General features: G+C 52.4%; 405 protein-coding genes, 20 tRNA genes, 1 other RNA gene and 2 pseudogenes (2 of these 428 running past the window's edge). 149 read left to right on the top strand and 279 right to left on the bottom strand.

Going from position 1 to position 461,373, the window contains the following annotated elements:
• Positions 1 to 221, top strand: the 3' end of a protein-coding gene (locus JQC75_RS10360) for an alpha/beta hydrolase family protein (protein WP_203324043.1). Its footprint begins 1,771 nt before the window's first position; 221 of the gene's 1,992 nt are visible here — the last part of the coding sequence; its start codon lies beyond the left edge, outside the window; the stop codon is at positions 219 to 221.
• A gap of 52 nt (positions 222 to 273) precedes the next feature.
• Here the strand turns inward: JQC75_RS10360 and JQC75_RS10365 are convergent, their stop codons facing one another.
• The 3 genes from JQC75_RS10365 to JQC75_RS10375 all read right to left on the bottom strand — a co-directional run bounded on the left by JQC75_RS10365 (position 274) and on the right by JQC75_RS10375 (position 3,016).
• Positions 274 to 756 (bottom strand): FKBP-type peptidyl-prolyl cis-trans isomerase, encoded by a 483-nt coding sequence (locus JQC75_RS10365; protein WP_203324044.1) that lies wholly within the window; start codon positions 754 to 756, stop codon positions 274 to 276.
• 123 nt (positions 757 to 879) lie between these two features.
• Positions 880 to 1,752 (bottom strand): helix-turn-helix transcriptional regulator, encoded by an 873-nt coding sequence (locus tag JQC75_RS10370; protein WP_203324045.1) that lies wholly within the window; start codon positions 1,750 to 1,752, stop codon positions 880 to 882.
• Between the two features lie 58 nt (positions 1,753 to 1,810).
• On the bottom strand, positions 1,811 to 3,016 hold the full coding sequence (locus JQC75_RS10375) for a lytic murein transglycosylase (protein ID WP_203324046.1): 1,206 nt from the start codon (positions 3,014 to 3,016) through the stop codon (positions 1,811 to 1,813).
• 214 nt (positions 3,017 to 3,230) lie between these two features.
• Here JQC75_RS10375 and JQC75_RS10380 point away from each other — a divergent pair, with 214 nt between their 5' ends.
• Both JQC75_RS10380 and JQC75_RS10385 read left to right on the top strand, forming a co-directional pair.
• A complete protein-coding gene (locus JQC75_RS10380) occupies positions 3,231 to 3,590 on the top strand; it encodes a DUF2750 domain-containing protein (protein WP_203324047.1) in 360 nt (119 codons plus the stop codon).
• Positions 3,587 to 4,225 carry a hypothetical protein gene (locus tag JQC75_RS10385; RefSeq protein WP_203324048.1) on the top strand — a complete coding sequence of 213 codons (639 nt, stop codon included), beginning with the start codon at positions 3,587 to 3,589 and terminating at the stop codon, positions 4,223 to 4,225. The genes JQC75_RS10380 and JQC75_RS10385 overlap by 4 nt, the downstream gene beginning before the upstream one ends.
• Before the next feature lie 95 nt (positions 4,226 to 4,320).
• Here the strand turns inward: JQC75_RS10385 and JQC75_RS10390 are convergent, their stop codons facing one another.
• On the bottom strand, positions 4,321 to 5,265 hold the full coding sequence (locus JQC75_RS10390; protein ID WP_203324049.1) for a chemotaxis protein CheV: 945 nt from the start codon (positions 5,263 to 5,265) through the stop codon (positions 4,321 to 4,323).
• Between the two features lie 203 nt (positions 5,266 to 5,468).
• Between JQC75_RS10390 and JQC75_RS10395 the strand changes: the two genes are divergently transcribed.
• Positions 5,469 to 6,002 (top strand): lipocalin family protein, encoded by a 534-nt coding sequence (locus JQC75_RS10395; RefSeq protein WP_203324050.1) that lies wholly within the window; start codon positions 5,469 to 5,471, stop codon positions 6,000 to 6,002.
• Here the strand turns inward: JQC75_RS10395 and JQC75_RS10400 are convergent.
• Positions 5,992 to 6,600, bottom strand: a complete 609-nt coding sequence (locus JQC75_RS10400) for a class I SAM-dependent methyltransferase (protein WP_203324051.1) — start codon at positions 6,598 to 6,600, stop codon at positions 5,992 to 5,994. The two genes, JQC75_RS10395 and JQC75_RS10400, sit on opposite strands and share 11 nt — an antisense overlap.
• Before the next feature lie 163 nt (positions 6,601 to 6,763).
• Between JQC75_RS10400 and JQC75_RS10405 the strand changes: the two genes are divergently transcribed.
• The 3 genes from JQC75_RS10405 (at position 6,764) to JQC75_RS10415 (ending at position 8,820) form a co-directional block, all read left to right on the top strand.
• Positions 6,764 to 7,318: an LON peptidase substrate-binding domain-containing protein gene (locus JQC75_RS10405; RefSeq protein WP_203324052.1), complete on the top strand. Its 555-nt coding sequence runs from the start codon at positions 6,764 to 6,766 to the stop codon at positions 7,316 to 7,318.
• Between the two features lie 151 nt (positions 7,319 to 7,469).
• The gene (locus JQC75_RS10410) at positions 7,470 to 8,045 is read left to right on the top strand and encodes a sigma-70 family RNA polymerase sigma factor (RefSeq protein WP_239002149.1); all 576 of its coding nucleotides are present in this window, start codon (positions 7,470 to 7,472) and stop codon (positions 8,043 to 8,045) included.
• Positions 8,038 to 8,820, top strand: a complete 783-nt coding sequence (locus tag JQC75_RS10415; protein ID WP_203324054.1) for a ChrR family anti-sigma-E factor — start codon at positions 8,038 to 8,040, stop codon at positions 8,818 to 8,820. The genes JQC75_RS10410 and JQC75_RS10415 overlap by 8 nt, the downstream gene beginning before the upstream one ends.
• 67 nt (positions 8,821 to 8,887) lie before the next feature.
• Here JQC75_RS10415 and JQC75_RS10420 read toward each other — a convergent pair whose 3' ends face one another.
• Positions 8,888 to 10,114 (bottom strand): nucleoside recognition domain-containing protein, encoded by a 1,227-nt coding sequence (locus JQC75_RS10420; RefSeq protein ID WP_203324055.1) that lies wholly within the window; start codon positions 10,112 to 10,114, stop codon positions 8,888 to 8,890.
• An 80-nt stretch (positions 10,115 to 10,194) separates the two neighbouring features.
• Between JQC75_RS10420 and rsmF the strand changes: the two genes are divergently transcribed.
• Entirely contained in the window at positions 10,195 to 11,598 is a 1,404-nt protein-coding gene (rsmF, locus tag JQC75_RS10425) for a 16S rRNA (cytosine(1407)-C(5))-methyltransferase RsmF (protein ID WP_203324056.1), read from the top strand.
• Between the two features lie 197 nt (positions 11,599 to 11,795).
• Here rsmF and JQC75_RS10430 read toward each other — a convergent pair whose 3' ends face one another.
• From JQC75_RS10430 to apbC, 9 genes are read right to left on the bottom strand one after another with little or no spacing between them, the layout of a single operon-like run.
• Entirely contained in the window at positions 11,796 to 12,584 is a 789-nt protein-coding gene (locus tag JQC75_RS10430) for a TatD family hydrolase (protein WP_203324057.1), read from the bottom strand.
• 45 nt (positions 12,585 to 12,629) lie between these two features.
• Complete coding sequence (locus JQC75_RS10435) at positions 12,630 to 12,956, bottom strand: PilZ domain-containing protein (protein WP_203324058.1); 327 nt, start codon at positions 12,954 to 12,956, stop codon at positions 12,630 to 12,632.
• A 3-nt stretch (positions 12,957 to 12,959) separates the two neighbouring features.
• Positions 12,960 to 13,874, bottom strand: a complete 915-nt coding sequence (gene holB / locus JQC75_RS10440) for a DNA polymerase III subunit delta' (RefSeq protein ID WP_203324059.1) — start codon at positions 13,872 to 13,874, stop codon at positions 12,960 to 12,962.
• A gap of 15 nt (positions 13,875 to 13,889) precedes the next feature.
• Positions 13,890 to 14,516, bottom strand: a complete 627-nt coding sequence (gene tmk / locus JQC75_RS10445) for a dTMP kinase (protein ID WP_203324060.1) — start codon at positions 14,514 to 14,516, stop codon at positions 13,890 to 13,892.
• The gene (gene mltG, locus JQC75_RS10450) at positions 14,513 to 15,523 is read right to left on the bottom strand and encodes an endolytic transglycosylase MltG (protein WP_203324061.1); all 1,011 of its coding nucleotides are present in this window, start codon (positions 15,521 to 15,523) and stop codon (positions 14,513 to 14,515) included. Before mltG ends, tmk begins: the two co-directional genes overlap by 4 nt.
• Positions 15,520 to 16,389 carry an aminodeoxychorismate lyase gene (pabC, locus tag JQC75_RS10455; RefSeq protein WP_239001995.1) on the bottom strand — a complete coding sequence of 290 codons (870 nt, stop codon included), beginning with the start codon at positions 16,387 to 16,389 and terminating at the stop codon, positions 15,520 to 15,522. Before pabC ends, mltG begins: the two co-directional genes overlap by 4 nt.
• A 7-nt stretch (positions 16,390 to 16,396) precedes the next feature.
• Positions 16,397 to 16,981 (bottom strand): dCTP deaminase, encoded by a 585-nt coding sequence (dcd, locus tag JQC75_RS10460; protein ID WP_011760159.1) that lies wholly within the window; start codon positions 16,979 to 16,981, stop codon positions 16,397 to 16,399.
• Between the two features lie 31 nt (positions 16,982 to 17,012).
• Positions 17,013 to 17,651, bottom strand: a complete 639-nt coding sequence (gene udk / locus JQC75_RS10465) for a uridine kinase (protein WP_203324062.1) — start codon at positions 17,649 to 17,651, stop codon at positions 17,013 to 17,015.
• 12 nt (positions 17,652 to 17,663) lie between these two features.
• Positions 17,664 to 18,776, bottom strand: coding sequence for an iron-sulfur cluster carrier protein ApbC (apbC, locus tag JQC75_RS10470; protein WP_203324063.1), 1,113 nt, complete (start codon positions 18,774 to 18,776; stop codon positions 17,664 to 17,666).
• 162 nt (positions 18,777 to 18,938) lie between these two features.
• Here apbC and metG point away from each other — a divergent pair, with 162 nt between their 5' ends.
• Positions 18,939 to 20,966: a methionine--tRNA ligase gene (gene metG / locus JQC75_RS10475; protein WP_203324064.1), complete on the top strand. Its 2,028-nt coding sequence runs from the start codon at positions 18,939 to 18,941 to the stop codon at positions 20,964 to 20,966.
• A gap of 76 nt (positions 20,967 to 21,042) precedes the next feature.
• Here the strand turns inward: metG and JQC75_RS10480 are convergent, their stop codons facing one another.
• Positions 21,043 to 21,792 (bottom strand): Nif3-like dinuclear metal center hexameric protein, encoded by a 750-nt coding sequence (locus tag JQC75_RS10480; RefSeq protein WP_203324065.1) that lies wholly within the window; start codon positions 21,790 to 21,792, stop codon positions 21,043 to 21,045.
• 184 nt (positions 21,793 to 21,976) lie between these two features.
• On the opposite strand from JQC75_RS10480, the gene JQC75_RS10485 reads away from it, so the two are divergent.
• On the top strand, positions 21,977 to 22,363 hold the full coding sequence (locus JQC75_RS10485) for a hypothetical protein (protein WP_203324066.1): 387 nt from the start codon (positions 21,977 to 21,979) through the stop codon (positions 22,361 to 22,363).
• Between the two features lie 106 nt (positions 22,364 to 22,469).
• On the opposite strand, the gene JQC75_RS10490 is transcribed toward JQC75_RS10485, so the two are convergent.
• Positions 22,470 to 22,937, bottom strand: coding sequence for an outer membrane lipoprotein (locus JQC75_RS10490; protein WP_203324067.1), 468 nt, complete (start codon positions 22,935 to 22,937; stop codon positions 22,470 to 22,472).
• Between the two features lie 51 nt (positions 22,938 to 22,988).
• Between JQC75_RS10490 and aat the strand changes: the two genes are divergently transcribed.
• The 3 genes from aat (at position 22,989) to infA (ending at position 24,731) form a co-directional block, all read left to right on the top strand.
• The gene (gene aat / locus JQC75_RS10495) at positions 22,989 to 23,699 is read left to right on the top strand and encodes a leucyl/phenylalanyl-tRNA--protein transferase (protein WP_203324068.1); all 711 of its coding nucleotides are present in this window, start codon (positions 22,989 to 22,991) and stop codon (positions 23,697 to 23,699) included.
• Positions 23,689 to 24,402 (top strand): arginyltransferase, encoded by a 714-nt coding sequence (locus JQC75_RS10500; protein WP_203324069.1) that lies wholly within the window; start codon positions 23,689 to 23,691, stop codon positions 24,400 to 24,402. Before aat ends, JQC75_RS10500 begins: the two co-directional genes overlap by 11 nt.
• 110 nt (positions 24,403 to 24,512) lie before the next feature.
• Positions 24,513 to 24,731, top strand: a complete 219-nt coding sequence (gene infA / locus JQC75_RS10505; protein ID WP_011760168.1) for a translation initiation factor IF-1 — start codon at positions 24,513 to 24,515, stop codon at positions 24,729 to 24,731.
• A 66-nt stretch (positions 24,732 to 24,797) separates the two neighbouring features.
• On the opposite strand, the gene clpA is transcribed toward infA, so the two are convergent.
• Entirely contained in the window at positions 24,798 to 27,059 is a 2,262-nt protein-coding gene (clpA, locus tag JQC75_RS10510; protein ID WP_203324070.1) for an ATP-dependent Clp protease ATP-binding subunit ClpA, read from the bottom strand.
• Between the two features lie 48 nt (positions 27,060 to 27,107).
• Positions 27,108 to 27,416, bottom strand: a complete 309-nt coding sequence (clpS, locus tag JQC75_RS10515; protein WP_011760170.1) for an ATP-dependent Clp protease adapter ClpS — start codon at positions 27,414 to 27,416, stop codon at positions 27,108 to 27,110.
• A 205-nt stretch (positions 27,417 to 27,621) separates the two neighbouring features.
• Between clpS and cspD the strand changes: the two genes are divergently transcribed.
• Positions 27,622 to 27,828 (top strand): cold shock domain-containing protein CspD, encoded by a 207-nt coding sequence (cspD, locus tag JQC75_RS10520; RefSeq protein WP_011760171.1) that lies wholly within the window; start codon positions 27,622 to 27,624, stop codon positions 27,826 to 27,828.
• Positions 27,829 to 27,962: 134 nt separating this feature from the next.
• Here the strand turns inward: cspD and JQC75_RS10525 are convergent, their stop codons facing one another.
• A complete protein-coding gene (locus tag JQC75_RS10525) occupies positions 27,963 to 30,188 on the bottom strand; it encodes an NADP-dependent isocitrate dehydrogenase (RefSeq protein WP_203324071.1) in 2,226 nt (741 codons plus the stop codon).
• Positions 30,189 to 30,458: 270 nt separating this feature from the next.
• On the opposite strand from JQC75_RS10525, the gene JQC75_RS10530 reads away from it, so the two are divergent.
• From JQC75_RS10530 to JQC75_RS10555, 6 genes are all read left to right on the top strand, one after another.
• Positions 30,459 to 31,280, top strand: a complete 822-nt coding sequence (locus JQC75_RS10530; RefSeq protein ID WP_380798180.1) for an rRNA large subunit pseudouridine synthase E — start codon at positions 30,459 to 30,461, stop codon at positions 31,278 to 31,280.
• Between the two features lie 9 nt (positions 31,281 to 31,289).
• Positions 31,290 to 31,760, top strand: a complete 471-nt coding sequence (locus tag JQC75_RS10535; RefSeq protein WP_203324072.1) for an NUDIX hydrolase — start codon at positions 31,290 to 31,292, stop codon at positions 31,758 to 31,760.
• A 181-nt stretch (positions 31,761 to 31,941) separates the two neighbouring features.
• Positions 31,942 to 33,075 (top strand): tRNA 2-thiouridine(34) synthase MnmA, encoded by a 1,134-nt coding sequence (gene mnmA, locus JQC75_RS10540; RefSeq protein WP_203324073.1) that lies wholly within the window; start codon positions 31,942 to 31,944, stop codon positions 33,073 to 33,075.
• Between the two features lie 3 nt (positions 33,076 to 33,078).
• A complete protein-coding gene (gene hflD, locus JQC75_RS10545) occupies positions 33,079 to 33,693 on the top strand; it encodes a high frequency lysogenization protein HflD (protein WP_203324074.1) in 615 nt (204 codons plus the stop codon).
• Between the two features lie 48 nt (positions 33,694 to 33,741).
• Complete coding sequence (purB, locus tag JQC75_RS10550) at positions 33,742 to 35,112, top strand: adenylosuccinate lyase (protein ID WP_203324075.1); 1,371 nt, start codon at positions 33,742 to 33,744, stop codon at positions 35,110 to 35,112.
• Positions 35,113 to 35,164: 52 nt separating this feature from the next.
• A complete protein-coding gene (locus JQC75_RS10555) occupies positions 35,165 to 36,283 on the top strand; it encodes a ribosomal protein uL16 3-hydroxylase (RefSeq protein WP_203324076.1) in 1,119 nt (372 codons plus the stop codon).
• Positions 36,284 to 36,421: 138 nt separating this feature from the next.
• Here the strand turns inward: JQC75_RS10555 and JQC75_RS10560 are convergent, their stop codons facing one another.
• Entirely contained in the window at positions 36,422 to 36,865 is a 444-nt protein-coding gene (locus JQC75_RS10560) for a DUF4826 family protein (RefSeq protein WP_203324077.1), read from the bottom strand.
• A 253-nt stretch (positions 36,866 to 37,118) separates the two neighbouring features.
• Between JQC75_RS10560 and JQC75_RS10565 the strand changes: the two genes are divergently transcribed.
• Both JQC75_RS10565 and JQC75_RS10570 read left to right on the top strand, forming a co-directional pair.
• The gene (locus tag JQC75_RS10565; protein WP_203324078.1) at positions 37,119 to 38,150 is read left to right on the top strand and encodes a Glu/Leu/Phe/Val dehydrogenase; all 1,032 of its coding nucleotides are present in this window, start codon (positions 37,119 to 37,121) and stop codon (positions 38,148 to 38,150) included.
• 217 nt (positions 38,151 to 38,367) lie between these two features.
• The gene (locus tag JQC75_RS10570) at positions 38,368 to 38,715 is read left to right on the top strand and encodes a hypothetical protein (protein ID WP_203324079.1); all 348 of its coding nucleotides are present in this window, start codon (positions 38,368 to 38,370) and stop codon (positions 38,713 to 38,715) included.
• Between the two features lie 148 nt (positions 38,716 to 38,863).
• On the opposite strand, the gene JQC75_RS10575 is transcribed toward JQC75_RS10570, so the two are convergent.
• The 4 genes from JQC75_RS10575 to ppsA form a co-directional block, all read right to left on the bottom strand.
• The gene (locus JQC75_RS10575; protein WP_203324080.1) at positions 38,864 to 39,280 is read right to left on the bottom strand and encodes a MarR family winged helix-turn-helix transcriptional regulator; all 417 of its coding nucleotides are present in this window, start codon (positions 39,278 to 39,280) and stop codon (positions 38,864 to 38,866) included.
• A 97-nt stretch (positions 39,281 to 39,377) separates the two neighbouring features.
• Positions 39,378 to 39,863 carry a DUF1285 domain-containing protein gene (locus JQC75_RS10580; protein ID WP_203324081.1) on the bottom strand — a complete coding sequence of 162 codons (486 nt, stop codon included), beginning with the start codon at positions 39,861 to 39,863 and terminating at the stop codon, positions 39,378 to 39,380.
• Between the two features lie 159 nt (positions 39,864 to 40,022).
• Entirely contained in the window at positions 40,023 to 43,046 is a 3,024-nt protein-coding gene (ydiJ, locus tag JQC75_RS10585; RefSeq protein WP_203324082.1) for a D-2-hydroxyglutarate dehydrogenase YdiJ, read from the bottom strand.
• A 135-nt stretch (positions 43,047 to 43,181) separates the two neighbouring features.
• Positions 43,182 to 45,551 carry a phosphoenolpyruvate synthase gene (gene ppsA, locus JQC75_RS10590; protein WP_203324083.1) on the bottom strand — a complete coding sequence of 790 codons (2,370 nt, stop codon included), beginning with the start codon at positions 45,549 to 45,551 and terminating at the stop codon, positions 43,182 to 43,184.
• Between the two features lie 124 nt (positions 45,552 to 45,675).
• On the opposite strand from ppsA, the gene ppsR reads away from it, so the two are divergent.
• The 4 genes from ppsR to JQC75_RS10610 all read left to right on the top strand — a co-directional run bounded on the left by ppsR (position 45,676) and on the right by JQC75_RS10610 (position 49,248).
• Positions 45,676 to 46,488, top strand: coding sequence for a posphoenolpyruvate synthetase regulatory kinase/phosphorylase PpsR (gene ppsR, locus JQC75_RS10595; protein WP_203324084.1), 813 nt, complete (start codon positions 45,676 to 45,678; stop codon positions 46,486 to 46,488).
• Positions 46,489 to 46,638: 150 nt separating this feature from the next.
• Positions 46,639 to 47,700, top strand: a complete 1,062-nt coding sequence (locus JQC75_RS10600) for a 3-deoxy-7-phosphoheptulonate synthase (RefSeq protein ID WP_203324085.1) — start codon at positions 46,639 to 46,641, stop codon at positions 47,698 to 47,700.
• 248 nt (positions 47,701 to 47,948) lie between these two features.
• Positions 47,949 to 48,374, top strand: coding sequence for an acyl-CoA thioesterase (locus tag JQC75_RS10605; protein ID WP_203324086.1), 426 nt, complete (start codon positions 47,949 to 47,951; stop codon positions 48,372 to 48,374).
• A 202-nt stretch (positions 48,375 to 48,576) separates the two neighbouring features.
• Positions 48,577 to 49,248, top strand: a complete 672-nt coding sequence (locus JQC75_RS10610) for a response regulator transcription factor (protein ID WP_203324087.1) — start codon at positions 48,577 to 48,579, stop codon at positions 49,246 to 49,248.
• Between the two features lie 92 nt (positions 49,249 to 49,340).
• Here the strand turns inward: JQC75_RS10610 and JQC75_RS10615 are convergent, their stop codons facing one another.
• Positions 49,341 to 50,630 (bottom strand): NAD(P)/FAD-dependent oxidoreductase, encoded by a 1,290-nt coding sequence (locus JQC75_RS10615; protein ID WP_203324088.1) that lies wholly within the window; start codon positions 50,628 to 50,630, stop codon positions 49,341 to 49,343.
• A gap of 164 nt (positions 50,631 to 50,794) precedes the next feature.
• Positions 50,795 to 54,220, bottom strand: coding sequence for a hybrid sensor histidine kinase/response regulator (locus JQC75_RS10620; protein ID WP_203324089.1), 3,426 nt, complete (start codon positions 54,218 to 54,220; stop codon positions 50,795 to 50,797).
• 178 nt (positions 54,221 to 54,398) lie between these two features.
• On the opposite strand from JQC75_RS10620, the gene acs reads away from it, so the two are divergent.
• The 4 genes from acs (at position 54,399) to JQC75_RS10640 (ending at position 59,987) form a co-directional block, all read left to right on the top strand.
• Complete coding sequence (acs, locus tag JQC75_RS10625) at positions 54,399 to 56,351, top strand: acetate--CoA ligase (RefSeq protein WP_203324090.1); 1,953 nt, start codon at positions 54,399 to 54,401, stop codon at positions 56,349 to 56,351.
• A 134-nt stretch (positions 56,352 to 56,485) separates the two neighbouring features.
• Positions 56,486 to 58,222 carry a DNA repair helicase RadD gene (gene radD, locus JQC75_RS10630; RefSeq protein ID WP_203324091.1) on the top strand — a complete coding sequence of 579 codons (1,737 nt, stop codon included), beginning with the start codon at positions 56,486 to 56,488 and terminating at the stop codon, positions 58,220 to 58,222.
• Positions 58,223 to 58,294: 72 nt separating this feature from the next.
• Entirely contained in the window at positions 58,295 to 58,555 is a 261-nt protein-coding gene (locus tag JQC75_RS10635) for a GrxA family glutaredoxin (protein ID WP_011760194.1), read from the top strand.
• Positions 58,556 to 58,676: 121 nt separating this feature from the next.
• Positions 58,677 to 59,987 carry a sensor histidine kinase gene (locus JQC75_RS10640; protein WP_203324092.1) on the top strand — a complete coding sequence of 437 codons (1,311 nt, stop codon included), beginning with the start codon at positions 58,677 to 58,679 and terminating at the stop codon, positions 59,985 to 59,987.
• Between the two features lie 77 nt (positions 59,988 to 60,064).
• Here the strand turns inward: JQC75_RS10640 and JQC75_RS10645 are convergent, their stop codons facing one another.
• The 18 genes from JQC75_RS10645 to JQC75_RS10730 form a co-directional block, all read right to left on the bottom strand.
• Complete coding sequence (locus JQC75_RS10645) at positions 60,065 to 61,240, bottom strand: DcaP family trimeric outer membrane transporter (protein ID WP_203324093.1); 1,176 nt, start codon at positions 61,238 to 61,240, stop codon at positions 60,065 to 60,067.
• Between the two features lie 121 nt (positions 61,241 to 61,361).
• A tRNA-Lys gene (locus JQC75_RS10650) sits at positions 61,362 to 61,437 on the bottom strand.
• Between the two features lie 40 nt (positions 61,438 to 61,477).
• Positions 61,478 to 61,553 (bottom strand) — tRNA-Lys (locus JQC75_RS10655).
• Positions 61,554 to 61,592: 39 nt separating this feature from the next.
• Positions 61,593 to 61,668, bottom strand: a tRNA-Lys gene (locus JQC75_RS10660).
• Positions 61,669 to 61,702: 34 nt separating this feature from the next.
• Positions 61,703 to 61,778 (bottom strand) — tRNA-Lys (locus JQC75_RS10665).
• A 39-nt stretch (positions 61,779 to 61,817) separates the two neighbouring features.
• Positions 61,818 to 61,893 (bottom strand) — tRNA-Lys (locus JQC75_RS10670).
• Between the two features lie 27 nt (positions 61,894 to 61,920).
• Positions 61,921 to 61,996, bottom strand: a tRNA-Lys gene (locus JQC75_RS10675).
• 36 nt (positions 61,997 to 62,032) lie between these two features.
• Positions 62,033 to 62,108, bottom strand: a tRNA-Lys gene (locus JQC75_RS10680).
• Between the two features lie 23 nt (positions 62,109 to 62,131).
• Positions 62,132 to 62,207 (bottom strand) — tRNA-Lys (locus tag JQC75_RS10685).
• 146 nt (positions 62,208 to 62,353) lie between these two features.
• Positions 62,354 to 63,118, bottom strand: a complete 765-nt coding sequence (gene ybgF, locus JQC75_RS10690) for a tol-pal system protein YbgF (RefSeq protein ID WP_203324094.1) — start codon at positions 63,116 to 63,118, stop codon at positions 62,354 to 62,356.
• A 25-nt stretch (positions 63,119 to 63,143) separates the two neighbouring features.
• On the bottom strand, positions 63,144 to 63,680 hold the full coding sequence (gene pal / locus JQC75_RS10695; RefSeq protein WP_203324095.1) for a peptidoglycan-associated lipoprotein Pal: 537 nt from the start codon (positions 63,678 to 63,680) through the stop codon (positions 63,144 to 63,146).
• Between the two features lie 35 nt (positions 63,681 to 63,715).
• The gene (gene tolB, locus JQC75_RS10700; RefSeq protein WP_203324096.1) at positions 63,716 to 65,041 is read right to left on the bottom strand and encodes a Tol-Pal system beta propeller repeat protein TolB; all 1,326 of its coding nucleotides are present in this window, start codon (positions 65,039 to 65,041) and stop codon (positions 63,716 to 63,718) included.
• A gap of 9 nt (positions 65,042 to 65,050) precedes the next feature.
• Entirely contained in the window at positions 65,051 to 66,055 is a 1,005-nt protein-coding gene (gene tolA, locus JQC75_RS10705) for a cell envelope integrity protein TolA (protein WP_203324097.1), read from the bottom strand.
• 4 nt (positions 66,056 to 66,059) lie between these two features.
• Positions 66,060 to 66,500 (bottom strand): protein TolR, encoded by a 441-nt coding sequence (tolR, locus tag JQC75_RS10710; protein WP_203327199.1) that lies wholly within the window; start codon positions 66,498 to 66,500, stop codon positions 66,060 to 66,062.
• On the bottom strand, positions 66,497 to 67,186 hold the full coding sequence (gene tolQ / locus JQC75_RS10715; protein ID WP_203324098.1) for a protein TolQ: 690 nt from the start codon (positions 67,184 to 67,186) through the stop codon (positions 66,497 to 66,499). Before tolQ ends, tolR begins: the two co-directional genes overlap by 4 nt.
• Positions 67,176 to 67,577, bottom strand: a complete 402-nt coding sequence (gene ybgC, locus JQC75_RS10720) for a tol-pal system-associated acyl-CoA thioesterase (protein ID WP_203324099.1) — start codon at positions 67,575 to 67,577, stop codon at positions 67,176 to 67,178. The genes tolQ and ybgC overlap by 11 nt, the downstream gene beginning before the upstream one ends.
• A gap of 156 nt (positions 67,578 to 67,733) precedes the next feature.
• Positions 67,734 to 69,896, bottom strand: a complete 2,163-nt coding sequence (locus JQC75_RS10725) for a prolyl oligopeptidase family serine peptidase (RefSeq protein WP_203327200.1) — start codon at positions 69,894 to 69,896, stop codon at positions 67,734 to 67,736.
• A 541-nt stretch (positions 69,897 to 70,437) separates the two neighbouring features.
• The gene (locus JQC75_RS10730) at positions 70,438 to 71,307 is read right to left on the bottom strand and encodes a flagellar protein MotY (RefSeq protein WP_203327201.1); all 870 of its coding nucleotides are present in this window, start codon (positions 71,305 to 71,307) and stop codon (positions 70,438 to 70,440) included.
• Positions 71,308 to 71,450: 143 nt separating this feature from the next.
• On the opposite strand from JQC75_RS10730, the gene rnt reads away from it, so the two are divergent.
• Positions 71,451 to 72,155, top strand: coding sequence for a ribonuclease T (gene rnt / locus JQC75_RS10735; protein ID WP_203324100.1), 705 nt, complete (start codon positions 71,451 to 71,453; stop codon positions 72,153 to 72,155).
• Between the two features lie 51 nt (positions 72,156 to 72,206).
• On the opposite strand, the gene JQC75_RS10740 is transcribed toward rnt, so the two are convergent.
• Positions 72,207 to 73,247 (bottom strand): IS481 family transposase, encoded by a 1,041-nt coding sequence (locus JQC75_RS10740; RefSeq protein WP_203324101.1) that lies wholly within the window; start codon positions 73,245 to 73,247, stop codon positions 72,207 to 72,209.
• Between the two features lie 262 nt (positions 73,248 to 73,509).
• Positions 73,510 to 74,115: a peroxiredoxin C gene (locus JQC75_RS10745; RefSeq protein ID WP_011760207.1), complete on the bottom strand. Its 606-nt coding sequence runs from the start codon at positions 74,113 to 74,115 to the stop codon at positions 73,510 to 73,512.
• A gap of 306 nt (positions 74,116 to 74,421) precedes the next feature.
• On the opposite strand from JQC75_RS10745, the gene JQC75_RS10750 reads away from it, so the two are divergent.
• Positions 74,422 to 75,741 (top strand): Na+/H+ antiporter family protein, encoded by a 1,320-nt coding sequence (locus JQC75_RS10750; RefSeq protein ID WP_203327202.1) that lies wholly within the window; start codon positions 74,422 to 74,424, stop codon positions 75,739 to 75,741.
• Positions 75,742 to 75,841: 100 nt separating this feature from the next.
• On the opposite strand, the gene upp is transcribed toward JQC75_RS10750, so the two are convergent.
• Positions 75,842 to 76,468: a uracil phosphoribosyltransferase gene (gene upp, locus JQC75_RS10755; RefSeq protein ID WP_203324102.1), complete on the bottom strand. Its 627-nt coding sequence runs from the start codon at positions 76,466 to 76,468 to the stop codon at positions 75,842 to 75,844.
• 233 nt (positions 76,469 to 76,701) lie between these two features.
• On the opposite strand from upp, the gene purM reads away from it, so the two are divergent.
• The 5 genes from purM (at position 76,702) to asnB (ending at position 83,199) form a co-directional block, all read left to right on the top strand.
• Positions 76,702 to 77,739: a phosphoribosylformylglycinamidine cyclo-ligase gene (purM, locus tag JQC75_RS10760; RefSeq protein WP_203324103.1), complete on the top strand. Its 1,038-nt coding sequence runs from the start codon at positions 76,702 to 76,704 to the stop codon at positions 77,737 to 77,739.
• Positions 77,739 to 78,377: a phosphoribosylglycinamide formyltransferase gene (purN, locus tag JQC75_RS10765; RefSeq protein ID WP_203324104.1), complete on the top strand. Its 639-nt coding sequence runs from the start codon at positions 77,739 to 77,741 to the stop codon at positions 78,375 to 78,377. The genes purM and purN overlap by 1 nt, the downstream gene beginning before the upstream one ends.
• A gap of 263 nt (positions 78,378 to 78,640) precedes the next feature.
• On the top strand, positions 78,641 to 79,387 hold the full coding sequence (locus JQC75_RS10770) for an HAD-IIA family hydrolase (RefSeq protein ID WP_203324105.1): 747 nt from the start codon (positions 78,641 to 78,643) through the stop codon (positions 79,385 to 79,387).
• Positions 79,388 to 79,588: 201 nt separating this feature from the next.
• Positions 79,589 to 81,217 carry a M28 family metallopeptidase gene (locus tag JQC75_RS10775; protein ID WP_203324106.1) on the top strand — a complete coding sequence of 543 codons (1,629 nt, stop codon included), beginning with the start codon at positions 79,589 to 79,591 and terminating at the stop codon, positions 81,215 to 81,217.
• Positions 81,218 to 81,534: 317 nt separating this feature from the next.
• The gene (gene asnB, locus JQC75_RS10780; protein WP_203324107.1) at positions 81,535 to 83,199 is read left to right on the top strand and encodes an asparagine synthase B; all 1,665 of its coding nucleotides are present in this window, start codon (positions 81,535 to 81,537) and stop codon (positions 83,197 to 83,199) included.
• A gap of 144 nt (positions 83,200 to 83,343) precedes the next feature.
• Here the strand turns inward: asnB and JQC75_RS10785 are convergent, their stop codons facing one another.
• The 7 genes from JQC75_RS10785 to JQC75_RS10815 all read right to left on the bottom strand — a co-directional run bounded on the left by JQC75_RS10785 (position 83,344) and on the right by JQC75_RS10815 (position 87,607).
• The gene (locus JQC75_RS10785) at positions 83,344 to 83,538 is read right to left on the bottom strand and encodes a DUF1289 domain-containing protein (RefSeq protein WP_203324108.1); all 195 of its coding nucleotides are present in this window, start codon (positions 83,536 to 83,538) and stop codon (positions 83,344 to 83,346) included.
• Between the two features lies 1 nt (position 83,539).
• Positions 83,540 to 83,881, bottom strand: coding sequence for a 5-carboxymethyl-2-hydroxymuconate Delta-isomerase (locus tag JQC75_RS10790; protein WP_203324109.1), 342 nt, complete (start codon positions 83,879 to 83,881; stop codon positions 83,540 to 83,542).
• 8 nt (positions 83,882 to 83,889) lie between these two features.
• Entirely contained in the window at positions 83,890 to 84,237 is a 348-nt protein-coding gene (locus JQC75_RS10795; protein ID WP_203324110.1) for a VOC family protein, read from the bottom strand.
• 65 nt (positions 84,238 to 84,302) lie between these two features.
• On the bottom strand, positions 84,303 to 85,007 hold the full coding sequence (locus tag JQC75_RS10800) for a DUF445 domain-containing protein (protein WP_203324111.1): 705 nt from the start codon (positions 85,005 to 85,007) through the stop codon (positions 84,303 to 84,305).
• 70 nt (positions 85,008 to 85,077) lie between these two features.
• The gene (locus JQC75_RS10805; protein WP_203324112.1) at positions 85,078 to 85,506 is read right to left on the bottom strand and encodes a GNAT family N-acetyltransferase; all 429 of its coding nucleotides are present in this window, start codon (positions 85,504 to 85,506) and stop codon (positions 85,078 to 85,080) included.
• Positions 85,507 to 85,771: 265 nt separating this feature from the next.
• A complete protein-coding gene (locus JQC75_RS10810; RefSeq protein WP_203324113.1) occupies positions 85,772 to 86,782 on the bottom strand; it encodes a 2Fe-2S iron-sulfur cluster-binding protein in 1,011 nt (336 codons plus the stop codon).
• Positions 86,783 to 86,911: 129 nt separating this feature from the next.
• Complete coding sequence (locus tag JQC75_RS10815) at positions 86,912 to 87,607, bottom strand: hypothetical protein (RefSeq protein ID WP_203324114.1); 696 nt, start codon at positions 87,605 to 87,607, stop codon at positions 86,912 to 86,914.
• Positions 87,608 to 87,646: 39 nt separating this feature from the next.
• Here JQC75_RS10815 and JQC75_RS10820 point away from each other — a divergent pair, with 39 nt between their 5' ends.
• Complete coding sequence (locus JQC75_RS10820) at positions 87,647 to 88,123, top strand: hypothetical protein (RefSeq protein ID WP_203324115.1); 477 nt, start codon at positions 87,647 to 87,649, stop codon at positions 88,121 to 88,123.
• 69 nt (positions 88,124 to 88,192) lie between these two features.
• Entirely contained in the window at positions 88,193 to 88,432 is a 240-nt protein-coding gene (locus tag JQC75_RS10825; RefSeq protein ID WP_203324116.1) for a DUF2986 domain-containing protein, read from the top strand.
• Positions 88,433 to 88,556: 124 nt separating this feature from the next.
• Here the strand turns inward: JQC75_RS10825 and JQC75_RS10830 are convergent, their stop codons facing one another.
• On the bottom strand, positions 88,557 to 90,074 hold the full coding sequence (locus JQC75_RS10830) for an MATE family efflux transporter (protein ID WP_203324117.1): 1,518 nt from the start codon (positions 90,072 to 90,074) through the stop codon (positions 88,557 to 88,559).
• Positions 90,075 to 90,085: 11 nt separating this feature from the next.
• A complete protein-coding gene (locus JQC75_RS10835; protein WP_203324118.1) occupies positions 90,086 to 90,922 on the bottom strand; it encodes an ion transporter in 837 nt (278 codons plus the stop codon).
• Positions 90,923 to 91,086: 164 nt separating this feature from the next.
• Here JQC75_RS10835 and JQC75_RS10840 point away from each other — a divergent pair, with 164 nt between their 5' ends.
• The 5 genes from JQC75_RS10840 (at position 91,087) to JQC75_RS10860 (ending at position 97,324) form a co-directional block, all read left to right on the top strand.
• The gene (locus tag JQC75_RS10840) at positions 91,087 to 91,584 is read left to right on the top strand and encodes a L,D-transpeptidase family protein (RefSeq protein WP_011760226.1); all 498 of its coding nucleotides are present in this window, start codon (positions 91,087 to 91,089) and stop codon (positions 91,582 to 91,584) included.
• 7 nt (positions 91,585 to 91,591) lie between these two features.
• Positions 91,592 to 92,152, top strand: coding sequence for a VOC family protein (locus JQC75_RS10845; protein WP_203324119.1), 561 nt, complete (start codon positions 91,592 to 91,594; stop codon positions 92,150 to 92,152).
• Positions 92,153 to 92,348: 196 nt separating this feature from the next.
• Positions 92,349 to 93,194, top strand: coding sequence for a D-hexose-6-phosphate mutarotase (locus tag JQC75_RS10850; protein ID WP_203324120.1), 846 nt, complete (start codon positions 92,349 to 92,351; stop codon positions 93,192 to 93,194).
• 191 nt (positions 93,195 to 93,385) lie between these two features.
• On the top strand, positions 93,386 to 96,034 hold the full coding sequence (locus JQC75_RS10855; protein ID WP_203324121.1) for a parallel beta-helix domain-containing protein: 2,649 nt from the start codon (positions 93,386 to 93,388) through the stop codon (positions 96,032 to 96,034).
• 78 nt (positions 96,035 to 96,112) lie between these two features.
• Positions 96,113 to 97,324, top strand: coding sequence for an SO2930 family diheme c-type cytochrome (locus JQC75_RS10860; protein WP_203324122.1), 1,212 nt, complete (start codon positions 96,113 to 96,115; stop codon positions 97,322 to 97,324).
• Here JQC75_RS10860 and JQC75_RS10865 read toward each other — a convergent pair.
• The 3 genes from JQC75_RS10865 to JQC75_RS10875 form a co-directional block, all read right to left on the bottom strand.
• Complete coding sequence (locus tag JQC75_RS10865; RefSeq protein ID WP_203324123.1) at positions 97,275 to 98,333, bottom strand: AraC family transcriptional regulator; 1,059 nt, start codon at positions 98,331 to 98,333, stop codon at positions 97,275 to 97,277. The genes JQC75_RS10860 and JQC75_RS10865 overlap by 50 nt on opposite strands.
• Before the next feature lie 156 nt (positions 98,334 to 98,489).
• A complete protein-coding gene (gene sohB / locus JQC75_RS10870; protein WP_203324124.1) occupies positions 98,490 to 99,503 on the bottom strand; it encodes a protease SohB in 1,014 nt (337 codons plus the stop codon).
• Positions 99,504 to 99,647: 144 nt separating this feature from the next.
• Positions 99,648 to 102,128: a VolA/Pla-1 family phospholipase gene (locus tag JQC75_RS10875; protein ID WP_203324125.1), complete on the bottom strand. Its 2,481-nt coding sequence runs from the start codon at positions 102,126 to 102,128 to the stop codon at positions 99,648 to 99,650.
• Between the two features lie 262 nt (positions 102,129 to 102,390).
• Between JQC75_RS10875 and JQC75_RS10880 the strand changes: the two genes are divergently transcribed.
• Together JQC75_RS10880 and JQC75_RS10885 are read left to right on the top strand one after the other, a co-directional pair.
• Positions 102,391 to 103,128 (top strand): YciK family oxidoreductase, encoded by a 738-nt coding sequence (locus JQC75_RS10880; protein ID WP_203324126.1) that lies wholly within the window; start codon positions 102,391 to 102,393, stop codon positions 103,126 to 103,128.
• Between the two features lie 75 nt (positions 103,129 to 103,203).
• Positions 103,204 to 104,112: a M14 family metallopeptidase gene (locus JQC75_RS10885; protein WP_203324127.1), complete on the top strand. Its 909-nt coding sequence runs from the start codon at positions 103,204 to 103,206 to the stop codon at positions 104,110 to 104,112.
• A 123-nt stretch (positions 104,113 to 104,235) separates the two neighbouring features.
• Here JQC75_RS10885 and rluB read toward each other — a convergent pair whose 3' ends face one another.
• The 5 genes from rluB to rnm form a co-directional block, all read right to left on the bottom strand.
• Positions 104,236 to 105,123, bottom strand: coding sequence for a 23S rRNA pseudouridine(2605) synthase RluB (gene rluB / locus JQC75_RS10890; protein ID WP_203324128.1), 888 nt, complete (start codon positions 105,121 to 105,123; stop codon positions 104,236 to 104,238).
• Positions 105,116 to 105,712: an SMC-Scp complex subunit ScpB gene (scpB, locus tag JQC75_RS10895; protein ID WP_203324129.1), complete on the bottom strand. Its 597-nt coding sequence runs from the start codon at positions 105,710 to 105,712 to the stop codon at positions 105,116 to 105,118. The genes rluB and scpB overlap by 8 nt, the downstream gene beginning before the upstream one ends.
• Positions 105,712 to 106,500 carry a segregation and condensation protein A gene (locus JQC75_RS10900; RefSeq protein WP_203324130.1) on the bottom strand — a complete coding sequence of 263 codons (789 nt, stop codon included), beginning with the start codon at positions 106,498 to 106,500 and terminating at the stop codon, positions 105,712 to 105,714. The genes scpB and JQC75_RS10900 overlap by 1 nt, the downstream gene beginning before the upstream one ends.
• A gap of 190 nt (positions 106,501 to 106,690) precedes the next feature.
• The gene (locus JQC75_RS10905) at positions 106,691 to 107,311 is read right to left on the bottom strand and encodes an L-threonylcarbamoyladenylate synthase (RefSeq protein WP_203324131.1); all 621 of its coding nucleotides are present in this window, start codon (positions 107,309 to 107,311) and stop codon (positions 106,691 to 106,693) included.
• Positions 107,308 to 108,168: an RNase RNM gene (rnm, locus tag JQC75_RS10910; RefSeq protein WP_203324132.1), complete on the bottom strand. Its 861-nt coding sequence runs from the start codon at positions 108,166 to 108,168 to the stop codon at positions 107,308 to 107,310. The genes JQC75_RS10905 and rnm overlap by 4 nt, the downstream gene beginning before the upstream one ends.
• A 353-nt stretch (positions 108,169 to 108,521) precedes the next feature.
• Here rnm and JQC75_RS10915 point away from each other — a divergent pair, with 353 nt between their 5' ends.
• From JQC75_RS10915 to JQC75_RS10945, 7 genes are all read left to right on the top strand, one after another.
• Positions 108,522 to 110,105: an anthranilate synthase component 1 gene (locus JQC75_RS10915; protein WP_203324133.1), complete on the top strand. Its 1,584-nt coding sequence runs from the start codon at positions 108,522 to 108,524 to the stop codon at positions 110,103 to 110,105.
• Positions 110,102 to 110,701, top strand: coding sequence for an aminodeoxychorismate/anthranilate synthase component II (locus tag JQC75_RS10920; protein WP_203324134.1), 600 nt, complete (start codon positions 110,102 to 110,104; stop codon positions 110,699 to 110,701). The genes JQC75_RS10915 and JQC75_RS10920 overlap by 4 nt, the downstream gene beginning before the upstream one ends.
• Entirely contained in the window at positions 110,698 to 111,732 is a 1,035-nt protein-coding gene (gene trpD / locus JQC75_RS10925) for an anthranilate phosphoribosyltransferase (RefSeq protein ID WP_203324135.1), read from the top strand. Before JQC75_RS10920 ends, trpD begins: the two co-directional genes overlap by 4 nt.
• Positions 111,733 to 111,746: 14 nt before the next feature.
• Positions 111,747 to 113,135: a bifunctional indole-3-glycerol-phosphate synthase TrpC/phosphoribosylanthranilate isomerase TrpF gene (trpCF, locus tag JQC75_RS10930; RefSeq protein ID WP_203324136.1), complete on the top strand. Its 1,389-nt coding sequence runs from the start codon at positions 111,747 to 111,749 to the stop codon at positions 113,133 to 113,135.
• Between the two features lie 72 nt (positions 113,136 to 113,207).
• Positions 113,208 to 114,401 carry a tryptophan synthase subunit beta gene (gene trpB / locus JQC75_RS10935; RefSeq protein WP_203324137.1) on the top strand — a complete coding sequence of 398 codons (1,194 nt, stop codon included), beginning with the start codon at positions 113,208 to 113,210 and terminating at the stop codon, positions 114,399 to 114,401.
• Positions 114,402 to 114,412: 11 nt separating this feature from the next.
• The gene (gene trpA, locus JQC75_RS10940; RefSeq protein WP_203324138.1) at positions 114,413 to 115,213 is read left to right on the top strand and encodes a tryptophan synthase subunit alpha; all 801 of its coding nucleotides are present in this window, start codon (positions 114,413 to 114,415) and stop codon (positions 115,211 to 115,213) included.
• A gap of 260 nt (positions 115,214 to 115,473) precedes the next feature.
• Entirely contained in the window at positions 115,474 to 116,007 is a 534-nt protein-coding gene (locus JQC75_RS10945) for a cysteine hydrolase family protein (RefSeq protein WP_203324139.1), read from the top strand.
• A gap of 196 nt (positions 116,008 to 116,203) precedes the next feature.
• On the opposite strand, the gene JQC75_RS10950 is transcribed toward JQC75_RS10945, so the two are convergent.
• Positions 116,204 to 117,661: a hydrolase gene (locus JQC75_RS10950; protein WP_203324140.1), complete on the bottom strand. Its 1,458-nt coding sequence runs from the start codon at positions 117,659 to 117,661 to the stop codon at positions 116,204 to 116,206.
• Positions 117,662 to 117,852: 191 nt separating this feature from the next.
• Here JQC75_RS10950 and JQC75_RS10955 point away from each other — a divergent pair, with 191 nt between their 5' ends.
• Genes JQC75_RS10955 through xthA form a run of 3 tightly spaced genes read left to right on the top strand, consistent with a single transcriptional unit; the run spans position 117,853 to position 119,503 of the window.
• Positions 117,853 to 118,398 carry a septation protein A gene (locus tag JQC75_RS10955; protein WP_203324141.1) on the top strand — a complete coding sequence of 182 codons (546 nt, stop codon included), beginning with the start codon at positions 117,853 to 117,855 and terminating at the stop codon, positions 118,396 to 118,398.
• On the top strand, positions 118,398 to 118,697 hold the full coding sequence (locus tag JQC75_RS10960; RefSeq protein ID WP_203324142.1) for a YciI family protein: 300 nt from the start codon (positions 118,398 to 118,400) through the stop codon (positions 118,695 to 118,697). The genes JQC75_RS10955 and JQC75_RS10960 overlap by 1 nt, the downstream gene beginning before the upstream one ends.
• The gene (gene xthA, locus JQC75_RS10965; protein WP_203324143.1) at positions 118,697 to 119,503 is read left to right on the top strand and encodes an exodeoxyribonuclease III; all 807 of its coding nucleotides are present in this window, start codon (positions 118,697 to 118,699) and stop codon (positions 119,501 to 119,503) included. Before JQC75_RS10960 ends, xthA begins: the two co-directional genes overlap by 1 nt.
• Positions 119,504 to 119,636: 133 nt before the next feature.
• On the opposite strand, the gene JQC75_RS10970 is transcribed toward xthA, so the two are convergent.
• The 3 genes from JQC75_RS10970 to JQC75_RS10980 all read right to left on the bottom strand — a co-directional run bounded on the left by JQC75_RS10970 (position 119,637) and on the right by JQC75_RS10980 (position 122,531).
• A complete protein-coding gene (locus tag JQC75_RS10970; protein ID WP_203324144.1) occupies positions 119,637 to 121,076 on the bottom strand; it encodes a methyl-accepting chemotaxis protein in 1,440 nt (479 codons plus the stop codon).
• A 119-nt stretch (positions 121,077 to 121,195) separates the two neighbouring features.
• Positions 121,196 to 121,660: a DUF1097 domain-containing protein gene (locus tag JQC75_RS10975; RefSeq protein ID WP_203324145.1), complete on the bottom strand. Its 465-nt coding sequence runs from the start codon at positions 121,658 to 121,660 to the stop codon at positions 121,196 to 121,198.
• 226 nt (positions 121,661 to 121,886) lie between these two features.
• On the bottom strand, positions 121,887 to 122,531 hold the full coding sequence (locus tag JQC75_RS10980; RefSeq protein WP_203324146.1) for an MBL fold metallo-hydrolase: 645 nt from the start codon (positions 122,529 to 122,531) through the stop codon (positions 121,887 to 121,889).
• Between the two features lie 172 nt (positions 122,532 to 122,703).
• Between JQC75_RS10980 and JQC75_RS10985 the strand changes: the two genes are divergently transcribed.
• Together JQC75_RS10985 and JQC75_RS10990 are read left to right on the top strand one after the other, a co-directional pair.
• Positions 122,704 to 124,023 carry an alpha/beta fold hydrolase gene (locus JQC75_RS10985; RefSeq protein WP_203324147.1) on the top strand — a complete coding sequence of 440 codons (1,320 nt, stop codon included), beginning with the start codon at positions 122,704 to 122,706 and terminating at the stop codon, positions 124,021 to 124,023.
• Positions 124,024 to 124,212: 189 nt separating this feature from the next.
• Positions 124,213 to 124,401 carry a DUF4250 domain-containing protein gene (locus tag JQC75_RS10990; protein WP_203324148.1) on the top strand — a complete coding sequence of 63 codons (189 nt, stop codon included), beginning with the start codon at positions 124,213 to 124,215 and terminating at the stop codon, positions 124,399 to 124,401.
• Between the two features lie 225 nt (positions 124,402 to 124,626).
• Here the strand turns inward: JQC75_RS10990 and JQC75_RS10995 are convergent, their stop codons facing one another.
• From JQC75_RS10995 to fabB, 10 genes are all read right to left on the bottom strand, one after another.
• A complete protein-coding gene (locus JQC75_RS10995) occupies positions 124,627 to 126,663 on the bottom strand; it encodes a DNA topoisomerase III (RefSeq protein WP_203324149.1) in 2,037 nt (678 codons plus the stop codon).
• 507 nt (positions 126,664 to 127,170) lie between these two features.
• The gene (gene purF, locus JQC75_RS11000) at positions 127,171 to 128,685 is read right to left on the bottom strand and encodes an amidophosphoribosyltransferase (protein WP_203324150.1); all 1,515 of its coding nucleotides are present in this window, start codon (positions 128,683 to 128,685) and stop codon (positions 127,171 to 127,173) included.
• Between the two features lie 44 nt (positions 128,686 to 128,729).
• Positions 128,730 to 129,218: a CvpA family protein gene (locus JQC75_RS11005; protein ID WP_011760260.1), complete on the bottom strand. Its 489-nt coding sequence runs from the start codon at positions 129,216 to 129,218 to the stop codon at positions 128,730 to 128,732.
• 104 nt (positions 129,219 to 129,322) lie between these two features.
• Positions 129,323 to 129,997, bottom strand: a complete 675-nt coding sequence (gene dedD / locus JQC75_RS11010) for a cell division protein DedD (RefSeq protein WP_203324151.1) — start codon at positions 129,995 to 129,997, stop codon at positions 129,323 to 129,325.
• A 12-nt stretch (positions 129,998 to 130,009) separates the two neighbouring features.
• On the bottom strand, positions 130,010 to 131,275 hold the full coding sequence (gene folC / locus JQC75_RS11015) for a bifunctional tetrahydrofolate synthase/dihydrofolate synthase (RefSeq protein WP_203324152.1): 1,266 nt from the start codon (positions 131,273 to 131,275) through the stop codon (positions 130,010 to 130,012).
• Between the two features lie 95 nt (positions 131,276 to 131,370).
• Entirely contained in the window at positions 131,371 to 132,156 is a 786-nt protein-coding gene (gene truA, locus JQC75_RS11020) for a tRNA pseudouridine(38-40) synthase TruA (protein ID WP_203324153.1), read from the bottom strand.
• 119 nt (positions 132,157 to 132,275) lie between these two features.
• Entirely contained in the window at positions 132,276 to 135,065 is a 2,790-nt protein-coding gene (locus tag JQC75_RS11025; protein WP_203324154.1) for a FimV/HubP family polar landmark protein, read from the bottom strand.
• A 178-nt stretch (positions 135,066 to 135,243) separates the two neighbouring features.
• Positions 135,244 to 136,260 carry an aspartate-semialdehyde dehydrogenase gene (locus JQC75_RS11030; protein ID WP_203324155.1) on the bottom strand — a complete coding sequence of 339 codons (1,017 nt, stop codon included), beginning with the start codon at positions 136,258 to 136,260 and terminating at the stop codon, positions 135,244 to 135,246.
• Between the two features lie 5 nt (positions 136,261 to 136,265).
• A complete protein-coding gene (locus JQC75_RS11035; RefSeq protein WP_203324156.1) occupies positions 136,266 to 137,393 on the bottom strand; it encodes a 4-phosphoerythronate dehydrogenase in 1,128 nt (375 codons plus the stop codon).
• 121 nt (positions 137,394 to 137,514) lie between these two features.
• On the bottom strand, positions 137,515 to 138,726 hold the full coding sequence (gene fabB / locus JQC75_RS11040) for a beta-ketoacyl-ACP synthase I (protein ID WP_203324157.1): 1,212 nt from the start codon (positions 138,724 to 138,726) through the stop codon (positions 137,515 to 137,517).
• A gap of 697 nt (positions 138,727 to 139,423) precedes the next feature.
• On the opposite strand from fabB, the pseudogene mnmC1 reads away from it, so the two are divergent.
• Positions 139,424 to 140,632: pseudogene (gene mnmC1, locus JQC75_RS11045) on the top strand (FAD-dependent 5-carboxymethylaminomethyl-2-thiouridine(34) oxidoreductase MnmC1); the annotation flags it as partial.
• Positions 140,633 to 140,771: 139 nt separating this feature from the next.
• On the opposite strand, the gene JQC75_RS11050 reads toward mnmC1, so the two are convergent.
• The 5 genes from JQC75_RS11050 to prmB all read right to left on the bottom strand — a co-directional run bounded on the left by JQC75_RS11050 (position 140,772) and on the right by prmB (position 145,560).
• Positions 140,772 to 141,035, bottom strand: coding sequence for a YfcL family protein (locus JQC75_RS11050; protein ID WP_203324159.1), 264 nt, complete (start codon positions 141,033 to 141,035; stop codon positions 140,772 to 140,774).
• 3 nt (positions 141,036 to 141,038) lie between these two features.
• A complete protein-coding gene (locus JQC75_RS11055; RefSeq protein ID WP_203324160.1) occupies positions 141,039 to 142,163 on the bottom strand; it encodes an ATP-NAD kinase family protein in 1,125 nt (374 codons plus the stop codon).
• A gap of 103 nt (positions 142,164 to 142,266) precedes the next feature.
• A complete protein-coding gene (locus tag JQC75_RS11060; protein ID WP_203327203.1) occupies positions 142,267 to 143,418 on the bottom strand; it encodes an MFS transporter in 1,152 nt (383 codons plus the stop codon).
• Positions 143,419 to 143,444: 26 nt separating this feature from the next.
• The gene (gene aroC, locus JQC75_RS11065; RefSeq protein WP_203324161.1) at positions 143,445 to 144,542 is read right to left on the bottom strand and encodes a chorismate synthase; all 1,098 of its coding nucleotides are present in this window, start codon (positions 144,540 to 144,542) and stop codon (positions 143,445 to 143,447) included.
• A gap of 73 nt (positions 144,543 to 144,615) precedes the next feature.
• Positions 144,616 to 145,560, bottom strand: a complete 945-nt coding sequence (gene prmB, locus JQC75_RS11070) for a 50S ribosomal protein L3 N(5)-glutamine methyltransferase (RefSeq protein ID WP_203324162.1) — start codon at positions 145,558 to 145,560, stop codon at positions 144,616 to 144,618.
• A gap of 79 nt (positions 145,561 to 145,639) precedes the next feature.
• Between prmB and smrB the strand changes: the two genes are divergently transcribed.
• Positions 145,640 to 146,170, top strand: a complete 531-nt coding sequence (gene smrB / locus JQC75_RS11075) for an endonuclease SmrB (protein WP_203324163.1) — start codon at positions 145,640 to 145,642, stop codon at positions 146,168 to 146,170.
• Positions 146,171 to 146,323: 153 nt separating this feature from the next.
• Here the strand turns inward: smrB and sixA are convergent, their stop codons facing one another.
• Positions 146,324 to 146,794 carry a phosphohistidine phosphatase SixA gene (sixA, locus tag JQC75_RS11080; protein WP_203324164.1) on the bottom strand — a complete coding sequence of 157 codons (471 nt, stop codon included), beginning with the start codon at positions 146,792 to 146,794 and terminating at the stop codon, positions 146,324 to 146,326.
• A 165-nt stretch (positions 146,795 to 146,959) separates the two neighbouring features.
• Between sixA and JQC75_RS11085 the strand changes: the two genes are divergently transcribed.
• From JQC75_RS11085 to JQC75_RS11095, 3 genes are all read left to right on the top strand, one after another.
• Positions 146,960 to 149,749, top strand: coding sequence for an insulinase family protein (locus JQC75_RS11085; RefSeq protein ID WP_203324165.1), 2,790 nt, complete (start codon positions 146,960 to 146,962; stop codon positions 149,747 to 149,749).
• 468 nt (positions 149,750 to 150,217) lie between these two features.
• Positions 150,218 to 154,354, top strand: coding sequence for an EAL domain-containing protein (locus tag JQC75_RS11090; RefSeq protein WP_338055022.1), 4,137 nt, complete (start codon positions 150,218 to 150,220; stop codon positions 154,352 to 154,354).
• An 89-nt stretch (positions 154,355 to 154,443) separates the two neighbouring features.
• On the top strand, positions 154,444 to 154,806 hold the full coding sequence (locus tag JQC75_RS11095; RefSeq protein WP_203324167.1) for a hypothetical protein: 363 nt from the start codon (positions 154,444 to 154,446) through the stop codon (positions 154,804 to 154,806).
• Positions 154,807 to 155,031: 225 nt separating this feature from the next.
• Here JQC75_RS11095 and JQC75_RS11100 read toward each other — a convergent pair whose 3' ends face one another.
• The 3 genes from JQC75_RS11100 to fadI form a co-directional block, all read right to left on the bottom strand.
• Positions 155,032 to 155,235, bottom strand: coding sequence for a hypothetical protein (locus tag JQC75_RS11100; protein ID WP_239001996.1), 204 nt, complete (start codon positions 155,233 to 155,235; stop codon positions 155,032 to 155,034).
• Positions 155,236 to 155,407: 172 nt separating this feature from the next.
• Complete coding sequence (gene fadJ, locus JQC75_RS11105; RefSeq protein ID WP_203324168.1) at positions 155,408 to 157,528, bottom strand: fatty acid oxidation complex subunit alpha FadJ; 2,121 nt, start codon at positions 157,526 to 157,528, stop codon at positions 155,408 to 155,410.
• Between the two features lie 6 nt (positions 157,529 to 157,534).
• Positions 157,535 to 158,845, bottom strand: coding sequence for an acetyl-CoA C-acyltransferase FadI (fadI, locus tag JQC75_RS11110; protein WP_203324169.1), 1,311 nt, complete (start codon positions 158,843 to 158,845; stop codon positions 157,535 to 157,537).
• A 227-nt stretch (positions 158,846 to 159,072) separates the two neighbouring features.
• Here fadI and JQC75_RS11115 point away from each other — a divergent pair, with 227 nt between their 5' ends.
• From JQC75_RS11115 to JQC75_RS11195, 17 genes are all read left to right on the top strand, one after another.
• On the top strand, positions 159,073 to 160,029 hold the full coding sequence (locus JQC75_RS11115) for an AAA family ATPase (RefSeq protein WP_203324170.1): 957 nt from the start codon (positions 159,073 to 159,075) through the stop codon (positions 160,027 to 160,029).
• A gap of 11 nt (positions 160,030 to 160,040) precedes the next feature.
• Positions 160,041 to 160,982 (top strand): DUF58 domain-containing protein, encoded by a 942-nt coding sequence (locus tag JQC75_RS11120; RefSeq protein ID WP_239001997.1) that lies wholly within the window; start codon positions 160,041 to 160,043, stop codon positions 160,980 to 160,982.
• A gap of 40 nt (positions 160,983 to 161,022) precedes the next feature.
• On the top strand, positions 161,023 to 161,526 hold the full coding sequence (locus JQC75_RS11125) for a DUF4381 domain-containing protein (RefSeq protein ID WP_203324172.1): 504 nt from the start codon (positions 161,023 to 161,025) through the stop codon (positions 161,524 to 161,526).
• The gene (locus JQC75_RS11130) at positions 161,520 to 162,503 is read left to right on the top strand and encodes a vWA domain-containing protein (RefSeq protein ID WP_203324173.1); all 984 of its coding nucleotides are present in this window, start codon (positions 161,520 to 161,522) and stop codon (positions 162,501 to 162,503) included. Before JQC75_RS11125 ends, JQC75_RS11130 begins: the two co-directional genes overlap by 7 nt.
• A complete protein-coding gene (locus tag JQC75_RS11135; protein ID WP_203324174.1) occupies positions 162,500 to 164,602 on the top strand; it encodes a vWA domain-containing protein in 2,103 nt (700 codons plus the stop codon). Before JQC75_RS11130 ends, JQC75_RS11135 begins: the two co-directional genes overlap by 4 nt.
• Entirely contained in the window at positions 164,596 to 166,215 is a 1,620-nt protein-coding gene (locus tag JQC75_RS11140) for a BatD family protein (protein ID WP_203324175.1), read from the top strand. The genes JQC75_RS11135 and JQC75_RS11140 overlap by 7 nt, the downstream gene beginning before the upstream one ends.
• Positions 166,216 to 166,377: 162 nt before the next feature.
• Positions 166,378 to 166,941, top strand: coding sequence for a sigma-70 family RNA polymerase sigma factor (locus tag JQC75_RS11145; protein WP_203324176.1), 564 nt, complete (start codon positions 166,378 to 166,380; stop codon positions 166,939 to 166,941).
• Positions 166,934 to 167,638 carry a DUF3379 domain-containing protein gene (locus JQC75_RS11150; RefSeq protein ID WP_203327205.1) on the top strand — a complete coding sequence of 235 codons (705 nt, stop codon included), beginning with the start codon at positions 166,934 to 166,936 and terminating at the stop codon, positions 167,636 to 167,638. The genes JQC75_RS11145 and JQC75_RS11150 overlap by 8 nt, the downstream gene beginning before the upstream one ends.
• 307 nt (positions 167,639 to 167,945) lie before the next feature.
• The gene (gene putP / locus JQC75_RS11155) at positions 167,946 to 169,394 is read left to right on the top strand and encodes a sodium/proline symporter PutP (protein ID WP_203324177.1); all 1,449 of its coding nucleotides are present in this window, start codon (positions 167,946 to 167,948) and stop codon (positions 169,392 to 169,394) included.
• Positions 169,395 to 169,803: 409 nt separating this feature from the next.
• Positions 169,804 to 171,102 carry an OmpP1/FadL family transporter gene (locus tag JQC75_RS11160; RefSeq protein ID WP_203324178.1) on the top strand — a complete coding sequence of 433 codons (1,299 nt, stop codon included), beginning with the start codon at positions 169,804 to 169,806 and terminating at the stop codon, positions 171,100 to 171,102.
• A 105-nt stretch (positions 171,103 to 171,207) separates the two neighbouring features.
• A complete protein-coding gene (locus tag JQC75_RS11165; RefSeq protein ID WP_203324179.1) occupies positions 171,208 to 171,585 on the top strand; it encodes a VOC family protein in 378 nt (125 codons plus the stop codon).
• Between the two features lie 77 nt (positions 171,586 to 171,662).
• Entirely contained in the window at positions 171,663 to 172,379 is a 717-nt protein-coding gene (locus JQC75_RS11170) for an SIMPL domain-containing protein (protein ID WP_203324180.1), read from the top strand.
• A 135-nt stretch (positions 172,380 to 172,514) separates the two neighbouring features.
• A complete protein-coding gene (locus tag JQC75_RS11175; protein WP_203324181.1) occupies positions 172,515 to 173,510 on the top strand; it encodes an efflux RND transporter periplasmic adaptor subunit in 996 nt (331 codons plus the stop codon).
• Positions 173,511 to 173,520: 10 nt separating this feature from the next.
• Positions 173,521 to 176,742, top strand: coding sequence for an efflux RND transporter permease subunit (locus JQC75_RS11180; RefSeq protein ID WP_203324182.1), 3,222 nt, complete (start codon positions 173,521 to 173,523; stop codon positions 176,740 to 176,742).
• Positions 176,743 to 176,769: 27 nt separating this feature from the next.
• Positions 176,770 to 176,982: a YgaP family membrane protein gene (locus JQC75_RS11185; protein ID WP_203324183.1), complete on the top strand. Its 213-nt coding sequence runs from the start codon at positions 176,770 to 176,772 to the stop codon at positions 176,980 to 176,982.
• A gap of 36 nt (positions 176,983 to 177,018) precedes the next feature.
• Positions 177,019 to 177,408, top strand: a complete 390-nt coding sequence (locus JQC75_RS11190) for a rhodanese-like domain-containing protein (protein WP_203324184.1) — start codon at positions 177,019 to 177,021, stop codon at positions 177,406 to 177,408.
• Positions 177,409 to 177,942: 534 nt separating this feature from the next.
• Positions 177,943 to 180,354 carry a S8 family serine peptidase gene (locus JQC75_RS11195; protein WP_203324185.1) on the top strand — a complete coding sequence of 804 codons (2,412 nt, stop codon included), beginning with the start codon at positions 177,943 to 177,945 and terminating at the stop codon, positions 180,352 to 180,354.
• A gap of 121 nt (positions 180,355 to 180,475) precedes the next feature.
• Here JQC75_RS11195 and JQC75_RS11200 read toward each other — a convergent pair whose 3' ends face one another.
• The 10 genes from JQC75_RS11200 to JQC75_RS11245 form a co-directional block, all read right to left on the bottom strand.
• Entirely contained in the window at positions 180,476 to 181,015 is a 540-nt protein-coding gene (locus tag JQC75_RS11200) for a YaeQ family protein (protein ID WP_203324186.1), read from the bottom strand.
• An 18-nt stretch (positions 181,016 to 181,033) separates the two neighbouring features.
• The gene (locus JQC75_RS11205; RefSeq protein WP_203324187.1) at positions 181,034 to 181,945 is read right to left on the bottom strand and encodes a precorrin-2 dehydrogenase/sirohydrochlorin ferrochelatase family protein; all 912 of its coding nucleotides are present in this window, start codon (positions 181,943 to 181,945) and stop codon (positions 181,034 to 181,036) included.
• Positions 181,946 to 181,953: 8 nt separating this feature from the next.
• On the bottom strand, positions 181,954 to 182,313 hold the full coding sequence (locus JQC75_RS11210) for a rhodanese-like domain-containing protein (RefSeq protein ID WP_011760301.1): 360 nt from the start codon (positions 182,311 to 182,313) through the stop codon (positions 181,954 to 181,956).
• Positions 182,314 to 182,389: 76 nt separating this feature from the next.
• Positions 182,390 to 182,707, bottom strand: a complete 318-nt coding sequence (locus JQC75_RS11215; RefSeq protein ID WP_203324188.1) for a putative signal transducing protein — start codon at positions 182,705 to 182,707, stop codon at positions 182,390 to 182,392.
• A gap of 200 nt (positions 182,708 to 182,907) precedes the next feature.
• A complete protein-coding gene (gene secF, locus JQC75_RS11220; protein ID WP_203324189.1) occupies positions 182,908 to 183,855 on the bottom strand; it encodes a protein translocase subunit SecF in 948 nt (315 codons plus the stop codon).
• Between the two features lie 13 nt (positions 183,856 to 183,868).
• Positions 183,869 to 185,719: a protein translocase subunit SecD gene (secD, locus tag JQC75_RS11225; protein ID WP_203324190.1), complete on the bottom strand. Its 1,851-nt coding sequence runs from the start codon at positions 185,717 to 185,719 to the stop codon at positions 183,869 to 183,871.
• 18 nt (positions 185,720 to 185,737) lie between these two features.
• Positions 185,738 to 186,073: a preprotein translocase subunit YajC gene (gene yajC / locus JQC75_RS11230; protein ID WP_203324191.1), complete on the bottom strand. Its 336-nt coding sequence runs from the start codon at positions 186,071 to 186,073 to the stop codon at positions 185,738 to 185,740.
• Positions 186,074 to 186,099: 26 nt separating this feature from the next.
• Positions 186,100 to 187,224: a tRNA guanosine(34) transglycosylase Tgt gene (gene tgt / locus JQC75_RS11235; protein ID WP_203324192.1), complete on the bottom strand. Its 1,125-nt coding sequence runs from the start codon at positions 187,222 to 187,224 to the stop codon at positions 186,100 to 186,102.
• A 152-nt stretch (positions 187,225 to 187,376) separates the two neighbouring features.
• Positions 187,377 to 188,414 carry a tRNA preQ1(34) S-adenosylmethionine ribosyltransferase-isomerase QueA gene (gene queA, locus JQC75_RS11240; protein ID WP_203324193.1) on the bottom strand — a complete coding sequence of 346 codons (1,038 nt, stop codon included), beginning with the start codon at positions 188,412 to 188,414 and terminating at the stop codon, positions 187,377 to 187,379.
• Between the two features lie 60 nt (positions 188,415 to 188,474).
• A complete protein-coding gene (locus JQC75_RS11245; protein WP_203324194.1) occupies positions 188,475 to 188,687 on the bottom strand; it encodes a hypothetical protein in 213 nt (70 codons plus the stop codon).
• Positions 188,688 to 188,831: 144 nt separating this feature from the next.
• Between JQC75_RS11245 and JQC75_RS11250 the strand changes: the two genes are divergently transcribed.
• The 3 genes from JQC75_RS11250 to JQC75_RS11260 all read left to right on the top strand — a co-directional run bounded on the left by JQC75_RS11250 (position 188,832) and on the right by JQC75_RS11260 (position 190,675).
• Positions 188,832 to 189,425 (top strand): acyl carrier protein phosphodiesterase, encoded by a 594-nt coding sequence (locus JQC75_RS11250; protein ID WP_203324195.1) that lies wholly within the window; start codon positions 188,832 to 188,834, stop codon positions 189,423 to 189,425.
• Positions 189,426 to 189,938: a protein disulfide oxidoreductase gene (locus JQC75_RS11255; protein ID WP_203324196.1), complete on the top strand. Its 513-nt coding sequence runs from the start codon at positions 189,426 to 189,428 to the stop codon at positions 189,936 to 189,938.
• 62 nt (positions 189,939 to 190,000) lie between these two features.
• Positions 190,001 to 190,675, top strand: a complete 675-nt coding sequence (locus tag JQC75_RS11260; protein WP_203324197.1) for an RluA family pseudouridine synthase — start codon at positions 190,001 to 190,003, stop codon at positions 190,673 to 190,675.
• 21 nt (positions 190,676 to 190,696) lie between these two features.
• On the opposite strand, the gene JQC75_RS11265 is transcribed toward JQC75_RS11260, so the two are convergent.
• From JQC75_RS11265 to JQC75_RS11300, 8 genes are all read right to left on the bottom strand, one after another.
• A complete protein-coding gene (locus tag JQC75_RS11265) occupies positions 190,697 to 190,990 on the bottom strand; it encodes a hypothetical protein (protein WP_239001998.1) in 294 nt (97 codons plus the stop codon).
• A gap of 462 nt (positions 190,991 to 191,452) precedes the next feature.
• Positions 191,453 to 191,956, bottom strand: a complete 504-nt coding sequence (locus JQC75_RS11270) for a CIA30 family protein (protein ID WP_203324199.1) — start codon at positions 191,954 to 191,956, stop codon at positions 191,453 to 191,455.
• 92 nt (positions 191,957 to 192,048) lie between these two features.
• Positions 192,049 to 193,266: a serine/threonine transporter SstT gene (gene sstT, locus JQC75_RS11275; RefSeq protein WP_203324200.1), complete on the bottom strand. Its 1,218-nt coding sequence runs from the start codon at positions 193,264 to 193,266 to the stop codon at positions 192,049 to 192,051.
• A gap of 167 nt (positions 193,267 to 193,433) precedes the next feature.
• Positions 193,434 to 194,333 (bottom strand): chemotaxis protein CheV, encoded by a 900-nt coding sequence (locus JQC75_RS11280; protein WP_203324201.1) that lies wholly within the window; start codon positions 194,331 to 194,333, stop codon positions 193,434 to 193,436.
• A 17-nt stretch (positions 194,334 to 194,350) separates the two neighbouring features.
• Complete coding sequence (locus JQC75_RS11285) at positions 194,351 to 195,877, bottom strand: phospholipase D family protein (RefSeq protein ID WP_203324202.1); 1,527 nt, start codon at positions 195,875 to 195,877, stop codon at positions 194,351 to 194,353.
• A gap of 21 nt (positions 195,878 to 195,898) precedes the next feature.
• Positions 195,899 to 196,375: a phosphatase domain-containing putative toxin gene (locus JQC75_RS11290; protein WP_203324203.1), complete on the bottom strand. Its 477-nt coding sequence runs from the start codon at positions 196,373 to 196,375 to the stop codon at positions 195,899 to 195,901.
• Positions 196,376 to 196,463: 88 nt separating this feature from the next.
• Entirely contained in the window at positions 196,464 to 197,000 is a 537-nt protein-coding gene (locus JQC75_RS11295; protein WP_380796346.1) for a methylated-DNA--[protein]-cysteine S-methyltransferase, read from the bottom strand.
• A gap of 106 nt (positions 197,001 to 197,106) precedes the next feature.
• A complete protein-coding gene (locus JQC75_RS11300; RefSeq protein WP_203324205.1) occupies positions 197,107 to 198,558 on the bottom strand; it encodes an AlkA N-terminal domain-containing protein in 1,452 nt (483 codons plus the stop codon).
• Positions 198,559 to 198,760: 202 nt separating this feature from the next.
• On the opposite strand from JQC75_RS11300, the gene JQC75_RS11305 reads away from it, so the two are divergent.
• Entirely contained in the window at positions 198,761 to 200,599 is a 1,839-nt protein-coding gene (locus tag JQC75_RS11305) for an ABC transporter ATP-binding protein (protein ID WP_203324206.1), read from the top strand.
• Between the two features lie 379 nt (positions 200,600 to 200,978).
• Here JQC75_RS11305 and JQC75_RS11310 read toward each other — a convergent pair.
• The 12 genes from JQC75_RS11310 to gltX form a co-directional block, all read right to left on the bottom strand.
• Positions 200,979 to 201,054 (bottom strand) — tRNA-Ala (locus JQC75_RS11310).
• An 8-nt stretch (positions 201,055 to 201,062) separates the two neighbouring features.
• A tRNA-Glu gene (locus tag JQC75_RS11315) sits at positions 201,063 to 201,138 on the bottom strand.
• A gap of 34 nt (positions 201,139 to 201,172) precedes the next feature.
• Positions 201,173 to 201,248: transfer RNA gene (locus JQC75_RS11320), tRNA-Ala, on the bottom strand.
• A gap of 8 nt (positions 201,249 to 201,256) precedes the next feature.
• Positions 201,257 to 201,332, bottom strand: a tRNA-Glu gene (locus tag JQC75_RS11325).
• 161 nt (positions 201,333 to 201,493) lie between these two features.
• Positions 201,494 to 201,569 (bottom strand) — tRNA-Ala (locus JQC75_RS11330).
• Positions 201,570 to 201,606: 37 nt separating this feature from the next.
• Positions 201,607 to 201,682: transfer RNA gene (locus JQC75_RS11335), tRNA-Glu, on the bottom strand.
• 162 nt (positions 201,683 to 201,844) lie between these two features.
• Positions 201,845 to 201,920 (bottom strand) — tRNA-Ala (locus tag JQC75_RS11340).
• Between the two features lie 37 nt (positions 201,921 to 201,957).
• A tRNA-Glu gene (locus JQC75_RS11345) sits at positions 201,958 to 202,033 on the bottom strand.
• Positions 202,034 to 202,087: 54 nt separating this feature from the next.
• A tRNA-Glu gene (locus JQC75_RS11350) sits at positions 202,088 to 202,163 on the bottom strand.
• A 54-nt stretch (positions 202,164 to 202,217) separates the two neighbouring features.
• Positions 202,218 to 202,293, bottom strand: a tRNA-Glu gene (locus JQC75_RS11355).
• A gap of 16 nt (positions 202,294 to 202,309) precedes the next feature.
• Positions 202,310 to 202,385 (bottom strand) — tRNA-Ala (locus JQC75_RS11360).
• A 104-nt stretch (positions 202,386 to 202,489) separates the two neighbouring features.
• Complete coding sequence (gene gltX / locus JQC75_RS11365; protein WP_203324207.1) at positions 202,490 to 203,899, bottom strand: glutamate--tRNA ligase; 1,410 nt, start codon at positions 203,897 to 203,899, stop codon at positions 202,490 to 202,492.
• A 240-nt stretch (positions 203,900 to 204,139) separates the two neighbouring features.
• Between gltX and JQC75_RS11370 the strand changes: the two genes are divergently transcribed.
• The 6 genes from JQC75_RS11370 to JQC75_RS11395 all read left to right on the top strand — a co-directional run bounded on the left by JQC75_RS11370 (position 204,140) and on the right by JQC75_RS11395 (position 211,058).
• Entirely contained in the window at positions 204,140 to 204,367 is a 228-nt protein-coding gene (locus JQC75_RS11370; RefSeq protein WP_203324208.1) for a hypothetical protein, read from the top strand.
• 267 nt (positions 204,368 to 204,634) lie between these two features.
• Positions 204,635 to 205,654, top strand: a complete 1,020-nt coding sequence (locus tag JQC75_RS11375) for a TRAP transporter substrate-binding protein (protein WP_203324209.1) — start codon at positions 204,635 to 204,637, stop codon at positions 205,652 to 205,654.
• A gap of 96 nt (positions 205,655 to 205,750) precedes the next feature.
• Entirely contained in the window at positions 205,751 to 206,392 is a 642-nt protein-coding gene (locus JQC75_RS11380) for a TRAP transporter small permease (protein WP_203324210.1), read from the top strand.
• Positions 206,389 to 207,789 (top strand): TRAP transporter large permease, encoded by a 1,401-nt coding sequence (locus JQC75_RS11385; RefSeq protein WP_203324211.1) that lies wholly within the window; start codon positions 206,389 to 206,391, stop codon positions 207,787 to 207,789. Before JQC75_RS11380 ends, JQC75_RS11385 begins: the two co-directional genes overlap by 4 nt.
• A gap of 91 nt (positions 207,790 to 207,880) precedes the next feature.
• Positions 207,881 to 209,683, top strand: coding sequence for a sensor histidine kinase (locus tag JQC75_RS11390; protein ID WP_203324212.1), 1,803 nt, complete (start codon positions 207,881 to 207,883; stop codon positions 209,681 to 209,683).
• A complete protein-coding gene (locus JQC75_RS11395) occupies positions 209,673 to 211,058 on the top strand; it encodes a sigma-54-dependent transcriptional regulator (protein ID WP_203324213.1) in 1,386 nt (461 codons plus the stop codon). Before JQC75_RS11390 ends, JQC75_RS11395 begins: the two co-directional genes overlap by 11 nt.
• On the opposite strand, the gene JQC75_RS11400 is transcribed toward JQC75_RS11395, so the two are convergent.
• Positions 211,033 to 212,262 (bottom strand): MFS transporter, encoded by a 1,230-nt coding sequence (locus JQC75_RS11400; RefSeq protein WP_203324214.1) that lies wholly within the window; start codon positions 212,260 to 212,262, stop codon positions 211,033 to 211,035. The two genes, JQC75_RS11395 and JQC75_RS11400, sit on opposite strands and share 26 nt — an antisense overlap.
• Positions 212,263 to 212,384: 122 nt before the next feature.
• Here JQC75_RS11400 and JQC75_RS11405 point away from each other — a divergent pair, with 122 nt between their 5' ends.
• Positions 212,385 to 213,266 carry a LysR family transcriptional regulator gene (locus JQC75_RS11405; protein WP_203324215.1) on the top strand — a complete coding sequence of 294 codons (882 nt, stop codon included), beginning with the start codon at positions 212,385 to 212,387 and terminating at the stop codon, positions 213,264 to 213,266.
• 42 nt (positions 213,267 to 213,308) lie between these two features.
• Here JQC75_RS11405 and JQC75_RS11410 read toward each other — a convergent pair whose 3' ends face one another.
• From JQC75_RS11410 to phhA, 7 genes are all read right to left on the bottom strand, one after another.
• Positions 213,309 to 213,770 (bottom strand): hypothetical protein, encoded by a 462-nt coding sequence (locus tag JQC75_RS11410; RefSeq protein ID WP_239001999.1) that lies wholly within the window; start codon positions 213,768 to 213,770, stop codon positions 213,309 to 213,311.
• A gap of 10 nt (positions 213,771 to 213,780) precedes the next feature.
• Positions 213,781 to 215,898 carry a S8 family serine peptidase gene (locus tag JQC75_RS11415; RefSeq protein WP_203324216.1) on the bottom strand — a complete coding sequence of 706 codons (2,118 nt, stop codon included), beginning with the start codon at positions 215,896 to 215,898 and terminating at the stop codon, positions 213,781 to 213,783.
• Positions 215,899 to 216,356: 458 nt separating this feature from the next.
• Positions 216,357 to 216,998, bottom strand: a complete 642-nt coding sequence (gene maiA, locus JQC75_RS11420) for a maleylacetoacetate isomerase (RefSeq protein WP_203324217.1) — start codon at positions 216,996 to 216,998, stop codon at positions 216,357 to 216,359.
• 91 nt (positions 216,999 to 217,089) lie between these two features.
• Positions 217,090 to 218,076 (bottom strand): fumarylacetoacetate hydrolase family protein, encoded by a 987-nt coding sequence (locus JQC75_RS11425; protein ID WP_203324218.1) that lies wholly within the window; start codon positions 218,074 to 218,076, stop codon positions 217,090 to 217,092.
• Between the two features lie 238 nt (positions 218,077 to 218,314).
• Positions 218,315 to 219,853, bottom strand: a complete 1,539-nt coding sequence (gene tyrR / locus JQC75_RS11430; protein ID WP_203324219.1) for a transcriptional regulator TyrR — start codon at positions 219,851 to 219,853, stop codon at positions 218,315 to 218,317.
• Between the two features lie 205 nt (positions 219,854 to 220,058).
• Positions 220,059 to 220,397 carry a 4a-hydroxytetrahydrobiopterin dehydratase gene (locus tag JQC75_RS11435; protein WP_203324220.1) on the bottom strand — a complete coding sequence of 113 codons (339 nt, stop codon included), beginning with the start codon at positions 220,395 to 220,397 and terminating at the stop codon, positions 220,059 to 220,061.
• Between the two features lie 27 nt (positions 220,398 to 220,424).
• Positions 220,425 to 221,216 (bottom strand): phenylalanine 4-monooxygenase, encoded by a 792-nt coding sequence (gene phhA, locus JQC75_RS11440; RefSeq protein WP_203324221.1) that lies wholly within the window; start codon positions 221,214 to 221,216, stop codon positions 220,425 to 220,427.
• Positions 221,217 to 221,576: 360 nt separating this feature from the next.
• On the opposite strand from phhA, the gene galU (JQC75_RS11445) reads away from it, so the two are divergent.
• The 6 genes from galU (JQC75_RS11445) (at position 221,577) to JQC75_RS11470 (ending at position 228,447) form a co-directional block, all read left to right on the top strand.
• Positions 221,577 to 222,485 carry a UTP--glucose-1-phosphate uridylyltransferase GalU gene (galU, locus tag JQC75_RS11445; RefSeq protein WP_203324222.1) on the top strand — a complete coding sequence of 303 codons (909 nt, stop codon included), beginning with the start codon at positions 221,577 to 221,579 and terminating at the stop codon, positions 222,483 to 222,485.
• 2 nt (positions 222,486 to 222,487) lie between these two features.
• Positions 222,488 to 223,498, top strand: a complete 1,011-nt coding sequence (gene galE / locus JQC75_RS11450; RefSeq protein WP_203324223.1) for a UDP-glucose 4-epimerase GalE — start codon at positions 222,488 to 222,490, stop codon at positions 223,496 to 223,498.
• 28 nt (positions 223,499 to 223,526) lie between these two features.
• Complete coding sequence (gene napF / locus JQC75_RS11455; RefSeq protein WP_203324224.1) at positions 223,527 to 224,030, top strand: ferredoxin-type protein NapF; 504 nt, start codon at positions 223,527 to 223,529, stop codon at positions 224,028 to 224,030.
• 337 nt (positions 224,031 to 224,367) lie between these two features.
• Positions 224,368 to 224,778 (top strand): bactofilin family protein, encoded by a 411-nt coding sequence (locus JQC75_RS11460; RefSeq protein ID WP_203324225.1) that lies wholly within the window; start codon positions 224,368 to 224,370, stop codon positions 224,776 to 224,778.
• Between the two features lie 208 nt (positions 224,779 to 224,986).
• On the top strand, positions 224,987 to 225,967 hold the full coding sequence (locus tag JQC75_RS11465) for a LysR family transcriptional regulator (protein WP_239002000.1): 981 nt from the start codon (positions 224,987 to 224,989) through the stop codon (positions 225,965 to 225,967).
• Between the two features lie 155 nt (positions 225,968 to 226,122).
• Positions 226,123 to 228,447 carry an OmcA/MtrC family decaheme c-type cytochrome gene (locus JQC75_RS11470; RefSeq protein ID WP_203324227.1) on the top strand — a complete coding sequence of 775 codons (2,325 nt, stop codon included), beginning with the start codon at positions 226,123 to 226,125 and terminating at the stop codon, positions 228,445 to 228,447.
• Positions 228,448 to 228,519: 72 nt separating this feature from the next.
• Here JQC75_RS11470 and JQC75_RS11475 read toward each other — a convergent pair whose 3' ends face one another.
• From JQC75_RS11475 to cysQ, 4 genes are all read right to left on the bottom strand, one after another.
• Positions 228,520 to 229,212, bottom strand: coding sequence for a DUF2982 domain-containing protein (locus JQC75_RS11475; protein ID WP_203324228.1), 693 nt, complete (start codon positions 229,210 to 229,212; stop codon positions 228,520 to 228,522).
• Positions 229,209 to 229,946, bottom strand: a complete 738-nt coding sequence (locus JQC75_RS11480; protein WP_203324229.1) for a YdcF family protein — start codon at positions 229,944 to 229,946, stop codon at positions 229,209 to 229,211. The genes JQC75_RS11475 and JQC75_RS11480 overlap by 4 nt, the downstream gene beginning before the upstream one ends.
• A gap of 139 nt (positions 229,947 to 230,085) precedes the next feature.
• Complete coding sequence (gene mak, locus JQC75_RS11485; RefSeq protein WP_203324230.1) at positions 230,086 to 230,985, bottom strand: fructokinase; 900 nt, start codon at positions 230,983 to 230,985, stop codon at positions 230,086 to 230,088.
• 27 nt (positions 230,986 to 231,012) lie between these two features.
• On the bottom strand, positions 231,013 to 231,804 hold the full coding sequence (cysQ, locus tag JQC75_RS11490) for a 3'(2'),5'-bisphosphate nucleotidase CysQ (RefSeq protein ID WP_203324231.1): 792 nt from the start codon (positions 231,802 to 231,804) through the stop codon (positions 231,013 to 231,015).
• Positions 231,805 to 232,066: 262 nt separating this feature from the next.
• Here cysQ and JQC75_RS11495 point away from each other — a divergent pair, with 262 nt between their 5' ends.
• The gene (locus JQC75_RS11495) at positions 232,067 to 233,545 is read left to right on the top strand and encodes a capsule assembly Wzi family protein (protein WP_203324232.1); all 1,479 of its coding nucleotides are present in this window, start codon (positions 232,067 to 232,069) and stop codon (positions 233,543 to 233,545) included.
• A 40-nt stretch (positions 233,546 to 233,585) separates the two neighbouring features.
• On the opposite strand, the gene JQC75_RS11500 is transcribed toward JQC75_RS11495, so the two are convergent.
• Positions 233,586 to 234,338 (bottom strand): phosphatase, encoded by a 753-nt coding sequence (locus tag JQC75_RS11500; RefSeq protein WP_203324233.1) that lies wholly within the window; start codon positions 234,336 to 234,338, stop codon positions 233,586 to 233,588.
• A 354-nt stretch (positions 234,339 to 234,692) separates the two neighbouring features.
• Between JQC75_RS11500 and JQC75_RS11505 the strand changes: the two genes are divergently transcribed.
• Complete coding sequence (locus JQC75_RS11505) at positions 234,693 to 235,181, top strand: copper resistance protein NlpE (protein ID WP_203324234.1); 489 nt, start codon at positions 234,693 to 234,695, stop codon at positions 235,179 to 235,181.
• 156 nt (positions 235,182 to 235,337) lie between these two features.
• On the opposite strand, the gene rfbC is transcribed toward JQC75_RS11505, so the two are convergent.
• The 29 genes from rfbC to rfaH form a co-directional block, all read right to left on the bottom strand.
• On the bottom strand, positions 235,338 to 235,868 hold the full coding sequence (gene rfbC / locus JQC75_RS11510; RefSeq protein ID WP_203324235.1) for a dTDP-4-dehydrorhamnose 3,5-epimerase: 531 nt from the start codon (positions 235,866 to 235,868) through the stop codon (positions 235,338 to 235,340).
• Positions 235,869 to 235,893: 25 nt separating this feature from the next.
• Entirely contained in the window at positions 235,894 to 236,799 is a 906-nt protein-coding gene (gene rfbD / locus JQC75_RS11515; protein ID WP_203324236.1) for a dTDP-4-dehydrorhamnose reductase, read from the bottom strand.
• A gap of 183 nt (positions 236,800 to 236,982) precedes the next feature.
• Positions 236,983 to 237,885, bottom strand: a complete 903-nt coding sequence (rfbA, locus tag JQC75_RS11520; RefSeq protein WP_203324237.1) for a glucose-1-phosphate thymidylyltransferase RfbA — start codon at positions 237,883 to 237,885, stop codon at positions 236,983 to 236,985.
• 4 nt (positions 237,886 to 237,889) lie between these two features.
• Positions 237,890 to 238,255 carry a four helix bundle protein gene (locus tag JQC75_RS11525; RefSeq protein WP_203324238.1) on the bottom strand — a complete coding sequence of 122 codons (366 nt, stop codon included), beginning with the start codon at positions 238,253 to 238,255 and terminating at the stop codon, positions 237,890 to 237,892.
• Positions 238,256 to 238,448: 193 nt separating this feature from the next.
• Positions 238,449 to 239,582: a dTDP-glucose 4,6-dehydratase gene (locus JQC75_RS11530; RefSeq protein ID WP_203324239.1), complete on the bottom strand. Its 1,134-nt coding sequence runs from the start codon at positions 239,580 to 239,582 to the stop codon at positions 238,449 to 238,451.
• A gap of 552 nt (positions 239,583 to 240,134) precedes the next feature.
• Positions 240,135 to 241,493 carry a phosphoglucosamine mutase gene (glmM, locus tag JQC75_RS11535; RefSeq protein ID WP_203324240.1) on the bottom strand — a complete coding sequence of 453 codons (1,359 nt, stop codon included), beginning with the start codon at positions 241,491 to 241,493 and terminating at the stop codon, positions 240,135 to 240,137.
• A gap of 78 nt (positions 241,494 to 241,571) precedes the next feature.
• Positions 241,572 to 242,456 carry a UTP--glucose-1-phosphate uridylyltransferase GalU gene (gene galU, locus JQC75_RS11540; RefSeq protein ID WP_203324241.1) on the bottom strand — a complete coding sequence of 295 codons (885 nt, stop codon included), beginning with the start codon at positions 242,454 to 242,456 and terminating at the stop codon, positions 241,572 to 241,574.
• The gene (locus JQC75_RS11545) at positions 242,457 to 243,575 is read right to left on the bottom strand and encodes a nucleotide sugar dehydrogenase (protein WP_203327207.1); all 1,119 of its coding nucleotides are present in this window, start codon (positions 243,573 to 243,575) and stop codon (positions 242,457 to 242,459) included.
• Positions 243,576 to 243,635: 60 nt separating this feature from the next.
• The gene (locus JQC75_RS11550; RefSeq protein ID WP_203324242.1) at positions 243,636 to 245,579 is read right to left on the bottom strand and encodes a polysaccharide biosynthesis protein; all 1,944 of its coding nucleotides are present in this window, start codon (positions 245,577 to 245,579) and stop codon (positions 243,636 to 243,638) included.
• A gap of 51 nt (positions 245,580 to 245,630) precedes the next feature.
• On the bottom strand, positions 245,631 to 246,209 hold the full coding sequence (locus tag JQC75_RS11555; RefSeq protein ID WP_203324243.1) for a PglD-related sugar-binding protein: 579 nt from the start codon (positions 246,207 to 246,209) through the stop codon (positions 245,631 to 245,633).
• 9 nt (positions 246,210 to 246,218) lie between these two features.
• A complete protein-coding gene (locus JQC75_RS11560; RefSeq protein ID WP_203324244.1) occupies positions 246,219 to 247,052 on the bottom strand; it encodes a formyltransferase family protein in 834 nt (277 codons plus the stop codon).
• Positions 247,053 to 247,065: 13 nt separating this feature from the next.
• Complete coding sequence (locus tag JQC75_RS11565; protein ID WP_203324245.1) at positions 247,066 to 247,632, bottom strand: sugar transferase; 567 nt, start codon at positions 247,630 to 247,632, stop codon at positions 247,066 to 247,068.
• 6 nt (positions 247,633 to 247,638) lie between these two features.
• Positions 247,639 to 248,319 (bottom strand): PIG-L deacetylase family protein, encoded by a 681-nt coding sequence (locus tag JQC75_RS11570; protein ID WP_203324246.1) that lies wholly within the window; start codon positions 248,317 to 248,319, stop codon positions 247,639 to 247,641.
• A 6-nt stretch (positions 248,320 to 248,325) separates the two neighbouring features.
• Positions 248,326 to 249,225, bottom strand: a complete 900-nt coding sequence (locus JQC75_RS11575) for an NAD-dependent epimerase/dehydratase family protein (RefSeq protein ID WP_203324247.1) — start codon at positions 249,223 to 249,225, stop codon at positions 248,326 to 248,328.
• A 191-nt stretch (positions 249,226 to 249,416) separates the two neighbouring features.
• The gene (gene pssE, locus JQC75_RS11580; protein ID WP_203324248.1) at positions 249,417 to 249,869 is read right to left on the bottom strand and encodes a PssE/Cps14G family polysaccharide biosynthesis glycosyltransferase; all 453 of its coding nucleotides are present in this window, start codon (positions 249,867 to 249,869) and stop codon (positions 249,417 to 249,419) included.
• Complete coding sequence (gene pssD, locus JQC75_RS11585) at positions 249,870 to 250,340, bottom strand: PssD/Cps14F family polysaccharide biosynthesis glycosyltransferase (protein WP_203324249.1); 471 nt, start codon at positions 250,338 to 250,340, stop codon at positions 249,870 to 249,872.
• Complete coding sequence (locus tag JQC75_RS11590; protein WP_203324250.1) at positions 250,312 to 251,463, bottom strand: hypothetical protein; 1,152 nt, start codon at positions 251,461 to 251,463, stop codon at positions 250,312 to 250,314. The genes pssD and JQC75_RS11590 overlap by 29 nt, the downstream gene beginning before the upstream one ends.
• Positions 251,463 to 252,707 carry a hypothetical protein gene (locus tag JQC75_RS11595; protein WP_203324251.1) on the bottom strand — a complete coding sequence of 415 codons (1,245 nt, stop codon included), beginning with the start codon at positions 252,705 to 252,707 and terminating at the stop codon, positions 251,463 to 251,465. Before JQC75_RS11595 ends, JQC75_RS11590 begins: the two co-directional genes overlap by 1 nt.
• Complete coding sequence (locus tag JQC75_RS11600) at positions 252,691 to 253,791, bottom strand: polysaccharide pyruvyl transferase family protein (RefSeq protein WP_203324252.1); 1,101 nt, start codon at positions 253,789 to 253,791, stop codon at positions 252,691 to 252,693. Before JQC75_RS11600 ends, JQC75_RS11595 begins: the two co-directional genes overlap by 17 nt.
• A gap of 4 nt (positions 253,792 to 253,795) precedes the next feature.
• Positions 253,796 to 255,055 carry a lipopolysaccharide biosynthesis protein gene (locus tag JQC75_RS11605; protein WP_203324253.1) on the bottom strand — a complete coding sequence of 420 codons (1,260 nt, stop codon included), beginning with the start codon at positions 255,053 to 255,055 and terminating at the stop codon, positions 253,796 to 253,798.
• Positions 255,056 to 255,153: 98 nt separating this feature from the next.
• Positions 255,154 to 256,203, bottom strand: coding sequence for a pseudaminic acid synthase (gene pseI, locus JQC75_RS11610; protein WP_203327208.1), 1,050 nt, complete (start codon positions 256,201 to 256,203; stop codon positions 255,154 to 255,156).
• Positions 256,204 to 256,210: 7 nt separating this feature from the next.
• Positions 256,211 to 257,719: a UDP-2,4-diacetamido-2,4,6-trideoxy-beta-L-altropyranose hydrolase gene (pseG, locus tag JQC75_RS11615; protein ID WP_203324254.1), complete on the bottom strand. Its 1,509-nt coding sequence runs from the start codon at positions 257,717 to 257,719 to the stop codon at positions 256,211 to 256,213.
• Positions 257,720 to 257,727: 8 nt separating this feature from the next.
• On the bottom strand, positions 257,728 to 258,429 hold the full coding sequence (gene pseF, locus JQC75_RS11620; protein ID WP_203324255.1) for a pseudaminic acid cytidylyltransferase: 702 nt from the start codon (positions 258,427 to 258,429) through the stop codon (positions 257,728 to 257,730).
• The gene (pseC, locus tag JQC75_RS11625; RefSeq protein ID WP_203324256.1) at positions 258,429 to 259,592 is read right to left on the bottom strand and encodes a UDP-4-amino-4,6-dideoxy-N-acetyl-beta-L-altrosamine transaminase; all 1,164 of its coding nucleotides are present in this window, start codon (positions 259,590 to 259,592) and stop codon (positions 258,429 to 258,431) included. The genes pseF and pseC overlap by 1 nt, the downstream gene beginning before the upstream one ends.
• Before the next feature lie 8 nt (positions 259,593 to 259,600).
• A complete protein-coding gene (gene pseB, locus JQC75_RS11630; RefSeq protein ID WP_203324257.1) occupies positions 259,601 to 260,614 on the bottom strand; it encodes a UDP-N-acetylglucosamine 4,6-dehydratase (inverting) in 1,014 nt (337 codons plus the stop codon).
• 117 nt (positions 260,615 to 260,731) lie between these two features.
• Positions 260,732 to 261,715 carry a Wzz/FepE/Etk N-terminal domain-containing protein gene (locus JQC75_RS11635; protein WP_203324258.1) on the bottom strand — a complete coding sequence of 328 codons (984 nt, stop codon included), beginning with the start codon at positions 261,713 to 261,715 and terminating at the stop codon, positions 260,732 to 260,734.
• Positions 261,716 to 261,784: 69 nt separating this feature from the next.
• Entirely contained in the window at positions 261,785 to 262,159 is a 375-nt protein-coding gene (locus tag JQC75_RS11640) for a four helix bundle protein (protein ID WP_203324259.1), read from the bottom strand.
• Positions 262,160 to 262,358: 199 nt separating this feature from the next.
• Positions 262,359 to 264,839: an SLBB domain-containing protein gene (locus JQC75_RS11645; RefSeq protein ID WP_203324260.1), complete on the bottom strand. Its 2,481-nt coding sequence runs from the start codon at positions 264,837 to 264,839 to the stop codon at positions 262,359 to 262,361.
• Between the two features lie 661 nt (positions 264,840 to 265,500).
• Positions 265,501 to 266,004, bottom strand: coding sequence for a transcription/translation regulatory transformer protein RfaH (rfaH, locus tag JQC75_RS11650; protein ID WP_203324261.1), 504 nt, complete (start codon positions 266,002 to 266,004; stop codon positions 265,501 to 265,503).
• Positions 266,005 to 266,429: 425 nt separating this feature from the next.
• Between rfaH and JQC75_RS11655 the strand changes: the two genes are divergently transcribed.
• Positions 266,430 to 267,902, top strand: coding sequence for a peptide MFS transporter (locus tag JQC75_RS11655; RefSeq protein ID WP_203324262.1), 1,473 nt, complete (start codon positions 266,430 to 266,432; stop codon positions 267,900 to 267,902).
• Positions 267,903 to 268,126: 224 nt separating this feature from the next.
• Here JQC75_RS11655 and JQC75_RS11660 read toward each other — a convergent pair whose 3' ends face one another.
• Complete coding sequence (locus JQC75_RS11660; RefSeq protein ID WP_203324263.1) at positions 268,127 to 269,230, bottom strand: response regulator; 1,104 nt, start codon at positions 269,228 to 269,230, stop codon at positions 268,127 to 268,129.
• A gap of 69 nt (positions 269,231 to 269,299) precedes the next feature.
• Positions 269,300 to 270,064, bottom strand: a complete 765-nt coding sequence (locus JQC75_RS11665; protein WP_203324264.1) for an MlaA family lipoprotein — start codon at positions 270,062 to 270,064, stop codon at positions 269,300 to 269,302.
• 291 nt (positions 270,065 to 270,355) lie between these two features.
• Here JQC75_RS11665 and JQC75_RS11670 point away from each other — a divergent pair, with 291 nt between their 5' ends.
• Together JQC75_RS11670 and JQC75_RS11675 are read left to right on the top strand one after the other, a co-directional pair.
• Positions 270,356 to 272,209 (top strand): hypothetical protein, encoded by a 1,854-nt coding sequence (locus tag JQC75_RS11670; RefSeq protein ID WP_203324265.1) that lies wholly within the window; start codon positions 270,356 to 270,358, stop codon positions 272,207 to 272,209.
• The gene (locus JQC75_RS11675) at positions 272,209 to 272,514 is read left to right on the top strand and encodes an EscU/YscU/HrcU family type III secretion system export apparatus switch protein (protein ID WP_420832824.1); all 306 of its coding nucleotides are present in this window, start codon (positions 272,209 to 272,211) and stop codon (positions 272,512 to 272,514) included. The genes JQC75_RS11670 and JQC75_RS11675 overlap by 1 nt, the downstream gene beginning before the upstream one ends.
• Before the next feature lie 124 nt (positions 272,515 to 272,638).
• On the opposite strand, the gene JQC75_RS11680 is transcribed toward JQC75_RS11675, so the two are convergent.
• From JQC75_RS11680 to JQC75_RS11925, 50 genes are all read right to left on the bottom strand, one after another.
• Positions 272,639 to 273,040, bottom strand: a complete 402-nt coding sequence (locus JQC75_RS11680) for a DUF2802 domain-containing protein (RefSeq protein ID WP_203327210.1) — start codon at positions 273,038 to 273,040, stop codon at positions 272,639 to 272,641.
• A 72-nt stretch (positions 273,041 to 273,112) separates the two neighbouring features.
• Positions 273,113 to 273,607, bottom strand: a complete 495-nt coding sequence (locus tag JQC75_RS11685) for a chemotaxis protein CheW (RefSeq protein WP_011760385.1) — start codon at positions 273,605 to 273,607, stop codon at positions 273,113 to 273,115.
• 7 nt (positions 273,608 to 273,614) lie between these two features.
• Positions 273,615 to 274,712 carry a chemotaxis protein CheW gene (locus tag JQC75_RS11690; protein ID WP_203324266.1) on the bottom strand — a complete coding sequence of 366 codons (1,098 nt, stop codon included), beginning with the start codon at positions 274,710 to 274,712 and terminating at the stop codon, positions 273,615 to 273,617.
• A complete protein-coding gene (locus JQC75_RS11695; RefSeq protein WP_203324267.1) occupies positions 274,696 to 275,487 on the bottom strand; it encodes a ParA family protein in 792 nt (263 codons plus the stop codon). Before JQC75_RS11695 ends, JQC75_RS11690 begins: the two co-directional genes overlap by 17 nt.
• Before the next feature lie 22 nt (positions 275,488 to 275,509).
• Positions 275,510 to 275,941 (bottom strand): membrane anchored protein in chemotaxis locus, encoded by a 432-nt coding sequence (locus JQC75_RS11700; protein ID WP_203324268.1) that lies wholly within the window; start codon positions 275,939 to 275,941, stop codon positions 275,510 to 275,512.
• On the bottom strand, positions 275,934 to 277,043 hold the full coding sequence (locus JQC75_RS11705; protein ID WP_203324269.1) for a protein-glutamate methylesterase/protein-glutamine glutaminase: 1,110 nt from the start codon (positions 277,041 to 277,043) through the stop codon (positions 275,934 to 275,936). The genes JQC75_RS11700 and JQC75_RS11705 overlap by 8 nt, the downstream gene beginning before the upstream one ends.
• A 30-nt stretch (positions 277,044 to 277,073) precedes the next feature.
• Positions 277,074 to 279,341, bottom strand: coding sequence for a chemotaxis protein CheA (locus tag JQC75_RS11710; RefSeq protein WP_203324270.1), 2,268 nt, complete (start codon positions 279,339 to 279,341; stop codon positions 277,074 to 277,076).
• Between the two features lie 15 nt (positions 279,342 to 279,356).
• On the bottom strand, positions 279,357 to 280,094 hold the full coding sequence (locus JQC75_RS11715; protein WP_203324271.1) for a protein phosphatase CheZ: 738 nt from the start codon (positions 280,092 to 280,094) through the stop codon (positions 279,357 to 279,359).
• A 13-nt stretch (positions 280,095 to 280,107) separates the two neighbouring features.
• Entirely contained in the window at positions 280,108 to 280,491 is a 384-nt protein-coding gene (gene cheY / locus JQC75_RS11720) for a chemotaxis response regulator CheY (RefSeq protein ID WP_011760392.1), read from the bottom strand.
• Positions 280,492 to 280,535: 44 nt separating this feature from the next.
• Positions 280,536 to 281,255: an RNA polymerase sigma factor FliA gene (locus tag JQC75_RS11725; RefSeq protein WP_203324272.1), complete on the bottom strand. Its 720-nt coding sequence runs from the start codon at positions 281,253 to 281,255 to the stop codon at positions 280,536 to 280,538.
• Complete coding sequence (locus JQC75_RS11730) at positions 281,248 to 282,129, bottom strand: MinD/ParA family protein (protein ID WP_011760394.1); 882 nt, start codon at positions 282,127 to 282,129, stop codon at positions 281,248 to 281,250. Before JQC75_RS11730 ends, JQC75_RS11725 begins: the two co-directional genes overlap by 8 nt.
• Before the next feature lie 4 nt (positions 282,130 to 282,133).
• Positions 282,134 to 283,525 (bottom strand): flagellar biosynthesis GTPase FlhF, encoded by a 1,392-nt coding sequence (gene flhF / locus JQC75_RS11735; protein ID WP_203324273.1) that lies wholly within the window; start codon positions 283,523 to 283,525, stop codon positions 282,134 to 282,136.
• 12 nt (positions 283,526 to 283,537) lie between these two features.
• The gene (gene flhA, locus JQC75_RS11740; protein WP_203324274.1) at positions 283,538 to 285,637 is read right to left on the bottom strand and encodes a flagellar biosynthesis protein FlhA; all 2,100 of its coding nucleotides are present in this window, start codon (positions 285,635 to 285,637) and stop codon (positions 283,538 to 283,540) included.
• Positions 285,638 to 285,736: 99 nt separating this feature from the next.
• Positions 285,737 to 286,870, bottom strand: a complete 1,134-nt coding sequence (flhB, locus tag JQC75_RS11745) for a flagellar biosynthesis protein FlhB (protein ID WP_203324275.1) — start codon at positions 286,868 to 286,870, stop codon at positions 285,737 to 285,739.
• Position 286,871: 1 nt separating this feature from the next.
• Positions 286,872 to 287,660 (bottom strand): flagellar biosynthetic protein FliR, encoded by a 789-nt coding sequence (fliR, locus tag JQC75_RS11750; RefSeq protein WP_203324276.1) that lies wholly within the window; start codon positions 287,658 to 287,660, stop codon positions 286,872 to 286,874.
• Entirely contained in the window at positions 287,660 to 287,929 is a 270-nt protein-coding gene (fliQ, locus tag JQC75_RS11755) for a flagellar biosynthesis protein FliQ (RefSeq protein WP_203324277.1), read from the bottom strand. Before fliQ ends, fliR begins: the two co-directional genes overlap by 1 nt.
• A gap of 5 nt (positions 287,930 to 287,934) precedes the next feature.
• Positions 287,935 to 288,642, bottom strand: coding sequence for a flagellar type III secretion system pore protein FliP (gene fliP / locus JQC75_RS11760; protein ID WP_275403214.1), 708 nt, complete (start codon positions 288,640 to 288,642; stop codon positions 287,935 to 287,937).
• A 38-nt stretch (positions 288,643 to 288,680) separates the two neighbouring features.
• Positions 288,681 to 289,034 (bottom strand): flagellar biosynthetic protein FliO, encoded by a 354-nt coding sequence (gene fliO, locus JQC75_RS11765; RefSeq protein ID WP_239002151.1) that lies wholly within the window; start codon positions 289,032 to 289,034, stop codon positions 288,681 to 288,683.
• 38 nt (positions 289,035 to 289,072) lie between these two features.
• Positions 289,073 to 289,447 (bottom strand): flagellar motor switch protein FliN, encoded by a 375-nt coding sequence (fliN, locus tag JQC75_RS11770; protein WP_011760402.1) that lies wholly within the window; start codon positions 289,445 to 289,447, stop codon positions 289,073 to 289,075.
• Positions 289,448 to 289,458: 11 nt separating this feature from the next.
• Entirely contained in the window at positions 289,459 to 290,487 is a 1,029-nt protein-coding gene (fliM, locus tag JQC75_RS11775) for a flagellar motor switch protein FliM (protein WP_011760403.1), read from the bottom strand.
• Between the two features lie 38 nt (positions 290,488 to 290,525).
• Positions 290,526 to 291,050 (bottom strand): flagellar basal body-associated protein FliL, encoded by a 525-nt coding sequence (fliL, locus tag JQC75_RS11780; RefSeq protein ID WP_203324280.1) that lies wholly within the window; start codon positions 291,048 to 291,050, stop codon positions 290,526 to 290,528.
• 83 nt (positions 291,051 to 291,133) lie between these two features.
• The gene (locus tag JQC75_RS11785) at positions 291,134 to 292,831 is read right to left on the bottom strand and encodes a flagellar hook-length control protein FliK (RefSeq protein WP_239002001.1); all 1,698 of its coding nucleotides are present in this window, start codon (positions 292,829 to 292,831) and stop codon (positions 291,134 to 291,136) included.
• Between the two features lie 153 nt (positions 292,832 to 292,984).
• Positions 292,985 to 293,431 carry a flagellar export protein FliJ gene (gene fliJ / locus JQC75_RS11790; RefSeq protein WP_203324281.1) on the bottom strand — a complete coding sequence of 149 codons (447 nt, stop codon included), beginning with the start codon at positions 293,429 to 293,431 and terminating at the stop codon, positions 292,985 to 292,987.
• A 3-nt stretch (positions 293,432 to 293,434) separates the two neighbouring features.
• Entirely contained in the window at positions 293,435 to 294,775 is a 1,341-nt protein-coding gene (gene fliI, locus JQC75_RS11795) for a flagellar protein export ATPase FliI (protein ID WP_203324282.1), read from the bottom strand.
• Positions 294,744 to 295,646, bottom strand: coding sequence for a flagellar assembly protein FliH (fliH, locus tag JQC75_RS11800; RefSeq protein WP_203324283.1), 903 nt, complete (start codon positions 295,644 to 295,646; stop codon positions 294,744 to 294,746). Before fliH ends, fliI begins: the two co-directional genes overlap by 32 nt.
• Positions 295,646 to 296,683 carry a flagellar motor switch protein FliG gene (gene fliG / locus JQC75_RS11805; RefSeq protein WP_011760409.1) on the bottom strand — a complete coding sequence of 346 codons (1,038 nt, stop codon included), beginning with the start codon at positions 296,681 to 296,683 and terminating at the stop codon, positions 295,646 to 295,648. The genes fliH and fliG overlap by 1 nt, the downstream gene beginning before the upstream one ends.
• Positions 296,676 to 298,361 (bottom strand): flagellar basal-body MS-ring/collar protein FliF, encoded by a 1,686-nt coding sequence (gene fliF / locus JQC75_RS11810; protein WP_203327212.1) that lies wholly within the window; start codon positions 298,359 to 298,361, stop codon positions 296,676 to 296,678. The genes fliG and fliF overlap by 8 nt, the downstream gene beginning before the upstream one ends.
• A gap of 36 nt (positions 298,362 to 298,397) precedes the next feature.
• Positions 298,398 to 298,733, bottom strand: a complete 336-nt coding sequence (gene fliE / locus JQC75_RS11815; RefSeq protein WP_203324284.1) for a flagellar hook-basal body complex protein FliE — start codon at positions 298,731 to 298,733, stop codon at positions 298,398 to 298,400.
• Positions 298,734 to 298,856: 123 nt separating this feature from the next.
• On the bottom strand, positions 298,857 to 300,197 hold the full coding sequence (locus tag JQC75_RS11820; protein WP_203324285.1) for a sigma-54-dependent transcriptional regulator: 1,341 nt from the start codon (positions 300,195 to 300,197) through the stop codon (positions 298,857 to 298,859).
• Positions 300,190 to 301,263: a sensor histidine kinase gene (locus JQC75_RS11825; protein WP_203324286.1), complete on the bottom strand. Its 1,074-nt coding sequence runs from the start codon at positions 301,261 to 301,263 to the stop codon at positions 300,190 to 300,192. Before JQC75_RS11825 ends, JQC75_RS11820 begins: the two co-directional genes overlap by 8 nt.
• A 92-nt stretch (positions 301,264 to 301,355) precedes the next feature.
• Positions 301,356 to 302,786 (bottom strand): sigma-54 dependent transcriptional regulator, encoded by a 1,431-nt coding sequence (locus tag JQC75_RS11830; protein WP_275403193.1) that lies wholly within the window; start codon positions 302,784 to 302,786, stop codon positions 301,356 to 301,358.
• Between the two features lie 289 nt (positions 302,787 to 303,075).
• Positions 303,076 to 303,486, bottom strand: a complete 411-nt coding sequence (gene fliS / locus JQC75_RS11835; RefSeq protein ID WP_203324287.1) for a flagellar export chaperone FliS — start codon at positions 303,484 to 303,486, stop codon at positions 303,076 to 303,078.
• Between the two features lie 6 nt (positions 303,487 to 303,492).
• Positions 303,493 to 303,813, bottom strand: coding sequence for a hypothetical protein (locus JQC75_RS11840; RefSeq protein ID WP_203324288.1), 321 nt, complete (start codon positions 303,811 to 303,813; stop codon positions 303,493 to 303,495).
• A gap of 29 nt (positions 303,814 to 303,842) precedes the next feature.
• On the bottom strand, positions 303,843 to 305,207 hold the full coding sequence (gene fliD, locus JQC75_RS11845; RefSeq protein WP_203324289.1) for a flagellar filament capping protein FliD: 1,365 nt from the start codon (positions 305,205 to 305,207) through the stop codon (positions 303,843 to 303,845).
• Positions 305,208 to 305,232: 25 nt separating this feature from the next.
• The gene (locus JQC75_RS11850) at positions 305,233 to 305,640 is read right to left on the bottom strand and encodes a flagellar protein FlaG (protein ID WP_239002002.1); all 408 of its coding nucleotides are present in this window, start codon (positions 305,638 to 305,640) and stop codon (positions 305,233 to 305,235) included.
• 125 nt (positions 305,641 to 305,765) lie between these two features.
• Positions 305,766 to 306,584: a flagellin N-terminal helical domain-containing protein gene (locus JQC75_RS11855; protein WP_203324290.1), complete on the bottom strand. Its 819-nt coding sequence runs from the start codon at positions 306,582 to 306,584 to the stop codon at positions 305,766 to 305,768.
• Positions 306,585 to 306,831: 247 nt separating this feature from the next.
• Positions 306,832 to 307,653: a flagellin N-terminal helical domain-containing protein gene (locus JQC75_RS11860; protein WP_203324291.1), complete on the bottom strand. Its 822-nt coding sequence runs from the start codon at positions 307,651 to 307,653 to the stop codon at positions 306,832 to 306,834.
• Positions 307,654 to 307,745: 92 nt separating this feature from the next.
• Positions 307,746 to 308,951 carry a flagellar hook-associated protein FlgL gene (flgL, locus tag JQC75_RS11865; protein WP_203324292.1) on the bottom strand — a complete coding sequence of 402 codons (1,206 nt, stop codon included), beginning with the start codon at positions 308,949 to 308,951 and terminating at the stop codon, positions 307,746 to 307,748.
• A gap of 12 nt (positions 308,952 to 308,963) precedes the next feature.
• Complete coding sequence (gene flgK / locus JQC75_RS11870) at positions 308,964 to 310,880, bottom strand: flagellar hook-associated protein FlgK (protein WP_203324293.1); 1,917 nt, start codon at positions 310,878 to 310,880, stop codon at positions 308,964 to 308,966.
• Positions 310,881 to 310,901: 21 nt separating this feature from the next.
• Positions 310,902 to 312,029, bottom strand: coding sequence for a flagellar assembly peptidoglycan hydrolase FlgJ (gene flgJ / locus JQC75_RS11875; protein WP_203324294.1), 1,128 nt, complete (start codon positions 312,027 to 312,029; stop codon positions 310,902 to 310,904).
• A 27-nt stretch (positions 312,030 to 312,056) separates the two neighbouring features.
• Positions 312,057 to 313,148, bottom strand: coding sequence for a flagellar basal body P-ring protein FlgI (locus JQC75_RS11880; protein ID WP_203324295.1), 1,092 nt, complete (start codon positions 313,146 to 313,148; stop codon positions 312,057 to 312,059).
• 12 nt (positions 313,149 to 313,160) lie between these two features.
• Positions 313,161 to 313,835 carry a flagellar basal body L-ring protein FlgH gene (gene flgH / locus JQC75_RS11885; RefSeq protein WP_203324296.1) on the bottom strand — a complete coding sequence of 225 codons (675 nt, stop codon included), beginning with the start codon at positions 313,833 to 313,835 and terminating at the stop codon, positions 313,161 to 313,163.
• Between the two features lie 12 nt (positions 313,836 to 313,847).
• Positions 313,848 to 314,636: a flagellar basal-body rod protein FlgG gene (flgG, locus tag JQC75_RS11890; RefSeq protein WP_011760426.1), complete on the bottom strand. Its 789-nt coding sequence runs from the start codon at positions 314,634 to 314,636 to the stop codon at positions 313,848 to 313,850.
• A gap of 12 nt (positions 314,637 to 314,648) precedes the next feature.
• Positions 314,649 to 315,392, bottom strand: coding sequence for a flagellar basal-body rod protein FlgF (flgF, locus tag JQC75_RS11895; RefSeq protein ID WP_203324297.1), 744 nt, complete (start codon positions 315,390 to 315,392; stop codon positions 314,649 to 314,651).
• A gap of 166 nt (positions 315,393 to 315,558) precedes the next feature.
• Positions 315,559 to 316,920 carry a flagellar hook protein FlgE gene (gene flgE, locus JQC75_RS11900; protein ID WP_203324298.1) on the bottom strand — a complete coding sequence of 454 codons (1,362 nt, stop codon included), beginning with the start codon at positions 316,918 to 316,920 and terminating at the stop codon, positions 315,559 to 315,561.
• A 34-nt stretch (positions 316,921 to 316,954) separates the two neighbouring features.
• Complete coding sequence (gene flgD / locus JQC75_RS11905; protein ID WP_203324299.1) at positions 316,955 to 317,683, bottom strand: flagellar hook assembly protein FlgD; 729 nt, start codon at positions 317,681 to 317,683, stop codon at positions 316,955 to 316,957.
• Positions 317,684 to 317,709: 26 nt separating this feature from the next.
• Positions 317,710 to 318,123, bottom strand: coding sequence for a flagellar basal body rod protein FlgC (flgC, locus tag JQC75_RS11910; protein ID WP_011760430.1), 414 nt, complete (start codon positions 318,121 to 318,123; stop codon positions 317,710 to 317,712).
• Positions 318,124 to 318,125: 2 nt separating this feature from the next.
• Positions 318,126 to 318,524 carry a flagellar basal body rod protein FlgB gene (flgB, locus tag JQC75_RS11915; RefSeq protein ID WP_203324300.1) on the bottom strand — a complete coding sequence of 133 codons (399 nt, stop codon included), beginning with the start codon at positions 318,522 to 318,524 and terminating at the stop codon, positions 318,126 to 318,128.
• Positions 318,525 to 318,665: 141 nt separating this feature from the next.
• Positions 318,666 to 319,499 carry a CheR family methyltransferase gene (locus JQC75_RS11920; protein ID WP_203324301.1) on the bottom strand — a complete coding sequence of 278 codons (834 nt, stop codon included), beginning with the start codon at positions 319,497 to 319,499 and terminating at the stop codon, positions 318,666 to 318,668.
• A gap of 160 nt (positions 319,500 to 319,659) precedes the next feature.
• Positions 319,660 to 320,580 (bottom strand): chemotaxis protein CheV, encoded by a 921-nt coding sequence (locus tag JQC75_RS11925; protein WP_203324302.1) that lies wholly within the window; start codon positions 320,578 to 320,580, stop codon positions 319,660 to 319,662.
• Positions 320,581 to 320,783: 203 nt separating this feature from the next.
• Here JQC75_RS11925 and flgA point away from each other — a divergent pair, with 203 nt between their 5' ends.
• The 3 genes from flgA (at position 320,784) to JQC75_RS11940 (ending at position 322,444) form a co-directional block, all read left to right on the top strand.
• On the top strand, positions 320,784 to 321,491 hold the full coding sequence (gene flgA, locus JQC75_RS11930) for a flagellar basal body P-ring formation chaperone FlgA (protein WP_203324303.1): 708 nt from the start codon (positions 320,784 to 320,786) through the stop codon (positions 321,489 to 321,491).
• A 74-nt stretch (positions 321,492 to 321,565) separates the two neighbouring features.
• A complete protein-coding gene (gene flgM / locus JQC75_RS11935; RefSeq protein WP_203324304.1) occupies positions 321,566 to 321,901 on the top strand; it encodes a flagellar biosynthesis anti-sigma factor FlgM in 336 nt (111 codons plus the stop codon).
• 108 nt (positions 321,902 to 322,009) lie between these two features.
• On the top strand, positions 322,010 to 322,444 hold the full coding sequence (locus JQC75_RS11940; RefSeq protein WP_203324305.1) for a flagella synthesis protein FlgN: 435 nt from the start codon (positions 322,010 to 322,012) through the stop codon (positions 322,442 to 322,444).
• A gap of 131 nt (positions 322,445 to 322,575) precedes the next feature.
• On the opposite strand, the gene JQC75_RS11945 is transcribed toward JQC75_RS11940, so the two are convergent.
• A complete protein-coding gene (locus tag JQC75_RS11945) occupies positions 322,576 to 323,031 on the bottom strand; it encodes an LPP20 family lipoprotein (protein ID WP_203324306.1) in 456 nt (151 codons plus the stop codon).
• Positions 323,028 to 323,660, bottom strand: coding sequence for a FlgO family outer membrane protein (locus tag JQC75_RS11950; protein WP_203324307.1), 633 nt, complete (start codon positions 323,658 to 323,660; stop codon positions 323,028 to 323,030). The genes JQC75_RS11945 and JQC75_RS11950 overlap by 4 nt, the downstream gene beginning before the upstream one ends.
• Positions 323,661 to 323,944: 284 nt before the next feature.
• Between JQC75_RS11950 and JQC75_RS11955 the strand changes: the two genes are divergently transcribed.
• Together JQC75_RS11955 and JQC75_RS11960 are read left to right on the top strand one after the other, a co-directional pair.
• Positions 323,945 to 325,120 (top strand): flagellar assembly protein FlgT, encoded by a 1,176-nt coding sequence (locus tag JQC75_RS11955; RefSeq protein ID WP_203324308.1) that lies wholly within the window; start codon positions 323,945 to 323,947, stop codon positions 325,118 to 325,120.
• Between the two features lie 54 nt (positions 325,121 to 325,174).
• Positions 325,175 to 325,250 (top strand) — tRNA-Arg (locus tag JQC75_RS11960).
• A gap of 506 nt (positions 325,251 to 325,756) precedes the next feature.
• Here the strand turns inward: JQC75_RS11960 and JQC75_RS11965 are convergent.
• From JQC75_RS11965 to JQC75_RS12010, 10 genes are all read right to left on the bottom strand, one after another.
• Positions 325,757 to 325,984, bottom strand: a complete 228-nt coding sequence (locus JQC75_RS11965; RefSeq protein WP_203324309.1) for a hypothetical protein — start codon at positions 325,982 to 325,984, stop codon at positions 325,757 to 325,759.
• Positions 325,984 to 326,538, bottom strand: a complete 555-nt coding sequence (locus JQC75_RS11970) for a hypothetical protein (protein ID WP_203324310.1) — start codon at positions 326,536 to 326,538, stop codon at positions 325,984 to 325,986. Before JQC75_RS11970 ends, JQC75_RS11965 begins: the two co-directional genes overlap by 1 nt.
• On the bottom strand, positions 326,535 to 326,945 hold the full coding sequence (locus JQC75_RS11975; protein ID WP_203324311.1) for a DUF5681 domain-containing protein: 411 nt from the start codon (positions 326,943 to 326,945) through the stop codon (positions 326,535 to 326,537). Before JQC75_RS11975 ends, JQC75_RS11970 begins: the two co-directional genes overlap by 4 nt.
• A gap of 317 nt (positions 326,946 to 327,262) precedes the next feature.
• Entirely contained in the window at positions 327,263 to 328,303 is a 1,041-nt protein-coding gene (locus tag JQC75_RS11980; protein WP_203324101.1) for an IS481 family transposase, read from the bottom strand.
• A 233-nt stretch (positions 328,304 to 328,536) separates the two neighbouring features.
• Positions 328,537 to 329,391, bottom strand: coding sequence for a helix-turn-helix domain-containing protein (locus JQC75_RS11985; protein ID WP_203324312.1), 855 nt, complete (start codon positions 329,389 to 329,391; stop codon positions 328,537 to 328,539).
• Between the two features lie 84 nt (positions 329,392 to 329,475).
• The gene (locus JQC75_RS11990; RefSeq protein WP_203324313.1) at positions 329,476 to 329,877 is read right to left on the bottom strand and encodes a hypothetical protein; all 402 of its coding nucleotides are present in this window, start codon (positions 329,875 to 329,877) and stop codon (positions 329,476 to 329,478) included.
• 128 nt (positions 329,878 to 330,005) lie between these two features.
• A complete protein-coding gene (locus JQC75_RS11995) occupies positions 330,006 to 330,200 on the bottom strand; it encodes a helix-turn-helix domain-containing protein (RefSeq protein WP_203324314.1) in 195 nt (64 codons plus the stop codon).
• An 86-nt stretch (positions 330,201 to 330,286) separates the two neighbouring features.
• Positions 330,287 to 330,931 (bottom strand): hypothetical protein, encoded by a 645-nt coding sequence (locus JQC75_RS12000; protein ID WP_203324315.1) that lies wholly within the window; start codon positions 330,929 to 330,931, stop codon positions 330,287 to 330,289.
• 1 nt (position 330,932) lies between these two features.
• On the bottom strand, positions 330,933 to 332,210 hold the full coding sequence (locus tag JQC75_RS12005; protein WP_203324316.1) for a tyrosine-type recombinase/integrase: 1,278 nt from the start codon (positions 332,208 to 332,210) through the stop codon (positions 330,933 to 330,935).
• A gap of 623 nt (positions 332,211 to 332,833) precedes the next feature.
• On the bottom strand, positions 332,834 to 334,474 hold the full coding sequence (locus JQC75_RS12010; RefSeq protein ID WP_203324317.1) for a methyl-accepting chemotaxis protein: 1,641 nt from the start codon (positions 334,472 to 334,474) through the stop codon (positions 332,834 to 332,836).
• A 731-nt stretch (positions 334,475 to 335,205) separates the two neighbouring features.
• On the opposite strand from JQC75_RS12010, the gene JQC75_RS12015 reads away from it, so the two are divergent.
• The 13 genes from JQC75_RS12015 (at position 335,206) to JQC75_RS12075 (ending at position 348,398) form a co-directional block, all read left to right on the top strand.
• Positions 335,206 to 336,387: a UDP-N-acetylglucosamine 4,6-dehydratase gene (locus JQC75_RS12015; RefSeq protein WP_203324318.1), complete on the top strand. Its 1,182-nt coding sequence runs from the start codon at positions 335,206 to 335,208 to the stop codon at positions 336,385 to 336,387.
• Between the two features lie 10 nt (positions 336,388 to 336,397).
• Positions 336,398 to 337,546 (top strand): LegC family aminotransferase, encoded by a 1,149-nt coding sequence (locus tag JQC75_RS12020; RefSeq protein ID WP_203324319.1) that lies wholly within the window; start codon positions 336,398 to 336,400, stop codon positions 337,544 to 337,546.
• Positions 337,547 to 337,548: 2 nt separating this feature from the next.
• The gene (locus tag JQC75_RS12025) at positions 337,549 to 338,397 is read left to right on the top strand and encodes a 3-hydroxyacyl-CoA dehydrogenase family protein (RefSeq protein ID WP_203324320.1); all 849 of its coding nucleotides are present in this window, start codon (positions 337,549 to 337,551) and stop codon (positions 338,395 to 338,397) included.
• Positions 338,384 to 339,211, top strand: a complete 828-nt coding sequence (locus JQC75_RS12030; protein WP_203324321.1) for a GNAT family N-acetyltransferase — start codon at positions 338,384 to 338,386, stop codon at positions 339,209 to 339,211. The genes JQC75_RS12025 and JQC75_RS12030 overlap by 14 nt, the downstream gene beginning before the upstream one ends.
• The gene (gene neuC, locus JQC75_RS12035) at positions 339,211 to 340,362 is read left to right on the top strand and encodes a UDP-N-acetylglucosamine 2-epimerase (RefSeq protein ID WP_203324322.1); all 1,152 of its coding nucleotides are present in this window, start codon (positions 339,211 to 339,213) and stop codon (positions 340,360 to 340,362) included. Before JQC75_RS12030 ends, neuC begins: the two co-directional genes overlap by 1 nt.
• Positions 340,355 to 341,032: a PIG-L deacetylase family protein gene (locus JQC75_RS12040; protein WP_203324323.1), complete on the top strand. Its 678-nt coding sequence runs from the start codon at positions 340,355 to 340,357 to the stop codon at positions 341,030 to 341,032. The genes neuC and JQC75_RS12040 overlap by 8 nt, the downstream gene beginning before the upstream one ends.
• A complete protein-coding gene (neuB, locus tag JQC75_RS12045) occupies positions 341,029 to 342,105 on the top strand; it encodes an N-acetylneuraminate synthase (protein WP_203324324.1) in 1,077 nt (358 codons plus the stop codon). The genes JQC75_RS12040 and neuB overlap by 4 nt, the downstream gene beginning before the upstream one ends.
• On the top strand, positions 342,098 to 342,745 hold the full coding sequence (locus JQC75_RS12050) for an acetyltransferase (protein ID WP_203324325.1): 648 nt from the start codon (positions 342,098 to 342,100) through the stop codon (positions 342,743 to 342,745). The genes neuB and JQC75_RS12050 overlap by 8 nt, the downstream gene beginning before the upstream one ends.
• Before the next feature lie 16 nt (positions 342,746 to 342,761).
• Positions 342,762 to 343,820: a nucleotidyltransferase family protein gene (locus tag JQC75_RS12055; RefSeq protein ID WP_203324326.1), complete on the top strand. Its 1,059-nt coding sequence runs from the start codon at positions 342,762 to 342,764 to the stop codon at positions 343,818 to 343,820.
• Positions 343,820 to 344,521 (top strand): acylneuraminate cytidylyltransferase family protein, encoded by a 702-nt coding sequence (locus tag JQC75_RS12060; protein ID WP_203324327.1) that lies wholly within the window; start codon positions 343,820 to 343,822, stop codon positions 344,519 to 344,521. The genes JQC75_RS12055 and JQC75_RS12060 overlap by 1 nt, the downstream gene beginning before the upstream one ends.
• A gap of 215 nt (positions 344,522 to 344,736) precedes the next feature.
• Entirely contained in the window at positions 344,737 to 347,217 is a 2,481-nt protein-coding gene (locus tag JQC75_RS12065; RefSeq protein ID WP_203324328.1) for a motility associated factor glycosyltransferase family protein, read from the top strand.
• 95 nt (positions 347,218 to 347,312) lie between these two features.
• Positions 347,313 to 347,792, top strand: a complete 480-nt coding sequence (locus JQC75_RS12070; RefSeq protein WP_203324329.1) for a DUF2947 domain-containing protein — start codon at positions 347,313 to 347,315, stop codon at positions 347,790 to 347,792.
• Positions 347,793 to 347,846: 54 nt separating this feature from the next.
• Positions 347,847 to 348,398 carry a chalcone isomerase family protein gene (locus JQC75_RS12075; RefSeq protein ID WP_203324330.1) on the top strand — a complete coding sequence of 184 codons (552 nt, stop codon included), beginning with the start codon at positions 347,847 to 347,849 and terminating at the stop codon, positions 348,396 to 348,398.
• A gap of 126 nt (positions 348,399 to 348,524) precedes the next feature.
• On the opposite strand, the gene JQC75_RS12080 is transcribed toward JQC75_RS12075, so the two are convergent.
• Positions 348,525 to 349,544, bottom strand: a complete 1,020-nt coding sequence (locus JQC75_RS12080) for a DUF6268 family outer membrane beta-barrel protein (protein ID WP_203324331.1) — start codon at positions 349,542 to 349,544, stop codon at positions 348,525 to 348,527.
• A gap of 56 nt (positions 349,545 to 349,600) precedes the next feature.
• Positions 349,601 to 350,221: a TetR/AcrR family transcriptional regulator gene (locus JQC75_RS12085; RefSeq protein ID WP_203324332.1), complete on the bottom strand. Its 621-nt coding sequence runs from the start codon at positions 350,219 to 350,221 to the stop codon at positions 349,601 to 349,603.
• 152 nt (positions 350,222 to 350,373) lie between these two features.
• Between JQC75_RS12085 and JQC75_RS12090 the strand changes: the two genes are divergently transcribed.
• Together JQC75_RS12090 and JQC75_RS12095 are read left to right on the top strand one after the other, a co-directional pair.
• On the top strand, positions 350,374 to 351,486 hold the full coding sequence (locus tag JQC75_RS12090; protein ID WP_203324333.1) for an efflux RND transporter periplasmic adaptor subunit: 1,113 nt from the start codon (positions 350,374 to 350,376) through the stop codon (positions 351,484 to 351,486).
• Between the two features lie 3 nt (positions 351,487 to 351,489).
• Positions 351,490 to 354,558 (top strand): efflux RND transporter permease subunit, encoded by a 3,069-nt coding sequence (locus tag JQC75_RS12095; RefSeq protein WP_203324334.1) that lies wholly within the window; start codon positions 351,490 to 351,492, stop codon positions 354,556 to 354,558.
• Here JQC75_RS12095 and JQC75_RS12100 read toward each other — a convergent pair.
• Complete coding sequence (locus JQC75_RS12100) at positions 354,546 to 354,791, bottom strand: HP1242/YdcH family protein (RefSeq protein WP_203324335.1); 246 nt, start codon at positions 354,789 to 354,791, stop codon at positions 354,546 to 354,548. The two genes, JQC75_RS12095 and JQC75_RS12100, sit on opposite strands and share 13 nt — an antisense overlap.
• 191 nt (positions 354,792 to 354,982) lie before the next feature.
• Positions 354,983 to 357,676, bottom strand: coding sequence for a TonB-dependent receptor domain-containing protein (locus JQC75_RS12105; protein ID WP_239002003.1), 2,694 nt, complete (start codon positions 357,674 to 357,676; stop codon positions 354,983 to 354,985).
• 195 nt (positions 357,677 to 357,871) lie between these two features.
• On the opposite strand from JQC75_RS12105, the gene JQC75_RS12110 reads away from it, so the two are divergent.
• On the top strand, positions 357,872 to 359,872 hold the full coding sequence (locus JQC75_RS12110; RefSeq protein WP_203324336.1) for a methyl-accepting chemotaxis protein: 2,001 nt from the start codon (positions 357,872 to 357,874) through the stop codon (positions 359,870 to 359,872).
• A 93-nt stretch (positions 359,873 to 359,965) separates the two neighbouring features.
• On the opposite strand, the gene JQC75_RS12115 is transcribed toward JQC75_RS12110, so the two are convergent.
• The 5 genes from JQC75_RS12115 to purL form a co-directional block, all read right to left on the bottom strand.
• Positions 359,966 to 360,241: a TfoX/Sxy family protein gene (locus JQC75_RS12115; protein WP_203324337.1), complete on the bottom strand. Its 276-nt coding sequence runs from the start codon at positions 360,239 to 360,241 to the stop codon at positions 359,966 to 359,968.
• A gap of 100 nt (positions 360,242 to 360,341) precedes the next feature.
• On the bottom strand, positions 360,342 to 360,455 hold the full coding sequence (gene cydX, locus JQC75_RS12120) for a cytochrome bd-I oxidase subunit CydX (protein ID WP_011760460.1): 114 nt from the start codon (positions 360,453 to 360,455) through the stop codon (positions 360,342 to 360,344).
• Positions 360,456 to 360,467: 12 nt separating this feature from the next.
• The gene (gene cydB, locus JQC75_RS12125; RefSeq protein WP_203324338.1) at positions 360,468 to 361,607 is read right to left on the bottom strand and encodes a cytochrome d ubiquinol oxidase subunit II; all 1,140 of its coding nucleotides are present in this window, start codon (positions 361,605 to 361,607) and stop codon (positions 360,468 to 360,470) included.
• Positions 361,608 to 361,622: 15 nt separating this feature from the next.
• A complete protein-coding gene (locus JQC75_RS12130; protein ID WP_203324339.1) occupies positions 361,623 to 363,179 on the bottom strand; it encodes a cytochrome ubiquinol oxidase subunit I in 1,557 nt (518 codons plus the stop codon).
• A gap of 1,108 nt (positions 363,180 to 364,287) precedes the next feature.
• Positions 364,288 to 368,169 carry a phosphoribosylformylglycinamidine synthase gene (gene purL / locus JQC75_RS12135; protein ID WP_203327216.1) on the bottom strand — a complete coding sequence of 1,294 codons (3,882 nt, stop codon included), beginning with the start codon at positions 368,167 to 368,169 and terminating at the stop codon, positions 364,288 to 364,290.
• Positions 368,170 to 368,397: 228 nt separating this feature from the next.
• Between purL and mltF the strand changes: the two genes are divergently transcribed.
• A complete protein-coding gene (gene mltF / locus JQC75_RS12140) occupies positions 368,398 to 369,843 on the top strand; it encodes a membrane-bound lytic murein transglycosylase MltF (RefSeq protein WP_203324340.1) in 1,446 nt (481 codons plus the stop codon).
• 141 nt (positions 369,844 to 369,984) lie between these two features.
• Positions 369,985 to 370,107 (top strand): hypothetical protein, encoded by a 123-nt coding sequence (locus JQC75_RS19000; protein WP_275403195.1) that lies wholly within the window; start codon positions 369,985 to 369,987, stop codon positions 370,105 to 370,107.
• A 35-nt stretch (positions 370,108 to 370,142) separates the two neighbouring features.
• Here JQC75_RS19000 and tadA read toward each other — a convergent pair whose 3' ends face one another.
• Positions 370,143 to 370,661 (bottom strand): tRNA adenosine(34) deaminase TadA, encoded by a 519-nt coding sequence (gene tadA / locus JQC75_RS12145; protein WP_203324341.1) that lies wholly within the window; start codon positions 370,659 to 370,661, stop codon positions 370,143 to 370,145.
• A 270-nt stretch (positions 370,662 to 370,931) separates the two neighbouring features.
• Here tadA and JQC75_RS12150 point away from each other — a divergent pair, with 270 nt between their 5' ends.
• Positions 370,932 to 371,639, top strand: a complete 708-nt coding sequence (locus JQC75_RS12150; RefSeq protein WP_203324342.1) for a GGDEF domain-containing protein — start codon at positions 370,932 to 370,934, stop codon at positions 371,637 to 371,639.
• Between the two features lie 93 nt (positions 371,640 to 371,732).
• On the opposite strand, the gene JQC75_RS12155 is transcribed toward JQC75_RS12150, so the two are convergent.
• From JQC75_RS12155 to guaB, 4 genes are all read right to left on the bottom strand, one after another.
• Positions 371,733 to 372,113: a VOC family protein gene (locus tag JQC75_RS12155; protein WP_203324343.1), complete on the bottom strand. Its 381-nt coding sequence runs from the start codon at positions 372,111 to 372,113 to the stop codon at positions 371,733 to 371,735.
• A 117-nt stretch (positions 372,114 to 372,230) separates the two neighbouring features.
• Positions 372,231 to 376,550 carry an NACHT domain-containing protein gene (locus tag JQC75_RS12160; RefSeq protein WP_203324344.1) on the bottom strand — a complete coding sequence of 1,440 codons (4,320 nt, stop codon included), beginning with the start codon at positions 376,548 to 376,550 and terminating at the stop codon, positions 372,231 to 372,233.
• A gap of 610 nt (positions 376,551 to 377,160) precedes the next feature.
• Complete coding sequence (gene guaA / locus JQC75_RS12165) at positions 377,161 to 378,738, bottom strand: glutamine-hydrolyzing GMP synthase (RefSeq protein ID WP_203324345.1); 1,578 nt, start codon at positions 378,736 to 378,738, stop codon at positions 377,161 to 377,163.
• A 99-nt stretch (positions 378,739 to 378,837) separates the two neighbouring features.
• Positions 378,838 to 380,304, bottom strand: a complete 1,467-nt coding sequence (gene guaB, locus JQC75_RS12170; protein ID WP_203324346.1) for an IMP dehydrogenase — start codon at positions 380,302 to 380,304, stop codon at positions 378,838 to 378,840.
• Between the two features lie 120 nt (positions 380,305 to 380,424).
• Between guaB and xseA the strand changes: the two genes are divergently transcribed.
• Positions 380,425 to 381,768, top strand: coding sequence for an exodeoxyribonuclease VII large subunit (gene xseA, locus JQC75_RS12175; protein ID WP_203324347.1), 1,344 nt, complete (start codon positions 380,425 to 380,427; stop codon positions 381,766 to 381,768).
• A gap of 138 nt (positions 381,769 to 381,906) precedes the next feature.
• Here the strand turns inward: xseA and der are convergent, their stop codons facing one another.
• The 8 genes from der to rlmN form a co-directional block, all read right to left on the bottom strand.
• Positions 381,907 to 383,373: a ribosome biogenesis GTPase Der gene (gene der, locus JQC75_RS12180; protein ID WP_203324348.1), complete on the bottom strand. Its 1,467-nt coding sequence runs from the start codon at positions 383,371 to 383,373 to the stop codon at positions 381,907 to 381,909.
• Between the two features lie 80 nt (positions 383,374 to 383,453).
• Positions 383,454 to 384,641, bottom strand: coding sequence for an outer membrane protein assembly factor BamB (bamB, locus tag JQC75_RS12185; RefSeq protein WP_203324349.1), 1,188 nt, complete (start codon positions 384,639 to 384,641; stop codon positions 383,454 to 383,456).
• 11 nt (positions 384,642 to 384,652) lie between these two features.
• On the bottom strand, positions 384,653 to 385,273 hold the full coding sequence (locus tag JQC75_RS12190) for a tetratricopeptide repeat protein (RefSeq protein WP_203324350.1): 621 nt from the start codon (positions 385,271 to 385,273) through the stop codon (positions 384,653 to 384,655).
• Between the two features lie 36 nt (positions 385,274 to 385,309).
• Positions 385,310 to 386,584 (bottom strand): histidine--tRNA ligase, encoded by a 1,275-nt coding sequence (gene hisS, locus JQC75_RS12195; RefSeq protein WP_203324351.1) that lies wholly within the window; start codon positions 386,582 to 386,584, stop codon positions 385,310 to 385,312.
• Between the two features lie 143 nt (positions 386,585 to 386,727).
• Positions 386,728 to 387,846 (bottom strand): flavodoxin-dependent (E)-4-hydroxy-3-methylbut-2-enyl-diphosphate synthase, encoded by a 1,119-nt coding sequence (gene ispG / locus JQC75_RS12200; protein WP_203324352.1) that lies wholly within the window; start codon positions 387,844 to 387,846, stop codon positions 386,728 to 386,730.
• A gap of 27 nt (positions 387,847 to 387,873) precedes the next feature.
• Positions 387,874 to 388,932 carry a RodZ domain-containing protein gene (locus tag JQC75_RS12205; RefSeq protein WP_203324353.1) on the bottom strand — a complete coding sequence of 353 codons (1,059 nt, stop codon included), beginning with the start codon at positions 388,930 to 388,932 and terminating at the stop codon, positions 387,874 to 387,876.
• Complete coding sequence (gene pilW / locus JQC75_RS12210; RefSeq protein WP_203324354.1) at positions 388,929 to 389,717, bottom strand: type IV pilus biogenesis/stability protein PilW; 789 nt, start codon at positions 389,715 to 389,717, stop codon at positions 388,929 to 388,931. Before pilW ends, JQC75_RS12205 begins: the two co-directional genes overlap by 4 nt.
• A gap of 32 nt (positions 389,718 to 389,749) precedes the next feature.
• Positions 389,750 to 390,871, bottom strand: coding sequence for a dual-specificity RNA methyltransferase RlmN (gene rlmN, locus JQC75_RS12215; RefSeq protein WP_203324355.1), 1,122 nt, complete (start codon positions 390,869 to 390,871; stop codon positions 389,750 to 389,752).
• Between the two features lie 147 nt (positions 390,872 to 391,018).
• On the opposite strand from rlmN, the gene JQC75_RS12220 reads away from it, so the two are divergent.
• Complete coding sequence (locus JQC75_RS12220; RefSeq protein WP_203324356.1) at positions 391,019 to 392,080, top strand: CNNM domain-containing protein; 1,062 nt, start codon at positions 391,019 to 391,021, stop codon at positions 392,078 to 392,080.
• Between the two features lie 51 nt (positions 392,081 to 392,131).
• The gene (locus tag JQC75_RS12225) at positions 392,132 to 393,853 is read left to right on the top strand and encodes a bifunctional metallophosphatase/5'-nucleotidase (protein ID WP_203324357.1); all 1,722 of its coding nucleotides are present in this window, start codon (positions 392,132 to 392,134) and stop codon (positions 393,851 to 393,853) included.
• 8 nt (positions 393,854 to 393,861) lie between these two features.
• Here JQC75_RS12225 and JQC75_RS12230 read toward each other — a convergent pair whose 3' ends face one another.
• Together JQC75_RS12230 and JQC75_RS12235 are read right to left on the bottom strand one after the other, a co-directional pair.
• Positions 393,862 to 394,824, bottom strand: coding sequence for a GNAT family N-acetyltransferase (locus JQC75_RS12230; RefSeq protein ID WP_203324358.1), 963 nt, complete (start codon positions 394,822 to 394,824; stop codon positions 393,862 to 393,864).
• A 90-nt stretch (positions 394,825 to 394,914) separates the two neighbouring features.
• Positions 394,915 to 395,130: a DUF3820 family protein gene (locus JQC75_RS12235; RefSeq protein WP_203324359.1), complete on the bottom strand. Its 216-nt coding sequence runs from the start codon at positions 395,128 to 395,130 to the stop codon at positions 394,915 to 394,917.
• 435 nt (positions 395,131 to 395,565) lie between these two features.
• Here JQC75_RS12235 and JQC75_RS12240 point away from each other — a divergent pair, with 435 nt between their 5' ends.
• The 4 genes from JQC75_RS12240 to JQC75_RS12255 all read left to right on the top strand — a co-directional run bounded on the left by JQC75_RS12240 (position 395,566) and on the right by JQC75_RS12255 (position 398,309).
• Positions 395,566 to 396,309, top strand: a complete 744-nt coding sequence (locus tag JQC75_RS12240; protein ID WP_011760485.1) for an AAA family ATPase — start codon at positions 395,566 to 395,568, stop codon at positions 396,307 to 396,309.
• Positions 396,269 to 396,640, top strand: a complete 372-nt coding sequence (locus JQC75_RS12245) for a CopG family transcriptional regulator (protein WP_203324360.1) — start codon at positions 396,269 to 396,271, stop codon at positions 396,638 to 396,640. The genes JQC75_RS12240 and JQC75_RS12245 overlap by 41 nt, the downstream gene beginning before the upstream one ends.
• Before the next feature lie 336 nt (positions 396,641 to 396,976).
• On the top strand, positions 396,977 to 397,801 hold the full coding sequence (locus JQC75_RS12250; RefSeq protein ID WP_203324361.1) for a M90 family metallopeptidase: 825 nt from the start codon (positions 396,977 to 396,979) through the stop codon (positions 397,799 to 397,801).
• Positions 397,802 to 397,838: 37 nt separating this feature from the next.
• Complete coding sequence (locus tag JQC75_RS12255) at positions 397,839 to 398,309, top strand: nuclear transport factor 2 family protein (RefSeq protein ID WP_203324362.1); 471 nt, start codon at positions 397,839 to 397,841, stop codon at positions 398,307 to 398,309.
• On the opposite strand, the gene JQC75_RS12260 is transcribed toward JQC75_RS12255, so the two are convergent.
• The 6 genes from JQC75_RS12260 to JQC75_RS12285 form a co-directional block, all read right to left on the bottom strand.
• Positions 398,303 to 399,769, bottom strand: a complete 1,467-nt coding sequence (locus JQC75_RS12260) for an HDOD domain-containing protein (protein ID WP_203324363.1) — start codon at positions 399,767 to 399,769, stop codon at positions 398,303 to 398,305. The two genes, JQC75_RS12255 and JQC75_RS12260, sit on opposite strands and share 7 nt — an antisense overlap.
• A 261-nt stretch (positions 399,770 to 400,030) precedes the next feature.
• The gene (aceA, locus tag JQC75_RS12265; protein ID WP_203324364.1) at positions 400,031 to 401,350 is read right to left on the bottom strand and encodes an isocitrate lyase; all 1,320 of its coding nucleotides are present in this window, start codon (positions 401,348 to 401,350) and stop codon (positions 400,031 to 400,033) included.
• 77 nt (positions 401,351 to 401,427) lie between these two features.
• Positions 401,428 to 403,059: a malate synthase A gene (gene aceB / locus JQC75_RS12270; RefSeq protein WP_203324365.1), complete on the bottom strand. Its 1,632-nt coding sequence runs from the start codon at positions 403,057 to 403,059 to the stop codon at positions 401,428 to 401,430.
• Positions 403,060 to 404,379: 1,320 nt separating this feature from the next.
• Complete coding sequence (locus tag JQC75_RS12275; protein WP_203324366.1) at positions 404,380 to 406,314, bottom strand: tetratricopeptide repeat-containing diguanylate cyclase; 1,935 nt, start codon at positions 406,312 to 406,314, stop codon at positions 404,380 to 404,382.
• Entirely contained in the window at positions 406,315 to 406,530 is a 216-nt protein-coding gene (locus JQC75_RS12280) for a hypothetical protein (RefSeq protein WP_203324367.1), read from the bottom strand.
• 54 nt (positions 406,531 to 406,584) lie between these two features.
• Positions 406,585 to 407,376: an SAM-dependent methyltransferase gene (locus tag JQC75_RS12285; protein WP_203324368.1), complete on the bottom strand. Its 792-nt coding sequence runs from the start codon at positions 407,374 to 407,376 to the stop codon at positions 406,585 to 406,587.
• 324 nt (positions 407,377 to 407,700) lie between these two features.
• Here JQC75_RS12285 and JQC75_RS12290 point away from each other — a divergent pair, with 324 nt between their 5' ends.
• Positions 407,701 to 408,192, top strand: a complete 492-nt coding sequence (locus JQC75_RS12290; RefSeq protein WP_203324369.1) for an outer membrane protein assembly factor BamE — start codon at positions 407,701 to 407,703, stop codon at positions 408,190 to 408,192.
• Between the two features lie 139 nt (positions 408,193 to 408,331).
• On the opposite strand, the gene JQC75_RS12295 is transcribed toward JQC75_RS12290, so the two are convergent.
• Positions 408,332 to 408,670 carry an RnfH family protein gene (locus JQC75_RS12295; protein WP_203324370.1) on the bottom strand — a complete coding sequence of 113 codons (339 nt, stop codon included), beginning with the start codon at positions 408,668 to 408,670 and terminating at the stop codon, positions 408,332 to 408,334.
• On the bottom strand, positions 408,660 to 409,094 hold the full coding sequence (locus tag JQC75_RS12300) for an SRPBCC family protein (protein WP_203324371.1): 435 nt from the start codon (positions 409,092 to 409,094) through the stop codon (positions 408,660 to 408,662). The genes JQC75_RS12295 and JQC75_RS12300 overlap by 11 nt, the downstream gene beginning before the upstream one ends.
• A gap of 180 nt (positions 409,095 to 409,274) precedes the next feature.
• On the opposite strand from JQC75_RS12300, the gene smpB reads away from it, so the two are divergent.
• The 3 genes from smpB (at position 409,275) to JQC75_RS12315 (ending at position 411,611) form a co-directional block, all read left to right on the top strand.
• The gene (gene smpB / locus JQC75_RS12305; protein ID WP_203324372.1) at positions 409,275 to 409,757 is read left to right on the top strand and encodes an SsrA-binding protein SmpB; all 483 of its coding nucleotides are present in this window, start codon (positions 409,275 to 409,277) and stop codon (positions 409,755 to 409,757) included.
• 96 nt (positions 409,758 to 409,853) lie between these two features.
• Positions 409,854 to 410,209, top strand: a transfer-messenger RNA (tmRNA) gene (ssrA, locus tag JQC75_RS12310).
• 184 nt (positions 410,210 to 410,393) lie between these two features.
• The gene (locus JQC75_RS12315) at positions 410,394 to 411,611 is read left to right on the top strand and encodes an integrase domain-containing protein (RefSeq protein ID WP_203324373.1); all 1,218 of its coding nucleotides are present in this window, start codon (positions 410,394 to 410,396) and stop codon (positions 411,609 to 411,611) included.
• Positions 411,612 to 411,823: 212 nt separating this feature from the next.
• On the opposite strand, the gene JQC75_RS12320 is transcribed toward JQC75_RS12315, so the two are convergent.
• The 10 genes from JQC75_RS12320 to JQC75_RS12365 form a co-directional block, all read right to left on the bottom strand.
• On the bottom strand, positions 411,824 to 413,266 hold the full coding sequence (locus JQC75_RS12320) for a hypothetical protein (protein ID WP_203324374.1): 1,443 nt from the start codon (positions 413,264 to 413,266) through the stop codon (positions 411,824 to 411,826).
• 1 nt (position 413,267) lies between these two features.
• Positions 413,268 to 418,286 carry an AAA domain-containing protein gene (locus JQC75_RS12325; protein ID WP_203324375.1) on the bottom strand — a complete coding sequence of 1,673 codons (5,019 nt, stop codon included), beginning with the start codon at positions 418,284 to 418,286 and terminating at the stop codon, positions 413,268 to 413,270.
• Positions 418,287 to 418,575: 289 nt separating this feature from the next.
• Entirely contained in the window at positions 418,576 to 421,680 is a 3,105-nt protein-coding gene (locus tag JQC75_RS12330; protein WP_203324376.1) for a type III restriction-modification system endonuclease, read from the bottom strand.
• Positions 421,681 to 421,692: 12 nt separating this feature from the next.
• A complete protein-coding gene (locus tag JQC75_RS12335) occupies positions 421,693 to 423,687 on the bottom strand; it encodes a site-specific DNA-methyltransferase (RefSeq protein ID WP_203324377.1) in 1,995 nt (664 codons plus the stop codon).
• A gap of 73 nt (positions 423,688 to 423,760) precedes the next feature.
• Positions 423,761 to 426,454, bottom strand: coding sequence for an ATP-binding domain-containing protein (locus JQC75_RS12340; protein WP_203324378.1), 2,694 nt, complete (start codon positions 426,452 to 426,454; stop codon positions 423,761 to 423,763).
• A complete protein-coding gene (locus JQC75_RS12345; protein WP_203324379.1) occupies positions 426,451 to 427,152 on the bottom strand; it encodes a DUF4391 domain-containing protein in 702 nt (233 codons plus the stop codon). Before JQC75_RS12345 ends, JQC75_RS12340 begins: the two co-directional genes overlap by 4 nt.
• On the bottom strand, positions 427,149 to 430,448 hold the full coding sequence (locus JQC75_RS12350) for a helicase-related protein (RefSeq protein WP_203324380.1): 3,300 nt from the start codon (positions 430,446 to 430,448) through the stop codon (positions 427,149 to 427,151). Before JQC75_RS12350 ends, JQC75_RS12345 begins: the two co-directional genes overlap by 4 nt.
• 106 nt (positions 430,449 to 430,554) lie before the next feature.
• Positions 430,555 to 431,484: a restriction endonuclease gene (locus tag JQC75_RS12355; protein WP_203324381.1), complete on the bottom strand. Its 930-nt coding sequence runs from the start codon at positions 431,482 to 431,484 to the stop codon at positions 430,555 to 430,557.
• A gap of 223 nt (positions 431,485 to 431,707) precedes the next feature.
• The gene (locus JQC75_RS12360) at positions 431,708 to 431,899 is read right to left on the bottom strand and encodes an AlpA family phage regulatory protein (protein WP_203324382.1); all 192 of its coding nucleotides are present in this window, start codon (positions 431,897 to 431,899) and stop codon (positions 431,708 to 431,710) included.
• Positions 431,900 to 432,073: 174 nt separating this feature from the next.
• Positions 432,074 to 432,283 (bottom strand): helix-turn-helix transcriptional regulator, encoded by a 210-nt coding sequence (locus JQC75_RS12365; protein ID WP_203324383.1) that lies wholly within the window; start codon positions 432,281 to 432,283, stop codon positions 432,074 to 432,076.
• Positions 432,284 to 432,483: 200 nt separating this feature from the next.
• On the opposite strand from JQC75_RS12365, the gene radC reads away from it, so the two are divergent.
• From radC to JQC75_RS12390, 5 genes are all read left to right on the top strand, one after another.
• Positions 432,484 to 432,957 carry a RadC family protein gene (radC, locus tag JQC75_RS12370; protein WP_203324384.1) on the top strand — a complete coding sequence of 158 codons (474 nt, stop codon included), beginning with the start codon at positions 432,484 to 432,486 and terminating at the stop codon, positions 432,955 to 432,957.
• Between the two features lie 227 nt (positions 432,958 to 433,184).
• A complete protein-coding gene (locus tag JQC75_RS12375) occupies positions 433,185 to 433,547 on the top strand; it encodes a hypothetical protein (RefSeq protein WP_203324385.1) in 363 nt (120 codons plus the stop codon).
• Between the two features lie 108 nt (positions 433,548 to 433,655).
• The gene (locus tag JQC75_RS12380; protein ID WP_203324386.1) at positions 433,656 to 434,075 is read left to right on the top strand and encodes a DUF2787 family protein; all 420 of its coding nucleotides are present in this window, start codon (positions 433,656 to 433,658) and stop codon (positions 434,073 to 434,075) included.
• A 231-nt stretch (positions 434,076 to 434,306) separates the two neighbouring features.
• Entirely contained in the window at positions 434,307 to 434,867 is a 561-nt protein-coding gene (locus JQC75_RS12385) for a tyrosine-type recombinase/integrase (protein WP_203324387.1), read from the top strand.
• A gap of 212 nt (positions 434,868 to 435,079) precedes the next feature.
• Positions 435,080 to 435,805 (top strand): lecithin retinol acyltransferase family protein, encoded by a 726-nt coding sequence (locus tag JQC75_RS12390; protein ID WP_203324388.1) that lies wholly within the window; start codon positions 435,080 to 435,082, stop codon positions 435,803 to 435,805.
• A 38-nt stretch (positions 435,806 to 435,843) separates the two neighbouring features.
• Here JQC75_RS12390 and JQC75_RS12395 read toward each other — a convergent pair whose 3' ends face one another.
• Entirely contained in the window at positions 435,844 to 436,443 is a 600-nt protein-coding gene (locus JQC75_RS12395; RefSeq protein ID WP_203324389.1) for an inovirus Gp2 family protein, read from the bottom strand.
• Between the two features lie 166 nt (positions 436,444 to 436,609).
• Positions 436,610 to 436,807 carry a hypothetical protein gene (locus JQC75_RS12400; RefSeq protein ID WP_203324390.1) on the bottom strand — a complete coding sequence of 66 codons (198 nt, stop codon included), beginning with the start codon at positions 436,805 to 436,807 and terminating at the stop codon, positions 436,610 to 436,612.
• A gap of 91 nt (positions 436,808 to 436,898) precedes the next feature.
• On the opposite strand from JQC75_RS12400, the gene JQC75_RS12405 reads away from it, so the two are divergent.
• Positions 436,899 to 437,828 (top strand): hypothetical protein, encoded by a 930-nt coding sequence (locus JQC75_RS12405; RefSeq protein ID WP_203324391.1) that lies wholly within the window; start codon positions 436,899 to 436,901, stop codon positions 437,826 to 437,828.
• Between the two features lie 559 nt (positions 437,829 to 438,387).
• On the opposite strand, the gene JQC75_RS12410 is transcribed toward JQC75_RS12405, so the two are convergent.
• The 5 genes from JQC75_RS12410 to JQC75_RS12430 all read right to left on the bottom strand — a co-directional run bounded on the left by JQC75_RS12410 (position 438,388) and on the right by JQC75_RS12430 (position 446,884).
• Positions 438,388 to 440,559, bottom strand: coding sequence for a VIT and vWA domain-containing protein (locus tag JQC75_RS12410; protein WP_203324392.1), 2,172 nt, complete (start codon positions 440,557 to 440,559; stop codon positions 438,388 to 438,390).
• Positions 440,560 to 440,624: 65 nt separating this feature from the next.
• Positions 440,625 to 441,038, bottom strand: coding sequence for a MerR family transcriptional regulator (locus JQC75_RS12415; protein WP_203324393.1), 414 nt, complete (start codon positions 441,036 to 441,038; stop codon positions 440,625 to 440,627).
• 646 nt (positions 441,039 to 441,684) lie between these two features.
• Positions 441,685 to 442,857, bottom strand: coding sequence for a beta-aspartyl-peptidase (iadA, locus tag JQC75_RS12420; protein WP_203324394.1), 1,173 nt, complete (start codon positions 442,855 to 442,857; stop codon positions 441,685 to 441,687).
• A complete protein-coding gene (yfcC, locus tag JQC75_RS12425) occupies positions 442,857 to 444,296 on the bottom strand; it encodes a putative basic amino acid antiporter YfcC (RefSeq protein WP_203324395.1) in 1,440 nt (479 codons plus the stop codon). The genes iadA and yfcC overlap by 1 nt, the downstream gene beginning before the upstream one ends.
• Positions 444,297 to 444,346: 50 nt before the next feature.
• Entirely contained in the window at positions 444,347 to 446,884 is a 2,538-nt protein-coding gene (locus JQC75_RS12430) for a TonB-dependent receptor (protein WP_380796542.1), read from the bottom strand.
• A 422-nt stretch (positions 446,885 to 447,306) separates the two neighbouring features.
• Between JQC75_RS12430 and JQC75_RS12435 the strand changes: the two genes are divergently transcribed.
• Entirely contained in the window at positions 447,307 to 449,028 is a 1,722-nt protein-coding gene (locus tag JQC75_RS12435) for a cyanophycinase (protein WP_203324397.1), read from the top strand.
• 16 nt (positions 449,029 to 449,044) lie between these two features.
• Here the strand turns inward: JQC75_RS12435 and JQC75_RS12440 are convergent, their stop codons facing one another.
• Positions 449,045 to 449,770, bottom strand: coding sequence for a type 2 periplasmic-binding domain-containing protein (locus tag JQC75_RS12440; RefSeq protein ID WP_203324398.1), 726 nt, complete (start codon positions 449,768 to 449,770; stop codon positions 449,045 to 449,047).
• Between the two features lie 465 nt (positions 449,771 to 450,235).
• Here JQC75_RS12440 and JQC75_RS12445 point away from each other — a divergent pair, with 465 nt between their 5' ends.
• Complete coding sequence (locus JQC75_RS12445; protein WP_203324399.1) at positions 450,236 to 450,817, top strand: DUF6436 domain-containing protein; 582 nt, start codon at positions 450,236 to 450,238, stop codon at positions 450,815 to 450,817.
• A gap of 1,029 nt (positions 450,818 to 451,846) precedes the next feature.
• Positions 451,847 to 452,395, top strand: a pseudogene (locus JQC75_RS19075) (methyl-accepting chemotaxis protein); the annotation flags it as partial.
• An 83-nt stretch (positions 452,396 to 452,478) separates the two neighbouring features.
• Here JQC75_RS19075 and JQC75_RS12455 read toward each other — a convergent pair.
• From JQC75_RS12455 to JQC75_RS12465, 3 genes are all read right to left on the bottom strand, one after another.
• A complete protein-coding gene (locus JQC75_RS12455; protein WP_203324401.1) occupies positions 452,479 to 452,727 on the bottom strand; it encodes a DUF3297 family protein in 249 nt (82 codons plus the stop codon).
• A 245-nt stretch (positions 452,728 to 452,972) separates the two neighbouring features.
• Positions 452,973 to 453,578: a response regulator transcription factor gene (locus JQC75_RS12460; RefSeq protein ID WP_203324402.1), complete on the bottom strand. Its 606-nt coding sequence runs from the start codon at positions 453,576 to 453,578 to the stop codon at positions 452,973 to 452,975.
• Positions 453,571 to 455,409: a sensor histidine kinase gene (locus JQC75_RS12465; protein WP_203324403.1), complete on the bottom strand. Its 1,839-nt coding sequence runs from the start codon at positions 455,407 to 455,409 to the stop codon at positions 453,571 to 453,573. The genes JQC75_RS12460 and JQC75_RS12465 overlap by 8 nt, the downstream gene beginning before the upstream one ends.
• Before the next feature lie 173 nt (positions 455,410 to 455,582).
• Here JQC75_RS12465 and JQC75_RS12470 point away from each other — a divergent pair, with 173 nt between their 5' ends.
• Genes JQC75_RS12470 through JQC75_RS12480 form a run of 3 tightly spaced genes read left to right on the top strand, consistent with a single transcriptional unit; the run spans position 455,583 to position 458,548 of the window.
• Positions 455,583 to 457,100, top strand: coding sequence for a flavocytochrome c (locus JQC75_RS12470; protein WP_203324404.1), 1,518 nt, complete (start codon positions 455,583 to 455,585; stop codon positions 457,098 to 457,100).
• 10 nt (positions 457,101 to 457,110) lie between these two features.
• The gene (locus tag JQC75_RS12475; RefSeq protein ID WP_203324405.1) at positions 457,111 to 457,479 is read left to right on the top strand and encodes a cytochrome c3 family protein; all 369 of its coding nucleotides are present in this window, start codon (positions 457,111 to 457,113) and stop codon (positions 457,477 to 457,479) included.
• Between the two features lie 13 nt (positions 457,480 to 457,492).
• Positions 457,493 to 458,548: a porin gene (locus tag JQC75_RS12480; protein ID WP_203324406.1), complete on the top strand. Its 1,056-nt coding sequence runs from the start codon at positions 457,493 to 457,495 to the stop codon at positions 458,546 to 458,548.
• Between the two features lie 104 nt (positions 458,549 to 458,652).
• Here JQC75_RS12480 and JQC75_RS12485 read toward each other — a convergent pair whose 3' ends face one another.
• Positions 458,653 to 459,876, bottom strand: coding sequence for a DEAD/DEAH box helicase (locus tag JQC75_RS12485; protein ID WP_203324407.1), 1,224 nt, complete (start codon positions 459,874 to 459,876; stop codon positions 458,653 to 458,655).
• Positions 459,877 to 459,933: 57 nt separating this feature from the next.
• Positions 459,934 to 461,373, bottom strand: partial view of a sensor domain-containing protein gene (locus JQC75_RS12490; RefSeq protein ID WP_239002004.1) — the 3' portion only. The gene runs 870 nt beyond the window's last position; only the last 1,440 of its 2,310 coding nucleotides appear in the window; its start codon lies off the right edge, out of view — the gene reads right to left on this strand; the stop codon is at positions 459,934 to 459,936.

Here is a 461,373-nt window from a genome sequence, read left to right on the forward strand (position 1 = left end):
ATGCTGACAAAATCAAAGCCGGTGTGTTCCTGGTTCACGGCGGTCGTGACGAACAGGCCCATTACGATAATGCCATCGTGATGAGAAAGGCGTTACAAAAAGTCGGTAAGGAACCCAAATGGTTGTGGAAAGAAACCGAAGCACACGGTTTCTATGATGAAGACAACCGCGAAGAACTGTTCAACGAAATGTTATCTTTCCTCAAACAGTATTTGAACTGATAACCACAATAAAAAAGGCCGACTCATAGTCGGCCTTTTTTTATTGATTGCATCAGTGCTGATGGCCACCAACACCATGGGCGTGGCCATGGGCAATTTCTTCTGCACTGGCTTCACGGGCATCGACGATTTCGATATCAAACGTCAGTTCACGTCCTGCCAATGGGTGGTTGATATCCACGGTGACCATAAACTTACCCACCTTAACCACTGTCACCTGGCGCTGCCCCTGATCGGTGTTCACTATGGCACGCATGCCGGGTTTCCAAACCTTGGCACCCAACAAGTGCTTGGATGGGACACGCTGCTCGGCATTTTCGATACGCTCGCCATAGGTTTCGCTGGCAGGCAGGGTCACGCTGAACTTGTCACCCACCTTTTTGCCTGCAATGGCATTTTCAACGCCGGGCATCATGTTGTCGTGGCCGTGCAGGTAAGCGATCGGGTCGTGCCCCTCGTTGGTTTCAATCACTTCGCCTTTCTCGTCACGCAGGGTGTAGTTGAACTGCACCACCAGATCGTCTTTGATTTCCATGAATAGTCCTAGTGTCATTAATAAAAACCGCAGGAGCTTAGCAAAGAAGCGCCCTGCCCTCCAGCCTTATCGGATAAGGGATGATGGGTACGCCATGGGTCAGCTTGCCATCACCATTGAACCTCAGCGGCTGTGAGCCCCCGGCACTATGCTGCTGTGCTCTAGATCACCCAAAACCTGGAGGTTTTGCAGTGCCAATTGGCACACACCCGAGCTGATTTGATGCCTCGCACTGCAATCAACACTCCACTGGCGCAGTAAATAACCGGCAAGCGCCGCACGGCAGCTGATTTCCAACACGCCATTCTCCATGCCGTAGTCCAGCTCTATGGCCTCGGGGTACTTGAGAGAAGGGTGAGGGATCAGTTTAAGACAAAGCTGCCTCTGCCAGTGGGCGTCGGCCTCGCTGCGTTCGTGCTGCACCACGGGTTCACCAAAACCGCCGATGGATTTGATTCGGTTAATCACAAAGTCGGTAAATTGTTGATTGAGTCTGTCATAGGCGCGTACATGCCAGCGCTGGCCATTATTCACCAGCGCATGGGGCACGATTTCGCGGCTGGTTTCACCGGATGAGGTAGACACATAGCGAACCTTGAGTGAGGCATTCGCCTGAATGGCACGCATCACGGCAGCCACAATTTCCGGCTCAGGGTGAATAAGCGCCACCGCATCAAAACAAATTTCACTGGGATTTTTGGGATGGGACAAACCATCACCAAACCCCTGGGCAAGGCCGTGCAGAATGACTGCAGGGTCGTGGGGGAACAGGGCTTTAAACCCGGGTTGACGGTGATAACGCTTGGTTTGGTGCACGAGTTGCATATTATCAGGGGCAAGTTCGCGATACAGCGCAAAGTCACGGGTGGCTGCGGCAAGACCAGTGGCAAAGCGACTTATCAGATCCTGACGACTTATCTCACCAAAATACTGCAAACTGAAATCGATAAAGGCCAGACGCTGTCGCTGGCCGTGGCTTAACTCTTCCAACGGCATGGGGCACTCCTTGTTATGAGAATGCCCCGAAGTTACGCCTGAGCCATCCAGGATGCAATCATTTTGAGCTGATTGCTGCGACATCTAACCCAAGGGCGTTAAGTGTCGCATCGTCTGCGAAACCATCAGGCACCAGTTTGTTGCGCTTCTGAAAATCACGGATTGCGGCCGCCGTTTTGCTGCCGATAATGCCATCTGCGGCGCCTATATCGTACCCCAGCTCAATCAACTTTTGTTGCATGGCTTTGAGACCATCCCGGGTTCTTCTTGGCTGGTCAGGTGGCGCGACCTTAAGGGGCTTTGCCCCATTAATGCGGTCTGCCAGACGCCCCACGGCGAGCGCATAGAACTCAGAGCGGTTCCAACGCTGAATAACCTCAAAATTGCTGTATCCCAAAAATGCGGGGCCAGTATGCCCAGCCGGCAGATAAAGTGCAGCATCCATAGGCGCTGTGGGAATAGGATGACCAAAGACTGTGGTTAACCCCAGCGCCTGCCACTCTGAGAGCGGTTTACGATGTTCTCTGCCAAGGCTTTCATAATCATAATTTTTTGGCAGCAGCACTTCCCTGCCCCAACGTTCGTTGCGCTGCCAACCAAGCTGCATCAAAAAGTTGGCCGCTGAACTTAAAGCATCTTCTGTGCTGTTCCACAAATCCACCTTACCATCGCCATCGCCGTCCACCGCATAGGTCAGATAGGTAGTTGGCATAAACTGCGTATGCCCCATGGCGCCAGCCCAGGAGCCAACCATGCCATCAAAGGGCAAGCCAAACTTATCGCCAAGCCTCAGGGCCTGCAGCAATTCCTGGGTAAAATACTGGCTGCGGCGGGTGTCACAGGCCAGCGTCGCCAGTGCATCCAGTACCGGCATCTTGCCTTTGTAGCCGCCAAAGTTGGTTTCAAGCCCCCAAAATGCCAACAGGTACTGGGGGGGCACTCCGTACTCTCTTTGCAGTTTGTTCAGCAAGGCTCCGTGGGTTTTCAGCAGTTTTTGCCCTTCCGAAATCCTGCGCTCAGTAACTCTTTTATTAAAGTAATCGGCAAAGGTTTGGGTAAATTCCGGTTGGCTTCGGTCAAGCTCTACGACGCGTTGTAATGGTTTTACGCTGTCGAGTGCCGCAATACTGCTGGGCGAGATGCCTGCACTCTGGGCATCCACTTTAATATCGGCAATACATTGTTCAAACGTGCGGGGTTCGGCACCAGCTGAGAATACAGTGAGAATACTCAGTGACGAGACGAAGATGAGTGGGTACTTCAAGACGTCGACTCCTTTAGTCGTGCCTGGTCAGGCCGGGTGGCAAAAGAAAAGAACTCAGGCGAGCCCTCATCGTGCACCAAGGCAAGGCGCAAGGCAACCGACTGGCGATTTTTCTGCGATTCTGTGGCTAAAGCCGCATCAAAATAGAGAAAATCCTTGGGTTTGCGAGACCATCGCATATAATCAAGCGAACATCTAAAGCAGAGAACCAACTATGACCGACATGAATCCAAAACTCAGCAGTTTTATTGACAATATCAAAGAGTCCCAGTTGCTTTGGGGCCTGATGGATGCCGATGGCGAAGGCTGGGTAGTCTGTGATTCCAGCGAGTACGAGGACACAGACGTGATGCCTTTGTGGTCCAGCGAAGCCAATGCACAAAAGCATTGCTGCGACGAATGGGCAGACTACAAAGCCACTGCTATTTCCCTGGTCGAGTTTCTCGAGTATTGGGTTGAAGACCTGAACCACGATGGCGTGCTCATCGGCGTTGACTGGGAGGCCGACGAAGATTGTATGGAGGTTGACCCTATCGATTTGGCTCAGGATCTCGCCGAGATTGAAGCTGAGTGAGCAAAGAGGTTGCACTGACAGAGACGCCTTTTGATAAAAGGCATCTCTGCTGGTTTTGTGAAGAGCCCGCTGGAGGGCTCTTCACCTTTGTGGGCTCGCTACCGCAAGCGGTGGCGATTCCCGCCTGCCGCGAATGTAGACTTATCGCCAATGCCCGAGAGCTCGACAGTCTGTACGAATATCGGCTCAATGTGAAAGACACCCTGCTCAAGCGCTATGCCAAACACCTGGCCATCGGCAGCAACTGGACACGGGAAGAGCTGGAAGACTCAGGGTTTGACTGCAAAATTCTCGGCGGTTTTAAAAAAAGCGCCTGGTTTATGTATGAGGTCGCACGGGATCGCATTAACGCCCGCGGTTGGACCTTGACGGTCAATGGTGTTCCTGTCGAAGACACAACAGCTGACACTGGCTTTGAACATAGTGGTCTCAGATTTGCCAGCCTCAGCGCAGCTGCACACCACTTCAGTCAAACCCAAGGCTTGGATGAAGCCTTTTTGTGTGCACTGGTGAAGACCCTTGGGCGCTCCCGTTTTGGCTATGCCTTAAGGCTCGCGACCCTCTATCGGGTGGCGAGCGCCAAAGAGAAACAACAGTTTTTGAGCGAAAGCAGAGAAGATGAAGCACTGCGCTGAGTGACCACACTCACAACATCAGACAATAAGGGAATAACCCACTGGCGCGGTAAACCATGCACCATCTTTGAACGTGAACCAAGCCGCCTGTCGAACTAAACCTTGATGATGTCCCGCAGCCTGTCCTGAACCACTTCCACCAATCTGTCGGGTTGGAACTTGGAGATAAACTGGTCACAGCCGACTTTTTCCACCATGGCATTATTAAAACTGCCACTGAGTGACGTATTGAGCGTGATGTAGAGATCTTTAAGACGCGGATCGTTTCTGACTTCATACGTCAGCTTATAGCCGTCCATTTCGGGCATTTCAGCGTCGGTTATCATCATCAAGAGTTCTTTGGGTACATTCATCCCTTCGTCGGCCCAGGATTTCAACAGTTCCAGCGCCTCACGGCCATCCCTTACCTCAAGGATCTCAATCCCCAGCTGACTCAGGGTTTCTTTTACCTGTTTGCGGGCGGTAGCAGAGTCGTCTACTACCAAGAGTTTGTGACCCGGCATTTTCTCCAGCAGCGACTCATCCAACACCCCTTCTGACAAGCGCACATCGTAGTGGATGATTTCGGCAAGTACTTTCTCCACATCTATGATGGAAACCAGATTGGACGCGCCCTGATAGTCCAGGCGGGTAATGGCCGTGAGGTAGTTATTGCGCCCGGCTGTTTTGGGTGGAGGCATAATATCGCCCCAGGTCATATTGACGATATGTTCTACCTTACCCACCAAAAAGCCCTGCACCGAACGATTGTATTCGGTGATGATAAGATTCGCCTCAGCCTCAGCAGGCATGGGATAAAAACCTATGGCCTGACGCAGATTAATCACAGGAATAGAAACACCGCGTATATTGGCCACACCGCTGATACTGGGATGGGAGCCCGGCATGGCATTCAGCGGTGGCAGCTTAACCACTTCTTTCACTTTAAACACGTTGATGGCAAAAAGTTGGGTGGAGTTCAGCCGAAACAGCAAGAGTTCAAGCCTGTTCTCCCCTACCAGTTGGGTACGCTGATCGACAGTTTCCAATATCTTGGCCATAAACGCGGTCTCTTAACGATGCTATGCGGTGCCATTGTTACACAAGAGCTACCGGCTAATTTATCCAACGCGTTAAATTATAGGCTTTTCAGCTTTCATCAACCATGCTCTGGCGCAATATTGGAAAAGGATTAACCGCCCAGAGTGATCTTTTCACACCGGCTTACGTATCAGGGATTTAATCACTTACCAGAGGAAATAATATGAATTGGCGCCCACTCCTTATCGGCAGCATCATGATCTATCTGCTTACTGCCTGCAGCAGTCAACGACTGCCGGTTATCCAGGATTTTGAAGTAAAACAGTACCTCGGCACCTGGCATGAAATCGCCCGCATGGAAAATCGCTTCGAAAAAGGCTTAAGCCGGGTGACGGCTGAATATCGACAGGAGGACGACCACATCAAGGTGATAAACCGCGGCTACTCAGAAGCCGAGCAACGCTGGAAGGAGGCGGTTGGGAAGGCGCGATTTGAGGGCGCGTCCGACGAGGGACGATTGGAGGTGTCTTTCTTTGGCCCCTTCTACGGTGACTACCAAATATTGGCCGCCAGTCGATACGAAGACGGACAATATCGCACCGCGCTGGTCAGCGGCAACACCTTCGATTACCTCTGGCTGCTGTCAAGGCAACCGACTCTTACGGAAGAAGAGCGGCGCTTATTTACCGATAAAATTCGGGCACTTGGCGTTAACCCTGACACGCTTGTGTGGCTTGATGGTTCAGCTACGCAGTAACGTCAGCTTTTTTAAACAAACCCATGCCGGCGATTGCCGGAAACTGGCGACTTTGGAGGCAAACCAAACCCAGCTTACCAAGCTCGGCAGTAAATTCACTGTGGGAAAAGCGATTTTCCATCGGATGTTCAAATAACCTCCGGCTGATTGGGTTACAGATGGCAAACCGGTACAGGTCCCAATATAAAAAGTACCCACCGGGCTTAAGTACCCTGGCTACCTCAGCCAGGGCGCTCTGCCAATCGGGCACATGATGGAGCACCGCAAACTCTGCCACCAAATCAAAAACGCCCTCACCAAACGGCATTTGACTGGCATTGGCTTCGGTGAAAAAGGCCCAGTCGGCGCCAGACCAACGCGCCGCACTGAGGACCAACATCTCCTCGTCCAAATCCATGGCAACGACCTGCTGAGCATCGAGGCGGTGTTTCAAGAATTGCATACCGTTACCGCTGCCACAGCCAATTTCAAGTGTTCTCTCCAACTTGGGCAGTTCGTTGTCAAACAGGCTTTGCAGCAATCGGGCCTCGAACGTGGATTGAATCCATGCTCTGCCTTTTGAAGTAACAACTGCTTTTTCATTTTGATTCAGTTTCATAGCTTCTCTTCGACTTTTAAGTTTCGATTGATGAACTCACAGGCTGTGCCTTCCATACCTCAAACAACGACCTAAAGGGAAGCAGGTGCGTCGCAACTGGCGAGTGATCCCGCTCAGGCTTTATTACGTAATGTCAGCAAGAAAAGTTTACTTTGGAGCCCCTATGCAACTGGCCCTTTTTCCTTTACCTATTTGTCTGCTGCCCGGTGGCTTCACCAAGCTGCGGATATTTGAGCCCAGATACAAGCGTCTGGTGAGCGAATCTCTGAGCTCTGGCATGGGTTTTGGTTTTTGTATGTTAGGGGAAGATAACAAGCCCATGCCCATTGCCACACGGGTTGAAATCATCGATTTCGAAACCCTCGACGACGGCTTGCTGGGCGTAAGCGTTGCCGGCATCGAGCGTATCGAAATTGTGTCGTGGCACAGTGAGACCGATGGCTTAAAACGGGGAGAGACACGCATTCTCTCTCCCTGGGAGTCTCGTGAGGTAGACGAAGAACACCGGCATCTTTCACACAGGCTCGAAGAGGTCATGCATCAATTTCCCCAGCAGCAACGCCTGAATCAGGACGCCAATTTTAATAACCTCACCTGGGTGTGCCAGCGTTGGCTTGAATTACTGCCCATAGCGCTGGTTCATAAGCAGCATTGTTACCGCCAGGACTCGCCGGATATGGCACTTGCCCTACTTGAGCAAATTATTGAAAAAGACTGATCCGACATCAGCCCGGCTGCGTATCTTTTTCAGAGCAGTGACCTCTGCATTGTGAAAACGCCAACAAAAGAGCAAATACATGCAAATTTTCAGGCAAAAACAGCACGGATCCCACTATGATAGAAGCTCATCTCCCAACGCTATCAAAGGTATGCAGGATCCAAAGCAAGATATCAGTGAAGAAACACTGCGCCACTGGTTGGTGGCGGTAGCCAATAACAGAGACAAGGCAGCCTTCCGTGCCCTGTTTGACCATTTCGGCCCCAAGGTCAGGTCATTTGGGCTCTCACGTCTTTCTCAGCAAGGGCTCGCCATGGATTTGGTGCAGGAAACCCTCACCACAGTGTGGACCAAAGCCCATCTTTTCGACACCGATAGAGGCAGCGTCAGCACCTGGGTTTACGCCATTATGCGAAACCAGTGTTTTGACATGCTAAGACGCGTCCAACACAACCGTGAAGACGCCTTCGGTGACGATATCTGGCCTTTATTCGACGTTGATACACACACAGCCGAGGTTGGCGACCACAAGCTGGACGCCTTGCTCAATCAATATCTGTCCAGGTTACCCAAGCTTCAACGCGAGGTGGTGCAGGGCATTTATCTTCAGGAGCTCAGTCAACAGGAGTTAGCCGACCGGCTCGGCGTCCCCTTGGGTACGATAAAGTCCAGATTACGACTGGGCCTTGAGAAGCTGAAAAGCCTGCTGGAGAAACATCATGATTAAACATCACCCCAGCGACGAGATGTTGCTTGCCCATGCCGCCGGCGAAACAGTGCTGGGCCTGGCCATTGCGCTCAGCGCACACTGTGAACTTTGCCCAGCCTGCGCGGCAAGAGTTGCCCATTTTCAGGATAAACTGGCGAAACATCACCTGCCCCTCGTAGGCAGCACAGCCGAGGCCACCTATCCATATGGCATCAACAGTGAAGCCACAGGTCAAGCAGGCAGCCAAAGCTCATGGGATAGCGCTTGGGAGAATCCGGATAATAGCTTGGACGCTCTCTTTGATGCCATTACTGCCGCGCCAGCATCAACAGAGGCCCAGCACAGCTATCATCAAGCAGACTCCCACGGCAGTAACCATGTGTCGCTGAAAACCGAGGTGAAGGGCGTCAGTTATTCTTTGCCCAAAGCCTTTCGGCCCTTTATTGCCAACGCCTCACTGGTGTCAGCCTGGAGTGGTATTGGTTCCGTGAGCCGTATGCGTTTGGATACCCGGGACGGTAAAGCCAGATCCAGCCTGCTGCACATCGCCGCGGGAGGAGAAATCCCGGAGCACACCCACAAAGGGCAGGAAATCACCTTGCTGTTACATGGTCATTTCAGTGATGAAATGGGCAGCTATGGACCGGGGGATTTTATGCTGACAGATGCCAGACATCAGCACACACCAAAAACCCTGGATGGATGCTTGTGTTATACGGTGGTTGACGCACCGCTTCACTTCACCAAAGGATTATCAAAATTGCTTAACCCCATCGGTGAGTTGATTTATTGATACGCATCGACTGGTTTGGCGACAAACAACAAAGCGGGCATTTGCCCGCTTTGTTGTAGTGATAACATCAGCCATAAAACCAGTAACACACACCGATCGCCGCCATGATCCCGGCCAAATCGGCGATAAGGGCACAGCCCACGGCATGCCGACTGTATTTAATCCCAACCGCTCCAAAATACACCGCCAGCACATAAAATGTGGTTTCGGTCGAGCCCTGAAGCACTGCAGCCAAGCGCCCGGCAAAGGAGTCGACGCCATGGTGCGCCATGGTCTCCAGCATCATGGCCCGGGCACCACTGCCACTGAATGGCTTCATCAGTGCCGTGGGCATGGCATCCACAAACCGGGTATCTCCGCCCAAAGCGGTCACCATGGCGGCCAGCAGGGATAACAGATAATCCAGCGCTCCCGACGCACGTAACAGCCCAATCGCCAGCAGCATGGCCAACAGGAAGGGAATGAGTTTAATCGCCTGCTCGAAGCCCTCTTTGGCACCTTCAACAAACTCATCGTAAATGGCAACCCGTCGCCAGGCGGCACCGAGAATAAACAGAAACACCAAACCCAACAAAACGCCATTGCCCATGGCGCCGGATACCTTGGTGATTTCGTCTGCGGCAAGCGTACCAAGGTAAAACACCAGCGCCGACAAACTGCCCAGAATCAATGCCCCGTAACCCAGTACCACTATGGAGAACAGCGCCAAACGTTGCACCAGCGCCACCGCAAGCAGTCCTGCCAGCGTCGATGCTGTGGTGGCCAGCAGTATGGGCAAAAATACATCGGCCGGAGACGCCGCCCCCTGCTGTGCCCGGTACAAAAACACGGTCACGGGAACCAGGGTAACTGAGGAGGTATTGAGCACCAGAAACAATATCTGGGCATTACTGGCCGTTTCTTTATGGGGGTTTATGCTGTGCAAATCCTGCATAGCCTTGAGCCCAAGGGGGGTTGCGGCATTATCAAGCCCAAGCAGATTGGCAGTAAGGTTCATGGTGACGCTGCCGAAGGCTTTATGACCGCGGGGGACCTCAGGCATCAGTTTGCCAAGCAAGGGCTCGGTAAACCTTGAAAGCAGCGAGACCATTCCGGCTTTTTCACCAACCCGCATCAACCCCATCCACAGGGCAAGCACACCGATTAGGCCCAACGCTATCTCGGCGGCAAGTTTGGCGCTGGCAAACAATCCCTCGACCGAGGCGGCAAGGACAGCCGTATCGCCCTGAATTAATCTCAGTAAAATCGCCAAAAGGCTTGCGGTAAAAAATACCAGCCATACCCGATTCAGCACGCGTTCTCCCCCAATTCCCCCGGCCACTGACGAGGGATTTCTGATATACTCCCGCCATTCGCTTTAAGCTCTGTCGGGTTATGGTTCAATTAAATCAAAAATTTATCAATAGCATTGCGCAAGAAATGCCGCCGCACCTGTCGATGGATGATTTCATCCACTACTGTGGTTTGCCGCTGCGCCTGTCTATCCGGGTGAATACCCTGAAAATCACATCAAACGCCCTTCGCGCCATACTGGAGCCTCGCGGCTGGCAATTTGAACAGGTGCCTTGGTGTGACGACGGTTTTTGGGTGACGGTGCCCGACGATTGCCAACCGGGCAATTTAACCGAGCACTATCAAGGGCTGTTTTATATCCAGGAAGCCAGCTCAATGATGCCGCCTTCCGCCCTGTTTATGGATAAAGAGCCAAGGCAAGTCTTGTTGGATGTGGCGTCGGCTCCCGGCTCAAAGACCACCCAATTGGCAGCACTGATGCACAATCAGGGGCTTATCATTGCCAATGAATACTCAGCGTCCCGCACCAAGGCACTGCACGCCAATTTACAGCGCATGGGGGTTGCCAATGTGGCCATCACCCAATTTGATGGCAGAGTCTTTGGAGCGCATTTATACGAATCCCTGGATGCCATTCAGCTGGACGCCCCCTGCAGTGGTGAAGGCACAGTCCGTAAAGACCCATTGAGCCTGAAAAACTGGTGTCCGGACGAGATTGAAACCATTGCCGAACTGCAGCGTGACTTGATTGACGCCGCTTTTCAGGCACTGAAACCCGGTGGCGTGCTGGTGTACTCCACCTGTACCTTAAACCGCCGCGAGAATGAAGACGTTTGCCACTTTTTAAAAGAGCGGTACGGCGATGCTGTGGCCTTTGAATCCCTGAACGACCTTTTTAAAGGTGCAGATAAAGCACTGACTGAAGAAGGCTTTTTACACATCTGGCCGCAAATTTACGACAGCGAGGGCTTTTTTGTCGCCCGTATCCGAAAAACTGCCAGCGTGGAGAGAAATACCCCCGATCCCAGATTTGTGAGCAAGTTTCCCTTTGTTGCTGCCAGCCGCAAAGAGATAAGTGCGCTCGAAGAGGCCATGTCAACGCTGGGCGTATCTCTTCCTGAAGACGCTGTCATTGTGACCCGGGAAGGCGAGTTTTGGTTAATGCCGCCCCCCTTGGAAAGCCTGCTGGATAAAATGCGCTTTCAGCGAATTGGGATACGGCTTGCGGAAACTCAAAAACACGGCATAAAAGTTCGCCATGAAGCTGTGATGGCACTGCCGTGCAGTCAGATGCTCTCTATTGATCCTGAGGCGGCAAAACAGTATCTGATGGGGCGTGATATCGCGCTCGATACAGCGGGCAAAGCGCAGGGCGAAAAAATTCTTTCACTGCACGGTGCCCCGCTGGGCATTGCCAAGCATCTGGGAAATAAGCTTAAAAATAGCTTGCCAAGGGATCTCTGCCGCGACAACGTGCAAAACTGAATCCATTAACAGTATGCGGAGCGGCTGCGGTGAAAATTTTTTGCTTAAAATTTAAGCAAACGCTGAAGTGCTGTTCTACACTCAGTGACAGTGTTATTTAATCCCCTTTTGCGACCGAATAGCGCACGGCTCTTTATGAGCCATTCCCCTGGGCCCAAAACAATTGGAATAGTTTTGGGCCTTTTTTTATCTGCCGATCACCGGCCTGCCAATCGGGCTGCATCCCTGAAGAGAGTAAAAAAGTTATTGGTGGTGTACTCGGCTAGGTCCGGGAATTTTTCACCGCGAAGCTCGGCCACAAATTCGGCGACATCTCGCACATAGGCGGGTTGGTTTTCCTGACCTCGATGAGGCACCGGCGCCAGATAAGGCGAGTCGGTTTCTACCAGCAGCCTGTCTTTTGGCACTTTGCGGATCACCTCACGCAGCTCAGAGGCATTCTTGAAGGTAACAATACCTGACACTGAAATATAAAAACCCAGATCCATGGCCGCCTTGGCCATTTCCCAGTTTTCGGTAAAACAGTGCAGCACGCCACCCACAGTATCTGCCCCGCCCTGCTTTAACAGCCTGATGGTATCTTCGCGGGCATCCCGGGTATGAACAATCAGCGGCTTATTAACTTCACGGGCCAAGGCAATTTGCTGCTCAAAACACTGAAGCTGTAGCTCGCGACTGTCGTCGGCATAATAGTAATCCAAGCCCGTTTCACCGATAGCCACCACCCTGGAGTGCGCTGCAAATTGCTTGAGCTCAGCCAGATCCAAGCCTTCCTTTACATCCAGCGGATGCACGCCACTGGAGAGGAATACATTGTCAAATTGTTCAACGCGGGCACACATGGACTCAAATCCTTTCTGGCGAACGTTGACACACAACACATAGTCAACACCACGGTCCTTTGCGCCTTTGAGCATGTCAGCCAAAGACGCATCACAGGGTGCGGCTTTTAGTCTGTCGAGATGACAATGGGAATCGATAAGCAAAGTGAGAGTCCTGCCAATAATAAAAAGGATGGCAAGAATAGCGGCCTACATGGTGCAGGTCAAATCACCGGATGCCAGCTCTCTTGAAAGCAGATTTTCGATGTGGTGTTTGTGGGTGTCGGCATCAGAAACAATCTTCAACCCCACGCCGGGCGGACGACCGCCTGAAGCGCCGACAGGGTTTATCCAAACCACTATGCCCCTGAGTTGATGTACCGTGGTTGCCCCGGGCAGCCGATAAGCAACTGTCATTTCCTGCCCAAGAAAATGGCTTTCGCTGGTGGAAACAAAAAGCCCCGCCGGCTTAATAAAAGGCATGTAGGCACGATACAGCTGATGCAAGGTATCGAAGTTAACCACCAGATCTACCATAGGCTAGTTTTCTTTTATTCTCTGATATTCTGAAACAATCTTTTGACATAGTGCCAGATAATTGACACTTGGCATAGTACTTAACGTATGACAAACGGCCATAACTTCACCGGCCAATCCAGCCAACCGTGATGCAAAAAGCGGATTCCCCTTTGCCGCCCCGGCAAGGACCGCCATCAGTTCAACGTACAAAACCTTAAGAGCATCAGTTATTTGGTCTTCACCAATTTCTTTCAAACTAGCACACAGATGCCCTGTCGACAAACTGCTTCGCCAATCTTTTCTGATGTTTTCCAGTACGCTTATGTAATTGTTTTGCAAGTACTCTGCCAATCTGATGGGCCCACCCACCACGGGCAAACACCAGAGCGCCTCACAGCCAAGCCCCTGGTCTGTTAACCAGTCCGCGATTTGCCTCTGGTTGGGGGCCACAAACGCCAGCTTTTGACAGCGACTCTGCAATGTAGGAAGCAAGCGCGTGGGTGTGTTGCTGTGCAATATAATCAGGGTGTTGGCACCGGGCTCTTCCAGGGTTTTCAATAGCGCGTTGGCAGACGCGGTGTTCATGCGCTCAGCCGCTTCAATCACAGCAACACGCCGACCTCCTTGCTGCGCCGTGGTGGAAAGACGGCCGATCAGCTCACGGATCTGGTCGATTTTGATTTGAAACCCGTCGGCTTTTATGGGGTAAAAATCCGGATGGTTGCCCGCGAGGAACAGCTGGCAACTTTTACAATGACCGCAGGGACCCGACAAGGCTGGCGAAGTACACAGCGCAGTTTGGGCAAGCTGTCCAAGAAGACTGGCAGCACCCAGTCCTTCATCCACACCCACCAACACCGCATGGGGCATGCGCCCTGCGGTCAGCATCGCCGTAAAATCGGCCAAAGGCTGGGAAAGCCAGGGAATGGCTGTCATAGGTCTCCTTCCCCTTTATAGGGCGGTGCTTAAACAGGCAAGGATGTCCTTGTGCACCTCATTAAGCGGCTTGGAAGCATCAATCACTACAATGTCACTATCATCCCTCGCCTGAGCGAGAAAAGTCGCCCGGGCACGGTGAAAGAAATCGATTTCCTGTTGTTCAATCCGGTCCAATGCGCCGCGGCGGGCAGCGCGTTCCAGCCCCAATAAGGGATCTATGTCGAGGTAGAGTGTCAGGTCCGGTTTAAAGTCGCCCAGGGTAGCGTCACTGATGGTCTTGACCAATGGCATCAGGCCACGGCCACCGCCTTGATAGGCAATAGAAGACAGATTGTGCCTGTCTCCCAGTACCCAGCGACCCGATGCCAGTGCAGGTTTAATGACATTTGCTACCAACTGGGCCCGCGCGGCATAAAACAGTAGACATTCGGCCTCATCACAGAGGGGATCGCCGGGCTCGGTATTTTTCACCAGGTCCCGGATTTTTTCCGCCAGTGGCGTGCCACCCGGCTCCCGGGTGCACACCGGAGCCATGCTGGTATGTTTTTCGATAAAGTCATGCACCAGGGTAATGGCACTTGACTTACCTGCGCCTTCAAGCCCTTCAATCACAATGAATTTACCGGGATTCTGCGTCATTTTTGCTTTCTCTGAAATTGGTTCACTGCACGGTTGTGTTCAGCGAGCGTGCGGGAAAACACATGGCTGCCGTCGTTTCTGGACACAAAGTAAAAGTAATCTGATTGGGCCGGTTGCGCCGCAGCCATCAAGGCTTCACGCCCGGGCGCCGCAATTGGTGTCGGTGGCAATCCCTGGATCCGATAGGTATTAAAAGGCGTATCCTCACGCAAATCCTTTCGGGTGATATTGCCGTTAAAACGCTCACCCATGCCGTAAATCACGGTGGGGTCTGTCTGCAGCCGCATCCCCTTACGCAACCGGTTAACAAACACTGACGCTATCAAGGGGCGCTCTTCGGCTTTACCGGTCTCTTTCTCAATGATGGAGGCCAGAATAAGCAGCTCATAGGCACTTGCCAGCGGCAAGTCCACTGCCCTTGCCTGCCAGGCCGCCGCCAGCTCTTGCTGCATCTTTAAATAACTTTGGCTCAGCAGCTTTTCCACATTCTGATTGGCATGATAGCTATAGGTATCGGGAAAAAACTTGCCTTCAGGCAGGCCGGAATCATCACCGTTCGCTTTGAGAACCTTGATGAAGACATCCTCTTCCCAGTTCAATCTGGGCGCAGTTTGCAGCTTTGTCTGCCATTCCCTCAGGGTTTGTCCTTCCACCAGGGTTATGGCGAAGTCTTTCACTTTACCGCTGATGAGCTTATCAAGCAGCGACTTAATAGTGTCGCCGGGGGTAATTTCATACAGTCCCTGACGAATGCCAGCCATGGCCGGATTCAGCCGCAGGTACCAGTCGTAATGCCATGAGGGTTCAAGGAGTCCTTGCTGAACCAACTCTTTACCCAGCGCTCGTGCATTGGTTCCGCGATTGAGTTCCAGCTCCCTCGCCTGCTCGAGTTGCAGCGGCCTGTTGGCAAAGGTTTCAAGCTCCTTCATGCCCCACAGGGCGGTGCCTGCGCCGAGCAAAGTCAAGGACATGAGTGCCCCGACTATCCCAATCAAAATTCTTTTCATAAGTTCAGTTCCAGCGCATTGCGAATGCTCTGGCTATCAGCAAAAAACGGGTAGTGAAAATCATCGATACGCAGTACATCCACAAGACCGAGCAAGCTGTTACACATGAGCACAGCCTCAGCCTTTGCCAATATGTCCGGGCCGAGCCTATCTGCCACCACCCGGTAGCCTCGTTCGAGCAAGGCCTGAATTATCTGCTCGCGCATTACGCCGGAGACACCGGCAAAGGCATGATATGGTGTGAAGGCAGCACCACCTGTGATAAAAATCAGGTTGGCCATGGACGCTTCAATTACTGCTCCATCTGTGTCTGCAACCAGAAAATCCTGAGCCCAATCGGGCAGCGTTTGGGCGCGGATAAGCACCTGCTCCAAGCGATTCAGGTGTTTCATCCCAGCCAGCTTTGGCTGCTTGGCAAGCGTCATTTCGCTGGAGAAGAGGCAAATCCCCTGACGTTGCCAGTCACGGTAATGGGCAGGAAGGTCGAATACACTTAACACCAGCAGCAGTTGGGGATCTGAAGGCGCCAGATAACCGCGCCCACCTGCGCCTCGGCTCACGAGGAGCTTAAGCCCCCGTCCAGGATGGCTTGAAGCAGCCCGCGTTACACGTTTACGAATATCATCCATGGGAAGCGCAAATCCAAGCCTGGCGGCCCCCTGTTGCAGCCTTGACAGGTGCGTATCGAGGAAGGCAATCTCGCCCCTTGGCAACACCCGCATGGTGGCGAATAGTCCGTCGCCATAGGCCAGGCCGCGATCCATGGGGGAAATCGCCATTGGGGAAATGGCGTCCGAAGCGGTTTGCTGGCCGGTCAGATCAAGCCAGCTATGGGACTTGGATGTGGCCGTCATCATTTCAGCCATGATGGACTCAGGAGTCCTGACTGATGCGGCTCGCCACCGCTTCCTGCTGGTCCTTGTACTTGGCGTTTTTACGCTTATTGTAGGGGCGGGAAACAGGGCCGCTTAAGCGCTCAAAATTGAGTGCGCCTATGGTCATGCCGGGACGCAGTGCCAGAGGCAGCTTACCGCTGTTGTAGAACTCCAGCACAATTTTGCCCTGCCAGCCCGGATCGATACGGTGCGCTGTTACGTGCACCATCAAGCCTAAACGGGCCAGTGATGAGCGGCCATCAAGCCAGCCCACGATATCGGCTGGCAGGGTGACACTTTCAAGGGTTACTGCCAGTGCCAGTTCTCCGGGGTGCAAGAAAAAGGCGTTGCCGTCCTTGATGTCGATTTTATCGCTCATCACTCGGTCAAGCGCGGCCTGTACCTCGGCACTTGGGCCACTCAGGTCAATGAAGGGCGCCGTGTGATCCTGAAACACCCGAAACTGGTTCCCCAGGCGCACATCCACACTGACGCCGCTGATGGCATCATTGCTTGGGCGTGGCTCAATGAGGATAGTGCCGGCGTCGAGGGCCTGCTCAATTTCAAAGTCTGTCAATCGCATCTTGCCTTTATCTCCCTGAATTTTATGTTTTTTATTTTGCCAACAGGTGTTGAATACGTGCCTTGAGGATGTCGGTGGCGATACGGTTTTTACCACCACGGGGCACTATGATGTCGGCATATTGTTTGGAAGGTTCAATAAACTGCAAAAACATTGGCCGCACGGTTTTCTGGTATTGGCTGATAACCGATTCCATGGTGCGACCGCGCTCAGCCACATCGCGGGTTAAACGGCGCAGGAAACAGATGTCCAGCGGGGTATCCATAAATACCGAGGCGTCCATCAAATCACGCAGATGGGGGTCGGTGAGCAGCAAAATCCCTTCCAGAATGATCACCTTTTTAGGCGTCATGGTACGGGTATCGCTCATCCGGGTGTGCTCTGTGTAGCTGTAAACAGGGATCTCCACCGAATCGCCAAATTTCAGACTTCGCAGGTGCTGTGCCAATAACTCATGGTCCATGGCCTTGGGGTGGTCATAATTGGTTTTTACCCGCTCTTCCATGGAAAGATGGCTCTGATCACGGTAGTAGGAGTCTTCTGCGATAACACCTATCTGATCAGTGCCCAGATCACGGCACAACTCTTCATATATGGTTTTTGCGATAAGGCTCTTGCCCGATGCACTGGCCCCTGCAATACCAATAATGACACATTGCTGCGAATTCATATACTTAAAACCTTACTCATCGTCCGAAATGCTAATGGATACACCGGTCTGGGGCCCTGTTTTTGCAAGACTGGCACCCACTTTCCGCGCTATTTCCCGGTAAATAGCGGCAATTTCACCCGAAGGCTCGGCGACCACGGACGGGTTACCAGCATCCATTCCTTCCCTGATGGCGATGTTTAAGGGCAACGCGCCAAGCAGTGGTACATGGTAACGCTCAGCGATTTTGCTGCCGCCCAGAGTACCAAAGGGGTGTTCTTTGTGTCCGCAGCTCGGACACAGGTGGAAACTCATGTTTTCAACAATGCCAATAACCGGAATGTTGACCTTATTGAAGAGGCTGATGCCCTTTTTGGCATCAAGCGTGGCGATATCCTGGGGCGTGGTGACCACCACGGCGCCGCTAACGGGCACCTTTTGTGACAGCGTCAGCTGGATATCCCCAGTGCCCGGCGGCATATCCACTACCAGGTAATCAAGCTCAGGCCAACTGGTCTCATTCACCAACTGCACCAAAGCGCCGGCGGCCATAGGGCCGCGCCAAACCGCGGCCTGCTCATCGTCGAGAATAAAGCCAATACTTTGGGCGGCAATGCCATGGGCGTTTGCTGCGGTCATCATCTTGCCGTCAGGGGATACAGGTTTAAAGTCTGGCACCCCCAGCATCAAGGGCACAGAAGGTCCATAGATGTCGGCATCCAAAATGCCTACGCTGGCGCCTTCGGCGGCCAACGCCAGAGCCAGGTTTACGGCCGTGGTAGACTTGCCCACGCCGCCTTTGCCCGAGGCAACGGCAATCACATTTTTGACATTGGGAATGGGGGCGGTATTGGTGTTTCCCGGATTGGCAGGGACTTGCAGATCGATTTCACACTCAACTTCGTCGATAACATCGAGCTTGGCCAGGGCCTTGGTCAATGTCATTACGGTCTCTTTGTAAGTGCTTTGGCAGGGGTATGGATAAACCAAACCGAGTTCGAGACGACGGCCGTTCAAGGCCAGTTTTTGCACCATGCCTGCGCTGACCAATCCTTTACCAAGCTGAGGCTCCACATGGGCCTCCAACACAGCTAAAACGGCAGACTTCAGTGGCTCTTCCAGTCGATAATTGTGCTCAGTTAACACCCAGTATTACCTCCCCCGCAAAAATTTGCCCAAGTGTATCAGATATTGCCAAAAAGATGCGTGCACAAATAACTCAATTGCACAGGCATTTGGTGAAAATAGCGCGCGCATCGGTTAGTATCTAAGCCAATTATTTCGGGACCAACACGATTTTGAGTAAAGATGGCCAATTCACAACGTAAAATCCTTGTCACCAGCGCCCTTCCCTATGCCAATGGCCCAATCCATTTGGGGCACATGCTGGAATATATCCAGACCGATATCTGGTCACGTTTTCAAAAGCTGCGTGGCCATGAGTGTCACTATATCTGCGCCGACGATGCCCATGGCACTCCTATCATGCTCAAGGCACAGCAGTTGGGTATGGCCCCCGAAGATATGATTGCCCAGGTTAACGTTGAGCATCAGCAGGATTTCGCCGACTTCAACGTGGCCTTTGATAACTATCACAGCACCCACAGCGACGAAAACCGCGCGCTGGCGAGCGAGATTTACCTGAAACTGCGGGATGGTGGCTATATCAAGAGCAAGACCATCTCCCAGCTGTTCGACCCGGAAAAATCCATGTTCCTGCCGGACCGTTTCGTTAAGGGCACCTGCCCCAAGTGTAAGTCTGAAGATCAGTACGGCGACAACTGCGATGCCTGCGGCGCAACCTACAGCCCAACCGAACTGATTAACCCACGCTCTGCGGTAAGCGGTGCGACGCCGGTGATGAAAGAGACCGAGCACTTCTTCTTCGACCTGCCGGCCTTTGAAGGCATGCTAAAAGAATGGACCCGCTCAGGTGCGCTGCAATCTGAAATGGCCAACAAGCTGGACGAGTGGTTCGAGCAGGGCCTGCAAGCCTGGGACATCACCCGCGATGCGCCTTACTTCGGCTTTGAAATCCCCGATGCGCCGGGCAAGTACTTTTACGTGTGGCTCGATGCGCCAATTGGCTACATGGGCTCATTCAAGAATTTCTGCGACAAGCGCGGCGATATCAACTTCGACGAGTTCTGGGCCAAAGACTCCAGCGCCGAGGTCTATCACTTTATCGGCAAGGACATCGTCTACTTCCACAGCCTGTTCTGGCCTGCCATGCTCCACGGCGCCGGTTTCCGCCAGCCAAGCAGCGTCTATGCCCACGGTTATGTGACCGTGAATGGCGCCAAGATGTCCAAATCCAAGGGTACCTTCATCAAGGCCCGAACCTATTTGGACCATCTGGATCCTGAGTACCTGCGTTACTACTACGCCGCCAAGCTCAGCGCACGGATTGACGACCTGGATTTGAATCTCGAAGACTTTGCCCAGCGGGTGAACTCGGATCTGGTGGGCAAGCTGGTTAACCTCGCGTCCCGGACCGCCGGCTTTATCACCAAGCGCTTCGATGGCAAGCTTGCCGCCGTTGCCGACAAGAGCCTGATTGACAGCTTCCTTGCCAAGCAGGACGTGATTGCGGAGTTTTTCGAGACCCGCGAATATGGTAAAGCCATGCGTGAAATCATGGCGCTCGCCGACGTGGCCAACGCCTTTGTGGCCGATGCTGCCCCATGGCAGCTGGTGAAACAGGACGACAAGCAGGAAGAGGCCCATCAGGTGTGCTCCAACGCCCTGAACCTGTTCCGTATTCTGGTCACCTACCTGAAGCCCGTGCTGCCGCGTCTTGCCAAAGACGTGGAAGACTTCTTCAAGATGGAACTGACCTGGGACGGTCTTGGCAGCGATTTGAGCGGCCATGAAATTGCCCCGTTCAAGCCAATGATGCAGCGTGTGGAGCTGGACAAGGTTGCCGCCATGGTGGAAGCCTCCAAGGAAAACCTGCAGGCGACTGCAGAGCCCGTGAAAAAAGGCCCTCTGGCAGATGACCCGATCAGCCCAACCATCAGCTACGAAGACTTCGCCAAAATCGATTTGCGCGTGGCGCTGATTAAGAAAGCCGAAGCCGTACCGGAAGCCGATAAACTGCTGAAGCTGCAATTGGATATTGGCGGTGAAGTGCGTCAGGTGTTTGCTGGCATCAAGTCTGCTTACAACCCGGAAGATCTCGAAGGCAAGCTCACTGTGATGGTGGCCAACCTGGCGCCACGTAAGATGCGCTTTGGCATGTCCGAAGGCATGGTGCTGGCCGCAGGCCCGGGTGGAAAAGACCTGTTTGTGCTCGAACCCCACGAGGGCGCCCAACCAGGCATGCGAGTGAAGTAAACTCCACCTTGAAATAAAAAAGGCCGCAATTGCGGCCTTTTTTATTTTCGTTTGTTTGACTCGTCATAGACGGACGTTAAACCGGGTTTTCGATATCCACAAAATGATGGGTAAGGCCAAATTCGCGGCGCAGGTGCTCACCCAAAGCCTCTATGCCGTAACGCTCGGTGGCGTGGTGGCCGGCTGCAAAATAGTGAATACCTTGCTCTTTGGCGCTGTGGAAGGTGCGTTCTGACACCTCTCCACTGATAAAAGCATCAACACCCAGACTCACAGCGAGGTCGATATAATCCTGAGCACCGCCGGTGCACCAGGCGAGGCGCTGTACCGGTTTATCGGCGCCAATGTGCAAAGGCTCGCGTCCCAGTGCTTTTGCCAGCAATCCGGCAAAGGCCTCACCACTCAACGCCGTATCAAGGCTTCCGCCCCACAGCAAGCCATCGCCAACGGTTTCAAACGCCTCGGCATCCAGAATGCCCATACGGCGTCCTAGGGTAGCGTTATTCCCAACCACGGGATGCGCATCCAGCGGCAAGTGATAACCAAAGAGGTTGATATCGTGGGCAAGCAATGCCTTGATGCGCCGCTGTTTCATACCCACCAACACATCGGGCTCGTTTTTCCAGAAAAAGCCATGGTGAACCAAAATGGCATCGGCCTTCAGTTCTATGGCGCGCTCGATCAACGCCTGACAGGCGGTTACCCCGGTCACTATGACCTTAATGTCGTCCTTGCCTTCAACCTGTAGCCCGTTGGGGGCGTAGTCCTTGAATCTGGCGGTTTGTAAAAAGTCGGCCAGATACTGGCCCAATACGCTGCGCTCCATGGCGCCTCCAAAACTGTACTTTAAACTCAAGAGGTTAATATGAAAGTGTACTGATCCTGACTTGGGGGTCAATCGGCGTTCACTCTTGCAGCAGCTGGCGGTGAAAAATTGGACAAGACAAACATCCGCTTTTACTATGTCCGGGTAACCCAAACAACCATAGACGACAACAGGTTATATCAATATGTCTAACATGACCAAAGAAGAGGTGATCTCGGCCTTGGAGGCTGCGCTGGAGAAAGCCGAAGGCCGCAAGGTAAGCATTGAGCAGAAAGGAAGCTGGTTCAAAATCGATGGCGGTAAATCCCTGCGCTTTGCCGAGCTCGAAGCCATGCTGGCTGAACACAGCGGCGGCAAGGCTAACACACCCAACGCGACCAAACCGGAGCCTGCTGCGAAAGCTGCACCGAAGGCAAAAGCCGAGCCCAAGGCTACAGCCAAACCTAAAACAGCGCCGAAAGCTGCAGCCACGCCCGCTGCCACCCCAGGCTCAGGCGGTCTGCTGCCCAAAGACCTTTGGAAACAGCAACTGCTGGCCAAGGGCAACACCCTGCCCCGCGGTGTAAAATAAGCATCTAACGCGAGAGCGCCCGGCATTTGGGCCAAGCGTATTGAGGTGCTGCAAAAAGCCCGGCCGGTCCGGGCTTTTGTCATTTACATCTTTGGCCGACAAACCGTCACATGGCCTTGTCGACCCGGACCATCCCCTGAAGATAAACCACGCGAACTTCGTCTCCGGCCTTCAATGGCATACCTGAGTCTTCATCCTGCAATATCATGATTTGCGTATCGTCCTCCTGCCTAATCATCAGCTCAATCAGGTGAAGCTCGCGATACTTATCGCCACCGGCCTGATTGGCAATAGCGCCTCCCAGCAGTGCACCGAGGACTGTGGCCACGTCCTGCCCTGAGCCTCCACCGAACTGATGTCCAATGACGCCGCCGAGCAGAGCCCCCCCAAAGGTACGCCAGCCTCGGTGCTGGTCCGCCACCAACTCCTGCTGCGTGAGCCGACGAACTGAAGTCAATTCACCATAGAGTACCTTTTCCACCGCCATTGCCTGATTACGTTCATAACCGCCTGTGGCCAAGCCTGAAAAACATGTGACCAAAAACACCAGACAACAGAGTGCAGGTTTCAACATAATCCAATTTCCGCTACTTTATTAAGATGAACCCTTTGATAGTACGCTTTTGTGAACGGCCTGTCTTTTATCGATGATGAGCAGATAAGATTTCCTTCTCCCGAGCTGGCATTGTCTGAGCCCAATGGCCTGCTGGCCATCGGTGGGTCCCTGCATCCCAAGCGCCTACTGGCAGCTTACTACGACGGTATTTTTCCCTGGTTCAATGCAGAGGACCCCATTTTGTGGTGGTCACCCGATCCCAGAGCTGTCTTTCTTCCCGGCGAGCTTAAAATCAGTCGCAGCCTCAAGAAAAGCCTAAGAAAGCACCCTTGGCGCGTTACCATCAATCATGCGTTTGCCGATGTAATGGCAGGCTGTGCCCAGCCCCGTAAAAAGCAGCGAGATACCTGGATAACTCAGGAAATTCAGCTGGCCTATCTCGAGATGCACAGCCAGGGTCATGCTCACTCGGTAGAAGTTTGGATGGAAGAGCGCCTGGTGGGTGGTCTATATGGCCTTGCTGTCGGAAAAGTATTTTGTGGCGAGTCCATGTTTCATCGTGAGACCGATGCCTCCAAGTTGGCAATGATGGCGCTGCACCGGCATTTGCTTCGACATGACTTTAAGCTGCTGGACGCGCAGATTATGAACCCGCACCTGGAAAGCCTGGGCGCCCGGGAAGTCAGCCGCACGGCGTTCCTTTCGCTGCTCAAGCGTTACCGGGATGAACCCGTGGCCAAAAGCTGCTGGCTGCCAACGGAGGTGCCGCTTGGAGAGTAGCACCCACGTCAGTGTTGGGATAAGCCAGCTGTTCCCATGCAGCTACCTTGAAGAGCAACAGGAACAGCTACTTATCATACAGGAGCCCTTTCTCGACCCCTTGCTGTTTGAGCGTTTGCTTCAGCTGGGTTTCAGGCGCAGCGGTGAGGCCATCTATAAGCCCCGTTGCCCCGCCTGCAGCGCTTGTATCGCCCTCAGGGTGCCTGCACGCACCTTTCAAGCCTCTAAACGGCAAAAGCGAACCCTCGCCAAAAACAAAGATCTCACGGTTCACTGGGTTAGCCAAAGCAGCGATGAGCACTACACTCTGTATGAGAAATACATCAACCTCAGGCACTTTGACGGCCCCATGTTTCCAGCCAGCCGGGAACAGTATGAGCATTTCGTGCTCTGCGATTGGGCACCGCCGGGATTTGTAGAGTTACGGCTGGAAGGACGCTTGCTCGCGGTTGCCGTTACCGACGTATTGCCAACCAGTCTGTCGGCCATTTACAGCTTTTTTGACCCTGATTTTGACGCCAGGTCCCTTGGCAGTCAGCTTATCCTGACTCAGATGACACTCGCTGCCGAAATGGATAAAGCCTTTGTTTATCTTGGTTATCAAATCGATGCCAACCGTAAGATGTGTTACAAACGACTCTACCGTCCCTATCAAATTCTCACCCAGAAGGGGTGGGAGTTTCACACCAACACCAACCCTTGATTATCTCGGGCTTAGCGCGCTTATATCCGAGCGCGCCCTTTACAGTCAGGGGAAATTGCGGCATGATACGCCCGTTTTTCATCTTTGAAGGCTAATGGGACAATTATTTAATGGCGAAAGAAGACAGCATTGAGATGCAGGGCACTATCCTGGAGACTCTGCCGAACACAATGTTTCGCGTAGAGCTCGAGAATGGTCACGTGGTTATCGCCCACATCTCCGGTAAAATGCGCAAAAACTACATCCGTATCCTGACCGGTGACAAAGTAACCGTTCAGTTGACTCCTTATGATCTGACCAAGGGTCGTATCGTCTTCCGCGCTCGCTGATTTGCCCTTCAAAGTAAAAACCCGGAAAGTCCGGGTTTTTTGTTGCTGTCACAGGCGAAGGCCACCTCAGGTGACCTTTTCCAGACGCTCGGCAGATATGACGATTTCCCCATCTTTGGCGTCCACGTGTGCCATTCCACCGTGCTCAAGTTCGCCAAAGAGGATTTCATCGGCCAGTGGCCTTTTAATCAAATCTTTGACGACCCGGGCCATCGGTCTTGCGCCCATGGCCTTGTCGTAACCCTTCTCAGCGAGCAAGGTTCTCGCCTCATCACTCACCATCAGAGTCACCCGCTTGGCATCAAGCTGGGCCTGCAGCTCGGTGAGGAACTTGTCCACCACCTTGGCAATAATGGTTAAATCCAGGTGATTGAACCAAATGATGGAGTCGAGACGATTACGAAACTCGGGTGAGAACACCCGATTGATTTCCGACATGGCGTCGTGGCTGTGATCCTGCTGCTTGAAGCCAATGGATTTACGCACTGTTTCCTGCACACCGGCGTTGGTGGTCATCACCAGAGTCACATGGCGAAAGTCCGCCTTACGGCCATTGTTATCGGTAAGGGTACCGTGGTCCATCACCTGCAGCAGCAGGTTATAAACATCGGGATGGGCCTTTTCGATTTCATCCAGCAGCACCACGCAATGGGGCTGTTTAATCACGGCATCGGTCAGCAAACCACCCTGATCGTAACCCACATAGCCAGGAGGGGCACCAATGAGACGAGATACTGTGTGCGCCTCCATGTACTCAGACATATCGAAGCGCACCAGCTTAAGCCCCAAACACTTGGCTAACTGATTGGTGACCTCCGTCTTACCCACACCGGTCGGCCCGGCAAACAGGAAACTGCCCACAGGCTTGTTTTCTGCGCCAAGGCCGCTGCGTGACAAACGGATAGCCGCACTTAAGCTCTCAATGGCTTTGTCCTGACCAAAAACCACCATCTTGAGGTTACGCTCAAGGTTCTTGAGCATATCCTTGTCGGACGTGGACACAGACTTTTCAGGAATGCGGGCAATTTTGGCGATAATGGCCTCAATTTCCGCCTGCCCTATGGTCTTGCGCCTCTTGCTGGCCGGCTGCATGGCCATGCGTGCGCCAGCCTCATCTATCACATCAATCGCCTTGTCAGGCAGATGGCGGTCATTGATGTGTTTGGCGCTGAGCTCGGCCGCGCAGGCAAGGGCTGCCTGGGTATAGCGCACGCCGTGGTGTTCTTCGTATTTACTCTTGAGCCCCATCAGAATCTTGGTGGTTTCCGCCACCGATGGCTCGTTGATGTCTATCTTCTGGAAGCGGCGCGCCAGCGCCCTGTCTTTCTCGAAAATGCTTTGATATTCCTGGAACGTGGTGGAGCCCATGCAGCGCAGTGTACCGCTTGAAAGCAATGGTTTGAGCAGATTGGAGGCGTCCATCACACCGCCGGATGCAGCGCCCGCACCTATGATGGTATGGATTTCATCGATAAAGAGAATGGCGTGCTTGTCTGCGGTGAGTTCCTTAAGCAGGTTCTTGAAGCGCTTTTCAAAATCGCCACGGTACTTGGTGCCCGCAAGCAGCGCACCCAAATCCAGTGAATACACAGTGGCATCACGCATCACTTCAGGCACATCGTCATTCACGATGCGATAAGCCAGACCCTCTGCAATGGCGGTTTTGCCGACACCGGCCTCACCCACCAGCAGTGGGTTGTTTTTACGGCGACGGCAAAGGATTTGGATAGAGCGCTCAATTTCGTTATCGCGGCCGATGAGCGGATCGATAATGCCCTGTGCCGCCATCAAATTCAGATTGGCTGCAAATTGCGACAGCATGCTGCGCTGCTCTTCGCCCTGCTCTGAGTGATCTTCGATGCGTTCCTGCTCGGATTCCTGCGGCGAATCTTCATTTTTGGAAAATCCATGGGAAATGTAATTGACCACATCGAGGCGGGTAATGTCGCTGCGACGCAACAAATATACGGCTTGGGATTCCTGCTCACTGAAAATGGCCACCAGCACATTGGCACCGGTGACTTCGTTGCGGCCAGAAGATTGGACGTGAAACACGGCCCGCTGCAACACCCGCTGAAACCCGAGTGTGGGCTGGGTTTCCCTGTCATCGTCTGGATCGGTAATGACTGGTGTGGTTTGAGAAATAAAAGTCGCAACTTCTTCCCTGAGTTTGTCGATGTTTGCCCCACAGGCAACCAATGCATCCTGAGCCGATGGATTGTCGATAAGCGCGAGCAATAAGTGCTCTACTGTCATGTATTCATGGCGGGCATCCCTTGCCTGCTGAAACGCCAGATTCAACGTCACTTCAAGATCTTTGTTCAGCATAAATACCCCCTAAAACTGCAACTAAAGCGCACGGAAAGACAAAATGCTTTAGGCCTTCTCCAAAGAACACAGTAATGGATGTTGGTTTTGCCTGGCAAACTGATTTACCTGGGCAACCTTGGTTTCGGCAATGCCGAAAGGAAACACGCCACATACCGCCTTTCCCTGATGATGAATTTGCAACATTATTTCTGTTGCCTGATGCTCATTCATCTTAAAGAACAGCTGAAGTACTTCTACCACAAAATCCATGGGGGTGTAATCGTCATTATTCAGGATCACCTTATACATGGACGGCGGCATCAGTTCAGTGTCAGCCCGCTCGACAACTCTTTCAATATTTCCTGCTTTTGCCATATAGCAATATTAGCCTCTCAAATACCGGGCACCAACTGGCCTGACCAATTGATACCACTTAATTAAGCAGATGTTGCCTCTTTGTTAATTTTAGCTTGACATCCGCTTTTAACGCTTTCATTCTGTTCAACGAAGCGGAGTTAGGAACCCGCTTATTTGGTTTTACTATCTTACTGGGAAGTAGACAACAGAAGGAAGTGGAAGTATGGCAAGCGGGACTGTTAAATGGTTCAACAACGCCAAAGGATTCGGGTTTATCTGCCCTGATGAAGGTGGTGAAGATGTATTTGCCCATTATTCAACTATCGAAATGGAAGGCTATCGAACTCTAAAAGCAGGCCAACCAGTCCAGTTCGAAGTTGAGCAAGGTCCAAAGGGGATGCACGCTTCAGCAATTACTCCTGCCCGATAATATAAATTCAGGCGGTTGTACCAAAAAGGCAGGGATAAGTCCCTGCCTTTTTCTTTGCAGTTTTTATATAAATAAACGTCCATAAAAAAGAGAGCCAAGGCTCTCTTTTTTTTGCTGATTAACCCGGTGGGGGATTAGTGGCTCATCAGCCCGTTCAGGGTCGCACTTGGACGCATTACTGCGCTTGCCTTGGCGAAATCAGGGCGATAGTAACCGCCGAGATCCACGCTGTGGCCCTGTACACCAATCAGCTCAGCCAGAATGGTCTCTTCGTTGGCAGCAAGCTTATCAGCCAGCTTACCAAAGTGAGCAGCAAGCTCAGCATCGGCAGTTTGGGCGGCCAGCGCCTGGGCCCAGTACATGGCCAGATAGAAGTGGCTGCCACGGTTGTCGATTTGACCGACACGGCGGGCTGGTGACTTGTTCTCATCCAGGAACTTACCGATAGCGGTATCCAGGGTATCGGCCAGCACCTGCGCCTTGGCAACACCGGCAGTCTGAGCCAGATGCTCGAACGATGCAGCCAGTGCCAGGAACTCACCCAGAGAATCCCAACGCAGGTAGTTTTCGCTCTGAACCTGCTCAACGTGCTTGGGCGCGCTGCCGCCGGCACCGGTTTCAAACAGGCCGCCGCCGTTCATCAGCGGCACGATTGACAGCATCTTGGCACTGGTACCGAGTTCAAGAATTGGGAACAGGTCTGTCAGGTAGTCACGCAGTACGTTACCGGTTACAGAGATGGTGTCTTTGCCATCTTTCATGCGTGCCAGTGAGAACTGGGTCGCTTCAACCGGAGACAGAATGTGCAGCTCAAGACCGGTGGTGTCGTGCTGCGGCAGGTAGGCTTCTACCTTCTTAATCAGCTCAGCATCGTGGGCACGGTTTTTATCCAGCCAGAACACGGCGGGAGTCTCAGACAGACGGGCGCGCTTAACGGCCAGTTTCACCCAATCCTGGATTGGGGCGTCTTTCACCTGACACATACGGAAGATATCACCGGCTTCTACGTTGTGGCTCATCAGCACAGTACCGGCCGCGTTAACCACGGTCACCACGCCGTCTTCGGCCATCTCAAAGGTCTTGTCATGGCTGCCGTACTCTTCGGCTTTTTGTGCCATCAGACCCACATTGGGGATGGTACCCATGGTGCGGGGATCAAAGGCGCCGTGCTCTTTACAGAAGTTGATGGTGGCATCGTACACGCCGGCGTAGCAGCGGTCCGGGATCATAAACTTGGTGTCTTTGAGCTGACCGTCAGGGCCCCACATCTGGCCTGAAGAGCGGATAGCGGCAGGCATAGAGGCATCGATGATGATGTCGCTTGGTACGTGCAGGTTGGTGATGCCCTTGTCAGAGTTCACCATGGCCATGGCAGGACGCTCGGCATACACGGCCTGGATATCGGCTTCGATGGCGGCGCGCTCGGCTTCTGGCAGCGACTGGATTTTGGCAACCACGTCACCAAAACCGTTGTTCACATCCACACCCAGACGCTCAAAGGTCTCGGCATGTTTGGCAAACAGTGGCTTGAAGAACACTTTAACGGCATGACCAAACATGATGGGGTCAGACACCTTCATCATGGTGGCTTTCAGGTGCAGCGACAGCAGCACATCTTCGGCCTTGGCGGCTTCGATTTCGCGCTCGAAGAAGGCAACCAGGGCGTTTTTGCTCATCACGGCTGAGTCGATGATTTCACCGGCTTGCAGCTTGAGGCCTGATTTCAGTAGGGTTTCAACACCGGCTTTGCTGGTGTGCACTATGCTGACTGTATCGGCATCGGCCAGGGTCACTGACTGCTCAGAGCCGTAGAAATCACCGGCTTCCATGTGAGATACGTGAGACTTGGAGTCGCTGGCCCACTTACCCATGGAGTGTGGGTTCTTGCGGGCATAGTTTTTCACAGACAGCGGCGCGCGGCGGTCAGAGTTACCTTCACGCAGCACAGGGTTTACCGCACTGCCTTTAATCTTGTCGTAACGTGCCTTGACAGACTTTTCTTCGTCAGTCTTTGGCTCTTCAGGGTAGTTGGGGATGTCATAACCCTGCTCCTGCAGCTCTTTAATACAGGCTTTCAGCTGTGGAATGGAGGCAGAGATGTTTGGCAGCTTGATGATGTTGGCTTCTGGCTTGGTGGCCAGCTCACCCAGTTCAGCCAGGTGATCGCCAATGCGCTGGGCATCGGTCAACTTCTCAGGGAAAGTAGCAATAACGCGACCGGACAGAGAGATATCGCGGGTTTCGATCTTCACGCCGGCAGGTTCGGCAAATGTCTGAAGGATAGGCAGCAGGGACAGGGTAGCGAGTGCTGGCGCCTCATCGGTTTCAGTGTAAATAATCGTTGGGGAATTATCTTTCATTTTGCTTCCTACGTGATTGTATAATTTAAAGATTTATAGTTTTTATTCGATAAGCACGGCGAGCAGCATAAGCACCTGACTTCACCGCGCGGTAACCTGTCGTCCTGGGGTTACCGCAAAGCTGGGATGCCGATATGGGCATGGATCACATTTTGATGGCCGACATCATAGTGCATTCGGCCCAATATTCAAATTCCACTTAGGGCGAACAGGGGTTACCCTATACCCAGGTAACTGTACAGTTAGATCTACAAAGGAAATTCACACGCCGTGTCGTCCCCTTCCCGCGCCAATAAACCCTCGGCCAAGCGCCCTGCCCGCAGCCCATCAAATCGGCAACCACAGGGCGAGAAAAAAGGCGTTGCAAACACCCGTAGCCAGCAGACAAACGCCAAAAACCGTAAAGCATTTAGTCCCAAAGGGCCCGGCAGCTCAAAGCGGCCGACTGAGAAAGCTGCAGAAAGGACAAGCGTCAGGCCTGGGCCGCGCAGACCGGGTGTCACCAAGGTGGTGCTCTTCAATAAGCCCTTCGATGTGTTGTGCCAGTTCACCGACGAAGCCGGCAGACAAACCCTGAAGGACTTTATTCCCTTGCCCGGCGTCTATGCCGCAGGCAGGCTTGATAGAGACAGTGAAGGCCTGTTGCTGCTCACCAATGATGGTCAGTTGCAATCCCGTCTTACCGAGCCAAAAAAGCAAACCTATAAAACCTATTGGGTGCAGGTCGAAGGCATTCCCGAAGAGTCGGCGCTGGATAAACTGCGTGAAGGCGTTGAGCTTAAAGACGGCCCCACTCTGCCTGCCAGAGTACGGCGCATCGATGCGCCTCACATTTGGCCGCGCAATCCGCCGGTGCGGGAGCGAAAAAGCATTCCCGACTGCTGGCTTGAAATTCAGATTTGCGAAGGCCGCAACCGCCAGGTAAGGCGCATGACCGCCCACATCGGCTTTCCCACACTCAGGCTAGTGCGCGCCGCCATCGGTGAGATAAGCCTTGGGCAACTCGGCAGCGGCGAGTACCGGGAGCTTAGCCGGGATGAGATAAGCAGCCTCATTACCGCCCTTGCCACGACACGCGACTTTTACAAGTAAGGGAGCCCGATGGAGCGCTACAAACCCAATGTCACCGTTGCCTGCATTGTGCACTGCGGTGGCAAGTTTTTGATGGTAGAGGAAATCATCGACGGCAAGTCGGTGTTTAACCAACCTGCCGGACACCTTGAGGCGGGCGAATCCCTGATTGACGCCTGTAAGCGAGAGCTGTGGGAAGAAACCGGCATCAAGGCCGAGCCCTCACGCCTTGTGGGTATCTATCAGTTCAGCGCCAGTGCCGAGCTTGCGTTTTTGCGCTTCACCTTTGTCTGTGAGCTCGATGAACTAATACAAAGTGAGCCACAGGATGGGGCTATCCATGCCCTGCACTGGCTTACCCCGGCCGAGATTAACGACAGCCGCCACCTTCGAAGCCAACTGGTCAGTCGCTGCATCGACGACTATCTGGCCGGCAAAGGCACAGAACTCTGCATCCTCGACAGCGAACTTCTTTCCATAGCCGCTAGTAGCAATCCGTGATAGAATACGCCCCCGAAAAAACGCCGCTGTTTCGATGCCGAACAGATAAACAACAGGTACTGATTCAAGCTTTGCTTAGCCATTGTTTTACCTAAGTTTTGACTGCGATTTCCCTCGTTTAATTTGCAGCAAATGCCATTGGCAGCGGTGATTGGTTACTCGAAAGGATCATTTTCAACGTATGACGTCAACTACAGCTTCTCCCGCTGAAATCGCTGCCAACAGCAGCAAAAAAGTCATTGTCGGCATGTCCGGCGGTGTGGACTCTTCTGTCTCTGCTTACCTGCTGAAACAACAGGGGTATCAGGTTGAAGGCCTGTTCATGAAAAACTGGGAAGAAGACGACACCGACGAATACTGCGCCGCCGCTGAGGATCTGAAAGACGCTCAGGCCGTGTGCGATAAGCTCGGCATTAAGCTGCACACAGTCAACTTTGCCGCCGAGTATTGGGATAACGTGTTTGAGTACTTCCTCGCCGAATACAAGGCAGGCCGTACCCCGAATCCCGACATCATGTGCAACAAGGAAATCAAATTCAAAGCCTTCCTTGAGTTTGCCGACGATATCCTCGATGCCGACTACATCGCCATGGGCCACTATGTGCGCCGCCGCGACACCGATGGCAAAACCGAAATGCTGCGCGGCATCGATGGCAATAAAGATCAGAGCTACTTTTTGTACACCTTGAGCCACGAGCAGGTTGCCCGCAGCCTGTTCCCCGTCGGCGAGCTTGAAAAGCCGGAAGTGCGCCGCATTGCCGAAGAGCAGGGCCTTATCACCCACGATAAGAAAGACTCCACCGGCATCTGCTTTATTGGTGAACGTAAGTTCAAAGACTTTCTCGCCACCTACCTGCCCGCCCAGCCCGGCAACATCGAAACCCCGGAAGGCGACGTCATTGGCCGCCATGAAGGCCTGATGTATCACACCCTTGGCCAGCGCAAAGGCCTTGGCATTGGCGGCATGAAGAATTCAAACGACGACCCCTGGTATGTGGTTGATAAAGACATGGCCCGTAACGTGTTGGTGGTGGCCCAGGGCCATGATCACCCGCGGCTGATGTCAAAGGGTATGTTGGTTAACCAGCTGCATTGGGTTGACCGTACTGGCCCTGCTGATGGCGCAAGCATCAGCGTAAAAACCCGCTATCGCCAGCAGGATATCCCCTGCACAGTGAAGATTATCGACGAGCAAACCATTGAAGTGCTGTTCGATGAGCCAGTTGCCGCCGTTACCCCCGGCCAATCGGCGGTGTTTTACGATGGCGAAGTCTGCCTTGGCGGCGGCATCATCGACACCCTGATTAAGGACTGAGCCATGAGCCAAATGCAAGCACGCACCATGGCCTTTGCCGGTATCTTGCAGGCGCTCGCCCAGGTGCAATACATCGCCCGCCATGGTGACAGCGACACAGATGCCATGGCCGCCAGCTTCAATACGATTCTGGTGACCAATCCCGAGCAGCCCGAAGACGTCTACGCCGACAAAGATCAGCTCAGAGTGGGCTACAAATGGATTTTGAATCAGCTCGGCGACGGCGAAAGCAAAGACGTGGAAATGACCCGCTATCTGGTGGGTCTTCTTGCACTGGAGCGCAAGCTGTCCCGCAGCAATGCTGCCCTTGGTATGCTCTCCGAGCGTATTAACCAAATTCATCGCCAGCTTAATCACTTTGCCATTACAGACGAGCAGGTGATTGCCAATCTGGCCAGTATTTACAGCGATATCATCAGTAACCTTGGCCCCAAGCTGCAAATTACCGGCAACCCCAATGTACTGCAGCGCCCCCTGGTTCAGCAAAAGATCCGTGCCCTGCTGCTGGCCGCCATGCGCAGTGCCGTGCTGTGGCGCCAGCTCGGTGGCAAACGCCGCCATCTGGTATTTGCCCGCAAGGCCATTGTTGATACCGCCAAGAAAAATCTGACCCTATAAACATTTACCCTATAAACAATTAGAGCCATTCCATTAAGGAGCTTATCAATGGAACTTTCCGCACTGACAGCTATCTCCCCGGTCGACGGCCGCTATGGCAGCAAAGCCGCCGAACTGCGTGGGATCTTCAGCGAGTTCGGTCTCACCAAGTATCGTGTTCAGGTTGAAATCAACTGGCTCAAGCTGTTGTCCAGCTGTCCTGAAATCGAAGAAGTTCCGCCATTCAGTGAAGAGGCTCTGGCCGTGCTCGATGGCATCAAAGACAACTTCAGCGAAGCCGGAGCCCTGCGCGTTAAAGCCATTGAAGCCACCACCAACCACGACGTTAAAGCCGTGGAATACTTCATCAAAGAGCAGTTCGGTAACAACAGTGAACTGAAAGCCGTCGATGAATTTGTTCACTTTGCCTGTACCTCAGAAGACATCAACAACCTGTCCCACGGCCTGATGCTCAAAGAAGCCCGTGAACTGGTGCTGGTGCCTTATTGCCAGAAGATAATCGATGCCATCAAGGCTCTGGCCAAGACTTACAAGAGCGTGCCTATGATGTCACGCACCCACGGTCAGCCGGCTTCTCCTACGACTCTGGGTAAGGAAATGGCCAACGTGGTTGTGCGTCTTGAGCGACAGCTTGCCCACATCAAAGCGGTGGAAATCCTGGGTAAGATCAACGGCGCAGTAGGTAACTACAACGCCCACCTGTCTGCCTACCCAGAAGTGAACTGGCATGCCCTGTCTCAGCGCTTTGTGACCAGCCTGGGCCTGAACTGGAACCCCTACACCACCCAAATCGAGCCGCACGATTACATCGCCGAGCTGTTTGATGCCGTGGCCCGCTTCAACACCATCGTGATTGACTTCGACCGTGACATCTGGGGTTACATCGCCCTGGGTCACTTCAAGCAGAAGACCATCGCCGGTGAAATCGGTTCGTCCACCATGCCGCACAAGGTTAACCCTATCGACTTCGAAAACTCCGAAGGCAACCTGGGTATCGCCAACGCGCTGATGCAGCACCTGGCCTCCAAACTGCCGGTATCCCGCTGGCAGCGCGACCTGACCGACTCAACCGTACTGCGCACTCTGGGCGTGGGTATTGCCCACAGCATCATCGCCTATCAGGCAACCCTGAAAGGGATCAGCAAGCTGGAAGTGAACGAAGCGAGTCTGGCCGCTGAGCTTGACAGCAACTGGGAAGTTCTGGCTGAGCCGGTGCAGACCGTAATGCGCCGCTACGGCATCGAAAAGCCATACGAGAAGCTCAAAGAGCTGACCCGTGGCAAGCGTATCGATGGCCCACAGCTGGCCGCCTTTATCGATGGCCTCGAACTGCCGGAGCCTGTAAAGGCTGAGCTCAAGCTGATGACCCCGGCAAGCTACATTGGCCGCGCCGAAGCCTTCGTGGACGACTTGAATTAATCCACTTTAATGGAGAGGCGGCAAGGGAAACCAAGCCGCCTTTTTTAACACTATGTATAAGCTCAATTTCGATATTCAGGCGTTCCTCGCCAATGACTGGCAACAGGCCCCGAAAGTATTCAAAGGCGCCTTCCCTGACTTTGAAGACCCCATCGCCGCCGACGAACTCGCAGGCCTTGCCTGTGAAGAGGAAGTATCGAGCCGGGTGGTGGTCACCAAGGGTAACGACTGGGAAGTGATTTCCGGCCCCTTCGAAGATTACGACCGGTTTGGTGAAACCCATTGGCAGCTGCTGGTGCAGGCCGTCAACCACTGGTACCCGGATGCGCAGCCTCTGGTGGAAGCCTTTCGCTTTTTGCCGGACTGGCGCTTTGATGACCTGATGGTGTCTTTTGCCACCCCTCAGGGCGGCGTGGGACCTCACATCGACAACTACGATGTGTTCATCATTCAGGGCGAAGGCCAGCGCCGCTGGACAGTTGGCCCCAAGGGCAACTATAAGCGCCGGGGCGGCGTAACGACATCCCCCCTGATTGAAGACTTTGAGCCCATTATCGATGTGGTGCTGGAGAAAGGCGATGTGCTTTATATCCCGCCCGGCTTCCCCCATCAGGGCGAGACCCTGAGCCTGGCACTCTCTTATTCCATGGGTTATCGCGCTCCCAGCCAGCAGGAGCTTGCCGGACAAATTGCCGATCAGTTGATGGATGAAGACAAGGGGCACAAGCGCTTTATCGCCGTGGATGGCGCCGCGAGCCACGGCACTGTGAGCCTGTCCGAGCAGCAAGGCATTATGCAGCTTATCCGCGACCTGTGTGATGACGCAGATAACGTCGTTAAGGTGCTCGGTAAACTCTTAAGCCAGAACCGCTTCGACCTGGATGTCCAGGAAGATGAAAGCATCGATGCCGACGCCCTGGTTGAGGCCCTGGACGATGGGGCTGTACTGATGCGAATTGGTGGCCTTAAGGTGCTCAAAATGGAAGGCGACAGCCAAGCACGGCTCTTTGTGGCGGGCGAGAGTGTGCTAATTGAAGGCGCCTCTGAAGAGGAACTCATCGAGGTATCCAACTCGGTCTCTGTTAACGCTGAGCTGGCGCTGCAGCCCCATTGGCGTGGCTTCTTCGTTCAGATGCTGCAAAAAGGCTATTTCTATCTCGGCGAAGACTGACTTCAGGAAGAAACCTTGTCGAGTCTGCCAGCAGTTCTGCGAAGGCTCAGCCAAATAATCAAAAAGGCACCTTAAGGTGCCTTTTCTGTTTCTGAGGTTGCAGTCAATCAAATTTGCACTGACTGGCACTTATCAGACTTAGCCCCAAAGCTTTTCGTCCTGCTGGATTTGATACAGGCTTTGTGCGCGGGAAATCAGCATATTGGCAAACTTGACCTGGGTGGGATCTTGTACCGCGCCGGACTGAATCAGATTCTCTGCTTTTAATTGCCACATCATGGAGAAATGTTTCAGCGCATCACGGGCGGTTTGCGCCACTTTCACATCAACATAATCGGTGGGTAAATCGCCGGACATGACCCAATAAGTTTGCTTTGCGGGCTTTTGCGCTTCCATTTTCCACACCGCAACGTAAGGCGCCAGATAGCGACTCTCGTCTACCAACACCTTGCCAGGCAAAATGCCCTTTTCGGCGAGAAAACGGTTAGCCTTTTGAAACTGGGTACGCACCCATTCCTGACGCAGCGCTTCGGGATCCTGTGCCGCGGTCTCAACCTGGGGTTCTTGGTTTTTCTCAGTCATACTTCTTTCCTATCTTATTGTTATACCGCACAATCTAACGCTGAGAATGAGCGTATCAATCCGCACTGGATGCAGGGAGACTGCCATAACTTTACGTTGACGTAAAGTGGAAAGCAAAATTGCCACAGAGATCACAAATAATCCACTGGCGGGCTTTGTTGAGAGTATCCCTAAATGCTATGGTTCGGCAATAAATATAACGACCGCAGGTAGCCGCCTGCGGCTTTTTATTAGCAATGCGGAGATCTGCAACGTGGCTGTATTCAATCATGTATCTTATGACGAACATGAACAGGTTGTTTTCTGTCATGACAAAGAGAGTGGCCTGAAGGCAATTATTGCCGTGCACAATACCAATCTGGGTCCGGCGGTGGGTGGTTGCCGCATGTGGAACTACCAGTCTGATGAAGAAGCGCTGAACGACGTGCTTCGCCTCTCCCGCGGCATGACCTACAAAAATGCCCTTGCCGGCCTGACCATGGGTGGTGGCAAGTCAGTGATCATTGCCGATCCCAAAACGCAGGACAGAGAAAAGCTGTTCCGTGCCTTTGGCCGCTTTATCAATACCCTGGGTGGCAAGTACTACTCCGCTGAAGACGTGGGCACTACCACGGCTGACATCATGATTGCCCACCAGGAAACCCCATACATGGCCGGTCTGGAAGGCAAGAGTGGCGACCCATCTCCTTTCACTGCCCTGGGCACTTTCCTCGGGATCAAAGCTGCCGTTAAGCATCAGCGTGGTCTGGATACCCTCAAGGGTTTGAAAATTGCCGTTCAGGGTGTGGGCCACGTTGGCTACTACCTGTGTAAGCACCTGCACGAAGAAGGCGCTGAGCTTATCGTGACCGATATTCATCAGGCGTCTCTGGACAAGGTTGCCACCGAGTTTGGTGCAGCTGTTGTTGCTCCGCAGGACATCTACTCTCAGGACGTTGACATCTACGCCCCCTGTGCGCTCGGTGCTACCATCAACGACGCCACCCTGCCGCTGCTGAAAGCCAAAATTGTGGCAGGATGTGCCAACAACCAGCTGGCCGAGCCACGTCACGGCCAGATGCTGAAAGACATGGGTATCCTCTACGCCCCTGACTATGTGATTAATGCCGGTGGTATCATCAACGTGTCGTTCGAAAACGAGTACGATGCGGCCAAGTCCACTGCCAAGGTTGAAAAGATTTACGACACCCTGCTGACCATCTTTGCAGCTGCGGATGAGCAAAACCGCACCACGGGTGCCGTTGCCGACGAAATGGCCCGCGCCATTATCGACGCCGCCCGTTAATCATGCCGCAAGGTTAAAAACACTGGGGAAACCATTTTGGTTTCCCTTTTTTATGCCCTCAATTTGTCATCTATTCACGATAAGATTTTTTTCGGATTAAATTTAAAAGCAACTCATGGGGATATGTCATTTCCAGCCAAAAGCACACATTTTCGTGTGGCAATGACCGGGATCCTTTGCTTGACTTAGACACTCCCCCAAGGTGCAGGAGAGCATCATGATCTGTTTCAAGTACAGCCTGAATCAGGATTCTGTCGAGTTGCAGGCCAGCGACTGGAGTGGCTTGGAGCGTGTCTACGTCAACGGTGAAATGGTCTCAAGTAAGCTGAATTTTGCAGGGCAGAGTGAACACCAGGTTCCATTGAAAGATGGAAACAAGGCTAAGTTTCAATTATTTATCGACCCTCAAACTGAAGAAGTCATGTGCCGTATCTATAAAAAAGGCCAGCTGGTCGCAAGCCTCAAACAGGGGCAGCAAAATCTCTCTCGCGCGCAAAATCTACTGTGGCAGTCTTTACTGGGTGTCAGCATGGTGGGCGGTTTGGTCATCCTGATGGTGCACTAGGCAAGCCATATCACGGCATCCCTTAACGCTGACATTGTGCTGGGCTTCATCCGACATCAGCCTTGCGTTTATTGATAACCACGCACAAAAAGACCGGCAGAGAGCCTGTCTTTTTGTTATCGGAATGCCGCTTGACGAAGCGTAAGCGTTATTCCGTGTGATTTATCTTATTCAGCAACTTCATCAGTAAATTCTGCTCTTCCTCATCCAGCTCGGCCATAAACTTGTCGTTTACCCGCTCTGCCTCACGGATAAGATCCTGCTCAAGGGCTTTGGCTTCGTCCGTCAGAAAAATCTTAAAGGCACGGCGGTTATCAGCTTCCTGATGGCGGGTAATGAGTCCCTGCACCTGCAGCTGGTCCAATAGGCGGGTCATGGTGTAGTTGGCCACGTCACAGCGGCGCGACAGCTCGGTTTGGGTAATACCTTCTTCCTGCCAAAGCGCAAACAATACCGGCCAGAGTTTTATGTCCAGCTGATAGCGCTTCAGGCGTTGATCCAGCTCATTGGCAATGGCCACATTGAGATGGGACACCAAATAACCAAGACTCTTCTGACGATTCAAACAGCACCTCCCGTCGTTCAAGCTGCTGGCCAGAAATCACGGCCACCTTCTTAATACTATCACCGAAAGCACAATACACTAGCGGCCCAGCGCAAATTCAGTCTTTGCCACACAGCAGTAATTCAGCATAACGATAGAAGCAAGCACGGCTCATGCTCCCTGTCTTCAATTCGGGAAGCGAGATAAAAACCCCCTCTTCCATCGGTGCAATATCGGTTCGCGCCACCCAGTACTCTATGCCCAACACACAGGTAAGCAGCAGTCGGTCAGCACGAGGCTCAAAATCCACTATCACCACAGGTGTCCTGGCTACTGCCACTTTAACGCGTTCCACCGGTGTTACCAACGCCCAGCCGCCGTCATACGGCCTGAGGATGCCCATAAAGAGCCGGGCAAACTTATCGGGCAAAGGCTCACCCTGATAGTACCAGCGGCCACCTTCATCTATATCAAACAGTGGCTGTTCGCTGCAAAGGGGGGGAAGGGCCAGTTTCTCCATGGCAGCGAAAGCGTCGGTATCTGCAGCCCCCCCCTGGGGATTAGACTCGGCTGACAGCAACTGATGGCCTGGCACCTGTTTCATGGCTTATTCGCCCTTTTGATTGTGAATGCTCTACAGGCTAAACCAATGAGAGACAGAACTGAATATGCAAAGGCCCCTGCTTACTCAGCGACGGGGCCTTTGATCAACTGATGGGCCTTTTTGTTCAATTAAAGGCCGTGTTCAGATAGAGAATCTGATTCAGATAAGCTCCAGCAGCGCTTCCAGCGGATGCTTGGGCCTGAAACCAGAGAAACGCTTGACCTGAGAACGGCACGAATAACCTGACACCAGGATCTCCGCTTTCGATGTTCCATCAATCCCCTCTTTCCAGGACATATCGTAGAGCGTTTGCGAACGCTCAAGGTTATCCAGCTCGTGGCCATAGGTGCCCGCCATGCCGCAGCAGCCAAGGTTCTTGACCTTAAGCGAGGCGCCGAATCTGGCAAAAATGGCACTCCACTCCTTGGCGGTACCCGGCTTGGCGGTGGACTCGGTACAGTGGCTGAACCAGGTATAGGCGCGGCCCGAGGACTCACGCTGTGGCAGTTCACTCAGCACATCCATCAGCCACTCGTTGGCAAGTTTGATGTTGAAGTCGCCGCGATCCTTGCCCAGCGCCACCTTGTACTCATCCCGGTAAACCAGCACCATGGCCGGATCCACGCCCACCATGGGCATTTCAAGCTTACTGAGCTCGTTGAAGAAGGCTGCCGCCGAACCGGCGGTTGCGGCGAACTTATCAAGGAAGCCCTTGATATGAGCAGGCTTGCCGTTGGGTTTGAATGGCAGCAGCACGGGCTTGTAGCCAAGCTTCTCAATCAGCTTTACAAAGTGATACACCAAACCTGCGTCATAGAAGCTGTTGAATGGGTCCTGGGCCACCAGCACATAGCGGCTGCGCTCTGCTGCCGGAATGCGTTTCAGTGACTCAAGGTCATACCCCAGACTCTGATGGCTCTCAAGCCGCTGGGTCAGGGTTGGCACCGACAACTTGGGTGCATCCACGTAGCCGATGGCTTTCTTGATAACCCACTGCGACAAACCATTTTGCGACAGGGCATTCACCAGTTTCGGCGCCTTGGCCATGAGTGGCAGCGCATCTTCGATACCCGCCACCAGATAGTCTTTCGGCGGACGCAGGTAACGCTGGTAGTAGATATTGAAAAACTGGGCGCGGAACTTGGGCACATCCACCTTGACCGGGCACTGACCCGAGCAGGCTTTACAGGCAAGGCAGCCCTTTAAGGACTCCATCACCTCGTGGGAATAATCGTACTCTTCCTTGGCTTTGAGGCTATTTTGCGCCCGCTGCAGCAGCCCAAGGGGCTTGGATTTGGCCAGCTGCTCCACATCCACGCCTTCGGCTTCCAGAAGCCTTAACCATTCGCGCATCAGCGACGAGCGGCCCTTGGGAGACTGAATGCGGTCGCCGGTTGCCTTGAATGACGGACACATGGGCGAATAGGCCGAGTAGTTAAAGCACAGACCGTTGCCGTTGCAGTTCATCACATCCGGGAAGGCTTCGCGCACTTTCAGCGGAATTTGCCTATCGAAGCTGCCGCGCTTGGCGCTGTCGACGTTATAAAAGAGCTCGCCCTTGTCCTTTGGCGCCACCAGCTTGCCGGGATTGAGGCGATTGTCAGGGTCAAACCAGCCCTTGATGTCCTGCAGCACACCGTAAAGCTCGTCGCCAAACACCGCCGGACCGTACTCGCCGCGCACACCCTTGCCGTGCTCACCCCACATTAGGCCGCCGTATTTGAGGGTAAGCGCCGCCACTTCGTCGGAAATGGTTCGCAATAGTTTTTCATCCACGAGGTCACACATATCCAGCGCGGGCCGTACGTGCAGCACCCCTGCATCCACGTGGCCAAACATGCCGTATTGCAGCTTGTGGCCATCGAGCAGCGCACGAAACTCCATGATAAAGTCGGCGAGCTTCTCAGGTGGTACGGCAGTATCTTCGGCAAAGGCTATGGGTTTTCGGCTGCCTTTCGCAGCGCCCAAGAGGCCCACGGCCTTTTTGCGCATGGCGTAGATTTTCTCGATGCTGGCCTTATCGTGGGTGCTTTGAAAGCCGACCACGCCACACTCGCCACTTTCGATTTGCTGAGTAAGCACGGCTTCGAGCGCCGCCAGTTTGGCGTTTACTTCGGCTTCATCGCCGGCAAACTCCACCATATTGAGGCCATCGATATGCTTGCCGGGCACGTCCTGAATAAGCTCACTCACCGAGTGCCAGACAATGTCTTCACGGGCAAGGCCCAGCACCTTGGAGTCCACAGTTTCCACCACGGTAGCATTGGCGGCCACCAGAGATGGCGCGTGACGCAGCGCCGATTCGAAGGAATCGTACTTGATATTGACCATGGCACGCTGCTTGGGCAACGGCGTGAGATTCACCTTGGCTTCGGTGATAACCGCCAGCGTGCCCTCGGAGCCGGTAAGAATTCGGCTTAAATCGAACTGACTCAGCTCATCATTCCACACATGCTCCAAATCGTAACCGGTCAAAAAGCGATTAAGACGAGGGAAGCGCTTTTTCACCAGCTCACGCTTATCGCGGCACACGGCAGAAATATTGGCAATCAGCTTACCGGCAAGAGTGGTGCGGTCCACCGCATCCAGGCGTTCTGACGCCAGGGGGGCAGAATCCAGGACTGAGCCATCGATAAGCACGCTCTTGAGGCCAAGTACATGGTCAGAGGTTTTGCCGTATACCAGCGAGCCTGCGCCCGAAGCATCGGTGTTAATCATGCCGCCCAGGGTGGCGCGGTTGGAGGTGGACAAGTCGGGACTGAAGAAAAAACCATGGGGCCTTAAGGCATCGTTGAGTGCATCTTTCACCACACCGGCCTGCACCCGTGCCCAACCTTCCTCGGCGTTGACTTCCAGCACCTTATTCATATGGCGCGACAAATCGAGGATAAGACCGTGGGTCAGGGACTGACCATTGGTGCCGGTGCCGCCGCCGCGGGCGCTGAATACCACCTCGCGAAACTCGTCTTTGGCGGCGAGCTGCATCACCCGCTGCACATCCAGCGTGCTCTTGGGATAGAGCACGGCCTGGGGCAGAAACTGATACACGGAGTTGTCAGTGGCCTGCACTATGCGGGCGCTGTAACGGGTATCTATCTCGCCGTCAAATTCGCCGGCAAGTGCCTCGAGAAAGGCCAGATAAACGGATTCCAGGGTTTGCTGGTGAGAAAGCAGGGGTAACATGCACGGTATCTGTGTTGTTGTTTTATGCGGGCATTATAAACAAAAAAAAGCCGCTAAAAAGCGGCTTTTGTTACACATCGGTAAAAAGTGGCGCCGGTGGCGCCGACCTTTAGTGAATGTGACTATTTTTACCCGTTAACCGTGGGCTTCAGCCAGATACAGCCAGGTATCAATCACAGTGTCAGGGTTCAGCGACACGGTATCAATGCCCTGCTCCACCAGCCAGGCGGCGAAGTCGGCGTGATCCGATGGGCCCTGCCCACAGATACCCACGTAAGCGCCCTTGGCCTTGGCAGCCTTGATGGCCATGGCCAGCAGCGCCTTAACGGCTTCGTTACGCTCATCGAACAGGTGGCTGATGATGCCGGAGTCACGGTCCAGACCCAGAGTCAGCTGAGTCAGGTCGTTAGAGCCGATGGAGAAACCATCGAAGTGCTCCAGGAACTGCTCGGCCAAGAGGGCGTTGGATGGCAGTTCGCACATCATGATAACGCGCAGACCGTCTTTACCACGCTCAAGGCCTTGCTCTTTCAGGAGTTCAATCACCTGCTCGGCTTCACCCAGGGTGCGCACGAATGGGATCATGATTTCCACGTTCTTCAGACCCATGTCGTTGCGAACGCGCTTGATGGCTTCACATTCGAGGGCGAAACAGTCGCGGAACGACTCAGAGATATAACGGCTGGCGCCACGGAAGCCCAGCATTGGGTTCTCTTCCTCTGGCTCGTAGCGGTCACCGCCCACCAGGTTGGCGTACTCGTTTGACTTGAAGTCAGACATACGCACGATCACCTTCTTCGGATGGAAGGCCGCCGCGATGGTGGCGATACCTTCAACCAGACGGGCCACGTAGTATTCAACAGGCGAGTCGTAACCGGCGATCATCTCGTTGATTTCTTCCTGCAGGGCAGCTTCCTGCTGGTTGAACTCGAGCAGCGCCTTGGGGTGAATACCAATCATGCGGTTGATGATGAACTCAAGACGGGCCAGACCCACACCCTCGTTTGGCAAACGGGCGAAGTCGAAGGCGCGGTCAGGGTTACCCACGTTCATCATTATCTTCATTGGCAAGTCGGGCATGGAATCCACGCGGCTGGAGATCACTTCGAACTCCTGCTTGCCATCATAGATGTAGCCAGTGTCGCCTTCGGCGCAGGATACAGTCACCATCTGGCCGTTCTGAATACGGTCGGTAACGTCGCCACAACCCACAACGGCTGGTACGCCCAGTTCACGGGCGATAATGGCAGCGTGACAGGTACGGCCACCACGGTTGGTCACGATGGCGCTGGCGCGCTTCATGATAGGTTCCCAATCCGGGTCGGTCATGTCGGTAACGAGTACGTCACCTGGCTGAATTTTGTCCATCTCTTCAATGGAGTTCAGCACCTTGGCAACACCGGAGCCAACCTTGTGACCGATGGCGCGGCCTTCGCTGATAACAGGACCACGGCTCTTCAAGTGATAGCGTTCAATCAGCTGAACGTCTTCACGTGAACGTACTGTCTCAGGACGGGCCTGAACGATGTACAGCTTGCCATCGTTGCCATCTTTGGCCCACTCGATGTCCATTGGACGACCATAGTGCTTCTCGATGATGATGGCTTGCTTGGCCAGTTCCATCACCTCGGCATCGTTGATGGAGAACTGGCGACGGTTTTCCACGCTCACATCTTCAATTTTCACCTGCTTACCGTGTGAAAGATCGTCTGAGTAGACCATCTGGATAAGCTTGGAACCGATGTTGCGGCGAACCACGGCCTGGTGGCCGGCGGTCAGGGTTGGCTTGTGAACGTAGAATTCGTCAGGGTTAACCGCGCCCTGCACCACCATTTCACCCAGACCGTAAGATGAGGTCACGAATACCACATCATCGTTACCGGATTCGGTGTCGATGGTAAACATTACGCCAGAGGCGGCTTTGTCGGAACGTACCATGCGCTGCACACCGGCAGACAGGGCTACACCACGGTGGTCGTAACCCTGGTGCACGCGGTAAGAAATCGCGCGGTCGTTAAACAAAGACGCAAATACGTGCTTGATAGCCACCAATACGGCATCATAGCCTTTCACGTTCAGGAAGGTTTCCTGCTGACCGGCGAAAGAGGCATCAGGCATGTCTTCGGCGGTAGCAGAGGAACGAACGGCAAAGGAGGCTTCGGTGGTTTCACCGGAGAGTTTGTTATAGGCCTCGTGGATGGCCTGCTCGAGTTCGGGTTGGAAAGGGGTTTCGATAACCCACTGTCTGATCTGTGCACCCACTTTCGCCAGTGCGTTAACATCGTCGACGTCCAGAGTGTCAAGGATGTCATAAATCTTCTGGTTTACTCCGCTTTGCTCAAGGAACTCATTGAATGCATGAGCCGTGGTTGCAAAGCCACCGGGGACTTGAACACCTGCGTTGGCGAGATTACTGATCATCTCGCCCAGTGAAGCGTTCTTGCCGCCAACTTTGTTGACGTCGCCCATGCCCAATTCCTGATACCAGAGTACATATTGCTGCACAGTTCTATCTCCGCATGTTTATTTAGTTGGCCCCTTCACACCGGGGCAGCGGCATTTTACACTTCGGGGCATTAAGCGTAAATCTATAATTTTCTTTGTAATTTTATTACTACATGAGGTTGGTATGGCTCGTAAAGTTTTCTACATTTCCGATGGAACGGCGATCACAGCAGAAGTTTTCGGCCATGCAGTACTTTCTCAATTTCCTATGGAATTTGAAGCAATTACCATTCCATTCGTCGAAACCAACGCCAAAGCGGAAGCGGTGAAAAAACAGATAAATGATAGTTTTATTACAACAGGAGAGCGGCCTCTGGTATTTCATTCCATCGTAAAGCCGGAAATCAGGGATGTTATCTATTCCAGTGAAGGGCTGGATTATGACTTTTTGAACACCTTCGTTGCGCCACTTGAACAACAATTAGGCGTCAGTGCGGCGCCGGTGCTCCATCGCACCCACGGAAAAGCCAATCACAGCTACGAAGCCCGTATCGATGCCATTAACTTCGCCATGGAAAACGACGACGGCCAAACCTTAAAACACATGGATAAGGCGGATATTATTCTGTGCGGCGTGTCACGTTGTGGCAAAACCCCATCCAGCCTGTATCTGTCGATGCAATTTGGTATCAAGGCTGCCAATTATCCTTTTACAGAGGATGACATGGACAACTTAAAGCTGCCTGAAGCGCTCAAGCGTAATAAAAGCAAGCTCTTTGGCCTGACCATCGACCCGGTGCGCCTGCAGGAAATCCGCCAGAGCCGGATGGAGAACAGCCGCTACTCTTCTTTGCGCCAGTGTCGGATGGAAGTCAAAGAAGTGGAAATGATGTTTAAGAAGGAACGCATACCTTATATAGACACCACCAATCACTCGGTGGAAGAAATTGCCACGAAAATCCTCGATATGACGGGTATGGAACGTCATATGTTCTGAGGTTGGCTGCATTGGTCAATCGGATCTAACTTAAATCAAATTCGTTGCACAGTTGTCGATTAATTACACGATCGGCACTGTGCAGCCCGTCACTATTGGTTATAATCCGGTTCAATCTGGCGATAAGCCCGCACCAAACCGGTATGCTGAATGACGATTAAGACTGACGAACTACGTACATCCCTTCTTTGTAAAGTAATTTCACCATCACAACTGGCCGCTGAATACCCGCTGACACAAGACGCGGCAGACTATCTGGTGGCACAGCGCCGTGAGGTGGAAGCCATTCTGACCGGTGAGGATCCACGTCTTCTGGTGATCATTGGCCCCTGCTCTATTCACGATACCGAAGCCGCGCTGGAATATGCCGGGCGCCTGGCGAAACTGCACCATGAACTGAAAGACGATCTCTGCATTCTGATGCGGGTATATTTTGAAAAGCCGCGCACTATCGTTGGCTGGAAAGGCCTGATTTCAGACCCGGATCTGGACGGGAGCTTCAGCGCCAACAAGGGTTTGCGCCTTGCCCGTCACCTGCTGCAGCAGATCACCGAGCTCAAACTCCCCATCGCCACTGAGTTTTTGGATATGGTGAACGGTCAGTACATCGCCGACCTTATCACCTGGGGCGCTATCGGTGCCCGTACCACCGAAAGCCAAATCCACCGCGAAATGGCCTCGGCACTGTCATGCCCTGTGGGCTTTAAAAACGGCACCGACGGCAATATCAATATCGCCGTGGATGCCGTGCGCGCCGCCAAGGTGCCGCACATCTTTTACTCTCCGGACAAAGACGGCCACATGTCGGTATACCGCACCCACGGTAATCCCTACGGCCACATTATTCTGCGTGGTGGCAAGAACCCCAACTACACAGAAGAACACGTGCAAAAGGCCCACGAGCAGCTCAAGGCCACCGGCATAGACACCGGCATGGTGATTGACTTCTCCCACGGCAACAGCCAAAAGCAGCATAAAAAGCAGCTGGAGGTAGCCGAAGACGTAATGGCGCAAATCCGTGCCGGCTCCACCGCAATTGCCGGCATCATGGCAGAGAGCTTTATTGAGGAAGGTAATCAGGCGGTAGTAGAAGGTCAGAGCCTCTGCTACGGCAAGTCCATTACCGATGCCTGCCTGAGTTGGGGCGATACCGAGCCGCTGCTTCGCAATCTGGCCGCCGCTGCACGGGTACGCCGCGAGCTGAAAAAGTAAGCCACTTACTTCATGTGCAATAAAAAAGCCTCCATCCGGAGGCTTTTTTATTATCAGTTCTCTGAGCCCTATTATTCATGCAACCACCACACAGGTCAGTTAACAGTCTGGCTGGTTGAGTCCATAGCAATCCCCCCAATTCACATCGTTTCAATCGCATATTCCATGACAGCAAACCAGCGAAAAGGCTATACTGCGCGCCTTTTGAGTAAACTTCAGATTTGTCTGCATAACCCCAAGGTTGCCGTATGCCACTGACTGACACCCAGCCCCAATTTCATGAGGCCATTGCCCGCCGTATTGACGCCTCTGAAGCGCGCGTTATCAAAGCGGTTTTTCCGTCCAACACCAATCACCACAACACCCTGTTTGGCGGTGAAGCCCTGGCCTGGATGGATGAAACCGCCTTTATCGCAGCAACGCGATTTTGCCGAAAAACGCTGGTCACAGTGAGCTCTGACAGAATCGACTTTAATAAAGCCATTCCCGCAGGTAGCCTGGCAGAATTGGTAGCCCGGGTGATCCACGTGGGTAACACCAGCCTCAAAGTCGAAGTGAATATTTTCGTTGAAGACATGTATCAGGACAAAAGAGAGCACGCCATCCGTGGCGTCTTCACCTTTGTCGCCGTAGATGAAAATCGCAAACCCACCCAAGTCTGGCCACATGCATAACTGGCACCGGCAGCGTTGAACAGCTTAAGGGCATTTGCACTAACGCACCTGCCCTTAATGCCGAATAAGACTTTAGTCTAACCTCATGGAAAATTAAGACATTCAAGGCAATAGCCCCGGATAAATCCATAGGATAATTGGGCATTCTTCTGTTACATTGGTTTTATTGCGCATCTGTGACGATAAGAAATATAACCGCATCATGAAGCTCGAGAATCTCAATGTGATCATCGCCGACGATCACCCACTGTTTCGCAACGCCCTCAGGCAAGCCTTGTCCAGCGCCTTTGCCGATACCCGCTGGTTCGAAGCTGACAGTGCAGATGCACTGCAGCAGCTGCTGGATAAACCCGAAGTGGATTACGATCTGGTGCTGCTGGATTTGCAGATGCCAGGCTCCCACGGCTACTCAACCCTGATACATCTTCGCTCCCACTACCCTGACATTCCGGTGGTGGTGATTTCGGCCCACGAAGACGCCCAAACCATCAGCCGCGCCATCCACTATGGCAGCGCAGGTTTTATTCCCAAATCAGCCTCCATGGAAACCCTCACCGAAGCCATGAGTGCCGTGCTCTATGGCGATATCTGGCTGCCGGACGGGGTGGAAATCATCAAGATTGAGGAAGATGGCACCGACCAGGTGGCGGGCAAACTGGCAGACCTGACGCCGCAGCAATACCGGGTATTGCAAATGTTTGCCGAAGGCCTGCTCAACAAACAAATCGCCTACGATTTAGGGGTATCAGAAGCCACCATCAAGGCCCACGCCACGGCGATTTTCAGAAAGCTTGGGGTGAGAAACCGAACCCAGGCCGTCATTGCATTGCAGCAGCTTGAAATGGACAAAGTCGATTTGGGTCCGAGCCACTGAACAAATGGCACGCCAAGCCGCACACTTAAGGTAAGGCGCAAAAACCAACGACATAAAAGGCCGCATCCCATGCGGCCTTTTACTTTCTGGCATCAGCCCCTGAGGCTTTCGCGCAGTTGATAGTACAGCATGCCAATGGCCAGTGCCTGATTGCCAAACCACTCATTTAACGGAATGCGCCAGTGCTTCATGCCCGCAAAGAGGCCAAATTCATGCAGGTCGCCATCAATGGCTTTAGCCATGATTTCAGACATGATATGGCTGGTCGCCACCCCATGGCCTGAATAGCCCTGACAGTAATAGACATGCTCAGAGACTTTGCCGAGCTGCGGAATGCGGTTTAGCACAATCCCCGCCATACCGGCCCAGGCAAATTCTATCTCTACCCCCTTAAGGCGGGGGAAGGTACGCTCGATGGCGGGACGAAGCTCTTCAGCCACATTCTTGGGATCCCGGCCACTGTAGTTGGTACCGCCACCAAACATCAGTCGGTTGTCGGCGGTAAGCCGATAATAATCCAGCACAAAGCGGCAATCATAGACAGCAAGATTGTGGGGATTGATGGCCTTCGCCACTTCATCAGATAAGCGTACAGTCGCGCAGTTGCCAAGGGATGCGGGAAATAACATGCCCCTCAGCTTCGGGCGCCCCAGCTTGTGATAGGCATTGCCGGCAATGAGCACCTTGCTTGCGGTGACGCTGCCAAAGGCTGTTTTCACCACGGGGCGAGCCCCCTCAATAATATCCATTACCTGAGAGTCTTCGAAAATCTTAACCCCAAGGCCTTCGGCCGCCCTTGCCTCACCGATGCAGAGATTAACCGAATGCAGGTGCATATTTTTCTTATTGAGCAAGCCACCGTGGTAAAGGGGTGACTCGAGATACTGGGGCATCTCATCTTTTCCGACCAAAGACACCAGGTCACCCATACCGCGGCGCCCGGCTTCATCCAACATGGATTTGAGTTCGTCCATATGTGCCGGCTTATATGCAGTGTGCAAGTGGCCATGGCGTAAGTCACAGTCGATGTTGTACTTTGCAACCCGGTTTTTGATGATGTCGTGACCGCGCCAGCGCAGCGCCCAAACAAAATCCTCAGCCTCAGCGCCAATGCGATTTCTCAGCTGTTTGGTCATGGCCTGGTCGCCGGACAAGGACCCAGTGACCTGGCCACCGTTACGGCCGGTCGCGCCCCAGGCAATCTTATTGGCTTCAAGCAGCACCACCTTGTAACCCCGTTCGACCAGTTCAAGTGCTGTGTTTACACCGGTAAATCCGCCACCGATTACCACCACATCTGTCTGAATATCCTCCGTTAATCGCGGATAGTCAGTTTCGTGTTGAATGGTCGCATTGTAGTAAGAGCCGCAACGAGCTTGCATGGGGAGTCCTGTTGTTTTTTATTTTTTACAGATGTTAGCGATATATCCAACAGAAGGTCAATGGGTGAACCGAATTTAGTTCACCCATTGGAAAATCCCCTAAAAAACCGCGCCTTAAAAACAGCATTGAATACACCTTGGAGGGTTACCTCAATGCATACGGCTTATTTCACCAGACTTGAAATCAACGCCCTCAGCGCGGCCGGTTTTACCATTTTCGCCATGTAGTGATAGCCCCGTCGCTGTACGTCTTCCACCAAATCTTTGCGGGTATTGGCGGTGATAAGAATGCCGGGCAAGTGCTCGCCGTAGAGGGCACGTATCCCGTCCATGGCATCCACGCCGTTTTGGCCATCATCCAGGTGATAATCTGCCAGTACTATGTCCGGCGCCAGCCCCTTGAGGCCAAGCTTGATACGGGCGTCACCCAGATCCCGCGCGCAGATCACTTCACACTGCCAGCGCCTGAGCAGGCTCTCAAGCCCGGCAAGGATAGCCTCTTCGTTGTCGATACAAAGCACCTTCACCCCTGCCAGTGGCTGCAATACCGTGGGGCGGCGGGTTGGCACTGGGGTCGATACGGTTTTACCAAGGGGCACAGAGATAGAAAACACCGAGCCACGCCCCAGCACAGAAGCCACCTTGATATCGTGGCCGAGCACCTTGCTTATTCTGTCAGCAATGGCCAGCCCCAGCCCCAACCCACTGACTCCTTTACTTTGAGGGTTTGACAATCTTTTGAATTCTTTGAAAATTTCATGAAGCTCGCGCTCATCAATACCACAGCCCGTGTCCAGCACCTGAATTTCAAGCTCACCCGGGCGATGGCGACAGCCCAGCAGCACCCTGCCCCCACGGGCATAGCGGTAGGCATTGGTCAAAAAGTTCTGCAACACTCGCCTCAGCAGGCCCGGATCGGAATTGATGGTGGCACTGGACGACACCATGGAAAAACGAATTTGGTTGTCCTTGCCCATGGCATCGAATTCCACCGCCAATCCGGAGAGGATATCCGACACCGCAAAATCACGACGATTCACCTCCACCATGCCAGAATCGAGCTTGGAAATATCCAGAAGATCGGTGAGCAACTCGCCGGCAATTTTCAGTGAACTGTTCACATGGGATAAGGTGGTGCGAGCCTCATCGTCGAGATTGGTGTATTGGGAAAGGGATGCCGTAAAAAGCCGTGCGGCGTTAAGCGGCTGCATCAGGTCATGACCCACCGCCGCCAAAAAACGGCTTTTGGACGCGTTGGCCATCTCTTCCTGAGCCTTGGCTTCCAGCAACTGGCTATTGAGCATGGCGAGCTCATACGTCCGTTCTTTTACCCGGCTTTCCAGAGTTTCATTGGCGTCTTTCAGCGCCCGCTCCTGGGCGCGGTACTGGGTGATGTCGGTAAAGGTCATCACAAAGCCGCCATCCGGCATAGGATTACCCTGAATTTTAATGACCTTGCCGTCGCTGCGCTCCCGTTCAGAGGTATGAGGGGTGCCGTTTCGCATATGTTGTACCCGGCGCTCAACCTGCTCTTCAATGTCGCCCACGCCACAGTAGCCACGGGCGGCATTAAAGCGAATGACTTCACTGATGGGCATGCCCGGCTGCAGGAAGTTATCCGGATACTGGTAGAGCTCACCATAACGGGCATTCCAGGCGACCAGATTCAGGTCTTTATCCACCACACTGATGCCTTCATAGGCGTGCTCAATGGCTCCCCTGAGCATTTCCTGACTCAGGATGACCTTGGAGGAGGCCTCATCCACCAGGGACAGCACTTCATCCAGCGCCAGATCCCGCCCGGCAATCACTGAATCAAGCACCAGCGCCGCGCTGGAGGCTCCAAGCACGCCGGAAAGCAGATGTTCGGTGTGGGCGATGAGTTCCGGCGATGCAGCCTTATTCCAGCTGTCACGGTTGACAGCCTCAGGGGAAAAGCGACTGAAGCTCTCATAGGCGCGGGTTGGGCTGATAAAACGGCTCAACAAAATCAGCAAGTCCTGCTGAGAAATGGGGCCACTGCGGCGACTGCCCGTCGTTTTAAGCTCCCCCGGTGACACAAAGCTACTGGCCTGAATACGCTCTACCACACCGGCCCTGAACCAGATGGAGCCCAGTACATAAAATACCGAGTTCACCATGATGACCAGCAGGGTGTCAGAGACATTCGGGCTGATGTAGGACAGCAGCCACACATCCGATAACCCGGCGCTGGCGAGGCGCTCACCGGCGCCCTGCAGTAAAATCCACACCCAAAGGCCAAAGCCGGCCGCCAGCCCCAGGAACACACCGGCACGATTACCGTGCTTCCAGTAAAGACCACCAACCAACGCCGGGGCGAGCTGTGCAAAGGCACCGAATGCCAACATGCCCAAATGCGCCAGAGAGTCGCTGTCGGCAAGGTACAAAAACGACAGATATCCTATGCCCAGAATGATGACTATCGCCAATCGACGGGCATTCAATAAAAACAGGGAAAACTGGGCGAAGTTCTTCTTACGGATACGGCCGCTTCTGAGCATCAGCGGCACCAGCCATTCGTTACTTATCATGATGGAGATGGTGACCACGGCCACTATCACCATGCCTGTGGCGGCGGATAAGGTGCCCAAAAGGGCGACAATGGCGAGGCCATCGGCATTGAGGGCGAGCGGCAGGTTAATCACATAACTGTCGGCGGGCACACTGTCGCCAAGAAGCAGCTTACCGGCCAGAGCCAGCGGCGCCACAAAAAGCCCGAAGAGGGCGATATAGACAGGGAATATCCAGCGCCCACGGCGCAGCACACCCTCCCCGGCACATTCCACCACCATCACGTGGAATTGTCGCGGCATACACAAAAATGCGGCAATGCCGACCACCAAATCAGGCAGTATAGCTTCGAGTCTGAGCCTGGGGTGTTCGATTATTCCGGCTTCATCGGCCTGCTGCCAGATATCCGAAAAACCGTCGAACACCCCAAAGCTGATAACCATACCCACCAACAAAAAGGCCGCCAGCTTCACCAAAGATTCGAAGGCGATGGCGAGCATCATACCCGGGTTGTGTTCTGTGGCATCCAGCTTTCGGGTACCAAAGAGGATGGCAAACACTGCCAGCAACACGGAAATAATCAGCGCCACACTCATGCCGTCCAGCGGCTGCCCCGCTTCCTGAAAGAGATTCAGCGACGCCACCATGGCCTTAAGCTGTAACGCGATATAAGGCATGATGCCAAAGAGCGCGATAAGGGTAACCAGGGCCGCAAGCCCCTGGGACTTGCCATAACGGGCGGCGATAAAGTCGGCCACCGAGGTAATATTCTGGGCCTTGGACACCACCACCATTTTACGCAGCATGCCAAAGCCAAAGGTAAAGATGAGTATGGGTCCGAGGAAAATGGGCAAAAATGACCAAAGATCCCCCGCCGACTGGCCAACCGTGCCCAGGAAACTCCAGGACGAGCAATATACCGCCAGACTCAGACCATAAATCCAGGTTTGCAGCTTCTTGGTCACGCCGCTGAACCAACGCTCGGCGCCCCATGCCAACAGGAAGAGGAGAAAGACGTAAAAAACCGCAATCACGGCAACAAAGAGGGTCAGATTCATAGTATGCTCATTTTTTTAGCCCATTGTGCCTTGAAAACTGCTGGAAATCCAGCCAACAACCTAAGCGCAACAGGTTAAAAAATAAGGGAAAATATAAACTAGACCAAGGTCTAATAGTGTGTGAGGGGTGCCATGCCCATACTCAAGCTCACGCAACAAATTATAAAAGGGAAGCCCTATGAGCACGCAGTCTCTCTACTCAGTGCCCGCCGATATCGCCGCGAATGCACTGGTAAACAACGAACAATATCAAAAGATGTACCAGAAATCCGTCGCCAATCCCGAGGATTTCTGGGGAGAGCATGCCAAACGCATCGATTGGATAAAGCCTTTCACTCAGGTCAAGGACACTTCCTACGACGACCAGAATCTGTACATCAAATGGTTCCATGACGGCACACTCAATGCCTCTGCCAACTGCCTCGACCGCCATCTGGCCTCCAAGGGTGATGATATCGCCATCATTTGGGAAGGCGACGATGCCAGCGAGCAGCGCAAGGTCACCTACCGTGAACTGCACGCCGAAGTGTGTCAGTTTGCCAATGCCCTCAAGGCTCAAGGTGTAAAGCGCGGTGATGTGGTCACCATTTATATGCCCATGGTGGTCGAAGCGACCGTCGCCATGCTCGCCTGTGCCCGCATAGGTGCCGTGCACTCAGTTGTGTTTGGTGGCTTCTCGCCAGACTCCATCGCATCCCGCGTCATTGACGGTAAGTCCAAACTGCTTATCACCGCCGATGAAGGGGTGCGCGGTGGACGTAAAATTCCCCTTAAAGCCAATATCGATGAGGCCTTGAGCCGCCCCGATGTGACCACAGTGGAATCCGTTATCGTGCTCAAACGCACCGGCGGCGCAGTAAACTGGGTCGAAGGCCGCGACAAGTGGTGGCATCAGGTAACTGACGCTGCCGCAACAGACTGCCCGGTTGAGGAAATGGGCGCCGAAGACCCGCTGTTCCTGCTGTATACCTCAGGCTCCACCGGAAACCCCAAAGGCGTGCTGCACACCACGGGTGGTTATCTGGTTTATGCCGCCATGACCCACGAATATGTGTTTGATTACAAACCCGGTGAAGTTTACTGGTGCACCGCCGACGTGGGCTGGATCACCGGCCACAGCTACATGGTGTATGGGCCACTGGCCAATGGCGCCACCATCCTTATCCATGAGGGTATCCCCAACTTCCCAAGCCCTGCGCGCCTGGGTGAAATCGTGGACCGTCATCAGGTAAACATCCTGTACACAGCCCCAACCCTTATCCGTGCGCTCATGGCTGAAGGCAAGCAACACTTTGACAAGTTTGATGGCAAGTCGCTGCGCATCATGGGCTCGGTAGGTGAACCCATCAACCCGGAAGCCTGGCGCTGGTACCATGAAGTCATTGGCCATGAACATTGCCCCATCGTGGATACCTGGTGGCAAACAGAAACCGGTGGCATCCTCATCACCCCGCTGCCCGGCGCCACAGACACCAAACCCGGGTCGGCCACCCGTCCCTTCTTTGGTGTACAGCCCGCATTGGTGGACAACGAAGGCAACATCCTCGAAGGCGCCACCGAAGGCAACCTGGTGCTGCTGGACTCCTGGCCCGGTCAGATGCGTACTGTCTACGGCGACCACGAGCGCTTTGTGCTGACCTATTTCAAGACCTTCCGCGGCATGTATTTCACCGGTGACGGTGCCCGCCGTGACGAAGACGGTTACTACTGGATCACCGGCCGTGTGGATGACGTGATTAACGTGTCCGGCCACCGCCTCGGTACCGCCGAAGTGGAAAGCGCCCTGGTTGCACACGACCTGGTCGCCGAAGCGGCTGTGGTGGGTTACCCCCACGATATCAAGGGTCAGGGTATTTATGCCTATGTGACCCTGACCAAGGGCACAGAGGCCACCGAAGAGCTGCGTCAGGAGCTGCGTCAGTGGGTGCGTAAAGAAATCGGCGCCCTAGCGACTCCCGATTTGATCCAGTGGGCCAGCGGCTTGCCCAAGACCCGCTCCGGCAAAATCATGCGTCGCTTCCTGCGTAAGATTGCGGCAAACGAAATCACCAACCTGGGTGATGCTTCCACCCTGGCCGACCCATCGGTTATCGATACCCTTATCGAAAGCCGCTTGAATCGCGCCGACTAACCAACCTTTCTTCTCCTCGAGCTTGGCCCCTGAATAAGGGGCCTTTTTTTGCCTGAAATTCAACGTCTCCCAACCCAAGGTGGTACAATCATCGCCTTTCATTCATGCCACACGATACGCGCCATCAGCCGACAATGACGATAAAACTCAGGGATTATCAGCAAGATGCCATAGATGCGACTCTGGCTCACTTCAGAGCGAGTCGTGAGTCAGCCCTGTTGGTGCTGCCGACAGGTGCCGGTAAGAGTCTGGTGATAGCTGAGCTTGCACGCCTGGCCAAAGGACGGGTATTGGTGCTGACCCACGTAAAGGAGTTGGTGGCGCAAAATGCCCAAAAGGTGGATACGCTTGCGGGCAATGCCAGCATCTATTCTGCCGGGCTCGGGGAAAAAGACACCGGCGGCAAAACCGTGATTGCCGGCATTCAGTCGGCAGCGGTCAATGTCGCGGCCTTTGATGCGCCATTTTCCCTGGTGATCATCGATGAGTGTCACAGGGTGAGCCTTGACGAAAACAGCCAGTATCGGCAGCTATTCAGTCAGCTGCGGGAAAAGAACCCGGATCTCTTGCTGCTTGGGCTCACCGCCACCCCCTACCGTTTGGGGGAAGGCGCAATTTACAAACGCCATGTGCGCGGTCATGTGGGCAATCCCGACAAGGGCGTGTTCGATGTCTGTATCTTTGAGTTGCCCATCCGCAGTTTGATTAAGCAAGGGTATTTAACCGAGCCGCTGCTGCTCGATGGCCTCGCCGCCCAATATAACTTCGCCGCACTCAAAGCCGCTGACGATGCGGATTACCAGGAGGCCGAAGTGCAGGCCATTCTGGATACCAGTACCCGGGCCACGACCACCATCATTGGTCAGATAAAGGCTCTGGCCCAGCAGCGTCTCGGCGTTATTATTTTTGCGGCCACAGTGCGTCATGCCAGAGAAATCATGGCGCTGCTGGACGAAAGTGCAGCGCTCATTACCGCCGACACCCCAGGGCCTGAGCGCGATAACATCATCACCGCCTTTAAAGCACAGGAACTGAAATTTCTGGTGAATGTGGCCGTGCTCACCACAGGCTTTGACGCGCCCCATGTGGATTTGATTGCCATACTGCGGCCCACGGCGTCGGTGAGCCTGTTCCAGCAAATGGCGGGACGCGGACTCAGGCTATACCCGGGCAAGGCCGAGTGTCTTATTCTCGACTATGCTGCCAACGGCTTCAGCCTGTTTCACCCGGATGTGGGCAAGCCCAGACCCGACAGCAAAAGTGTGCCCGTGCAGGTACCCTGCCCGGCCTGCGGCTATGCCAACCTCTTTTGGGGCAAAGCCGATGCCGATGGCGACATTGTCGAGCACTATGGCCGGCGCTGTCAGGGTTTGCTTGAAGATGGCAATCAGTGTGACTTTCGCTTTCGCGCACGCATCTGTCCCGATTGCGGCGCTGAAAATGATATTGCCGCCAGAGTCTGTCGTGGCTGCGATTCGGCCCTTGTGGACCCGGACAAACACCTCAAAGCCGTGCTGGCACACAAGCATCACCACCTGTTTAAAGTGAGCGACATGCATCTTGGGGCCACCGAGTCGGGCCTCGAGGTGACCTATCTGGATATGGATGGCAACCAGTTTGTCGAGCGTTTTAAATTGCAAACGCCGGCGCAGAAGAAAGCCCTGTACGCCGCATTTTTACTGCGTCACCAACGGGCGCCGGGGTTACCCCTGCCCAAATATCCAGACGCTGAAGCCCTGATAAAAGACAGTGCCAGATTCAGGGCACCGGAGCTGCTTTTGCTGAAAAAGAGCAAGTTTGGCTGGCAGCTGGTAGACAAGTTTTTTGATTACCGTGGCAAGTATCAAACCCGCACAGGTTTTGCAGACTAAAAACGGCCACGGATTACCAAACCACCCCGGCTGTGATATAACAGCCACACAGTATCGTTCTGAGGAGACTACATGTACGTTGTAATTTTTGGCCGTCCCGGCTGCCCCTATTGCGTTCGCGCCGAGCAACTTTGTGAGCAGCTTGCCGAAAAACGTGAAGACTTCCGCTTCCGCTATGTTGATATCCATGCCGAAGGGATCAGCAAAGAGGACTTGTCCAAAACCGTAGGCAAACCCGTGGAAACTGTGCCACAGATTTTTGTGGACAAGACCCATGTGGGTGGCTGTACCGACTTTGAGGCCTATGTTCGCGAGCACAATCTGCTGGCCTGAGCCAAATACAAAAAGCCTGCTTAATGCAGGCTTTTTGTTGGGTGTTCAAACTCTTGCTGGTACGCAAATGGATTCATGGCTAAGCTGAATTAATCCCGGCCGCCGCTACCTGAGATGCAACATGGACTCTACGCTATCCACCATCATTGAAAAGGTTTCCAATACCCGAGGTGAAGCTTTTTTTAACAGCATAACCCTGGCACTTCACGATGCCATAGGTGCAGATTTTACCTTCGTCGCCAGGCTGGATAGAGAAAACTACAGTTCACATACCCTGGCATTGGTGGCTGATGGCAACTTGGTTGACAACATTTCCTACTCCCTCGCCAATACCCCTTGCGCCAATGCGGCCGACGACTCTGTGTGCTGTTACCGCGCCGATGTCACTGCCACTTTTCCAGATGATCTGATGCTGCAGGACATGGGGATTGAAGGCTATCTCGGCACGCCGCTGCACAATCTTAAGGGAGAGGTGATGGGGATCATAGTTGCACTCTATCGTCGTCCCATCCAGGACCACACCTGGGCGCTGGAGCTGTTCAAACTGTTTTCCGGACGCATAGAAGCCGAGCTTGACCGTGTGGCACACGAAAAAAAGCTCGAACAAGCCAATCAATCGCTGGAGTCCAAGGTTGCCGAGCGTACCGAGCACCTTAACCGCGCCATTGCGGATTTAAAGCAGGCGCAGGACAAGCTGATAGAATCAGAAAAAATGGCGGCCATGGGCAGTCTGGTGGCGGGCCTTGCCCATGAGGTGAACACGCCTCTGGGCGTTGCCATTACCAGCTATAGCGTGATTAAAGAGCACAAAGACACACTGGTAAATGCGTATCGCAGCGGCGAGCTCTCCACCGAGCAATTGGATGAATTTCTCGATGTCTGCGATAACGCGCTGTCGCTGTTGGATGTCAATCTGCACCGAGCGGTGGATCTGGTTGAAAGCTTTAAACGCACGGCAGCGGATCAACACACCAACGATACCGAGCATGTGAATCTGGCGCAGTATTACCATCAGGTCGTTACCGCCCTCAAACCGCTGCTAAAAACCATGCAGGCACAGGTGAAGCTTGAAATCCCAACTGATTGGGACGTGGATACCATTCCGGGCGCCCATTCGCAGATCCTCACCAACCTGCTCAGTAACAGTATCAGCCATGGCTTTATCCAGGGAGCAGACAATCAAATCCACATCCGTGGCGAGCGCCTTGCCGATGGGAGTTACCGCATTCACTACAGTGACAACGGCAGGGGCCTGAGTGAAGAAGCCAGAAAACGCATTTTTGAGCCTTTTTATACCACCGCGCGAAGTAGAGGTGGCATAGGTCTGGGGATGAGCATTGTGTTTAACCTGGTTCATCAACAGCTAAATGGGAGCCTGGACTTGCCCGATTCAGATAAGGGCTTTGCGATGGAGTTCAGCTTTAAGGGATAAACCTGAATACTTCAGGCAATAGAAAAGGCGAACAGAGTTCGCCTTTTTACGTTTTTCAGACTGAAAGCTAACTGCGCTTAGAGCACATACTTGGCCGAGAAAATCACCCGGTTCAGATCGCCATCAACGCCGTTTTCTTTGCTGTTGGTGGCAAACATGTATTCCACACCAAAGGTCAGTGGCTTGCTTGGTGAGTACAGCAGGTTTACATAGGCCGAATAGGCATCCTTACTCACATTCTCTCCGGTGATGTCGACATTATTGTCAACTTTCATACCGGACAGGGTGAAGCTTGAGCGCCACTGCTCATTCCACCAATGGCGGTAAGAAACAAAGCCACCATAGGAGCCGATGGTATCGAGCTGTCCATCGCCATCCACTGAAGCAGCATTGGCAAAGTTAAGGCCCATATACCGACCCAAACCCTCGCCCCAGGTGGCGGTAAACTTAAGATCGTCCTTACCCAATGGGATCACACCGGCAAAACTGGCGCCATAGCCAAAAACAGAGTCATCAACGTTAGATTTTTCGAGATTGAGTTGTCTGCCGATGGCTGCCACAGAAAACGAAGCGCCGCCTTCGGTTTTGAAGTTATAGCGCGCCACCAAATCAGGCATCATGCCGCTGCCGCTGGTAATTCGGTCGCTCCCTCCTGATATGATACCTGTTTTGGGATCTTGTTTTCCTGATATCGTGGTCTCTGGATTTTCAACAGCAAACTGGAAGCCGCCATTGGTGTAACGCAGCTGTGCCTGACGCACAAAGGGGGTGCCGTCAGCCGCGCCGACGAAATCAAGGTTTTCGGGCAATGCACCGGGATTCTGGAACGTGGTCCAGGTCTGGCCCACGGTCCAGTTATCGTAGCTGACAAAGGCATGGCGAATACGGGGGGAATAACTGTTAGAAACCCGCTCGTTACCGTCTGTATGGGTCATAAAATCCAGCTCGATAAAGCCAGTCAGGGTATGTCCATCCAGATCTGTGGTGGTTTTAAAGTTGAAACGGGTTTCACGGGCCTGAAAATCAACAACCTGCTCGCCGTTACCCGCTTTGCCGTAGATGGTGCCTGGCACATAGAACTGACGGGATAAATCCCCCGACTCGGGTGCGCCATTGCTGTAATCACTGAACATCACATCGGCCTTGATATAGCCGCCAAACTTAAAATCGGTTTTTCCGGTTTCTGCGACGGCAGCGCCTGACATCGCCAGAAGCGCACTGGCCAGCGCAAGTGAGACTGGTGCTTGTTTCATTCTTGTTGCTCCCTGATTGTTATTATGTATCAAAGGAACTATGAACAAATTGTTATTGGGGCAATATTAGCAATAGGTCTATGAGACAAAAGTAGAAAAGAGAAAGGTGATGTTTGAGAAGTGGTGGGTCGTGAAGGATTCGAACCTTCGACCAATTGGTTAAAAGCCAACTGCTCTACCGACTGAGCTAACGACCCATCTGGGGTGCCTTATCGCAAATTAACCACGTCAAGGAAGTGGTGGGTCGTGAAGGATTCGAACCTTCGACCAATTGGTTAAAAGCCAACTGCTCTACCGACTGAGCTAACGACCCATCTGGATGCGATACTGCGAATTGTTCACTTCAGGGAAGTGGTGGGTCGTGAAGGATTCGAACCTTCGACCAATTGGTTAAAAGCCAACTGCTCTACCGACTGAGCTAACGACCCATCTAGGTTTGCGGTGTTTGAGATATCCAGCGAGTGGTGGGTCGTGAAGGATTCGAACCTTCGACCAATTGGTTAAAAGCCAACTGCTCTACCGACTGAGCTAACGACCCATCTCGAGATTTACCGCAGATTGCCACTTCGGGAAGAAGTGGTGGGTCGTGAAGGATTCGAACCTTCGACCAATTGGTTAAAAGCCAACTGCTCTACCGACTGAGCTAACGACCCAAATTTTGATACAGTGTTTACCGAACGTGGTGGGTCGTGAAGGATTCGAACCTTCGACCAATTGGTTAAAAGCCAACTGCTCTACCGACTGAGCTAACGACCCGCTCGATACACTGTGATGATCCCGCCCCACCGAGAGTGGTGGGTCGTGAAGGATTCGAACCTTCGACCAATTGGTTAAAAGCCAACTGCTCTACCGACTGAGCTAACGACCCATCGGGATCCGGCATTCTGAATTTGGTGGGTCGTGAAGGATTCGAACCTTCGACCAATTGGTTAAAAGCCAACTGCTCTACCGACTGAGCTAACGACCCATTCCAGATTGCCCTCTACGCTGCCTTGGCTGCGCTGAGGGCGCCTATAATACCTTTTTCAGTTATCCATGCAAGCGCAAATTCCCGAAACTTTTGTCGTTTGCATGAAAAACAGCCCAAGAGACTGTTTTCTGGATTAAAACCCGTCAAAGCGCGTTCAATTGCTGCTGTGCAATGCGGGCAGCAGCGCTGTTTGCGTACTCTTTTATCACCTTGCGGTACAGGTTTTTGGCACCCACGGTATCGCCTTTCTTCTCGGCAATCAGACCCAGCTTGACCAGGCTGTCACCGCGCTTGCTGGAGTCGGGATATTTTTCCACCACCACAGTAAAGGCACCACGGGCTTCATCGAGCTCGTTCTTATTATAGAGGAGCTGACCCAGCCAGTAGTTGGCATTATCAGTGTAGTTTGAGCCAGGGTATTTTTTGACAAAACTGCGAAATGCCGCGATAGCCTCATCGTACTTGCGCTCTTTGAGCACCAGATTGATGGCCTGCTCATAAGAGGCAGTCTCATTGAGCGACGCTTCCACCGCAAGTTCACCGCCACTGACTGCCGGTGCGCTTGCGCCGCCGGACGCACTGACCGGGGCCTGTGCGCTGGGCTGAACATTGGCAGCACCTGAGCTTAAGCTGGCTATCTCTTCATAGAGCTTGCGCTGACGCTCAAGCATCTGGTTGATTTGATAGTTTTGCTGCTCCGTGAGCCCACGCAAATCCAGCACTTCCTGCTGCAGGGCATCCAAACGACGCTGCATATCAAAGTCGGTTTGCTGTTTGGCTTTCAGAATTCGCTCAAGCTTGGCGATGCGCTCATCCAGGCTTCCGCCGCCGCCCAAATCTTCAACCGGCGCGGCAGCAAACGCCTGCCCCGCCGCGAACATGGCTACCAGTAATACAGTCTTTTTCATCAATCCTACCCTGTCGTGTTAACCCTCAATACACCAATACGGCGCGACGGTTTTTGGAGAAACCGTCATCGGTACGGGTCAGATCCTGTGGTTTTTCTTCGCCGTAGCTGACAATGCTCATCTGGGCAGGTTGTACACCCATGGCCTGCAGGTACTTGGCAACGGCCTTGGCACGGCGCTCGCCCAGGGCGATGTTGTACTCAGGGGTACCGCGCTCGTCAGAGTGGCCTTCAATCAGAATACGCACTGAAGGGTTTTCAAGCAGATAGTTACCATGAGCCAGCAGGATGTCGGCTGACAGCGGCGACACTTCACTGCGGTCGAAGTCGAAGTAAATGACGTTCTCGCGGCGCAGCTCTTCCTGCTTCATGCGCATCTGCTCTTCAGGGCTCAGCATACCGGACACACTGCCGGTTTCAACGCCGCCCATGCCGGAGCCACTGCCGCCCAGGCTGCTGGATGAGCCGCTGGCGTCGGTCGCTGAATCGGTAGAGCTACAGGCAGACAGGGCCATGATAGGGGCCACAATCAACATGGTCTTAAGCAGTTTGTTCAATTCCATTTTTAAATCCTTTAATCAATCGAGATGATAATTCGTTACAGGAACGGGGACCAGGAAGGTGATTTCACCTCTCCCTGCCCCGCGGGCAATCTTGCCTTAAAGCGTCCATCCGTAGACACGGCAGCGAGCACCTGCCGGCCCTGATGCGTGGTGCCATAAATGACCATGGTGCCATTGGGCGCCACGCTGGGAGATTCGTCCAAACGGGTCGTGGTCAGCACCTGCATAAACCGGGTTTCCAGATCCATGCGCGCGATGTTGAACTTGCCGTTGGTACGGTTTACAAAAATCATGGTACGGCCATCGGGGGTAATGGAGCCACCGAGGTTCCACTCACCATCGAAGGTCAGGCGGGTCAGCTTGCCAGAATCCAGCTCCACCTTATACAGCTGAGGTCTGCCGCCACGCTCAGAGGTGATAAGCAGCGACCGGCCATCGGGGAACCAGGTAGGCTCAGTGTCGATGGCATAATGATTGGTAATACGGCGTGTTGTTTTGGTAGCAATATCAATGGTGTAGATTTCACTCTGACCATCTTTGGACAGGGTCACTGCCAGGGTCTTGCCATCGGGCGAAAAGCTTGGCGCACCGTTAATACCGGGGAAACTGGACACCTTGGTGCGGGCCTGGGTAAAGATATCCTGCACAAAGATTTCGGCCTTGCGGTTTTCAAAGCTGACATAAGCCAGGCGGCGACCATCCGGTGACCAGGCAGGTGACATCAGCGGCTCGGGCGAGCGCAGCAACATGTGCTCGTTGTAACCGTCGTAATCGGAAATCATCAAACGATATGGTGCTTTTTCGGCATGGTTCACCACGACGTACGCGATGCGGGTCAGGAAGGCACCGCGAATACCGGTGAGCTTTTCGTACACCACATCGCTGATGCGATGACCGTACTGGCGAAACTGGGCGGCGGTAATCACTGTCTGGCGGCTGTCCAGCAGCAGGTCCTGCTTATTGAGCGGCGCCTGACCGGCCAGTTGGGCCTTAAGCAAGTCAATCAAATCGAAGGTCACCAGATACTGATCCGGGCCATAAGGCTTGATGGCGCCCACCACGGCAGCTTCGGCGTTAATACCGGTCCATTTTTGCGGCGCAAACTCGGCGAGGGTAGAAATGCCGTTTTGCGGTAAGCCCAGGGTATCCAGAGGTTTAAAGGTACCGCTGCGGGTCAGATCCGAGGCCACCACATCTGAAATCTGTGATGGCACAGGGCCAGTTCCCTGCCAAACAAAGGGCACCACAGCAATGGGACGGGCAGCGTCAACACCTTCGGTGATAACGATATCCAGTGCGGCCTTCACGGGCAAAGACAGGGCGGCAATTATCAGCAGCGCCCACTTTCCGATGATCTTCATGAAACTCCTTTAGATTTCCGGTTGCACGGTCAAATTGATTTCTTTCATCAGCTGGTACACCTCAGGCTCAGGTGACACAGGCAGACGTCCGGCCTTGGTAATGGCCGCCTTGGCGGCGCGGCACACCACGCCGTCCCCTTCCCGCGCTTCTGCGGTGGTCACAAAACCATCGCTGGCGAGACGGATAAACATTTTACAGCTCTTGCCACGCATCGACTCATCCACCACCAGATTACGCTGAATGGTGGCCTTAATCATGGCGGTGTATCTGTCGCGCTCAGACACCAATTGGCGATTGCGGGCCGCGTTGATGGTGGCCTGTTCAGCGGCCATCATGTCAGCCAGCTCCTGCTCTCGGCGCGCCGCTTCTTCGGCAGCCTTGCGCTTACGTTCTGCTTCCGCCTTACGCTTGGCCTCTTCCTCGGCCTTGCGTTTGGCCTCGGCCTCTTTGCGCTTGCGTTCTTCCTCGGCCTTGCGTTTACGCTCTTCCTCGGCTTTCTTGGCGGCGGCCTCTTCGGCCTTGCGCTTGTCTTCTGCCTTCTTAGCTGCTTCTTCAGCCGCCTTGCGCTCAGACTCTTTACGCGCCCGTTCTTTTTCGGCCTTGTCGGCGGCTTGCTTGGCCTGCTCTTCCTTGCGCTTGGCTTCTTCGATGGCCTTTTGGGTCTCGATTTCTTTTTGCTTGCGCTCAGTTTCGAGCTGCTTCAGCCTGGCCTGTTCCTGCTCACGGGCCTTGCGGGCTTCATCGGCCTTGCGCTCCAGCTCTTCCTGACGCAGCTGCTCACGGCGCTCGGCGTCACGCTTCTCTTGCTTAATTTTCTCGGCTGCGGCCGCGACCTTCTGCTGGTCAATCAGTACCGCCTGCACAGGCGCGGCAGCTGCGGGCTCCGGGGTTTCCAGCTTTTTGGTAAAAAAGTCCAGCGCGCCCAGTGCCAGCACCAAAATAATACCGACGTGTATCGCCAGGGAGATGGCCACGGGTAAGGTCAAACTTGAATGGAATTTCTTCGCGGACACCCTGTTACTTCTCCTGTGGTGAGTCCGTCATCAGCCCGACCGAGGGCACTCCGGCTTTTTGCAGCGTAATCATTAACTGAATAACGTCCTCATAGGGAATACTGCGGTCGGCTTTCACCACCACAGGGCGCTCAGGCTCCAGCATTATCATGGCTGCGACCTGGGTAGCGACATCTTCGAGGGTCAGCACGTCTTTGGCACTGCTGCCACTGCCGATGTCCAGATAGTAATCACCGTTGGCGTCGATGGAAGCCACCACCGGCGGCTTGCTGTCAGTTGACAGCGCTTCGGCCTCACCTGTGGGCAAGTCGACCTTGACCCCCTGCGTCACAATGGGCGCCGTGGCCATAAAGATGATAAGCAGCACCAGCATCACGTCGATATAAGGTACGACGTTGATTTCAGCCACGGGGCGGCGGCGCTTGCGCTGATAACCGTGCATCAGGCTGACTCCTTCTCGGCATAAGCCTGGCGGTGCAATATGCTGGAGAACTCTTCCATAAAGTTCACATAGGTGCCTTCAAGCTTCTCCACTTCGGTGGAAAAGCGGTTATAGAAAATCACCGCAGGAATCGCGGCAGCAAGACCCATGGCCGTGGCGATAAGAGCTTCTGCGATGGCCGGTGCAACGATACCCAGAGTGGGGTTTTGCACTGCGCCCAGGGCGATAAAGGCGTTCATAATCCCCCACACGGTACCAAAGAGGCCGATGTAAGGGCTGGTTGAACCTATGGTGGCCAGCAGCGGCAAATTGGTTTCGAGTTTTTCAAGCTCCCGGGACAGGGTCACACGCATGGCACGGTAAGTACCGTCCATCACGGCGCCAGGCACCCGGGCCGACAAACGCGCCAGGCGGGAATACTCTTTAAAGCCGGTAACAAACATGGCTTCGAGGCCGGCGTTGGCTTCACCACGGGCAGACAGCTCCTGATACAGGCGATTCAAATCCACCCCGGACCAAAATTTGTCTTCAAATTTGGCTGAGCGCGACTTGGCCGCCTTAAGCAGATTGCGGCGCTGAATGATCACAGCCCAGGACAGTACCGACAAACCCACCAGGATCAGCATCACCAGCTTGACCAGCAAGCTTGCCTGCAAAAAGAGTCCCAAAAACGAAATATCAGCGTGCACCTTGTGTTAACTCCTGCGCAATATGGGGTGGAATGGCATGGGGCCGCATCTTCGACAATGCCACGCAGGCAACCACTATGTGTCCCTCGCAGTAACAGGTGTCGGCCTCATCCAGAAGTCGTTGTTCGAAAACCATGGAGGCTTTCTTCATTTCTATGACAGTGGAATGCACAAAAAGATTCTGCTCAAATCGCGCCGCTTTACGAAACTCAATCTCTGCCCGTTTCACCACAAAAGCAATGTCGCCGGCAAGCAGCTCGGTTTGGCTGATGCCAAGTGCACGCAGCCATTCACTTCTTGCCCGCTCGAAAAAGTTGAGATAATTGGAGTGATATACCACCCCACCGGCATCGGTATCTTCGTAATAGACGGAAATAGGCCAAATAAACATGGCAAATGCGCACAAATCCTCTTGTTAAAGTGAGGCCTACTATACCTAGCCTGCTCGGGATTGTGAATGGCCGCTCCCCCGCCAACTGTAAAGAAAAATAAATGATAAAAGGGGCCGAAGCCCCTTGTATCAATGCATTTTTTGTGCGTTTTGCGATCAGAGTTTGCTTGGCAGGGTCAAACCGAAGTTTTGCCACAGGAACGCATAGATGTCGGCAAACTCGGCAATCTGCATCGCCGTGGGTTTACCGGCACCGTGGCCGGCCTTTGACTCGATACGCATAATCACGGGCGCAGGCCCCTGCTGTTTGGCCTGCAGCATGGCGCCAAACTTGAAGCTGTGCAGCGGTACCACGCGATCGTCATGGTCGGCGGTCATCACCATGGTGGCAGGGTAAGCTTGCGCTTTCACGTTGTGATAAGGCGAATAGGCCAGCAGATACGGGAAATCTTCCGCATTGTCGGCACTGCCGTATTCCGCTGTCCAGGCCCAGCCGATGGTGAACTTCTGGAAGCGCAGCATGTCCAGCACACCCACCGCCGGCAGAATGGCGGCAAACAAATCGGGTCTCTGGGTCACGGCGGCGCCCATCAAGAGGCCACCGTTACTGCGACCATAGGCACCGAGCTTGCTGCTATTGGTGTAGTTTTCGCTGATAAGGTATTCGGCGGCGGCAAAATAGTCGTCAAACACATTTTGCTTCTTACCGAACATACCGGCCTTGTGCCACTCTTCACCGTACTCGCTGCCACCACGCAGTGCAGGTACCGCATAGATGCCACCCATATCCAGCCAGGCAATGGTGGCAGGGCTGAAGCGAGGTGTCATGGAGATGGAGAAACCGCCGTAAGCATAGAGGAGCGTCGGGTTATTGCCGTCCTTCTTCAGGCCTTTTTTGTAACTGACCAGCATGGGGATACGGGTGCCATCCTTACTGGTGTAGAACACCTGCTCAGACACATACTCATCCGGGTTGAAAGACACCTTGGGCGCGCTGAAAAGCTCGTTGGTGCCCTTGTTCAGATTGTATTTGTAGATAGTCTCAGGCTGCACATAGCTGTTAAAGATGTAATAAAAATAAGGCTTGCTGGCCTTGCCGTAGGGACCGGCAATCTTGCCCTTGCCCGGCAGCGACACATCTTCACGCTTTACGCCATCCATGTTGTAAATGGATAACTGCCCCAGCACATCGTGCAGATAGCTCACCACCAGATGCTCGCTGATGATGCTGACTGCTGCGATGGGGTCCTGAGTTTCAGGCACCAGAGTGCGCCAGTTTTCTTTCGCCGGATTACGGGTATCAACGGCAATGATGCGGCCTTTCGGGGCATCCAAATCGGTCTTGAAGTAGAACACCGGGCCTTCGTTACCGAGGAACTGATATTCAGCTTCCAGCTCGCTCATCAGCTCAACCACTTTAAGACTTTTATCTTTCAGTGATTTATAGAAGAAACGATTGCGACTGTCTGTGCCTACTGACACGCTGATGAGCAGGAAATTACCGTCATCGGAGACAGTGGAAGAGAATCCCCACTCGGGCTGATCCGGGCGCTCATACACCAGGGTATCCTTTGCCTGTTCGTCGCCAATGCGGTGAAAGTACACTTTCTGGTTGTAGTTCACATCGACCAGGATATCGCCGCCAGCCGGCGCATCGTAGCGTGAGTAGTACACACCGCTGTTGTCATGGGCCCATTCGGCGCGGGAAAACTTGATCCAGTTAAGGCGGTCGGCCAGCTTGCGGCCGCTGGCCACATCAATAAAGGCCCACTCCTGCCAGTCGGAACCTGATTTGGATACGCCGTAAGCCAGCGTTTTACCATCACCGCTCACAGACACACCGGATAAGGCCACAGTGCCGTCGGCAGAGAGCTGGTTGGGGTCAAGGAGCACACGCTCAGCACCGCCACTTTCACTCACATAGAGTACATTTTGTGATTGCAGGCCATTGTTTCTGAAAATAAAGCGATTTTCACCGTGCTCAAAAGGCGCGCCGACTTTTTCGAAGTTCCACAGCTCGGTAATACGGTCAACCACCACTTGTTTATTAGGAATGGCGGCGAGGTATTCTTCGCCAAAGGCTTGCTGGCGTTTTACCCAGTCTTCGGTCTCAGGGCTGCTTTCTTCGAGCCAGCGATAAGGGTCTTGCACCTCAACGCCATGGATTTGCTCGCTTAGGGCAACCGTTTGGCTGACGGGATAGGTGATGCCAGCCGCAGGCGCTTCTAATGGCGCTTCTTTGGTCTGGCAGCCTGTAAGCCCCAGGGCAAATCCCAGGGTCAGCAGGCTTAGGGTGCTGATTCTGCTTGTCATTGTTATCGTCCTTTGCAGTTGATTGGTGCATTGCCGCAGCCCACTATACCCCCAAAAATAGAGGTGGCAATGGTGAGGGCACACGGTGATGAAACTTTCGCCAAAGACCCGGTTTAAAGGAGTGATAACATATTGCGGGGATGCAATACGCTTTTTTATGCTTGATATATGCTTAATTACTCGAAATATCGCCATTAAGGCCGTTAACGTGCGCAAGATCACACAACAATCCATTAGTTAAACTAATCTCAAATTCCAATTTTTCTCGTTTGTTGTTCTTATCATGGCTGACTACAATGGCCACGTTTTCCGGAAGTGTCTGCGCGGCAGATTGTGAAAACAAAGAACATTTTATCGCTGTGTCTGACACATCGATATCATCCCTGGTTCTTATGCTTGACTTCCTTCCTTCAATTTGTTGATTGCAATGCTTATTCTTTTGCGGCCCACTTGAGATCAAGTGGGCTTTTTTTTATGTCCGGTTTTGCCCAGCCGGCAAACAAAAAAGACCGCGCTGGCGGTCTTTTGTATGAACAAAAATTAATGCTCAAATCGTTTTTGTTATCTGGATAACGACCCGGCGGTTACGCTGGCGCTCATCCGCGCCCTGGTTGGAGGCCACGTGACGAGTCTCGCCATGGCCCTCAGTTTGGATACGGTCAGCGGGGATCCCTTTGCTGACAAAAAAGTCCTTTACTGAGGCTGCACGCTTGTCAGATACCTTTTGGTTCAGGTTACGGCCACCATGGCTGTCGGTATAGGCATCGATGAGTACCAGCTCAACATCGGGGTCCAGGCTCAAATACTCCTGCACCCGCGCCAGCTGCGCCTTGGAGAAGCGGGTCAGCTCAGTCCCGCCTGACTCATAATTGAGTACAGTAAAGGCGATATCATCAAAACTGTAGGGCAACAGCCCCGATAAGCACTGACGAAACTCGGTGTATTTGCGGCGGAAATTGGCCGCCGATAACCCCACGGCGACCTTATTGTCGCTGTTGTACCAGTCGGCATAGTAGAAGGTAGGCTCACGGCCACGCTCAAGCTCAGTGAGCATGGACCAGGCCGCCTTTTTGGGCACTTCGCCGTTAAAGTCTCTCATATAAGAAAGCCTGGTAATGGTCGACTGCACTTCACCCGGGCGCCATGAAGGTGCCTTGCTCACCAGAGTTGCTGCCGTGGCCGCATCGGGCTTGGACCACATATCCAGAGTAAACAGCAAATTTTGATCTTTACCGGCCGCACTGGAAAACACCGCCTTGCCATAGGAGGGAATGTCGTGCTCCAGACTGCAGCGGATGCGGGAGTTCTCTGCCAGGCGCCACTGGGAGTCGGCGATACTGGCCACGTAGTGACGCATGTCGGCCACCGCGCCCAAGGGCAGCAGCAGTGCGGATAGAATAAAGCAGTTACGCCACATAGGACTTCTCACGATTCAATGCTTACTCTGGAACTATCGACCAATATTCCCGGTTCTTTAGCGCAGATTTTGCGCAATCAAACATGACAGCCAAGGCTCCTTTTAGCATAATAGCGCCCTTTGCCATTACCAGAGAATTCAGGATGTCCGACGCCTTCAACCCCAACAAGCTCAAGTACAGGTTCCGTGGCTACTATCCTGTGGTAATCGATGTGGAAACCGCCGGCTTCAATGCCCAGACTGATGCCTTGCTGGAAATTGCCGTCACCCTGCTGACCATGGACGATGATGGCATGCTGGCGCTGGATAAAACGCTGCACTTTCATATTGAACCTTTTGAAGGTGCCAATCTTGAGCCTGCTGCGCTGGCCTTTAATGGCATCGACCCAAGCAATCCCCTGCGTGGTGCCGTCAGCGAAAAAGAGGCCATGCTGGAAATCTTCAAGGCGGTGCGTAAAGGCATGAAAGCGTCAGATTGCCACAGAGCCGTCATCGTCGCCCATAATGCCGCATTCGATCATGGTTTTGTCACCAAGGCCATTGAGCGCAGCGGCGTTAAACGCTCGCCATTCCACCCCTTTGCCACCTTCGACACCGCCTGTTTGTCTGGTCTGGCCCTGGGGCACACGGTGCTGGCGCAGGCCTGTAAAATCGCCGGTATTTCCTTCGACAATAAAGAAGCCCACAGCGCTCTTTATGATACCGAGCGCACCGCAGAGCTTTTCTGTTACATAGTCAATCGCTGGAAATCCCTGGGCGGCTGGCCATTACTGGGCGCAGACGCCCCGGATGATGCCGAGGATACGACTGCAGATAACACATCAGGGGAAAATGCTGTTAAGGTGTAATAGCTCAGACCTGATCTGACAGTTACCCGATTTTGGGGTGCCGTTGTCAGATTAGATTTGGGCTAAATTCTTTTCAGCCCAAACCCGTTTTCCATCAATTAATGTCGCCATCGGTGTGCGACCGCAGCACATTTTGCCCTGATGGGTGCGCTCATTGTTGTACAGCGCCAGCCATTCGTCCAAGTCTTTTTGCAGCTCCTCCAGTGTGCTATACAGCTTTTTGCGGAACGTGACCTGATAGAACTCATTCAGAATGGTCTTGTGGAAACGCTCGCAGATACCGTTTGTCTGTGGATGTCTGGCTTTGGTTTTCGTGTGGTCGATATCATTGATGGCCAGATACAGCTGATAATCGTGCTGCTCAACCTTACCGCAGTACTCGGTGCCCCGGTCAGTGAGAATACGCAGCATCGGCAGCGCCTGAGCTTCGAAAAACGGCAATACTCTGTCGTTCAACAGGTCGGCAGAGGTGATTGGGGTTTTGGTGGTGTAGAGCTTGGCAAAGGCGACCTTACTGTAGGTATCGACGAAGGTCTGCTGGTATATCCGCCCCACACCTTTGAGGTTGCCGACGTAAAAGGTGTCCTGTGAGCCCAGATAGCCAGGATGATGGGTTTCAATTTCACCGCAGGCCTCATCGTCCTGGGCTTTCTTTTCCAGGGCTGCCACCTGCGCTTCTGTCAGAATGATGCCATCGCGCTCCATCTTTGCTTCCAATGCGACCAGGCGCTTCTTGAGGTTTTCCAGCCCGTGCCTGAGCCAAATTGAACGTACGCCGCTGCCGGAAACAAAGACGCCCTGCTTGCGCAGTTCGTTGCTGGTTCGGGTTTGACCATAGGCGGGAAACTCAATGGCGTAATCAATGACAGCTTGCTCTATATGGTCATCAACACGATTTTTCAGATTGGGCGTGCGTCTGGAGCGGTTGATAAGCGCATCAATGCCGCCATCCTCAACCAGTTCACGATAGCGATAGAAGGTGTCACGGGACACGCCCATAACCTTGCAGGCTTTGGAAACGTTGCCGAGCTCCTCAGCGAGATTCAGCAAACCTGCTTTGTGTTTAATGATGGGGTTGTTAGTATGCAGCATGAGAGTTACCTCTTTTGTTTTGATTGAAGATTCGACACCTTTATCAAAACGGGTAACTCTCACCTTTTCAAGATGATGTGTCAGATCAAGTCGCGACTAATACAGTTAAGGATACCGAGGACAGCGCCGACAAATAAGCCAACATTCCAAGCCATTTGCTTATTACGCCTCTTAAATCAACAACGGCTAAACAAATCCCAGAAATAGAAAAGCCGCCCAAGGGCGGCTTTTTCATTCAACTCACTGTCATCCAGTCGATGGATTACAGATCGTCAGCGTTTTCGCTCAGGTAAGCAGCAACGCCATCTGGGCTGGCGCTCATACCTTTCTTACCTTTTTCCCAACCGGCTGGGCACACTTCGCCGTGCTCTTCGTGGAACTGCAGCGCGTCAATCATACGCAGCATTTCGTCAACGTTACGGCCCAGTGGCAGGTCGTTTACTACCTGGTGACGTACCATACCTTCCTTGTCAATCAGGAAAGAACCACGGAAAGCCACACCGGCTTCTGGGTGTTCTACGTCGTAGGCCTGGCAGATTTCGTGCTTAACGTCAGCCACCAGAGTGTACTTAACGGGGCCGATACCGCCCTTGTCTACTGGGGTGTTACGCCAGGCGTTGTGGCTGAACTGAGAGTCGATAGACACACCGATCACTTCAACACCACGCTTGGTGAACTCTTCCATGCGGTGATCGAAAGCGATCAGCTCAGATGGGCACACGAAGGTGAAGTCCAGTGGGTAGAAGAAAACCACGGCTGCTTTGCCCTTGATGGCTGCAGTCAGGTTGAAGTTGTCAACGATTTCGCCTGAACCCAGAACGGCAGCAGCAGTAAAATCGGGGGCCTTGCGACCTACTAATACGCTCATTGGTAACCTCCATCTATGGATTGAGCTATGGATAATACGAACTTTCCTGTTAGATATTCAGCATTATAAGAGGTGCCATGAGCCTGACAACCCAATTCGGCGGAATATCACACAAATGCGCCTTTACCTTGTCTGTCAGAGCAATTAATCGCCGTAAAGCCCCCTGCAAATTCGGGGCTTTTCAAGTGGCAAGACCGCACGGGATCACAAACGGCAAATTTGTACGCGAATTCGTGCCCATCGCTGGACAAGCAAGGAAAACACTGTCAAAAATAGCCCTTTTGATTGAAGAAAGACTTATCCATGATGAATTCCGTGGTTATTGCCGTGTGCCTGATGCTTGCCCTCAGTCTCGCACGGGTAAACGTGGTTATCGCGCTGACCATCAGCGCACTGGTCGCCGGGCTTTGGGGTGGCATGGGGCTGACTGCCACCATCGAGGCCTTTAACACGGGCCTCGGTGGCGGAGCCCAAATTGCCCTGAGCTATGCACTCCTTGGTGCCTTTGCGGTGGCGCTGTCACATTCTGGGCTGACTACGGTGATTTCCCACTCCGTAATCAAAAAACTGGGGCGGGAAAACGATGCCAAAGCCTTGGGCACGGTGCGCATGTTACTGCTGGTTTCATTGCTCGCCATGGCCATGGCGTCCCAGAACATTCTGCCTATCCATATCGCCTTTATCCCGATTCTGGTGCCGCCCCTGCTGCACCTGATGTCAAAGCTTAAGCTCGACCGCCGACTGGTGGCCTGTGTGCTTACCTTTGGTTTGGTGACCACCTATATGGTGCTGCCGGTGGGCTTTGGCGGCATCTTCCTGAACGATATTTTGCTGGCAAACCTGACAGGCAATGGCCTGGAGGCAAGTCGCGAGCAGGTGCCCGGCGCCATGCTTATTCCGGCACTTGGGATGATTTTGGGGCTGCTCATCGCAGTGTTCATCAGCTACCGTAAGCCCAGAAACTACGTTGAAGAGCAAATTCTCGCGGCTGAGCCCGAGGAGCGCATAAATAGTCGCAGCCTGCTCATTGCCGTAATTGCCATTGTGGCGACCCTGGTAGTGCAGCTTAAAACCGACTCCATGATTTTTGGCGCCCTGATTGGTTTTATGGTGTTCAGTCTCTCTGGCGCCGTTAAGCATGTTGCCGATCAGGATATTTTTACCCAGGGCGTGCGCATGATGGCCAATATCGGTTTTATCATGATTGCCGCCGCGGGCTTCGCTGCCGTGGTTAAGGCTACGGGCGATGTGGGGAATCTGGTGTCGTCTTTAAGTGAGCTGATTGGCGACAATAAGGCGCTAGCGGCGTTCTTGATGTTATTGGTAGGGCTGCTTATCACCATGGGCATTGGCTCATCCTTCTCGACCATTCCCATTATTGCCACCATCTATGTACCACTGGCGCTCTCCTTTGGCTTCTCGGTACCGGCAACCATTGCCCTGGTCGGCACAGCGGCGGCCCTGGGTGATGCGGGTTCACCTGCGTCCGACTCAACCCTTGGCCCCACTGCGGGGCTTAATGCCGATGGCCAGCACGACCATATGCGTGACAGCGTGATCCCAACCTTTATTCACTACAATATTCCACTGTTGGTGTTTGGCTGGATTGCGGCCATGGTGCTCTGAGCGGACTGATAACCGTAAAAGAAGTGCAGCGGAAAAGAAATCAGATACAAAAAAAGCGCCCTTGGGCGCTTTTTCATTTAAGACAGCTGTTTACTAACGCTTACTTGGTGCCAAAAATCTTGTCACCGGCATCGCCAAGGCCCGGCAAAATGTAGCCGTTTTCGTTCAGGCAGCGATCGATGGCGGCAGTATAGAGCTCAATGTCCGGATGGGCTTTCTCCAGCGCGGCCACACCTTCGGGGGCTGCAACCAGCACCAGGGCCTTGATTTGCTTACAACCGCGCTGCTTGAGCAGGTCGATGGTGGAAATCATGGAGCCACCTGTTGCCAGCATGGGGTCAACCACCAGCGCAATGCGCTCATCAACCTGGCTGCACAGTTTTTCAAAATAAGGTACTGGCTCGAGGGTTTCTTCGTCACGGTAAATACCCACCACAGAGATGCGGGCGCTGGGGATATGCTCGAGTACACCGTCCATCATGCCGAGACCGGCACGCAGAATGGGCACGACAGTCACCTTTTTACCCTTGATTTGCTCAACCTGTACCGGGCCGTTCCAGCCTTCAATAGTCACGGTTTCGGTTTCAAAATCGGCGGTGGCTTCGTAGGTGAGCAGGCTGCCCACTTCGGCAGCCAGTTCACGGAACCGCTTGGTGCTGATATCCGCTTCTCTCATCAGGCCAATTTTATGGCGAACCAGGGGATGTTTTACTTCGACGACTTTCATGTCTCACTCCTGCGGTTTTTGGCGTTTTTCAGGCAAATTTCTGGAATTTTAGATGATTTGTTCTCCCGATAAAACATAAAGTTTCGTTCAAACGCCGAATCGTGAAGCCAGTCGCGGCTTATTGCGCCAAAAGCACATTTGAAAGCCAAAACTACCCTTTCGACCCCCCTCACAAACTGCTAGAATACGGCCCCAATAAAAACCACTCGATGTACCCTACTAGAGGATCCTCCGTGAGCACTCCTACCCCACTGAGCTATAAAGACGCCGGTGTCGATATCGATGCAGGCAACGCACTGGTGCAAAACATCAAGTCTGCCGTTAAGCGCACCCGCCGCCCTGAAGTGATGGGCAACCTGGGTGGTTTTGGTGCCCTGTGTGAACTGCCAACCAAATACAAGCACCCTGTGCTGGTATCCGGTACCGATGGCGTGGGAACCAAGCTGCGTCTGGCCATTGACTTCAAGAGCCACGACACCGTGGGTGTTGATCTGGTCGCCATGTGTGTGAACGACCTGATTGTGCAGGGCGCCGAGCCACTGTTCTTCCTCGACTACTACGCCACCGGCAAGCTGGACGTGGAAACCGCCACTTCAGTGGTAAACGGTATCGGCGAAGGCTGCTTCCAGTCAGGTTGTGCCCTGATTGGTGGTGAAACCGCCGAAATGCCAGGCATGTACGAAGGCGAAGACTATGACCTGGCCGGTTTCTGCGTGGGCGTGGTTGAAAAGGCCGACATCATCGACGGCACCAAGGTGAAAGCAGGCGATGCCCTGATTGCCCTGGCGTCCAGCGGTCCTCACTCAAATGGTTACTCTCTGATCCGTAAGGTACTGGAAGTGAGCAAGGCCGATCCTCAAATGGATCTCAATGGCAAGCCGCTTATCAAGCACCTGCTGGAACCCACCAAGATTTATGTCAAATCACTGCTGAAACTGATTGCCGAAAGCGAAGTACACGCCATGGCACACATCACTGGCGGTGGTTTCTGGGAAAATATCCCACGCGTACTGCCTGAAAACTGCAAAGCCGTGGTTCAGGGCGACTCCTGGCAGTGGCCTGTGGTATTTGACTGGCTGCAAACTGCCGGCAATATCGAAACCTATGAAATGTACCGCACCTTTAACTGCGGCGTGGGTATGATTGTTGCCCTGCCCGCCGACAAGGTGGAAGCGGCCCTTGAACTCCTCAAGGCCGAAGGCGAAAACGCCTGGCACATCGGCCATATCGCCGAGCGTATCGGCGATGAAGAGCAGGTGGAGATCCTCTGATGAGTTGTCGCGTCGTTGTCCTTATCTCCGGCAGTGGCAGTAATCTGCAGGCCATTATTGACCAGTGTCAGGGCCGCAGTGGCATTGAACTGGTTGGCGTTATCAGCAATAAGCCCGACGCCTATGGTTTGGTACGTGCCCACCATGCCGAGATAAATACCAGCTGCGTTATCGCCCAAAAAGGTGAAAAGCGCGCTGACTATGACGCGCGACTCACCGCGGCCATTGAGGCCTATCAGCCCGACCTTATCGTGCTGGCAGGCTTTATGCGTATTCTCAGCGAAGGCTTTGTCAGCCGCTATCTGGGTAAGATGCTGAATATCCACCCTTCGCTGCTGCCCAAGTACACCGGGCTGGATACCCATCAGCGCGCCATTGATGCCGGCGATAGCGAGCATGGTGCCAGTGTGCATTTTGTTACGCCCGAGCTGGATGCCGGTCCCGTGGTGTTACAAGCCAAAGTACCCATCTATGAGGGTGACGACGCTCAGACACTTGCGGAGCGGGTGCATGAGCAGGAACATGCCATCTACCCTCTGGTGGTCAAATGGTTTGCCGCGGGTCGCTTGAAGATGGATGCCCATGGCGCTTATCTTGATGGCAGCCTGATTGGTCCCGGCGGTTACGCGCCAGACTGAGCAGCCTTTCGCGATAGACAAATGCAAGATGCGTTGCCATTTGGCAATGATTGAAGAAAGAGGCCCAAAGGCCTCTTTTTTTATCCGCCATATCCTTGCCCCAGAGGGCGAGGCTTATTTGGCACCTCACCCGCCCCTTCGCTAAACCTTGACCATCACGACTAACTTGCTCTGTTATCGTTGAATTTGCCGACGAATTGGCTTTAGATAAATGGGCCGTCCATTATTTTCGCCAGCGACGGAACCTTGAACAGGATTTTTCAATGAAAAACATCATCTGTGATATCGACGGAGTACTGCTGCACGACAACAAACTGGTGCCCGGCAGCGACAAATTTATTCATCGGGTGCTGGAGCAAGGCAACCCCCTGGTTATTCTGACCAATTACCCGGTACAAACCGGCAAAGATCTTCAAAACCGCCTCGAAGCCGCGGGCATTAACGTCCCCGAGGAATGCTTTTATACCGCCGCCATGGCCACCGCCGACTTTTTGAAACATCAGGAAGGCAGTAAAGCCTTTGTGATTGGCGAGGGTGCCCTCACCCACGAGCTCTACAAGGCCGGTTTTACCATTACCGACATCAACCCCGACTTTGTGATTGTGGGTGAGACCCGCTCCTACAACTGGGACATGATCCATAAAGCGGCACGGTTTGTTGCCGATGGCGCCCGCTTTATTGCCACCAACCCCGATACCCATGGCCCGGCGTTTTCCCCGGCTTGCGGCGCCCTGTGCGCGCCCATTGAGCGGATCACCGGCCGTAAACCCTTTTATGTGGGTAAACCCAGCAGCTGGATTGTGCGCTCGGCCTTAAACCACATCAACGGCCACTCAGAAAACACGGTTATCATTGGTGACAATATGCGCACCGATATTCTGGCAGGCTTCCAGGCTGGGCTTGAGACCATATTGGTACTCACAGGTGTGAGCCGTCTTGAAGACATAGAGAAAGAGCCTTTCAGGCCCAATCACGTGTTTAATTGTGCCGGTGACATCGATATTTTCTGACCTGCCCCCAATCCGGAACAACACACTGCCGCCAGTGCTTCAGCGACCGGTAAAGCTGAGATGCTACCAGCTGGCGCATGTTCACAAATTGACACATAAAAATGGCCGTTTGCCTTGTCATGGGTAAGCGGCCTTTGTCATTATGGGCGCCGCAAATCAAACGCAAAACACAATAACAACAGAATACCAACAAGGTACCCTATGAAATCACTGCTCCCTCTGGGACTTGTGCTGCTGACCGCCTGCAGCCAGGGCGGCCAGACTGCCGCTACGGCACCGTCGCCGGATTTTAATGAGGCACGTTTCAGGAACGACATCAAAATCCTCTCTTCTGACGCCTTCGAAGGCCGTGCCCCAACCACCGCCGGTGAAAAGCTTACTCTCGACTACCTCACCACTGCCTTTAAAGCCGCCGGACTCAAAGGCGCCAACAATGGCAGCTTTTTACAAAGCGTGCCCATGGTGACCTACAACGCCTCTGAACAGCAGGCGATTCGCCTCGGCAATCTTCATCCTGCGTACCGTAAAGACATAGTGCTCGGCAGCCGCCACAACAATCAGGGCGTGGAGATAAGCAAGGCACCACTGGTGTTTGTGGGCTATGGCATCAAGGCGCCTGAATACGACTGGGACGATTATGCAGGCCTGGATATGCAGGGAAAAATTGCGGTCATTCTGGTGAACGACCCCGGATTTGCCGCACCCGAATCCGGCAAGTTCAAGGGCAAGGCCATGACCTACTACGGCCGCTGGAGCTATAAATTTGAAGAAGCGAGCCGCCAGGGTGCCCTTGGCGCCATCATCATTCATGACACTGCACCCGCATCTTACCCCTGGTCTGTGATTGAAAACAGCTGGACCGGGCCACAGCAGGATCTGGCAGATGCCAATCAAACTGATGGCAGAATACAAGTGGAAGGTTGGATGACCCTGGACACCGCCAGGGCGCTCTTTGACGGAGCAGGTTTATCACTGGACACCCTGAGCCAACAAGCCGCACTGACACCGGGTAACCACGACTTAAAGCAAAGTGCAGATATCGCCTTTGCCAACAGCGCCACCTTTACCGACAGTTATAATCTGGTGGCGACCCTGCCGGGCACCGACAGAGCCGACGAGCATATCCTTTTTACCGCCCACTGGGACCACATCGGCAAAGACGACAGTCGCGACGGCGATAAAATCTATAATGGTGCCCTCGACAACGCCTCCGGTACCGCAGGTATAGTGGAAATCGCCAGACAGTTTGCGGCGCTGGATGCCATGGGCTTTAAAAACCGCCGCTCCATCACCTTTATCGCTACCACGGGTGAAGAGCAGGGTCTGCTGGGCTCAAGGTACTACGCTGCCAATCCGCTGTTTCCCATCGACAAGACCATTGCGGTGCTGAATCTGGACTCAACCAATGTGTTTGGCCGTACCAAGGACTTTACCATTGTGGGGAAAGGCCAATCCCAGCTGGAAGACTATCTTGTCGCCGCGGCCAAAGCCCAGGGACGGGAAGCAGTTGCCGAAAAGAATCCGGCCTCTGGCGGTTTCTTTCGCTCCGATCACTTCAGCTTTGCCAAGCTCGGCGTTCCGGCATCCTTCGCCGGTGGCGGCAGTATCCCACTGGACGATGCCACTGCCGCTTATAAGACCGAGATGCAGCTGAAAATGAAAGGCTGCTACCACAATGTATGCGATGAGTATCGCGCCGATTGGGACTTATCCGGCGCCTTGCAGGACTTGGCCATCTATTACGATGTCGCAAGAACCCTGGCCAACAATGAACACAGGCCCGGCTATTATCAAAAGAGCGAGTTTTATCCGTTAAGACCCGCCAATTAACAGATCTCAGGGCACCTCAATGGTGCCCTGCTTATTTTCCGAGCAAACAAGCTTCCCGACGTCAACGGGCTTAAAGCCCGTCCTCCATTGCAGATAAACCAAGTGTCTCGCCCCGAAGCCAAGCCCCATTAAATCATCACCAATAAAATCGCACCATTTTTAACGAAATCTCATTAAATGCAACCATGACACAAACGCATCAGCACAAAATAAGCCACAAAAATAGCATTTCAATATTTTTATTGTTTGCTTATTGCAGATTTCGCTGGCAAAGTGACAAAACATAGATGCCTCAGAAGTTAAGTGCGGAGTTTGTTATGTGTTCCATATTTGCCATTCTCGATATCCAATCCGATGCCAGTGCCATGCGCCAGGTGGCATTGGAAATGTCCAAACTGCTGCGTCACCGTGGCCCCGACTGGTCAGGTATTTACGCCGACGACCACGCCGTGCTGGCCCATGAGCGTCTTGCCATTGTCGACATTGAACATGGCGCCCAGCCACTTATCAGTGAAGATGGCAGCCTGGTACTGGCGGTGAATGGTGAAATCTACAACCACAAAGAACTCAAGGCAGAGCTTGGGGACAAGTACAGCTACCAGACCAACAGCGACTGCGAAGTCATACTCGCGCTGTATCAGGAATACGGCAGTGACTTTCTCGACAAACTCAACGGCATCTTCGCATTCGTACTCTATGACAAGGCCAAGGGCAGCTACCTGATTGGCCGCGACCACATAGGCATCATTCCGCTCTACACCGGCCGTGACGCCAAGGGTAACTTTTATGTGGCCTCAGAAATGAAGGCACTGGTACCCGTGTGCAAAACCGTCGAAACCTTTGCCCCCGGCCACTATCTGTCTAGCGCAGACGCTGCGCCGGTGCGTTACTATCAGCGCGATTGGCAAGCCTTTGATGCAGTGGCCGACAACGAGGCCAGTGTCGAGGAACTTCGCGCCGCACTGGAAGCGGCGGTCAAGCGCCAGCTGATGTCTGACGTACCCTACGGTGTATTGCTGTCCGGCGGCCTGGACTCGTCCATCGTGTCGGCCATCACCCAAACCTTTGCCAAGCGCCGCATCGAAGACAACGATGAGAGCGAAGCCTGGTGGCCACAGCTGCACTCCTTCGCGGTGGGTCTCAAGGGCTCGCCGGACTTGGCGGCCTCCCGCAAGGTAGCCGATGCTATTGGCACCATACACCACGAAATTCATTTCACCTTTCAGGAAGGGCTGGATGCCATCAAGGACGTGATTTATCACCTGGAAACCTATGATGTGACCACCATACGTGCCGCCACGCCAATGTACCTGATGGCCCGTAAAATCAAGGCCATGGGCATCAAGATGGTACTCTCTGGCGAAGGCGCTGATGAGCTGTTTGGCGGCTACCTGTATTTCCACAAGGCGCCAAACCCGCAGGCCTTCCACGAAGAGTTGGTGCGTAAACTGGACAAGCTGCACCTGTTCGACTGCCTGCGTGCCAACAAAGCCATGGCGGCCTGGGGTCTGGAGGCGCGCGTCCCCTTCCTCGACAAGGAATTTATGGATGTGGCCATGCGTTTAAACCCTGCGGCCAAGATGTCCGGTAAGGGCAAAATCGAGAAACACATTCTGCGTGAAGCCTTCGAACACAAGCTGCCCGCGGAAATTGCCTGGCGCCAGAAGGAACAGTTCAGTGATGGTGTGGGTTACAGCTGGATTGACGGTCTCAAGGAGCAGGCTGCGGCTAAAGTGGATGACTTGCAGCTTGCCAACGCCCGCTTCCGCTTCCCGCACAACACCCCGGAAACCAAGGAAGCCTACTTCTACCGCTGCTTCTTTGAAGAGCTGTTCCCGCTGGAGTCAGCGGCCCTTACGGTTCCCGGTGGCAAGAGCGTAGCCTGCTCGACGCCTGAGGCTTTGGCCTGGGATGCCAGCCTGCAAGGGATTATCGACCCCTCCGGACGCGCCGTGCGCGAAGTGCACGCCCAAAGCTACTGATGACTGTGTTCCTGTGAGCCGCCATTTGGTAATAAGCGGCCATGGAAGCGCACAATGTCGTAAAAAAGCCCCATCTTTGGGGCTTTTTTACAGGATTTGATGCTGCGCTTTATAAAGGCGCTGTGTCAGCGAGTCTCAAGGCAATTAACGTATGGGATTGCCCCGTGCTTTAGCCAGAGTATCAAGCCGCTCCCTGGCCTTATCCAGAATCATCTGTTGCCGCTGGGCGTTGGCCTGATGCCAATCGAGGATTTCCTGATAGCTGCGCCCGCAACCCATACAGATGTCCTCTTCGGTAAGGCAGCAATTGCGAACGCAGGGAGACGGTAACTTATCCATGTCAGGTCAGCTTTTTAAAGTAGTGTGCCTTTTCCAGCTCACGTACTTCCATGGTCAGGCTGGATGCCTGGATCTCCACGCCATCAATAGCGACGGCAATCGCGTCCATCAGTGCCCGTTTTTGCTCACTGCTGCGCCCGGGCATGATGCTGATGTTTACATGGATAAAGCTGTCGTCGCCCTCCCCGGTTTTGGCAGCTTCAGCCTGATGGGCCCGGGTTTTAATGGAAGCAGGCTCGAACAGGCCGCTGGCGACCATGGCGCTGTGGCAGGCACGCGTCAGGCCCTCGGCAACGTCATAACCGGGAACATTGGCAGAAAAATCAATAATACAGTGAGGCACTTTAGCTCCTATTCAGACCAAACGGCATATTCATTGCCACTGGGACAGGCAAAGTGAAAACGGCGACCACCGGGGAAACTGAATACCGACCGCACTATGCGTCCCCCATGATGCATGATGTGCTCCTGCTTCGCCGTTAAATCGTTGCTGTAGAGCACCAACAAAGGCCCGGCAGCCGCAGTGAAACTCACGTCGGCCTGATAAAAGCCGCCATCGATACCGGCATCCAAAAAGCAGCTGTATTCGGGGCCATAATCGAGAAATGCCCAGCCAAAAACGGCACTGAAAAAGGCCTTGCTCTCAGCCAGTTTGCTGCAGGGAATTTCCAGATAGTTGATGGTGTTCACTCGGTTCATCGGGTCTCCTTACCGCCGACGGACACTTAAGCCATTCGACTGATTATGCCCACGCTATGGCCAGTTTAGGCCTGCAGCAGTCCGGCTACAAGGCCTATGAGACCGCCAAACACACCGCCCCACACCACAAGCCAGCCCAAATGCTCCCGGATCATGTCCTGTACCAGGCGTTTGACCAGTTCGGGGGTGAGTTCATCGAGGCGATTTTGCACTATCTGCGCTATCTGATTCTTAAAGTCTGACAGCATATCCGGCTGTTCCAGTGCGGATTTAAGCTGCTCGTGGAAATTATCAGACGCGGCAATGTCGATAAGGGACGCCTTCATTTTTTCTTCGAAGGGAGCCTTCATCGGCGCCAGGGCTTCAACGCCACCGAACATGGCCAACATACCACCAAAGGACGACTGGGCCACCGTTTCCACCAAGGCATCAAAGGCGGGGGTTAAATCGACGCCGGCGATGACCCCGGATAAGTCCAAAGCCCTGTGGCCGGCGCCGTCACTCAAAAAGCGGTCTATATTTTCGTCGGTGAAAAACTGCTGCATCATGAGTTCGTGAATTGCCTTTTTAAAGGACTCGAACTTGGCGGGAATCACACCAGAGCCATAAAGCCCGGGCACTTTTTCAAACAACATGTGCACGGCCAGCTCGTTGGTAAGCGCGCCGGAGAGTGAAAACAGACCGACCGAGGTCAGCAGTGGTTGCCCACCCGCAAAGCCCGCCGCCGTAACGGCCGCGGCCAACCCATTGGTTACCAGCCCTTTATTCATCAAATCCCCCAGTTGGACAACAAACAAAACGACGGCATTTTAGCAAGGAGTCCAACCGAGGCCAACGCCCTCAACGTTCGGCAAGTACCTGATAGATACTGCGATCGCCGGTTTCTGTATCCAGCACGACCGAAGTATTGGCATCCACCAGAGTGCGGCGCACACACAGGACATCAGTTTCACCGGCAAGCTCCATGGCTTTGTCTGCGAGCAAATCGGCAACACCGTGATCGCGATAGGCCGGGGTGACATAGCTGTCATCGAAATACCACAGCGGTTTAAGGTGCAACGACGAGTAAGAAGGATAAAGCTGAATGAATCCCACCGCGTTGTGCTCGTCCATGGCGACGAAAATCACAGAATCATTTTCGGCCAGACGCGCTGAGAGAAACTCGCGCACGCCAGTGGGGTCGGACACAGAGCCAAGGCTCTGGCGGTAGGCGTTAAACAGGGGAACAAGGTTGTCGAGATCCTTGTCGGAGGCTAAACGTATTTGCATGCTTCTTCCTTGAATTATCCAAAGCTCCAGGGCCCAGAAAGACTCAAATGAAGGTAACACAATGAAATTAAAAAAGACACAGGCGGATTTAACACTTAAATCCAGGGTGGCAGCCAGTTAAAAGGCACGGGAAAACCCAGGGTAAAGAGTGCGGTATTGTGCGGTGTTTTTACGCCTGGGCCGATACACATCGGCAGCACTGTCTGTCTGGGCTGGCGTTACAAACAATGACAGTTAACGCTGCCAGCACTGCGTTGGGGCGCTCTCATTGCCCGTCCTGATTTCTCGGCCGACGACGCAGATCGCGGTATTCAAAGGATTGGGTGTGTATTCGATCCATGTCCAGGGCACACAGGAAGGCATATTCGGTCACCTTGGCGACCATATCGGGCTCACCGAATAAAAACAGTCGCTTATCTCTGCCAAGCTCGTGCCGCTCCTTTAGAATTTGCGGCACCTCCATCAGGCGGACCCTGTGATTGTCGATACGGTCAGCATCACTCACGGCCGAAATCAGCCCCTGATAGTGCAATGCCTTGTGCTCCAGCATCAACTTAAGCAGGGTGCGATGCAGATAAAGGTCGTCCAGATACTTGCCCCAATGATAGAGACTGATTGGCTTTTGATGACCGCTCTCCAGTGCCGATTGCACCAATCCCAGCGCGGGGCCAATACCTGTGCCAAAGGCCACCACAATCAGCTCATCGCTCCCATAGGTTCCCTGGTAATTACAACGTCCCCAGGGGCGGGTAAGCGACAAGCTGCCCCCTACCTTGACCTCGTCGCACAGCCACTGACTGAAGCGACCATTGCGCTTTCGCCGCACATGCACAGCGAAGGTGCCTTCACCCTGCCCCTGCGCAATACCATAGGTGCGCCCCACGCCTTCGGGGCCACGAATACCGGTACAAAGTCCGGGACTGTATTGAATATCTGAGTCGGGCTTAATCACCAGGCGGGTAACATCCTCACTCAGACTGAGCTTATCAAGGAGCCGCGCACTGACATAAGTCTCCTCGGCAGGACTGCTGAATTTCATGCCCTGTTTGGCCACACACTGACAGGCGTACACCAGCTGCTGCGCTTTCAAGTCGGCTTCCAGTCCCTTCTGAGCCTTGGGGGCAATCTTGCCTTCGTCCAGACGCAGCAAACAACTGCGACACTGACCTTTGGTACAGGAGTAATTGATTGGGTGGCCGAGGCGTTTGAGGGCACTCAGAACGGTTTCGCCGGATTCGGCATGGAAGCGCTGGTTATCCAAAAAAAACAGCGTCATGTGTTGTATGGTTCTCCCTGCCGGGAAGGGGTTGGGCGCTTCAAGATGCTGACTTAGCCCGGCCTTGTCAAGTGAAGCTTAAAAGAGAGGGAGTCACGTCAAATGCGTTGCATGAGTTACGCCACAGAATCATTTGCGCCACAGGTAGTGACGGTCAGAGTAATCGCTGAGCCATTGGGGACGATATACCACAAGCAGGGTAACAGCCATGCCGTTGAGTAAGGCTTCGGGAAACACCATCAGCACCGACAGAGAAAAATAATCCTGCCACAATACGGCTGCCGACTGCATGCCGGTAACCCACAGCCACAGCGACCAAAGGCCTTGGTGACTCACCTGAGAAACACCAGCGTTGAAAAAACCACCGACGAATATCAGCACAAACACATTGCCCGGCAACCAATAAAAGCCGCGATTATGGATAATAAAGGCCAGATACAGTGGCAAACACACCCCCATTAGGGCATAGGCTCCGAAGAGCCCCGGCTGCTTCAACACCAGAAGGCAGTAAAAGGCGCAGGGCAGTAACGCCAGCACAGAGGCAAGACGCCAGGAAAACATCAACATCAGGGTAACCAGGCCTAAGAAGTGAAGCTGCAGCAGATCATGGACCCCGGCATTAAAGAGCCACAGTCCCATTATGGCGCTGAGGGTTATCAGAGCCCTCAGTTGCCTTTCCTTATCGGCCATCAGGCTCAGCATTGCCTCGGCGGGCCAGACAATCCACAACCAAATAGCCAGCAAAGCAGACGCCACACCATCGGCGAAGATGAAGGTGAAGCGCCAGTCGATACTGCCCCACAGATTTTGCCAAAACTCAGCCATGGAAAATCGTTGATTCCCGAGTGAATATGGTTACTCTTGATGACAGTGATTATCACCGATTTTTGGGGAATTAAAACTGTGCTATTCAAAATCGGCCCCCTGGTATTCTGGGCCTTGCTGCTGACAGGCTGCGCTGCATCCACCGAATCCAATGTCGAGCCAGAGGCAAAATATGAAGGCGTTATTCGCGATAAGCTGACCACCAGCATTGCCGAGAATGGCCTTAAGCTCTTTACTTACAGTGTCAGTAATACCCAGGCAATGCCGCCAATATCGGTACAGACGCTGGAATTGACCGGCCGCGACCGACGAAAACGCTCATCCGGCCCTGACTTAACCGAATGGACAGAGCAAATTGAACTTGGACTGAAGCGTACCCTTGCCATGTCGGGCTTTTGCCGTGAAGGCAGCATAGAGATTAGTCGACTCATTCAGGTCGACAGAGCCGAAATTCGCGGAGAATGCACCGAAGGCGCCACCGACGAAGACAGGCAACGCTTTGGAAGACAGGGTTAACGCGCCAGAGCAGTGGCATTTTCGGCGCTGCTTGGGTAGTATTCGCCGCTCGATTGCGCGGAGCTTAATATGAACAGAAGACAGGCACTGATAAAGAAAATGGCCAAACGCACCAAGGCCAGAGAAAACAAGAAAGAAAAGCCCAACGCAGGTGCGACAAAAGACAGATATATCTCCAAAGCTGAGCGCGCCAAACTGGAAGCAGAAGCACAGGCAGCTGAGGTAAAGCTTGCTGACGCATCGAGCAGTGAAACTGATATTGATGCCGATGTTATTGATGCCGACGTTGCCGCTGGTACAGGCAACTGAGTCAATGCCCGGCGCCCCGAATGGTGGGCGCGATTGCAAGCCCGGCATTTTCCAGCATTTCGCCTGATAAAAGAGGCTCCTTTACGGAGCCTCTTTTATGTCATCAACGCCTTGAACAGGCCTATCAAACCTTATCTTTTGGCACTGCACCCGCTTCAGGTGGGCTGGTCTCGGGCACAACCAAAAACTCCGTCGCTTCCTGCGCGCCAATACAGTCTTTCTCCTCGGTGTGCGTCGCCATCTGCACAAAAGATGAAGACAGTGGGCTGCTGCTGGCAGGTACCACCTCTTCGTCGGCCTCTTGCTCAACTGTATCTCGGTGGCCCTCAAAAGACGCCACCAGACGATAGGCCGTATAGACGCCGGCAACACCGAACAGCACTGAGCCCAGTACCTGACCAATCAACACTCCATATACGCCGCCGTATTGGGCGCCAAGCCAGATAAAGGGCAAAGTCCCCAGGGTAGCCTTGCCCACATTAAACACCGTGGAATACTTGGCTTTACCCAGGTTATTGAACGACGCATTGGCCACAAAAAGCGCCCCGGAGAACACAAAAAACACGGCAATATAGGTCAGGAAAAAGCCGATAAATTCCGCCGAGTCCCCCTTAAGGTCAAACGCCCTGATAATCAGGTCCTGGGCCAAAAACAGCAATAAGGCCATGCCTGCCACATAGGCCGTACAAAACAGCAGCGATTGGGTTAAACAATCCCTGAGCCTGTCGTAGCGCCGGGCACCAAAATTTTGTCCAACGATAGGGCCAATGGCCCCGGAAAGGGCAAAGATCATCCCAAAGGCCACAGGGGTCAAACGCCCCAGCACGGCCCATCCCGCCACATAGGCATCACCATAGTCAGCGATGGCGCGGGTCATAAAACCGTTACCTATTGGGGTTGCCACATTGGTGAGCATGGCCGGCCCGGCAATGGCGAAAATCGGCTTTAAGTCGCCAACAAAAGCATCGAGGGTGGGTTTGCTGCCGAGCCCATGTTTAACAAACACGCCGCGCCCGGCCACCAACATCACGGATAAACGCGCCAGCACAGAGGCAACAGCCGCCCCTTCGATGCCCATGGCGAGCACAAAAATCAATATGGGGTCGAGCACCAGGTTGACGCCGCCCCCCACCAGAGTAGACACCATCGACAGTTTGGCATCCCCTACCGCTCTGAGCGCGGCGCCAAGGGCCATGGCAAGGCAGATAAAGGGCAATGAAGGCACCAGAATGCGCAGATAATCTGCGGCAAGTTCTGCTGTGTGCCCGGTGGCGCCCACCAGCGTCAAAAGTGCCGGGATATTGAGGGACACCAGCAAAGACACGAGGCAGGAGACTGCCAGGGTCACCAGCAGCGAACTCATCAGCAGCCGTTTGGCGTGTTCAGTTTCCCTTGCGCCTATGGCCCGGGATACCTGTGCACCCAAAGCGATGGATAATCCAATACCGATGGAGGTGGTAAAAAACGAGATGGTACCTGCGTAGCCCACGGCCGCGGCAAGTTCTGCTTCCCCGAGTAAGCTGAGAAAAAAAATGTCCAGCAAGTCCACCACAAACAGCGCCGAAATGCCCACCGCAGCGGTGGAACTCATCACCAGAATGTGGCGCAGTATTGAACCTTCAACAAATTTTGCTTGGGTCATGGAGGGTCCTGTTACAACTCTTTTTGCAGCTCGCTGCCGCACTTACTGCAATACTCTGCATCTTGATCGTGGCCGGTTTTCAAGCAGTTACTGCAACGTCTCAGATCCCGGTTACGGCCAATTTCCTGGGAAATCTCCGCGGTGAGTATGCCGGTGGGGATGGCGATAATTGAGTAACCTATCAGCATGGTCAGGGCAGCGATGGCCTGGCCCAGTTCAGTCTTGGGGGTTATGTCACCATAACCCACAGTGGTAATGGTCACTATGGTCCAGTAGATGGACTTGGGAATGGACGAAAACCCGTTTTCAGGGCCTTCGACCATGTACATGATGGCACTGAGCACCATGATGATAAGGCTGACCGAGAAGAAAAACAGGAATACCTTGCGGCTGGACTGCATCATGGCCTTAAGCAGCAGATTTCCCTCACTGAGGTATCTGAGCAGTTTAAGCACCCTGAAAATTCTGAACAGCCTGAGCACCCGGATGATGAGGGTAAAATTGGCGCCCGGGAAAAAGAGCGCAAGATAACTTGGCAACACAGACAAGAGGTCCACAATGCCGTAAAAACTGCGCATGTACTGCCAGCGGTGGGCGCTGCAATAAATTCTTAGCCCATATTCCAGGGTAAAAATGACCGTGAAAATCCACTCGAGTACATGAATAAGCTCACCCCAGCGGGCATTAATGCTGGAGACAGTGTCCAGCAGCACCAGGGTTACACTGGCGATGATGCACAGGATCAGCGCCAAATCAAACCGGCGGCCCGCCGGCGTATCTGTACCAAAAATGATTATCCTGAGTTTTTTCTTGAGTTCACTCTCAGCAGCGGCCTCGGCTTGGCTCATGGGTTCCCTGACGTCCTTGGAATGGCTCTGAATCGCCCCACAGTGTGCCATGGCAATCCATCAGGCTCAAAAACAATTCTCAATGCAGTTTTCAGCCGCCGCCGCCTTGGGTAGAATCCAAACCAGCACGTCCTGTGCGTAAAATAGGGTGGATTGAGGATTTCATGTTTCGTCAGCTGTTGGTGTTATTGCTGCTGGTCAGTGCCAGTGTGCAGGCAAATGCAATTAAACCGGGCCAGAAAGTGGACCTGGTGGTGGTCAACAAAGCAGAAGCACAGATGCAGGTGTTTTACCGCGGTGAGCTGATTAAGAGTTATCGCATTGCCATGGGTGACAACCCCAAGGGGCATAAACTCAAAGAAGGCGATCAGCGCACGCCCCAGGGCCGCTACCTGCTGGACTTTAAAAAAGCCGACAGCGCCTATTACCGCTCGATTCATATCTCGTATCCCAACGACGAAGACATACTGCGTGCCAAGGCCCTCGGCATCAGCCCCGGCGGCGCCATCATGATCCATGGCCAGGACCCCAAATCGCCCCTCAGCGCCGAAGAAGCACAAAAGTACAACTGGACCAACGGCTGTATCGCTGTCACCAACAGAGATATGGATGAGCTGTGGCAATTGATTGACCCCGGCACCCCTATCGAAATCTGGCCCTGAGGTAAGGATGCAACTGGAATCACTGTTAACAAGCTGGTCCGAATTTGAGACCCGCATACTCGCGCTGGTTGATAAACTGGGCTTAACCGAGCTCGGCCTTGAGTGCGACCATGCCTCACTCAGGGTGAACACCCGTGAGGCGGCCGAACAACTGGCAACCGGCTTTGCCAGTCTGGGCGATGTCATCAGCAACAACATCATTAATGGGCGTCCCATTCTGATCTTCAAGCTCAACAAACCACTTCGCCTCGGCCCTTTCAATGTGCCCTGTATCGAACTGCCCTACCCCGGCAGCAAGCAGTACCCCAATGACGGCTGGGAACACATAGAGCTGGTATTGCCCTGCGGCGCCACAGACTGCGACGGACTGGAGCAGGCTCTTATCGCCAAATCCCCTGCGATGGGTGCCGTGCTGGCCGGGGACTCTCCCTTCAAGGTCAAGCGAAGCTCACCCCAGGGTGAGGCCGAACGTCTGCCCAACCCGACGCTTGCCTTTGGTCTGGATGGACTGACGGTTAAGGTGCATCCCCATGGAATCGAGGCTATTGTTGCCAGCGAGCAGGTTTAAAACTGGCACACAAGCCAGCGCTACGCACTTAACAACATGATTATCCTGACAGTGTTTTGTCTGGCGAACAGACAAAACCGCCAAATAGCGCCTGAAGCGGTTTATCAGCGCCGACGTTCTTGGGTAAAGTAGGCGGCAATTTCATACTCTGCGTGGCCCTGCCACGCCTTAACCACCTGAATGGAGGCAGTCATCCATGGCGTCGGTGACCAGCAAAAAACACCCCCAGGGACTCGATTACATTGAAGTCTCTACCACCCTGTGCAAGGCACGGATTTTTCTGCAGGGCGCTCAGATAGATTTCTTCCAACCCACGGGAAAACCGCCTTTGCTTTGGGTCTCAGAAGCGGATGATTATCTTCCCGGCAGCGGTATCCGTGGAGGGGTGCCCGTGTGCTGGCCCTGGTTTGGGATGCACACTAACCCGGAGTTTCCCCAGCATGGCTTTGCCCGCACCCGCCTGTGGCATCTCAAGCACAGCCATATCCATAATGAAGAGGTCGAGCTGGTATTTGGACTGGAGATTGCGGCAGCAGACCGCCAATTCTGGCCCCACAACACCGAGGTGGAGGTGCATTTTCGCCTCACAGAGACCCTGAGCGTGTCTCTGGTGAACCGCAACCGGGGTGACAGCCACGTCAGCCTGACCCAGGCGCTGCACAGCTATTTCCCCATCAGGGATATACACGCGCTCAGCGCCAGGGGTTTCAGCGGCGCCAAGTACATTGAGTTCGGTGAAGGCCCCTATGCCCAGGAAGGCGATGAGGTGAGGTTCGACCGGGAAACCGACAGGGTCTACACCGACCTTGGCCCCCGCCAGACCCTGCACACGCCGGACGGTGTGATTGAAGTCAGTCGCGAGCACAGCCAGTCGGCGGTACTCTGGAACCCCTGGATTGATAAGTCACAGCGTTTGGCCCGCTTCAGGGATGACGACTACCTCACCATGGTGTGCCTGGAAGCGGCCAATGTACTGGAAGACAAAGTAGAGCTGGCAGCGGGTCAAACCCATACCCTCACGACCCATATTCGGTGGCGCTGAGCCGCCAACGGCCTTGAACCAAACCCTATTTCCCCAAAAACGCGCCCTGTGCGCGTTTTTTATTGCCTGAAATTCCTCTCTTGTCGGTACACCAACGCAAGCCCAAGCAGGTTGGCCGGATTTCTCATTGCCTAATGTGTACGTTCGTGCAAGATTTATTAACAGTAATATAACAATAACGAGGAACACTCATGCACAACAAGACTCGAAAACACTGGCTGCCATCGGCAGTCGCTCTGGCCGTGGCACTGCAACTGGGGGGCTGTTTTTCTGACAGCGAAGACAGTCCGCAAACACCGCCGCCTCCGGTTGTGACGCCGCCAACGTCGGGCGGCCCCAGCTTTCCCGAAGGCGCCATCATGATTGAGGCTGGCGACAACCTGACCACCCGCATTCAGGAAGCCCTGATTAACGCCCAGAGTGGCGATGTGATTGTGCTGCCCAAGGGCCGCTTTGACATCCAGTCCACTCTGCTGTTTGACGGCGATGTGGATGGTGATGGCGCCTTCGCCAAGAACGTCACCATCATGGGTTATGGCATGGATGAAACCGTGCTGGACTTTGCCAATGCCAACTCAGGCGACGGCATCTTCGTGCAAAACGCCATGCAGATCACCATTTCAGATCTGTCTGTATATGAGGCCAAAAACAACGGCATTAAGCTCAAAAACACCAACGGCATCATACTGCGTAAAGTGGGCGCCGTTTGGGAAGGTGCGCTGGACAAGGACAACGGCGCCTATGGCTTGTATCCGGTAGAGTGCGAAAACATCCTGATTGAAGACAGCTATGTGCGCGGCAGTGCCGACGCCGGTATTTACGTTGGCCAATCCGAATACATAGTGGTGCGCAATAACATCGCCAAAGAAAACGTGGCCGGTATCGAGATTGAGAACAGCCGCTACGCCGATGTCTATAACAACGAAGCCATGGGCAACACCGGCGGTATTCTGGTGTTTGATCTGCCCATCAATAACCACAGATACGGCTCCAGCGTCAGGATTTTTGACAACAAGGTCTACGACAACAACACCCATAACTTTGCCAACGCCTCGGCCAACCCTGCCGGGGTACACATAGTGCCACCGGGCACCGGGGTGATCATTCTCTCCACCAACGATGTGGAGATTTTCAACAACCAGATCACCAATCACGATACCCTGGGCCTGACGGTCTCGAGCTTCTTCATTGCCGAGCCCGAAATCAGCGATTTTGTTGCCAACTATGGCCAGCCCGGTCAGTCCATCGAAGATGGCTGGCGCCCTGTGCCCCGAAATATCTATGTGCATGACAACGAGATAAGCGGCTATGGCGCCAAGCCCAACGGCTATCTCATCACCGATATCATCAACGCCTATGTGTTGACCCACGGCGCCATGCCCGGGATCCTCTACGATGGCCTGGGTGAACTCCTTGCCAATAATGGCACCGCCGCCTATCTGGGGCTTCGGGAAATGCCCTTTGCCGCCGACGGCAGTGACAATGTGTGTATGCAAAATAACGGCGATGTCAGCCTGGGACAGCTCTACAGCAACAACAATACCGACATGAGCATTGCTGATGTGCTGTACGAGAAAACCCAGACCAATCTGCTCAAATGTGCCCAGGTGAGTCTGCCGGTGCATACGGTCACCTTCGGCGAGCAAATTTTTGGCTGCGGCGTGGATGACGATACCGCAGGCTGTGATGGTGGCAACCTCATTGGCGGTGGTGGCACCATAGGCGACGGTGACGGCGGCATCATAGGGGATGGCGATCAGGCCTTGTGCGACAGCACGGCGTCCGGCGTCAACTGGAATGCCCTTGCCAAGGCGAACTGCCCCAAGCTGTCTGACTATGGGCTGTTTGCCGATGACACCGACCCAACCCAAAATGCCAACGGCGGCATGCCCTATGAGTTGAACACTCAGCTTTTCACCGACTACGCCAGCAAATACCGTTTCGTGTTTATGCCCGATGGCACCAAGGCGCAATACAGTGAAAATGAAGCCTTTGATTTCCCCGTGGGTACCGTAATCACCAAAACCTTCGCCCTGCCTGCTGACACCAGTAAGCGCGGCATCGCCAATGAGGATTTGATTGAAACCCGCCTGCTTATCAAGCGTGCCAGCGGCTGGACCGCCCTGCCCTATGTGTGGAACGCCCAAAAGAGCGATGCCGTGCTCACCAAGCCGGGCGCCGTTCAGGCCAAAACCGTCATGCACAAGGGTGAAGCCAAAACCTTCGATTATGTTGTGCCTTCCATCAACCAGTGTAAGCAGTGCCACCAGTTCAAGGCTGAAGGGGACGAGTATCCACGCTTTGTACCCATAGGGCCAAAAGCACGCTTCCTTAACGGTGACTTTGCCTATGCCGATGCCACGGTGAATCAGCTGAGCCGTTGGCAAAGCGCCGGCATCCTGGAAGGCATGCCGGCACTGGATGCCGTGCCCAAGGTACCGGTATTCCACGACGGAGACGAAGCCGGTCTTGCGGCCATGGACGATGCCAGCCTGATGCAAACTGCCAAGGGGTATCTGGACATTAACTGTGCCCACTGCCACCGCCCCGAAGGCAATGCCTCCAACACAGGGCTCAAGCTTGAGTACTGGCGCGGTTATGGCGATGACAACGGTTTCTCCCACGGCACCTGTAAGCAGCCAGTCGCCTACGGCGGCGGCAGCCTGGGATATGACGTGGTGCCCACCAAACCGGAAAGCTCCATCATGCATTTCAGGATGGCGAGCACTGAGCCGGGTGACCGCATGCCAGAGATTGGCCGCAGCCTCGCCCATGAGGAAGGCGTCGCCCTTATCCATGAATGGATAAAACGTCTGCCTGCGGCAGCCTGCTCCAACTGATGTCACAAGGCCGGGGAAACCCGGCCTTTCACTTTCCGGCCTTTCACTTTCTGGCCCTTCACGCTAAAGGTACCCAAGATGCAAAACCCCGGAATGACCCAGTCCCAGTTAACACTTTACCTCAGGTTACCCCTGCGGTGGCTGTCCGCTTTGTGGCTGCTGCTGATGCTCTCTGCCTGTGGTGGTGAAGGTGACAGCGCAGCGCCGGCGACACCACCGCCCATCGTTGTAACTCCGCCGCCTGCAACGTCATTGTGCGATAACGGTGAGGGCAGCATTAACCGTCAGGCACTGATGAGCACAAACTGTGCGCGCCTATCCGACTACCGACTTTTCAGCGACAGTAGCAATCCAACCAGGGCGCCAAATGGAGCCGGCGTGGCCTATGAGCTTGCCAGTGAGCTTTTTACCGACTATGCCATTAAGCGCCGCTTTGTGTTTTTACCCGAAAACACGCCCATGGTTTTACAGGGAGACACCCTGTCGTTGCCGGTGGGCACCGTGCTGGTGAAAAGCTTTTTATTGCCTGCGGACACCATGACAACCGATGCATCGGCCGCACGGCTTGTGGAAACCCGGCTGCTTATCCACCGTGAGAGCGGCTGGACGGCACTGCCTTACCGGTGGGATGGCAATGAGGCCTATCTTGCAGAGACCGGCGCCGACCTTCCCCACAGCATTAATGCCGCAAATGAAACCCTGAACTTTACCTACCATGTGCCAAGCCGCGCCGAGTGCAAGATTTGTCATCAAAGCGCACAGAATGGCATAACCACCATAGCCCCTATTGGCCCCAAACCCCTGCTCCTGAACAAACCCATTAGGATTGAGGGGGAGATGGTTAATCAACTGACATGGTTTGCATCACAGGGTCTGCTTACAGGGCTGGGTGAGCTTGAGTCACTGCCGCAAACCTTTGCCATTGGGGATGAGCAGCAAGATCTCACCGCGCGGGTGAAAGGCTATCTCGATGTTAACTGTGCCCATTGCCATAAAGCCGACGGCTTTGCCAGCGTGTCGGGCCTCAGGCTGGGGTTTGAGACAGACCATCACAGCTATCAGTACGGAATTTGTAAACAACCGCCAGGCTGGGATGGTGGCGAGAGGGGGCTGTCCTACGATATAGTGCCGGGGAATGGCGACCATTCGATTCTGGTCTACCGCCAGACACTCTCCGGACCCAAAGACCGCATGCCGCCGCTGGGGCGCGCACTGGTTCACAGTGAAGCGGTGGCACAGATCAGTTATTGGATAGACTTGATGGCACCGTCGGTGGGTAACTGCCAATGAGACGCTGAAATTTACCGGGCGGCGCGCCAAGCCAATGCTTGAAACTGGCCCTGAAATGGCTGACGTCGGTAAAACCCAGGGATTCTGCAATATCCTCCGCACTCAGGCGGCCCTCGATAATCAGGGCAATGGCCGCCTGGGTGCGTACCTTGTCCCGCAGCAACTGAAAGCTGCAGCCATTTTCAGCCAGCTTTCGTCTGAGGGTTCGCTCGCTGGTTGCGAGCCTCGCCGCCAATTCCTTCAGTGTAGGCAATACTGGCATGGAAAGCTTAAGCTGCTGCAACACCTGACAGATATAGCTTGGCTGTATCAGCTCAGGCTCGCGGCGCTCTTCGTCACTGAAGGCGTAAGTAATGGGCAGTGCGAGCACTGCTTCATCCACTGTCCACTCGCAAAAGGGGGCGTTGAATGAGGGAGTAACCCCACAGAGTGATTCGATAAAATCTGAAGAGTGCAGAGGTTCAGTCAAGGCGATACTCCCGATGGAGAACGACTGTCCACAGAGCTCACGCCCGAGCACCACCAGCGCGCCCAAACTATGGAGAAAGTGGCAATGGAACTGAATATCCGGGAGCCTCAGGGTGTTTATCCAACGAACCCTGAGCTTACCATCGGTAAAGGTCACCAAGCTGTCGTTCATGGTGCCGGCCCATTCGGGATTATCGTTCAGCAAGTAAAAGCAGTCCGCCAGGGTTTGGCAGCGGGCCAGATGTCCCTTCAAAAAGCCAAGCTCACTGACCCGATAATCTGCCGCCGCCCGCATACCTATTTGTCGGTCATCAGACAGAGTACACAGAGCCTCCATGGCGCCATCGACCTGCCACACAGGTACCAGAGTGATATGGCAAAGCACTTCGGGCGCCACACCCAGCTGCGCACAAACGGCGCGGTGGGCCTGCTCGCCGAAGAGCCGCCGAATGGCTGACAGTATCTGCAGCAGCTCCCAGGCTGGGTAGCCCTGATCCCCCACCATGGCGCCGGCGCGGTAATTTAATAACGACATACTCATGACTGACTGATATTCCCCCAATCGCCCAGTTGTATACCATTTGGGGATGGAAGAAAACCCCGGTTACAGAGAGTTACAAAAGGTCGTGCAGCGCAACAAAGCGCACAAAAAAGCCTGCTGAAGCAGGCTTTTAATACAGATTTCTGGCACTGAGCTTTATGGCAGCGGTTTATTCTTTTCCGCCAGCTTGCCAAAAAAGGTGCTGACCGTCAGCGCGGCGCTGTGGGCGAGCTTGTCGGCGAGCTTCTTACGCGGCTGATAGCGCAATTTAATCAGGGTTCTGTCTTTGGCCGCTGTCAGCATCAGGTCGTCGCTGGTACTGATGCTGTCCACCAGGCCTAAATCCAGCGCCTGCTGTCCGTACCAGTGCTCACCGGTGGCAACCTTGTCCAGATCAAGCTCCGGGCGATACTTGGATACAAAGGCCTTGAACAGCTGATGGGTTTCCTCCAGCTCTTCGCGGAATTTTTGCCGGCCCTCTTCGGTGTTCTCGCCAAACAGCGTCAGAGTGCGCTTAAAGTCCCCGGCGGTGTGCTGCTCGTAATCGATATCGTGCTTTTTCAGCAAGCGGTTGAAGTTGGGTAATTGCGCCACCACACCGATGGAGCCCACGATGGCGAAGGGCGCCGCATAAATGTGATTGGCCACGCAGGCCATCATGTAGCCGCCACTGGCGGCGACCTTGTCGATACAGGCAGTCAGAGGAATCTCTGCCTGGCGCAGTCTGTCGAGCTGGCTGGCCGCAAGACCATAACCGTGTACCATGCCACCACCACTCTCGACGTTAATAAGCACCTCATCGCCTTTTTCGGCAATCGTCAGGATGGCACTGATTTCTTCACGCAAAGACGCAACTTCGTGGGCATCAATACTGCCTTTAAAATCCAGCACAAAGGTTCTGGGCTTGGGCGTATCCTGCTTTTCAGCTTCTTTGGCCTCGGCTTTTTGGGCTTTCTCGTACGCCTTAAAAGCTTTTTTATCAAGCAGTTCGTGTTTAAGGTGAGTCTTTAAATGATCGAGTTCTTCGGTGATATTGGTCAGCGTCAGTTCGCCTTTGTCACCCTTACCACGGGCCGCACCGGCGAAAATCATGATCAGTATGGCGCCAATGGCGGCGACCACTGTCACTGCCTTCGCAAGAAACAGCCCATATTCGTATAAAAATTCCAAATTCCGCTCCAAAGCATCCCAACACCCGGCAAGCTTGCCGGGCGAGCATAAAAGTGCCGCTATTCTAGCAATTCAGCCGCTAAAACCAATAAAAAACCGGCCCAGAGGCCGGTTTATCTGTGACTAACTGTGACTCAACTGTGATTAGTCACAGGCTTTAAGTACGCTGGCATCGTTCACCAGAATGGTGGCCGTGCCTGCTGAAGCCGACTTGGCAAAACCTGCTACCTGCCACTGCATCTCTGCTGTCGCGGCGGCGGCCTTACCATCGGTGGCACCATTCTCACTCGGGTCCACGATAGAGCTGTGATGTCCCTTGATAAAGCGCACTGCACCGCCGCCCTGCGCCGTGGTGTCACGACACTCCAGCCCCAGATTGGCAATCAGGGGTTCAGTACCCGACAGCGGGAAGCCTTCCACGCTGTTTGGCAGTACCTGATCCGGCAGGTTACCGTTACCGTCACCGACCACCTCAATCAGGTGAACCGGCAAACCAGTGGCTTTCAGCATGCCCGCATGGTTAACCGGGTCGATGGAGTCCACACCGGTTTGGATGGCAAATGCGAAGGTAGGGATAAAACCGTCATAAACCTGCTGTACCAAGGCCGCATATTCAGGGCTGCCTGGCTCATAACCTGCTGTGTTGGCGGCATCCACCATGGCCTGGAACTCAGACGTACCGGTAATGGTATTAAAGAGCACAGGGCCGAAGGTCGCGGAGCCCGCAAAGGCGCCAGCCAAGCCACCAGCAGGCGCTACCAGAGAAGCCGCGGTGATGGCATAGGGATTGGGCAACTGAGTACCCGTGGTTGGGTCCACCAGCCCGGTAGAGGCATAGGTCGCAAAGTTGGTGTTTACAATGCCGCCAAGGCTCAGGCCCTGGGAAGACACCTTGGACACATCGAATACCTGAGACTGGTTGTTGGCGGCCAAATATTGCGCCATGCCAGTGAGGGCCAAACGCACGCCCAGATGGTCAGCCACGGCCTGACGGAAGTTATCCCGCACCGACAGTGAGCTTGCGATATTCACAAACACCAGCGGTGAACCATTTTTGAACGCATCGGGTTTACCAACCACAGGACCAAATGAAGGATCGGTCGCTGAGACCTCATAGATACCGTCTTTGTTGGCATCAAAGGAACGATCGCCGTGGAGCGGCATATCGATGGCGACAGTGGCCACACCGGCCGCCGCATAGGTACCCGCGTAGGCGAGCGCCATCTCTTTACCGCCACCCAGACCATGCATGGCAATATTCACTGGCCAGCCATTGGCTGGAGGCACAAAGGCCTGGCCCTGAGCTTCGGTAAAGGCCTTCAGCTTGGCAGCGTTGGGCAGAGTGATTAGCACAGAGACACTTTCGTAGGTCTTGGGCGCTGGAATGGGGTTGAACTTGGTGACATGGCGGGTTTTATCCGCAGGCGTACCATCATCAAGCTTAAACTGCTTTCCGGCCAGCAGCGCCGGGTTTGCCAGCGCCGCAGCAGGGTCTTCAATGCCCTGCGCCATAGCCTGGGCACCAAAGTTCTGTTGGCTCAGAGTACCGGCCTGCAGTGCCAGCAGCACAGACACGGGGCTGTCACCCAGGGCAGTCCAGCGGCCGTTAATCTTGGGCGCCATGTCAGCGGTCAAACAGCCGTTGGCGGAACAATCGCTGTATACGGGTAGCTTGATTTTGGCAACGTACACATCAGCCAGATCAGACAGTACATAGGGCAGCCCCATTTCTGGGCTCAAGCCTGCCATTTGCGCCACTGTCATCCCGGTTGGGGTTGGAAACATATCAAACGAAGGCTTGAACGCATCGTTGCTGGCCATCAGCAACTTCAGTGTCTCGTAGGCTGGGTTAACCGACTGGGTGGTAAACAGGCTCGAGTAGGTGATGCTGGCCTTGTCCACGCCTTTGGATTCGAGGGCATTTTCGTAGCTGTTAATCAGCGCCTGCAGACCACGCTGCGCTTCGGTGCCCAGTGGATAGCTGTTGATATCCATCTTCACCGAACCATAAGTAGAAGAAGCTGCAACTGGACGGTTTTCAGAGTCTTCAATCAGATTGGTGGTGGCGTAAATATATGATTGACCGGCTTTCAGAGGCTTTAAGGGCACAATCACTATCTTATTGCCTACAGCCTGACTGACAAAATCGACACCAAACTGCAGCTCATCGCCAATCTTACAGGCAGATACCGAAGGCGCCGCTTTACACTCTGCATCCGAGGAGAGTGCGCCGCCCACTGTGGCTTCAAACACGCGCACCGCACCGGGCTGGAATACGGAGGCTGCATTCAGGGACAGCAGGTTACCGCTGTGATCTCTGGACGGGGCAAAATCAATGCTGATGGGCTGAGTAGTAGACCAGCCATCGAGTGCGCCAATGGCGTACTGAGGGTTGGTGTAATCACCGCCTTCTTCACCGGGAATGGCCAGGGTACCGTCGAGAGTGCCACTGAACAGTAGATCGCTTGGCAGTGGTACCTTGCCGGCAGTGGGATCAAACACCAGGTGGGACTCGGGGATCAGCGGCTCTATATTATCCCTGAGCTCATTGACACTATCCTCGCCACCACAGCCGCTGAGGCCCAGAGCCGAGGCGATTGCTACTCCCAAAATGAGTCTTTTCATCTTTTTTCCCCAAATCTTGTTGTAATAATTTTGTTTTCCCCAAGAAATTGGTCACAATAGCCCGTATTGCGATGCCAACCGGACTTATTAAATGTCCGTAACTCGTTTCAACTTAACGCAAAAATATTGAGTTCGCTACAATTTTGTCACACTGCGCAATGAAGTGAACACCCAATAAACAGTCAATTGTTTTAAACAGCTGTATGACTCATAAAATCCCTCAGTAAAGACGGGAAGTTGCGCCAAGAGGAAGTTTAAATCCATGTTGGAATATAAAGTTGCCCCCGATGCTCTGAAAGGCAAAACAATTCTGGTTACCGGTGCCGGTGACGGTATCGGTCGCGCTGCGGCGCTGGCGTATGCCGCCCACGGTGCCACCGTGATCCTGCTGGGCCGGACAGTGAAGAAACTCGAATCCGTTTATGATGAAATCGAAGCGGCAGGCCACCCTACTCCAGCCATAGTGCCTTTGGATATGAAAGGCGCCACAGAGCAAAACTACCGCGACATGGCCGACACCATCGAAGAGCAGTTTGGCCATCTCGATGGCGTGCTGCATAACGCCAGTGTGCTGGGCGTGCTTGGTCCGTTCGAACACATTGATTTGGCGTCCCTCGAAGAAGTCATGAAGGTCAACGTGACCGCTCAGGCCATGATGACCAAGCATCTGCTCAAGGTACTGCGTAAAGCGCCAGCCGCCTCGGTGATTTTCACTTCCAGCGGTGTTGGTCGTACCGGCCGTGCCTACTGGGGCCCTTATGCCTTCTCCAAGTTTGCCACCGAAGGCATGATGCAGGTGCTCGCCCACGAGTGTGATGGCACCAACGTGCGAGCCAATTCAATCAACCCGGGCGCAACCCGCACCAAGATGCGTGCCAATGCCTATCCGGGTGAAGATCCGCAAACCCTGAAAACCGCCGAAGAACTGATGCCGCTGTATGTATACCTGATGGCAGACGACAGCAAAGACCAGAATGGTCAGGCCTTCAGCGCACAATAAGCTGTATTGACAAGGCCCGCTGAAGCGGGCTTTTTTATGTTTATTCTCAGCCAAATACAATAAAGACCAAAGACTATGACAGCTCCCTACCCCATTGGCACACCGGGTAAGCCCTGGAATGATGCCGACAAACAAGCCTGGTTTGAAGCCCAGACCGTTAAACGCAGCTATCAGGACGAGGTGCTGTCACGCATCCTTCCCCTGAGCGCAAATTTTGAGCTTATCAATTACGGTGCCCTTTCCATCGATGCCGGACGCTTCCCGCTCTACGCCCTGAAAAACCAGTGGCAGCCTGGCCTGCCGCTGGCGCTGGTAACAGGTGGTGTTCACGGGTATGAAACCAGCGGCGTACAGGGGGCGCTGGACTTTTTACATCAGGATGCCAAAGACTATCAGGGCAAGGTGAACCTGCTGGTTGCCCCTTGCGTGAGCCCCTGGGGTTACGAAATCATCAATCGCTGGAACCCCAAAGCGGTCGACCCCAACCGCTCCTTCGTGGAAAACAGTCCATCTGAGGAGTCAGCCGCTCTGCTCAAACTGGTCGCGCCTCATAAGTCTGACTTTGTGCTGCATATCGACCTGCATGAGACCACAGACACAGACGAAACCGAGTTTCGCCCGGCACTGGCCGCCCGTGATGGCAAAGATTACGAGCCCGATGTTATCCCCGATGGCTTTTATCTGGTGGGCGACAGCGATAATCCCCAGGAAGCCTTCCAAAAAGCAATTATCGAGGCGGTGGAAAAGGTCACCCATATTGCGCCCCCCGATGACAAGGGCAAGATTATCGGCTCACCTGTGGTGCAACATGGCGTCATTAACTATCCAGTGAAAAAGCTCGGCCTGTGCGCCGGCATAACCGATGCGGTCTATACCACCACCACAGAAGTGTATCCCGACAGCCCGAAAGCCACCGCTGAAGAATGCAATGCCGCCCAGGTGGCAGCCATTCGAGCCGCACTGGACTTTATGCTGGCAAATTGAGGTGACCCGGGCAAAAGTACCAAGCTGACCACTTGTACTACCTGAACCTTGCCAAAACGTAAGAAACACAAAAGGCCGCATAAGCGGCCTTTTTACTGAGGTACTCAACGCCTGAAGGCGGGATTAACTGCGGGTACGAGTCGGCTTGGGGCGTTTTGAGCCGGTGGCAGCGCCTACCTTGCTCTTACGCACTGCGCGGCGAATTTTGGCACTGCGCACCTGAGACGCACGGGCAACGCTGTGCTTGTCGGCGCCAATCATGGAGCGGGTTTCAGGATCCATACCGGCCAGCTGACGCAGGTAGTTGACCTGCTCCAGCGGCAATTCAATCCAACCACCACGGGGCAGGGTCTTCGGCAGTTCAATCATCCCGTAACGCACACGGATAAGACGGCTTACCTGCACTTCCTGGGATTCCCACAGGCGGCGCACTTCACGGTTACGCCCTTCGCGCAGCCCCACGTGCCACCATTGGTTAACACCTTCACCACCGGCTGCCTTCACGTAATCAAACTGCGCCGGACCGTCTTCGAGCATCACGCCGGTACGCAGCTTTTGAATGGTAAAGTCGTTCACTTCACCGAAGGTACGCACGGCATATTCACGGTCAACCTCGTTGGACGGGTGCATCAGGCGGTTAGCCAGCTCACCGTCAGAGGTAAACAACAAAAGCCCGGAGGTATTGATATCCAAACGACCCACAGCAACCCAACGGGCATCCCGCAGCTTTGGCAGACGGTCAAACACGGTTGGGCGGCCTTCGGGGTCTTTGCGCGAGCAAATCTCGCCCTCAGGCTTGTGATAGGCCAGCACACGACAGATGATGTCGTCGGCCGACTTGATGGACACCAGGCGGCCGTCGAGGCGCACTTTGGCGTCGGCATCCACCCGGTCTCCGAGGTTGGCGATTTCGCCGTTAATACTCACTCGTCCTGCAGCAATCCATGCCTCCATCTCACGACGGGAGCCATGGCCTGCACGGGCCAAGACTTTCTGCAACTTTTCACTCATGAGTTAATTCTTCCTGCGTATTTGGTAATTCAGTTTGTTTGCCAAATAACGCATCCAATGACTCCAGATCCGCCAGCGCCGGTAATGACGCCAGATTATCCAAGCCAAAATAGGCCAAAAATTCTGAAGTAGTGGCGTAAAGTGCCGGACGACCGGGAACCTCTTTATGCCCTACCACTCTGATCCATCGACGATCAGATAAGGTTTTCAGGATGTGGCTTCCAAGCGCAACACCCCTCACCTGTTCAATATCGCCCCGGGTTACGGGTTGGCGGTAAGCTATCACCGCCAATGTTTCCAGGGTTGCCCGCGAATACTTGGGCGCCTTTTCCTGCCACAGGGTCTGCAAGTAAGGGTTCAGGGTTTCCTGGGTCTGGAAGCGATATCCGCCTGCCACTTTCACCAGGTTGACCCCACGTTCCTGATAATCGACCACCAGCTCGGCGATGACGGCACTGATCCTTTCCCGGGAGACGGCAAAGGGCGCCAGCACACCTTCTCGCAAGGCTTTGATGGTCATCGGCTTTTGCTGCACAAACAGACAAGCCTCTATCAATTGTTTCAGCTGTAAGTGACTAATCTGCGCCATCAGGTCGCCTTCACGTAAATGCCGCTGAGGGGTTCGGCCTGGTACAGCTCAACCAGGGTTTCCTTCACCAATTCCATCAGCGCAAGAAAACTGACCACTACACCGCCACGGCCTTCTTCCGGCTTGAAAAGTGCCGTAAAGGGCATGAAGTGTTCATGATCCAGTTTGGCTAAAATTTCGCTCATTCGCTCCCGGGTAGAGAGCACTTCTTTTTTCACCTGGTGGTGTTCAAAGGCAGACGCGCGTTTAAGCACTTCAGCAAAGGCCATTGCCAGTTCTTTCAGTGAGACATCCGGCGGAATGACTTCAGGCTTAAGCCCGGGGGCTGCCTGAGCTTCTGCCTGGTGCACGTCGCGCTCGAGCCGCGGCAGTTCGTCGAGCTTAAATGCCGCCTCTCGAATCGCCTCATAGGCCTTGAGCTGCTTGATAAGCCGGACCCGCGGGTCTTCTTCCTCGTCGTCTTCCACCGCCATTTTGGGCAATAGCAGTCGCGACTTAATTTCCGCCAGGGTAGCCGCCATCACCAGGTAATCGGCAGCAAGCTCAATCCGTGCATCGGTCAGCAGCCGGATGTACTCCAGGTACTGAGCCGCTATCAGGGTCAGAGGCAGTTCTATCACATCGAGCTTTTGCTTTCGGATAAGGTAAAGCAGCAAGTCGAGCGGACCTTCAAAGGCCTCCAGGAACACTTCAAGCGCTTCCGGTGGAATAAAGAGATCGGCGGGCAACTCCCTGACGGGCTCCCCACGAACCACCGCAAGTGGCAAACTTTGCTGAATGCCTTGCATCCGTCCTCCAGGCTACCTAAAGGCCAACCTCTTACCAAAAAACCGCGCTTTTACAATGCGTAAGAGGCTCAATTCTCCCGGTTTTCAGCACCGTCCCCATTATCGGACACGAAAGCGCGCGATTATACGCGAAAACAGCTCTTCTTAAAAGCAAAGCCGCGTGAAAGCAAAACAGTCCGGACGCGTGCCATTACAGAAATGGACTGATATCCCCGGCACCTTCCCTGAGCACCGCGAAGGTGTCTTCGGACATGTCCACCACAGTGGTTGGACTCTCACCGAGGTAACCTCCGTTGAGAATAGCCTCCACCTGATGTTCGAGCAGGTCGCGGATATGTTCGGGATCCGACTCGGCAAATTCCTGACCGGGCATCACCAAACTGGTGGACATCAAAGGCTCGCCAAGTGCTTCGAGCAGTGCCAGGGCTATCACGTTGTCGGGCACACGGATACCGATGGTTTTCTTCTTGTCGTTTTGCAAACGGCGCGGCACTTCTTTGGTGGCCTTGAAAATAAAGGTGTAAGGTCCGGGCGTGCAGTGTTTCACCAGGCGAAAGGCCTGATTCTCGACCCTGGCATAGGTCGCAATTTCAGACAGGTCACGGCACATCAGCGAGAAGTGATGGTCCTGCTCCATCTGACGGATACGCACGATACGTTCCATGGCGTTTTTATCGCCAATCAGGCAGCCAAGGGCATAGCCCGAGTCGGTGGGATACACAATCACGCCGCCGCTTCTGAGAATATTGACTGCCTGATCTATCAGGCGTTTTTGAGGATTCACCTCATGCACGTAAAAAAATTGACTCATTCCCTCGTCCCCCAGAGTTCGGTTTGCCAGACCCAGGTCACACCCTGTGGTCGGTAAAGATTTTTGCCCAGCTCGACAAAGCTGCCGGGAAAATGAAAATCGCTGCCCAGGCTGCCGTATAAGCCGTTGAGATGGGACAGTGCCACCAAATTGGCCCTGTCCTCCAATGTTTGCTGCCCCAGCACCACTTCCATGGCATCGCCGTCAGCTTCTTTAAACTCCCGCACCAGCTTTTTCAGCCACTTGGCTGACATTTTATAGCCACTGGGGTGAGCAAGCACGGCCACACCGCCGGCGCGATGAACAATCGCAATGGCAGACGCCATATCGCCCCAGTTATTGGGCACATAGCCGGTTTTGTTGCGGGCCAGAAAGCGCTTGAATACCCCGGCCATGTCGGTTGCAATACCCCGCTCAACGAGCACCCTTGCATAATGGCCACGGCTGACCGCCGCGTTCCCGGCCAGTTGCTTTGCCGCCTCAAAGGTGCCGTCGATACCGGCCTTGGCCAGACGATTACCTATTTCACGGGCGCGGATTTCCCGAAGCTCCCGTTGCCGCGCAAGAAACGCCTGCAACTCAGGGTGATGCCGGTCCACCTGAAGCGCCACTATGTGGATATCGTAACTGTGCCAACGGGTTGAAATTTCCACCCCGTCAACCAATTCGAGCGGCGACTGGGACGCATTGTTGGCGCCGTGGGCTTCTTCAAGTCCGTCGAGGGTGTCGTGGTCGGTTATTGCAAGCAAATTCACGCCGCGTTCGATGGCGCGTGTAACCACATCCGAGGGCGAAAGTTGTCCGTCGGAGGCTGTGGTGTGGCAGTGGAGATCAACCAAATAATTTTCATCGTTCATGGGCTTATTCTACTTGAAAGCATTATGAAAAGCGCCTCAAACTTTCAGTCCTTCCCGCCCCCAATCGATGGCAGAATCAGTGAGTTCGCATAGATTATGATAAATATTCAATTGACAATCCCCACCGGCTGGGTTTTTCTATAGGCCAACAACGAATTTCACAAGATAAACGCAACATGAACCCAATCATTGCTTCTTTCATCAACTGGTGGTGGCACTTCCCCAATACGCGGGTGGTGTGAAGCTTGGTGTGCGTTTAACAGACACAAGATTCATCGAAAAGGCCCGCACTACGCGGGCCTTTTTGCATCTGGCCCGGGGAAAAGCGGCATAAAAACTTGAAGGATAACCGGATGACACAACAGGCGTTTGATGCCAAGGCAGAGGGAAAGCTCGCCACAGGCAAGTTGACCAAGCAGCCCTTGCCTTACCAGGATAACCCACTGGCGCTCTACGAGAGCCTGACTCAGGATGCCCATCACACACTCTTGCTGGAATCGGCTGAAATCGACAGCAAAGAGAACCTCAAAAGCATCATCATGACCCACGCGGCGCTGAAGATTGCCGCCCAGGGATATCGGTTGGAGTTTACCGCGCTGGATGACAACGGCAGGGTGCTGCTGCCCGCCATCGCCGGTTTTTTTAACTGCGAACAGAATGAGACCAACCGCCTCGAAGTGACCTTAACACGGGATACCAGCCTGCTGGATGAAGATGCCAGACTGAAATCCACCTCGCCCCTCGATGGTCTGCGGGCACTGCTCAAGCATATCCATGTGGGTAATGAGGTCGCCTTTGAAGATCTCTTTCTGGGCGGCGTGCTGGCGTACGATTTGATTGATGCCGTTGAGCCCCTGCCAAAAGCAAGAGACGGCGCCAATACTTGCCCGGATTATCTTTTTTATCTCGCTGACACCCTGGTGCTTGTGGACCACAAGGCCAAACAGGCCGAGTTGGTGTTGTCTGCCTTTTCCACGGATGGGCAAATATCGCCCTTCATAGACGATGAACTCAAGCGCCGCGCCAAGGTGATTGAGGCCATCGCCAATCGCCCCCGCCCGGTTAAAGCCCTCAAACCGGTGAATGTTGAGGCCAGCGTCAGTATCAGTGACGAAGACTTTAAAGACGCGGTGAACGCCCTGAAAGAGCACATCATCGCCGGCGACATTTTTCAGGTGGTGCCGTCAAGAAGCTTCAGTCTGCCCTGCCCCAATACTCTCGGCGCTTACCGTGCGCTGCGTAAAACCAACCCAAGCCCTTACATGTTTTATTTTCGCAGCAGCGATTTCACCCTCTTTGGCGCCTCGCCTGAGAGCGCGCTGAAATACGATGCCGGCAGCAATCAGGTAGAGGTGTACCCCATCGCCGGCACCCGCAAGCGTGGTAAAGATGCCAGTGGCAATATAGACCACGACCTCGATGGCCGTATCGAGCTGGAGCTTCGTCTGGATAAAAAGGAGCTGTCAGAGCATCTGATGCTGGTCGATTTGGCCCGTAATGACATCGCCCGCATCAGCCAAAGCGGGACCCGCAAGGTCGCCGAGCTGCTGAAGGTCGACCGATACAGCCATGTGATGCATCTGGTCAGCCGGGTCACGGGCCAACTGAGAGCAGATCTCGATGCCCTTCACGCCTATCAGGCCTGCATGAACATGGGCACCCTCACAGGCGCGCCCAAGGTCAGAGCCTCCCAGCTTATCCGCCAAACCGAAAAGACCCGCCGGGGCAGCTATGGCGGCGCCGTGGGTTACCTGTCCGCCACCGGCGACATGGACACCTGTATCGTCATTCGTTCGGCCTTTGTGAAAGATGGCGTTGCCCATATTCAGGCCGGTGCCGGAGTGGTGTATGACTCAGATCCCCAGGCTGAAGCCGACGAAACCCGTCAAAAGGCACAGGCAGTGATCTCTGCCATCAAACTGGGAGGTGGCCTGTGAAACTCTATTTACTCGATAACTTCGATTCTTTTACCTACAACCTGGTCGACCAATTCCGCGCGCTGGGATTTGAGGTAGTCATTTACCGCAACGACGTAGACCCACAGCAGCTGGCAGCCAAGCTGCTGGCCGAGCCTCAAACCGCACTGGTGCTCTCCCCCGGCCCGGGCGCGCCACACGAAGCAGGCTGCATGATGGCGCTGATTAACCTGGTGGCCGGAAAGCTGCCCATCCTCGGGATATGCCTAGGGCACCAGGCACTGGTTGAGCACTATGGCGGCAAGGTAGAGCGAGCCCCAAGCGTGGTACACGGTAAGGCAAGCCCCACTGTCCATGACGGTCAGGGGATTTTCCGCGGCCTGCCTTCACCTCTGCCGGTGGCACGCTATCACAGTTTGGTCGCCACAGAGGTGCCTGATACCCTCAAGGTGATTGCCACCACCGAAGGCATGCCCATGGCGGTACTCCAGGAAGAAGACAAGGCCCTGGGATTTCAGTTTCACCCTGAGTCCATTCTCACCACCCTTGGCAGTACCTTGCTGGTACAAAGCCTGGAATACCTGACCGGCATGGTTGCCAAAGGAGAGCTGCAATGAGCAAGGATGTCAGACAACTCCTCGATAAAGCCTATGGCGGAAATGCCTTGTCCCGCGCTGAAGCCAAGAGTCTTTTTGCCGCGCTGGTCAGGGGCGAACTCGATGAAGTCACCATAGCGGCGCTTTTGATGGCCCTCAAGGTGCGTGGCGAAACTATCGACGAAATCAGCGGCGCTGCAGATGCCATGCGCGAAGCGGCCAATCCCTTCCCGCGGCCCGCGCTTAGTGGCGGTATTTTGGATATCGTCGGTACCGGCGGTGACGGTTTTAACACCATCAATATCTCCACCACAGCCACCTTTGTAGCTGCCGCTGCCGGCGCCAATGTCGCCAAACACGGCAACCGCAGTGTGTCGTCCAAGTCGGGCTCATCGGATCTGCTCGGTCAATTCGGCATTGAGCTAACCATGGCACCCAAAACGGCCGCCGACTGCCTTGAAACTCTGGGTATCTGTTTTCTCTTTGCCCCCCATTACCACGGCGGGGTAAAACATGCGGTATCGGTAAGGCAAAAGCTTGCCACCCGCACCCTGTTCAATGTGCTTGGGCCTTTGATTAATCCAAGCCATCCCGACTATATGCTGCTTGGGGTTTACAGTGCATCTCTTGTTCGCCCCATCGCCGAGGTACTCTGCGCCCTTGGGGTAAAACGGGCCATGGTGGTACATGGCGAAGGGCTGGATGAAGTCGCGCTCCATGGCACAACTCAGGTGTGTGAACTCAGAGACGGTGAGCTTATGGATTACTCGCTGTCGCCACAGGATTTTGGGCTGGAACCTGTGAAGGTAACCGAGCTTGAAGGCGGCAATCCCGAAGACAATGCGCTCATCACCGCGGCCATTTTAAAAGGCGAAGGTAAGGCAGCCCACCGGGATGCCGTGGCCCTCAATGCGGGCTGTGCCCTTTATGTGGCAGGGCTTGCCGACACGCCTCAGGCAGGTTTTAAGCTCGCCATTGACACCCTCTCCTCCGGCAAGGCATATGACAAACTGATTGGCCTCGCCGCCATGAGTCAGCAGCGCAAGGTATAAGGAATAAAGCCTCCATGAGCAATGTGTTAACCAAGATTATTGACACCAAATATGCCCACATCGATGCCCTCAAGCAGCGGTTTCCTGAAGCGAGCCTCGCGCCAAAAATCTCTGACCGCAGCCTGTATCAGGCGCTGGCAGCACCGGCCGCAGGCTTTATTCTGGAGTGTAAAAAAGCCAGTCCGTCGAAAGGACTTATTCGTGCCGACTTTGACCCGGTAGCCATCGCTGGCATTTACAGCCGCTACGCTGCCGCCATTTCAGTGCTGACCGATGAGCAGTTTTTTCAGGGTGATATGGACTATATCCCCCTGGTGCGCGCCGCCGTTTCCCAGCCGGTATTGTGCAAAGACTTTTTTATCTCGCCCTATCAGGTAAAACTCGCCGCCCATCAGGGCGCCGATGCCATTTTGCTGATGCTGAGTGTACTGGATGATGACGATTACCGGCTGCTTGCCGCCGAGGCCGCCAAATATCAGCTCGACGTACTCACCGAAGTGAGCAACGAGGAGGAACTCGGCCGTGCCATCGCGCTAAAGGCGCCCATTATTGGCATCAATAACCGTAATTTACGTGACCTGAGCACAGATCTTGCCACCACAGAAGCGCTGGCGCCCCACATCCCCGCCGATACCCTGGTCGTAAGCGAGTCCGGCATTTACACCCACGAACAGGTAAAGCGTCTCGCCCCCATGGTGCAGGGATTTTTGGTGGGCAGCTCCTTGATGGCGGAAGCGAACCTGGATTTGGCCTGTCGTCGGCTGATTTACGGTGAAAACAAGGTCTGTGGTCTTACCCGCGAAGCCGATATTGAGGCCGCCGCCAAGGCCGGTGCCGTTTATGGCGGACTGATTTTTGCCGCAAAATCACCACGCTGCGTATCAGAAGACAAAGCTCTGGCACTGAGCCAATTCAATCGCGTGGCAAGCCAGCCGCTGGCGCTTGTGGGCGTGTTCGTGGATGAAACGGCGCCCAAGGTTGCCAACCTTGCCAAGACGTTGGGACTCGCGGCGGTGCAGTTGCACGGAGGGGAAGACGAGGCCTATATCGATGGCCTGCGTGCACTTCTGGCACAAGAGTTCCATCAGGGCTGTGAGATTTGGAAAGCCGTGGCAGTGGAAGCAGCCAAGGTATCTGCCATTCCCCATGGAGCCGACCGCATTGTCTACGACAGCAAAAACAGTGCTGGCTTTGGCGGCACCGGCGTGTGTTTTGATTGGCAACTGAATCTTGCAGACAAACACAGGGCCATGCTGGCAGGTGGTCTTGATGCAACAAACGCCGCCACCGCCGCCAAGCAGGGCTTTTTGGGGCTCGACTTTAATTCCGGGCTGGAAGATGCCCCCGGTATCAAATCTGCCGCCCTTATCGAGCAGGCCTTTGCCAGCCTTCGCAACTACTGACAAACACTTAACCGAACAGAATTTTTGGTGGTAACGCCGCCTTAGCAGATTGATTGACTTTGGAGAGACACAATGAGCGAGCTGAAACTCGACCCCTACTTCGGCGAATACGGCGGCATGTATGTGCCGCAAATTCTGATGCCGGCGCTGAAGCAACTGGAAACCGCCTTTGTCGAGGCCCAGCAGGACCCTGAGTTTTTAACAGAGTTCCACGACCTGTTAAAAAACTATGCCGGTCGTCCCACGGCGCTGACCCTGACCCGAAATCTGTCACCCAATCCCAGGGTGAAAATTTACTTAAAGCGTGAGGACCTGCTCCACGGGGGCGCCCACAAGACCAATCAGGTGCTGGGTCAGGCGCTGCTCGCCAAACGCATGGGCAAAAAAGAGATTATCGCCGAGACAGGCGCGGGTCAGCACGGGGTGGCCACGGCGCTGGCCTGCGCCCTGTTGGGGCTTAAATGCAAGGTGTATATGGGCGCCAAAGACGTGGCACGTCAAAGCCCCAACGTGTTTCGCATGCGCTTGATGGGCGCCGAGGTTATTCCGGTGACCTCAGGCTCTGCCACCCTCAAGGATGCCTGTAACGAGGCCATGCGCGACTGGTCCGGCAGCTATGACCGCGCCCACTATCTGCTGGGGACTGCCGCAGGGCCGCATCCCTTCCCCACCATAGTGCGTGAGTTCCAGCGCATGATTGGCGCCGAAACCAAGGCCCAAATGCTGGAAAAAGAAGGCCGCCTGCCGGATGCGGTTATCGCCTGTGTGGGCGGGGGCTCAAACGCCATAGGTATGTTTGCCGACTTTATCGACGAGCCTTCGGTGAAGCTTATCGGCGTGGAACCCGCCGGTAAGGGCATTGATACTCCCATGCACGGTGCGCCGCTCAAGCATGGCAAGACCGGTATCTTCTTTGGCATGAAAGCCCCCTTGATGCAGGACAAACACGGCCAGATTGAAGAGTCCTACTCCATCTCTGCCGGTCTGGACTTCCCTTCCGTGGGACCGCAGCACGCCTATCTCAATGCCACCGGCCGCGCCACCTATGAATCGGCCACCGACGATGAGGCACTTGAGGCATTCCAGCTGCTTGCCCGCAGTGAAGGCATTATCCCGGCGCTGGAATCGGCCCACGCCCTGGCCTACGCCCTGCGCCTGGCCAAAGATGCCACCACAGAGCAAATCATCGTGGTCAATCTCTCAGGCCGCGGCGATAAAGACATTTTCACTGTTTCCGACATTTTAGATGGCAAGGCCAGCGCATAAGGAGTACTGCCATGAACCGATATTCAAACGCCTTTGCCCGCTTAAAAGCCGAATCGCGGGGCGCCTTCGTGCCATTCGTCACCCTGGGGGACCCGGGCATTGAGGAGAGTCTGGCGATTATTGATGCCCTGGTCGAAGGCGGCGCCGACTGTCTTGAGCTGGGTTTTCCCTTTTCAGACCCCCTCGCCGATGGTCCGGTGATCCAGGGCGCCAACATCCGCGCCCTGGCCGCCGGCACCACTCCGGAAGATTGTTTCAAGATGATTGAAACAATCCGCGCCAGGTATCCTGAGCTCCCCATTGGCCTCTTACTGTACGCCAATCTGGTGTTTGCCAACGGCATAGAGGCGTTTTACCGCCGCGCCAAGGCAGCTGGGGTGGACTCTGTGCTGATTGCCGATGTACCGGCAGAAGAGTCGGCGCCCTTTGTCGCCGCCGCCAAGGCCGAAGGCATAGCGCCGATTTTCATTGCGCCCCCCAATGCCGACGCCGACACACTGCGCCGGGTAGCGTCCCTTGGCGAGGGTTACACCTACCTCTTGTCCCGCGCCGGGGTGACAGGTGCCGATACCAAAGCAGGTATGCCACTGGACTCGGTGCTGACGGCCCTCAAGGAATTTAACGCCCCGCCACCGCTTCTGGGCTTTGGCATCGCAGAGCCTTCACAGGTTCAGGCAGCCATCGCCGCCGGTGCTGCGGGCGCCATTTCCGGCTCGGCCGTGGTCAAGCGCATCGAAGCCTTGAAAGACGATATGCCAAAGCTCCTGGCAGAGCTTAAGGCCTTTGCCTGTGCCATGAAGGCGGCAACCTGACACGTTTAGTAACGGATAAGCCACTCATTCCAATGCGTTCGTAAAAAGACAGCGGTGAAACCCGCTGTCTTTTTTTAGGGCGAATATAAGATGAAGCGGCTGAAAAGCATCTCAGTGCCATCGCCCTGAGCGTCATTGCAGTGGATTGATTCTCCTGGAAGCAGCGTCCGGAAGGTTGACTCTCAACAGCACCTGAAATACAACTAAACCTATGAAGCACCGTTCGGCCCAGGGTCGAAGCAGCAGCTAAGGAGCGGCCCATGGCCAAGGCACTGCTAGTGATAGATGTTCAACAACTGCTTTTTGAAGGCGCCAAGCCACCATTCGATGCCGACAATATTATCCGGCGTATTAACCACCTGACTCAAACTGCGCGCGCAGCAGGGGCTGTCGTTATATTTATTCAGCATGAACAGCCAGACACACCCATTGCCCGTGAAACCCAGGGCTGGCAGCTGGTGAGCGGCTTGATACAGGATGAAAACGACTACTTTGTAGGTAAAACCACCCCGGACAGTTTTCAGGGCACAGGACTTAAGGCCTTACTGGATGAACTGGACGTGGATGCCCTGGCGATTTGTGGCTACGCCAGCGAGTTTTGTGTCGATACCACGGTGAGACGCGCCCTGGCGCTGGGGTATCCGGTGGACCTTATCACCGATGCGCACACTACAGCAGACAAGGCGCATCTGGATGCCAAGACCATCATTGCCCACGAGAATGCGACCCTGTGCAGCATTAAAAGCTTTGGCGTCGTGGCCACGGCAGTCTCCGCAACCGACTGGCGCCCCTGATACCTGCCAAAGCAACAGGCAGCGACCAGAGCCGATTAGGTCACTGCCCGTTCACTCAGTTATTCACTCTGGCCATTCACTCCGGGGCACGCACTCTGCTGCGTGCGCCCCAGTTCCTCAATCAGCAATGCTCTAATCAGCATTGCCCGAATCAGCAGTGCCGCAGTCGGCAGCAACTAATTCGGCAGCACAGCCATTAGCGGGCCAGTAGTGCAGCCACTGATTTTTCTGTTGCCCCAACTGTTTCGGTGTCAGGCGTACTTTCGGTTCCCGACGCGTTTTCAATTTCAATCACGCTTTCCCCGTCGGGCAAACTATCCGCTTTTGTCGTGCTTTCGAGCGTCCCCATACCTTCGGCATCGACTGTGTTCCCGGTCGTACTTTTATGGGGCACCTGATGCTGATTGATATCTATGACTGGAGCCATTTCAGCACTTTCTTCACGTAGTTCGGATGCAAACTCAGAGTCGGCTGACAGGATTGCATCGTCAGCCCCCCGGGGCGTAAGCGCATCAGCAGCGCTGATACTTCCTTGCCAACGATTTTGCCAATTAGCGAGTGCGGCGGCCAATGCAACGCCCTGCACTTCGGTCAAAATGCCGTTGTGGCCAGCGATCACCCCATCGGCAACCGCCAGTACCCATACCGCCTGACGGTTGGCATCTTCACAGCTTTGCACCGATTTACGGGCATGCAAACGGGCACGGATCTTCCAACCCGGGCCATCCAGTACCCCCATACACCCAGGCTTGGCATCGTGGTCCTGCAGCGCCTTGGGAAGCACAAGGGCACGGCTGCAATCCCTGCCGGGACAGGGGTCAATATCATGGGTAATTGCCCAGGAGTTGCCCACGGCACGCTCTCCCTGCTTGAGCCAGTTGAAGGCCTCAAGCACGGCAAAGTCCGTTTTGGACTGCAGCACCAGCATGGCAGGCCCGGCATTGTCTGGGCTGCGCCATTTATCCAATGGCTGATATTCCTTTGCGGAGGCTGCGGGATTGAGCAGTACGGTAAAATGCCGCTCCCCCTGCCCCTTAGCCAAGTTATCCAGCAGACTTTCCTTGCGGGCATGGAGTGCCACCACGCCACCGAGACTATGGCCTATGAGGGTATAGCGGCCCAATATGCCTTCATCCGCCAGAGTGTCGAGCTCCGCCAGCAAGGGCTTGACGCCATGTTCTCCCACACGCCTGGCCACCCGTTTGCTGGTGAAAATGGTAGGAAAGTCCAGCGGCTCGACAACACTATCGGGGTCGTCCGAGCCATCGAGCCAAAAGGGATCGTATTGATCGCCGCGCCAACCGATATAGAGTCCAAGCAGCGATGGATTATTGGCCGACATCTGTTGGTAAAAACGCTTAAAAGCCAAAAAGTTATCGTCGCCAGGCGCCGCATTGTGATGCCAGCCGTGGATAAAAATCAATAAGTCAGCACCGGGACTTGCCCTGAGCCGGGCCTTTAAGGCATTGAATTGCTCGGGCAGGTGCATGTCGCCGTCATCATTGAACTCAATGACGTGGAAATTGGCGAAAGGCTGCCCGGGTGAAACAGGATGATAGGCAATATCAGGAATACGTGTGGACCAGATGGACAACCCGAGCAACACAATCAGGGCAAGTTTTACGGCTGCGATGCCTTTCAACCACTTACGCAAAACACACTTCCACAAGATCAAAACCCTTACTGGGGCGGGCGGCCATTATAGGGCCGGTCACAGGCTTTCACCAGCGGGTAAAGTGCCATACCCAGCGGCCAATCCCCATGTTACACTCGGTTTTTCGCTGACGGCCCGATGCAAGCTTACGTGCCGTCAAAGGCTTACACTTTCGGACTTCACAGGACGCCATGAAACAGCTGCTCGATTTTTTACCGCTTCTGGTCTTTTTCGCCGTTTACAAGTTTTTTGATATCTATGCCGCCACCGGTGCCCTGATAGTCGCGACACTTATTCAGCTTATCGCTACCTACGCGCTGTATAAGAAAATCGAAAAAATGCACCTGATCACCTTTGCCCTGGTGGCCACCTTTGGTACCGCTACCCTGATTTTCCACGATGATGCCTTTATCAAGTGGAAGGTGACCATCGTCTATGCCCTGTTCGCTCTTGCCCTCATCGCCGGCCAGTTTCTGGGTAAACCCATTCTCAAATCCATGCTGGGTCAGGAAATGCCGGTAGACGATAAGATTTGGGCGAGGCTCACCTGGTACTGGGTGCTGTTTTTTGTGGTCTGCGGTCTTATCAACATTTATGTGGCATTCAGCCTATCCCAGGAAACCTGGGTGAACTTCAAGGTATTCGGGCTGACGGCCGCCACCCTGGTCAATACACTGATTACCGTGTTTTACCTGTTCAAACATCTTCCCGAAGATAAAAAGAAGGAACTCAAATAATGTGGTACATGATTTCATCCCAGGACGTTGCCAACAGTCTCGAAAAACGCCTTGCTGCCCGTCCGGCGCACCTTGCACGCCTGCAGGAACTGGCCGATGAAGGTCGACTGATGATTGCCGGTCCACACCCCGCCATCGACAGCGATAACCCCGGTGAAGCCGGCTTCACCGGCTCTCTGGTGGTGGCCGAATTTGAATCACTGGAAATCGCTCAGGCGTGGGCCGATGCCGACCCTTACATTGCCGCTGGCGTGTATGAAAAGGTGATCGTGAAGCCCTTTAAGCGAGTGCTGCCCTGATGAAAGTCGTTTCCTTTAACATCAATGGCCTGCGTTCGCGCCTGCATCAACTTCAGGCCCTGATAGATACCCAGGCGCCGGATATTATTGGCCTGCAGGAAACCAAGGTACACGACGAAGCCTTTCCGCTCGCCGATGTCGAGGCCATGGGTTACAAGGTGTATTACCATGGGGGCAAGGCCCATTATGGCGTGGCGTTGCTGTCAAAGGTTGAGCCAGAATCCGTGGAAAAGGGTTACCCCTGGGATGCTGAAGATGCCCAAAGACGGATGATTATTGGTAAATTCCGTCAGCCAAGCGGTCGTCTGCTCACAGTGATGAATGGTTACTTCCCCCAGGGGGAAAGCCGGGATCATGAAATCAAGTTTCCCGCCAAGCGTAAGTTTTATGCCGATCTCCAGCGCCTCCTGACCGAATCTTACAGCAGCGATGACGACATCATCATCATGGGCGATATCAACATCTCGCCGCTGGATTTGGACATAGGTATTGGTCCGGATAACGCCAAACGCTGGCTCAGAACCGGTAAGTGCAGTTTCCTGCCGGAAGAGCGAGAGTGGCTGCAAACCCTGAAAGACTGGGGCTTGTATGACAATTTTCGGGTGTTACATCCGGAACAGGAAGGCACCTACTCCTGGTTCGATTACCGCAGTAAGGGCTTTGATGATAATCGAGGTCTGCGTATCGATGTGATCATGACCACCCGAACGCTCACCGACAGATTGATAGCGTCCGGGGTGGATTACCATATTCGCGCAATGGAAAAGCCGTCGGATCACGCCCCTGTCTGGAGCGAATTCGAGTAAGCGGGCTGCTGACCATAAAAAAGCGCCGATAACCGGCGCTTTTTTTCTGCCTGTTACTTAATTTTCGGCGGCTATCAACGACCGAGGTTCATTCGATAGAGCCGATACCAATACAAGTGTCAGGTACCAGGCATCAGGTGCGGTACTGGCCCAGGATATCCGTCAACGCCACCGAGGCCTGTGCAAGTTCATGGGCCAATTCCAGGGCGTTGTGGGCATTTTCACTGATAACACCCGATTGGTTTCTGATTTCACCGAGCTGCGCCGCAATCTCACGGCATGCCACGCTTTGCTCTTCGGCCGACGCCGCGATATGGCTTGCCATATCAAACACCTGGTTGATGGAGTCAGCAATATTGCCCACATCCTCTCCCACCAGTGAGACCGCACTCTTCCCCTGCTCCGCCCGGTTGACGATATCCCCGGTTATTCCCGACAGTGCCTTGCTCCCGGATTGCAGGCTCTCAATCATGGATTGAATTTCCACTGTGGCCTGCTGAGTCCGGCCCGCCAGGGTGCGGACTTCGTCGGCCACCACGGCAAAGCCGCGTCCCTGCTCACCGGCGCGGGCCGCCTCAATGGCCGCATTCAGGGCCAGCAGGTTGGTCTGCTCAGAGATACTGTCAATGACGGTCACCACGGCGCTGATTTCGGTCGCCTCACGCGACAGCGCATCCACCGACGATGAGGCATCGCCTATCTTGCCGGACAGCTCGGCAATACCTGCGACCGTCGTACTGATACGCTTTTGGCTTTCTTTGACCGCCCCGGCATTGGACCGGGTTTGGGTAGAGGTGGCCGACGCATTGGCTGACACTTCTTCAATGGCCGACGTCATCTGCGACATGGCCACCGCCACTGAGTCGAGAAACTCGTGTTGGCGCCGGGCGAGGCTGTCACTGCTTTGGGCCTGATTGGAAAACGCCGAGGACGCACGTTTCAGGGTGTCGGCATTATTGCGAATGGCTGAGAGCATATCGCTCATGTTATCGGCGCAGCGGTCAATTTCGCGGGCAATAAGGCTGAAGTCATCGGTACCGAAAAAATTCAGTCGTTGGGTCAGGTCGCCATCAGCCAACCGCTTGATGGCCATGTACATATCCCAAAGGCCACCACCAAGGGAGGTGGACATCCAGTAACTGAGCTGAAACAGCGGCAGTAGCCCCAGTGCAGCCCACCAGAGCATCATGCTGGCATCGCTGCGGGGCTCAGTCTCCCAGTCTGCCACATTGCGGCTGAGCGCCAATGGCGAACCCGCAAGGTCGGTCACTGCCGTCACTGTGTTGCCTTTACGTGCTGCCTGGCCCGACTGAGACAATCCATGGCGTGCAGCAAATGCCGCGAGCGCCTCTCCCTGCAGATTGTTGGCCCGGGCGATGTCCGCATAGGCATCGAGTGCGGCGCTGACCCTTGCCCCACTGGAAGATTCTATGGTCGCCAGCTGCAGGCGATAGTTCGCCAACGCCACAACGGCAGTAATGGCGGCCACCATGGAACACACCAACCAAAATTTACCGTTAAGACTGAATTTGATCAGAATCGCATCAATTTTACGAAAGGTTATTTGTTTCATTGATTATTCTCCGGCCCGGTCAGCGTTCCCGGTCATGGGTAAGTATAGATGGTGACCAGGCAGACCTGAGCCAAGCTGCATATTTCGCCATGGCAACGTTAAATCATGAGGCGTGAGACTCACTCTGTTACAGCAACTGGCATGTAACGAGCCAGCAAACCCGAGAGAAGGCTCATGGCATACCCCATCACAGCTCCAACAAGTAAAGGCGGCAGTACCGCGATGAAATCACCATTTAATGCAAACATGGCGCAGCAGCCCAAAAAGGTCCCGGGAATAAAGGCGAGCAGCCGTTTACTGGCCTGCAGACACATAAACGCGGTCACGATACCGGTGAGAATGGCAGCACTGTATCCCATGGTCAGCACTTCAGCGCCATGGAGAATAAGCCAGGCCCACAGCACCCCCGACAGTGTGGTGGCCCAGGTAGAAATGACGCCTCGCGGGCTCAGCTCCCCCTGGGCAAAATAGGCACTGCATCCCAGAAACCCTACCCAGGTTACCCAGGAAAGTTGGCCGGATACCGCCACCCACAAGGCGGCTAGCAGGCCAGCGGCCAGCGCCACAGGCAATCGTTCGAACATAGTTGGACCCCTTTGTCTTTGTGTTATGGCGCTAACAATAAGGCAAACTGAAGGACGAAAAACTGATCTTGTTCCAAAAAAGTGTAATTAAATTACCAAAGATGACTCGTGCTTTGGTCAAAAGGACTGCCAAGGGCAATGAACGCAGGAGGGAAAAAGATAGCAACAAGGGCGCTGTGGCTCCTATGGCATCAAGCCCAGGGAGCCACAACCGTGGAATTACATATTAACCGAGCAGCTGATCGGCCACAAAGGGGTTATGGGCGCGCTCTTCGGCAAAAGTCGACATGGGACCATGGCCTGGTATGAAAGCGACATCTTTACCCAGCGGCCAGAGCTTGGTGGTAATGGAATTGATCAGTGCTTTGTGATCTGAACCGGGGAAGTCGGTGCGGCCGATTGAGCCACGAAAAAGCACATCCCCCACCAAGGCGAGCTTGGTCACAGGTTCAAAAAACACCAGATGTCCGGGCGTGTGTCCGGGACAATGCACCACATCCAGCATGACTTCGCCAAGGCGCACTTGTTCACCTTCCTCCAGGTAACGGGAAGGAGCAAAGGCATCACAGTGGGCGAACCCAAAGTTTTGGCTCTGACGGGGCAGGTTTTCCAACCAGAAGGCGTCATCCACATGGGGGCCTTCAATGGCAACGCCGGTTTCCAGGGCGAGTTTAGCGGCGCCGCCGACATGGTCTATATGGCCATGGGTCAGCAGAATCTTATCCAATGTCAGTCCATGTTTTTCCAGCGCCTCATGGATCCGTTCCAGGTTTCCACCCGGATCAACCACCGCAGCTTTGCGGGTGTTTTCACACCAAATGAGAGTGCAATTTTGCTGAAAAGGCGTCACTGGAATTATCTGATATTTCATAGTCGCATTCTCTTGTGAATTCTGGGCGCTAGATTAAGTGATCCTGGCCATTGTGTGCCAGTTTTCTCGGGCAGAAATTGATCTTGATAGGGCTTTGGTCAGATTCATGACTTGCCAGATGAGGGCATTTGTATACAATCCGCACCAAGATGCCAGCCAATGAGTCCTGCCCATGTCTGTTTCAGCCAAACTGCCCAACGCCTCCGGGGTCAAAACGCTTCTCCCACAAATGATTGCACAGAAGCTTAGCTTTATCCTGCCGCTGGATTACCAGGACCCTGCCAAAGGAACGATTGAAGTCTTTGCCCGTAGCTTGGTGCACAAAGATAAGCAGCACCAGGACCTGCCCTGGCTGGTGTATTTCCAGGGTGGCCCGGGATTCGCCGCACAGCGCCCTGTCAGCCACAGCGGCTGGATAAAAAGGGCGCTGGCGGAGTATCGGGTACTGCTGCTCGATCAGCGTGGCACCGGTCTTTCCACCCCGGTGAACGCCACAAGCCTCGCACACCTCGATGACGTGGCCAAAGCCGACTACCTGACTCACTTCCGCGCCGATAACATTATCAGAGACGCCGAAGCCATTCGCGCCATCTTAAGCCCCGAAACGCCCTGGACCATTCTCGGCCAGAGCTTTGGCGGTTTTTGCGTGCTCAGGTACTTAAGTGTTGCTGCCCATGGCTTGAAAGAAGCCTATATCACAGGTGGCATTCCACCGATTGGCCGAAGCGCCGACGAGGTGTACCGTGCAACCTTTAAACGGGTATTGCAGAAAAATCGACAGTTCCATCAACGTTTCCCGGATGCTGCATCGCTGCTGGCCGCCCTGCAGCAACACCTGCTTCATCATCAGGTGCTTTTACCTTCAGGCCAGCGTTTAACGCCACCCATGTTGCAACTGCTGGGTATACATCTGGGGATGGAAGATGGGCCTGAGGCCGTATATTACCTGATAGAGCAGGCGCTGTTGTCCACGCCTTCCGGGGAGCGGATAAACCCGCTGTTTGTTGAGCGCTTTGGACAGATGCTCGATTACAACACCAACCCTCTGTTTTCAGTGCTCCATGAGGCCATTTACTGCGAAATGCAGCCGTCCAACTGGGCCGCACACAGGATTCGGGCGGAGTATCCGCAGTTTGACGCAGCGCCACCTGCGCCGCTGCTGCTCACAGGGGAAATGATTTTCCCATGGATGTTTGACTGCTTTGAACACCTCAAACCGCTAAAAGGCTGCGCTGAGTTGCTGGCGCAGAAAACGGATTGGCCAAGGCTCTATGATACGGCCGCACTCGCAACCAATACAGTGCCGGTTGCCTCCGCCATTTACAGTGAAGACATGTTCGTGGAAATGGAGTACAGCCTGGAAACAGCCAAACAGGTGGCCAATCTGAAATACTGGCTGACCTCGGAATACGAACACAATGGCATTCGTATGGATGGTGAGCGCATTCTCGATCGCCTCATCGCCATCAATCGGGGCACGAGTCTGCGCTAGCCACAGGGCGCTCAGGGAATTTTAAGTCCGGCTTAAGCCCGGCTTGGCACACTCAATAGTGTTCCTCCTCTATGAGCGTTTGTGCTAACCACTTTTGGTTATCGCTTTTTGAGTGGAGTAAGCCAGGATCTTGGCTTACTCCTTTTTTTACCCGATACTCACTCAAGCACCTCAGTATCGGAGTCGCCCATGGAAATCCGTCACCCTTCGCAGTTAAGCCCTGAAATTCTTGTTGGCATAGTCAATGAAAAACTCCGCTTACAGTGCCCGGACAAGGCGTCACTTTTATACGAGCTGGGAATGCAAGAAGCTGAGCTGGACGCAAAATTGGCAGGCTTCGATTACAACCCCATCATCAATCAATATCGCAGCCGCTGAGCCTTGCCTGTCTACCTTTGATAGCCCTTGAGCTGTCGTTTTGAAGCACGCTCAGAAGGCGATAATCCGGGGTTGAGAGCGTGACACGTCAAGGTTCAGGAGTCGTGAAACTTTCGGTTTTCTCAGCACTCGCCCTGAGTCTTATCCCGGTTTCAAATCAAAGTGAAAACTTCGGATCACGAAATACGCTGCGCATCGCCCGTTGGGTTTACCGGCTTGTATCTGCTATTTAACGAGGGTTGATTTGCTTGCCCGCGCAGCTGTTTTACCGCCAGAGCTTGAACGGCTTTTGCGCCCCCAGCCAGCACTTGACCCGGATATTCGCCCTTTCCCCTTGCCGCCTCTGCCTTTAAAAGACCGTTTGGCCCCGGTTGCTGTGACGCCGGCCAACGCCGTCGGCAAACTGGCAGCGGCCTGCTGAATGAGCTTTTCAAGTTCCAACACCAGCGGCGCCATAAAGCCTTTGTAAGATAGCTGTCGTTGGCAGATATCGCTGAGCTGACGCTCCCAAAGCGCCGTCATATCCGCTGTGGTTGCCACCTCGGGCAAACTGGCAATTAAGCCCCGTCCGGCTTGGGATGCCATGATGCTTTTACCCTGACGCACCAAAAAGCCACGTTTAAACAGGAGTTCGATGATCCCGGCACGGGTCGCTTCAGTGCCCAGGCCATCTGTATCCTTCAAGATGCGTTTAATGTCCGGTGAGCTTACATAACGGGCGATGCCTGTCATGGCACTGAGCAAGGTCGCATCGGTAAAATGTTTTGGGGGCTGGGTTTGTTTGGCCAGCAGCTCACCGTGGCAGCACTGGGCTATATCGCCCTTATTCAGGGCTGGCAAGGGCGTCTTTTGGCTGGTGTCTGTTTCTTCCGGATCTTTAGCTTCTTCCTGCGCACCGCTGCGCTGAAACAACACCCGCCAACCTGCAGCGCGTTCAACCGACGCCTTGGCGAGAAAACTTCCGCCCTCGATAGTGAGCTGAATCTCGGTATCCGACAGGAGACGATGGGGATAAAACTGCGCCAGATATTGCCGTGCAATATGCAAATAAAGCTGACGCTCCCGCTGATTCAGCTGCGACAGCGCCGCGCGTTTCCCCGTGGGCACTATGGCGTGGTGGGCGTCCACCTTGCTGTCATCCCAGGCCTTGGACACCAGCTGCGGATTGGGCGGTGGCACGCTGTCGAGCAGCTCAGGCGCATTTGCGCTGATGGCCGCTACCACATCAGGTACCAAAGAAAGTTGTTCTTTGGGCAGATGACGGCTGTCAGAGCGGGGATAGGTAATCAGCTTGTGGCGCTCATAAAGGCTCTGCGCCGTATCCAGCACCTCTTTCGCGCTCATGCCAAAGCGTTTGGCACAATCGATTTGCAGCGCCGACAGGCTGTAAAGCAAAGGTGGCGCCTGTTTCTTGTCTTTGTGGCTAACCTGATTCACCAGCGCAGGCTTACCGTCAATGCGGTTAACCACGGTTTCTGCAAGGCGGCGTGACAGCACCCGCCCTTCTTCATCCATGTAGGGCTGACAAGCCTCGCTGGGTTGCCACTTGGCACAGAAAGACTCGCCCTTGTCTGTGGTAATGTGAGCAAGCACCTCATAGTGGTCTTTGGGCTCAAAGTGCTCGATTTCCAGATCCCGGCGCACCACCAACCCCAACAATGGGGTTTGCACCCGCCCAACAGACAAGACACCGGCATAACCCACCTTTCGGCCCTGGAGCGTATAAGCTCGGGTCATATTCAGGCCATAGAGCCAATCGGCACGGCTGCGCGCCAGTGCCGAAGTGGCAAGCGGCACAAACTCTTTGTTGCTGCGAAGCTGCCCCAATGCGCGGCGCACCGCATCGGGGTTTAAATCCGAAATCAACAAGCGCTGGGTAGATGCCAGTTTGGATGCAGAAACCTTGGCATGGGAAATCACTTCATCTACCAGGAGCTGCCCTTCCCTATCCGGATCGCCTGCATGTACCAGGGAAGATGCCTGCTTGATCAGGCGTTTTACCACCGCCAATTGGGCTTTGGCTGAACTTCGCGGGGTGAGTTTCCACTCGTCGGGAATGATGGGTAAATGGGCAAGCTGCCACTGTTTATACTCGGGAGAATAAGCATCCGGCTCGGCCTGCTCAAGCAAATGGCCAATACACCAGGTCACACAATCGCCGTTACCCAGCTCAATATACCCATCACCCTTTTTATGGGGTTTGGGCAACACCTCAGCAATGGCGCGGCCGAGGCTGGGTTTTTCGGCAATATAGAGGATCATGGCGGGATATTCGGGCCTAAAACACTGGATGAATTTACAGTAAATGTAGCGAAAATCCCCGGCGGACGCAACGCGCAATCCCAGCGGGTTAAAGCCAGGGTCAGATTTAACCTGATCCAGTGTAAATTTTGTTGAGAATAGTTCTCATCAAAGCTCAAATAACCGATATCAACCGATACCGGACTCGCCTATGCAAAGCTCAGTCTCTGTTATTCGTCATCAATGGCTGCTGTATGCCGTGCTTTTGTTGCTCGCACTACTGCTGTGTCTTCCCCAAACAGGCTGGCCACTGATACTGCTGCCATTATGTTTTATCGTTGGACAATGTCTGCAGGCAAAGCCGCTTACCCATTTCGGCACTGGCGGCTTATTTGCGGTTTGGCTGATATGTTTTGCCAAATCCATGTGGGTTTGACTTACCGAATCCTTGAAAACAAAAACCAGCACCTGAGTGCTGGTTTTGATTAGCCGTGAAGTGTTATCAAACCCTCTTTATCCGTAAGAGGATTAGGGATGACACACGTTGTGCAGCTCAAGGTTAGTGCCCACGTCGCTGTTACGATTGGCCTTGGCATCATCGTTTCTCAGCTGGGTGAGGTGGTCGAGGTACGCCTGAGTCACATCGCCTGTGATGTAATCACCATCAAATACGGATGTTTCAAAGCGCTTGATCTCAGGGTTTTCCATACGCACGGCTTCAACCAGATCCGGCAGGTCCTGGAAGATAATACCGTCGGCACCAATCAGTTTGGCGATCTCATCCGCATCACGTCCGTGGGCAATGAGCTCATTGGAAGTGGGCATGTCGATGCCATACACGTTGGGGAAACGAATTTCAGGCGCTGCAGAGGCAAAATACACCTTCTTGGCACCGGCTTCGCGGGCCATCTCGATGATCTGCTCTGAGGTAGTACCACGCACGATAGAGTCGTCCACCAGGAGCACATTTTTGCCTTTAAACTCGGTGTTGATGGCATTGAGCTTACGGCGTACTGACTTCTTACGCTCCTGCTGACCGGGCATGATAAAGGTACGGCCAATGTAGCGGTTCTTTACAAAGCCCTGACGATAAGGCAAGTCCATCACACGGGCGATTTCCAGTGCGATATCACAGGAGGTCTCAGGAATGGGGATAACCACATCGATGTCGTTGTCGTACCATTCTTTCTTGATTTTCTCGCCCAGTTTGGCGCCCATGTTTACGCGGCTGGCGTAGACAGACACCTTGTCGATGGTGGAGTCTGGACGGGCAAAGTAAACAAACTCGAAAATACAGGGAGAGTACAGAGGCGCTTCGGCGCACTGACGGGTAAACAGCTGACCGTCGAGGGTGACGTATACGGCTTCGCCCGGTGCAACATCGCGGATCACTTCAAAACCCACGGCATCCAGGGCCACACTCTCTGAGGCCACCATGTACTCTGTGCCGGTGGCGGTCTCATTTTTACCGAGCACCAGCGGGCGAATGCCATTGGGGTCACGGAAAGCCACCAGACCTTCGCCAACAATCATGGCCACTACCGCATAAGCACCACGGGTTTGAGCGTGCACCTTGGCCACGGCATCAAACACCTGATCGGCGCTCAGATGGGCGCTCTGCACTTGCTGCAGCTCATCGGCGAGCAGGTTCAGCAACACTTCAGAATCCGACGTGGTGTTCACGTGTCGACGCTGCTGCTTGAGGCGAGCCGACAGATCCTGAGTGTTGGTCAGGTTGCCGTTATGGGCCAGAGAAATACCAAAAGGCGAGTTAACGTAAAAAGGCTGGGCTTCTGAGGAGCTGGAGCTCCCGGCGGTGGGATAACGCACATGGCCGATACCGGCGTTACCCTGCAGGCGCTGCATGTGTTTGGGTTCAAACACATCACGCACCAGTCCGTTAGCCTTACGGAGCCTGAACGCGTCATTGTCTACCGTGACTATCCCGGCTGCATCCTGACCACGGTGTTGAAGCACTGTCAGTGCGTCGTAGATGGTCTGATTAACCGAGGAATGGCCAACTATTCCGACGATACCACACATGGGAGAGTGTCCTCTTTTAAGATGTTCTGTTGTTTAGCTAATTTTTATATTTTGGGTACGAAGCTTGAGGTGTTTTCCAGATAGTGGAAGAACCACTGGATCACAACCCCGAATTCGGGCACCAGTCGGGACTCCTTCCACCAGGGGGTGTTGGGAGCGCCGGTAAAGGCATCCATGAAAAACAAAATCGCACTGACAATCAGTGCGCCGCGCAAGGCACCGAAACACAGACCCAGGAGTCTGTCGGTGCCCGATAAACCGGTTTTAGCCACCAGTTGCCCCAGGATGTAGTTCACCAGGGCACCGAGGATCAGGGTGGTCACAAAGAGAATAGCAATCGCCACGCCGTTACGAAGCATTTCGTCCTGCAACTGAGTCAGGTGAACGGCGAGATCTTCATAGAATTGGCTGGCGACAAAAAAGGCGGCAAACCACACCAGCAAAGACATGGCTTCTTTGGCGAAGCCGCGGATCAGACTGATAAGGGTAGACAGTCCGATAATAAAAATAATGGCGTAATCAATCCAAACCATGGAAGGTCGTTTTCCGGGTGGCTTTTCGAATCGGCGCGATTCTACCAGAGAGTGACGAGATTCTCACCCCCGTTACCGAAATAAATCCCACGGGGGCGATTGGCTCAGCGCTCCAGCGGATTGTAGGCAATGACCTTACCCTTGAGTTGAGTGAGCGCTTCCACCTCGGTTTTGAGGCGTTCAATTTTGGCCTGGGACACGTCAGGCCCAACAAACACCTTGGTAAGACTGCCATCAACGGGCTTGGTGGGCACTGTATAGGCTTTGAAGCCGGCACTGCGCAGTTTTTTCACCAGCGCATCCACATTACCGGCGTTGCTGAAGGCGCCGAGCTGCAAGGTCCAGGCGGCTTGCTGCGCCGCTTTGGGCTCGACTTTGGGCTGAGGCGTCACTGCTTTGGCAACCACAGGCTCCTCTTTGGGCTTGTCGCTTACCTTGGCTGTTTGAGCTGATGTTTGACCTTGTGTTTCGGCTTGAGGCACCTTGTCTTCCGCCGACTGAGACGCTGGCTTGTTGCCGGTCTCCATGGCCCCTTGCACCTCTGACGATTCGAGAACAGTGTCAGCATCCTGAGAAGAAAGCTCCAGACTGCCCAGCTCTTCCACCTTGAAGCTTTCCTCCGGTGTATTCATTACCTGAGTTTGGGGCCGTAACGGGATCTCGGCGAATTCTTCCTGCACCCGGTCTTTTTTGCCATCCAATAAGTCAGGCAAAAAAATCACTCCCAAGGCCACCATCACAACGGTGCCAACCAAACGGTTTTGAAACTGACTGGACAAAATGGCTTCCCTTTAAGCTAATGATTTAAATCCGGATACAGTGTAAAAAGAACCAAACACAATTACCACATCCCCCTCGCCTGCATCCTTCAGTATCGCCTCACGGGCTTCCTGCATACTGTCGAAAGTATTGGCCTGTGCACCCGGCGGTAACGCACTGGCAAGTTCATCAGCGCGGGTGCCACGCTCACCTTCCAGTGTCACCAGATACCAGACAGCCACCGCCGGGTGCATGATATTCAGCACTTCGCGGTAGTCTTTGTCTTTGAGCATGCCGCAGAGCGCGAGCACACGTTTACCCGGCCAGCGGACAAGCTCAGACTTTAGGAAGCGCGCCGCATGGGGGTTATGGGCCACATCGGCTATCACCAACGGCGATTGGCTGAGTTCCTCCAGCCGGCCGGCAAGGCGCGCTGTGGCAATACCCTCAACCAGAACATCGTCAGACAAGCTCAGACGTTCGCCAATGGCTTCGCAGGCGGCAATGACGGTGGCGGCATTGGGGAGCGGCAACTGTGGCAACGGCATCTTGGTGAGGCTACGCTGCTTACCCTGATAGGACCAGAATGCATCTTCACGCTGATACTGAAAATCCTGACCCACCCGATACAGCAAGGCACCACAGTGATTTGCCACCTCGGCTACCGTTGCAGGCATATCCGGCTCCCCAACAACAGCAGGCCGCCCAGCGCGGAAAATACCGGCCTTTTCCCGTCCCACTGATTCGCGGGTGTTGCCAAGATATGCCTGATGGTCGAGATCCACCGAGGTTACCACGGCAATATCGGCGTCCACCAGATTGGTGGCATCCAGGCGGCCACCGAGACCCACCTCTAAAATGGCCACATCCAATCTGGCCTGCTTAAACAGCAATAGCCCCGCCAGGGTGGCAAACTCAAAGAAGGTCAGCGAAATGTCTGCCCTCGCCGCTTCAATGCGCTCGAATGCGTGAATGATGTCGGCATCGGCAGCATCCACACCGTTGATACGGATACGTTCGTTGTAGTGAAGGATATGGGGCGAGCTGTATACCCCAACACGGTAACCGGCGCGGCGCAGAATGTTTTCCAGCATGGCACAGGTACTGCCCTTGCCGTTGGTGCCACCAACGGTGACAACCAGGGTGCCTTCGAGTGACTTGACCCCCAAGCGCTGCGCCACCTGAGTGACCCGAGTCAAGCCCATATCAATCTCGGTGGGGTGAATGGCAAGCAAGTAATCCAACCACTCGCCAAGGGGAGCGCCTGAGGCTGGGGGGATGGCATGTTCCTGAGTCATAAACTTATCCTTGCTCCACTGAATTGGGCGTTCAGTTGTTGTGGCTATCGCTCGTTCTTACTGTCACTTTCTTTTGAGTGAATGTCGCAGGAGCCTCAGTCTGGCATAAAAAGTGGCCCGAGGGACAGTTTGGGTAAGCCAAAACTGTCGGGATAGGTCACATCCACCAAATAAAGTCCGTGGGGTTTGGCTGTAGCCGCGGCCTGGGTTCGGTCTTTTGCATCAAGCAAGGTCGCCATCCAATCCAGCGGCTGATTGCCAAGACCGATTTCAAGCAGCGAGCCGACGATATTACGCACCATATGATGTAAGAAGGCATTGGCCTGAATATCCACCACTATGTACATGCCATGGCGACTTACGCTGACCTTGTGCACGTTGCGAAACGGCGTATTGGACTGGCAGCCAATGGCACGGAAACTGGTAAAGTCCCGCTCGCCCAAAAGCGCCTGTGCGGCATCATGCATCCGCTGGACATCAATATCACCGTGATAATGGCTCACGCCCTTGCGCAAAATACCGGGGCGGAAATTATGGTTGAAAATCACGTAACGATAACGGCGGGCGGTGGCAGAAAAACGGGCGTGGAAATCATCACTCACCGGCATGGCCCAGCGAACCGCAATCTCATCCGGCAGGTGTACATTCACTCCCAGCGTCCAGGCGCCTTCCTTTCTTACTGCGTTGGTATCGAAATGCACCACCTGACCGGTGGCGTGCACCCCCGCGTCGGTGCGACCTGCACATTGCACTTCTATGGGTTCGTTGGCCACAATGGAAAGCGCCCTCTCAAGCTCAGCCTGTACCGAGTTCACCTCAGCCTGACGCTGCCAGCCATAAAACTTGCTGCCGTCGTATTCAATCCCAAGAGCAATGCGCATTTTTAAATTTCCTGCCAGTCAAAATCGATAAAGCGCCGCGATATTACCACATTCGCAGTTCATCGAGGGCATAAAAAAACGGCGCTCGGGGCGCCGTTTTTATGATGTATAAGGCTGACTCAGCCTATGTCCTGCAATAAGTCGGCCGCTTCCTGTTTCTGCCGCTCATTACCGTCCATTTCCACTTCTTTGAGCAGGGCTTTGGCACTGTCTTTGTCGTCAATTTCGATGTAAGCACGGGCCAGGTCCAACTTGGCGTTAACCGAGTTTTCCTCGTCATCCACATCGACCATGGCAGTGTCACCAATCAGGCTTTCGACTTCACCTATGTCCATGTCCAGCTCGCGATAGGGTTCAGGCTCGGTATCATCGGCATCATTGAGCAGCTTATCGATATCGATAAAACCGTTCTCTTTCTGGAAATTACTGAGGTCTGCATCCATTTCCACCTTGGCCTGACGCTTGGATTTTTCGCTGGCGTCCAGTGCCGCCAGTGCTTCATCCACTGTCATGCTGTGGTCAGCATCCACATCCAGCACAAAGGCGTCGTCATCTGAGTCGTCATGTTCTGCGGCAAAGGCCGACAGGAGTTCATCATCACTCACGTCCAAAGAAGGCGTTTTGGCATCGGCCGGGGTGACACTCTCCCACTCCAGCATATTGCTGCTGGCAGCACCTTTTTTACCCTTAAGATCATCAAAGAAGCCGGAGTCTCTGGCCGATACAGCAACCGGATCGGCATCTGTTTGTCCCTTTTCAGACGCCTTGCCAGACTCTGACTTGGCCGCACTGACCGAGGCCGCCGTAGCAACCGCAGCCGCTGCAAGGGCCGCGTCTTCAAGTCCGTTCTCATCCTCTTTGTCGAAACCCGCGAGCAAAGAATCAAGATCTTCATCTTCATCGCTAAGAGGCAGCTCGTCACCAAGACCCGCTGTAATATCCTCAAGCGGCGCTTCTTCCTCCTTATCGAAGTCTGCAAGGAGGGCACTCAGATCCTCATCACTGCCTTCCTCAGCCAGGGAAATCTCAGTTTCCAGCACGTTGGCAAAGGCATCATCGGCCAGGCTGAGATTGTCTTGGGGCGCCAAGACCTCATCTGCCGCCTCTTCACGCCCATCCAAGTCTTTAGCGTCGCCTTCTGATGCAAAGCCTGCGAGCAGCGCATCAAGATCTTCTTCGGTGTCGGCTTCGGTTGCAATTTCACCTTCAAGCTCAGCGGCAATCGCATCAGACAGATCTGTGTCCAGGTCATCCGATGGTGACGTTATCGCTGCTTCCGGGATGTCATCACCCGCGGCAGGGGCATCAAAACCCGCCAACAGCGCATCCAAATCCTCATCGCTGCTGATGTCATCATTTACCGTCAATTCAGACTCGAGCTCGGCGGCGATGGCATCTGTTAAGTCTTCTTTATCTGCATCGGCGATGTCAGCGGTTTCATCAGCGGGAGCATTAAAGCCCGCCAGCAGCGCATCAAGGTCTTCATCACTGACGGTATCGCTAGTTTCAGCCAGTTCAGCCTCAAGCTCAGCTGCGATGGCATTGCTCAGTTCATCTTCTTCAGCCAAAGGTTCATCGGCAGAGATGCTTTCTTCCTCTGGCGCATCAAATCCGGCAAGCAGCGCATCCAAATCCTCATCGTCTTTTGCTGCCTTTGCTGGTTCTTCGGCGTCAAAACCTGCCATCAAGGCATCCAAATCGGCTTCAATCTCTGCGCCCTGCTCACCGTCTTCCTGCTCGCCCATGGCCTCGGCCCACAGGTCGTCAAGAGACTGGCCATCATCTGCAAAATCATCAACTTGCTCGACGAAGAGATCTTCAGACGCTTCTTCAGGTAAGGTTTCTGGCGCCAGATCCACATTGCCCATGTCCAGCAAAGAATCCAGAGATTCCTCTTCTTCTGCATCCAGGCGGATGGCCATTTCTTCTTCGTCGGCGGAGGCAGCCACAGCAGCGGCCCCCACGGCAGCAGCCGCTGGCAGTGATGCGTCGGCAGCTCTGGGCGTTTCGCCCACTTCGCCATCACCGGCAGCCCGGCGACGACGCAGGAACAGCCAAACGGCCATTAAAATCAGCAAGGCGGGCACTACAGCACCAAGTACCAGCATCAATGGGCTGTCCATCAGACTGCGCCACAGATCGCCGGGCTTATTGGCTTCAACCTCAGCCAGCGCCTGAGCCTGTTTCAGTGTCTTGTTTTCCGCCTTGAGCACATCTGACTCTTCGGTAATGGCTGCCAGATTCGCTTTCAGGGTTTGCACTTCTTCGGTGAGCTGCTCTACCTGAGTACTCAGTGATTCAACGTCGTTTTTGCGGACATTGAGCTCTTCGGTCAGTCGACTGATTTCTGCCGACAGGGCCTGATTTTCTTCAACCAGCTTGGGGTCTACCGCGGGTACGGGGGCAGGTTTGGTCTCAACCTTGGGTGTTTGGGCAACAACTTTGGGCTCTTCCGGTGCGACAGGCTTGGCACTGGCGGGCTTGGCTGCCGCCGGCTTGGGTTCTACCTTGCCGCTACGCCATGCCCTGTCTTGCTCCAGAGCCCTTTGCTGCGCCAGATTTTTGGGAATGGCCAGCATCACCTCTTTGGAGGGGATGAGCAGTATCATGCCTTTTTCGAGGGTATTGTAATTGGCGCCGCTGAAGGCATGGGGATTGGCATCGTAAATCGCCGCCATCACCTGATAGACACTGACACTGTTATCCGGACGCACTTTTTGGGCAATGCTCCAGAAAGTATCCTGCACAGTGGTTGGGCCATACTGACGAGACTGGGCTTCACGGCTTTGCCCGTCCGGACCGGTAATTTTGAGCGGCTCTGCAGCTCTGACTTCGGAGAACTGGGGAATGGTGGATACGGCCAGAACTGAAGCCAGGAAACCCACGAGATAGGAGGTACGAAAGTTCATCAATTAATCCCTTTCAAGCGCTCAAGGTACGCCCGATGACGACTTGCTTTAGGCAATTGTATTTATTGAGATTACTATAAACCAGATTTCCAAGCCCTGCTACTGTTCACAAATGTAAAACAAAAAAAGCCCGCTCATTGCGGGCTTTTTCAACAAAGTCAGCGACTTCGGTGTATTTTTACAGATAATCGCGGATCAGAATTTCACCAATTTGTACGCTGTTTAATGCGGCGCCTTTACGGATGTTATCCGACACCACCCACAGGTTAATCCCGTTGGGGTGAGAGATGTCGTTGCGCACGCGGCCTACGAAAACGGGATCCTGGCCGGCACCGTCGGTGACGGCGGTTGGGTAATCATCGTCGTCTTCAAAGAGCACCACACCGGGAGCATCACGCAGCAGCGCCTTCACGGTGTCGGCATCCACCGGGTCGCGGGTTTCAATGTGCACGGCTTCAGAGTGGCCATAAAACACAGGCACACGCACGGCGGTTGGGTTAACCAGAATGGAATCGTCGCCGAAGATCTTGCGGGTTTCCCACACCATCTTCATCTCTTCCTTGGTGTAACCATTGTCCTGGAATTTATCGATGTGTGGCAGCACGTTAAAGGCTATCTGCTTTGGATAAACACTCGGCTCGATCGGCAGTCCCTGGAGCAGCTTGGCACACTGTCCGGCCAGCTCTTCGATGGCCTTCTTGCCGGTGCCTGACACCGACTGATAGGTGCACACGTTGATGCGATCGATTCCGTAGGCATCATAAATGGGCTTCAGTGCCACCAACATCTGGATGGTCGAGCAGTTGGGGTTGGCAATGATGTTACGGTTACGGAAATCGGCAATGGCCTCTGGGTTTACTTCGGGTACAACCAGCGGGATATCCAGGTCATAGCGGAAGTGTGAGGTGTTGTCGATAACCACGCAGCCGTGCTCGGCGGCAATGGGTGCCCACTTGGCAGACACATCACCACCGGCTGAGAAGAAACCAATTTGAGCCTGTGACCAGTCAAAGGTTTCAACGTCAAGAATTTCCACCTGTTTACCGTTGAAGCTTACGGTTTCACCGGCGCTGCGGGCACTGGCCAGGGGGAACAGATTGGCAACGGGGAAATTGCGCTCTTCGAGGATCTCGATCATGGTCTGACCCACTGCGCCCGATGCACCCAAAACTACGACATTAAATTCCTGCGACATAATACTCAACCGACGTTAGAAAAACCCAAAAAGGACAACCAATTTACCTCAGATCCCTTAGCATTTTCCAGCTTGAGGGCGCTGAATTCACGTCTGTGACGGTGATTTTTTCTCATTTTGTCAAATCCGAGTCTGTCCGTTCCACTTTGGCGGAAACGCACATCATCATCCCGCAGATCGTATACCGCCCGGCAGAGGGTCAGGAGCGCTCTCTCATCGGCCACTTCATGCACATTTATCACGTCCAAAAAGAAGGATGGCAGCAGGCTGTCGAGCTTTTTGTCGGCGGCGATTCCCACTACCCGGCAAAGCGCTTCATAGAGCATAAAGGTGCCTCTGGCCTTACCTTCGAGGCTGTAGCCGGCAATGTGCGGCGTGGCAATATCCACCAGCGGCACCAGCGCCAACATGGGGCTGGGCTCCCCTTCCCATACATCCAGCACCAGTTTGATATCGTCGCGTTTTTGCTTTACGTCGATAAGCGCGCGATTGTCTATCACCTCGCCCCGGCAGCAATTGAGCAGCCAGGCATCGGGTTTAAGCGCTTCCAGCCTTTTCTGGTCGAACAAATACCAGGTGGGAAAGTCGCCCTCTTTGGTGATTGGCACATGCAGGCTTATCACATCCGCCCAGGCAATCAGCTCATCGAGGTCGAAAAATTGGCGACTGTCGCCTTGCTCGGCCAACAAAGGGTCACACAGCCGATACTCCACGCCATAGGCTTGAAGGCAACGCGCCGTGGCGGAACCTGTGTTTCCTGCGCCTATTATCGCGACTCTTTTATTTTTCAGTGGCTGCTGATAGCGCTGCGCCAGCTCCAGCATGGCGATAAAGGCATATTCACCAACGGCAGTGGCATTGCACCCGGGCGCATTACTAAAGGGTATCCCCCGGCTTGCCAAAAGGGCTTTGTCCACGTGGTCTGTCCCTATGGTGGCGCTGCCAACAAACTTAAGCTGTTGGTTTTGGGAAACCAGCGCTTCATTGACCTGGGTCACCGAGCGCACCAAGAGCACATCGGCATCGGCAACTTGTTCGGGTGTCAGCGTGCGACCATTGACGTATTCAATTTCCCCAAGCTCCCCGAAGAGTGAGTCCACATAGGGCATATTCTCATCCGCAATAATTTTCATCTCTGTCGGCTTTCCTTTTCTGGCGATTGGGGCGGATTGTAACAGACAATAAAAAAGGGAAGCCTGGCTTCCCTTTTGATTTTGCGAAAACTGTGGTCGCAAATGAAATTAACGTTGACGTTTAGCGGTACTTGCGCATCACCAGCGTGGCGTTGGTGCCGCCGAAACCGAAGCTGTTGCTCATCACTGTGGTGAGGTCAGCATCGCGGCAGTGGGTCACGATTGGCATGTCAGCAGCCTGAGGGTCAACGTTGTCAACGTTGGCAGAGGCGGCGATAAACCCATTTTCCATCATCAGCAGGCTGTAGATGGCCTCGTGCACACCGGCTGCGCCCAGGGCGTGGCCCGTCAGCGACTTGGTTGAGGCGATAGGTGGAACCTTGTCTTTAAAGACTTCGCGGATAGCTTCCAGCTCGCGCACATCGCCCACTGGGGTAGAAGTACCGTGGGTATTGATGTAGTCGATTGGTGTGTCCACATCGGTCAGTGCCATCTGCATACAGCGCATCGCGCCTTCACCGCTTGGGGCAACCATGTCGTAACCGTCTGAAGAGGCACCATAACCAATCACTTCGGCATAGATCTTGGCACCACGGGCCAGCGCATGCTCCAGCTCTTCAACAATCACGATACCGCCGCCACCGGAGATAACAAAACCGTCGCGGTCTGCATCATAGGTGCGTGAGGCTTTTTCAGGGGTTTCGTTGTACTTGGTAGACAGGGCGCCCATGGCGTCGAAGCCCATGGTCAGAGTCCAGTCCAGCTCTTCGGCACCACCGGCAAATACCATGTCCTGCTTACCCATTTGGATAAGCTCAGCAGCGTGGCCGATACAGTGGGCAGAGGTGGCACAGGCAGAGCTGATGGAGTAGTTAAAGCCTTTGATTTTGAATGGGGTCGCCAAACAAGCTGAGGCGGTAGAAGCCATGATACGAGGCACAATGTAAGGACCAACACGCTTCACACCCTTCTCACGCAGGGTGTCGGCCGCCTGTACCTGGTTGGAGGATGAGGCACCGCCAGTGCCCACTACCAGGCCCACGCGTGGGTTGGAATACTGCTCTTCGGTCAGGCCAGCATCGCTGATGGCTTCCTGCATGGCGAGGTAAGCATAGGCGGCTGCATCGCCCATGAAGCGCAGTGCTTTTCTGTCAATATGCTCAGCGGGATCCAGCTTGATATCGCCCCACACGTGGCTGCGAAGCTGCATCTCTTCAAACTGAGCGGAATGGGTAATACCGCTGCGTCCGGCCTTGAGTGATTCGGTCACTTCTTGTTTGTTGTTACCGATACTGGAAACGATGCCAATGCCGGTGATAACGACTCTTTTCATGTTTTACTATCCATTCCGTACTGGGAGTACCAATTTTAGTGCGCCAATAGTATCGCCTTTGGCGCTTTTAAGTGGTCAGCTTTCCATAAAGGGCGGTAAAATATTGCCAATTTCGCGACATTGAGTAAATTTTTTTAAGCCCATGCCCGAGTTTTTTGCCATCGATATGGCCTTGCCATCTTCACTGCCCCTGCCAGAAGGCCCCTGTGTTGTGCTGTTTGAAGCCCTTCCAGAGCCGCTGCTTTGGCAATGGCTGCTCGCTGCGGTGCGAACAAGCCAGCCAAATACTGGCAACCAAAGCAACGCCTCGAAGACCAGCATACAGCATACGGCTAAAAAGCCATTACAGATCATCATACTGCTAAAGAATGAGCCAGAGCTTCAGGCACTGGCCCATGATCCTGCTCACCCCCTGGCCACCTTTGCCATGGCCGCAAGCCATATTAAGGGCGGACAAAGGTTTCATATTGATGACAACACCTGGCTCGACTTTTACCTTTGCCAGCAAGACGTATCTGCCGCGCTCGCAGCGCTGCCATCAGCAAGCGTCGATGTGCTTATTAATCCCCAAGGGCCATTTGAACGTGCCGCTTTGCGACTTGTGCACCAGCACAGCATCCTGATTGGCGATACTGAGCCTTCCTTTTCGACAGCACCTTCAGCCAAAGCGCCTTTCAAGCCAAGAGACATCAGCATCCTCGGTGCCGGCGTGGCAGGGGCAAGCCTTGCGCTGTCGCTGCTTCGCCGCGGCCACAGGGTAACTCTCTACTGCGCCGACAGCGCCCCCGGCATGGGCGCCTCCGGTAATCGCCAGGGCGCCATTTATCCGCTTCTGACCCCGGAAGACGATCACCTGACCCGGCTGTTTGTGCCGGCATTTTTGTATGCCAAACGCTTTGTCGAGTCCCTCGCCCACCATCCCCTGCCCTTTGATTTTTGCGGCGTGCTGCAAACCGGTCATGATGAGCGCGCCGCCGAGCGCATCGAAAAACTTTTGGGTAAAACCTGGCCCCAAGAAGTGGCCGTCAGGGTCGATGCCGCTCGGGCAAATCACATCGCCGGACTGGCCATCGACAAGGGCGGCATTTACTACCCCCACGGCGGCTGGGTGTCACCGGCCAAACTCTGTGAAGCTGCGATTGCTGAAGCAAAGAAACTGGGGCTCGAGTGCCATTTCGATGTGAACATCACCGCGATTGAGCGCACTGACGAGCGCTGGCGCCTTCACACACAGGCAGGCGACATTGATGCCCGGGAACTGGTGCTGGCCACCGGCCACAGGGTAACGGAACTTACACAAACCCAGGCGCTGCAGCTCGCGCCCTTTCGCGGTCAGGTGAGCCATGTGCCGACCCAGGGCAAGCTTGGCGAGCTTAAAACCGTGCTTTGCGCCCATGGTTATTTCACGCCCGGCGACGAGAGCAGTGGCAGCCACTGCATGGGCGCAAGTTATGTGCGCGGCGATACTTCTGCCGAGTATCGCGAGCAGGAGCAGCAGGAAAACCTGCACAAGATGCAGGAAAGCTATCCCGGCAAAGACTGGGTGAATGATTTGGATATCAGCGGCCAAAGCGCCCGAGCGGGCGTTCGCATGGTGAGCCGCGATCACCTGCCTATGGCGGGCGCCGCGCCGGATGTGGCCGAAATTCAGCGCCAGTATCTGGCGGTCGGCCACGGGCCCAAGGGGGCCCGGTACTGGCAAAGCCACGACGCACCTGTGCATCCCGGTCTCTACATCTTCTCAGGCCTTGGCTCCCGGGGCTTATCCAGCGGCCCATTGATTGCCGAGTGCCTGGCTGACAGCCTCTCAGGTACAGTGCCTGTACTCGACAGCAGTGTGATGGAAGCCTTAAACCCCAATCGCATGTGGCTTAGAAAGCTCAAAAAGGGCAAGGCGCTGGACTGATCTTAAGTGAGGTGAAGAGAAATGCGGTAATGGGGGCTGAGAAACCGTTACTTTAGAAAAGCAAAAAGGCAGGGTTAACCTGCCTTTTTCGTACTCGATGCCTTGCGACTTCGTATTCGATGCCTTGCGACTTTAGGAGTTAAAACTGGCCGCGCAGCTGAGCCCAGGCAGCTTCCACCAGCGCATAGTCGGCGTCGGACAGCTCCTCACGGGCAGTCTCGAGGCACTTTTCCATCTTGCTGTCCAGAAGCGCATTATCGATGCAGCCTTCGGTTTCAAGTTCGGCCAATGCCACAGCAAAATGCCCCTGCAGATAGCCGCTGGCGAACAGGGCGTCATCGTCGCCACTCGCTACAATGCCCTCAATCCAGTTATCCAGGGCGGTGTCGTATTTCTCAAACATCTGTTACTCCGTCGGATTTGCGACCTGATACATCACATAGTCGCGGTAGCCTGTCACTACCCGATAATAGCCAGTCAAGGCCTGGTCCAGCTCTGGGTCGCCACTATCCACGATAAGCGGCCGCCCTTCAAGGGCTTTAAGCTTGGTTTTGGTGGCAACAATCAAAATATTTTCTTTGCCTACCCGGCGAATAAGCGCCGGCGACAGCTGCTGATTACCACGGCCAAGGATATGCCCCTGGCCACCAATCAGGGTGATAACCAGTTTAAGTCGCTGATTTTCAGTCTGCTGCAGCAGTTGCTGGGCCGTCAGATCCGAGGCGACAAGCGCACGGTCCTGTACCAAATCCACCCCAAGCAGGGTGTTATCGAGACCAAGCTCCTCCATCACGGCCGCCACTGTACTGCCGGACCCCATGATGTAAAGGCTGTCGTCCATCTCTGAAACGATTTCGGCGGCGATATCGGCAAGCACCAGCTCATCGACTTCCTTGCCGCCCATCTTCACCGCCTGCACATAGCGGGGCTCGGCCGGTACCAACATTTCGCCGAAACGGCGGGCCCGCACCCTGCCCTGACGAAAGGCCTCTTCGTCGATGTCCATTACATCGGCGTTCATCAGTGACACCAGCTCGCCCTGCATCAGCATCTTGAGCACCAGACCCGATGCTTTGGGGGTAATACCGTAGACCCCTGAATGGATTTTCACCCCGGCTGGCACTCCGAGCACCACCTGCTGCTCATCGACTTCGGCAAACACATCCCGGGCGGTGCCGTCACCACCGGCAAAGAGCAGTAAATCCAGCGTCTCGCCGGCAAGCGCCTTCACCGCCTCACGGGTATCCTCGGCGGTAGTCTGTGCACCCTTGGGGATATAATGCACCTGCACTTCAAAGCCGAGCTCGCGGCAAAGGTCTTCACCCATGGAGCCTGCGGCGGTGTGGACGATAAAACGCGCTTTATAGGGCAATACCTGCTCAAGAGCAGCGCGCATCCGCAAATGTGCCTTGGGCTCAGCCCCCCGGGCCAGCGCTTCTTCGGCCACGCCGTCACTGCCTTTAAGGGCAACGCTGCCGCCAAGGCCCGCAAGCGGGTTAATAATCAGGCCCAATCTGAACTTATTGGCCATGGTTTTCCTCTTTCTTAGGGTACTTCTTGTTCTGATGTCGCTTTTGTTCTGACGTCAATTTTATTCTGATTTCGTTTGTATTCTGTTCTGGCTTTGCTTGCCGTTAAACCGCCGCAGCTTCTACTCTGCGCCCCGGCAGCGGCAGTACCAGCAGCGCCGCCACAAAGGCAAAGCCTGCAGCCAGCACCCAGCACAGGCTTGGGTTGTGGCTATAGACCAAACCACAAACCCAGGTGCCAAGCGCGCCGCCCACACCAAAACTGAGGCTGGCATAGAGTGCCTGACCCGTGCTGCGACGGCTCACATCAAACTGCTGGTGAATAAACTGAATGGAGGCCGCATGCACCAGGCCGAAAGTAAAGGCATGCAAAAGCTGGCTCAGGGATAGCCAGAACAGGCTCTCCACGCCCCATGCCATCATCAACCATCGAAATGCCGTGAATAAAATACTGATAAAGAGCAGCGGCTTGATGCCGTATTTACCCAAAAGCCTTGGCGCCAGCATGAACATAATGATTTCGGCAATCACCCCAAGGGCGACAAAGAGCCCCGCAGTCGCCTCGCTGTAGCCAGCATCTTTCAGATACAGCACAAAAAAGCCGTAGAAGGGCCCAGCGCTCATTTGCAGCAAAATGGCCGACAGTAAAAACCAGCCAATAGGTCCGGCATACTTGATAGTCACTTTGGGCGCATCACGGTTTACTTTCACCCTATTGGCAGGCAGTGGCAGACAAGCCGCCAGCATACCGGCAAAGAGGCCCATACCGATGTAAGGCAGCACTTCCGGGCCCCATTGACCGATGGCAAACCCTGTCGCTACCACCAGCACAATGTAACCCAGGCTGCCAAAGCTTCTGATAATGCCGTAACGCTGGGGTTTATCACCAAGGGTCTCGAGGGTTATTACCTCAAGCTGCGCCAAAATCGCGTTCCAAAAGAAGGTGTATACGGTAAGGCTGACCACCATGTACCAGAAGGCGCCCGGGTGGAAAAAGCTTAAGTAAGTGAGCGCACCCGCGCCGGCGCCGATTTTAATCAGCTCGCTGCGCATACCGGTTTTGTCGGCGACCATGGCCCACAGGTTGGGCGCTATGATGCGGGTGGCCATTAATATGGCAAGCAGGGAACCGATTTCGGTGGCGTTAAAGCCGCGGGATTCGAAGAAGACGCCAAGGTAAGGCACCATGACGCCGAGTATCGCAAAGAAGAAGAAATAACAGGCGCCGAGCCAGCGTAGCTGAACCTCGGCGCTCATGGGTGCTGTCTTGAACACGGTTTTCCTTAAGAGCGCATCCCCAGCACAGGGGTTTGGCTGTGCACATTCTGGTTTTGAGCACGGTGTCTGAGCAGATGATCCATCAATACAATCGCCAGCATCGCCTCGGCAATGGGCACGGCGCGAATGCCCACGCAAGGGTCGTGGCGGCCCTTGGTGATCACCTCAGCGGTATTGCCCTGCACTGTCATGCTCTCGCCGGGAATGCTGATACTGGACGTTGGCTTAAGCGCCATATGGGCCACAATCGGCTGGCCTGATGAAATGCCGCCAAGCACGCCGCCGGCATGGTTACTGGCAAAGCCTTCCGGTGACATCAGATCCCGATGCTCGGAGCCCTTTTGGGTTACGACTGCGAAACCATCACCGATTTCCACGCCCTTAACGGCATTGATGCCCATCAGCGCGTGGGCAATATCGGCGTCGAGGCGGTCAAACACAGGCTCGCCCAGGCCCACAGGCACATTGGTGGCAATCACGCTGACCTTGGCGCCAATGGAATCGCCGGATTTTTTAAGCTCGCGCATATACTCATCCAGTGCCTCAAGCTTGCTGGCATCGGGGAAGAAAAACGCGTTTTGCTCAATCTGCTCGCGGTCGATTTGCTCGGCCTCAATGGGGCCAAGTTGGGACAGGAAGCCGTAGATCTCAATGCCATGAACAGCCTTGAGGTACTTTTTGGCGACGGCGCCTGCGGCAACCCGCATGGCGGTTTCACGGGCAGAGGAACGGCCGCCACCGCGGTAATCCCGCAGGCCGTATTTCTGCTGATAGGTGTAATCGGCGTGGCCCGGACGGAACAAATCTTTGATATTGCTGTAGTCCTGGCTGCGCTGGTCGGTGTTTTCGATAATCAGACCAATGGAGGTACCTGTGGTCTTGCCTTCAAAGACACCCGACAGGATACGCACTTCGTCCGGCTCGCGGCGCGCTGTGGTATAGCGGGACGTACCCGGACGGCGACGGTCAAGATCATGCTGCATATCAGCTTCGGTAAGCTCGAGGCCCGGAGGGCAACCATCGATAATGCAACCGAGTGCAACCCCGTGGCTTTCGCCAAAGGTAGTAACCACGAAATTCTGACCTATGCTGTTCCCCGACATCCGCGCGCGTATCCTCTTGTCTGTTTAATGTGTAACCTCAGCGGCTTGCCCCGGCGCTTCCGGGGCTGCCCCATTATTCCCTATCTTTGTAGATGGCGAACAGTGATTCATTTTCAACTAGCTGGTCGCGGGTGAGTACGAATACCCCATCGCCACCACGCTCGAAGCTCACCCAGGTAAAGGGCACTTCGGGGAACTGCTCCATCAGGTGTACCATGGAGTTGCCCACCTCCACCACCAGGATGCCAGACGGCGTCAGATAGTCGGCAGCGTTGGCCAGAATGCGCTTGGTGATGTCCAGGCCATCACGACCGGAGGCCAGACCAATAGCAGGCTCATGGTGGTACTCGTCCGGCATATCGCCGATGTCTTCTTCATCCACATAGGGCGGGTTGGACACAATCAAATCGTACTGCGGCCCCTTGGGAATAGCCGAGAAGAGATCGGATTGCATTGGGAACACCCGTTCTACCAGACCATGGGACTCCACGTTAATCTGGGCGACATCCAGCGCATCTTCACTGATGTCCAGCGCGTCCACTTCGGCTTCTTCAAAGGTGTGGGCACAGGCGATGGCGATACAGCCGCTGCCGGTGCACAAATCCAGTACACGGTTCACATGCTTGTTGTAGAGCCATGGACCAAAGCGGTCTTCTATCATTTCTGCAATGGGAGAGCGCGGAACCAGCACCCTTTCATCCACGTAAAATTCAAGACCGGCAAAGAAAGCGCGGTTGGTCAGATATGGCACCGGCAGGCGTTCACGCACCCGGCGGATAATGAGCTCAACAATTTTGTGTTTTTCACTGCTGGTGAGGTTGGCATTGATAACTTCACGGCCCAGGTCGTCTGGCAGGTGCAAGGCATGGAATACCAGCGCGACTGCCTCGTCCCAGGCGTTGTCGGTACCATGGCCGTAATACACCTTGGCGTCGTTAAAACGGCTTACAGCCCAACGCAGCATATCGCCAATGGTGCGAAGCTCGGTAACGGCTTCATCAACAAATATCTTATCCAAAACAAGCTCCCGCTCTGAGGTTTGCGGGCATTGTAACTGAACTCTGTTCTCTTGGCACAGGATTCAATAAAATAGCCCCATGACTAAGATTATCTCCCATGAAGGCCTGGAAGATTTTCAGGCGCTGGTCGATGGCATTCGCCCTCTGACCCAGGATAAACAACATTTTGGCACGCCGCTGAAAACCAAGGCCGAGCTCACTGAGCAGGCGCCACAGCTCGCGGCCAATCATTATTTTTCCGATACCTTTCAGCCGTTGCTGCCGGTAGATGGCCCCATGCGCTGGCGAGCCGACCATGCGGATAATCTGGTGCTCAAGCGCCTGCGCCGCGGTGACTATGTGCCGGATCTGATTTTGGATGTGCATGGCATGCGTCAGACCGAAGCCAAACTGGAACTCGCTGCCCTGATTGAAGCGGCCATACGCGAGCAGTGCCAGTGTGTCAGTGTGATGCACGGCTATGGCACTGGGGTGCTGAAACAACAGATCCCCCTGTGGCTTGTCCAGCATCCCAAGGTGCTGGGCTTTCATCAGGCGCCCAAAGAATGGGGCGGCGACGCCGCTCTGCTGGTGCTGATTGACTTGGGCGACCAACCCCATCGGCGGTAACGGACACGTTTTGCTGAAACGCTTTGCTGAAAGTATGTAGCCCAATCGAAGGATTGCCTTGCCCAAAACAAACAAGCAGCCAAATGGGCTGCTTGTTTGTTTCTCGGTAAAATCTGGCCGTCAGAGCTCGCCGTCTGAGATTGAGGCGCTATTTCAGCTGATGGTGTGGGGATTGTGCATCCACACCTGATGGCATTGTTCGGCGTGTTTATCCAACAGGCAAACGCCTGATGTGGCAAACAGCGGCGGCTCTGTACCGGCCACCAACTCGCTCACCAGATACCCCAGCAAAGGCATGTGGGAAATCACCAGCACCTTATCCGCCTTGTATTGCTCGGCATAGGCAAGGATGAGGCTCGCCGCCGTGGCCGGATCGGCTGATGGCACCAAATCATCCGCTGTGACCCACTTGCGCGGCTCGGGGAAATGGGTCGCCACTTCCTGCCAGGTCTGCTGTGCTCTCAAATAAGGGCTGACCAACACCAAATCAAAATCGGTAACAAGACGATTTAAAAAGTTACTCATGAGCCGGGTATGATAACGTCCGGTATCGGTAAGGGTACGGTCTCTGTCGGATTGGGCCTGATAACCCGCCTCACCGTGCCTCATCAAAAATAGCTGCATACTTCTTTTGCCGCCTCTATTGTTATTTCGCGCCAATTGTAGCCCGAATTGATACTGGGACAAACTGAAAAAGCGTTAATCTTTAGTCGACAGTCCCACGGATTGTTTGCCAAAAACCTGTCTGCCTATCAATATATAACGAACCCTTGCCGACGGAGACTTGCCTTGCCAGTCAACCAGTTCCCTCTCACCAGTCCCAATGATCACCGTCAATACCAATATCTGGTTCTCGACAATGCGCTGAGGGTACTGCTGGTTTCGGATCCACAGGCAAGTCAGGCGGCGGCATCCATGGCCGTGAATGTCGGTCACTTTGACGATCCTGCACCGCGTCTCGGTATGGCGCACTTTTTAGAGCACATGCTGTTTCTGGGCACCGAAAAATACCCGGACCCGGCCGAGTACCATGCCTTTATTAATCAGCATGGCGGCAGCAACAATGCCTGGACCGGCACTGAGCACACTAATTTTTTCTATACCATCAATGCCGACGTGTTTGATGAGTCCCTGGACAGGTTCAGCCAATTTTTTATCGCCCCCGCGTTTAACCGCGAACTGGTTGATAGGGAACGGCAAGCCATTGAATCTGAATACAGTCTTAAACTCAAAGATGATGTTCGCCGTATGTACCAGGTGCATAAGGAAACGGTAAATCCGGCTCATCCCTTCTCTAAATTTTCCGTCGGAAATCTTGATACCCTTGGCGGGGATCAGGATGAGCTACGTGAAGAGCTGTTGCAGTTTTACCAAACTCACTACAGCGCCAACCTGATGACCTTATGCCTGGTTTCACCTGAGTCACTGGTGTCACTCGAAGCCATGGCACAAAAGTATTTCAGCGCAATCAAAAATTCAGCGCTTAAAAAACACTACCCCGATGTTCCGCTATATACCAACGCCGAGCTCGGCACCTGGGTTCAGGCCATTCCGCTCAAGGAACAAAAACGCCTGACGTTGACCTTCCCACTGCCGGGTATCGATAGGTTTTACCGCCATAAACCCCTGACCTTTTTAAGTCATCTTTTGGGTAATGAAAGCGAAGGCAGCCTGCAGGCACTGTTAAAAGAGAAAGGCTGGGTAAATCAACTCTCTGCTGGGGGCGGTGTGAATGGTTACAACTTCAAAGATTACAATATCAGCTTCCAGCTGACTGACAGGGGCCTTGGCAAACTGGACGATATTATTCGCCTGACCTTTGAATACCTGGAGATGATCAAGGCTCAAGGGTTGGATGAATGGCGTTACCGCGAACGAGCAAACCTGCTCAGACTGGCATTTCGTTATCAGGAACAAATCAAGGCCATTGATTTGGCGAGCCACTTGTCCATCAACATGCATCACTATTGCGTTGAAGATTTGATTTTCGGTGACTATCGCATGGATGGGCTGAACATTGACGAGTGCCAGTCGCTGCTGTCACAGATGTCGCTGAATAACCTTCGTGTCCAATTGGTCTGCCAGGAAATCGATACCAACCGGCAAGCCAATTGGTATCACACACCCTATTTATGCCGGCCACTGCAAGAGCAAGAGCTTAGCCGCTGGCGCCCCAAAGGGGATACCAATGGACTTAAGCTGCCTGAACCAAACCCCTTTATCGTTGAAGATGCACAGGCTCGGCCAGACAAAAGCCTCTCACCAGTTCCCACCGTGGTTGCCGAGGCCAATGGTTACAGGCTGTGGCATAAAAAGGACGACGAGTTTAATGTCCCCAAAGGGCATCTGTTTTTGTCACTCGATTCAGAGCAAGCCAGCCAGGATCCCCGCCACGCAGCCCTTACCCGCCTCTATGTAGAAATGCTGCTGGACTACCTCACTGAACACACCTACCCCGCAGAAGTCGCCGGCCTCAATTACAACATCTATCCCCATCAAGGCGGCTTGACACTGCACTTAAGCGGTTTTACCGGCAATCAGGAGACCTTACTCTCGCTGCTTATCAGTAAAGCCAGAGAACGTAATTTCACGCAGGAACGTTTTAGTGTCATTAAACGGCAGCTCCTTCGCAGTTGGTACAACGCAGCCCAGGCAAAGCCCATTTCTCAGCTGTTTACCAGCCTGACAGTGACTCTGCAGCGCCGCTCCTATGAGCCACTTCGTATGGCAGAAATGCTGGAAGAATGCACTCTGGAAGATTTGCACGAACATGTTCGGGCATTTTACGAGAAAATCTACCTCGAAGGACTGGTATATGGCGACTGGCTTACTGAGGAAGCCCAAACACTTGCGCACAGATTGAGTCATATTCTGTCGCTGGTTTCCACACCGAGTGGTGAATCAGCCAGGGAGCTTGTCAACCTCACAGGCAAAGGCACCATGCTCCGAGAGCTCAATATCAGCCATCAGGATAGCGCCATTATTGTCTACTACCAGTCACCAAGCGCAACACCTGAAAAAATGGCGCTTTTCGCGCTAATGAACCATACAATGTCGTCCACCTTTTTCCATGAGCTGAGAACCGAGCAACAGCTTGGATATATGGTCGGCACCGGCTATTTGCCGCTTAACCGCCATCCCGGAATGATTTTTTACATCCAGTCACCATCCGCCGGACCTTTACAACTGCTGGAAGCCATAGACGAGTTCATTGCCGACTTCAGCTACGCGGTAATGCAAATCACCAAAGAGCAGTGGGAGTCCACCAAAATGGGGCTCATCAATCAAGTCATGGAACACGATGCCAACCTTAAAACCCGAGGGCAACGCTATTGGGCGAGCATCGGAAACAAGGACTATGGCTTTAATCAACGGGAATTGGTGGTGGCTGAAATCGAAAAGCTGACCCGTGCCGACTTGATTAAATTCATGATGCAGCGGATGCGCACCAAGCACTGCGATCGATTGGTACTGTTCAGCACAGGTGAACAACACAGGCACCTGCAAGCCTTAACCTCAGACAAGATGATCACGGATTTACGGACATTTAAGCTGCACTCGGACAAATTTCACCTTTAAAAGGAGTGCGCTTTATAAGTCTGAACCGTCAATACTGAACTAAGTCACTGATGAGCCGACAGTGCACTAACCAGGAAACTACCAGCCCAAAGCCTGTGGAGACGGAAAACTGCGGGAGGACTCTGACAAATGAGCCTCCTACACATCTGTTTTAGCAGAGTTCTGCGAGCGGATTCAGCACAGCACTCATCCCCCAAAACCAGCGCTCATTAATGCAGTGCTCATCGAACGTGCGCTTTTTGTGCATCTGATTGCCCTGAAAAGAAAAATTATTCTCAAGTGTTTTGACAAATCAGCACATTTCTGAAAAAGTGGGATAACACTTAAGTGCAATCTTTGTACGCATAAAATCTACAACATATGAAGATTCTATCATTCAGCCCCCTTTGGTTCTTCTTGCTACTATTCATAACTCTTCACTCGCAGAGTTCAAACGCTTTTTCTTCCGATATCGAACCCACATTCGTCTTGGATGGCAAATATCTCGGCGTAGAAGAGGGACTTAGCCAAAGCACCGTAACCTCTATAGCTGAGGACTCTGACGGCTATCTTTGGTTTGGCACTCTCAATGGATTAAACAGATATGATGGTAATACAGTAAAGCAATTTTTTCAGCATTCCGAATCTGGCTTAACCAGTTCATTTATTCAATCTCTTGAAGTAATAAATGGTACACTATTTGTTGGTACAGATTCAGGGCTTCATCAATATATTCCAGAACAGGAAAAATTTGAGATATTTAAAGGATTTAGCGAGCCAGTCTGGTCTATTTCCAACTCAAACAACAATATATTAATAGGTCTGGGCAATGGAATAACTTCTATAAACCCAACCGATCATTCAGTAGTAAATGATTATAGAAGCAATAATCTAAAAGGAATTAAAACCATCATCAATGATGGCAATGATTATTTGCTAAGAAGCTATAATGGTGAACTTTACCAATTATCACACGATAAACTTATTAAAATACAAGAAAATGTTCAAGACTTGCATTTAATTAACAATAAAGCCGTCACTCTAATTAATGGTGAAATTGGATTAGAAACCCATGAAAACAGAATCTCAGCGGACACATTAGATACATTCAACGACTTAATTTACTTCACCCGCGGCGATTCCATATTCTCCTCAAGCGCATCCTTAAGAGATATAACTAAAATTGGCTTTTCCAATGCTTTTGAAAATATAAAACCATCAAAATTAAAAATAACAAAAAACTATATTGTAGTTATAGGCAACAATAATGGAGCCTATTTAATTAATAAGAAAAAAACATACACCAGAAAGTTAGAAAAATTTAATAGCGCAGTTTGGAATGTAAAAAAATTCAATCAAGACATAATTATTTCAGATGATAGCAGCAAACTAAAAATATTGAATTCAGGCCTGGTTACAAAAGAAGAAATAGAAACAAAAATACCAGGACCTAAAATAGTAATCCCTCATAACAAAAAGTATTTCATTGGTACTAATGAAGGGCTCTTCATTGTTAACAAGGACACCATATCAAAAACTGATGACCACAAGATAACATCAGGTGTTATTTCGGACGAAATCCTATATGTAACAACATACTCCAACGAAGTAATTGCGTATGATGCAGGCAATGGGAAATTATTGTCAAAGACAACGCTTATAGGAGAGCAGCAACCGCTTGACATTGAAATATCAGGCAATCACATTTACATTGCTCATCAAGGTGGCTTATCAAAGATATCAAAAAACCTGCAACATCAAGAAATTGTCCACCCTCATGAGATTGTTTACTCCCTTAAATATTCAAATGGCACTCTCTATTTCTCAACTCAATCAGGACTTTATAATTATAAAGATGGAAAGATTTCAAATATTTTTAAATCTACTCACCCGATATACTCTGTAAGTGTATCGCCACAAAACATCTTGCTGGCCACCTCCATAGGGAAATATTACAAAGTTAAAAATAGTTCTCTACTTACATACAATAGCGATTTTGGTAGCCAAAACGAGTACAATACTCAAAGCACTATTTCTACGGAAGACTATTTTATAGCTGGCGGGATGAATGGAATAAGCATAATTCCTGTCGAAATCGAAAGCACACACTTGGAAAAAATTAAAGTTAGCTTGACAGAACTTTCTCTCTTTAACTCATCTGTGCCCATTGGAAGTGAATTACTACCTAAAAACTTAGAGAGCATTGAGTCTCTGACCTTGAAGTACTCTGACTATCCGTTTTCTTTAAGTTTCAAGTCTCCGACCAGTGGTCTAAAAAATATTAACTACTTTTATCGCCTTAACGGTCTTTCTGAAAACTGGCTTTCCTCCGAAGGTGGCAATCAGGCAACCTATACCAACTTATCGCCAGGTAAATACACGTTTGAAGTCTATGCTGTTAACCCAGTTACGAACATACCCGGTGATAAAGTTTCTTTAAATATTGCTATCACTCCCCCTTGGTGGATGTCACTCGAAGCCAAACTAGCTTATGCGTTAATTGTTCTGCTAATCACATCCGGCATTATTAAAGCCGCGCTGCGTCGCCGTGAAGTACAGCGCCAAATTGCAATCAGTGAAGAGCGTCTCAAGCTATCCCTATGGGGCAGTGGCGATGAGATGTGGGACTGGGACATAGAGACAGGTAAAATCTATCGCTCCAATATCTGGGGCTCGCTTGAGTTTCCAAAAGATGGCCATCGCTCAGGGAAAGATGACGAAGAGAGTAATATTCATCCACAGGACCAGGAGCGGGTGCGCGAAGCACTGAATCGTCATTTTTATGGTGAAACCGATCACTTTGAAGCGGCGTACCGTGTCAAAGGCAAGGATGGTCATTGGGTCTGGATTTTGGACCGTGCAAAAATTGTTGAGCGGGACGACAGTGAAAACGCCCTGCGTATGACAGGGACAATCAAAAACATCAATAATTTCAAACAAGCCGAAGAGCAGCTGAGACTTTTCGAACGCGCCATCGAAAATATCTCTGAAGGCATGTTCATTCTCGACAATGAATTCAGATTTGTGGAAGTCAACGAGGCGTGCTGCGACATCTGCCTGATGGACAAAGACAGTTTTATTGGCACTCAACTTCAGTTCAGTTGCTATCCTGACGCCTACTCCGAGCAGGTGCGCATTATTCTTCGCCAACAGGGGCGTTGGAGTGCTGAGGTGGAATCCCGCCGGGGAGACAACACCACATTCCTGATGGAACTCACTGTGGACGCCATCTACGATGAACAGGGCACTCTGAGCCACTTTGTTGGGGTATTCTCGGATATTTCAAGACGTAAGCAGCAGGAAGAAGAACTGAGAAAACTGACCAACAACGATTTGCTTACCGGTCTGCCAAACCGTTCCAACCTTCAGGTGTCTCTGAACAACCTGGTGAAAAAAGACACGCATCATACCCTGATGGTACTCGACTTAGACAACTTCAAAAAAATCAATGATTCACTCGGTCACCAAGTGGGTGATGAGTTGTTGCAGCTCGTTTCCAAGCGCATGTCAGCGGCGTTGCCGGGTCACACCAGCCTCTATCGCCTGGGCGGCGATGAATTTGCGGTACTGCTGGACAAAGATCCCGATATTGGCAGCGCCGCAGCTATCGCCAAGGGATTGGTTGATGCCTTTATCGCGCCATTTGAACTTGCCGGAGAAAAACTGGTAGTGGGCGTCAGTATCGGTATTGTGCTTTACCCTGAAGATGAGCAAAACGAGCAGGCGCTGCTCAGAAAAGCCGACATCGCTATGTACCACGCCAAATCAGCGGGTGGTAATCGCTACCAATTCTATTCCGAATCACTCAATAGAAACGCCCTGCGTCAATTGGAAGTCGAAAATCTTATTCGTGATGGCCTCAGGGACGACCTCTTCGAAGTCTATTACCAGCCCAAAGTCGACTTAAAAAGTTCACGGATGGCCGGTATGGAGGCCTTGGTGCGACTTAACCATCCCACCCAGGGCTTGATCCCGCCGTCGGAGTTTATTCCGCTCGCAGAGGAAACCGGGCTGATTGTAGAAATCGGCGATCTGGTGATGCGTAAAGCCTGCTTTGCGGCCCAGCGCTGGCGCGAACAGGGGCTGTTTGATGGCAGAGTCGCCGTCAATTTGTCGTCACGTCAGTTTGCATTAACTGATTTGCAACAACGTATTGAGTCAATTTTACGTCTGACCAAGCTGCCTGCGGCCAATCTCGAATTGGAAATTACCGAAGGCACTGTAATTAAGCAGCCGGAAAAGGCTATCAAGGTGATGCAGCAGCTCGCCAAAATGGGAGTTAGCCTGGCCCTTGATGATTTCGGTACCGGTTATTCGTCATTGTCCTACCTCAAGCGCTTTCCAATCCACACGCTGAAAATCGACAAGGCCTTTGTGGACGATATAGATAAGTCCGACCGCGATCTGAAAATGGTCGACTCCATTATCACCATCGCCCATAACATGGGACTGACAGTCGTAGGCGAAGGGGTAGAGGTACCTTCACAACTGAATATTCTTAGGGCGCTGAAATGCGAAGAAGTTCAGGGGTATATCTACAGTAAAGCAGTGCCAGAAGCCGAGTTTACCGCCCTGCTGCAGCAGGATATGGGTGAGTTCCTGAACCAAAAATACAATCAGCGATAGTTTTTTCATCACTTTGCCAACATTGGCACAACACATGCAACGCGTCTCTCAGTGTCAATAATCAATCACTGAACTGAGAGACGATAAAAATGATCAAAGGAATTCTGACTACTGTTGCCATGATATCTGCAGCTTTTGGTGGTGTTAACGTTTCACAAGAGACGCAGGTTGCAGGTTCTCCACATATTCGCTATAGCGAAGGTTCACCGCATATCCGCTATATCGCCGGTTCTCCACATATTCGCTACAGCGAAGGTTCACCGCATATCCGCTACACCGCCGGTTCACCGCATATCCGCTACACCGCCGGTTCACCGCATATTCGCTACACCGCCGGTTCACCGCATATTCGCTACACCGCCGGTTCACCGCATATTCGCTACACCGCCGGCTCACCGCATATTCGCTACACCGCCGGCTCACCACATATCCGTTACACCCAAACTGCCTAAGCAGTGGAAACTTCTAGGGAGATTAGGTTATGTTTGATTCAATCAAGAAAGCACTGGGTCTGGCCAAGCAAGAGCGCAAGAAAGTGAAACTGCCAAAGGGCATCACTGAGCTTCAGGTAGTTAATGCCAAAGGTTGGTGGAATTGAGTTTCCCCACGCCCAACACAAAGGGAGCCAGAAGGCTCCCTTTGTCGTTTCAGTAAATCACGTTATAGCGACTATGAGTTCAGCAGCGGAAATCGCGCCCTGACAGCAGCCCTGCCCTGCGTGCATTCAGGCGTTTGTGAGTGGTAAAGAGTGGATAGCCTACCGGTCCCATCAGCGCTCCCACAAAAGCCCAGCGCTTTACCGGCATCCCCTGGGAAAACGCCAGGACTCCCAGATACCAGGCGGAACCCAAACTCATCAGCAGGATAAACAGCATCAACATAGACAACCTCGGTAACGTTACGGCGCATCCTGCCACATTCAATTCATCATTGCGGCCGACGAGTCTACCCCAAAGCAGGACCAAAATCGAACATTTTTCAGGCAAAAGTTTGCCTTGCGGCAATAAAAAAGCGGCATCGGCTTGCCGCTTTTTTAATCAACCCATATGGTTCTTAATAAAAGCGTGTACCTTCGGCCGCCATGGTTTTCAGCAATGCCGCTGGTGCAAACCTGTCACCGTACTTGCTCTGATAGCCTTCCAACAGGCTCACCATCTTTGTCGCGCCCAGGGTATCCATATAGCGGAACGGGCCCCCCAGGAAAGGCGGGAAGCCAATACCGAAGATAGCGCCAATATCACCATCACGGGGTGAGGCAATTATCCCCTCTTCCAGGCAGCGGACTGCTTCATTCAGCATCTGCACCACACAGCGCTCGGCAATTTCACCCGCTTCCTTACCCGTAGCCGGCGTCAGGCCAAGCAGGCTGTAGACACTCTCGTCCACTTTTTTACCTTTCTTGGCTGCTTTACCGTAGAGATAGAAGCCCTTGCCATTCTTACGACCTTTACGATCGTCGGCCATAAGCTTGTCAAAAGCGGCGGGGGCTTTAAAGCGTTCACCCAGCTCCTTTTCAAGAATGGGCGAAATCTTGGCGCCCACATCAATGCCCACTTCATCCAGCAACGTCATGGGGCCCACCGGGAAGCCAAACTTCACCAGCGCTTTATCCAGATGATCCACCGCCTGACCTTCCAGCAGCAGCTGCGCCGCCTCGTTCATATAGAGCGCCAGAATGCGATTCACATAAAAACCGGCGCAGTCTTTAACCACAATCGGGGTTTTACCTTGCTTGCGGGCAAAGGCTACCGTAGTGGCAATGGTCTCGGGTGAGGTTTTCTCGTGGGCAATCACTTCCACCAGCGGCATTTTCTCCACCGGTGAGAAGTAATGCAGACCAATCACGTTTTCTGGACGACTTGCCGCCTCAGCAATTTGGGTAATGGGCAGTGATGAGGTATTGGAGGCAAATATGGTGTGCTCGCCGCATTCTCTCTCGATATCTCGTACCATCTGATGCTTGAGGTTCAAGTCTTCAAATACCGCTTCAATCACGATATCGGCATCTTTCACACCACGGTATTCAGTGGTGGTGGTCATCAACGCCATCAGCTTGTCACGCTCCGCAGGCGTCATATGACGGCGCTTCACACCCTTATCCAGCAATTTGTACGCGTAGCCAAGGGCATTGGAAAGCCCCTTTTCACTGATGTCCTTCACCCTCACCGGCACCTTGGCTTTGGTGGTAGTGACAGAGGCAATCCCGCCCCCCATCAGGCCGCCGCCAAGCACAACGGCCTTCGCCACTTTACGGGGCTTGGCTTCACCGGCACCGGTCTCTTTTTTCATTTCGGTTGTGGCAAAGAAAATAGAGCGCAGCGCAGCCGACTCAGGAGTGGCCACCAGGGCGCCAAAGTGCGCCGCTTCCACTTCCAGGCCTTTTTCCATCCCCTTGGCCATGCCTTCACGCACGCAATCAATGATTTTCAGTGGCGAAGGATAATTACCCTGGGTCTTTTTCAGCACCTGTTTGGTGGCCTGATCAAACATAATGTTACGGCCAATCGGCGTGCCTTCCAGCAACTTGGTAACCAATGAGGTCTTCTGTGGCTTGCGGGGCTTTTTACCTGCCAGCGCCATCTTGATAGCGGTATCGAGCAGAATGGACTCGGGCACCACATCATCCACCAACCCCATCTTGATGGCCTGTTTCGGGCGCACCTGCTTGCCGGTAAGCATCAAGTCCAATGCGTTGGCAATACCGATAAGACGCGGCAGACGCTGGGTACCACCGCCACCGGGCAGCAGGCCCAATTGCACCTCTGGCACCCCAAGCATGGTTTTGCTGCTGTCGCTGCACACCCGCTGATGGCAAGCCAGCGCCAGTTCCAAACCACCGCCAAGGCAGGCACCATGAATGGCTGCCACCACGGGGATAGTCAGTCCTTCCAGTTCGGCAAACACATGGTGCCCCTGACGGGACAGCAGTCTTGCATCTTCTGCGGTTTCACAGGCATCCAGCATGGAAATATCCGCACCGGCCACAAAGGAATCTGCCTTACCTGAAATCAGAACCAGTCCCTTGATGCTGCTATCGGCTTTGATCTCCTGCAATATCGCGGTGATCTCCGGAGCAAACTGCGCCTTCAGGGTGTTCATGGTTTCACCCGGCACATCCATGGTCAGCAGCGCGATGCCGTCGTCACGGCGGCTGAGGCTAAACGTCTTTTCCATTGTCTGTTACTCCACTTCCAGGATCATTGCCGCGCCCAGACCTCCGGCCGCACAGGCCGTGGTCAAACCCACACCGCCACCGCGGCGCTTGAGCTCATTACACATCTGGGTAATCAAACGTGCGCCGGTTGCCGCAAAGGGATGGCCATAGGCGAGGGATCCGCCCAGCACGTTGAATTTGCTCATGTCGATTTCACCGATAGCGCGGTTTTGGCCAAGCTTTTCTTCGGCAAACTTTTTGGATGCAAACATCTTCATGTTGGCGAGCGCCTGAGCCGCAAAGGCTTCGTGCATTTCAATCAGCGTCAGGTCTTCCAGCTGCATACCGGCACGCTTAAGCGCCATGGGGGTGGCATAGGATGGCCCCATCAACATGTCTTCCCACACATCGATGGCAGCAAAGGCATAACTCTTGATGTAACCGATTGGGGTGTAACCCAATGCCTTGGCACGGCCTTCGCTCATGAGCAGAAGCGCCGATGCGCCATCCGTCAAGGGGGTGCTGTTGGCGGCGGTCACACTGCCGTGCTTGCGGTCAAACACCGGACGCAGCTTGGCATAAGAGGCCAAATCCGAGCTTTCGCGGATGTTGTTGTCTTTTTCAATGAACTGGTTGTACGGCGGAACATGGGCCACCATCACTTCGTTTTTCATCACGCCGGAGGCCCAGGTTTGGGCGGCCAGGGTATGAGAGCGGTGGGCCATGGCATCCTGATCCGCGCGGCTGATACCGTGAGTCTTGGCCATCTGCTCGGCAGTCTGCCCCATAGAGAGGCCAGTGGAGTACTCGGCCACCGCAGGCGGTACCGGCAGCAGATCTTTGATGCCAAGGCGGCGGAAAATTGCCAGCTTCTGGCCAAATGTTCTGGCCTTGGTCAGGTCAACCAGGGCATGTGCCAGCTTTTTGGATACCCCGATAGGCAGCACAGAAGAAGAGTCTGAGCCACCGGCAATGCCGATTTCGATGTTGCCGGTCATGATGCTTTCAGCGATGTTGACGGTCGACTGGAAACTGGTGGCGCAGGCCCGGGTAACACTGTAGGCATCGGTGGACACATTCATGCCGGTGCCCAGCACGATTTCGCGGGCAATGTTTGGCGCTGCCGGCATTTGCACTACCTGACCGTAGACCAGCTGTTCCACCAGCTTGGGGTCAAGCTCGCTGCGGCTTAAGAGTTCGTTCACCACCATCTTGCCCATATCCAGGGCAGATACCCCGTGGAATGCAGTCGCCTGCTTGGCAAATGGGGTTCTCAGGCCCGAGACGATGGCAATACGTTCGCCTCTGGCATTGGTTACCTGCTGTCTGTCACTCATTTGTCACCCTCTTTATTCTCCGCATCGGGCCACTGTCCGTCTGCTGCTGTTTCCTTGCTGACCTGACGACTCAACAGGTCTGACCATTAAAAGTGTGACCCGATTCTAACTTCTTGTCATCGGGTTTTAAACACTTGTTTGCATTTTTGCCACTAGCCAAGGGGTAAGGGAATTTTTTACCATAGGGGATGTCTCAAGCTTATCAATAGAATAAATCGAGTTGCATCATGCCTTTGAGCCGTTTTCAAGCCTTAAGAAAATACCTGAACACCCTGATTTTGGGTCAGCCTGTTCTCACCGAAAACCTGCTTATCGCGCTGGTTGCCAATGGTCACCTGTTGGTAGAAGGCCCGCCGGGTCTGGCCAAGACCCGGGCGGTCAAGGCCTTGTGTGATGGTGTGGAAGGCGACTTTCATCGTATCCAGTTTACCCCGGATCTGCTGCCGGCGGATTTAACCGGAACCGACATCTACCGCGCCCAAACCGGCACCTTCGAATTTGAGTCAGGGCCCATCTTCCACAATCTTATTCTTGCCGATGAAATCAACCGGGCGCCGGCCAAGGTGCAATCGGCGCTGCTGGAGGCCATGGCAGAAGGCCAGGTCACCGTGGGCAAGAAGAGCTACAAACTACCCAAATTCTTTTTGGTGATGGCCACCCAAAACCCGCTGGAAAACGAAGGCACTTATCCGCTTCCCGAGGCGCAGCTCGATCGCTTCTTGATGCATCTGAATCTCGACTACCCCGATGCCCAAACCGAGAGGCTTATCCTCAAGCTGTCCCGGAATGAAGCCTTGCAGGGCGAACTGCCCTCGGTGGAGCCCATAGCGCAGGCAGACATCTTCGAGGCCCGCACAGAGGCATTGGAGCTCTATCTGGCCGAGCCGCTGGAGCAATATATAGTCGACATCATTATGGCAACCCGAGAGGGCCATAAGTACAGCGAAGAGCTGGGCAACTGGCTCGATTATGGTATCAGCCCAAGGGCCAGCCAGGCGCTCGAGCGCTGCGCCCGCGCCCGCGCCTGGCTCGATGGCCGCGACTTTGTGTCGCCGGAAGATATTCAGGCCGTCGCCCCCAATGTGCTGCGCCACCGTTTACTATTGAGTTTCCGTGCACAGGCAGAAGGTGTCAGCGCCGATACGGTGATTGACCACATTTTGTCTCAGGTAGCCGTGCCCTGATGCGAGGCCCAATGTCCGAGCTTAACAGGTCTGTCACCCTGCCACTCTTTGCCGACGGTGTGCATCTGGATACCCCTGAGCTTTTGGCCTGCCAGGAGCTTGCCAGAGCGCTGCCGGATGTGCGCAGCCAGGCCCGCGCCAGTATGGCTGGCAACAGAGCCAGCCAAATCAAAGGCAGGGGTATGGAGTTTGCCGAGGTTCGCCAGTATCAAAAAGGCGATGATGTGCGTACCATCGACTGGCGGGTTACCGCCCGCACCGGCAAGACCCACACCAAACTCTTTGTGGAAGAGCGTGAACGCCCTGTGCTGCTTCTGGTGGATTTAAGCCACAGTCTCTATTTTGGCTCGACTTTGATGTTGCAGGCAGTTCAGCTTTGCCATTTGGCCACCACCCTCGGTTGGCGTGCCATAGGTCACGGCGATCGCATTGGCGCCCTTATCGCCAGCGAACATGAACACCTGGAGCTCAAACCCAGAAGCCGTAAATCCGGTATGTTACAGCTCATCAGCGCGCTGACTGAGGTGCATCGTCATCAGTTAACCGCCTTTGATGCCACGCCGCGGGACCCTGAGCATTTGCTGCGGGCCTGCCAGCGGCTGGAGCGCATCGCCAAGCCCGGCTCGTTGATTTGGTTGCTGTCTGATGGGTCTGGCTTCAGTGATGCCTGTGTCGGTCCCTTGATGAACCTTAAACGCCACTGCGAGCTTGGCGCGTTTTTGATAACAGATCCCCTCCGTGATGGCCGCCTTCCTCTGCCCGATAATCTGGCGCTGCCGGTGCGGGAAGCTGGCAAAGAGAGGCTGCTCGACCGCAGTGGCTATCAGGCATGGCTTGAGCGCCAAAGGTCGCAGACCAAGGCGTTTGAACATCTCACCCAGCGGCTGGGCATCGCCCTTAAAACCGTCGATGCAGGCCAGCCGCTCTCGGCTCAGTTGGACATATTGCGTTAATACCATGGTAAATCTTTCGGCAACTCCGGCAGGCAACCCCATGCTTGCACAAATGAAAGACATTCAGCTGCCGCCAGAGGTGTCAGCCTGGCCACCCGCGCCCTGGGTTTGGCCCGTGCTGGCAATCCTGCTTGGCCTGTTGGCGCTCGGATTCTGGCGCTGGCTCAAATACAGGGCGGCGAAACAGGCATTACTTAAACCCAGAGCCGAAGCGCTTGCTTTACTCGCCGAACTTTCGCCCACTCATCCCGGGTTTGCGCTCGACCTCTCCGGGCTGCTTAAACGCGTAGCCATGCGCTATTACCCGAGGGCGCAAATCGCTTCCCTGACGGGCAATGCCTGGGCTGAGTTTCTCGCCAGCCGATATCCAAACCGGCAAGGCTTGGATGTGTTTCAACTGATGGCCCAAGCTGCGTATCGGCAGGCGCCACTCAGCGCAGAGGATGCTGATGCCCTGAAACAGGAGGCGCAGCGTTGGATTGCCTCCCTGCCCCACAAGCCTTTGGCATCTGACACAAACTCCGGGGAGGCCAAAGTATGTTAACTCTGGTGTTCCCCTGGCTTCTCTTGCTGCTGCCATTGCCGCTGCTGATTAAGCCGGCTCAGCGCCAAACCCAGGGTGGCTTTCTGCACCTGCCCGGCAGCGGTGACCTCACAACCAAAATCAACATGAGCACCCCAAAAGCGAGGAACATGCTCAAGTGGCTGATGTGGGCTCTGCTGGTGCTTGCGGTCGCCCGGCCCCAATGGCTGGGCGAGCCCATAGAGCTGCCAACTAAAGGACGGGACTTGATGGTTGCGGTGGACCTGTCAGGCTCCATGCAAATCGAAGACATGGTGCTGGACAACAAAACCGTGGACCGATTTACCCTGGTGCAGCATGTGGTGAGCGACTTTATTGAACGCAGGGCCGGGGACCGAATCGGCCTTATTCTGTTTGGCGATCATGCCTACCTGCAATCGCCCATGACACTGGACAGGCGCTCTGTCGCCCAATATTTGCGCGAAGCCCAAATTGGCTTGGTCGGAAAACAAACCGCTATTGGTGAGTCAATCGCTCTCGCAGTAAAACGATTTGAAAACCTTGAAGAAAGTAACAGGGTACTGGTGCTGCTCACCGATGGTACCAACAATGCGGGGAATATCGCACCGGATAACGCCGCTGCCATTGCCGCCGAACGCAAGGTCACCATTTACACCATAGGCGTGGGTGCCGACGTGATGGAGCGGCGCAGCTTTTTTGGCCGCGACAGAGTCAACCCCTCCATGGATTTGGATGAGGCGCAGCTTCAGCGCATAGCCAACACCACCCAGGGCAAGTATTTCAGGGCCCGGAGCAGTGAGGATCTCGCCGCAATTTATCAGGAAATCGACAAACTCGAGCCCGTAAGCCGGGACACCCAGAGTTTCAGGCCCAAGCAGGAGCTGTTTTTCTATCCCCTCGCCCTCGCCCTATTGCTGAGCCTGTTGGCGGCACTGCGCGAAGGCGGCCTGGGTGCTCCCGGGAGGATTGCGCCATGATCCACTTTATTCGGCCCGAATGGCTGCTGCTCTTTATTCCGTTGATGCCCTTACTATGGTTTTTAAACCGCCGCCAAGGTGCAATCTCAGCCTGGCAGGGGTACATCGCGCCCCATCTCGCCAGGGTACTGTTAACCGACAGCACCAGCCGCCGCTCAGGCTTGGGTTTTTGGTGGCTCGGCGCAGCCTGGAGCATCACCACCGTCGCCCTCTCCGGCCCCGCAGTGACCAAGGAAGCCATGCCGGTGTTTGCAGCCGGTGCAGCACGGGTTCTGGTGATCGACATGTCCATTTCCATGTATGCCACCGACTTGCCACCGAACCGACTGACTCAGGCGAGGTTTCGTGCCATCGACCTGATAAATCAGCTGAGTGATGGGGATACGGCGCTGGTCGCCTATGCCGGGGATGCCTTTGTCATAAGCCCCCTGACACGGGATAAGGCCACCTTACTGAACCTGCTGCCCTCACTCAGCCCCGACATCATGCCGCTACTGGGGTCTTCTCCTGCTTCTGGCGTCAGCCTTGCCAGAGATTTGCTTATTCAGGGCGGACACCCAGACGGTGACATTGTCTTGATGACTGATGGGCTCGATATGGTCGATGTGGCAGATGTGAAGCGGGCGCTGAAAGGCAGCCCATTTCGCCTGGCCGTTTATGGCTTTGGTACAGCCCAGGGCGCGCCCATGAAGCTGCCAAATGGCAGTTTTGTCAGGGGCAACGACGATAATCTGGTACTGCCCAAGCTGGACGCCGAGCTCCTCGACGAACTGGCGCAATCCGAGCGTGGCATTTGGCAACCTTCAACCCTCGATGGCAGTGACATCGGTCGCCTGGTGCAATGGCTATCCCGGGAAGGTGAAGCCACAGACACAGAGCTCACCGGTGACACCTGGCAGGATCTGGGGCCTTATCTCGCCCTGTTGCTGCTTTTACCTGCGCTGCTGAGTTTCCGAAGGGGCATGCTGGCGTCGATGCTGTTGCCCGCGATGTTGACGCTCTCCGTAATCAGCCCTGACGCCGGGGCCAGTATCTGGCAAACCCGGGATCAACAGGCCATGGAGGCGTTTCGGCAGCAAGACTTCGCCACAGCCGCCAATGAATTCGAGCGTGAAGATTGGAAGGCCGCCGCCCACTACCGCGCCGGAAATTACGAAGCCGCGTTGCAGGGGTTTGAGAAAGATAGCAGTGCTGCAGGTCTCTATAATCAGGGCAATGCCCTGATGCAGCTCGGCCGCTACGATGAAGCGGCGAAACGCTATCAAAAAGCACTTCAGCTGCAACCTGATATGGAAGATGCCAAGCGCAATGCGGCATTGGCTAAAGCCCTCGATGAGATGCAAAAATCCCAGCAGGCTCAAAACAGCCAGGATGGACAGCCCTCATCTGACGAATCACAGCAGCAAAACTCACAATCGCAACAAGGTGATACGCAGCAATCAGGTTCTGAACAGGGCCAGAACCCGCAACAGGGTTCTGATAAGAGCAGCAATGACCCGTCAGGAGACGGCCAGCAGCAAGGTTCTGAGGGTTCACAAGGCTCAGCGGATGCACACAGCCGCAGCGAAACCGCTAAGGAGTCAGCCTCCAATCCGGATAAGGATCTGTCTGACCAAGGCGCAGCAAATCAAAGTGGCGGTAGCCAGAGCGCCAGTAACCAGAGCGCTGCCAATCAAACATCCACAGAACAGTCATCAAATGACGAAGGCTCAGACCCAGACAGCAAGGCAGATAAAAGCAGCAACGAAGCCCCCATGAGTGCCGATGTCCCCATGTCGCAGCAGGACGCCCCTGCCCCAACAGATGAGCCAGCAGCTATGAATGGTCGCGATGAGGAGGACGGGCAAAGCAATAAAGGCAATCAAGCAGCCCAGACAAGCGCACAGCTCGCAGAAGGTGAACAGCAGGAAGATGGCGAGCAAGCCCAGGTGGGGGTGATAGATCCCACCCTTAAAGAGTCGGACCTGCCGCCGGAGATGCTGCGGGCACTAAAGTCGGTCAACGACGACCCCTCGGTGCTGCTTCGCAACAAGATGCAACTGGAATATCAACTTCGCCGCGCCCGCGGTGAACACAGACAGGAAAAAGAAAAGTGGTAAGGAATCTGATACTGGGACTCGCCCTGTTTTTTTTCACCCTCCCGGGCTGGGCATTGGACCGCATTGAGGCCACAGTCGATAAAAATCCGGTGGGACGCGATGAGAGCCTGGTGCTCACCGTGATTGCCGATGATGAAGTAGAAGCCAACCGTCTGGACACCTCCGCGCTGCTGCGAAACTTTTTGGTGGGCCGCACCAGCGTCAGCCGCTCTACCCGCATCATCAACTTTAACAGCGAGAAAGAAACCCGCTGGCAGGTACTGCTGACGCCGCGGACCACGGGCACCCTAACCATTCCGTCATTTACCATCGACGGCGTATCCTCTGCTCCTATCCGGGTGGAAGTGTCAGAGCAGGATCAGGTAAACCGCGACGCCCAATACCTGTATATAGAGGGCGAACTGCTCACCCCCAGTGTGTATGTGGGCCAGTTGGCGCTCTATAAGGTCAAACTCTATTTGGGCCTGGACCTGCAGCGGGGCGAACTGTCGGCGCCGCAAATGGCCGGAGCCCAGATTAAGCAGCTCGGAGAAGACAAAGATGGCAGCGAAATTGTCGACGGCCGCCGGTTTCGGGTCATTGAAAGGATGTACGGCATTATTCCCGATAAATCAGGCTCCTTAACCCTTCAGGCACCCGTATTTGAAGGGGATGTATTGGTCCCCGCCCCCCGCAACGGCGGCATGTTCAACTTTAACGAAAGCCGTCCCATGCGCACCACGGGCAAAAATACCGCCATCGAGGTGCTCGACAAGCCAGAGGGCTGGCAAGGGCATTGGCTCGTGGCCAATCTGGTGGCGCTAAAGGAAGAGTTTCCTCAGGATATAGAGGAGTTTGCCGTCGGCACACCCATTACCCGCAGCATCACCCTGCTGGCATCCAATGCCGACGAAACCAGCCTGCCAAGCCTCAATCTGCCCCTGCCAGCAGAGCTTAAGTCCTATCCGGAAAAGCCCGAGATCAAGAGCTTTGTGCGGGAAGGCCAGTTGGTGGCACAGCTGAGATTAACCCAGGCCATAGTACCCACCGAAGTGGGCACCTTTGAACTGCCTGCCATCGAAGTGCCCTGGTGGAATCCCCATTTAAAGCGCCGTGAGATTGCCAGCATTCCCGGTAGAACCATCAGGGTCACGGGCCCGGCACCTGCCGCGCCCGTGCCGACGATCTCCGAGGCAACAGCGCCCACCGCCAGCTACTGGCCCTGGCTTACCGCCTTTTTGGCACTGGGCTGGCTGGCTACGGCACTGGGTTGGGCCATGAGTGTTAAACGGGCGCCAGCGTCTCTTGTACCAACGCCGTCACAACCTCAGGGCGTCAGCCAGCTGAAACAACAGCTCGCTGACGCATGCCGTGGCTCGGATGGCAGCGCCATGTTAAGCGCGGCCGCAGACTACCTGTCTGCCCGTTACGGGACTAACATTACCCTCGACAAAGCCAGAACCTTGTCTGAGCCACTCGGGAAGGCGCTTGGACAGATACAACGCGCCCGGTTTGGCCAGCATGGCACAGGCAATGAGGCGCCAGATGGTGCGTCCCTCATTGCCGCCATCGAGGCATTGGAGACAAAAACCAATACCAGCACCGCGGCCTCACTCGGTGATCTCAATCCCTGACGGCAGGCGTATTGCAGGGGATACCACCGGGGCCTGCGGCCGAAGTGGGGAACGCGGCTTACCCGAGTACCCCCATCATCACTTTTGGCCAAAGGTTCAACCCCCCCAACATCAAGGGCCCTCTTCACTCCTGATGAGGGCACAGGCACTACAGGGATAAAAATGTTTGCATCGCTGCGAAAGAAATTCGCAACCGGGGCGGTCACCTCTGACATGCTGACAAAACAACGACGTTACGACAGCCTGGTCAGGGCGCTTCATGCCGATGTTTACCGCTTTGCCTATTGGCTGTGCGGCGATAAACACATCGCAGAAGACATCACCCAGGAAACCTTTTTACGCGCATGGAAGTCTTTGGATTCCCTCAAGGATGACAAGGCAGCCAAGGCATGGCTCATCACCATTTTGCGGCGGGAAAACGCGCGCAGATTTGAGCGTAAACAGTTTGATTACAGCGATATAGAACAGGATTCTCTGGAAGATGTGCTAAGCCACACCACCGAAGATGAAACCGAGCACTATTGGCTGAGACGACAGATAGCCAAGCTGGAACCCGAATATCGGGAACCCCTGGTACTCCAGGTCATTGGCGGCTTCAGCGGTGATGAAATTGCCGAACTGCTGGAGCTCAACCGCAACACAGTGATGACCCGGCTCTTTCGGGCCCGCAACCAATTAAAAGACGCACTTGAACAACCAGAAAGCCGAGGTCAATCCAATGGATGAACTTGAGTTTCGCCGCCGAGCCTATGGCGAACCACAATGCCAGGATCCTGAGTTTTTACAGGCTCAACAGGAGGCCTCTGGCCGCGATGCCTTTGTCAGCGATCTTAAGGCGCTGGACAGAAAAATCGCCAAAGCACTCAAGGTGGATGTCCCTGATGATTTGGCCGACAAACTGCTGCTGCGCCAACAGTTGACCGTTCATCACAAACAGCGGCGCCGCACCACGTTTCTGCTTGCTATGGCGGCCTCAGTGGCCTTTGTCTTTGGATTGAGTTTCAGCCTGTTGCGGCTGGGGCCTGTGGATTTGGGTGAACATGCCCTCAGCCACGTGTACCACGAGTACAAAGCGTTGCACAGCGATAGAGACGTCAACCTTGGCGATCTGAACGCCAGTCTGGTGAGTGTGCGTGGGTTGGAGTCAGCCCATTTCAGCAGCGTTCCAGGCCGCGTGGTATTTAAGGCCTACTGTGATTTTCAGGGAGTACGCAGCTTGCATCTGGTGCTGGAAAGCGATGCCGGTAAGGTTACCCTCTTTATTGTGCCGGTGGAGGAGCGGATGCAGCTGCCCCCCCAATTTGCCGACAATCGCTATCAGGGCATTGGGGTGAAAACAGATGATGCCTACCTGCTGCTGGTTGGCGAAGAAAAATCCGCGCTCGAACACATCGAACAAAACCTGCTGCAAAGCTTTATATAAGCTGCCGACGCAGGCGGCCAATTGGCCGTCTGCGTCCATCCTGCCTAACCAAAAATCGCTGTCTGCCTTAACTGAGTGAACATCGATGGCAATGTTGCACTGACGTATCCCCCCGCTGACACCGGGTTGCCCGACGACGGATTACCCACTCTTCGCTTTCAGCGTATCCGGCTCAGCCGTTGAGCACATCACAGCCGCACTGGTCAGATATGCATCACAACTCCTGAGGCAATTGGGATCCCGCCCAAACTTCTGATAGCATGCGATGGCGAAAGTATTCCAATAAAAAACCTATGGTTGATACAGCATGAGCATAGATACACCTATTTTAGTCACCTTTGTGGGCTATTTGGCCCTGATGATGGGGATAGGATTCTGGGCCTACAAGGCCACGGACTCCGTTGATGATTACATTCTTGGTGGCCGCAAAATGGGCCCGGGCGTAACCGCACTCAGTGTGGGAGCCTCCGATATGTCAGGCTGGTTATTGCTGGGTTTGCCGGGCGCTGTTTACCTTGGCGGTCTGGGTGAAGCCTGGATTGGCATTGGTTTGGTGATTGGTGCCTGGTTGAACTGGCTCTTTGTGGCAAAGCGCCTGCGTATTTACACCCAGCTGGCCGACAACGCCCTGACCCTGCCTGACTTTTTTGAAAAGCGCTTCCACGACAAAGCCGGTGTATTGCGGTTTGTGTCAGCCCTCACTATCCTGGTGTTCTTCACCTTTTATGCCTCGTCCGGCATGGTCGGTGGCGCCATCCTGTTTGAGAAAGTGTTTGGCCTCGACTACACAGCAGCGCTGGTGATTGGCTCCGCCATCATCGTCGGCTACACCTTTGTGGGCGGCTTCTTTGCGGTGAGCTGGACCGACTTTTTCCAGGGCTGTCTGATGCTGATTGCCCTGCTGATTGTGCCCATGGCGATTTTCACCAACACCGACAGCCACGCCAGCATAGACTCGCTGTCGCCCGAGATGCTGTCGCTTATCAGTGAAAACACCACCCTGTTTGGGGTGATTTCGCTGATGGCCTGGGGCCTTGGTTACTTTGGTCAGCCACATATTCTGTCGCGTTTTATGGCAATTGAGCGCCCTGACCATCTGCCGGTTTCCCGCCGCATTGCCATGAGCTGGATGATAGTGTCGCTGATGGGTGCACTGGCCACGGGCCTTGCCGGCAGTCTGTATTTCGCCAAGGAACCGCTCGCCAATGCCGAGACTGTCTTTATTCATCTGGCTCAGGTGGCGTTCAATCCCTGGATTGCTGGCCTGCTCATTGCCGCGATTTTGTCGGCCATTATGAGCACCATCGACTCCCAGTTGCTGGTGTGCTCGAGCGTGGTGACAGAAGACTTCTACCGCAAGTTCCGCCCCGAAGCCAAGGATAAAGAACTGATGCTGGTTGGCCGCTTTGGCGTACTGGCGATTGCGGTGATTGCCGGGGTCGTTGCCCTTGACCGCGAAAGCAGCGTTCTTGGATTGGTGAGCTACGCCTGGGCAGGTTTTGGTGCCGCCTTTGGCCCTGTGGTGCTGCTGTCGCTGTTCTGGCGCGATTACAGCAAAACCGGCGCCATTGCGACCATCATCACCGGTGCCGTTACCGTTGTGGTGTGGAAGCAGCTCAGTGGTGGCATGTTCAACCTGTATGAAATTCTGCCGGGCTTTATGTTTGCTACCCTGGCTGGGGTGGTGTTCAGCAAGCTGGCAGCGGTGGATGAGCAAGTCACCAGCGCCTTTGATGACTTCAAACAGCGGCTTTAATCAGCGCAGTCCAGATAAGGTCTCGGGGATATAAACCATTGCCAAACCCGATGAGCTAAGCCCCGGAAGATAAAAAAGCGTACACTTGTACGCTTTTTTATTGTCTGAGAACTGTAACCCTTTGTATCCCAATCCCGCTGATTCGGTAAATGCTTAACTAAACAGCTGTCCACATTCAACTTGCCACAAAGCCCCGCCAACTGGCCAGTCCAGTGAAGCAGATAAACGCCACCAATGGTAATTCGCTTATCGACACCCCATATAAATTAACTGATTTTTAACAGGTTTTAACTAAAGCAAAAGCTCTGGTCGGACTTGTTATGGTACAGTCATACTCCTAAGATGCCATGTTAATTTTTACCGTCAGGCCCTCTTGCCTGCGGCATGACCCAAAAAAAGAGAAGAGACGATGAAGTACTTCAACAAGACACTGCTTGCCGCCGCCGTTGCTCTGGCCAGCACCCAGACCATGGCTGCCGGTTTCCAGCTCAACAGCCAATCTGCCACTGGTATCGGCCGTGCGTTTGCCGGTGATGCCGTGATTGCCGACAACGCCTCTGTATTGTCACGCAACCCTGCTGCCATGGCCCTGTTCGACAGCGCCGCCCTGTCCATGGGCGTGACCTACGCCGATATCGACGTCACCGTAAAAGACGTGTGCCTGAACGGCTCTGCTGTGTGTTTCGGCTCCGAAGATGCGGCCGCTGAAGCCAAAATCATCCCTAACTTCTACTACATCAACCCCATCAATGATAAATGGGCCTTTGGTGTGGCGGCCTTCTCCAACTTCGGTACCGGTACCGACGTGGGTTCACTGGCAAGTAATGTTGTGCAGATCCCAGATCGTTCAACAATCCCAGCTCCGGTTGATCTGCTGGGCAACACCGAAGTGGTTACCATGAACCTCAACGCCAGTGTCTCTTACCGCGTAAACGACCAGCTGAGTCTGGGTGCCGGTATCGACCTGATTTATGGCGAAGGCAAACTGACCCGTGAAGGCCAGCTGCCTGTACCAAATGTTGGCATGACCAACGTCAACCTGGTGAACGTGGATGCTGACGGCTGGGCCGTAGGCGGTATCGTGGGCGCGGTGTACGAGTTCAATGCCGATAACCGTATCGGTATGAGCTATCGCTTCAGCCCTGAGTTTAAAGCCAGCGGCGACATCAGCCAGTTCGTGCCTCAGGCTGGCGCTGCTGCCAACTACGATGAGATTGTTATCCCGCTGCCGGATATCTTCCAGGTTGCCGGTTTCCATCAGCTGACCGAGAAGTTTGCTGTGCACTACACAGCGCAGCTGACTACCTGGGGCGACTTTAAAGAAATCAGCCTCGAAGATGGTCGTCTTGGCGATGTCAGCATTCCGTCATACCAGCTCAAGCACTATGCCTGGGATGACTCCTGGCTGTTCAGCGTAGGCGGCACTTACACGCTGACTGATGCCTGGACACTGCGTGCCGGTTACATGCACGACAAGGGCGTAGTAAACGAAATCAGCTCTATCTCTATCCCTGACTCAGACCGCAACTGGTACACCCTGGGCGCCAGCTACAACCTCAGCACCAAGTCCACCATCGACTTCGGTGTAGCCTTTGTTCGCGGTGAAAACGTTGAAGTGCTGGAAACCAGCGCCATTATTGGTGACGTTGTGGCCCACACCCGCTCCAACGCTACCTACTATTCAATGCAATATTCTTATAAGTTCTGATAGTTGCACTGAAAAAGAGCCGCGCCTGTCGCGGCTTTTTTGTATCCATCGCCACTGTCGCCTACCCTTTAATCAGGCAGACATTGCCCAAACAGGGGAAAGCACATGGCAAAGGTGATTGGCTTGGGGGGCATATTCTTCAAGAGCTCGGATCCCGAAGCCCTGGCTGACTGGTACAAGGCCCATTTGGGTATGCCGGTGGAGCATTGGGGAGGCTGTGCCTTCAGGGCGCTGGACTTGCCCAAAGGCAGTTACAGTGTCTGGAGCCCGTTTGCCGCCGGCAGTGACTACTTCCATCCTTCCCGCCATCCCTTTATGTTTAATCTGGTTGTGGACGACCTGGATGCCGTGTTGGCCCAGGCCGCCGCCGGTGGGGCCGAGGTGCTGCCCGGCCGGGAAGACACAGAGTTTGGTCGTTTCGGTTGGTTTATCGACCCCGATGGCAATAAGGTGGAACTCTGGCAAATGAGTGTCAATTCGTAACTCAGTCACACTCCTGATGCAAAGGGGCGGTAATTTGCGTATTCTGGTGCGAAACCGCCGTTGAAACAGGAACTTTCATGGATAAGTCTCTCACTCCCGCCGCCCTGGTGCTGGGTCTTTGCCTCGCCGGTGGTTTGGGTTTTATCGGACACAGCATCACTGCAACCGCCACCCATTTAAAAGCCCTGGACCGCACGGTCAGTGTTAAGGGGCTTGCCGAGCAGGAAGTCATGGCCAACGTGGCTATCTGGCCGGTTCGATTTGCCGAAGTCGACAACGATCTGGCAAACCTCTACAACACGGTGCAGCAAAAAACCGACAAGGTCGTGGCCTTTTTAAAAGCCCAGGGATTCAGCGACGATGAAATCACCCTGACACTACCTGCTATCGAAGACAGAAACACCCAGGGCTATGCCGACCCCAATATTAAATATCGTTATGCCGCCAGAGTGACCGTGTCGCTCTACACCCATCAGGTTGACAAACTGCTGCAAGCCAGAAAACAGATAGGGGCGCTCGCCCGGGACGGCATTGCCATTGGCGGCAATGAGTACGAGTCGCGCACCGAGTTTTTGTTCACTGAGCTTAACCGAATCAAACCGGCGATGGTGCAACAGGCCACAGAAAACGCCAGGGAAGTTGCCGAGAAATTTGCCAGGGATTCAAGCTCCAGCCTCGGCAAAATTAAAAACGCCAGTCAGGGGCAATTTATCATTACAGATAGGGACAGCAATTCGCCCCACATTAAAAATGTGCGAATAGTCAGCACGGTCACCTATTATCTAACTGACTGATTTTGATTGAAAGGAGCCTTTTGGCTCCTTTTTTCTGTGTGTGAGTCACATTCCATAATTTTTTTCTAATGAAATGATTGCCGCCAAGACAACTTTTCATTAGAATTTTCTCATAGATTATGCGGGAGCATTTTTATGACGACTTTCAAACAGCTCTTGGGACTGTCTCTTCTGGCCATCGGCCTGAGTGCCCATGCAAGCCAACCCCTGATAGTGGAACACACCGAAGAAGACAGGTATTTAACCCTGGATGCCCTGATTGAGCCTGTACAGGCAGCCACTGTATCGGCGCAAACCTCAGGCCGGATCCTGAAAATCCATTTCGATGTCAATGACACTGTACCCGCCGGTGCTGCCCTGCTGGAAATCACCAGCAAGGAGCAAGGCGCCACGTTGGCAGCCGCCGAAGCAGACTACGCCCGTGCCATTGCCGTAAATACGGAGGCGCAGGCCACCCTGAAGCGCTATCAGGACCTGTTCCCCAAGGGCGCCATTTCCCGTGGCACATACGATGAAGCCATCGCCCGTGCCAAGAGCAGCGAGCAGGCCGTAACAGCCGCCAATGCGGCCATAGTGCGCGCCCGCGAATCCTTAAGTTACACCACTGTGTACGCGCCCTTTGGTGGCGTACTTACCGAGCGACACGTGGAACAGGGTGAAACCGTGAATCCCGGTCAGCCACTGCTGTCCGGCTTCAGCGCCGATAAAATGCGTGCCGTGATGCAGGTGCCGGGCCGTTATCTCGATGGCTTGAAGACCGCTGGCGCCGTCAGGGTGGAACTGGCCGATGGTCGCAGCATCGACAGTAACGACCTGACCATCTTCAGCTTTGCTTCTCCCCAAAGCCACAGCTTCCAGGTGCGAATCCAGTTACCGGACAATGCCAACGTACAACCGGGCAGCTGGGCCAAAGCCAGTTTTGTACAGGGAAAACGCCGTATGCTGTTGGTGCCCCAAAGGGCGATAGTGTCCCGCGGCGAACTCACCGGGGTCTATATGATGCAGGGTGATAAGGCCGTGCTCACCCAGGTACGCCTTGGCAAGCAGCAGGGTGACAGAGTTCAGGTGCTTTCCGGCCTGAATGATGGTGACATCATTGCCGCCGATGCCTACGCCGTAAATGCCCGGTGAGGAGAGAACAATGACGAGCGATAACCTCCAACACATGGGGATTTCCGGCCGCATAGCCCGCGCGTTTCAAACCAGTGCCATCACACCGCTGCTGGCGCTCTTGGCACTGCTTCTGGGGATGTTTGCCGTGATGGTGACCCCCAAGGAAGAAGAGCCACAAATCGATGTGACCTTTGCGGATGTGTTTATCCCCTTCCCCGGTGCCACACCAGCCGAGGTGGAACACCTGGTTACCCTGCCGGCTGAGCAGGTTATTTCAGAAATCAAAGGTATAGATACGCTTTACTCCTTCTCGCAACCCGATGGCGCCCTCATCATTGCCATCTTCGAAGTGGGGGTAAAACGTAATGACGCCATAGTCGCGCTCTATAACCAACTCTATTCGAACATGGACAAGCTACCCCGTGGCGCAGGGGTGGGAGAGCCCCTGATAAAGCCACGCGGCATTGACGATGTGCCCATTGTCAGCCTCACCCTGTGGTCAGAGGCAACAGACATTACCCCAGAACAACTGACTCATGTTGCCCGTGGGCTGGAGACAGAACTTAAGCGTATTCCCGGCACCCGAGAAATCTACACCCTCGGGGAACATGAGTTGGTTCTCAATGTGCGTATCGATCCGGCCGCCCTGTCGGCTTATGGCCTCAGCTACAGCGACATCAACCGTGCGCTCTCGGGTAACAACCAGATCTCCATGCCAGTGCCTTTGGTACAGGACAATCAGGAGATCAAGGTACAGACGGGTCAGTTTTTAAGACGTCTGGAGGACGTTCAGGAGCTGGTGGTTGCCGTGCGTCAGGGCCCGGATGGCTACAGCGAACCCGTATACCTTGCAGACCTGGCAGAGGTTAGCCTGAAGAGTGACCTGCCCCGCGCTCAGGTACAACATGTCACCAAAGATGGCAGCTATCCTGCGGTCACCCTGGCAATTGGCAAGCAGACAGGCATGAACGCCGTGGATATTGCCGATGCCATAATCGAGCGCATGGCCGCCCTGGAAAACACCCTGCTACCCGCCAACGTGCATGCCACGGTATCGCGCAATTATGGTGACACTGCGGCCGACAAGTCCAATACGCTGATTTTAAAACTGATATTTGCCACCACAGCCGTGGTGATCCTGGTGCTCTTTACCATGGGGATGCGTGAAGCCCTGGTGGTGGGCATTGCCATTATCATCACCCTGGCGCTGACCCTGTTCGCCAGCTGGGCCTGGGGCTTTACCCTCAACCGTGTCTCGCTGTTTGCGCTTATCTTCTCCATCGGGATTCTGGTGGACGATGCCATTGTGGTAGTGGAAAACATTCACCGGCATATGGCCATGGGCAAAAAGTCCATGAAGGAGCTTATTCCAGTTGCAGTAGACGAGGTGGGTGGCCCGACGATTCTGGCCACCTTCACAGTGATTGCCGCCCTGCTGCCCATGGCCTTTGTGTCTGGACTCATGGGCCCTTACATGAGCCCCATCCCCATCAATGCCAGCATGGGTATGCTGATTTCGCTGGCCGTAGCCTTTGTGCTGACCCCCTGGCTCAGTGGCAAGCTGCTCAAAGCCCATGACCATGAGGGCGGCGCCGCAGGCCAGGAATCCCCCCACGGCGGTGAAGACCCACGCATGGTGAGGATTTTTACCCGCCTGATAGGGCCCTTCCTCAATGGCAAGGCCGGTCGCAAGGCCCGCCTTGGCCTCGGCCTGGCCATCATTGGCCTCATCATGGTGGCCGTCGCCTTACCCGTCATGCAGGCGGTGGTATTGAAAATGCTGCCCTTTGACAACAAGTCAGAATTCCAGGTGATGGTAGACATGCCGGAAGGCACCACCTTTGAAGAAACCCATAAGGTACTGCAGGCGTTGGCGGATGAGCTTGCCACGGTCGAGGAGGTGCAGCATATACAGCTCTATGCGGGCACAGCCGCCCCCATGAACTTTAACGGTTTGGTTCGCCATTACTTTTTACGCTCAAGCCCGGAGCTTGGCGATATTCAGGTCAATCTCAGGGATAAAAAGCACAGAAGCAGAGACAGCCACAGTATCGCGCTGGCGGTAAGGGGCCCGTTGAAGGAAATTGGTCGTCATTTCGGCGCCAACGTCAAGGTGGTGGAAGTGCCTCCGGGTCCACCGGTATGGTCACCCATTGTTGCCGAAGTCTATGGACCCAACGAAGCCATGCGTCAGGAAGCCGCCCAAAATGTACTCGGCGTGTTTAATACCACCAAGGACGTGGTGGACATGGATATCTTCCTCCCCGCCGGGCAACAGAAATGGCAGGTGCTGATTGACCGCAGTAAGGCCGCACTGCTTGGGGTTTCTTATGCTGAGATAGTGGATCTGGTTGCCACCTCTGTGGGCGGTAAAGATGTGAGCGTGCTGCATCTTGAAAACCAGGCCCGTCCCGTGCCCATTCGTCTGCAACTGGAAGAAGGCAGTAAGCTGGATCTGGATGCCATCATGGGCATGACGTTGCCCGGCAGCCGTGGCCTGGTGGCCGTGTCCGAACTGGTGACAATACGTAAAGGCGTAATAGATGCGCCCATCATCCATAAAAACCTTATCCCCATGGTGATGGTGGTGGCCGATATGGCAGGCCCGCTGGACAGCCCGCTGTACGGCATGTTTGAAATGGCCGCGACCATTTCGGACAGCGAGGAGATGGGCTACGCCCAGCATTATGTCAATCAGCCCTCCGGCCTGACCGATGTGGCCGTGCTCTGGGACGGCGAGTGGAAAATCACCTATGAAACCTTCCGCGACATGGGGATAGCCTACGCTGTGGGCATGATTGCCATTTACCTCTTGGTGGTAGCGCAGTTCAGGTCATATCTGGTGCCGCTCATAATCATGGCGCCCATTCCGCTGACTGTGATTGGGGTGATGCCAGGGCACGCACTCTTTGGCGCCCAATTCACCGCCACCTCCATGATAGGCATGATTGCCCTGGCCGGGATTATTGTGCGCAACTCGATTTTGCTGGTGGACTTTATCAATCAGGAAGTCGAGCGCGGCGTGCCCTTTGCCCAGGCGGTTATCCACTCCGGCGCCGTCAGGGCCAAGCCCATTATGCTTACGGCGCTGGCCGCCATGATAGGTGCCCTCTTCATTCTGGACGATCCCATCTTCAATGGTTTGGCTATCAGCCTGATTTTCGGGATATTTATTTCAACTTTGCTGACGTTGGTTGTCATCCCCGTGCTCTACTACAGTTTTATGAGACACGGCCATGAAACCGAATAACATGCCCTGACACTTAGGAGAAACACTATGTCACTCGAACGCTCTATTATGGCTTTTGCCGGCTTTATGGTGCTGCTGTCATTGGTTCTGACTGCCTTGGTACATCACAATTTTGTCTGGCTTACCGCCTTTGTCGGCGCTAATCTGTTTCAAAGTGCCTTTACCGGCTTTTGTCCGGCCGCCATGGTGATGAAAAAGCTTGGCGTAAAATCAGAGGCTGAACTTTGTAAGCTAAAATAGTCGCTGTAATCAAAAAACAGTCATTAAGGAGACACTGTGAACCCATTGGCTAAAATCTGGCAACTCGCCCTGATTGGTCTGACATTGATACTGACAAGCAATTTGGCCATCGCCCAGGACAAGGACCCCGCTACCGCCTGGCAACTGATTGAACAGGGCGCCATGCTGGTGGATGTCCGCACGCCGGAAGAATATGCCGCAGGGCACCTCGAAGGGGCCATTAACATTCCCTACGAAGTGATTGCCACTGAATTTGCCAAGCGCGCCATCGACAAAGATACCTCAGTGGTACTTTACTGTCGCAGTGGCAGGCGCAGCGGCGTTGCCAATGATGCCCTTAACGCTGCAGGCTTTACCAGGGTCTATAACGGTGGCGGCTACGAGAGTTTGGTTCAATCGGGCAAATCCGGACAGGGTGACAAGTAACCCGCAGCCACGGACAGTTATCCCCCGCAAAAGGCACCCTCCGGGTGCCTTTTTGTTATCTGATTGTTTTCACAAACACCGCACGGCAAGCGGTATCCCTATGACTAAAGCCATAAAAATGGCGCAAATTCGGCATTTTAGTCGCAGAATCAGCAAAAACCACAAAAACATCAGACAGCAAGAATAAGTTATAACCAAATATAATAAAAAGCATAAAATTTTAATATTTTCACAATTTTAATGCCAAAATCCTGCTCGGAACGTATTCCGCTGGCCGCCCAGCAGTGTCATTCACGGAATCGAATATCCATTCAATATGCATTTGAACAGACGAATAAGCCCCCTCTAATTTGCATAAATATTCTAAACAATCCGTAATCCAGTCAATTGTCTCCACACGCCATTCTGTTTACATATTGTTTACAACTGTTTCATCGGTAGATACATTCACTGCCGAAAATGGATTTCAGGCTTTACCGAATGGATGCCAAATAACAACGACAAGTTCTGCCTCTTGCAACATGGAAGACGAGTATGACAATCAAACACAAAAAAACTTTAGCCCTGGGTTTATCAACCCTCGCACTGGCAGTGTCTGCCGGTGTGCATGCCGCGCCCACTAACGCTGTCTTTGCCAAAGGCGAAAACTCGCCGTTGCCAAAGCGCTATGTAGTTAAATTCAAAAACAATGCTGCTGCCGAGCTTTACAGTGCTGAAGACGCACTCAACAGCATGCAGTATCAGCCTCGCAGCCACGAGGTATTTGGTCATCACCGCGCCCTGAATGCCGCCAGTGCCAAGGAAATGAAGCGTATCGGTCGCAGTAACGCCTATACGGTGAAGCTGGACAACAATGGCATCAAGGCCCTGCGAGCCCGTGCCGACGTTGAATTTGTGGAAGAAGACGTGCCACGTCGTCTGCTCGCTGAAACCACGCCATGGGGCCAGACCTTTGTGGGCGCGACTCAGCTGGCCGATAACCTCAGCGGCAACCGCACCATCTGTATTATCGACTCAGGTTATGATCGTGGTCATGCCGACCTGTCCGGCAACAACGTGACCGGGACCAATAACTCAGGCACAGGTAACTGGTTCGAACCCGGTAACAACAACGCCCACGGCACCCACGTTGCCGGCACCATTGCGGCGATTGCCAACGGTGAAGGCGTGGTGGGCGTACTGCCAAACCAAAATGCCAACATTCACATCATCAAAGTATTTAACGAAGCCGGCTGGGGTTATTCCTCCAGTCTGGTCAGTGCCGTGGATACCTGTGTGACCAATGGCGCCAACGTGGTCAGCATGTCACTGGGCGGTGCCAGCTCAAGCACGACAGAGCGCAACGCACTGGCAGCCCACTACAACAATGGCGTTCTGCTGATTGCTGCCGCAGGTAACGACGGTGACAACACCCACAGTTACCCTGCATCCTACGACAGCGTGGTTTCGGTTGCTGCGGTAGACAGCACCAAGCAGCACGCTGCCTTCTCCCAGTACACCAACCAGGTGGAAGTATCAGGTCCCGGTGAAGCTATCCTGTCTACCGTGACCCGCGGCGAAGGCCGTTTGTCGGACATAGTGGTTGGTGGTCAGTCTTATTTCAACAACGGCGTAGTGCCTCACAACCGTTTGGTGAAATCCGGTACCAGCTACGCCCCAGCGCCAATCAATGGCACTGTTACCGCGACGCTGGCCGAGTGCAGCGTATCAGGCAGCACCTTTAACTGTGGCAACATGACAGGCAAGGTGTGTCTGGTTGAGCGCGTCGGTAACCAGGGTTCCAGCTATCCTGAAATCAATGCCGCCAAGGCCTGTCAAAACGCCGGTGCCTCTGCCACCATCGTTTACTCCAATACTGCCCTGCCCGGCCTGCAAAATCCCTTTGTGGTCGATACCAACAGCGAGCTGACCAAGGTCTCTGTGTCTGTTGACAGAGCCACAGGTCTGGCACTTCGCAGCCACATAGGTTCCAGCGTCACCGTATCCAGCGAAGGCGGTAAGGACTACGAGTACTACAACGGTACCTCCATGGCCACTCCGCACGTTTCCGGTGTTGCTACGCTGGTATGGAGCTATCACCCAGAGTGCAGCGCCGCTCAGGTGCGTGCCGCCCTGCGTGCGACTGCCGAAGATCTGGACGTAGCGGGCCGTGACGATCGTACCGGTTACGGTATGGTTGATGCGGTTGCTGCCAAGGAGTATCTGGATGCTTCCTGTAATGGCCCAACCGATGGCGGTGGCGGTAACGGCGGCTCCGAAGCTGAAATGACCAATGGCGTTGCCAAGTCTAACCTCAGCGGTGCCAAGGGCGATGAGCTGCACTACTACATTGATGTGCCTGCCGGCGCCACCAACCTGAACTTCGCCATGAGCGGTGGCAGCGGTGATGCGGACTTGTACGTTCAGTACGGCGCTGCGCCAACCACCAGCAGCTACGATTGCCGTCCATGGAAAGGCGGTAACACCGAGTCTTGCCCAATCACAACCGCTCAGGCCGGTACCTACTACGTGATGGTACAGGGTTACAATGCCTTCAGTGGTGTGAACCTGGTTGCCAGCTACACTGCCCCCACCGGCGGCAGCACCGGCGGTACCACGGGCCCCGCGACTTACACCAACACCGATAACTACAGTATTCCGGACAACAACACTGCCGGGATCAGCAGCCCCATCGATGTAAGCCGCAGTGGTGATGCTGGCACTGTTACCGTGAAAGTGAACATAGTGCACACCTACATTGGCGATCTGCAGGTTGAGCTTATCACCCCGAATGGCCAGGTAGCCGTACTGCACGACAACACAGGCGCAGGCACTGACAACATCAGCAAGACTTACACTGTGAACGCTACAGGTGTTGAATCTCAGGGTACCTGGAAGCTGAAAGCCGTGGACAGTTCACGCCGTGACACTGGCTACATTGACTCATGGGAAATCTCTTTCCAATAATCGATTGAGTCTGTGAAAAAGGAGCCTTCGGGCTCCTTTTTTATTGGTCGTTGGTCGGAAAAGTCATTCAGCGCAGCGAATAGGTTCATCCGCCCTGTGTGGCCACGCCATTTAAGCTGCACTACTTGAGACACTGAGGGACTATCACCACATCGTACTGGCCATTGGATACACGCACGTTCCCCTCTTCATCGATATTCACCGCCAACGTCATGGTTTTGGCCACAAAAGGCAACAATGCCTCAAGGCTTGGATTATCAAACGCGAGCACAGACAGGGTGTCGATTCGGGCGCACTTTCCTGCCATCTCGTCCCACCAATGGCTTAAATCCTGTCCCCCGTAGGCGAACACCACCACCTTATCGGCCCTGTGGACAGCGCGTTTTATCCGCCGCTCATCCGCCAGGCCAAACTCCGCCCACAGTAAATAATGTCCATCCATGGCTTGCTCACAGAGCTCCGGCTCATCCTGATTGCACAGCTCACCGACAAACTTAAGTTCGGCAGAGGCATAAAGCGCAAAGGCAAGCAGCCTCAGCATCAGCCGCTCTTCTGTCTCGGAGGGGTGCCGAGCCAGTGTCAGTTTGTGATAGCCAAAATAGCCACGACGCAGATCGGCAATCTCAAAGCTGACTTTATGGACATCGGACTTAAGCGTCATGGCGATGACGGGATGGCGTTAAAGTGCGCCTGGCTTAAGATGCCTGGCCTGGGGGAAATGGGCCCGCAGCGCCTTTATCTGGGCCGCATCAGCATACACCAGCACCCGTTGACCCGTTTCCAGCGTCTTATCCAAGGCAGCCAAAGAAGAAGGAGGCCTGCGCTCGGCATCACGCCTGAGCAGTTCATTAAGCTCCGGCGGCAAGCTGCTGTCGGTTTCGATAATATCGAGGCGCTGCAACATGGCCATGGCAGCGATGGGCAACAGCCGTGGCGAGGTATCCTCATCAATCAGCAGCAGCTCGCCCTGCCCATCGAGTGACAAAAACGCATCTTCGAAATGAAGCTCTGTCTGACCATCAAATCTGTCGCCATTGAGGGCAAAAAATCGCTCCCAGAAACGTCGACGAGCGGGCACAGTGGCCAGGGTTTCCTGCACCTGTTGCCGACGCGCCGCAATAAAATCGAACAGCGGCGTCAGTGAGGGCGGCAGCCAGGCTTCAAGGCGTGCCCGAATGTCTCTGGCAAACACAGGAGCGGCACCTGCCGTACTGATGGCCACCACCAGGCGACCACGATCGACAATGGAAGGCGTGATAAAGTCGCAATATGCCGGGTTATCCACCACATTGGCCCACATACTCCGGCTGCGGGCGATACCCGCGAGGCGTATGTTCAAGGCTTCATCATTGGTGGCAAGGTAAAGCAAATCCCAATCGTAAATATCATCATCATTTACGGGCCGTTCATGGAGGACAACGCGGCCACTGCGTTTCAGTGCCTGAATATCGTCACAGGCCTCAGTGGCAATCACGGTGATCCGTGCGTCGGTGCGACAAAGCAGTTCCAGCTTACGGGCAGCAACGTCACCGCCACCCACGACCAGAACCGAACGGTCTCGTGTATCAACAAACAGGGGGAAATATTGCATCGGCAGTCCTAGTCAGTCACCAACGGCAGCTGACGGGCAACCCAGGCCTTGTAGCCTCCTACGAGGGAAGCCACCTTGGTGTACCCCATAAGCTGCAGATTATAGGCTGCCAATGCAGAGCGATAACCGCCACCGCAGTAAAGTAACAAGGGGGTCGATTTATCGGGGAAACGGGTTTCAACATCCCGTTCCAGAATGCCGCGGCCCAGGTGTCTGGCGCCGGGAAGTCTGTCTTTAAGCCATTCGTGATCTTCACGCACGTCGAGCAGTTGCCAGCTGTCGTCAGCCTGATACTCCTCAACGGTGATTTCGGTGACCTTGGGAAGTATAGATTCAACCAAGGCAACAAATCCGGGATTATGCTGCATTTTGAATTCCTTATGATGCCCTTTTGCGACCAGTGTAGTGCTATGGTCTGGGCTTCACAAGTGAAGCATGACAAGTTCAGTTATGGGCTTCGCTGCGCTCTGAACTACAATGCCAACAGAGCTCAAAGCTGGCTTCATTCATCTCATGGCAGTGCAAACATTGCCATTGGGGACGGTCGCCTCCCAGGCTGTCCAGCTGGCTTTGAGCCTTGGCGAGCTCAGATTCATAGACCCACAACTCCACATTCTGCAGATCCACCGGCAGTTCACCCACACCACCGAGCAAGGCCTCACCCCTTAGCTCAACCTGTATACCAGCTACCTGCAACAGGCCTTTCCAGGTGTGTGCCTGCAGCAAATTACCACCGGCCAATAAACATTTACGTTGTTCCATCGGACTTTCCTACAACCACTGCTGTCTCTTTTGATGTATGCCCCACTCCCGGGCCAGCCCATGCTATCGACAAATCGCCGTAAAATCGAGCACTGAAAAGCGGGTATTGTTAACGTTTTTAGAACATGCTGTTCAATATTCACGAAAATGAACCATAAAAAAACCACCCCGAAGGATGGTTTTTCAAGTGACATCAGGCCTCAGGGCATGATGGAAGGCTGATCGGCGCCTTCTTTTTCCACTTCTACCGGCATCATGTGCTCCCGGTTGATACCGAGTCGGATGGCCAGATAACTCGCCACATAGATGGACGAGTAAGTACCCACCACAATACCCAGCAGCAGCGCCGTGGCAAAGCCGTGAATCAGGGTACCGCCCTTGAGGAACAGTGCCACAACGGTGATCAGCGTGGTACCAGTAGTGATAATGGTACGGCTCATGGTCTGGGTGATAGAGGTGTTAACCACTTCTTCCGGACTGCCCTTACGCATCTTGAGGAAGTTCTCACGAATACGGTCAAATACCACGATGGTATCGTTGAGGGAGTAACCCACTACCGTCAAAAGCCCCGCCAGAACCGTGAGGTCGAACTCCAGCTGCAGCACAGAGAACACACCGAGCGTCACGATAACGTCGTGGGCCAGTGCGGCCACCGAACCTGCGGCAAGACGCCACTCGAAGCGGAAAGACACGTAAATAAGGATACAGATAAGCGCCACCAGTACCGCGAGGCCACCCTGCTCTGCCAGTTCCTTACCCACCTGTGGACCGACGAATTCAACCCGCTTCTGGGTCACGTCTGCATCGAGCTTTTTGGCCTCAGCCATCACGATGCGAACCTGATCGTCGCTCTTCACGCCGTCACGCACCTGCAGACGCACCAGCACATCGCGGCTTGAACCAAAGTTCTGAACCACGGCGCCGGCCACTTCGGGCTCGGTCATGCTGTTTCGCAGGGTCTCCAGGTTAGCCGGTTTGGAGAATTCCATCTCCACCACGGTGCCCCCGGTAAAGTCCAGGCCCCAGTTAATGCCCCGGGTCGCCAGCGACACCAGTGAGCCCACTACCAAAATGGCAGACAGGATACTGATGGGCAGCGCGTGCTTGAGGAAGTTGATGGAGCCCTTGATATCTAAAAGCTGAAACATGGTATTGGCTCCCTCAAATCGACAGTTTCTTCACGCGCTTGCCACCCCAAAGGGCGTTAACAATCGCACGGGTGCCCACGATAGCCGTGAACATAGAAGTAGCGATACCAATCATCAGAGTCACAGCGAAGCCTTTTACCGCACCTGTGCCCACCGCAAACAGAATAAGCGCGGTGATAAAGGTAGTGATGTTGGCATCCGCAATGGTCGACAGAGCATTGCCGTAACCTTCATGGATAGCCTGCTGCACGCTGCGACCGGCACGAAGTTCTTCACGAATACGCTCGTAAATCAGCACGTTGCCATCGACCGCCATACCCACTGTCAGTACCATACCGGCAATACCCGGCAGGGTCAGTACTGCACCCGGAATCATGGACATCACACCCACGACCATGATGAGGTTGGCGCACAGGGCCAGGTTGGCAATCACACCGAAGGCACGGTAGTAAACCAGCATAAACGCCAGCACCACAGCCATACCCCAAATCATCGCCTGCAAACCGTTTTCGATGTTTTCTGCACCCAGGCTTGGACCAATGGTGCGTTCTTCCACGATGGACACTGGAGCAATCAGGGCACCGGCACGCAGCAAGAGCGCCAGATTCTGCGACTCGCTGTGGGTCAGACCCGTGATAACAAAATTACGGCCAAGGCGTGCCTGAATGGTGGCAACCGAGATAACTTCCTCGATTTTACGCATTTTCACGCTGCCATCGGGGTTACGCTCACCGCTGTCCTTATATTCAATGAACAGGGTCGCCATCGGCTTGCCGATGTTGTCCTTGGTGACGTTGGAGAAAATTTCCCCACCCTTGGCATCCAGTTGAATAGCGACCTGTGGACGGCTGTATTCATCAAAAGAAGGCTGGGCGCCGGTAATATGGTCGCCGGTCAGCATTACTTCTTTCTTCAGCACCACAGGGCCGCCTTCGCGGCGCTGATACAGCTCGCTACCGGCAGGCACACGGCCATTGGCTGCAGCAGCCACATCGGCTTTTTCGTCCACCATGTGGAATTCAATGGAGGCAGTCGCACCCAGAATTTCCTTGGCGCGGGCAGTGTCCTGCACGCCGGGAAGTTCCACGATGATGCGCTCAGCGCCCTGACGCTGCACCACAGGCTCTGCCACACCCAGCTCGTTAACACGGTTACGGATGGTGGTGATGTTTTGCAGCAGGGCTTCCTCTTTAATTTGCTTGAGGTAAGCCTCGCTCATCACCGCGAGCAGCACCACGTTGTCGCCACTGGATATGTCCGAAAACACCATGTCATTGCCACGGCTCTTCAGGAAACGCTCAGCCTGAGACAGGGTCTCGGCGTCACGGAACTTGATTTCGATACCGCGCACAGTGCGGTGTACACCGGCATAACGAATACGCTCTTCACGAAGCTGGCTGCGAAAATCGGCAATCTTGGCCTCTTCCATCTTGCGGATGGCTTCGCTCATGTCCACTTCCATCAGGAAGTGCACACCGCCGCGAAGGTCAAGACCCAGCTTCATGGGGCTGCCGCCAACAGACTCCAGCCACTCGGGGGTGGCCGGTGCCAGGTTGAGTGCAACCGTGTACTTGTCGCCCAGCAGATCGGCTATGGCTTCTTTGGCAGTGAGCTGATCTTCCGCATTGGCCACACGCACCAGCAACTGACCGTTTTCAAGCTCAGAGCGCTTGATGCCAATGCCTTTGGCTGTGAGGGCCTCGGTCACATTCGACTGAGTCGTCGCTGTCACGTCGGCACCACGGGTAGCCACGACCTGTACGGCATGATCCTCGCCGAACAGGTTGGGCAGCGCATAGAAGCCACCAACGGCGATGACCAGCACCACCATGATGTTCTTCCACATTGGGTATTTATTTAGCACGCCTTTCGCCCTCTTGGCTTACAGGGACTGGATAGAGCCTTTTGGCAATACCGCTGCGATGTAGTCCTTTTTGATGGTGATGTTGGTGCTGTCGTTCAGCGCCAGCAGTACGTAGTCGCTGTCGTCGGTAATCTTGGCGATTTTACCGAGGATGCCACCGCTGGTGAGTACTTCATCACCCTTGGACAGGGAAGACATCAGAGCCTTGTGCTCTTTGACGCGCTTGGACTGAGGACGGAAGATCATAAAGTAGAAGATCAGGCCAAACAGGCCCAGCATGATCACAAGTTCCATGGTACCGCCACCCTGAGGTGCTGCACCGGCTGCATTGGCATACGCGTTAGAAATAAACATAGCTTTCTCTTCTTATTGCTTGATTGTTAGTCTTTTAACTCAGGAACTTCACGCCCTTGGCTGGTATAGAAGTCCGCAACAAAGGCGTCTAATGTACCCGTCTCAATGGCGCCGCGCAAACCCGCCATCAACCTTTGGTAATAACGCAGGTTGTGAATGGTGTTGAGCCTGGCTCCGAGGATTTCGTTACAACGATCCAAATGATGCAAATACGCACGGGAATAATTGGTGCAGGTATAGCAGTCACATTTAGGATCCAGTGGCGATGTGTCATCACGATGACGCGCGTTGCGGATCTTGATAACACCTTCGCTGGTAAACAGATGACCGTTGCGGGCATTACGGGTTGGCATCACACAGTCAAACATGTCAACGCCACGACGCACGCCTTCAACCAGATCTTCTGGCTTACCTACCCCCATCAGATAGCGTGGCTTGTCGGCCGGGATTTGCGGACACACATGCTCAAGTACTCTGTGCATGTCTTCCTTGGGCTCACCCACCGCCAGACCACCGACGGCATAACCGTCAAAACCAATGTCCAAAAGCCCCTTAAGGCTCTCGTCACGCAAATCTTCGTACACGCTGCCCTGAATAATCCCAAACAGTGAGTTGGGGTTTTCGAGGCGGTCAAACTCATCACGGGAACGCTTGGCCCAGCGCAGAGACATCTGCATGGATTTACGCGCCTCATCGTGGGTTGCCGGATACGGCGTGCACTCATCAAAAATCATTACGACATCGCTGCCCAGCGAATGCTGGATTTGCATCGACTTTTCGGCGTCCATAAAAATCTTTTCGCCGTTGATGGGCGAGCGGAAATGCACCCCTTCTTCGGTGATCTTACGGATATCGCCAAGGCTGAATACCTGGAATCCGCCCGAGTCGGTGAGAATGGGACGCTGCCAGTTCATAAAGTCATGCAGGTCGCCGTGCTTGCGCATGATTTCTTCACCGGGGCGCAGCCACAGGTGGAAGGTGTTGCCCAGCAGAATATCTGCGCCGGTGGCACGCACTTCTTCCGGGGTCATACCTTTTACGGTGCCGTAGGTGCCCACTGGCATAAAGGCCGGGGTTTCCACTGTGCCACGCTCGAATACCAGTCTGCCGCGACGGGCCCGGCCCTGGGTAGTAATCAGTTCAAATTTCATAATAACCTCGTCAGAGAAACAGTCTGACCTCATAGTGGCCTATCGGCCGATTAAGCTCACATGGGGGCTCACCCTGACAGCTTCAAGGCAACACCCACGAAAAAAAAGCCCAACCAGATGGTTGGGCAGGCATTTTAAATCAAAAACCGCATTCAGGGGGCTTTTTTAGTCACAAACATGGCATCGCCGTAACTGAAAAAGCGGTATTTTTGTTCAACCGCGTGTCGATAGGCGCCAATCACCTCATCAAAGCCGGCAAAGGCGCTCACCAACATGATAAGCGTTGACTCCGGCAGGTGGAAATTGGTGACCATGGCGTCCACCACTTTGAACTCGAAGCCCGGATAAATAAAGATATCGGTATCGCCGCAAAATGGCTGCAATTCACCTTCGCTGGCTTTGGCAGCACTTTCCAGTGAACGTACCGAGGTCGTGCCCACGGCTATCACCCGCTTACCGGCGGCCTTGGTGGCACGGATTTTTTCAACAACATCGGCGGGAACTTCGGCCCACTCGGAGTGCATCTTGTGCTCGAGCACGTTGTCGACCCGCACCGGCTGGAAGGTACCGGCTCCCACGTGCAGGGTTACAAAGGCTGTATCCACGCCTTTTTCTTTCAGGGCTGCCAGAATCTTTTCGTCAAAGTGCAGACCCGCAGTTGGCGCGGCCACGGCGCCGGGGCGCTCGTTATACACGGTTTGGTAGCGCTCTTTATCGGCATCTTCATCGGGGCGGTCGATATAGGGGGGCAGCGGCATATGGCCCACGGCTTCAAGCACCTCGAGGATAGATTTATCGTCCTTGAGTGACAGCTCAAACAGCGCATCGTGACGGGCATCCATCACCATTTTGTAGCCGCCATCGAGGATGATTTCGGCCCCAGGCTTGGGGGACTTGGATGAACGCACATGGGCGAGAATACGTTTGTCATCCAGCATGCGCTCCACCAGGATTTCCAGTTTGCCGCCACTGGCCTTCTGGCCAAAGAGACGCGCAGGGATAACCCGGGTGTTATTGAAAATCATCAAGTCGCCCGGCTCAATCAGCGCCAGAATATCGGTGAACTGACGATCGGCCAAGGCACCTGTGCGGCCATCCAGGTGCAGCAGACGCGACGCAGTGCGCTCTGGCATCGGATAGCGGGCAATCAGTTCATCAGGAAGATCAAAGGTAAAGTCAGCTACTCGCATCTACAACTCTCAAGCCATGGCCAAAAGACGCGCGTAGTCTAGGGGGACAGGCGGCCAAGATCAAGACGACTTGGACCTTTGCTTATCCCTTTGAGCCTGGTTGACATGGATATGGGTGCCGGAACGGGTGTCCAACTGCTCACAGGGCATGTCGAACTCGACTCTTTTGCGGGGCTTATTGTGTTTAAAGGATTTGCGGGAGATTTCGCCTGGCTGGCGAATTTGACTCGGCATCAATATGCCAAAGACGCGGGTAAACCATTTCCACATCATCCATGATCCTCCGGTGGCTGTTACTCTGGGTACGGATGTCACCTCCTTCAGGCCCCGTTCACTCTGCGGCGAATTAAGATTGGGGTTTCCTGGACATCAATGGTCATGATACCTTGAACCCTCACGCCACACCAAGCCCAAAATATGAACTTTCTAGCACACTTGCACCTGGCGGATATCAGCCAAACCAGCCTCGCGGCCAACCTTGCAGGCGATTTTGCCAAAGGCCCCATCGACCAGTTCACCAAACCGTTGCAACAGGGATTGTGGTTGCACCGGCAAATCGACAAAATCACAGATGAGCATGAAATTTTCAAAGAAATGCTGGGTAAATTTCCCCGGCATTTAAGCCGTGCAGCCCCCTTACTGATTGATTTGGGTTTCGATCATCGTCTGGCGCTGGACTGGGAAGAATATCACCATGAGCCTCTCGATATCTTCTGTCAGCGTGCCTACGATGTGCTTCGCACCTGTGACCATTTGCCGCCAAAGCTTGCCGCCATCGCCCCCAGAATGTGTGATGAAAACTGGTTGGGCGCTTATGGGAGCCGCAGCGGCATCAACGCGGCCATTGCCGGTGTTCGGCGAAGATTATCCCGCCCCGAGATTTTCGATGGCGCCGAAGCGGCGGTTGAGCAACTCGACGTGGAACTGGAGATTGCCTTTCGCACCCTGTATCCGCAGCTGATGGCTTACTCAAGACGTCTGGCCCGCACCACACCAGAGCAATACCTGTAAATGAATGACGCCCCCGCACCGCGCAGTAAAGCCAAACGTCTGTTGCTGGAAGCTCTGATTGCCATCGGGCTTTTTTACGGTATTTCAGCTTATTTTCAAAAAGATATGCTCAAAGACACCGCACCGGTCATTGCCAGCAAAGGTGTAAAGGGCACAAGCTTGTCCTTGCCATCCGCCACAGGCAAACCCACCCTGGTATACTTCTTTGCCGAGTGGTGCGGCGCGTGCAAACTCACCTCACCTGCGGTTGACAATATTGCCACGGATTATCCGGTGCTCGCTATCGCCGCCGACTCGGGCAGCGATGCGAACGTGAGAGCCTTCCTCAAAGCCAAAGGCTATGGCTTCGACGCCCTCAATGACAAGGGCACGCTCACCCAGCACTTCGGCGTAAGCGGATTTCCGTCCCTGTATGTGGTGGATGCCAGGGGCGAAGTGCGCTTTGTCACCCGTGGCGTGAGCACAGAACCTGCTTTAAGAGCTCGGCTTTTCCTCACCGAACAGCTGCAATAGCCGTTGAAAATTCGTAGAATGCGCCCACTTAACCCCAAGTGTGCGCCAACGAAGGAAGCCTGATGGAGATTTTTGACTACCAGCCCCCGGCAGTCCCCTGGCTCGATATTCGCTATATCGACCGTAACCTCATCATCATCAATAAGCCATCGGGCCTGCTGTCGAACCCCGGCATGGCAGCACATACCCACGACAGCGCCATTACCCGCTTGTGCAAGCTCTATCCAGAGGCAATTTTGGTTCATCGCCTGGATTGCGCCACATCGGGCATCATGGTGTTTGCCCGCAGCAAAAAGGCTGAGTCCAATCTAAAGACCCAGTTTCAACATCGTGAAACTGAAAAGCGCTATCTTGCGGAAGTCGCAGGGCTCATAGAGCAGGATGAAGGCACCATTAACCTCCCCCTTGGCAAAGACAGAAACAACCCACCCTGGCAAAAGGTGGACAAAGCAGAAGGCCGTCCGGCAGTAACACATTATCGGGTAATCGAGCGGCGCGAGGGTTCAACCCTGGTGGCTTTGGAACCCGAAACCGGTCGAACCCATCAGCTACGGGTTCATATGCTGGCGATTGGGCATCCCATTCTGGGGGACGATTTCTATGGCAGAACCCAGGCATTTGGTACAGGTAAGGTAGCAGGTGCACGGCCGAGGCTCTGCTTGCACGCAGAGCGGCTCAGCTTCAAACACCCCTGGTCAGGCAAGCCTATGACCTTTATCAGCCGTGCGCCCTTTTAAGCAACGGACGATAAACGTCTTTCAGGCGACCAATGTCTCTTCGCTGACCGGCGCCCGGTAGAAGCAACCGCGGAAGTTGTGGAACTCCAGCCCCGCCTCGGTGACCACAAAAAACTCACCGAAAAAGTTGCCACCAACATCATCCAGACGAAGACCTTCAGCCTGGGGCGTTACCGTCATTTCATCACGGCTGTGACAACCATCGCTGAACCAGGTTTCCAGAAAGTACCTGCCAGACTCTTTATACAAAGACAGGCTGTCCCCCAGCTCTGGTCGTTCATCAACCCAACGGCCAACCAACTCACGTACACTCATATCTGCCTCCCGCCCGATAAGACGCCGACGCTTTTCGAACGCTGATACAGTTGAATCCCTATGCACATTTTGATCTGCACCAAACATTCCGAAAATTGCTGCTGCATTCAGCATAGACGCCATGAAACCTTTTCTCCCGAAACCCCACTCAGAGGTTAAAAAACCGTAACCAATAAGATAAAAATCAGTGAAAATCCATATTTGAATTTTGCTGCATTCTTTGTGGGCAGTGTAACCCAAGCAAAAAATAAAAACGCGAGCTTAATCACTATTTATGCGAAATTCATACTTTACTTAAGTATGGAGAGAGTTGCAGGAATTTGATGTTGGGAATGCCATTGGGGCACAGATGTAGCTAGGTAACGGAGGGAGAGTGGTGGGCCGAGTAGAGCGAAGAGCGTGTTACACCCGACATCCCAAAAGACTCAGGTTAGCTCTGCTACTTGGTTAAACGTTGTGTGGTTACGCGTTATAAAAGGAGATGCTGCGCACCGGTAACTGGAATTTGCCTTCAGCCCCACCGCCAGCCACCAATCCGAGGCTCTGCAGCCGAAACAAATCCAGTCGCGGCGCCGTCACAGTCAGGCCACGTCGCATTGCCACGAAGCGGGTGAAGGGAATGCGGTAACGTCGCCAAAGTCCCTGCCCTGCATAGGTGTCTCCCAGCGGCGCCTGATAAACATGGCGATCGCCACTATGTGTGTCTTTCAGGTTCACTTTAAAGGCACGCTCAGGCGCGGCTATCTCAAGCTCTACACCCTGAAAGGCGCTCACATCCCTCGGCTCAAAGTCCAGATAGACAGACGCAAAACCACCGCCATTGGCATGAGAGATATATCCGGTGAACAATCCATGGCCCTTGGGCGATGCTTGCAATTGAGCACGGGACAAGCCCCCCATAAGAGTGTCGGTCACACTGTACCAATCTCTGGTGCTGTCCAGCGCAGTAAAATCCACCAGTCGCATTTGTGACCTCCCGGGAGCTTTCTCGCTGACAATAAAAAAGCGGCAGTATCTTAATACTGCCGCTTTTTCAGCCATTTGTCATTTATAGCAGCTTAGGCTTTGCGCTCTGCCGCTTCACAGGCCGCTGCGGTAAAGAGCACGTCAGTGGAACTGTTCAGTGCAGTCTCGGCACTGTCCTGGATAACGCCTATGGTAAAGCCTACGGCCACTACCTGCATCGCGATATCGTTGGAGATGCCAAACAAAGAACACGCCAGCGGGATAAGCAGCAAGGAGCCACCGGCCACGCCGGACGCGCCGCAGGCTGAAACAGCCGCGATAACACTGAGCAGCAGCGCAGTGGCCAAATCGACTTCGATACCCAATGTGTGTACGGCCGCCAGGGTCAGCACAGTGATGGTAATGGCCGCTCCAGCCATGTTGATGGTGGCACCGAGCGGAATAGACACTGAATAAGTGTCTTCGTGCAGCTTCAAACGCTCACACAACGCCATGTTCACCGGAATGTTGGCTGCACTGGATCGGGTAAAAAATGCCGTGACTCCGCTCTCACGCAGGCACTTGAACACCAGGGGATAGGGGTTGCGACGAATTTTCAAAAATACAATCAGCGGGTTAACCACAAAGGCTATCACTGCCATGGCGCCAAGCAATACGCCGAGCAATCGGGCATAGGCCGTCAGGGCGTCAAAGCCGGTTTGCGCGATAGTGGCAGCCACCAGACCAAAAATACCGATAGGCGCCAGGCGGATAACAAAGCGCACCAACTGAGACACCCCATGGCTGACATCATGCAGCACGGTTTTGGTACTGCTACTCGCGTGACGCAGCACGATACCCAAGCCCACACCCCAGGCGAGGAGCCCAATATAGTTGGCATTGATAAGGGCATTGACCGGGTTATCCACCAGTTTGAACAGCAAGGTGTTGAGCACCTGACCTATTCCCTCCGGCGGGTTGGCACCCGCAGCTGCGTCAATCAGCACAAGACTGGTAGGAAAGGCAAAGCTCATCAGAACGGCAGTCAGGGCTGCGGCAAAGGTGCCAACGAGATATAGCAGGATGATGGGACGCATGTTGGTTTGCGCACCAGACACCTGATTGGCGATTGACGATGCCACCAGCACAAACACCAACACAGGTGCGATGGCTTTGAGTGCACCCACAAAGAGATCCCCAAGGAAGGCCACCTGATTGGCAGCGTCAGGGCTGAATCCGGCGAGCGCCACACCGGCAATGATCCCCACGAAAATTTGCAGCACCAGGCTGCCACCGGCAGCATTTGCCAGCAATGATTTTTCAGTACTCATGACTTGACCTGTCGTTGTTATCGTTATGGGCCACAGGGGCCTTAAGGACTTTGCATCCCGGCTTTGGGTTGTATCTAAAAGCAGAGGCTTTGTCCAGCAAAGCCGCTGCATTTGGCGGTATGGTGGGCTGTTGAGGTCAAATTGCTTTCAAGCAGCCAACAAAAACATCAACTTTGTGGACTGGACTTGCGCTCTACGCCCCTGAGCATGGCTGAAATCAACTCTTGGGCATCAAACTTGGTAAGCGCCTCGTCGGCGCCAACCTGCTTGGCCTGACTAACGCTGATTTCACTGGAGAGCGACGTATGCAAAATGATGTAAGCCGAGGCCAGCGCCGTATCGTTTTTCACTTCAAACGCCAGTTCATAGCCGTCGAGCCCCGGCATTTCGATATCACTGACCAGTATGTCCACGGGCCGTTTTTCATCGGCACTCTGGCTCATCATGTCCAGCGCGTCACGGCCGTTTGATGCCACTCTGTAGCTGATATTGATGGCATCCAAAGCATCGGATAGCTGCTTTCGCGCCACTTTGGAGTCGTCCACCAGCAGAATATTCATGGGTTTGAGCTGTTCACGCTGCACATCGGTGAGGATACCGATGCGTTTATCTTCCTTGATGGGGAAGATTTTAGACAGCAGCAACTCCACATCCAACAGCTGCACCAGTTTGTCCTGATAGCGGGTGACACCGGTTAAAAAGGCATTGCGGCCCAAATTGTCGGGAGGCGACAGAATATCGCGCCAATTACACTCGATGATTTTGTCGATGCCGCGCACCAAAAAGCCAATCAACATCCGCTGGCAATCGGTGATAATGATAAAACACTTGCTGCGCTCTTCGTCGGTCACCGGCGGATAGCCTACGGCGGCAGCCATATCGATAACGGAAATGGTCTGGCCGCGGACGGTGGCCGTGCCAAGCACTGCCGGATGCGACTGAGGCAGCGCATTCAGATGGGTGTATGGCACCAGCTCACGGATTTTCAGGGTGCCCATGGCAAACAGCTGCGAGCGACTCAAATGAAACAGCAGCAGACCCTGGGATTGATTGGCTTTACTCTTCATAGTTCCCCTTCACAGGATTAAAGCTGGGATTCCAGTGGAAACAGCGCCAGCACATCGGCCATGAAACGGCGCCAAAATCCAGCCTGGGGCTCGGCATAAATATCTTTACCTGAGCTGAGTTCATGCCAGTATAGGCCGTCCTTGCCGAGCTTCACCTGGTAGGTGTTGTTGGTTAAAAAACGTGGCAGCCAGGAACGAATTTGCTGATTCAGTTCACCCTGTTCCACCATGACTCCCATTTCAGTATTGAGCCAGGCTGAGCGCGGATCAAAATTAAAGGAGCCGACAAAAAGCCTGTCATTGTCGAATAAAAAGCTCTTGGCATGCAAACTGGACCGGGAGCTCCCTTTCCAGGAGTGACTGGGACTCTTGCCGGTTGCCTTCACTTCATAAAGGGATACCCCGGCACGCAGGAGCGCCTCACGATACCCCTTATAACCCGAATGAACCGCCAGCACGTCGGTGGCAGCCAGACTGTTGGTAATCACAGACACCTCAACACCTCGCTTGGCAAGGCCGCTTAGCAACCTGACACCCTCTGCCGAGGGCACAAAGTAGGGCGAAATGATTACCAGGCTGTCCCTGGTTTGATGAAACTCCCCCAGCAGGGGCGCTATCATCCAGGCTTCAGCCTGTCCCTCTCGCTTGTCGGGAGGATCGACAAAAACTCTCGCCTCCCCCCAAAACCATTCAATACGATTGTCCGCCATGTGCCTGAGCAATGGGGATTTTGTCAGGCGTTGAATATAGGGATGCTCTTCGAGTTGGCGTTTCTGGTTGGCAATTTCGCGATACAACCCCGCCAAATCATCGGATTTTACCTGATACTCGGCCAAGAGCTCGACCGGGTAGGTCTCGCTGCCATTCCAGTAGGCATCAAATTGATCCGATACCTGCTCCACTACCGGACCGGTCAGCAGCAGGTCGAGATCGCCAAACTCCAGCTCTTCATCGTTGGAAAAGTACTCGTTGCCGATGTTGCGCCCCCCGACCACACTGAGGCGATTATCCACCGTGAGCGATTTATTGTGCATGCGATGATTCATGCGGCCAAAATCGGTGGCAAAAGACAAGGCTCTGAGGGTGCGATGAGACGAAGGATTATACAGCCTGACGAACACATTAGGGTGGCTTGCCATCACAGCCAGTTGCCTGTCGATATTGACGCTGGCGGTATCATCCAGTAACAGACGCACCCTTACACCACGGTCTGCCGCATCCAGCAATTGCCAGGCCAGTAAACGTCCGGTGTCATCGTTGCGAAAGATGTAGTACTGCAAATCAATGCTGGCCTCGGCAGACTTTATCAACGCCAGCCTGGCCACCATGGCGTCAAGGCCCTCAAACAGCGGCAAAACACCACTCTGCCCCGGATGGCTCGCCAGCGGCTCCGCCAGATATCCGGCTATCAGGCTATCCGGCGCAGACGTAAGCTTGTAAGTCCGCGGTGCATCTTTCAGCTCGGGCATGCTGCTGCAACCTCCGAGTGAGACACTCCCAAGGATCATCAGGCAAAATGAACGCCATGGAACACGCTGGGGCATACGGTTGAATTCCTTTTGCTTTCAATTGGATTCATTCTGCATTGAATATAACACGTCGTAAACCAATTGATCCCAACCTTCAGCGGTAAAGGCCTGTTCCCTGAGGCTGCGTACCTGACTGACCGCATGCACGGGGGCGGCTCCCATCGCCATCAGATAGGCAGCCATCAGCAAGCCAGTTCTGTCATTGCCGAGGGCACAGTGCACGAGCACAGGGGTTTGTGCATCTTCCATCTCCATGACCCACGTGAGCGCCTCACGAATGGTCTGACTCGCAAGCACGACGTCTTGCTCCAGAGGCGGTACATTCCGCGTAATGGGTCGATGCAAATGGGCAATACCTGCGTTGGCCAGTGCTTCGGTATCGCCCGCATCGTCGGACAGGCTCACCACTGCACCTATACCGTTTTCTTTGAGTTCACCCGGGTCCCAGGGCTGACAACAAGGGCCACAGCGTCCGGCAAGTACCCCTTCAACCATCCAAAACAGGTGTTTCATGCAAGTCCCCTCTCAGGTTGTTTGGAACATTATGCCAGAGGCCGGGCTTTGCGGGACTTGATTGAGCGCAGTATTTTTATCGACGGAACTACAACAATGGCAGCACGCAGGACTCGAGTCGAAGCAGACTTGCCTTCATTTCGAGCCCCCAAGCGTATCCGGTCAGTGTGCCCCCCTTGCCTATCACCCTATGACAGGGAATGATGATGGCCACCGGATTGGCCCCATTGGCCGCCCCAACTGCCCGCACCGCCGTTGGCCGGTTAATTTGAAGTGCTATCTCGGAGTAACTGGCCGTTTCGCCAAAGGGAAGGGCCAAAAGCGCCTGCCATACTGCCCGCTGAAACTCAGTGCCTTTTGGTGCAAGCGCCAAATCAAATTGATGGCGTTTACCCGCAAAGAACTCCATAAGCTGCGTGCAGGCAGCATTCAAATGTCCTTCAGCCCGGCTCGCCGCTGACGCTGATGGGCATGCAAGCTCATCCCTAAGGGGGGCAACCTTCAAACACATCAACCCATTCGCGCTTGCTCCCAACCAGAGGGTACCAACGGGGGATTCCAGTGTACAGCTTGCGGCCATTGGGGCGGCAGAAATCAGCTCGCTGCAATCATTGGTTACTCGCATCATAGTGTCTCTTTTATCGTCAATTCGTTTCGAACAGTCCGGCTTTTGGAAAACTGCTCAGGCTCACTGCCACACGGACACTGTCAGGTCTCACTGCACTGGTTAATCAGAGATCAGTGTGCCACAGCGCCAACGTCAGATAACTGCCCCAGGGCGAAACCTGCCCCATGAGAGTATCAGGCGCCTTTGCCCACCCCATGGCTTTAAGCTTTTGCTTCACGACCAGATCGCCCGCGAGCAAAATATCCGGATCCGACAACCCCCTCATACGGGCATAGCTGACCGTCCAGGGACCAATCCCTTTAACACCAAGCAAGGCTGCATCGTCCGGTTGGGGGGATCGGCTAAAGAGCGCTGCCATCTCCAACAGCGCCTTTTTTCTGCTCCCCGGCATTTTCAAACTTTCGAGCGTGGCCGACGCCACTTGTTCCGCGGTGGGAAAAACCCGGCAGCGTCTGCCGCCAAGTTCAACCTCGTCTGATGTTTCGTCTGTCAACAAGCCCAGGAGCCTCGTCGCCTGAGCAAGACTCACCTGTTGCCCGAGCACCGCACGGCACGCGGCCTCAAAAAAACTGCCGGCGCCCGGTAATGTCATGGTATTGAGTACCACGCCATCAGGCATGGGCGCTTGAATATGCTCATGAATGAGCGAGAGATTGGCGTCCACATCCAGCACCCGCTTGATTTCGGCCAGCCATTGGCTGAGCGCACTGACACGCCCTCCCGGGTAGATGGTAACCGCCAAGGCATTTTTGCCCGCCTGCAAACAAGCCTCAAACCAGCCAGCGTCACCAGCAACCCTTAGAGTACGACCATAGCAGGCCTCGCCTGCATCGTTAGAAAACCATTCGGCGCCGGGAATCGCCCTTGCCATAAAAAAGGCCCTGAGCTGCATAAAGTCGTAAGGGGGCCTGAAACTTAAATTAAGTCGAATGCCAGCATCCTTTACCTTGCTGGCGGCCCGGATGGCGCTTGGCGTTAACGCAAGGCGTTCGCGGAATACCTCATTGAATCGCCTCACCGAGCCGAACCCAGCCGCAAAGGCTACATCCGTGATGGGCAACGACGTTTGATGCAGGAGTGCTTTGGCCAGCAGCAAACGGCGATAATCCCCAAAGGCTTTGGGCGACATACCCAGGTGCTCACAAAACAATTTTCGCAGATAGCGGCTGCCAACGCCCACACGCCCGGCGAGCGCTTCCATGGCCTGAGCCTGAGTTTGAGCCTGCTCGGATGTATGTTCGTCGGTCGCATTCAACGCCCCCGCATCTATAAGCGCCATGGCTCTGGTCAGGGTCGTTGCCGTGCCACGCCATGGCGACGAGCCGGGAGCCGATTCGGGACGGCATCTGAGGCACGGGCGCAACCCCGCTGCCGCAGCCGCCAGGGCAGACGCGAAATAGCGTACGTTTTCCTCTTTTGGGGCTGTGGCCGGGCAAATGGGGCGACAATAAATCCCGGTGGAAAAAACACCGGTGAAAAACAGTCCGTCGAAGCGGGCGTCGCGGCTAAGGCGCGCCCGTTGGCAAATTTCCGCCGAGGGCAATTGCTGGAACACGGCTAAACCTGTCTAGAGTGAGAGTAAAATCACTTTACCCGAGCCCGGGGGCATCAACCAGCGGAAATCGGCCCTCAACCCGAATCCCCTCTCCCCTTTCCGCTTACCTGTCGAAAATAAGCATAGTCTGAAACAGAAATTAACAATCACCCCTACCCTAATTGGGATATGCTGTGGCGATTGTTAATGGAATCCAAGAATTATGATTAAGCTCTTTCAACTCTTTGAACGCTGGACGACCGCGTTACCTGACGCGAACGCAACCAAACCGCCATCCGGCTTATTCGCTTTTTGCCGCCACTACACGCGCGGATTTGAAGTGCCACTCATCTGCATGTCACTTCTGACAGCGCTGCTTGCGGCACTTGAAGTATCGCTGTTTGGTTTTATGGGGCAACTGGTGGATTGGCTGGTGAATAAGGACCCAGCAACTCTGCTGCAGGACGAAGGCAAAACACTGCTTGGCATGACCTTGCTGGTGCTGGTGGCAATCCCCTTGTTGGTGCTGCTGCACGCATTGATTGCGTATCAGAGTCTGCTTGGCAACTATCCCATGTCCATTCGCTGGCTGGCTCACCGTTACCTGCTGAGACAAAGCATAGGGTTCTATCAGAATGAATTTGCCGGCAGGATTGCCACCAAAGTCATGCAGTCGGCGCTTGCGGTACGTGAAACCGTCATGAAACTGCTGGATGTCGCCGTGTATATCCTGGTGTATTTCACCTCGATGCTGGTGATCATCGCACAAAGCGACTGGCGACTCATGCTGCCGATGCTGGTATGGCTTTGTTTTTACGTAGCATTGCAATGGTATTTCATTCCCAGATTGAAACGGGTGTCAACAGAGCAGGCAGATGCCCGCTCGACCATGACAGGTCGCATTGTCGACAGTTACACCAATATTTCCACCGTGAAGCTCTTTTCCCATACCCAAAGAGAAGCTGACTATGCCCGCGATGCCATGGGCGGATTTCTGGACACCGTATACCGGCAAATGCGTTTGGTGACCGGGCTTAACGTCAGTGTGCAGATCATCAACTATATGCTGGTGTTTGCCGTGGCGGCGATTGCCATAGTGCTGTGGACCGAGCAGGCCATCACCATAGGAGCTATCGCCATTGCCGTGAGTTTGGCGCTGCGTCTCAATGGTATGAGTCAGTGGATCATGTGGGAAGTAAGCTCCCTGTTTGAAAACATCGGCACTGTGGTGGATGGTATGAATACCCTCTCCAAACCCACTCAGATTGAAGACGCACCGAACGCCAAGGCGCTGCAGGTGAGCAAAGGGGCAATTCACTACAACGACGTGAGCTTTCATTATGGCGAAGGCAGCGGCGTGATTGACGGACTGGAGCTCAATATTCGCCCCGGTGAAAAAGTGGGACTCGTGGGCCGTTCGGGCGCAGGAAAATCCACCATGGTGAATCTGTTGATGCGCTTTTATGATGTGGAGCGCGGCGAAATACTTATCGACGGCCAGCCCATACATGCGGTAACCCAGGATTCTCTGCGGGCGCACATAGGTATGGTCACCCAGGACACCTCTTTGCTGCACCGCACTATTCGGGAAAATATTCTCTACGGCCGCCCGGATGCGACAGAGGAAGAACTGAATAAGGCTATCGACAGGGCACAGGCGCGGGAATTTATTGAGCAGCTGAGCGACCCCTCCGGCAACCATGGGTTGGATGCCATGGTGGGCGAACGTGGTGTTAAACTCTCCGGCGGACAGCGCCAGCGTATCGCCATCGCCCGTGTACTGCTTAAGGATGCGCCTATTTTGATCTTGGACGAAGCCACCTCGGCATTGGACTCTGAAGTGGAAGCGGCCATTCAGGAAAGTCTGTACCAGTTGATGGAAGGTAAAACTGTGATTGCCATTGCCCACCGTTTATCGACCATCGCCGCCATGGACAGGCTTATAGTACTCGATGAAGGTAAAGTCGTTGAGCAAGGCAGCCATAAGGAGCTGGTGGCTCACGGCGGCATTTACGCTCAGCTGTGGGCGCACCAGACCGGTGGTTTCCTCGGGACTGAGTAGCCTTTATCCACTCAATAAAAGGGCACTAAGCAATTGTGCCCTTTTTTATTGCCTATCTTCGCTTATGTGTTTTCCTTCCCGAGTTCAGGCACGGGTTATCAGCTCACGCTCAACATGCCCCGCTCAGATTTGCGGTTTAAAGAATCGCGACATTGAAGAGTATGACAGGACTAACTGACAGGCCGGGGCCTGAATTAAGTATCTCGTTGATTATACAAAGCACTATAAACAGCAGGTGGCACGCTTACGCGCATTAACTGATTTAAGGCTGTCATTCAGGACTGTGAGGAAACGACAGTTATGGACTTGATCTATGGGGAGTAAGAGCGAAACATCCACACCAGAAAACAAAAAACCACCCTATGGGTGGTTTTAAATGTGGTGGAGCTACGCGGGATCGAACCGCGGACCTCTTGCATGCCATGCAAGCGCTCTCCCAGCTGAGCTATAACCCCGAAAAATGTGGCATCCCCTAGGGGATTCGAACCCCTGTTACCGCCGTGAAAGGGCGGTGTCCTAGGCCTCTAGACGAAGGGGACCCTGGGCTCACGATTAACGCCGTGATTACGTATTTGGTGGAGCTACGCGGGATCGAACCGCGGACCTCTTGCATGCCATGCAAGCGCTCTCCCAGCTGAGCTATAACCCCGAAAAATGTGGCATCCCCTAGGGGATTCGAACCCCTGTTACCGCCGTGAAAGGGCGGTGTCCTAGGCCTCTAGACGAAGGGGACCCTGGACTTAAGTGTTTAGACTCGCTTAAAAGAGTGTGGTATCCCCTGGAGGATTCGAACCACTGTTACCGCCGACTCTCTACCCAGAGAAAATGGGCGGTGTCCCAGCCCTCTTGACGAAGGTTACACTGGACTCACGATTAACGCCGTGATTACGTATTTGGTGGAGCTACGCGGGATCGAACCGCGGACCTCTTGCATGCCATGCAAGCGCTCTCCCAGCTGAGCTATAGCCCCGAAATCTTCGCTGAACTGGCAAAAACTTCAGAAAATGTGGCATCCCCTAGGGGATTCGAACCCCTGTTACCGCCGTGAAAGGGCGGTGTCCTAGGCCTCTAGACGAAGGGGACCCTGGACTTAAGTGTTTAGACTCGCTTAAAAGAGTGTGGCATCCCCTGGAGGATTCGAACCACTGTTACTGCCTACTTTCTACCCAGAGAAAGTAGGGCGGTGTCCCAGTCCTCTGTACGAAGGGTACCCTGGACTCACGATTAACGCCGTGATTACGTATTTGGTGGAGCTACGCGGGATCGAACCGCGGACCTCTTGCATGCCATGCAAGCGCTCTCCCAGCTGAGCTATAGCCCCGAAATATTCGCTGAATTAGCAAAAACTTCAGAAAATGTGGCATCCCCTAGGGGATTCGAACCCCTGTTACCGCCGTGAAAGGGCGGTGTCCTAGGCCTCTAGACGAAGGGGACCCGGACCACTGTTATCCTCGGTGACGAGCACTGGTTTTGCGAAACTCAGTAAAATGGCATCCCCTAGGGGATTCGAACCCCTGTTACCGCCGTGAAAGGGCGGTGTCCTAGGCCTCTAGACGAAGGGGACCCGGACCACTGTTATCCTCGGTGACGAGCACTGGTTTTGCGAAACTCAGTAAAATGGCATCCCCTAGGGGATTCGAACCCCTGTTACCGCCGTGAAAGGGCGGTGTCCTAGGCCTCTAGACGAAGGGGACCCGGACAAGAGAAACTTGGTGGAGCTACGCGGGATCGAACCGCGGACCTCTTGCATGCCATGCAAGCGCTCTCCCAGCTGAGCTATAGCCCCATGCTTCTCTTACTGCATTTGAGTGTGCTGCCAGCGTTGCTGACACCGTGTCTCGACTGCGTGGCGCATTCTATGCAGCACACCAAAATGTGTCAACGCCTTTTTTAGGAATTTATCCTATCTGCTACAAAATCAACCGCTTTGGAGATTCTTTGCTCAGAACGGGCCTTTCCGATGAGTTCCAGGGTGATATCCAATCCAGGCGACTGCCCTGCCCCGGTCACGGCAACGCGCAGCGGCATGCCCACTTTGCCCATACCCACTTCCAGTTCAGTTGCTGTGTCTTCAATGGCTTGATGAATCGCTTCACGTGTCCACTCGGTCAAGGCAGCCAGTTTCTGCTGAACCAGTTTCAAAGGCTCGAGTGCCACACCACGCAAATGTTTCTTGGCTTGCTCAGCATCGAACTCTTCGAAGTCTTCATAGAAATAGCGGCTTGATGCAGCCAGTTCTTTCAATGTCTTGGCGCGTTCAGACAGCGCGGTCACCACGTCGGCAAGTGCGGGACCATTGCTGGTATCAATACCCTGGTCTTTCATGTGCCACTCAAGGTGCTTGGCCACATATTCAGGATCCAGTGCTTTAATATAGTGTTGGTTCAGCCACAGCAGTTTTTCGCTGTTAAAAGCAGACGCCGCCTTGTTGATGTCATCGAGACGGAAAAACTCTACCAATTCATCCATGGAGAAGATTTCCTGATCGCCATGGGACCAGCCCAGACGCACCAAATAGTTCAGCAAGGCTTCCGGCAGGTAACCATCGTCACGGTACTGCATCACACTCACAGCGCCGTGGCGCTTGGACAGCTTGGCACCATCATCACCCAGGATCATGGAAACGTGGGCATATTCAGGAATAGGCGCACCGAGCGCTTTGAGAATGTTGATCTGGCGCGGAGTGTTGTTGATATGGTCTTCACCGCGCACCACGTGGGTAATGCCCATGTCCCAATCGTCAACCACCACGCAGAAGTTGTAAGTAGGGCTGCCGTCGGTGCGGCGAATGATAAGGTCATCCAGCTCTTCGTTGGCAATCTCGATGCGACCACGCACGTGGTCATCAAACACAACACTGCCGCCCTGAGGGTTCAGGAAGCGCACCACATGGGGCTCACCTTCGGCACGTGGGGCAGCGCCGCGGCAGCAACCATCATACTTCTGACGCTCGCCCTTGGCGGCCTGTTCTTCGCGAACGGCTTCCAGACGCTCTTTGGAGCAGTAACACTTGTATGCAGTACCGGCCTTGAGCATTTGGTCGATAATTTCGTTGTAACGGTCAAAACGCTTGGTCTGGTAATAAGGACCCTCATCCCAGTTAAGGTTAAGCCACTCCATCCCTTCCAAAATGGCGTCTACCGCTTCCTGAGTTGAACGTTCAAGGTCGGTATCTTCGATACGCAGCACAAACTCACCCTGATTGGCGCGGGCATGGAGCCAGGAATACAGCGCGGTACGGGCACCACCGACGTGCAGGAATCCAGTGGGGCTGGGAGCAAAACGGGTTTTTACAGTCATAGGGGACACTAACCTATTAGCAAAGGGCCATTGGGCCTTAAGGGTCAAAGTGGCGGTATTCTACCAGTGTATTGGGCCGATGGAAAATGGGCACATGCCGGGTAATGGGTCGCTATAAAGGGGGACTCAAAACTTCATGGCATGAAACCCGCGCTTCTTATTCAAGAATAAACTGAGCCCCGTTTAGGGCTGTCAGTACTTTTATTCTATGCTCAGTGAAGATAATGACAGGAATATCCCATGGCCAACGTCAGTCAATCCGCGTCGCTGGACAGTATCGCCGCCTATCTCAAGCGCCTGCACGGCTGCGATCAGGATACTGCGCTCAAAGAAGCCAGAGAGGTCATGCATAACCTGATGGCCATGCGCCAAAAAGGGTTTATTAATGGCTGGTACTTTGACGAGCGCGGACACCTCGAACTGCTGCCAAGTGATGCCGTACAAAAACACCTCTCTCCCCCAAGATAAGCCCACCTTTAGGCAGGTGCCGGCACGGCTATCCAATGCTCACTTTGGGTGGGTTTCCACCCATTCAGGATATTAGTGTGAGCGGCAGCTCACCCACCCTCTCCCACTACGTGCGACGGATCACTGATTTAACCGCTTTATTACCAAGGAGTTAAAGCAATGTTAACCACATTGGCCTACTCTTTGCCTTGTCTTTAACAGACCTCAAGGGACATCACTGCTGTATCCCGAGGAAAGATACGCAATAACAACTCAAGGGAATTCAACATGAAAGTATCAAAACCAGCGACCCTGCAATCACTCTTTACCCTCGGCAAGGCCAGTCTGTTGGCAACCGTGCTGGGATTCAGCTTTGGTGCCGCCGCCGAGCCGGTGGAAATCAAGTTTTCTCACGTGGTGGCGGAAAACACCCCCAAAGGCCAGATGGCGCTCAAGTTCAAAGAGCTGGTAGAAAGCCGCCTGCCAGGTGAGTACAAGGTGAGTGTATTTCCCAACTCACAACTCTTTGGTGACAACAACGAACTGGCGGCGCTGCTGTTGAATGACGTACAACTGGTGGCTCCATCTCTGTCCAAGTTCGAACGTTACACCAAAAAGCTGCAGGTATTCGATCTGCCCTTCCTGTTTGAAGACATGGATGCGGTGGACCGTTTCCAACAAAGCGAAGCCGGTCAGCAACTGCTGAACTCCATGAGCCGTAAGGGTCTCGTGGGTTTGGGGTATCTGCACAATGGCATGAAGCAGTTCTCAGCCAACAACGCCCTGTCTCTGCCGGGCGATGCGGCCGGTAAAAAATTCCGCATCATGCCGTCAGACGTGATTGCAGCGCAGTTTGAAGCTGTCGGCGCCATCCCGGTGAAAAAGCCTTTCTCCGAAGTCTTTACCCTGCTGCAAACCCGGGCCATCGATGGTCAGGAAAACACCTGGTCCAATATCTATTCCAAAAAGTTTTACGAAGTACAAACGCACATCACCGAGAGTAATCACGGGGTGCTCGATTATATGCTGGTGACCTCTGAAACCTTCTGGAGAAGCCTGCCCAAGGACAAACGTGACATCATCAAGCAGTCAATGGACGAAGCTGTTGCTCTGGGTAACAAACTGGCGTTGGAAAAAGCCAACGAAGACCGTCAGCTTATTCTGGACTCCAAGCGTGTTGAACTGGTGACACTGACTCCTGAGCAACGTCAGGCCTGGGTCAATGCCATGCGTCCGGTATGGTCACAGTTTGAAGACAAAATTGGTAAAGACCTGATTGAAGCCGCTGAATCTGCCAACCAGCGCTAAGCCCGTGTGGGGCACCCAGGTGCCCCACTTTTGTCACTCAATAACCAGGGATGACGCTGCCACAGGGACGGTGCAGATATTCCGGGGAGAGCATCAGTGATTTCTCGTATTTTTGGTTACTTTGAAGAAGGCGTACTTAACCTTCTTATCACCCTCATGACGTTGCTGGTATTCATGGAGGTCATTGCCCGATTTTTCTTTAATACCGGCTTTTTGTGGATCCAGGAGCTGACACTCACCATTTGTGGCTGGTTTGTGCTCTTTGGCATGTCCTATGGCATCAAAGTGGGCGCCCATATCGGCGTGGATGCCTTTGTCAAAAAACTCAAGCCGGGCGCCCGGCGTATATCGGCGCTGCTTGCCGTCAGTATCTGCCTGATTTACTGCGCCATGTTCCTTAAGGGTACCTGGGACTATCTGTCGCAAATTTATCACATCGGCATTGGCATGGAAGATTTGGACGTGCCCTCGGTGCTGATGAACCAAATGAGCGAAGACTTTGCCTGGGAGGTGATGCGTATCGACCCCGAAGACCCCGCCATTCCCCTTTGGATAAGCCAAAGCATTCTGATCTTGGGATTCATGATGTTGACCTGGCGCTTTCTTGAACTGGCTGCGGCCATTTTCCGTGGCACGTCCAACGGATTCAGCTTCCATGACGAAGCCAAAGAAAGCATGCACCTGGCTGACGAGCAGTCGGGCGCCAACGACAAGAACAATGACGGAGCCAAGTCATGACCATAGCCACGCTGTTTTTAACTCTGTTCCTGTGCATGTTGCTGGGCATGCCCATCGCCATCGCGCTGGGATTTTCGAGCATGCTGACCATATTGCTGTTTTCCAATGACTCTTTGGCGTCGGTGGCCCTGAAGCTCTATGAAGCCACCTCAGAGCATTACACACTGCTTGCGATCCCCTTCTTTATTCTGTCGTCAGCCTTCCTCTCCACCGGCGGGGTAGCACGGCGAATCATTGAATTTGCCATGGACAGTGTCGGCCACATTCGTGGCGGCCTCGCCATGGCCTCTGTGATGGCCTGTATGCTGTTTGCTGCGGTATCAGGTTCATCCCCTGCGACTGTGGCAGCCATCGGCTCCATCGTAATTGTGGGCATGGTCCGCGCGGGCTACCCACAAAAGTTTGCCGCTGGGGTGATTACTACCTCGGGTACCCTGGGGATCCTCATTCCCCCTTCCATCGTGATGCTGGTGTATGCGGCAGCGACCGAGGTCTCGGCCGCACGGATGTTTATGGCAGGCCTCATCCCCGGTCTCTTGATGGGTATACTGCTGATGGTGGCCATCTACATAGTCGCCCGCATCAAAAACCTTCCCTCGCGACCTTTCCCCGGCGTGAAGGCTCTGTCGCTTTCAAGCGCCAAGGCCATGGGCGGACTGGCATTGATTTTCATCGTGCTGGGCTCCATTTATGGTGGCGTGGCAAGTCCCACAGAAGCTGCAGCGGTTGCCTGTGTGTATGCCTACCTGGTGGCAGTATTTGGCTACCGGGATATAGGTCCACTCAAAGAGGTACCGTGGCGCAAGGCAGATGAACCCCTGTTGACGGCTGTGGGACGCAACCTGGTGCATATGTTACTGGGTCTTATTAAAACCCCCGCCAACCGTGAAGTCCGCAATGTGGTACGTGATGGTGCCAAAGTCAGCATTATGCTGCTGTTTATCATCGCCAACGCCATGCTGTTTGCCCATGTGCTGACCACAGAGCGGATTCCCCACATCATTGCTGAAACCATCGTTGGCTGGGGCCTGCCGCCCTGGGGCTTCCTTATCATAGTCAACCTGCTGTTGCTGGCGGCCGGCAACTTTATGGAGCCTTCTGCCATTCTGCTTATCATGGCGCCCATTTTGTTCCCTATCGCGGTGCAACTTGGTATCGACCCCATCCACCTTGGCATCATCATGGTGGTGAATATGGAGATTGGCATGTTAACGCCGCCGGTGGGACTGAACTTGTTTGTGACCGCAGGGATTACAGGGCGCAGCATCGGCTGGGTTATCCATGCCTGCCTGCCATGGCTGCTTCTGCTGCTGGGCTTCCTGGTGCTTATTACCTATGTTCCGCAAATCAGCCTGTTCCTGCCGGAATACCTGGACAGTCTGCGGGGATTTAAATAATCCCTGGCTGCACAGTTGATCCCAAGCTTATTTTAAGCGAGCCTAAGCCATAGATTTACTATGGCTTTTGCCTTTTTGAGAACCGCCGTACATGCAGATGACAGCGCAAATTCAACGACGCCTTCGTTATACCCTGCTCGCCCTCGCGGGCCTGGTGGGCGTGTTATATCTGACCTGGAGCTGGCATGTGCGAAGCGGCATGTCTGAGCTGGCCGAAACCTCCCGGGCTCAGCTCGGTGAGCTCGTCAGCCTGCTCGATGGCATGTTGTCGCGCTTCGAAACCATCCCCCATGTGCTGTCAACCAACCCTATGCTGGCCGATACCCTGCTTAACCAGCGTGATATGGATAAGGTTCAAAAGCTCAATAACTACCTCGAAGAGCTCAGGCACATTACCGAGGCCTCCGACATTTATCTGATTGATGCCCTTGGCGTTGCGGTGGCCGCCAGTAACTGGCAGCAATCCTATTCATTTGTTGGCCAGGATTATTCGTTCAGGCCTTACTTCACCGAGGCCATCGCCGGGCGTCAGGGCAATTACTATGCGGTGGGAACCGCCTCCGATAAGCGGGGCTATTACTTTTCTTTTCCGGTGGAAGACAGCGGCACTGTGCTCGGCGCCATCGTGGTGAAACTGGACGTGCTGGACATCGAAGCCCAGGCCTCTGGGGTCGCACAGGCGGGGCAGTATGACTTTATTATCACTGACCCCGATAACATCGTCTTCGCCTCCAATCGGGCCGAATGGCGGCTCACGTCACTTGGCCCCTTTACCGAAAGCAAGCGCTATGCCCTCAATGCCAGTAAAAGGTATGCAAAGCGGCAAATCACAGAGCTGGATATTCACCCCGCTTACCGGGGGGTGACCGAAGGGGTCAATGCCTATCGGATTGGCAGTGGGCTCAAGGCAACCGACTACCTGGACACCTCTGCGGCCATGGTCAAGGCTGGCTGGCGGGTACATGTATTGACGCCACTGGCCCCGGTATATGGTTCCTTGTCACAGGTGCTGTTGCTCTCGGCCACCTGTTATGGCCTGCTACTGCTCTTTACCTTGCTGCAGCGAGAGCGGCGCCACAGCCTGGCGCGAATGCAGCAATCCCGCGATGAGCTGGAGCAGCGGGTGAAAGAGCGCACCGCAGAGCTTGAAGCCGCCAACACCCAGCTCAAAGACACCCAGGATGAGCTTATTCAGGCAGCCAAGCTCACCGTGGTCGGTACCATGTCGGCCAGTATCAACCATGAACTCAATCAGCCACTGGCGGCCATTCGAAGCTATACCCAAAACACCCAGACCTTTTTGGAGCGGGACATGCCCGGCCGGGCGCGGGAAAATTTGGCCATTATTCTTGAACTCACCGACAGACTCGCCGACATTGTCGGCCAATTCAAAAGCTTTACCCGCAAAACCCAGGGCAAGGATGGGGTGGTCAGGCTCGCCGACTGCTTACAGCAGGCCCTGACCATAGTGCAGCCCGAGCTGGACAAGCAAAAAGCCCAGCTGACTATCCACTGTGAAGATGAATCCCTCAAGGTCTGGTGCGACGGTACCCGCCTGCAGCAGGTGCTGGTTAACCTTATCACCAATGCCCTGACGGCCATGTCTCAATGCCCGGTGAAGCGTCTGTCCATCAGTTTGCTCGGGGGCGATCCTGTCACCATACGAATCCAGGACTCAGGCCCCGGGGTGCGTGACAGCCTGATGGAGAAAATCTTTGAGCCTTATTACACCACCAGCGAGCGGCAGGGACTGGGGCTCGGCCTGTCTATCTCCCGCCGTATTATCGAATCCATGCAAGGGGATATCCGGGTCGCCAACGCACCAGAGGGTGGCGCCATCTTTGATATCACCCTGCCCGCCTATTTAGCCGACAAGGGACAATATGAGTCTTGATAACCTGACAAACATCCAGGTGCTTATCGTGGATGATGAGCCCCATATCGGCACAGTGCTGATACAACTTTTTGAACTGAATGGCTTAAATGCCGCGGCCACCACAGATCCCCGCCAGGCCGTCAACCTGATCTCACCGGATTGGCCGGGGGTAGTGGTTACCGACGTCAATATGCCCGGCATGGATGGCATTTCACTGCTGGCACACTGCATCGATATTGATGCCAGCCTGCCTGTGGTGCTGCTGACCGGTTTTGGTGATATTGCCATGGCGGTGAGCGCCCTTAAGCAAGGCGCCTATGACTTTCTTGAAAAACCCTTCAACAACGAGCATATGCTGGATGTGGTTAAACGGGCGCTGGAAAAACGCAGCCTGACACTGGAAAACCGCAAACTGAAAAAGCAGCTCGAGTCACACGCCATCCCCGGCCCACGGATTTTGGGTAACAGCCCGGGCATAGTTCGGCTGCGAAACCTGATTGACATGGTTGTGAATACCCCGGCCGATGTGTTGATTGAGGGGGAAACTGGTACCGGCAAAGAGCTGGTCGCCCGCTGCCTGCACGACCACAGTCCGAGGCATCAGGCCAATTTTGTGGCCATTAACTGCGGTGCCATCCCCGAAAACCTGATAGAGAGTGAGCTTTTTGGCGCCGAGGCCGGGGCCTTCACCGGTATCGACAAAGTCCGGGTCGGCAAGTTCGAATTTGCCAATGGTGGCACCCTGTTTTTGGATGAAATCGAATCCACCCCATTGTCACTGCAAGTCAAGCTGCTCAGGGTACTGGAAGACAGGAAGGTTGAGCGACTGGGCTCAAATAAGAGCATCCCGCTCGATATCCGGGTAGTGGCCGCCACCAAGGTGGACCTAAAACAACTGTGCGATAAAGGGGAATTCCGCCAGGACTTACTCTATCGCCTGAATCTGGTCACTATTCCCATCCCGCCACTTAAGGAGCGACGGGAAGATATCCCCTTGTTGTTTTTGCATTTTGCCCGGATTGCCTCCGCCCGTTATCACAAGGAGCTTATCTTCCCCAGTGCCGAACATAACGCCCGCATGGCGTCACATGGCTGGCCAGGAAATGTGCGGGAATTGAGGAACCTTGCCGAGCGCTATGTGCTCCTTGGCGCCGAATCGGCCTTTGCCGCGAGCCTTGGCGGCCATGCCGAACTGCAATCCGGTATGTCCTTGAGTCAGCGGGTAGAGTTTTTCGAGCGTATGCTGATTGAAGAAGCCCTGAGTCACAATCGCGGCTCCATCAAGCAAACCATGGAGCAGTTGGAGCTGCCGCGCAAAACCCTGTACGACAAGATGCGCAAATACGATCTGGACCGTAAGCACTACCTCAACGACACGCAGGAAGAGGCATAGCCCCCTTGCCGCGACGCAGTGCAAACCAGGCAAATGCCGCCGTAGCGCCGAGCACTATTAAAGAGCCGAAGACCACACCGGCCCAGCCTGCCTGATGCCAGAAGGGCATCAGGAAAGGCCCGCCGAGAGACGCTCCGAGATAATAGCAGCACAGATACAGCGACGAGGCCTTGGCCCTGTGGCCCGTTGCCCTGAGCGCCACCTGGCTGTTGCAGCAGGCATGGATAAGGAAAAAGCCGCAGGCACTGAGTAAAAAGCCGAGAATGATGGCAACCTGGGTATTAAGCAATGTCAGCACACTGCCAGCCACCATCAGCACCAACGACACGCCAAGCAAACCAGCCACCCCCAAATGTTTGATGGCGCTGCCGGAGCGGTATGCGCTCAGGGTACCGCTGAGATAACACAGGAAAATCAAGGTCACTTCAAAGCGGCTCCAGCCAAAAGGTGGCTCCAGCAAATGCAGCTGGATAAAGCTGAATTGATTCACCATCACCATAAAGGCAAGGCCACCAATAATGTAAAACACCCGGAGCGCCGGATTACCAAGGTGCAGAATAAAACCTGTCCAGGGCCGTCTTTCACCGCTGCGAGACTTGATAGCGTCATTGATTGGCCTTCTGGTCGCATCACTGAGAGGCGCCAAAAATCGATGACTGATGGCCACTGCCACCAGGGTAATGCCAGACAGCAGCATCACTGATGCAAACCAGCTCAGATGCTGCGCCATAAAGCCCCCAAGCAAACGGCCCAAAATGCCGCCGAAGCTGTTGGCCGCAATATAAAAAGCGCCCGCTTTTATCAAGGCTGGCAAGGGTAATTTATCCCTGAGATACGCCATGGCGATGGCCGGCACAGCGGCAAGTAAAACCCCCTGCAGCAACCTTAAGGCCAACATCTGCGGCCAACTGTCGACCACCAGCATCAGCGGGTTGGTGAGTGCGAGCAGCCACAGGCTGATAATCAGCGGCCTGAAACGGCCGAAGGCATCGGAAATCAGTGCATAGCCCAGCAATGAAAATGCCAGAGAGAAACTGCTGACCGAGAGGATAAGCGTGGATGCACCCGGGCTGATGGCAAAGTGTTCTGCCAACATAGGGAGCATGCCCTGCACCAGGTACAGGTTGATATAGACCACCACTGAAGCCAGTGATAACCCGTAGATCAAGCGCCGTGCATCGGCTCTGGAAATTCTGCCGTTCACGGCGCACCTCAATACCAAGACTTTGATTGCTTCAGGGTAGCGGCGCAGCTAACATTAACATAATAGATATTTCATCTATTATTTATTGATATTATTTATATTTGGCTAAGTAGCGGTAACGGATGGACATCAAGCAGCTCAATCACCTCATCGCCATATGCGAAACCGGCAGCTTTACCCGTGCAGCGAAGCGGCTGTCGCTTGCCCAGCCTGCTCTGAGTCAGAGCATCAAAAAGCTCGAGCAGGAACTTGGGGTAACGCTTATTGGCCGCAATCAGGGCATGAATGACAGGGGCATAAAACTCACCGCCGAAGGCCAGGTGCTGCTGGAACATGCCAGACGCATCGTGAACCAGCTCGGTCAGGCCAAGGCGCAAATTCAGGCCATGGCCGACCTGCGCCAGGGCGAAGTCCGGGTGGCGGTTCCCGGCATGTTGGGATCCTTTTATTTACCGTCACGGCTGATGGCCTTTCGCCACCGCTACGGCGGCCTCAAACTGAGTCTGTTTGAAGGTGGCACCCGGGATGCGCTGCGGATGCTGGAGCAGGAAGAGGTGGATATTGCCATCATCACCGCCAAGGATCTGACCCCGGCACTGGAGTCCTGCCTGCTGCTGACCGAAGAAATGGTGGTTGCCATGGGTCATGAACATCCGCTGAGCGATAAGACCAGCGTCACCTTGGAAGAATTTTTCGACCACGAGTTGGTGATATTCAAACCCGGTTACTTTCATCGGGAATGGCTGCTCTCCCAGGCAAGGGAGCTTGGGATATCCCCCACTATCGCCTTTGAAACCAACTTAATTAATCTTATCAAGCAGGTAGTCTCTCAGGGCTTTGCCATTACCAGTGTGCTGGATATGGTCATCTCCGCCAAGGATGAGATAGAGAAACGCCCTTTTAACCCGCGGGTATTTCTGGACCTGCATATCGCATGGAAAAAGAAACGTCCACTGGGCCAGGCAGATAAAGCCTTTGTGGAGTTTTTGCTGGCAAACAAATAAAAAGCCCGGCAGAGCCGGGCTTTTTTATTTCACAGCAAACACTTACATTGGCTGCTGTTTCAGTACCGCTCTATCCAGTTTCACACGTTCAACTTGTGAATTCTGCTTCAGCTTATCCAGAAGGGCTAAAAGATCGCTCCCCTCACTCGCCGCCAGAATCAACAGTTGGGTGTCATTTTGCCAATCGAGTCGAAGACCTGTGTTGGCAGCAAAAGAAGCAGGGTCAACACCGGGCTTCACTTTAACCACAAACTTTCCGGTCAGAGTAGCGAACGGCTCGCCGTCTTCAGTGACAAGTTGCTCCCCCTGAGTCAGTCGCTTCGCCTTTTGAATTCCCTTGTCGGTCTTCACATAAAAACTGTCATTCAGTCCCAAAAAGTCCGCTCTGGTGGCATTTTGTTGATACTGCTGACTGTTATTTTCGAAAGGATTTTTATCATGGGCCATTGCCGGTAACGCCAGCAGAGTTATACCGAGGGCCGCCATTGTTGCTGAATACTTCATCTGTTACTCCTTAAGAGGCTACCTTTGCCTTATGACCATGAAAACGAATAGACCAACCTTTCAGCATGCCATTACTTTCGTTTGGAATACTGATATAGCCTTTGTCATATTTCAGGAAGCGGTACTCGCCACTGTTCACGTCTATCAGCTTGATAGTCCATTCTCCCTTGGCGGATTCGCCATAGAAGGCGTTAGACAGCATGGGCGTTGCATCATAACCCGTGACCAGATCGCTTGGGTCAGCCGGGTCCATCACGCCCTGGTATACCATGCCGTTGTAGGGTGTCATCAACACACTACGGGTACCGGCAGGAGAAATCAGTTCCACGGCAAGATCTGGCAGACGTAAATGATCGGCAGTCAACTCAATCTGAACAGCCTCAACAATCAGTTCTTCCGATACATCCAATGAGTCAGATACGCCGGTCAGGCTCGCATCGGGAATCGTTTTATCAAGATTCTTCTCACTGGCAATCCAGTCAGTGAGCACGTAGTCACCCAATTCTGCTTTGTAAGCCTGAGCCATCGCCACAGCGGCACTCACATCGACACGACCAAATCCATACTCATTGTGGAAGTGATATCCGGCGGCATTCTCCTGCCAGGCGGGAATGGCATCATACTCAGGCGCATCCTCTTGTGAGCCAATGGCTACCTTCTTGGCGGGTATATCTGCGTCAACCTTGGTTGCGGTAGCCGCTAAAATATGGCGAACATCGCGCCAGGAGAGGTCAGGATTGGCACTCATAATCATGGCAACAGCACCGCTGGTGTTGGGTGCTGCCGAGGAGGTACCATTCATGGTTGAGCGATAATCGCATTCCAGGTTGAGTGGGTGCAGGCCACCATCAAATGGCGTGGATGGCCTTTCATTTGCTACAGAACTACCCTTTTCACAGCTGACCCGGTCGGTGGTCACAATGGCTGGGTCATCCACACCGTACTCACCACCGGGCGCGGTGAGAAATACGTTTGAACCCACAGAAGAGTAACTGGACCGCTTGCCTTCGGCATTGATGGCAGAGACTAACAGGTTATAAACGTTGGCATTGTCCGATGACATGTTGGAGTTATGGAAAGGCAAGCCCTGGTTTGGCGCCTTGCCTTCTTTTGGCGCGCTGAAGTAGTCTCCGGGCAACCAGAAGGTCCCCATAGAGCGGTAATAGTCGTACCCGTTACCTGCAGACTTCACAAAAATACTGCCTTTGCCGTCAAAACTGTCGGTACCGATGGCTGCATAAACTTCGTTTTCGTCTTCATCAAAACCGTGGGGGAAAGGCACCGAGTATCCATAGCTCTGGTTAAAAACACGGGCAGTATCACTGTATGCACTGGCGCCATGAGACTTGGCAAAGTTTTCAAACGTCTGCACGCTCTTCACTTTTCCTGTGGGGTCTTGGTCCAAAAAATTAAAACCAATCAGACTGGCTTCAGGAGCGACACCGCGACCACCAAGACCATTCCAGCCTTCCGCTGCAATGATGCCGCCAACAGAGGTTCCGTGAGAGGCGCTGTCGGCAAACGGAGTCGGATTAATGGTACCGGTTATCAGGTTATATGAGCCGCCAGCGATTACGTTATTCTGAAGATCCGGATGACTGATTTCCAAACCATCATCAATGACAGCAACGACAACACCTTTTCCGGTTACACCAGACGCAATTGCCTCGCTTACATTCATGTCTTCACCGGCGACACCGCGGTTTTTGGCAAATGCATTTTGCCCGGTATTTTTCAAATGCCATTGGTGTTCAAACAATGGATCGCCACCGTTAATTTGCACTGTCAGCGTTGAGATGGCTTCACTTTTTCCATCACTGACTTTAAAACGTACAACTTCGGTCCCTTCCATTACATCGGTCAGGTAACTGAAGCTACCTTTGCTGGCATCTTCAATCTTCAGGGTGCCCAGTTTGACCTCACTCGGGTCGACAAGAGAAAAGCTGATTCCACCTTCAGCATCTTTGCCATCCAACATACCTTCCAGACGAATCGACTGACGAGCTTCATAGGTAACATCCTGGCTCACTGGCGCTGTGTTAACAGGCTCTGGTTTTGCTTTGTTATCGCTACCGCAACCTGCCAATAAAACGGCAGCGACGCTCAGCGCAATTATCGACTTATGCATACTTCATTTCCTTTTGATAATAAAACGCCATACTGCCAAAATTTAATTAACGGCAATGATACACCTATCGGTACGGCATATTATTTTATTGTTATAACCTTGAATTTATTCGAGGCGAAACATATGTAACACATGCAACAATTGATACAAAAAGGAAATAGTAGAAATATTTTCAATTAAATTTTAACAGTATTTAATTCGATATAGGGCAATGAGAAAATAGCAAGAAAAATCAAACACAAAGCATTGATTTGAAACTAATAAACAAAAATAGAGCAATTAACAGCCTTAAGGGGATAGCATGCCATTTAAACAGTTGGTTACAAACTTGGTGTGTATAAAAAATAATTAAGTGTGGCTTTTAATAAATTTTGCAAAAATACAGGACAGCGTTTTATATTTTATAGCCGTACGAACGTACGGCTATAAGTATAGATTTGACTGCTATAAAAAGTCGCTTATTGCGCGTCGGGTTGATTTTCCGGCAGTGCGTCTATAAACGCCTGAGTGGCATTACAGTGGGCCTCGATTCGAAGGATATTTGGATAATTATCCAGCGGTACATTAAACCGGCGGGCATTGTATACCTGAGGAATAAGACAGGCGTCGGCGAGCGTCGGGGTATCACCAAAGCAATACTCACCACTGTGGCGGGCAAGCAGCTTTTCAAATGCCGTAAAGCCTTCATGGATCCAATGGTGATACCAGGCGTTTTTCACCTCATCGCTGAGTCCCATATCACCACTGAGGTACTGCAGCACTCGAAGATTATTCAGCGGGTGGATTTCACAGGCAATCGCAAGACACATGGCTCTGACCGTCGCCCTGTCGGCGGCAGACGCAGGCAGCAGAGGCAGCCCCATGCCTGTATCTTCAAAGTACTCCATGATGGCCAGTGACTGGGTCAACACTGAGCCATCATCCAGCACCAATGATGGCACCAGATGTTGTGGGTTAAGCGCCACATAATCGTCGCAGTGTTGCTCGCCGCCATTTTTCACCAGATGCACCGACAGTTGCTCCGCATCCAGTCCCTTCAGATTCAGTGCAATACGCACCCGATATGCAGCGCTTGAGCGCCAGTATCCATAAAGTTTCATGCTGTTCTCCTCTGCCTTGCCGGTAGCCGACATTCCGCAGGCCACAATACACAAAACGGGGCCGAGGCCCCGTTTTTCATCACTCAAGGCATCACGCCTTGTATTCAACTACCTGCTGATCGATGGCACCGAAAATGCTGTTGCCGTCATCGTCGAGCATTTCGATGCGTACCCGATCGCCAAAGCGCAAAAAGGGGGTACTGGCTTTGCCATCGGCAATCACTTCCAGCATACGCTTTTCAGCGAGACAGCTTGAGCCAGCGCTGCGATCGTAGTTGGAAATGGTACCAGAACCAATGATGGCACCGGCGCCCAGCGGACGGGTCTTGGTTACGTGGGCCACCAGCTGGCTGAAGTTGAAGGTCATGTCCACACCGGCATTGGGCTTGCCAAAGAGCTCACCGTTCAGATGAGTGATAAGTGGCAGATGTACCTTGGTGTCCTGCCACTTGTCACCCAGCTCATCCGGGGTCACGGCCACAGGCGAGAAGCTGCTTGAAGGCTTGGACTGGAAGAAACCAAAGCCCTTGGCCAGTTCAGCCGGGATCAGGTTACGCAGTGACACGTCGTTCACCAGCATCAGAAGCTTGATGTGTGAGGCAGCGTTTTCGGCAGAGATCCCCATGGGCACATCGTCGGTTACCACAGCAATTTCAGACTCGAAGTCGATACCCCAGTCTTCGCTGGCCATTTCAATGTTGCTGCGTGGTGGAATAAAGCTGTCGGAGCCGCCCTGATAAAACAGCGGGTCGGTCCAGAAGGTTTCGGGCATTTCAGCGCCACGGGCCTTTCGCACCAGCTCAACGTGGTTTACATAGGCGCTGCCATCTGCCCACTGGAAGGCGCGTGGAAACGGCGACAGACACTTGGTTTCGTCAAAATCGACGGTGTTTTCAAGCTGACCGGCGTTGAGCGCATCGTACAGCTCAGTAAGCTGAGGGCTGAGCAGTGCCCAGGCATCCAGCAGCTGCTGCATGGTGTGAGCAATGGCGGGTACGGCTACGGCCTTGGTCAGGTCACGGCTTACCAGCATCAGCTGACCATCGCGGCGACCATTGTTATATGTGGCTAATTTCATTCTCTGCTCCTGTCCTCGCACCGCGCCAGTTCTGGCACGATACGGTTTTTAATGGCGTAACAAATACCCCAAGGCGCGAACCTTTGAAATAGCGTGACTCAAATCACAATTCGCGGGGGATTCATGTCTTTTGTAAACTTTTACATACAGCGAGAGATGCCCCCTGATGGCATGCCCCTCGCCACTCGATACTGGTGATAAATTGCCCGACTGACTGGCAAATTCTTTTTACACGGTATCAGCGCTTCTTACTTATCTTGTATTCCCGCAGCTTGTTGGCGATGGCCGTGTGGCTTACCCCCAACTTCTTTGCCAGCTGGCGGGTGCTGGGGTACGCCGGGTAAAGGCGTCGCAGCAAGCTGGACTCAAACTGGCGCATGGCTTCGTCCAGGGTGCCTTCGAACTGATTATCAAAGTAGCCGAAGCCTTCGGCGTAAGAGGGTAATTTAAGCTGCTCCACCGTGAGCTCTGCCGAGCCATCCCACATGGACACGGCGCGGAACACCGCGTTTTTCAGCTGGCGCACATTGCCCGGCCAGGCGTAGGTGAGCAGGTGATCACGGCAATTGGGGGAAATCCGCCGCATGGGGCTTGAGAGTTGCTGGCTGTAATGCTCAAGGAACATTTCTGTCAGCGGAATAATGTCGACCTTACGCTCTCTGAGGGAAGGCATGTGGAAGGAAAGCACATGGATGCGATAGTAAAGGTCTTCGCGAAACTCCCCCATCTGACACAGTTCAGCAAGATTTTTCTGGCTGGAGCAGATGATGCGTACATCGGCCCTCACCTCTTCATCCCCGCCAATGCGTCTGAATGACCCTTCGGTCAGAAGCCTCAGCAGCTTTACCTGTGCTGCCTTGGACATTTCGGCAATTTCATCGAGGAATACGCTGCCGCCCTTGGCTTCTTCAAACAGGCCGCGCTTGACGATTTGACCATCGCGCACAAAACCAAATAACTCTTCCTCTGCCGCGCTGTCGGGCAAGGCGGCACAGTTGATGGCAATAAAGGGCCTCTCGCGGCGCATGCTGGCGTCATGGCAGGCTCGGGCCATCAATTCTTTGCCGGTACCGGTTTCCCCTGTGATGAGTAAGGGCGCGTCCAGTTGTGCCATGCGTTTGGCCTGCTTGAGCACTTCTTTCATCTTGTCGCTGACGGCCAGCACATTTTCAAAGCCTGTGGTCTGGTTTTGCAGGGCATTGAACTGCTTGCCAACCCGGGCTGGTGATTTGAGCGACACCACGGCGCCGGCGAGTATGCTCTTGTCATCTTCATCGGGCAGGTAAATGGGCAGCATCTCGGCCAGGTATTCGTTCTGGCCTATGTGGACACGGGTTGCCTGGGCAAGCACCTGGCTTTCACTGAGCCAGCGCCCAAAACTGAAGCCCTGCACCCAATGGTTCAACGATTCTTCCACCACCTCGTGCTCTTTCATACCGAGGGTCATCAAGGCCGATTCGTTAACAATACGCACCCTGCCCTTTACGTCGATGGAAAATACCGAGTCCGGCAGGGTTCTGAGCAGGGTTTTCAGTGCATAGTGCTCTTGCTCAGACGGCATAAAGGCCACGGTACGCACATCGTGCACGCTCTCGACCTTACGGATTTGCGGCATCAGGGCACTCAAGGTATCGAAGCTGACCTCGGCAAACTGGAAATACAGGAACCCCCGGTTACTGGCATCGATGGCAAGCAAATTGATACCGTACTTTTCCAGCACGATAAGAATATCCTTGGCAAGCCCAACCCTGTCCTGACAACTCACTTCCAAACGCATATGTGAATGTATCCCTTTTGTAATCTTGTTCTTGGGAGTGGGGACCTCGTGTCCGCGATTGGCCGGGATCCCGCTGAGAGTACCTGGCGCTATACGGTAGAAGGTATTGAGAAAAGTGGCAAGTCTTGTTTACAGAACTCAGCGTCAACCATAAAAAAATCAGCGCCAAACTTAAGGTAAGGCGCTGATTTCATTTGAATCCAAATCAGTCCAGCAACTGGTCTGTCTTGGCTGCCATGATGAAGTCGTTGCGGTGCAGCCCCTTGATGGAATGAGACCACCAGGTCACTGTGACCTTGCCCCATTCGGTGAGAATACCCGGGTGATGGAATTCTTCTTCTGCAAGATCTGCCAGCTTGTTGGAGAAGGCCATGGCCAGCTTAAAGTTTTTGAACTTGTACACTCGCTCCAACTGCATAATGCCGTCGCGCACTTGCACGCTCCAGTCGGGGATCATCCGGATAAGCTCAGCCAGCTCGGCGTCGGTGACCTTGGGGGCATCAGCCTGACAGGCTTCACACTTCATGGATGCTAATTCACTCATTACTGCTCCTTTAATTCTTCTCGTTATTTAAACGGCCTTGGCCTTGGGCTCAAACAAGGGGGCATGCAGCCCAAGTTGTCTGGCGCGGGTGACGGATTGCATGATGTCCATACGGGCAATCTCATCAAGGAAATCAATATGTTCAATTTCAAAATACACGGGCTGCATAATATCAATACGATAAGGTGTCCGCAGCACGTCCAGCAAATCAAACGGTTTTCTTAACGGTTTATCACCCATGGCGTAGAGGGTTTCACCGGGTGAGCTCAGGATGCCGCCGCCGTAGATACGCAGCTCGCCATCCCGGGGCTTGAGCAAACCAAATTCCACGGTAAACCAATAGAGCCTGGCCAGATACACCCGCTCTTCTTTGGTGGCAGCGAGGCCAAGCTTGCCGTAGATGTGGGAGAAATTGGCGAAGGCCGGATTAGTCAGCAATGGGCAGTGACCGAAGATTTCATGAAAAATATCCGGCTCTTGCAGGTAATCAAATTCCTCGCGGCTGCGGATAAAGGTGGCCACCGGAAACTGGCGGCTGGCCAGCAACTCGAAAAAGCGCTCGAACGAAATCAGTGCCGGTACTGCCGCTGTTTTCCAGCCAGTGGTATCCAGCAGCACTTCATCAACTTCTGCCAGTTGTGGCACTCGGTCCTTGGGCAGTGCCAGGCGGTCCAGACCATCCAGATACTCCTGACAGGCGCGGCCCGGCAGATTCACTGCCTGACGTGCATAAAGCTCTGCCCAAATTTCGTTTTCCTGATCCGGATAGGCAATAACGCCGTGCGCATCAGGTTTGCGGGCAACATACTGTGTACTCATCTCGGGTTTCACTTCAGGTTAACTTCAACCCCCCAATAGTGTTCCAAGGGCGGATTTTTGTTAACTGCCTCACGTTTTATTCCTGTGTCCTCTGCTAGCGAATTTCGTAAAGCTTTTATTACAATCTCAATACAGCACAATAACCAAACTATGGCTCTGATGTGTTTTTTTGACAGGGTTACATCCGAATTGAACAGGACTGATTCCCGTTTGCTCAAACAGGTGAAAAATTTACCGAATTGACCTTGTGGTCAATGGTTTTTCATCAAGGCTCCATTACAATAGGCACAGATACAGGTGCCGTGAAAACGCGCGGCCAGAATCAACAAATCCCTTTTTGCACAGTTGCTAAGGAACACCATGAGACAAACCAAAATCCGTAAGGCCGTGATCCCTGTTGCTGGTCTGGGTACCCGGATGCTCCCTGCCACCAAGGCCATCCCCAAAGAGATGTTACCCGTGGTGGATAAACCACTTATCCAGTATGTGGTCAGCGAAGCGGTGGCGGCCGGGATTAAGGAAATTGTCCTGGTGACCCACGCCAGTAAAAACTCCATCGAAAACCATTTCGATACCAGTTTTGAGCTCGAAGCCCAGCTGGAGCGCCGGGTAAAACGCCAACTGTTGGACGAAGTCCAGGCAATCTGCCCCAAAGATGTGACTGTGATCAGCGTGCGCCAGGCGCAGGCGAAAGGTCTTGGCCACGCCATCCTCTGTGCCCGCCCTGTGGTGGGTGATGAGCCCTTTGCCGTGCTCTTGCCCGACGTGATTATCGACGGCGCCAAGAGTGACCTGACCAGTGAAAACCTCGCCGCCATGGTGAGACTGTTCGATGAAACCAGCACTGGCCAAATCATGGTGGAGGCGGTTCCCCATGAGATGGTGAATCAATATGGTATTGCCGACGTTAAAGGCCATCAGTTGGTTAACGGCGAATCCGTGCCTCTGGAAGCGCTGGTTGAAAAGCCTGCTGTCGACGAAGCCCCGTCCAACCTTGCTGTAGTGGGACGTTACGTACTGCCTGCTGAGATTTGGCCTTTGCTGGCACGCACTCCGGCCGGCGCCGGCGATGAAATTCAGCTGACCGATGCCATCGCCATGTTGATGGAATCCGTTCAGGTAAATGCCTACGGCATGGTGGGCAAGAGCCATGACTGTGGCAACAAACAGGGTTATATGCAGGCCAATGTTGAATACGCACTGCGCCACCCCGAGCTTGGTAAGGAATTCGCCAAGTATCTGAAGCAACTGGTTAAAGGACTCAACTAAGGATGACGATTTTGGTGACCGGCGGTGCCGGCTACATAGGTACCCACACAGTGGTGGCCCTGCAGCAGGCAGGTATGGAAGTGTTGGTTCTGGACAACCTCTCCAACGCCTGTGTCGAAGCCCTGAACCGGGTCGAGCAGATCACAGGTCAGGCTGTGCCCTTCGTGCAGGGGGATATCCTCGATAAGCCCCTGCTGATGAAAATCTTTATGGATAACGACATTGAGGCGGTGATCCACTTCGCCGGCCTCAAGGCAGTAGGTGAATCTGTTACCCAGCCGCTGCGTTATTACGAAAACAATGTCACAGGCACTCTGGTACTTTGCCAGGTGATGGCCGAATTTAACGTGAAACAGCTGGTGTTTTCATCTTCGGCCACCGTGTATGGCGATCCGGCCAGCCTGCCCATCACAGAAGAGTTCCCCACTGGCGCCACCAATCCCTACGGTCAGTCCAAGCTGATGGTGGAGCATATTCTGGCCGACCTGCACCATTCAGATCCCAGTTGGAATATCGCCCGCTTGCGCTATTTCAATCCGGTTGGCGCCCATGAAAGCGGGCTGATTGGCGAAGATCCCAACGATATCCCCAATAACCTGATGCCTTTTATCAGCCAGGTTGCCGTGGGCAAGCGGGAGAAGCTGTCGATTTTTGGCAATGACTACGCCACCCACGATGGCACAGGGGTTCGGGACTATATTCATGTGGTTGACCTTGCCGACGGTCACCTCAAGGCCCTGGAGAAACTGAGAACCCAACCGGGACTGGTCACCTATAACCTGGGAACCGGTCAGGGCTACAGCGTACTGGACATGGTCAAGGCCTTTGAAAAAGCCTCGGGTAAAGCCGTACCCTATGAAATAGCGCCACGGCGCCCCGGCGATATCGCTGCCTGCTATGCTGACCCCGGCAAAGCCACTCTGGAACTGGGCTGGAAAGCACAACGCTCAGTGGACGAGATGGCCGCCAGCAGCTGGCGTTGGCAGTCCGGCAATCCCAACGGTTATCGATAAGATTCAGGCCCTCCGGGGCCTTTTGCCTATGAAAGAGAACATCAATTTAAGTCGTCGCCGACTCTTCAGCCGCCGCAAAGACAACGCCCTGAGGCCGCCCTTTGTTCGCGATGACATAGAGTTTACCGATCTGTGCAGCCGCTGCGGCGATTGCATGACGGTGTGCGAGACGAAGATCATCGTCAAGGGTGAAGCCGGTTTCCCCGAGGTTCGCTTCGACAACGCCGAGTGCACCTTCTGCGGGGAATGCGCCAAGGTGTGCCCTGAGCCCATCTTTACCCTCGATAAGTCTCCGGCCTGGACACTGAAGGCCAGTATCAACGACACCTGCCTTGCCCACAGAGGGATTTGGTGCCAGAGCTGCAAAGATGCCTGTGATGCCAGCGCTATCCGCTTTACTCCAACGCTTGGCCACGCGCCCACGCCGGAATTGCTGCTGGATGCCTGCACCGGCTGTGGCGCCTGTGTAGCACCCTGCCCGGTCGATGCCATTGTCATCATAAAACCCGAGACAAGCCCGCAACAGGGCTAGCGCAACCCTGGCATTGCAGCAGTCAGTGAAGGTGGAATGAGGACCGGGGCGAGGATAGGCGTCGGTTCTTCCCCTGTTCCCTGTTCCCCTATTCCCCTGTTCCTCTATTCCCCAATCCACCTATTCCCCAGCTTGTCACTTCCCCTCTCCTGCCACCGGCCTTGATGGGCGCATTGGCTCGCCATGCCCGCCTCTCCTCCACCGCAGCACCGCATCAAACTGGGAGCTGAGCCAAATTTCTGACATAAGCGCCAAATATTAGTGGTTTGCACTGACGCAAATCGGGAGTAACATCCGTCAAACAAATTTCTCATACTTCGGAATTATCTCCAGAACTATGTTTGGAAAAAATAACAAATCCGGCGCTGGCCTGACGTTCATTTCTCCCGGCACTCGCCTCAGTGGCGAAACCCGTTTCGAGGGTGATGCCCTCATTGGTGGAGAACTCCTTGGCAACATCGAAGCCCTCAACAAAATAACCATTGAAGCGGGCGGCGTGATTGATGGAGTACTCAAATGCACCGAGCTTAAAGTGTCCGGGCAATTCAAGGGCAAACTCTTTTGCGAAAAGCTCATCATTGCCGGCGGTGGCATGGTCGAAGGTGAGGTTAAATGTGACCGCATGGAAATCTTCGAAGGTGGTCAGTTCGTCGGGTTCAGAACCCGCGAGAGCCTGAGTGGCGAGTTGCTGGAAGCCAAGAACAGCCAAAAAGATCCTCAGGTGCTGCTGCGTCAGGAACCCGCTTGATGGGTGTTATGCCTGAGACTAAGCCAGCTTTCTGAAGGTCGCTTCATCACAGCAGCTTTCCCCAAAACGCTGCCACGGCCGCGTTTTTTGCTGCCCGCCCAAGGTTAATTGATTGTTAAAAACATGACATTTATCAAAGCCACGTCCTACAGGCTTTGCTAGTGTTTTTCTATCAGCCACCATCCTTTTCCCCTCGATGAATAAGCCTTTGGATAAACAACTGGCAGAGCTCGATATTTTCTCATTGATGCTCTTTCGCGCCATCTTCGAGACCGGGCATGCCAACATCGCGGCCCGGCAATTGGATGTGTCAGCCCCAAAGGTCAGCCGGGCGCTCGCCAGTTTGCGGCTGATATTCGCCGATGAACTCTTTTATCGTCGTCAACAGGGCTTTAAACCCACGCCGCTGGCCGAGCAGCTCTATCCGGCCATTCGCGAGCTGACCGACGGTATTAACCTGCTTGGCATGCAGCTTAAAGACCATCAAGCGTTTCACAGGCAAGAGTGTCAGGTACTCGATTTGGCAGTGAGCTCCGGCATACTCACCACCCTGGCATTGGAGTTCAATCGCAGAGAGGGATTGTGCCCTTCTGTGGTGTTACACCATTGGCAGGAAAATACAGCCGACAGAATACATGCCGGTGAGCTGGATTTGGGCCTGGCGCTGGCGCCTGAGCCACACAGCGAGCTCAGTTATGAGCGCCTTTGCGACGCCCCCGGCCTTTGCCTGGTTGCCGCCGCCAATCACCCCATTTGGCAGCAATCCGAGATAAGTCTTGAACACATTTGCGAGTATCCATTTCTGTGCATGAATCACCCGGGGTTCAATGACAAAGTCGACCCGCTGGAGCTGTTTTGCCATAGGGAAGGCCTTGTCCCACCGACAGTGCTGCGTGTGTCAGACAAGGAAGAATGGTTTGGGCATCTTTTATGCCAGCAAAGCCTGGCTTTTGCATCTCCCCTGGAGTGGGGATTGCTTACAGCCTTGCCCGGGGTGGAAATCAAACACCTTTCAGCAAAAGAACTTGCCCGCCTCCATACCGGGATTGCGGTTCCCGGCCTCTATCTTATCGAAAAACCGGCTCATCACCGCCGCTACAGCCCCGACGACAGGAAAAAGCTGCTGCACATTATTGCGCTTACACTGGGATTGGAAACCGAAGATCACTCAATCAATTTCAGCATCTAAAATTACCAATTACCCAAATCGAAATTCACAAATAAGAGTTTAAAAGCCTGTTTCACACATTTGAAACAGACTTTTAACTACCACTTTATATATATACCCATCGTCCTATAGTGGAAATACTGCAATAGCAGTCTTAAAGGCTATAAAGGGACGCGATGATGAAAAACTACAATAGGTCACTGCTGACGATAGCACTCCTCAGTGCTCTGACCCTTACCGCATGCGGTGACGGTAAAGATGGTCAGGACGGCGCACCTGGTACTCCGGGCACTCCCGGCACGCCTGGCGAACCTGGTAAACCAGGTACCCCAGCCGGCGCTTTCGTTACCACTGCAGATAAAGCCGCTGATGTTACCTTCGACATACTCCCAGCCGATATCAATGTGGCGGGATCAGGTGAATTCGCAATTAAATTCAAAGCCATGGGCAAAAATGCTCAAGGCCGTTCAGTTCCATTCAGCGGACTGGATATGGTGTCACTGTATTCACTGACACTGGCAGCCAACAGCTCAGGCAGCGGCGCGCCACTGGAGTGGGTGAACAATGCCATGGTGCAGGATCTGGGCTCTTCCATGTACTGTACCCTTACAGGCACCTACAGCTCCCGCGGTCAAACCGGTAATGCCTGTACACTGGTGGAAGATGCCGACGAGCTTGGCACTTACACGGGCACCTGGACCCATGAGGGCGCAGCGCCCATCATGAACCCTAATGATGACCTCAATGCCACCCACCGCCTGATCATGCGGGCCTACAATGTAAAAGACAGCGGCGGCACCACACTCTCTGACAAGGTGCTCTCTGACAGACTGGACTATGTGCCAGCTACAGGTGCGCTCGTTGAAGCCACCGGCAAAGACACAGTCACAGATGCAGCCTGTATGAACTGTCACGGCAATATAGATGGTCGTATTGCCAAAATTGAAGCGCACCACAACTATCAGAGTGTGGAAAACTGCGTGGCCTGCCACAATCCCGATAACCAGCCCGATGAAGATCAGCTTGCCGAAGGCTGGCTGTTCGATTTCGGCCCCATGATCCACCGTCTCCATGCCGGGCACCATATCAGTGACTTCCTCTCCGGCGAAGCCAAGGAGTACTTCGGCGAACTGGGTTTCCCCGGCGAACTGCGTGAATGTACCAGCTGCCACAACAACGGTCCTTCCTGGAGCAATAACCTGTATCGTCAGGCGTGCGTTGGCTGTCACATCAACGTGAACTTTGAAACCGGTGAAGGCCACTCGAACTTTGACCTGGCACAAGCCGACGACAGTCAGTGTAAATCCTGTCACGCCAGCGGCTCTTTAAGCCCTGCCATGGCCCACAAGGTTGGCAAACGCGCAGAATATGCTGAGCTGTTCAAGATTGAGCCCCAAACAGCCACTGTGTCAGACCCTGTTGCTGACGATGGCATGAAAACACTTGCCGTCAGCGTCAAGATCACCATGAATGGTGCCCCTGTGGCCGATGGCACCGTGCTGACCGATTACATGACCAACACCGGCCGTCCGCTGCTGATTGGTAATGTGAATTCAGGTGGTTTCGTCAATGGCGATTTAAACCTCAGACTCACCGACAGCCCAGTGCTTTCCGGTGGCGTACTGACGGTGAGCAAAGCCTTCCCTGAAGCCTTGCTGACCGGCACCATCTATGTGACTGCCGAAGTCCAGGTCTGCGCAGATAAAGGCATGGTTGTGAAGTGCCGTGATGGCGCAGGTGCTGCCGTTGAAGGTCTGGACTTTGGTGCTGACCATGGTTTGGCCAACGCAGCCCCACTGACCTACTTCAACCTGGATGACCCCGCTGGCGCAACCGTGACTGCCCGCATGGATACCCCTGCCCGCATCACAGTGGAAGAAGCCAAGTGTAACAGCTGTCACCAAAATCTGACCCACGTGAAAGGCACCCACGGTGTAACCGAGTTTACCCAGTGTATGGCGTGTCATAACACCCTGGCTGGCCGCTCTGGTCACCCGGTACAGTACGACACAGGCGAAGTAGATGCCGATGGTAACCGTATATTCGAAACCATCACCGACATCACCTTCAGCAACCGTGATCTCATTACCGTTGCCCACCGTTTCCACAGTGGTAACTGGGATGCGCTGCGCGGTGTGCCAGCTATCTACCTTGACAAGAATATGGAGCTGCAAGGCTATCCCGGTGTTGCCACCGACTGCAGTGCCTGTCACAAAGACGGCGCCCAGTTCTTTGCCAACGACGGTGGCCTGACCTCAGGTAAACGTGCCATCAAGGTCAGCTCCACAGCTGAAGAATACATTACCCCAGTGGCCGAAGCCTGCCGTACCTGCCACGCTCACTCCAATGGTGCCGCACTGGCCCACTTCAAGAGCAATGGCGCCTACGTACAGGGTGAGCCTGCCACAACCAGCAATCTGCCGGTTGAAAGCTGCGCCACCTGTCACGCAGAAGGTAAAGCTTACGGTATCGATAAGGTGCACGCAGAGGCCTCTCACTAAGAGGGTACCTTTGGGCTCCCCTGCAAAGCCCAGTTCTCTGCAAACCCTTCGGGGGCCTTCGGGCCCCCGTTTTCATTCTTGATTGCTATGGCTGAGTTGCTCTGCTTTAAATTCTCTGAGCCTTCTTGCTACCACCGCGGGCGAGTCATCCAGGGCATCGGCGGGGATATACAGATGATAGCCAAGCTGCTTGTCCAGCAGCAGGCAGCGGTGACCAAACATGGCCAACACCCCGCGATAACGTTCACCATGGGTAAGCAAGGGGGTAAATTCGGCGCTGAGCTGGGTTTCAAGGGACTCCAGCGCATCCCCCTGAGCGGCCGCCGTCATCAACAAGGGCCGCTGTTCAGACAAAAGCCCGGTGGCGAGTCTGGGGGAGATACTGTCCAGCACCGGGTTGATTTTTTTCACTTTAATGCCGATAAAGGACAAGTCCAGACTGTCCAATCCCTGGCTCACACGGGGAACATCGATGCGTTGAATGTTCTCCCACTCGAGCCGGTATTGACCACGGCGGTGATAAAACACCAGTCCATCGGCGTCGCCTTTGAGCGATTCCGGCGGTTGTGACACCTTGGCATAGCCCAGCACCAGGCCCACTGCCCCCAGGGTAAAGAGCACCAATCCCGGCCCAAACCAGTGTCTGGCGCCGATAAAAATCAGCAGCGAAATACACAACAGCAGTGCACTTATCAGGGTTAACGTAATGCCGTTTCGCTTGGTGGCTGCGACGATGGAAAAATGCCCGTTCTTTTTTTCTGTCATGCCCCGTACCTCAACTCAAACCACAGAGTGCCAACATATTCGTGAATGGCCTTTTGCGAACTGGACAAAGTCTCGGCATTGAGTCGCCACCAGGTGGACCGGCGCGCGGTAAAATCGGTTGGCGCCGCCTCAGCATTGAGCCCCTCATGGGCAAACATGGCCATGGCCCTTGGCATATGGGCCGCTGAGGTGACAAGTCTTATGGGCACGTCCAGCCCCAAGGCTTTAATCTGGCGCGCCTCTTCCAGTGTGTCCCTGGCAAGGGGCAAGGCGATTATCTGCGCCTCTGGCACCCCAAGCTCCATCGCCGCCTGCTTCATCACGTCAGCATGGGCGAAACGATTGTAGTCACTGCGATAGCCGCTCACTATCAAGGTGCAATCTTTCCCCAGTGACATTTGTTTGAGTCCTTCAGTCAGCCGGGCCAACGCCACCGGTGACAATTGCTGCACTGCGCTGCCATGGATAGCATCATCATGCTCAAAGCCCAGAACCGACACCACACAGTCGCCCTCAATGGGCCTTGGGTTGGCACTGTAGCGCTGCTCGAGCGGGTTAATCAGCATATTGCTGCCGAAGGTGGAAGACAAAAACACCAGCGCGGCGACGGAAACCATCAGCAGAGACCGAGCAAGTGCGCGTCTTTGCCACAGAATAAGCACGAGCAGCAACCCCAACACCAACAGTGGAATGGGCATGACCAGCAGGGATAGGATCTTTTTAAGTAAAAACATGGGAAAATCTTGCCTTAACGCGGATGAGGCAAGAGCTTACCCAAGGAGAGAAGTTGTGGCTACCTGAAAAAACGCCTTGCCGGCATGAAAGCGGGCAAGGCGTTTCTATTGTAATAGACCAGCGCTGGCGAAAAGAAGGTCAGCGCTTTTCCCACAGCCAGGCGGCGCCGCGAACGCCCGAGGAGCAACCATAGAGGTTCTGCACCACAGGGGTACGGCACTCACGGCCCACCACATATTTGGGCAGTATTGCCGGCAATCGGGTATAAATGGCCTGCACATTGGACATACCGCCGCCAAGCACAATGGCATCGGGGTCGAGCATGTTGATCACATGTGCAAGCGCTCGGGCCAACCGGTCCAGATAGCGGTCAAACACCTGATTGGCGAGCGCGTCACCCGCCTCTACCAGGGCCATGATCTCGGCGCCATTTTGGGCTGTGCCACCACTGGCTCTGAAATCGCGCAAAAAGCCGGTTCCTGAGACAAAGGTTTCGATGCAGTCTTTATTGCCACAAAAGCACTCTGTGGTGTTGAACTCATCGGGGCGCATCCAGGGCAAGGGATTATGGCCCCACTCACCGCCAATGCCGTTGCCGCCTTCATGCACCCGGCCATCGAAGGCGAGCCCGGCGCCGCATCCCGTGCCTAAAATGGCACCAAATACCACGCGTTTTCCGGCAGCCGCGCCATCTACGGCCTCAGAGACCGCAAAACAGTTGGCGTCGTTGGCTACCCGCACTTCCCGGTTGAGCAAAACGCCCAGGTCGCGGTCGAGGGGATGACCATTAATCCAGGTTGAGTTGGCGTTTTTCACCAGCCCTGTATAGGGGGAGATAACGCCGGGTATGCCTATTCCAAGACTACCCTGGGTGCCCAGCGTGGCTTCGGCTTCGTTCACCAGGGTCACAACCGCATTCAGGGTACCCTGATATTCCTTCGGTGTTGCAATGCGCTTACGGAAAAGCTCACTGCCATCTTCCCCCAGTGCCACCAGCTCAATCTTGGTGCCACCGAGATCCACCCCCATTCGCATCATCTGCTTTCTCCACTTCAGCCTGGGCTGTTAATGACCGTTCCACCCCGGCGCAGTTGCCATAAACCAGGGATTAAGAAGTTGTTCTTTATTGTTGTAAACCAGTGGGTTGGTTTCGCCATATACCACCACCCTGCCGCCGGCACTTTCGAGCACCGCCTGGGCGGCGGCTGTGTCCCACTCACTGGTCGGCCCGAGTCTCGGGTACAGGTCGGCCCGTCCTTCGGCAAGCATACAAAACTTAAGCGAGCTGCCAACGCTGAGGAGTTCGTGGTCACCAAGGTTTGCCAGATACCCCGCCATCTCGGCAGACTGATGTGAGCGGCTGCCTACTACCACGGGAACTTCGCGCTTTTGCGCGCAGCCCGTCAAGGGATGGCACTCGCCCTGGCGCTCCAGCCAGGCACCCAGCCCCTCTGCACCGAGATAACAGGTATCCAGCACAGGGGCAAACACCACGCCAGCCACCGCAACACCATCCCGCACCAGCGCAATATTTATCGTAAACTCGCCATTGCGCTTGATAAATTCCTTGGTGCCATCGAGGGGATCAATCAGAAAATACTCCTGCCACTGGCGGCGGGTTTCCCAATGGATGACGTCTTCTTCTGACAGCACGGGTGTGTTCGGAAATGCCTCGGCGAGCTGCTCGATTATCACGGCGTGACTGGCCAGATCGGCTGCAGTAACCGGGCTGTCGTCGCTTTTTTGCGTCACCGACACATCGCCCTGCCCGTACACAGCCATAATGGCCGCACCGGCCCGACGGGCAATCTGCCCAAGCCTTTCCAGTGTCGATTTATCCAATGCCACCAATGTCATACATACTCCTGCGCTTTACGGTCCATGATTTTCTGGCCAGGCAAAAACGCCATTATGCCATCGGCACCGGGCAGGAAATAATAACAAATTCGTTAAATTCAGTGCCAAAGATACTAAGGCAGGCGAGAGGCTGAGAAAAGAGCCGTTAACAAGGGTGCATTCGTATTCACAAGCCTGCCACGCGGCAGCTGCTGTGATTGCCAACCCCTCAGCCCAGGGTACAATACAGGCCTTGTTAGCGTATTTATTGGCATTAAACACCATGACTCACACTACGCACACCGTTCGCCTACTCGCTCTGCTTTCATCAACGCTGCCATTTTTCGCCCAGGCTGACTGGTGGATTTCCCCGGATGATTTGGCCTTAAGGGCCGATATTCAGCGGCTGGCCGACACCGAGATTATCGGAGCGCCAGTGCTCACCTACCCTTTGATGTGGTCCGCTATCGAAAAGGACGTTCAGGCCGCCGATCCGGCCAGTCTTAGCCGCGCCACCCGTGACGCACTCTTTCGGGTTCAGGCTGCCCTTGCCAAGGCCAAGCCCAGTGTCATCACAGACGTGAAACTGGGGCTTGCCAACGATGAGCGGCGCTTTCGAGGCTTTGGTGACGCGCAGCACGATAAGATATCCACCACCGCGTCGCTGCAGGCACAAAACAACTGGGGCATAGTGCAGCTCAGTGGCAGCTGGTATGACAGCAACCTTGAAGGTAATCAGGCGCGGCTCGATAACAGCTTTGGCGCCCTGCGCCTTGGCAATTGGGTGCTGGCCGCGGGCAGCATTCCCAAATACTGGGGACCGGGTTGGGATACCGGCCTTATTCAAACCACCAATGCCCGGCCGATGCCCGGCATCAGTCTGACCCGGGACAATGCCGCTGCCTTTGACCTGCCAGTGCTCGAATGGCTTGGCCACTGGACCTTTACCACCGCATTCAGCCAAATGGAGAGCGAGCGCCATGTGCCCGATGCGCGCCATTGGGGAGCGCGAGGCAGTTTTAAGCCGCTGACCAATCTCGAAATCGGCGCCTCCTGGACCATGCAATGGGGCGGTAAAGGCTATGGCAACAGCCTGAAAGACTGGTGGGATGGCCTGTTCAATGGGGGCAAGAGCGAAAGCGAGGTGGAAAATGGCCAGGAAAACATGCTGGCCGGATACGACTTTCGCTATTCAACAAGCCTGTTTGGCGCGCCTGTTGCCTTGTATTACGAGCGTATTCATGAAGATTTTCATCATGGAAAAAAGCGGCTCATCAACGCCTCAAACCTTGGTGGCGTTGACCTGTATCTGGATGGATTGAACACCCTGGTGTTTTTGGAATACTCAGATACCAAAGCAGCTTGCGGCGTCAGTTCAAACCATTATAACTGTTTGTATGAGCACGGTTTTTATCGCTCAGGCTACCGCTATTATGGCCGTAGCCTTGGCAGTACCTATGATAACGATACCGAAGCGCTGGTGTTGGGAGCCGTCACCCACTTAAGCGGTGGTGATAAATTTATCTCCAAGGCACGCTGGTTAAGGCTCAACGTAGACGGCAGTGACGCGCTCCCCCCCGGTGGCAACCCGCAGTCGCCGGGCCGTTACGAGCAGGTTTATCAGCTGGAAGCCCAGTATCGGATGCCATTTCAGGGGGGCGAACTGCTGTTGGAAGCGTCATTGGCCTACAGCGATTTCCGGTATGTGGGTGGTAATGACTGGAGTCCATTCGCCACCATTCGTTATGAAAAGCGCTTTTAGTGCGGCGCCAGAGCTCTTGATAGCTGGCAAAGCCGGCCTCTCAGCATGCCTCGAAATGCTGGATAAGGACCTCTAGTGTGCTGTGGCCGCGCTGCTGCAAAAAATGCAGCAGCGCCATGGGGCTCTCATTGAGGAGGCGCTGCCGGGGATAATCTGCCGCATCCACAATGGCAAGCGAGCGGTCAAATCCCCCCAAATCAAAGGCAACATGGGCATCTGAACCCATCACCAACTGGGCATCCAGTCTGGCTGCCATCCTGGCAATGGCAAGGCAGTTCTCTTCGCTGCCTTTACGTGATGCGGTAAAGGATGAGTTATTGATTTCAAGCGCCACATTGCACGCCTTGGCGGCGCCGACCACTGCTTCCACATCGATGGGATATGCCGGGTTCCCGGGATGGGTGATGATATCCACCAAGCCCGACTCCATGGTGGCTATCATAGCGCGGGTGTGGGTGAGTTTATCGATTGGCGCAAACACAGGTTCATGGAAGCCGGCCTGCACCAGATCCAGCTCAGAGAGATACTCGCCGAAATAATCGATTTCGCCTTTTTCATTCATGATATTGGCTTCGATACCCCGCAGAATACCCACCCCATGCCATACCCGCGGCAGCACCCGTAGATTCACAAAATGCCAAAAATGCGGTGCATCTTTCATGGCGGGACCATGGTCCGTGGTGGCAAAGAGACGAATGCCTTTTTCTTTCGCCACCGCCAGATAATCATGGATGGTGCTGTAAGCGTGGGTGGATGCCACTGTGTGGCTGTGAGTATCGACCGGAAACTGCATGTGTTTATCCTCAGCGTCTTTAGGATCACTCTAGCAGTGTTACGCAGTGACTTTCGAGATGCCAATCTGTTTTTTACTGCGTGTCTTTTCTGTCAGTGACCAGCAAGACAACACCACGCTCTCTCAACAGGGCACACTTGCCCACAGCAGAGCAACCCTGCCCACAACAGAACAAGCTAACGAACGAAGCGCACTATCTTACTGAACAGGCTCTCTAACAGAACAGACTCTCTAACAGAACACACTGCCAAAGCGCTAATCCATGGACTCATCCCCAGGCAGAAAAGGCGACTTCCCCCTGGGGTTTGGATCTTGTATGCTGGTTTTCACCGTACATTCACCCTGAATCCCGCCATGAAATTACCCCAACATCTGCTCGGCTTGTTACTGGCAATGCCCTTGTTTGCCTGTTCTCAGGCTCAGGTTCCTGAGGCACCAACCCCATCGCCAGAGAAAGTGACGGCCTACGCACCGTCGCAGGACGACGCCAGCAAAGCGCTGCCCATAGGCGACAGCAGCCGCACCTCACTGGATTGGCCCGGCAGCTACGAGGGGGTACTGCCCTGTGCCAGCTGCGAAGGCATTAAAACCCATCTGGAGTTGAACAACGACGGCACTTACCTGTTGCAAACCCATTTTCTTGGCCTGAAAGAAGGCGAAAAAGAGTCAGAGCGCTTTGAAGAGCGTGGCACGTTTATATGGAATGCCAGCGGCGGCGCCATCCAGCTTGAGAGCGGCGCCGGGTATCAGGTAGGTGAAAATCAGCTGTTTATGTTGGACAGGGAAGGCAATCGCATCACAGGCACACTCAGCGAACACTACCGACTGAAGAAAACCGAATGACGCAGAGAAAAAGCAGAGCGGGCTAAAGCCCGTCCAGAAAAAGCAGAGCGCTTCGCTTCCAGATTCTAGAATCTAGAATCTAGAATCTAGAAGCGATTTGCCGCAAGCAGATTAAACGCGGCATAAAGATGTTCACCAAGGGTGGAGCGGAAAAAACTAACGTACTTTAAAAGGCGCCGCCAACGCATCTTTGGCCGATAACAGTGGTGGTCCCTTGATAGGCCATTCAATCGCAAGATTTGGATCATCCCATCGAATACTGCGCTCAGATTCGGGATGATAAAAGTCACTGCACTTGTAGCTGACGATAGCGGTTTCTGACAGCACGTAAAAGCCATGGGCAAAACCTTTGGGGATAAAGAGTTGCCTGTGGTTTTCTGCAGAGAGGGTTTCCCCCACCCATTTGCCATAGGTAGGTGACTCAGGGCGAATATCCACTGCCACATCAAATATAGCGCCCGACAACACGGAAATAAGCTTGTCCTGGGGATGCTCTTCCTGCCAGTGAAGCCCCCTTAACGTCCCCTTTTTAGACAAAGACTGATTGTCCTGCACAAAGGTGACCGGCGCTATCATGTCGGCAAAGCGCTGCTGCTGCCAGCTTTCGAAAAAGTATCCCCGCTCATCCTCATATACCCTGGGGATGATTAGCTTTACCTCATTAATGGCGGTGGTTAACACCTGCATGAATTACTCCTGCGATGCAAAAAAATTAACAATCAGAGTCTGTAGCTGAGTTCACGGCCCTGGCCTTGGATTCCAGGATTTTACCTAACTCACACTGCCAGTCTGCGGCAGCAACTCCATATAATGCTTGGATTTTACTGCCATTTAGCCTCGAGTTGCTGGGCCTAAACGCAGGGGAGCCGAACTCAGTGGCGCTGATAGGTGTTATTGTTGGCACTCGGTGGATGACGCCGAGCCTGTATGCGTCAGTCAAAATGCTCGTGGCAAACTCGTACCAGCTGACAAAGGGCTGGCCGGAAAAGTGATAGACGCCCCAAGGGCCATTTCTCTCCACCGATTGCCGGGCAAGGTGCCAAATTACCCGGGCCAGAGAAGATGCGGGTGTCGGCCCCCCAACTTGATCCGCCACAACCCGAAGCTCTGACTTGGATGCGGCCAAACGCAGCATGGTATTGACGAAGTTGTTACTGTCTGCGTCAAAAATCCAGGATGTTCTGACAATAAGATGTTTGGCACAGTTGGCGGCTATGGATTGCTCCCCCAACCACTTGGATTGCCCATATACAGACGTAGGCGCTGGCGAGTCCTCTTCGCGGTATGGACGGTCGAGGAGACCATCAAACACATAGTCGGTAGAAAGGTGTATCAGCACGGCATCAGCCGCGGTTGCAGCCTTGGCGAGTTGCTCGCAAGCGCCGCTATTTATGCGAACACACTGCTCGGTGTCTGTTTCAGCCTTATCTACTGCCGTATAAGCGGCGCAGTTGATTACCAACTGAGGCGAGTACTGCAACAGATAGTCCGCTACCGACTGTGGTTGTAGAAAATCCACCTCAGTTTTAGCAGGGGCCAGTATTCGCCAACCCGGTGGCTTAGATGCCAGCAATGCGCGCCCTACCTGACCACTGGCTCCCAGCAGTAATACATTCATCGAAACATTACCTTGTGTGAAAACAGAGCGCTTCGCTTCTAGAGCGTCGCTTTGCGACTTCTAGGTTCTAGGTTCTAGGTTCTAGGTTCTAGGTTCTAGGTTCTAGGTTCTAGGTTCTAGGTTCTAGGTTCTAGATTCTAGGGTCTAGCAGCCCGCTTTGTGGGCGCTCTGGCGCGAAGCGCACTAAAGCAAACCGCGTAAATAGTCTCCGTATCCGCTCTGGCTAAGCGCCTTTGCGTGCTGCAACAAGGTCTCTGTCGATATCCAGCCCTGGCGATAGGCGATTTCTTCAAGACACGCAATCTTCAGACCTTGTCGCTTTTCAATGGTTTGCACAAAATGCCCGGCTTCCATCAGCGCATCGTGGGTACCTGTATCCAACCAGGCAAAGCCCCGCCCAAGCACACTCACCTGTAATTGGTTGGCTGCGAGATACGCATTATTGATGTCGGTAATTTCAAGCTCTCCGCGGGCCGAATGCGTAAGGCTTTTAGCAATCTCAATGACCTGATTATCGTAAAAATACAAGCCGGTGACTGCGTAATGGGACTTGGGCTCGCGAGGCTTTTCTTCAATGCTGACAGCACGGCCTGTGTTATCAAACTCCACTACCCCAAATCGCTCGGGGTTTGTCACATGGTAGGCAAACACCGTGGCGCCGTGAGAGCAATCCACGGCCTGCTGCAGCTGCCTGGAAAAGCTTTGGCCGTAGAAAATATTGTCACCCAGGATGAGGGCAACCTTGTCATTACCGATAAAGTCTTCACCGATTAAAAATGCCTGGGCTATCCCTTCGGGTTTGGATTGAACGGCATAACTGATGCGAATGCCAAGGCCACTGCCATCACCGAGCAAAGATTGGAAACCTGCAAGGTCACTTGCCGTGGATATCAGCAGGATGTCGCGAATGCCGGCAAGCATGAGCACCGACAGCGGATAGTACACCATGGGTTTGTCGTACACGGGCAACAACTGCTTGGATACGCCGCGGGTAATGGGATAAAGCCTGCTGCCGGTACCGCCCGCTAGGATAATGCCTTTGGTCGTTTGAGTGTTAAATGCTGAATGCTGAATGTTAAGTGACATGACTTTACTTAGTTTGATTCTGCTGAGCAGATTTTACGATAGCTACAATGAGTTTGATTAGCTCTTCACTTTGCTCCAACAGCGACACAACATGGGAATCTTTGCTATTCAGGTAGTCTGTTTCACACAAAAGCAATAGCCAATAGTGAGTCTCTCTGGCTTCCTTGCTCGCTATCGCCATTTTAGCAATAAAATCAGCATGGCTTTGTGCGGATTGAGCTTCATTCACATTGGCCCCAATCGAAGTACCCGATCTGAGTAACTGCTTAGAGAGCACGAATTCTTTTTGATTTTTCACTAAGTGCTGACTGAGCTTCACTATTCTGACAGCAAATTGAAACGACTTATCAAGCACTGCATTACCAGTCATCAGCGTTACTCCCTAAGTTCACCACTCACGATTCACCATTCACCATTCACCATTCACCATTCACCATTCACCATTCACCATTCACCATTCACCATTCACCATTCACCACTCACCATTCACCATTCACCATTCACCATTCACCATTCACCATTCACCATTCACCACTCACCATTCACCATTCACCATTCACCATTCACCATTCACCATTCAAAACATACCACTCTACCGTTTTACGCAGTCCCGATTCAAAGGTCTCCTGCGGTTTCCAGCCGAGCTCTTCGGTAATTTTGCTGGCATCAATGGCGTAGCGAACATCATGGCCGGGTCTGTCAGCCACGAAAGCGATAAGACTTTCGTAACGTTGAGAACTGGGGGATGAATGATGAGGATTGAGCTCCTGAGCGCGCTCATGCAGGGGCGCCAACTCGTCGAGGATCGCACAAATGCTTTTAACCACCTCGAGATTTTGACGCTCGCAATTCCCGCCGATGTTATAAGTCTCGCCTACCCGCCCACGTGTTAATACGGCCAGCAGCGCCCTAGCGTGGTCTTCCACATAGAGCCAATCGCGGCTTTGGTTTCCTTGCCCATATACGGGTAACGCCTTACCCGCCAGCGCATTTTGAATAGTCAGCGGTATCAGTTTTTCCGGGTATTGAAATGGCCCGTAGTTGTTGGAGCAGTTGCTGACAACTATCGGCAAACCATAGGTTCGGTGCCATGCTCTAACCAGATGATCGCTTGAGGCCTTGGAGGCGGAATAAGGCGATGACGGGGCATAAGCGCTGCTTTCGGTAAAAGGTGCTGCTGCTTTTAACGCTGAATCATGAATGTTCAATGGTGAATTTGCACCACGAGCGTTCAATTCAGCATTCACAACCAAACATTCGGCATGAACTTGGTCAGCAAGGTCGCCAAATACCTCGTCGGTCGAGACATGATGAAATCGAAATGCGTTTTTACGCATATCGTCGAGCTGCAGCCAGTATTCACGGGCAACTTCCAATAAGGTGTAAGTACCCACTATGTTGGTTTGGATAAAGGCATCCGCACCGGATATAGAGCGGTCGACATGGGTTTCTGCAGCAAGGTGCATCACCACATCGGGCTGATGGCGAGCAAAAACCGCCCCAAGCGCCTGCCTGTCACAGATGTCCACACGCTCAAGCGCGTATCTGGCGCTTTCGGCCGCCTCAGTGACCGAATCCAGATTTGCCGCATAAGTCAGCTTGTCGACATTCACCACGCTGTGTTCAGTGTGACTGATTAAATGTCTGATTACCGCCGAACCGATAAAGCCGCAGCCACCTGTGATAAGAATCTTCATGGACAACCTCAATAAAGCAGAGCGGGCTTCGCCCTTCTAGAAAAACAGAGCGCTTCGCTTCCAGAGCGTCGCTGCGCGGCTGCTGGGTTCTAAGAAAACCGAACGTTCGCAAGCTTACTACCGAACGCTGCACTACGGCGAACGCTCGATAACAGCTCCTGCGTTATTCTACCTCCTGCGTCCATGCAGTCGTGCGCTACGGAAAAAGACGAGCGCTTCGCTGCTAGAAAAAACGGAACGCTTCGCTTACAGAAAACCGAACATTCGCAGACTCACTACCGAACGCTGCGCTACTAGAAAGCAGAAAAAACAGCGCTTCACTTCCAGCATCTCGAAGCCCGCTCCGCGGGCGCTCTGTGGCTGCGCAGCAGCGTTCTGTAGCCGCTTGCGGCGTTCCGTAGGCCAAAGGCCGTTCTGTAAGCTCGCCTCGCGAGCGTTCCAGCAGAAGCGTTGACGCTGCGCCCTTAAGCCACACCAAGAACTTTGCCCAGAATACAAAAAAGCCAGCAAGTTTACCTTGCTGGCTTTAAGTGTGGCAAATAAGTCTGAGGCTTAGGCTGGAAATACGGCCCTTACTGCACCCGCAATCAGTTCAGCATATTGATTGGCCTTCACAGCGTCTTTGGCTTCAACCATTACACGGATGAGGGGCTCGGTACCTGATTTACGAAGCAGTACGCGCCCATCTGTGCCAAGAGCCGTTTCGGCCGTTGCAACCGCATCGGATACCGACGGATGCGACAAGGCAACGGCTGCATCGCCATTCAATCGCACATTGATAAGCACCTGGGGGAACATCACAAGTTCGGTAATAGCATCAACAAGGCCTGAACCAGATTCAAGCAACGCCCTCAGCACCTGCAGCGAAGCGACTATCGCATCCCCGGTTGTGGTGAAATCGAGCATCAGTAGATGGCCGGAGTTTTCACCGCCCAAGCGCCATCCCGTTTCTTTAAGCAGCTCGACAACGTATCTATCACCCACTTTGGCGCGCTTGAAAGGGATACCAAGATTACCAAGAGCCTGTTCAAACCCAAGGTTTGACATCAGGGTGCCAATAACCCCGGACACCTTCTCACCTCTTTGCTGGGCGGATTTGGCCAGCAAATACAATAACGCATCGCCGTCAACGACCTGACCTTTACTGTCTACCATCATCAAACGGTCTGCATCGCCATCCAGCGCAATCCCCAAATCCGCTTCGTGGATCATCACCGCGGTTTGCAGGCTATCCATGTGCGTGGCGCCGCAATGCTCGTTAATGTTAATACCATCGGGCTTATCATTAATACTGATGACCTCAGCACCAAGCTCACGATACACATTCTTGGCAATGTGGTAAGCCGCGCCATGGGCACTGTCTACCACAATTTTCAAACCGTTTAACGAGAGCGTGTTGGGAAAGGTGCCCTTACAAAATTCGATATAACGGCCTGCTGCATCATTAATCCGGCGAACTTTGCCAAGCTTGTCAGACGCGACACAAGCCATTGCACCTTCTTCAATGGCTGAAACCAGCAGACGCTCGATTTCGAGCTCTTGCTCATCGGTAAGCTTGGTACCAGTGTTTGAAAAAAACTTAATACCGTTATCGTAATAAGGGTTGTGTGAAGCGCTGATAACCACACCGGCATCGGCCCTGAAGGTGGACGTGAGATAGGCAATTGCAGGTGTTGGCAAAGGCCCGGTTAAGGCCACATTGACACCGGCCGCACAAAAGCCCGCTTCCATCGCAGATTCAAGCATATAACCACTCAGGCGGGTATCCTTGCCAATTATCACCTCTTTGGTGCCGGAGGCCGCCATCACAGTACCCGCAGCCCACCCCAATTTAAGCGTAAAATCAGGGGTTATCGGAAACTCGCCCACCTTTCCACGAACACCATCGGTACCAAAGTACTTCCGTGACATATCCAACTCCCAGAAAGATAAAGGCCGGGCTAGCCCGGCCTGAATTTAACGTTTAACACTTATTTTTGCGTAGCTAAATCATACGGCTAGCAAACGCTTTATGCTGGCTTTAAATTCATGCCCAAGATTAGCATCTCTTAAACCATACTCTACGAATGCGGTCATATAACCCAGTTTATCACCACAGTCATGCGAACTACCTGACATATGAAAGGCTTCAACAGCCTCGTTTGCAATCAGCATGTCAATTGCGTCTGTGAGCTGAATTTCGCCGCCTGCGCCAGATGGCGTTTTTGCAAGCAAGGGCCAGATATTGGCTGACAGCACATATCTGCCGACAACAGCAAGATTAGATGGCGCATCTTCAAGTGCGGGTTTTTCAACCATGCGGCTGATACGGGTTGACTCACCGGCGCAAAGCCCTATTCCATCACAGTCGGCTATGCCGTATTTATTCACTTCAACCTCAGGAACCGGCGTAACCATAATCTGGCTTACACCAGAAGCTTCAAAACGAGCACGCATCGCCGCTAGGTTATCTTGCGTTTGGTCAGCACTGTATTCATCTAAAATGACATCGGGTAAAACCACCGAGAATGGATTATCACCAACGATAGGTTTGGCGCACAATATTGCGTGTCCCAGGCCTTTAGCTTCACCTTGGCGAACATGCATGATGGTCATGCCCTTGGGGCATATACTCTTCACGACATCCAACAGCTGACGCTTAACCCGTTTCTCGAGTTGCGCCTCGAGTTCATAAGAAGTATCAAAGTGGTTCTCGATTGAGTTTTTACTGGCATGAGTGACCAAAACCACTTCCTTAAAACCCGCCTTGGCGCACTCGTTTACAATGTACTGAATAAGTGGCTTATCTACCAAAGGCAACATTTCTTTAGGGATAGCTTTTGTCGCTGGCAGCATACGAGTGCCAAGGCCTGCGACTGGAATGACCACCTTCATTTAATCACTTCCAAACAAATCACGGGTATAGACCTTGTCTGCGACATCTTGGATTTCATCTACCATTCTATTGGATACGATAACATCGCACGTATCTTTAAACTCTTGCAGATCACGAATTACCTGAGAATGGAAGAACTCGTTGTCCTTGAGTACTGGTTCGTAAACTACGACTTCGACTCCTTTGGCCTTAATCCGCTTCATAACACCCTGAATACTGGACGCACGGAAGTTGTCAGAACCCGCTTTCATGATCAGGCGGTAGATACCGACACGCTTAGGGTTGCGTTTCAAAATGGAGTCGGCAATAAAGTCTTTACGTGTTGTATTGGCGTCCACAATAGAGGCTATAATATTGTTGGGCACATCAGCATAGTTTGCACGCAGCTGTTTGGTATCTTTCGGCAAGCAATAACCGCCATAGCCAAAAGATGGATTATTATAATGGTTACCAATACGAGGATCCAAGCCGACGCCCTCAATAATCTGCCGCGCATCTAAACCGTGAGTTTCCGCATACGTATCCAGCTCATTGAAATAAGCTACCCGAAGCGCAAGATAGGTATTTGAAAACAATTTAACAGCTTCGGCCTCAGTGGAATCTGTAAAAAGAACCGGAATATCTTTCTTAACTGCACCTTGAATCAACAAACTTGCAAAATTTTTTGCTCGCTCACTACTCTCACCGACAATAATCCGTGATGGATGAAGATTATCATAGAGTGCCTTTCCCTCTCTCAAAAACTCTGGCGAAAATACGATATTATCGGTACTGAATTGTTCCCTTACACGTTTGGTATACCCAACGGGAACTGTTGACTTTATTACCATCAGAGCATCTGGATTTAATTCAACAACATCTTTAATAACTGCTTCTACCGATTTAGTATTGAAATAGTTAGTTTGAGGATCATAATCAGTTGGCGTGGCTATAATAACGAAATCGGCACCTTGATAGGCGTCAAACTTATTCAATGTGGCACGAAAACTCAGGTTTCTATTCGCGAGAAAATCGGATATTTCATCATCGACTATCGGTGAAACACGTTTGTTAAGCATCTCAACTTTTTCTTCAACTATATCCAGAGCTACCACTGCATTATGTTGAGCGAGAAGCATAGAGTTAGACAGGCCTACATAACCTGTACCAGCAACAGCAATTTTATACACTGAAATCCCTTAACGACTTATGTTTACAATGTTACTAGCATCTTCAACTACAACTGAAGATTTTCTCCGATTCAACCAAACCAAGTCACAGATGCCATCAGTTGGGTTAAAACCTGTGGGAGCTTTGAGCAACAAGTCCCTGATTGTCTCGTGTTCAAACGCGTGACACGCCATATCGAGCTTATCGAGCACTGGCTTGAGCTCTTCCCAAGTTAAGAACACCTCATGGGCTGTCATAATCCGTTCGTGGCCTGTGCCTTCAACGTTATCGCCAATCAGCAGTTCTTCATACAGCTTCTCCCCGGGGCGCAGACCACTGAATTGGATTTCAATGTCTCCATCAGGATTATGCTCGTCTTTGACCTCAAAGCCGGAAAGCCGAATCATCTTACGGGCAAGGTCGACAATCTTCACAGACTGCCCCATATCAAGCACAAACACGTCTCCCCCTTTACCCATGGCCCCGGCCTGAATAACCAACTGTGATGCTTCGGGAATAGTCATAAAGAAGCGGGTAATCTCAGGGTGGGTAACGGTAACTGGCCCCCCGTTGGCAATTTGCTTGCGAAACAAAGGCACAACAGAGCCACTGGAGCCCAGCACATTACCAAAGCGCACCATACAAAAACGGGTGCCGGAATTCAGTTTCGATAACGCCTGCAGCACCAACTCTGCCATCCGCTTGGTAGTCCCCATAACGTTGGTAGGGCGCACCGCTTTATCGGTTGAGATGAGCACAAAGGTTTCAACACCGGTCGCAATTGCCGCTTGAGCTGTATAAAGGGTTCCAAACACGTTATTGCGAACCCCTTCGACCACATTGTGCTCTACCAAGGGGACATGCTTATAGGCAGCAGCATGGTAAACCGTTTGTACTTTAAAGGCCTCCATCACCGCCTGAACACGGTTTTGTCGCTGTACCGACCCCATCATTGGATATATATCAACCGTAAGCCCAAGATCGGTTTTTATGGCCTGCAGTTCCCTTTCGATGGAGTAAAGACCAAACTCAGAGAGCTCAAACAACACCAATTTACTGGGAGCAAGGCGGATAATTTGTCGACAAAGTTCCGAGCCGATCGAGCCACCCGCACCTGTCACCATCACGGCTTTACCCGTGATGTTTGCTGCCATCAAATCGCCCCTTGGAGCTACAGCATCACGTCCAAGTAAATCTTCGATTTCGACCTCTTTAACATCGCTGAACAGCTTATTACCGCTGACCAAATCTGCCATCGCTGGCAGTGTCATGACCTTGACTGACAGGGGCTCGAGGGTTTGCAAAATTTGCTGTCTGCGTGCCCGGCTTGCACTTGGCATAGCCAACAGTACTCTTGACGCCTTCTGCTGCTTAATCAACTTTTTAATGATTGAAGGAGAATGAACATGTAAACCTTGGATCACAGTGCCATGCAAGGTGTCATCATCATCGACAAACGCAAAAGGGTGGTACTCATGGCTTTGGGCAAGCGCCAGCGCAGTTTGCCTGCCACTGACACCAGCACCATAAATGATGACAGGCTCGCCACGACGGTTAATGCCATTACCAACCATGGAACGCATCAACGCACGGGCTCCACCTACAAATACCAAGGCGAAAGCGGCATATATAAAGGGGACGGTACGAGGGAGATCAACTGACAGAAAATACGCAAAACTCACCATGGCTAGCGTGCTTGCTATCACGCCAAGCACTATAGCCGTCATGGCCTGAGTACCGAGATACCTAAGCACAGCACGATACAGCCCCAGCTTAACAAACGCAGCAATACTTACCGGGCAAACCAGTGCAATGAGTATCCAAAATCGACTGTTAAGCACCACCTCGACAGAATCCAGCCTTACGAACAACGCAAACCAGAACGACAAAACTAAAAAAACAGAGTCTACTGCCACACTGACTATGCGTTTATGCGGCCGTTTAAGCGAAAATAAAAACTGGAAAAAGTCCATTTTTCTACCTTCCTTTGAACAAAAAGAGCGAATTAACCAAGCCCAGTGCCTTTACAGGGTTAAGCATGTCGATGGTGCAAGGGTGACCCAATCAGCGACTGATTCTCCGTAACTCAAGGCTGCTCCCGGGCGTAACCAAGCTCCGACCCCTAATAGGGATGTACCGGCCATTACTGCTCCTACGCCAAGATGGCTATAGTCACCCATTGCAGTATCATGGTCTGCCACAGCATTAGGATTTAGTATGCACCCAATACCTATTGTTGCGAATGCACCTACAACTGCACCAGCCATTACCAATGCACCTCGGCCGACTTTCGCCAACGGACTAACAAATGCTTTGGGGTGGAAAATGTTAACCAAGTTAACCCCGCTAGTTAGTAAGCTCTCAATTTTGTCTTTCCTGATACGATTATTACCGATAGCAACTACAACGCCATCGTATTGCGAAGAGAAACTGGCAAAACTGTCTATTCTTCCGATCACTTTAAACTGAACAGGCCCCGTATGTGACGGGTAGCTATCGTCTAAAAAATCAATAACCTGCCAATCTCCAGACATCATTGCGGCCTCATAAACCGCTCTACCGAAACTACCAGCGCCAATAATAAGCAAAGATGAACCTGCCACAAGACGACCTCAATTGACATTAATTAACTCATATTCCAAAATCTGTAATTGTCCATCATAGAAATCAATGGTTCTATCTGAAAGACGAGATTTAGATATAACTGCCTTCCAAACGACCACTTTTATACCATCAACGAAATAGAATGCACCTGGATACGGCCGCGTGAGAGCTCTTACCATCCTTTCTGCGTCAAAAACTGAACCTTTTAAATCAATTAAGCCATCTTCAGGCTTACGCCCTGGCCATTCAGTAGCTAACGACTCGTCTTGCTCTTTTAATACTAAATCGTCTGACATCAATGATGGAATTACCTTCTTGATCAGACTAATATGAGCAGCATCAACTTTTTGATATAAAAAGTTAGCATCAACTTGATTGTCGAGTGCAATTTCAATTTGATCAACCACTGGACCGGTGTCTACTCCGGAATCCAATTTAAATAAGGTAACACCCGTCTTAGATAAACCTTTAAGAATGGCCCAAGGAATAGCAGCGCGGCCACGGCCAGTGGGTAGTAGCGTTGGGTGCATGCCGAGAACGCCCCGCTTTGGCGCTTCTAGAAGTTCCTGCGAGGCAATTTGAGACCAGCCAATGATAAAAAGCCAGTCTAATTCGGCATCTTTGATTGCTTGAACCACTTCGGGATTATTTACATGGGATGCCTTTAGCAAAGGTATACCCTTTGAGTTACAGAAGGAGTCCAAATATATCCTACCAGACTTTGATTTAGCTTGATTATCTAACAACGATATAGCCAAATCCAATTTACCACCAACCTCATATATAGCCTTCATACAAGAGTAGCCGAGTTGTACACAAGTTACAAAACCAACTTTAATCATAAATAAACCTTAGTTAATAGACAGGCGGGGGCTTAAGCAAATAAGTAAATGTACGAAGGATTATTTTAACATCAGTTAAAAACGAGACCTTTCTAGCATATTCAGCATCAAAAGAAGCTTTCTGCTCAACAGTCATACCGTCAAACGCGCTAACTTGAGCTAACCCTGTCAAACCTGGCCTACACACTATTGCGCCACTCTGCTTTCTAAGCTCTACCAATTGCCGCTGAGATACAATCGGTGGACGTGGACCAACAATACTCATATCACCTTTTAAAACATTAAATAACTGTGGCAATTCGTCTAGATTAGTCCGCCTAATAAGCCTGCCAACCCAAGTAATGTTTATTAAGCCCAATTTATCAGAGGGAATATCACCCGTGTTAACCGGCATGCTTCTAAATTTATAAAAATCGAATTCTTTCGCATGCCGACCAATCCGCTTTTGTTTAAAAATAACTGGACCCGGGTCAAAGAGCTTAATTAAAACGCCGACTGCAATCAGTAAAGGAAGCAAAATAACTGTTGCAAAAAAAACAATAAGCAAGTCAAAAAGGCGCTTAATTATCTTTGAGTACATTTTAAATCAAACTCCTTGTTTAAATACAAGCTGAAAAGCCTCAGCATACTTAAGACCTGCCTGTCCTCCTCGATAAGCAGCCAAGCCTGTTACTACTTCATCACTACGTGGGTGTGGAAACGGACGCATTACATTTCTATAGTGATGCAAGGCTGCTAGCTTCTTATCCAGCTCAGAAGTAATCTCAACGAAAGTTGTAGGTTTAAATCCATCACCAACGGCGGGAAAAGCCCAATCAGTTGATGACAAAATCTCCATGAAATACAAGGCCTCAAGAGCTGGTAAGTCGTTTCTACGTTGAAACAACCTAGACGCGGCCAAACATGCATTAGACACTTGTGTATGGTCGTTATTTAAATCACTTGGATGATGAGTAAAAATTCTGTTTGGCCGAAATTTCTTTATCTGCTCTTCAATAAACTGCACAAGTTCGACATGAGGCACAGTGTTCATGCTAATATTCGGGAAATCGCCTAAAACAGGTTTAGAAAAACCAACCGAAGAATTAGCCTTTAGCATATCAGAATGAAGCTCTTCGTCGGTCGGTCGCAAAGTGCGTGCATCGACGCTGCCGCATAAAATAATAGGCTGGACAACTTCACCTTTGGCAGCCAACTTTGCACCTGTGGCACCAAATCCCAAAATTTCGTCATCCGGGTGAGCAACTACAATTAAATTAACGAACATAATTAATCACTTATTCTTTCTAATATGCAATCCAAAATGCTTTATAGCTTTTGAACCGTCAACTTGCAAATTACCATACAGTTTTTCTCTAATGCTCTTAAAAAAAGGAAGTAAAAGAACAATATTCATTAGAGGGTTAAAAACATCAATAAGACAGCAATTACTTTCCACTTTAGATTTTATTAAATGGCAAAGATCTTTGGTGGAGTAAGGTTCACTATCTGCTATAAAATAAATGCCACTGGTATGGTGCGATTTTGAGTCAACGAGTTGAGTTATGACTTCAATCAAGTCGTTAACATTTGTTAAGCTTCTTTTATTCCGAGAAGAAAAAGTGGGGAATATTGGGAGTTTTTCAATAGCATTTGTTAACGATTGAATATTTGCCTTTGCGCCATCCCCATAAATCAGACAGGGCCTTAGAATAAAATATTTAATCCCAGATTCCACACACATGGATTCGACTATTTTTTCCGCAGACAATTTTGAATGTCCATAATAATCTTGAGGATTAGGATTTGACTCTTCAGTAAAGACATCTCCTACCGCGCTTTGGTTCCCCATCACTTTAACACTACTAATATAGATAAATTTCTGAATTTTACTCTGTATGGCGGCCTCAAGTAATCGCTTTGTTCCATGGAAGTTCGTCACTAAGAAATCTTGTTTCGCCTCAAAACTATCGTTATCTACTTTGTGAGCTCGCGCAGCGCAATGAATAATACAATCAACGCCATCCAAAGCATGAAACCAATCAGTTTGGCCATCTATATTGCCGACTGAAACACAATTTTTTAAGTGAGTATTGTCATTTCTTACTGCTGCTATGTACTTAATTCCTTTTTTATTAAAATGATAAAGCAATCTGCTACCCAAAAAACCGTTTGCTCCAGTAACTAAATTCATAATTAACCTTGAGATATTCCGTTAACCTTACGTAACCTTAACCTATAACAATCCTAACGACTAAATAATTAAACAAAGGAATATTATCAATTTAATTATTCATCTTATTTGCTCAATGCCTGCATTGGTTAGAATTTATGCTAAATTGTAAAATGACATTAGAACAGTTAACCTGATGCTGTTTTAAAAAGCTAATCTAACATTTTATACAATCCATCAGCAAAAAAAAAGTCTACTTTAGAGTATGGGTTAAAGTCGCTAACTAACACCCTGTCTATAAGATTTTCAAAATTAGAGCTATAAGCACACCCAACTAAACCAAAATTGTTTTTATCAATATAATTAGCCAATTCTTTTTGATGTTTATCATACCTTTCCAGATTAGGGACGACAATAATTCGCTTCTTCTTTTCTAAAAAATCATAAACACTACCTGCACCGGCATGAGTGACTATGACATCTGCTTTATTTACATAATCTTCGAAGCAATCTAAATAGGGAAATATATTACTTTCCTTGCCAATATATTTTGATTGATGTGAAACTTGGTAAATTACATCAGTATATTTCCCTATAGATGATTCTACCTGCTCAACAAGTAGGTCAAAGCTTGTTGTACCAACCGTGATTAAAATTTGAGTCATCTATAACCTACCTACAAAAATACCATTTGGCAAAAACATCCTAAGCTCTTCGTTTTGATACAAAATAGTACAACCAAATAACTTTAGAATTCTCGTTGTAATAGTTATATTCTCAAACTTAGACCAAGTTTCTAAATGAATAAATTTTTTAACACTAAAAATGGATGCTAGATAAACTAACAACGAAACACCTGGCCCTGTAGATATTATATAATTAACATTATATTTCTTGACAAATCTTCTAATTATAAAAATATTTTTAATTATTTGCGGTAAGGTTTGTATTTTCCCATTAGCTTTATCTCTAGACTCACCCACTTCCAAATGTGCAAGAGAAAATTCTGGATGGGATCCAACATCTGTTACAGTATAGAATCTGAGGTCAGAATACCTAGGGCACAAAATATTATAAAGCCTAAAGGCCTGCGCTCTATGCCCTCCATTACCGTAGCAGAGTAGAATATTTTTCATGTTTAGCACCTTGAATTGGCAAGATAGAATAAACTAGTACAAGTGTCATAATGGGATTGCTTAAGTAAAATACATTTGAATTTGATACTGAAGCTGCAAGGAGCGATATTAAAATAACAAACTGAAAGTTTGATATCTTTTCCACAACGATTAGTGAGTACGCAAAGAAACCAAATGTAACAACAAAACCCAACCTTATTAGCATAAAGAGATAACCATTATGGGGATTATTAGTATCTTCACTAGACCAATGTATTGGAACATAAGCGTTAGAGAAATTTCCGAAAAACAAATCCTGTATACTAAAATTTGAAAATACATTAAAAATTTGTTCGTTCCAAATGTAATTTCTTCCGTTAGTTGCTAATAATAAAAACTGGTAAATAATTTCGCTGTGTATCGAAAAATAAAACATTGCTAACATTACAGCATAAATTCCTAGAACAGTAGTTCTTCGAGCATGCAATTTAATGAAGTACTTTATTAGCAAGTAACCAATAACAGTTAGCAAAATCAAAAAAGGGGTTGTTGTACCACAAAAGTAAACAACCAAGAAAAAAACTATAAAATGAAATATTTTTTGCTGCAGCGAATATGTATCACTCATAAGAGCCGCCAAAAAAAACACCGTACAAAAAGTATCTATATTTGCAGGGCTACCTTCTACTCCATGAAAAGCTCTATCCAAGAAAAAGCCATCGAATGAAAAAGCTCTGTAATGAGACTTAAATAGAATAAAAGAAACTATAGAAACTAAGAGGTAAAAATAAAAAGCATTTTTTAGCAGGTCAATTATATCTTGTTTTTCTGGCTTAATCTTTCTTATGAACGAAAACATAACAGCCCAAAGCAATAAATAAAAAAATGGAAATAGAGCACCTACCGATATAGTCGCTGAAAAATACCCCCCTATTCCTAAAGAAAGTGCAAAAATTGAAAATATTATATCTTTAACGTTCACAGTATTAAATATAACTATTCCACTTAGAGAAATGAAAAATAATAAACTAACAACTATATAGTTAAAGCCAGGCACATTCAGAGGTACATCTAGAAATGCTAGAAAAACATATATAAAAAAAGAAACATATATGCCAGATTTAATATAAGCACTAGGAGACATTATATACAACCATCAGCTCTCAATATTTTCTTTATACTATTAGATGGTGAAATAACATTACCATCGTCTATTTGGTAACAATTATACAAATAACTAGCCTCTTGAACAGATTCTTTTAAAGAAGCAAAGTCTAAATCGTCCCATGATTGAAATACTCTAATAATTTTATCGCGCTGAAAACCATAATAATCATAATATTCAGATGATATTGTAAAGCATTTCATTCCGGAAAGAGAGGCCTCTAAAAATATAGATGACATTCCTGCATAGCAATAAGCATACTTTCCCAAAACGTGCCCCAAGTCTGAATGAGTTTCATTTGTTATATTCGATTGAGCCATTAGAACGCTATAGTTTGATGAACGGCTGTCAGAAGGATGAAATCTAATACCGATTTCACCTTTAAACTTATTAATACACTCATTCACTACTCTAAATATCTCTTCCTCGGTGTCGGTTTTATTGAAACAAATTAACAGACCAGTCCTTTTCGTAATATTCACATTTTCATTATGAAAATAAAAATCCTCAAATCGTAAGCAACCTACTTTATAAACCTTACATTTGGGTGAAACCTTATAAACAGATTCAGCATACTTGCCATCCAAAAAAGCGTAGTCAAAATTAAGAGAAGGAAAATACTCAGACACATTTGCGTGTTGTACATAAGCTACTTTTATTTTTTTAGATTGAGCTACAAGTAAAGCACAACGTTGCCAGACAGAGTGATCGTTAGCTAAGATGATTAGATTTGTATTCCGACTGTTCATTACGTAACTATAAAATGTATACAAACCGTAACTGAAGATATATCTATCTGCTCGACAAATTAACATCTTTCTTTTGAAGGCATTTCTTTCAGTGACCAACTTAAAAAAATATACAGGTACAAATATTAGTGATACCAGATACGGATAAGCTTCGAAAGAGTTATTTCTGAGTGAGTTTGAATAAGTTCCAAACTCAACCAATTCTCCTATATTTTTAAGCTTACTCAAAGCCCTCAGCTGATTCTTAGTACCACTAAGAATTATAACCTTTTCTTTAAAGGTGCTGATTGAAAACTTTAGATATAGCACAGAGGTAATTATGTGATAGAAATATCTAGCGACGCCCTCAAAAAATCCATATTTGCCAGATTTAGTTAACCTAACTTGATTGATATCCTCAGAAGATATGTCCCAGTTTAAATCAAATATATCTATAAAACAGGCATCTCTAAGCACTTTAAATATTGATAACATTTTTTAGCTGTTCCGCTATCTTATCGCAAAATCCGTCAATATCTACATGTAAAGACTTGAATCTTCCAAATGAACTCTCTAAATCGGCAAGCACTAACGATATCAAAATTTTTGCATCTGATATTGGAGCCTGCTTAAAGTTGTGTTTACTCCTGTAACAAAGTAGGTCGCTAATAAAATCATGATGCAGGTTACTTAAAAGCCTTTGATAATTAGGTACAGATATTTTGATGGGTATAGTTAGACCATAATCACAGCCGCGACCGTCTTGCTCGAGTAAATAAGAGATTTTCCTTCGCTTCAGCATAGAAACATGTGCGTGGACTCGGAATCCAATGTGCATATCAGCGTTATCGTAAATCTCTAATCCAAACTCTTTATTTTTATAAATTGACTCACACTTTAGTCCGAAATTAGTGCAAAGTTTAGATATTAAGGGATTTTTCCCATGAAGAGCCACTGTTAGGTTTGCATCCGGAAAGTTCGACTTCAATTGAGATACTAACTCAATAAATGAGTTTTTATATGCAACTGCACGGTGAGGATCTGAAATTACAATTTCCTTAATTGAGCCTGGCTGTTCAAACGGTTTATTTCGGTGAGGTTTTGAATAGAATGCTACATCGCCGGTGTGCACTATATTATTAAGCCCAAGGTCTTTTAAAAACTTATAACTTAGTGCGCCTCTAACACCGAAAGCTTTGACCTTATTGTCTAGCTTCTTTAATACTTCGATTGAATTTTTTGAAAGATATCCGTCTAAATCACTGGTTCCAGAAACATCGAGCGATGTACCTGCGGAAATAATTGACATTGGGATATCCATATCTATCAACCTCTGGATATAAGGATATTCTTTAGTTGCAAAATCTGGTCTGATTGCTAAGCACGCAAAAATTATATGATCGGAATGCTTCAGCTCTGATGAAACTTCCTCAAATTTGTCCTCTCTCCAAAATGTCACTATTTCTGCGAGTGGATAAATCTCCTTTATCATCGCAATGAGTGAGTCAGTAATTAACTGATCACCAATATTTTGAGAACCGAAGTGGGGATACGTAGTTATTACAGCGATTTTTTTCAAAATATTACACCTTAAAAACCATATTCCATGGCATCTTTACTAATTTAGTAGATATAACAACGGCTGAAATAGTTCGTATGATGGCAGCCAACATGGATGAGTACACTATCGCAACTAATCCATACTGCTCAACATAAATGACACTTAAAACAGCCGCTCCGACTCCTGTAATTATTGACACTACAGATAATAACCAAAGCTTCTTTGAATACACAATATAATTAACAAAGGCCAAATAAATCCCATTAATCAATTGTGTTACTATTGAGTATTTAACAATCTCAGCAGCGTAGTGATAGCTGCTATCTGTGAATAACAATATCAATTTAGAAGAAATATAAGAGAATGGTACACTACAAAGTATCAACAATATAACAAGTACTAAAGTCCCTCTCGCAAAAAGTAATTTTTCCGTATAATCATCATCTCTCAGTGCACGAAATAGCCTTGGGTTTAATGCTTTGTTTATTCCATCAAAAATAATGTTTAGCACTAATGATATTTGAATTGATAACATCAAAATACCAACAGCCTCTGTCCCAAGATATTTGTTTGCAATAAACCTATCTACAAATGAAATTATGTAGACCCCGAGTAAATGAGGTAAAATACCAACCGATTGCAATAGTATGTCTTTAACGGTTGAAAACGAATACTTGCCTAAATTCAAGCAATTATATCTTCGTAAAAGAAAAATTGAAAAAATACAGACAGGAACAATTGTAAATATATAAGAGTAAATTCTTGAACGAAGATCCTGATATAAAAGGTAATAGAAAGCGAAAAATGTCAATATAAACATAAATGATAATATAAGTTGTATCGACACATATTTTTTTGCCTCTTCTTTAACCTGCAGCTGCCCCAATAATATTTTAATTGGATAATATAAAGTGGCAGCAATAAGTGACAACCATATCAAGCGTTCTTGAATTTCAATGAAATTTGCAATCCTTGCACCATATAGATATATCATGAACAACACTAATAAAACACTGACTATATAAATCAACCATGAATTATAGAAGTAATTTACAATTCCTTTCTCGGTTAAATTCTTGTTGTAATTAAACCTCAATAAAGGTCCGTTCATGGAAAGGCCGACAACAATACTTAACAGGCCCACTATAACTTGAAACATTGTTATCAATCCGTATGTTTCAGGATCGAAAACATTCGTCATAAATGGTATTAATATAAACGGAACTAAGGCTACTACTAAGTTTCCTACGGAATAAAGAGCAACATTAGTTCTTAGCCCCATTTATTTGCCAGCCTTATAATTTATTTAAAAATATTTATAATATATAATAGAAATTAAACCAAAAATTTTAATATTACTTATTTTAAAACTTCTAGCACTCAAATAAAATGTTTTTGATGTAGGGGCGTTCCAGCAGTGAGATCTTGAGTCGATTTAGTCCCTAACACTTTATAATAATACTTAGGATTTATCCCAAATCCTGGTCGAATACTGCGAATATTCTCTGGAGTAAATTCTTCACCTTTAGCTATATCTTTTACAACGTAAAGCGAACGACGAAACTTAACATTACCTTTTTCAGCTTCGGTTCGTTCGTAATTGACTTTGCCTAACGCTGACCATGCGATTTTTGTATCTTTACATAAAGCGCAAAGCTCTTGAGGTTCTAATGAGAAGCTATCATCAACACCTCCACCATTACGATCCATAGTTACATGCTTTTCGATCAGACAAGCCCCCAACGCCACTGATGTTATCGCCGTCGCGTTGTCTATTGTGTGATCCGAAAGCCCTGCAAGAACATTAAAACGCTCAGCAATATCTGCAATTGTTCTGAGATTATATTGTTCGGCAGGCGCTGGGTAACCACTCACACAGTGAAGTACCACGAGTTCCTGACAACCATTCTCTTTCGCTGTCTTGATAGCCTCTGCAATCTCCACTTCGTTTGCCATGCCTGTTGACATAATCATTGGCTTGCCCGTCTGTGCTACTCGCTTAATCAAGGGCAAGTCTATCAACTCGAAAGAAGCGATTTTATACGCTGGCGCATCCAGTTCTTCTAAAAGGTCAACCGCTGTGAAATCAAACGGAGAGCTAAATATGGTTATGCCTAGCTGTTTGGCTTTCTCAAAGAGCGGCTTATGCCACTCCCAAGGCATATGCGCTCCCTTATAAAGTTCGTACAGGGTCTGACCATCCCATAAGCCTCCATGAATTTGGAAGTCCTCAGAGTCACAATCCATAGTGATTGTTTCGTGGGTATAAGTTTGTAATTTGATCGCATCAGCCCCCGCCTTTTTTGCTTCTTCCATAATTTGGAAAGCACGGTTGATATCACCATTATGATTAGCGGAAAGTTCTGCAATAATATAGGGAGGATAATCCGGACCGATTTTGCGGCCGTCAATGGTTATAAATGGCGTCATTTTTGCCTCAATCAATGGGTTGACGGATATAAGTTTCTTCATCGACTTGTTGGTAGTCGGCTTTTTGGAACAGTCGTTGTGATGCAATGTTGGCTTTCAAAACAGTGGCATGAAGTGTCACATCGGGATGGATTGCATCAATTGCTCGTAGCACTTTGTACGCTATTCCTTTCCCATAATTCTGCGGATCAACAAAAATGGAGACAAGATAGTGTCCTGGGCGCATTCTATCTAAACGAACGGCACCCACTTTTTGGCCTTCATTAGCTCGCTCGACAACCATATAGTAGTAGTCTGTAACTGAGCGTAATTTTCTCGACATCCAGGCATGATGTTCATCCCACGTTGGTATATTTGGCGTTAATGCATGTTTTCTGGTTTCTGGATGGCACTGCCATTCATAAATCAATGCAACATCTTCTGGTAACGCCCGCACCAAACTTATCCCTTCTTTCTCTTCTCCTAATAACTGTTCGATTTCAAACACGACTCGACGAGCACCCCGTCCATCACAAAGCACCAAATTGGTGTCTTTGATCTGTGACCATTGCTTTAGCAGCTTCTGGTACTCATCGACTAAACGCTTAGGGATAACATCGATATCGACTTGCAAGGCCGCATGGCGCTTGACGAGCTGCTGGCAGATTAGCTGTTGATTTTCAGCTAAGGGAACAACAATGCTGGGTAAGCCAAGACAAGCACGCTCCCAACTGGTGGTGCCTGGCGCACCAATCGCCACATCATGAGCCAACATTAAGCTGGCCATATCTTCGACAAATTCTTGATGCGTGACCTGCGAGTGCAAAGCACACCACGCTTTCACTTTATGAAAGTGAGGTGCTCGCGGGGATAAGAGCACAGTAATTTCAGCGTCTATTTGTGGATGACACAATGACTCAAGCACTTTTAAGGTGGCATTGGGGGCGTCAATTCCGCCCATCGAAACCAGTACTTTAGGACGGCCTTCTGACAACGCTCGGCCGAGTGCGGCCTCACGCTGACACGAGAAACCTCGCTGCAACAAGGCATACTCACTACCAACCAGCACGCGTGTTTTTGACTCGGCATAAGCGGCTTGCTCACGTCCCAGCGTTTGATCCAATATCAGATCCGCTCGATGGTGCCTTGCTAAATCGTCAATGGCAAGCAAGCGACAACCGAGCGATGCTTTGACCCGTTTCTGCCAAGGTTCTCCAATCGCATAGTGATCGGTAATGACCAGATCTGCCGCGGACACGGCCCTTAAGAAATCATTGGCATCGTCATCCACGCTCTTTTGCAGCCACGCCTCATAGTCGGCATCATGCGCAGGCTTCATCACTTCTCGAGGCTCGGGAAGAGCCAAAACGTCAAATCCTCGCTCCAGGATAAACGAACGCATATCTCCGGTGAGTGGCGTGCAAGCGAACAGGATTTCATGCCCTTTGCGGCGTAACTCATTAGCAAGTACCAGACAACGCATCACATGCCCACTGCCGATCAATAAAGACGCATCGACTCGGAAAACAACCTTCATGACTTACCCTAACTTTTTGATTTAGCGAGTTTAAAGGCAGTAAATAAGGATTCGGCGACCTCCCAGTCCTCAAGCGTATCGATGTCTTGAACACGCTTTCTAGGAAGAAGCACGATTCGAGAGTGAGGTGAAAAAACAGAACGTTTTTTCACAAAGGCATCGGTCTGTCCCCAATAAAACTGCCCTGCATCATGATAGGCTTCCTCAAGATCTTGTGATCTTACTTGCTCATTTTCTGGTGCAAACATCGAAACGCCACCGTCTTGACCCAGTTTGATTGCGCGCTGAATGGGGAATGGGAACGATGTTGCACTAAAGACAAATTGCACTCCTGTCTCTTGCAATAGAGCATAGCCTTGCTGCAAATCTTCAGGTCGCACGAACGGCGCCGTTGCGTATAAACAACAGACCGCTTCAATATCCCAACCTTCATTCTGACACCAATGAATCGCATGAGCCATAACGTCCATCGTCGTCGCATAGTCGTCAGAAATGTCTGTCGGCCGTAAAAAAGGCACCTCAGCCCCATGGGCCTGAGCGACCTGGGCAATTTCAGCGGCATCGGTTGAAACGATCACTTTATCAAAACAGCCAGAGGCCAAGGCGGCTTCAATGGAATAAGCGATCATCGGCTTACCATGAAACGCCTTGATATTTTTCCTTGGTATGCGTTTGCTACCACCTCGTGCTGGAATAATCGCGATTTTCATTAGCGTCTCTGTAATACGTCGGTGAGAATTTGAACCACGGTATTTTGTTGCTCAAGTGTCATACCATGAAACATGGGAAGTGACATCGCTTCTTGATAGTAGCGTTCAGATTCCGGGAAATCTCCTACACTAAAGCCCATCTTGACGTAATAGGGCTGCGTATGAACCGGAATATAGTGCAGGTTCACACCGATCCCTCGCTCACGCAGCGCATCAAATACCTGCTTGTGACTTAATCCGATCTCCTCTAAGCACAAACGAATCACATAGAGATGTAAGCCAGAATACGTTTCCGGTAGTTGGTACGGTAGCACAATAGGCAAATCAGCCAATAGTTCATTGTAACGTTGTGCAATCTGATGTCGGGCAGTGACAAAATCTTCCAACCTCCGCATTTGACTCACGCCCAACGCGGCTTGAAGCTCTGTCATTCGGTAGTTGTAACCCAAAGCGATCTGCTGATAATACCAACCACCATGGCTTTCACCTTCCATCTGCATTGGATCGCGGGTAATGCCATGACTGCGCAGTAGCGCCAACTTGTCTGCAAGGTCTGGGTGATTAGTCAAAGCAGCCCCACCCTCGGCAGTCGTGACTATTTTCACCGGGTGGAAACTGAATACGGTAATGTCTGAATAGCCACAATTGCCAATCGGCTGACCACGATACTTGCCTCCAATGGCATGCGAGGCATCTTCAACCACGTGAAATCCGTACTCCTTCGCCAACTTACCAATGGCTTGCATGTCGCAGGGCTGACCACACAGATGAACGGGCACCACGATTTTCGGCAGCATGCCCTTCGCTTTGGCCTTGATGAGTTTTTCTTCGAGCTTGCGGGGACATAGGTTATACGTTGTGGGGTCGATATCGACAAAGTCCACCTTTGCGCCACAATACAAGGCACAATTTGCCGACGCTACGAACGTAATGGGTGACGTCCACAACCAATCCCCTTCACCCAGTCCCAGTGCTAAACAGGCCATGTGCAGCGCCGAGGTCGCACTATTGACGGCAAAGGCGAACTTCGCTCCAGTATGCTCAGTTAATGTTTTTTCAAACGCAGGAACTTGAGGTCCTTGGGTGAGGAAATCAGATTTCAATACCTCAACGACACTATCAATATCTTGCTGACTGATGTCTTGCTTTCCGTAAGGGATCACTGCGTATCTCACACTGCAAAGTTTGGATCAACGTGCTCTTTGATGAGCTCGCGTAAACTTTCAATACTTTCCCATTCAGAATTGGTACCCGAGTTGTATTTAAATCCAAACGGTACTTTTTCAGCTTTATGGTGTTTTAGATATTCTGCTTCGGTATAAGTAAAAGAGACAGAAGGCAGAATTGCGTAATACTTACCGAGGTCGATAGTATTAAGAGAGTCTGTGTCGGTGATCATCTCTTCGTGCAGTTTTTCACCAGGGCGGATTCCTACAATCTCAGTTTTGCACTCAGGTGCAATGGCTTTTGCGATATCTAAGATTTTGTACGAAGGGATTTTCGGTACAAAAATTTCACCTCCAAGATGGTGCTCAAGCGCATACATTACCATGTTTACGCCATCCTGTAATGAAATATTAAAACGCGTCATATCTTCGTGAGTTATCGGTAACACGCCTTCTATGCGTTTTTTCAAAAAGAAAGGAATAACTGAACCACGTGACCCCATTACGTTGCCGTAGCGTACAACACTGAATCGGATGTCTTTTGAACCCTTAATATTATTTGCAGCTGTAAACAGCTTATCAGACGCGAGCTTCGTCGCTCCATATAGATTAATGGGAGCGCATGCTTTATCAGTAGATAATGCTACTACATTTTTTACCCCGCACTGAAGTGCAGCATGAATCACATTTTCGGCCCCATCAATATTTGTACGAATACACTCGGTCGGATTGTATTCTGCAGTATCCACTTGTTTGATAGCAGCTGCGTGAATAATTACATCAACACCTTCGCAAGCTTGAATCATTCGCCCTTTGTCTCTAACATCTCCGATGAAGAATCTAAGCTGAGGAAATTCATTAGCTGGATACTTCTGCCTAAGCTCAAACTGCTTGAGCTCATCACGAGAAAAAATTATTATTTTTTTTACTTTTGGGAAACGTTCTAGAATTGTTTTAATAAATTGTTTACCAAAAGAACCCGTTCCACCTGTGATCAATACTGATTTATAATTAAGCATTTTTTCCTCAATTTTAAACGTAACATTTCAGACAACACTTTATACGATTTAATATATAAATTTACGGCTTGAAAAATTATTTTCAGTTTTTTAACACTTACGTATTACCGCCTCTTTTCAATATATTTTCCTGTTTCCCAATGCAACGCGCGTAAAGACTATTGCCATCGACAACATGAACCCAAGAAACGTTCCCAAAATACATATCAAAGCTCGCCTAGGTTTAAACTTATCCTCAGGAACTACAGCAGGATCTATTGTTTTAAACACATATTCATCACGAACTTCAGCAAACATTGTAGTTTTTGCTTGCTCTTCAATCAATTTATACAAAATCACACGAATATCTGAAACATTTGTAAGTTCAATCTGCTTGTTCAAAAATTCTGTACTCCGCATTGCTTCGGCAACATCACGTTCTTTCATTACCCGATTAATATCAAGTATCAACCAATCTACCCACTGCTTTGCAATAAATGGCGATTGATGCTCTACCTCTATAGTGACCATACCGCTTTCTTTGTCCGCGCTCACTGAGAATATTTTCATAAACTCTTTATGCGCTTCTTGCACTGACGGTTCTGGCTTTAATGGAGCCTTAACCTCACGAACCCAGCTTTTGGTTTCTGTATCAAAAAGCTCGGGTTCAAAACTTAAGCGGTTGTCAGAAATGTACCATTTATCCACGGCCATGAGTTCCGGCATTATTTGGTGTTTTTCAATAAACTCACCGACAAATTGACGTGATTTAAGGACCTCTATGGCCAACTGGGTTTTATCAATTCCACCCTTCCCCCCCAAATTGATCCCCGCCATGCTCGCTAGCCCACCAAACTGGGATGCCAGTGCAGCGAGGCCGCCGCTGCTAGCCTCGCTGCTCGCCGGCGCCAGCAAGGCTTCTGCCTTGTAAATATTGGGTTGATTAATGGCAAAAATCACCGAGCCAATGGCAAATAGGGCGGTAATAGCGATGATGAGCCATTTACCTTGCCAGATAACAGAGAAGAGCTCGCGCAAATCGATTTCGTCTTCCCGCGTAGTTTGCGGGAATTGTGCATCGACTTGCAGATCTTTTGTATTTTGAGTTATTTGAGTATTCATATTATTAGGTTTTAGGTACTAGGTACTAGGCCCTAGGAAAGCTTAAAGATTTCTAAAGAAGGTTCTAGGTTAGATGTTGTAATCAACAGAACCTTCTCTAACACTGCCTTTGCGTATTTTAATAAGAGCCGCGATCATTGCTGAGATTTCTTTTGCCTCTCTAATTAGCAAGCCTCCTTGCTGTTTTTCGATTAGTCCAATCTCAACTGCAATATAGATCTGTGTAACGAGCTCACCAGCAGATCCCTTTGCAAAGTACAGAAACCTTGCTGACTCAGCTTGAGATTCTCTCTCTTCACCTTCTGCTATATTAGACGGTATCGAGACAGCGGCTCGAGTCATTTGATCCTTTAGCCCATAATCTCGACTGTCTTTTAATGCTTTATAAACATCACAAGCAAGTCGGGAAGCGCGTTTCCAAACATCCAATTGTTCAAAGCGCATCTGCGGACTCCTTAAGTTCCAAGTTCTAGGTTCCGGAAACCCGCTTTGCGGGTGTCCAAGCAGTTGCGAAGCAACGTCCTAGATCCTAGGGCCTAGCATCCCGCTAGAGCGGGCGTCCAAGAAGCAGCGGCTTTCGCTGCGTCCTGGCAGTTGCGAAGCAACGTTCTAGATTCCTGGGCCTGCCAACTCGAGAAGCGAGTTACAGCCCGCTGATTGTTGCCACTGCTACGGCGGTGTTGTAGATGATCTGTGTTACCTGGCTCCACAATGTCAGGTTGTCTTTGTACTCGGTATCCAGCGGCACAACGATGGTGTCGCCGGGCTGCATCTCTTCGTCACTGCTGAACCAATAAGAGCTGCCGGGCATGGCGACTGAGCCATCGGCGCGCAGAATGTAAGCGCGGTCGTCATCTGCGCGTTTCCGCGGGCCACCGGCAAGCTCCAAATACTGGTCGAAGGTAAAGCCCCTTTTGTATCTGTGGGTGCTGGGGTGTTGTACCTGCCCCATTACGGATACGGTTTGGTTCTGCGCAGGGATGTACAGGGCATCGCCGTCTTCAAGCTTGAGGTCGGCTTCTTCTATGCCAAGCTGAATGGCATTGATGTCCACCACCAAACGGCCCAGCACCTGCACATTTTCAAGCTCTTTAAGCATGTTTTGGGCATCGGCATAGCCTACCGTGGGGGTATCCTTGGTGAGCGCCTTGGCTGCGATTTCACGGCGCAGTTCGTCGGATAACTTTAACAACTCGGTTTTTTCTTTAAGCTTTACCGATTCGCGCAAGAACACAGCGCTGCGGGGTGCGGCATCTTTGCTGAGCCCACCTGCACGGCTAAGCACGTGCTTAAGGGTTTCACCACGTTGAATACTATAGGTACCCGGGAAGCGTACTTCACCTTTGATGGTTACCCAACGGGTGTCTTGCCAGTCGGGCAAGTCCCGCACGGTCAACACATCACGGCTTTGCAGGGCGATATTAGCGGAAGGTATGTCTTGTAATACGTCCTGCAAACTCAGCTGTTGATGGCTTACGGTTACGCCATTTTGCTCGGAAATATTCTGGCGGGTGAGTTCAGCCGAAAGCGTATAAGCGCCTTCCTTCAAGCCACCAGCGGCCACAAGCAAATCTTTAATGGTGGCGCCTTCCGTAATCGGGTACTTACCGGGGAAACGCACACTGCCGTTAATATCGGCCAGTTTTATCGCATCACCAAAACGGCTTTGCTGACGCAGTTGGGTAATAACAGGCTCGAGTAGTGTGGCTCTGTCGGCATAATCAAATACCATCAGGGTGTCGCGAGGCTGCAGGGCAATGTTGGCGCGGTCATCACCGCTGATGGCTTTGCCCACAGAAACCTGAATCACCTTTACATCACCGCGCTGGTTAATCTCACGTACCAGCAGGCCGTAATCCAGATCCGCATTCAGGGTCAGATCCCCCCAGATTGACGGCAACATATCGCGAATTCGCATGCCATTGCGATACTGGTATTTACCCGGGCGAACGACCGCCCCCACCAGGGTTACCGCATTATCGATACGGGTAGAGGTTGATTTTACTCTAACCAGATCTCCTGCTTTGGCCTTAACACTGAGGCCAGATGCCTGAGTTAAATCCACATTAATAACGGTTTTTACATCTTTGCTGAAACGTTCAATGGTACTGGCTTCAGGATAGGCGCCCGGTTTGGCACCGCTTGCCATCTTAAGCACATCCGCCATGGTGTCATCAGCTTTGATCTCATATATAGCTGGGCGGCGAACTTCACCCGTTACACTCACCAGCCCACCAACAGACGGAATAAACACCACGTCGCCGGATTGCAGGCGCAAATCTTTTGAGGCGTCACCTGCCAGCAGCAAGTCGTATAAATCGAAGGTGCCTACGGTACGGCCAGCACGCTTGAGCTGAATATTACGCAGTGAGCCAATCTCGTTGATGCCGCCGGAAACAAACAGTGCCTGCGTGATGGTAGACAGACTGGATACGGTATATGAGCCTGGGCGATAGGCATCACCCGCCACAAAAATACGAATGGAACGCAGCTCTCCCATGGTGATGTTGGCCTGAATGCCAATCATGGATTGTGCGATTTTGTCTGTGAGGAAGCTTTTGGCTTCAGAGAAGCTCATCCCCACCAAGGAGATAGGGCCAAGACCCGGGAACTGCACTCCACCATCACGGCCAACCGTGAGGCTGAAGTTTTTGTTTTCTTTACCGTATAACTGCACGTTAAGTACATCGCCCGGCCCCATCATGTACTCGGCGGGTACGGGTACGTCCGACACAGGGGCAAAAGTTGATGGCTCACCTGCGAACATGTCGTAACCAAAGCGCTTGAGCTGCTTTTCAAGGTCTTCCTCACGGGCAACGACTTCAGACTCGGTTTTAGTCGCCTGATTGATAGCGTCTGACTCACTTTGGTCAACTACTACGTTTTCTTTGGTTTCGCGAGGCGCAACAACCTCTGGGTTGGTTACCGAGGCCTGAGTCGGCGTTGTACCCAGTAAACTCGGGTCGATACCATACTGACGGGCAATGCGTTCCTGCTCTGCTTTTGGCAGATTCTTGAACTGTTCAATCATTTGCGGCGACGGCGTAATAGCTGCAACAGGGCCCCCAACCAAAACCAGTGCTCCCACACCGGCAATCAAAAATCGTTTTAGTTGTTGTAACACCAGATGTCTCCGTGAAAGGTGATTGAATGTAAAACAAAGCTGATCGTCGCTGCGCGACTGCAAGTGACCAGAAGAGCCGAACGTTCGCAAGCTCACTTACAGAACGCTGCGCTTACAGAAAACAGAGAGGGCTTAAAAGCAGAGCGCTTCGCTTCTAGGGTCTAGGGTCTAGAAGCAGCGTGTCCGCTGCGCTCTAGAGACACGAAGTGTCGTTCCAGAAGCCCGCTTTGCGGGCGCCCTAACAGCAGCGCTTATTGCTGCGCTCTTCGCCACTAAGTGGCGCTCAGGCACGCTACCGCCCATGGATTTTGGCTTCCAACGTGCCCCTCGATTAACGAGATCCATATTTTTCAGTAAGTTACTTAAAACGCTGCCTCTGTTCGTTGGTAAATTGAACATTCAAATTCCAACGCTAACTGGCTGGCTAAAAGCAACAGTGTCGGGAGTTTACCCGAAGTCGCTGCCCAGCCCAGCCCAAAAATGCAGCAAACTCTCTTAAATTCAATGGTTTTGCTTATTCTTGAACAGTCAACAAACTGCCGACTTACACTGTATTCAAGTAAACAACTGCTTTAAAACATATTTATCAGTCAACAAAATGACGTCACCACAGAGTGTAACAGTCACTCTATGGCAAAAATCTTACAACCTTTGAGGGGGATTACGCACATATACGAACGATACTTGAAGGTTCAACGTCCAGCTGCTTTTGCTGCCCCATAAACTCAAAGAGGACCTGGCAGCGCTTGTTACCATCTGATTCGAGGAAAATGGCTTCGAGGTCGGAAAAAGGGCCAGAGCAAAACTTAACTCGCTCGCCCGCTATCAAAGGCTTTTCGCTGGTAAGCTTTTCAACTTGCAATTCTTTACGCTTAAGGGCTCGGATTAACGCGTCATCGATGGGAGTCATGTGCTCGCTGCATCCGACGATGCGAGAAACGCCACGTGTAGCGTGAATACTTCTCACGCTGGTGACTTCGGGGTCAAAAAGCACAAACAAATAATTGGGAAACAGCACGGATTCAGAGACAGATACAGCTCCTCCAACCGCTTTTACCTGCTTGCGATACTTTGGCAGGTAAGTTTCGAGGTTCTGCATGGTGAGATTCAGTTGTGCCCGCATTTCGTTGCGGGGCTTACAGTAAATGAGATACCAAGCCTTCATCTAATGTCTCTATTACGGTTGGGTGACGTCCTATTCACGGCCAAAAAGCTTACCCTAATCGCGCCCCGATTTGAACGATTATTTGTAGCATCGATTGTTACATCGAGTAACAGCTCTAGATCAACCAAATTACACAGGATTAGGAACGCCAGCGCCCTTTAGCTGTGGGAATCTCAACAGCTCGAACCACCTCAAAATTGACTTTGCAGTCGGCTAAAGGGTATATAAAGAAGGCCTTTTTAGGGCATAACCCTGTTACATTAGGGGTTTATTATAAAAACGACGTATAGACGCTCCTGCAACAAGTTGTAAAAAACATTTACTAACAGATATTTACTGTTAATGATGCCATCAGGAATGTCACATTTTCTGTTTCGTAGAGCCACTGCTTTACGTGCAATCACAAGCTTAAGGTGGAAGACTTAATGAGCGAAAATTCCCAGGGTACGATGCTAGGGCATCCAAAGGGGCTGTTTCTGCTGTTCACAACGGAACTGTGGGAACGATTCAGTTACTATGCCATGCGCGCCATATTGGTGCTGTATCTGGTTGACCGAGTCCAAAGCGAGGGAGGGCACGGTTTAGGTTGGAGCCAGGCCGATGCGATTTCTCTTTACGGTACTTTTACCGGCTTGGTCTACCTCACACCGCTTATCGGTGGCTGGTTAGCTGATAATTTCCTTGGTCAACGTAAAGCCATTATGATTGGCGGCACCCTGATGGCTGCCGGCCAGTTTATTCTGGGTACCCCCCATGCGTGGGTGCAGGGCATGGAAACCGAAGTTTTCTACCTGGGTCTGGGTGTACTTATCCTCGGTAACGGTCTGTTTAAGCCCAACATTTCTACCATGGTTGGTGACCTGTATGCCGAAGGTGATCATCGTCGTGACGGCGCTTTCACCATCTTCTACATGGGTATCAACGTAGGTGCCTTCCTGTCAGGTATCGTGGTTGGTTCGGTTGTCAGCGCGTACGATGGCAACTTCCAGGCTGGTTTTATCTGTGCCGGTATCGGTATGGTGCTGTCGCTCATCATTCAATTCGTATTTGCGCAAAAGCTGCTGGGCAATATCGGTACTGTGCCTGCTGCCAAGCTTGAGAAGCAAAAAGACGAGGCCCGTGGCCAAGTTCGTAAAGAACCGCTGACCAAAGTCGAGCGTGATCGTATCAAAGTGATCATGGTGATGGGTCTGTTCACCATCGTTTTCTGGGCAGGCTTTGAACAGGCCGGTGGTCTGATGAACCTGTTCACCAACGATTTTACCGACCGTATGATTGGCAGCTGGGAAGTACCTACTACCTGGTTCCAGTCACTTAACGCCATGTTTATCGTAATTTTTGCCCCTGTGGTTGCCTCTATTTGGGTGCGCCTCGGCGACCGTGAGCCAAACTCACCTGTTAAATTCGCACTCGGCCTGGTTCTGCTGGCCATCGGCTTCCTGTTTATGATTGGTGCCGTGGTTGAGATGGGTGGTGACCCAACTGCCAAGTCCAGCATGTGGTGGCTGGTTGGTGCCTACTTCTTCCACACCATGGGTGAACTGTGCCTGTCTCCAATCGGTCTGTCGATGGTGACCAAGCTTGCTCCCCTGCGTATCGTATCTCTGATGATGGGTGCATGGTTCCTGTTTATCGCCGCTGCCAACAAGATTGGTGGTGTTGTGGGTTCCTTTATCGGTCATGGTGGTGAGAAAGAAGAGCAGCTGGCCAATGCCATGTCTATCTTCGCCGGTATTGCCATCACCGCCGCCATTTCAGGCGTGATCCTGTACTTTATGGCTGACAAACTGGTTGATTGGATGCACGGCGCCGAAAGCAAAGTGCACCACACCGAAGAAGAAGCCCTGGAAGAAGAAATCGCCGTTACCGGCGAGCATGAAGCGATTAAGCGCAGCTGATAACAGCACAGCGCTTCGCTTCCAGAGCGTCGCTAAAGGACTACTAGGTTCTAGAAACAATAAAGCCCGCATTGCGGGCTTTATTGTTTTCTGGAAAACCGAACGATTCTAGAACCCCGCTTTGCGGGCGCCCTAGCCGCAGCGATTTTTGCTGCGTCCTAGAGACACGTAGTGTCGTCCTAGAAGCTCGCTTTGCGAGCGTTCTATAGCCATGAAGTGGCGTTCTAAAAACTCGCCTGAACATAGCCTCCGGCAAGCACGCCATCACTGCAGACAAGGCCATCAAACCTGTCATCCAGCAACATTTGCTTATGGGAGGGGTCCGAGGTGGCGATACAGAGTTTTTCCCCCGGCAATAACGAGCGGAACTGGCTGCTGGGCTTGCCCCAATCAAGCAAACCAAGCTGGAGCGCATCGGGTAATGCCAGCGGTGTCAGGCCTTTATCGTTTCGAAGATAACAGCGAAGCCCATGCCCCGCCTGGGACACAGAAGCGCGGTAATGTTTAAGCTCAACACTCAGGTAAACAATGTCCACGGTGATCTCAAGCCCTGACTTTACAATGCGCTCATTCAAATAACTGAGCATATTAAAGGGCTCAATCACAGTGGTGCTCACGCCATTGCGATAGGCTTTGAGTTTATGGTTAACGAAACTTCTCAGCAGGACACTGGCGAAGGCTGCGCGATTGTCCTCTGGATGGAAGTGCGCCATGTAAAGGATAAGGTGTTCACTGTCAGCCATGGTGGAATCGATAAAAAACGCGCTGATCCCATCATTTTTATACAGACTGTAATCGATTCTGACCTTGGGATAGAGCACCTGAGAAGCAGGGAAAAGCTCTTTTTGGATGTGTTTGGCGGCCTCGGTATTTTGCTCAAGCAGCCGCAGGTTTTCTTCCAGCTCAACCCGGGAGAGTTCATCCATGTCCTGTAATTCGTTGGCCTGCGCGCCTATGCTGCCAAGACTTTGGCGAATGGACTGCTCGATAATGTATAAGTCTGCAACTGGCTTAACCAGGTAGTCAGAGGCACCAATTCTGAGCGCCTCGACCACATCGGCCATCACATTATTTCCTGATATCACAATGGAAGGCATGGCGGGGTCAAGGCGATACATTTCCCGCAGCATGTCGAGCCCGCCCAGATTGGGCATACTCAGGTCGGCCAGCACCACATCAAAGTTTTGCCGTTTAAAGCAATCCAGGCCCTGAATTCCGTCGTCGGCTTCGGTGACCAAAGCGCCACGGCTGTCCAAAAATGACGCGACGACCCTGCGAAACACAGGATCGTCTTCTACCAACAACACAGATACATCTTTTAGCGCCATATACTTCCCTCAGGGAGCTGATAGCGCAGAGGAGGGGGATTCTCCGCCGGAGTTATCCCTTGAGGACGGCTATTCTAGCTCCTGCATATATTCATCAAGCAGCTCATCATCTTCTTGATTTGATGGTACATTGCCATCATACACCTTGTAGTCCATGTGCTGTAAATATGCATCTTTTACAAAGGTGTAGGGATCCAGAGCATTGTCGAGCAAACGTTCCTGATCGATGGCTTCTGTCCGTACATGCAGGCTTTTGATGCCCCATTTGACCACAGACTGCCACATTGTCAGCTCTGACAATGGAAAGTATAGTCCATCGACCCAATCACTCGCGAGTTCACGGGTAACATAGGGGCCAAAAAATGGTGCCATAAAGTAAGGACCATTAGGCACACCGTAGTAACCCAAAACTTCGTTAAAATCATCCTGTTTGCGTCGCATGCCCATCATGTCGGCCACATCAACAACACCCAGCAAACCTATGGTGGAATTCACCACAAAACGTCCACCGGCGTTGGCTGCCCAACCAAATTTTCCCTGCAGTGTGTTATTCACCAGGGCATTGGGCTCTTCAAGATTTCGGACAAAATTATGCAGCCCCGACTTTACCGGACTGGGCACATAATCTTTATAGGTGTGGGCGACGGGACGATAGATATAGCGGTCAAGCACATTGTAGTTAAGATCCCACATGGCACGGTTAAACCCTTCGAAGGGGTCGCGGGGATCGTTATAAACCACTTCAACCTGCTTTTCTGAGACCGAATTGTCCTGCTCTGCCTGAGCCAAGCCTGCCAACAACATGAATGGCAAGGCAATCCATTTCAACTTCATAACTCTCTCTATACAAAAGGCCGCAATTGGCTTTAGAAAGCGCCGTGGCTGACGATAATAAAGCATAACACTCTGAACCACGTCTGCTACTTTGACGGCTAAGCATACTTTTCCTCACAATAAGATCAATCGATAAATTGTGTAAGTTGGTGTATGCAGGCAACTTATAGTTTCTGCCAGGGCCAGCGATGAAGTCGTTGTGAAGTGATGTATTCAGTGTCACGGCCCGTAGCAAACCAACGCAAAGCTAATTCATAACCGCGACGGACTCAATGTCGCCCGAGCTGCAACATGACCCAAATCAGTGCACTGACGTCAATACTTACCAACAATTCCAGCGCAAACGCTGAAACCACTTTGCTGCCGGTAAAACTGAGCCAGGCACAGGGCGCAGCCCTACTGACTTTGGCAAATACCAGCTATCTCATCAAACCGCCAGCCGACTTGTCCAGGTTCCTGGGACAAACACTGATGCTCAGGGTTCCACTGCAAGGTGCTGCGCCATCTCTTACCGTCGCGACACTTGTCGCACTCGCGCCCAGCATACTGCTCCCCTTCCCTGGCGCTTTGGCCGAACAGATCCGTCGCCTGGGCATAGATACAGAGAAGCTACTGTCGCTGACCAGGGCCCCCGGTGGCTACCTGTTGGGCGACGCCAGGTATACCAGTGGACAACTGAGCTTTAAAGGCGGGTATCAACTGCCCTTACCCGCGCTGCAACAGCAACAACCTGAGCAGATGAGAGCCAGAATCATCGCTCAGGGTAGCGAGCTTAAACTCATGCTCGACCCTATTAAGGCAGAAATGAAAGTCAGCCTCGATGCCATCAGTGGCAACACAGCTCCTGTCACGAAGAACCTCGTAACAGCCCCAATCACCCCAGAAGCGATTTTGAGTACGTTACAAAAGAAGCTCACGGGGCAAGCTGTCAGCCAAATAGTCACTGCCAACAGCACGGATAACACGACCAAACCCACTATGTCCGCAACAAGCCCACGGGAGCCGGTTGCCCCAAACGATATTAAAGCCGCAACAAACCCGATATCAGAAAGCAAACCCACCTCACCTAATGCCCTTTCCGACCCCGGCATAGCCGGAAAGGTGACAGCCGGAACTCTTGCTGAGCCCAAAAATCAGCAGACCGATTTGTTCGGCCGCAAAACGGCAGAGGTCACGGACAAAGTGCCGGGAGATAAGCATTTACAGATCAAAGCGCCTAACGACCAGCAGACCGACAGCAAGGATGCGAACCTCAAAAAGATCAATGCCGGGCCTAACGTCGACCCACAGTTCAAAGCGCAAGTAGGCACTCACCTCGCTGCCGGGAAAAGGCTGTTAATGAATCTCGATAAAACGGGTGCACTTCCTGAAGTCAAATTGGCAGACACCGAACAAGCGCCCCCGGCTACAACGCCAGAGGCGGCCCGTCGTTTACTCGCCCTGTTAAGACCGCTGCCGGTGACCATGTTCATGGGCAGTATGGCCATACAAGAGGCCATCGCCGCAGCAAATGGGAACCAGCTTTTGGCCCGTCAGGGAGCAGTCGCCGATGCCGTGCTTCACCAACCCCTGGCGATGGTGTTTCAATTGCTGCTTGGGGGCGCTGCCCTTAAACGCGAGCACTCACTTACCCCACTGATGAATCAGTGGCTGAATATTGCGGCTAAGGCGACAGGGATCAACTTACAAGACGCCATTGCACTCGCCGATGACGATACCCTGGACTCTCTGATGCAACTTGCGCAGGTAAGGCGCGAATATGCAGAGGCCAGCAATCCAAGGGACGGCTGGTTCTTCTGCCTGCCCTACCTTTTGGGTGAAAAGCAGCGCCAATTGGAGGGCCATTGGCAAAGACAAGCAGGCCGGGAGCAGGAAGACAACGCAGAAAGCTGGCGTCTCAAGCTTAAGTTTTCATTGAGTGATGCCGACTTGCTGGTCGACGCCAAACGCACTCCCAGTGCGCTGGATGTACAGCTTGTCTGCAGTCAGGAGAAACTTAATAGCCGTGTAGGAAATTATCTCCCGGTGCTGCAGACGCATCTGCAATCATTGGGCTTTGGCACCACAATACTTTCCTGTCGCCACGATACTGTGCCCGGCAGTTTGCTGCCCGGCAAAGCCTTTGCCGTGGATTTAAGGGCCTAATGATGAATAAACAAGACAAGATAGCGGTAGCCTTAAGTTACGACGGTAATGGCGCCCCCAGGGTAACCGCCAAAGGCGAAGCTCTGCTGGCAGAAGAAATTATTGCCCTCGCCCGGCAGAGTGGTATTCACATTCACGAAGACCCTGCATTGGCGAATTTTCTCACCCTGATGGAGCTTAACGAAAGCATCCCCAAGGAGCTTTATGTCCTCATCGCTGAACTACTATCGTTTGTGTATATGTTGGATGGACGTTACCCGGAAGAATGGGCAAGAATGCATAACAAGATAAAGACGTCCGTATAAGAGTAAAAAAGCTGCCAGTGGCAGCTTTTTATATCTTATATATCAAAGGGTAAAAGATAGTTGCTGTTGTCCTGATTAACGAACCATAACCCATCTCTCACTGCGATAATCCGCAACCGGTTAACTAGCCTTTGCCGTGAAGTCGCAGCAGCAGCTCTGCCTCGGCCCGTGGCAGCTCACATTCGTGCATCAGCTCTTCGATACCGGCACCAAGGGAGACCATTTTCATCGCTCTGGTATAAAGTCTCGCCTGAGGATCCTGCTCGCGGGTTTCATCAATTCTGGCGTCCTGCGCCACCAGGCGCTTTTCCAATTCCAATACCCGCTTACCCACGCCTATGGTGCCACTTCTGAGCTCATGCAATTCTCGCTTGAATCCTTCCCGCTGCTTATCGGCTTCTTTAAGAAGCAGCGCCAGCGCATCCACCTTGGTACGAAGCTTCCCCAGCTGCTTTTGCAGATACAGCACCAGAGCCAAACAGGCGACGACATACACCAAGGCCGCTATCAGAAACCCATTTTCAATCATGCAGCAACAAAACTCCCTGAGTCAGATACGCCACAGGCCGCCAATGGCGGCCTGTGGCTTGGTACTTCGTTAAATCTGAGCAAGCTCTGCCCATTCTTCATCAGACAGCAGTTTGTCCAAATCAACCAGAATAAGCAGTTCGTTATCCCTGTTGCTGACGCCCTGAATAAACTTGGCGCTCTCTTCGGTGCCGACGTTTGGCGCATTGTCGATTTCAGAGCGGCGCAGATACACCACTTCGGCCACACTGTCGACCAAAATTCCGATGACCTGCTTTTCAGCTTCGATGATCACAATCCGGGTAGAATCGTCTACTTCAGCAGGCTGCAGCCCAAAACGTGAACGGGTGTCGATAACCGTAACCACATTGCCACGCAGGTTGATAATGCCCAAAACGTAGTGGGGGGCACCCGGTACAGGGGCAATCTCGGTATAACGCAGCACCTCCTGAACCTGCATCACATTGATGCCATAGGTTTCGTTATCCAGTCTGAAGGTCACCCACTGTAATACCGCATCATCCTTTCCGGCAGCCACTGCCGCTACATTTCTCGAGTCTGTCATACGTACCTCAGCTAATAGGATCCTGACAACCTAAACCTGCATTGAGCATTTGGATCAATGCCCTGACATTCAAGATGCCACACATTTGTTCTTTCACTACACCGGCCAACCAAGGGCGTTTGCCCGCCGTGGTGCGCCAATTGACTTGGGACTGCTTAATCCGTACCGAGTTGACCAAAGATTCACAGGCCAAGCCCCAGTTACTGTCTTCCAATAATACAAGATATTGATAATTTACGTTTTGCGCCAGTTCTTCATTGTATTTTTCCGGCATCACCCAGGCGCAGGTGTCCACCAGATTCAGTTGGGACTCTCTGTGGGTCTGTACCCCTAAAAACCAATCCGGGCGTCCAAAAATGTGGTTGATGCGTTCAACCTTCACTATTCCGCCCAAACTGACCAAGGGCACAGCCAGGGTCAAACCGGCTACTTTAAAGAATAGTACCTGGAATTCGTCATCCAGCTCTTCACGCAGGTCTTTTGTAATACTGGGCGGCGTGGCGCCGGTTTGTGTTTGTGGCGCCGATTGTACAGGCGTAACCTGGGCGACTTGCTGTGCTGCCTCGGGGGCTGCCTTGGCCTGTATTTTTTCCTGAACCTGCGGTCTTACCTCAATCTTTGCCTTGAAGGCAGCTTCTGCAACCACGGGTTTTGAATCAGCTGAGGCGGTTTTTTTCTCAATTGCTGGCTGCTCAATTGCTGGCTGCTCAACCGGTTTTACAACGTCAAATACCGGTGCCAGCAGTTTTTCCAACGAGGCCTTATCCAGCGGGTCCAAGCCGGGAGCGACTCTTTGAGATTGCTGCGCTGACTCGGGTTTGACTGTCACAGACTCATGTTTTGCCGAAGCTGGCATCGACTGTTCTGATGCCGGCATGTTGCGCGCCGACGTGGTATCACCGGTGGGTAAAGTCTTTTTGTCAGAGACAATCGAATCGGCGGGACGCGCATCAGCAATGGTATTTGATACAAAGACTTCTCGCGGTAGAACCGGGGAGTCTTGGGTGGATACGTCTGTCAGCACGGTCTGCGCCGATGCCTGAGCATCTTCACTCAGCAGCAAGCGGAAGAAATCAACGACGGTTTCGTCAACTGACTTTGACATGGTCAAATTCTCCGGCCATCAAAAAAGTCAGTAAACGTTCATAAGCTTTAATACCACGGCTACCCGATGCGTAATGCGACGCAGGCAGATGCGCCAAACTGGCATCGCGGAACTTGGTATCGACCGGAATAACATCAGGCCAGAGCGTATCACCATATTGCTGAGCCAGCGCCTCCAGCGCCGCCGGAGAGGCCTTGGTGCGTCTGTCGTACATAGTCGGCACAACGGTATAGCTGTAACGGGTATTTTTGGAGCGGCCCATTAACTCCATGGTCTTAATCATACGGTCAAGGCCCTTAATGGCCAGAAACTCAGTTTGTACCGGTATAACGATATGCTGACTTGCAGCGAGCGCATTGACCATGAGAACACCGAGTACCGGCGGGCAGTCAATTAATGCCACATCGTAGTCATCTTCCATCAGCTTGAGCAGGTTTCGCAGCACCAGTCCCATGCCTTCCTGATGACCCAGCGCACGGTCGAGGGTCGCCAACGCCATAGTTGCCGGAATTAAATCCAGATTTTCCACCAAGGTTGGTACTGTGTGCTGCCTGATAAGATCTTTGGTCAGGGACTTATGGGCGACAAACACATCATACAGGGAGCCAGGCACTTCTTCAGAATCAATACCGAGGTAATATCCCAATGATGCGTGGGGATCGGTGTCAACCATCAGCACGCGCTTGCCCTGCTTGGCCAGCAGGCCTGCCAAACTTGCTACGGTTGTGGTTTTACCCACACCACCTTTTTGGTTTGCAATGGTCCAGACGTTCACGTCTCAGGCCCTCAATACGCGATTATTGTTTTTTTTCAATTTTTTCGTCACGGGTTGTCACCCTGATGCCGCCATTGGGGAGTGCTATGACTTTCACTCCATCGCTATTTTCCGAAATAACTTCAGGCACCAGTGCCTTGGGGATGCTTTCAGTCTCCTTAACGGAGTCGTCGGTGGCGACGCCATCCCCCTCGTTTGCCTTGGTTTCTACCTGCTTGAGCAAACGCTCTGTCTCACGGGGATGAGTCTCCAACCATTGGGCCAGCGCTTCTGCCTGGCTGTCTGGCACCATCAGCAGCACCTGGCTTGCGGCCAACTCTGCATTTCGGTCTTTCAGCTGGGCGTATTTTACCCGTAAATCGAAATAAAGCACTGTGATCACCACACTGAAAAGCCCCAGCAAAAAGATGACCAATGTCATCCCGCCAGCGGCATCACGGCGCTTATCAGCCACGGCCAGACTCTTTTAAAATGGCTTCGGCCATGTTTTCAAGCCCAATGGACTGAGTGGATATCCCGGCGGCAGTGACAGCCTGAGGCATACCGTAGACCACACAACTCGCTTCATCCTGTGCCCAGACAGTAGCGCCCAAATTTTTAAGCATGCGCGCGCCTTCCCGGCCATCGGCACCCATACCGGTAAGCACCACGGCCAACACATCACCGCCATAAGCTTTTGAGGCTGAGGCAAAGGTAATGTCGACACAAGGCTTGTAGTTCATATCTGCGTTGCCGGCGACTATTTTAATACGCCCGCTGGCACCGGCCTTTTCTATCATCATTTGCATGCCGCCGGGTGCCAGATAGGCACAGCCCGGTTGCAGCAAGTCGCCACTGGCGGCTTCTTTGACCGAAATACGGCAAAGACCATTGAGCCGCTGAGCAAACGCCGGGGTAAAAGCCGCAGGCATATGCTGAATAAGCACAATAGGCAGCGGATAATTGGCGGGGAACTGGGTAAGGATTTTCTGCAGTGCGACAGGACCACCGGTAGAGGTGCCTATCGCCAGTAATTTGTATTGCTTGCCACTGGCACGCAAACTCACAGGCGCAGCCACAGGCGTCTGAGGCCGCTGCAATTGCACCTGAGGCCTTGAACCTATGGCGGGCCGCGTTGGTTCAGGGGCAGGGGCTCTGGAGGTGATTGGTCTGAACAGCCTTCGTCTGCCAAGGGCTTTGACCCTCTGCTGTAAAAGCTTGATGGCTTCGTCTTTATTGGTGGCAATGTCTTCAAACCGCTTGGGTAAGAAGTCCAATGCCCCGGCATCAAGCGCATCAAGAGTCGCCTTGGCACCATCGTGAGTCAAAGAGGAGAACATCAAAATGGGGGTCGGTACCTTGGCCATAATTTCGCGCACAGCCGTAATACCGTCCATCACCGGCATTTCAATATCCATGGTGATGACCTGAGGCTTGTGCTCCATGGCCATCTGAATGGCTTCCATACCGTTGGATGCCGTTGCAACTACCTCCAACTCCGGGTCCTGAGTAACAATCTCACTGACCCTTCGTCGGAAAAAGCTTGAGTCATCAACGACCAATACTTTTATTGTCATTTATATTCCTGCCAACAGCACGCGCTGGAGCTACTTCCGCTTGGCATAATGTTTCAATAATCCGGGAACATCCAAAATCAGCGCTATTCCACCGTCTGACGTAATGGTGGCACCGGCCATACCCGGGGTGCCATGGAGCAAAGCGCCCAGCGGCTTAATCACGACTTCTTCCTGACCAATTAAGGCATCGACCACAAAACCGATTTGCAGCGTACCCAATTGCACTATCACCACATGGCCATGCTTTTTGTCGCCATGCTTGAACTTGGTTTTGCTGCGGCTCAGCCACTGTTCAAGGTAAAAGAGTGGAACGGCCTTGTCTCTGAAAATGACCGTCAACTGACCGTCAACTATGTTGGTCTTGGTCAAATCCAGGTGGAAAATTTCATTCACGCTCGACAGTGGTAAAGCGAATACCTGCTTGGCCACTTCCACCATCAGGGTCGGCATAATCGCCAGCGTCAAAGGTACCTTAATCTCGAGGATAGTCCCCTTGCCCTTAATCGAATCGATATGCACGGTACCGTTGAGCTGAGTGATACGGGTTTTCACCACGTCCATGCCCACACCGCGACCGGAAATATCGGAAATTTCGGTTTTGGTTGAGAAACCTGGCGCAAAAATCAGGTTGTAGGCCTCATGGTCTGACATTCTTGCCGCGGCATCTTCATCAAGTACACCGCGTTTAACCGCGATGGCCTTGAGTTTCTCAGGATCCATCCCCGCGCCGTCATCTTCAATTTTCAGGAGAATATGATCCCCTTCCTGGCTGGCCGACAGCGTAATGGTACCTGTCTTGGGTTTACCGCTCGCCACACGATCGGCGGGCATTTCAATCCCGTGGTCTACGGAGTTGCGCACCAGGTGCACCAGCGGGTCTGCGAGGGCTTCCACCAGGTTCTTATCGAGGTCAGTTTCCTCGCCAACCAGCACCAAATCGATTTCTTTATTGAGGCTGCGTGCCAGGTCACGTACCACGCGGGGGAAGCGGCCAAATACCTTCTTGATGGGCTGCATCCGTGTTTTCATCACGGCGCCCTGCAAATCGGCAGTCACCAAATCGAGGTTGGCCAGCGCCTTGGACATTTCCTCATCTTCACGGGTCACACCCAGGCTGACCAGGCGATTACGCACCAGCACCAGCTCACCAACCATGTTCATGATCTGATCCAGTCTGGCCGTATCGACCCGCACAGTGGTTTCGCCCTGCGGCACGGAGGAGCCACCCGCAGGCGCGGCTTTGGCAACAGGTGCAGGACTTTTTTCAACCGCAGCAACGGGTTTTGGCGCTTCTGGAGTTGGCGATGGTTTTGCGATGGGTTTTGGTGGCTCAGCCGCTTTGGGCTGACCCGCAGCGGGCGAAGCGGGTTTCGCAGCAGTTGCGATGCCGGGCCCCGTGCCTTTACCGTGAAGTTCATCCAACAACTTTTCAAATTCGTCATCGGTGATTTCATCGGTATCTACATGGTCGGCTGGGCTGTCTTCCACTTTGGCAACCACTTTATCGGTGGTGGCTTTGAACTTGCCCGAACCATGGAGTTCATCGAGTAAGGCTTCAAACTCATCATCGGTGATTTCATCACCGGCAGGTACTGCTTTGGCGCCACCTTTGTCGGTACTTGGTGCAGCGCTTGGTGCCCCACTGACACCAGGCCCTTTACCGCTTCCGTGCAGCGCATCCAGAAGCGCTTCAAATTCGGCTTCGTTAATTTCGTCGATGCTGGAATCGCTGGCGGGTGAGTCAAACAGAAAGTCATCAGCCATGGCAGGCGCCTGGGTAGCGGGCTCGGCCGCCTCGGGCTCCTCAAGGTCACCAAAGAGTTCAACACCGGGAATGTCATCGGCGACGCTTATCGTTGGCTCAGATGAAGCGGGCGAAGAGGCTGCCCCCCCCTCTGATGGCAAGGGTGCACCTGAAGACAGAAGCTTGAGCTTATCCAGCAACTCCGCGGAGGCGGGCTCCTGCTCTTGTCCTGCCTGGGTTTGAGCGAACATGGTATTAATGGCGTCCACCGCCTGCAGAATGATATCCATCAATTCGGCGGTAACGTGACGTTTACCTGTTCTGAGCAAATCAAAGGTATTTTCGGATTCGTGACAGACATCCACCATGGGCGCAAGCCCGAGGAAACCTGCCCCCCCTTTTACCGTGTGGAACCCCCGGAAAATGGCGTTGAGCAAATCCGTGTCTTCCGGATTATTCTCAAGAGCAACCAATTGTTCCTGCAGAAGCTCGAGGATTTCGCCGGCTTCTATCAAAAAGTCCTGCAGAATCTCTTCATCAACATCAAATGACATTAAATTGACTCCTTATCAGAAACCCAGACTGGACAACAGGTCATCGACTTCATCCTGACCAGTCACCACATCCTGACGAAGCTCGGCATTCATGATAGGGCCTTCCGCTTCTATGCTACTGGTACTCTTCTGGGTAACTTCTGTGGCTGGCTGCTCGCCAAAGACGGTCAACATTGACACCAGGCTATTCTCGACTTCACGAACCAAATCGATAACACGTCGGATCATTTGCCCGGTCAGGTCCTGGAAATCCTGCGCCATTAAAATCTGATTCAAAAGCTCGCGCAGTCTTTCTGAGTCCATTGCACTGCGATTCATCAGCTGTTGTACGTCATGGCACAGGCTTTTGAACTCGGTAATGTCGATATCACGCCGCATGAGCTTATCCCAGGCCGGCATGACGGTTTGAATGTGGTTGATAAGGGCGTCAGCGAGGGGCAAACACTCTTCGACGGCATCCATGGTTTTATTGGCTGCCTGCTCTGTCATATCGATGACGTAATTCAGTCGCTCTTTGGCGTCAGGAATATCGATACTGGCCAGTTCCATCAGACGGCTGTCCAACTGAAAATCGACCAACGCGCTATGTAATTGGCGGGTAAGTTTACCCACTTCGTCAAACAGCTCTTTCTGAATGGGGACCGCAAGATCCCTCAGCAGTAAATCTGCCTTTTCCTGCTCACCTGCACTCAGGAGTGTGACGAGTTCCTGTGCCTGTTCGAGACTAATGAGCCCTGATGTGTGTGCCTGCATAGCTCATCCTTGCTCAACCAAGTCGTTCGAATATCTTGTCCAGCTTCTCTTTCAGTGTCGCAGCAGTAAAAGGCTTAACCACATAGCCGTTTACGCCAGCCTGAGCGGCGGCAATAATCTGCTCACGCTTGGCCTCTGCGGTCACCATCAGTACTGGAATATGCTTTAGGTTTTCATCGGCGCGAATCGCTTTCAGCAAATCGATACCCTGCATGCCCGGCATGTTCCAATCGGTAACCACAAAATCAAAATCACCCTTTTGCAGCATTGGCAAGGCGGTTGAGCCATCATCTGCTTCCTGGGTGTTATTAAACCCCAAGTCTCGCAACAAGTTCTTGATGATACGTCTCATTGTTGAAAAGTCGTCAACAATGAGAATCTTCATATTCTTGTCCAAGGTTTCCTCCGGTGAGCTGACACTCTCGCTGCTCAAATAATAATTTATACTTGTGTCCAGTGCTTGAGCTTACCTTTGAGCCTGAGCATGGCCTGACTGTGGATCTGGCATACCCGCGACTCACTCACCTCAAGAATGGCGCCTATTTCTTTTAAATTCAGTGCTTCATCGTAATAAAGTGATAACACCAGCGCGTCCCGCTCGGGTAACTGGCGAATGGCATCAGCCAAAGCCTGCTGAAACTGGCTCTGTGCCAGGTCATCATAAATGTCGTTGGTTTGTTCCCCATCGGGAACCAATACATCCTGCGATACGCCTAAATCTTCTATCCCTATGATTTTACCAACAGAAACATCATTGAGGATATGATGGTATTCCTCCATCGACATATCAAGTCTTTCGGCGATTTCTGTGTCCCGGGCATCACGTCCGAGCTCCTGTTCCAGCTCATCTATCACCTGGGCGACTCTGCGCTGATTACGATGGACAGAACGTGGAACCCAATCGCCTTTGCGGATTTCATCCAGCATGGCACCACGAATACGAATGCCGGCAAAGGTTTCAAACTTGGCGCCTTTGCCGCCGTCAAATTTGGCGGATGCCTCAAGCAGGCCAATCATGCCGGCCTGCAGCAAATCGTCCAACTGTACGGATGCCGGCAATCTGGCCAACATATGGTGCGCGATTCTTTTTACCAGCGGTGCGTACTGTTCAACGATGGAGGTTTTACTCTCCATGGAGGTATACGCCGCGGCTTTATTCACTCGCTCTGTCCTCTTGATAATCGGGACGATGTACCAGACGTTCTACGAAAAATTCCAGATGGCCACCGGGCTGCTGCGGTATCGGCCAGCTCATCACCTTATTCGCCAGGCCATGGTATGCAATGGCGGCAGGTGATTTTGGGTATGCTTCTACAATCAATTTTTGCTTACGTACTGATTTCCGCAAGTTTTCGTCGAAGGGAATTGTTGCAACCAGTTCCAGTGCAACGTCGAGAAAGCGGTCAGTAACCTTGCTGAGTTTAGCAAAAAGCTCCATGCCTTCGCGTAAGCTGCGAACCATATTTGCCACAATTTTGAACCGGAACACACCGTGCTCACGACTGAGGATTTTAATAAGTGCATAGGCATCGGTAATGGACGTCGGTTCGTCACATACCACCACCAACACATCCTGGGCAGCACGGGAGAAACTGAGCACCATGTCCGAGATACCGGCTGCGGTATCCACAATAAGCACATCAAACTGGGTGCGCATTTCACTGAATGCGCGAATAAGCCCGGCATGCTGCGCCGCAGTCAGTTCCACCATGGCCTGGGTACCCGACGTGGCAGGTACAATGCCAATGCCTTTGGGGCCACGCAAAATAATGTCATCCAGTTCAGCGTCACCGGACAACACATGGGAGAGATTTTTTTCGGCACGCAGACCTAACATTACATCCACGTTGGCCAAACCCAGGTCGGCATCCAATACCAATACCCGCTTGCCCTTTTCTGCCAGAGCCACAGCCGTATTGATGGAAACGCTGGTTTTACCTACCCCACCTTTGCCGCCTGTCACGGCAATGACTTTTACTTTTTCGTTATATGGCTGATTCATCATACGTAAACCGCTTGCTTGATCACGGGTCATAGCTTTACTCGAACGCAAAGGTCGTGCTTTCCGACCACATAGTGTTGTCGATGCCCTGATACTCAGGTTCATTCAGGGCATCAAGCGCCTGTCTTGCCAACGCCAAAGTGTCTGCGACTTTCATATCCTCAGGAACTCTTTGTCCATCAGTCACATAACTCAGTGGCAACCCACTCTGGATAAGTACACTTAACGCGCCGGCCAAAGAAACAGATTCATCCAGTTTAGTCAGCACAGCGCCGGATAAAGGGATGCGCTGGAAGTGTTTTACCGCATCCTGGAGCACGCGACGTTGCGACGTTGCTGACAATACCAGATAACTGCGGATCGGCAAGGCACTGTTAGCCGTCAAATTGTCCAATTGCTCCACCAGTCGCATATCTCGCTGTCCCATACCGGCGGTATCTATCAATACTAGCTTGCGATTGCGCAGCTGATAAAGAATTTGTTGCAATTCATTGAGATCATGAGCTTGCTTTACAGGACACCCCATGATTTTGCCATAAGTTGCCAATTGCTCAAAGGCTCCAATGCGATAATGGTCGGTGGTGATAAGCGCCACCTGATCGGCACCATGATGGGCGGCAAATCGGGCCGCAATTTTGGCAATTGAGGTGGTTTTCCCCACACCAGTTGGCCCCACAAAGGCAACAACCCCACCACGTCTTACAATATCATCGCCTTGATTATCCAGCATATTAGCCAGGCTTTGTGGCAGAGCCTTAACCAGCTCTGCAGGGTTGTAGTGCTGGGATAAGCCTGCCAGTTTTGCCGCCACGGCGGGAGAGAATTCGGCCTCAAGCAAGCGGGTTTCCAGCATGGCACCCACAGGATCGGTACGATTCTTCTGCTCAATCATCAAAGAAGACACCTGATGGGTCAGCAAATTGCGCAGTGATGCCAGCTCTTCTTTCATGGCATCCAGTTCAATTTGCTGACGTCCCGGCGCACGATTTTTATCGGCATCAGGCGTAAAAGTGGCCTGGCGGGGAGTGTCTTTCATTTTTGGCGCAACCGGCGCTTCCAGGCCGCGGGCCCAGGCGGGCATATCATCCGCTTCAACCGAGTGACCCATTTGCTGATTCATCCGGCTTTGTTGGCGCTCGAGCAATGCCTGCAGCGAATCGGCAGGGGCTTCGTTGACTTTTTGACGATTGGTACGCACTGGAGCCCGACCCCCCAAAGAGACTTTGTCATCGCTTATCTCAAATGGATTGGTAGCAGCCACCTTGGACTCCGGCGAAGGCTTGGGTTCATCGTAATCAACCGCAGCCACAATTTCGATGCCGCCTGTGACTTTTTTATTGGACATGATTACAGCATCAGCACCGAGGGTTTCTTTCACCTGAGCCAGAGCAGCACGCATGTCTTTTGCAAAAAAACGTTTGATTTTCAATTTTATACCCTCTTACTGGCCCACAGCTGACACTATTCTTATCTGCTTCTCGTCGGGAATTTCCTGGTAGGAAATGACCCTCAGGTTGGGAATGGTGTATTTCACAAAGCGCGACAGGGTCGAACGCAGCATTCCCGAAGTCAGCAGTATGGCGGGCTGGCCCACCATTTCCTGCCGCTGAGCGGCGTCAGCAAGTGACTGTTGCATCCGCTCGGCCAATCCGGGTTCGATGTTGGGACCATCGCCGCCGGAAGCCTGCATCGACTGATGCAACATCTGTTCCAATTCTGGCGCCAAAGTTATGACAGGGATTTCAGCCTCTGGACCGGCTATTTCTTGAACAATCATACGTTTAAGGGCGATACGCACCGCTGCCGTGAGCACCTCGGTGTCACCGGACTTGGTACCATACTCCAGCAGTGTCTGGACTATGGTCCGCAGATCGCGCACCGACACCCCTTCGTTGAGCAGGTTCTGCATCACTTTCACCACGGTGCCGAGGGACATCACATCGGGGATAAAGCCATCCACCAGCTTGGGTGAGTGCTTCGCGAGAATATCCAGCAGTTGCTGTACTTCTTCATAACCGAGCAGCTTGGAGGCGTTGTTGCTGAGGGTCTGACTGATATGAGTCGCTACCACTGTGGCAGCGTCAACCACGGTATACCCCAGTGTCTGGGCATGCTCACGCAGCTCAGGCGCAATCCATACCGCTTCCAGACCAAAGGCAGGGTCGCGGGTCGTGACACCATCGAGTTGCCCAAACACCTGCCCCGGGTTGATGGCCAGTTCACAGTCGTGACGAATCTCGGCCTCACCCACCACTACGCCCATCAGCGAGATACGATAGGTGCTGGGGGCGAGATCCAGGTTGTCGCGAATGTGCACTGCGGGCACCAAAAAGCCCAGCTCCTGCGACAGCTTCTTACGCACGCCCTTGATGCGGGACAGGAGTTCTCCCCCCTGCCCCTTGTCCACCAGCGGGATCAGGCGGTAACCCACTTCAAGCCCTATGGTATCCACATGGCGCACATCGTCCCACCCGAGCTCCTTGGGAGAATTATCCAGCTTCTCGACACTGCCGCTTGCTGCGGCTTCAAGGGCCTGCTGCTTACGCTTCTCTATGCGTTTATTGAGGAAATAGGCGCCGGCGCCTGTGGCCGCTGCAAAGGTTAAAAACGCAAGGTGGGGCATACCGGGTACTATGCCCATCACAAAAAGCACCCCAGCGGCAATGCCAAGCGACTTGGGATTGTCAAACATCTGACTCATCACCATGCCACCCATATCGCCTTCTTCGTTCTGGCGGGTCACCATCAGCGCTGCGGCAATGGAGAGCAAAAGCCCAGGGATCTGGGCCACCAGGCCGTCACCTATGGTCAGCAGAGTATAAATTTCTACTGCATCCATAAAGGCCAGATCGTGCTGCACCATACCGATAACAAAGCCGCCAAGGATGTTAATCACCAGGATCATGATCCCGGCGATAGCGTCGCCTTTCACAAACTTGGACGCACCGTCCATGGCGCCGTAAAAGTCGGCTTCTTTGGTTACTTCGGCGCGGCGGGTACGGGCTTGTTCCTGATTGATTAGACCGGCATTCAAGTCAGCATCGATGGCCATCTGTTTACCGGGCATGGCATCCAGAGTGAAGCGGGCACTCACCTCGGAAATACGTCCGGCGCCCTTGGTGACCACGGCGAAGTTGATGATGATAAGGATTAAAAACACCACCAGACCCACAGCGTAGTTGCCGCCTATCACCACAGAGCCAAAGGCTTCAATCACCTTACCGGCCGCATCAGGGCCATTGTGACCTTCAAGCAGTACCACCCGGGTAGAAGCAACGTTCAGCGCCAGTCTCAGCAGCGTCGCCACCAGCAAAACCGTCGGGAAAGCAGCAAAATCCAATGGTCTGTTGGTGTAAATCGCAACCAGCAGTACCACCAGCGCAAGGGCAATGTTAAATGAGAACAGGATATCGAGCAGAAATGCCGGCATGGGCAGCACTATCATCGCCAGGGCCGCAAGCACCAATGCCGGGGTGCCTAAGCCCTGCAGGTTTGCCGGTTTCATTTTTTTGATTTGACCCAGTTGGCCCATGACATCCATCAGACGCTACCCAAAATTGACACTTTGGGCCTACAAAGCAAATTCCAAGCCAAATTACGGAGCATCGCGATTCGCAATGACAGCCAATCTGCTAATCGCTCAGTATTTGAGCTCGTCCGGGATGGGTTGATTGAGGGGGATGGGCGTTGGCTTTCGGCCACGACCTTTACGGTATTGTCGCAGCTGGAACACATAGGCAAGTACCTGAGCCACTGCGGTAAAGAGACCTTCGGGGACCTGCTGATTAAGCTTGGTGGTATGGTAAATGGCCCGTGCCAGTGGCGGCGCTGAGACGATGGCGATGTCGTATTCACGGGCGATTTCGCGAATTTTAAAGGCCACGGAATCTACCCCCTTGGCCAGTACAAAGGGCGCTGGAGAACGTTTTGCATCGTATTTCAGGGCAACGGCAAAGTGTTCTGGGTTAACCACTATCACGTCGGCCTTGGGCACCTCCGCCATCATGCGGCGCATGGCAATTTCCCGTTGCATTTGGCGGATACGGCCTTTCACTTCGGGCTTGCCTTCGGTGTCCTTATACTCATCTTTGACCTCTTGCTTGGTCATTTTGAGCTGTTTTTTGTGGTTCCAAACCTGAAATGGCACATCAATAACGGCGATGATAAGCATGGAACTGCACAGCAGCAGAAACATCCAGGTGAGCAAATCCAGGGCATGGAACACATTCGAAGGTAAATGTTCGGCAGAGATCTGAATAATTTCCGGAAAGTAGAACGACAACAGAAAGTACGCCGCCACCGCTACCACCGAAAACTTGGCCAGCCCCTTACCCAGCTCCATCAGCGCCTGCACACCAAACATGCGCTTAAAGCCCGCCAGTGGGCTCATTTTGCTGGCCTTGGGCAGCACTCCGTTACTGGAGAAAATAATGCCGCCCAGCACTATGTTACCGGCAAAGGCCAGTGCGGCCAGCACCAGCACCAACCCCAGCACAGGCAATACCAGCTCTTTGGCAATGGGAACCCAGATGTTAAGCATGCTGTTGGTATCAAACACCTGCTCACGACTTTGCACCATGGTCATCGTCATCACATTGTGCATTGCCTTGCCGAGGCTCGGGCCCAACATCAGAAAGCCAACGGCGGCGGCAAGCAGCACGGCAGCCGTTCCCAGTTCTTTGGAGCGGGCGACCTGGCCTTTTTCTCTGGCCTGTTCAAGTCGCCTCCCCGTGGGCTCCTCTGTGCGTTCCTGACTGGTATCGTTTTCTGCCATGTCAGTTCACCCTGCATTGAATATGGGTAATGTCACACAGCAACACCTGCGCCGCTTCCCAAATCTCACCGAAGTGGGACATCACGGGTGCCAGGGTTAACCAGAGGATAAATAGGCCACTTATCATCACCACCGGAAAACCGATGGCAAAGATATTGAGCTGCGGCGCTGCCCGGGTCATGACCCCGAACGACAGATTAATCAGCAGCAGTGCCACTATCGCCGACAGCGACATGGTGAGCGCTGCACCGAACATGTAACTGCCCCAGAGAGCAAGGCTTTGATAGTTGGCAAGGGTGATGCCGGTCATGGATACCGGCAGGGTGTCAAAGCTCATCACCAACATGCGGATCATGGTCAGATGGCCATCGACGGCAAGAAAAATCAGGGTGGCGAGCAAGAGAAAGAAGTTACCCAGCACCGGCGTTTGCTGGCCAGAGCCCGGGTCCACCATGAAAGAGAAACCGAGACTCGTTTGCATACCTATGATTTGACCGGTCAGCACAAATATCTGCAGCATCATCAGGGCAACCAATCCCATGGCAACGCCAATGAGGATTTGCTGGGCACTGATAAAAACGGAGCTCAAGGCAAACAGCTCGCCCTCGGGCATGGGCGGCAACATGGGGCTCACCGCAAAAGTCACGGCAACAGACAGTAGCAATCGCGCCCGCAGCGGCGCTGTGTTGGCGCCAAACACGGGAATCACCATAAACATCGCGGAAATACGGAACAAGGGCCAGGTATAGGCCTTGATAGTCTCCATCAGAGTATCAAGGAGGACGTCCATCAACCTATTACCGAAGGAATGAGATTTACCATCTCCAGAAAGAAGTCCATCATGGTTCTCACCAGCCAGTGCCCCGCCATCATCAGCGCCAGCAACGTCACGAGCAAACGCGGCAAAAAACTCAGGGTTTGTTCGTTGATGGAGGTCGCCGCCTGAAACACCGCCACAATCAAGCCGACGATGAGCCCTGGCACAATGATCACGGCCACCATCAGTACTATCACCGCCAGTGCTTCGCGGAAAATATCAATCAGGGCTTCTGGAGTCATAGGCGTCAGGTACCAAAGCTGTTGGCCAAAGTGCCCATGACCAGGCTCCAGCCATCCACCAGCACAAACAACATGATTTTAAAGGGCAATGACACAATCATAGGCGACAGCATCATCATCCCCATTGCCATCAGGATACTGGCGACCACCAGGTCGATAACCAAAAAGGGCACAAACAGCATAAAACCAATCTGGAAAGCGGTTTTCAGCTCACTGGTAATAAAGGCGGGAATAAGCACTGTCATTGGCGCTTCTTCGGGGGATTTGACATTGTCATATCCGGCGATATTCACGAATGTTTCCAAGTCGGTGATGCGCACCTGCGACAACATAAAGGCTTTGAGCGGCTCTTTACCGCGCTCGAATGCCTGGTCGATGGGCAGCGCCTCTTCCATATAGGGTTTCACCCCCTGCTCATAAATTTTGTCAAACACGGGCGCCATGATGAAAAAGGTCATAAACAGGCTCAGGCCAATCAGAACCTGATTCGAGGGCGCCTGCTGCAAGCCGATGGCCTGACGCAGCAATGACAGCGTGACTATGATGCGGGTAAAGGAGGTAAGCATGATGACCATGGCGGGCAAAAAGCTCAGCGCCGTCATCAACATCAGGATTTGCAGGGTAACCGAGTACTGAGTGCCGCCATCCGGCGTGGTGGTGACCGTTACCGCCGGCAACACGCCATCGGCACCCAACGCCGGCAGCGCTACCATCCCCGGCAATACCCATAATAAAATCGTCAGGAAACGGGTCATTTTTGGCCGTCCTTAGCCATTTTGAGGCGACTGGCAAAGGAGTCCTGTGCAATAGTCAAAGGCTCATCCAGCTTATCTATCAGGGTTATCTGTGATGCAGTCACCCCAAGGAGATACTGCTTCTCCCCTACCTGGGCCAGCACCAGCTTTTCACGCTGACCAAGCGGGGTTACTGCCAGGGTTCGCACCACATTGCCGCCCGACGGCACCAGATTAAGCCTGCGCACCACATAAGCCAGCACAAAAATCACCGCGAGCACCAGAATCAGGCCGCCAATCATGCTGGCCAGGGTGGTGGCATAACCCGCAGAGCCGGCGACATCTGTGCCGGCAGAACCTGTGGATGCCAGTGAGAGTAGAGTTAAAGACACACAGGCTCCCTATTGTTTTACTTGAGCTTTTTGATGCGCTCGGTTTGACTTATCACGTCAGTGAGGCGAATACCAAACTTGTCGTTTACCACCACCACTTCACCATGGGCAATCAGGGTGCCGTTCACCATCACATCCAGCGGCTCACCGGCCACCCGGTCGAGTTCCACCACTGAGCCCTGATTGAGCTGCAGCAGATTGCGGATGCTGATATAACTGCGCCCCACCTCCATGGAGATGGTCACTGGAATATCCAAAATGGCATCCAGCTTGGCGGCCTCTTCGCTGCTTAAGGGTTTAGTCTCATCTTTGAGCTCTTCAAACTCGGCGGCCTTGGCTTCTTCCAGGGCCTGCTCGGCCATCGCTGCGGCCCAATCGTCTTCGGTATTCATCTCATATCACCTTAGAGGTCATTGATATCTCTGGCTTTGCCCTTTCGGGTCACCAATTGCAATTCGGTTTTCACTGTCTCAGGACGGGGGATCTTTTCACAGATCTTGAGTGCCAACTGTTCACGGGATTTACCCAGTTTGCAGCGGTAAGTGGGCAGCTCTTCAATCTTCATCAAAACATATTCAGGCAGCTCGACCGGGATCACATCGCCGGCCTGCATCTCCATCACGTCCCTCAGGCTTATCTGGTGCTCAACCACTGTGGCTTCAAAGCCCACTTCGACATCCATGATTTCATCTTTGAGCGCCTGAGACCAACGCATGTCGGTATCCTGCTTATCGCTCTGCACACCCGCATCAAGCAATTCACGGATTGGCTCAATCATGGAATAAGGCATGGTGATGTGGAAATCACCGCCACCGCCGTCCACTTCGATGTGGAAGGAGTTCACCACCACCACTTCTGTAGGACTCACGATATTCGCCATGGCCGGGTTCACTTCTGAGTCGAGGTAATCAAACTCAACATCCATCACCGGCGCCCAGGCGTCTTTATAATCTTCGAAGATGATTTTCAGCAGCAGCTGTACAATGCGCCGCTCTGTCGGGGTAAATTCGCGGCCTTCAATTTTGGCGTGAAAGCGGCCATCGCCACCAAAAAAGTTGTCCACCAAAATAAACACCAGCCGCGCTTCCATGGTGATAAGCGCAGTGCCTTTGAGCGGTTGAAACCGCACCATGTTCAGGCTGGTTGGAACAAACAGGGTATGAACGTATTCGCCAAACTTGAGCATCTGCACGCCGTTGATAGACACTTCAGCGGCGCGGCGCATCATATTGAACATGCTTATGCGCAAATGGCGGGCAAATCGCTCGTTAACGATTTCCAGCGTTGGCATCCGGCCACGAACGATTCTGTCCTGAGAAGAGAAGTCGTAGGAGCGCGCCGACGCGCCGGCCTCACTGACCTCTTCTTCTTCAACATCATCCACGCCGTGAAGAAGCGCATCAATTTCGTCTTGGCTAAGTAAATCCGTCACAATGTTGCCTTATTCATTTGATAGCAATAACGCCCGTGTTATTGCATCACAAAACCGGTAAAGAGCACCTTTTCAACCACTTTGCGACCGGTAACGGGCTGCAGGGTATTTTGCACATTCAGCAGCGCCAGCTGCCTGAGTTCATCCTTTCCCGCCTGGGTCGACAGCTTTTGCACATCACCACCGCTGAATGTGGTCAGCAAGGCATCTTCAATCAGGGGAATGTGTTTTTTGATAAGCACGTCATCATCGGCGCCGCGCACCATCAACTGCACCTTGATCTCCACCAAACGGCTGCGAGGTTGGCCGGGCAGGTTAAACAAAAAGGGCCTGGGCATCGCCACATAAAAAGCTTCACGTGAATTTGACTCGGCAGACGATGCCGCGCCCGCCGTTTCGGTTGTGGCCTCACTGGCGACAGGCTCAGGTTCGCTGCTGCCCAAAAATAACCAGGCGCCCACACCCAGCAGTGCGGCTACGGCGACACCAATGATGATAAAAATGCCTTTCTTACTTTTCTTGGCACTGGTTTCTTCCAGTTGTAGGGACTCTTCTTCTGCCATCTGGCTTATCCTTTTTGCTCAGCACCCGGGTGCATCAAGGCTCAATCAAGCCCAAAATAAACAAGTGTCTATAGGTTACCTGCTTAAGCGTAATAATCTATACCCGAGCTATAACTTGTTGTCTGATTTGCGCTTGATTGTAACTCTTCTGCTGGAAATTCATCCATGGTCACAAACTGGTTGCCTTCCGGGGCGTCCTGGCGTTCACGGCCGTCACCACGACGCTCATGGGATACCTGTCCATCGGTCAATTCCATGCCTTGCTGGGCAAGCAACTCTCTGAGTCTGGGCATTGCCTGCTCGACAACGTCTTTGGTTTGCTGGGCGGATACATGGAACTGTACCTGGGTTTCATTGCCCTGAACCTGGATGCGAACCATCATGGAGCCAAGCTCCGGCGGGTCAAGGCGTATTTCGGCCTGTTGTATGCCGTCCCTGACCATGGCGATAAGCTTGGTGTGCATGACAGGGGCAAATCGGGCAACCATGTCCGGCTGCGTCATGGGCCGCTCATGGGCCGTGCGAAGCGACATTGTCATGGGCTGTGCTTCGTGAATGCGGGCCTGATGCAAAGACGGTGCTTTCAGGTCGGAAACTGATTCGGTTGCCGCCAGGCTCTTGGTCTCTATGGCGGCCAAATCGGATTTATTGGCGACGGGCTCTGCAAGGCGGCCGATGGTCTCCAACGACTTAAGGGGCAGCTCTTCCCTGACTGAGGTACTTGCAGCCAAGCCCTCGTCATTGACAGGCTTTGAGGCATCTGATGCCTGGGACACAATCCCCGAAAAGTCCTTGGGACTTGCGCTTTCCGGGCCCTTGATGCCCAGAGTGTCAGCGGCAACTGTCGACGCCATTCCCCGGTCAACCGTTTGTCCGGCATCAGCCTTTGCCATATCAGCCTTTGCCGCATAAGCAATAGGAGCAGCGTCAGATTCTGCATCGCCACCCACACGAGCCATGGCCACCTCCAACCCTTTCGCCCCTGAAGGCGCACGGGTCGCAGCTTGAGTCAATGCCGCTGCAGCACCATTACCCGACTGAAGATTGGACTTGGCAACGTCTACAGCCGCATTATCAGACGGGCTCTTCAACGAAGCGTCCGTTGCCGATGGGGTATGTGCGGCTTGTGGCAGTGACTGCATAAAGAGGGCTAACTGCTCTTGGGCGTCAATATCTGATTCCAGCCCCTGAATGTCAGTCTGCAGCAGCTTTGCCAGTGCATCTTTCAGGGAGGGATTATCGGCCAATAAGCCAGTGAACGCGTCTTCATCCAGGGCGGTCAGCGCTGATGGGGTCAAACCGAGCTGTGAGGCTATTTGGTCACGCTCAGCATCATCGGCATTTTTCATCAGGGCACTGAAACGTAAAAAGAGCGCGTCAACCGCGATCGCCTGTTCGTTGTCGGCGATAACGCCATCGGTTGCCGCCTGCATTTCTGACGGTGCCGTTTCAAGCGGCAAGGCTTCGCCGCCTTTCACGGCAGCCTTATCGGCGGCAAATTGACGGGAAAAATGAATTTGGGCCAGCACGCTAGAAACCCCATCACCTGCAGCATCGGCAGTATCCGCTTCACCTTCTGCTGGAAACGAGGCATTACTTTGGTCGTCTGGCCTGGGGCCTTTTAACTGCAAACCTTTTACGGCAGACTCTTCGTAAGCTGCTGTTTTTGTGATGATAGATTCAAAATCTGCACCATCAGCTGTGGCGCTGGATGGTTCAGGGCTGGCACTGCCAGCACCGCCGCTGGCCGCGCCAAAAAGCACATTGAGGATCTGTTGCATCAGTGTTCTCCCGCATTGTCCCGGGCACTGTGTGCCGGCTAGAGACAAGGCCGATAGGGACAAAGTCTATGAGTCTGACAGGATTGCAGCAAATGCCATGCCAATCGTACAGTTATCCGAATGCTGCGCTTACCCCAGCGGTTACTGAGTCAGCTATTGCGGGCCTTTGCGGATAAACTGCTGCATGGCGAACTCATCGAGCAATTTTTGCTCTTGTCTCGCTTCTTTTGCTTCGCGTTTGTCGGCTTTGTGCTTGAGCAGCAGCTCGACCGCCTTACGTTTCTGCTGCTTTTCAAGCCAATGGCGGCGTCTGTGCTCCAACTGGCTTTCAGCGCCGGTCACGCTTTGCACCTGCTGCGAAATCGCCTGATCGATTTGCTTAATAAATCGATGAAACTGCTGATAATAGCTGGCGCTGATGTTCTTGCCTTCCTGACCGGAAAGTTGACGCATATAGTCAAGCCGGTACTGATTGAGTGCGTCCAGCTGTTGCGTCAGGCGACCAAGTTCCAACTGCGCACTGCGAAGTTGCAGTGCCGCCTGTTCCTCAGCATCCTGGGCCAGTTTTAATACCGTCAGCAGCGGGTCCGGGCGCGCCATGGATTAGCCCTTACACTGGGCGGCAATCTGCCCGAGCATGGTTTCACTGTCGGTCAGACTGATGGCATCACGCATCCCCTGCCGCAAAAAGGCGTTCATGGCGGGCTGCAGGCGAATGGCATTATCGATGCGGGGATCGCTGCCGGCGGCATAGGCGCCAATGGAGATCAAATCCCGGTTTTGCTGGTAGAGAGAATAGGTTTGTTTTACCCGGCGCATCGCCTCGAGGTGAGCCGGGCTGATGACCATGGGGGCAACCCGGCTGATTGAAGCCTCTATATCAATGGCAGGGTAATGACCCGAATCGGCCAATGAGCGGGAAAGCACTATGTGACCATCCAAAATGGCGCGTGCCGCATCCGCTATGGGGTCCTGTAAATCGTCCCCTTCGGTCAATACTGTGTAAAACGCAGTAATGGATCCCTGCCCCGGCCCACCGTTTCCGGCACGCTCGACGAGCCTGGGCAACTTGGCAAACACTGATGGCGGATAGCCCTTGGTTGCGGGAGGCTCTCCCACGGCCAGGGCAATCTCACGCTGCGCCTGGGCATAGCGGGTCAGACTATCCATCAAAAGCAAGACATTAAATCCCAAATCGCGGAAATACTCGGCAATGCGGGTGGAAGTTTCACAGGCACGCAGGCGCATCAAGGGCGATGTATCGGCGGGAGCCGCCACCACCACTGAGCGGGCACGCCCTTCAGGACCAAGGATATCTTCAATAAATTCTTTGACTTCGCGGCCACGTTCGCCAACCAGCCCCACCACAATCACATCGGCCGTGGTGCCGCGGGTCATCATGCCAAGGAGCACAGATTTGCCCACGCCCGACCCGGCAAAGAGCCCCATACGCTGCCCCTTACCCACAGTCAACATGGCGTTGATGGCACGAATGCCCACATCGAGTGGCTCATGAATTGGCCGGCGTGCCAGAGGATTAATGGCCGAGCCATGGCGTGGGGCTATGTCTGTGGTGCCCAAGGGGCCCAGACCGTCCAAAGGCTCACCACCACCATCGAGCACCCGCCCCAAAAGCGACATGCCCACATGGATCCCGGTTTGCTCACCTAATGGCCTTACCCTGGCGCCGGGCAGCACACCTTTCAGTTCTTCGATGGGCATCAGATACAGCAGGTTTTCATCAAAACCGACCACTTCGGCGATAAGCTCGCCACCCATGGTGTCGATGGCACAGAGACTGCCGACGGGGGCACGGCAACCACTGGCTTCCAGTGTCAGCCCTACCACACGTACCAGTTGCCCTTCGGCCACCGGACGATTGACCGGCAAAGATTGCCGTAGCTGACGCAGGTTATTCAGCAGATGGTGGCGACGATTTATCATCCCCCGGCTCCTGTTCAGCCCCATCCACTTCTGTTTGATTGGGGCGCCCTGTATCTGCCCCCTGCAGCTGTTGCTGCAATACCTGGGCTTCACGCTCCAGCGTTTCATGACGCTCTATCGGCGCCGCCAATACTGCCGCAATCCGGTTTTCCAGCCTCATGTCCACCCGGGAGCGCTGACTGTCTATCACCAGCTCGCCCCGCGCCAGAAGCGGGTCGCTCTCCAGCTGCCATAGTTTACGGGTGAGTTCGTCGGGGCCATACAGGCTGCTGACCAGGGTAACGTCTTCCGGATTGAGCCGGATTTTAACTTGCTGCTCTTTCAACGGCAGGCAGTCAACCCCTTCACGCAATGCTGCAAGCACATGTTCGGGATGTGTTTTTAACTCGTGCTGCAGAATTTGCTTTGCCAAGCCCATGGCGAGGGAAAGCAGTTCCTGCTCAATTTCGTTATCCAGTACCGCCATGGGTGCGGCGAACTGCTCAATCAGGCCTTCAAAGCGGGCAATCAATCGGGCGGCGTCTTCCAGACCCTGCGCCATCCCCTGCTCATGGCCCTGACGGACGCCTTCTTCGTGGCCTTCTTTCAAACCCTGTAAACGACCGGCCTCCAGCCCCTGAGCCAAGCCTTCCGCATGACCTGCCGCCAGGCCTTCCTGTTCGGCCTCGGCTCGTATCGCCTCTATTTCGGCCAGTGTGGGCGGACGGATTTCCTCTTCTTGCTCTGCAACAAAGGTTTGCCCCGGGCGCCTGCCCAGCAGGTTGGCCGGCTCTTCTTCGCGCGCAGAGGACATATCAGGCAATCGCCAGTGGGCGAATTCGTCCTGCTCCTCACCGCGCAATATGTTTTTGGGGCGTTTGCTGTCAGTCATCAGATGAACTCTTCACCGCCGCCGCCACCGAGCATGATTTCACCGGCATCAGACAGGCGTCTTGCAATGGACAGAATTTCCTTCTGGGCCAATTCCACTTCGCTGATACGGATTGGGCCCATGGCTTCGAGATCATCACGCAGCAGCTCGGCTGCGCGCTTGGACATATTGCCGAGGATCTTGTCTTTAAGCGGCTCATCGGCACCCTTGAGCGCCTTCATCAGCACATCCTGCTGCACTTCACGCAGCAAGGTTTGGATACCACGGTCGTCCACATCGATAAGGTTTTCGAACACAAACATCAGATCCTGAATTTGCTGCGCCATTTCTTCGTCGGTTTCGCGCATGGTTTCCATGAGCTGACTTTCGATGGCGGTATCCAGGTAGTTCATGATGTTGGCCGCGGCCTTCAGGCCGCCCATCTTGGCCGCCTGAGCACCACCCTGACCGGCAAATTGCTTCTCCATGATGTCGTTCAGCTCCTGCAGGGCCGCGGGCTGCACCTCTTCGAGGTTGGCAATCCGCATCAGGAGATCCAGACGGGTGTTTTCCGGGAACTGGGAGAAAATCTCCGCGGCCTGGTCTGGCTCAAGATAGGAGAGCACAATGGTTTGAATTTGCGGGTGTTCATTCTGGATAATGGTGGCCACCTGACGGGCGTCCATCCATTTCAGTGAATCCAAACCCTTGGCACCGCTGCCCATGATGATCTGTTCAATCAGGTTACCGGCCTTGTCTTCACCCAGGGCCGCCGTCAGCGCCTTGCGGACAAACTCCTCACTGTTAAAACCGATGGAGGAGAATTTCTGAATGTCATCCAGAAACTGCTTGTGCACCGCGATAACTTTTTCCTGACCAAAGTCTTCAAGCGCCGCCATGGCCATACCCACCTTTTGCACCTGTTTGGGCTCAAGGTGCTTAAGGATAGAGGCGGCATCGGCCTCACTCAGGCTCAGCAGCAGAATGGCAGTTTTTTCAACGCCGCTTAAGTTGCTGACTTTGAAACCGGATTCGGATTTTTCTTTATTTTCAGCCATTGTCCTGTTGCAACCAATTCTTCACGACTTGAGTGGAAAGCTCAGGTTCGTTGGCAACCAGAGCGCGGATAGCCTTAATCATATCATCATCTTTGTGCAGATTCGGGATGAGAATAGAGCCATCGTCGGCATAGCTGTATTCTGCATCGCTGGCATTGAGCATGCCCAGTGTGTCTGCGGCAAACTGATCTTCAATCTCTGCCAGTTCATGACCCAGGCGGCCATCATCGGGCATATCGACCTTGTCGGTGAGCAGCAGTTTCTTCAGCAGTGGCCGCACAACAAAGAGGATAAGCACCAGGATTGCCAGAGAGCCGGAAGCCAGTTTCATGGCCTTCCAGAACCAGGGCTGTTCCCACATAGGCAGCTCTGGGACTTCCTCAACCAGCTGATCCATAAAGGGCACTGTGACGACTTCGATGCTGTCACCCCGCTGACCACTGAAACCCACGGCGCCTTCAAGCAGACGACGAATATTGGCAAGCTCGGCCTCGGTGCGGGCAACACGATTTACCTGACCTTCGGTGTTGGCTTCACCGGTTTTATAGTCCACCGCCACGGATACACTCACCCGGCGCACCACGCCAACCTGTTGACGGGTGTGGCTGATGGTGGTGTCGAGCTCATAGTTACGGGTTGCTTCACGGTGTGAGTTGCCACTGGCCTGGGCCTTTTCCTGCGCTTCCTGCAGGGTTTGGGGAATGTTTGACTCCATTGGCGGCTGATTCGACAGCGCACCCGGGATCCCCATATTGGCTTCACCGTTGGTTTGGGTTTCCAGGGTCATTTCGCTGCGTACCGCCGGCAAATCCGGATTGAAACGCTTGGCGGTTTGTTCCACGGCGGTAAAGTCCATGGTCACATCCACCTGAGAGGTGTAATTTTCGGGCCCCAGGATGGGCATCAAAATGGCATCAACCTTGGCGCGGTATTCGGCCTCTTTTTGTTTGACGAGCTCGAGTTCACGGCGGGCACGGGCAGAAGCGCCGTCCTGACTGCCGGAGTTCAGCAAACGGCCGTTGGAGTCGGTCACTGTCACCCGGGTAGGCTCCAGACCCTGTACGGCAGACGCCACTATGTCGACAATGGCATCCACTTCTTCCTGACCAAGGCCACCACGACGACTGGTGACAACCACAGTGGCGCTGGCTTTGGACTGGTTACGGGCAAACACGTTTTCTTTGGGCAGCGCCAGAATTACTTTGGCACGACTGACGCTTTTCAGCTCTTCGATGGTGCGGGCGAGGTTTTGCTCCTGACTGTGCTTGAGTCTGGCCTGCTCCAGACGCTGACTCACGCCAAAACCCATGTCCTGACTCAGAAAGTCCTGATTGCTGGTACTGGCTGCATCCACACCGTTGCGGCTCAGCAGCAACCGGATGTCCTGATACTTATCTTCGGGGACTCGCAGCACGTCAAAATCCACCTGATAGGGGATTTTGTTTTTGTCGAGCACATCCAGCACCTGGATCATTTCCTGGGCTTCAAACTTACCCAAGGGGCGATATTCAGGCTCCTGTGCCCACATCATGACAAACACCGCCAATGCCAAACAAATGGCAAGGGCCAGGATCATGGTGACCTGCCGCAGCATATCGGCGCTGCCGAGGTTACCCAGCATCCCGGATTTGTTTTCCTGTTGTACACCGCTCATGCCGCTGTCGGTGCTGACGATCATATCTGTGCTCACGTTCAGTATCCTTCAGTGGCCGCTTTAAACGGGCATGCTCATGATTTCTTTATAGGCTTCGACCAGCTTGTTACGCACCTGCACCGTTGCCTCAAAGGCGACGCTGGATTTTTCCCGGGCAATGACAGTATCAGACAGGGTTACACGGGTGTCACCCATGTCGAGTCTGGTCGCCAGGCTTGAAGAGTTTTGCTGCAACTCATTCACATGGCCTACCGCATTGGCAAGCAGACTGGCAAAGTCAGCGCCACTGGTGTTACCGACCTGACGAAGCGGTTGTGGCTCAATACCCATGGAAGGACTGAGTTCGCCCTGGAGTTTCTGCATTTCCTGCATGAATGAAGATGGACCTATTTGCATATGCTGCTCCCTTCGCCATGAAATTGACGGGATAAATCGCTGATATCGGGGTACTGCAAAAGCCTTGCCAATAAACTAAAAAAGCAGGCCAAGCCTGCTTTTTGTGATGTTTTTGCCCAAATATCAGGCAGGTAGCTGAATACCCATTTCCCGCATACGGGCCATTTTATACCTGAGGGTTCTGGCACTGATCCCCAGCCGCTCGGCCACCAATTTGCGGCTGCCGCGGCACTGGCTGAGGGTCTCAAGGATTATCACGTGTTCCTGGGCCTTGAGCTCATCCCCCAATCCTTCGGGCTCGGACTTGATGGCCGTTTCTTCGTGGGTGATTTGGGTGACATCCATGGCATCAATAATGATGTCATGCACACCTATCTTAACGCCGGCAGACAGGATCAGCGCCCGCTGCACCACGTTATCGAGTTCTCGGACATTCCCCGGCCACCGATGCGCCAGCAATCTGCGACAGGCTGCTTCATCAAATTCAGGAACCTCTGTCCCCAGACGCTCTGCGTGGCGGGCCAGCAAATGCCGCGCCAGCGGCAAAATGTCCTTTGGTCGCTGGTTCAGTGCCGGCCAGGTCAGTGGGAATACGTTGATACGGTAATAGAGGTCTTCACGGAAATCCCCCCGCTCCGCCATGGCCTTGAGCTCGCGGTTGGAGGTGGCAAGTACCCGCACATCCAGCTTGATGGTTTTACGGCCACCGAGGCGCTCGACTTCCCGCTCCTGCAATACCCGCAGCAACTTCGCCTGCAAGCCCAGGTCCATTTCGGAGATTTCATCCAGCAGCAAGGTGCCACCCTGGGCCTGCTCGAATTTTCCGGGACACGCCTGATAGGCTCCTGTAAAGGCGCCTTTTTCATAACCAAACAGGGTAGCTTCCAGCATGTTTTCCGGGATGGCTGCGCAGTTGATGGCCACGAAGGGACCATCTGAGCGCAAACTTTGCTTATGGATATAGCGTGCCAGCACTTCTTTACCTGAGCCTGAGGGCCCGAGGATCATCACAGATGCCTCGGACTTGGCCACCCGCCCGGCGAGGGCAAGCAGCGCCTGACTGCGCTCATCGGCAACCACAGGCGCACCGGTATCGGCTTGTGCAGGCATGTAGCGACTGACCTGATTAAGCAGCACTTCGGGTGAAAACGGCTTGGCGAGATAATCCACTGCACCGAGTTTGATGGCACTCACGGCGCTGTCTATGGTGGCGAAGGCTGTCATCAGCAATAAGGGAACTTTGGGATGATGCTGCCGTAAGTAGGCCAACAGCCCCATGCCGCCTATGCCTTGCATCTGCACGTCGCTGATAACCATATCAAAACGTGATTCTTTCAACGCAAGAATGGCTTCTTCGGCACTGGGCAGCGCCACACAGTCAAACTGCGCCAGCATCAGGGTGTCGAGCAGTGCCTCGCGCAGAGACGCATCGTCCTCGACAAGTAGCAGTCTGCCTTCAGGCATGGCTAACCTCCTTTACTGAATCTTCTGAAATCACGGGGAATTTAAGCATGACACTGCAGCCACGATTGGATGCACATTGCATTTTCAGCTCACCGCCGTGGTTACGCACCACTGTCTGTACCACAGCAAGTCCAAGGCCTGTGCCCTGTGCCTTGGTGGTGAAAAAGGGCTCCATGACCTGCTGCTCGCTGCCCGACTCCAATCCTTTGCCATCGTCAACCACCGCCAGCACCAGACGTCCATCGTGCACACTGCCATGAAGCAGTATGTGGCGGGCCCCCGCTTCCAGGCTGTTCATCAAAAGATTATTAATGGCTGAACTCAATGCGCTCTGGGAAGCGGCCATCATTGCACCAAGGGATTCATCCTGAAACCGCAAGGCACAGGCTTTATCTGCGGCGATGGGCTCACAGGTTGCCAGCACCGGGGCGATAATGTCAGCCAACGACATGGGTGACATGGGGGCTTCCACCTTGCCCCTTGCCATCAACAACATGTCGTTCACCTGTCGCTCCAGCTCATTGAGCCGGTCCACCAGCTTTTGTTGGAAGCGACTGCGGGAGTCATGGCTCAGCTTGGGACTGGCAAGGTTTGCTGCATACAGCAGCGCGGCCGACAGGGGGGTTCTGATTTGATGTGCAAGCGTGGCGACCATTTTTCCGAGGGCAGAAAGACGTTGCAGATGAGCAAGATTACGCTGCAATAAGCGGGTTTCGGTCAAGTCGGTCAGCAGAATCAGCTGCCCGGGTTCCAATGGCGTAATGGCCAGTTTGACTCTGCGGCCATTCTTCAGCGAGACCTCATGGCCATCGTCATCCTGAGGCGAAAAGGCTCTGGCGATGACGCTGAGCCAGCGCTCACCTTCCAAAGGCCGGTCAAGCAGTTCAACCGCCACGGGATTCGCCAGAGTGACAATGCCATCGGCATTCAGGATAACCACGCCAGAGGGCATTGCTTCGAGGATCTGCGCCATTTGCTGGGCAGATGCAACACCGCTGGGCTTCACCTCTTTAAGATGAGTCCGCGCCGGAAAGTCGGCTATCTTGGCTAAAGCTTTGGTGGCCATGGAAACCCCGTCAAAATTACGTTATTGACGGGGTTAATGCAGGGACTGTGCCAGAGTAGAAATTTAGTAAATTGGGTGGGAGATGAGTAAAATTAGTCCTTACTCATCCCATACTTACGCATTTTTTCAACCAGAGTGGTTCTGCGGATCCCCAGCATTTCAGCTGCGCGGGCAACGACGTTATCCTGCTGCTCCAACGCCTGACGGATCATGTCGATTTCAAGCTCGGCCAGCAAATCTTTAAGATTTACCCCTTCCGGAGGCAATTCGCTTGGGAAGCGGGTTTCCGGAATTTCCACCGGCTCATCATCGTTGAAGATAGATGCCAGCGCATCGCGCTCCAACATCTCTTCGCTGACTTCGACACAATACTCGGGTACGTCGATGTGTCGATACTTAACGGGCAGATCGTTCACATCCACCAAACCACCCGGATACAGGATAGTCAGGCGTTCAACCAGATTGGAGAGTTCGCGGACGTTACCCGACCAATCATGTTCTTTGAGAGATTCAATGGCGCGCTGGGTGAAACGCACCTTGCCGCGGCCTTCGTTGAAGACGCGACTGACCAGCTCCTGCAGCAGCAGAGGAATGTCATCACAGCGCTCCGACAGTGACGGCATTTCAATGGGGAACACGTTGAGACGATAGAAGAGATCCTCACGGAACTCATTATTTTCTATCATGTTTTCAAGGTTTCTGTGAGTTGCTGCCACCACGCGGACATTGGCCTGAATGGGTTTACTGCCACCCACGCGCTCAAATACGCGCTCCTGCAACACGCGCAGCAGTTTTACCTGCATGGCAAGGGGCATATCACCGATTTCATCCAGAAACAGGGTACCGCCTTCAGCCAGTTCAAAGCGTCCCTTACGGGAGCTGATGGCTCCGGTAAATGACCCTTTTTCATGGCCAAAGAGTTCACTTTCAAGCAATTCCGGTGGAATAGCCCCACAGTTGACGGGAATAAAAGGACCGTCTCGACGCTCTGACAGATAATGGATATTGCGTGCAACCACTTCTTTACCGGTACCGGACTGGCCAAGCACCAATACAGTCGCATCCGATGGCGCAACCTGACTGATGAGATGACGCACGTTGACAATGCCTTCACTGCGGCCAACGAGGCTGCGGAATAACTTGGTCTGGTTGCCGCTGGTGGGTACATCCGGGCGCTTCTGCTGGCCAAAGACCTGACAGAAGTGCAGCAATTCGGTAAGTTGGGGGTAGTTGAATGGCTCTTCAATGCTACCGATAAGATTTGCGCTCAGATCATCTGTTGCGCCCAGCAGTAAAATCGGCTGCCAGGGCATTTTGGTGGCAAACACTTTTACCTGCTCCAATGGCAGGGATTCAAGGTCAACAATCAGTGCCCGAAAACGGGTTTCCTTGACGGCTTGTTCCAGGCCACTTGGGTCCAGGGTCTCTAGTTGTTCACCTAAAAACTCAAGAATGCAGGAAAGACGACCGATACGTTCGGTCTGGTTTCCTACAAGCAAAATTCTCTGGTCTGTCTGCATCATTCAGTTGGCCGTAACGCTCGAATTTCTAACGAATCGCATTAATTATTGGTGTTCGTTGCTCACAGGGCGTCAATGCTGTTACTCCGGGAAAACTGCCGGTCATTCACACCATGTCGAATATTGTATTATCGGCAGTCGAGAAGCAAGTCTCTGCTTTACAATAAACTCTTTTGCTTCTGATTCTAGACCAATTTTCCCGCGCTTCCGACCCTTTTGGTCAATTCTCTGGCTAATGTCAAAAAAGGCGCATTCACAGCGCCTTTTTATCGGGGGAAATTATGAGCAAAAATCAAACAGCTTCGTCGTGGGAAGTGATGTTATGTTGCTCTGCCGGGATGGCATCCCAACCTTCTTTTATGTCCCTTAAAATCGCCATGACATCATCTATGGCCTGGGGATCGTTGTTGAGGTTGGCCTCACTGATTTTACGCAGCATAAAATCGTAAAGGTCACCCAGGTTTTGGGCTATTTCACCGCCAGCTTCCATATTCAGGCTGTTTGACAAACCCGTAATAATACCTATGGCCTTATTGATGAAAATCCCTTTATTGGTTAAGTCATTCTGCTCAATCGCGTAACGACTCTGTGCCAGACGCTCCAGCGCGCCTGCAAACATCATCTGAATGATACGGTGGGGGGACGCGACGGCAATTTCACTTTCCAGTGATACCTTGCGATACGATTGCAGTGACCCTCTCATATGTACCTACCTATTTGCATCGATTGTTCTGTAAACATTGAGTTGGCGTTTACTTTTACTGCCGGCATGCAACAATTGCTGCCTGTGCTCACGAAGGGCGGTGGCCTTGGCCAAAAACTCCTGACTCAATCGCAACTCCTTATTCAGGAAGTATCGATCTTCGACTTCGTGGTCACCGTCTATCTTTTGCAATAAAAATTGACGCTTGAGAATCATCTCTTGCAATTGCGATACCAAGTCATCGGCACTTTCATCTTCAGCGGTGATTTTCTCCAGTTTTTCAAACAGTAAAATTAAACTGCTATTGAGCGCTTCAAGTTCGTGCATGTCGTTCTCCGGGTGATGCTCTATTCAGTTTAGTCTTTTACCACGCCAGGGAGCGAGTTGAGTCTGTCAATCAGGCCTGTGGATTGTTGGTTGAGGCTCGCAACCACCAAATCCATCGCGTTAAACTGTTTAAACAAACGTGCTTCCAGTGCATCCATCTTCCGGGTGAAGGCTTCGCGCTGATCATCAAGACGCTGTTTTTCACTGTTATAGGTATCGTTGCGGGTACTGATTACACCACCCGCCTTGGTATAAGTGCTGGCAAGATCCGAGAGACGGTTGGCAAGGCCCGTATCTTCGGTAGAAAACAAACCTTCCAGCGAGCTCATGTCTTCGGCGATGGCTTTATCCAGCTTGGTGCTGTCAATTTCCAGCTTGCCATAACGGTCGGTCTTGATACCCATATCATAAAGGGCAACCGTTTTACCATTGACATCGACCCGTTCACTGACCATCTTACGCAGCTGTGACTCCAGGGAACGAATCATGGCATCACCTTGTAACGCAGAGGCTTTTTTCTTATCCGCATCGTAGGATGACAGCTTGTTGATGGAATCAATCAAGGCGTTATAGGCATCGACGAAGCCCGTGACGTTTGCCTTCACCGCTTCGTCATCCTGAGAGATAGTCAGAGTCCCGACCTCTCCAATATCGGCCTTGGTCAGCTCAAGGGTTACACCCGTGATAGCACCTTTCACCTCATTGCTGCCAGAAGTGATCTTTTGATTGTCGACGTAAAGAATGGCGTCCTGCGCCGTTTGCAGTTCGGACAGACTGGTGCCATTGAACATGTCGTTCAGACCGGTACCCGTGGTATCAGTGGCTGTCACGCTGATTTGATTGGCTGTGCCTGTTTCTTCCGAAGAAAACACCAGACGGCTGCCTGCATCACTGGTAATGACGGTCGCAATTACCCCTTTGTTATCGCTGGCATCATTAATTTTTTTGGCAATGGCATTTAAATCGTCGGCAGGGTCAACATCGACGCCAAAGCTTTCACCATTCACAGTGAAGTCAAGACGGCCCTCGCCCACTGTATCGGTTGCTGCTGCGGTATTGGAACCCGCAACCTTATGGGAAAAAGCTAATTGCTCTACTTTGATGGAATACGTGCCGCTTTGGGCAAATTTATCAGCCGTCGCTTTAAAATAGAGACTGTCACCGGTGGAGACTTTACGAATACTGAGTTCACTGCCCTTTTGCAGCTTTTTCAGGGCATCCTGAAATTTGGCCAGTTCGCTCTTTAAGGTACCTATGGCAGAAACCTTGGCATTGATAGTGTCCTCTGTTCGGTTAAACAGGGCTTCCTTGGGCGCTTTCTCTGCGTTAACAATGGCCGAAACCATGTCATTGATGGGCAGATTAGAGCCAATTCCGGTTGCAGTTAATGCCATATCGACCTCGTATTACGGGTGCACCTCAAGCCTCGGTTTTCATCAGAAGCCCAGTGACTTCCAATAATTTTTGGGCAATTTTAAGTGCTTCTTCACTTGGGATCTGCCTGATGACGTCTCCCGATGCTATATCCAGCACACTGACTACAGGTTGCCCGGATGTCTCATCCACCCGAAACTCCAACCCCTTTTGCATCATAGACATCATAGTAGACATCTCTTCAGCAATGGCAGCCAGCTGTTCTTTTTCTGCGTCAGCCTTGTCGTTCTGTTCCTCTGCCTTGGCATTTGCCTGGCCGGCGTCAACCGGTTGGGCAAGATCAGCGCGGTTAAGCTCTGCATCCTTTGGTGCCAAAGGTTTGACAGGTGCCGCTGCGAGCTCAGTTCGCTGGTGTTGCTGTGGCACTGTGGCGCCAGCTAATGCAATATCCATACCTCACCTCATACCTTTTTGGCCAGATATCGCGAACTCATCGGGATATCGTGACTGATTTCCAGATATGGCAAAGGGAGATCCGTTGCCGAACCTCCCTTCGCCGTGCTTCAATCCCTGAGAAATTACAGCAGAGACAGGGCGATTTGAGGCAGCTGGTTAGCCTGAGCGAGCATGGCAGAACCGGTTTGTTGCAGCACCTGGTTCTTGGTCATGGCAGAGGTTTCTTTGGCGAAATCCACATCCACGATACGGCTCTTGGCGTCAGCAACGTTGGCCTGAGTGTTGGCACTGTTGCTGATGTTGTGACCCAGACGGTTCTGGATGGCGCCGAGTGTAGCGCGTTGAGTATCGATTTTCTTAATTGCAGCGTCAATTCTTACCATGGCGGTACTACGGCCGCCTGAAGTCGTTACATCTAATCCGGTTACAGACAGACTGGTGGCGTCGCTTCTAGAAACTTGAATAGTCACATCTTCGGCGTTCTGATGACCCACCTGAAACTTCTTGCCCACAGAGAAGCCGCCTGACAACAGCTTAGTGTTGCCGAAAGCTGTGGTATTACCAATGGCAGTGATTTCGGAAGCAAGTTCAGTCATCTCATTTTTCAACGCTGTCAAGTCGTCTGCACTGTTGGCACCATTCTCCGCCTGGATGGCCAGATCACGCATGCGCTGCAGCATGTTGGTCTGCTCCTGCATTGCACCTTCGGCAATCTGGGCGATGGAGATAGCATCGTTGGCGTTGCGCATACCCACTTCCAGACCACGAACCTGACTGTTCAGGCGGTTGGAGATGGCAAGACCGGCCGCGTCGTCTTTGGCGCTGTTAATGCGCAGACCGGAAGACAGACGCTCCATGGAGGTTGCCAGATCACGGTTAGACATAGTCAGGTTCTTTTGCGCTTTCATTGAAGTGACATTGGTGTTTACTGTAATGGCCATGATCGTTTCCTCTTGGTTACCTGGCTCAGGACTAGCCTGTCTTGTTCAGCCAGGCGGTCATACTCGTTACAGTATATTTAGCGGCAGCGTCTTTTTATCCTTTAGTTTTTTTTAAAAAAAATCTGACTTTTTTTAATTCTTCATATAACTCAATTATTTGCTCTATAAAAAACAGAGCGGCTAGCCTGGCCAGAGGCAAAAAGTTGCCGCCTGGCAGGCATCGCCGCTTACTGATGCCTGTCAAATATCAGCCGAGCAGGGACAGGGCAACCTGGGGCAATTGGTTGGCCTGAGCCAACATCGCCGAGCCAGTCTGCTGCAGTACCTGGTTTTTGGTCATTGCAGACGTTTCTTTGGCAAAGTCGACATCCACAATACGGCTCTTGGCGTCAGCAACGTTGGCCTGGGTGTTGGCGCTGTTGCTGATGTTATGGGCCAGGCGGTTTTGTACCGCACCGAGAGCGGCACGCTGTGTGTCTATTTTTTTGATTGCATTATCAATCTTCAACAACGCCGAGTTACGTCCTGCTGAAGAGGTGATATTGACCGCATTGACCGACAAGGTAGTGGCGTTATTTTGACTGACCTGTATGGTCACGTCCTCACCTTCCTGGTGCCCCACCTGAAATTTTTTGCCGGCAGAGAAGCCACCAGACATCAACTTGGTGTTACCGAAGGCTGTTGAGTTACCAATTGCGGTTATCTCAGTGATCAGCTGCGAGATTTCATCCTGAATCGCCTGCAGGTCATCGGCACTGTTGGCACCGTTTTCTGCCTGAATAGACAAGTCACGCATACGCTGCAGCATGTTGGTTTGTTCCTGCATCGCACCTTCTGCAATCTGGGCGATGGAGATACCATCGTTGGCATTTCGCATGCCCACTTCCAGACCACGTACTTGGCTGTTCAGACGGTTAGAAATCGCCAAGCCGGCAGCGTCGTCTTTCGCGCTGTTGATGCGCAAACCGGATGACAGACGCTCCATGGAAGTCGCCAACTGACCACTGGACATGTTCAGGTTCTTTTGGGCCTTCATGGAGGTCACATTGGTATTAACAGTAATAGCCATGTTGAGTTCCTCTTCCTAGTGTTACCGCCAAGGCTTGGAGCTTGGCTAAATTAGTTAACAAAATTACTTCCAGTGAGTGGCTGTGCCTGTCGCTACAAGTAGTCGAACAGGGACACAGAACCAACTCTGCTAAACACATTGGAGACTGCGTTCAATGCAAGCTGTTGCTTCTCAAATTCCGTAATCGCCGTTGCGTAATCCAGATCTTCCAGCAATGACAGCGCCGAGGTATTGACGACCTGCTCTTCTGCGTGTCGTCCGGCGTAACTCTCAAGACTCTTGAGGTTATTACCTGCCACGCTTCTGGCGGTGCTGAGCTGATTCAATCCGCTGTCAGTGTTATTCAAGAGCTGTGCCAACTCTGCAATGCCAGCGGGAGAATTCATGCGGCTATCGTCTTCTATCAGGGTGATAGCCTTGTTAATGGTGTCGAAAATACTGACTTCAGCCTGAGGAGCCAGGGAAATGCTGTCGCCGGCAGCAGGTGTGCCTTCCAGCTTGACCTCTATCCCGTTGAAACTCACGGGATTGGTGGCATCGAAGTTGTTCACCGTGGTGATAAGCCCATTGGCACTGTCACGAACTTCCAGGTTCACACCACCTACACCATTATCAATAAAATTAAAGGTATAAGTATCTTCCACATGGGCTGCGGGATTGGTGATTGCGGCGCTCTGAACCTTGAAGTCGCCCGCCTGGGTCGACAAATAATTGACGGCATAATCGCCAAGTGCGTTGGGGGACGTGATAAAGGCCATATCGCCGGGTACATTGGTCCCCATGGCAATACCGCGGGAAATCATGGCGTCACGCACACCGGCATCACCGCTGTAAACCATGTTCCCTGCGCCATCAAAAGCAAAAGGTTCCGTGTCTGTTTTAAAACCGGAAAACATGAAATTGCCCGATTCATCGCGGGTGTTCGCCACATTAAGCAATTCCTGCAGGCTGCCACGCATCTCATCGGCAATCATTTGCCGCTCTGAGGGCGAAAGGCCGCCATTTACACCACGCAGGATTTGCTCGCGCAAACCGGTCACCAACTCCTCGGCGCTGCCAAGTTTACTTTCGGCAATGCCCAAATGATTTTTGGCGTAGTCGATGTTCTTTAAAAATTGATCCACCAGCGCCTGCTGCTGATTCAGATTGTCGATACCCAGGGCCGCCACCGGGTCATCACCCGAGGTATTCACCTTTTTGCCACTGGACAACTGCTCGAGCAGCTTCGCGGTCTCAGTCTGCTTTTGCAGTATGTTATTGGTGTTCTGGGTAAACATTTGCGAGGTAGATATACGCATCACTCAATCCTCTTAACGCACCGACGCAAACAGGGTGTCAAAGATTTGCTGGGCCGTGGTCATAATGCGCGCCGACGCCTGATACGACTGTTGGAACCGCAGCAAATTGGCCGCCTCTTCGTCCAGGTTGACTCCGGATACTTCCTGAACCCGTCCATAGGCCTGCTGGTAAATGGCTTCGGCAGACCCCAGGCGCACTTCGGCGGCCTTGGTGCCGGAGCCAATTTGTTGCTTGGTTTTTTCGAACACATCAATGAGGGTCGACTTGCCGCCATTCATCAGCTTGGTATCGGCCAATTGCGCCATGGCCAGGGCATTGGTGTTATCACCTTCGCCGTAGCTGAGATCAAAGGTAAAACTGTCTGTAGCGGCCCCCGTGGACTCTACCTCAAAGGTAAAGCCAAAGGCGCTGATGGAAGGCGGCGTATAAGCCACACCGGCGGCAAGCACTGTGCCGTCAGCAGCGGTGACATCGTAGGTATTGGCGCCGGTGTTCAGGGTAAAGGTCAGCTCACTGCCGGTCACCGGGAAGTTGGCCGCCAGCCGATTATCGATACTGGTAACCTCGACCTTGGTGTTACCCGAGTTCGTTGCATCGGCGGTAATTTTGGGCGCCGCAGCGGCAATGCCTTTGGGATCTGTCATCACCACAGACATTTGGGCTGATGCCCCTGACGTAGGCCGGATAAGGAATCTGTCACCGTCGGCAAAAGCCCCGGCTCCAATATTGATACTAAACCCAGCGCCACCTGTGAGAGTGGAACCGCTTAAGGTCAGTGGCGTTACATCACCGGTCAGGGTATCGGTTAACTCATAGGTAGCGGGAGCCGTGTATTTAAGCTCGTAGGCACTGCCCGAGAGTGCCCCCACATCTTCGACTGATACGCTGAGTGAGGCCGTACCCGTGTTGCTTCCATACTGGCCAACACGGCTTTGGGCAATAAGCGGGTCGTTGATATCCAGGAAAATATTGCTGCCGATCTGACCGTTCATGTCAAACCCGGCCTTTTGTGCCTCATTAAAGGCATTGGCAATACCCAGCGACAACTGGCCCAGTTCATTTTCGGCCGGAATAAGGGTTTTATCCCTGAATTCATACAGAGCAGACAGTTGTCCGCCCAGCTTTGACGGGTCAACCACCAGCGTGGAGGTGCCAGTGGTTGCGGTGAGCCTGAGTTCGTCGGAGTAAGGGTCGCCCTGGGCTGTCCCTATGCTCATGGCCACTTCTGAAGACACCAACATGACAGCGCCCCCGAGCATGATGCTTTTGGCGCCATTTTCCAGAGGGATCACATTCACCTGAGCGTATTCACTCAACTCCATGATCAGCGAATCCTGCTTATCCAGCAGCTGCATGTCTTCGCCCATGGTTTTCATCAGCTCACGATTGATATTGGCAAGTTCGGTGCTGATTTCGTTGACGCGGGTCGTAATGGCATCAATCTGTTCATGGGTCTGCTTCATCTGCCCTTCGAGCTGACGCTGCATCTCGTTGATGGCGCTGGCCATCTGCTGAGCAGACCCCAGCACACCGCCACGAATACCCAGATCCGAAGGCAAGTCAGCCAGGCTATTGATATTTTTGAACATATCGTTGAGCGACTGGGGAATGGCTTTGCCTATCTGGGAAAACAGCTGATCGAGCTCGCTCATTTTGGTGTGGCTGACTTCGGCGGCCCCTTTCGCGGTTTGGCCGATACGCAGTTCGCGGGCAGCATATTCGTTGTACACCCGTTTGACACTGGAGACGTAGGTGCCCGTGCCGTAAAAACTGTTACCGGAGCGCTGTGACAGGTGAGTCGCCTGGGTAGCAACCTGGCGGTTGTACCCCTCGGTATTGACGTTGGCTATGTTGTTACTGGTGACCCCAAGCTGGGCCTGAGATGCCAGTACCCCGGTCCGGGCGATGTTCAATAAATCTATGCTCATTTCTTTCTCCGCCTGTCAGGGTCAGTTGCCAAGGGCCATTGCCTTGATTTCAGACGTCACCGCCTGCATTACCCGCATCACCTTATCGGCGTATTGAGGGTCCGTGGCATAACCGGCATTTTGTAAACCCTGCACAAAGGATGCAGGTCTCGCCGCTTGTTTAAGGGCGTCTCCATAGCGCTCGCCGCTTTTCAGGAAGTCGACAAAATCGTTGAAGCTCTGCTCCAGGGTGTCGTAAACCCGGAAGTCGGCTCGTTGACGCACCGCGACGCCCTGCTCAAATTCCAGGGTGTTGACGGCCGCTTTTTCCCCTTCCCAGCGTTTGTCTGCTTTGATATTGAACAGGTTGTTGCTCATGCTGCCGTCGGGCCTTCTAACGAGCTTCTGACCCCAACCGGTTTCCAGTGCCGATTGGGCAATCAGCACTTCAGGCTTGGTACCCAGGCGTTTGGCGGCTTCATTCGCCAGCGGCATCAAGGCACGAATAAAGTCCTGACGGCTCTCAAAATTCGGATTGTCACGCTCACTTTCAAGCTGCTTACTGGGAGTTTGCTTCCCGGCGAGCAATTGGTCGAATATGGGCGCAGCGGCACTGGAAGCAGGAGCCGATACGGCTGTTGGCGCATCCAGCACAGGCGCTTCATGGAAGCCGGAGCCTGTGAACACACCGCCTGGCAGCCCCGCAATTTGGCTTTGAGCCAAGGCCTGCGCAGCCGTTGCTTTGAGCCCGACGTTTGGCTCTTTTGCGTCAGAGGCACCGTCACGGCGCAGCATCATGGGGGCCTCCCCCATATCAAAACGCTTATCGCCGCCCAGCACAGATGAAGGTGTGATGGGGCTATCCTGAGGAGACAGCTGCTGCACCATCAAATCCACCAGCCCCAACATGCCTTTTTGCGACATATCGACTGCCATCTGCTGGTCGCGCATTTCCTCATAAAACTTGGTGTACTGGCTGTTGAATGGGCTGTCAGATTCAAACACGGCATTGGCATCACGCATGCTTTTCATCAGCATCTGCACAAAAATCCCCTCGAATTGCTTCGCGACTTCCCGCAGGGCCGCCTTGTCATCGGCCTTGGCCTGGGCTCTTAATTTGTCCAGGCCACCGATGTCGAGGAAATGTGAGGCGTTTGAAAGCTTTTCCATAGTGAGTTGCCAATTTTCCGACAAGAATCAAATGACGATAAGCTCACCATGCAAGGCTCCTGCCATCTTTAACGCTTCAAGAATAGCCAGTACGTCCGAAGGCGCAGCGCCAACAAGATTCACCGCCCTGACCAATTCATCCAGACTGGTGCCCGGATTAAACAGGAACATACGACTGTTGGCCTGAGACGCATCTATGGTGCTTTGATTGGTTACCACGGTATCGCCACCGGCAAGGGCATTGGGTTGTGACACCTGCTGGTTTTCGGCAATGGTCACCGTGAGGCCGCCATGGGTCACCGCCGCCGGCAACAACTTCACATTCTGGCCAACGACTATGGTGCCGGTGCGCGAGTTTACGATCACCTTGGCAGACTCGTCGGCGGGTTCTACTTCGAGGTTTTCCAGTGTCGCCAGGAATGACACCCGCTGGGAGGTATCCCGTGGGGCATACACCTGAACCGATGCCGCATCGAGGGCGCGAGCCATTTCCGGTCCCAGCAAGTCGTTGATGGCATCGGCCATCCGCTTGGCGGTGGAGAAGTCGGCACGGTGCAGGTTGAAAGTGAGAAAATCACCATTGGCGAAAGCCGACGGTACGGCCCGCTCGACCAGGGCGCCATTGGGGATACGCCCCACGGTCGGGGTATTCTGGATTACCTTGGAGCCATCAAGCCCTTCGGCGCTGAAGCCGGACACCACCATGCTGCCCTGGGCAATGGCGTAGATGTTGCCATCCACCCCTTTAAGGAAGGTTTGCAGCAGAGTACCGCCACGCAAACTCTTGGCTTCGCCTATGCTGGACACAGTGACATCCAGCGTCTGGCCGGGCTTGATAAACGGCGGCATATCAGCATGCACCGCCACCACGGCCACGTTTTTAATCTTGGGCTTCACGTTGGTCGGCAAATTAATGCCGAAGTTCTTCAGCATGGTGGTAAAGGTTTGCTCTGTATAGTTCGCCTTTTCCCCGGTGCCGGGCAACCCCACCACCAAACCATAGCCAATGAGCTGGTTACTTCGCACACCCTGCACGGCAGCGATATCTTTAATGCGCTCGGCTTTGACCGGCACTGTCATGGCCAGCAGGGCCACGGCGAGCAGAACCTTGATTTTCATGTCCAAGCTCCTTTAGAAGGGCCACCAATCGCTGAGGAAGAACTGGCTCAGCCAGCCCACCTGCTGCGAATTGGCAAAGGTACCAGTACCGCTGTATTGAATGCGGGCATTGGCCACCCGGGTGGATTCCACCTTGTTGTCTGTGGTGATGTCCTGGGGCCGGATAACCCCGGTCACCCGAATAAATTCATCACCGTTGTTGATGCTTATCCACTTTTCACCGCGGATCACCAAATTGCCATTGGCCAGCACCTGTAATACATGGGCAGAAATATTGCCTCTGAGACTGTTGCTCTGATCGGCATCGGCCTCACGCTTGGTGTTCATGCTGTCGGAATACCCCAGACTCAGCGGATTACCACTGATGGTGACCGGGCCGCCAAGGGCCTGAATGGCATCCATATTGAGATCCGAGCCCTTTTTGATTTCGTTGTTGGCGCTCTTGGTTGCCTGGGTCGATTCCGTCAGCACTACGGTAATGATGTCCCCTACCCGGTGGGCGCGGATATCCGTGTACAGGCTTGCCGCCTGTGAGTCGAGGAAAATAGAGCCCGTAGGTTCCAACGCGACCGGCGGCTCTTCAGGCACCACAGGGGCATAGTAAGGATCGTCCGGAATGGGTTTGTGTTCCGTACTGGCGCATCCTGCGAGCACCAGCAGCGAACCGACCATAAGGTATCTGAGCATAGCCATCGCCTCTTACAGATTCTGGTTAACGTAAGCCAGCATCTGATCCACCGCTGAAATCACCTTGGAGTTCATTTCATAGATGCGTTGACTTTCGATGAGATTGACCAGCTCCTCGGTCACATTCACGTTTGAGGTTTCAAGCGCCCCCTGACGAATTGCCCCCATACCATCCAAAGAGGCAGTACCCTGAATGGGCGTACCACTGGCGCCGGTTTCCAGGTACAGGTTCTGACCTATGGGATCAAGACCAGAGGGATTGATAAAGTCAGACAGGGTCAGCTGCCCTACAATCTGGCTTTCAGCGGCGCCGGGGGTTTTTACTGACACTTCCCCTTCGGCAGACACAGTGATACTGGTGGCATTGTCGGGAATGGTGATGGCAGGCTGAAGCACATAGCCTGAGCCGGGCGTCACTATCTGGCCGGTATCGTCCAGCGAGAACTGACCATTACGGGTGTAAGCCGTGGTGCCATCGGGCAACTGAATTTCAAAAAAGCCCGGGCCTTCAATCATCATATCCAGCGCGTTATCCGTGGTCAGCATGTTGCCCTGGGTGAACATCTTTTGGGTCGCCACCACCTTGGTGCCGGCGCCTATGTTCAATCCATTGGGTAATTTGGTATTTGACGCACTGATACCGCCGGCCTGATTCACAGTTTGATAGAGCAGGTCTTCAAACACGGCACGGCTTTTTTTGTAGCCGACGGTACTGGCGTTGGCGACGTTGTTGGATATCACGGCGATATCCGTTTGCTGAGCATCTAAGCCAGTTTTACTTATCCATAATGCGGGATGCATAATCCTGTCTCCTTAGCCAATACGTACTAGTTGTGCAGAAGCTTTATCGTTTTCTTCTGCGGTTTTCATCATCTTGACCTGCAGCTCAAACTGCCGCTGGATATCAATCAAGGCCACCATTTCTTCGACGGGGTTGACGTTGCTGCCTTCCACGGCGCGGCTCTCAAGGGCCACGGTTTCATCCTGTGGCGCAGTGTTGCCATCCATCAGCCGGAACAGACCATCGTCACCGCGCATCAGGTTTTGATTACCGGGGTTTACCAGTTTTATCCTGGCCACCTCTTCCACCACTTCGGCAGTGGCGCCCTGAGGACGAACCGTGATGGTGCCGTCCTGGGCAATTTCCACCTTGTCGATGGGCAGCGGCAGAACGATGGGACCGGCATCGCCCATGACAGGGCGCCCCTGTGAATTGGTCAGCAAACCGGTTTCGTCAAATTTCAGGCTACCGGCACGGGTATAGGCCTCGTTGCCATCGGCGTCTTCCACCGCTATCCAGCCATCGCCTTTCACGGCGACATCCAAATCCCGGGCGGTACTGTTAATCGGGCCGTGACGGAAACTGGCCTGGGGATTTTCGGTCATGGCGAATACCCGTGTGGGCAATCCCTCACCAAAGGCTTGCATGGAGCGGGATTGCTCCAGATCGGCCTTGAAGCCATCGGTATTGGCGTTGGCCAGATTGTTGGCCCGAATGGAAAGCGAATTGAGATTCTGCTTGGCACCACTCATGGCGATATAGAGAAATTTGTCCACGCTGGGCTCCGTCAAAGATCTAGCATGCACTTAGCAAAGCAAACTGCATGCCAAGTAACCAAGAGCAAGTCCGGCAAGGACTGGGAAGGCGAAAATCAGCACGACAAGGGGGAAGGATGCAGGCAAAAAATTGCCGCCCGAAGGCGGCAACCAAGGAGAGAAAATCTTAACGGATCTGCAGAATGGTCTGCTGCAGTGTGTTATTCACTTCCAATGTACGGCTGTTGGCCTGGAAGTTACGCTGCGCCGAAATCAGGTCAACCAACTCTGTGGTCAAATCCACGTTGGACTGTTCCAGCGCCGCCGAGCGAATGGCACCGAAGGTACCACTGTTGGCTTCGCCGGCGAGGGCTGTGCCAGAGGCCAGGCTTTCTTTCCAGGAGGTGTTACCCACCTGAGTCAGCCCCTGCTCGTTGGCAAAACGCACCAGGGCAACGCGGCCAAGGGGTACGGTGCTGCCATTACTGTAGGCGGCTTTAATCAGGCCATCTTCACCCACTTCCACGTTGGTCAGGCGGCCTACAGTGGTACCGTCCTGGGTCAGCTCAGTCACCTCAAACGCAGATGCGTACTGAGTCGGGTTGGCAAAATTAATGGTAAGGGTTTGGCTGCCGTCGGCACCTGGCCCCAGAATGCCGGCACCACCAATCCCCAGGGGCTCTGTGGTAATGATAGCGGGGTTGGTTCCAGTGTATGTACCAGTGCTGTTAAAGGTCAGCACCGCCCCCGACCAGCCACCGATGGTTTGGGCAGTTCCGGTGGCGTCAGGGGTACCGTCACCATTGGTATCCATTTGGTAAGTACCTGGACCACCGCCAAGATTCACAGGCTGACCGTCAAGGGCATAGTAAGCCACCCAGTTGTTTTCACCTGTGTAGGCACCATTGTTTGGCCGAACAAAGTAGGTGGTCAGAATGTGTGGCTCGCCGAGAGAGTCATAAATAGTAGACGAGGTAGAGTTATTGAACGTGGTTGGATCATCAGGGTCAAACGCCGCTGGGTCTTTGGTTTTTTCACCGGCGTTCAGGTTCATCTGAATACCCACGTTCTCTGTCATCACCGGGCTGCCTGCGGTGTCAGGAATTTGTACAGGACGGGTGGTAGTCAAACTCACAGAAGTGGAGTTGCCGAATTTGTCTACCGGGAAGGTCTGCAGGAAGTTGCCCGCTGAATCCACCAAATAGTTGTTGCTGTCTACCTTAAATGCACCGGCGCGGGTGAAGCTGTAATCACGGGCCGACGGATCGGCCGACGTCACAAAAAAGCCGCCACCGCTGATGGCCAAGTCCAGCGCGTTGCTGGTGAACTGCAAACTGCCCTGATGGAACTGCTGCGCCACCTGAGTAGTGGTCACGCCGCCACCCACCTGGGTTTTGCTGTTGGAGAAAATGGACGCCGCATACACATCGGCAAACTCAGCACGCGACTCTTTAAAGCCCGTGGTGTTGACGTTGGCGATATTATTGGCTGTGGTATTCAAATCTTTTTGGGCGGCAGCGATGCCACTGAGTGCGATATTGAAAGACATAAGTCAGTTACCTCTTTAGTCTGTTTTTTCTGGATCAGCTCTCAGCCACAGCCAGAACATCCGATAGTTTAATGCCGCCAATGCCACGCAAATTAAGAATGGCGCCTGTTGCTGCAGTCCCGAGCGACACGCTGGTCACATGGGCATAAGTTGAAACCGGTAATTCTTCGGCCTTACCATCAATACGGCCACTGGCCTTGATGGTGTAAGTGCCTTCGGCGACGGGTTTGCCTTCAGCATCGAGGCCGTCCCAATTCACATCAATATTGCCGCCGTCACTGCCGTCAACACTGAAGGTTTTCACCAGCTGTCCCTTGGCATCTTCAATACGCACCATGATGGTTTCGATGGGCTTGGAGGTACTGATGACACCATGGAGGTTGGGCTCTTCGGTGGACACATGGCCTGAAGCCGACGGGATCAACACCTTCTGCCCCACCAGACCCGATGCCTGCAGTGCCTGACTCGAGGTCATCACAGTATTGAGATTCACAATGTGGTCGTTCAGATTCGCGATACCGTCCACAGTGGAGAAGGACGCCATCTGGGCAATCATCTGATCATTTTCTACCGGCTTGAACGGGTCCTGCATCGACAACTGCTGAGACAAAAGGGCGAAAAAGTCCTCTTGGGTTAGCTCCTGCTTTTTGGCCTCTGGCACTGCTTCTTTGGTCTGCAACCTGACACTGTCCAGAAAGGGATTTCCCGTGCTCTGGGTTGACTGGGCCGCCGATGCCTGACTGATAGAGTTAAGAAAACTCACGGCTTACCTCCTTAGCGCCACATCCGTTATTTGCCCATTCTCAGAGTCTGCATCAGCATACTCTTGGCGGTGTCGGCCACCTGGACATTCATCTGGTACGAACGTGATGCGGAAATCATGTCAGCCATTTCTTCCATCACGTTCACATTGGGTTTGTAAATAAAGCCATCGGCATCCGCCATGGGATGATCCGGGTTGTATTCTTTTTGCAGCGGCTTATCGCTTTCGACTATGCCTTTGACATTCACACCACGGGCAGATTGCTGCTGGCTGGCTTTGGCAAGCTCAGCTTCAAACACCGGATGACGTGCCCGGTAGGTTTTATCGACACTGCTGGAAACTGAATCTGCGTTGGCAATGTTGCTTGCGGTGGTGTTGAGGCGAACCGATTGCGCACTCATACCAGAGCCAGACACATTGAAGATATTAAACAAGCTCATTGTCAGTCTCCTTTAATGGCCTTTTTCATACCGTTGAACTTGCCCTCCAGAAAGCCCAGCGACATCTGATATTCCAGCGCATTCTGCATAAAGGCCGACTGCTCCTGCTGGATATCTACCGTGTTGCCATCGCCGGTATCGGGCTGATTGGGAACACGGAACTGCACGTGTTGCCGGCTCAGAGCTTGCAAGTCAAAATGCCCTTCACTGGTTTGAGCCATTTGCATGCCACGCTGATGACTGCGTGCAGCCTGCAGCGCATCGGCAAAGTTCACATCCCGGGCTTTGTAGTGGGGGGTATCGGCGTTGGCGATATTGCTTGAGAGGACTTCCGCCCGCTCTGCTCTGATGCCAAGGGTAAATTGATGCACCCCAAGCGCCTTATCGAAACTGATCGCCATAAAATTGCCTCCACGCCATGATGGCTGATGAAAAGCAATTCATGTGCCAAATCTTGAGTGTTAACCATGGCAAATGACAGGCAACAAAAAAGCCGCCTTGAAAAAGACGGCTTTTTTGTTTTTATTCATATGGTTATTTTGCTAGGTCTTTTTCTGGTAGTAAATACCCGGGTTGCAGCGCACCATGTCAAATTCATCGGTCAATCCGGCAATTGACTCGGAAGCGCCAAGAAACAATATGCCCTTGGGGTTAAGGGCGGCAGCAAATTGCCGCAGTATTTTCGCCTTTGCCTCAGGGGCAAAGTAAATGAGCACGTTGCGGCAAAAAATGATGTCGAATTTGCCGAGCAAGGCATAACTTTCCAGCAGGTTATGTGCTCTGAAACTCACCATACGACGAACATTGTCTTTTACCCGCATGTTGCCGCTTGGCAAGGTATCGAAAAAAGCCCGTTTACGCTCATCCGATAAACCGCGCCCCAGCGCCAAACTGTCGTATTCAGCTTGCTTACAACGCTCCAGCATCGAGGGGGACAAATCCGTTGCCTGAATCGACGCACCGGCCGGTAAGCCACCTGGACGTTTTTGCTGATATTCGAGAATGGTCATTGCCAGCGAATAAGGCTCCTGCCCGGAGGAACAAGCCGCAGACCAGATTTTCAATGGCCTGCCAAGCTTGGCATAGTCAGGCAGCAAGGCATTGGCGAGCAATTCAAAGGGGTATTTATCACGAAACCACAGGGTTTCGTTGGTGGTCATGGCATCAATAACCTCGGCGCGCAGTTGCCGCTCTGTGGGTTTCATTGAATGTTTGACCACTTCCGATAATGACGGCAGATTGTATTTGCCCATCAGAGGTGCAAGGCGGCTGCGGACCAGATACTGCTTGTTTTCGCCAAGCACTATGCCGCTGTGTTGTTCAAGGAACAACCTGAATTGATTATATTCCGCTTCAGCCAGTGATTTGTCTGACACCGTATCTCATCCTGCACCTGATAGAGAAAATTAACTCAATAACTGGTTAACCTTCTGATTTTATTCCCCAAAAATAAGCGCTGCTTTATACATTATCCAGTAGCTGAATACAAGCGCCCTTGGAGGAGTATAACCCCGCCCAAGGGGAATGCCATCCTGCTCAGAGACTCAGGTGCTTGTTCACCGCCGCCGCCAGCTCATCGGGGTTGAACTTGGCGATGAAGTCATTTGCGCCCACTTTCTGCACCATGGCCTGATTAAACACGCCGCTCAGCGATGTGTGCAGAATCACCTTGATGTCCTTGAGCTTGGGGTCATCGCGAATTTCCGCCGTAAGTGTGTATCCGTCCATTTCCGGCATCTCGATATCTGAGATGATAAGCGGGATCTCATGCGCTACGTTGGTCATTTCCGCCGAAATGGCTTTCAGTTTTTCCAGAGCTTCGCGGCCATCTTTTGCCGTATCAATCTGCAGTTCAAGGGAGGTGAGCGCACGAATGATTTGCTTGCGTGCCACTGCAGAGTCATCAATCACCATGATGTGGAAGTGCTGCCCACGGTCGAGGGTAAGCTGTGCATCGGTATCTTCGCTGATAGCCGTGCGGACCGGGCTGATTTCATCAAGGATTTTTTCAACGTCCAGGATTTCAACCAGCTCGCCATCAATCTCGGTTACCGCAGTGAGGTAAGAGTAGCGGCCTGCCCCCTGAGGCGGCGGCATAATGGCTTCCCAGTTCATGTTGATGATGCGCTCAACCGAGTTCACCAAAAAGCCCTGCACGCTGCGGTTATATTCGGAGATAATGATAAAGCAGTTCTGGATGTTCTCTATCGGTTTGCCACCGGTGGCCGCACTGAGGTCAATAACAGAAATGGTGGTGCCACGTATATGGGCTACACCGCGTACATATGGATTGAGCTTGGGTAATCCGGTCAAAGGTGGGCACTGCAATACTTCTTTTACTTTAAAGACGTTAATACCGAAGCGCTGACGGCCGTTCAGTTTGAACAGCAGCAGCTCCAATCGGTTTTGCCCCACCAGCTGGGTGCGCTTGTTGACTGACTCAAGAATGCTCGACATAAGTTCGCCTTAGTGGTCTTGATGGAATGGCGCCCCGATTAACTCGGAGCATAGGCATGTAACTTGCTTTTGTTATTGTCACCGACAACCCGTGCCCCAACTTCGTCAAACTTCTGACGGCACGTCTCAGTGCTTGAACGAGGTATTTTGGTGCTGAATGAAAGTATAGGTGTAATCTGGCGCGACACGCTAGTCTGTTCATTATGAAAGTAAAGTTAGCACAAGTTTTGGTGATGCTGCTGTTGGTTTCCGGAGTATCAATTGCAGAAGAACCACAGATTCCCAGTATATCGGCCATCGCTTCGGCGGCTGAAGCCGTGGTTATTGAAAAAATTGACGCCCCGGCCAACGCCAGAATCAGCGTAGAGGCTCAAAGCCTGGAGAGCCGTGGCAACATCCCCCGCTGTGAAGGGCCTGTCTCAGCGAGACTTGCCACCGACAGGCCTATTTCCCGCAACAATACGGTGCGCATCAGCTGTATCAGCCCGGATCTGGACTATCCTTGGCAAATGTTCCTTTCAGTGCGCGCCGATGTGCTTTTCCCGGTGGTAGTCGCCAAACGCCCCCTGGGCAACGGCGATTTACTGGACTCTGAGAGTATTGAAGTTCGATACGTTGACAGAACGCTGTTGCGAGGCCAACAGTTTGTTCAACCAGAGCCACTTTACGGCTCCCGGGTGAAGCGGCGCATTCCCCAGGATGCCCCCATTTTTGCCGACAACCTCTGTTTCGTGTGCAAGGGCGATGCGGTGGCCATTTACGCCAAGTCAGCCGGTTTTGAGATAAAAACCCAGGGTGAGGCCTTGGCGGATGGTAACGAAGGCGATAGGATTAGAATTAGAAATATCAATTCAAACAGAACATTAGAGGCAACTGTCATCGGCGTTGGCGAAGTGGAAGTCAAAATGTAAAATAAGCTAAAGCTTTCCTGGCTGCGGCCGATACAGATCCCAAGAAACCCAAATCCGTGATACTGGAGCCCGAGATGGCCATCGAATTACCCAAAAACAATGCCGCGTCCAACCGCGTTGGCAACACCAGCAGCCCGCTGACCAGTGCCCGCACTGCCCAGGCATCAGCAGCACAAACGGCACAGCCACAGGCACCACAAAAGGCCGACTCGGTGATGATCACCAGCCAGGCTCAGCAGCTGCAAAGCGTACAGTCAAAGCTGTCTTCTCTGCCGGAAGTTGACCAAAAGAAAGTGGCCGAAATCAAGCAAGCCATTGCTGAAGGCCGTTATAAAATTGACCCAGAAAAGCTCGCGGCCAATATCGCCAGCTTTGAAGCAGAACTACAGGAATTAGGCCGAGACGCCTGATATCCAGCACGGATTGGGGAAAATCCAAGGCCGGCCATTTGATTATGGCCGGCTTTTTGCATTCTTTTATTACTAACCCAGATGTCAATAAAACCGGGATGCAACACCATGGATCACGTCAACGAACTCAATCAGCTGCTCGATGCACAACAAAGTCTGCTGGAGCAGCTTCTGGCCTCGATGGCGGCTGAACGTGCAGCCTTGATAGCCCAAAATGCGTCAGAGCTGATGAACATTGCAGAGCACAAATCCTCTGCCCTGCTGCGACTGAAGCAAAATGATGATGCCATGGCGGCTCACCCAGGTCACAGCCTGCTGACAAGCGATACAGCCCTCTCGGCCAAGGTACAGTCGGTACAAAATACCCTGATGCGCTGCAAGCATGAAAACCAAGCCAACGCACAGCTCATTGAGCACAGTCAGGCGAGCATTAACCGACTGGCGCAGGCGCTGCAGGTAAGCCGTAACGCAAGCTCCCTTACCTACACAGACAAGGGTAAAACATCGACCATCTCAACGCTGGGCAGCAGTATCGAAGTCTGAGGATGCCAATGGCAATCTCCTCGGTCAGCCGGCGACAGAGGTCATCGACGACCAACAAGAAAGCCCCTTGATGAGGGGCTTTTTCACAGCACAACGTAAAGAGTCATATCCTGACGGCGCCATCTGCACCATTAGAAATAGGTAACTTCCTTCACTTTGGATGGGCGATTCTGCTGCTGGTAGATATCCCACACGCGCGCAAAATCCAGTTCAAGCTCAGTGACATAATGCTCGCCAGCGGGATAGGCCTTAACCACTTTAGCTCCCCTGATCACACCTGATACCGACGCTTTAATACTGTCGCTGCCCATGGCCCAATCATTCACGCTGGCACCGGCACTGATTTTTTGACCATATACCTGCTCTGCCAATTCTCGATAAGCCGCAAGCTTGGACGCCTGCATCGCCATCAGCACTTTCTCGGCCTGGGTTTTGGCAGGCTGTGTTGCCAAAGGCGCGTAGCCAATGGCTGTCAGCTTGGGAAAACTGGCAGGGGCTTCAGTTTCCCATTGAACATAACGGTCATCACTGCTGGCGCAACCGGCTAAAAATACCATGGCCACACAGGCATAAATCCACTTTTTCATCTGTCTTCTCCAAGCAGAGTGACCCTATCAAGCCCAGGTGCTTCATGGCGATACAAGAGCCCGTCTTTGGAGACCACCTGCTGGGAGTACCCAAGGTAATCTCTGAGATCCCCCGGACGACTGAACGATTGGGAAGCCGCCACCACGCGATTATTGGCTATGTCGACCAGACGGCTGTTCACTGTCATGCCATCGCGCCCCAGGCTGTATGTGGCCACAAGCACATGCTGGGTCTGGGCAGTGTCACGCAGCTTTTGCCAATCCCGGCTCAGCAATAAGTCCCCTTTATCAGTAACTCTCAGGGTTTGGCTAATGGCCGTATCCACCACGTTGAAGTATCGGGCGTGAAGCGCGTCCATCATCCCTTGCTGGAGCTGACGGGCAAAACTGCCGCTGTGGGTCATGTCATCGACGTTTACCGGTGTCGTTACCACTATGGGGTCGCTGGAAGTGAGCACATCGTTGGTCAGCAGCAACTCATTGACTATCTGCTGTGCCAGAACATTGACTTGCTCCCGCTGAGGATAGCCTTCTTCAGCATAGGATACGCTCTGGGGCGTTTTCGGCTGCCCTTGTGCAGGTAACAACACAAAAGAGAGTGCCAGAGCGGTGAGCATTCGCACCTTCATAGAGTCAACTCCATGATTTAATATAAGTTAATAAGAAAACCGGAAAGGAGTTTTCTAATCCATTACACAGCTATCGGCAACGCAAGCAATTACTTTACCCCAAAAGCCCACAATTCAGCTGGGTAGCCTGCCTGGGGCGGCACGCAACTTGCTTAAATCACTGCACGACTTACCCATCCGTTATTTATCTTGCGCCGCGGCAACCTTAAATGGCTTGCACGCCTTGTGCCAAAGACACCAACGGATGTAACCCTCAACCCTTTGAGATGTGGCAGGACAGGCATATGGGATTGATAAAATCCGCTCTCGTATTCGGTGCGCTCCTTGTGAGCATTCAGGCCCAGGCCGACTGGGTGACGGCTGAGGGTGAGGCTGTCATCGTCAACGGCAACATTACCAAGGCCCGCGCAGAAGCCATAGAGCAGGCCGTCAGTTATGCCAGCCTGCAAGCCGGTGTCAGCGTAGAAACAACTCAACAGACGGTGGATGGGCACCTGACAGATTCAAGCACCCGCCTGATGCAACAACTGATGAGTGGACCGGTGCAACTTGTCAGCGAACAAATAGAAAACAACCGTTTGCGAGTGCAACTTAGGGTCGAGCTCATGGAGGCCCCACAAAGTCAGTGCCAAAGTACTCACCTGAAGGCGGCGATTCTATTACCCGAAGCCGCGGTAAGGGACCGCAGTCAACTCACGCACGGGCAGATAAATAGCCTGGGCGAAGCAGTCTCACAACAGCTCGCCCGAAGACTGGACAGTACCTCAGGTGCGGCCTTTGCCAACTTGCGCCCCGGCGCCAGACTTGATGTAGACCCAAGACAACTTGCCGCCCCCGGCTATCGTTTGCCGGGTTACCTTGCCATGGCAAGTGATAGCCAATACGTGCTGGTGCCCCAAATAACCGACGTTTCCACCGAGCCTTCCCAAAGCAGCTACTTTGGCCTCGTATCAAACGCCCCTGAACGCCAGTTTGCACTGACCATGACTCTCTTCCAGGGGATCAGCGGCGAAATTATCTGGCGTGAAAAGTTTGAAACCTCGGCCCCCTGGGAGTTCGAACGGACAGAGTCAGTGTCGCCAACCCATGACAGATTCTGGCGCTCAGCCTACGGCATGGCAGTGGATAAACTGCTGGTGCAGGCGGTGAAAGAACTCGACAAAGCACTGCTCTGCCGCCCTGTGCTGGGGCAAATTGTTGCCAGGCAGGGGCAAACCCTGATCCTGAATCTGGGACGTCGCCATGGTATCAAGGTGGGGGATGAACTCGCCGTGGTACTGGCAAAACATATTCCGGACAGACTGAACGATACCCGCACAACCGGCAACAACACCAAAACAAACATCAGCATAACCCAGGTCACCGAAGACAGCGCCCGCGCCGAACTTTCCGGCCTTGGCAGTGTGGACAACATTCAGATAAGCGATATTGCGATAAAAACCGGGCAGAACAAGAATTAACCAGTTAAATATCAAGACTTTTAATCAAAGACAAAATAGGTATAATCAGCGGGTCTCCCTATAGCTCAACAGGATAGAGCAGTCGCCTCCTAAGCGACCGATCGGGGTTCGAGTCCCTGTGGGGAGGCCATTCAGCTATCTTTTACCTTTAAAAACAACAGCTTGCACCACACTCCAATATCAAAAACCACCTATAGACCACCAGCAAACGATTAGATTTATTCTGGTGAAATGACAGGTGCTTTTTCGTGTACCTCATGCGGCACCATCAGTCGCTTCTTGTGTCAGTTCCATTGCGTCCGCTCGTATCCTCAAGTATTCCCGCCGCTGCTGCTTGGTAGCGTCTGAATCGTGGTTAATGCCACCATGCTTTGAAAGCCAATAGCGAGGACGTTTAAACCGAGCGCACTCCCACGCCTTCAATGCTTCCTCTGTCCTGCTTAGCTCTTCAATCACCACTCCCACGGCTCCGCACTCTTAACCCGCTGCTTGTACTCTTCCTCGGTCATCCAGCAACCACAAAGACAAGTCTCAGGGCTGCATGGCTCAAACTGCATCAGTACCAGGCAATCCTGCTGGCTTATCTTGTGGGTCAGATTCTCAGGGCTTTGCCTCTGGATCTTTTCAAGTCTGCGCTTAAGCATCGACATCACGGACGCCCTCTCGGAAGAACATATCCAGCTGTAAGTCGTTGGCGACTCTCTCGGCTGAATAGACTCCGGTTTTCCCTGCTCTGCCGACCTCATAGACGGTCATGCTGCCGTCTTGGTTTTCATAAATGCCCCGTCCATGCTCAGCCAATACACGCTTAGCCTCTGCCAAGAAACGATTACGCTCTGCCTCGTTGCACTTGCCGTAATTCATCACACGCCCCCCGCCTTACAAGAAAACTCTTTGACCAATCCTATGCGGCTATCCAGCTGTTCAAAAGTGAAGTGATTTGATGCCACTGGCATAACATTGGAAACCTGCGCTGGCATAACCCGCATGGCTTTGATGACTGCGCCAAGAACCGACCGGATAACGGCATCCTTCTGTAGTGCTGAACTGCTGCCGCTGACAATCTCAACCCCATTAAGCGCGATTGTATTGGGATACTTATCCAGCACGTCCCCTAGCTGCTCAAACGCCACCAGACCGTCCCTGATAGCCTCTAGCTGTGGCGCAATGTCTTTCACGAACTGATTGGCTGTCTCGCTTCTGGCTTTGGCTCTAGCCTTGGCAAGCGCTGCCCTTGTCTCTTCATCTGATGCAACTTGTTTATGCAGTGCGTCAATCAACTGAGACTTACGGGCTTGAAGCTCTGCCTGCTGGTCTAACAGTTTGATGTACTCATTGCTGGCTAACCCGCCCATGTTCAATCGCTCGGACAGGACGCTTAGCTGCTGGTCAACTTGTTGAATGCTGCTTACGTTCATTGGTTTTTACCCTCTAGGATGTTTTCAAGGTGTGCGATTCGATGCTCAAGCTCGTCACTCTCAACGATGGCTCTCTGCTTGGTGATTCCGTCCAGTAGTGCGCTGGCTATGTCTGCTGGAATACGCCCTTCCATCGCTGCTGAATTGATGTGTTCGGCTTTCTCTGTTGCTGTCATGCTTTCCAGTTGCTCAGCTGTCAGGATCTCCACAGGCTGATGACTGGCTTTAAGCGTTGGGATGCCACGGTTCAACACAAGCGCCGCTGCCTGCATGTCTCCTTCAATGGCTGCATTAATGACTGTCTTTAAGACTTCCGGACAAGCGCTCTTAATGAGTCGCGTTGTGTGATTGGTTGCGCCCTTTGGCTTTCCCTTTGGATTGCCGCTGACGCCCTTCTGAAATGGCATAAAACCTAGCCTTAACCTCATCTGATAACCTGATTAAATTATAGCTCAAAATACTGTATATCCATACAGTCAACATTGTTTCAGGGCTGATATTTTCAATAGATTGGAGTGGGATGTGAAATGTGGACTTAATGCCCTAAACCATATCTTCATAGAGTTTGCCCAAGATAAGGCATCACGGAACTTAGCTGATATGCAGACTAACCTTGCCTTAACCTTATCTCGTAGCAACTCTCGATATTTTTGAGGTGGTCTATTAGTTGTAATAGCTCAGACCTGATCTGACAGTTACCCGATTTTGGGGTGCCGTTGTCAGATTAGATTTGGGCTAAATTCTTTTCAGCCCAAACCCGTTTTCCATCAATTAATGTCGCCATCGGTGTGCGACCGCAGCACATTTTGCCCTGATGGGTGCGCTCATTGTTGTACAGCGCCAGCCATTCGTCCAAGTCTTTTTGCAGCTCCTCCAGTGTGCTATACAGCTTTTTGCGGAACGTGACCTGATAGAACTCATTCAGAATGGTCTTGTGGAAACGCTCGCAGATACCGTTTGTCTGTGGATGTCTGGCTTTGGTTTTCGTGTGGTCGATATCATTGATGGCCAGATACAGCTGATAATCGTGCTGCTCAACCTTACCGCAGTACTCGGTGCCCCGGTCAGTGAGAATACGCAGCATCGGCAGCGCCTGAGCTTCGAAAAACGGCAATACTCTGTCGTTCAACAGGTCGGCAGAGGTGATTGGGGTTTTGGTGGTGTAGAGCTTGGCAAAGGCGACCTTACTGTAGGTATCGACGAAGGTCTGCTGGTATATCCGCCCCACACCTTTGAGGTTGCCGACGTAAAAGGTGTCCTGTGAGCCCAGATAGCCAGGATGATGGGTTTCAATTTCACCGCAGGCCTCATCGTCCTGGGCTTTCTTTTCCAGGGCTGCCACCTGCGCTTCTGTCAGAATGATGCCATCGCGCTCCATCTTTGCTTCCAATGCGACCAGGCGCTTCTTGAGGTTTTCCAGCCCGTGCCTGAGCCAAATTGAACGTACGCCGCTGCCGGAAACAAAGACGCCCTGCTTGCGCAGTTCGTTGCTGGTTCGGGTTTGACCATAGGCGGGAAACTCAATGGCGTAATCAATGACAGCTTGCTCTATATGGTCATCAACACGATTTTTCAGATTGGGCGTGCGTCTGGAGCGGTTGATAAGCGCATCAATGCCGCCATCCTCAACCAGTTCACGATAGCGATAGAAGGTGTCACGGGACACGCCCATAACCTTGCAGGCTTTGGAAACGTTGCCGAGCTCCTCAGCGAGATTCAGCAAACCTGCTTTGTGTTTAATGATGGGGTTGTTAGTATGCAGCATGAGAGTTACCTCTTTTGTTTTGATTGAAGATTCGACACCTTTATCAAAACGGGTAACTCTCACCTTTTCAAGATGATGTGTCAGATCAAGTCGCGACTAATACATATTAGTGGTTTTATTACTGAATTAGGATGCTAAATGCATTAAAAACAGAAATATAAGACACATGTTCTCTCCCATGCTCGACTAAAACCTCATCCGTGGGCTTGGTAACTACAGAGCCTTGAGACTTTTCAGAATGAGGTTTTCGATTGGCCTTCAGCTAGCAGTCTGACAGCATTGTTACTCCATCGCTCTGCCCAGCCTTCTGAACTGAGAATCCCATCCTTTGCTACATCGTCCATCTCAGCACACACTAGCCAGCTTAGGTTAACGGGCTTATCTCTGTTGATTACGTTCCTTTCTTGGTAGCGCCCATCAAGAAACTCGATAACCTGATACGTATTGCTGAAGCCCATAAAGGCTTCATTGCCTAACAGTGATTGAATGATTGATGTGTTGGGCTTTCTTGGTATATCTACGTTGCTGACACATTCAGCCCACTGGCTCGCTGCATCATAAAAGTCAAAAACCTCATCATCTGGACTAATGTCCAAATCTTGCCCAATGAGCTTTCTTAAATAGCTTTTGTGAAAAACATCGGCATCATTTTCATAAAATGATGTTGTAGTTAAAGCTTTATTATTAAGAGCTGTGTTATCCCCTTTATTATTGGGTGACATCGGCGTCATCTCCTCCATGACATGGGCGTCACCCCTAGGCATGACATCTATGTCACCCCTTAATATTGCTAATGCGTTTTCAGTTGGGGTGAGCTTTCTGCTTGTGCCATGTATCGACTTTGCCGTATTCACATAAAGCCAGCCTCCACACTCAAGGTCTTTAATGTATCGCTGTATTTGTCGAACACTTTTCCCCAGCCTGTCGGCCAAGTGAGTATTGGAAGCATGGAAATCCCGCTTTGCGTGATGGAAAGAGATTGCTTTGCTTACAATCCATGCATGATTTAAATCCAATCCACTTTGGATAACTGCTATCTGTATCGACTCAGGGATCCATGTCCCTTTCTCGGATTTACTTTCAGCCATCGAAGCTTTACTCTTTTGTGATGGCTAGCGGCTTAGGTCGCCAAACTTGCACCGCTAGTCATTGTTTTAAGAAAGGGGTTTAAGCTACTGCTTAGGCTCCTTTTCTTTTCCTGGGTCATAAACCGGATCATTGGCAGCCAATTCACCAACACGATTCAGCAACCAAGCAACGCCCCGCCACTGGATAGCCTTCCTTAACGCCTTATCAAGCCTTATGGTTTGCTTTGCGTAATAATGTGACCTCTCATCTGCAATTTGTTCCTCCCTGCAATTGTGATAGCGCTCAATCTCATGTGCTGACATATACCACTTTGTTTCAGCTTCGGACTGGTCGCATTCCCAAGGAATAAATGACCTGCTCAGCTCGTTCATTACCCTGCTCTGCTGCTCCCCGTTGGTTAAGAAGGTGATTTGCGCCTCAGTTAAGCGTTCACCGTTAAGTAGTCGTGCCAACACCATAGACGCGCCATAGGTTCGCTTGCTCATTGTCTTGCCTCCATTGATGGATTCGCCGTCAAAAAGTGGCTGATAGGTGGTTTATTCAGAACACACAAAGCTAACCAACTTAAAATCAGGCAGTTAAAAGCCTAGTTTTCTCCCTACAAGGGATAAGCCTAAGAGGTTTTGGTTTGGGTTCTGCTGTCTAAGAAGTTGTTTAAGTCGGTCAATCTGTATCTCACCAGTCGACCAACCTTTACAAAGGGGAGGTTGTAGCGTCCACAGCTTCGCCAGACGGTCAGCGTTCCTTCTGTTACGCCCAAGTAAGCTGCTGCTTCAGAGTTATTGAGTAGGATTTGATTGTCTTGCATGTTATCACCAGTTAAGTGTGCTTAAGTCTGGTGAAACTATATTTGAGTAACAGTTCCCCGATAGAACGGAACGGGGAAACTATTTTTTATTCGGTGAGATATTTAAAAACGGTATTTTCGCAACGCCCGACCTCTTTGTAGATTTTCTTAGCTGCCCATTTCTTAGTTATCGCCTTCTCAGGATGCGTGACCTTTAGCTGTTCATATAAAGCCAACGCTTTCTGTTTTTTTTCCTCTTTTCGATCCACCTTAGCCTTTGTAGCCTCCCCCGTTCTACTGCCGCCAGCCGTTATGGCGTCCTCAGCCATAGACAGAGCCAAGTGGTATGAGCAACCATAAAACTTATCCAAGTAATCGCTTACGTCGCATCCGTTGCCAGCCTGATTTTCTATGAAAAATATCGTATCAATCAGAACTGCTGTCGCATGTAACTTCGTAGACCTGCGCTTTTGCGCCTCCATCAACAAAAATTCTTGTACTGAGCACTTTTTCCCATTCAATGAATATGGCTTTCTATGGTCGAACTCAATTTTAAACTCATCAAAAACCCTCTGAATGTCCAACCAAGCTGTCGGAAACAGGCTTTCAGAAAGAACATCATATTTCTCGGCAAACCAAGCCTGATACTGGCTAAATTTAAGTGACTCATCATGCGTAAAGCCCTCTATAACAGGAAAATCTGCCCAGCCTTGTTTCCCGTTGGTTCTTTTCGATTTGACTGTCTCCACCATGTTAAAGCCCTCCTAGCAGTTCTTTTCGTTGCTCTGGTGTCAGTGTCTTAAGCTGTTCTTTTAATAGCTCTACAGCGGATTGCGGCTCATTCCTGATATGCTCAAGACCTGCCCGAACCTGTGATAAGTCATGGTGTGCATAGGTGCGTTGGGTAATGGCAATAGACGAATGTCCAAGCGCCTTTTGAATAACGGCAAGCTCAATGCCTGCCCTCGCCATTCTAGTAGCCGTGGAGCGCCTTAAATCGTGAAAGGTAAGCCGTTGGGCTTTGTCGTCTGAATAAAGCCCTGCTCGCTTCGTTACGCGCCGCCAGAACGAACCCTGCCCTGTTTTCTCGACTACATGCCCAAGCTGGCTGCGCTTATTAGGGAAAACAAATTGCTCGCCGGTTTCAGCCGCTTGGCTGCGCCTGCGTAATATCTCCATTGCCGTAGGGATAAGCGGCACCACCAGCCCTTTCTTGGACTTGGCTTTGCTTGCCGGTATTGCCCAAATACCCTGCTGCGGGTCTATCTCATCCCATCGCATCGACAACACGCAGTTTTTTCGCTGACCGGTCATTAATGCAATCAGCACAATGTCTTTGTAAATCTCTGGCTCATCATCCAGCGCCGCCAACAGCCTAGCTTCTTCTTCCTGAGTTAGTACCCGCTCCCTTGGCTGCTCTGCAAACTTCTTGGCAACGGCAAAGTGATTGTCAGAAATCAGCCCCTCTTTTTTGGCGTAGTTAAAAACTGATTTGATTTGCGTCAGGCATTTGTTGCTGACGGCTGCGCTCTTTGACATTTTGAGGTCTGCAATAATCTTTCGCGCATCGTCATTAGTGAGATCACGAACATCTTTGCTTTTGAAGAGTGGCTGGGCGTGTAGCTTGAACAATGACTCGGCATCTTCCAGTGACTTAGGTCTGCGCTCGCCAGCCCTGATACGCACTTGGAAATCTGCTTTATAGACCTCAAACAAGTCAGCATAAGTGAAGCTGTTTAACCGGCGTTCCCTTTCCGCCTTCTTTTGCTCGTTAGGATTGATGCCTTGCCTCAGCAGTTCCAGCTTGTCTAGTGCCGCTTTTCGGGCTTGCTCTACTGTCATCGAGTTGAAGCTGCCAAGGCTTATCGTGACCTTCTTGCCTTCGTACTTCTTAACCAACTTGAAAAATAAACCACCTTTTGAGGTCGTCTGGAAGTGCAACTCTTTAACGTCAGAATCGCCGTACCACGCAGAAATCCCTTTATCAGCAAGAGCTTTTAGCTTTGTCTTAGTGAACTTAAACCGTTCCATATAAACCACCCATAAACCACCTATAGACCACCTGAGAGGTAAAAATCAGGCTATTTTGGTCAAGATTTGTTAAGGTTAGCTTACCACTGAAATCATGATAAAGTCTTGCTTTATATGGATTTATTAAGATTGATTGAGGTTGGTACATGAGGAAGGCTTATCCCCTGTGGGGAGACCAGTCACTTCTGCTTGTGAATGCTTGCACAAGTTCCAAGCTTTTATCTCAGTTCCTCTTTTTCCTCCAATTTCGTGTTCCTGTTGCCGCTACGGTATCGGTATTGATTGGCTGTGCCGCCTGTGTGCCGCTTTCACCGTGGCTATATCCTTCATCATGGCAACTTCCGGCATACGACGCCATTAATCACCAAAGGTTGCCGTGCATGGATTCACCAATGTCGCGATCCCATGGATGCGAAGGAGTGACCTTTCCCACATCCCCTTAGGTGGCAGGCTGCGAGTACACCTTTGTAAGCTCGGGGCAGCATCCATGCTGTCGACGGTCGCTTCAGTGGATATGCCTGGGTTTGGATGTAATACTGAACCTTCCAGCCAACGGGCCGTCGGAGGCAGCATGACTCCCCCCACAGGTTTGGGTCAAAGGCGGCAAAGGGTATGCAATCGCCTTAAACCTTGAATATCGAAATCAACTGCTCCATCTGCCTTGAGTCTTCTGCAATCCGGTCGCTGGTGTGGCCAACGGTTTCACTCTTAGACTGATTATCAACCGATATTTCATTGATTCGGTTTATGTTCTGGTTCAATTCCGCAATGACGGCACTCTGTTCATCCGTCGCAGTCGCGATTTGCAGATTCATATCATTTATCTGGCCGATGGCATGCTTGATGAGGCCAAGGGCATCCATCACCTGAGCCGTTTCATCGACTGTGTTATCCGATTGCTGTCGTGCTCTGGCGACAGAGGCGTTTACCTGGTCAACGGCGCCGCGAATGGCTTCAATGATGGTATTGATCTCTCGGGTGGATTGCTGGGTTCGGCTTGCCAGTGTCCGGACTTCATCCGCTACCACGGCAAATCCCCGTCCCGCCTCACCTGCTCGGGCGGCTTCAATGGCGGCATTGAGAGCCAGTAAATTCGTTTGCTCGGCGATGCCCACTATCACATCGAGGATTTGTCCGATTTCACCTGAGCTGACTTTGAGCGCTTTGGCAATATCAGAGGTCTCTTCAAGCTCGCTGGAGAGCTGACGTATGTTGCCCATGGCATGGGTTACCACCAGATTGGTACTGTCTGCTTGGTTATCGGCATCTTTAGCGGATTGCGCCGCAAGCTGCGCATTCGCCGCCACTTCGCTGGCCGTGGCTGACATTTGATTGATAGCAGCTGCCACACTCTGGGTTTCCTGCTGCATGCTGTTTGTTGCACGTGCCGCTTCGTGGGCAACATTCGAAAGCGAGGCTGACAAGTGACGGCTGTGATCGACCGAATCGCGCACCGAGCTGACCAATGACTGGATACGACCAACGAAGGCGTTAAAGTACACCGAGACCTGTGACAACTCATCACGGCCACGCTCCTCCAGTCTCAGGGTCAGATTGGCCTCACCTTCGGCGATGTTTTTAAAAGCAATGAGGGTTTGCTGCAGAGGCTCTGTCACACTGCGGCTTATCATCAGCAGCAGTGCCAATACGGGACCCCATACCAATAGAAACACCAGCAAATATTGCCAGGTAAAATCCTTTTTCTGGGCGGCGATGTCATCCACATAGATACCTGTCCCCACAATCCAGCCCCACTCGTTAAAGCGCTTTACCACACTCATTTTGGGACTGGGTGCATCCGCGTCGGGTTTATTCCACATGTAATTGACCATAGCGGCATCACTGTTTTGAGTCAGGCGGATCATTTCGGCAAAGAGCTTCACCCCATTGGGATCCGCCATCCCCAGCACACTGGTATCCACCAGTTTTTTGGCAAAGGGATGCTGAATCATCATCCCTTGCCGGTCGATGGTGAAATAGTATTCCTTTCCTGAGTATCGGAGGTTATCGAGGGCGGCCAACGCCTTTACCTTGGCATCGGCTTCGCCAAGCTGCCCGGACTGGGCCTTATCGTGGAAGTCCTTGATGATGCTGATGGCAATATCCGTCAATGCGTTCAGCCGCGCTTCTTTTTCCTGTACCAACACCGTATCCATGTTGCGCAGGGCAAACACAAACATCAGCAGGGTCGCGACCAATGACAATAGCAGCATCACCCAAATTCGGCGTGAAATATTGTAATTTCTCAGATAGTTGCCAAGCATAAGCACCTCGATATTCGACAGCGTTGCCGGATGTATTGAGGGGGTATCGAACTGTGTCCGGGCGACATGCTCTCTTCACAGGAAGCTGTCCCCTAAACTTACGGCAAATTGCAGGTAATGCCTTGGGCTACCTGCACATCGCCAATACCGGATACAGCGCCACAACCATGTAGCCTCCCCCTTTTATTTCAAACCATAGTATGTGCTCAAAGCGCTACTAAAAACTGCACTTTAGTCGGTGGTAAGCCCAGTTAAATAATGGAATTCAAAGAAAAGTATTAGCGAAAATACTCCTGTACCGCCAGTGCTGCCACAAAACGATAGCTATCAAAGAAAAAGAAATTTGTGATAGTGAGCCAATATCGGACAGTAAATCAGGCAGCTCCCAGCCTTGAACCTGTTCCTCACCATGGTATTCACCACAACACCCTCAGGTTTGCGCCAAAACCGAGTATCTCTTTCGCAAGGTCCACTTCAGCAATATCCCTTCATCCAAAATGGGCCCGTCAACTTTCTGACCCCAAAGCTGGAACGTCTCTTGCAGACGTCCCTTGCAAATCAAGACAGGTCAATCAGATGACGACTCCTCATATCTGATACGAAACAGTAAGGTACCTCAATGACTGAAAAGATGCCTGGTAGACCTGCAAACCCATACCAATCAACCCTTGTAATGTATCATCTATATATATACATTTATCAATGAGTTATTCATTCCCCAAGGAAGCCCTATGCTCGAGCTAATCGGACGACAAACCGAACTTTTTGAAGCCGATCTCAATGTATTGTCAGGGCAACTGTCTGCCAGAGTATCGGAAGCGTCCTTTCTCGTTTTGGGGGGGGCCGGTTCGATTGGACAAGCTGTCGTCAAAGAAATATTCAAACGCCAGCCGAAAAAGCTTCATGTGATTGATATATCTGAGAATAACCTTACAGAACTCGTTAGAGACCTACGCAGTTCCTATGGTTATATTCAGGGTGACTTCCAGACGTTTGCCCTGGATATAGGTTCTCTGGAATACGATGCATTCATCAGACATGACGGCAAATACGATTATGTCCTTAATTTATCGGCACTGAAGCACGTTCGCAGTGAGAAGGATCACTTCACCCTGATGCGGATGATAGATGTAAACGTGTTTAACACCGACAAAACCATCAAGCAATCAATAGCATCGGGTGTAAAAAAGTACTTTTGTGTATCCACTGACAAAGCAGCAAATCCGGTAAATATGATGGGCGCATCCAAGCGCATCATGGAGATGTTTTTGATGCGCCACAGTGAGCAAATCACTATTTCCACTGCACGCTTTGCTAATGTGGCATTCTCAGACGGCTCGCTGTTGCATAGCTTCAATCAGAGACTACAGAAGCAGCAGCCCCTGGTGGCTCCCAATGACATCAAGCGTTATTTTGTGACCCCAAAAGAAGCGGGCTTACTCTGCCTCATGTCATGCATCTTAGGAGAGAATCGCGATATCTTTTTCCCGAAGTTAAATGAAGCGCTGCATCTCATGTCGTTCGCAGATATTGCGGTTAAATACCTTTCAGCAAGGGGGTTTGAGCCGTTTGAATGTCAAAGCGAAGACGAGGCAAGGCAGTTGGCGGCAACCTTGCCAGCACAGGGGAAATGGCCATGCTTTTTCACTGCCAGCGACACAACCGGTGAAAAAGATTTTGAAGAATTCTTTATGGCGCATGAAACTTTGGATATGACACGCTTCCAGGACTTGGGGATCATCAAAAACGATGCGGTTTACCAGCCCGAATTACTGGACGAATTTGAAAAACAGATCGAGCGAATGAAATCTGCCGGGCAATGGAGCAAGGCTGAACTGGTCGAAGTGTTCAACAGGATGATACCTGACTTTGGACACAAGGAAACCGGTAAGTACCTTGACAGTAAGATGTGAGACCAACGACATGAAGCCTGAAACGCTCGTTGAGTTTGTACGAGACATATACCAAAGCAATGAGCAAATCCCTTTGCATGTGCCGCGTTTCGGCGGCAATGAAAAGTCGTATGTACTCAACTGCATAGACAGCACTTTTGTGTCGAGTGTCGGCCAATATGTCAACAGGTTTGAACGCCAGATAGCGGACTTTACCGGTTGTGCCGGCGCCGTCGCAACCGTCAATGGTACTGCTGCTCTGCATACCGCTCTTCACCTCGCAGGGGTTGAGCGTAACGACTTGGTGATCACTCAGGCCCTGACATTTGTCGCAACGGCAAATGCGTTGTTTCATATGGGCGCGCAGCCGATATTTGTCGATATCTCACCACTGAGCTTGGGGCTGTGCCCAAGAGCGGTAGATTGTTATCTGCAGGAAAACGCGACACTGACAGAGCTTGGCCCCGTTCATAAGCAAACCGGGCAAAGGATTAAGGCTGTGGTGCCAATGCACACATTTGGTCATCCGGTGGAACTTGACGAACTGGTCAGTGTTTGCACCAAATGGCAACTCACCCTGGTCGAGGATGCAGCAGAAAGTCTTGGGTCCTATTACAAGGGGCACCATACCGGAACCATAGGGGAATTCGGTGCCATCAGCTTTAATGGTAATAAAATCATCACCACAGGAGGGGGCGGTATGCTGCTTTGCAGCGATGAGCAAAGCGCATTGCATGCAAAACATGTGACCACCACAGCCAAAGTACCCCACCCCTATGAGTTTTATCATGATGAGCCGGGATTTAATTACCGAATGCCTAATATCAATGCTGCATTAGGTTGTGCTCAAATGGAGGTGCTACCTGAGTTTCTTCGTCAAAAACGCTTGCTCGCAGAACAATATAAAGCGTTTTTTGCAGATACTGAATTCTGCTTTGTTAACGAGCCGCCTTATGCTAAGTCCAATTACTGGCTTAACGCCATCATCTGTCCAGACAGTGCCTCACGTGATGAATTATTGGAGTTCACCAACGCAGCGGGTGTCATGACTCGGCCGATCTGGAAATTGATGCATCGTTTACCTATGTTTGAACAAGCTCATCGAGGTAATTTAAAGATCTCCGAGTGGCTCGAAGGACAGCTTATAAATTTACCTAGTAGCCCCATTATACAGGAGTAATCATGTTAGTTTGCATTTTAGGCTCAGGAACGATGGGAAGCGGAATTGCTTCACTGTTTTGTATTTGTCCAGAAGTATCACGAGTGATTATCTGGGGTAGAAGTCAGGCTGCACTTGATAACAGTTACATAAGAATTAAGAAAGAGCTTAGTCGGTATGCTAAAGGGAACGCTATTTCTGCAGAAGCATTAGAGTCAATGTGCGGCAAAATTTCTTTTAAAACTGACCTTTCCGAATTAACCAACAGCGATTTGTATATTGAGGCTATCTCTGAAGACTTAGATATAAAGATTGACTTGATTTCAAGACTTAAGGTTTATATACCTGATAAAGCGATAGTAGCTACTAACACGTCTTCGTTGTCAGTCACAGCATTAGCTATGCAAGTGAATGTACCTTCTAATTTTATTGGCATTCACTTTTTCAATCCAACTTCCGTTATGAAGCTTGTCGAAGTCATAAAAGGGCTTGTAACCTCAGACGAAACCTTACGCAAGGCAATAAGCTTGGTTGAAATGCTTGATAAAAAACCGATTGTCGTTAAAGAGTCAGCAGGTTTTATAGTTAATAGAATGCTTATCCCTATGATCAATGAAGCTATAGCAATCTTAGCGGAAGGGGTGGCGTCTAAACAAGATATCGACAATGCTATGAAATATGGAGCAAACCATCCTATAGGCCCTTTAGCTTTGTCTGACTTAATTGGTAACGACGTTTGCCTTTCGATAATGGAGTCTTTATTTAAAGAGACTGGCGATCCAAAATACAGAGCTCACCCCCTACTTCGTCAATATGTGCGTGCTGGATACTTGGGTAGAAAAACTAAGGTAGGTTTTTATGAATACCAATGACGAAATTGAGCTGATAAATATAGTCAGCAAAGAACAACTTTTACAGCACTATAACGGGATAGCGGAACTCTTTGCTGAATCATTTAATAAAGAGCTAGATAAAGAATTATGGCAATGGGCATATATTAACAACCCATTTGGAGAACCCTTAGTTTCAATTGCTTTGCATCGAGGGGAAGTGGTTGGTCATTATGCTGTTATACCGATGAATCTGGAGAATAGCACAGATAAAATTTATGGTTTTTTATCAATGACAACTATGGTTGCAGTTGACTTTAGAATGCATAAATTGTTTCAAATTTTAGCTAATATGGTATATGCCAGAATAAAAAATTTAGGCGTTCCTGCTATTGTATTCGGTTTTCCAAATGACAACTCAGCACCTGGTTTTACAAAGCGGCTTGGCTGGACCATATCTGAAGATTATAAAGTAGTAAGCGTAAAACCCTATCAAATAAACGAGGTAGCGTCTATACTTGAGGGATTACTACAAAGCAACCCATATACATTGAGTCTTGAAGACTCCTCAATAAAAGACTGGCGAACTAACAAGCCAAAGCAAACGTGGCTGTATAATAATTCTTTAGGTTTAAAGTCAATTGGTAATGAGTTTGATTTAATGCACATAACCGATGGCAAGGCTCTTGCTAAATCACAGTTTCAAGCTGCTGTAAACATGATCTTACCAGTAAACGATAAATTGAATATTGATGATATAAAGATTTCATTCCCTTACAGATTTGGCTACCGCTTATTTAATACAGAAAAAGAGCCTAACTTATTTGTTCAAATGTCTATGTCGGATATTTTCTAATGAAAGTTTTAGCTATTACATCTATCCGGTCTGAATATGATTTGATGACTCCTTTATTTTCTAAATTGGAAGATGATGAAGATATTCAACTTAAATTATTGGTAAGTGGAGCTCACAATTCAGTATCATTTGGCTATACTTGTAATGATATAAAGAAGGATGGTTTTGACATCCTATTAGAGATCGAAAGCCTTATCGATGCAGATTCAAAATCAGCACGTTTGAAAAGCGCTGCGATTCTTCTGATCTCGGCCGTTGATATTGTTAAATCATACAACCCTGACCTAATCATTTACGCTGGCGACAGGGAAGATGTAATGATAGGGGCGCTTCTTGGGGGGTATCTTGGTACTCCCACCATACACTTTTATGGTGGGGATCATGCGGCAGATGGACATATTGACAATCCAATACGCCATGCTGTATCAAAATTGTCAACTTGCCACTTTGTCTCAACTGATGAGCATAAAAAGCGACTTTTAAATTTGAAAGAGCCGGAGTGGCGCATTTTCAATGTCGGTAGCATTGCTTTAGATAAATTCAGATTGATACCGAAGAATAAAGACATCGCTAGGAACGTAGCTCATAAACATATTTCTAAACCAATAGCATTGGTTATATACCATCCTATTCATGAAGAAATTGCTAAGGCCCCAAGCATTGTTAGAGTTATTCTTAGTTCTTTGGTTAAATTTGGGTATCACTGCTTTGTAGGGTTACCTAACACAGACCCCGGAAATATCCAGATTAGAAACACAATTAACAAGTTTTCAGCAGAAAGTGACGATGTAACCGTCTACGGAAACCTCTGTAGAGAAGACTTTGTTAGTTTGTTTAAATCATCATCGATTATTGTGGGAAATTCATCGGCTGGCTTACTTGAAGCTGCAAGTATTCCTATCCCGTGCATCAACGTAGGAATGAGGCAGCGTGGTCGCTCATGTGGTAAAAACGTAATCTTTGTTGACGCCCAGCAGAACGACATTGAGAGTGCTCTAGTTGCCGTTTCCTCAGACAGGTTCCAAAGTCAAATGAAGACAGTCGTAAATCCCTATGGAGACGGTTATTCGGCGGAAAAAGCATTCTCTTTAATAAAGTCTATTGATTTTAAGTCTTTACTTGATAAAAAAGAGGATCCTCTCTGTGAATAGTTCTAAAGTTGTTTTAGTAGTTGCACCTCACGCTGACGATGAAACACTGGGTTGCGGCGGAACCTTACTTAGATATGCAGAGTTGGGTGCTGAAATTCACTGGCTTCTGGTTACAGAAATGTCTACTCGTTACGGCTATAAAGAGCCTCAGGTTTTAAAACGTAATGAAGAAATAGAAAGAGTAGCTAAAGCATATCGTTTTTCTCAAGTGCACAAGCTCGGTTTACAACCTGCAGCCTTGGATACCATCTCTAAAAGTGAGCTTGTTGGCGCAATTTCTAAAGTTATTAATCGGGTAAAGCCCGATGATGTTTTCACCGTGTTTAGAAATGATGCACACAGCGATCATGAAATAGTATATGACGCAGTGATATCTGCGACAAAGTCATTCAGATGCCCGTTTATAAAACGCGTTTTTGCGTATGAAACAATTTCAGAAACGGATTTTTGCATGAAGCCGGGAGATGGTGGATTTAAGCCAAACGTTTTTGTGAATATTAGTGGGTTTCTTGAAAAAAAATTGAATATTCTAGATTTATTTGAATCTGAGGTCGGTGAATTCCCGTTTCCAAGAAGTCGCGTTGCGCTAGAGGCTTTAGCCAGGTTACGGGGAGTGCAATGCAATAGTGATGCTGCAGAGGCTTTCGTACTTTTAAAGGAAATAGTATGAGAACGTTAATTATTGCGGAGGCCGGCGTAAATCATAATGGTGATGAAGCGCTAGCATTCAGGTTAGTTGATGCAGCATTTGAAGCTGGTGCGGATATAGTAAAGTTTCAAACCTTTAAAGCAAAAAACTTGGTCACTGAGCAAGCCACTCAAGCCGAGTACCAGATAGCCAACACCCAGAAGCAGGAATCCCAGTTGGCGATGCTGAGTAGGCTCGAGTTGTCTTATGCGACCCATCATCAGTTGGTCAAACATTGTCAGTCACTGGGGATAGAGTTTCTGTCGACCGCTTTTGATTCAGAAAGCTTAGCTTTTCTGGTCAACGACCTGGGTTTAAAGCGCCTCAAAATACCGTCCGGCGAACTGACCAACGCACCGCTTGTGTTGGAGCACGCCCGCACTGGCTGCGATATTATCGTCTCCACCGGCATGGCAACACTGGCGGAAGTTGAACTGGCGCTGGGGGTCATCGCCTTTGGTTATACCGCTGCACACAGCGAGTCGCCATCGGTGGAAGCCTTTGAGCGTGCATATGCCTCTAAAGCAGGGCAAAAAGCCCTGCAAGAAAAGGTCACTGTCTTACACTGCACCACCGAATACCCGGCACCTTTGGCAGAGATCAATCTTAAAGCTATTGATACGCTGGCTTCTGCATTTAATTTGTCTACCGGCTACTCAGATCACAGTGAAGGGATCACCGTCGCGATTGCAGCTGTGGCTCGAGGCGCGGTACTGATAGAAAAGCACTTCACCCTCGATAAAACCATGCCGGGTCCCGATCACAAGGCATCCCTCGAGCCAGAAGAACTTGTCGCCATGGTTAGCGCGATCCGCCAGGTTGAGCTTGCCCTTGGCTCCGGGGTGAAATCCCCCACTGCTTCGGAAATAAAAAACAAAGCCGTGGCGCGTAAAAGCTTGGTTGCAACCCAAAACATCCAAGCTGGTGAGTCTTTCACCGGTGAGAATATTTCGATAAAACGCCCGGGAAATGGCATATCCCCCTATCGCTATTGGGAACTGCTCGAACGTACCGCAAGCAGGGATTATCACGCTGGAGATCTGATCATTGAGTAGACAGAAGCCACTTATCCTGATTGGAGGTGGAGGTCATGCCTGTGTGCTGGCCGATATTCTGCTGGGTCAGGGCAGAGAGATTCTCGCAGTCATCTGTCCGAATGAGATTTCGGCCAGAGGGATATTTGCAGGCATTCCCCATCTGACCAGGGATGAAGATATCCTGCAATTCGCAGCCGATAGCGTACTGCTGGTCAATGGTATTGGCATGCTTCCGCATTCGACTCTTCGAAGGCGCATTAACCTAAAATTTCTTGAGAAGGGCTACTGTTTTGAAACCGTGATAGCCAGCGATGCAAAAGTATCTTCCTTTGCAGAAGTTAAATCTGGCGCTCAGATACTAAATGGGGCCAGAGTCCATACTGGCGCTGTGATTGCCGAACATACCATAATTAATACATGTGCATTGATTGAGCATGACTGTCATATTGGTGCCTACACACATGTAGCACCCAAGGCGACTGTTTGTGGTGAAGTTCGCATGGCAGAAGATGTTTATATCGGCGCCAACGCAACCTTGATACAAGGATTGATGCTAGGGCCAAAGAGCATAGTAGGTGCTGGTGCGATTTTGACTCAGTCGCTGAACGAGGGTGAGATATGCTTTCCCGCCCGCTCACTCATTAAAGAAAAAATATAGTATCCAAGGATATTCAATGAATTGCTACTGGAAAAATGTGTTGATTAAATCTGACGATTCGATTCGTAATGCGCTGGAGATCATCAACAGGGAAGCCTTGAGAGTGGCTCTGGTCGTTGATAAAGAACAAAATCTTGTGGGCGTTGTCACCGATGGTGATATTCGGCGGGGCCTGCTGAACAATTTGTGTCTTTCTGACGGTATCGCTATGGTTATGAATACCAATCCAACCACGGCACAATCAGGTACGCCGAAGCAAGACCTCGTTGAATTGATGCAACGCAAAGGGATTATCTCAGTACCACTGTTGAAAAACGGTAAAATCGTCGGGCTGGAAACTCTCCAAAGTGCGCTGACCAGACCCACTTACCCCAACCCTGTTCTGATCATGGCGGGCGGCTTTGGCTCCAGGCTCAAACCTTTAACCGATGACTGTCCAAAACCGATGCTTAAGATAGGTCAACGCCCCATTCTTGAAACGTTGATTATGCAAATGGTGAAATGTGGTTTTGAGCATTTTTACGTATCAACCCACTACATGCCTGAAAAAATCCATTCCCATTTTGGTGATGGTAAAAATTTTGGTGCAAATATCACCTATGTTCACGAAGATGTCCCTCTCGGAACGGGAGGTGCGTTAGGATTAGTGAAAGATAAACTACAGGATGATCTGCCGTTAATCGTGATCAATGGGGATGTATTAACCACAGTCAACTTTGAGCGACTTCTTGAGTTCCATTTAATCAATCAAGCAGATGCGACAATGTGCGTGCGGGAATATGAGTATCAGGTTCCCTACGGCGTAATCACTACCAAGGGAAAGAAAATCTCCGGAATGGTGGAAAAGCCTGTACAGCATTTCTTTGTAAATGCAGGGATCTATGTGGTATCCCCTGCTGTATATAAATCCGTCGAACCAAACAGTCACATAGATATGCCAGCTTTACTTGAAAAACACATGCATGCACGTGACAGAGTCTACACATTCCCTATCCATGAATATTGGCTGGATATTGGTCGAATGGATGAATTCAACAAAGCACAATCTGACATAGAAGTGTTAGGGATTAATTAATGCTTAACGATAAACGTGTGCTGGCTCTCATACCTGCTCGAGGCGGCAGCAAACGCCTTCCGCGTAAGAATATTCGTCTACTTAAGGGTATTCCCCTTATTGGCTGGACCATTACAGCGGCTAAACAGAGTCAATATATTGATGAAATATTCATCAGCACTGATGACCAAGAAATACTCGAATACGCCAAAACATTAGCTGTTTGGGCTCCAGAATTACGCCCCGCTGAACTGGCAACTGACTCAGCTACAAGTTCTGATGTTATTTCATATACATTATCCAAATATGGGAATGACTATGATCTGGTTGTTTTATTACAGCCAACCTCGCCCTTCAGATCGGCTCTGCACATAGATGAAGCGCTGGAGCTACTGATAGTAAATCAGGCAGAAATGGTCGCATCCGTAACTCACTGTGAACATTCGCCACTATGGGCAAACACCTTACCAGCTAACCATTCGCTCAATGGTTTCATCAAAACAGAAAACCTGAAGAGAGCACAGGATTTACCAAACTACTACCGTTTAAATGGTGCTATCTATGTTTTCGATATAGAAGCATTTTTACAAAATGGCAGTATCTGTTATGGCGAAAAAAGCTTTGCCTATTTAATGAACAATGAGCACTCTATCGACATCGACAATGAGTATGATTTTTGGCTAGCTGAGGCTATTTTAAGGATGAACAACATACAGGATTAGAACGAAAACACTATCACTAAATGAATCGCTGAATCGTTACTGACTTTCTGCTCGGGGGACTATTCCAATAGTCATTCGGAATGAGAAGTTGGGGTGACCGTTCATAGTGGCAGATTACTTGCTTTAGCAACATTTCAATCTATAAGTCACCCATAAGTTATTCAGCTTCGTCAAAAAATTGACTAGCATATCTGATTTCATTAGGAGTTTCAGTCATGAGTATCGAAAGTTCCGTAACACCATTTTTTTCGGTAACTCGATTTGGTGAGGCATATCTTCCCAGCGTCAACAGAAAGCTATTTGATCACCAAACGTCCAATAAATTATTTGAAAGAAAGTATCCCAACCTTTTCACAAAAGAAAATCATCTCTATGTGATCGTAGGTACAGATTCCGGTTTATTGGCAAACTACGTACTTGAACACAAGCTTCCAAAGGGCAGTCGCTACCTGTTTGTCGAACTGGAATCAGTGATGGCTTTAATGAATATAGAGATACCTGAAGACCGTGCGGACAGAGTACAAGTACACTCTTTAGCTACTTTTTGTGACGTGATAGAACAAGATCCTCTGCCAGTTTACTTTATAAAGAAAGCAACCAGAACTTATAAATCTCAGGGCACAAAATTCGCTTATATCACAGAATATATATCCTTGAACAGCAAAGTAGAAGAGATCATGGAGCAGCAAACATTTTTTCATTCTGACGCACTGAATCAAAAAATGTTCATCAAACGCCAATTAGAAAATGTGGCAGACAATCTCGTGCCAGCCAAAGTGCTTTCCAATAGCTTTCCAGGTAAAGATTGTGTAATCCTTGCAGGAGGCCCATCACTAGACGACATATTACCGTGGGTAATAAATCATCAAGAAGAGCTTGTCATTTTTGCAGTTTCAAGAATTTGCCGCCAATTGTGCTCTATTGGCTTAATCCCCGATATAGTCGTATCGGTTGATCCTTACGAAGCAAGCTTTGATGTCAGTAAAGAAATGCTAAAACTTCCTGAATCGGTATTATTCATTAATAGCAATCATACCGAATCTCGATTATTGTCCAATTGGCACGGCCCTTCCGCCTACCTCGGTACCTATCTTCCTTGGAATAACGAGGAAAATGATAGCAACATATCGACTGCAGGTCCCACAGTTACGAATGCAACTATTCGAGTTGCCGCAGCCATGGGCTTCAAACAGATTTTATTGGTTGGTACTGATCTTTGTTATTCTAGCAACGGAGATACTCATGCTAAAGGTAGTTTGGAAGCCGCTGCAGGCCCCAACATGGGCATCATTGGTGAATGGGTCGACACATATAACGGTTCCAAAGCTGAAACGTCTATACAGATGGTACTCGCGCAGGAAGAGCTTGCCTGTGAAGTAGAACATCTACAGAAGGGTCAACGGATATTCAATTTGTCAGCTAACGCTGCGATAGTGAAAGGAATTGAGCATAGACCCACATCGAATATCCAGCTATCAGGTACCGTGGACAAGCATTCAGTTATCACTAATCTAACTCAACCCCTTCAAAATAAAGAGCGCATTCAAAAACTTTTAAGTGCAAGACATCAAATAAAATTAGCATATAAATCACTAAAAAAAATACAAAACGGCAGTTTTGAAGCACTTAAAATAAATAATACCATCAAAGAGAACAATTCAAAAAATAATGAGGCAAAATATAGTTCACTATTAGAACAGATTGACAATATTGAGCAAAAACTGTCTAACCACCATAGGTCAATATACCAACTTATTAAATTTTTTGGTTACGCTGAGTTTTCCCAATTTCTGACTCCTACAGATAGTAACGAATGGCAGGAGCAAGACCTGATTTTTATGACAGACTCATATTACAAAGCTGTTCACTCAACCTCTAAACAATTAGCACCACTAATCTCTTGCGCTCTTCAAAAGGTCAATTTACGTCTTGAAGAGCTATCTAATAGCGCAAATTCTAAGGTGTTATTCTGTAACTGGTCAAAATTCCAGGAGTACGGTCGTGCTATCATCTGGCAAAAATCCAATATGAATACACTCTCTAGACAAGAACAACAGCACGTTCAATTAATGATTGAAAAATATAACGAACTTATTAATCAAAAATCGGATTACTCAAAACGAATCGATATAAGCCATTCTCTACTGGACCAAGTAGAGCGGAAAATTTTACTTTTGCACAACACACACAATGACTTTGGTCTATCGCAATTGGCAGCAATCCTGAAGAATAAGTCAGCGAAAGATAAAGAAGCGGGAAGGTTATACAGGCTGGCAGACTGTTTTTATCATCAGTTGAAGGGAGAACATTCACTCGCGCTGGGCACGCTCCTCAAGTTAGATGAGTCACAGCTCACCGAACGTGAATTCAAGGAAATGGCCTCCCTTGGCCTCAAGGTGCAAAAACCTGAAATTTCCTTGCTGGCGCTTAATAAGTTGATTGAATACAGCGACGAGTATTATCCCCTCTACGCCAGTGTGCTGAAGTTAACCGGTCAGTATCAAAACGCCGCAGAAACCTACCTTGAGTACCTGAACAAGTACCCGGGCGATGTGGTGACCTGGATTAAGTTTGGCCAGTTTATGGTGGAAGCGGGTGAGCGGGACATGGCTATCAACGCCTTCCATCAGGCGGAACAGGCCGATCCGGGGAATGCCGTTGCCAAGCATTATTTAAGCGAACTCTATCACCAATAAGGGACGCACCTTTGCCTGTGGGCGGCAACTGGCTATAATGCCGCCCAGCCGTACTGCTTTCCTATGCAGCTTTTCCACTCAATCAGGAGCCTCTTTTGCAAACCAGTCACATCCCCCTCGAGCAGTACCGTCGCAAGTGGATTTTCAACAATAAAGACCTGCCGGTAAGCGATGATGACAAGGCCTGTATTTATCCTCTGGATGAAAAAAGTGCCATGGCGGTGTGGAAACAACTGGTGAGTGATAAGGCCAGCGCGTCAGAGCATTTCTCCAAGGCCGATTGGGGCGGACGCCCTAAAAGCTGGGTGAAAAGCGATATCTGGCAAGACGCCTGGGACTGCGACGAAGCCGCCCTGCCCCCCGTTGTGGCAGCACATTTTGAGTGGCCGGACGAAACCCGGGTGTTCTTTTGCTACGACAAATATCAGGCCATCGAAACCCGCTGGGATGTGTTTGTGCGTAACTGGAAATGCTTTCTGTTTTTTGATGATGGCCCACTGCTTATTTCAGACAGCCAGCCGCAGGTTGCACTCTTTACTCAGGATGGCAACGTGCAACTGGGCGTTCGCAGCTAACATCTATGCAGGTCGGTTTACCCGCCCTGCCACTCTTTTTTTCCCGGAGCCGTTATGAAGTCACTCCTTTCCTTACTGTTACTCTGCCTTTCTTTTCAAGTTGTTGCCAAAGAGGTTGCGGGTATAGCTCTGCCCAATAGCCTGTCGCAGGATAATCAAACCTATGTGCTCAATGGCGCAGGGGTACGCAGCAAATTTTTGATGGACCTGTACGTGGGCAGCCTCTATCTGACCGCCACAACTGATACTGCCGACAAGGTGTTGGCGCAGGATAAAGCCATTATCCGGCTGGATATTCTGTCCGACCTTATCACCAGCGATAAAATGCGCGATGCCATTAGCGACGGCTTTGAAGCCGCAACCGATGGCAAGATGGATGACGCCATGAAGGCCAGTATCGCCGCCTTTATGACGCTGTTTGAAGCCGATATCAAACCCGGCGACAACTTCGTGCTGATTGCCAGCCGGGATGGCGTGGAAGCCATCAAAAATGATATCCCCCAGCCCAAGGTAGGTGACGCGACCTTCGCCAAAGCCCTTCTCAACATTTGGCTCGGCGAGCATCCGGCCCAGAAAAGTCTCAAGCGGGATATGCTCGGTCACTGACGCATCATCCCTAAAAAGCAAAAAAGGACCCTAAGGGTCCTTTTTATCTTTCTGCCTTGTTCAGCCCTGCCTGGCTTTTGAAATAACCCACGCCCCAAGCGGCTTAAAAGGCTCTGTTGGGTGCCATCAAAACTCGACGTTAAAGGCCAGTGCCAAAGCGGCCTCATTGGAGAGTTTTTCTCGCTCCCCTGTGCCCAATTCCATTTCGCCATTAAACATCATGCCTGCATAGGTGTTGAGGCTCACCTTCTGGCCTATCTGCCAGCCGAGGCGTAAAAATCCTACCCATTCGTCGAATTCCACGGTTTGTCCATTGTCATCCAGCAATACACGTTGGCTGCGCCGGGAGCTGCCAAGCCCCAATTGCCACGCCGGCGACATTTCATAGATGAGCTCAAGCCCTGCCGGCCCGCTGAAACCTGCGTCAAAGGGGTTGGTTAACACAAAGGTGTCCGACAATCGCCAGTTAACAGCCACAAACGGGAAGACACGATTTTTGCCTATATCATCCAAATAGATAGCACCAAGGCCGAGCAGGTTACCATTCTCAAATCTGTGCATGGCAGTGGCAACGAGCCCCCAGCTCCGGGCATCGGACGAAGAAGCTGTATCGGCCCAGGTATACTGCAACATGGGGCTCAGGCTATAAAACCAATTGTCATCACGATAACCGACAGACATGGACAGGTTATATCTGTTGATGGAGCTCCAGGGGGTTACCCGGCCTGCAAAGAGTGCTTCATCACCGGATTGCCAGCGGTAGTCCAGTACATCGTAACCAAGCGACCATCCCAGCGACCAGTTCTTATTCAGTCCGTGGTTCCCTTTAAGGTCAAACATATACAGATCGCGCCCCAGACTCGCCTGCCCCACTTCGGCATCCTGGGTACTGACATAGGCAGCCTGAAACGACAAGGACGCCGGACGCCCCTGGGCCATGGCTTTTGGCGCCATAACGCCCAGGAGCAAGGCTAAGGAACAAAGCGTGGCCGTCAGGGTAACATTGCCGGGATTAAGGATACTGTTGTTGGCAGTGCTCTTTTGCTGAGCATTCTGATTGTTGAGGGACGCGTCGGTTACAACATCTGATGCAGTTGATAGGGTTGACTTAACTGAGGTTTGCGGCGACAGATTCGGCATCTTCATGGGTATCATCCGTGGTAAAAATATCGGGAGCCAATACGCAGCCGCCGCGCCGAGGATCAGCTTTTTGCGGCAGCCAAAAACATTTTCACTGTGTCTTTCAGATAACGGGCACGCTCGGCGTCTGTCTCTTGCAGTGGCAATCCCAGCTCCAACAGCAGGCGCCTTTCCCCGTATAGCATCAGGCATAATCTGATAGCAGCATGACGCACATCCCCAAACCGGAATGCCCCCGTCGCCTCCACTCTGGAGAAATAGTCGCTGAGCATCGCCAGTATACGGCTTGGCCCACCGGCAAAATACAAACGGGAAACTTCAGGGTGAGTCTCTGACTGTGACAAACAGGCCCGGTAAACAGTCAAGGCTTCTTCGCTGACAATCATGTCGCCAAAACGACTGGCAAACTGCATCAACACCTGCTCTGGATGTGCTACATCCGCCAGCATGTCGGGAGTCATTTCATGCACATCGCATTTGCATTCGATTGAGGCGACAAACAAATCATCCTTGTTGCCAAAATGAGCATAGACGGTTTGTTTAGAGACCCCCGCTTTTTTGGCCACCTCATCCATACTGGTATTGGGAAAACCCTGGGCGCAAAAAAGCGCAATAGCCGCTTCCAAAATGGCGGCACGCTTTTGTTCACTGCGACTTGGGCTGGGAGATTGTACGGATGTCATTCATCACACTCAGTCAGGTTACGCGAAAAATCAGTCTAAATTTAAGCATAGAATAGACTAGACAGTCCAGTTCCACCAAAATAGACTAGACAGTCCAGTTCTACCACTTTTTAACCGGAACCCTACCGGAGTGATACCGACAGGACACATACATGAATGCAATGAATTGCCACAAGTGGATAAGACAGCTACCTCTGTTCCTGGGGCTGAGTCTCTTGTCCGCCTGTCAGGAAAAGGATGCCGGGCCGTTCAGTGACAATAACCCGCCCACAGTTATCACCCAAAGCCTGAGTCTGAGCGAGGGCTATCAAAGGCCGCTGGAATTCAGTGGCACCATTCGCGCCGCCAACACCACAGGTGTGGGCTTCGAACTCGCCGGCAAGCTCAGTGGCCTCTTTGCCGACAGCGGCAACCGGGTACAAAAAGGCCAGCTGCTCGCGGCGCTTGATACCAGCCTGCTGGAAGCCGAGCAGCAAGAACTCAAAGCAGCGCTGAGCCAAAACAGTGCCGATCTCAGCCTGGCTCAATCTACCCTCAAACGCAGCCAGGAACTCAAGAAACAAGGGTATGTGTCCAGCCAACAGCTGGATGAACTCGAAGGACGACTGGGTAGTCTCGAAGGCGCCCGGGAGCGTCTGAAGGCCAGTCTGTATGCCAATACCCTGAAACTGGAAAAGTCCCGACTGCTGGCCCCATTTGACGGCAGCATCGGCAGCCGCAGCTTCAATCTCGGAGAAGTCGTTCCCTTGGGGCAGCCGGTGTTCGTTCTGGTTGAAGACAAAGCCGCCCAGGCCCATGTTGGCGTACCGGCTGACATAGCCAAGACGCTTACCCAGGGCCAACTGATGGATCTGCGCGTGGGCCGCGAGCATTACCGCGCGGTGCTCGCCGGTATTAACCCCGCCATAGACCCTGTAACCCGCACTGTGGGGCTTAGGCTGTCGCTGCCACCCGATGCTCACGTCCTCAACGGTGAAATTGCCTACCTTAATTATCAGCAGCAGGTGAATACCCCGGGCTTTTGGGTGCCTGTGTCTGCACTCACCGATGGGCTTCGTGGTCTTTGGAATCTTTACGTGGTTGAGCCCCATGGGGAAAACGAATTTGTGGTCGAGCGCCGGGACGTGGAAATCCTCTTCACCGATAAAGACAGGGCCTATCTTGTTGGCGCCCTCAAAGCGGGAGACGAGATTGTCACCCAGGGATTGCACAAACTGGTGGTGGGCGAGCATGTCCAGCCCATGACAGCCCTTGCCACGAGGTAGACCATGATTAAAGCCTTTGTGGAAAATGGCAGGCTGGCGGCGCTGTTTATTGCGCTCTTGCTGGTTGCCGGTCTTGGCGCCATGAGTGCCCTGCCCCGACTCGAAGACCCCCATATCACCAACAGATATGCCTCTGTCATTACTCACTATCCGGGCGCCTCTGCAGAGCGGGTAGAAGCCCTTGTTACTGAGGTGCTGGAAAACCAGTTAAGGCGGCTGGAAGAATTAAAGCTTATCCAGTCCACCTCCAGACCGGGCATTTCGGTAATTCAGCTGGAGCTGAAGGACGATATCACCGAAACCGACCCCGTCTGGTCCCGGGCCAGAGACTTAATGGCCGACAGCCGGGCTAAGTTGCCCGAAGGAGCACTTAACCCCACCCTTGACGATCAGATTGGCTACGCCAATACCGTTATTCTGGGTCTTGCGTGGCGCGGTGGTGGCGAGCCCAGAGTCGATATTCTCGGGCGGTACGCCAAAGAGATGCAGAGTCGCCTGCGACTGTTGCCCGGTACCGACTTTGCCCACCTCTATGGTGCCCCCAGCGAAGAAATACTGGTGGAGCTCGATGGCAACAAGGTCAATCAACTCTCGTTAACCCCCGGTGACATAGCGCAAATACTCACCGCAGCCGACAGTAAAATCGCCGCGGGTGAAATCCACAACAGCCACTTCCGCGCCCTGGTCGAGGTATCGGGGGAGCTGGACTCCCAAACCCGCATCCGCCAGGTTCCCCTCAAGGTGGACGCCTCAGGTCAGATAATCCGCCTGGGTGACGTTGCCCGCGTCAGTCGCCAATACAAGTCTCCGCCCGATACCCTGGCACTCCTGTCCGGCGAGCGCGGCATCATGGTCAGCGCCCGCATGCTCAATAACACCCGGGTAGACAAGTGGCTCGCCCAGGTTCGCAGCACAGTATCCGAGCTCGAAGCCGGTATGCCCGCCAATATCGAGGTACAGTGGCTGTTTGAGCAGGAGAGCTACACAGTCACCCGCTTGGGTGAGCTGGCAATGAACCTGCTGCAGGGCTTTATCATCATCCTGCTGGTGTTGATGCTTACCCTGGGGCTTCGCAATGCACTGGTCGTCTCACTGTCATTGCCCCTTACCGCGCTTTTTACCCTGGCATGCATGCGCGCGGTGGATTTACCCATTCATCAGATGTCAGTCACGGGCCTGGTGGTGGCGCTGGGGATCATGGTGGATAACGCCATTGTGATAGTGGATGCCATTTCCCAAAGAAGGCAGGAAGGGCAGGCACGGCTCGAAGCGGTCGGCAATACCTTAAAGCACCTGTGGCTGCCTTTGGCCGGTTCTACCATTACCACCATACTCGCCTTTGCTCCCATCGTGCTGATGCCGGGCGCAGCGGGCGAATTTGTGGGTGGCATTGCCATATCCGTGATGTTTGCCCTCGCCGGTTCCTACCTTATCTCTCATACCCTGATTGCCGGATTGGCCGGGCGTTTCAGTCCCGCAAACGAAGGCAACGACTGGCGCGCCCATGGCATTCGCATGCCAAAGCTAGCCAGTGCTTACGAAGGGCTGCTCGGCAAAGTCCTGCAACGCCCCCTGACCAGCGCACTGCTGATAGGCCTGTTGCCCCTGTTGGGCTTTATGGCATCAGGTCGCATGACAGAGCAATTCTTCCCGCCTTCTGACAGGGATATGTTCCAGATTGAAGTGTATCTTGCCCCCCAGGTGAGCCTGGAGCGCAGCCAAATCACAGTGGCGGCCATGGACAAACTGCTGGAGCAAACCGATGGCATAGAGCGCATCGATTGGGTGGTCGGCGGCAACATCCCCTCTTTTTATTACAATATCACCCAGCGCCAGCAGGGGGCGGCCAACTATGCCCAGGCCATGGTGAAAGTGAAGAATTTCGATACCGCCAATGCCCTCATCCCCGAGCTGCAACGCACCCTCGACAGAGAGTTTCCCGAAGCGCAGGTGCTGGTTCGAAAACTGGAGCAGGGGCCGCCATTTAACGCACCCGTGGAGCTGATGGTGTACGGCCCGTCGCTGGAGGAACTCAGACGCATCGGCGATGACATCCGGGCCATTCTCGCCTCACACGACAAGGTGATCCATACCCGCGCCACCCTGAGCCCGGGCGCACCCAAGGTACAGCTGGCGGTGGACGAGGATGCGTCGCTCATGAGCGGGCTGACGCTCACCGATATCGCCAATCAGGTGCAAATGGCCACCACAGGCAGAAGCGGCGGCAGCATACTGGAACAGACAGAGTCGCTGCCGGTGCGGGTACGTCTCGATAACAGCATGCGCGAGCAGCAAGGGCGCCTTGCCGCCATAGAGCTGGTGTCCCGCGCGGGCAGCGGCATCCCCCTGTCGGCACTGTCTCAAACGCACATCACAGTCAGCCGCGGCGCCATTCCACGGCGTAACGGCCAGCGGGTCAATACCCTTGAGGCCTACATTCAAACCGATGTGTTGCCTGCCAGGGTCCTGGGCGACGTCCGTGAGCGCATTGATGCCCTGCCCTTGCCGCCGGGATATCACATTGAAGTGGGCGGCGAGAGCGCCAAGCGAAATGAGGCTGTGGGCAATCTGTTGTCATCGGTGGCCCTGGTCATCACCTTGTTGCTGGCCACTGTGGTACTCAGTTTCAACTCCTTCCGCCTGACCGGCATCATACTGCTCAGCGCAGCGCAGTCGGCAGGACTTGGGCTGCTTGCGGTGTACCTGTTTGATTATCCTTTCGGCTTTACGGTGATCATCGGCTTGCTGGGGTTAATGGGGCTTGCCATTAACGCCGCCATCGTGATTTTGGCCGAGCTTGAGGATGTGGCCGATGCCAGACAGATGTCATTGCAAACCCTGGTGAAAACCGTGGCCAGCTGCACCCGCCACATCACATCGACGACCATAACCACGGTAGGGGGATTTTTACCGCTGATTATTGCCGGAGGGGGATTTTGGCCACCTTTTGCGGTGGCCATTGCCGGTGGAACCGTGCTGACGACCCTGTTGTCGTTGGTGTGGGTACCTGTAATGTATCGCCTGCTGATGCAAAAACGCGTGCAGGCTCAACTCTCGGTTCAGCCGGTGTGAGCCTTGAGGGTATGGTAAATTTTGTCTTTCAGCTCGGCACGCTCGAGTTTGAGGGCTGAGAAGTGTTCATCTGTGGTGGGCACTTTGTTGACCTCCAGACCACGGATCTTATGATCCAGTTCGTGATAACGTCTGGCTTTGGCGCTGAAGTCGCTGTTACTGGATTTTAGACTTTGGATAAGCTCGCTGTAATCGGGAAACTCATTGGAAAGAAGGTGGTTTTCTCCCAGCATGGTGACCTCCATTTGGGTGGGTTGTAAGGGTATCGAGGCATGCTGCCCTCTCCATTTAGCCCTGTTGGCTCAAGTCAGAAGGCAGCACAAAAAACGTACAACCTATTCACCATAAGCCGCACCCAAGAGTTGTGCAAACTTGAGCCAATAAAAAGGCGCCCTCGGGCGCCTTTTGTCTCCTTTACATCCGCTTAGAACGACTGACGGAATGCCGCCCAGTAGGTGCGACCACGAATATCGTAAAGATTGCCGTTGTATGTGCCATCGTAGGCAAATACCGGATCTTCATCGGTCAGGTTGGTGACCCCCACAGAGACACTGTTGTTCCATGGCAATACATAGCTGTAACTGAGGTTGTGGGTCCAGGCGCTGTCGAGCTCGTACAGCTCTTCTGTGCCCTCGATGTAATCCCAGCTGGTTTGGGTGCCAATGAAGTTGCCGTAATAATTCAGGGCATGATCACCATAGTGGTAGGCCATGGTCAGGTTGATGCGGTCTTCCGGTACCCCTTCACGACCGGCCAGGTCATCCCCCAGAATTTGCTCGCCAGCCTCGGCATAGGTGGACTTGTACTTGAAGTAGTGTGACCAGCCCAGCCCCAGAGTCAGTTCACCAAAACCGGTGTCAAACTTGGCATCGGCCTTGAGATCCAGGCCTTCACGCTCAGACAGACCCAGATTGAGCTTCTGGCTGACAACATAGTCAATCTTGCCATTACCCAGACGGGAAATTGAAGTGGAGGGATAGATATCCGACACATCAGGACGCGGCACACCGGCGGCATCGGCCGCTTCCCACAGTTTGGCCTGGGTACGGACTATCTCACTGGCGGAGAGCTCTTCAATCAGGTTGGTGGTCTCAAGCTGCCAGTAATCCACCGAGAAGCTGATATCGTCGGTGATATTCCACACCACACCAAAGTTAAGAGACTCCGACTCTTCCGGCTCCAACTCCTGATTACCACCGGTACGGGTCGGCGCATAGTCGCGGCGGGCACAGGCGTCTATATCCTCTCCTTCGGTGTAACAGTTGAGGTAGTTGGTGATATAGCCAAAGCCCTCAGAGGTGCCCTGGTACAGATCAGACAAGGTCGGCGCCCTGAAACCTGTGCCCCATGAAGTACGCAGCAAGAGCGCATCAACCGGCTTGTAGCGCAGTGACACCTGAGGGTTAAAGGTACTGCCAAAATCAGAGTAATGGTCGTAACGACCGGCGAGGTTCAGCTCGACACTTTCAAGCAAGGGCAGCACAAACTCGGCATACACCGCTTTAACGTCACGCTCACCCGAGCCGCCACTGCCGCCGTTTCCGCCCACAATCAGCCCGGCTTCCGCCAGGGCATCCACTCTGGAGTCGAGGGTTTCTTCACGGTAGCCGCCACCCAGATACATGGCCGACAAACCACCGGGCAGTTCAAACAAGTCCAGCGACACGCCGCCATTGATGTCGAGGTAGGTGGCATTCATGCGCTTGTCGTAGTTGGCGGTGGCGCCGCCTGGCATTACCGAATTGGGGTCGCGGGGATCCCAGCCCACAAAGCTGTTGCTGGCATCATCCCAGTAACCCACCAGATCAGAGGTGGCCCCCACCAATTGATAGCCGGTACCCCAGGTAAAGTTGGCGTACTTGTTATAGTTTACCGACAGATCCCAGCTCCAATCGTCGTGATTGCCGTTGAGTGCCAGCAGGTAGTCGTAGATGTTGTCGTGGTGTTCGGCAACCCTGTCCCCTGCGGTATCGAAGCGGAACGTCATGGCCGCGTAGGGGTCTGGCAGCAGCTCCACCAGCTCAAGACCTTCTTCAGTGGTGTAAGCCGGCAAGCCCTGCGGAATGGAAATCTTGCCGGGCACCGGTGCAGAAATGTCCATGGTTTCGTTGGACGCCCAGTAAGCACGGGCAGTGAGCTGAATTTCATCACCAAGCTCGTAGGTATAGTGCAGCAGGGTATTATCGCGGCGCTGATCCACCGAGGTTGCCGCAGCCTTGGTGTAATCGTAGGCACACAGGGTATCACCGGGGTAATCCGAGTCCTCCAGCACACCCATGAACTTGTCGCCGTATACATCGGCGCAGCGCCTGTCGGCATTGGCAAAAGGCGCCGAGTAAACCCAGCCACCGGCGCCGCCCTGAGTCAGGGTACGGCCGGTGGGACTGATATTCACCCAATCCTGATAGTCGTTGGGATTGCCGCCTTCCTTGAGAAACGGCTGGGTATACCAGCGATCGGACTGCATAATGCGGTCCACTTCGTAGTGTTCAAAGGTGAAGACCAGATGGCCCTTGTCTGAACTTAAACCACCGGTAAAGGACAGATTGGACGAGTCTCCCCCCTCCTGAGAAGGTCTGTCCATACGGCCATCAAACTGAATGCCCTGAAAGTCTTTTTTCAGAATGATGTTCACCACACCGGCGATGGCATCGGTGCCATAAATGGCAGAGGCCCCATCGGTGAGGATTTCAATGCGCTCAACCGCCGCCATGGGGATGGTATTGATGTTGGCAGCCCCGCCGTCCATCACAGGTGATTTGGCCATGCGTTTGCCGTCAAGCAGCGTCAGGGTATGAAAGGCCGAAGCCCCCTTGAGCTGAACCGTGGCCTGGGAACCCCATCCATTGTTTGACCCACCGCCCCAGGAGCCAAAGGCATTGAGGTTGGAACTTCTTAAGGCGTCGCCCACCGTGGCAAAGCCTGCCTTGGCGATGTCGTCGGCTGTGATGGTGGTGATGGGGGTCGCTCCTTCCATGTCCACCCGCATAATATTGGAGCCGGTAACCGCAATACGCTCTACCTTGTCCTGATCCAACGCCTGCTCTTCAGCCCAAAGAGGGCTGACAGCCGTGCCCATCAGCAACGCCAAACTCAATGCCAGTTTGCTCTGTTTCACTCTTTCTCTCCCTTTTTATTGTTTTCCCGGTGCTCCGGATACAAAAGCGCCATTTTTATATCACATACTTTATTTTGTATACAATATGTTTAATTAAATTAACAAAAGGTGAAACCAGAGTTGGAGCTTGGTCAATTTTTCGTACGCCGTCCCGGTGTACATTAGTCACACCCTGCGAGTCTGTAAGGAAAAACAATGAACTATAAAGAATGGCCACTGGCTAAACAGATAGGCATATTGGCAACCCTGCTTACCTTGGTGGTGTTTGCCCTGATGGGATTGATCGCCTACAAATCTGCATCCAATGCGCTGCAGCAAAAAGGCACCCATGCCATGTCATCCAAAGCAGAAGCCGTCACCGACATGCTGGCACTGCAGTACCAAAGCCTTGCCGCCCTCGCCCACCGCAATGCCGATGTACTCAGAGAGATGTACCCGGGCAACTTTTATAAACCCGGTCATAAAGTGAAAGTGCTCGGACAGGACACCCCTGCGCTGATGCACGACAAAGAGCAAATCAATTCAACCAAGAGCAAGGTCGACCGTTATGCCAACCTCACCGGCGGCACAGCCACCGTGTTTGTGAAAGACGGCGATGACTTTCTGCGAATTTCCACCTCACTCAAAAAAGCCGACGGAAGCCGGGCTCTGGGCACTTACCTCGGCAAAACCCATCCTGCTTACGGCGTTTTGTCGCAGGGTGGGCAATATGAGGGCTACGCCAGACTCTTTGGTCGCGACTATATGACTGTGTACAGGGCCGTGAAAGATCCCGCTGGCGAGGTGGTGGCTGTGCTGTATATCGGCTTTGATATCGGCGAGTCACTGACCGAGCTGAAAGCCGCTGTCAGCCGCTTGAAGGTTGAAAAAACCGGCCACTTTATGTTGATTAACAAAAAGGGGGAAGTGGTTTACGCCCAGGAAAGTGAGGCCGGTGAGACCCTGAATACCAACATGCTGGAGGGGCTTTCCCCTGCTGACTTGCCATCGGGCAACGCAGAGATGCAGTTTACCGACGACCAGGGGCTGGAAAGATACCTTATCACCCGCGACATTCCGGGTTGGCACTGGCGCCTGGTCGCGTCGGTGCCGCTGGCGGAGCTCCATGAAGAAAGTGTGGCCCTGCTCAAACTCAACACCCTGCTGTCAATTGGCGCCATTGCGTTTATCACCCTGAGCCTGTCCTGGGTGCTGCTGCGGTCCCTGAAACCCTTGACCGAGCTGAAAACTCAGCTTGAGGGCCTCGGCCGGGGTGAACTGGATCAGCATTGGCAAACCAGTCCGGCCGACACTCAAAACGAGGTGAACCATATCCGCAACAGTGTGGCCACCATGGCAGGCAATCTGAAAACCCTTATCGAATCGCTGAAATCGTCTGTCGCCACACTCGGCACCATGGCCGAGGATGCCAGACAAATCGCCGCACAAAATGGCGATGAAGCCACAGCACTGATGGCACAAACCGACCAAATCGCCACCGCCATCGAAGAGATGTCTACCTCTATCCGCGATGTTGCTGAGCATTCCAGTGATGGGGCGCAGCAAAGCCAGAGTGTAGATAGTGCCGCTAAAGAGGGTCAGAAGCGGCTGGACGGCATGGTGGCCGATCTGGGCCGCCTCAGTGAGGTATTGGCAGCAAGTCACGATGCCGTTGAACAGGTGTCCAAAGAGAGCGAAGCTATCAGTCAGGTCACCGAAGTCATCAACAGCATTGCCGAACAAACCAATTTGCTGGCACTGAATGCCGCCATCGAAGCGGCCCGCGCCGGTGAACAGGGGCGCGGCTTTGCCGTGGTTGCCGATGAAGTCAGGACCCTTGCCAGCCGCACCCAAAGCTCCATTCAGGAAATCGGCAAAACCATAGGTAATCTGCAGGACAAGGTGAAAAACACCGCCGCCCAGATGAAAAAAGCCCACGAGCTGGGCCAAAGCTGCGCCGAACAGGGCAGTATCACGGGTAAAGAGCTGGACACCATTACCGGCCGTATTGGTGATTTGGCCACGGTTTCCGCCAGCATTGCCAGTGCCACCCAGCAACAAAGCACCGTGGCAGAAGACATTACCCGTAATCTGCACCTGATTAGCGATCTTGCCCGGGAAGGAGAGTTCCGCGCCGGGGCCACAGTGGACAGCGCCAATCAGCTAAGGGATTTGGCACGGGATCTGACCGCACGGATTGGGGTATTCAGAACCTGAGCCCGACTACTCGCAAAAAAGCCGCCCCATGGCGGCTTTTTTATTGCCCGCTAAGGTGCCTGCCATGAACTTCATTCCCCGCGCTGAATTTCGTTACTTGTGCCGGGCATCGAGACTTAATGCGGCATCCCACATCAGCACCAACTCCCCTTTACGCTCTCGCTTGATATCCTGCCAGTGGCGCCCTTCCAACGCACCTTCGAGGGCGTAGAGCAGATTGAGGCTTGCCGGAATGCCCGACTGTTTCAGGCGCAGCATCACTTCGATACTGCCAAGTTCCCTAAGCTGTTCAAGGCTGGTCACGCCTATCTTGCTGAGCCATGCAGCAGACTTGGGGCCAAGATTGGCGGCATTTATGATGGGGGTCACTGGATACTCCGATGCGGGCGGTTTACGCCATCATAGCATCAGGCCATTAGCCCCAAAAAACAAACCCCGCACAGGGCGGGGTTTATCATGTTACAGGCGCTTATTCGTCGTCTGACTTGCGATCCATGTTTTCGGTGTTTTCAAGCCACAGGGCGTTGATAATCCCGAAGGAACAGGCCAAGAGTACGCCCAGAATCCAGGTGAAATACCACATAGCGACTCCTTATCAGTACAGTGAATGCTTGTTGTTGTCGATGAACTGGCGGCTCAAACGACCATACATCTTGTAGTAGGTCCAGATGGTGTACGAGAGCACAATCGGAACAAAGATGATGGCAGCCCAGGTCATCACATTCAGGGTCATTTCACTGGCCGTGGCATCCCACATTGTCAGGCTCACGCCCGGCTCCAGTGATGATGGCATCACAAACGGGAACATGGCAGCACCACAGGTCAGAATCACACCGGCAACCGCCAGGGAGCTGAACAGGAATGCAAAACCACTGCGGTTCAAGCGGCTTGCGAGAATCACCAGCACAGGCATCGCCAGACCCAACACAGGGAAAGCCATGGTGATGGGGTAAGTCTGATAGTTGGCCATCCAGGCGCCACTGACCAGCTCAACGGTTTTACCCACTGGATTGGAAGCGGCATGGGTATCAATGGCTGACGTGATCACATAACCATCAATACCGTTGGCGACCCAGAAACCGGCGGCGGCGAACAGCACTACCAGCAAAGCAGCACACACCTGAGCAGCATGGGTGGCACGCACACGCATTTCGCCATCGGTCTTCATTTGCAGCCAGGTTGCGCCCTGCATCATAAACATGCTCACGCTCACCAGACCGGCCAGCAAACCGAAGGGGTTCAACAGGCCAAACAGACCACCATGGTACTTGGCGCGCAGGAACTCGTCGAAGTTAAAGGGAACGCCCTGCAGCAGGTTACCGAAGGCCACACCGATAATCAGCGGCGGCACAAAGGAGCCCACAAACAGCGCCCAGTCCCAGGACTTACGCCATTTTGGCGCTTCAATCTTGGAGCGATAGTCAAAGCCCACCGGACGCAGGAACAGCGCCAGCAGCACTATCACCATGGCCACATAGAAGCCCGAGAAAGACACGGCATACACCATGGGCCAGGCAGCAAACAGCGCGCCACCGGCGGTAATAAGCCACACCTGGTTACCATCCCAGTGGGGGGCAACGGTGTTAATCATTACCCTTCTGTCGGTGTCGTCTTTACCCAGGATGGGCAGCAGCGCGCCCACGCCCATGTCAAATCCGTCGGTGACAGCGAAGCCGATAAAGAGTACCCCCACCAGCGCCCACCAGATAAAACGCAATACTTCGTAATCAAACATAGTCTTATCCTTCCCTTAGGCTTCCAGTTTCTCGAAATGGTAGCGGCCGGTCTTGAGACTGCTTGGGCCAAGACGGGCATACTTGAACATCAGGAAGAGCTCAATCACCAGCAGCACTGAGTAGAACAGTGTGATGGAAATGATGCTGAACCAGAGATCGCTGGGGTTAAGGCTGGAGGCCGACATAAAGGTGGGCAACACTTCAGAAATGGTCCATGGCTGACGACCATACTCGGCCACAAACCATCCACACTCAATGGCAATCCAGGGCAGCGGCAGGCTGTAGAGCGCGGCCTTGAGTACCCATTTCTTCTCTTCGATGCGGTGACGGGTGCTTTGCCAGAAGGCTGCGGCAAACACAAACAGCATGATAACACCCAGGCCCACCATCACGCGGAACGACCAGAACAGCGGTGCCACGCTTGGAATAGAGTCCTTGGCGGCAGCCTTGATTTGCTCTTCAGTGGCGTCCACCACCTTGTCGGTGTAACGCTTGAGCAGCAAACCATAGCCCAGGTCTATCTTGGCTTCTTCAAAGGCGGCCTTAAGCTCTGGATCTTTATTGCCGGCGCGCAGCTGCTCGAGCATGGCGTAAGCCTTTATGCCGTTGCGGATACGCACTTCGTGCTCATCTATCAGATCGCGAAGGCCTGTCACTTCCTCATCCAATGAACGGGTAGCAATAATGCCCATGGCATAAGGAATTTTGATGGCACCGTCGGTGTGCATGGTTTCCTGATTTGGGAAACCGACCACGGTAAAGGGCGCAGGAGCCGGCTCAGTGTGCCACTCGGCTTCAACGGCAGCCAGTTTCACGCGCTGCACTTCCCCCACCTTGTAGCCTGATTCGTCACCGAGCACGATAACGGACAGGATAGAGGCCATACCAAAGCTTGCGGCGATGGCAAAAGAGCGACGGGCAAACGGCAGGTCACGCTTCTTGAGGATGTAGTATGCACTGATGGCGAGCACGAACATGGCACCGGCCACATAGCCAGAGGCCACAGTGTGAACAAACTTCACCTGGGCAACCGGGTTAAAGACCACTTCGGCAAAGCTGGTCATTTCCATGCGCATGGTTTCGTAGTTGAATACGCTGCCCACAGGGTTTTGCATCCAGCCGTTGGCCACCAAAATCCACAGTGCAGACATATTGGTACCGAGCGCCATCAGCCAGGTCACTGCCAGGTGCTGACGCTTGGAGAATCTGTCCCAACCGAAGAAGAACATACCCACGAAGGTAGATTCAAGGAAGAAGGCCATCAAGCCTTCAATGGCAAGGGGCGCACCAAAGATGTCGCCTACATAGTGAGAATAGTATGACCAGTTGGTTCCGAACTGGAACTCCATGGCCAGGCCCGTGGTTACGCCAAGGGCAAAGTTAATCCCGAACAGCTTACCCCAGAACTTGGTCATGTCCTTGTAGATCTGCTTGTTGGTCATCACGTAAAGCGATTCCATGATAGCCAGCAGAAAGGCCATGCCCAGGGTCAGGGGTACAAACAGGAAGTGATACATGGCCGTCAGCGCAAACTGCAAGCGCGATAGCTCAACAACCTCTTCAACAATCATCAGCGACTCCTTACTTGGTGCGTCCTGCTACCCTTATCCGATCCCCATCGATAAGTGCAGCAACCTTTGTAGGATAGTAAAATTTGAGTTATTGATGCCCCGGCATTCTGAATCGGTCCAAGGGCAGACATTTTGACGTCCTGGTCCATCTTCCCTGCCTGCGAGTTTTTGCCCCGATAACCCAGACTCAACTCACACTTTCACAGCAGTTTGTGATGGCCACCCGGCGTCACCGGGTGTGAAACACCCAAAAATTATTGCAATCAGGCAATTACACATGGTTTTAAGGGATTTCAGCAGCAATTTTATACCACCCTGAATTGACGTAAATCAATCAATGCGGAGGCTTTAAGTGGAATTTGCAAGCGAGTACACATTTTGTGAGGCGGCGTGATTGACACCCCATATTCAATGGAATAGGCAAGCACCATCGCCCCATGAAACGTGCGTACTTTTGCACCTTAAGCGGATAAAACCAAACAAACCACACCCAATCCAATTGAAAATCAATAAAACATAAATATATATACAACAAAACTTCACCAGCTTTGTTTAAAATAATGATTTATATGAATTTAAACTTGATAGCAAATACGTGGCAATTAAAATGGATAAGTTTTTTTAATGTATAATTTCAATTTTTCTCGTTTGAGACTCACGAGATGACTGGCTAATATACGCACAAGTCGAGGAGATGCCCCCAATTGACGTGTTCCGGGGCTCACTCCGCAACCCCTGAAACTGACTGTGGAGATGTGCCATGAAAAACTTCTTTGACCGTGTGATTAAGGCTTATAAGCGCGTTTTCGTTGAACTGTACAACGCTCGCCCACTGTAAGCAGTACCCTATTTCCCTTGAAGTGAATTGATGTTTTGTTAGCGCAAAACGGCCCCGCCCTGAAAAGGTGCGGGGCATTTTTTTATCCGGCATCAGGTTATACCCATTTGGAGGCAGTTATCACCCCAAAGTGCTGAAAGCCACACTCAGGGCGATTGGTGACAGGCGCAACCGAATTAGCGTCAATATTTCATTGCGTTACACAATAAAAAAAGGAGCGATTCTCATCGCTCCTTTTTGTCAGCTCTATTCGCTGAATATCAGCGCCGGTTAACCCAGTTTCACCCGGGCGTTACGGAACATGCGCATCCATGGGCTGTCCTCGCCCCAGTTGTCTGGGTGCCAGGAGTTGGCCACGGTGCGGAACACCCGCTCTGGGTGCGGCATCATGATAGTGACGCGGCCATCCAGGGTAGTGATACCGGTCAGGCCGTTTGGCGAGCCGTTGGGGTTCTGCGGGTACTGGGTGGCGATGTCGCCATGACCATTCACATAACGCAGCGCCACTGTGCCTGTGGCTTCGGCGCGGGCCAGTGCTTCGGCGTTGGCGAACTCGGCAAAACCTTCACCGTGAGACACGGCGATTGGCATGCGTGAGCCTTCCATGCCAGAGAAGAACAGCGATGGACTCGACTGCACTTCCACCAGGCTGAAGCGGGCTTCAAAGCGCTCGGAGCGGTTACGCACGAAGCGTGGCCAGTGCTCGGCACCGGGGATGATGTCTTTAAGGTTCGACATCATCTGACAGCCGTTACACACCCCGAGGGCAAAGCTGCTGTCGCGCTCGAAGAAGCGGCTGAACTCGTCGCGGGCACGCTGGTTAAAGAGGATGGACTTGGCCCAGCCTTCACCTGCGCCCAGCACGTCACCGTAAGAGAAGCCACCACAGGCCACCAGGCCCTGGAACTCTTCGAGGCTGATGCGGCCAGAGAGGATGTCGGACATGTGTACGTCGCGGCTCTCAAAACCGGCTCTATCAAACGCAGCCGCCATCTCCACGTGGGAGTTAACGCCCTGCTCGCGCAGAATCGCCATCTTGGGCGCGACGCCCTTCAAGATATAAGGCGCAGCCACATCGTCACTTGGGTCGAAGCCAAGCTTCACGGTCAGACCCGGCTCGTCGGCTTTCTGCTTCAGTTCAAACTCCTGGCGGGCACACTCAGGGTTATCACGCAGGGCCTGCATACGGTAGGTGGTCTCGGACCACAGAGTGCGCAGGGCTACGCGGCTGTCTGCAAACACCAGACGCTCGCCATCGTGGATACGTACCTGACCGTCACTGTTCAGCTTGGCAACGGCATGTACGGCAAGACCTGCCGCTTCGAAGGCGCCGCGTACAGCATCTTCATCGGCTTTACTCACCTGAATAACACCGCCGAGCTCTTCGTTAAAGAGACGCTCAAGATCGGAGCCTGCAATACCGGCCAGATTGATGTCCAGACCCGTGTTACCGGCAAAGGCCATTTCCACCAGCGTGGTGAACAGACCACCGTCACTCTTGTCGTGGTAAGCAATCACCTGCTTGGCGGCAACCAGCTTCTGCATGGTCTCGAAGAAACCGCGCAGACTGGCGGCGTTATCCAGATCCGGCGCCACGTCACCCAGCTCACCAAACACCTGCGCCAGGCACGAACCACCGAGGCGGTTTTGACCATTGGCAAGGTCGATAAAGAGGATGCTGGTGTCACCCTTGTCGGAGCGCAGCTCTGGGGTCACAGTGTTACGCACATCATTCACCGCACCGAAGGCGGAAATGATAAGACTCATAGGCGCGGTCACGGCTTTCTTCTCGCCGTTCACTTCCCAGGCAGTCTTCATGGACATGGAGTCCTTGCCCACAGGGATGGTGAGTTCCAGCTCAGGACACAGCTCTTCGCCCACGGCTTTCACTGCCTCAAAAAGACCTGCGTCTTCACCCGGGTGACCGGCAGCGGCCATCCAGTTGGCAGACAGCTTAATACGCTTGAACGAGCCAATGTCGGCACCGGCGATGTTCATGATGGACTCGGCCACCGCCATACGGGCAGATGCGCCAAAGTCCAGCAACGCCAGCGGCGTGCGCTCGCCCATGGACATGGCTTCACCGGCGTAGGTGTCGAAAGTGGCAGCGGTCACGGCGCAGTCAGCCACAGGCACCTGCCAGGGGCCAACCAGCTGGTCGCGGGCCACAAGACCGGTCACAGTGCGGTCACCAATGGTGATAAGGAAGGTCTTGTCGGCCACGGTTGGCAGCGACAGCACGCGCTTCACCGCTTCACCAACAGCAATCTTGTTCTGATCCAGCGCAGGGCTTACCGCCTTTTTGCTTTCCGCCTGGCGGCTCATCTTGGGCGGCTTGCCCAGCAGCACTTCCAGTGGCAGATCGATTGGGGTGTTATCGAAGTGTTCGTCATTGAGGCTTAAGTGCGGCTCGGCAGTAGCTTCACCCACTACGGCAAATGGCGCACGCTCACGCTCACAGATGGCGGCGAAGGTGTCGATATCTTCGGCGGCCACAGACAGCACATAACGCTCCTGGGACTCGTTACACCAGATTTCCAGCGGGCTCATGCCGCGCTCGTCACACAGCACATTACGCAGCTCGAAACGGCCACCGCGGTCGCCATCATTCACCAGCTCAGGCAGGGCGTTGGACAAACCACCGGCACCCACGTCATGGATAAACTGAATGGGGTTCTTGTCACCCATCTGCCAGCAGCGGTCAATCACTTCCTGACAGCGACGCTCCATCTCTGGGTTATCGCGCTGCACCGAGGCAAAGTCCAGATCTTCGCTGGACTGGCCAGAAGCCATGGAAGAAGCCGCGCCGCCGCCCAGACCAATGTTCATCGCAGGGCCACCCAGCACGACCAGCTTGGCGCCAACGGTGATTTCACCTTTCTGCACATGGTCTTCGCGGATGTTGCCGATACCACCGGCCAGCATGATGGGCTTGTGGTAACCACGGACTTCCACGCCGTTGTGGCTTGCGACTTCCTGCTCGTAGGTACGGAAGTAACCGAGCAGAGCCGGACGGCCAAACTCGTTGTTAAAGGCAGCGCCGCCCAGAGGGCCTTCGGTCATGATGTCCAGCGCAGTGACGATTCGGTCTGGCTTGCCGTAGTTACCTTCCCAAGGCTGTACAAAGCCCGGGATCTTCAGGTTGGATACGCTGAAGCCGGTCAAACCTGCCTTTGGCTTGGCGCCGCGGCCGGTGGCACCTTCGTCACGGATTTCACCGCCGGAACCGGTGGCAGCACCTGGGTATGGGCTGATAGCGGTTGGGTGGTTGTGGGTTTCCACCTTCATCAGGATATGAACCGGCTCCTGATGGTAGTTATACACACCGTCGGCGTCCGGGAAAAAGCGGCCAGCCTCGGTACCCACCATCACGGCGGCGTTATCCTTGTAGGCAGACAGCACATTGTCCGGCGTCTTTTCGAAGGTGTTTTTGATCATCTTGAACAGCGACTTGGGCTGCTCTACGCCGTCGATGGTCCAATCGGCGTTGAAAATCTTATGACGACAGTGCTCAGAGTTTGCCTGGGCAAACATCATCAGCTCGATGTCGTTGGGGTTACGGCCCAGACGGGTGAAGTTTTCGACCAGATAGTCGATTTCATCTTCCGCCAGTGCCAGACCCATGTTGCGGTTGGCCACTTCCAGCGCGGCGCGGCCTTCGCCGAGGATATTCACGCTGGTGAACGGCTTGGGCTCGGTGTGGGCAAAAAGCACCGACGCATCGTCAAAGCTCGCCAGTACCACTTCCACCATGCGGTCGTGGATAAGGGCTTTAAGCTCCTTGGTCTGGGCATCGCTCAGGGCATCCGACTCGACATAGTAGGCAACACCACGCTCCAGACGCTTGATTTTATCAAGGCCGCAGTTGTGGGCGATGTCGGTAGCTTTGGAGGACCAGGGAGAGATGGTGCCGGGGCGGGGAGTGACAAACAGGAGGGTTCCTGTGGGGGCATGGGGCTCAATGGCGGGACCGTAGGTCAGGATCTTGCCGAGTCTGTCTTGCTCGGTCGCATTGAGCGCCTCGTTCAAGTCCGCCAAATGGATATATTCGGCATAGATTTGGCGTACAGGAAGTGCTGCATTTTCACAGGCTTCCATCAGCTTTTGCACTCTAAACGCCGAGAGTGCAGGAGCTCCACGGATGATCTCCATCACGTCAATTCACCTTACTTTTTATAATTACAGGGTCAGAGGTGGCGCTATTATAGGGAAATGCGCCCCGTAAATCACCTGCCATGCTTACTCAAAACAGTGTTTCCTGTAATATTGGGTTCCGGTTCTGGCACGGATTGCCGGACTGTTCAGCAAGGGCTCAGGATGCATCGGGTAGAATTGCGCCGATTTCGACAAGCCTTGACTGAATTTCCTGGGGTTAATTGATTGATAAGACTAAGAAGAGTCCTTTTTCTACTTGCCGGTTTACTGGTGCTGTCTGCGTGTCAGCCGCCAGGGCTTGTTGTGGACGATTCTCAGCCCAGAGCCGAATCTGAGACCCTTCGAGTAGGTACCCTGTATGGTGCCCAAATCTACATGAGCTCGGGCCAGGGCCTGTCAGGCTTTGATTATGAGCTGGCGCAGAAATTTGCCGACTACCTGGGCAAGCCGCTGGAAATGCAGCCTTACAGCAACCGAAGCGAGCTTTACGATGCGCTGGCAAAGGGCGACATCGACCTCATCGCCGCCGGTATCACCGAAAGCCCCAACCGCCGCAATCGTTTTCGTATGGGACCGCCCCTTTACCGGGTGGATCAGGTCGTGGTTTACCGTCAGGGCAATAAGGCACCCGAGTCCATAGAACAACTCAGCGGCAATTTGACGGTGGTGGCCGACTCGGCCTTTGTGGAAACTCTCACCCGGCTGCAACAAACCCACACCAATCTAAGCTGGGAGCAAACCAGCGAAAAAGATAACGACGAACTCATTGCCATGATTGCCAGCGGTGAACTCAACTACACCCTGGCTCAGTCGACCAGCCTGGATATCAACCGCCGTTACATGCCGGAGCTCAGAAGTGGCCTGGTGCTGGAGCAAAAAGTGCCGGTGGTCTGGCTGTTGCCAGCCCAAAACAGCGATGCGCTGATGAGTAAGCTGCTGGCCTTCTGGCATCAGGAAAAACGCGCCGGCACCCTGGCACACCTCAATGAAAAATACTTCGGCCATGTGAAGCGTTTTGATTACGTCGACACCCGCGCCTTTATCCGCGCCATTGATGCCAAGCTGCCCCGCTACCGGCCCCTGTTTGAAGAATACGCAGGCGATCTCGACTGGCGAAAACTGGCCGCAGCCAGTTATCAGGAGTCCCACTGGAACCCCAACGCCCGTTCGCCTACCGGGGTGCGCGGCATGATGATGCTGACCAATGCCACCGCCAGCCAGCTGGGGGTGACTAATCGTCTCGACCCACGGCAAAGCATTCGTGGCGGCGCCGATTATCTGCGGGATTTGATAAACCGCTTGCCTGAGTCCATTCCGGAGAATCAGCGGATGTGGTTTGCCCTTGCCGCCTACAACATTGGGCTGGGCCATTTGGAAGATGCCCGCCGACTGGCTGAAGCGCAGGGGCTGAACCCCAGCGCCTGGCGGGATGTGAAGCAGGTATTGCCATTACTGCAAAAGCGCAAGTTTTACAGCCAGACCCGTTACGGCTATGCCAGGGGCGGTGAAGCGGTGCATTATGTGGACTCCATCCGTCGCTACTACGACACCCTGGTATGGGTGGACAATCAAAAACCCAAGGATGAGCCCCAGCTTCAGGATGAAGTTCAGGTAGAAGAAACCGCCGCCAGCACCACTGCACAGCCGCCAACAGCGACTCCCCACGAGTAACACCTTTACTGGTGAACAGAAATCCACCACTGAAGCAGTGGCTGTGATCCCCTGCTCTTGCCAGTATCCCGGAGCACTGCTAATGTGCGGTGTAGAAAAAGAATTGGCCGTTAAGGACCAATGAGTTACAAGGGGCCTTACATGAAAAGAAAAACCATCAATAACCATACCGCTGCAAGACGCCGCACCCTGGTCAAATTCCGCCACAGCCGCTTGCTGCGCAGACAAAAACTCTTCTTTAGCCTTATCCAGTCTGAAGAGTAAATACACAGGGCTTTCGCCCACGCTCCATTGCGTCCTTATTCAGCAGCAGACTGCGCATCACCGGCAGTCTGCTTGAGGGCTTTTTGCTCTTTGCGGCGGCGACGGAAAAAGTCGCTGAGCAGCCCTGAACATTCGTCGGCCAGCACTCCTTCTTCCACGGCTATTTGGTGATTAAAGGCAGGATGCCTGACCAAATCCACCACACTGCCTGCGGCACCGGTTTTTCCATCTCTGGCACCAAACACCAGACGGCTGATACGACTGTGTACCATCACTCCGGCACACATGGCACAGGGTTCCAGAGTCACATAGAGGGTGGTGTCGAGCAGTCGGTAATTGCCCAGTAACTTTCCTGCCTCCCGCAGGCACTGCATCTCCGCGTGGGCGCTGGGGTCGTTCAGGCCAATATTGTGGTTATAGCCCGTCGCTATCACCTCGCCTTCCTTCACCAGCACAGCCCCCACGGGCACTTCCCCCCTCGCCTCCGCCTCTTTGGCTGCTGCGAGTGCGAGCGACATAAAATGCTTGTCCAACTCTGATTGTTGCAATGTCATTTCCACCCCATTTTTGACGGGCACAGTATAACCGCCGCCTCCCTTCCCTGGCAAAATTTGCTCCCGTGGCTAGACTTTAATCAGACATTTCAAAGGCCGCTGCTAATGCGTTTTCAAAAGCAATCCGGGCACTTATACATTCAATATCTCACTTTGCTCCTCGGGATCGTTTTTATAGTCCTGTATCTGAAGTGGGCTGATCACCAACCTCAGCTAAAACAGCTGGAACTGGTCCTTGAGAGTGTGCCAGTACTCTTCTGGTTGGTGATTATGTTCAGCTGTCGCTATATCCGCCACCTCAAGCACAGCTATCTCCTGCTCCTGAGCGGCGCAATCGTCTCTTTCTTCGGAAGCATGATGAACTGGCTGGATGAAATCACCCTGCCAACAAAATTAGCCTTTGTAGAGGACATTCTGCTGTCCATCGGGCTTATCCTCTCGGCAACGGGACTGTTGCTGCTTTTCCGTCATCAGGTGGTTCAGCACAGTTTACTTAAGAAAATTGCCGCCACCGATCCCCTTACCGGCGCCCTCAACCGCCGCGCCTTTAAGGCACCCAAAGAACACAAACACAGTGAGCGCACTGTGTTTGCACTGGTGGACGTGGATCACTTCAAGCGCATTAATGATACCTTCGGCCACGATGCCGGTGATTTTGTGCTGGTCGAACTCGCCAAACTCATCAGCAGCCACATACGTGAAGAGGATCAGTTTTTTCGTTGGGGCGGTGAAGAGTTTTTGCTGGAATTCAGGCAAGCCGAGTTGGCACAGGCAAGCAAAAGGATGGAATCCCTGCGCCAACTGGTTGAGTCCAGCCATTTCAATCTCAATGGTCAGGCCATCAAGATCACCGTCAGTGCTGGGCTCGCCGCCGTTTCACCGGGCCATGGGGGGCTCGAAAAGGCGTTGAAGGCAGCCGATGAAGCTCTCTACCGCGCCAAGGGCAACGGCCGTAACCGAATTGAAATGGCGGCATAAACACAGCGTTATTCTGTGCCTTTAAGGCATTGGTTCTGAAAAGTTTCCCCCTCAGACATGGCTGCTTGGGTTGAAGCGGTATACCTATTTAAGTCAATCAACCACGGCCATCCCCGGTGGGTAATAGGTAACTTCAAAGCGCACCCCATCAAGGTCTTTCATAAACAAGGCGATGGCACCACCGAGGTTTTGCACCTCAGGTACCTCGAACCCCGCCTCCGCCATGGCGGCACGCACCCCATAGACCTGCTCAGGCGATGACGCGCCAAAGCCCAGGTGATTCATACCTGCACCGTAACGCTCGTAGGCAGAGGTACCGGCTTTTGCCTGCAAAAACTGAAAGAAAAAGCCTTCGCCATCCGTCCATACGTGGTTTTTCTTTTTTGAAAAGCCGAGCAAAGGCAGTAATTGCTCGTAGTAAGGCATGCTGAGTTCCAGCGATGACACCAGAAGGGTGATGTGGTCAATCTTCATAAGCAAACTGTTCCCTGTATTAAAACCCTGTGTATGGCTCATTGAACTTGGTTTTAGTCAAACTCATGCGTCCAAAACCACTGCCAAGCACCATTCAACTTGCAATTCATTCGCTATTCAATCCTGTGACTTTATCTCTCTTATGGTGAGATCAATCAGCATTACCTCAATCGCAGCAACACAAGGAAAGCTATTGGAAATAGTATTCCAGTAAGACTTTAATGCTGTTTCAAGCCCAGAAAGCGGTACTGGTTGATTTTCAATCTGCCAATGTTGCTGATGAGACTTTCCCTGCCAGACTAATAAAAACACACCACAACCCGCCGTTTCTTCACGTAGGTAATCACCGGCAAGTTGGTTACGTAATCGCTCACAGAGTTCAGAACCAGACCATCCCTTATCCAGCAACTTGAGCTCAATTGGCACCGGTGAAGCTATCTGTGAGCTTTGAGTCCAAATATCCGGCCTCTGCTTATTTGGCAGCTCGTTTTCTTGTGCACAAGAGTAGCGTCCAGAAGATTTGAGATTCAGCCAACCCACTATGAGATTACGCAATTCGGTTTCACCGTCAGCCTTCTGCCAAGTCTTATAGGGGCTGTCATTACCACGTTCTACCCAAGCCTTCAAATCAAGCAAACGATCAACAGTTAGCTCAAAAAGCTGCCGATTGGTTGTAGGTTTGCTCTCTTGGTACTGGTCATAATCCCGTACTTGTTGCTCCGTCCAAAACTCCAAATCAGCATCTTGTTCTGCTCGTTGGTAAGCCCGCTTTTGCATCCAAGGCCGATATGTCTCATCTGGATGCTCTTTAGCTAACTCGGTCAAGGCAATATAAGTCTCTTTCCCAGGGATCTCAGATAGTAAATTAAATAGAGCATTGCGGCCGTCTTGCGCATCATCGCGCAGCCCAGGCGAATACACTCCTTTACCCGCTCGTTCAATGTCGTCTCGGGCTCGGATATACCTATGCATAAGGATATAAAGTCTTTTTAAATGTCTGATATCACGGAAACTACCGCGGCTATAGCCAATACGTGATGAACGCCTTGTTCCCATTAACTCCGATATAAATCGCTGAGCTTCGTGTGATGCCTCTTTCGGTGGAAGGCTCGACAACCACTTCTCAAATACAGAAATTCCTTCTTCTGCGTCAAAGTCAGCCCAAAGCGCAAACCAAACTGCCGACTGTCCACACATCGCATTTCGGGCAACTTTTGACCCTACCAATTTCAAGACCGGTTCAGTATCTGCGTTACCATTCAGTAAAATATTGATGCCATAACCTAAAGCTTCACTGCTTAAGATTTCGTGCTGCCGCAACCACGATAGGATCGAAGGAACCAATTGGCTATGCATCCACGGCGCGTGGTAAACCAAATCACTCAAAATGTAGTGTGTAGGTTTAGTTGCTTCTGTATTCGCGAGCTCCCAGTGCAATTCGGTGAGGACTGCTTCCAAGACCAGCTGTGGATACGCCACATACATTCGTTCAAACCAACTTGGGAAGCCGTTGAGCTCCCAGACAATATATCGAAGCGCATGGCGAACCTCGGCTTCTGTCAAATTTTCAGGAAAGTCGATGTTCTCGCTCGCTTCTATTTCGAGGCCAGCCATGGCGAAGACAAGCGAATAGGGTATGGAGTTGGTATTACCTCCTTCTGAACGCAGGCCAGGAGTATAGTTACGCCAATAAGATATTGCGGCTTCCCGGTAAGCCCGAGCGACATCCTCACCAAACTCAGGAATCAAGGCTTGCCAATCTGCACCGTCACTACGGCTTGTCCGAAAACCAGAGCCCTCAATTTCTCCTAACAACCAAAGTTGGTCGTCGCTGACCCTACCTTGCGCTAATCCAGGAGGATGACAAACAACATCTGGGTTAGCCTTTAAACGTTCTATCCATTTAGTGCGGTTGAGCTTACGTTCTTCCTGTTTTTGTTTCCACTTCGCTTCTTGCTGAGCTGATTTTTCCTCCAATTCAATGAGACTTTGCGACTTAGTTGGATTGAGGAACGTACTATGTTGCAGTGCCAATTCCGAATTACCTTCGACCGCACATTTGAGTAGTTCCAACCAACCTTCAGGTCTATCCGCTTGGGTAAACAACCTGTGGGCAAGTGACAATGCAACCAATTTATCATCCAGAAACTCACGCGTTGCAATGAATCCCAGCACGTCATGAAACCTTTCAGCTTCGAATTTCCAGTAATGTTGAAGCCATTGAACCGGCCAGTCATCTATCAGCCGTTCGGATTTTTTTATCCAACGCCGATGCCGCGCATCTTCAATACAATGCCAAAACAAGGCGTCATTCAGTTCTTTCCAGGCCGGAACAAGTTGATATAGGGAACTTTTGTAGTCGTCAAAACCTTCACCATGCCAATACTGTACTGTTGGCCCCTTCAATAAAATAGTAAATCCTTCAAGCAACATAGCGGCCTCAGAACGGGCTGAAACCAGCCGTTCGACCGCATGTGTTGCTGGGCCTAGTAGCCATAGAAATTGCTGTGAGACATGGCATTCCCGCTGCTGGATGTACGGCTCCCGATCAAGAAAATCATTCAAACCAAGGACCATAGCAATCAGAGGCTCTATCGCATCCAATGAGCCGGGATTAGGTAAACGGTCTATGAATTCATGAATCGCCTGCCCCAACCCAGTGGCCTGGTAACGGTCATATGCTTCTAACTTGTTAATTGATACAAGCAGACTGTTTACCGAAGCTATATCAGGCTCTACTTCCTCTAAAATCTCGGTCAGTAATCTGCGGGGCAAAGGCTGTGGCAGGACATTCAGTTGAGCCCATAAACTACTTTGTTGTTCCTGCGTCCCGCATGTCATCACAGCCCGTGTTGCAGCAATGCGCGCAAATGCCCCCCGCTCAGTGTCGATTGCAATTTCGAACAATGGAGGCAAACAGTCGTGCATATTTCCCTGCCAAACCAATCGACCCAGGAAAAAAATTGCGCCAACGTTGCTTCTATGCTCTGTGATAATACGAAGGGCATCCCCACTCAGATCCGGCTGGGCAATCTTGGCTATCGCGCTGTTATCCCGCGCCGAACGGTTATCTTCATCCGCGACAATTCTGCTGACAATGTCGTGAAGGAGAGCTTGTCGTTCTGCAAATGGCAAATGCGCTGCATCGCCTCCTTCGACTGCAATTTCCGGAGCAATTTTTAGGGCTTTATGACGAAGTCCATCATCGAATAATATTAACCAGGACAATACCGGCCGAAGACGTGGTGTAACGATTGAGTGCCCATATTGCTCACGAATAAACAGTGACTCGATAGCATGACGGGCATAACCATTTTTGAGCTGTTCAGCAAACCATTCCGCTGCGAGCAGCTCCCTAACATCCCTGTGTCTAAAACGCACCATGCCATAAAGCACGTCATTGAAAATCCCACGTTCAAGCAATGCTTGCACGTCTGCCGGTTCCCAGTCGCCCAGAACCCTTTCTGCATCAATGCCTTTATTTGAGTAAATAGAGTCCGGAACACAAATACCTGCTTCACCCGTTAGAATCACAGCAGCGGCAAGCAAGCGTGCCCCATGCCTTGCTTTCTGCCGATTAAGAGGCTGGCGCTGTGCACGATTTGGATCAATTTCCTTTAAGCGAAGATCAATATTGTGTTGCAGTAACTCAAGCCGGCCATTAAGTGTTTGATCTGCCTGCCACTTAGCCAATATGCCTTCGAGATCAAACGGACGCCCTGCCATCTGCATCAAATTTGCACGATGGAGGTCAGTGATCAACTTGTCTACTTGTTGCACCCCACGAGCATTGGCAAAGAATCGAATGTCTTTTTCATCCAGTGCATTAAGCAAGTAAACTTTCAAGGCACTTTCAGGTTCATCCTGCTTTTCTCTATCAATTTCTCCGGCGTTGCTGACTTCCTCTACCTTCGGTCGTAAATAGGGTAGGTATCGCTCCAGCATGTCTCTATCTGATCTTGCACGCCAGGCATAGGGGCGGCTGGAAATAAAAATGTGCGCACGTCGCTTAGCGAAATTTATTCGAGTCGCAAAACACTTAATTGCCTTCTCAAATGCACGTGGATTTTCCAATCGTGCCTCGTCGATTGAATCAAGGAAAAACCAAGCTTCATCTTGTGAACTTAGCCAGTGCTCAAAAGACTCCAAGCTGCCTACGTCAAATGAGTTTTCGAAGCCATCTTCGATATCTTCTATGCGGATAAAGAAGGCTGCACGGCCTTCATCTTCAGCACACTTTGCGCGAGCCTCCATCTCGAAACTTTTTCCTGCTCCGGCCTCAGCCAAAATAACGCAGCGATACTCCCCTTCAAGTTCCGGCCAGCCAGTACGCTTCCCTTCCCCCCAGATTGAGAGTATTTCCATTTCGTCAGCATCAGCTTCAGATTTTGGTACCTTCGAAAAAAACCTCTTGAGGGGCACTGACCTGTCATTCATATCGAAACACCTCCAGATCCACTAGGTTGGAGTTCCCTGTGTTCATAAACGATAACGTGGGACTTCAGGATACTCACGATCGTAAAATTCCGGCGTCATTCATTTCACAGCTTGGGTATATTGGGCACTGAATCTATTTCATCCAGTTCCCACATCAGAGTCAACGAAATAGTCTGACACAACAGTTAGTTGGCCCAATAACATTTGGTAAATAGTCGGACCTGTACACCAATCCCCCGTTCCGATGCTGCCGAGGACCTTGCTGAAAATGGCGTGGCGAGGCATGGATGCCGAAGCAGCGTCAGTCGAATCAGGGATGAGCGTCAGACGCGCTAGCCGATTTTCGGCATAAGGTCGAGGGGTAGTCAGCATCGGTGGGGTGTCCTTGGGGATGCAAGGGGTATTGGACAAGCAATACCCCTTGCCCGGAGGCGGGCTGGAAGGCCGCGACTTTGCAGTACTAAAACAGAGAGAATAATTGCATGCTGGTGCCATCAGCAGGAAAGTGTCAACTGTATTCGGGATGGGCCAGATGAAAAAATAAAGCCCATGATTTCATGGGCTTTATTTCGTCTAACTCAGGCTAACTGCGACAGTTGAATAAGCGCAATTATTCCCACTCGATGGTGGCAGGTGGCTTGCCGGAGATGTCGTACACCACGCGGGAAATACCGTCGACTTCGTTGATGATGCGGTTGGATACGCGGCCAAGGAAATCGTATGGCAGGTGCGCCCAGTGTGCAGTCATAAAGTCGATGGTTTCCACGGCGCGCAGCGACACAACCCAGTCGTACTTACGGCCATCGCCCATCACGCCCACACTGCGAACCGGCAGGAACACGGTGAACGCCTGGCTGACCTTGTTGTACAGATCGGCGCGGTGCAGCTCTTCAATGAAGATGGCATCGGCGCGGCGCAAAAGGTCGCAGTATTCTTTCTTCACTTCGCCAAGTACACGCACCCCAAGGCCCGGGCCTGGGAATGGGTGGCGATAGAGCATGTCGTAAGGCAGGCCGAGTTCCAGACCAATCTTACGCACTTCGTCTTTGAAGAGTTCACGCAGCGGTTCTACCAAGCCCAGCTCCATATCATCGGGCAGACCACCCACGTTGTGGTGCGACTTGATCACATGGGCCTTGCCGGTGGCACTGCCTGCAGACTCAATCACGTCTGGATAGATGGTGCCCTGGGCCAGCCACTTGGCGTTAACGCACTTGGAGGCTTCTTCGTCGAAGATTTCCACGAACACGCGGCCGATGATCTTACGCTTGGCCTCAGGGTCGTTTTCGCCCTTGAGGGCGTCGAGGAAACGGCTTTCAGCATCCACGTGAACAATGTTGAGACCAAAGTGGTCGCCGAACATTTCCAGTACCTGCTTGGCTTCGTTGAGGCGCAAGAGGCCATTGTCAACGAATACACAGGTCAGACGCTTGCCGATGGCGCGGTGCAGCAGCATGGCCGTCACGGAAGAGTCCACACCGCCGGAGAGGCCGAGGATCACTTCATCGTCGCCCACCTGAGCCTTGATGCGCTCTACCGCGTCTTCGATGATGGAGGCTGGCTGCCACTTGTTATCACAGCCACAGATGTCCATCACAAAATGTTCCAGCATGCGCTTGCCCTGACGGGTGTGAGTCACTTCGGGGTGGAACTGCACACCGTAGAACTTCTTGTCTTCGTTGGCCATTACGGCAAACGGACAGGTCTCGGTCTTGGCAACAGCCACAAAGCCTTCTGGAATTTCAGAGACCTTGTCACCGTGGCTCATCCACACGTCCAAGAGCGGCTTGCCGGCGTCGGAAATGCCGTCTTCGATGTGACGCAGCAGCGCACTGTCGCTCAGTACTTCAACCTGGGCATAGCCGAACTCGCGCTCGCCAACGCCCTGGATAACCTTGCCGCCCAGCTGCTCGCTCATGGTCTGCATGCCGTAGCAAATACCCAGCACGGGCACACCGGCGTTAAACACATACTCAGGGGCGCGGGGAGAGTTTTCTTCGGTGACAGACTCGGGGCCACCGGCCAGAACGATACCGTTAGGGGCAAATTCGCGGATCTGCGCTTCGGTCACATCCCAGGCCCAGAGTTCGCAGTACACGCCGATTTCACGGATACGGCGGGCAATCAGCTGAGTGTACTGAGAACCGAAATCCAGAATAAGTATCTTGTGCTCATGAATGTTGCTCATGGAAAACCTTTATCTCATTTGGCATTTATCTTGTTCCGGCGCCAGAGATGGCACCGGACATCAGGTACAGCAAGGGCGACCCGGGGCCGCCCTTTTCAATCAGCCACCGGTACGATAGTTAGGGGCTTCTTTGGTGATGGTCACATCGTGCACATGGGACTCGCCCATACCGGCAGAGGTCACCTTCACGAACTGAGCTTTTTCACCCAGTTCCTTGATGGTGGCGCAGCCAGTAAGGCCCATACAGGAGCGCAGGCCGCCCATATGCTGGTGAATGATTTCCTTGAGCTTGCCCTTGTAAGGCACGCGACCTTCGATACCCTCGGGTACCAGTTTGTCGGCTGCGTTGTCGCTCTGGAAGTAACGGTCAGATGACCCCTGGCTCATGGCGCCAAGAGAACCCATGCCACGGTAAGACTTGTAAGCACGGCCCTGATACAGCTCGGTTTCACCCGGGGCTTCGTCGGTACCGGCAAACATGGAGCCTGCCATGATGCAGGAAGCACCCGCAGCCAGCGCCTTGGCGAGATCGCCTGAGAAGCGGATACCACCGTCGGCAATTACAGGTATATTCAGGTGCTTCACCGCAGCGGCGGCGTCAGATACGGCAGTGATTTGCGGTACGCCCACACCGGTTACGATACGGGTGGTACAGATAGAGCCGGGGCCAATACCCACTTTCACCGCGTTCACACCGGCTTCAACCAGCGCCAGTGCGCCTTCGGCTGTGGCCACGTTGCCGCCGATGATTTGCAAATCAGGGTACTTGGCGCGGGTATCGCGAATACGCTGGAGTACGCCTTCAGAGTGACCGTGGGAAGAGTCGATGAGCAGTACGTCCACACCGGCTTTCACCAGGGCATCAACGCGCTCTTCGTTGCCGGCACCGGCACCTACGGCCGCGCCCACACGCAGACGGCCCAGCTCGTCTTTACAGGCATTGGGCTTACGCTCGGCTTTTTCGAAGTCTTTCACTGTGATAAGACCCTTGAGGCAGAAGTTGTCGTCTACCACCAGTACTTTTTCGATACGGTTGGTGTGCATCAGCTTTTGCACATCTTCGAGCTTGGTGCCTTCCGGTACAGTCACCAGACGCTCTTTCGGGGTCATCACTTCCTGCACGGTTTTGGACCAGTCGGTCACAAAGCGCACATCACGGCCGGTGATAATGCCTACCAGCTCGTTGGCTTCGTTCACCACGGGGTAACCGGCAAAGCCGTTACGCTCTGTGAGCTTACGCAGCTCAGTCAGGGTAGTGCCCGGAGTCACAGTAACAGGGTCCTGTACCACACCGGCTTCGTAGATTTTAACCTTGCGGACTTCTTCAGCCTGGGCCTCGATGCTCATGTTTTTATGAATAAAGCCCAAACCACCTTCCTGAGCCATGGCAATTGCCAAGCGGGCTTCAGTCACGGTATCCATGGCGGCAGACACCAACGGAATATTGAGCTCGATTTTTTGAGTCAGTCGAGTCTTGAGGATTGCGGTATTAGGGAGGACGGTTGAGTGCGCTGGGACCAGTAACACATCGTCAAAAGTCAGCGCTTCTTTGATTAAACGTAGCATTGCAACATCTCCCCTTGGGTAGGATAAGTAGAGGTGAAATATTGCGGCGGCATTATACCTTGCAAGTGGGGGTCGGTAAATGCAAAATTGTGAAAAATTACCATTTGCCCGGAATTTTCAATGCAAGTCCCTAAAAATGATGTTTATACCGTGTCCCGCCTCAATGGCGAAGTACGGCAACTTCTGGAGGGGCAATTGGGGCGGATCTGGCTGACCGGTGAAATCTCCAATTTTTCTTCTCCTTCTTCCGGCCATTGGTACCTCACCCTCAAAGACAGCCACTCCCAGCTGCGCTGTGCCATGTTCAAGGGCCGTAACACCACGGTGGCATTCAAACCCATCAATGGTCAGCAGGTGCTGGTGCGGGGCAGCATCAGCGTATACGAGCCCAGGGGCGACTATCAGCTGCTGATTGAGGCCATGTTCCCCGCAGGTGACGGCCTGCTCGCTGCCCAGTTTGAAGCCCTCAAGATGAAACTCGCCGCCGAAGGCTTGTTCGCCCAGGACACCAAGCGGCCACTGCCAGAGTCGATTCAACGCATCGGGGTAATCACCTCTCCAACGGGCGCAGCCATCCGTGATGTGCTCCATGTACTCAAGCGGCGCGACCCAAGCATCGAGGTGGTGATTTACCCCACGGCAGTTCAGGGGGCTGCAGCAGACAAAGACATCATTCGTGCCATTGAGCTTGCCAATGAACGTCTTGAGGTGGATGTACTGCTCCTGACACGGGGCGGCGGCAGTCTGGAAGATCTCTGGTGCTTTAACAGCGAAGCCCTGGCGCATGCCATCTATAACAGCGCCCTGACCATAGTGAGCGCCGTGGGGCACGAGGTCGACACCAGCATTGCCGACTTTGTGGCCGATATCAGGGCACCGACCCCATCCGCAGGCGCTGAGCTGCTGTCGGGCGACCAGAGCCACAAGCAGCAAAAACTTGCCGGCGCCCTTGCCAGACTCACCCAGGGCTGGCGCCATTATGCGCTGAAACGTCATTCCGGATTGATTGCGCTGCAATCACGGCTGGATCGGCAAGACCCAAAGCGCCAGTTGCAGCAGCAGTCACAGCGCCTCGATGAGTTGGAGCTCAGGCTCACATCCGGCATTCAAAGACGCCTCTCGTCTCACATACTGACCACAGAGCGGTTAAAAGCGAGGCTCGAGCGCCACTCACCGGCCCAGCGCTTGATGCTGGAGCGGCAGCGGCTCACCTACCTCGATGAGCGGCTCAAAGGCGCCGTGGACGACATGCTGGAGGATGCCCAAACCCGTCTGGGGGGGCTCAGCCACTCACTCGCCAGCGTCTCTCCTCTGGCGACCTTGAGCCGCGGCTACTCCATCACCCGTGAGGCAGATGGCAAGGTGCTGACCCACGCAGGCAGCATGAAAGCCGGCGATACCATAGAGACTCAGCTGGCTCAGGGCTCGCTTCTGGCCCGTGTTGTTGAGGTTAAGCCGGAGTAACACAACGGACGGCAGCATGGGTTTTCTGACCCTCTTAAGGACATAAATTCAGGACTTAAATACAGGACATAAAAAAGCCAGGCATCTGCCCGGCTTTTTCATTGAAGCGTTTGTCTGACTGGTTGCCAATCGGCAACATCAGGCCTTCTTGTTCTTGATGTGGCTCATCATACGCTTGCGGCGACGCTCCTGGCTCAGGGTCAGTTTTTCCTTGCGGCCTTCGAACGGGTTATCACCCTCGTGGAAACGCAGCTGGATTGGCGTACCCACCACCTTAAGCGCACGGCGATAGTAGTTCATCATGTAACGCTTGTAAGAATCCGGCAGTCTGCTCACCTGGTTACCGTGTACCACCACGATAGGCGGATTGTAGCCACCCACGTGGGCGTATTTGAGCTTAACACGTCGACCATTCACCATGGGTGGCTGGTGATCGTCCTGTGCCATCTGCATGATACGGGTCAGCATGGAAGTGCTCACACGGCGGGTCGCACTGTCGTAGGCCTCTTCGATAGACTCAAACAAGTGACCAACGCCTGTACCATGAAGCGCAGAAATAAAGTGAATGCGGGCAAAATCGATAAAGCCCAGACGACGGTCGAGCTCGGTTTTTACGCGATCTTTCACGTCCTGATCCAGGCCATCCCACTTGTTCACGGCAAGCACCAGGGCGCGGCCTGAGTTGAGCACAAAGCCCAGGAGTCCCAGGTCCTGCTCGGCAATGCCTTCATGGGCATCAATGACCAGGAGCACCACGTTGGAGTCTTCGACGGCTTTCAGGGTCTTAATAACCGAGAACTTTTCAATCACTTCGTGAACACGGGCACGGCGACGCACACCGGCGGTGTCGATAAGCACGTAGTTACGCCCCTCACGCTCCATGGGGATGTACACAGAGTCTCGGGTCGTGCCGGGCTGGTCGTATACCACTACCCGCTCTTCACCCAGAATTCGGTTGGTCAGGGTAGACTTGCCCACATTGGGCTTACCGATAATGGCCAGCTTAATGGGCAACTCTGCCAAACGCTGCTGCTCGGCCTCGGCTTCTTCTTCGGTGTATTGGCGCTCATCGGCAACTACTTCGCCGTCGTCATCACGGGTCAGGCCCATGGCTTCGGCAAAGGGAGCCAGTGCATACTCCACCAGGCCGGTCACACCACGGCCCTGTGCGGCAGCCATCTGGTATACCTCACCCAGGCCCAGCTGCCAGAACTCACCACAGGCGGAGTCGGCATCGATGCCATCAACCTTGTTGGCCACCACGAAGGTGATTTTGTCGCGGCTGCGCAGGTGCTGGGCAATGGCCAGGTCGGCGGCGGTCAGACCGGCGCGGGCGTCGGTCATAAACAGCACTACATCGGCTTCTTCGATGGCCGCCAGCGACTGCTCGGCCATCTTGGTCTCAATGCCTTCCTCAGTGCCGTCGATACCGCCGGTATCCACCACGATAAATTCATAACCGGACAGATGAGCCCGGCCGTATTTGCGGTCACGGGTCAAACCCGGATAATCCGCCACCAAGGCATCCCGGGTTCTCGTGAGTCGGTTAAACAGGGTCGATTTGCCCACGTTGGGGCGACCCACCAGGGCCACTACAGGGATCATGCTTTTGCCTCTATAACAATCTTTTCAATAAAAAGCCCCCGGAACACACTTCCAGGGGCTTGGCAAGGTCAAACCTTGACTTAAGGAAGTGCGATACGGGCCAGTTTGCCGCTGCGGCCCTGCACGTATATCTTACCATCGACGACCAGCGGCTGGCTGTAAAGGCCGTCGCTGTCGACTTCGATGCGACCGACGATGCTGCCATCGTTGCGGTCAATAAAGTGCAGATAACCTTCAAAATCACCCACTACCAGGTAGTTATCAAACACCACGGGTGAGGTCAGTTCACGGTTGGCCAGCTCTGAATTGCTCCACAGCTCCAGACCGTTGCGACGGTCAAGGGCATAAATGCGGCTGCTGTCGGCAACCAGATACAGCTGCACACCGCTTGCGGCCAGCTCGTTGAAGCTGGAATATTTACGGGTCCAGAGCACGCGACCGGAGCGCATTTCCATGGACACCAGATTACCGTTGTAGCTCACCGCATACAGGTTGTCACCCACGGGCAGCGGCGTCATGTCCACATCCGCCATGCGGCTGAACTCATTGCCACCTTTCGGGGTGTAAATTGGCTGCTCCCATGCTGGCTGACCGTTGTCTTTCACCACCACGGACACCTTGCCATCGGCTGTGCCTACAAAGAAACCGCCGGCCAGAAAGGCCGCAGAACCTGTGCCGCGCAGCGTCAGGTTGGGCAGGGTATTTTCGTAGCTCCAGCGTTTCTCGCCGGTATCTACATCAAAGGCATCCAGTGAACCAGAACTGGCGTTCACCACTACGATGTTATCACCGACAGTGGGGGCAGACAGCAATTCTCCAGAGGCCTGAACACTCCAGACAACCGCACCGGTTTCGGCATCAAGAGCCGCCAAAAGGCCACTCTCACCACCCACAAACACCTTGCCACGAGCCGCTGTAACACCGGAAGCGAGGCGCGCACCTTTGTTTTTGCCAAGCAATCTGTCTTTGAACAAATCACTGAAATCGACTTCCCACAGCTTTTCGCCACTGGTTTCATCGAATGCCACGACCAAACCGTTACGCTCGGCGGCAAATATCTTGCCGTATTCCACTGCTGGACGCAGGCGTGAGTAATAATCGCCTACACCGCTTCCCACACTGGCACTCCAGTTGATTTCAGGGAAAACGGTCGCGTTAAGCTCCTTGAGTTCGCTGACGGGCTCTTCGTCCACGTCATTGGAGGAGCAGGCTGACAGCACGGCCAAACTCAGGCCGGCCGCCAGCAAATTCTTGCACCAAGACTTCATCGGCGACTTCCTTATGCCTGATTCAGGTTATCCAGCTTCATTTTAAGAAGTGGGCTGGCAGAAATGCCGCCCTTATCCAGCGCAGCCTGATAGGCAGCCTTGGCTTTGTCGGTTTCACCCTGACTGGTCAGGATATCGCCCTTGATTTCGTCGCGCTGTGCTTCGAAGGCGGTGTCGGTAATGGCGTCCAGCGTGGTCAGCGCCACAGCGCCCTGCCCCTGCTCGGCCTGAATACGTGCCAAACGCAGAGCGGCAACGCTCCCCAGGCTACCGGCATCCTTGGCTGCAATGACCTTTTTCAAAGACTCTTCGGCCTTGGCATAGTCTTTTGCTTCAACGGCACTCTTGGCCACCATCATCTCAACCAGCAGGCTGTAACCTTGCTGATCATGCTCGGCCTTAAAGCCTTCGGCGGCCTTGAGCATGGCGGCTTCATCGCTTGTGTTGGCACTCAGCTGCTGATACGCCATAGAGGCGGCTTCTGCCTTGGCAACTTTCATGTCGGAATAGGTGTTCCAGCCATAAAGGCCACCCAAACCAACCACTGCACCCACCAGGATAGAGGTACCGTATTCTTTCCAGAAGCTCTTGATGGCCTCTACCTGTTGTTCTTCTGTGCTATAGATTTCCACGCGCACTTCCCCTTGTAATCAATTCCGATGTGGGAATTAAATCAATGCTTTAATTGTTTCTGCCAGCGCCTCACGGGCCACCAGCTGTTGTTCGTTGTCATTGCGAAGCGGCTTGATGGCCACCTTGCCCTCTGCCAGCTCATTATCACCAATGATAAGGGCCAGGGCTGCACCGCTCTTGTCGGCGCGTTTGATTTGCTTCTTGAAGTTACCACCGCCGCAGTGGCTCATGATACGTACCCCGGGCAGCGCCTGACGCAGCTCGCTGGCGATGGCAAAGGCGGCCGGTACACAGTTGTCGCCCATGGCAGTGACATACACATCCACTGCTGCCGGTACATCCTTGGCAAGCTCCAGGGTTTCCAGCAAGAGCACTATGCGCTCAAGCCCCATGGCAAAACCCACGGCAGGGGTATCTTTACCACCCAGCTGACCCACGAGGCCATCGTAACGGCCACCGGCGAGCACTGTACCCTGGGCACCCAGGCTATCGGTGACCCATTCAAACACAGTCCGGTTGTAATAATCCAGCCCGCGAACCAAACGGGGGTTAACCCGGTATTGGATGCCTACGGCGTCCAAGAGTTCACGCAGGGTCGAAAAATGTGACTTGGACTCCTCACCGAGGTAATCCATCAGGGCCGGCGCATCAGCGAGAATGGCCTGAATTTCGGGGTTCTTGGTGTCCAGCACCCGCAGCGGATTGCTGTACATACGACGCTGGCTGTCTTCGTCCAGCTTGTCTTTATGGACTTCCAGGAAGGCTATCAGGGCGTCGCGGTAGGCTGCACGCTCGGCGCTGTCACCCAGGGTGTTGATTTCCAGCACCACATGCTCGGTCAGCCCAAGCTTTTGCCACAGCATGTTGGACAGCATCAGCACTTCGGCATCAATATCGGCGCTGGCAATGCCATACACCTCAACACCAAATTGGTGGAACTGGCGGTAGCGGCCCTTTTGTGGACGCTCATGACGGAACATTGGGCCCTTGTACCACAGACGCTGCTCCTGATTGTAGAGCAAACCGTGTTCGTTACCGGCACGCACAGTAGACGCAGTACCTTCGGGACGCAGTGTCAGGCTGTCGCCGTTTCTGTCCTCGAAGGTATACATTTCTTTCTCAACGATGTCGGTGACTTCGCCGATGGAGCGCTTGAAGAGATCCGTGCTCTCAACGATGGGGGTGCGGATTTCGCTGTAGCCGAAGGCGGCGACGGCGTCGCGCAGCACTGCTTCGAGCTTTTGCCACACGGGAGACTGGGTTGGCAGAATGTCATTCATTCCGCGAATCGCTTGGATCTGTTTTGCCACTGTAATCGACTCGTTGGATAGCTAATATTTCAGAAATTCAAAATGTTGACCTAATGCCAACCTGGATGCCCTTCCCGTTTGAGCCGGGCAAAGCGGTTAGCATTATAGGGGGTTGGGGGCCAAAGGTAAAACCAGCGCCAGCCCTAGTCGGCATCGCCCTCTTTTACGGGTATCCGATTCGCCATCAGGCTGGCCTTGGCGCGAATCTTGGCTTCCAGAGCATCCACCAGATTGTCGTTATCAAAACGCTCCTTCTGGCGAATGCCGTCGTCATAGTAGCCACTCTTCTTGTGACCACCCGCCAGCCCCAAATGGGATACCAGGGCTTCCCCGGGGCCGTTAACCACACAGCCAATGATGGACACGTCCATGGCTGTGGTCACGTCTTCAAGGCGCCGCTCAAGCTCGTTAACAGTTGAGATAACATCAAATTCCTGACGCGAGCAGGAAGGACAGGCGATAAAGTTGATACCCCGTGAGCGGATACGCAGCGACTTGAGGATATCAAAACCCACTTTCACTTCTTCCACCGGATCGGCCGCCAGCGAAATACGCAGGGTGTCACCAATGCCCTCGGCGAGCAACATTCCCAGGCCAACGGCGGATTTCACCGCGCCGGCACGGGCACCACCCGCCTCTGTAATCCCAAGGTGCAGTGGCTGTTTGATTTGTTTGGCAAGCAGTCGATAAGACTCCACCGCCAGGAACACGTCCGATGCCTTCACGCTCACCTTGAACTGGTCGAAGTTGAGGCGGTCGAGAATATCCACATGGCGCATGGCGGACTCAAGCAGCGCCTCAGGGGTGGGCTCCTTGTACTTGTCCATCAGGTCTTTTTCAAGGCTGCCACCATTCACACCGATACGAATGGGAATGTTTTTGTCACGGGCACACTCAACCACGGCGCGAATTCGCTCTTCGTTACCGATATTACCCGGGTTGATACGCAGACAATCCACGCCGTATTCGGCCACTTTGAGGGCAATACGGTAGTCGAAGTGGATATCGGCCACCAGAGGCACCTTTACCTGCTGTTTAATCAGCTTGAAGGCTTCTGCCGCATCCATGGTAGGCACAGAGACACGCACAATGTCTGCGCCGACATTTTCCAGGGCGCGAATTTGCGCCACTGTAGCGGCCACGTCCGTGGTGCGGGTGTTGGTCATGGACTGCACAGCGATGGGCGCGCCATCACCAATGGGCACGTTACCGACATAAATGCGGCTGGAGGGACGACGCTTGATGGGATTTTCGTTGAACATGGTCAAATACTTCTCACGCAGTTGCGCTTAACCGTTTTTAGGCAGGCTGAACCTGGCCACCCTGCCCTTTGGAAATTCGTCGAGGCTGGCAGCCTCACCATTGATGCTCAGGCTAACAGCCTGGGGAGCACCGAGAATAAAGCTGAAAGGCGCCTTACCGCTGAGATTGATGGTCTGACCGGCCTTACGCAGGTCACTCACCAACAGTTTACCGGTGGCATCCTTTACCTGAACCCAGCAATCGGCACTGAATGACATCACCAGTGCAGCCATTCCTTCACCGGGCGCACTCTGGGCAGTGTTTGGCCTTTCAGCCACTGTCGCCTGGGGTGTTTCAGTATTCGCTGCTGGCGCTGGGTTAGTGTTTCCCAAAGTGCTGTTGGCTGTGGTTTCAGCGGCAGCGGTTTCAGCCGCGGTGTTTGTTTGCGGCGCAGATGTTTCTGCTGTAGTGCCCACTTGCGCTTCTTCACCGACAACAGACACACCAACGCTGCCCTCGGGCTGCTCGTATGCTGTCTGCATGTCTGCCTGCGGCGCGGTTTCTGACTGTGCTTCGGCGTCGTTGCCAAGGCGCTGCATCAGATCGTCCTGAATCGACGTTTGCCCTGCGGCCGCCACTTCTTCAGCCGTGGGTCTGGAGAAATCCACTGCCGCGGAGTTAAAAAACTTACTGGTTTGAAGCCACCAGAACACCAGCAACGCCAGCAGAATCACGATTACCAGATAGGTGAGCATCAGGTAACGCTTATCTCTGGCCTGACGCACCGTTTTTCTGGAAAAGCTCTGCATGGCCGGTTGGCTGACACCGGGCACCTGGCTTGCCAGGCAAGCCTCCACCTTCTGCTTATCGGCTTCGACGATGCGGGCAAAGTTTTTGATGTATCCACGCACATAGGTGGTTGAGGAAATATTGCTGAAATCGTCAGCTTCGAGATCTTTTACAACGGAGGGCCGCAAATGCAACGCCGTCGCCACATCGGCGACAGACATCCCCTTGGCTTCGCGGGCGGCCTTGAGAATTTGCCCCAACGATTCTGTCGCTGGCGCTTCCTGCTCTTCGGAAGAAGGCGTTAATTCTTCATTCATTGATTCAAACTGGCCCGATATTCTTTGGCTTCTGGTGAAGCGGGAAATTTCGCCAGCAGCATAATGCCATAACGGCTGCTGGCGTCTCGATTATTCAATTGGCGTTCAATTTCTACACCCAGGGCGAGACTGGAAGCCGACTCAGGGATAACCGAATGCAAACGCTCCAGCATTCTTTTGGCCCCCTGGAAATCCTTGCTATCCATGGCAATTTCGGTCATTTCCAGCAGTGAGGTGGCTCGCCGAGGGTCATACTTTAGCGCCATATCAAAGTAGTGTCGCGCTTTTTCTATCTGTCCCGCATCGCGGCTGCACAGGCCTAGGTTTTCATAGCTTGATGCAGTGCGAGTGTACTTGGGTTGGTCAATGGCTTTTAAAAACATTTCTTCGGCTTCACCGAAGCGTTTTTGCTGGCACAGAAACACCCCAAAGTTATTCATAGAGTCGCCGCTGGCGTTACTGGAACGCACGGCATGGCGATAGGCCTCTTCAGTGCGGGGAAGGTCTCCTACGGTCTGATAGAAATAGGCCATGGCGACATGCACTTCTTCAAGTTCCGGTGCATAGGCCATGGCTTTATCGAGGTTAAATTTGGCGAGTTCTGAATTGCCACGCTGTAAATAGGTCAGCCCTAACTGGGTGCGCTCCTTTGCCGCCGCCACTTTATCAAAGGTGCGCTCGGACACAGGAATATCTGTGCCCGTGTAGGTTTGTTCGGTAACGCACCCCGTCACCAGCCCAGACAGGATGGCGATCAGGGTTAAAGAAGGCAATCCTTGCTTCATGTTCAGACCTATTAAGCTGTGCAAACAATGGGTTAATTCATTGTGACTGAAATCTGGCTTTCTTGCATGCGTTTTTTTGTCAGACGCTTGGTGCGATCACGGATATCGCCGGCAAGTTGACCACAGGCGGCATCGATATCATCGCCACGGGTTTTGCGTACTATCACGGTCAGATCGTATTCCATCAACACCTTGGCAAAACGATCAATACGGGAGTTGGAAGAACGCCCGTAGGGAGAACCAGGATAGGGATTAAAAGGGATTAGGTTGATTTTGCAGGGAGTATCCTTCATCAACTTAGCCAGTTCATGGGCTTGATCCGTGCTGTCATTGATATGATCGAGCATCACGTATTCCAGGGTCACGCGGCCACGGTTAGCATTGGACTTCTCAAGATAGCGACGGATGGCAGCCAAAAATTCCTGTAGCGGATACTTTTTGTTGATGGGTACCAGCACATCTCTGAGTTCATCATTAGGCGCGTGGATACTCACCGCCAGAGCCACATCAATCACATCGCCAAGCTTATCCAGCGCCGGCACCACACCCGAGGTAGACAGGGTCACGCGGCGCTTGGACAAACCAAAACCATAATCGTCCAACATGATGTTCATGGCCGGCACCACATTGGCGAGGTTCAGCAAAGGCTCACCCATGCCCATCATCACCACGTTGGAAATAGGACGCTCGCCGGTTTCTTTCTGGAAACCCAAAAAGTGCGATACCCGCCAGATCTGGCCAACGATTTCTGACACGGTCAGGTTACGGTTAAAGCCCTGCTGCGCGGTGGAGCAAAAGGTGCATTCGAGGGCACAGCCCACCTGAGATGACACACACAGGGTGGCCCGGTCTTCTTCGGGGATGTATACCGTCTCGACTTCCTGGCCCTGGCCTACGTTGATGGCAAACTTAATGGTGCCATCAGACGATTTTTGGTAACTGGTGATTTCAGGCGCAACAATTTCACAACGTGCAGCAAGCTTGGCACGCATGGCCTTATTGATGTTGGTCATCTGTTCGAAGTCGCTGACACCGAAATGATAGATCCATTGCATTATCTGCTGGGCACGAAAGGGTTTTTCGCCCATTTCCGTCAGCAGTGCTTTCAGTCCCGGCAAATCCAGGTCCAGCAAATTGATCTTCTTTTCACTCATCAGACAAACCTCAAACCAGTTACTCCCACCACGGGGGCCGCGAATTATACCGATCTGCCACGAAATTCGCCAGCAGCCAAACCAAGTCTATGGTACCATGGCCGCCGGTCGATTTTGGCCTATGCTATGGAGCTATTTTAGCCTTTTATGGTTACCCTCATTATTATCATACTCGTTGCCGTTGGCGTTTCCTTTCTGTGCAGCGTGTTCGAAGCCGTGCTTCTGTCTGTGACCCCAAGTTATATCGCCTCTCTGGAGGAAGATAATCCCGCCGCAGCCAGCCGACTGCGCGCCCAAAAAGACAATGTTGAAGCACCATTGGTGGCCATTCTGACGCTGAACACCATTTCCCATACTGTCGGTGCCGCTGTTGCGGGTGCTCAGGCAGCCTATGTCTTTGGCGATCACATGCTGGGCGTCTTTTCCGCCGTGCTCACCTTTATTATTTTGTTCTTCTCCGAAATCATCCCCAAAACCCTGGGCGCCAACCACTGGCGTACGTTGGCGCCGGCAGTCAGCCTCGCGCTGTTATGGATGGAGCGTGCCACCAAGCCGCTTATCTGGATGTCGCAGCAGGTGACCAAACTGTTGGGCAAAGGCGAAGAGGGACAGTATATTCGTCAGGAAATGAGTGCCATGGCGCGCATGGGGCACGAGTCCGGTGAATTGGATGCTCAGGAATCCCGTATTCTGACCCAAATTCTGTCGGTAAAAGAAATGCCGGTTACCAGCATCATGACACCCAGAACCGTGATGTTTACTGTCCCCATGTCCATGACATTGGAAGACTTTGCCAGCAAACATATGTCCAAGCCCTTTAGCCGACTGCCGGTGTATGGCGAAGATAATGATGACATTCAGGGTTTTGTAAATCGCACCGACGTGTTGCTTGAGGTGCGCGACAATCCCCAAAGCACCATGGCCAGCCTGAAGCGCAATCTGCTGGCAGTGCCCGAAACGGCCAAGATTCTGCCTCTGCTTGAGCTGATGATTAAACGCAACACCCAGATAGCCGTAGTGGTGGACGAATACGGTTCCGCTCAGGGTCTGGTGACTCAGGAAGACATTATCGAGTCTATGCTCGGTCTGGAAATCGTTGACCTGAACGACCCGGCCATCGATATGCAGCGTCTTGCAAGACAATTGTGGAAAAGACGCATCAAGGAAAAAGGCATTCGACTGTCAGACGACCAGGACGGAGACCTTTAGTCATTCTGCTTTCTGCCCGGCTCTTGCCGGGCATAGTTAATAAGGCGTTTTGTGCATACCCCAGCTTATTGCCTGCAACTGGCACACATCAACGATTGCCACAGTAACTTCGACCCCGTCGCCCTGAGCCTGTCAGTACCTCATGAAAACACCATGGTGCGCGTAGGCTGCCACAGTGGCGGGTATGGCCGCATCGCGACCTTGCTTGAGCAAGCCCGCGAACAGGCCCAACGCAATAACCAGAGGTTTTTGTTTCTCCACGGCGGCGATACCTTTCAGGGCACCCTTTACTTTAACGAGTTTAAAGGCCGCGCCAATGCCAGGCTGCTGAACATGCTCAGACCCGATGCCATGGTACTGGGTAACCATGAAATCGACAGTGGCAATGCCCCGCTCTACCGCTTTATCGAAGCCATCGATTTTCCCATGCTGGCCGGCAACATGGACTTAAGCGGCGAAGATCCCACCAAGGCATTTCCACTGGCCCGGTTGCCCAATCTCTATTGCCTCGACTCCAGCACCGGCTGCGCCGGGGTGATAAAACATCCCCTTGGTGACCGCGAGCTTGCTATTGTCGGCATCACACTGGATCAGATGAGTGTGATAGCCAGGCCCGATCCGGATACAGAGTTCGCCAATGCGGTGGAGACCTGTGAGCGCACGGTAGCCGCACTCAAGGCGCAAGGCATAGATCATATTCTGGTGCTCAGCCACCTTGGCCTCGACGGTGACCGCAAGCTTGCCGCATCGGTGGATGGCATAAGCCTTATCGTGGGTGGTCACAGCCATACCCTGATGGGGGATTTTGCCGGGCTGGGACTATCGGCAGTGCCCTGGGGTGAGCGCGTCAATGGCACCCCCATATTGCATGCGGGCAAGTATGCCGAAACCCTGGGACTTGCCAGCATCTGCTTCGATGACAAGGGACAGGTCACCTCCCTCGATGGCGCCAATTACCTGATGCTGGATGAGCATCTGGTTATCGATGGCGGCGATGAGATGACACGCAATGCCATCATTGCCAAGCTGAAGGCCCATCCAAACATTCTCTGGCCAGCGCAACATACCCATGTTCAGCAGGTGATAGATACTGAGTTCCGGCCCGCAATCCGCGCGCTGGACCATCAGGTGCTGGCCATGGTGCCAAGGGAACTGGTGCATACCCGCTTGCCCAGCAAAGCATTGCCCCATGGCAGCGAGGTAGCGCCCTGGGTCAGCCGCGCCATGTATGAAGAGTCACGCATTCTTGACGGTGCGGTCCAATTTGCACTGCATAATGCCGGCGGCGTGCGCCAGTCTCTCAGCCGGGGGCAAATCACCCTCGCCGATGTGCTTGGCCGCTTGTTGCCCTTTGAGCTGCCTTTGGTGAAATACGCCATCGAAGGCCAGTACTTGTTTGAGGCGCTTGAATCCGCCATCAACAGTGCCACCAACAACAGCGTAGTGGGCACGGGCGCGGGCAGTTTTCCATATACCTTTGGGCTTAAGTATCACTACGATGGCCGTCGTCCCATGGGAGAAAGGGTGTTGTCGTTAACGGTCGCACAAAATGGCCTTTGGGTACCGGTTAAACGCCAACAGGTCTACGTGGGGGTTTCATCGGCTTACACCGCATCGGGAAAAGAAGGATACGATGCCCTGGCTTGCTGCCATTGGCAGGAGTCCATCGATGGCCTGACGCTGCCCGGCGCCTTTATTCGCTTTATTCAGCGCCATGGCGAAATCGCCGATGAGCTGGCACCGCAGCTATCCTATGTCAGCCATCTTGGCTGACGACAGGCTCACCCCACCTCTGGGCGGGTGAGCCACTTTTCCATACTGAAATTCACCAGTACTTGCCCGTGTCTTGGGTGTTCGTTCCGGCAAAGCTCAGTGAATCCCCTGCTCAGAAAAAACGGCCGGGCGAAATACGACGCTTCTACGGTGAGACGCTGCACGCCGTCACGCCACGCCTGCTGTTCAAGCACCCGGTAAAGACTGCCCGCCACACCAGAGCGCGCCGCTGCGGGCGCGGTAAACAAACAGTCGATTTCAGCTTCGCCGTGTCCACGGGGCAGTAAATTGATAAAACCGACAATCCCTGAGTCGCCGCGGGCAACCCATACCTTTGATGGCGCCAGCCGCGACTGCCAGGTGGCCTCGTCCCGAAGCGCAGGTGACCAGGCGTTACGCTCGGCTTCGCTGTAATACTCAGATGCTCCCTGCACCGCCTCGTGAAACAGCCGGGCAACCGACGCCACATCCGTGCCCCTCAGGCTATCGATATGAAAAGGCAAAGACAGTGTCATGGCAAATCCGGGCAGTACCTGTCCTGACTTTTGTTGGAAATAGCGCCCTTTATCACTGAACCCCTTGGCTGCAAAAAGCCGGTGAGAGAACAATGAGGCATCGGTAGTAAGCGCGCCAACACCAAAACAGGGCGCCTGACGGACGAGTGCGTCTATCAATTTACCGCCAATCCCCCTGCCCTGATGTGCCGGCGCGACATAAAGATGACCTATGTATCCCTTATCGGGATGACAAAGCTCACAATCAATAAATCCCAGTACCTCATCGTTATCCCGTGCCACCAGCACCAGACTGCGGCGAAGCCTTGAGCGCCAATAGCGTTTATCCCGGATGCCGGCACTCCAGGCCTCGCATTGTGCCTGGGTGTAGCCTTTGCCAGCAGCCGCACTCACCGCCTGATGGAAGACAGTGGCAATTTGCGGGAAGTGGCTGGACTTGAGGGGGACTATCTGCATTTGGTTGTTACCGACCCGAGCTTATTGATTATGGGTTGAGTGTCTTTGATAGCAGGTGATGGCACATTTTCGCTGAGGCGTTGCTATCCCTCAGGCATCATCCAGCAGCGGTCGCAGCATGGCTTCCAGTCCGTTGAGTTTCACTTCATAGATAAGCGCCAACTCTTCACCCAGGCGCCCCTGTGGAAACCCATTGGCCTTAAACCACACCAGGTAGGGCTCTGGTAATTCCAGCAGTCGTCTTCCGGCATATTTACCAAAAGGCATTTTGCGATTTATAGCCACTTTCAATGACTTGGTATCCATATCTTCTCCGTCACGACGTCCGATGGAGGCAAAGAGTACTTCAGTGCGGTCAGTTTAACCCATCCACAGAAAGAACATTTAGGAATATATTTAATATTTTTAATAACCAAAACCAATAAATGATTGAAAGAAGTAGACTAATCAAGGGAACCTCAGCCGAATCTACTAAGGCAACCGAACAAAAAGACACAGTTAACAGCTTGTTTGTTAACAATATTATCTGTTTGTTATCGCCAGAGCGATGACGCGACGCCTTTTTGACGAATGACGGACAAATGTCAAAGTCATGGCGCGGCGCCAAAAATAAAAAAGTGTCAAAAATCAGGTAATTGACCATATGCACCCCAGACACTAGATTGAGTTTACCGTAGGTTGTGCGTATGCACAGACCTCACTGTAAATCACAGGCCCAATGGCAAACACAGGGGTAAAAAGATGATTATTTTGGTCGGCGGGGAAAAAGGTGGCAGTGGCAAAAGCTGCCTGGCACAAAACATAGCCGTATTTCTTACCAAGGAATGTGGTGGCTCAGTGATCATGGTTGACTGTGATCCCCAGCGAACCACATCAGACTGGATCCAGGCCCGCAACAATAATCCCAAGCTTCCCGCAATCAATTGCGTTCAGCTGTATGGCAAAATTCGAAACGATTTGCTGAGCCTTGAACAGCATTACGATTATGTGATTGTGGACTGTGGCGGTCAGGATAACCTCGCGCTGCGAGCCACCATGTCGGTTGCGTCTCACATTCTGATGCCATTGCGTCCAAAGCGCCGCGACCTCAAAACCGTGAGCCACATGGATGACGTGGTCGCTACCTGTATGATGATAAACCCCAAGATGAAGGCATCTTTTGTCATCACTCAGTGTCCGACGCTGCCCAATCAGTCCAACCGGATTTTGGAAGCCAAGGAAGTGTGTCGCACCTACGACATCAATGTGCTCGACGCCATCACTTACTCCCGCAACATCTATGACGACAGTGAAGAGTCTGGCTTGTCTGTGATTGAAATCGATCACGAAGGCAAAGCCGCCGACGAAATTCGCGCCATCGCCTGTGAAATGCTGGGCGCCGCCAATGCCCAGGAAGTGCGGAATCAGTTGCAGCAGACTCAAATCAGTAAAATGAGAGGTCAATATGGGACTGGCAGATCTCAAGAAAAACTCTACGCCGTGTGATAACCGGCTGCAGCTGGCCACCTCCATTGAAGATTTTATCGACGGGGCCAATCTGTATGCCATGGGGCTGCCACAACAGCGGGGCGCAGTAATATCGCTGGAAAACCATCGCCTGCGCCATGGCGCGGTAAAGCCACAGGCCAAAAAGCGCAGACCCAATTTCAGAAAAGCAACCTTTACCTTGAGCGAGCCTGCTATCGCCCATCTGGCCGAGATGGCCAGTGACTGCGACATAGCCAAATCAAAGCTGGTGCGCTTTTTAATCGAGTACCATTACCAGTTAACGACCGAGGAGCGCCAACACATAGAACGCGCCCTTTGCGTGGACTGAAGATTCAACATCAACCTCCCGCCCCTTTTGCTGGCAGCACACAAGGTTTTTAACAATGAGCTGCCAGATTTTTTTATCCATTAAACAAGCAATCTGGTATTTGCCCTGAACTGACTCTGCATTGGGATTGATCTCACCAAGCGAGTTGGCCATTGCATGACAGCGCCCCACATGACAGCAACACCAGTTAGTGCGTTATAGCGCGCAAAAGGCCCACCCAAAAACTGTCGTAAATGCACGTATGTCAGGGCTGGACACGAGACCAAACCCCGCGTTCCCTTGATTTACTTGTCGCCAACCCCCATTGAGAGAGAAAGGAAATCAATCGGAAGCGAGATGGCGGCACTCATCATTGTGAGTTTACTGGGGATGCTCGGCATATATTGGATAGCCTCGGGTCCTTCTCGCCGCCATCGGCGGCATAAAGCCCTTGCCAGCGGGGTATTTCCAGCGAGCTGGCGCGCGATTCTCAAAAAGCGTGTTGCCCATTACCCCTTGCTGCCGGATCACCTGCAACAGGAGCTCAGGCGAAAGATCCTGATTTTTCTCGGCGAGAAGCAGTTTATCGGCTGCAATGGGTTTCAAATCACCGACGAAGTCAGGCTAACCATTGCCGCCCAGGCCTGCTTGTTGCTGCTCAACCGTGACACTGACTTCTACCCGGGCCTTCGGCAAATTCTGGTGTATCCCAACGCCTTCTACGTTAACCGCAATGAGCAGGATGCAGCCGGGGTTGTCTGGGAGCGGCATGCGCTCCTTTCAGGTGAGTCCTGGAGCCAGGGACAGGTGCTGCTGTCATGGCACGACATCATTGAGGACTGCGAGCATCCCTTTGACGGCTTCAACGTCATCATCCATGAGTTTGCCCACCAGCTTGATCAGGAAGATGGCCGGGCCGATGGCGCGCCGCCCCTGCCCAGCAGCGAACGTTACCAAAGCTGGTCCACTATCATGCAGCAGGAATACGACCAGCTCTGTCATGCTGCAGACGCCGGGCAACCAAGCCTGTTCGATTATTACGGCGCCACAGCGCCCGCCGAGTTCTTTGCCGTCGTCAGCGAAACCTTTTTTACCCGCCCCGACCCCTTTGCAGCCCAACACCGGCAGCTCTATGAAGAGTTTGCACGTTTTTATCGGTTGGATCCGGCGCAGTGGCGGTGATATGGTGGCAAAAACACCATAAAAACGAGACCAATCAATGATAAAGAAAGCATTGTTTCTGGCAGCCCTGCTTGTTGGCAGCCAGAGTACGGCGGGAGAGCTTGAGCAACAGCAGGCCACCAATGTACTCGACGCTCTGCATCAGCACGCGGCAAGCGCCAATTGGGATGCCTATTTTGCACTTTACACTCAGGACGCTGTGTTTCTTGGTACTGATGCCGGCGAGCGCTGGGGAATGGACGAGTTTCGCCGGTACGCGAGTCCCACCAAAGGCTGGACTTACGAACCACGTCGCCGTGCCCTGATAGAGCACGGCGACACCATTATGTTTGATGAGCTGTTATTTAACGAAAAATACGGGCTCACCCGAGGCAGTGGCGCCCTGGTGAAAACCGCAGAGGGCTGGCGGGTGTTGCAGTATCACCTGAGTTTTGCGGTGCCCAACGAGGTATCCAAAGACATCGCCCGGCAAATCATGGCCTTCGAGGCCAAATCAAAGACTCACTGACGCACGGCCACCGAGAAACACACATTGGCGAGTTGGGTAAAGTGGGTAAAACTGCCAAACTCATCATCGCCAAAGTGGCGTCCCGATAAGCCCCTGTCGGCATAAAACAGCCCTATCACCTTGCCATCCATTTCAAGCGGTGCCAATAAGAAGCCGCTCTTGGCCAAGCGCTTACGCAAGGGTTCATCCAGGCTAAGTCGCCAGCGTGGCGAATCTGGAGAATCCACATTCAGGGGCTGTTTCAAATCAATCACATGGCGAAACAGATGATCGGGCTCGGTAATATCGATTACAAAGTCGCGCTTGATGTTGTCGGCATTGTCTCCAAGCACTATGCGGGGCTGCAGCATCTTGCGACTGGGCGATAACAGCAGCACGGCGCAGCTATCCACACCCACACCGTTTAGTATTCCCTCCAGTGTGGTTTGCATTACCTGATTAATATCGGCTTTGGCCACCGCAAAGCCTGTGAGTTCGCGGAGCTTTTTAAGCTGAATATTCACATCGCCTTCGCGCCAGCGTCCTTCATTGAGACTTTCCGGGGTTTCCAACAAACGATTGGGGCTTGGCAAGAACTCCACCAAGACCTTGGCGCCATAGGCGTCGGCCAGCTTGTGGGTCGCCTTGGCACATTGAATGGCCCGCGCCTTAAAATCATCGGGTTTCAAGCCCATCATTTCGGCGCCCTGACGCACCCGCTTTTCAAGCTCGGCATGGTCGGGGTAGGTTTCTGCCAGCTCCTGCACCAGCTTGTTGGCAACAAAGATGGCGCGGATTTCGGGCATGCGCTCGTCGGGATTGTTGAGCGACTTGATGAGCACTTCCCCAAGCCCCCAGTTACGCGCCAAACCTTGGGTCAACTGGCCAAAACTGGTGCCCAGATGTTCTCGAACCTGGGTGAGTACGGCGGCAGGATCCTCAACGCCGTCAAGGGCTCTGTCCAGCTCGTTGGCAAGAGGTCCCCCCATGCTCCAGAAGGCGCTTTCGCCAAGGTGATACAAAAGCGCTGCGATAAAGGCTTCTTCCTGCATTTCTTCATCATGTGCGCCCAGCATCATCCTGGCCAACATGGCGGCCTGAAATGAACGCGCCATCAGTTTCAGCAGCCTTTGATATACGCCGGGGGTGAGATTTTTGTTTTCCAGCAGGCTGGAGAGCAATTTGGCAGTAATACAGATATTACGAATGGTATCGAAACCCAGCACTACGGCGGCCCGGCTCACTGTCGTGACCTGGCTGATGCCCTTATTGTAGGTAGCGCTGTTTGCCACGCGCAGGATCCGGGATGTGAGGGCATTGTCGTGCATCACACTACGGCCTAGTATCGCCATGGAGGAGACATCATCCTTTGCCAACTTTTCAAGGGTTTTTACCGTTGAGCACAGGGCAGGCATTTCCTGCTCACTGATCCTCTTGGTCCAATAATCCACACCCTTGGGTTCACCAACGTTGTTTTTCAATGGAGTTTCACACGTAAAGAGAATGTTTTCCGATTATAGACAGGGATTTGCCGGTAAGGCGACTGCCTGACGTCAACTTTTAACTGTCAGGGCAAATTTACGGCGCCCAAAGGCTAAAATCAAAAAAAAGCGGCCCAAGGAAGGCCGCAAAACACAAGCAACGTGGTTGAAAACAACAGCATGGGAAGTCTCACCCAGAGGGAGAGAAAAGCCCCGCACGGCACGTAGGAAACCGTGCAGGGTAAAAGGGAGCAACGACTATCAGTGGAACTGTTCTTCCTCGGTGGAACCGGTCAGTGCGGTCACTGAAGAGGCGCCGCCCTGGATGATGTTGGTCATCTTGTCGAAGTAGCCTGTGCCCACTTCCTGTTGGTGCGCCACAAAGGTATATCCCTTGCTGGCGGCAGCGAACTCGGCTTCCTGAACCTTCTCAACATAGTGCTTCATGCCTTCGCCACGGGCGTAGTCGTACGCCAGGTCGAACATGTTGAACCACATGTTGTGGATACCGGCCAGAGTGATGAACTGATACTTGTAGCCCATGTCAGACAGCGCCTGCTGGAACTTGGCGATAGTGGCATCGTCAAGGTTCTTCTTCCAGTTGAACGAAGGCGAGCAGTTATAGGCCAGCAGCTGGTCTGGGTACTGGGCATGGATGGCCTCTGCGAAACGGCGGGCTTCTTCCAAATCCGGCTTGGCGGTTTCACACCAGATGAGGTCGGCATAAGGAGCATAAGCCAGACCGCGGGCGATGGCCTGATCCAGACCGGCACGGACACGGTAGAAACCTTCACTGGTGCGCTCACCTGTGATGAAGTCGCTGTCGTATGGGTCGCAATCCGAGGTCAGCAAATCGGCAGCGTTGGCGTCGGTACGGGCAATCACCAGCGTCTCAACACCGGACACGTCAGCCGCCAGACGGGCCGCAACCAGTTTTTGTACCGCTTCCTGCGTTGGCACCAACACCTTACCGCCCATGTGACCGCATTTTTTCACCGACGCCAGCTGGTCTTCAAAGTGCACACCGGCGGCACCGGCATCAATCATGGACTTCATCAATTCGTACGCATTGAGTACACCACCAAAACCGGCTTCTGCATCGGCAACGATTGGCAGGAAGTAATCGACAAACTTGTCATCTTCCGGGCCAACACCGTTGCTCCATTGGATCTGATCTGCGCGGCGGAAAGAGTTATTGATACGACCAACCACAGCAGGCACAGAGTTGGCTGGGTACAGCGACTGGTCTGGGTACATGGTACCGGCCAGGTTGGCATCGGCGGCAACCTGCCAGCCCGACAAGTAGATAGCTTCAATACCGGCCTTGGCCTGTTGTACGGCCTGACCACCGGTCAGGGCACCGAGGGAGTTCACATAGCCTTTCTTGGCACCACCGTTGACCAGCTCCCACAGTTTGGCGGCTCCGCGCTGGGCAACTGTATTCTCTGGTACGAAGGAGCCGCGCAGTGAAACCACTTCTTCGGCAGTGTAGGGACGGCGCACCCCTTTCCAGCGTGGGTTTTCGGCCCAGTCCTTTTTCAGTGCGTCAATTTGTTCCTGGCGGCTGATGTACTTGCTCATGGTGACTCTCCTTTGGGGTGTTAGGGTCTGCCCGCCACGCGTGTGGCGGGTAAGATGTTCTTATATTCAGGTAGTTATCAGTGTTCTTGTTTGGTCAGCAGCTCATAGCCTGGCAGCGTGAGGAAGTCGACCAGCTCGTCGGCGGTGGTGATTTCCTCCAGCAGCACAGCAGCCTGAGTAAACTTGCCATGGGTAAAGCGCTCGCTGCCCACTTCTTCTTTGACGTTGGCAAGCTCCTCCACCAGCATTTCCTTCAGCAAGGCCTTGGTTACCAGCTTACCGTTGGACAGGTGCTTTTGATGGTGGATCCATTGCCAGATAGAGGCGCGGGAAATTTCCGCCGTCGCCGCATCTTCCATAAGCCCGTAAATGGGGACACAACCATTGCCACTGATCCAGGCTTCGATGTATTGCAGCGCAATGCGGATATTGAGTCGCATGCCATGCTCGGTGCGCTCACCTTCGCAGGGCGCCAGCAGCTCACTGGCCAAAATCGGTGCATCCACGTCACGGGTAATGTGCAGCTGATTGCAATGGTCATCGCCGATGAACTGGTTAAACACTGCCATGGCCGTTTTAGCCAGACCGGGATGGGCCACCCAGGTGCCGTCATGGCCGTTACGGGCTTCCAGTTCCTTGTCTTTGCATACCCGCTCAAGTACCAAACGATTGGCCTCGGCATCTTTGGCAGGAATGAAAGCCGCCATCCCGCCCATGGCCAGAGCGCCCCGCTTGTGACAGGTTTTGATAAGCAGACGCGAATAGGCGCTGAGGAAAGGTTTATCCATGGTGACCTGCTGTCTGTCGGGCAGCACGCGATCACTGTGGTGCTTTAACGTTTTGATGTAGCTGAAGATGTAGTCCCAGCGACCACAGTTGAGCGCGACAATATTTGAGCGCAGTTCATAGAGGATTTCGTCCATCTCAAACACGGCCGGCAGGGTTTCAATCAGACAGGTACACTTGATGGTGCCTGGCTCGAGACAGAAACGCTCTTCAGTAAAGGCAAATACCTTGGCCCACCAGCGCGCTTCAAGATGGCTCTCAAGCTTGGGAATGTAAAAGTACGGCCCACTGCCTTTACTCAGTAACTGGCGGTAGTTGTGGTAAAAGTAGAAGCAGAAATCAAACAGGGCTCCGGGAATCGATTGTCCGTTAAATTCCACATGCTTTTCTTTCAGGTGCAAACCGCGCACCCTGGCAATCAACACCGCTGGGTTATCGTTCAAACGGTATTCTTTACCCGTGTCGGGCGCTGTGTATTCAATGGTTCCACGCACCGCATCGCGCAGATTGATTTGCCCCTGAACCACCTTTTCCCAGCTGGGTGCCAACGAATCTTCAAAGTCCGCCATAAAGACTTTCACATCTGCATTCAGGGCGTTGATGATCATTTTGCGGTCCACGGGACCTGTGATCTCCACCCGGCGGTCTTGCAAATCGGTTGGTATCCCCCGAATTGTCCACTTGCCATCGCGAATGGCACGGGTCTCCGGCAGGAAATCAGGCAGTTCACCTTTATCGATGCGTACCTGACGACCTTTACGCTTCTCCAGCAAGACATCCACGTCGCCGGCAAACCTGGTACACAAGGACTCGAGCAGCGACATCGCGCCCTCGGTAAAAACCTCTTCCTGGCCTTGAATATGATGACCTGCCAGCTTGAGCCCGGTCAGAGTCTGTGGCTGCTCCATAATTTGCTCTGTCATGGTGATATCCCCGATTGTCGGTTTCTTCCCGGCTTGCGGATTTGTTCTGTGCGTATTCTTACGTCATTACAAGCCAGCAAAAACCGTCAAATGTTCGTTTCGAACCAAAAATTAGCGACAAACATTTGTAATTGCAACAGTCAAAAAGTCGCATAACCGATGAAATAGCGAGCAAAACCACAGAGCGAAATTGGTAAGACCAAAAACAAAAAACCACCACATAGCTATGTTTTTATTGTCATTTTTACAAACAAAGATATCATAAACGTTAGTGAGTGAGAAATTTGTCTTACCAAAATACCACGCCCCACAACATGTAGTTAATTAGGTAATTAAATTTCATTGTGTATATCTTTATTTACTGCAAAATAGCCGTTTGACTTTGGTCGTAACCATATAAAATGTTTCGAACTGCCCTCTGCGTAAACAAAAATAAATCAATATTTACAAACACTTAAATCAAAACCCACCCAACAGTAATTCAAACACACGTTTTAATGTTACGTTTACGTAAACGCAATCTCACTGGCTGATAACGCATCCTGATTTCAGACTTGCGTCACCCGATCAACAAGCTGGCAACAATTGGTTTAGTCATGAAAAAATTCAAAATTTTTAAATTTTTTTGCAAAAAACAAGCTGATTAGTGCCATAAAGGCCCTTGGTTTGCTCCTGTGAACCAGAATTGAGCCCAGGAGCGGGTAAAAGCAAGATGACAGGGAAGAATGAATGGCGTGATATAGGAACAACTGCTTAAAGCAAAGAAAAATGGCGCTTTAAACTCAGTGCAGCGCCTTTCTCAGGCTTTCTCAAGTTAAATGGACGCCCAACTGGAGGATAAGCAAAGACAAATCCAACTCCGCCGAAGCCTGAGCCTGAAAAGTCAATGTCCCACTGCCCCCATGTACGGCCACCGGGCATTTAGACGCCAGTCCAGTCTAATTTGAGTCGCAACGGCCTTTATTCGTGCTTGCAGTCTTAACTTGAGCAACTCAGCAGCATCGAGTAGCTCAAAGCAGATAAGCACAGTGCTGAGTCAGCGGGGAAAAGGTGGGGATGTCAGAACGAAAGCGGTGTGGTCGCAAACCCTAATAGACACCTCTGCCAGCTCGCATAGCAATGGCGTCAGGGGCAAGCCCAGTGCATGTCTGTGACAGTCAGCTTACAGGGTCTGTTGAGCCGGAGTCTTTCATTATCGACGGATTAAGGTGTCGGTATACGGCTTTGAGGATAAGTAAAATGCTGGATATTAAGCCTCGCCGGTAAGCAGACGCCTTTGACGAGAGTAAACCTTGGTACGTCGTTTCCTGGGAGCCATCGTCAGGGGGTGGCGACCTTGTCAGGCGACTCCAGGTTGACCTTGGTTTGGGCAGGAGAGCCAGTAAACGCAGCACTCACCGCTGAAGAGGTATCGTCGGCATTTACATCTGACACCATTGCTGTTTGCGAGGGCATTTGGGGACTGGTTTGTGATGCCGTTTTTTCGTGAGTGGCAGAGTGTGCCTGGGTGTTGTCGCCCTCAAGCTCAGCAAAGCCATAGCTGACGACGCGGTTGCGCCCCAGGTGCTTGGCCCGGTACAGGGCCAAATCGGCCCTTTTAATCATGGGGTCGAGACTTAAATCACCATTCTGCCACTCTGTAACCCCGAAGCTGGCCGTCAGTTTAAAGCTATGTCCTGAATAATGGGTGTTTACCCCGGCAATGGCCTCCCGGCAACGGTCAGCCACTTGTGCCGCCTGAGCACCGGATAGCCCGGGCAATACCACCATAAATTCCTCTCCGCCAAAACGGCAAAGAATATGGTCGTCGGCCAACTGAGGCCGAATCACTTCCACGACCTTTTTGAGCGTCCAGTCACCTGTGGCATGGCCGAACTCGTCATTGATCCGCTTAAAGTTATCCAAATCCAGCAAGACAACAGCAGTGAGCTCGCCTCTCGCCATGCAGCCAATCAGGGCATTTTCGCCTTTCTCCTGCCCCGTGGCGCGATTATAGGTTCCGGTCAGCCCGTCTCGCTGAGCAAGGCGCATGTATTTGTTACGCTGAGACAAACCGGTTGCCAGAAACACAGATAGAAACAAGGTGATCCCGGCAAGCACGGTAGAAATCATCAATGAGCCGGAATGCTCCCTAGATATGGTTTCCTGCCTGACCAGATAGCTGTCTCTTTCACTGTTCAGCAAGGCAATTTCCCGTTGCTGCTCTGCAAAATTAAACTTGGCAGCCTGGTAGGCCATTTCCCGGGCCTTGATTTCGTTCAGTAATTGATTGGCATATTCGTTTTCACGTTTTTGCGCTTCATAGGCAGTCACAAAATCGTTGTCACGGGCTTTCAATGTTGCCATCACATACCAGGCGTCTTTCAGCGCCTTATTGTCGGCAGCTTTACTGTCGATGACTTCAACGGCTGCCGCCTCTGCCTTTTCCCAATCACCAATATCGAGATAGGCCTTTGCCAATGCGCTTTGGGTACTGGCAATCTCAAGCTGGAAACCAAGGATGCGGTACTCCGCCAGGGCCTGCTGCATCAAGGCGATAGCATCGTCAATCAGGTTTGACTCATGGCTGATAAGCCCACGGGACTTGATGGTCATTACATTGATGAGGCGCCAGCCATGCTCCTGACAATAATCTCCGGTACGCTGGAATGCCTCCGAGGCACGGGCCAGCTCGCCCGACTCCTGGATATAAGCGGCGATATAGAGATTGGCGTAACAGATATCCTTGGTATTGGCATCATCAGCCAGCTGCAGCGCCCTCTGGGCATAAAGCCCGACCTCTTCATAAAAACCAAGCTGATAGAAGAGACTCGCCGCCCGGATATAGGCATTGCGCTGTACATCCTTGTCTGAAACTGTCTTTACCAGTTCAAGCCCAAGCTTTAAATAACGCAGGGACGATTCATAATCACCGAGCAGCTGATAACCTGTGGCAAGGTAGCCATAAACCAGATGCAAATGTCTGGATGAGAACAGTTGTGACTCCGCCACCTTGAGGTCATTCACCCCGGCTTGATAAGCCCCCTCATACAAATGTTCCCTGCCCAAGATCATTTTCAGCTGACCGAATTCTTCGGCGTCGAGCGCCTTTTCGGCGGTCTTTAAGGTATCAATGAGCTCACTTTTTCTCTCGGAAGGACCGTGCTGCATGTTAATAAGCTCATTCAGCATTGCTCGATAGTCACCATCTGCCATGGCGAACCAGGGCAGCAGTAACCAAAGCGCAAACACCATTGCAGCACGGTAACAGGTCATTTAGGCATCATTCCCGTTATAAATCACAACCAGGGACTGGTATTGCTCTTCGCCGCCAAACGCCTTGAGTTTGGCTTTATCACCACTCATGATGGCCTGAATTTCATCTTCACTCAGGCCATGCTGGCGCATCACGCCTTCGGGGTCCTTCTTGTATGCCTCCAGCAGGGCAGCATCTTCCCCAAGCTGCTTTAAAAAATCTGTCAGTTTTGACACCTGGTTCTCCTTATTTTCCGCTGTTGTTGTTTTGTCGCAAAAGCACTTGCCAACTCAGGCAAGATCCTCCGGGCTCAGCCCAAGTCGGGCCAACACCTCAAGATTGTATTCAAGCCGCCTGGCAGGCGGCACCAACAGGGTTGTTGCAGGGCTCATTGGTGCGCCGGGTAACGCTTTGAGCATGACTCTGTGAACACTGGGCGCATGCACCGGCAAAAATGCTGCCTCATACAGCACAACTTCATGCTCTGGCGGATACCACTGCATCAGATGCTCCACCAAGACCTGCAATCGGTCTGAGCTGGTATGAAACTTGGTCAGCGTGTGTTCACCGGCGAGGGCGATTTGCCAAAGCAACAAATGACAACATGGGTTGGGCACATGTTGGTAAAACAAAAACTGGCTGGCTTCCATACTCTGGTGGCCACTTTGTCCGGGGTCAATCCCGAGGTCGGCCCACAGGCAATCTTCCGCCGAAATACCAGGCTCCATCCAGGCATCAAATCCTTCACTGCGGGCACGACGGATGGCCATATGAGGGACACAGGCAAACACCCCTGGGTGGCCATAAAATGCCCCCACTACTCTTTTACCGGCGCGCACCGCGGCCAGCATGGCATTCGTCATTTGCTCGTAGGTTAAGCGCCTGCTTTTTACCTCATCCCCCTGAGCATAAAATTGCTGCAGATTGACGATGTTGGGATTGAGTTCTGCGAGATACTGTTGAGCAAAACCATCCGGCAGCAGGCTGAATACCAGTTCAGCATGGATGATGTGACTCTTGGCCCGGACGCTGATCTGCCCAGCCAACCCAATCCCTGTGCCCACACAGACCAAACTACCCAAGACCCACTCCGAGTTCCTGCTCAAAAGTCACATTTTTATAACTTTCCATGCGCATTGCAATACGCAGCGCACTCTTTTTCGCGGTAAATCCTTGAGCTAACTCTATTGATATTCAATTCTTTTTTAAGAACACGCTTAACTAGCCCATTTAATTCAGAGCTTATCAATCCTAAGTATGAGTGATAACAAGATAGAAACCAGCGAACCTTCTGACGCAACCATGGTCAAATTCCGGCAAATGATGGGTTTTCGGCAGCCGCCCTTGTCAGTTTGACCCAGCCTTGGGTATGATGGCCCGCAGTTTTTAAGGAATAAGCACTCACGATGTTGAATAAGAAGCAAAGTCTTACCCTGCTGGGGGCCGCAGCCCTCTCACTGTCTCTCTCTGGCTGCAGTGTTTTTGATTGGCTGGTGTATAAGCCCGATATTCCACAGGGCAACTACATGGAGCCGCAGCAGGTTGAAAAACTCAGAATCGAGATGACCAAGGAGCAGGCCGAGTATGTGCTGGGCCGTCCCGTGCTAAGAGACAGCTTCGCCGACGACACCTGGTACTATGTGTACCACTTCAAAAGCGGTCGTGATGCCAGCATCATCCACAAAGAATTAGTGCTGTATTTCAGAAATAATCAGCTGGTTAAAGTAACAGGTGATTATGAGCTTTCCAGCGAATTTAATACGCCATTGGAACAGAGCAAACTGCCAACCGTGAATGCGGCCGAAACAGTGCCCTTGGTACCTGAGCAACGCGGCGACGAAAAGCCCTTGGTGGAAGAAGGCAAAGAAAACGATCCCAGAGCGATTCGCAAATTCTGATTCGAAGTGATTCCCCCAATAACAAAGCGCCTGCAGGCGCTTTGTTATTGGGGGAATCGTTCAATGCCATGGTGGCAGCTGCCTGCTCCGGCCATCCTGTTACTTATGTCAGTAATGGGAGTGACTCAACAATACACTTTCAGGATTGGATTTTACCACCCGTCACCTTACTGGCACGCCCCTCATCTTTGGCCTTTTCCGCTCGCTGCCGTCTCACATCTTTGGGATCGGCAATCAAGGGGCGGTATATCTCAACGCGGTTTCCAGGTTGCAATTCATCATCATGTTTAACCAAGCGGCTGAAGCTGCCAAGCTTTACCGAGTCCAGGTCTATCTCTGGGAAAAAACTACAGATATTGCTTTGACGGACAGCCTCAATAAAGGTGGTTCCCGGAGACACCATCACATGGATAACTTTTTGCTTATGGGGTAAGGCATAGACCACATCCACCCCGAATTTTTCTGTTTCACTGGCCATAAATCACCTTGGCCCTGTTGGTAAAGGCCGTCACCATAGAAGAAGCCAATTCTTTGAATACTTTACCAAAAGCAAAGTCAGCAAGGCCGCTGGAAAATTCAAAGTCCAACTCAAAATCCACCTTGCATGCATCTTCGGCAAGCTCGGTGAAGCGCCACTCGCCAATCAGATGCCGAAACGGGCCGTTCTCCAGCTTCAGGGATATTTGCTTTGCCGGGATCACCTGATTGCGGGTGGTAAAGGTTTTGGCGATACCCGCCTTAGCCACATCCACCGAGGCCACCATGGTTTGTCCATCAAATGAAATCACCTTGCCGCCGACGCAGCCCGGCAAAAACTCCTTGTAAGACTCAACATCATTGACCAGATCGTACATCTGCCGGGCACTGAATCTGACCAGTGCACTTCGGGTAACCTTAGGCATTCGTGTGTATTCAAACTCTTGAAATTAGATAGCCGCAGATTGTAACACGGCTTGCCTTAAACGCAGCAACCGCCAAAACGAACAAAAACTCACCAATAAAAACATTCGCTTGGCAAAACATGTAAATATTCACCAGTGGTCAATTCCAAATTGCAGGCCCCACGCTATAATAGCCGGCCTATGGTAAAGAAAAACGCAAAAAAAGCCGCTCAGCCGGCTACCATCGCCCGCAATAAGCGTGCGACATTCGAATACAAGTTCGATGAAAAATTCGAGGCAGGCCTGTCCCTGATGGGATGGGAAGTGAAGTCTATCCGCGCCGGAAAAATCAACATCTCAGACAGTTACGTGATGCTGAAAAACGGTGAAGCCTACTTGCACCACTGCCATATCACCCCACTGCACGCCGCCTCCACGCACGTGGTCTGCGACCCTACACGCCCGCGCAAGCTGCTGCTTAACCGGCGCGAGCTGGATCGCCTGGCCGGTTTGGTTGAACGCCAGGGCTACGCCATCGTGCCTATCTCCATGTACTGGCGGAAAGGCGCCTGGGTCAAGGTGGAAATTGGTCTGGGTAAGGGCAAGAAAGCCCACGACAAGCGTGATGATATCAAGCAGCGCGACTGGGCCATTGAAAAAGCACGGGTGATGAAAAACAAATAAGCTGCCTGTTTTCGAACGTAAAACAGACAGTTGATTGTCACTGCCAAATTAAGCCTTGGTGTTCAGGGCCCCATGGGAGTACAATCAAATCATCTTGGGGGCGATTCTGGATTCGACGGGATTCGCGAAACTCCGGGAGCATGCCGAGGGGCGGTTGGCCTCGTAAAAAGCCGCAAAGTTATAGTTGCAAACGACGATAACTACGCTCTGGCTGCTTAATTAGCACCAGCCATCTACCACAGGTCTCGCACATGGGCAGTGGATATGATGGTCACCTTACATCGTGCTAGCGAGGGAACCTTGTCTGGGGGTGAACCGCGAAACAGTTCCAGGCTCACCGTTAGAAATCCTGTCTTTCGGAGTTCGAGCGGTTAAATAAAAGAGAGACTAAGCATGTAGCGCCTTGAGCGTAGGTTTTTCGGACGCGGGTTCAAGTCCCGCCGCCTCCACCAAACCTCTGAAAAAAGACGTCCCAGGACGTCTTTTTTCTTGCCTGAAATATATATAAATCAATAACTTAGTGTCTCACAAAATCTCAAGACATCTCACCACATCTTAGGCAATTGGTATACCAGTTGGTATTCCAGAGCAAAGTGTCGTACATTTCTGGAATACCAAACTCGGTGCGAGGTGTTTATGGGCCAGTTAAATGACGCTAAAATCAAAAACTTAAAGCCAGGCGAGAAAGACCAAGTCATATCAGACGGTGAAGGTCTGCAGCTCAGATTGCGTGTGAACGGCACAAAACAGTGGAATTTCAACTACTACCATCCGGTCACAAAAAAGCGCGTTAACATCGGCTTAGGTCGTTACCCGGCCGTGTCGTTGGCCCAAGCCCGCAAACTCGCAATGGAGCAGCGTGAGCTGCTTGCCATGGACATAGATCCCAAATCTCACCGAGAAGCCAAGCTTGAAGAGCGCAAGCAGCAATCCGAGTACATATTGGAAAAGATTGCAGCCGAATGGCTCGAAGTGAAAAAGCACGACGTGACAGCGGACTATGCCACCGACATTTGGCGCTCGTTGGAGCGCTACGTCTTCCCATCCATAGGCAACTCACCTCTTGCAGACATCACAGCGCCCAAAGTCATCGCCCTCTTTCGCCCACTCGAGGCCAAAGGTAACCTGGAAACCGTCAAGCGTCTTAATCAACGCCTGAATGAAATCATGACCTACGCCGTCAACTGCGGTTATGTGCATTCCAACCCGCTCTCAGGGATCCGGGCTGCGTTCAAAAAACCGAAAAAGCAGAACATGGCCACGATCGACCCCAGTGAGCTGCCTGACTTCATTAAAACCGTGGCACAGGCCTCGATTAAAATCACTACACGCGCATTAATCGAGTGGCAACTGCACACCATGACACGCCCTTCAGAGGCAGCAACGGCCAGATGGGAAGAGTTGGATCTGGAAAAGAAGGTGTGGACTATTCCTGCAGAGAAGATGAAACGGCGACGCGAGCACACTATCCCTCTTACACCACAAATGCTGGGTATTCTGGAAGCCATGAGGCCAATCAGTGGCCACAGGGAATACATCTTTCCGTCAGACAAAGATCCCAAGTCCCATAGCCATACACAAACGGCCAACATGGCCATCAAGCGCATGGGCTTTAAAGACAAACTGGTCAGCCACGGGCTCCGGGCACTGGCCAGTACCACCCTCAACGCCCAAGGATTTGAGCCAGACCTTATCGAAGCCGCCCTCGCCCACGTTGATGCCAACCAGGTTCGCGCAGCCTACAACCGCACCGACTACCTAGAGCGCCGCCGCTCCATGATGGAATGGTGGAGCAAGCGCATTGAAGAAGCTTCACAGGGAAGTTTGTCGGTTTCGTTTCGTCGAGTTGGTTGAGTTTTTCGCTGCATCGTAGATTATAGAGATACCAAGGCCTCACTCCGTGCCTTGGTATCTCTACTAAAATATTGTTTCTAAGTTGACAGATTACTTAAATTTCAAGCTACAAAAAGACAACTTTGCATTCAATATACAGTGAAGGCTGTGTAATCAATAAAATCCCTTAAGATCTTGGCGCAACTACTATTGCGCCAAATGATCATATTGCACTACTTTTGTTTTCTCTTAGCTATCAACGAAATTAGACCGCAGTCATTTGGCTTATCAAACGAAGAACTGCCTCCAATATAATCGACTACTAGTTTTCCAATTCTAGCAACTGTATCTGGGTCAGTTGAGATAAATCCCAATGGCATGGTTACAGGTAAAGATTTTGGTTGAGTAAAATGATAAATAACCGCTACCAATTCATCTTCTAGATGGAGAATCTCGACATTACCATCCAAGAAGCCTTCAACCAGCCCTTTAATATCACCATTAAACTGGCCGATTTCTGTCTCCCATTGCCTAGCTGCACGGTAATTCCCTTCATCGGATATTGGTAAATACAGGGTCGGCTTATAAAGGCTTTTGAGTTTTGTACTCGACTTGTTGCCAAAATCACTTAAGCAAGAAGTGAAACCTTCACTCTTTGCCCAGTATGGATCTGAAGGCGCAATCCAACGAAATCGAGTACCGCCAGTATCTACTTTTGCCTTGATTCGTTTTGCAAGGATCGATGCCAGTGTCTTCTGGAATTTATCCCAGTTGCTTGTCGAATAAATAGGACCTAACAAGGTTACTCTTGCTGATTTGTTATGCTCTTCCAACATCCTCAAATCCTTAACAAAGTTAGGATTGACAAGGTTTGTCTTGCTATCAAATACCTTCAAGGTGTCTTCATCACCGAGTGTGACCATTGCCTTAAAAAGGCTCATCATATTATCAGGTCTTGATAAACGAGATAACTCTATAGTCACCAACTCATGAACATACTCAGAGCTATTTAGCTCGTCAAAGTCTTCACGTTCGACAGCTTTGCCATCGTTGTCCATCTGAAATTTTGATTTCAAACGCAACGGTAGCTGGCGCAGCTTATTGACCGAGTTCACAGTATATACAGAAGGACGTTGATTGCCCGCCAGCGTCAATAGGTTAGGTAGATAGTCTTTATCAAGAATCTGGTTAAACTGATGCTGAAAGTGCTTCTCCACCAGCTTTTCGCTTTGAGATACCGTACTATCGTCAATTTTCAGAAATATACCTGCTTTCCACTTATCCTGAATATTCTGATTACTAAAACAGCTGAACGTCGCTAAATCAAATGATAACGAGGCGCCACTATCCTGTATGGTAGAAAGCAATGGGATTTCACCGACATCAGAAAAGTAACCTTTTGATTTTTCAGTCAAAGCAAGTCTGCCTTCCAGCGACAGTTCCAACTCTCCGCGCTGAACAAGATCAGAGATAGCTTCTTCAGTCTCAAGCCGACTCAGTCCAAAATAGGTTGCCACATGTGACTTACTCATTGGAGCAACATGTATAAGCCTCAGCACAAACTCTCTTATAAAAGGCAACCCTTTTTGCGAAATATATGAGAACTGAATATTAAACCTTTGAGCTGGAAGTAAAAAGTCAACCTCATGATAAGTAAAAGCATTTTCCAGACTCATTTCAGTTACCTCCCTGCTTAACTGCAATAAACTTGTACCCAGCTTGCTGACCACCTTCATTCATATAGCGTATAACGGAACCTAACGGAAGTTCCTTGTTAACACCCTTCCATAGGTCCGCATTACCAACTATTAGCAGACGGTCCATGGCTCGAGACATGGCAACGTTAATTCGATTTGGTGCTCGCAGGAAGCCTGGAGAATGTCGCTTATCAGACCGTGTCAATGACAAGATAATTATTCTGTTTTCCTTTCCTTGGTAACTATCAACTGTGTCAATTTTGACAAGATCCTTAAAGCCATCACTCCAAATTTCTTGATTGAATTTTTGACGTATTAGCCTTTTTTGTTCGGCATACATGCAAATTACACCGATTGCAGCTTCATCCTTATGTATTAGCTTTAAGAGTTCAGCGACGAGCTCAGTATTCTCCGATACCTGTTTGAGCACATTAATAATTTGATCAGCTTCGCAGCGGTTGTAGATACTCATCCCGCGGTCTTCTGAATGATGCGACCGCTGCCCCAAGCTAGATGTGTCAAGCCAGGTCACGACACTGCGAATGGCTTGTGGCGCATTCTTATAGACATCTGGTACAACTCGCGCCCCATTTCGCAGTTTTCCGTCATAAAAGGTCTTGGATACCAAATCACCAATTGGCGGAGCCATACGGTACTGCGTCAGCAACGCTGCGCTGGCCTGTCTACCATAAACAGAGTTAAACGCACGAGCAAAATCACTTTGTAATACTTCATCAATCTCTGTTCTAGAATTGTTTATGCCTAATTTCCTTGCCAACGCAGCTTTATGTGCATCGGAATATAACGGAGGAAGCTGCAGATGATCTCCCACCAACAGAATGCGTCTAGCAGACTGCATCGCGATGGCTAATTCACTCGCAATTGAACGCGCAGCTTCATCAATGATAACCCAGTCATAAATGTTGTCCTGTATACCAATGTGCCCCTGCCCAATACCAACACATGTGCCAACCACCAGCTGTCTGGAGCGTGCATAAAACTCATCAATGTTAACTCGCTCTCCCGACAAGGCATCCTGCATATCCCTTGATATTTTTGCTATCGCTTTGACACGACGAGCCTCATCAGGCCTTACCCCATAATCGGTACATAGCTTGGAAATCAGTAAGTCTTTGGCATCAGAGACCTTAGCTTCAGAATCTAAGCTAATGCCATACACTGAACTCAGTTTGGAGCGGATAGAAGAGTCGAGTTCTATTGCAACATCCTTCAACTTTTTTCTGTCCGTCTCATCAACCAAGTCATTGACTTGATATAGTAATGACTCTAGATGGTCAATTTGCTTAAAAAGCTTGAGCTCTGCTAACACAACACTTGAGATAAACTCTGGTTCCAGACCAATCGCATCGCTCAAGGCTTCAACTCGGTACTTACTTTCAGCATTGAACAGTTCACGCTTCTCCGTTGTAATCGCATTTGAGTAAACGTCTTTCAGCCCTGGCGATACAGCGCCTTCGCGGTTACTAAATCTAACAACTTCCAAAGGTGTATTCAGGCGAGCACAATGCTTTCTGATCCGCTCTGCCGCAGTATTCACGGCTTCATGTGACTGGCTAACAAGCAAAATTCGTTTGGTGTTCTGCTTTTCTACCAAATAGTGCACAAATGCGGCAATAAACTCTGTTTTACCAGTCCCTGGCGGTCCTTGTAATAAAGAGAGTGGGCCATTATTGACCAGTTTGGCAAAAGCGTCCCGTTGCTGCTCATTCAAACTAATCCTATTTCCGTGTTGGTCCTCTCGGTCATACCTCGAGAAATCTGCATCGCTTAAGGTGATACCGTAATTTTGTGCAGTCGTTTCGCAAGAGGGATCGAAAAGATCTATCAAATCAGGCATTACACCTTCACGGTCGAGCAGTCGCTCCAAAGCTCTTTTGCGCTTCTGGTACGATGCCCGATCCTGCTTGGTACGAAAGAACACAATATCTGACTCAGACAACGCGTAAGCTGCTTGGCGGGTTTTAACCAGACGGATCTCATTTAGAGCAGATTTCTTGAGTGATACTTCGCCAATGACTCGCTCTGCCCCTTCTTGATCAACGACTAATGCTTGGACTTCATCGCTACTGCTGAATCCACCGAGAGGGTCTACATCCGCTGAGTAGGGGACCAACAATTCGCCTTTAGCGTCTGTAACGGGAACAATTTCGCCACTCACTTCAATATTGGGATACGATTCTGTTTCAGTATCCAAAATTGATCGCCAGAGTTTCGTTGTCGGAATTTCTAGCCTTTTTGCCGAAAAAGGTTCCAAAGCTTGTTGGTCTAGCCTTGCGAAAGCTTCCTTTAGCTGAGTCGTCATGTCATCTTGTTGCTGCTCTTCTGGTTGTTCTTGCTCGTATTCAGGTTCTAACTTTTCTACCTGTACAGTAGCCAGTTCAATCGCACGAGCAAACGACTCTTGCTCATTCAGCAGCTTGGTTAAAGCAGACATATCTTGAGGCCGACCGGGAATGATCTTTATTCCCGTATCAATTTCAAACTGGCTTTCATCAATATCCTGTTTTCGAATCGATGTACGTGGCCATGGCTTTAACCCAACTTGCAGCACTCTCTGCTTTTTACAGTAAAATGCGGAAAAACTACCACCGATCCCCGAAAAGGTCACTTTGACTTCATTTGGATTCTTCTTACTTGGCTCAACTTTGACGTAAAGGTGTCCATTATCAGGTAAGAGAGTGATAGCTTCATCGGCAAGGCTTACTGTAATCTCTATTATTGATTGCTCTGATGAACCTATGCCACTAGAGATCGCCTTCTTAAAGCGACCCAATCCCCTGAAACCAAATTGAAAGTCCTCCAATTCAGCCCTAATTGCCGTCGCCAAAGCTGGATAAGTTTCTGACTCGTGCCCCCATTCCAGGCCTAACAACTCACAAGACATCTTCATCACGGCATAATTATCACGCTCAAAAGAAGTGCATCCATCAATATATTCGGGGCTGTAAAGGTGATTTTTTTTATCCTCGCCTGACAGTGAGAAATCTGGAATATCGACCAAGTAAAGCGAGCGGTTTTCAGTCTCAAGCATCACATTACCTGGATGGATATCACCATGAGATATTCCAAGGCCGTGTAAATGCTCTACTGCCGCAACAAACTTACTAATTGTTTCAATTTTTTCATCATCAGCAATTTGCGCTTTATCCCAAGTTTCTCCTTGAATTTGATCTGTGACCAGGTACAGACTCGAGGACTTAGACGCAATACCATACTCACGGATTTGCGGCAGGTATGTCGGTTTGACTGAGGATAACTTGTCCAAAAGCTTGAGAAACTTTAGAACCAGGAAGTTTGTTGTCGGGTGTTCTCCCTGCCCACCAACATTCAACCATGCCTTTACAAGTCTTCCGTCAGATACGTAGACTTCCTTTTCGCCAGTTTCGACTAAAAAATCATCATCTTCGCGATACTGACGCGAGTGGTTGATGGGATGTCTATAGGGGTCAAGCTCTGCGTCATCAAACGTTGGAAAAGCGTCGCTTTCTGGTTCTGCTTGCTTCAACGCATCAAATAACTCTGTTGCAGACATGAATCTAGCAGCAACAGCATCCAGCAAAACTTCAGAGTACCATCTATCACTGTTTAGCATATCCTCCTGAACAGTTTCTAAGCTCTTGGGAGACATGCGCTTTGCACTCAGCAAGTGCCATGCAACAAGCCCCAAGGTATGAACATCCTGCTGAAAGGGCGTCAAATCGGTCTGGTCAAGCATGTCTAGTGCTTCAACAGCGCCAACAGAAAGACTTTTACGATAATCGCCAACGGTGCCGATAGGTTGGTGGTACGCCGAAATAAAGTTTGAAAGCGCGACTTCTTTTGAAGGAGAAAGCCAAAGACTGTGATCCGCAATATCTCTGTGAGCGATTTTCATCTCATGCAGATCACCAAACTTGGCAATCAAAAGCTTAGTGATGTTTAAGCGGTCCAAGTCAGAAAATGCATTACCATATTTTCCGATGAACTCGTTAAAGCGGACATGACCAGGTGGAAGTTCGTATACTTCACAGTATTCTGAGGTAACCGCATCTTTTTGGACGCTTGTCAGCGACCGCAAGCAGTGGTTGTAAAGGTCCCTGTTCTGGTGATTGATATAGTGCAATACTTCACGTTCCCGTGAAACAATCTCAACTCTTCCTTCTGGCGTATATCCTTTACTTCCAGGGACATTCTTGAAGTTCCAGACACGCAGTAATACTTCTGAGCCGGACGATATCTCAGACTTTGCAAGGTACTCCCGATAAACATTTTTTGGATGATCGAAAATCTTTTCCTTGGCTTCATAGCCATCTACTCTGAGCGCTTTGGGTGCAGTTTGAACACCTAAGAATAACGTATCGAAGATTGGGAAATCTTTATTCAAATTCTGTGCGTTAGGGTGTGGCCTGAATTGGTTATTAAAAATATTTCGATCAGCAAATTTAAGGAAATCGTTCAATGAGACAGTATGAAGGAGCTGATCCGCTGGCAACTGACTAAAATCGGCATTCCCAGTCATCACAACGAAGAAATGCACATGAGGAGGGTAACCTTTGTTTGTAAATTGATTAGCAAGACGCTTCAACTTTTTGTCGAGCATGAACTTTTTGCCACGGGTCACACTGACCGGCGAGCGTCCCATATTTTGCTCACCTTTGTACCAAGTATCACCTCGTTGCGTCACCGGCTGATGGTTCCAGTTTTTCAACTCAACGATGATGACATTGCAGTGGGTGACAATAACTAAATCGAATTCACCTTCTTTTTTCGCCTCAACAAAACGAAATCCTGCGTAACCCTTCCAAGGGAACATTCCATTGCTGCCATTTCCTTTGCGCGGGTCCTTTACAAACCCAAGGTTTTGCAGTTGATCGCCAAGTGAGCCCCCGGCACGTTCCTTTGCCAGCTGAGAATAATTGCCCGAAAATACACTTTTAATTTTTTCAATTGCCTGAACTTCGTGTTCTTGAAGACCGCCGTCCCAAATCTCTACTTCCAACGTAAATTCCTTTTAATATTAACCAGATCGCATAGCGTCAGGCCGTTGCAATGAGGGCCCCCGCGACTAAAACAAATAAAAAACGTCTCTTAACTGAAAGGCACCTGTCGTATGCAAAAAGACCGATTGGCACCTCAACAAGAAGTCATGAACAGCATTGCCATGGGTTTCGCTCTGGAGGCCTGCAGGTGAGAGCGACTCGGGTTGGTTGACTGGTTGCACCACATTCAAACCGAGTCGCTCTCACCTTCAAGCATGATGCATCAGATAACGTCGCACCTAATCTCTGTCAGCGAACTAAGTCCATCAAGCTCTTAAAGTTGTCCACAACGCTGTAAGAAACATTTTTGGAGGCAATTTCAGCATTAAGCTTGTTGAAAAAACGCTGAGCACATTCAATTTTTGCCTCCTCCATGCCCTTGAGCTGGAGTGATGCCATGGACCCTTTCGTTTCCGCAACGAAGTAGACATGTTTCACAGCCCCCTCTTCGAATGCGATGGCCCAATCCGGGTTATAGTTACCAACCGGAGTCGGAATAAAGAAACCTTTGGGTAACTTGGCGTAGACACTGACCTCTTTTGCCAGCTCCAATCCACCTTGCTCATCTGATTTGGTATCACCAAACACAAACTTCCGCTCAACCTCTGAATCAGTCACCAGGTAGTCATAGATATGCTTTTTCAGTGGATTACCTGCATTTGTGAAGTCTTGCTTGACCTGACCAGCGGTAAAGATTGAGGTATCAAACCTTTCTTCCAGCAGATCATAGGTCAGATGCTCAACGACCATAGTCGCCTTTTGCTCATTAATGAGCAGCGCCGCCTTACTGATAAAATCTTCCGGATTGTGCCTGAATTGGGCAAAAACCGTGGGATCTATTTTTTGCAGAATGGCAGCAACCGTACTGCGTTTGAGTTTAGTCAGCTCACTTATCTTACCCAGCAGATCATATTTCACCGACGAGTGGACCGAGTGTTGGTACTCCTCACGCTCAGTCTCTGAAACCATAAAACCCTGTCCCGCCTTAAGCTGCTCGACAGTCGTCGAATCAACTTGTTCACCCCGAACAATGTTGAAGTGCAATTTTTCCACCCGTAGCTTGGCATCCAGTGCACGACTCGCTTTATTAACAAGTTCACTTGAATCAAACTCAACCTGATAGATAGCTTTATGGTTAATTCTTGACCAGAGCTCTTGGAACTCCTTTTTATCGAAATTACTGTTGAGCGGGTTTATCTTTCCTTTACGGTCATCACCCACATCAGGCAAGCGCTTATCACTATAGACGGCATCCAACATAATGACTATCTGATCGGCAAACGGCTGCAGTTCCTCTGGCAATTGTGCCAAGGTACCTTCTTCTTTTGCCTTCAAATAGGTATCGGTAATTCGGTCCTGCTCATCGGTGTAATCATTCTTAACCAGATAACGTTCTATCTTTCTGGCCATCTCTTCGGAGATCTTGATATCGCCTTGCTCTGTATGCAGCACCAAACCTGTAAAATATTTCGCATTCGCTTTCTGTGGTCTTTCAGAAAGCGAATCACTGATGTCTCTTTGTAAGGCTGCGACGAAATCCTTATAGCTCTCACTCGCCACAACCGTTAAGCGGTTAATATCATGGACTCGTAGAGGGTCATCCATGCGGTCACCAAACTGGTTCACCGCCAAGCGTAAACCCCGGCCCACTTCCTGGCGGCGTGAAATGGTGTTGTCACTGTGCTTAAGGGTACAGATCACAAACACGTTCGGGTTATCCCAGCCTTCACGCAACGCGGAATGGGAGAAGATAAACCGAGTCGGTTCAGAAAAACTCAGCAGTCTCTCTTTGTTTTTAAGGATCAGGTCATAGGCATCAACGTCGTCTGTTTCTGTCGCCTTTTTGCCAACCACCGGGTCAACCAAGCGTTTTGACTTTTTGTCGATAGAAAAATAACCATCATGGGTTTTCTCAACCGCAATTTCCTTCAGGTAGGTCTGATATTCGCCATCAAATAACCCAAGGTGATTGTCTCGCTCCTGCAGGTATTCTTCTTCGAATATCCGGGCGTATTCACCCTTCTCATCCGCCGCTGAATAATCGCGGTACTTGGCCACTTCATCTATGAAGAATAAGCTCAACACCTTGATGCCTTGCCCAAACAACTGACGCTCTTTCTCAAAGTGTGCTTTAACCGCCTCACGGATCTGCATCCGGCGCAGCGCCGACTCACTGACATCTCCACAGGCATCACCGGCGGTCAGCTCAATGCCATTGGTAAAGCTGATGGTATCGGTATTCGCGTTAATGTCTGAGACAACGAATCCCTGATACTGGTCAAGTCCGTTGGACTGCTCAAACAAGTTGTAACCCTTGTTAACCTTGCGGACCTCACGTTTTATCCCCCCACTGGCCAGGCTAACTTCAAACTCGAGGCGTGCGACCGGTGCTTTTTTCGCTGAAACCTCTATCTGTTCCAAATAGAGGTATGCATTGGTACCGTCAAGCCCTTTGGTTGTGATACCTCGCACAGCAATTTTCTTTACCAGCTTCTGGTTGTAGGCATCCAGCGCGTCGAGACGAAATACCTTGTTATGCTCAGTCTTGTGCGTAGCTGAATAGCGCAGCATAAATAGCGGGTTAAACTCGGCAAAAGAGTCTAGGGTCTTCGTGCCCTCCATCTTCTGCGGCTCATCGAGGATCATAATAGGGCGATTAGCCTTGATGATATCGATGGGCTTTCGCGATTGAAAACTGTCCAGCCCTTCGAGCACCTTGGTACCATCGGCAAGCGTTCGCTCCTGACCATAGATCCGACGTGCATCGGCTCCCCGGGCGTTGAAGGCTTGTACGTTGATGACCATGACATTGATGCCGCCATCAGATGAGAAGGTTTCAAGCTCATGCAATTGCTTGGAGTTATAAATAAAGAAGCGGGCTTTTTTGTGGTAATCCTCAAGGAAATGCTCAGCGGTGATTTGCAGCGACTTATACACGCCTTCGCGGATCGCAATACTGGGCACAACAATAATGAACTTGCTCCAACCGTACTGCTTGTTGAGCTCGAAAATGGTTTTCACATAGCAGTAGGTTTTACCGGTACCGGTTTCCATTTCGATATCCAGGTTAACCGGGCTTGCTTTAGTCGCAACCAGTTTAGTGGATTGTGGTAAATACTGCCGGGCCTGCACCGCCTGAATATTAGCCAAAAGCTGATCGCTGGTTAACTGCAATTCCGCGTTTTTAAAGCCCTCGTCAACCACAACCGTTGAACCAATATGCCCCTTGGCATCCAAGCCGGGATCTATTCTGTACCGGCGCGCCGCGTCATCGCGCCGCTGACCTTTAAAGCAATCAACGACAGCCTGAACCGAGTTGGCCTGATAGGCCTGGTGTTTAAACTTGAGTTTCATCACCTCACCCCGTTAGATAGTCTTAACATCGGTGGTGGGGCTTAACTGCTTAAGCAACTGCTCCACGTTGATTTTGGCAGCATCAGAGGCAAAGCCCGCATCGCGGAACACCAGTCGCAGCGGTGAAAAAGCCGCTAACGCTTTGATGAAAGCTTCATTCACAGCCCCGGTTTTATCAAAACAGGCTACCAGGGCACCGTGGCAGTTATTCGAGTCGGCATCGACAAAGAAAACTGTCTTACCGGCAATGGTTTCATGGCGAATGGGCAGTGCAAGATCTACTCCCCAGTCCAACATGACCTGGAACAGCAGATCCTCTTCTGTACGATCTTCTTTAACATTTTCGACTTGAGCAAACAGATCGGTTTGCGCAATCGCATCAGGATTGTAGTACACCTCTGACATATTGGACGAGTCAATTTTAAGGACGCGGAAGCCTATATCCTGGTTCCACTTATCATGACATGCCCCAGACAGCACACTTTTCCCGGCGCGACGGATGCGTTCACGGCTGACTTCGGGAATGGTCTCGAATCCAGCTTGAAACGCAGCGGACTTCTCACTCGTCTTCTCATCCAACTGAACCATCACAAATCTTCGGTTGCCACCGTCAGTCGCGTTTTGCAGCATGACCGAGTGCGCTGTTGTAGAAGAACCAGCAAAAAAATCGACAACGATGTCGTCGCTCTCAGTTAACATTTCGACCACTTCCTGAAGCACGATCTCGTCTTTCGGAAAGTCGAACAGATCACCATCCATGAGAGCACGCAACCGTTTTGAAGCTGCACGTCCATCCTGATAAAACACGCTGTACGGCGTTTGCTGTTCTTTGTCCTTTAGGTACGACTTGATGCAAGGCACAGAGTTTTCATCATCTCCAAAATGCACGCGATCCTCATCTACCCATTCCTGCATGCGTTTGGGATCGCTAGTCATCCAGCCCCTAGAAGGTACTTTAACGGGCTTCTTTGTAATGGGGTGAAGCACCTCGTATTTTGGTCCACCACCGCCTGGCCACGAAATATCTGCTGCGAAGTAGATCCCACGCTTATCTATGTTGTTGTAGTGCTTGTGATTTTTTGATGGATGGCCATCAGCGAGAGACCGATACCACTCCCTCAACCCCTCAGTCATAACCTTGTAATCGTTGACATTTTGGCGTTTCAAACGTTCAAACTGAGCGTAGATTTCATCCAAGCCTTTCTTGCGCTGCCGCCATGTAACTTGCTTAGCACGCAAATATTCGACATCGCGGGCATAGCACACAATGTATTCGTGGGAAACAGACACTAACCGTGAATCATTTTTCCGCCCAGCAGCCCATACCATATCAGCGACGAAATTGGACTGACCGAATATTTCGTCCATTATCAAGCGCAACCTGGGGTGCTCGCCTTCATCGCAGGAAACAAAGATGGCACCGTCCTGTCTGAGCATATTTTTGGCCAACCGAATGCGTGGTGCAATCATGGTGAGCCAATTGGAATGGAAGCGACCATTATCTTCCAAATTGGCAACTAGGCGAACACCTTCATCGCTGCGATCGCCCGATGCGACTTGATGTGAAATCTGATCAGATGCGAAAGTATCCTTGTAAATAAAGTCCTTTCCTGTGTTGTATGGTGGGTCGATATAGATCAGCTTGACCTTGCCGAGATATGTCTCCTGCAACAACTTAAGCGCGTCGAGGTTATCACCTTCGATAAACAGGTTCTTGGTGGTATCGAAGTCCACGCTTTCTTCCCGACAAGGCCGCAGCGTCTTGGCAATCGGTGCATTAGCAGTTAGCAGCGCTTCGCGCTTGCCGGGCCAGTTGAGCTCATAACGCTCCTGTGGCCCGTCGACGATATGGTCCGAGAGCTCCTGTTTAAGCAGATCGAAATCGATGGCCTGTTTGAGTTTGCCATCTTTACCCCGTAATTCGGTTACGCAATTCGGAAACAAGGCCGCCAATTGCTCGATATTCTGCGCCACCAGATTGGGGCTATGCATTTTTAACTTTTCCATTGTCGTTCCTTTAAGTACCACGCAGCTTTTACTTTGCATGGCAGACTATCTGTGTAAATTAACTTAGCTATGTTCAATCGGCTTGCTGCCAGCGTTGGCAGAAATGCGTCCGAAGACTTTCGATGCTTGCTGGCAAGCATGTCTGGCAGGTTACGCCCAGATAAGTAGCCGCACGGGTCGTCCCGACATACAGGTATTTATCAAACAAGGCTGGTTGTTGTGCAGAAAGCTGATCAATGCCGATAAAAAACACCGCTTCAAACTCCAGCCCTTTGATGTGTTGGATATCGAATACCCGCACACTGCTCTCCTGCCCTACTGCCTGGCCCTCATGACAGGCAACCACCTGAATGTTGTGTTCGGCCAATACCCGGTCCAGCGCTGCAGCGACAGGTGATACCTCACTCTCGCTGTTAACGAATATTGCGGTTGACGGTAGCTCGCCAACAAACTGCTCAATTTCACGGATACGATCCGCAAGCCAATTAACGACACTGTCTGTCGTCGCGGCGTCTTCCAGCAGCGCTGGGGCAACCCCGGTGTTATCCATATGGGCCGGTAAACTGGCGTGTTGCTCGTTACCGCCCATCACCCGGATCATGGCATGAGCCAATTCGTTCAATTGCTGACTTTGGCGGTAGGTAATGGAGACTTCTTTGATGTCAATGTCAGGGTAAAGCCATTTTAATTCGTTAACTGAGCGTGCCCCCCACGTGGTGAGACGTTGGTTAAAGTCGCCACAGGCAAAGAATGAACGCAGCTGAGGGTGAGCCAGTGCGGCCATACAGGCTAGCTGAACAGGTGAGAAATCCGTTGCTTCATCCACCAGAATTTGGTTGCAGTAATGCCCTAATACAGGCTTCAGTGATGACCATGCTGGGGCATCTATGTCACGCAGCACATTAGGGCGACTCAACAATTCCCATGCAGACCGCAGGCTTGCAAGTAAGACGATGTCGAGCTCCAAAGGATGGATATCACGTGCATCAAAACTGCCTTCCTGATACCAACGATTTGCTGGTTGGCTTTCACGCCTGAAAGCACGATATCGTTTGGGCATCCCGTCGAGGTAACGTTTTACCGGGTTAATGAAACGACGCGCACTGGTCTGTATCAGAAGGCTTGCACCGACTTCAGCACTATCAGCCTGCGTTAGGCCCCGCTCCCCCAGCCACTCAATTATCTTGCCATTACGCGAGTTTTTACTTAGTGCACGTTTTGAAGCTGTAGCCTTGGCATGAGCACTGACCGCAGCGTTGTATGCGGCGATCATTTTTTCTACCGGAGTTTTTTGCGCTAAGAGCTCCTCTTCATCTTCATCCAGGTCTTCATCAAACTCAGCAGTGTTTGCTTGCTGTTGCAAACTATCAACAAAGACACCAAAGCTCGACTTAAAGTTGTTGTCACGGTTTAACTGGAGATTCAAAGAGGCTCTTATCTTCTTATCCGAGGCCTCTTTCAGACTACTTACAATAGCTTGTATTTTCGGGATCTCTTGTACCAGTAAGCTGAATATGGAGGCCATTGAACCTTCAGCCTCCTTTGACACAATGCCTTGAAGACGCGAGCCCAGTTGATTGACGTTGGGGATTTGAGTGCCGGTCAGCAGATCCGCAGCATCTCGCAACTCCTGAACGAAGGTATTAAGCTGCCAGGTGTTGAACTCATTAAACCATTGAATAGGTTGTTCTATTGCTGATTGCAGCAGATTATTCAAACTGTCTCGAAGAATAAAACCGCTACCGGAAGAGGTACGAAGAACACTAAATGTGCCTCGGGCCAGCTCTCTTTGATAGTCACGCCATGTTTTGATGTTTTGATCGGGAGCGGCAACACCTTCCCGTGCAAACGCTTCTTTGAGGTACTGCTTGAGCAACTCCGTTGGGGTAAACATAAGCCAGCTGTGGGTATGAGCCTTCCCTTGCTTGGAGACGATAGTTTCTATTAAGTGTTGTTCTGACTCATCCAGAAAGGCAGCATCCAGCTTTTGGCCCAGACGGCGGATCAGGGTCGTGGTTTTACCCGTACCTGGTGGGCCTAAAATCAGCAAGCGCTGGTCTAATGGAAGACGAAAAATTTCGTCCTGATATTGGTCGAGGATGGGCTGATCCCTAAGCCCCATCTTAGTGATAACGCTACGACGGAGGCCTTCTACTATATTCGTTGTCGCCCCCTCCTCAGCCAGCAACTGACTCAGAATGTCTTCGGTGACCTCTTCTCCAACGACCTTAGTTAAAAGCGCTCTTAGCGATTCAACCGTAAAAGGCCCAAAATCTTCAGCCTCCACAACTGTGTTTCGTGCGTCCCAGCCTTCTGGCGTGATGTTCGGACTCAGTGTGGAGCGAGCAAGGACCTCAAAAACAGAGCCATCCGGAATCGTAATCGTACTTCCAATATCCAGAGACGCTAAACGGCCTAAAGGAGCTCGATAGCTGACCATATTTGGAATGCCCGATAACGCTGTCGTTCGGCATATATAGAAGGTTCGCTCATTCCCTTCTTTATCGCCAACAACAACACGAGCAATGGCCGGTTCTTTGGACAGCGTGTAGTAACTATCGCGATTTGCTTGGCTAATCTTTCCTAAAGATTGGAGAGCTTCGCTTGCCATCAATGTATTGACACTTGCCAACGACTCGGAACCAAGCATGTGCGCGGCTTGTAATTTGTTCTTAGCCGTCTCAGAAATGCGTTCAAACTGTCCTAACACTTCCTCCGCTACAAATTCGATATGTTGCCTTGGCGCATCTTTTAGATCCAGCGTCATACATCCTTCCTGTCAGTCAATTGTTCAAGCTCATTTGTCAGCTGCCGCAGTACGGCATTCATCTCCACCCTGCGGTTGAATTGCCTTTCTTTGGCAAGCTTACCGGCAATCTTTTCAATCTCACGCTGCTTTGACTTTACAAGAGCAATCCGCTCAATCAGCTCAGCCAGGGTTTCATGCGTTCGTGCTGAAACCGGGAACAGTCGCATCAGGATCTGCTCGTAAAGTACTGCCAAATTTAATACTGTTGGCATGGAAGCTCTGACACTATCGCTTGGCAACCAGGCTGTGGCGAAGTAATCCGTCACAACCCAGCGATTAGCATCTGCATGATGTGGGCGTTTGTACGCCGCAACCACTTGTGTTCTGCCAGCAAAACTCAGTTCAAAGATAATCGGATACGGTATTGCGCCATCAATGCAGCGCAGTACATCCCAATGCAGCTCTGGCGTTTTAAGCTGAATACTAAATATTTGCAGTTCCGGCACATCAGGTTTGGCCGGCAGGTTGATGGTTTCCGGCGCAAGCTTGTATTGCCAGACTATCTGCTCAACCTGTTCAATAAACAGCTCTTTTTGCTTGGTATTTGCGCTGCTGTGCTCATAAATCTTGTTTTTTGGCACCACACGCCCAAATTCAGCCTTTTTGGGATAGCTAATCAAGGCAGTCTTGGCAACTGCCGCCAGAGCATGACTCATTCAGTCTCCTGAATAACCAAAAAGGTAATAAGCTCAAAGTCATCCAATCCTGCGATAGTGTTAGTCAGCGCTGAGGTTTTACCTGAGCTGAAAAGGCTATCGAGGTCTTTTTCTGCTTTTACTTCGATCATCGAGCGGATTGTCATACCCAGAAGTTCCGAGTAACGCTGCATGTCTCTGCCATCATTGGTTTCTTTGTTGAAGGACTGACAGGCAATAGCAACGGGCAGTGCCTGCCCCTTGCAGCCACTGCGGACCAAGTCAAGCAGACGCTTTACTTCTGTATGATCGCTAATTACCTTACCGTTGCGCGCAATGTAGACAAGATAATAAGGATGCAATCTGTTATGTTGGTTCACATTCACGTCAGGATTGCGATTTCGCAGGGTAAAAATAACCCCAGGCTCAAGGCCTAATGCGGGGTTTGCTGAAACGACAGCATGCATCCCGTTAGGTATGTGCCTGGGTTCACCGTGTGCTTTTACATAGTTGAGCAAATCCATCCTGAAGTCGTTGAGTCCAAGGTCAGTTATTGACACGCCAGTTTTGAGATCTTCGAGCTCAATAACCTCTTCCTGAAGGCGCCTCAGTTGTTCTTTACGGTAAGTAACATCATTTGCCTGCGCCGAGAGCACGTTATCATCACCCGTTGCCGTAACGTCAGCGATCATCATCCGGCTCTCAACCCGTTCTTTCAAGTTGATATACTCGTCAAGCGTGATATCCGGCCAGTAGTTAACCAATTGAATACTGGTATTCAGCGAACCAATACGATCAACGCGCCCGAACCGCTGAATAATGCGAACAGGGTTCCAGTGGATGTCATAGTTAATCAGGTAGTCACAATCCTGAAGGTTTTGACCTTCGGAAATACAGTCGGTACCAATAAGCAGGTCGATTTCTGCTGGTTCGTTAGGCAGTACAACGGCCTTTTCCTTTGAGCGTGGTGAAAATAGCGTCAGTAATTCCTGAAAATCATAACTTTTCTTTAAATGGCTGTTCTTTAGCGTTGATTGCGGCGCTCCTTTACCTGTTACTTTAGCGCTGTGCAAAGCCTGGCTTGCCAATAACTCGGGAGCCAAGTTGGCATACAGATAATCAGCGGTGTCTGCAAACGCAGTGAAGATCAATATCTTCTTATTGCCGGGATTCATCGGCGCATTGATTTTACTTAACACCAAGGCCTTCAGGTGTTGTAGCTTTGCATCATCGGCTGGTGTAATTTTGTTCATCGATGTCAACAGTGCATCGATGATTTCCAAGTCAACTTTCAGCTCATGCTCCCACGACGGTAAGTCCATGTCTGCAAGGCTGATTTTAATCTTCCCGCCAATCTCGTTATCACCAATCAACGGGAGATCGTCATCGTCGGCGTCCAGATTTTCCAGCTGCTCAGTCAAATCTCCCACGCTGTAGCCATTGCCAGCAATACCACGGTTCTGATTGAATGCACTGATCTTATCCAAAGTATTCACATGGTTTGAACGCAGGGATTGGAGCGTTAACCTGAAGGACTCGATGGAACTTTCCAAGCGCTTCAGCAGGTTTGTGGTCATTAAAGCCTGTAGACTTCTTTCGCGGTCCGCTTGCCTGAGCTTACCTTTACCCCCACCAACCTGAGTGTCGTACATCTCTTCATATTTTCTGAGTCGACTTGGGAGGATGTAGCTAATCGGCGCATATACCGCGAGCTTGAGCAAGGATAATTGCCCAAAAATCTCATTAAAGCTCATCACATCGGTTCGATTTGTGAGCTGGCAGTGAAATGATAAAGGTTTACGACGCTCAGGGAATTGGCCTATATCCTTGGTATCGTAAAAAGTTTGGATGTGCTTTCGTGAGCGCGCAATCGTGACGCTATCGAGCAACTCAAAGAAATCAAAATCCAACGAGTCAAGAATCGCCCGAGCGGTACGCTCTTCAGGTGGCAGTTTTACCCAAGCATTAAAACTCGCTTGAGCGCCACGAAAAATCTCCTCAACGGTCTTTTCAGTTCGCAGCCGCTTAGTGAGATTCTCGGACTCCCCCTCGTAGGCCAACGCCAACTGGTTACGAAGATCATTGAAACGGTTATTCACCGGTGTGGCTGAAAGCATCAGCACTTTGGTTTTTACGCCCTCCTTAATGACCTTGTTCATCAGCTTTTGATAACGGGTTTCTTTATCTTTATAGGCGTCGTTATTACGAAAGTTATGCGATTCATCTATCACCACTAGGTCATAGTTACCCCAGTTGATACGGTTCAATGGTGTGCCAAAGGACTCTCCGCTGGTGCGGCTTAAGTCGGTATGGCAAAGCACATCATAGTTGAAACGGTCACGCGCAAAGATATTCGTCTTGAGGTTACGGTTGTAATTCAGCCAGTTGTCTGCAAGCTTCTTTGGGCATAACACCAGCACAGACTTGTTGCGCAATTCGTAATATTTGACGACGGCCAAGGCAGTAAACGTTTTGCCCAAGCCTACGCTATCGGCCAGAATGCAGCCACTGTAGGTCTCAAGCTTGTTAATGATGCCAGTTGCCGCATCTCTCTGATAGTTAAATAGTTTCTTCCAAATTAGCGTTTCTTGGTAACCTGTTCGATCATTTGGTAACACATCTTCGTTAATATCATCTAAAAATTCATTGAAGATGTTGTACAGCATCAGAAAGTAGATGCTCTCTGGCGAGTTTTCCTGATATACGGACTCTATGTGTTCACATATCTGTGAGGTCACGTCTTCTAGTTTCTCTGGGTCCTGCCATATCTGATTAAACAGATTGAGGTAGGTAGCTGTAAACGTTGGCTCATCCATTTTGTTGACGAAGTTGGAGACTGCATTGCCTGGCTGATAGCCAAGATCTACGGCGGTAAATCCATGCAATGGCATGTAAGCCGTCACTTCGTCGCTGGTTTGAACACTGGCAAACTGCTGCATCGGGGCCTTACTGCGATTGGACCTGAACTTTGCCTTACGCCTCATCCAGTCCGCACATTCTTTGGCAATCGCTCGCTGAGTGAGTTTATTGCGAAGCTGAATCTCGAACTCGCTCCCATATAGGCTTCGCTCCCGGTCAGCTTTTGGAATGTGAAACTCTCTGCGCTCCTTACGGATCTTATCGGTCACCTCATTGGCGGTAAACGTTGGCGAGGTAAAGATAAATTGAAGCTCGTCAATCTTTTCCAGTTCAGCTTTCAACGCTTCGAACGCATACATAGAGAAACAAGAAGCGGCGATTTTCAGCCTAGCACCTGGTTTAAGGGTCTGCCGTAGGTCATCACCAAGTAGCCGATTAATGTTATCTATCAGTTCCATTGAAACCTCGCCTTTGTTATTCCAGTATTTGTTGAGCGTTGCTTTGGGCTTAAATTTTAAAGTGGAGACTTACAAGGAAATAAGAACAACCCTTAACATGGCTCCACTACTCTTCTGCAAAATAATCCGAATCTATAGCCTTTACGGCATATAGCTCGCGGGTCGATACGCCGACATTATGCTCTATCATCAGCGCCGCGAGTTCGCGCCCATCGATGAGCACGATGCGCTTTTCAATCATGGAGACGAATTCTCGGGCATCTTTGCTGAAACTGGAGGTAGTAATAAATACCCCTTTGCGGGCGCGGTGCATATCCAGCGCGCCAGCGAAGGCTTGAATGTCTGGCCTGCCAATCGTGTTATCACGGTAGCGTTTGGCTTGCAGGTAGATGGAATCAAGCCCGAGCTTATCTTCCTTGAGGATGCCATCAATACCGCCATCGTTACTGTACTGAGTCGCCTGCCCTGCATCCTTTTGGCTGCCGCCATAGCCCATGGCCAGCATTAAGTCGACGACCAGTTGCTCAAAGAACTTGGGCGAAAGACTGTGGATTTGCTCCAGCAGTTCATCGGCAAGTGCAGAGTTCAGGGCAGCAAAGGCTTTTGATATTTGCTCAGAAGGTGTAAGAGTCGAGTCGTCTACGGTTTCAGGAGGTTTGGCTTTTAATGATTGCGATGTAGTCTGGTTTGACATCTGTTTGTACTGAACAAACTCATCAAACTGACTTAAGTATTGGTTATTTACCTTGTGGCCAGAATGCAACGCCACCAGCCCTCGCTCTGTTATGCGACAAACGCCACGGCTTGGCTGCTCAAGAAGCATCGCTTTTACCAAATATTCCTTGGCCCATCCAACCCGGTTATAGACGTAGGTTTGTTTGCCACTTGGAAGCGTCAGCGCCAGTTGCTCATCACTGATACCATATACCGCTGCAGCTTCTGCTGTAATTTGGCGTAATGACTTGAGTTGACCGTCAGCAAGCACCTTCAGCACGGCTGGCATCATCTCTTCGTAGCTTGGAATTGTTTCGACCATCCCTGTGCCTCTTGTTAATTCTTAGATTAAGGTAGTGTTGTAAAAACTGCTCGTCATTGACATTCAAGCAATCAGTAACTGATTTATTGATTGGTGCCAGTGACTTAATCATCCTTAATACTGTTGGATGATTGTGCCAGACTCAGCGAACCGTATCCAGTGCGGCAGGCCACAGAATCCAGCTTTCCTTCAGCCATATCGACCCAAATAATGGCGTGATTAACTAGTCGCGATTCGTATCTTGTTTGCTGATTTTATCTGCTATCCATTCATCAATCTCTTCCTCACCCCAAGCAACCAGCCTCGGGCCAAGCTTCACTGGCCTGGGAAAGTAGCCAGCTGCCATGCAGTTGTTGATGGATGAGCCGCCTAGACCGGTACGTTCAGTGACTTGCTTCAATAGGATGAGTTTCATGCTTTGCTCCGGTTCAGACTCCGTGCCCCATGTTGGCAGACTATCTGGTCTGCCAACATGGTTTGTGAGTGAAGCGAGAGGCGAATGTATCGAGTAGATGAAAGGGATTCGTCATTCAAGTTTGACTAATAGATAACGTCGGCAACGCCCCTTTCAGTTGGCCTTAAAAGCCATCTATGCCGCCGCTTTAGATGTGTTTAGGTCATCATCTCTGGCCGCGATTCGCTCTTCAATCCAGTTCAGAACTTCCTCTTCAACCCAGCCGACAGAGCGTTCCCCCAGGGATACCGAGACCGGGAATTTGCCGTCGTTCATCAGACGGTAAACACTGGCACGGGACAGGGCGGTAAGGTTAAGTACTTCTTTCAATTTGATAAGTCTCATGATGAGCTCCGATTATTGAGTCATCACATATGCGGTGGCAGTAATTTTTAACTGCCCGATGCCAGGCACTGTTCCACTTCCTGCCTTCCAGTATCCCTCCTCCCCTATTCGTCCACCTTCGGCCTAGGTTTCGAAAGTTTTTCAGATATATATCCCCCCTGTGCATATACCCAACGTCTTGCCAAATCCATGGAGGCCCTATGCACAAATCCTTATCAACGCCTAAGGACTGCTGGTCACTGACCGCCAAGCAGATCCTCGAAACGGCGGCCAACATAGTCGCAGAGCGCTTTGTCCGCGAAGGCACCTTTAGCAATCCGCAAAGCACCAAGGAATTTTTGTCTTTCAAGCTCAACCAGCATGAGCGCGAAGTGTTTGCTGTGATGCTGCTCGATAGCCAGCACCAGCTGATTGCGTTTCGGGAGCTGTTTTTCGGCACCATCGATTGCGCCAGTGTCTACCCCCGCGAAGTGGTTAAGGCGGTGCTGGAGACTAATGCCGCAGCGGTGATATTTGCCCATAACCACCCCTCGGGCTCACCGGAACCCTCGCAGGCCGACCGCAAGATCACTGAGCGGCTGGTGGCCGCACTGCAGACGATTGATGTACCAGTACTGGACCACATCGTCATCGGCCAAGACTGTATCTCGTTTGCAGAACGCGGCTGGCTGTAACGGCTGCGGTTGCCGTCCACCAGCAAGCTCTCGCTCATCACCTATTGTGGGTTTCTTCACTGCCATGTTCCAGCTGGTAAGAGTGTTCCAAGTGCCTAGCGCATAACCCCTGCCCGCTCTGGTACCCCAAGCGGGACCAGAGCGCGGCAACCACACATCTAAAAGTTATCGACACACATCTACGGACATGAGCTCCCAGTCAGAGCCAATTCCATTAAGGAGTCATCATGATTGAGTTTACCGACAGTTTTTCTCAGGCTGCGGTAGCTGAGGCTTGCAGCGCCTCGCCGCAGCTGCTGAACCTGTTAGCCATCCAGCTCACGCTACCGGTGTTTTTCCGCCCGTTTGACGATGAGGGGCATATCACAGGCGCACCCGAGGTCAGGCCGCTCTGCAGTCTGCGTAAGACCGTGCTGTGGGTATCCGAGCGCGATCTGGTGGGGCATCTACCTAAAGAAATCACTTTTGTGCGCCAGAGTTGCACATGCAATGACTACGGCCAGCCTGAGGGCGAGTGGCAGCGGATCATCAACGGCGTTTACTACAACCACGGCAGTAACGAGTCACCCGACTGGCGCTGCCATACCTGAAGCAACCCGCTAACCCTATTAACAGCAACCCCAACTACCTCACTCACAGTTATCCCACACCCAGCTACCCCAACCCTAAACCATCGCCCATCGGGCCAAGGAGTTTTTATGACCATCATTCCCTACCCCCATCTCACCCTGCCAACTAGCTTCTATCAGCTGCTGGGCAGTTACCTGAATCAGCGTATTGAAGATATCGAAGACAGTGAAACCGACATGCTGACCTTGCATTTCCGGGATCCGGATTACAGCGCCGAGAATGGCGGCTTTCATCCGGTCGAGATTGGTCTTGAGCGAGAGGGCAAAGACTGGCAGCTGTGTTACCTCACCGACTTTGCCTGGTCAGGCGGACCGTTTCCGGAGCTGGAGAAAGAAATCGACTTTTGCTTCAGCGATGACCGGCTCTACCACAGCTTTATCGGCAGTTGTCATCTCACCCAGGCCAATGAGCTGCTGCAAACCTATCTGCAGAACTTCATCGGCTACGTCCAGAACGAAGTGTTCAAGGTTGAACTCAAGCTGCATTGAGCTTTGCTGCATTGAACTCTGGCGGTACTGAGATTTGGCTACGCCAGTTCACACAGCATGAAATCAAGGCCGTTTGCTGAGTGGGCACCGGGCGTTAGCTCAGGTGCTCAAAAAAGTATTGTGGGTACCTGCCAAGGCCCGTCCCATGCGGGTTTCACAAAGGCAGGTGCTCACAATGATGAAATAGCATTTTTTAGGAACCTGAGCCCATAGGGGCCTAAGGAGTGAACCATGAAGGAAGTCGATGCCATTAAAGATCATGACACCATCAAGCTTATCAGCTACCTGCTGGAGCGCCAGTGTGGTGAGCAGATGCGTGATGTGTGGGAAATAGGTCTCAACCTGGCGCTGCGGATAAGCGACTTGCTGGCTATCCGCTTCAGCGACATCGAAGGTGATACCCTGCGGATCCAGGAGTGTAAAACCGGTAAACAAGCCAGGATAGTTCTCAACGCCAAAACCCGCGAGCGGATCGCCGCCATTCGGGCAGCACATCCGCTGCATGTGTACCTGTTTCAGTCGTACCGCAGTCAGGGAGCGGCTAACCGGCCACCCAGGCCACTGACGCGCCGCGCCGTGACCAAGGCATTTATGCTGGTGGGTGAAGAACTTAAGCTCGATCTCGGTACCCACTCAATGCGTAAGACCCGGGGCTATTGGTTGTATCAGCAGTGCAAGGACTTGGGCCGGGTGATGCGCATGTTGCGCCATCAATCCGAAGCCGTGACCTTAAGGTACATAGGGATCAGCCAACAGCAGGTCGATCAGGATTTCCTGCAACTGGAGATCTGAGCTAGTACATCTGAGTTCAGCGGTTACTCCCCGCAGCTCTGTCGTGTATAGCGGCCACTCTAGTCTCCACTACCAACCTATTACCACCGCAGCAACTGAGTTCGACCACCAGCAGTACCACTGATACCTCCCCATTTCCCCACTAACTCACTCAACTCGCACCGAGCAACCCAAACACTGTCTGGCATTTGTCGCCGGACCAAGGAGCTTTTATGCCTGCGTTTTTCCCCGGTGATCATCTGGTCACCAACATTGATATCCCCGGCTTAACCGAACATCATGGCCTCTATATTGGCCATGAAACACTTATTCACCTTAGCAAGGATGGCTCTATCACGGAAATATCACTGATAAGCTTTGCAGGAGAACAAGAAGCCCGCTGCATTGATACCGCCGAAGACAGCGAACGAGCTATCAGCCGAGCCAAGAGTAAACTTGGGCAGCACAATTACCAGCTGTTTCACAACAACTGCGAGCACTTCGTAAACTGGTGCCTGGATAAACCCTACTCATCCGATCAAGTCAGTAACCTCACCCACCTTGTCGCCCAGGGCATTGCCCGCAGCGGCCTGGCAGGTGAAGTCGGCAAACGGGTAGCTGGTGGGCCACTTGCCACCACCGCCCTGGTATCCACCAGCGCCAAACTGGCAGCCGACTATCTGGGCGCACCGAAGAAGGTCAGTACCTTGATTGGCTATCCAGGTGATATGGTCGCCAAACCGATTGAAACCCTCATCAACGGTGGCCGAGATACTCTCGATGACACCGTCCACCATCTGCAGCAAGCCGAATTTGGCGAAGCGGCAAAGGCATTGCTTACAGGCAGTGCCAAAACGCTAGCCAAAGCTACTATCGTGACGCCAGCAAAAGTCACCGGGCATGCCATCAAAACCGTTGCTGAGATCGGCAGGGATATCTGGTGGTGGCTGCGCTACTAACGAGCTAAATCAAGGGGAGAAGACCTCTCCCCCGTAACTTAAAACACATGAACCTTCTGGCTACAACCAAAATTCCGACATTCATCATCAAGGATCTTAGTTTTATTTTTTGCAAGATAATTAAGCGCACTGTCGACTGACTGTCGCTGAAGAAAGTATTCAGGCGAGTTTATATTTAGGTAAAACACATTTCTAACAAAGTGTGCGCAACCATCAACCTCTATTTCATTCAAACCTAAAGCTGAAGCCCAAGACTCTATTACCATCGAACTTAGATTGCAAAAATTTAAATCGAATACTCCCCACCCATAAAAAACATCCTTACTGACAACTAATGCCAGATGATAATGATAATTCCATGCTTCATCTTTCTCTCTGACCCAAATGTACCCAAATGTCAGTTTATGATAATAGCCTCCATCCGCCCTCTTTTTATCCATATATCGCTGAAGTCGATACTTCAATGAATCGAAGAAGCGTCTCATGTATGGATGATCATTCACGGTATAAATTTGTGGAAATCTCAAGTCAAACCGAAATACTGCCAATCTAGATGACAACATCAAACTCCGGTCAATCACACAATTAATCCGCGACTGGTAAACGGCATTATAAACCTTATTATTAGCAACTCTCATGACAAACTCCAAAAATTGTTACATACAAGAGTTCATCCATGTAAAAATAAACAGCAAAGTAAACTCAATACAATAGCATAATATTACCATACCGAAGACCAAAAATATTAAAATAGCACCAACCAAAGCGTCTAGCCCGATATTAAATTAAAAATAAACAAACAAATCATTTTGAAGTTAACCAGTAACAAACCTTATTATCCAACTGAAATAAATTAAAAACTGAAAGAACCAGACATAAGATCGGATTGAGAATGCCAATAACAGAAAGCACATCAAAAGTACCGCATCCATAGCCATAGCCATAGCCATAGCCATAGCCATAGCCATAGCCATAGCCATAGTCCGCCAAACCTGAGCTCACAAACAACCTGGCCCAACGTACAATACCGCTTGTAATACACCACAAAATTAGACTAATATCACTACATCAATCACCACTAAGTAGAAATTCAATGATTGCAAACAAAGATCACACAAGAAAGACAATTGATGAATTTTGCAAGAAACTCTCACTGAGAGAATCAAATGCTTGCATTAGATATCTTGGAAATTCTGTTGACTATAGTGATGTGGTTGCGTCACAGGAAAAACTATGTTCGATACTTTTTAACAACGCACTAGCTGACAACATGATGGATATGGGTCAGCTTTTAATTGGAAATAAAATTCAAGAACTTAAAGATTTTATAAATAAAAATATCATTCCTGAATCAAGAGTGTCATGGATAAAAGAAATTAAAAGCGAAGAGTTATTCTTCTTTTATTTTATTTTGTTCGATTATGAAAAAACTCACTTTCCGATATTGAAACCTAAAATTACTCCCATATCAAACTATGATTTCGTTAATTTATTCAGTCAAGCAGGGGATTATAATTTTCAAGTAAAAGATCGCGACTATGCTGACAGAATAATTTCATTCTTAGACTCTACAATTTGTCCAGTAGAAAGTAAGTTGGCACTATTAAATAACATTAGAAGTATTTATCACACTTATCTATCTGAAGACTTACTGTCAAATTGGCTGAATAATAGAGATGCCGAAAAAATATATTGGACCGAATCATATCTAAAACAGAAGTATAGTTTTAATATCGAGCAATGGTTAAACCTAAATCAAAAAATATATAGGATAAAAGCATTTATATTCTTTCTGTTTTATGGTGATAGCACTAGTGATAAAGAGCTTTTCAAAATAAAAATTAAAAAAGCATGGAGTCAAGCAAAGTTCAGAGGGCTTGATAATCGCAAAAAGCCTTTCAATATCGTCATGGATAAATCAATAAAAGATAAATTGGACTTTCTTTCAAATAGTCAAAATAGACCACGAAATGAAATCGTCGAAGAGTTAATTAATACTGCTTACAATGAGTTGAATAAGTGAATGTGCAATCAGGCGGCAAGGTAACCGTTTGCCGCCTGTCGTACTGTTCTAAACACATCCCCCCAACATTCACCACACCAATACACCTTTTAAAAACAAAATCTTGTAAAATCCAGGATTTTCCCGCCACTCGCCTTGCTGCGCATCTTAGCCATTTCTGTTTTGATCGACAGCGCTCAATCCCGAGCGTTCAAAACAAGGAAAACATCATGGCAAAGTCACAATCATCAGCACCATCTCAAGGTTCTTCACAGGGCGGCGCACGCGGCCCATCCAGTCATCCTGGGCCAGGCGGAAACTGGCCCAGCACTACTGGTGGTAAGTCTGGCGGTGGTCGCGGCAACGCTCCATCACGGCCACGATAGTTTAAGGACGTCGGCCAAATAACGGATCACTGAACCCGCTTCATCGGTCCCCTTCAGCGCCTCTTTAACAAGCGGTGCAAGGTCTCGCTCAGCTGGCTTGATGACAGATAGCATATGCCTTTCCCTAATGTGAGTGAGCAAAGTGAACCCCTTCACAGTGGTTCACTTCATTGGCATTGTTGCAACAGACTGCATTACCCGCTGACAGTAGCGACTTTCCAGGGCGAAGCCTTTCGCAGCAGTTCGAGCACATTCTCAGACAAGTGCACCTGCATTTGCTGTTCTCGTACCCAGCGGCGCAATACTCTCGCCGCTCTGGGTTCAGAGACTTGCTCAAGTATCAACATCAGCAGTGCCATCGTCCATTGCTCTTCATCCAGGCCGTCATCCAACAACGCCAACAAGTCTTCGTTGATGCTAATTGCCAAAAATTCAAAGCTTTCCAGACTCAAGTCAAAATCATCATCCGCAATCGCTTCATTTAATCTATTAACAACATCGTCCACCGCAGCCAAGTTAATCAATGCCATCTCTGGCAAGATCGATAGGCAATCCATATCTTCGAAAAAAGAAAGTCTCAAAGGCATTGGCTCAACGATTGAATCATCCATTTGTGAATAACAGATCTGCGAATCATATCTGCCTACAACCTCAAAAGCAGGGAGACCCACAGAACAGACCACCGAACCAAAGCCATGTTCACCTGCTGGTAGCATCTGCTTCACATTGCGTAGTTCAGGCAGCCCCTGGGCTTTCACTTCACGCTCGGCCACCAGCACACAACTGGTGTAACGGCAAAGAAGGTGATATTGCAATGCCAACGATAGCGGCTCCTCTTGCTGCTCAAGTCGAACCTTGGCCGCAATACGAGCTAAGGTCCCATCCATCATTCCTTGATATGCTCGCACCGGCAGCATTATTTGCCGCTGTTCGTCACCCGCCTTAAAGCTCACGTTAAGTGCATGGACAGCGCTTTCTTCGGCAGAAATTGATAGCGACAGTCCAGCTTCGGCCTGAGCATAAAGCGCGACACTATCCCCTGCATAATAACGGCATGCTTCTGTTTGAACCTCTGCTCGCTTCGGCCACGCCACTGTCAGATTTTCCAAAGGTACACCACGGCAACGGCTAAAGTGCGCCACAATCGCATCGGCCATGGATTCATTGGGCGAGACAAATGTCGCCGCACCGCCGGTTCCCCGGGAAAGTCGCTCGAGCAGGGGTTGATTAACCGCAGAGCCCACACCAACGGTAAACACCCTCACATCAGCCGCCGCAGAATCCGCTACTATGCCTTCTGCATCCCACACCTCACCATCAGTGATAAGCAGGATATCTGTAGGCAGCTCGGGATGGCGACCGGTGCTTCTGGCCAGCGCCAATGCTGATTTGGTCTCGGTACCGCCCATGTTCGCATCCAAATGGTGCAAACACTGTGCTAAATCAGATAAGGACGCCTCATTAACTGCCATTGGCGTTTCAAACAAACTTTCAGATCTGCTGCCATAGCGAACCAGGTTGAAGTAATCCCCAGGCTGCAACAGCGTTGCGATGGCCTGTATGGCTTTACGGGCCTGGTAAATGGAATCTCCCATCATAGAGCCGGAGCAATCCACCACAAACTGATAGCAGCCAGCAGGCTTGCGCCCGGCCACCTCAGGTGCCAACAGCAGGGCTGAATACTGCTCACCGAATTGACTGTGCTCCAGCAGCACCTCGCCAAGATAATCCAGTGGAGCCTCGAGTGTAATGATGATGTCCCGGTCGGGTCTGATATTGTCGCCGGCCACCAGCAAAGCACCATCTTCGATAATACGACTAGTAAATCGATGGCTCGGGGACTGCACCAAAGCCTTAGCCAGTTCACCGTACACGTGCAACGAAAATCCCAGAATTAACCCCGTGTCCAGCCCATGCTCAATTGGCTGGTGGGGTGCCAGTCCAGCCTGGGATGTCTCCCCATAGCGCTGAGCTATGGTGGTCGGGAAATAAAATTTAAGCTTGCGGGCGTTCCAGCGTAGCACCTCAGCATAGCTGATGGTCACAGTGATCCTGTCATTAGGTTGCAGATTGCCAACGCTCATGCTGAACAGACCTGGCTGCACTTCGGTCAGCAGCACAGCACTGTCACCATCGGTCACGGCCTCCTCATAGCGCGTTTCGCCTGCCGCTTTTGGCATGACTTCAGCGTGATATTGCTGCTCTCCAAGCTGCATCGACAAGCTGAGCAAGGTGGCATCCAGCGGCAGAGCAAAGGTGTATACCGCCTCGATGTCAGTGGGTTCATGGTTAATGAACTCGTGGTTGATACTCACCTCTGCCACGACGCCATTAAGACGGGCATCCACCCGACTGTCCACCAGCACTATGTCACCGGAAAAGCCCAAACGCATGTCATCTTCATCCAAATAATCGCGTTGATAGTTAGTCATTACTTATCCCCTTCCTTGTTGAGCACCGTGTCAAAGGTGGACATCATGGCTGCTGCCAGCGTCCGCAACTTATCGCTGTCAAGTCCAGCCGCAATGGGGTCGATCACCAAGCTCAGCCCTGGGGCCAACTGTAAGTGACTGCATACTCTCAGCTCACCTGGCTTGGGATTGAGTAGCGGCAACATTGGCTCAGCTTCCTGTTTCAGCAACTCGCCAATACGCTCCAGCGACAACCCGGCAGCTTGCCACATTTGCAGTTTGATCAACTGCTCCAGATGATGATTGTCATACCAAGCACCGCGACCAGCGCCATGGGGAGCTGTCAGTAACCCTTTTTGCAGATAAAAGCGGATGGTTCGAACCGGGATCCCGGTTACCCCAGCCAACTCATTAATGCCGTATTGTTGTTCCATAGTGTCAGTCCCCACCACATCGATACAGCAATACTACACACCACAAATGTACAGATCAACTGTTTAGAATAATTTTTATCCAAAGTTTTTTGAGTGGGGAAAATCTGATCTGAATAGTGACTAGTGAATTAGGCATTTTTCAACCGCTCGCAGTTTCGGTCTCTTCCCAAGCCTAGAGGTGGTCATTGTGATCATGCAAAAACTTGAAAACATCATGTTTTGCACGCATCATTAAAAAATGATACTTAGACCATAATTAACATTATTTACAGCAGTAATTTCACCAACAAAACCAACTTTAATAGAAAAAGCAAGACGCCTGTTTTACTGACAAATCGGGAACTTAACCAACAACACTGAAAGTTTTGCAAGTTTTTGATATAAAAATATAAATAAACACCATTTTTTACAGTATCCAAAATGGTATTCCACACAAAAACTGAATCACATATAAAAATTAAATAACAATGAATTATGACTCAAATTCAAGTCCCGCCGCCCCCCAAACCTAAAATAAAAAGACGTCTTCAGACGTCTTTTTATTGCCTAATATTCTGCCCATAAAGACCGCGAACCGAGGGGTTAACGCAAATATGAGGGAGCGGCCAGCGCTCCCTCCGTCTGTGCACAATCCGCACCCCGTCACTCAAGCGATCTCAAAGGTTCCCCGAACCAGTGGCTGACCGTTTGCGACCATGGTTTTCCCCCGGCACCAGACAAAATCTGGTTTCAGCTGGTCATTCAGCAGCACGAGATCAGCGTCTTTCCCCTCCGAAATAGCCCCTTTGGTTGCAAGTCCCAGGATCCGCGCAGCATTGGTGGAGGTCATGGCGATGGCATCGTCCATGGCAATGCCCTCACCAATCAGGCCACGAAACACCTGTGCCAGGCTGCCGACCCGACCCACTTCGAGCCCGGTTAAACGCCCATCGGCATCGAATACCGGCAAACTGGCATTACCGTCGGAGCTTAAAGTGATGTGTGATACTGGCACGCCAGCCGCCAGAGCATGCTTTACCGCATCTATCGCACTGATTTCGTCACTGTTTAAGGTGGCGCTGTTTTCAGAGGCTGTGAAATCAATCACGCCACCGGCCAGGGCAAACGCTACGCCCTGCTCGAGCAATGCCTGTGAGCGGTTGATGTGGGTGGGATAGAATTGCGACAGCGGAATATCGGTGGTGCTGGCAACGTCTGACAGGATATCCAGCCCGCCTTTGCCATCCCCCACATGCACAAATACCACGCCCCCCTTACCGCTTAACATGCCGCCCACCCTCGCCTGACTGGCGACCCGAGCAAGCTCTGGGGCAGAAAGCTGCGAGCCACGGTGATCGGCAATGGCGATTTCACCTACACCAATCACCTTGTCGATAAGCATCATATCCCGGGTGATATCCCCTGTGAGCGTCTTGACCGGATACTCATAGGAGCCTGTGTAGATATAGGTCGTTAGGCCTTCATTGCTCAGAGCTTGTGCCTTGGCAAGCAAGTCCTCCAAACAGCGACTGACGGCATCCGTCCCCAGGGCGCCCACCACAGTTGTAACACCGGCAAGGGTGGCCTCCGTCAGTTGCATTTCAGGGGTGCGGGTATGAAAACCGCCTTCACCGCCGCCACCACTGATGTGCACCAGGGGGTCAACCAAGCCTGGGATGAGTGCCCGGCCATTGGCATCAAGCTCATCGCAAGGCAAGGAGCTTACACTCAGGCTGCCGGGTGAAGCGATGGCGATAATGCCACCGTTACTGAACAGCACATCCCGAATGCCAACCGGCGCAGGCGTGAAAAGGTTGGCGTTTCTAATCAAAGTCAACATCAGCTATATCCTGTATAGACGGCAATTCCCACGGCAGCACTCGCCAGGGTCATCAGCAAGAGCTGCAATCGCCAAATCAATTTAAGCCATTGACCAAAGGAGATTTTGACTACACCCAGACAGCCCATAAGGGACGCGGAAGTTGGAATAATCAAGTTGGTCAGTCCATCGCCAAGCTGAAAGCACAGCACGGCCAGCTGCCTGCTGAGCCCGGCAAGCTCTGCCAGCGGCGACATCAATGGCATGGTCAGAGCTGCCTGGCCGGAGCCAGACGACACAAACACGTTAAATGCCGATTGAAATACCAGCATCATTTGCGCCGAGAGCCAGTCAGGCAAATCACCTATGCTGCCACCGGCACCGTACAACAGGGTGTTGAGCACCGACGGCGCCGACGGGTTATCGCCGCCAAGCAATATCACCAGCCCTTTGGCGAAACCCACTATCAGCGCGGCGGGAAGCAGCTCGGCAGCCCCCCGCTGGAAGGCTCCGGACACCTGATTCAGGGTCATCTGCCCACTGAGCCACAACACCATTCCAATCGCCATTGCCATGGCAAAGAACTGGCTGGCAATCTGGGCAATATAGTAGCCCCCCGCCACCACACCCCAAATCACCCACACCAGGGTTAGCAGCAAAATCAACAGAATGCCGGCATTCACCTTGCCAAGCCGCTCAGGGGTAGACTGCCGGGCCATCATGGGTAAACCCGGCGGCGCCTCATCGGACAGCTGTGCCCCTTGGCGGCGGGTTCGCCTGGCAAAGCGCAGCGTGTACACCAGGGCGCAGAGGGTAAATACCCCCCAGCACAGGGCCCGAAGCCACGCCCCCGACATCAAAGGCAGCCCGGCAATGCCCTGGGCAATGGCCACACTGAAAGGGTTCATCCAGGAGGTGGCAAAACCAACCTGGGTGGCGACGTAGGTTACCAGCACCACCACGGCAGGATGGTAACCCAGCGCATTGAAAAGTGGCATCAGCAACAGGCAAAAGGCGATGGCTTCCTCGCTCATGCCATACACGGCGCCGCTTAAAGAAAACACCACAAACAGCACAGGCAACAACAGGGCTTCCCGCTCTTTTAGGTGTTCTATCAGCAGTGTCAGCGCCTGATGCACGGCGCCACTTGCCAGCAGCACCCCAAAGGCACCGCCGACAATCAGAATAAAGGCCACCACCCCAACCGCAGAGCTGTCACGCCCTCCAGAGGTGAGCCCGTCAAATGCCGAATTGAGCAGCCCTGGCGCCCCATTTGCGCTGAAAAGCGCACTGCCAAGGTTCTGCCCTCTATGAAAACTGAAGTTTTCAAGCCGGATCCCCTGCTCTGCCACTCCCATAAACTGGCCTGCGGGCACGATAAAGGTCAGGCCCCATGCCAGCAGCATCATCAACATCAAAATGATGAAGGCATCCGGCATTTCCCGTTTGGATAAAGACATATGTCCTCCCACGATGAAAAAAGGCCGGGCAAGCCCGGCCAGGGAGAGCATCAGAAGCGCAGGCTGTAACGCAGGTTCCAACGCTGGCCGAGCCAGTCATGGGCTGAGCTGGCGTAACCATTGGTGGGCGACGAAGCGTAGGGTGGCTCCTCATCGGTAAGGTTACGAACCGACAACATCAGTGAGTGATTCTCCATCAGGGTCACACCCACACTGGCGCTGAAGGTAAGCCAGCTGTCCACCGTCTCGTTATCAAACTTGAAGTCACCATCGCCCATGCTGGAGACATAATGGGCACTGAGGCTGGCACTCCAGTCACCCAGACTCCAGTCAGTGCCGGCATCCAGCACCCGCTCGGGTCGGGCGATTTCGTTGGCACCGGACAGGCGGCCAAGCAGGTCCTCTACGTCAGCATCCGGGGTAACCTGGCGCTCAAAGCTAAAGGTCTCTGTACCACTGACGTAGAAGCTGAACTCGCCTGCCGCCGCTGTCTCAAGGCGATAGGTCATCCGATAATCCAGGCCATCTGTGGTCTGGCTGCCAACGTTAAAGTAGCCGGTACGCAGGAAGCTGATATCGCCATTGCCATCTACGACACAACCAAACTCGCCCTTAAGCTCGCTCACCGAACCCACAACAGGTGCACTGCCTTTCACGCACGCATTGAGGGTGGTGGAGGCATCGATATCCACTATGTCTTCGTGATCGTAGCGCCAGTAATCCACGGTGAGCTGCCAATTGTCGGTCAAATTCCACGACAGTCCGGCGTTGATGGCTTCAGAGGATTCTGCATCCAGCCCCTTGTTACCTATGGTTTCCTGATCAAATTCCAGCTCACCATCGATGGCGCCGTTGGTGCCACAAAGGGCATTAAAAGGCTCATCGGCGCCGCAGTTGATGTATTGGCTGCCAAGGGAGGTACCCGCCCCCAGCTGTGAAAGCGAAGGAGCCCGGAAACCCGTACTCCAGGACGCTCTGAGTACCAGGTCCTCTGTTGCCTTATAACGCAGCGATACCTTGGGATTGATGTCGCCACCAAAGTCACTGTAATGGTCGTAGCGCAGGGCGGTTATCAGATCCATATTCTCAAACAGCGGCAGGTTCACCTCACCGTAAACGGCATACTGGGTTCTGTCGGCGGCGGCATCGCTGGCGCCAAGGCCAATCACATCGTCGTTAACCGCTGATGCGGCCGGATTATCCACTATCTCTTCGCTGCGAAGTTCGGCGCCAAATACAGCGCTTACCAGGCCGGCATTCATCTCAAAGAGTTCACCACTGATGTTGGCGTCCAGCGACATCACCTCTGACTCGCCGCGGCGAACGGCACTGTCGCGAAGCGCCGCAATCGCCTCGTCGCTGTTATCCATCCCCAGGTTAAACGGATTAAAGCTGCCGCTGGCAATGGCATCGGCCAACGCATTGCGGTTCATATAGCCCGCTACATGGGTCACTTCGTTGGTGGACTTGCCATAGCTTGCTGCTGACTCCCAACCCCAGTCGCCCCACTCGCCGCGAAGGCCGGCAAGAACACGATAGCTTTCGGTATCGTATTCCTGAATTCTGCGCTCTGGCATGCGGGTACGCACACGAATACTGTCGCTGTCATCGCCATCCGCGGCGTTGATGTCGCGCACATAGTCAGGCACGTAGGCCGCATCACCCGGAACCGTGACAGAGTACCCCGCAGGCGCCTCATAGGCATGGCCGGTGTTTTGCTGATACATGGCCTCGGCAAAGAAGGTCATGTCATTGTCAAGTTGCCACTGGTGATTCAAGGTGGCGCCGATATTCTCAAAATCCGGTTGAATGGCACGCTGGATAACATAGTCATAGTTACAGGCTTCGCCGCCCCAACGGGTGTCGTCACCACACCAGTCTTCGGCGTAATAATTACCGTCAATCACCATCTCGGTGTAGGAGGTGTAAGTTACGTTGATGGGACGATCGCTGTTAAAAATTGCGTTGCGCTTGGCGTAGTCGAGTACCACTGTGGTGTTGGTATTGTCGGTGGCAAAGCCGCCGGCATAGGTCAGCCCGGTGCGGCTGGCGTCGTGGTCGCTGGTATCGTTGCCGTATTGGGCCGTCAGCTCATGCCCAACAAAGTCCTTACGCAGGATAAAGTTAATCACCCCGGCAATGGCGTCTGAGCCGTAAATGGAAGACGCGCCATCGGTCAGCACATCAATGCGCTCAATGGCCGCCATGGGAATGGCGTTGACGTTAACAAAGGAGTCAGAGCCATTGGAGAAGGAGTCCACCGCGACCCGGCGGCCATTGACCAGTACCAGAGTTGAACTTGAGCCCAAGCCACGCAAACTCACCCCGGCAGCACCGGCCGGCGCCCCATCTGCACCACCAACACCACCGGTTTCGGTAAAGGTGCCTGCACTGGCGGCCTGGGGTAAATCCTTCAGGAATTCGGCAATGGTGTCATAGCCACGTTTAATCAACTCATCCTGATCGAACGACTGCAGCGGGTTAGCGCCCTCCATGTCCACCCCTTTCAGGCGTGAACCGGTTACCTGGATTTTTTCGAGTTTGGATTCAGACGCAGTCGCTTTGTCGTCTTCGGCGGCATGGGCCATGGCAATGGACAAAGCGGACAGGGCAAAACCGGAAATGGCGCAGGCAAATACTGAATCTTTCATGAGAAGCTCCCAAAAATATGCGAATAATTTTTCAGGCGCGCGCCTAAGCCACCGGACGTGGTCAATACGTGGCACAAAATGAATGTGCGTTCACGGTGCAGGCGTGCAGCTGAGCAAAAAAATGAGGCGTGGGAGCCTTAGCGATGACGCAGGACAGCCCACCGAACCTGGAGGTTCAGTGGTTTATTCGTCCCACCATTCGGACAGATACCAGGTACGGTAATGGTATCTTTCAAGAGAAGTTGATGCCGGAAACATATCCACCAAATGTGAAATCAATGTTGTTGACCGGTTAACAAGCTAGCCGTTATAGTGGCGGCCAGTCAATACGTGGCATGCAAAATTTTTTGAGCAGAGCCATGACCCCAAAATTCCGCTTGTTTATCGGTGCTGTCGCCCTGTCGGTGTCAATCGCGCCTGTTGCCGTGTCCGCCGCGGCCAAACCCTATTTTTCTGGCCAGGCGCAGGTCTCAGATAAAACGCCAGAACTGTCGCTGATGCTCGCAGGGGGCGCCTTATCAGTGTGCAGCTCCATGAGCCCAAAGCACTGCACTGCAGCAACTCACTTCCCGGACAACGCCAAAACCCACCAGATGTATGAGCTGAGCAAGCACAGTCTGGCACGCTTTCAAACCACCCCGGCCTGGGCGCGACTCGACGTCGAGACTCAAAGGGCATTGCTGGGGTCTCTCGGCTCCTCAGACAGCAAAATTCTCGATGTGGATGGGCTCCATGAACTGCTGGGCCCGCTCACAAATGAACTCAATGACGCCAGCTATTTCGCCCTGCTCGATACCCTGGAGCAGGTACAACTCACCCCGCAAGGAGAGCCAAAGACAGAGCAGGTACAACTGGCACAGGGCAAAAACGCCCAGGGAGCAAACCATTTCAACGCCTTTGTCAGGCGCGCAGCAAGGCTTGCAGGCAACCAGCCACCGAAAATTGGCATAGTCACGGCATCAGCACGGGATCCTTTTGAAGCGGCCAGTTTTTATCAGCAAACCTTCACCCAGGCAGGCGCAATCGCCCAGTGGATCCCGTTAAATGGCGCGCTGCAGCAGGCATGGCAATTTGAAGACAAGGTCGCAGGATGCGCAGCGCTGGCACAACTCGGTGAGGCTCATCACGGCTACCATGACAGGCTGCGGGTTCACCCGCAGCTTTGGGAACAGCACCACCTGCTGTGCCGTCACCCCGAGCAACTGCTCAATACCCTGGCATCGTTGGATGGGCTGTTTCTGTCCGGTGGCGATCAGTCTCTTACACTGGCGGCCTGGCTGGATGCCGATGGCCAACCGAGCGCAGCACTTAAGTTGGTAAAACAACGAGTTGCAAATGGCGAACTGATTATCGGTGGCACCAGTGCCGGTACGGCCGTGATGGCATCGGGCGCCATGATCACCGGCGGCACCAGTCAGGGGGCATTGGACTTTGGCGTGATAACCGCGCCTCCCGTCAGCGAGCGCTGCGAAGAGCGCAGCTGTGAAGCGCCCTTCCCCGCCCAAACCCTCACCTACCGAACCGGTGGCGGCCTGGGATTCTACCCGTTCGGCGTGACAGATACCCATTTCAGTGAGCGCGACAGACAAATCAGACTGGTCTTGCTGCAGGATAAAAGCGATACCGGCCTGGCGGTGGGCGTCGATGAAAATACCGCACTGTGGCTCTCAAAAGATGGCAGCTTCGGTGTCATTGAAGGTGAAGGTGGCGTCTGGTTCAGTGAGCCTGCAGGAGAGATGGTGCCTGAAAACGCGCTGGCATCTGAGAAGGCGTTGACGAGCGTGCAGACCTCAGAAACCACCAAAGCTCAGTCTCACGAAAGAGCCACACATAGCCACATTATCCACTACCTGCCCCACGGCACCCGGCTGAGGTTAAACCGCGATGGCGTCACTGTTGACGATACAGGGGCTGGGCTTCAACAGGTCAATTGCGACGGGTTTACACCCAATTGGCTGGCAAACCGGCCATTGAAGCTTATCTTCAAGCCAGAAAGTCGATGTTATCCCGAAGGCTATTACGAGTACCTGAGGCTTGAACACAGCAGCGGCTTATCTTCAGACAAGGTGAGCCATCACTAGACGGGACCCTCTCCATTCAGTCAGAGGCTGGCACTGTCTCCAACACTTCAGCGGCCTCTGGACACATTGGGTTGACGAACACCCCGACAGGAAATTCCATCAAATGAGTGGAAGAGAACTGCAGGTTTTCCCGCATCTCCTTTGGCAGGGTAAGAACACTTAATGCGTCGCTGTCGCCAAACGCGTAGTCAACCCGCCCTTTACTGAGCATCCTTAATCCGGTTGATATGTCGCCGACAAACTCAATAGTCAGCCCCGCATCCGTAAATTGCTGTAAAAAGCTGCCGTCTACTTTTGAACGAAGCAAGGCAATTTTTCCGCCCCCCAGCTCGGATAGATCCTTCCACACGAAGGGGTCTTCTTGACGACGACGAAATATTCCCAGCGAGACGAGGGAGTCTGATAGAAGGACAAATCGCGACTCTTCTCTGACGATATCTGGTGGGGGATAGAAAGATGCACACCAGTTCCCTGCCAGAATCTCACTCTGTGCCCGTGCAGAGGGCAAAAACAAAGGCTGAAGTTCAAACTCAAGGTGTTTTGAGTGTAAATACTTTTGCAAGGCTCTAAAACTACTGCCTTTATCTGCCTGTGTTTCTGTCGTGAATGGTGGATATTCCAACGCGATAACGGCCAAGGTTTTTGACCCCTCCTGCGCTACCACGTCAGATTGCGCGCCAAACGCCAACACAAGCAGCAATGCAGACGACATAAAAGGTACACAGACTCCAGCAGTATTCACAAGGATCGCTCCTTTGATAGCAGAACTTCTATGAGTCTAATGCTGTCTTGCCCTTATCGCGACTCACTCGTCAAAAAACACCGGCAAACTTGCCCTGCTTGTAAGGCCGGCATGCACTTTTATAGGAAAAGACGTGTCGATGAGCGCGGGAAAAGACGCTGCTTTCAGCTCAGACAATCTGTGAAGGACGCAAACTGTGTATGCCAAAAAGCCCATTCTTAAGCCTCAGTGAGCCACTAACACACATGTTGTGTGCAGTGCGGTATACCCGGGCTTTCAGAGCCTATACTTGCTCAGAGTGCCCAGACCACAGCCGGGGAGGCAACGCCTGACCAGACCATGCTGACCGGGCCATGCTGACGAGAGCGGCGCCCTTCTTCTCAAAGGCAGTGATCCCTTGGCTGCCCATGGGCGTATTTGCTGGATTGACGCAGTATTAGCAACAGTTCAAAGGATGTCATCCCCATGACCAAAAAGCGCATGAGCATGCTTATTCTGTCAGGCTGGCTGGTTTCGGTGCTGTTGGCATTTTGGTGGTTGGAGCTTCGCCATATCAGCAAAATGGAGCCGTCGCTGCTCAACCAGCAAAGCGTGGAGCGAGAGGTCGCTGACCTAATCAAAGCCTCTGCCAGCAGCACAGCTGATGGCGGCGCCCCCGTGGTGGTGCATTTTATCGACCCGGGCTGCGACTGCAGCGATGATACCTACGCGCACCTTGAGCAGCTGACAACATCCACACTCAGCAAAGTGTCCGCGAAGCTGCCGCAGCACACCAATTTGCTATACACCCAAAGCAATACCGGGCTTCCGGATACGCTCAAACAAATGAAACGGATTACACTCAATGAGGTGCCGGAAGTTACGCCGGTCGTGGGGGTTTGGAAGGCCGATGGCACCCTGGTTTACCTTGGTGCCTATTCCACTGGCCCCAGCTGCGGCTCGGGAGCCGATTTACTGCGCGAAGCACTGTTGAATGCTGCCGGTGAACCTTTGCCAATGCCTGATTGGCCAATTCAGGTGTCCTGCCATTGCCGTTGGAGCACCTGAGAAGGGCCTCAATCACAGCTCATGTTTTCAGACAACGGCTTACTTGCCCACTCAAATGGAGAGTCTCAACAGAAAATGAATACCTTAAGCACTGAGATGATGCGGGATCATTACATTAAATCAGACACCATTATGTTTTCGGTGCTGGTCATGATGTTCCTCTATGCACTGGGCCTGGCGGGCGTTTTCGGTAACTGGACCGTGGCCATCATAGTTGGCCTGCTGACAACCATAGCGGCAGGCGCCATCCGGGCACTCAGCCCGGGTGAGCGCATAACCCGGGTGACCATGGGGCTGGCATTTATGGTGATGGTCACCCTGCATGTACACCTGTCTCGCGGCATGATAGAGATGCATTTTGGCTACTTTGCCTGCCTCGCGATGCTGCTCTACTGCCGGGACTGGCTGCCTATCATCGCGTCTGCGGCTCTTGCCGCCGTGCTGCATGTGGGACTCTTTTGGTGGCAAACCACCGGTGGCAGTGTCTTTATGCTCGACAGCGCAGAACGCTCCTGGGGGATCATCTTTATCCACGCCGGCTATGTGGTGGTTGAGACGCTGGTGTTGGTGGTGATGGCCAAAAACCTGCACCGCCAGGCGGAGGTTTCTTTTGACATCCAGGCAGTCGCCCACCATCTCACCGGCGAGCAAATCGACCTCACCCACAGAACCCAAGCCAGCAGCAACGATCAAAGCCGCGCATTCAATGGCTTTTTGGACCATCTTCAGGGCATGGTTGGACGAATGGCCTCGGCGGGAGATAAACTGACTCAGCTCAGTACCAGGCTGCACGATTCCATGTCTGGGGTAAATGGCCGCATGAAGCTGCAGCACAACCAAATCGATATCATCGCCACCGCTGTGGGCAATGTCAGCGAGGCGGTGAGACAGATTTCAGACAACGCCAACGATGCCTCGGCCGCCGTGAGCGATGCCGATGCGAAATCCCGGGATGGCTCTGCGCTTAGCCGCAAAACCCTCGATGAAGTCCGTACACTGGCAAACGCCATTGAGCTTGCCGCAGAAGCCAGCAGTCGCCTGGCCGAAGACAGCAAAAGCATTGGCAAAGTGCTGGATGTGATAAAAAGCATTGCTGAACAAACCAACCTGTTGGCGCTAAACGCCGCCATTGAGGCCGCCCGGGCCGGAGAACAGGGACGGGGCTTTGCCGTAGTGGCAGACGAAGTGCGAAGCCTCGCATCCAAGACACAGCAGTCCACCGAAGAAATTCACAACATGATCCAACGTCTGCAAGCCCGCAGTGATGATGCCGTGAACGCCATGTCAACCAGCCAAAAGAGTGTGACCCAATGTGTCGCCTTTACGCAGCAGACCGACGAAAGACTTGGCCAGGTACGACAATCCCTGCAGCAGATTGTGGAAATCAGCAGCCAAATCGCCAGCTCTACCGCGGAACAAATGCAGGCAATCGGGGAAATCAGTCAAAATGCGCTGAGCATCCGGCTGCTCAGCGATGACAACAATAATGAACTTGATAGGGTGGTGGATGAAGTCGCCGAAGCCACCGGCCTTGCGGGCCTTATCCACTCAGATATGAAGCGTTTTCATACCGGCTGACATTCAATACTCAGAAAAAAAGACAGGGAGCCCTGTCTTTTTTTACACCATCCAGTATCTGAAATACGCAGACAGGTTGGCAATTACTTGTAGAACGCTTCCACTTCGCCCTTGATGGTCATCAGCAGTGGCTGACCACGGCGGTCGAGGGCCTTGCGGGAGGCCACTTTAATCCAGCCTTCACTGATGCAGTATTCTTCAACGTCAAAACGCTCTTTGCCATTGATACGAATGCCCACATCGTGTTCAAACACTTCTGCCACGTGGTGAGGGCTGCGTGGATCGATTGAGAGTCTGTCTGGCAGTGCTGGCGGTACTTTGGTATCGGTCATAATCATCATCTTGGGTAAATAAAACCTGCGCCATTGTAGGCAATCGCCTGACCGGGCTCAATAGGCGCTTATCGTTACAGTGCCCCTGTGTGAGCCGGCACACGGCCACATCTGGCGTCTGCGCCGGGCATATCTGTGTATCTGAGTGCCCGAACTGCCATTAGCCGGTAACCCCAAAGTGCAAAAGCACAAGCAACCGAAGGGGAATTGGCCGGGCAAATCCGCGTCCCTGTGATGGCACATACCTAACGCGGCAGACGCAGCTTTGACAATACAAATGCCAGCTCGGCCACATTGCTTGCGGCCATCTTTTCCAGCAGGTTCCGGCGGTGGATCTCAACCGTCCTTTGGGTAATAAACAACTCTGCAGCAATGGTTTTATTGAGTTTGCCCTCAAGCACCCTGTGCATCACATCGGTTTCTCTTGGGGACAAACTATCGAGACGCTGCTGGATCTCTGCCGACTGCTGCAGGCTGATTGCGCGCTCCGTGGCAAGCGTTGCCGCCCGGCGGAGCAATGCCAACAGTTTGTCGCCATCGACCGGCTTTTCGATAAAATCCATAGCTCCTTGCTGTATCGCCTTGACAGCCATAGAGATATTGCCATGCCCTGTCAGCATTAAGGGCACTATGGGGCTTGGCCGTGAAAAGAGCACTTCCAGCAGGCTCATCCCATCCATATCCGGCATTTGTACATCCAGTACGGCAACAGCGGGACGGGAAAAATCGACAGCAGCCAAAAAATCCTGTGCCGATGCAAAGCCCTGCGCCCTGATCCCAAGGCCTTCGAGCATCCATTTCAATGACGCCAGCACATCGGGGTCGTCATCCACCAGATACACATCAATCATTCGCGGCTCCCCGGGGCATCTCTATGCTTATCTCAAGCCCACAGGGGCTGCTGTCGATTGAGGCGTCAATCTGGCCCCCGATTTGGCCGTCGATTGAGGTGTAATCAAAACGATTATGGGCCGAAATTTTGCCGCCATGTTCTTCAACAATGCGCTTGCAAATGACCATGCCGAGCCCCAAACCGTCGGCCTTGGCCGACTCAAATGGAAAAAACAGCCTGGAAAGCTGCGCCTCAGTTAACCCACAGCCATTGTCAGACACCCGGATAAGGTAACCCGAGTCAGTGGTTTCAAGGGAAATACCGAGCCACGGCGTTGGCTGCCCGGCCATGGCATCCAGGGCATTGAGCAGTACATTCACCAACACCTGGGTCATCAGCCCGGGGTCCAGCCTCGCCTCGACCTCAGCCAGCGCCAATGAAGGTTCGAGTTTCAACCGTTTAAGCTCTGGAGAAATCAGGGCCAGAGTCTCTTCAATCAAGGTATCGACGCGGTAAGGCACGCTTCGACTTGGCTGCTGACAGAAACTGCGCAGACGGCCGATGGTCTCCTGTGCCCTGTCGACCTGTGTCAGTACCCCGCAAAGCGCCGATTTGAGCTCTGGCTCATGGTCTTTGAGCCGATACAGGCAGCCCTGGGCAAGATAGCGGATCCCCGCCAGTGGCTGCTTCAATTCATGGGAGATCCCCGACGCCATCTCTCCGGTGAGTAAAACCCGCTGGGCCCGATAAAACTGGCGCTGCTGTTCGTTAAACGCCCGCTGGGTTTCCCGATGCTGTTCAATCTCCGTCTCCAGTGCCCGGGTACGTTTGACCACCAGCCGCTTTATCCGCAAATGATGCAGATACCCCAAAAGCAAGCACAGGAGTATCGCCCCAAACCAGGGCATGGCAGCAGAAGCGACGCGCTGCCAATTGGTTTGAAACGGCCATTCTCTTAACGTGTGTTTGAGCGCAAACACACGATTATCGTTTACCGGCACTGACCAGCCCCGATACCCGCCGCTGATGGCTGCCGCCGTGTTGGCATCCATCGTAAGTAAGGCACCAGCCACTTCGGTTGCCAAGGCACTCTTGGTATGGCCAAGCTTGGACAAGGCGGTATAGGGGTAGAGTTCACTCGACACACCACAGGCAAATCCGGGTGTCGTGCGGGCCAGGGCAATATCAAATGCCCCCTCTGGATATTCGCCACGGGCAATGGCCTGCTCCAATACACAGGCAGGCAGAATGGCCATATCGGCCTCTTGCCGCCACAGCTTTTGCAATAGCTTGGTCTGAGGAAACCCTTCAAAGGTGAGTCCGGGTAAATCCGTGACCGGATCCAAGCCCCGCCTCACCATTTCGCCGGCAAAAATCAAAAATCCGCCAAAGGCCCGTGGATCAGTGGACACAATGTTAAGTTCGGCAAGCTGCTGCCAACGGGTGACCGAGACGCCTGCGCGCACCACCAATGCCGAGCCCATGGCACGGGCAGGATCCCGACCGTCAGCAGGGATCAGGGTCAGCAACTGGCTTGCGCCCCACTCTTTTTTGTACCCCACGGCCACAAACTGGTTGGAGATGATGAAGTCCACGGCCTTGGCTTCAACCTGTTTATCAAGCTCCGATGGCGTCAGTGGTTCGATGCGGATGCGGTGTCCTGTCTGCCGGGCAAGATAATCGGCTGTGGCTTGCCAGGTATTCAGGGTGTCCGAACGCTCGGCAAAGGTAAGGATGCCAATGCGCACCTCCTGCTGGCCCTGTGTTTCTTTGCCGGCAGACACCCCGGCAAAGGCCGTCGCCACTGGCAGCAACGCCAACATCAATAAAAGCCGCCACGCCTGACTCATCATGTTCCCCGATTAGATTACACCGGGATTATCGGCCCTAACCGAGCATCACGCATCTTTAACTTCCCGGGAGTTGATCCGCTTCACAGCCTGATGTGCCTTTCGGAAAACCACTATATAGCCGCCGTCGGCTTTTTGATTCCATGGCGTTGTCATCATTAAGTGAGGCCACTATGAACGAGAAAATCAAACAAAGCCGCCGCGCCTTCCTCAAGGGAGGTCTGGCACTGTCAGCCATGGGGCTGGCTCCTGCCGTGCTGGCCAAGTCCAGCGATAATGCCGCCATTCAGTGGGATGAAACCTTTGACGTTGTCGTGGTAGGCAGCGGCCTGGCGGGCACCTGCGCCGCCATCCGGGCAAAAGAAAATGGTGCCAACAACACCATTATCATTGAAAAAATGCCGGTACTCGGCGGGACGTCAGCCATCTCAGGCCTGAACTTTTCAGTGGTAAACAGCCATCTGCAAAAGGCGCAGGGGATTGAAGATTCTGCAGCCCTGTTTGCCGAAGACATCTCAAAGGCCGGCGGTTATCAGAACCACAGAGACCTGACCCTGAAAATGGCCGATACCACGACCCGGGTATTGCCCTGGGCAATCGAGCGGGGTTGCCGCTTCCATGACAAGTTAAAGAGCCTCGGTGGCCATTCGGTGCCCCGGACACTTTATCCGGTCAACGGGGGAGGCAAAGGCATACTGCGCCCCCTGCGTCGCTTCTATACCCAGGATTTACAGGGCGAAATCCGCCGCAGAGTGAAGTTTGACAAGCTGCATCTGAACGCCCAAGGCGAGGTCATGGGCATTCAGGTAAGGGAGCAGTACTTTTTCGACCCAAATCTTGGGAATGACGACCGGGAAAACACCACTGGCACCATTAAACACTATCGGGTGACCAAGGGCGTAGTCATGGCAGTGGGCGGCTACAGCCGCGATGTGGAGTTCCGCGCCATGGAGTTTCCCAATATTCGCGACTACATACCAACCACCACACACAGGGGCGCAACCGCTGGGGCACTCAAGTCTTTGGTTTCGGCAGGCGCCCAGACAGTTCACCTGTCTTTGATGCGCTTCGCCTTTGATATTCCAACCGAAGATTTGCAGTGGGGCGCCTTGGTTGACCCGAAAACGGGCCAGCGCTTTATCAGCGAAAAGAACAACCGTCAGGTTGTGGCAGAAGCCATCTGCAACATCATGGATCGCAACGACGGTCGCTTCCCGCTGAATATTTACGATCAGGATGGCATCGACAACTTCCACGACAAGCAGCGCCTGCACCTCGCTCTGGAGGAAGGCATGATGGTGAAATACGACTCCATCGAGGCCCTGGCCAGAGGTGAAAGCATTGACCTTGCAGGACTTGAGGCCACGCTCAAGCGCTATAACGAGGATGCCCTGGCAGGCAAAGACAGCCAGTTCGGCAAGGACATGGGGGCGTTAAAGCAGGTAAGCGTCAAGCGAGCGCCTTTTTATGCCATCAAGGCCCGTCCGAAATTCAACTACACCCAAGGCGGCGTATTGATCAATGAAAACGCCCAGGTCATCAACAGAGACACCGCCCAACCCATCAAAGGCCTGTATGCCTGCGGCGAAGCCACAGGTGGTCTGTTTGGCCGCATTCGTTTAACTGCCTGCTCCTGCCCCGATGCGTTCGCATTTGGGGTGATAGCCGGTGAACAAGTAGCCAAGGCCTGAGGAGACACACATGAAAACCCTGATTTTATCTCTGTTGGCGCTGACGCTTGTTTCATCACCATTGCACGCTGGCGACCTTTACAAGGTGATGGGCAAGCGTGAAGGTCGCAGCAACCACAGCTTTATGTACGACGAAAAGGACTGCAAGACCTGCCACCAGGGCAGTCCCAAGGGGCCTGCCACCGAAGCGGCCTGTATCGACTGCCATGGCAGCTACGATGAAATCGCCGCCTCCACCAAGGACCAAACACCCAATCCCCATGATGCACCGCACTGGGGAGCGGATGTGCCCTGTACCGTGTGCCACAGCGAGCATCAGCCAGCCAAGGCGCTTTGCAACGACTGCCACCAGTTTGCCTTTCCAAACTTTTCAAAATAATCCGGAGTAATCTATGAGTGTTTTTCGTCTCTCCCTGATAAGCGCCGCACTGTTGGGTGGCCTCAGCCTGCAGGTACAGGCCACACCAGACTTTTATGGCAGGCTGGATTATTCGGTCACCCATTCAGACACGGGCGCCGCAACCCATAAGGGCCTTGATGGCACAGTACTTGAGAACAACTTTACCCGTTTGGGTGTACGCGGCACTGAGTCCCTGACGGCGGACCTGACCCTCTTCTACCAGGTTGAAATGGGGGTCGACTCGGCCAGCGAATCAGGCAGCAGCAAGCCCTTTACCGCTCGCCCCACCTTTATCGGTGTTCGTCATGCCCAATGGGGTTCGCTGGCCGCAGGGCGCATGGAACCCGTATTCAAAATGACCAAGGGCTTCGTGGATGTGTTTGACAACTACAGTATGAAGCACGACCGCTTGATGGCCGGCGACAAGCGCTGGGGCGATTCTTTCGAATACAAGACCCCTGTGTGGCACGGCTGGCAGCTGGGCGCCAGCCTGCTGATGGAAGATAACTATTACCAGGACAGCGACAAGCGCAAGGAGAATGGCAACTACCAACTGGCGCTGACCTTTGGCGATAAGAAGTTAAAAAACAGCAACCTGTATTTGGCAGCCGCCTACTCTGATGGCGTTGAAGACATCAAGGCCTGGCGCGCTGTGGGCCATTGGAAACTGGCCGCCCTTGGGCTTGAAAACCTGAAGTTCGGCACCCTGATTCAACAATCAGAGCTGGCCAACCCCGCCAAACCTTACTGGCAGGACAGAGATGGCCTGGGTTTTATTGTCAGTGGCTCTTACAAGTGGGACAAGTGGCTGTTTAAAGCCCAGTATGGCAAAGACGAGTCCGGCACCGGACTTATCGCCAACCGGGTCTATTCGGCCCTGGGTCAAGCCGCGACCCAGGTGCCACATGTCAGCCAGTGGGGAGTTGGCGCGGAGTACTTTTTCTCCAAGTCGACCCGGGTACATCTGGAGGCGGGGCAGTTCGACACCAAACAATATGCTGACTTCGATGACAATATCACCAGCATAGGTATTCGATACGACTTTTAAGCTTTCTGCACTATCCAAGCTCAGGTCCGGTGGATGAGTATCTTCGCCGCCGGACCTGACAGCCTGACTGATGATCTGGTCAAGTCGCCGCTTAAAACGGCGCCTCAGCGCTTTGCCAAAGCCCGCTTGCGGGCTTTTTGCTTTTGAGCCGCTTTACTCAGGCTGCGGGGCCGCTCATGGCGGATGGACAAATCGGGCTCAAAACCCGGATACCACTGCTGCGGTAAACGCCGGTCGAGGTAGTGCTCAAGGGCCACCAGCAAAGGCTCGTCGGCGGCATCCAGCAAACTGATGGCAAGCCCGGCGCTGCCGGCCCGGCCAGTACGCCCGATGCGATGTACGTAATCTTCCTTTTTAAAGGGCAGTTCGACATTGATGATGCAAGGCAGCGCCTGGATATCCAGGCCCCTCGCCGCCACGTCGGTGGCCACCAAAATCCGCGCCTCAGCCCCCTTAAAGTCAGCAAGATTTTGCTCCCGCTGGCGCTGGCTCAGGTCGGCGTGCAGGGCAGCCGCGCTGTGCCCGGCCTCTACCAGTTTGGCCGCAAGCTTATCGGCCCCTTCTTTGGTACGGCTGAAAATAAGCACCTGCGACCAGCTGTTTTTACCCAGCAAGTGGCAGATAAAATCGAACTTGCGCTCGCTGTCGAGCTGATAAACCTGCTCTTCAATCAAGGGTTTGTCATCTTTGCCCGCTGCGATTTCCAGCAGCGTTGGCGAGTCCATCAGGCTTTTGGCCAACTGCCAGACATTGTCCCCCAGGGTGGCAGAAAAAAGCGCGGTTTGCCTCGCTTTGGCAAGCTTTTTCACCAACGCCCGGATCTCATCCTCAAAGCCCATATCCAGCATGCGGTCTGCCTCGTCAAATACCAACTGGCTGACGGTATCGATTCTGAGGGTGCGTTTTTTCAGGTGGTCAAGCAGACGCCCGGGCGTTGCCACCACCAAGTCCACGCCGCCCTTGATGGCATTCAGCTGAATCTCCAGAGCCACACCGCCATAGACCTGGGCAATACGCACGGCGCTGCCTTTTGTCAGCGCTTTGGCGGCATCATAAACCTGCTGGCAAAGCTCTCTGGTGGGCACCAGCACCAGTGCTCTTGGCGCAGGCAGGTTGCGAACGGGCACTTCCTCAGAGATAAGCCGGGCAAGTATCGGCAGCAAAAAGGCGGCGGTTTTACCCGTGCCTGTGGCCGCTTTCGCCATCAGATCTTTCCCGGTCATCATCATTGGGATGGCACCGGCCTGCACCTCGGTTGGCTGGGTATAGCCGAGCTGGGAGAGATTTTCAGGTAACGGAGAAGGCAGGTTAAAAGCGGCAAAGGACACGGGGGACTCCGGAGCACAAATCAAAGGGCGCTATAGTAACAAGGCTTAATCCCAGGATCACTCACCAAGCAGCAGCTGTTTCAGCTCTGAGGCCAACAAGGGCCTGGCAAACAGGTAACCCTGGGCCTCAATGCAGCCCAAACGCAGCAAAAACTCGGCCTGGGCTTCGTTTTCTACCCCTTCGGCTATTACCCCCAGTTTCAGCGCATCCCCCATGGCGATGATGGCCATGGCGATGGCGCCGCTGTCCTGATCGGCGGGGAGTTCCCTGACGAAGGACTGGTCTATTTTGAGCTTGTTCAGGGGCAGCTTGCGCAAATAACTCAATGAAGAGTAGCCGGTTCCAAAATCATCCAGCGCCAGGCTGACCCCCATGCCACGGATTTTTTCCAGGATGTCGATAGCGCCGGCGGGATTGTCCAGCACCACAGATTCGGTGATTTCCAGCTCAAGCGCTTCAGGGGAGAGACCGGTTTGTTTCAGTACCCTGGCGACGCTGTCCGCAAAATTATCGCCTGTCAACTGTGAGCCAGACACGTTGACCGCCATGCGTCCGGGGTTAAGGCCCTGATCGCGCCAAATCCGCGCCTGACGACAGGCTTCTTTCAATACCCAAAGACCAATCTCCGGCATCAGACCAATGGACTCGGCAACCGGAATAAATTCCGCCGGTGAAATCACCCCAAGTTCATGATCTGTCCAGCGGCACAGGGCCTCTACCCCAATCAATTTACGGGTGCGCAAATTAATTTTCGGTTGATACACCAAAGACAGTGCGCCATTTTTGACCGCGCCTCTGAGCGCAGTTTGCAAACGCAGCTGGTGCATGGAACTTTGGGTCATTTGTTCGGTATAAAAAGCATGACGATTCCGGCCTTGTTGTTTGGCACGGTACATGGCGGCATCGGCATTTTTGAGCAGGGTATCGGGGTTATCCCCATCGTCGGGGTACACGGCAATACCAATACTGGCACTGAGGCGTACTGACTCCCCCTGACTGGTGTCAAAACTGGTATCGAAGGCCCGCTGTATAGCCGACAGGATCACGGGAATATCGTCACGGCGCCTGACCTGGGTAAGCAGTACAAACTCATCTCCCCCAATTCGGGCAAGGGTGTCTTCGGCGCCAAGCAGGGCGCTGAGGCGCTCAGACAACAACAGCAACACCTTATCACCGGCAAGATGACCAAAGCTGTCGTTGATATGCTTGAATAAATCCACGTCGATTAGCAGCAACGCCAGCCGGGTTTTATGATTGGCGGCAAGTTTGATTTGCTGCTGGGTGATGGTGTTGAGTTTGGAGCGATTGGGCAAACGGGTGAGCGGGTCGTGCCAGGCAAGCTGGGCTACCTCGGCCTCGGTTTGCTTGAGCAGCGAAATATCGGAAAACACCGCCACAAAGCAGCGAATTTGGCCATCTTCACCATACACGGCGCTGATGCTGGTTTGCTCGGCAAACAGGGTACCGTTTTTGCGACGATTCCAAATCTCACCATG

It is taken from the genome of Shewanella litorisediminis (assembly GCF_016834455.1).
GTDB classification, from domain to species: domain Bacteria; phylum Pseudomonadota; class Gammaproteobacteria; order Enterobacterales; family Shewanellaceae; genus Shewanella; species Shewanella litorisediminis.

Excerpts from the sequence above, each read along its gene's own strand:
- JQC75_RS10365 (WP_203324044.1), bottom strand. The coding sequence starts at position 756 with ATGGAAATCAAAGACGATCTGGTGGTGCAGTTCAACTACACCCTGCGT.
- JQC75_RS10370 (WP_203324045.1), bottom strand. The coding sequence starts at position 1,752 with ATGCCGTTGGAAGAGTTAAGCCACGGCCAGCGACAGCGTCTGGCCTTT.
- JQC75_RS10380 (WP_203324047.1), top strand. The coding sequence starts at position 3,231 with ATGACCGACATGAATCCAAAACTCAGCAGTTTTATTGACAATATCAAA.
- JQC75_RS10390 (WP_203324049.1), bottom strand. The coding sequence starts at position 5,265 with ATGGCCAAGATATTGGAAACTGTCGATCAGCGTACCCAACTGGTAGGG.
- JQC75_RS10395 (WP_203324050.1), top strand. The coding sequence starts at position 5,469 with ATGAATTGGCGCCCACTCCTTATCGGCAGCATCATGATCTATCTGCTT.
- JQC75_RS10400 (WP_203324051.1), bottom strand. The coding sequence starts at position 6,600 with ATGAAACTGAATCAAAATGAAAAAGCAGTTGTTACTTCAAAAGGCAGA.
- JQC75_RS10405 (WP_203324052.1), top strand. The coding sequence starts at position 6,764 with ATGCAACTGGCCCTTTTTCCTTTACCTATTTGTCTGCTGCCCGGTGGC.
- JQC75_RS10410 (WP_239002149.1), top strand. The coding sequence starts at position 7,470 with ATGCAGGATCCAAAGCAAGATATCAGTGAAGAAACACTGCGCCACTGG.
- JQC75_RS10415 (WP_203324054.1), top strand. The coding sequence starts at position 8,038 with ATGATTAAACATCACCCCAGCGACGAGATGTTGCTTGCCCATGCCGCC.
- rsmF (WP_203324056.1), top strand. The coding sequence starts at position 10,195 with ATGGTTCAATTAAATCAAAAATTTATCAATAGCATTGCGCAAGAAATG.
- JQC75_RS10435 (WP_203324058.1), bottom strand. The coding sequence starts at position 12,956 with ATGGTAGATCTGGTGGTTAACTTCGATACCTTGCATCAGCTGTATCGT.
- holB (WP_203324059.1), bottom strand. The coding sequence starts at position 13,874 with ATGACAGCCATTCCCTGGCTTTCCCAGCCTTTGGCCGATTTTACGGCG.
- tmk (WP_203324060.1), bottom strand. The coding sequence starts at position 14,516 with ATGACGCAGAATCCCGGTAAATTCATTGTGATTGAAGGGCTTGAAGGC.
- mltG (WP_203324061.1), bottom strand. The coding sequence starts at position 15,523 with ATGAAAAGAATTTTGATTGGGATAGTCGGGGCACTCATGTCCTTGACT.
- pabC (WP_239001995.1), bottom strand. The coding sequence starts at position 16,389 with ATGGCTGAAATGATGACGGCCACATCCAAGTCCCATAGCTGGCTTGAT.
- dcd (WP_011760159.1), bottom strand. The coding sequence starts at position 16,981 with ATGCGATTGACAGACTTTGAAATTGAGCAGGCCCTCGACGCCGGCACT.
- udk (WP_203324062.1), bottom strand. The coding sequence starts at position 17,651 with ATGAATTCGCAGCAATGTGTCATTATTGGTATTGCAGGGGCCAGTGCA.
- metG (WP_203324064.1), top strand. The coding sequence starts at position 18,939 with ATGGCCAATTCACAACGTAAAATCCTTGTCACCAGCGCCCTTCCCTAT.
- JQC75_RS10480 (WP_203324065.1), bottom strand. The coding sequence starts at position 21,792 with ATGGAGCGCAGCGTATTGGGCCAGTATCTGGCCGACTTTTTACAAACC.
- JQC75_RS10485 (WP_203324066.1), top strand. The coding sequence starts at position 21,977 with ATGTCTAACATGACCAAAGAAGAGGTGATCTCGGCCTTGGAGGCTGCG.
- JQC75_RS10490 (WP_203324067.1), bottom strand. The coding sequence starts at position 22,937 with ATGTTGAAACCTGCACTCTGTTGTCTGGTGTTTTTGGTCACATGTTTT.
- infA (WP_011760168.1), top strand. The coding sequence starts at position 24,513 with ATGGCGAAAGAAGACAGCATTGAGATGCAGGGCACTATCCTGGAGACT.
- clpA (WP_203324070.1), bottom strand. The coding sequence starts at position 27,059 with ATGCTGAACAAAGATCTTGAAGTGACGTTGAATCTGGCGTTTCAGCAG.
- clpS (WP_011760170.1), bottom strand. The coding sequence starts at position 27,416 with ATGGCAAAAGCAGGAAATATTGAAAGAGTTGTCGAGCGGGCTGACACT.
- cspD (WP_011760171.1), top strand. The coding sequence starts at position 27,622 with ATGGCAAGCGGGACTGTTAAATGGTTCAACAACGCCAAAGGATTCGGG.
- JQC75_RS10525 (WP_203324071.1), bottom strand. The coding sequence starts at position 30,188 with ATGAAAGATAATTCCCCAACGATTATTTACACTGAAACCGATGAGGCG.
- JQC75_RS10535 (WP_203324072.1), top strand. The coding sequence starts at position 31,290 with ATGGAGCGCTACAAACCCAATGTCACCGTTGCCTGCATTGTGCACTGC.
- mnmA (WP_203324073.1), top strand. The coding sequence starts at position 31,942 with ATGACGTCAACTACAGCTTCTCCCGCTGAAATCGCTGCCAACAGCAGC.
- hflD (WP_203324074.1), top strand. The coding sequence starts at position 33,079 with ATGAGCCAAATGCAAGCACGCACCATGGCCTTTGCCGGTATCTTGCAG.
- purB (WP_203324075.1), top strand. The coding sequence starts at position 33,742 with ATGGAACTTTCCGCACTGACAGCTATCTCCCCGGTCGACGGCCGCTAT.
- JQC75_RS10555 (WP_203324076.1), top strand. The coding sequence starts at position 35,165 with ATGTATAAGCTCAATTTCGATATTCAGGCGTTCCTCGCCAATGACTGG.
- JQC75_RS10560 (WP_203324077.1), bottom strand. The coding sequence starts at position 36,865 with ATGACTGAGAAAAACCAAGAACCCCAGGTTGAGACCGCGGCACAGGAT.
- JQC75_RS10570 (WP_203324079.1), top strand. The coding sequence starts at position 38,368 with ATGATCTGTTTCAAGTACAGCCTGAATCAGGATTCTGTCGAGTTGCAG.
- JQC75_RS10580 (WP_203324081.1), bottom strand. The coding sequence starts at position 39,863 with ATGAAACAGGTGCCAGGCCATCAGTTGCTGTCAGCCGAGTCTAATCCC.
- ydiJ (WP_203324082.1), bottom strand. The coding sequence starts at position 43,046 with ATGTTACCCCTGCTTTCTCACCAGCAAACCCTGGAATCCGTTTATCTG.
- ppsR (WP_203324084.1), top strand. The coding sequence starts at position 45,676 with ATGGCTCGTAAAGTTTTCTACATTTCCGATGGAACGGCGATCACAGCA.
- JQC75_RS10600 (WP_203324085.1), top strand. The coding sequence starts at position 46,639 with ATGACGATTAAGACTGACGAACTACGTACATCCCTTCTTTGTAAAGTA.
- JQC75_RS10605 (WP_203324086.1), top strand. The coding sequence starts at position 47,949 with ATGCCACTGACTGACACCCAGCCCCAATTTCATGAGGCCATTGCCCGC.
- JQC75_RS10610 (WP_203324087.1), top strand. The coding sequence starts at position 48,577 with ATGAAGCTCGAGAATCTCAATGTGATCATCGCCGACGATCACCCACTG.
- JQC75_RS10615 (WP_203324088.1), bottom strand. The coding sequence starts at position 50,630 with ATGCAAGCTCGTTGCGGCTCTTACTACAATGCGACCATTCAACACGAA.
- JQC75_RS10620 (WP_203324089.1), bottom strand. The coding sequence starts at position 54,220 with ATGAATCTGACCCTCTTTGTTGCCGTGATTGCGGTTTTTTACGTCTTT.
- acs (WP_203324090.1), top strand. The coding sequence starts at position 54,399 with ATGAGCACGCAGTCTCTCTACTCAGTGCCCGCCGATATCGCCGCGAAT.
- radD (WP_203324091.1), top strand. The coding sequence starts at position 56,486 with ATGACGATAAAACTCAGGGATTATCAGCAAGATGCCATAGATGCGACT.
- JQC75_RS10635 (WP_011760194.1), top strand. The coding sequence starts at position 58,295 with ATGTACGTTGTAATTTTTGGCCGTCCCGGCTGCCCCTATTGCGTTCGC.
- JQC75_RS10640 (WP_203324092.1), top strand. The coding sequence starts at position 58,677 with ATGGACTCTACGCTATCCACCATCATTGAAAAGGTTTCCAATACCCGA.
- JQC75_RS10645 (WP_203324093.1), bottom strand. The coding sequence starts at position 61,240 with ATGAAACAAGCACCAGTCTCACTTGCGCTGGCCAGTGCGCTTCTGGCG.
- ybgF (WP_203324094.1), bottom strand. The coding sequence starts at position 63,118 with ATGAAAAAGACTGTATTACTGGTAGCCATGTTCGCGGCGGGGCAGGCG.
- pal (WP_203324095.1), bottom strand. The coding sequence starts at position 63,680 with ATGGAATTGAACAAACTGCTTAAGACCATGTTGATTGTGGCCCCTATC.
- tolB (WP_203324096.1), bottom strand. The coding sequence starts at position 65,041 with ATGAAGATCATCGGAAAGTGGGCGCTGCTGATAATTGCCGCCCTGTCT.
- ybgC (WP_203324099.1), bottom strand. The coding sequence starts at position 67,577 with ATGTTTATTTGGCCTATTTCCGTCTATTACGAAGATACCGATGCCGGT.
- JQC75_RS10730 (WP_203327201.1), bottom strand. The coding sequence starts at position 71,307 with ATGTGGCGTAACTGCTTTATTCTATCCGCACTGCTGCTGCCCTTGGGC.
- rnt (WP_203324100.1), top strand. The coding sequence starts at position 71,451 with ATGTCCGACGCCTTCAACCCCAACAAGCTCAAGTACAGGTTCCGTGGC.
- JQC75_RS10740 (WP_203324101.1), bottom strand. The coding sequence starts at position 73,247 with ATGCTGCATACTAACAACCCCATCATTAAACACAAAGCAGGTTTGCTG.
- JQC75_RS10745 (WP_011760207.1), bottom strand. The coding sequence starts at position 74,115 with ATGAGCGTATTAGTAGGTCGCAAGGCCCCCGATTTTACTGCTGCTGCC.
- JQC75_RS10750 (WP_203327202.1), top strand. The coding sequence starts at position 74,422 with ATGAATTCCGTGGTTATTGCCGTGTGCCTGATGCTTGCCCTCAGTCTC.
- upp (WP_203324102.1), bottom strand. The coding sequence starts at position 76,468 with ATGAAAGTCGTCGAAGTAAAACATCCCCTGGTTCGCCATAAAATTGGC.
- purN (WP_203324104.1), top strand. The coding sequence starts at position 77,739 with ATGAGTTGTCGCGTCGTTGTCCTTATCTCCGGCAGTGGCAGTAATCTG.
- JQC75_RS10770 (WP_203324105.1), top strand. The coding sequence starts at position 78,641 with ATGAAAAACATCATCTGTGATATCGACGGAGTACTGCTGCACGACAAC.
- JQC75_RS10775 (WP_203324106.1), top strand. The coding sequence starts at position 79,589 with ATGAAATCACTGCTCCCTCTGGGACTTGTGCTGCTGACCGCCTGCAGC.
- asnB (WP_203324107.1), top strand. The coding sequence starts at position 81,535 with ATGTGTTCCATATTTGCCATTCTCGATATCCAATCCGATGCCAGTGCC.
- JQC75_RS10785 (WP_203324108.1), bottom strand. The coding sequence starts at position 83,538 with ATGGATAAGTTACCGTCTCCCTGCGTTCGCAATTGCTGCCTTACCGAA.
- JQC75_RS10795 (WP_203324110.1), bottom strand. The coding sequence starts at position 84,237 with ATGAACCGAGTGAACACCATCAACTATCTGGAAATTCCCTGCAGCAAA.
- JQC75_RS10800 (WP_203324111.1), bottom strand. The coding sequence starts at position 85,007 with ATGAATAAAGGGCTGGTAACCAATGGGTTGGCCGCGGCCGTTACGGCG.
- JQC75_RS10805 (WP_203324112.1), bottom strand. The coding sequence starts at position 85,506 with ATGCAAATACGTTTAGCCTCCGACAAGGATCTCGACAACCTTGTTCCC.
- JQC75_RS10810 (WP_203324113.1), bottom strand. The coding sequence starts at position 86,782 with ATGACGCTGTTTTTTTTGGATAACCAGCGCTTCCATGCCGAATCCGGC.
- JQC75_RS10815 (WP_203324114.1), bottom strand. The coding sequence starts at position 87,607 with ATGGCTGAGTTTTGGCAAAATCTGTGGGGCAGTATCGACTGGCGCTTC.
- JQC75_RS10820 (WP_203324115.1), top strand. The coding sequence starts at position 87,647 with ATGACAGTGATTATCACCGATTTTTGGGGAATTAAAACTGTGCTATTC.
- JQC75_RS10825 (WP_203324116.1), top strand. The coding sequence starts at position 88,193 with ATGAACAGAAGACAGGCACTGATAAAGAAAATGGCCAAACGCACCAAG.
- JQC75_RS10830 (WP_203324117.1), bottom strand. The coding sequence starts at position 90,074 with ATGACCCAAGCAAAATTTGTTGAAGGTTCAATACTGCGCCACATTCTG.
- JQC75_RS10835 (WP_203324118.1), bottom strand. The coding sequence starts at position 90,922 with ATGAGCCAAGCCGAGGCCGCTGCTGAGAGTGAACTCAAGAAAAAACTC.
- JQC75_RS10840 (WP_011760226.1), top strand. The coding sequence starts at position 91,087 with ATGTTTCGTCAGCTGTTGGTGTTATTGCTGCTGGTCAGTGCCAGTGTG.
- JQC75_RS10845 (WP_203324119.1), top strand. The coding sequence starts at position 91,592 with ATGCAACTGGAATCACTGTTAACAAGCTGGTCCGAATTTGAGACCCGC.
- JQC75_RS10850 (WP_203324120.1), top strand. The coding sequence starts at position 92,349 with ATGGCGTCGGTGACCAGCAAAAAACACCCCCAGGGACTCGATTACATT.
- JQC75_RS10855 (WP_203324121.1), top strand. The coding sequence starts at position 93,386 with ATGCACAACAAGACTCGAAAACACTGGCTGCCATCGGCAGTCGCTCTG.
- JQC75_RS10860 (WP_203324122.1), top strand. The coding sequence starts at position 96,113 with ATGCAAAACCCCGGAATGACCCAGTCCCAGTTAACACTTTACCTCAGG.
- JQC75_RS10865 (WP_203324123.1), bottom strand. The coding sequence starts at position 98,333 with ATGAGTATGTCGTTATTAAATTACCGCGCCGGCGCCATGGTGGGGGAT.
- JQC75_RS10875 (WP_203324125.1), bottom strand. The coding sequence starts at position 102,128 with ATGAAAAGACTCATTTTGGGAGTAGCAATCGCCTCGGCTCTGGGCCTC.
- JQC75_RS10880 (WP_203324126.1), top strand. The coding sequence starts at position 102,391 with ATGTTGGAATATAAAGTTGCCCCCGATGCTCTGAAAGGCAAAACAATT.
- JQC75_RS10885 (WP_203324127.1), top strand. The coding sequence starts at position 103,204 with ATGACAGCTCCCTACCCCATTGGCACACCGGGTAAGCCCTGGAATGAT.
- rluB (WP_203324128.1), bottom strand. The coding sequence starts at position 105,123 with ATGAGTGAAAAGTTGCAGAAAGTCTTGGCCCGTGCAGGCCATGGCTCC.
- scpB (WP_203324129.1), bottom strand. The coding sequence starts at position 105,712 with ATGGCGCAGATTAGTCACTTACAGCTGAAACAATTGATAGAGGCTTGT.
- JQC75_RS10900 (WP_203324130.1), bottom strand. The coding sequence starts at position 106,500 with ATGCAAGGCATTCAGCAAAGTTTGCCACTTGCGGTGGTTCGTGGGGAG.
- JQC75_RS10905 (WP_203324131.1), bottom strand. The coding sequence starts at position 107,311 with ATGAGTCAATTTTTTTACGTGCATGAGGTGAATCCTCAAAAACGCCTG.
- rnm (WP_203324132.1), bottom strand. The coding sequence starts at position 108,168 with ATGAACGATGAAAATTATTTGGTTGATCTCCACTGCCACACCACAGCC.
- JQC75_RS10915 (WP_203324133.1), top strand. The coding sequence starts at position 108,522 with ATGACACAACAGGCGTTTGATGCCAAGGCAGAGGGAAAGCTCGCCACA.
- trpD (WP_203324135.1), top strand. The coding sequence starts at position 110,698 with ATGAGCAAGGATGTCAGACAACTCCTCGATAAAGCCTATGGCGGAAAT.
- trpCF (WP_203324136.1), top strand. The coding sequence starts at position 111,747 with ATGAGCAATGTGTTAACCAAGATTATTGACACCAAATATGCCCACATC.
- trpB (WP_203324137.1), top strand. The coding sequence starts at position 113,208 with ATGAGCGAGCTGAAACTCGACCCCTACTTCGGCGAATACGGCGGCATG.
- trpA (WP_203324138.1), top strand. The coding sequence starts at position 114,413 with ATGAACCGATATTCAAACGCCTTTGCCCGCTTAAAAGCCGAATCGCGG.
- JQC75_RS10945 (WP_203324139.1), top strand. The coding sequence starts at position 115,474 with ATGGCCAAGGCACTGCTAGTGATAGATGTTCAACAACTGCTTTTTGAA.
- JQC75_RS10955 (WP_203324141.1), top strand. The coding sequence starts at position 117,853 with ATGAAACAGCTGCTCGATTTTTTACCGCTTCTGGTCTTTTTCGCCGTT.
- JQC75_RS10960 (WP_203324142.1), top strand. The coding sequence starts at position 118,398 with ATGTGGTACATGATTTCATCCCAGGACGTTGCCAACAGTCTCGAAAAA.
- xthA (WP_203324143.1), top strand. The coding sequence starts at position 118,697 with ATGAAAGTCGTTTCCTTTAACATCAATGGCCTGCGTTCGCGCCTGCAT.
- JQC75_RS10970 (WP_203324144.1), bottom strand. The coding sequence starts at position 121,076 with ATGAAACAAATAACCTTTCGTAAAATTGATGCGATTCTGATCAAATTC.
- JQC75_RS10975 (WP_203324145.1), bottom strand. The coding sequence starts at position 121,660 with ATGTTCGAACGATTGCCTGTGGCGCTGGCCGCTGGCCTGCTAGCCGCC.
- JQC75_RS10980 (WP_203324146.1), bottom strand. The coding sequence starts at position 122,531 with ATGAAATATCAGATAATTCCAGTGACGCCTTTTCAGCAAAATTGCACT.
- JQC75_RS10985 (WP_203324147.1), top strand. The coding sequence starts at position 122,704 with ATGTCTGTTTCAGCCAAACTGCCCAACGCCTCCGGGGTCAAAACGCTT.
- JQC75_RS10990 (WP_203324148.1), top strand. The coding sequence starts at position 124,213 with ATGGAAATCCGTCACCCTTCGCAGTTAAGCCCTGAAATTCTTGTTGGC.
- JQC75_RS10995 (WP_203324149.1), bottom strand. The coding sequence starts at position 126,663 with ATGATCCTCTATATTGCCGAAAAACCCAGCCTCGGCCGCGCCATTGCT.
- purF (WP_203324150.1), bottom strand. The coding sequence starts at position 128,685 with ATGTGTGGTATCGTCGGAATAGTTGGCCATTCCTCGGTTAATCAGACC.
- JQC75_RS11005 (WP_011760260.1), bottom strand. The coding sequence starts at position 129,218 with ATGGTTTGGATTGATTACGCCATTATTTTTATTATCGGACTGTCTACC.
- folC (WP_203324152.1), bottom strand. The coding sequence starts at position 131,275 with ATGACTCAGGAACATGCCATCCCCCCAGCCTCAGGCGCTCCCCTTGGC.
- truA (WP_203324153.1), bottom strand. The coding sequence starts at position 132,156 with ATGCGCATTGCTCTTGGGATTGAATACGACGGCAGCAAGTTTTATGGC.
- JQC75_RS11025 (WP_203324154.1), bottom strand. The coding sequence starts at position 135,065 with ATGAACTTTCGTACCTCCTATCTCGTGGGTTTCCTGGCTTCAGTTCTG.
- JQC75_RS11030 (WP_203324155.1), bottom strand. The coding sequence starts at position 136,260 with ATGTCGCAGGAATTTAATGTCGTAGTTTTGGGTGCATCGGGCGCAGTG.
- JQC75_RS11035 (WP_203324156.1), bottom strand. The coding sequence starts at position 137,393 with ATGAAAATTATTGCGGATGAGAATATGCCCTATGTGGACTCACTCTTC.
- fabB (WP_203324157.1), bottom strand. The coding sequence starts at position 138,726 with ATGAAAAGAGTCGTTATCACCGGCATTGGCATCGTTTCCAGTATCGGT.
- JQC75_RS11050 (WP_203324159.1), bottom strand. The coding sequence starts at position 141,035 with ATGTTTGAGAAATACGACACCGCCCTGGATAACTGGATTGAGGGCATT.
- JQC75_RS11055 (WP_203324160.1), bottom strand. The coding sequence starts at position 142,163 with ATGGCCAATAAGTTCAGATTGGGCCTGATTATTAACCCGCTTGCGGGC.
- JQC75_RS11060 (WP_203327203.1), bottom strand. The coding sequence starts at position 143,418 with ATGAGCGCCGAGGTTCAGCTACGCTGGCTCGGCGCCTGTTATTTCTTC.
- aroC (WP_203324161.1), bottom strand. The coding sequence starts at position 144,542 with ATGTCGGGGAACAGCATAGGTCAGAATTTCGTGGTTACTACCTTTGGC.
- smrB (WP_203324163.1), top strand. The coding sequence starts at position 145,640 with ATGACTAAGATTATCTCCCATGAAGGCCTGGAAGATTTTCAGGCGCTG.
- sixA (WP_203324164.1), bottom strand. The coding sequence starts at position 146,794 with ATGCAGCTATTTTTGATGAGGCACGGTGAGGCGGGTTATCAGGCCCAA.
- JQC75_RS11095 (WP_203324167.1), top strand. The coding sequence starts at position 154,444 with ATGATCAAAGGAATTCTGACTACTGTTGCCATGATATCTGCAGCTTTT.
- JQC75_RS11100 (WP_239001996.1), bottom strand. The coding sequence starts at position 155,235 with ATGTTGATGCTGTTTATCCTGCTGATGAGTTTGGGTTCCGCCTGGTAT.
- fadJ (WP_203324168.1), bottom strand. The coding sequence starts at position 157,528 with ATGGAAAAGACGTTTAGCCTCAGCCGCCGTGACGACGGCATCGCGCTG.
- fadI (WP_203324169.1), bottom strand. The coding sequence starts at position 158,845 with ATGAGTGACAGACAGCAGGTAACCAATGCCAGAGGCGAACGTATTGCC.
- JQC75_RS11115 (WP_203324170.1), top strand. The coding sequence starts at position 159,073 with ATGCCTTTGAGCCGTTTTCAAGCCTTAAGAAAATACCTGAACACCCTG.
- JQC75_RS11120 (WP_239001997.1), top strand. The coding sequence starts at position 160,041 with ATGTCCGAGCTTAACAGGTCTGTCACCCTGCCACTCTTTGCCGACGGT.
- JQC75_RS11125 (WP_203324172.1), top strand. The coding sequence starts at position 161,023 with ATGCTTGCACAAATGAAAGACATTCAGCTGCCGCCAGAGGTGTCAGCC.
- JQC75_RS11130 (WP_203324173.1), top strand. The coding sequence starts at position 161,520 with ATGTTAACTCTGGTGTTCCCCTGGCTTCTCTTGCTGCTGCCATTGCCG.
- JQC75_RS11135 (WP_203324174.1), top strand. The coding sequence starts at position 162,500 with ATGATCCACTTTATTCGGCCCGAATGGCTGCTGCTCTTTATTCCGTTG.
- JQC75_RS11145 (WP_203324176.1), top strand. The coding sequence starts at position 166,378 with ATGTTTGCATCGCTGCGAAAGAAATTCGCAACCGGGGCGGTCACCTCT.
- JQC75_RS11150 (WP_203327205.1), top strand. The coding sequence starts at position 166,934 with ATGGATGAACTTGAGTTTCGCCGCCGAGCCTATGGCGAACCACAATGC.
- putP (WP_203324177.1), top strand. The coding sequence starts at position 167,946 with ATGAGCATAGATACACCTATTTTAGTCACCTTTGTGGGCTATTTGGCC.
- JQC75_RS11160 (WP_203324178.1), top strand. The coding sequence starts at position 169,804 with ATGAAGTACTTCAACAAGACACTGCTTGCCGCCGCCGTTGCTCTGGCC.
- JQC75_RS11165 (WP_203324179.1), top strand. The coding sequence starts at position 171,208 with ATGGCAAAGGTGATTGGCTTGGGGGGCATATTCTTCAAGAGCTCGGAT.
- JQC75_RS11170 (WP_203324180.1), top strand. The coding sequence starts at position 171,663 with ATGGATAAGTCTCTCACTCCCGCCGCCCTGGTGCTGGGTCTTTGCCTC.
- JQC75_RS11175 (WP_203324181.1), top strand. The coding sequence starts at position 172,515 with ATGACGACTTTCAAACAGCTCTTGGGACTGTCTCTTCTGGCCATCGGC.
- JQC75_RS11180 (WP_203324182.1), top strand. The coding sequence starts at position 173,521 with ATGACGAGCGATAACCTCCAACACATGGGGATTTCCGGCCGCATAGCC.
- JQC75_RS11185 (WP_203324183.1), top strand. The coding sequence starts at position 176,770 with ATGTCACTCGAACGCTCTATTATGGCTTTTGCCGGCTTTATGGTGCTG.
- JQC75_RS11195 (WP_203324185.1), top strand. The coding sequence starts at position 177,943 with ATGACAATCAAACACAAAAAAACTTTAGCCCTGGGTTTATCAACCCTC.
- JQC75_RS11200 (WP_203324186.1), bottom strand. The coding sequence starts at position 181,015 with ATGACGCTTAAGTCCGATGTCCATAAAGTCAGCTTTGAGATTGCCGAT.
- JQC75_RS11205 (WP_203324187.1), bottom strand. The coding sequence starts at position 181,945 with ATGCAATATTTCCCCCTGTTTGTTGATACACGAGACCGTTCGGTTCTG.
- JQC75_RS11210 (WP_011760301.1), bottom strand. The coding sequence starts at position 182,313 with ATGCAGCATAATCCCGGATTTGTTGCCTTGGTTGAATCTATACTTCCC.
- JQC75_RS11215 (WP_203324188.1), bottom strand. The coding sequence starts at position 182,707 with ATGGAACAACGTAAATGTTTATTGGCCGGTGGTAATTTGCTGCAGGCA.
- secF (WP_203324189.1), bottom strand. The coding sequence starts at position 183,855 with ATGTTTCAGCTTTTAGATATCAAGGGCTCCATCAACTTCCTCAAGCAC.
- yajC (WP_203324191.1), bottom strand. The coding sequence starts at position 186,073 with ATGTTTATTTCTAACGCGTATGCCAATGCAGCCGGTGCAGCACCTCAG.
- tgt (WP_203324192.1), bottom strand. The coding sequence starts at position 187,224 with ATGAAATTTGAACTGATTACTACCCAGGGCCGGGCCCGTCGCGGCAGA.
- queA (WP_203324193.1), bottom strand. The coding sequence starts at position 188,414 with ATGCGAGTAGCTGACTTTACCTTTGATCTTCCTGATGAACTGATTGCC.
- JQC75_RS11245 (WP_203324194.1), bottom strand. The coding sequence starts at position 188,687 with ATGATGTGGAAATGGTTTACCCGCGTCTTTGGCATATTGATGCCGAGT.
- JQC75_RS11250 (WP_203324195.1), top strand. The coding sequence starts at position 188,832 with ATGAACTTTCTAGCACACTTGCACCTGGCGGATATCAGCCAAACCAGC.
- JQC75_RS11255 (WP_203324196.1), top strand. The coding sequence starts at position 189,426 with ATGAATGACGCCCCCGCACCGCGCAGTAAAGCCAAACGTCTGTTGCTG.
- JQC75_RS11260 (WP_203324197.1), top strand. The coding sequence starts at position 190,001 with ATGGAGATTTTTGACTACCAGCCCCCGGCAGTCCCCTGGCTCGATATT.
- JQC75_RS11265 (WP_239001998.1), bottom strand. The coding sequence starts at position 190,990 with ATGAGTGTACGTGAGTTGGTTGGCCGTTGGGTTGATGAACGACCAGAG.
- JQC75_RS11270 (WP_203324199.1), bottom strand. The coding sequence starts at position 191,956 with ATGCGACTGGTGGATTTTACTGCGCTGGACAGCACCAGAGATTGGTAC.
- sstT (WP_203324200.1), bottom strand. The coding sequence starts at position 193,266 with ATGAGTACTGAAAAATCATTGCTGGCAAATGCTGCCGGTGGCAGCCTG.
- JQC75_RS11280 (WP_203324201.1), bottom strand. The coding sequence starts at position 194,333 with ATGAAGAGTAAAGCCAATCAATCCCAGGGTCTGCTGCTGTTTCATTTG.
- JQC75_RS11285 (WP_203324202.1), bottom strand. The coding sequence starts at position 195,877 with ATGCCCCAGCGTGTTCCATGGCGTTCATTTTGCCTGATGATCCTTGGG.
- JQC75_RS11290 (WP_203324203.1), bottom strand. The coding sequence starts at position 196,375 with ATGAAACACCTGTTTTGGATGGTTGAAGGGGTACTTGCCGGACGCTGT.
- JQC75_RS11295 (WP_380796346.1), bottom strand. The coding sequence starts at position 197,000 with ATGCGAGTAACCAATGATTGCAGCGAGCTGATTTCTGCCGCCCCAATG.
- JQC75_RS11305 (WP_203324206.1), top strand. The coding sequence starts at position 198,761 with ATGATTAAGCTCTTTCAACTCTTTGAACGCTGGACGACCGCGTTACCT.
- gltX (WP_203324207.1), bottom strand. The coding sequence starts at position 203,899 with ATGACTGTAAAAACCCGTTTTGCTCCCAGCCCCACTGGATTCCTGCAC.
- JQC75_RS11370 (WP_203324208.1), top strand. The coding sequence starts at position 204,140 with ATGGCCAACGTCAGTCAATCCGCGTCGCTGGACAGTATCGCCGCCTAT.
- JQC75_RS11375 (WP_203324209.1), top strand. The coding sequence starts at position 204,635 with ATGAAAGTATCAAAACCAGCGACCCTGCAATCACTCTTTACCCTCGGC.
- JQC75_RS11385 (WP_203324211.1), top strand. The coding sequence starts at position 206,389 with ATGACCATAGCCACGCTGTTTTTAACTCTGTTCCTGTGCATGTTGCTG.
- JQC75_RS11390 (WP_203324212.1), top strand. The coding sequence starts at position 207,881 with ATGCAGATGACAGCGCAAATTCAACGACGCCTTCGTTATACCCTGCTC.
- JQC75_RS11395 (WP_203324213.1), top strand. The coding sequence starts at position 209,673 with ATGAGTCTTGATAACCTGACAAACATCCAGGTGCTTATCGTGGATGAT.
- JQC75_RS11405 (WP_203324215.1), top strand. The coding sequence starts at position 212,385 with ATGGACATCAAGCAGCTCAATCACCTCATCGCCATATGCGAAACCGGC.
- JQC75_RS11410 (WP_239001999.1), bottom strand. The coding sequence starts at position 213,770 with ATGAAGTATTCAGCAACAATGGCGGCCCTCGGTATAACTCTGCTGGCG.
- JQC75_RS11415 (WP_203324216.1), bottom strand. The coding sequence starts at position 215,898 with ATGCATAAGTCGATAATTGCGCTGAGCGTCGCTGCCGTTTTATTGGCA.
- maiA (WP_203324217.1), bottom strand. The coding sequence starts at position 216,998 with ATGAAACTTTATGGATACTGGCGCTCAAGCGCTGCATATCGGGTGCGT.
- JQC75_RS11425 (WP_203324218.1), bottom strand. The coding sequence starts at position 218,076 with ATGAAATTAGCCACATATAACAATGGTCGCCGCGATGGTCAGCTGATG.
- tyrR (WP_203324219.1), bottom strand. The coding sequence starts at position 219,853 with ATGCGTTTGGAAGTGAGTTGTCAGGACAGGGTTGGGCTTGCCAAGGAT.
- JQC75_RS11435 (WP_203324220.1), bottom strand. The coding sequence starts at position 220,397 with ATGAGTGAATTAGCATCCATGAAGTGTGAAGCCTGTCAGGCTGATGCC.
- phhA (WP_203324221.1), bottom strand. The coding sequence starts at position 221,216 with ATGAGTACACAGTATGTTGCCCGCAAACCTGATGCGCACGGCGTTATT.
- galU (WP_203324222.1), top strand. The coding sequence starts at position 221,577 with ATGAGACAAACCAAAATCCGTAAGGCCGTGATCCCTGTTGCTGGTCTG.
- galE (WP_203324223.1), top strand. The coding sequence starts at position 222,488 with ATGACGATTTTGGTGACCGGCGGTGCCGGCTACATAGGTACCCACACA.
- napF (WP_203324224.1), top strand. The coding sequence starts at position 223,527 with ATGAAAGAGAACATCAATTTAAGTCGTCGCCGACTCTTCAGCCGCCGC.
- JQC75_RS11460 (WP_203324225.1), top strand. The coding sequence starts at position 224,368 with ATGTTTGGAAAAAATAACAAATCCGGCGCTGGCCTGACGTTCATTTCT.
- JQC75_RS11470 (WP_203324227.1), top strand. The coding sequence starts at position 226,123 with ATGATGAAAAACTACAATAGGTCACTGCTGACGATAGCACTCCTCAGT.
- JQC75_RS11475 (WP_203324228.1), bottom strand. The coding sequence starts at position 229,212 with ATGACAGAAAAAAAGAACGGGCATTTTTCCATCGTCGCAGCCACCAAG.
- JQC75_RS11480 (WP_203324229.1), bottom strand. The coding sequence starts at position 229,946 with ATGTTTTTACTTAAAAAGATCCTATCCCTGCTGGTCATGCCCATTCCA.
- mak (WP_203324230.1), bottom strand. The coding sequence starts at position 230,985 with ATGATGCGAATGGGGGTGGATCTCGGTGGCACCAAGATTGAGCTGGTG.
- cysQ (WP_203324231.1), bottom strand. The coding sequence starts at position 231,804 with ATGACATTGGTGGCATTGGATAAATCGACACTGGAAAGGCTTGGGCAG.
- JQC75_RS11495 (WP_203324232.1), top strand. The coding sequence starts at position 232,067 with ATGACTCACACTACGCACACCGTTCGCCTACTCGCTCTGCTTTCATCA.
- JQC75_RS11500 (WP_203324233.1), bottom strand. The coding sequence starts at position 234,338 with ATGCAGTTTCCGGTCGATACTCACAGCCACACAGTGGCATCCACCCAC.
- JQC75_RS11505 (WP_203324234.1), top strand. The coding sequence starts at position 234,693 with ATGAAATTACCCCAACATCTGCTCGGCTTGTTACTGGCAATGCCCTTG.
- rfbC (WP_203324235.1), bottom strand. The coding sequence starts at position 235,868 with ATGCAGGTGTTAACCACCGCCATTAATGAGGTAAAGCTAATCATCCCC.
- rfbD (WP_203324236.1), bottom strand. The coding sequence starts at position 236,799 with ATGAATGTATTACTGCTGGGAGCCAGTGGTCAGGTAGGGCGCGCATTG.
- rfbA (WP_203324237.1), bottom strand. The coding sequence starts at position 237,885 with ATGTCACTTAACATTCAGCATTCAGCATTTAACACTCAAACGACCAAA.
- JQC75_RS11525 (WP_203324238.1), bottom strand. The coding sequence starts at position 238,255 with ATGACTGGTAATGCAGTGCTTGATAAGTCGTTTCAATTTGCTGTCAGA.
- JQC75_RS11530 (WP_203324239.1), bottom strand. The coding sequence starts at position 239,582 with ATGAAGATTCTTATCACAGGTGGCTGCGGCTTTATCGGTTCGGCGGTA.
- glmM (WP_203324240.1), bottom strand. The coding sequence starts at position 241,493 with ATGTCACGGAAGTACTTTGGTACCGATGGTGTTCGTGGAAAGGTGGGC.
- galU (WP_203324241.1), bottom strand. The coding sequence starts at position 242,456 with ATGAAGGTGGTCATTCCAGTCGCAGGCCTTGGCACTCGTATGCTGCCA.
- JQC75_RS11545 (WP_203327207.1), bottom strand. The coding sequence starts at position 243,575 with ATGCTTCTCGCTCAACATAATGCAGTGGTAGCTCTGGATATAGTTGAA.
- JQC75_RS11550 (WP_203324242.1), bottom strand. The coding sequence starts at position 245,579 with ATGGACTTTTTCCAGTTTTTATTTTCGCTTAAACGGCCGCATAAACGC.
- JQC75_RS11560 (WP_203324244.1), bottom strand. The coding sequence starts at position 247,052 with ATGATTAAAGTTGGTTTTGTAACTTGTGTACAACTCGGCTACTCTTGT.
- JQC75_RS11565 (WP_203324245.1), bottom strand. The coding sequence starts at position 247,632 with ATGTACTCAAAGATAATTAAGCGCCTTTTTGACTTGCTTATTGTTTTT.
- JQC75_RS11570 (WP_203324246.1), bottom strand. The coding sequence starts at position 248,319 with ATGTTCGTTAATTTAATTGTAGTTGCTCACCCGGATGACGAAATTTTG.
- JQC75_RS11575 (WP_203324247.1), bottom strand. The coding sequence starts at position 249,225 with ATGAATTTAGTTACTGGAGCAAACGGTTTTTTGGGTAGCAGATTGCTT.
- pssE (WP_203324248.1), bottom strand. The coding sequence starts at position 249,869 with ATGACTCAAATTTTAATCACGGTTGGTACAACAAGCTTTGACCTACTT.
- pssD (WP_203324249.1), bottom strand. The coding sequence starts at position 250,340 with ATGAAAAATATTCTACTCTGCTACGGTAATGGAGGGCATAGAGCGCAG.
- JQC75_RS11590 (WP_203324250.1), bottom strand. The coding sequence starts at position 251,463 with ATGTCTCCTAGTGCTTATATTAAATCTGGCATATATGTTTCTTTTTTT.
- JQC75_RS11595 (WP_203324251.1), bottom strand. The coding sequence starts at position 252,707 with ATGTTATCAATATTTAAAGTGCTTAGAGATGCCTGTTTTATAGATATA.
- JQC75_RS11605 (WP_203324253.1), bottom strand. The coding sequence starts at position 255,055 with ATGGGGCTAAGAACTAATGTTGCTCTTTATTCCGTAGGAAACTTAGTA.
- pseI (WP_203327208.1), bottom strand. The coding sequence starts at position 256,203 with ATGACGCCATTTATAACCATTGACGGCCGCAAAATCGGTCCGGATTAT.
- pseG (WP_203324254.1), bottom strand. The coding sequence starts at position 257,719 with ATGAAGGTTGTTTTCCGAGTCGATGCGTCTTTATTGATCGGCAGTGGG.
- pseF (WP_203324255.1), bottom strand. The coding sequence starts at position 258,429 with ATGAAAATCGCGATTATTCCAGCACGAGGTGGTAGCAAACGCATACCA.
- pseB (WP_203324257.1), bottom strand. The coding sequence starts at position 260,614 with ATGCTTAATTATAAATCAGTATTGATCACAGGTGGAACGGGTTCTTTT.
- JQC75_RS11635 (WP_203324258.1), bottom strand. The coding sequence starts at position 261,715 with ATGAATACTCAAATAACTCAAAATACAAAAGATCTGCAAGTCGATGCA.
- JQC75_RS11640 (WP_203324259.1), bottom strand. The coding sequence starts at position 262,159 with ATGCGCTTTGAACAATTGGATGTTTGGAAACGCGCTTCCCGACTTGCT.
- rfaH (WP_203324261.1), bottom strand. The coding sequence starts at position 266,004 with ATGAAGGCTTGGTATCTCATTTACTGTAAGCCCCGCAACGAAATGCGG.
- JQC75_RS11655 (WP_203324262.1), top strand. The coding sequence starts at position 266,430 with ATGAGCGAAAATTCCCAGGGTACGATGCTAGGGCATCCAAAGGGGCTG.
- JQC75_RS11660 (WP_203324263.1), bottom strand. The coding sequence starts at position 269,230 with ATGGCGCTAAAAGATGTATCTGTGTTGTTGGTAGAAGACGATCCTGTG.
- JQC75_RS11665 (WP_203324264.1), bottom strand. The coding sequence starts at position 270,064 with ATGAAGTTGAAATGGATTGCCTTGCCATTCATGTTGTTGGCAGGCTTG.
- JQC75_RS11670 (WP_203324265.1), top strand. The coding sequence starts at position 270,356 with ATGACCCAAATCAGTGCACTGACGTCAATACTTACCAACAATTCCAGC.
- JQC75_RS11675 (WP_420832824.1), top strand. The coding sequence starts at position 272,209 with ATGATGAATAAACAAGACAAGATAGCGGTAGCCTTAAGTTACGACGGT.
- JQC75_RS11685 (WP_011760385.1), bottom strand. The coding sequence starts at position 273,607 with ATGACAGACTCGAGAAATGTAGCGGCAGTGGCTGCCGGAAAGGATGAT.
- JQC75_RS11690 (WP_203324266.1), bottom strand. The coding sequence starts at position 274,712 with ATGTCAAAGTCAGTTGACGAAACCGTCGTTGATTTCTTCCGCTTGCTG.
- JQC75_RS11705 (WP_203324269.1), bottom strand. The coding sequence starts at position 277,043 with ATGACAATAAAAGTATTGGTCGTTGATGACTCAAGCTTTTTCCGACGA.
- JQC75_RS11710 (WP_203324270.1), bottom strand. The coding sequence starts at position 279,341 with ATGTCATTTGATGTTGATGAAGAGATTCTGCAGGACTTTTTGATAGAA.
- JQC75_RS11715 (WP_203324271.1), bottom strand. The coding sequence starts at position 280,094 with ATGCAGGCACACACATCAGGGCTCATTAGTCTCGAACAGGCACAGGAA.
- JQC75_RS11730 (WP_011760394.1), bottom strand. The coding sequence starts at position 282,129 with ATGACCCGTGATCAAGCAAGCGGTTTACGTATGATGAATCAGCCATAT.
- flhA (WP_203324274.1), bottom strand. The coding sequence starts at position 285,637 with ATGGATGTCATGGGCCAACTGGGTCAAATCAAAAAAATGAAACCGGCA.
- flhB (WP_203324275.1), bottom strand. The coding sequence starts at position 286,870 with ATGGCAGAAAACGATACCAGTCAGGAACGCACAGAGGAGCCCACGGGG.
- fliR (WP_203324276.1), bottom strand. The coding sequence starts at position 287,660 with ATGGACGTCCTCCTTGATACTCTGATGGAGACTATCAAGGCCTATACC.
- fliQ (WP_203324277.1), bottom strand. The coding sequence starts at position 287,929 with ATGACTCCAGAAGCCCTGATTGATATTTTCCGCGAAGCACTGGCGGTG.
- fliP (WP_275403214.1), bottom strand. The coding sequence starts at position 288,642 with ATGGTAGCGCTGCCGGCGTTGGGTGCCGATGGCGTGTTGCCGGCGGTA.
- fliN (WP_011760402.1), bottom strand. The coding sequence starts at position 289,447 with ATGAATACCGAAGACGATTGGGCCGCAGCGATGGCCGAGCAGGCCCTG.
- fliL (WP_203324280.1), bottom strand. The coding sequence starts at position 291,050 with ATGGCAGAAGAAGAGTCCCTACAACTGGAAGAAACCAGTGCCAAGAAA.
- JQC75_RS11785 (WP_239002001.1), bottom strand. The coding sequence starts at position 292,831 with ATGCAACAGATCCTCAATGTGCTTTTTGGCGCGGCCAGCGGCGGTGCT.
- fliJ (WP_203324281.1), bottom strand. The coding sequence starts at position 293,431 with ATGGCGCGCCCGGACCCGCTGCTGACGGTATTAAAACTGGCCCAGGAT.
- fliI (WP_203324282.1), bottom strand. The coding sequence starts at position 294,775 with ATGATAAATCGTCGCCACCATCTGCTGAATAACCTGCGTCAGCTACGG.
- fliH (WP_203324283.1), bottom strand. The coding sequence starts at position 295,646 with ATGACTGACAGCAAACGCCCCAAAAACATATTGCGCGGTGAGGAGCAG.
- fliG (WP_011760409.1), bottom strand. The coding sequence starts at position 296,683 with ATGGCTGAAAATAAAGAAAAATCCGAATCCGGTTTCAAAGTCAGCAAC.
- fliF (WP_203327212.1), bottom strand. The coding sequence starts at position 298,361 with ATGATCGTCAGCACCGACAGCGGCATGAGCGGTGTACAACAGGAAAAC.
- fliE (WP_203324284.1), bottom strand. The coding sequence starts at position 298,733 with ATGCAAATAGGTCCATCTTCATTCATGCAGGAAATGCAGAAACTCCAG.
- JQC75_RS11820 (WP_203324285.1), bottom strand. The coding sequence starts at position 300,197 with ATGCCTGAAGGCAGACTGCTACTTGTCGAGGACGATGCGTCTCTGCGC.
- JQC75_RS11825 (WP_203324286.1), bottom strand. The coding sequence starts at position 301,263 with ATGGCCACCAAAGCTTTAGCCAAGATAGCCGACTTTCCGGCGCGGACT.
- JQC75_RS11830 (WP_275403193.1), bottom strand. The coding sequence starts at position 302,786 with ATGATGCAGACAGACCAGAGAATTTTGCTTGTAGGAAACCAGACCGAA.
- fliS (WP_203324287.1), bottom strand. The coding sequence starts at position 303,486 with ATGAGAGGGTCACTGCAATCGTATCGCAAGGTATCACTGGAAAGTGAA.
- JQC75_RS11840 (WP_203324288.1), bottom strand. The coding sequence starts at position 303,813 with ATGCACGAACTTGAAGCGCTCAATAGCAGTTTAATTTTACTGTTTGAA.
- fliD (WP_203324289.1), bottom strand. The coding sequence starts at position 305,207 with ATGGCATTAACTGCAACCGGAATTGGCTCTAATCTGCCCATCAATGAC.
- JQC75_RS11850 (WP_239002002.1), bottom strand. The coding sequence starts at position 305,640 with ATGGATATTGCATTAGCTGGCGCCACAGTGCCACAGCAACACCAGCGA.
- JQC75_RS11855 (WP_203324290.1), bottom strand. The coding sequence starts at position 306,584 with ATGGCCATTACAGTAAACACCAATGTCACTTCAATGAAAGCGCAAAAG.
- JQC75_RS11860 (WP_203324291.1), bottom strand. The coding sequence starts at position 307,653 with ATGGCTATTACTGTTAATACCAATGTGACCTCCATGAAGGCCCAAAAG.
- flgL (WP_203324292.1), bottom strand. The coding sequence starts at position 308,951 with ATGCGTATATCTACCTCGCAAATGTTTACCCAGAACACCAATAACATA.
- flgK (WP_203324293.1), bottom strand. The coding sequence starts at position 310,880 with ATGAGCATAGATTTATTGAACATCGCCCGGACCGGGGTACTGGCATCT.
- flgJ (WP_203324294.1), bottom strand. The coding sequence starts at position 312,029 with ATGGAAAAGCTTTCAAACGCCTCACATTTCCTCGACATCGGTGGCCTG.
- JQC75_RS11880 (WP_203324295.1), bottom strand. The coding sequence starts at position 313,148 with ATGAAAATCAAGGTTCTGCTCGCCGTGGCCCTGCTGGCCATGACAGTG.
- flgH (WP_203324296.1), bottom strand. The coding sequence starts at position 313,835 with ATGCTCAGATACCTTATGGTCGGTTCGCTGCTGGTGCTCGCAGGATGC.
- flgG (WP_011760426.1), bottom strand. The coding sequence starts at position 314,636 with ATGCATCCCGCATTATGGATAAGTAAAACTGGCTTAGATGCTCAGCAA.
- flgE (WP_203324298.1), bottom strand. The coding sequence starts at position 316,920 with ATGTCTTTCAATATCGCACTCAGTGGCATCGCTGCCGCCCAAAAAGAT.
- flgC (WP_011760430.1), bottom strand. The coding sequence starts at position 318,123 with ATGAGCTTGTTTAATATCTTCAATGTGTCTGGCTCTGGTATGAGTGCG.
- flgB (WP_203324300.1), bottom strand. The coding sequence starts at position 318,524 with ATGGCGATCAGTTTCGATAAGGCGCTTGGGGTGCATCAATTTACCCTT.
- JQC75_RS11925 (WP_203324302.1), bottom strand. The coding sequence starts at position 320,580 with ATGTCGAGCATTCTTGAGTCAGTCAACAAGCGCACCCAGCTGGTGGGG.
- flgA (WP_203324303.1), top strand. The coding sequence starts at position 320,784 with ATGAAAGTAAAGTTAGCACAAGTTTTGGTGATGCTGCTGTTGGTTTCC.
- flgM (WP_203324304.1), top strand. The coding sequence starts at position 321,566 with ATGGCCATCGAATTACCCAAAAACAATGCCGCGTCCAACCGCGTTGGC.
- JQC75_RS11940 (WP_203324305.1), top strand. The coding sequence starts at position 322,010 with ATGGATCACGTCAACGAACTCAATCAGCTGCTCGATGCACAACAAAGT.
- JQC75_RS11945 (WP_203324306.1), bottom strand. The coding sequence starts at position 323,031 with ATGAAAAAGTGGATTTATGCCTGTGTGGCCATGGTATTTTTAGCCGGT.
- JQC75_RS11950 (WP_203324307.1), bottom strand. The coding sequence starts at position 323,660 with ATGAAGGTGCGAATGCTCACCGCTCTGGCACTCTCTTTTGTGTTGTTA.
- JQC75_RS11955 (WP_203324308.1), top strand. The coding sequence starts at position 323,945 with ATGGGATTGATAAAATCCGCTCTCGTATTCGGTGCGCTCCTTGTGAGC.
- JQC75_RS11965 (WP_203324309.1), bottom strand. The coding sequence starts at position 325,984 with ATGAATTACGGCAAGTGCAACGAGGCAGAGCGTAATCGTTTCTTGGCA.
- JQC75_RS11970 (WP_203324310.1), bottom strand. The coding sequence starts at position 326,538 with ATGAACGTAAGCAGCATTCAACAAGTTGACCAGCAGCTAAGCGTCCTG.
- JQC75_RS11975 (WP_203324311.1), bottom strand. The coding sequence starts at position 326,945 with ATGCCATTTCAGAAGGGCGTCAGCGGCAATCCAAAGGGAAAGCCAAAG.
- JQC75_RS11980 (WP_203324101.1), bottom strand. The coding sequence starts at position 328,303 with ATGCTGCATACTAACAACCCCATCATTAAACACAAAGCAGGTTTGCTG.
- JQC75_RS11985 (WP_203324312.1), bottom strand. The coding sequence starts at position 329,391 with ATGGCTGAAAGTAAATCCGAGAAAGGGACATGGATCCCTGAGTCGATA.
- JQC75_RS11990 (WP_203324313.1), bottom strand. The coding sequence starts at position 329,877 with ATGAGCAAGCGAACCTATGGCGCGTCTATGGTGTTGGCACGACTACTT.
- JQC75_RS11995 (WP_203324314.1), bottom strand. The coding sequence starts at position 330,200 with ATGCAAGACAATCAAATCCTACTCAATAACTCTGAAGCAGCAGCTTAC.
- JQC75_RS12000 (WP_203324315.1), bottom strand. The coding sequence starts at position 330,931 with ATGGTGGAGACAGTCAAATCGAAAAGAACCAACGGGAAACAAGGCTGG.
- JQC75_RS12005 (WP_203324316.1), bottom strand. The coding sequence starts at position 332,210 with ATGGAACGGTTTAAGTTCACTAAGACAAAGCTAAAAGCTCTTGCTGAT.
- JQC75_RS12010 (WP_203324317.1), bottom strand. The coding sequence starts at position 334,474 with ATGCTTGGCAACTATCTGAGAAATTACAATATTTCACGCCGAATTTGG.
- JQC75_RS12015 (WP_203324318.1), top strand. The coding sequence starts at position 335,206 with ATGCTCGAGCTAATCGGACGACAAACCGAACTTTTTGAAGCCGATCTC.
- JQC75_RS12020 (WP_203324319.1), top strand. The coding sequence starts at position 336,398 with ATGAAGCCTGAAACGCTCGTTGAGTTTGTACGAGACATATACCAAAGC.
- JQC75_RS12025 (WP_203324320.1), top strand. The coding sequence starts at position 337,549 with ATGTTAGTTTGCATTTTAGGCTCAGGAACGATGGGAAGCGGAATTGCT.
- JQC75_RS12030 (WP_203324321.1), top strand. The coding sequence starts at position 338,384 with ATGAATACCAATGACGAAATTGAGCTGATAAATATAGTCAGCAAAGAA.
- neuC (WP_203324322.1), top strand. The coding sequence starts at position 339,211 with ATGAAAGTTTTAGCTATTACATCTATCCGGTCTGAATATGATTTGATG.
- neuB (WP_203324324.1), top strand. The coding sequence starts at position 341,029 with ATGAGAACGTTAATTATTGCGGAGGCCGGCGTAAATCATAATGGTGAT.
- JQC75_RS12055 (WP_203324326.1), top strand. The coding sequence starts at position 342,762 with ATGAATTGCTACTGGAAAAATGTGTTGATTAAATCTGACGATTCGATT.
- JQC75_RS12060 (WP_203324327.1), top strand. The coding sequence starts at position 343,820 with ATGCTTAACGATAAACGTGTGCTGGCTCTCATACCTGCTCGAGGCGGC.
- JQC75_RS12065 (WP_203324328.1), top strand. The coding sequence starts at position 344,737 with ATGAGTATCGAAAGTTCCGTAACACCATTTTTTTCGGTAACTCGATTT.
- JQC75_RS12075 (WP_203324330.1), top strand. The coding sequence starts at position 347,847 with ATGAAGTCACTCCTTTCCTTACTGTTACTCTGCCTTTCTTTTCAAGTT.
- JQC75_RS12080 (WP_203324331.1), bottom strand. The coding sequence starts at position 349,544 with ATGAAGATGCCGAATCTGTCGCCGCAAACCTCAGTTAAGTCAACCCTA.
- JQC75_RS12085 (WP_203324332.1), bottom strand. The coding sequence starts at position 350,221 with ATGACATCCGTACAATCTCCCAGCCCAAGTCGCAGTGAACAAAAGCGT.
- JQC75_RS12090 (WP_203324333.1), top strand. The coding sequence starts at position 350,374 with ATGAATGCAATGAATTGCCACAAGTGGATAAGACAGCTACCTCTGTTC.
- JQC75_RS12095 (WP_203324334.1), top strand. The coding sequence starts at position 351,490 with ATGATTAAAGCCTTTGTGGAAAATGGCAGGCTGGCGGCGCTGTTTATT.
- JQC75_RS12100 (WP_203324335.1), bottom strand. The coding sequence starts at position 354,791 with ATGCTGGGAGAAAACCACCTTCTTTCCAATGAGTTTCCCGATTACAGC.
- JQC75_RS12110 (WP_203324336.1), top strand. The coding sequence starts at position 357,872 with ATGAACTATAAAGAATGGCCACTGGCTAAACAGATAGGCATATTGGCA.
- cydX (WP_011760460.1), bottom strand. The coding sequence starts at position 360,455 with ATGTGGTATTTCACCTGGATTCTGGGCGTACTCTTGGCCTGTTCCTTC.
- cydB (WP_203324338.1), bottom strand. The coding sequence starts at position 361,607 with ATGTTTGATTACGAAGTATTGCGTTTTATCTGGTGGGCGCTGGTGGGG.
- JQC75_RS12130 (WP_203324339.1), bottom strand. The coding sequence starts at position 363,179 with ATGATTGTTGAAGAGGTTGTTGAGCTATCGCGCTTGCAGTTTGCGCTG.
- purL (WP_203327216.1), bottom strand. The coding sequence starts at position 368,169 with ATGGAGATCATCCGTGGAGCTCCTGCACTCTCGGCGTTTAGAGTGCAA.
- JQC75_RS19000 (WP_275403195.1), top strand. The coding sequence starts at position 369,985 with ATGAAAAGAAAAACCATCAATAACCATACCGCTGCAAGACGCCGCACC.
- tadA (WP_203324341.1), bottom strand. The coding sequence starts at position 370,661 with ATGACATTGCAACAATCAGAGTTGGACAAGCATTTTATGTCGCTCGCA.
- JQC75_RS12150 (WP_203324342.1), top strand. The coding sequence starts at position 370,932 with ATGTTCAGCTGTCGCTATATCCGCCACCTCAAGCACAGCTATCTCCTG.
- JQC75_RS12155 (WP_203324343.1), bottom strand. The coding sequence starts at position 372,113 with ATGAAGATTGACCACATCACCCTTCTGGTGTCATCGCTGGAACTCAGC.
- JQC75_RS12160 (WP_203324344.1), bottom strand. The coding sequence starts at position 376,550 with ATGAATGACAGGTCAGTGCCCCTCAAGAGGTTTTTTTCGAAGGTACCA.
- guaA (WP_203324345.1), bottom strand. The coding sequence starts at position 378,738 with ATGAGCAACATTCATGAGCACAAGATACTTATTCTGGATTTCGGTTCT.
- guaB (WP_203324346.1), bottom strand. The coding sequence starts at position 380,304 with ATGCTACGTTTAATCAAAGAAGCGCTGACTTTTGACGATGTGTTACTG.
- xseA (WP_203324347.1), top strand. The coding sequence starts at position 380,425 with ATGCAAGTCCCTAAAAATGATGTTTATACCGTGTCCCGCCTCAATGGC.
- der (WP_203324348.1), bottom strand. The coding sequence starts at position 383,373 with ATGATCCCTGTAGTGGCCCTGGTGGGTCGCCCCAACGTGGGCAAATCG.
- bamB (WP_203324349.1), bottom strand. The coding sequence starts at position 384,641 with ATGAAGTCTTGGTGCAAGAATTTGCTGGCGGCCGGCCTGAGTTTGGCC.
- ispG (WP_203324352.1), bottom strand. The coding sequence starts at position 387,846 with ATGTTCAACGAAAATCCCATCAAGCGTCGTCCCTCCAGCCGCATTTAT.
- JQC75_RS12205 (WP_203324353.1), bottom strand. The coding sequence starts at position 388,932 with ATGAATGAAGAATTAACGCCTTCTTCCGAAGAGCAGGAAGCGCCAGCG.
- pilW (WP_203324354.1), bottom strand. The coding sequence starts at position 389,717 with ATGAAGCAAGGATTGCCTTCTTTAACCCTGATCGCCATCCTGTCTGGG.
- rlmN (WP_203324355.1), bottom strand. The coding sequence starts at position 390,871 with ATGAGTGAAAAGAAGATCAATTTGCTGGACCTGGATTTGCCGGGACTG.
- JQC75_RS12220 (WP_203324356.1), top strand. The coding sequence starts at position 391,019 with ATGGTTACCCTCATTATTATCATACTCGTTGCCGTTGGCGTTTCCTTT.
- JQC75_RS12230 (WP_203324358.1), bottom strand. The coding sequence starts at position 394,824 with ATGCAGATAGTCCCCCTCAAGTCCAGCCACTTCCCGCAAATTGCCACT.
- JQC75_RS12235 (WP_203324359.1), bottom strand. The coding sequence starts at position 395,130 with ATGGATACCAAGTCATTGAAAGTGGCTATAAATCGCAAAATGCCTTTT.
- JQC75_RS12240 (WP_011760485.1), top strand. The coding sequence starts at position 395,566 with ATGATTATTTTGGTCGGCGGGGAAAAAGGTGGCAGTGGCAAAAGCTGC.
- JQC75_RS12245 (WP_203324360.1), top strand. The coding sequence starts at position 396,269 with ATGGGACTGGCAGATCTCAAGAAAAACTCTACGCCGTGTGATAACCGG.
- JQC75_RS12250 (WP_203324361.1), top strand. The coding sequence starts at position 396,977 with ATGGCGGCACTCATCATTGTGAGTTTACTGGGGATGCTCGGCATATAT.
- JQC75_RS12255 (WP_203324362.1), top strand. The coding sequence starts at position 397,839 with ATGATAAAGAAAGCATTGTTTCTGGCAGCCCTGCTTGTTGGCAGCCAG.
- aceA (WP_203324364.1), bottom strand. The coding sequence starts at position 401,350 with ATGAGCAAGTACATCAGCCGCCAGGAACAAATTGACGCACTGAAAAAG.
- aceB (WP_203324365.1), bottom strand. The coding sequence starts at position 403,059 with ATGACAGAGCAAATTATGGAGCAGCCACAGACTCTGACCGGGCTCAAG.
- JQC75_RS12275 (WP_203324366.1), bottom strand. The coding sequence starts at position 406,314 with ATGACCTGTTACCGTGCTGCAATGGTGTTTGCGCTTTGGTTACTGCTG.
- JQC75_RS12290 (WP_203324369.1), top strand. The coding sequence starts at position 407,701 with ATGTTGAATAAGAAGCAAAGTCTTACCCTGCTGGGGGCCGCAGCCCTC.
- JQC75_RS12295 (WP_203324370.1), bottom strand. The coding sequence starts at position 408,670 with ATGGCCAGTGAAACAGAAAAATTCGGGGTGGATGTGGTCTATGCCTTA.
- JQC75_RS12300 (WP_203324371.1), bottom strand. The coding sequence starts at position 409,094 with ATGCCTAAGGTTACCCGAAGTGCACTGGTCAGATTCAGTGCCCGGCAG.
- smpB (WP_203324372.1), top strand. The coding sequence starts at position 409,275 with ATGGTAAAGAAAAACGCAAAAAAAGCCGCTCAGCCGGCTACCATCGCC.
- JQC75_RS12315 (WP_203324373.1), top strand. The coding sequence starts at position 410,394 with ATGGGCCAGTTAAATGACGCTAAAATCAAAAACTTAAAGCCAGGCGAG.
- JQC75_RS12320 (WP_203324374.1), bottom strand. The coding sequence starts at position 413,266 with ATGAGTCTGGAAAATGCTTTTACTTATCATGAGGTTGACTTTTTACTT.
- JQC75_RS12330 (WP_203324376.1), bottom strand. The coding sequence starts at position 421,680 with ATGAAACTCAAGTTTAAACACCAGGCCTATCAGGCCAACTCGGTTCAG.
- JQC75_RS12335 (WP_203324377.1), bottom strand. The coding sequence starts at position 423,687 with ATGGAAAAGTTAAAAATGCATAGCCCCAATCTGGTGGCGCAGAATATC.
- JQC75_RS12340 (WP_203324378.1), bottom strand. The coding sequence starts at position 426,454 with ATGACGCTGGATCTAAAAGATGCGCCAAGGCAACATATCGAATTTGTA.
- JQC75_RS12345 (WP_203324379.1), bottom strand. The coding sequence starts at position 427,152 with ATGAGTCATGCTCTGGCGGCAGTTGCCAAGACTGCCTTGATTAGCTAT.
- JQC75_RS12350 (WP_203324380.1), bottom strand. The coding sequence starts at position 430,448 with ATGGAACTGATAGATAACATTAATCGGCTACTTGGTGATGACCTACGG.
- JQC75_RS12355 (WP_203324381.1), bottom strand. The coding sequence starts at position 431,484 with ATGGTCGAAACAATTCCAAGCTACGAAGAGATGATGCCAGCCGTGCTG.
- JQC75_RS12360 (WP_203324382.1), bottom strand. The coding sequence starts at position 431,899 with ATGAAACTCATCCTATTGAAGCAAGTCACTGAACGTACCGGTCTAGGC.
- JQC75_RS12365 (WP_203324383.1), bottom strand. The coding sequence starts at position 432,283 with ATGAGACTTATCAAATTGAAAGAAGTACTTAACCTTACCGCCCTGTCC.
- radC (WP_203324384.1), top strand. The coding sequence starts at position 432,484 with ATGCACAAATCCTTATCAACGCCTAAGGACTGCTGGTCACTGACCGCC.
- JQC75_RS12375 (WP_203324385.1), top strand. The coding sequence starts at position 433,185 with ATGATTGAGTTTACCGACAGTTTTTCTCAGGCTGCGGTAGCTGAGGCT.
- JQC75_RS12380 (WP_203324386.1), top strand. The coding sequence starts at position 433,656 with ATGACCATCATTCCCTACCCCCATCTCACCCTGCCAACTAGCTTCTAT.
- JQC75_RS12385 (WP_203324387.1), top strand. The coding sequence starts at position 434,307 with ATGAAGGAAGTCGATGCCATTAAAGATCATGACACCATCAAGCTTATC.
- JQC75_RS12390 (WP_203324388.1), top strand. The coding sequence starts at position 435,080 with ATGCCTGCGTTTTTCCCCGGTGATCATCTGGTCACCAACATTGATATC.
- JQC75_RS12395 (WP_203324389.1), bottom strand. The coding sequence starts at position 436,443 with ATGAGAGTTGCTAATAATAAGGTTTATAATGCCGTTTACCAGTCGCGG.
- JQC75_RS12405 (WP_203324391.1), top strand. The coding sequence starts at position 436,899 with ATGATTGCAAACAAAGATCACACAAGAAAGACAATTGATGAATTTTGC.
- JQC75_RS12415 (WP_203324393.1), bottom strand. The coding sequence starts at position 441,038 with ATGGAACAACAATACGGCATTAATGAGTTGGCTGGGGTAACCGGGATC.
- iadA (WP_203324394.1), bottom strand. The coding sequence starts at position 442,857 with ATGTTGACTTTGATTAGAAACGCCAACCTTTTCACGCCTGCGCCGGTT.
- yfcC (WP_203324395.1), bottom strand. The coding sequence starts at position 444,296 with ATGTCTTTATCCAAACGGGAAATGCCGGATGCCTTCATCATTTTGATG.
- JQC75_RS12430 (WP_380796542.1), bottom strand. The coding sequence starts at position 446,884 with ATGGCCCATGCCGCCGAAGACGACAAAGCGACTGCGTCTGAATCCAAA.
- JQC75_RS12435 (WP_203324397.1), top strand. The coding sequence starts at position 447,307 with ATGACCCCAAAATTCCGCTTGTTTATCGGTGCTGTCGCCCTGTCGGTG.
- JQC75_RS12445 (WP_203324399.1), top strand. The coding sequence starts at position 450,236 with ATGACCAAAAAGCGCATGAGCATGCTTATTCTGTCAGGCTGGCTGGTT.
- JQC75_RS12455 (WP_203324401.1), bottom strand. The coding sequence starts at position 452,727 with ATGACCGATACCAAAGTACCGCCAGCACTGCCAGACAGACTCTCAATC.
- JQC75_RS12460 (WP_203324402.1), bottom strand. The coding sequence starts at position 453,578 with ATGATTGATGTGTATCTGGTGGATGACGACCCCGATGTGCTGGCGTCA.
- JQC75_RS12465 (WP_203324403.1), bottom strand. The coding sequence starts at position 455,409 with ATGAGTCAGGCGTGGCGGCTTTTATTGATGTTGGCGTTGCTGCCAGTG.
- JQC75_RS12470 (WP_203324404.1), top strand. The coding sequence starts at position 455,583 with ATGAACGAGAAAATCAAACAAAGCCGCCGCGCCTTCCTCAAGGGAGGT.
- JQC75_RS12475 (WP_203324405.1), top strand. The coding sequence starts at position 457,111 with ATGAAAACCCTGATTTTATCTCTGTTGGCGCTGACGCTTGTTTCATCA.
- JQC75_RS12480 (WP_203324406.1), top strand. The coding sequence starts at position 457,493 with ATGAGTGTTTTTCGTCTCTCCCTGATAAGCGCCGCACTGTTGGGTGGC.